406 protein-coding genes, 5 tRNA genes, 6 pseudogenes and 1 riboswitch are annotated in these 457313 nt (G+C 70.6%); of the genes and pseudogenes, 229 read left to right on the top strand and 188 right to left on the bottom strand.

The window, feature by feature from the left end; genetic code table 11:
- Positions 1 to 97 precede the first annotated feature (97 nt).
- Positions 98 to 577, top strand: coding sequence for an OsmC family protein (locus NUT86_RS21765; RefSeq protein ID WP_274737173.1), 480 nt, complete (start codon positions 98 to 100; stop codon positions 575 to 577).
- Here the strand turns inward: NUT86_RS21765 and NUT86_RS21760 are convergent.
- Positions 561 to 1601, bottom strand: coding sequence for a helix-turn-helix domain-containing protein (locus NUT86_RS21760; protein ID WP_274737172.1), 1041 nt, complete (start codon positions 1599 to 1601; stop codon positions 561 to 563). The genes NUT86_RS21765 and NUT86_RS21760 overlap by 17 nt on opposite strands.
- Before the next feature lie 311 nt (positions 1602 to 1912).
- Entirely contained in the window at positions 1913 to 2323 is a 411-nt protein-coding gene (locus NUT86_RS21755; protein WP_159487262.1) for an ATP-binding protein, read from the bottom strand.
- Between the two features lie 111 nt (positions 2324 to 2434).
- Between NUT86_RS21755 and NUT86_RS21750 the strand changes: the two genes are divergently transcribed.
- A complete protein-coding gene (locus NUT86_RS21750) occupies positions 2435 to 3283 on the top strand; it encodes a helix-turn-helix domain-containing protein (protein WP_274737170.1) in 849 nt (282 codons plus the stop codon).
- Positions 3280 to 3549 (top strand): DUF397 domain-containing protein, encoded by a 270-nt coding sequence (locus NUT86_RS21745; protein ID WP_274737168.1) that lies wholly within the window; start codon positions 3280 to 3282, stop codon positions 3547 to 3549. The genes NUT86_RS21750 and NUT86_RS21745 overlap by 4 nt, the downstream gene beginning before the upstream one ends.
- A gap of 1 nt (position 3550) precedes the next feature.
- Here the strand turns inward: NUT86_RS21745 and NUT86_RS21740 are convergent, their stop codons facing one another.
- Positions 3551 to 3922 carry a cupin domain-containing protein gene (locus NUT86_RS21740; RefSeq protein ID WP_274737166.1) on the bottom strand — a complete coding sequence of 124 codons (372 nt, stop codon included), beginning with the start codon at positions 3920 to 3922 and terminating at the stop codon, positions 3551 to 3553.
- A 49-nt stretch (positions 3923 to 3971) separates the two neighbouring features.
- Between NUT86_RS21740 and NUT86_RS21735 the strand changes: the two genes are divergently transcribed.
- Positions 3972 to 4820 (top strand): helix-turn-helix domain-containing protein, encoded by an 849-nt coding sequence (locus NUT86_RS21735; protein ID WP_274737164.1) that lies wholly within the window; start codon positions 3972 to 3974, stop codon positions 4818 to 4820.
- Positions 4821 to 4965: 145 nt separating this feature from the next.
- Here NUT86_RS21735 and NUT86_RS21730 read toward each other — a convergent pair whose 3' ends face one another.
- The 4 genes from NUT86_RS21730 to NUT86_RS21715 form a co-directional block, all read right to left on the bottom strand.
- Positions 4966 to 5334: a peptidase inhibitor family I36 protein gene (locus NUT86_RS21730; protein WP_018093478.1), complete on the bottom strand. Its 369-nt coding sequence runs from the start codon at positions 5332 to 5334 to the stop codon at positions 4966 to 4968.
- Positions 5335 to 5512: 178 nt separating this feature from the next.
- Positions 5513 to 6667: a methyltransferase domain-containing protein gene (locus tag NUT86_RS21725; RefSeq protein WP_274737162.1), complete on the bottom strand. Its 1155-nt coding sequence runs from the start codon at positions 6665 to 6667 to the stop codon at positions 5513 to 5515.
- A 220-nt stretch (positions 6668 to 6887) separates the two neighbouring features.
- Positions 6888 to 7424: a SigE family RNA polymerase sigma factor gene (locus tag NUT86_RS21720; protein ID WP_026170340.1), complete on the bottom strand. Its 537-nt coding sequence runs from the start codon at positions 7422 to 7424 to the stop codon at positions 6888 to 6890.
- Positions 7425 to 7601: 177 nt separating this feature from the next.
- Positions 7602 to 7985 (bottom strand): winged helix-turn-helix transcriptional regulator, encoded by a 384-nt coding sequence (locus tag NUT86_RS21715; RefSeq protein ID WP_159487268.1) that lies wholly within the window; start codon positions 7983 to 7985, stop codon positions 7602 to 7604.
- A gap of 168 nt (positions 7986 to 8153) precedes the next feature.
- Here NUT86_RS21715 and NUT86_RS21710 point away from each other — a divergent pair, with 168 nt between their 5' ends.
- Positions 8154 to 8660, top strand: coding sequence for a luciferase domain-containing protein (locus tag NUT86_RS21710; RefSeq protein ID WP_274737159.1), 507 nt, complete (start codon positions 8154 to 8156; stop codon positions 8658 to 8660).
- A gap of 106 nt (positions 8661 to 8766) precedes the next feature.
- Complete coding sequence (locus tag NUT86_RS21705; RefSeq protein WP_274737157.1) at positions 8767 to 9279, top strand: DUF6640 family protein; 513 nt, start codon at positions 8767 to 8769, stop codon at positions 9277 to 9279.
- A gap of 6 nt (positions 9280 to 9285) precedes the next feature.
- Here the strand turns inward: NUT86_RS21705 and NUT86_RS21700 are convergent, their stop codons facing one another.
- From NUT86_RS21700 to NUT86_RS21675, 6 genes are all read right to left on the bottom strand, one after another.
- Positions 9286 to 10455, bottom strand: coding sequence for a lipid-transfer protein (locus tag NUT86_RS21700; protein WP_159487272.1), 1170 nt, complete (start codon positions 10453 to 10455; stop codon positions 9286 to 9288).
- Positions 10452 to 10844, bottom strand: coding sequence for a MaoC family dehydratase (locus NUT86_RS21695; protein WP_148592066.1), 393 nt, complete (start codon positions 10842 to 10844; stop codon positions 10452 to 10454). The genes NUT86_RS21700 and NUT86_RS21695 overlap by 4 nt, the downstream gene beginning before the upstream one ends.
- Complete coding sequence (locus NUT86_RS21690) at positions 10841 to 12181, bottom strand: acyl-CoA dehydrogenase family protein (protein ID WP_274737156.1); 1341 nt, start codon at positions 12179 to 12181, stop codon at positions 10841 to 10843. Before NUT86_RS21690 ends, NUT86_RS21695 begins: the two co-directional genes overlap by 4 nt.
- Position 12182: 1 nt before the next feature.
- Entirely contained in the window at positions 12183 to 13466 is a 1284-nt protein-coding gene (locus NUT86_RS21685; RefSeq protein ID WP_274737154.1) for a bifunctional MaoC family dehydratase N-terminal/OB-fold nucleic acid binding domain-containing protein, read from the bottom strand.
- On the bottom strand, positions 13463 to 14776 hold the full coding sequence (locus NUT86_RS21680) for an acyl-CoA dehydrogenase family protein (RefSeq protein ID WP_274740569.1): 1314 nt from the start codon (positions 14774 to 14776) through the stop codon (positions 13463 to 13465). Before NUT86_RS21680 ends, NUT86_RS21685 begins: the two co-directional genes overlap by 4 nt.
- 377 nt (positions 14777 to 15153) lie before the next feature.
- Positions 15154 to 15462, bottom strand: coding sequence for a hypothetical protein (locus NUT86_RS21675; protein ID WP_018093470.1), 309 nt, complete (start codon positions 15460 to 15462; stop codon positions 15154 to 15156).
- A 450-nt stretch (positions 15463 to 15912) separates the two neighbouring features.
- Between NUT86_RS21675 and NUT86_RS21670 the strand changes: the two genes are divergently transcribed.
- A complete protein-coding gene (locus tag NUT86_RS21670; protein ID WP_274737153.1) occupies positions 15913 to 16899 on the top strand; it encodes a bifunctional DNA primase/polymerase in 987 nt (328 codons plus the stop codon).
- A gap of 151 nt (positions 16900 to 17050) precedes the next feature.
- Here the strand turns inward: NUT86_RS21670 and NUT86_RS21665 are convergent, their stop codons facing one another.
- From NUT86_RS21665 to NUT86_RS21635, 7 genes are all read right to left on the bottom strand, one after another.
- Positions 17051 to 17809 (bottom strand): class I SAM-dependent methyltransferase, encoded by a 759-nt coding sequence (locus tag NUT86_RS21665; protein ID WP_274737152.1) that lies wholly within the window; start codon positions 17807 to 17809, stop codon positions 17051 to 17053.
- A gap of 164 nt (positions 17810 to 17973) precedes the next feature.
- Positions 17974 to 18498 (bottom strand): GNAT family N-acetyltransferase, encoded by a 525-nt coding sequence (locus NUT86_RS21660; RefSeq protein ID WP_159489224.1) that lies wholly within the window; start codon positions 18496 to 18498, stop codon positions 17974 to 17976.
- A 301-nt stretch (positions 18499 to 18799) separates the two neighbouring features.
- The gene (locus tag NUT86_RS21655) at positions 18800 to 19279 is read right to left on the bottom strand and encodes a LysM peptidoglycan-binding domain-containing protein (protein WP_018093466.1); all 480 of its coding nucleotides are present in this window, start codon (positions 19277 to 19279) and stop codon (positions 18800 to 18802) included.
- A gap of 278 nt (positions 19280 to 19557) precedes the next feature.
- Positions 19558 to 20910, bottom strand: coding sequence for an SGNH/GDSL hydrolase family protein (locus NUT86_RS21650; RefSeq protein ID WP_274737150.1), 1353 nt, complete (start codon positions 20908 to 20910; stop codon positions 19558 to 19560).
- A 144-nt stretch (positions 20911 to 21054) separates the two neighbouring features.
- Complete coding sequence (locus NUT86_RS21645; protein ID WP_018093464.1) at positions 21055 to 21789, bottom strand: hypothetical protein; 735 nt, start codon at positions 21787 to 21789, stop codon at positions 21055 to 21057.
- Between the two features lie 11 nt (positions 21790 to 21800).
- A complete protein-coding gene (locus NUT86_RS21640) occupies positions 21801 to 22415 on the bottom strand; it encodes a hypothetical protein (RefSeq protein ID WP_127152128.1) in 615 nt (204 codons plus the stop codon).
- Between the two features lie 43 nt (positions 22416 to 22458).
- On the bottom strand, positions 22459 to 23274 hold the full coding sequence (locus tag NUT86_RS21635; protein ID WP_093641569.1) for a TIGR04255 family protein: 816 nt from the start codon (positions 23272 to 23274) through the stop codon (positions 22459 to 22461).
- 782 nt (positions 23275 to 24056) lie between these two features.
- Here NUT86_RS21635 and NUT86_RS21630 point away from each other — a divergent pair.
- Entirely contained in the window at positions 24057 to 24761 is a 705-nt protein-coding gene (locus tag NUT86_RS21630) for a PepSY domain-containing protein (RefSeq protein WP_274737147.1), read from the top strand.
- A gap of 183 nt (positions 24762 to 24944) precedes the next feature.
- On the opposite strand, the gene NUT86_RS21625 is transcribed toward NUT86_RS21630, so the two are convergent.
- The 3 genes from NUT86_RS21625 to NUT86_RS21615 form a co-directional block, all read right to left on the bottom strand.
- Positions 24945 to 25283, bottom strand: a complete 339-nt coding sequence (locus NUT86_RS21625; RefSeq protein WP_018093461.1) for a peptidase inhibitor family I36 protein — start codon at positions 25281 to 25283, stop codon at positions 24945 to 24947.
- Positions 25284 to 25603: 320 nt separating this feature from the next.
- A tRNA-Ser gene (locus tag NUT86_RS21620) sits at positions 25604 to 25690 on the bottom strand.
- Positions 25691 to 25742: 52 nt separating this feature from the next.
- A complete protein-coding gene (locus tag NUT86_RS21615; RefSeq protein WP_159487282.1) occupies positions 25743 to 27212 on the bottom strand; it encodes a S1C family serine protease in 1470 nt (489 codons plus the stop codon).
- Between the two features lie 590 nt (positions 27213 to 27802).
- Between NUT86_RS21615 and NUT86_RS21610 the strand changes: the two genes are divergently transcribed.
- The 3 genes from NUT86_RS21610 (at position 27803) to NUT86_RS21600 (ending at position 30462) form a co-directional block, all read left to right on the top strand.
- A complete protein-coding gene (locus NUT86_RS21610; RefSeq protein ID WP_148588837.1) occupies positions 27803 to 28648 on the top strand; it encodes a glycerophosphodiester phosphodiesterase in 846 nt (281 codons plus the stop codon).
- A 53-nt stretch (positions 28649 to 28701) separates the two neighbouring features.
- On the top strand, positions 28702 to 29379 hold the full coding sequence (locus NUT86_RS21605) for an ATP-binding protein (protein WP_229838114.1): 678 nt from the start codon (positions 28702 to 28704) through the stop codon (positions 29377 to 29379).
- A gap of 114 nt (positions 29380 to 29493) precedes the next feature.
- Positions 29494 to 30462: a DUF5926 family protein gene (locus tag NUT86_RS21600; RefSeq protein ID WP_018093457.1), complete on the top strand. Its 969-nt coding sequence runs from the start codon at positions 29494 to 29496 to the stop codon at positions 30460 to 30462.
- A 250-nt stretch (positions 30463 to 30712) separates the two neighbouring features.
- Here the strand turns inward: NUT86_RS21600 and NUT86_RS21595 are convergent, their stop codons facing one another.
- Both NUT86_RS21595 and NUT86_RS21590 read right to left on the bottom strand, forming a co-directional pair.
- On the bottom strand, positions 30713 to 31324 hold the full coding sequence (locus NUT86_RS21595; RefSeq protein WP_266438750.1) for a hypothetical protein: 612 nt from the start codon (positions 31322 to 31324) through the stop codon (positions 30713 to 30715).
- A 197-nt stretch (positions 31325 to 31521) separates the two neighbouring features.
- Positions 31522 to 32271, bottom strand: coding sequence for a bifunctional DNA primase/polymerase (locus NUT86_RS21590; RefSeq protein WP_159487288.1), 750 nt, complete (start codon positions 32269 to 32271; stop codon positions 31522 to 31524).
- A gap of 722 nt (positions 32272 to 32993) precedes the next feature.
- Here NUT86_RS21590 and NUT86_RS21585 point away from each other — a divergent pair.
- Together NUT86_RS21585 and NUT86_RS21580 are read left to right on the top strand one after the other, a co-directional pair.
- Entirely contained in the window at positions 32994 to 34625 is a 1632-nt protein-coding gene (locus NUT86_RS21585; RefSeq protein ID WP_274737144.1) for a PP2C family protein-serine/threonine phosphatase, read from the top strand.
- Positions 34626 to 34908: 283 nt separating this feature from the next.
- Positions 34909 to 36369, top strand: a complete 1461-nt coding sequence (locus NUT86_RS21580) for an aminopeptidase P family protein (protein WP_274737142.1) — start codon at positions 34909 to 34911, stop codon at positions 36367 to 36369.
- Between the two features lie 34 nt (positions 36370 to 36403).
- Here the strand turns inward: NUT86_RS21580 and NUT86_RS21575 are convergent, their stop codons facing one another.
- Together NUT86_RS21575 and NUT86_RS21570 are read right to left on the bottom strand one after the other, a co-directional pair.
- The gene (locus NUT86_RS21575; protein WP_159487294.1) at positions 36404 to 37045 is read right to left on the bottom strand and encodes a TetR/AcrR family transcriptional regulator; all 642 of its coding nucleotides are present in this window, start codon (positions 37043 to 37045) and stop codon (positions 36404 to 36406) included.
- A 273-nt stretch (positions 37046 to 37318) separates the two neighbouring features.
- A complete protein-coding gene (locus tag NUT86_RS21570) occupies positions 37319 to 37813 on the bottom strand; it encodes an ATP-binding protein (protein ID WP_018092200.1) in 495 nt (164 codons plus the stop codon).
- Between the two features lie 245 nt (positions 37814 to 38058).
- On the opposite strand from NUT86_RS21570, the gene NUT86_RS21565 reads away from it, so the two are divergent.
- The 9 genes from NUT86_RS21565 (at position 38059) to NUT86_RS21525 (ending at position 48638) form a co-directional block, all read left to right on the top strand.
- Complete coding sequence (locus NUT86_RS21565; RefSeq protein ID WP_018092199.1) at positions 38059 to 38886, top strand: hypothetical protein; 828 nt, start codon at positions 38059 to 38061, stop codon at positions 38884 to 38886.
- A gap of 131 nt (positions 38887 to 39017) precedes the next feature.
- Complete coding sequence (locus NUT86_RS21560) at positions 39018 to 39788, top strand: YcnI family copper-binding membrane protein (RefSeq protein ID WP_381279875.1); 771 nt, start codon at positions 39018 to 39020, stop codon at positions 39786 to 39788.
- An 84-nt stretch (positions 39789 to 39872) separates the two neighbouring features.
- Complete coding sequence (locus NUT86_RS21555; protein WP_093641539.1) at positions 39873 to 40517, top strand: SCO family protein; 645 nt, start codon at positions 39873 to 39875, stop codon at positions 40515 to 40517.
- A complete protein-coding gene (locus NUT86_RS21550; RefSeq protein ID WP_018092196.1) occupies positions 40514 to 40960 on the top strand; it encodes a copper chaperone PCu(A)C in 447 nt (148 codons plus the stop codon). The genes NUT86_RS21555 and NUT86_RS21550 overlap by 4 nt, the downstream gene beginning before the upstream one ends.
- A 99-nt stretch (positions 40961 to 41059) precedes the next feature.
- A complete protein-coding gene (locus tag NUT86_RS21545; RefSeq protein WP_274737136.1) occupies positions 41060 to 43261 on the top strand; it encodes a copper resistance protein CopC in 2202 nt (733 codons plus the stop codon).
- The gene (gene efeB / locus NUT86_RS21540) at positions 43258 to 44685 is read left to right on the top strand and encodes an iron uptake transporter deferrochelatase/peroxidase subunit (protein WP_274737135.1); all 1428 of its coding nucleotides are present in this window, start codon (positions 43258 to 43260) and stop codon (positions 44683 to 44685) included. Before NUT86_RS21545 ends, efeB begins: the two co-directional genes overlap by 4 nt.
- A gap of 237 nt (positions 44686 to 44922) precedes the next feature.
- A complete protein-coding gene (gene pheA, locus NUT86_RS21535) occupies positions 44923 to 45849 on the top strand; it encodes a prephenate dehydratase (protein ID WP_266438732.1) in 927 nt (308 codons plus the stop codon).
- A gap of 672 nt (positions 45850 to 46521) precedes the next feature.
- Positions 46522 to 47811 (top strand): serine--tRNA ligase, encoded by a 1290-nt coding sequence (gene serS, locus NUT86_RS21530; protein WP_208682280.1) that lies wholly within the window; start codon positions 46522 to 46524, stop codon positions 47809 to 47811.
- Positions 47808 to 48638, top strand: a complete 831-nt coding sequence (locus tag NUT86_RS21525) for an HAD family hydrolase (RefSeq protein ID WP_274737132.1) — start codon at positions 47808 to 47810, stop codon at positions 48636 to 48638. The genes serS and NUT86_RS21525 overlap by 4 nt, the downstream gene beginning before the upstream one ends.
- On the opposite strand, the gene NUT86_RS21520 is transcribed toward NUT86_RS21525, so the two are convergent.
- Both NUT86_RS21520 and NUT86_RS21515 read right to left on the bottom strand, forming a co-directional pair.
- Positions 48626 to 49375, bottom strand: a complete 750-nt coding sequence (locus tag NUT86_RS21520; protein WP_381678686.1) for a rhomboid-like protein — start codon at positions 49373 to 49375, stop codon at positions 48626 to 48628. The two genes, NUT86_RS21525 and NUT86_RS21520, sit on opposite strands and share 13 nt — an antisense overlap.
- Positions 49372 to 50403, bottom strand: coding sequence for an Lrp/AsnC family transcriptional regulator (locus tag NUT86_RS21515; RefSeq protein ID WP_274740567.1), 1032 nt, complete (start codon positions 50401 to 50403; stop codon positions 49372 to 49374). Before NUT86_RS21515 ends, NUT86_RS21520 begins: the two co-directional genes overlap by 4 nt.
- Before the next feature lie 212 nt (positions 50404 to 50615).
- On the opposite strand from NUT86_RS21515, the gene NUT86_RS21510 reads away from it, so the two are divergent.
- Both NUT86_RS21510 and NUT86_RS21505 read left to right on the top strand, forming a co-directional pair.
- On the top strand, positions 50616 to 52193 hold the full coding sequence (locus tag NUT86_RS21510) for an MFS transporter (protein ID WP_274737130.1): 1578 nt from the start codon (positions 50616 to 50618) through the stop codon (positions 52191 to 52193).
- A 206-nt stretch (positions 52194 to 52399) separates the two neighbouring features.
- Positions 52400 to 53323, top strand: a complete 924-nt coding sequence (locus NUT86_RS21505) for a LysR family transcriptional regulator (protein WP_274737129.1) — start codon at positions 52400 to 52402, stop codon at positions 53321 to 53323.
- Positions 53324 to 53498: 175 nt separating this feature from the next.
- On the opposite strand, the gene NUT86_RS21500 is transcribed toward NUT86_RS21505, so the two are convergent.
- A complete protein-coding gene (locus NUT86_RS21500) occupies positions 53499 to 54455 on the bottom strand; it encodes a MerR family transcriptional regulator (protein WP_274737128.1) in 957 nt (318 codons plus the stop codon).
- Positions 54456 to 54754: 299 nt separating this feature from the next.
- Between NUT86_RS21500 and NUT86_RS21495 the strand changes: the two genes are divergently transcribed.
- The 5 genes from NUT86_RS21495 to mltG all read left to right on the top strand — a co-directional run bounded on the left by NUT86_RS21495 (position 54755) and on the right by mltG (position 59979).
- Positions 54755 to 55069: an SAV_915 family protein gene (locus tag NUT86_RS21495; RefSeq protein ID WP_018092185.1), complete on the top strand. Its 315-nt coding sequence runs from the start codon at positions 54755 to 54757 to the stop codon at positions 55067 to 55069.
- Between the two features lie 14 nt (positions 55070 to 55083).
- The gene (gene lysA / locus NUT86_RS21490) at positions 55084 to 56505 is read left to right on the top strand and encodes a diaminopimelate decarboxylase (RefSeq protein ID WP_274737125.1); all 1422 of its coding nucleotides are present in this window, start codon (positions 55084 to 55086) and stop codon (positions 56503 to 56505) included.
- Between the two features lie 212 nt (positions 56506 to 56717).
- Entirely contained in the window at positions 56718 to 57428 is a 711-nt protein-coding gene (locus NUT86_RS21485; RefSeq protein ID WP_018092183.1) for a FadR/GntR family transcriptional regulator, read from the top strand.
- 73 nt (positions 57429 to 57501) lie between these two features.
- Positions 57502 to 58773, top strand: a complete 1272-nt coding sequence (locus NUT86_RS21480; RefSeq protein WP_274737123.1) for a CynX/NimT family MFS transporter — start codon at positions 57502 to 57504, stop codon at positions 58771 to 58773.
- Between the two features lie 393 nt (positions 58774 to 59166).
- On the top strand, positions 59167 to 59979 hold the full coding sequence (gene mltG, locus NUT86_RS21475) for an endolytic transglycosylase MltG (protein ID WP_093641511.1): 813 nt from the start codon (positions 59167 to 59169) through the stop codon (positions 59977 to 59979).
- Between the two features lie 96 nt (positions 59980 to 60075).
- On the opposite strand, the gene NUT86_RS21470 is transcribed toward mltG, so the two are convergent.
- The 4 genes from NUT86_RS21470 to NUT86_RS21455 form a co-directional block, all read right to left on the bottom strand.
- Positions 60076 to 60795, bottom strand: a complete 720-nt coding sequence (locus tag NUT86_RS21470) for an ABC transporter permease subunit (RefSeq protein ID WP_026170072.1) — start codon at positions 60793 to 60795, stop codon at positions 60076 to 60078.
- A 79-nt stretch (positions 60796 to 60874) separates the two neighbouring features.
- Entirely contained in the window at positions 60875 to 61786 is a 912-nt protein-coding gene (locus NUT86_RS21465; protein WP_093641508.1) for an ABC transporter ATP-binding protein, read from the bottom strand.
- Between the two features lie 70 nt (positions 61787 to 61856).
- Complete coding sequence (locus NUT86_RS21460) at positions 61857 to 62768, bottom strand: ABC transporter permease subunit (protein WP_018092178.1); 912 nt, start codon at positions 62766 to 62768, stop codon at positions 61857 to 61859.
- 4 nt (positions 62769 to 62772) lie between these two features.
- On the bottom strand, positions 62773 to 63828 hold the full coding sequence (locus tag NUT86_RS21455) for an ABC transporter ATP-binding protein (protein WP_274737122.1): 1056 nt from the start codon (positions 63826 to 63828) through the stop codon (positions 62773 to 62775).
- Between the two features lie 243 nt (positions 63829 to 64071).
- On the opposite strand from NUT86_RS21455, the gene NUT86_RS21450 reads away from it, so the two are divergent.
- From NUT86_RS21450 to NUT86_RS21435, 4 genes and pseudogenes are all read left to right on the top strand, one after another.
- On the top strand, positions 64072 to 64938 hold the full coding sequence (locus NUT86_RS21450) for a M24 family metallopeptidase (RefSeq protein WP_274737121.1): 867 nt from the start codon (positions 64072 to 64074) through the stop codon (positions 64936 to 64938).
- Between the two features lie 197 nt (positions 64939 to 65135).
- Positions 65136 to 66911: an SDR family oxidoreductase gene (locus NUT86_RS21445; protein ID WP_159487314.1), complete on the top strand. Its 1776-nt coding sequence runs from the start codon at positions 65136 to 65138 to the stop codon at positions 66909 to 66911.
- Positions 66912 to 67480: 569 nt separating this feature from the next.
- Positions 67481 to 67627, top strand: a pseudogene (locus tag NUT86_RS21440) (metal-dependent hydrolase); the annotation flags it as partial.
- Positions 67628 to 67654: 27 nt separating this feature from the next.
- A pseudogene (locus NUT86_RS21435) lies at positions 67655 to 68404 on the top strand (MerR family transcriptional regulator); the annotation flags it as partial.
- Positions 68405 to 69435: 1031 nt separating this feature from the next.
- Here NUT86_RS21435 and NUT86_RS21425 read toward each other — a convergent pair.
- A complete protein-coding gene (locus NUT86_RS21425; protein WP_274737119.1) occupies positions 69436 to 70785 on the bottom strand; it encodes a carotenoid oxygenase family protein in 1350 nt (449 codons plus the stop codon).
- Complete coding sequence (locus tag NUT86_RS21420) at positions 70782 to 71372, bottom strand: hypothetical protein (protein ID WP_274737118.1); 591 nt, start codon at positions 71370 to 71372, stop codon at positions 70782 to 70784. Before NUT86_RS21420 ends, NUT86_RS21425 begins: the two co-directional genes overlap by 4 nt.
- 140 nt (positions 71373 to 71512) lie before the next feature.
- Here NUT86_RS21420 and NUT86_RS21415 point away from each other — a divergent pair, with 140 nt between their 5' ends.
- Entirely contained in the window at positions 71513 to 72115 is a 603-nt protein-coding gene (locus tag NUT86_RS21415) for a PadR family transcriptional regulator (RefSeq protein WP_051104233.1), read from the top strand.
- A gap of 84 nt (positions 72116 to 72199) precedes the next feature.
- Entirely contained in the window at positions 72200 to 72742 is a 543-nt protein-coding gene (locus NUT86_RS21410) for an RNA 2'-phosphotransferase (protein ID WP_159487321.1), read from the top strand.
- Positions 72743 to 72772: 30 nt separating this feature from the next.
- Here the strand turns inward: NUT86_RS21410 and pspAB are convergent, their stop codons facing one another.
- From pspAB to NUT86_RS21395, 3 genes are all read right to left on the bottom strand, one after another.
- Entirely contained in the window at positions 72773 to 73336 is a 564-nt protein-coding gene (gene pspAB / locus NUT86_RS21405) for a PspA-associated protein PspAB (RefSeq protein ID WP_159487323.1), read from the bottom strand.
- Positions 73337 to 73401: 65 nt separating this feature from the next.
- On the bottom strand, positions 73402 to 74301 hold the full coding sequence (gene htpX, locus NUT86_RS21400) for a zinc metalloprotease HtpX (protein WP_018092168.1): 900 nt from the start codon (positions 74299 to 74301) through the stop codon (positions 73402 to 73404).
- A gap of 228 nt (positions 74302 to 74529) precedes the next feature.
- The gene (locus tag NUT86_RS21395) at positions 74530 to 75429 is read right to left on the bottom strand and encodes an LLM class flavin-dependent oxidoreductase (RefSeq protein WP_274737114.1); all 900 of its coding nucleotides are present in this window, start codon (positions 75427 to 75429) and stop codon (positions 74530 to 74532) included.
- Between the two features lie 155 nt (positions 75430 to 75584).
- On the opposite strand from NUT86_RS21395, the gene NUT86_RS21390 reads away from it, so the two are divergent.
- On the top strand, positions 75585 to 76514 hold the full coding sequence (locus NUT86_RS21390; protein ID WP_018092166.1) for an HAD hydrolase family protein: 930 nt from the start codon (positions 75585 to 75587) through the stop codon (positions 76512 to 76514).
- Positions 76515 to 76575: 61 nt separating this feature from the next.
- Here NUT86_RS21390 and NUT86_RS21385 read toward each other — a convergent pair whose 3' ends face one another.
- The 5 genes from NUT86_RS21385 to hisC form a co-directional block, all read right to left on the bottom strand.
- Entirely contained in the window at positions 76576 to 78255 is a 1680-nt protein-coding gene (locus NUT86_RS21385) for a GAF domain-containing sensor histidine kinase (protein ID WP_018092165.1), read from the bottom strand.
- Positions 78256 to 78448: 193 nt separating this feature from the next.
- Entirely contained in the window at positions 78449 to 82132 is a 3684-nt protein-coding gene (gene cydD, locus NUT86_RS21380; RefSeq protein WP_274737112.1) for a thiol reductant ABC exporter subunit CydD, read from the bottom strand.
- 39 nt (positions 82133 to 82171) lie between these two features.
- Positions 82172 to 83173, bottom strand: coding sequence for a cytochrome d ubiquinol oxidase subunit II (gene cydB / locus NUT86_RS21375; protein WP_159487327.1), 1002 nt, complete (start codon positions 83171 to 83173; stop codon positions 82172 to 82174).
- A 9-nt stretch (positions 83174 to 83182) separates the two neighbouring features.
- Entirely contained in the window at positions 83183 to 84691 is a 1509-nt protein-coding gene (locus tag NUT86_RS21370; RefSeq protein ID WP_266438685.1) for a cytochrome ubiquinol oxidase subunit I, read from the bottom strand.
- A 230-nt stretch (positions 84692 to 84921) separates the two neighbouring features.
- Positions 84922 to 86001 (bottom strand): histidinol-phosphate transaminase, encoded by a 1080-nt coding sequence (gene hisC / locus NUT86_RS21365; RefSeq protein ID WP_018092161.1) that lies wholly within the window; start codon positions 85999 to 86001, stop codon positions 84922 to 84924.
- Positions 86002 to 86403: 402 nt separating this feature from the next.
- On the opposite strand from hisC, the gene NUT86_RS21360 reads away from it, so the two are divergent.
- From NUT86_RS21360 to NUT86_RS21350, 3 genes are all read left to right on the top strand, one after another.
- Positions 86404 to 87504, top strand: coding sequence for a LacI family DNA-binding transcriptional regulator (locus tag NUT86_RS21360; protein WP_037742820.1), 1101 nt, complete (start codon positions 86404 to 86406; stop codon positions 87502 to 87504).
- Between the two features lie 262 nt (positions 87505 to 87766).
- Positions 87767 to 88870, top strand: a complete 1104-nt coding sequence (locus NUT86_RS21355; protein ID WP_229838118.1) for a metallophosphoesterase — start codon at positions 87767 to 87769, stop codon at positions 88868 to 88870.
- A gap of 224 nt (positions 88871 to 89094) precedes the next feature.
- Positions 89095 to 89985 carry a hypothetical protein gene (locus NUT86_RS21350; RefSeq protein ID WP_159487331.1) on the top strand — a complete coding sequence of 297 codons (891 nt, stop codon included), beginning with the start codon at positions 89095 to 89097 and terminating at the stop codon, positions 89983 to 89985.
- 81 nt (positions 89986 to 90066) lie between these two features.
- Here NUT86_RS21350 and NUT86_RS21345 read toward each other — a convergent pair whose 3' ends face one another.
- Entirely contained in the window at positions 90067 to 90954 is an 888-nt protein-coding gene (locus tag NUT86_RS21345) for a LysR family transcriptional regulator (protein WP_159487333.1), read from the bottom strand.
- 177 nt (positions 90955 to 91131) lie between these two features.
- Here NUT86_RS21345 and NUT86_RS21340 point away from each other — a divergent pair, with 177 nt between their 5' ends.
- Positions 91132 to 91518, top strand: a complete 387-nt coding sequence (locus NUT86_RS21340; RefSeq protein WP_018092156.1) for a VOC family protein — start codon at positions 91132 to 91134, stop codon at positions 91516 to 91518.
- 57 nt (positions 91519 to 91575) lie between these two features.
- Here the strand turns inward: NUT86_RS21340 and thiC are convergent, their stop codons facing one another.
- A complete protein-coding gene (gene thiC, locus NUT86_RS21335) occupies positions 91576 to 93363 on the bottom strand; it encodes a phosphomethylpyrimidine synthase ThiC (RefSeq protein WP_148590649.1) in 1788 nt (595 codons plus the stop codon).
- Positions 93364 to 93584: 221 nt separating this feature from the next.
- Here thiC and NUT86_RS21330 point away from each other — a divergent pair, with 221 nt between their 5' ends.
- Positions 93585 to 94994 carry a YibE/F family protein gene (locus NUT86_RS21330; RefSeq protein ID WP_274737106.1) on the top strand — a complete coding sequence of 470 codons (1410 nt, stop codon included), beginning with the start codon at positions 93585 to 93587 and terminating at the stop codon, positions 94992 to 94994.
- Between the two features lie 42 nt (positions 94995 to 95036).
- Here NUT86_RS21330 and NUT86_RS21325 read toward each other — a convergent pair whose 3' ends face one another.
- From NUT86_RS21325 to NUT86_RS21310, 4 genes are all read right to left on the bottom strand, one after another.
- The gene (locus NUT86_RS21325) at positions 95037 to 95459 is read right to left on the bottom strand and encodes an SsgA family sporulation/cell division regulator (RefSeq protein WP_026170069.1); all 423 of its coding nucleotides are present in this window, start codon (positions 95457 to 95459) and stop codon (positions 95037 to 95039) included.
- Positions 95460 to 95563: 104 nt separating this feature from the next.
- On the bottom strand, positions 95564 to 96334 hold the full coding sequence (locus NUT86_RS21320) for an IclR family transcriptional regulator (protein WP_269777531.1): 771 nt from the start codon (positions 96332 to 96334) through the stop codon (positions 95564 to 95566).
- 406 nt (positions 96335 to 96740) lie between these two features.
- Positions 96741 to 96965: a DUF5326 family protein gene (locus NUT86_RS21315; protein ID WP_018092151.1), complete on the bottom strand. Its 225-nt coding sequence runs from the start codon at positions 96963 to 96965 to the stop codon at positions 96741 to 96743.
- Between the two features lie 225 nt (positions 96966 to 97190).
- Positions 97191 to 97508, bottom strand: coding sequence for a cupin domain-containing protein (locus tag NUT86_RS21310; RefSeq protein ID WP_018092150.1), 318 nt, complete (start codon positions 97506 to 97508; stop codon positions 97191 to 97193).
- A gap of 48 nt (positions 97509 to 97556) precedes the next feature.
- Between NUT86_RS21310 and NUT86_RS21305 the strand changes: the two genes are divergently transcribed.
- The 5 genes from NUT86_RS21305 to NUT86_RS21285 all read left to right on the top strand — a co-directional run bounded on the left by NUT86_RS21305 (position 97557) and on the right by NUT86_RS21285 (position 101452).
- On the top strand, positions 97557 to 97934 hold the full coding sequence (locus NUT86_RS21305) for a phage holin family protein (protein WP_018092149.1): 378 nt from the start codon (positions 97557 to 97559) through the stop codon (positions 97932 to 97934).
- A gap of 60 nt (positions 97935 to 97994) precedes the next feature.
- Positions 97995 to 98594: a low molecular weight protein-tyrosine-phosphatase gene (locus tag NUT86_RS21300; RefSeq protein ID WP_371874918.1), complete on the top strand. Its 600-nt coding sequence runs from the start codon at positions 97995 to 97997 to the stop codon at positions 98592 to 98594.
- Positions 98591 to 99718 carry a cystathionine gamma-lyase gene (locus NUT86_RS21295; RefSeq protein ID WP_274737101.1) on the top strand — a complete coding sequence of 376 codons (1128 nt, stop codon included), beginning with the start codon at positions 98591 to 98593 and terminating at the stop codon, positions 99716 to 99718. Before NUT86_RS21300 ends, NUT86_RS21295 begins: the two co-directional genes overlap by 4 nt.
- A gap of 309 nt (positions 99719 to 100027) precedes the next feature.
- Entirely contained in the window at positions 100028 to 100924 is an 897-nt protein-coding gene (locus NUT86_RS21290; RefSeq protein WP_266438659.1) for a LysR family transcriptional regulator, read from the top strand.
- 48 nt (positions 100925 to 100972) lie between these two features.
- Complete coding sequence (locus tag NUT86_RS21285) at positions 100973 to 101452, top strand: NUDIX domain-containing protein (RefSeq protein ID WP_018092145.1); 480 nt, start codon at positions 100973 to 100975, stop codon at positions 101450 to 101452.
- A gap of 44 nt (positions 101453 to 101496) precedes the next feature.
- On the opposite strand, the gene NUT86_RS21280 is transcribed toward NUT86_RS21285, so the two are convergent.
- The 3 genes from NUT86_RS21280 to NUT86_RS21270 form a co-directional block, all read right to left on the bottom strand.
- Entirely contained in the window at positions 101497 to 102432 is a 936-nt protein-coding gene (locus NUT86_RS21280) for a pyridoxamine 5'-phosphate oxidase family protein (protein ID WP_266438655.1), read from the bottom strand.
- Positions 102433 to 102481: 49 nt separating this feature from the next.
- Entirely contained in the window at positions 102482 to 104314 is a 1833-nt protein-coding gene (locus tag NUT86_RS21275; RefSeq protein WP_274737099.1) for a globin domain-containing protein, read from the bottom strand.
- A gap of 450 nt (positions 104315 to 104764) precedes the next feature.
- Complete coding sequence (locus NUT86_RS21270) at positions 104765 to 105400, bottom strand: HAD family hydrolase (RefSeq protein WP_018092142.1); 636 nt, start codon at positions 105398 to 105400, stop codon at positions 104765 to 104767.
- 201 nt (positions 105401 to 105601) lie between these two features.
- On the opposite strand from NUT86_RS21270, the gene NUT86_RS21265 reads away from it, so the two are divergent.
- The gene (locus NUT86_RS21265) at positions 105602 to 106159 is read left to right on the top strand and encodes a DUF2269 domain-containing protein (protein WP_274737097.1); all 558 of its coding nucleotides are present in this window, start codon (positions 105602 to 105604) and stop codon (positions 106157 to 106159) included.
- 18 nt (positions 106160 to 106177) lie between these two features.
- Here NUT86_RS21265 and NUT86_RS21260 read toward each other — a convergent pair whose 3' ends face one another.
- Positions 106178 to 106621, bottom strand: a complete 444-nt coding sequence (locus NUT86_RS21260; RefSeq protein ID WP_109891078.1) for a GlcG/HbpS family heme-binding protein — start codon at positions 106619 to 106621, stop codon at positions 106178 to 106180.
- An 88-nt stretch (positions 106622 to 106709) separates the two neighbouring features.
- On the bottom strand, positions 106710 to 107948 hold the full coding sequence (locus NUT86_RS21255; protein WP_093648285.1) for an MFS transporter: 1239 nt from the start codon (positions 107946 to 107948) through the stop codon (positions 106710 to 106712).
- A gap of 132 nt (positions 107949 to 108080) precedes the next feature.
- On the opposite strand from NUT86_RS21255, the gene NUT86_RS21250 reads away from it, so the two are divergent.
- Positions 108081 to 108608 (top strand): MarR family winged helix-turn-helix transcriptional regulator, encoded by a 528-nt coding sequence (locus NUT86_RS21250; RefSeq protein ID WP_018092138.1) that lies wholly within the window; start codon positions 108081 to 108083, stop codon positions 108606 to 108608.
- A gap of 95 nt (positions 108609 to 108703) precedes the next feature.
- Positions 108704 to 109159 (top strand): GNAT family N-acetyltransferase, encoded by a 456-nt coding sequence (locus tag NUT86_RS21245; RefSeq protein ID WP_274737095.1) that lies wholly within the window; start codon positions 108704 to 108706, stop codon positions 109157 to 109159.
- 31 nt (positions 109160 to 109190) lie between these two features.
- Here the strand turns inward: NUT86_RS21245 and NUT86_RS21240 are convergent, their stop codons facing one another.
- On the bottom strand, positions 109191 to 110003 hold the full coding sequence (locus NUT86_RS21240; protein WP_274737094.1) for a TetR/AcrR family transcriptional regulator: 813 nt from the start codon (positions 110001 to 110003) through the stop codon (positions 109191 to 109193).
- Between the two features lie 84 nt (positions 110004 to 110087).
- On the opposite strand from NUT86_RS21240, the gene NUT86_RS21235 reads away from it, so the two are divergent.
- Complete coding sequence (locus NUT86_RS21235) at positions 110088 to 110924, top strand: NmrA/HSCARG family protein (RefSeq protein ID WP_274737092.1); 837 nt, start codon at positions 110088 to 110090, stop codon at positions 110922 to 110924.
- Between the two features lie 209 nt (positions 110925 to 111133).
- Here NUT86_RS21235 and NUT86_RS21230 read toward each other — a convergent pair whose 3' ends face one another.
- From NUT86_RS21230 to NUT86_RS21210, 5 genes are all read right to left on the bottom strand, one after another.
- Complete coding sequence (locus NUT86_RS21230; RefSeq protein ID WP_446750829.1) at positions 111134 to 112270, bottom strand: pyridoxal-phosphate-dependent aminotransferase family protein; 1137 nt, start codon at positions 112268 to 112270, stop codon at positions 111134 to 111136.
- Between the two features lie 101 nt (positions 112271 to 112371).
- The gene (locus tag NUT86_RS21225; RefSeq protein ID WP_274737089.1) at positions 112372 to 113820 is read right to left on the bottom strand and encodes a serine hydrolase domain-containing protein; all 1449 of its coding nucleotides are present in this window, start codon (positions 113818 to 113820) and stop codon (positions 112372 to 112374) included.
- Positions 113821 to 113870: 50 nt separating this feature from the next.
- Positions 113871 to 114605 (bottom strand): hypothetical protein, encoded by a 735-nt coding sequence (locus NUT86_RS21220; RefSeq protein WP_274737087.1) that lies wholly within the window; start codon positions 114603 to 114605, stop codon positions 113871 to 113873.
- Between the two features lie 34 nt (positions 114606 to 114639).
- Positions 114640 to 115938, bottom strand: a complete 1299-nt coding sequence (locus NUT86_RS21215; RefSeq protein ID WP_274737085.1) for a MerR family transcriptional regulator — start codon at positions 115936 to 115938, stop codon at positions 114640 to 114642.
- A gap of 91 nt (positions 115939 to 116029) precedes the next feature.
- The gene (locus NUT86_RS21210; protein ID WP_274737083.1) at positions 116030 to 117004 is read right to left on the bottom strand and encodes a GlxA family transcriptional regulator; all 975 of its coding nucleotides are present in this window, start codon (positions 117002 to 117004) and stop codon (positions 116030 to 116032) included.
- A 142-nt stretch (positions 117005 to 117146) separates the two neighbouring features.
- Here NUT86_RS21210 and NUT86_RS21205 point away from each other — a divergent pair, with 142 nt between their 5' ends.
- From NUT86_RS21205 to NUT86_RS21195, 3 genes are all read left to right on the top strand, one after another.
- Positions 117147 to 118112 (top strand): NADP-dependent oxidoreductase, encoded by a 966-nt coding sequence (locus NUT86_RS21205; protein WP_159487370.1) that lies wholly within the window; start codon positions 117147 to 117149, stop codon positions 118110 to 118112.
- 116 nt (positions 118113 to 118228) lie between these two features.
- Positions 118229 to 118738: an HAD domain-containing protein gene (locus NUT86_RS21200; protein WP_274737081.1), complete on the top strand. Its 510-nt coding sequence runs from the start codon at positions 118229 to 118231 to the stop codon at positions 118736 to 118738.
- Between the two features lie 168 nt (positions 118739 to 118906).
- Positions 118907 to 119365 (top strand): hypothetical protein, encoded by a 459-nt coding sequence (locus NUT86_RS21195; RefSeq protein WP_018092127.1) that lies wholly within the window; start codon positions 118907 to 118909, stop codon positions 119363 to 119365.
- Between the two features lie 97 nt (positions 119366 to 119462).
- On the opposite strand, the gene NUT86_RS21190 is transcribed toward NUT86_RS21195, so the two are convergent.
- Positions 119463 to 120002, bottom strand: a complete 540-nt coding sequence (locus tag NUT86_RS21190) for a GNAT family N-acetyltransferase (RefSeq protein ID WP_229838120.1) — start codon at positions 120000 to 120002, stop codon at positions 119463 to 119465.
- 130 nt (positions 120003 to 120132) lie between these two features.
- Between NUT86_RS21190 and NUT86_RS21185 the strand changes: the two genes are divergently transcribed.
- Complete coding sequence (locus tag NUT86_RS21185; protein ID WP_274737080.1) at positions 120133 to 120858, top strand: dienelactone hydrolase family protein; 726 nt, start codon at positions 120133 to 120135, stop codon at positions 120856 to 120858.
- A 107-nt stretch (positions 120859 to 120965) separates the two neighbouring features.
- On the opposite strand, the gene dnaB is transcribed toward NUT86_RS21185, so the two are convergent.
- The gene (gene dnaB / locus NUT86_RS21180) at positions 120966 to 122426 is read right to left on the bottom strand and encodes a replicative DNA helicase (RefSeq protein ID WP_018092124.1); all 1461 of its coding nucleotides are present in this window, start codon (positions 122424 to 122426) and stop codon (positions 120966 to 120968) included.
- A gap of 476 nt (positions 122427 to 122902) precedes the next feature.
- Here dnaB and NUT86_RS21175 point away from each other — a divergent pair, with 476 nt between their 5' ends.
- Together NUT86_RS21175 and NUT86_RS21170 are read left to right on the top strand one after the other, a co-directional pair.
- Positions 122903 to 124240 carry an MATE family efflux transporter gene (locus tag NUT86_RS21175; RefSeq protein ID WP_274737078.1) on the top strand — a complete coding sequence of 446 codons (1338 nt, stop codon included), beginning with the start codon at positions 122903 to 122905 and terminating at the stop codon, positions 124238 to 124240.
- A gap of 65 nt (positions 124241 to 124305) precedes the next feature.
- Positions 124306 to 125151 (top strand): trypsin-like serine peptidase, encoded by an 846-nt coding sequence (locus NUT86_RS21170; RefSeq protein ID WP_018092122.1) that lies wholly within the window; start codon positions 124306 to 124308, stop codon positions 125149 to 125151.
- A 79-nt stretch (positions 125152 to 125230) separates the two neighbouring features.
- On the opposite strand, the gene rplI is transcribed toward NUT86_RS21170, so the two are convergent.
- The 4 genes from rplI to rpsF all read right to left on the bottom strand — a co-directional run bounded on the left by rplI (position 125231) and on the right by rpsF (position 127012).
- Complete coding sequence (rplI, locus tag NUT86_RS21165; RefSeq protein WP_018092121.1) at positions 125231 to 125677, bottom strand: 50S ribosomal protein L9; 447 nt, start codon at positions 125675 to 125677, stop codon at positions 125231 to 125233.
- An 18-nt stretch (positions 125678 to 125695) separates the two neighbouring features.
- Positions 125696 to 125932 carry a 30S ribosomal protein S18 gene (gene rpsR / locus NUT86_RS21160; RefSeq protein ID WP_003978893.1) on the bottom strand — a complete coding sequence of 79 codons (237 nt, stop codon included), beginning with the start codon at positions 125930 to 125932 and terminating at the stop codon, positions 125696 to 125698.
- Between the two features lie 110 nt (positions 125933 to 126042).
- The gene (locus tag NUT86_RS21155) at positions 126043 to 126639 is read right to left on the bottom strand and encodes a single-stranded DNA-binding protein (protein WP_093640827.1); all 597 of its coding nucleotides are present in this window, start codon (positions 126637 to 126639) and stop codon (positions 126043 to 126045) included.
- Positions 126640 to 126721: 82 nt separating this feature from the next.
- Entirely contained in the window at positions 126722 to 127012 is a 291-nt protein-coding gene (gene rpsF / locus NUT86_RS21150) for a 30S ribosomal protein S6 (RefSeq protein WP_006604399.1), read from the bottom strand.
- A gap of 228 nt (positions 127013 to 127240) precedes the next feature.
- Here rpsF and NUT86_RS21145 point away from each other — a divergent pair, with 228 nt between their 5' ends.
- The 3 genes from NUT86_RS21145 to NUT86_RS21135 all read left to right on the top strand — a co-directional run bounded on the left by NUT86_RS21145 (position 127241) and on the right by NUT86_RS21135 (position 129894).
- Positions 127241 to 127558, top strand: a complete 318-nt coding sequence (locus NUT86_RS21145) for a hypothetical protein (protein ID WP_018092119.1) — start codon at positions 127241 to 127243, stop codon at positions 127556 to 127558.
- A gap of 123 nt (positions 127559 to 127681) precedes the next feature.
- Positions 127682 to 128800, top strand: coding sequence for a lipid II:glycine glycyltransferase FemX (locus NUT86_RS21140; RefSeq protein WP_018092118.1), 1119 nt, complete (start codon positions 127682 to 127684; stop codon positions 128798 to 128800).
- Positions 128801 to 128862: 62 nt separating this feature from the next.
- Positions 128863 to 129894, top strand: a complete 1032-nt coding sequence (locus NUT86_RS21135) for an alanine racemase (protein ID WP_018092117.1) — start codon at positions 128863 to 128865, stop codon at positions 129892 to 129894.
- A gap of 90 nt (positions 129895 to 129984) precedes the next feature.
- Here the strand turns inward: NUT86_RS21135 and NUT86_RS21130 are convergent, their stop codons facing one another.
- Together NUT86_RS21130 and NUT86_RS21125 are read right to left on the bottom strand one after the other, a co-directional pair.
- Entirely contained in the window at positions 129985 to 131466 is a 1482-nt protein-coding gene (locus NUT86_RS21130) for a glycosyltransferase family 87 protein (protein ID WP_018092116.1), read from the bottom strand.
- 120 nt (positions 131467 to 131586) lie between these two features.
- Positions 131587 to 134244, bottom strand: a complete 2658-nt coding sequence (locus tag NUT86_RS21125) for a transglycosylase domain-containing protein (RefSeq protein ID WP_274737058.1) — start codon at positions 134242 to 134244, stop codon at positions 131587 to 131589.
- Positions 134245 to 134605: 361 nt separating this feature from the next.
- Here NUT86_RS21125 and NUT86_RS21120 point away from each other — a divergent pair, with 361 nt between their 5' ends.
- The 4 genes from NUT86_RS21120 (at position 134606) to NUT86_RS21105 (ending at position 138460) form a co-directional block, all read left to right on the top strand.
- Positions 134606 to 135286 (top strand): PadR family transcriptional regulator, encoded by a 681-nt coding sequence (locus NUT86_RS21120; RefSeq protein WP_018092114.1) that lies wholly within the window; start codon positions 134606 to 134608, stop codon positions 135284 to 135286.
- A 46-nt stretch (positions 135287 to 135332) separates the two neighbouring features.
- Entirely contained in the window at positions 135333 to 136415 is a 1083-nt protein-coding gene (locus tag NUT86_RS21115; RefSeq protein WP_018092113.1) for an inositol-3-phosphate synthase, read from the top strand.
- Positions 136416 to 136493: 78 nt separating this feature from the next.
- Positions 136494 to 137753, top strand: a complete 1260-nt coding sequence (locus NUT86_RS21110) for an MFS transporter (protein WP_159487379.1) — start codon at positions 136494 to 136496, stop codon at positions 137751 to 137753.
- Between the two features lie 113 nt (positions 137754 to 137866).
- Positions 137867 to 138460, top strand: a complete 594-nt coding sequence (locus NUT86_RS21105) for an LppU/SCO3897 family protein (RefSeq protein WP_174876365.1) — start codon at positions 137867 to 137869, stop codon at positions 138458 to 138460.
- An 89-nt stretch (positions 138461 to 138549) separates the two neighbouring features.
- Here NUT86_RS21105 and NUT86_RS21100 read toward each other — a convergent pair whose 3' ends face one another.
- Positions 138550 to 140025 carry a CCA tRNA nucleotidyltransferase gene (locus NUT86_RS21100; RefSeq protein WP_274737054.1) on the bottom strand — a complete coding sequence of 492 codons (1476 nt, stop codon included), beginning with the start codon at positions 140023 to 140025 and terminating at the stop codon, positions 138550 to 138552.
- A gap of 186 nt (positions 140026 to 140211) precedes the next feature.
- Between NUT86_RS21100 and NUT86_RS21095 the strand changes: the two genes are divergently transcribed.
- From NUT86_RS21095 to trxA, 8 genes are all read left to right on the top strand, one after another.
- A complete protein-coding gene (locus tag NUT86_RS21095; protein ID WP_381681893.1) occupies positions 140212 to 142530 on the top strand; it encodes a DUF6049 family protein in 2319 nt (772 codons plus the stop codon).
- Between the two features lie 46 nt (positions 142531 to 142576).
- The gene (gene murJ, locus NUT86_RS21090; protein ID WP_018092108.1) at positions 142577 to 144775 is read left to right on the top strand and encodes a murein biosynthesis integral membrane protein MurJ; all 2199 of its coding nucleotides are present in this window, start codon (positions 142577 to 142579) and stop codon (positions 144773 to 144775) included.
- Positions 144776 to 144882: 107 nt separating this feature from the next.
- On the top strand, positions 144883 to 146595 hold the full coding sequence (locus NUT86_RS21085; RefSeq protein ID WP_274737052.1) for a serine/threonine protein kinase: 1713 nt from the start codon (positions 144883 to 144885) through the stop codon (positions 146593 to 146595).
- Between the two features lie 274 nt (positions 146596 to 146869).
- Positions 146870 to 147136: a hypothetical protein gene (locus NUT86_RS21080; RefSeq protein WP_274737050.1), complete on the top strand. Its 267-nt coding sequence runs from the start codon at positions 146870 to 146872 to the stop codon at positions 147134 to 147136.
- Between the two features lie 378 nt (positions 147137 to 147514).
- A complete protein-coding gene (gene sigM, locus NUT86_RS21075) occupies positions 147515 to 148198 on the top strand; it encodes an RNA polymerase sigma factor SigM (RefSeq protein ID WP_078518762.1) in 684 nt (227 codons plus the stop codon).
- Complete coding sequence (locus NUT86_RS21070; RefSeq protein ID WP_274737048.1) at positions 148195 to 149142, top strand: zf-HC2 domain-containing protein; 948 nt, start codon at positions 148195 to 148197, stop codon at positions 149140 to 149142. The genes sigM and NUT86_RS21070 overlap by 4 nt, the downstream gene beginning before the upstream one ends.
- 114 nt (positions 149143 to 149256) lie before the next feature.
- The gene (trxB, locus tag NUT86_RS21065) at positions 149257 to 150231 is read left to right on the top strand and encodes a thioredoxin-disulfide reductase (RefSeq protein ID WP_018092102.1); all 975 of its coding nucleotides are present in this window, start codon (positions 149257 to 149259) and stop codon (positions 150229 to 150231) included.
- A gap of 46 nt (positions 150232 to 150277) precedes the next feature.
- Positions 150278 to 150604, top strand: coding sequence for a thioredoxin (trxA, locus tag NUT86_RS21060; protein WP_018092101.1), 327 nt, complete (start codon positions 150278 to 150280; stop codon positions 150602 to 150604).
- An 83-nt stretch (positions 150605 to 150687) separates the two neighbouring features.
- On the opposite strand, the gene NUT86_RS21055 is transcribed toward trxA, so the two are convergent.
- The 9 genes and pseudogenes from NUT86_RS21055 to rpmH all read right to left on the bottom strand — a co-directional run bounded on the left by NUT86_RS21055 (position 150688) and on the right by rpmH (position 157540).
- Positions 150688 to 151305 carry a GNAT family N-acetyltransferase gene (locus NUT86_RS21055; protein WP_018092100.1) on the bottom strand — a complete coding sequence of 206 codons (618 nt, stop codon included), beginning with the start codon at positions 151303 to 151305 and terminating at the stop codon, positions 150688 to 150690.
- 306 nt (positions 151306 to 151611) lie between these two features.
- A complete protein-coding gene (locus NUT86_RS21050) occupies positions 151612 to 152709 on the bottom strand; it encodes a ParB/RepB/Spo0J family partition protein (RefSeq protein ID WP_266438588.1) in 1098 nt (365 codons plus the stop codon).
- On the bottom strand, positions 152706 to 153776 hold the full coding sequence (locus NUT86_RS21045) for an AAA family ATPase (RefSeq protein WP_078518757.1): 1071 nt from the start codon (positions 153774 to 153776) through the stop codon (positions 152706 to 152708). The genes NUT86_RS21050 and NUT86_RS21045 overlap by 4 nt, the downstream gene beginning before the upstream one ends.
- A gap of 305 nt (positions 153777 to 154081) precedes the next feature.
- A complete protein-coding gene (gene rsmG / locus NUT86_RS21040) occupies positions 154082 to 154807 on the bottom strand; it encodes a 16S rRNA (guanine(527)-N(7))-methyltransferase RsmG (RefSeq protein WP_026170062.1) in 726 nt (241 codons plus the stop codon).
- A 137-nt stretch (positions 154808 to 154944) separates the two neighbouring features.
- Positions 154945 to 155451: a Jag family protein gene (locus NUT86_RS21035; RefSeq protein WP_018092096.1), complete on the bottom strand. Its 507-nt coding sequence runs from the start codon at positions 155449 to 155451 to the stop codon at positions 154945 to 154947.
- A 14-nt stretch (positions 155452 to 155465) separates the two neighbouring features.
- Positions 155466 to 156605 (bottom strand): membrane protein insertase YidC, encoded by a 1140-nt coding sequence (yidC, locus tag NUT86_RS21030; RefSeq protein WP_018092095.1) that lies wholly within the window; start codon positions 156603 to 156605, stop codon positions 155466 to 155468.
- Between the two features lie 3 nt (positions 156606 to 156608).
- Entirely contained in the window at positions 156609 to 156926 is a 318-nt protein-coding gene (yidD, locus tag NUT86_RS21025; RefSeq protein WP_006604423.1) for a membrane protein insertion efficiency factor YidD, read from the bottom strand.
- Positions 156927 to 157012: 86 nt separating this feature from the next.
- Positions 157013 to 157381, bottom strand: a pseudogene (gene rnpA, locus NUT86_RS21020) (ribonuclease P protein component); the annotation flags it as partial.
- A 21-nt stretch (positions 157382 to 157402) separates the two neighbouring features.
- Positions 157403 to 157540 (bottom strand): 50S ribosomal protein L34, encoded by a 138-nt coding sequence (rpmH, locus tag NUT86_RS21015; RefSeq protein WP_003949374.1) that lies wholly within the window; start codon positions 157538 to 157540, stop codon positions 157403 to 157405.
- A gap of 377 nt (positions 157541 to 157917) precedes the next feature.
- Here rpmH and dnaA point away from each other — a divergent pair, with 377 nt between their 5' ends.
- From dnaA to NUT86_RS20955, 12 genes are all read left to right on the top strand, one after another.
- Positions 157918 to 159825: a chromosomal replication initiator protein DnaA gene (dnaA, locus tag NUT86_RS21010; RefSeq protein ID WP_274737026.1), complete on the top strand. Its 1908-nt coding sequence runs from the start codon at positions 157918 to 157920 to the stop codon at positions 159823 to 159825.
- Positions 159826 to 160855: 1030 nt separating this feature from the next.
- Positions 160856 to 161986 (top strand): DNA polymerase III subunit beta, encoded by a 1131-nt coding sequence (dnaN, locus tag NUT86_RS21005; protein ID WP_018092092.1) that lies wholly within the window; start codon positions 160856 to 160858, stop codon positions 161984 to 161986.
- Between the two features lie 205 nt (positions 161987 to 162191).
- A complete protein-coding gene (gene gnd / locus NUT86_RS21000) occupies positions 162192 to 163070 on the top strand; it encodes a phosphogluconate dehydrogenase (NAD(+)-dependent, decarboxylating) (protein ID WP_018092091.1) in 879 nt (292 codons plus the stop codon).
- Positions 163071 to 163150: 80 nt separating this feature from the next.
- The gene (gene recF, locus NUT86_RS20995) at positions 163151 to 164287 is read left to right on the top strand and encodes a DNA replication/repair protein RecF (protein ID WP_018092090.1); all 1137 of its coding nucleotides are present in this window, start codon (positions 163151 to 163153) and stop codon (positions 164285 to 164287) included.
- Positions 164284 to 164817, top strand: a complete 534-nt coding sequence (locus NUT86_RS20990; protein WP_018092089.1) for a DUF721 domain-containing protein — start codon at positions 164284 to 164286, stop codon at positions 164815 to 164817. Before recF ends, NUT86_RS20990 begins: the two co-directional genes overlap by 4 nt.
- Positions 164818 to 165161: 344 nt before the next feature.
- Positions 165162 to 167192, top strand: coding sequence for a DNA topoisomerase (ATP-hydrolyzing) subunit B (gyrB, locus tag NUT86_RS20985; protein WP_371874854.1), 2031 nt, complete (start codon positions 165162 to 165164; stop codon positions 167190 to 167192).
- A 50-nt stretch (positions 167193 to 167242) separates the two neighbouring features.
- Complete coding sequence (gyrA, locus tag NUT86_RS20980; protein WP_018092087.1) at positions 167243 to 169864, top strand: DNA gyrase subunit A; 2622 nt, start codon at positions 167243 to 167245, stop codon at positions 169862 to 169864.
- Positions 169865 to 169879: 15 nt separating this feature from the next.
- Positions 169880 to 170569, top strand: coding sequence for a DUF3566 domain-containing protein (locus tag NUT86_RS20975; protein ID WP_026170058.1), 690 nt, complete (start codon positions 169880 to 169882; stop codon positions 170567 to 170569).
- Between the two features lie 88 nt (positions 170570 to 170657).
- Positions 170658 to 170731: transfer RNA gene (locus tag NUT86_RS20970), tRNA-Ile, on the top strand.
- A gap of 189 nt (positions 170732 to 170920) precedes the next feature.
- The gene (locus NUT86_RS20965) at positions 170921 to 171055 is read left to right on the top strand and encodes a DLW-39 family protein (RefSeq protein ID WP_003958712.1); all 135 of its coding nucleotides are present in this window, start codon (positions 170921 to 170923) and stop codon (positions 171053 to 171055) included.
- A gap of 244 nt (positions 171056 to 171299) precedes the next feature.
- On the top strand, positions 171300 to 173228 hold the full coding sequence (locus NUT86_RS20960; protein WP_274736994.1) for a vWA domain-containing protein: 1929 nt from the start codon (positions 171300 to 171302) through the stop codon (positions 173226 to 173228).
- On the top strand, positions 173222 to 174643 hold the full coding sequence (locus NUT86_RS20955; protein WP_274736992.1) for a hypothetical protein: 1422 nt from the start codon (positions 173222 to 173224) through the stop codon (positions 174641 to 174643). The genes NUT86_RS20960 and NUT86_RS20955 overlap by 7 nt, the downstream gene beginning before the upstream one ends.
- A gap of 65 nt (positions 174644 to 174708) precedes the next feature.
- Here NUT86_RS20955 and NUT86_RS20950 read toward each other — a convergent pair whose 3' ends face one another.
- Both NUT86_RS20950 and NUT86_RS20945 read right to left on the bottom strand, forming a co-directional pair.
- Positions 174709 to 176196 carry a serine/threonine-protein kinase gene (locus NUT86_RS20950; RefSeq protein WP_274736990.1) on the bottom strand — a complete coding sequence of 496 codons (1488 nt, stop codon included), beginning with the start codon at positions 176194 to 176196 and terminating at the stop codon, positions 174709 to 174711.
- Between the two features lie 41 nt (positions 176197 to 176237).
- Entirely contained in the window at positions 176238 to 176786 is a 549-nt protein-coding gene (locus NUT86_RS20945) for a helix-turn-helix domain-containing protein (RefSeq protein ID WP_018092082.1), read from the bottom strand.
- Positions 176787 to 176913: 127 nt separating this feature from the next.
- Here NUT86_RS20945 and NUT86_RS20940 point away from each other — a divergent pair.
- A tRNA-Ala gene (locus NUT86_RS20940) sits at positions 176914 to 176986 on the top strand.
- Positions 176987 to 177157: 171 nt separating this feature from the next.
- On the opposite strand, the gene NUT86_RS20935 is transcribed toward NUT86_RS20940, so the two are convergent.
- A complete protein-coding gene (locus NUT86_RS20935) occupies positions 177158 to 177868 on the bottom strand; it encodes a DUF5324 family protein (protein ID WP_159487395.1) in 711 nt (236 codons plus the stop codon).
- A 319-nt stretch (positions 177869 to 178187) separates the two neighbouring features.
- Between NUT86_RS20935 and NUT86_RS20930 the strand changes: the two genes are divergently transcribed.
- Both NUT86_RS20930 and NUT86_RS20925 read left to right on the top strand, forming a co-directional pair.
- Entirely contained in the window at positions 178188 to 178715 is a 528-nt protein-coding gene (locus NUT86_RS20930; RefSeq protein WP_018092080.1) for a peptidylprolyl isomerase, read from the top strand.
- A 150-nt stretch (positions 178716 to 178865) separates the two neighbouring features.
- Entirely contained in the window at positions 178866 to 179783 is a 918-nt protein-coding gene (locus NUT86_RS20925; RefSeq protein WP_026170057.1) for a rhomboid family intramembrane serine protease, read from the top strand.
- A gap of 235 nt (positions 179784 to 180018) precedes the next feature.
- On the opposite strand, the gene crgA is transcribed toward NUT86_RS20925, so the two are convergent.
- Positions 180019 to 180273, bottom strand: coding sequence for a cell division protein CrgA (gene crgA, locus NUT86_RS20920; RefSeq protein WP_018092078.1), 255 nt, complete (start codon positions 180271 to 180273; stop codon positions 180019 to 180021).
- Between the two features lie 180 nt (positions 180274 to 180453).
- Here crgA and NUT86_RS20915 point away from each other — a divergent pair, with 180 nt between their 5' ends.
- The 6 genes from NUT86_RS20915 to NUT86_RS20890 all read left to right on the top strand — a co-directional run bounded on the left by NUT86_RS20915 (position 180454) and on the right by NUT86_RS20890 (position 185121).
- A complete protein-coding gene (locus tag NUT86_RS20915) occupies positions 180454 to 181224 on the top strand; it encodes a DUF881 domain-containing protein (RefSeq protein ID WP_018092077.1) in 771 nt (256 codons plus the stop codon).
- A 37-nt stretch (positions 181225 to 181261) separates the two neighbouring features.
- Complete coding sequence (locus NUT86_RS20910) at positions 181262 to 181984, top strand: class E sortase (protein WP_018092076.1); 723 nt, start codon at positions 181262 to 181264, stop codon at positions 181982 to 181984.
- Between the two features lie 81 nt (positions 181985 to 182065).
- A complete protein-coding gene (locus tag NUT86_RS20905) occupies positions 182066 to 182239 on the top strand; it encodes a hypothetical protein (protein WP_018092075.1) in 174 nt (57 codons plus the stop codon).
- A complete protein-coding gene (locus NUT86_RS20900; protein WP_159487401.1) occupies positions 182236 to 182892 on the top strand; it encodes an aminodeoxychorismate/anthranilate synthase component II in 657 nt (218 codons plus the stop codon). The genes NUT86_RS20905 and NUT86_RS20900 overlap by 4 nt, the downstream gene beginning before the upstream one ends.
- Complete coding sequence (locus NUT86_RS20895; protein WP_274736982.1) at positions 182889 to 184355, top strand: class E sortase; 1467 nt, start codon at positions 182889 to 182891, stop codon at positions 184353 to 184355. Before NUT86_RS20900 ends, NUT86_RS20895 begins: the two co-directional genes overlap by 4 nt.
- A 25-nt stretch (positions 184356 to 184380) precedes the next feature.
- A complete protein-coding gene (locus NUT86_RS20890; protein ID WP_159487403.1) occupies positions 184381 to 185121 on the top strand; it encodes a class E sortase in 741 nt (246 codons plus the stop codon).
- Positions 185122 to 185199: 78 nt separating this feature from the next.
- Here the strand turns inward: NUT86_RS20890 and pknB are convergent, their stop codons facing one another.
- The 6 genes from pknB to NUT86_RS20860 all read right to left on the bottom strand — a co-directional run bounded on the left by pknB (position 185200) and on the right by NUT86_RS20860 (position 193291).
- A complete protein-coding gene (gene pknB / locus NUT86_RS20885; protein ID WP_159487405.1) occupies positions 185200 to 187194 on the bottom strand; it encodes a Stk1 family PASTA domain-containing Ser/Thr kinase in 1995 nt (664 codons plus the stop codon).
- Between the two features lie 146 nt (positions 187195 to 187340).
- On the bottom strand, positions 187341 to 188810 hold the full coding sequence (locus tag NUT86_RS20880; protein WP_018092070.1) for a peptidoglycan D,D-transpeptidase FtsI family protein: 1470 nt from the start codon (positions 188808 to 188810) through the stop codon (positions 187341 to 187343).
- On the bottom strand, positions 188807 to 190189 hold the full coding sequence (locus tag NUT86_RS20875) for an FtsW/RodA/SpoVE family cell cycle protein (protein WP_018092069.1): 1383 nt from the start codon (positions 190187 to 190189) through the stop codon (positions 188807 to 188809). The genes NUT86_RS20880 and NUT86_RS20875 overlap by 4 nt, the downstream gene beginning before the upstream one ends.
- Positions 190190 to 190212: 23 nt before the next feature.
- Positions 190213 to 191784 (bottom strand): PP2C family serine/threonine-protein phosphatase, encoded by a 1572-nt coding sequence (locus NUT86_RS20870; RefSeq protein WP_018092068.1) that lies wholly within the window; start codon positions 191782 to 191784, stop codon positions 190213 to 190215.
- 132 nt (positions 191785 to 191916) lie between these two features.
- Positions 191917 to 192447 (bottom strand): FHA domain-containing protein FhaB/FipA, encoded by a 531-nt coding sequence (locus NUT86_RS20865; RefSeq protein ID WP_018092067.1) that lies wholly within the window; start codon positions 192445 to 192447, stop codon positions 191917 to 191919.
- 10 nt (positions 192448 to 192457) lie between these two features.
- Complete coding sequence (locus NUT86_RS20860) at positions 192458 to 193291, bottom strand: FhaA domain-containing protein (RefSeq protein ID WP_018092066.1); 834 nt, start codon at positions 193289 to 193291, stop codon at positions 192458 to 192460.
- Positions 193292 to 193814: 523 nt separating this feature from the next.
- Here NUT86_RS20860 and NUT86_RS20855 point away from each other — a divergent pair.
- Positions 193815 to 193898, top strand: a tRNA-Leu gene (locus NUT86_RS20855).
- Between the two features lie 196 nt (positions 193899 to 194094).
- Here NUT86_RS20855 and NUT86_RS20850 read toward each other — a convergent pair.
- Positions 194095 to 195021, bottom strand: coding sequence for a LysR family transcriptional regulator (locus NUT86_RS20850; protein ID WP_274736976.1), 927 nt, complete (start codon positions 195019 to 195021; stop codon positions 194095 to 194097).
- 114 nt (positions 195022 to 195135) lie between these two features.
- Between NUT86_RS20850 and NUT86_RS20845 the strand changes: the two genes are divergently transcribed.
- Positions 195136 to 196383, top strand: coding sequence for an MFS transporter (locus NUT86_RS20845; protein ID WP_159487411.1), 1248 nt, complete (start codon positions 195136 to 195138; stop codon positions 196381 to 196383).
- 175 nt (positions 196384 to 196558) lie between these two features.
- Here NUT86_RS20845 and NUT86_RS20840 read toward each other — a convergent pair whose 3' ends face one another.
- On the bottom strand, positions 196559 to 197209 hold the full coding sequence (locus NUT86_RS20840; protein ID WP_159487413.1) for an FMN-dependent NADH-azoreductase: 651 nt from the start codon (positions 197207 to 197209) through the stop codon (positions 196559 to 196561).
- A 126-nt stretch (positions 197210 to 197335) separates the two neighbouring features.
- Here NUT86_RS20840 and NUT86_RS20835 point away from each other — a divergent pair, with 126 nt between their 5' ends.
- Positions 197336 to 197698, top strand: coding sequence for a winged helix-turn-helix transcriptional regulator (locus tag NUT86_RS20835; RefSeq protein ID WP_127152013.1), 363 nt, complete (start codon positions 197336 to 197338; stop codon positions 197696 to 197698).
- 98 nt (positions 197699 to 197796) lie between these two features.
- Here the strand turns inward: NUT86_RS20835 and NUT86_RS20830 are convergent, their stop codons facing one another.
- Complete coding sequence (locus tag NUT86_RS20830; protein ID WP_018092061.1) at positions 197797 to 198231, bottom strand: MarR family winged helix-turn-helix transcriptional regulator; 435 nt, start codon at positions 198229 to 198231, stop codon at positions 197797 to 197799.
- Positions 198232 to 198353: 122 nt separating this feature from the next.
- Here NUT86_RS20830 and NUT86_RS20825 point away from each other — a divergent pair, with 122 nt between their 5' ends.
- The 4 genes from NUT86_RS20825 to NUT86_RS20810 all read left to right on the top strand — a co-directional run bounded on the left by NUT86_RS20825 (position 198354) and on the right by NUT86_RS20810 (position 203314).
- Positions 198354 to 199763, top strand: a complete 1410-nt coding sequence (locus tag NUT86_RS20825) for an ABC transporter permease (RefSeq protein WP_274736970.1) — start codon at positions 198354 to 198356, stop codon at positions 199761 to 199763.
- A 199-nt stretch (positions 199764 to 199962) separates the two neighbouring features.
- Positions 199963 to 201405 carry a DUF2252 domain-containing protein gene (locus NUT86_RS20820; RefSeq protein ID WP_274736968.1) on the top strand — a complete coding sequence of 481 codons (1443 nt, stop codon included), beginning with the start codon at positions 199963 to 199965 and terminating at the stop codon, positions 201403 to 201405.
- A 408-nt stretch (positions 201406 to 201813) separates the two neighbouring features.
- Complete coding sequence (locus NUT86_RS20815; protein WP_159487419.1) at positions 201814 to 202959, top strand: J domain-containing protein; 1146 nt, start codon at positions 201814 to 201816, stop codon at positions 202957 to 202959.
- Between the two features lie 10 nt (positions 202960 to 202969).
- Complete coding sequence (locus tag NUT86_RS20810; protein WP_161206325.1) at positions 202970 to 203314, top strand: rhodanese-like domain-containing protein; 345 nt, start codon at positions 202970 to 202972, stop codon at positions 203312 to 203314.
- 262 nt (positions 203315 to 203576) lie between these two features.
- Here NUT86_RS20810 and NUT86_RS20805 read toward each other — a convergent pair whose 3' ends face one another.
- The 6 genes from NUT86_RS20805 to paaA all read right to left on the bottom strand — a co-directional run bounded on the left by NUT86_RS20805 (position 203577) and on the right by paaA (position 208731).
- On the bottom strand, positions 203577 to 204710 hold the full coding sequence (locus NUT86_RS20805) for an acyl-CoA dehydrogenase family protein (protein WP_274736964.1): 1134 nt from the start codon (positions 204708 to 204710) through the stop codon (positions 203577 to 203579).
- Between the two features lie 500 nt (positions 204711 to 205210).
- Positions 205211 to 206254, bottom strand: a complete 1044-nt coding sequence (gene paaE, locus NUT86_RS20800) for a 1,2-phenylacetyl-CoA epoxidase subunit PaaE (RefSeq protein WP_018092698.1) — start codon at positions 206252 to 206254, stop codon at positions 205211 to 205213.
- Positions 206254 to 206751 carry a 1,2-phenylacetyl-CoA epoxidase subunit PaaD gene (gene paaD, locus NUT86_RS20795; protein WP_018092699.1) on the bottom strand — a complete coding sequence of 166 codons (498 nt, stop codon included), beginning with the start codon at positions 206749 to 206751 and terminating at the stop codon, positions 206254 to 206256. The genes paaE and paaD overlap by 1 nt, the downstream gene beginning before the upstream one ends.
- Positions 206745 to 207461 carry a 1,2-phenylacetyl-CoA epoxidase subunit PaaC gene (gene paaC, locus NUT86_RS20790; protein WP_018092700.1) on the bottom strand — a complete coding sequence of 239 codons (717 nt, stop codon included), beginning with the start codon at positions 207459 to 207461 and terminating at the stop codon, positions 206745 to 206747. Before paaC ends, paaD begins: the two co-directional genes overlap by 7 nt.
- Positions 207461 to 207784 (bottom strand): 1,2-phenylacetyl-CoA epoxidase subunit PaaB, encoded by a 324-nt coding sequence (paaB, locus tag NUT86_RS20785; protein ID WP_018092701.1) that lies wholly within the window; start codon positions 207782 to 207784, stop codon positions 207461 to 207463. Before paaB ends, paaC begins: the two co-directional genes overlap by 1 nt.
- Entirely contained in the window at positions 207781 to 208731 is a 951-nt protein-coding gene (gene paaA / locus NUT86_RS20780) for a 1,2-phenylacetyl-CoA epoxidase subunit PaaA (protein WP_093640953.1), read from the bottom strand. Before paaA ends, paaB begins: the two co-directional genes overlap by 4 nt.
- 169 nt (positions 208732 to 208900) lie before the next feature.
- Between paaA and NUT86_RS20775 the strand changes: the two genes are divergently transcribed.
- The 3 genes from NUT86_RS20775 to NUT86_RS20765 are packed head-to-tail and all read left to right on the top strand — an operon-like array spanning position 208901 to position 211637.
- The gene (locus NUT86_RS20775; RefSeq protein WP_274736959.1) at positions 208901 to 209572 is read left to right on the top strand and encodes a DUF5819 family protein; all 672 of its coding nucleotides are present in this window, start codon (positions 208901 to 208903) and stop codon (positions 209570 to 209572) included.
- Positions 209569 to 210966 carry an HTTM domain-containing protein gene (locus NUT86_RS20770; RefSeq protein WP_446750775.1) on the top strand — a complete coding sequence of 466 codons (1398 nt, stop codon included), beginning with the start codon at positions 209569 to 209571 and terminating at the stop codon, positions 210964 to 210966. The genes NUT86_RS20775 and NUT86_RS20770 overlap by 4 nt, the downstream gene beginning before the upstream one ends.
- Positions 210963 to 211637, top strand: a complete 675-nt coding sequence (locus NUT86_RS20765; RefSeq protein ID WP_274736955.1) for a TrmH family RNA methyltransferase — start codon at positions 210963 to 210965, stop codon at positions 211635 to 211637. The genes NUT86_RS20770 and NUT86_RS20765 overlap by 4 nt, the downstream gene beginning before the upstream one ends.
- 66 nt (positions 211638 to 211703) lie before the next feature.
- On the opposite strand, the gene paaN is transcribed toward NUT86_RS20765, so the two are convergent.
- On the bottom strand, positions 211704 to 213386 hold the full coding sequence (paaN, locus tag NUT86_RS20760; RefSeq protein ID WP_159487435.1) for a phenylacetic acid degradation protein PaaN: 1683 nt from the start codon (positions 213384 to 213386) through the stop codon (positions 211704 to 211706).
- A 147-nt stretch (positions 213387 to 213533) separates the two neighbouring features.
- On the opposite strand from paaN, the gene NUT86_RS20755 reads away from it, so the two are divergent.
- Positions 213534 to 215054: a 3-hydroxyacyl-CoA dehydrogenase gene (locus NUT86_RS20755; protein WP_274736952.1), complete on the top strand. Its 1521-nt coding sequence runs from the start codon at positions 213534 to 213536 to the stop codon at positions 215052 to 215054.
- 2 nt (positions 215055 to 215056) lie between these two features.
- Positions 215057 to 215647 (top strand): TetR/AcrR family transcriptional regulator, encoded by a 591-nt coding sequence (locus tag NUT86_RS20750; RefSeq protein WP_018092708.1) that lies wholly within the window; start codon positions 215057 to 215059, stop codon positions 215645 to 215647.
- Between the two features lie 106 nt (positions 215648 to 215753).
- On the opposite strand, the gene NUT86_RS20745 is transcribed toward NUT86_RS20750, so the two are convergent.
- Positions 215754 to 216293: an Lrp/AsnC family transcriptional regulator gene (locus tag NUT86_RS20745; RefSeq protein ID WP_159487439.1), complete on the bottom strand. Its 540-nt coding sequence runs from the start codon at positions 216291 to 216293 to the stop codon at positions 215754 to 215756.
- A 225-nt stretch (positions 216294 to 216518) separates the two neighbouring features.
- Here NUT86_RS20745 and pdhA (NUT86_RS20740) point away from each other — a divergent pair, with 225 nt between their 5' ends.
- The 9 genes from pdhA (NUT86_RS20740) to NUT86_RS20700 all read left to right on the top strand — a co-directional run bounded on the left by pdhA (NUT86_RS20740) (position 216519) and on the right by NUT86_RS20700 (position 227118).
- Positions 216519 to 217712 (top strand): pyruvate dehydrogenase (acetyl-transferring) E1 component subunit alpha, encoded by a 1194-nt coding sequence (gene pdhA, locus NUT86_RS20740; protein WP_093640969.1) that lies wholly within the window; start codon positions 216519 to 216521, stop codon positions 217710 to 217712.
- Positions 217709 to 218743: an alpha-ketoacid dehydrogenase subunit beta gene (locus tag NUT86_RS20735; RefSeq protein ID WP_148592661.1), complete on the top strand. Its 1035-nt coding sequence runs from the start codon at positions 217709 to 217711 to the stop codon at positions 218741 to 218743. Before pdhA (NUT86_RS20740) ends, NUT86_RS20735 begins: the two co-directional genes overlap by 4 nt.
- Positions 218743 to 220389, top strand: a complete 1647-nt coding sequence (locus tag NUT86_RS20730) for a dihydrolipoamide acetyltransferase family protein (protein WP_159487443.1) — start codon at positions 218743 to 218745, stop codon at positions 220387 to 220389. The genes NUT86_RS20735 and NUT86_RS20730 overlap by 1 nt, the downstream gene beginning before the upstream one ends.
- A gap of 137 nt (positions 220390 to 220526) precedes the next feature.
- The gene (locus NUT86_RS20725) at positions 220527 to 221444 is read left to right on the top strand and encodes a DUF6457 domain-containing protein (RefSeq protein WP_274736947.1); all 918 of its coding nucleotides are present in this window, start codon (positions 220527 to 220529) and stop codon (positions 221442 to 221444) included.
- Complete coding sequence (locus NUT86_RS20720) at positions 221441 to 223126, top strand: molybdopterin molybdotransferase MoeA (protein WP_274736945.1); 1686 nt, start codon at positions 221441 to 221443, stop codon at positions 223124 to 223126. The genes NUT86_RS20725 and NUT86_RS20720 overlap by 4 nt, the downstream gene beginning before the upstream one ends.
- A complete protein-coding gene (locus tag NUT86_RS20715) occupies positions 223123 to 224262 on the top strand; it encodes a potassium channel family protein (protein WP_018092715.1) in 1140 nt (379 codons plus the stop codon). Before NUT86_RS20720 ends, NUT86_RS20715 begins: the two co-directional genes overlap by 4 nt.
- A 94-nt stretch (positions 224263 to 224356) precedes the next feature.
- Positions 224357 to 225334: an NAD(P)H-quinone oxidoreductase gene (locus NUT86_RS20710; RefSeq protein WP_026170185.1), complete on the top strand. Its 978-nt coding sequence runs from the start codon at positions 224357 to 224359 to the stop codon at positions 225332 to 225334.
- A gap of 153 nt (positions 225335 to 225487) precedes the next feature.
- Positions 225488 to 226414: a hypothetical protein gene (locus NUT86_RS20705; protein WP_274736942.1), complete on the top strand. Its 927-nt coding sequence runs from the start codon at positions 225488 to 225490 to the stop codon at positions 226412 to 226414.
- 140 nt (positions 226415 to 226554) lie between these two features.
- The gene (locus NUT86_RS20700; RefSeq protein ID WP_026170187.1) at positions 226555 to 227118 is read left to right on the top strand and encodes a bacterial proteasome activator family protein; all 564 of its coding nucleotides are present in this window, start codon (positions 226555 to 226557) and stop codon (positions 227116 to 227118) included.
- A 132-nt stretch (positions 227119 to 227250) separates the two neighbouring features.
- Here the strand turns inward: NUT86_RS20700 and NUT86_RS20695 are convergent, their stop codons facing one another.
- On the bottom strand, positions 227251 to 228906 hold the full coding sequence (locus NUT86_RS20695; RefSeq protein ID WP_266438479.1) for a protein kinase domain-containing protein: 1656 nt from the start codon (positions 228904 to 228906) through the stop codon (positions 227251 to 227253).
- A 313-nt stretch (positions 228907 to 229219) separates the two neighbouring features.
- Here NUT86_RS20695 and NUT86_RS20690 point away from each other — a divergent pair, with 313 nt between their 5' ends.
- On the top strand, positions 229220 to 230794 hold the full coding sequence (locus NUT86_RS20690; protein WP_093640990.1) for a protein kinase domain-containing protein: 1575 nt from the start codon (positions 229220 to 229222) through the stop codon (positions 230792 to 230794).
- Positions 230795 to 230813: 19 nt separating this feature from the next.
- Here the strand turns inward: NUT86_RS20690 and NUT86_RS20685 are convergent, their stop codons facing one another.
- Together NUT86_RS20685 and NUT86_RS20680 are read right to left on the bottom strand one after the other, a co-directional pair.
- The gene (locus NUT86_RS20685; protein WP_159487451.1) at positions 230814 to 231857 is read right to left on the bottom strand and encodes a phosphotransferase; all 1044 of its coding nucleotides are present in this window, start codon (positions 231855 to 231857) and stop codon (positions 230814 to 230816) included.
- Between the two features lie 167 nt (positions 231858 to 232024).
- Positions 232025 to 232684 (bottom strand): response regulator, encoded by a 660-nt coding sequence (locus NUT86_RS20680; RefSeq protein ID WP_026170189.1) that lies wholly within the window; start codon positions 232682 to 232684, stop codon positions 232025 to 232027.
- 327 nt (positions 232685 to 233011) lie between these two features.
- On the opposite strand from NUT86_RS20680, the gene pdhA (NUT86_RS20675) reads away from it, so the two are divergent.
- The 5 genes from pdhA (NUT86_RS20675) (at position 233012) to NUT86_RS20655 (ending at position 238120) form a co-directional block, all read left to right on the top strand.
- Positions 233012 to 234229 carry a pyruvate dehydrogenase (acetyl-transferring) E1 component subunit alpha gene (pdhA, locus tag NUT86_RS20675; RefSeq protein WP_018092722.1) on the top strand — a complete coding sequence of 406 codons (1218 nt, stop codon included), beginning with the start codon at positions 233012 to 233014 and terminating at the stop codon, positions 234227 to 234229.
- Positions 234230 to 234231: 2 nt separating this feature from the next.
- Entirely contained in the window at positions 234232 to 235215 is a 984-nt protein-coding gene (locus NUT86_RS20670; protein WP_018092723.1) for an alpha-ketoacid dehydrogenase subunit beta, read from the top strand.
- Between the two features lie 23 nt (positions 235216 to 235238).
- Positions 235239 to 236723, top strand: coding sequence for a dihydrolipoamide acetyltransferase family protein (locus tag NUT86_RS20665; RefSeq protein WP_274736935.1), 1485 nt, complete (start codon positions 235239 to 235241; stop codon positions 236721 to 236723).
- Between the two features lie 72 nt (positions 236724 to 236795).
- On the top strand, positions 236796 to 237647 hold the full coding sequence (locus NUT86_RS20660; RefSeq protein ID WP_159487455.1) for a helix-turn-helix domain-containing protein: 852 nt from the start codon (positions 236796 to 236798) through the stop codon (positions 237645 to 237647).
- A gap of 50 nt (positions 237648 to 237697) precedes the next feature.
- A complete protein-coding gene (locus tag NUT86_RS20655; RefSeq protein ID WP_018092726.1) occupies positions 237698 to 238120 on the top strand; it encodes a VOC family protein in 423 nt (140 codons plus the stop codon).
- A gap of 27 nt (positions 238121 to 238147) precedes the next feature.
- Here NUT86_RS20655 and NUT86_RS20650 read toward each other — a convergent pair whose 3' ends face one another.
- Positions 238148 to 238324, bottom strand: a complete 177-nt coding sequence (locus NUT86_RS20650) for a hypothetical protein (RefSeq protein WP_167540541.1) — start codon at positions 238322 to 238324, stop codon at positions 238148 to 238150.
- A 196-nt stretch (positions 238325 to 238520) separates the two neighbouring features.
- Between NUT86_RS20650 and NUT86_RS20645 the strand changes: the two genes are divergently transcribed.
- From NUT86_RS20645 to NUT86_RS20635, 3 genes are all read left to right on the top strand, one after another.
- Positions 238521 to 239405 carry a GNAT family N-acetyltransferase gene (locus NUT86_RS20645; protein WP_274736930.1) on the top strand — a complete coding sequence of 295 codons (885 nt, stop codon included), beginning with the start codon at positions 238521 to 238523 and terminating at the stop codon, positions 239403 to 239405.
- A 177-nt stretch (positions 239406 to 239582) separates the two neighbouring features.
- The gene (locus NUT86_RS20640; RefSeq protein ID WP_148588446.1) at positions 239583 to 240266 is read left to right on the top strand and encodes a GntR family transcriptional regulator; all 684 of its coding nucleotides are present in this window, start codon (positions 239583 to 239585) and stop codon (positions 240264 to 240266) included.
- 107 nt (positions 240267 to 240373) lie between these two features.
- Positions 240374 to 241627 (top strand): MFS transporter, encoded by a 1254-nt coding sequence (locus tag NUT86_RS20635; RefSeq protein WP_159489242.1) that lies wholly within the window; start codon positions 240374 to 240376, stop codon positions 241625 to 241627.
- Positions 241628 to 241794: 167 nt separating this feature from the next.
- Here the strand turns inward: NUT86_RS20635 and NUT86_RS20630 are convergent, their stop codons facing one another.
- Both NUT86_RS20630 and NUT86_RS20625 read right to left on the bottom strand, forming a co-directional pair.
- Positions 241795 to 242619 (bottom strand): maleylpyruvate isomerase family mycothiol-dependent enzyme, encoded by an 825-nt coding sequence (locus NUT86_RS20630; RefSeq protein ID WP_026170193.1) that lies wholly within the window; start codon positions 242617 to 242619, stop codon positions 241795 to 241797.
- A gap of 151 nt (positions 242620 to 242770) precedes the next feature.
- A complete protein-coding gene (locus NUT86_RS20625) occupies positions 242771 to 243301 on the bottom strand; it encodes an LURP-one-related/scramblase family protein (RefSeq protein ID WP_159487461.1) in 531 nt (176 codons plus the stop codon).
- A gap of 64 nt (positions 243302 to 243365) precedes the next feature.
- Between NUT86_RS20625 and NUT86_RS20620 the strand changes: the two genes are divergently transcribed.
- Positions 243366 to 245174, top strand: a complete 1809-nt coding sequence (locus NUT86_RS20620; RefSeq protein WP_274736926.1) for an NHL domain-containing thioredoxin family protein — start codon at positions 243366 to 243368, stop codon at positions 245172 to 245174.
- 72 nt (positions 245175 to 245246) lie between these two features.
- Here NUT86_RS20620 and NUT86_RS20615 read toward each other — a convergent pair whose 3' ends face one another.
- The 7 genes from NUT86_RS20615 to NUT86_RS20585 all read right to left on the bottom strand — a co-directional run bounded on the left by NUT86_RS20615 (position 245247) and on the right by NUT86_RS20585 (position 255056).
- Entirely contained in the window at positions 245247 to 245894 is a 648-nt protein-coding gene (locus NUT86_RS20615) for a DUF4232 domain-containing protein (RefSeq protein ID WP_274736924.1), read from the bottom strand.
- A 227-nt stretch (positions 245895 to 246121) separates the two neighbouring features.
- Complete coding sequence (locus NUT86_RS20610) at positions 246122 to 247018, bottom strand: helix-turn-helix domain-containing protein (protein ID WP_274736922.1); 897 nt, start codon at positions 247016 to 247018, stop codon at positions 246122 to 246124.
- Positions 247019 to 247176: 158 nt separating this feature from the next.
- Positions 247177 to 248193: a hypothetical protein gene (locus NUT86_RS20605; RefSeq protein WP_274736920.1), complete on the bottom strand. Its 1017-nt coding sequence runs from the start codon at positions 248191 to 248193 to the stop codon at positions 247177 to 247179.
- Between the two features lie 422 nt (positions 248194 to 248615).
- Positions 248616 to 249419, bottom strand: coding sequence for a DUF4232 domain-containing protein (locus NUT86_RS20600; RefSeq protein ID WP_274736918.1), 804 nt, complete (start codon positions 249417 to 249419; stop codon positions 248616 to 248618).
- Between the two features lie 155 nt (positions 249420 to 249574).
- Entirely contained in the window at positions 249575 to 251626 is a 2052-nt protein-coding gene (locus NUT86_RS20595; RefSeq protein WP_274736916.1) for an AfsR/SARP family transcriptional regulator, read from the bottom strand.
- A gap of 1 nt (position 251627) precedes the next feature.
- Positions 251628 to 252923, bottom strand: coding sequence for a M18 family aminopeptidase (locus NUT86_RS20590; protein ID WP_018092737.1), 1296 nt, complete (start codon positions 252921 to 252923; stop codon positions 251628 to 251630).
- Positions 252924 to 253229: 306 nt separating this feature from the next.
- Entirely contained in the window at positions 253230 to 255056 is a 1827-nt protein-coding gene (locus NUT86_RS20585) for an acyl-CoA dehydrogenase (RefSeq protein WP_018092738.1), read from the bottom strand.
- A gap of 164 nt (positions 255057 to 255220) precedes the next feature.
- On the opposite strand from NUT86_RS20585, the gene NUT86_RS20580 reads away from it, so the two are divergent.
- The 3 genes from NUT86_RS20580 (at position 255221) to NUT86_RS20570 (ending at position 258088) form a co-directional block, all read left to right on the top strand.
- Positions 255221 to 255694, top strand: coding sequence for an SseB family protein (locus NUT86_RS20580; protein ID WP_018092739.1), 474 nt, complete (start codon positions 255221 to 255223; stop codon positions 255692 to 255694).
- 209 nt (positions 255695 to 255903) lie between these two features.
- The gene (locus tag NUT86_RS20575; protein WP_159487473.1) at positions 255904 to 256857 is read left to right on the top strand and encodes a pirin family protein; all 954 of its coding nucleotides are present in this window, start codon (positions 255904 to 255906) and stop codon (positions 256855 to 256857) included.
- 94 nt (positions 256858 to 256951) lie between these two features.
- The gene (locus NUT86_RS20570; protein ID WP_018092741.1) at positions 256952 to 258088 is read left to right on the top strand and encodes an AI-2E family transporter; all 1137 of its coding nucleotides are present in this window, start codon (positions 256952 to 256954) and stop codon (positions 258086 to 258088) included.
- Here NUT86_RS20570 and NUT86_RS20565 read toward each other — a convergent pair.
- The gene (locus NUT86_RS20565; RefSeq protein WP_018092742.1) at positions 258028 to 260178 is read right to left on the bottom strand and encodes an ATP-binding SpoIIE family protein phosphatase; all 2151 of its coding nucleotides are present in this window, start codon (positions 260176 to 260178) and stop codon (positions 258028 to 258030) included. The two genes, NUT86_RS20570 and NUT86_RS20565, sit on opposite strands and share 61 nt — an antisense overlap.
- A gap of 278 nt (positions 260179 to 260456) precedes the next feature.
- On the opposite strand from NUT86_RS20565, the gene aspS reads away from it, so the two are divergent.
- Complete coding sequence (gene aspS, locus NUT86_RS20560; protein WP_148589301.1) at positions 260457 to 262220, top strand: aspartate--tRNA ligase; 1764 nt, start codon at positions 260457 to 260459, stop codon at positions 262218 to 262220.
- A gap of 206 nt (positions 262221 to 262426) precedes the next feature.
- Positions 262427 to 264136, top strand: coding sequence for a hypothetical protein (locus NUT86_RS20555; protein ID WP_266438430.1), 1710 nt, complete (start codon positions 262427 to 262429; stop codon positions 264134 to 264136).
- A 153-nt stretch (positions 264137 to 264289) separates the two neighbouring features.
- Here the strand turns inward: NUT86_RS20555 and metG are convergent, their stop codons facing one another.
- From metG to NUT86_RS20540, 3 genes are all read right to left on the bottom strand, one after another.
- Positions 264290 to 266005: a methionine--tRNA ligase gene (gene metG, locus NUT86_RS20550; RefSeq protein ID WP_274736908.1), complete on the bottom strand. Its 1716-nt coding sequence runs from the start codon at positions 266003 to 266005 to the stop codon at positions 264290 to 264292.
- Between the two features lie 139 nt (positions 266006 to 266144).
- Positions 266145 to 267620 carry an MFS transporter gene (locus tag NUT86_RS20545; protein WP_342456251.1) on the bottom strand — a complete coding sequence of 492 codons (1476 nt, stop codon included), beginning with the start codon at positions 267618 to 267620 and terminating at the stop codon, positions 266145 to 266147.
- 343 nt (positions 267621 to 267963) lie between these two features.
- A complete protein-coding gene (locus tag NUT86_RS20540) occupies positions 267964 to 269700 on the bottom strand; it encodes a vWA domain-containing protein (RefSeq protein ID WP_274736904.1) in 1737 nt (578 codons plus the stop codon).
- 542 nt (positions 269701 to 270242) lie between these two features.
- Here NUT86_RS20540 and NUT86_RS20535 point away from each other — a divergent pair.
- The 3 genes from NUT86_RS20535 (at position 270243) to NUT86_RS20525 (ending at position 274647) form a co-directional block, all read left to right on the top strand.
- Entirely contained in the window at positions 270243 to 272315 is a 2073-nt protein-coding gene (locus NUT86_RS20535; RefSeq protein ID WP_274736902.1) for a PhoX family protein, read from the top strand.
- A 293-nt stretch (positions 272316 to 272608) separates the two neighbouring features.
- The gene (locus tag NUT86_RS20530; protein WP_018092749.1) at positions 272609 to 273910 is read left to right on the top strand and encodes an alpha/beta hydrolase; all 1302 of its coding nucleotides are present in this window, start codon (positions 272609 to 272611) and stop codon (positions 273908 to 273910) included.
- 167 nt (positions 273911 to 274077) lie between these two features.
- Positions 274078 to 274647 (top strand): VanZ family protein, encoded by a 570-nt coding sequence (locus tag NUT86_RS20525; RefSeq protein WP_174876368.1) that lies wholly within the window; start codon positions 274078 to 274080, stop codon positions 274645 to 274647.
- A gap of 46 nt (positions 274648 to 274693) precedes the next feature.
- On the opposite strand, the gene NUT86_RS20520 is transcribed toward NUT86_RS20525, so the two are convergent.
- Complete coding sequence (locus tag NUT86_RS20520; RefSeq protein WP_274736899.1) at positions 274694 to 275521, bottom strand: polysaccharide deacetylase family protein; 828 nt, start codon at positions 275519 to 275521, stop codon at positions 274694 to 274696.
- A gap of 298 nt (positions 275522 to 275819) precedes the next feature.
- Here NUT86_RS20520 and NUT86_RS20515 point away from each other — a divergent pair, with 298 nt between their 5' ends.
- Genes NUT86_RS20515 through NUT86_RS20505 form a run of 3 tightly spaced genes read left to right on the top strand, consistent with a single transcriptional unit; the run spans position 275820 to position 278190 of the window.
- Positions 275820 to 276572 carry an ABC transporter permease gene (locus NUT86_RS20515; protein ID WP_148589296.1) on the top strand — a complete coding sequence of 251 codons (753 nt, stop codon included), beginning with the start codon at positions 275820 to 275822 and terminating at the stop codon, positions 276570 to 276572.
- Positions 276569 to 277243 (top strand): ABC transporter permease, encoded by a 675-nt coding sequence (locus NUT86_RS20510; protein WP_266438406.1) that lies wholly within the window; start codon positions 276569 to 276571, stop codon positions 277241 to 277243. The genes NUT86_RS20515 and NUT86_RS20510 overlap by 4 nt, the downstream gene beginning before the upstream one ends.
- Positions 277240 to 278190 carry an ABC transporter substrate-binding protein gene (locus NUT86_RS20505; protein ID WP_274736896.1) on the top strand — a complete coding sequence of 317 codons (951 nt, stop codon included), beginning with the start codon at positions 277240 to 277242 and terminating at the stop codon, positions 278188 to 278190. Before NUT86_RS20510 ends, NUT86_RS20505 begins: the two co-directional genes overlap by 4 nt.
- Before the next feature lie 144 nt (positions 278191 to 278334).
- On the opposite strand, the gene NUT86_RS20500 is transcribed toward NUT86_RS20505, so the two are convergent.
- A complete protein-coding gene (locus NUT86_RS20500) occupies positions 278335 to 279492 on the bottom strand; it encodes a betaine/proline/choline family ABC transporter ATP-binding protein (RefSeq protein ID WP_159487482.1) in 1158 nt (385 codons plus the stop codon).
- A gap of 74 nt (positions 279493 to 279566) precedes the next feature.
- Entirely contained in the window at positions 279567 to 280274 is a 708-nt protein-coding gene (locus NUT86_RS20495) for a response regulator transcription factor (protein WP_274736893.1), read from the bottom strand.
- Between the two features lie 326 nt (positions 280275 to 280600).
- Here NUT86_RS20495 and NUT86_RS20490 point away from each other — a divergent pair, with 326 nt between their 5' ends.
- The gene (locus NUT86_RS20490; RefSeq protein WP_026170197.1) at positions 280601 to 281542 is read left to right on the top strand and encodes an NADP-dependent oxidoreductase; all 942 of its coding nucleotides are present in this window, start codon (positions 280601 to 280603) and stop codon (positions 281540 to 281542) included.
- Positions 281543 to 281549: 7 nt separating this feature from the next.
- Here the strand turns inward: NUT86_RS20490 and NUT86_RS20485 are convergent, their stop codons facing one another.
- The 3 genes from NUT86_RS20485 to NUT86_RS20475 form a co-directional block, all read right to left on the bottom strand.
- Positions 281550 to 282545, bottom strand: a complete 996-nt coding sequence (locus NUT86_RS20485; RefSeq protein ID WP_274736891.1) for a hypothetical protein — start codon at positions 282543 to 282545, stop codon at positions 281550 to 281552.
- 165 nt (positions 282546 to 282710) lie between these two features.
- The gene (locus NUT86_RS20480) at positions 282711 to 283325 is read right to left on the bottom strand and encodes a hypothetical protein (protein WP_159487486.1); all 615 of its coding nucleotides are present in this window, start codon (positions 283323 to 283325) and stop codon (positions 282711 to 282713) included.
- Positions 283326 to 283465: 140 nt separating this feature from the next.
- Positions 283466 to 284485, bottom strand: a complete 1020-nt coding sequence (locus NUT86_RS20475) for a cation diffusion facilitator family transporter (protein ID WP_159487488.1) — start codon at positions 284483 to 284485, stop codon at positions 283466 to 283468.
- A gap of 225 nt (positions 284486 to 284710) precedes the next feature.
- On the opposite strand from NUT86_RS20475, the gene NUT86_RS20470 reads away from it, so the two are divergent.
- The 3 genes from NUT86_RS20470 to cobM all read left to right on the top strand — a co-directional run bounded on the left by NUT86_RS20470 (position 284711) and on the right by cobM (position 287220).
- Positions 284711 to 284983, top strand: a complete 273-nt coding sequence (locus NUT86_RS20470; RefSeq protein WP_159487490.1) for a hypothetical protein — start codon at positions 284711 to 284713, stop codon at positions 284981 to 284983.
- A gap of 111 nt (positions 284984 to 285094) precedes the next feature.
- Positions 285095 to 286441, top strand: a complete 1347-nt coding sequence (cbiE, locus tag NUT86_RS20465) for a precorrin-6y C5,15-methyltransferase (decarboxylating) subunit CbiE (RefSeq protein WP_159487492.1) — start codon at positions 285095 to 285097, stop codon at positions 286439 to 286441.
- Positions 286438 to 287220 carry a precorrin-4 C(11)-methyltransferase gene (gene cobM / locus NUT86_RS20460; protein ID WP_018092764.1) on the top strand — a complete coding sequence of 261 codons (783 nt, stop codon included), beginning with the start codon at positions 286438 to 286440 and terminating at the stop codon, positions 287218 to 287220. Before cbiE ends, cobM begins: the two co-directional genes overlap by 4 nt.
- Positions 287221 to 287432: 212 nt before the next feature.
- Here cobM and NUT86_RS20455 read toward each other — a convergent pair whose 3' ends face one another.
- Complete coding sequence (locus NUT86_RS20455) at positions 287433 to 287648, bottom strand: hypothetical protein (RefSeq protein ID WP_018092765.1); 216 nt, start codon at positions 287646 to 287648, stop codon at positions 287433 to 287435.
- Positions 287649 to 288314: 666 nt separating this feature from the next.
- Between NUT86_RS20455 and NUT86_RS20450 the strand changes: the two genes are divergently transcribed.
- Positions 288315 to 288677: a hypothetical protein gene (locus NUT86_RS20450; RefSeq protein WP_266438385.1), complete on the top strand. Its 363-nt coding sequence runs from the start codon at positions 288315 to 288317 to the stop codon at positions 288675 to 288677.
- A 22-nt stretch (positions 288678 to 288699) separates the two neighbouring features.
- Here NUT86_RS20450 and NUT86_RS20445 read toward each other — a convergent pair whose 3' ends face one another.
- Positions 288700 to 289890 carry a cobalt-precorrin-5B (C(1))-methyltransferase gene (locus NUT86_RS20445; protein ID WP_159487498.1) on the bottom strand — a complete coding sequence of 397 codons (1191 nt, stop codon included), beginning with the start codon at positions 289888 to 289890 and terminating at the stop codon, positions 288700 to 288702.
- A 17-nt stretch (positions 289891 to 289907) separates the two neighbouring features.
- On the opposite strand from NUT86_RS20445, the gene NUT86_RS20440 reads away from it, so the two are divergent.
- Entirely contained in the window at positions 289908 to 290723 is an 816-nt protein-coding gene (locus NUT86_RS20440) for a cobalt-precorrin-6A reductase (RefSeq protein ID WP_274736884.1), read from the top strand.
- Positions 290724 to 290837: 114 nt separating this feature from the next.
- On the opposite strand, the gene NUT86_RS20435 is transcribed toward NUT86_RS20440, so the two are convergent.
- Positions 290838 to 291065 (bottom strand): hypothetical protein, encoded by a 228-nt coding sequence (locus NUT86_RS20435; RefSeq protein ID WP_274736882.1) that lies wholly within the window; start codon positions 291063 to 291065, stop codon positions 290838 to 290840.
- 180 nt (positions 291066 to 291245) lie between these two features.
- Positions 291246 to 292016, bottom strand: a complete 771-nt coding sequence (locus tag NUT86_RS20430) for a DUF817 domain-containing protein (RefSeq protein WP_174876369.1) — start codon at positions 292014 to 292016, stop codon at positions 291246 to 291248.
- A gap of 723 nt (positions 292017 to 292739) precedes the next feature.
- On the opposite strand from NUT86_RS20430, the gene NUT86_RS20425 reads away from it, so the two are divergent.
- Both NUT86_RS20425 and NUT86_RS20420 read left to right on the top strand, forming a co-directional pair.
- Complete coding sequence (locus tag NUT86_RS20425) at positions 292740 to 294410, top strand: alpha/beta hydrolase (protein ID WP_274736879.1); 1671 nt, start codon at positions 292740 to 292742, stop codon at positions 294408 to 294410.
- Entirely contained in the window at positions 294407 to 295003 is a 597-nt protein-coding gene (locus NUT86_RS20420) for a hypothetical protein (RefSeq protein ID WP_274736877.1), read from the top strand. The genes NUT86_RS20425 and NUT86_RS20420 overlap by 4 nt, the downstream gene beginning before the upstream one ends.
- Positions 295004 to 295084: 81 nt before the next feature.
- Here the strand turns inward: NUT86_RS20420 and NUT86_RS20415 are convergent, their stop codons facing one another.
- The 3 genes from NUT86_RS20415 to cobG all read right to left on the bottom strand — a co-directional run bounded on the left by NUT86_RS20415 (position 295085) and on the right by cobG (position 298967).
- Positions 295085 to 296680: a precorrin-2 C(20)-methyltransferase gene (locus tag NUT86_RS20415; RefSeq protein ID WP_274736875.1), complete on the bottom strand. Its 1596-nt coding sequence runs from the start codon at positions 296678 to 296680 to the stop codon at positions 295085 to 295087.
- A 2-nt stretch (positions 296681 to 296682) separates the two neighbouring features.
- Entirely contained in the window at positions 296683 to 297315 is a 633-nt protein-coding gene (locus tag NUT86_RS20410; RefSeq protein ID WP_026170198.1) for a precorrin-8X methylmutase, read from the bottom strand.
- Positions 297316 to 297425: 110 nt separating this feature from the next.
- Positions 297426 to 298967 carry a precorrin-3B synthase gene (gene cobG / locus NUT86_RS20405; RefSeq protein WP_446750828.1) on the bottom strand — a complete coding sequence of 514 codons (1542 nt, stop codon included), beginning with the start codon at positions 298965 to 298967 and terminating at the stop codon, positions 297426 to 297428.
- A gap of 137 nt (positions 298968 to 299104) precedes the next feature.
- A riboswitch (cobalamin riboswitch) is annotated at positions 299105 to 299265 on the top strand.
- A 34-nt stretch (positions 299266 to 299299) separates the two neighbouring features.
- Between cobG and cobN the strand changes: the two genes are divergently transcribed.
- Positions 299300 to 302911, top strand: coding sequence for a cobaltochelatase subunit CobN (cobN, locus tag NUT86_RS20400; protein ID WP_274736871.1), 3612 nt, complete (start codon positions 299300 to 299302; stop codon positions 302909 to 302911).
- Positions 302912 to 303043: 132 nt separating this feature from the next.
- Here cobN and NUT86_RS20395 read toward each other — a convergent pair whose 3' ends face one another.
- The gene (locus NUT86_RS20395; protein ID WP_446750774.1) at positions 303044 to 304312 is read right to left on the bottom strand and encodes an MFS transporter; all 1269 of its coding nucleotides are present in this window, start codon (positions 304310 to 304312) and stop codon (positions 303044 to 303046) included.
- 118 nt (positions 304313 to 304430) lie between these two features.
- On the bottom strand, positions 304431 to 305162 hold the full coding sequence (locus NUT86_RS20390; RefSeq protein ID WP_159487504.1) for a DUF4097 family beta strand repeat-containing protein: 732 nt from the start codon (positions 305160 to 305162) through the stop codon (positions 304431 to 304433).
- 219 nt (positions 305163 to 305381) lie between these two features.
- On the opposite strand from NUT86_RS20390, the gene NUT86_RS20385 reads away from it, so the two are divergent.
- Both NUT86_RS20385 and NUT86_RS20380 read left to right on the top strand, forming a co-directional pair.
- Complete coding sequence (locus NUT86_RS20385; RefSeq protein ID WP_018092780.1) at positions 305382 to 305654, top strand: DUF1876 domain-containing protein; 273 nt, start codon at positions 305382 to 305384, stop codon at positions 305652 to 305654.
- 417 nt (positions 305655 to 306071) lie between these two features.
- On the top strand, positions 306072 to 306614 hold the full coding sequence (locus NUT86_RS20380) for a CGNR zinc finger domain-containing protein (RefSeq protein WP_018092781.1): 543 nt from the start codon (positions 306072 to 306074) through the stop codon (positions 306612 to 306614).
- 42 nt (positions 306615 to 306656) lie between these two features.
- On the opposite strand, the gene NUT86_RS20375 is transcribed toward NUT86_RS20380, so the two are convergent.
- The 3 genes from NUT86_RS20375 to NUT86_RS20365 all read right to left on the bottom strand — a co-directional run bounded on the left by NUT86_RS20375 (position 306657) and on the right by NUT86_RS20365 (position 309346).
- The gene (locus tag NUT86_RS20375) at positions 306657 to 307985 is read right to left on the bottom strand and encodes an LCP family protein (protein WP_266438806.1); all 1329 of its coding nucleotides are present in this window, start codon (positions 307983 to 307985) and stop codon (positions 306657 to 306659) included.
- 312 nt (positions 307986 to 308297) lie between these two features.
- Positions 308298 to 308483 carry a hypothetical protein gene (locus NUT86_RS20370; RefSeq protein WP_018092308.1) on the bottom strand — a complete coding sequence of 62 codons (186 nt, stop codon included), beginning with the start codon at positions 308481 to 308483 and terminating at the stop codon, positions 308298 to 308300.
- Between the two features lie 329 nt (positions 308484 to 308812).
- Positions 308813 to 309346: a BlaI/MecI/CopY family transcriptional regulator gene (locus tag NUT86_RS20365; RefSeq protein WP_274736866.1), complete on the bottom strand. Its 534-nt coding sequence runs from the start codon at positions 309344 to 309346 to the stop codon at positions 308813 to 308815.
- A 190-nt stretch (positions 309347 to 309536) separates the two neighbouring features.
- On the opposite strand from NUT86_RS20365, the gene NUT86_RS20360 reads away from it, so the two are divergent.
- The 6 genes from NUT86_RS20360 to NUT86_RS20335 all read left to right on the top strand — a co-directional run bounded on the left by NUT86_RS20360 (position 309537) and on the right by NUT86_RS20335 (position 315161).
- Entirely contained in the window at positions 309537 to 310112 is a 576-nt protein-coding gene (locus tag NUT86_RS20360; RefSeq protein WP_266438353.1) for a TerD family protein, read from the top strand.
- 277 nt (positions 310113 to 310389) lie between these two features.
- Entirely contained in the window at positions 310390 to 310620 is a 231-nt protein-coding gene (locus tag NUT86_RS20355; RefSeq protein WP_229838132.1) for a hypothetical protein, read from the top strand.
- The gene (locus NUT86_RS20350; protein WP_159487506.1) at positions 310617 to 311603 is read left to right on the top strand and encodes an acyl-CoA desaturase; all 987 of its coding nucleotides are present in this window, start codon (positions 310617 to 310619) and stop codon (positions 311601 to 311603) included. The genes NUT86_RS20355 and NUT86_RS20350 overlap by 4 nt, the downstream gene beginning before the upstream one ends.
- A complete protein-coding gene (locus NUT86_RS20345) occupies positions 311600 to 312031 on the top strand; it encodes a DUF5994 family protein (protein WP_018092313.1) in 432 nt (143 codons plus the stop codon). Before NUT86_RS20350 ends, NUT86_RS20345 begins: the two co-directional genes overlap by 4 nt.
- A 424-nt stretch (positions 312032 to 312455) precedes the next feature.
- Positions 312456 to 312989, top strand: a complete 534-nt coding sequence (locus tag NUT86_RS20340) for a DUF6344 domain-containing protein (protein ID WP_274736862.1) — start codon at positions 312456 to 312458, stop codon at positions 312987 to 312989.
- Between the two features lie 924 nt (positions 312990 to 313913).
- Entirely contained in the window at positions 313914 to 315161 is a 1248-nt protein-coding gene (locus NUT86_RS20335) for a helix-turn-helix domain-containing protein (protein WP_107451428.1), read from the top strand.
- 59 nt (positions 315162 to 315220) lie between these two features.
- Here the strand turns inward: NUT86_RS20335 and NUT86_RS20330 are convergent, their stop codons facing one another.
- The 3 genes from NUT86_RS20330 to NUT86_RS20320 all read right to left on the bottom strand — a co-directional run bounded on the left by NUT86_RS20330 (position 315221) and on the right by NUT86_RS20320 (position 317577).
- Positions 315221 to 315400 carry a DUF5708 family protein gene (locus NUT86_RS20330; RefSeq protein ID WP_018092316.1) on the bottom strand — a complete coding sequence of 60 codons (180 nt, stop codon included), beginning with the start codon at positions 315398 to 315400 and terminating at the stop codon, positions 315221 to 315223.
- 224 nt (positions 315401 to 315624) lie between these two features.
- A complete protein-coding gene (locus NUT86_RS20325) occupies positions 315625 to 316344 on the bottom strand; it encodes a response regulator (RefSeq protein WP_266438803.1) in 720 nt (239 codons plus the stop codon).
- A gap of 48 nt (positions 316345 to 316392) precedes the next feature.
- Positions 316393 to 317577 (bottom strand): sensor histidine kinase, encoded by a 1185-nt coding sequence (locus NUT86_RS20320; protein WP_159487511.1) that lies wholly within the window; start codon positions 317575 to 317577, stop codon positions 316393 to 316395.
- A gap of 324 nt (positions 317578 to 317901) precedes the next feature.
- Here NUT86_RS20320 and NUT86_RS20315 point away from each other — a divergent pair, with 324 nt between their 5' ends.
- The 3 genes from NUT86_RS20315 (at position 317902) to NUT86_RS20305 (ending at position 320026) form a co-directional block, all read left to right on the top strand.
- Positions 317902 to 318672, top strand: a complete 771-nt coding sequence (locus NUT86_RS20315; RefSeq protein ID WP_274736856.1) for a hypothetical protein — start codon at positions 317902 to 317904, stop codon at positions 318670 to 318672.
- A 185-nt stretch (positions 318673 to 318857) separates the two neighbouring features.
- The gene (locus NUT86_RS20310; protein WP_018092320.1) at positions 318858 to 319481 is read left to right on the top strand and encodes a LysM peptidoglycan-binding domain-containing protein; all 624 of its coding nucleotides are present in this window, start codon (positions 318858 to 318860) and stop codon (positions 319479 to 319481) included.
- 167 nt (positions 319482 to 319648) lie between these two features.
- A complete protein-coding gene (locus tag NUT86_RS20305; protein ID WP_018092321.1) occupies positions 319649 to 320026 on the top strand; it encodes a hypothetical protein in 378 nt (125 codons plus the stop codon).
- A 191-nt stretch (positions 320027 to 320217) separates the two neighbouring features.
- Here NUT86_RS20305 and NUT86_RS20300 read toward each other — a convergent pair whose 3' ends face one another.
- Together NUT86_RS20300 and NUT86_RS20295 are read right to left on the bottom strand one after the other, a co-directional pair.
- Positions 320218 to 320628: a hypothetical protein gene (locus tag NUT86_RS20300; protein ID WP_026170102.1), complete on the bottom strand. Its 411-nt coding sequence runs from the start codon at positions 320626 to 320628 to the stop codon at positions 320218 to 320220.
- Between the two features lie 251 nt (positions 320629 to 320879).
- Positions 320880 to 321167, bottom strand: coding sequence for a hypothetical protein (locus tag NUT86_RS20295; protein WP_018092323.1), 288 nt, complete (start codon positions 321165 to 321167; stop codon positions 320880 to 320882).
- Positions 321168 to 321354: 187 nt separating this feature from the next.
- Here NUT86_RS20295 and NUT86_RS20290 point away from each other — a divergent pair, with 187 nt between their 5' ends.
- From NUT86_RS20290 to NUT86_RS20280, 3 genes are all read left to right on the top strand, one after another.
- Positions 321355 to 322485: a site-2 protease family protein gene (locus NUT86_RS20290; RefSeq protein ID WP_274736852.1), complete on the top strand. Its 1131-nt coding sequence runs from the start codon at positions 321355 to 321357 to the stop codon at positions 322483 to 322485.
- 131 nt (positions 322486 to 322616) lie between these two features.
- The gene (locus NUT86_RS20285) at positions 322617 to 323357 is read left to right on the top strand and encodes a PP2C family protein-serine/threonine phosphatase (protein ID WP_018092325.1); all 741 of its coding nucleotides are present in this window, start codon (positions 322617 to 322619) and stop codon (positions 323355 to 323357) included.
- A gap of 120 nt (positions 323358 to 323477) precedes the next feature.
- On the top strand, positions 323478 to 324992 hold the full coding sequence (locus NUT86_RS20280) for an alpha/beta hydrolase (RefSeq protein WP_274736850.1): 1515 nt from the start codon (positions 323478 to 323480) through the stop codon (positions 324990 to 324992).
- Positions 324993 to 325097: 105 nt separating this feature from the next.
- On the opposite strand, the gene NUT86_RS20275 is transcribed toward NUT86_RS20280, so the two are convergent.
- Together NUT86_RS20275 and NUT86_RS20270 are read right to left on the bottom strand one after the other, a co-directional pair.
- A complete protein-coding gene (locus tag NUT86_RS20275; RefSeq protein ID WP_274736848.1) occupies positions 325098 to 325655 on the bottom strand; it encodes a DUF3291 domain-containing protein in 558 nt (185 codons plus the stop codon).
- Positions 325656 to 326176: 521 nt separating this feature from the next.
- Positions 326177 to 327688 carry a serine/threonine-protein kinase gene (locus NUT86_RS20270; RefSeq protein ID WP_159487523.1) on the bottom strand — a complete coding sequence of 504 codons (1512 nt, stop codon included), beginning with the start codon at positions 327686 to 327688 and terminating at the stop codon, positions 326177 to 326179.
- 344 nt (positions 327689 to 328032) lie between these two features.
- Between NUT86_RS20270 and NUT86_RS20265 the strand changes: the two genes are divergently transcribed.
- The 7 genes from NUT86_RS20265 (at position 328033) to NUT86_RS20235 (ending at position 334834) form a co-directional block, all read left to right on the top strand.
- Positions 328033 to 328575 (top strand): hypothetical protein, encoded by a 543-nt coding sequence (locus NUT86_RS20265; RefSeq protein WP_093648202.1) that lies wholly within the window; start codon positions 328033 to 328035, stop codon positions 328573 to 328575.
- Between the two features lie 211 nt (positions 328576 to 328786).
- On the top strand, positions 328787 to 329623 hold the full coding sequence (locus NUT86_RS20260) for a DUF4097 family beta strand repeat-containing protein (protein ID WP_093648201.1): 837 nt from the start codon (positions 328787 to 328789) through the stop codon (positions 329621 to 329623).
- Between the two features lie 105 nt (positions 329624 to 329728).
- Positions 329729 to 330709, top strand: a complete 981-nt coding sequence (locus tag NUT86_RS20255) for an ATP-binding cassette domain-containing protein (protein ID WP_274736843.1) — start codon at positions 329729 to 329731, stop codon at positions 330707 to 330709.
- Positions 330709 to 331500, top strand: coding sequence for an ABC transporter permease (locus NUT86_RS20250; RefSeq protein ID WP_274736841.1), 792 nt, complete (start codon positions 330709 to 330711; stop codon positions 331498 to 331500). The genes NUT86_RS20255 and NUT86_RS20250 overlap by 1 nt, the downstream gene beginning before the upstream one ends.
- 165 nt (positions 331501 to 331665) lie before the next feature.
- Positions 331666 to 332952 carry a cytochrome P450 gene (locus tag NUT86_RS20245; protein WP_274736839.1) on the top strand — a complete coding sequence of 429 codons (1287 nt, stop codon included), beginning with the start codon at positions 331666 to 331668 and terminating at the stop codon, positions 332950 to 332952.
- A 4-nt stretch (positions 332953 to 332956) separates the two neighbouring features.
- Entirely contained in the window at positions 332957 to 333187 is a 231-nt protein-coding gene (locus NUT86_RS20240) for a ferredoxin (protein ID WP_274736837.1), read from the top strand.
- 105 nt (positions 333188 to 333292) lie between these two features.
- Positions 333293 to 334834 carry a protein kinase domain-containing protein gene (locus NUT86_RS20235; RefSeq protein WP_274736835.1) on the top strand — a complete coding sequence of 514 codons (1542 nt, stop codon included), beginning with the start codon at positions 333293 to 333295 and terminating at the stop codon, positions 334832 to 334834.
- Between the two features lie 46 nt (positions 334835 to 334880).
- Here the strand turns inward: NUT86_RS20235 and NUT86_RS20230 are convergent, their stop codons facing one another.
- Positions 334881 to 335837, bottom strand: coding sequence for an SCO2400 family protein (locus tag NUT86_RS20230; protein WP_446750773.1), 957 nt, complete (start codon positions 335835 to 335837; stop codon positions 334881 to 334883).
- Positions 335838 to 336205: 368 nt separating this feature from the next.
- On the opposite strand from NUT86_RS20230, the gene NUT86_RS20225 reads away from it, so the two are divergent.
- Complete coding sequence (locus tag NUT86_RS20225; RefSeq protein WP_274736830.1) at positions 336206 to 336634, top strand: nuclear transport factor 2 family protein; 429 nt, start codon at positions 336206 to 336208, stop codon at positions 336632 to 336634.
- Positions 336635 to 336738: 104 nt separating this feature from the next.
- On the opposite strand, the gene NUT86_RS20220 is transcribed toward NUT86_RS20225, so the two are convergent.
- The 8 genes from NUT86_RS20220 to NUT86_RS20185 form a co-directional block, all read right to left on the bottom strand.
- Positions 336739 to 337077 carry a MerR family transcriptional regulator gene (locus tag NUT86_RS20220; RefSeq protein ID WP_159487537.1) on the bottom strand — a complete coding sequence of 113 codons (339 nt, stop codon included), beginning with the start codon at positions 337075 to 337077 and terminating at the stop codon, positions 336739 to 336741.
- A gap of 702 nt (positions 337078 to 337779) precedes the next feature.
- Positions 337780 to 338451, bottom strand: coding sequence for a response regulator (locus NUT86_RS20215; RefSeq protein WP_159487539.1), 672 nt, complete (start codon positions 338449 to 338451; stop codon positions 337780 to 337782).
- Positions 338448 to 339722, bottom strand: a complete 1275-nt coding sequence (locus tag NUT86_RS20210) for a sensor histidine kinase (protein ID WP_159489258.1) — start codon at positions 339720 to 339722, stop codon at positions 338448 to 338450. The genes NUT86_RS20215 and NUT86_RS20210 overlap by 4 nt, the downstream gene beginning before the upstream one ends.
- Before the next feature lie 353 nt (positions 339723 to 340075).
- Entirely contained in the window at positions 340076 to 341248 is a 1173-nt protein-coding gene (locus tag NUT86_RS20205) for an NAD(P)/FAD-dependent oxidoreductase (protein ID WP_274736827.1), read from the bottom strand.
- Between the two features lie 8 nt (positions 341249 to 341256).
- Positions 341257 to 341451, bottom strand: coding sequence for a ferredoxin (locus NUT86_RS20200; protein ID WP_109890884.1), 195 nt, complete (start codon positions 341449 to 341451; stop codon positions 341257 to 341259).
- A gap of 87 nt (positions 341452 to 341538) precedes the next feature.
- Entirely contained in the window at positions 341539 to 342729 is a 1191-nt protein-coding gene (locus tag NUT86_RS20195) for a cytochrome P450 (RefSeq protein ID WP_274736824.1), read from the bottom strand.
- Entirely contained in the window at positions 342726 to 343409 is a 684-nt protein-coding gene (locus NUT86_RS20190; protein ID WP_266438280.1) for a DUF3159 domain-containing protein, read from the bottom strand. The genes NUT86_RS20195 and NUT86_RS20190 overlap by 4 nt, the downstream gene beginning before the upstream one ends.
- A 350-nt stretch (positions 343410 to 343759) precedes the next feature.
- Positions 343760 to 344959, bottom strand: a complete 1200-nt coding sequence (locus NUT86_RS20185; RefSeq protein ID WP_174876370.1) for a hypothetical protein — start codon at positions 344957 to 344959, stop codon at positions 343760 to 343762.
- Between the two features lie 521 nt (positions 344960 to 345480).
- On the opposite strand from NUT86_RS20185, the gene NUT86_RS20180 reads away from it, so the two are divergent.
- From NUT86_RS20180 to NUT86_RS20155, 6 genes are all read left to right on the top strand, one after another.
- Positions 345481 to 346422: a squalene/phytoene synthase family protein gene (locus NUT86_RS20180; protein WP_274736822.1), complete on the top strand. Its 942-nt coding sequence runs from the start codon at positions 345481 to 345483 to the stop codon at positions 346420 to 346422.
- Between the two features lie 151 nt (positions 346423 to 346573).
- Positions 346574 to 347500, top strand: a complete 927-nt coding sequence (locus tag NUT86_RS20175; RefSeq protein ID WP_266438270.1) for a thermonuclease family protein — start codon at positions 346574 to 346576, stop codon at positions 347498 to 347500.
- A gap of 162 nt (positions 347501 to 347662) precedes the next feature.
- Positions 347663 to 348886 (top strand): FAD-dependent monooxygenase, encoded by a 1224-nt coding sequence (locus NUT86_RS20170; RefSeq protein WP_274736819.1) that lies wholly within the window; start codon positions 347663 to 347665, stop codon positions 348884 to 348886.
- Between the two features lie 50 nt (positions 348887 to 348936).
- On the top strand, positions 348937 to 349659 hold the full coding sequence (locus tag NUT86_RS20165) for a TetR/AcrR family transcriptional regulator (protein WP_274736817.1): 723 nt from the start codon (positions 348937 to 348939) through the stop codon (positions 349657 to 349659).
- 228 nt (positions 349660 to 349887) lie between these two features.
- Positions 349888 to 350661 carry a LamG domain-containing protein gene (locus tag NUT86_RS20160; protein WP_274736816.1) on the top strand — a complete coding sequence of 258 codons (774 nt, stop codon included), beginning with the start codon at positions 349888 to 349890 and terminating at the stop codon, positions 350659 to 350661.
- A gap of 251 nt (positions 350662 to 350912) precedes the next feature.
- The gene (locus NUT86_RS20155; RefSeq protein WP_018092354.1) at positions 350913 to 351497 is read left to right on the top strand and encodes a sigma-70 family RNA polymerase sigma factor; all 585 of its coding nucleotides are present in this window, start codon (positions 350913 to 350915) and stop codon (positions 351495 to 351497) included.
- A 3-nt stretch (positions 351498 to 351500) separates the two neighbouring features.
- Here the strand turns inward: NUT86_RS20155 and NUT86_RS20150 are convergent, their stop codons facing one another.
- Complete coding sequence (locus tag NUT86_RS20150) at positions 351501 to 352442, bottom strand: hypothetical protein (protein WP_018092353.1); 942 nt, start codon at positions 352440 to 352442, stop codon at positions 351501 to 351503.
- 296 nt (positions 352443 to 352738) lie between these two features.
- Here NUT86_RS20150 and NUT86_RS20145 point away from each other — a divergent pair, with 296 nt between their 5' ends.
- The gene (locus tag NUT86_RS20145; protein WP_274740560.1) at positions 352739 to 357124 is read left to right on the top strand and encodes an FtsK/SpoIIIE domain-containing protein; all 4386 of its coding nucleotides are present in this window, start codon (positions 352739 to 352741) and stop codon (positions 357122 to 357124) included.
- A gap of 146 nt (positions 357125 to 357270) precedes the next feature.
- Here NUT86_RS20145 and NUT86_RS20140 read toward each other — a convergent pair whose 3' ends face one another.
- The 8 genes from NUT86_RS20140 to NUT86_RS20105 all read right to left on the bottom strand — a co-directional run bounded on the left by NUT86_RS20140 (position 357271) and on the right by NUT86_RS20105 (position 366229).
- Positions 357271 to 357711 (bottom strand): SMI1/KNR4 family protein, encoded by a 441-nt coding sequence (locus NUT86_RS20140; RefSeq protein WP_274736814.1) that lies wholly within the window; start codon positions 357709 to 357711, stop codon positions 357271 to 357273.
- A gap of 48 nt (positions 357712 to 357759) precedes the next feature.
- On the bottom strand, positions 357760 to 362313 hold the full coding sequence (locus NUT86_RS20135) for a DUF6531 domain-containing protein (RefSeq protein WP_274736813.1): 4554 nt from the start codon (positions 362311 to 362313) through the stop codon (positions 357760 to 357762).
- A gap of 10 nt (positions 362314 to 362323) precedes the next feature.
- Complete coding sequence (locus NUT86_RS20130; protein ID WP_266438249.1) at positions 362324 to 363049, bottom strand: hypothetical protein; 726 nt, start codon at positions 363047 to 363049, stop codon at positions 362324 to 362326.
- Positions 363050 to 363080: 31 nt separating this feature from the next.
- A complete protein-coding gene (locus NUT86_RS20125) occupies positions 363081 to 363395 on the bottom strand; it encodes a hypothetical protein (protein ID WP_018092349.1) in 315 nt (104 codons plus the stop codon).
- A 75-nt stretch (positions 363396 to 363470) separates the two neighbouring features.
- Positions 363471 to 363770: a WXG100 family type VII secretion target gene (locus NUT86_RS20120; protein WP_018092348.1), complete on the bottom strand. Its 300-nt coding sequence runs from the start codon at positions 363768 to 363770 to the stop codon at positions 363471 to 363473.
- A 375-nt stretch (positions 363771 to 364145) separates the two neighbouring features.
- Positions 364146 to 364889 (bottom strand): hypothetical protein, encoded by a 744-nt coding sequence (locus tag NUT86_RS20115; RefSeq protein WP_159487561.1) that lies wholly within the window; start codon positions 364887 to 364889, stop codon positions 364146 to 364148.
- Positions 364886 to 365233 carry a PadR family transcriptional regulator gene (locus NUT86_RS20110; RefSeq protein ID WP_159489264.1) on the bottom strand — a complete coding sequence of 116 codons (348 nt, stop codon included), beginning with the start codon at positions 365231 to 365233 and terminating at the stop codon, positions 364886 to 364888. Before NUT86_RS20110 ends, NUT86_RS20115 begins: the two co-directional genes overlap by 4 nt.
- A 429-nt stretch (positions 365234 to 365662) precedes the next feature.
- On the bottom strand, positions 365663 to 366229 hold the full coding sequence (locus NUT86_RS20105; protein WP_274736810.1) for a MarR family winged helix-turn-helix transcriptional regulator: 567 nt from the start codon (positions 366227 to 366229) through the stop codon (positions 365663 to 365665).
- 299 nt (positions 366230 to 366528) lie between these two features.
- Here NUT86_RS20105 and NUT86_RS20100 point away from each other — a divergent pair, with 299 nt between their 5' ends.
- The 5 genes from NUT86_RS20100 (at position 366529) to NUT86_RS20075 (ending at position 371794) form a co-directional block, all read left to right on the top strand.
- The gene (locus NUT86_RS20100; protein ID WP_274736808.1) at positions 366529 to 367608 is read left to right on the top strand and encodes an alkene reductase; all 1080 of its coding nucleotides are present in this window, start codon (positions 366529 to 366531) and stop codon (positions 367606 to 367608) included.
- 266 nt (positions 367609 to 367874) lie between these two features.
- Entirely contained in the window at positions 367875 to 369716 is a 1842-nt protein-coding gene (locus NUT86_RS40665) for an alpha/beta hydrolase fold domain-containing protein (RefSeq protein WP_446750772.1), read from the top strand.
- A gap of 407 nt (positions 369717 to 370123) precedes the next feature.
- Positions 370124 to 370441, top strand: a complete 318-nt coding sequence (locus NUT86_RS20085) for a type VII secretion target (protein WP_093648184.1) — start codon at positions 370124 to 370126, stop codon at positions 370439 to 370441.
- Positions 370441 to 371328 carry a hypothetical protein gene (locus NUT86_RS20080; protein ID WP_274736805.1) on the top strand — a complete coding sequence of 296 codons (888 nt, stop codon included), beginning with the start codon at positions 370441 to 370443 and terminating at the stop codon, positions 371326 to 371328. Before NUT86_RS20085 ends, NUT86_RS20080 begins: the two co-directional genes overlap by 1 nt.
- Positions 371329 to 371335: 7 nt before the next feature.
- Complete coding sequence (locus NUT86_RS20075; protein ID WP_159487569.1) at positions 371336 to 371794, top strand: hypothetical protein; 459 nt, start codon at positions 371336 to 371338, stop codon at positions 371792 to 371794.
- A 161-nt stretch (positions 371795 to 371955) separates the two neighbouring features.
- Here NUT86_RS20075 and NUT86_RS20070 read toward each other — a convergent pair whose 3' ends face one another.
- The gene (locus NUT86_RS20070; RefSeq protein ID WP_274736802.1) at positions 371956 to 372906 is read right to left on the bottom strand and encodes an alpha/beta fold hydrolase; all 951 of its coding nucleotides are present in this window, start codon (positions 372904 to 372906) and stop codon (positions 371956 to 371958) included.
- Between the two features lie 129 nt (positions 372907 to 373035).
- On the opposite strand from NUT86_RS20070, the gene NUT86_RS20065 reads away from it, so the two are divergent.
- Both NUT86_RS20065 and NUT86_RS20060 read left to right on the top strand, forming a co-directional pair.
- A complete protein-coding gene (locus tag NUT86_RS20065; RefSeq protein WP_026170106.1) occupies positions 373036 to 373647 on the top strand; it encodes a TetR/AcrR family transcriptional regulator in 612 nt (203 codons plus the stop codon).
- A gap of 293 nt (positions 373648 to 373940) precedes the next feature.
- Positions 373941 to 374270 (top strand): hypothetical protein, encoded by a 330-nt coding sequence (locus tag NUT86_RS20060; RefSeq protein WP_274736800.1) that lies wholly within the window; start codon positions 373941 to 373943, stop codon positions 374268 to 374270.
- A 667-nt stretch (positions 374271 to 374937) separates the two neighbouring features.
- On the opposite strand, the pseudogene NUT86_RS20055 reads toward NUT86_RS20060, so the two are convergent.
- Positions 374938 to 375374, bottom strand: a pseudogene (locus NUT86_RS20055) (NUDIX domain-containing protein); the annotation flags it as partial.
- 479 nt (positions 375375 to 375853) lie between these two features.
- Here NUT86_RS20055 and NUT86_RS20050 point away from each other — a divergent pair.
- From NUT86_RS20050 to trhA, 6 genes are all read left to right on the top strand, one after another.
- Positions 375854 to 377227 carry a serine hydrolase domain-containing protein gene (locus NUT86_RS20050; RefSeq protein WP_274736798.1) on the top strand — a complete coding sequence of 458 codons (1374 nt, stop codon included), beginning with the start codon at positions 375854 to 375856 and terminating at the stop codon, positions 377225 to 377227.
- A gap of 1094 nt (positions 377228 to 378321) precedes the next feature.
- A complete protein-coding gene (locus NUT86_RS20045) occupies positions 378322 to 378525 on the top strand; it encodes a cold-shock protein (protein WP_006604711.1) in 204 nt (67 codons plus the stop codon).
- 340 nt (positions 378526 to 378865) lie between these two features.
- A complete protein-coding gene (locus NUT86_RS20040; protein WP_109890854.1) occupies positions 378866 to 380380 on the top strand; it encodes a DEAD/DEAH box helicase in 1515 nt (504 codons plus the stop codon).
- Between the two features lie 61 nt (positions 380381 to 380441).
- Positions 380442 to 380831 (top strand): CBS domain-containing protein, encoded by a 390-nt coding sequence (locus NUT86_RS20035; RefSeq protein WP_109890852.1) that lies wholly within the window; start codon positions 380442 to 380444, stop codon positions 380829 to 380831.
- A gap of 60 nt (positions 380832 to 380891) precedes the next feature.
- Positions 380892 to 381200: an SCO5918 family protein gene (locus NUT86_RS20030; RefSeq protein ID WP_006604709.1), complete on the top strand. Its 309-nt coding sequence runs from the start codon at positions 380892 to 380894 to the stop codon at positions 381198 to 381200.
- A gap of 258 nt (positions 381201 to 381458) precedes the next feature.
- Positions 381459 to 382244, top strand: a complete 786-nt coding sequence (gene trhA, locus NUT86_RS20025; protein WP_371874859.1) for a PAQR family membrane homeostasis protein TrhA — start codon at positions 381459 to 381461, stop codon at positions 382242 to 382244.
- A 274-nt stretch (positions 382245 to 382518) separates the two neighbouring features.
- Here trhA and NUT86_RS20020 read toward each other — a convergent pair whose 3' ends face one another.
- Positions 382519 to 382857 (bottom strand): MerR family transcriptional regulator, encoded by a 339-nt coding sequence (locus tag NUT86_RS20020; protein ID WP_109890850.1) that lies wholly within the window; start codon positions 382855 to 382857, stop codon positions 382519 to 382521.
- 658 nt (positions 382858 to 383515) lie between these two features.
- Here NUT86_RS20020 and NUT86_RS20015 point away from each other — a divergent pair.
- From NUT86_RS20015 to NUT86_RS19985, 8 genes and pseudogenes are all read left to right on the top strand, one after another.
- Entirely contained in the window at positions 383516 to 383920 is a 405-nt protein-coding gene (locus NUT86_RS20015) for an ATP-binding protein (protein WP_109890848.1), read from the top strand.
- Between the two features lie 30 nt (positions 383921 to 383950).
- Positions 383951 to 384171: pseudogene (locus NUT86_RS20010) on the top strand (hypothetical protein); the annotation flags it as partial.
- Positions 384172 to 384685: 514 nt separating this feature from the next.
- Positions 384686 to 384916 (top strand): annotated as a pseudogene (locus NUT86_RS40660) (helix-turn-helix domain-containing protein); the annotation flags it as partial.
- Between the two features lie 114 nt (positions 384917 to 385030).
- Positions 385031 to 386041, top strand: coding sequence for an XRE family transcriptional regulator (locus tag NUT86_RS20005; protein WP_229838138.1), 1011 nt, complete (start codon positions 385031 to 385033; stop codon positions 386039 to 386041).
- 156 nt (positions 386042 to 386197) lie between these two features.
- Complete coding sequence (locus tag NUT86_RS20000) at positions 386198 to 386581, top strand: DUF6415 family natural product biosynthesis protein (protein ID WP_109890844.1); 384 nt, start codon at positions 386198 to 386200, stop codon at positions 386579 to 386581.
- Between the two features lies 1 nt (position 386582).
- Positions 386583 to 386780 (top strand): hypothetical protein, encoded by a 198-nt coding sequence (locus tag NUT86_RS19995; protein WP_109890842.1) that lies wholly within the window; start codon positions 386583 to 386585, stop codon positions 386778 to 386780.
- A gap of 173 nt (positions 386781 to 386953) precedes the next feature.
- Positions 386954 to 388126, top strand: a complete 1173-nt coding sequence (locus NUT86_RS19990; RefSeq protein WP_274736789.1) for a cupin domain-containing protein — start codon at positions 386954 to 386956, stop codon at positions 388124 to 388126.
- 6 nt (positions 388127 to 388132) lie between these two features.
- Entirely contained in the window at positions 388133 to 388990 is an 858-nt protein-coding gene (locus NUT86_RS19985) for a hypothetical protein (protein ID WP_109890838.1), read from the top strand.
- Here the strand turns inward: NUT86_RS19985 and NUT86_RS19980 are convergent.
- The 4 genes from NUT86_RS19980 to NUT86_RS19965 all read right to left on the bottom strand — a co-directional run bounded on the left by NUT86_RS19980 (position 388970) and on the right by NUT86_RS19965 (position 393959).
- Positions 388970 to 390667, bottom strand: a complete 1698-nt coding sequence (locus tag NUT86_RS19980; protein WP_274736787.1) for a relaxase/mobilization nuclease domain-containing protein — start codon at positions 390665 to 390667, stop codon at positions 388970 to 388972. The two genes, NUT86_RS19985 and NUT86_RS19980, sit on opposite strands and share 21 nt — an antisense overlap.
- A gap of 4 nt (positions 390668 to 390671) precedes the next feature.
- Positions 390672 to 391013 carry a plasmid mobilization relaxosome protein MobC gene (gene mobC, locus NUT86_RS19975; RefSeq protein ID WP_174876371.1) on the bottom strand — a complete coding sequence of 114 codons (342 nt, stop codon included), beginning with the start codon at positions 391011 to 391013 and terminating at the stop codon, positions 390672 to 390674.
- Between the two features lie 375 nt (positions 391014 to 391388).
- The gene (locus NUT86_RS19970) at positions 391389 to 392237 is read right to left on the bottom strand and encodes a DUF2637 domain-containing protein (protein ID WP_167540546.1); all 849 of its coding nucleotides are present in this window, start codon (positions 392235 to 392237) and stop codon (positions 391389 to 391391) included.
- Positions 392238 to 392498: 261 nt separating this feature from the next.
- Complete coding sequence (locus tag NUT86_RS19965) at positions 392499 to 393959, bottom strand: DnaB-like helicase N-terminal domain-containing protein (protein ID WP_159489270.1); 1461 nt, start codon at positions 393957 to 393959, stop codon at positions 392499 to 392501.
- Between the two features lie 364 nt (positions 393960 to 394323).
- On the opposite strand from NUT86_RS19965, the gene NUT86_RS19960 reads away from it, so the two are divergent.
- From NUT86_RS19960 to NUT86_RS19950, 3 genes are all read left to right on the top strand, one after another.
- Entirely contained in the window at positions 394324 to 394839 is a 516-nt protein-coding gene (locus NUT86_RS19960) for a helix-turn-helix domain-containing protein (protein WP_229838139.1), read from the top strand.
- Positions 394840 to 395038: 199 nt separating this feature from the next.
- Positions 395039 to 395263 carry an excisionase family DNA-binding protein gene (locus tag NUT86_RS19955; protein ID WP_229838140.1) on the top strand — a complete coding sequence of 75 codons (225 nt, stop codon included), beginning with the start codon at positions 395039 to 395041 and terminating at the stop codon, positions 395261 to 395263.
- A complete protein-coding gene (locus tag NUT86_RS19950) occupies positions 395263 to 396414 on the top strand; it encodes a tyrosine-type recombinase/integrase (RefSeq protein ID WP_109890828.1) in 1152 nt (383 codons plus the stop codon). The genes NUT86_RS19955 and NUT86_RS19950 overlap by 1 nt, the downstream gene beginning before the upstream one ends.
- Positions 396415 to 396462: 48 nt before the next feature.
- Here NUT86_RS19950 and NUT86_RS19945 read toward each other — a convergent pair whose 3' ends face one another.
- From NUT86_RS19945 to NUT86_RS19935, 3 genes are all read right to left on the bottom strand, one after another.
- Positions 396463 to 399111 carry a S1 family peptidase gene (locus tag NUT86_RS19945; protein WP_159487585.1) on the bottom strand — a complete coding sequence of 883 codons (2649 nt, stop codon included), beginning with the start codon at positions 399109 to 399111 and terminating at the stop codon, positions 396463 to 396465.
- An 8-nt stretch (positions 399112 to 399119) separates the two neighbouring features.
- Positions 399120 to 399446, bottom strand: coding sequence for a trypco2 family protein (locus NUT86_RS19940; RefSeq protein WP_109890824.1), 327 nt, complete (start codon positions 399444 to 399446; stop codon positions 399120 to 399122).
- Positions 399447 to 399747: 301 nt separating this feature from the next.
- A tRNA-Gly gene (locus NUT86_RS19935) sits at positions 399748 to 399821 on the bottom strand.
- Between the two features lie 306 nt (positions 399822 to 400127).
- Between NUT86_RS19935 and NUT86_RS19930 the strand changes: the two genes are divergently transcribed.
- The 4 genes from NUT86_RS19930 (at position 400128) to NUT86_RS19915 (ending at position 403376) form a co-directional block, all read left to right on the top strand.
- The gene (locus NUT86_RS19930; protein ID WP_267908576.1) at positions 400128 to 400250 is read left to right on the top strand and encodes a hypothetical protein; all 123 of its coding nucleotides are present in this window, start codon (positions 400128 to 400130) and stop codon (positions 400248 to 400250) included.
- A gap of 208 nt (positions 400251 to 400458) precedes the next feature.
- Positions 400459 to 401034: a dCTP deaminase gene (gene dcd, locus NUT86_RS19925; RefSeq protein ID WP_026170113.1), complete on the top strand. Its 576-nt coding sequence runs from the start codon at positions 400459 to 400461 to the stop codon at positions 401032 to 401034.
- A gap of 84 nt (positions 401035 to 401118) precedes the next feature.
- Positions 401119 to 401616: a phosphoribosyltransferase gene (locus NUT86_RS19920; protein WP_026170114.1), complete on the top strand. Its 498-nt coding sequence runs from the start codon at positions 401119 to 401121 to the stop codon at positions 401614 to 401616.
- Positions 401617 to 401891: 275 nt separating this feature from the next.
- On the top strand, positions 401892 to 403376 hold the full coding sequence (locus tag NUT86_RS19915) for a ricin-type beta-trefoil lectin domain protein (RefSeq protein ID WP_446750827.1): 1485 nt from the start codon (positions 401892 to 401894) through the stop codon (positions 403374 to 403376).
- A 91-nt stretch (positions 403377 to 403467) separates the two neighbouring features.
- Here NUT86_RS19915 and NUT86_RS19910 read toward each other — a convergent pair whose 3' ends face one another.
- The 4 genes from NUT86_RS19910 to NUT86_RS19895 form a co-directional block, all read right to left on the bottom strand.
- Positions 403468 to 404412 carry a Yip1 family protein gene (locus NUT86_RS19910; protein ID WP_018092392.1) on the bottom strand — a complete coding sequence of 315 codons (945 nt, stop codon included), beginning with the start codon at positions 404410 to 404412 and terminating at the stop codon, positions 403468 to 403470.
- A 99-nt stretch (positions 404413 to 404511) separates the two neighbouring features.
- A complete protein-coding gene (locus NUT86_RS19905) occupies positions 404512 to 405075 on the bottom strand; it encodes a GNAT family N-acetyltransferase (protein ID WP_274736781.1) in 564 nt (187 codons plus the stop codon).
- 73 nt (positions 405076 to 405148) lie between these two features.
- Positions 405149 to 406468 carry an FG-GAP repeat domain-containing protein gene (locus tag NUT86_RS19900; RefSeq protein ID WP_274736780.1) on the bottom strand — a complete coding sequence of 440 codons (1320 nt, stop codon included), beginning with the start codon at positions 406466 to 406468 and terminating at the stop codon, positions 405149 to 405151.
- Positions 406469 to 406634: 166 nt separating this feature from the next.
- On the bottom strand, positions 406635 to 408902 hold the full coding sequence (locus tag NUT86_RS19895) for a (Fe-S)-binding protein (RefSeq protein WP_018092395.1): 2268 nt from the start codon (positions 408900 to 408902) through the stop codon (positions 406635 to 406637).
- Positions 408903 to 409191: 289 nt separating this feature from the next.
- On the opposite strand from NUT86_RS19895, the gene dnaK reads away from it, so the two are divergent.
- Genes dnaK through NUT86_RS19875 form a run of 4 tightly spaced genes read left to right on the top strand, consistent with a single transcriptional unit; the run spans position 409192 to position 413370 of the window.
- A complete protein-coding gene (dnaK, locus tag NUT86_RS19890) occupies positions 409192 to 411048 on the top strand; it encodes a molecular chaperone DnaK (RefSeq protein WP_018092396.1) in 1857 nt (618 codons plus the stop codon).
- Entirely contained in the window at positions 411045 to 411695 is a 651-nt protein-coding gene (grpE, locus tag NUT86_RS19885) for a nucleotide exchange factor GrpE (protein WP_018092397.1), read from the top strand. The genes dnaK and grpE overlap by 4 nt, the downstream gene beginning before the upstream one ends.
- Before the next feature lie 45 nt (positions 411696 to 411740).
- A complete protein-coding gene (dnaJ, locus tag NUT86_RS19880) occupies positions 411741 to 412916 on the top strand; it encodes a molecular chaperone DnaJ (protein WP_018092398.1) in 1176 nt (391 codons plus the stop codon).
- Position 412917: 1 nt separating this feature from the next.
- Positions 412918 to 413370 (top strand): heat shock protein transcriptional repressor HspR, encoded by a 453-nt coding sequence (locus NUT86_RS19875; RefSeq protein WP_018092399.1) that lies wholly within the window; start codon positions 412918 to 412920, stop codon positions 413368 to 413370.
- 99 nt (positions 413371 to 413469) lie between these two features.
- Here NUT86_RS19875 and NUT86_RS19870 read toward each other — a convergent pair whose 3' ends face one another.
- From NUT86_RS19870 to NUT86_RS19860, 3 genes are all read right to left on the bottom strand, one after another.
- Positions 413470 to 413874, bottom strand: a complete 405-nt coding sequence (locus tag NUT86_RS19870; protein ID WP_018092400.1) for a hypothetical protein — start codon at positions 413872 to 413874, stop codon at positions 413470 to 413472.
- A gap of 417 nt (positions 413875 to 414291) precedes the next feature.
- Complete coding sequence (locus NUT86_RS19865; protein WP_018092401.1) at positions 414292 to 414696, bottom strand: pyridoxamine 5'-phosphate oxidase family protein; 405 nt, start codon at positions 414694 to 414696, stop codon at positions 414292 to 414294.
- 29 nt (positions 414697 to 414725) lie between these two features.
- Positions 414726 to 415307 (bottom strand): Uma2 family endonuclease, encoded by a 582-nt coding sequence (locus NUT86_RS19860; RefSeq protein ID WP_018092402.1) that lies wholly within the window; start codon positions 415305 to 415307, stop codon positions 414726 to 414728.
- 248 nt (positions 415308 to 415555) lie between these two features.
- Between NUT86_RS19860 and clpB the strand changes: the two genes are divergently transcribed.
- The 6 genes from clpB (at position 415556) to NUT86_RS19830 (ending at position 421657) form a co-directional block, all read left to right on the top strand.
- Complete coding sequence (gene clpB / locus NUT86_RS19855; RefSeq protein WP_274736778.1) at positions 415556 to 418186, top strand: ATP-dependent chaperone ClpB; 2631 nt, start codon at positions 415556 to 415558, stop codon at positions 418184 to 418186.
- A gap of 162 nt (positions 418187 to 418348) precedes the next feature.
- A complete protein-coding gene (locus NUT86_RS19850; protein WP_026170115.1) occupies positions 418349 to 418885 on the top strand; it encodes a YbjN domain-containing protein in 537 nt (178 codons plus the stop codon).
- 270 nt (positions 418886 to 419155) lie between these two features.
- Entirely contained in the window at positions 419156 to 419752 is a 597-nt protein-coding gene (locus tag NUT86_RS19845) for a WXG100 family type VII secretion target (RefSeq protein ID WP_274736775.1), read from the top strand.
- Positions 419749 to 420645 carry a hypothetical protein gene (locus NUT86_RS19840; protein WP_274736773.1) on the top strand — a complete coding sequence of 299 codons (897 nt, stop codon included), beginning with the start codon at positions 419749 to 419751 and terminating at the stop codon, positions 420643 to 420645. Before NUT86_RS19845 ends, NUT86_RS19840 begins: the two co-directional genes overlap by 4 nt.
- Positions 420545 to 421243, top strand: a complete 699-nt coding sequence (locus NUT86_RS19835; protein WP_274740554.1) for a hypothetical protein — start codon at positions 420545 to 420547, stop codon at positions 421241 to 421243. Before NUT86_RS19840 ends, NUT86_RS19835 begins: the two co-directional genes overlap by 101 nt.
- A 234-nt stretch (positions 421244 to 421477) precedes the next feature.
- Positions 421478 to 421657, top strand: coding sequence for a hypothetical protein (locus NUT86_RS19830; RefSeq protein ID WP_274736771.1), 180 nt, complete (start codon positions 421478 to 421480; stop codon positions 421655 to 421657).
- A 36-nt stretch (positions 421658 to 421693) separates the two neighbouring features.
- Here the strand turns inward: NUT86_RS19830 and NUT86_RS19825 are convergent, their stop codons facing one another.
- Positions 421694 to 422872, bottom strand: a complete 1179-nt coding sequence (locus NUT86_RS19825) for a pyridoxal phosphate-dependent aminotransferase (RefSeq protein ID WP_274736769.1) — start codon at positions 422870 to 422872, stop codon at positions 421694 to 421696.
- An 825-nt stretch (positions 422873 to 423697) separates the two neighbouring features.
- Here NUT86_RS19825 and NUT86_RS19820 point away from each other — a divergent pair.
- Both NUT86_RS19820 and NUT86_RS19815 read left to right on the top strand, forming a co-directional pair.
- Positions 423698 to 424219 (top strand): DUF2617 family protein, encoded by a 522-nt coding sequence (locus NUT86_RS19820; protein ID WP_159487596.1) that lies wholly within the window; start codon positions 423698 to 423700, stop codon positions 424217 to 424219.
- A gap of 254 nt (positions 424220 to 424473) precedes the next feature.
- Positions 424474 to 426195: a polyamine aminopropyltransferase gene (locus tag NUT86_RS19815; protein ID WP_159487597.1), complete on the top strand. Its 1722-nt coding sequence runs from the start codon at positions 424474 to 424476 to the stop codon at positions 426193 to 426195.
- A gap of 184 nt (positions 426196 to 426379) precedes the next feature.
- Here the strand turns inward: NUT86_RS19815 and NUT86_RS19810 are convergent, their stop codons facing one another.
- Positions 426380 to 427609 (bottom strand): IS110 family transposase, encoded by a 1230-nt coding sequence (locus NUT86_RS19810; RefSeq protein ID WP_274736766.1) that lies wholly within the window; start codon positions 427607 to 427609, stop codon positions 426380 to 426382.
- Positions 427610 to 428095: 486 nt separating this feature from the next.
- Between NUT86_RS19810 and NUT86_RS19805 the strand changes: the two genes are divergently transcribed.
- The 11 genes from NUT86_RS19805 (at position 428096) to NUT86_RS19755 (ending at position 439418) form a co-directional block, all read left to right on the top strand.
- A complete protein-coding gene (locus NUT86_RS19805; protein WP_274736764.1) occupies positions 428096 to 429013 on the top strand; it encodes an SRPBCC domain-containing protein in 918 nt (305 codons plus the stop codon).
- A 78-nt stretch (positions 429014 to 429091) separates the two neighbouring features.
- The gene (locus NUT86_RS19800) at positions 429092 to 429937 is read left to right on the top strand and encodes an aldose epimerase family protein (protein WP_274736762.1); all 846 of its coding nucleotides are present in this window, start codon (positions 429092 to 429094) and stop codon (positions 429935 to 429937) included.
- Positions 429938 to 429959: 22 nt separating this feature from the next.
- A complete protein-coding gene (pyrE, locus tag NUT86_RS19795; protein ID WP_018092411.1) occupies positions 429960 to 430502 on the top strand; it encodes an orotate phosphoribosyltransferase in 543 nt (180 codons plus the stop codon).
- Between the two features lie 219 nt (positions 430503 to 430721).
- Complete coding sequence (gene fbaA, locus NUT86_RS19790; RefSeq protein WP_018092412.1) at positions 430722 to 431744, top strand: class II fructose-bisphosphate aldolase; 1023 nt, start codon at positions 430722 to 430724, stop codon at positions 431742 to 431744.
- A gap of 124 nt (positions 431745 to 431868) precedes the next feature.
- On the top strand, positions 431869 to 433398 hold the full coding sequence (locus NUT86_RS19785) for an MFS transporter (protein ID WP_018092413.1): 1530 nt from the start codon (positions 431869 to 431871) through the stop codon (positions 433396 to 433398).
- A 270-nt stretch (positions 433399 to 433668) separates the two neighbouring features.
- On the top strand, positions 433669 to 434082 hold the full coding sequence (locus NUT86_RS19780; protein WP_274736758.1) for a DUF3151 domain-containing protein: 414 nt from the start codon (positions 433669 to 433671) through the stop codon (positions 434080 to 434082).
- Positions 434083 to 434303: 221 nt separating this feature from the next.
- Positions 434304 to 435212 carry a tryptophan 2,3-dioxygenase family protein gene (locus NUT86_RS19775; protein ID WP_274736756.1) on the top strand — a complete coding sequence of 303 codons (909 nt, stop codon included), beginning with the start codon at positions 434304 to 434306 and terminating at the stop codon, positions 435210 to 435212.
- Positions 435205 to 436551: a kynureninase gene (gene kynU, locus NUT86_RS19770; protein ID WP_174876373.1), complete on the top strand. Its 1347-nt coding sequence runs from the start codon at positions 435205 to 435207 to the stop codon at positions 436549 to 436551. The genes NUT86_RS19775 and kynU overlap by 8 nt, the downstream gene beginning before the upstream one ends.
- Positions 436548 to 437321: an alpha/beta hydrolase family protein gene (locus NUT86_RS19765; RefSeq protein ID WP_018092621.1), complete on the top strand. Its 774-nt coding sequence runs from the start codon at positions 436548 to 436550 to the stop codon at positions 437319 to 437321. The genes kynU and NUT86_RS19765 overlap by 4 nt, the downstream gene beginning before the upstream one ends.
- 82 nt (positions 437322 to 437403) lie before the next feature.
- Positions 437404 to 438765: a sensor histidine kinase gene (locus NUT86_RS19760; protein WP_026170159.1), complete on the top strand. Its 1362-nt coding sequence runs from the start codon at positions 437404 to 437406 to the stop codon at positions 438763 to 438765.
- Entirely contained in the window at positions 438762 to 439418 is a 657-nt protein-coding gene (locus NUT86_RS19755; RefSeq protein ID WP_018092623.1) for a response regulator, read from the top strand. Before NUT86_RS19760 ends, NUT86_RS19755 begins: the two co-directional genes overlap by 4 nt.
- Positions 439419 to 439486: 68 nt before the next feature.
- On the opposite strand, the gene NUT86_RS19750 is transcribed toward NUT86_RS19755, so the two are convergent.
- The 3 genes from NUT86_RS19750 to NUT86_RS19740 form a co-directional block, all read right to left on the bottom strand.
- Positions 439487 to 439951: a BP74-related protein gene (locus NUT86_RS19750; protein WP_018092624.1), complete on the bottom strand. Its 465-nt coding sequence runs from the start codon at positions 439949 to 439951 to the stop codon at positions 439487 to 439489.
- A gap of 279 nt (positions 439952 to 440230) precedes the next feature.
- Complete coding sequence (locus NUT86_RS19745; protein ID WP_159487601.1) at positions 440231 to 441871, bottom strand: ABC transporter permease; 1641 nt, start codon at positions 441869 to 441871, stop codon at positions 440231 to 440233.
- Positions 441868 to 442815 (bottom strand): ABC transporter ATP-binding protein, encoded by a 948-nt coding sequence (locus tag NUT86_RS19740; RefSeq protein ID WP_274736751.1) that lies wholly within the window; start codon positions 442813 to 442815, stop codon positions 441868 to 441870. Before NUT86_RS19740 ends, NUT86_RS19745 begins: the two co-directional genes overlap by 4 nt.
- A 94-nt stretch (positions 442816 to 442909) precedes the next feature.
- Between NUT86_RS19740 and NUT86_RS19735 the strand changes: the two genes are divergently transcribed.
- A complete protein-coding gene (locus tag NUT86_RS19735) occupies positions 442910 to 443467 on the top strand; it encodes a GbsR/MarR family transcriptional regulator (RefSeq protein WP_159487603.1) in 558 nt (185 codons plus the stop codon).
- Positions 443468 to 443491: 24 nt separating this feature from the next.
- Here NUT86_RS19735 and NUT86_RS19730 read toward each other — a convergent pair whose 3' ends face one another.
- Positions 443492 to 444475, bottom strand: coding sequence for a diacylglycerol kinase family protein (locus NUT86_RS19730; RefSeq protein WP_274736748.1), 984 nt, complete (start codon positions 444473 to 444475; stop codon positions 443492 to 443494).
- 206 nt (positions 444476 to 444681) lie between these two features.
- On the opposite strand from NUT86_RS19730, the gene NUT86_RS19725 reads away from it, so the two are divergent.
- A complete protein-coding gene (locus NUT86_RS19725; protein WP_026170160.1) occupies positions 444682 to 445968 on the top strand; it encodes an adenylosuccinate synthase in 1287 nt (428 codons plus the stop codon).
- Positions 445969 to 446026: 58 nt separating this feature from the next.
- On the opposite strand, the gene NUT86_RS19720 is transcribed toward NUT86_RS19725, so the two are convergent.
- The 4 genes from NUT86_RS19720 to NUT86_RS19705 form a co-directional block, all read right to left on the bottom strand.
- Positions 446027 to 447826 (bottom strand): serine/threonine-protein kinase, encoded by a 1800-nt coding sequence (locus NUT86_RS19720; protein ID WP_446750826.1) that lies wholly within the window; start codon positions 447824 to 447826, stop codon positions 446027 to 446029.
- Positions 447827 to 448052: 226 nt separating this feature from the next.
- Positions 448053 to 449777: a serine/threonine-protein kinase gene (locus tag NUT86_RS19715; RefSeq protein ID WP_159487607.1), complete on the bottom strand. Its 1725-nt coding sequence runs from the start codon at positions 449775 to 449777 to the stop codon at positions 448053 to 448055.
- Between the two features lie 140 nt (positions 449778 to 449917).
- Positions 449918 to 450445: a MarR family winged helix-turn-helix transcriptional regulator gene (locus tag NUT86_RS19710; protein WP_266438172.1), complete on the bottom strand. Its 528-nt coding sequence runs from the start codon at positions 450443 to 450445 to the stop codon at positions 449918 to 449920.
- A complete protein-coding gene (locus NUT86_RS19705; RefSeq protein ID WP_266438169.1) occupies positions 450442 to 451119 on the bottom strand; it encodes a DJ-1/PfpI family protein in 678 nt (225 codons plus the stop codon). Before NUT86_RS19705 ends, NUT86_RS19710 begins: the two co-directional genes overlap by 4 nt.
- A gap of 312 nt (positions 451120 to 451431) precedes the next feature.
- On the opposite strand from NUT86_RS19705, the gene NUT86_RS19700 reads away from it, so the two are divergent.
- The 3 genes from NUT86_RS19700 (at position 451432) to NUT86_RS19690 (ending at position 454388) form a co-directional block, all read left to right on the top strand.
- On the top strand, positions 451432 to 452802 hold the full coding sequence (locus NUT86_RS19700; protein ID WP_274736741.1) for an aspartate aminotransferase family protein: 1371 nt from the start codon (positions 451432 to 451434) through the stop codon (positions 452800 to 452802).
- Between the two features lie 162 nt (positions 452803 to 452964).
- Positions 452965 to 453642 (top strand): GntR family transcriptional regulator, encoded by a 678-nt coding sequence (locus NUT86_RS19695; RefSeq protein WP_018092636.1) that lies wholly within the window; start codon positions 452965 to 452967, stop codon positions 453640 to 453642.
- Between the two features lie 95 nt (positions 453643 to 453737).
- Positions 453738 to 454388, top strand: a complete 651-nt coding sequence (locus NUT86_RS19690) for a hypothetical protein (protein WP_018092637.1) — start codon at positions 453738 to 453740, stop codon at positions 454386 to 454388.
- Positions 454389 to 454727: 339 nt separating this feature from the next.
- Here NUT86_RS19690 and NUT86_RS19685 read toward each other — a convergent pair whose 3' ends face one another.
- Positions 454728 to 455483: an SLATT domain-containing protein gene (locus tag NUT86_RS19685; protein ID WP_018092638.1), complete on the bottom strand. Its 756-nt coding sequence runs from the start codon at positions 455481 to 455483 to the stop codon at positions 454728 to 454730.
- A 354-nt stretch (positions 455484 to 455837) separates the two neighbouring features.
- On the opposite strand from NUT86_RS19685, the gene purD reads away from it, so the two are divergent.
- On the top strand, positions 455838 to 457112 hold the full coding sequence (gene purD, locus NUT86_RS19680) for a phosphoribosylamine--glycine ligase (protein WP_018092639.1): 1275 nt from the start codon (positions 455838 to 455840) through the stop codon (positions 457110 to 457112).
- The last annotated feature ends 201 nt before the right edge of the window (positions 457113 to 457313 follow it).

The following is a 457313-nucleotide window of genomic DNA, read 5'->3' as shown; positions in this document are numbered from 1 at the left end:
AACACCCCGCGCACCTCGCCGCCAACGGCACACCCGCTGCGTTGAGTTGGCCCTGGGTGACCGTGACCGTGAGCTCCACCCTCCCTACCCTGGCCACATGACTGAGACGCACACCTACGACGTAGCGGTCGAATGGACCGGCAACCTCGGCACGGGCACGGATACCTACCGGTCCTTCAGCCGCGACCATGAAATCCTCGCGACGGGAACCGGAAAGACACCGATCGCCGCTTCCTCCGATCCGGCCTTCCGCGGCGACGCCTCCCGCTGGAATCCCGAGGAACTGCTCGTGGCCTCGGTCGCGCAGTGCCACATGCTCTGGTACCTCCACCTCTGCGCCGCCGGCGGAGTGACCGTCGTCGACTACGAGGACCGCGCCCACGGGGTCATGACCATGGACGCGCACGGCGGCGGAGGACAGATCACCGAGGTCGTACTGCGCCCCGAGGTGACCGTCGCCGAGCCGTCGATGGTGGACACGGCTCGCGCCCTGCACGGCGACGTGCACGCGGTGTGCTTCATCGCCCGCTCGGTGAACTTCCCCATCCTGCACGAGCCGGTCATCCGGGTCCAGTAGCTCCAGTAGGTCCAGCAAGGGATCTCTCCGCTGCCGCCGACCGGCGACAGTCGCGGCAGCGGCCCGGGGCCGGGGCGCGGAAGGCGCGGTCGCAGCCGTCGCAGGTCTGGAGCGGCGGTGGGACCGGGGCCCCGGGCGCGGCAGGCGGCGCCGTGGGGAGGGGTGGGGGCAAGGATTCCGTGAGGCGGTGGGCGAGCAGGGCCGCCGGGTGGCGCAGGGTCGGTGGCAGGCCGGTGGTCAGGGCGCTGCGTACGGCGTCCGGTGCGGCCCCGCGTTCCAGCCAGGCGGCGACGGACGGGGTGAGGCGCTGGATGTCCCGTACGGAGAGCAGCAGTCGGGGATCGTCCCGCCGGAGGTTCGCGAGGAGGGCTACGGCCGGGGTGTGGTGAGCGCGGGTGCGGGGCTCGGGCGGTGGCGGCGCGGGCTCGGCTCGTACGCGGGGAGCCTCGGTTCGTACCGGGCGAGGGCTGGTTCGTACGCGGGGAGGGTTCGGGGGCGGAGTGGGTGTACGGGCCGGAGTGGGTGTACGGGCCGGAGTGGGAGTGCGGGCCGGGGTGGGGGTGCGGGCCGGGTCCGGCGAAGGGCAGGGCGGTGCGACGGCGGTGCGGCGTTTGGCCTGCTCGGCGGCCTCGCGGGCGCGGCGGGCGCGGGTGGCCTGCGGGTTGTTGTACGAGAGCGTGAGCGTGACCACCCGCCCGTCGTCCGTACGCCGCCGGACCCGTTCGAGATAGCCGTACGCCTCCAACTCCCGTAAGGCGGCAGCGATCCGGTCCCGCCCCTCGGGGAACCGCCTGGCGAGCGTACGGATGTCGACCGGCGCGCCCTCGGGCAGCGACTGGATGTGGGCGGCGAGCCCGATCGCCAGGCCCGACAGCGAACGATGCTGGGTGAGGTGGTTGCCGACGATCGTGTAGCCGGGGTCTTGGAATTCGGTGACCTGGCGGACGCCGGACGGGGACTGGCCCGGGGATCGGCGAATCTCGTACCGGTCGCGCGCAAGCGCATTAGGCTTCTCTTCAGCCATCAGGAAGGTCTCGTCTTCCTCGTTGGTCAGGCCCTCGATCGGGATGCCAGTCCCGGCCGGGGGCCGTCGTTTGTGTGCGGGTTTTCGGGGGTGTTGTTGCCGAGCGTGCACGGGCGGGGGCTGCGGAAGCGAGTCTTCCGGTCGGGGATCACCCGCGTGAGTGACGACGCGGCCCGTCGGGGTCGGTTGGGCTGGGTGGGGTCGGTTTCTGTACCTGGGGTTATGAGGTCTTTTACGGGCCGAAACCCCGGCGCGCGGTGCACCGGCGTCCGGCTTTCCGGCCGCCGGTTGACGGGCGTCCGGCCGCCCCATCAGCCCCACATCGGCAGGTCGAATTCCGCCCACACCGTCTTGCAGGGGAACGGGCCCCGACAGGTACCCCAGCGGTCGGCGAGGGCGTCGACCACCACCAGGCCGTGGCCCGAGTCCCGTACGCCCTGGACGTGCCGGGCCGGAAGCCGGTCGCCACGTGCATCCGTCACCTCGATACGGAGCGTGTCCGCGTCAGACAGCACGGCGAGACGGAAGTCCCGGCCCGGTACACGCCCGTGCGTGGCGGCGTTCGTGGCCAACTCGGCGATGACATGAGCCGGGGACTCGAACGGCAGGCCCCAGGACCGCAGCTCCTCTGTCGCCAGCAGTCGCGCCAGACGGGCGCCCCGGCGGGTGGCGGACAGCTGGACCTTGAACTGGAGCTTGTACTCGGCGATTTCCTGATTCATGTCACTCAGCGTGGTCGTGCGTGCTTACGCTGAATAGTGATGACGCCAGTACTCATGGTGATGTCCACGGGTTGTCCAGAGGCGTCCCCGCTGTCCAGGAGGTGGAACTGGATGAATGTTGACGGTGCGGACGAGACAGGCTGGGAGCTCGATCCGGAAAACGATGCACAGGCCGCTGTTGAAGCGGTCGGGCGCCAGCTCAAAATGTGGCGGGAGGCGGCGGGGATGCGTCCGGCTGAGTTCGGGGCGGCCGTCGGGTACGGGGAGAACCTGATCTACAAGATCGAGCGTGGCGTGCGTATTCCCCGTCCGGAGTTCCTCGACAAGGCCGATGAAGTCTTGGGCGCGGGCGGGAAGATCGCCGCAATGAAGAAGGACGTGGAGCAGGCCCGGTACCCGAAGAAGGTGCGGGACCTGACGCGGTGGGAGGCCGAGGCGGTCGAACTAGGCGCGTATGGCAGCCACAACCTGCATGGGTTGTTGCAGACCAAGGAGTACGCGCGGGCGCTGTTCGAGATGCGACGGCCCGCCTGGTCGCAGGACAAAGTGGACCGCGAGGTGGCCGCACGAGTAACCCGGCGGTCGATCTTCGACCGCACGCCCGCTCCTGCCCTCACATTCGTCCAGGAAGAGGTGACGCTGCGCCGCCCTCTCGGAGGCACAATGGTCCTGCGTCGGCAGCTCGAACGCCTGTTGGAGGTGGGCCAGTTGCGGAACGTCGAGATCCAGGTGATGCCGACGAACCGCGAAGACCATGCAGGAATGGGCGGCAGGATCCAGTTGCTGAAGTTCGGGGACGGCTCGGTGGTAGGCCACTCCGAGGGTCAGTTCGGCAGTCGTCCGGTCTCCCACCCGAAGGAGATCCAGGTCCTTGAGCTGCGTTATAGCACCATCCGGGCCCAGGCTCTCACGCCACGGGAGTCACTGGCCTTCATCGAGAAATTGCTGGGAGAGACATGACCCTGAAGCCCTCCGCCGGGACCGGCACCGAGCTGTCATGGTTCAAGAGCAGCTACAGCGGCGACAGCGACAGCAACGAGTGCCTCGAAGTCGCCTGGCAGAAGAGCAGCTACAGCAACAGCAACGAACGTGACGACTGCCTCGAAGTCGCCCCCACTCCCTCCACCATCCACATCCGCGACTCCAAGAACCCCGACGGGCCGCAGCTGCACCTCCGGCCGTCCGCCTGGGCCGACTTCGTCGCGTACGCCGCCGCCGAGGGCTGAGTCAGGAGAGGGTCTCGGGCGCCTTGGTCCTCGACCCTCCCGCGTCGCCCGTATTGGGCGTACCGACCGGTTCGAAGAGCAGGATGGCGGTCTCCTCGTCCGCCACCGGGCAGTGCTCGACGCCCTGCGGGACCACGTACAGCTCGCCGGGTCCGAGCGTCACGTCGCCGTCCCTGAGCTGGAGGGTGAGCCGGCCGCTGATGACCAGGAACAGTTCGTCGGTGTCGTCGTGCTTGTGCCAGACGAATTCGCCCTTCAGCTTGGCGAGTTTGACCTCGTAGTCGTTGAGTTGGGCGATCTTCTTCTGCGACCACAGGTCACTGAACTGCGCGAGCTTGTCGGCGATATTGACGGGAACGGGAGAATTGTTCATGCCTTGAGACTGCCGTGCCCGGCATCCGGCGGTCTTGTACGTTCCTGGCATGACAGACGGCCCGCCCCGTACGACGATCAGCGCCTGGCGCCCGACCGTGCCGGGAATCGCCGAGGTCTTCCACGCGCACTTCACCGAGCACGCGTATCCGTCCCACACCCATGACACCTGGGCCCTGATGATCCTCAATGACGGGGCGGTCGACTTCGCCTGTGACCGCCACCGTCATGGCGCGGCCGGCAGCGGCACGGTCGTACTGCTGCCGCCCGGTGTCGCCCACGACGGCAGGACGGTCACCGCGGCCGGGTTCCGCAAGCGCGTGCTCTACCTCGACGCGACCGTGCTTCCCGAGGAACTGACCGGGCGGGCGGTGGACGGCCCGGTCTTCGGCGACGAGCTGCTGCGCCATCGCATCCACCAGTTGCACACGTCCCTGGGCCACCGGGACGAGGGGCACACAGCCGCTGTGCACACGGGTGAGGCGTTCGAAGCCGAATCCCGGCTGTCCTTCATCCGGGAGCGGCTGCTCTTCCACCTGGCCGCGCTCCAGCCGCCGCGTACGCCGGGCCGGGAGGCGAACCGGCTGGCCGCCGCACTGCGGGATCTCCTGGACTCCCGTCTGCCGACCGGTATCTCACTGCAGGAGGCGGCCGCCGTCCTGCACGCCCACCCCACACATCTGATCCGCTGCTTCAAGCAGACCTACGGCCTGCCGCCGCACACCTACCTGACCGGAAAGCGCATCGAGCGGGCCCGTGGACTCCTGCTCGACGGTCGGCGTCCGGCGGAGGTCGCGGCCACCGTGGGCTTCCACGACCAAGCCCATCTGCACCGCCACTTCACCCGGCACGTGGGCACCACCCCGTCGCGCTACGCGGCCACGCGACGGCGCCCCTGACCAGCGTCAATCGGCCCCGCCCCTGGCGTTCACACCGCGGAGTCCCGCGACCAGCGCTAGTCGCGGGGGTCCGACTCTTCCCTTGTGCTCTTGGCGTCGGACCGCTCGAACCGGGCCGACCCGTCAGCCACGTAGGGGCGTCGCCTCAGCGCCAGCTGACAGCGGTGAGGTTGGGGTTCTCCTGCCCCGGGCTGAGGGTCACCTTCGCGCCACCGCACTTCTCGTGGTCGTAGAACGAGTAGACCTCGCCGGTGTGGTTGACGACCGACTTGGCGATGTTCGGGGTCGCACCACATATCGGCATGTTCGCCGGGTTGACGTTCGACGGGGTCCCGCGGAAGTCGGGCTCGGGGAAGAAGCACACATTGTCGACCGGGCAGGCGGCCTTGGCCCGTGCCTCGCTCGGGGCCGCGTCGCCGGACGACGCCTGAGCGCTGGTCGCGAGGCCAAGGGTCAGCACGCTGGCGGCCGCGGCGGACAGTACGGCACCGGTCCGCAGACGACGGTTGCGCATTGCTTTCTCCTTCTGTCGTGTGGACTGTCACCCGGCACACGAATCCCGGAGCGCTCCCGTATGACGGCGGATCATGTGGCCTGCGTCACCCTTGGGTGGCCGAGGTGGCAGACACCGGCGACGAGGCGCCTCGTCCGCGACGAAGACGCCTCACACCACACGGGTCGGTGCCCGGCCCTCAGCTCAGGGACACATGGTGGCGGGTCCCCGGACCGTCACCGTCAGGGGAAATCCGCAGCCTGTGCCGTGCCACTCCCGGGCGGCCGGCGGCCACGTACCCCTCGTACGCATGGACCACCTCGTCCCACAGCCTCCTGGGGCCGTACTGAGCGACCGCGAACGTCGACAGCTGCCGGCCGTCGTAGTCCACTGCGGCCCAACTCGTCGCCTCGTCATCGGCCAGCCACAGCCGCGTATGCGCCGCTTCCACCTCGGTGTCCCACGCGTGCCACGTCCCCGGCACCCGGAGGCCGATGTGCAGCTGCGCATCGAGGTCCGTCCCGGCAACCGACCAGGGGGACAGCTCCGTGACCGACAGAGCGGGATTCTGGCCGTCACGCAGTACGTCGCGGTGCAGCTCGACATCGACCCGCTGGGCCCGCATCAGCATGAACGCCCCGTAGGGAGCGAGCACACCCTCGGCGGTCCCGTCCGCCTGCTTCGTGGCGATGAGCGTCCCGAAGTTGCACCAGGGGGTGTCCAACGGGATGACGAGGAGACCGCCGGTCACGGTCTGCTCCAGCCAAGGGAGCGGCACGGTGCGGACGGAGCAGGTGGCGATGATCCGGTCGTAGGGAGCGTTCGGCCGCCAGCCGCCCGCGCCGTCCGCACACACCACGTCCGGCTGCTGCCCACTGGCCTGCAGCGCCCGCCGTGCGCGGCTCGTCAGCCCGGGGTCGACATCGAGAGAGGTCACGTTCCCCGCGCCGCAGAGGAAGGCGAGCAAGGCCGCGTTGAACCCGGTGCCAGTACCGATCTCCAGCACCGAGTGCTCCGCCCGCGCGTCGAGCGCCATCAGCATCCGGACGACCACGCTGGGCATCGACGCGGAGGAGGACGGGACACGGTCGCCGTCGGGCCCCTCGGTGAACTGGGTGACGAGAGGGGCGTCGCGGTATGCGGCGCGCCACCAGCGGTCGGGGTCGCTCTCCCGGTCACACGGCTCGTAGCCGCCGTTCCCGTCGCGCAACCACAGCGTGGGCGGCAGGAAAAGGTGGCGGGGTACGGCGTCCAGGGCAGCGCGCAGGTGAGCGGGGACGGGGAAGCCGAGCTGCTCGGCGATCTGGTCCAGCAGATCGCCGATGGCTTCGTCCGGCACCGGGGACGAGGTCAACGAGCCTGCTCGGGCTTCGGCGGTGGAGTCGGCTCAGGCTCGGGTGGGATCGGCCGCCCCGGCTGCTGTCCGTCATCTCCAATCGGGCTGCGATGCTTGCCCACTTCGCCCTCCTTCGTCTGTCAGTGCAGAGCTACGGAGAGCGTAGGGCCGGCCGGAGAAGTACGGGGAGGGCGCATTTTGCCGGGCGCACTCCGTCGGGCCGTACTACGCGTCCGGATCAGGACGAAAGCATCGCCAGTTCCGGGTCTTCCCGGAGTTTGGCCAGGGCGCGGGAGACGGCGCTCTTGACCGTGCCGATCGAGACCTCCATGACCTCGGCGGTCTGGGCCTCGCTCAGGTCCTCGTAATACCTGAGGACGACCATGGCCCGCTGGCGGGCGGGCAGTCGCATCACCGCGCGCCACATCGCGTCGCGCAGTCCCTGGAGTTCGGCCGGGTCGGGACCCGGCAGCGGGTCCGGCTCCGGCATCTCGTCGACGGCGAATTCCTCGACCTTGCGCTTGCGCCACTGGGAGGTGCGGGTGTTGATCAGAGCGCGTCGGACATAGCCGTCCAGGGCGCGGTGGTCCTCGATACGGTCCCAGGCCACATAGGTCTTGGTCAGCGCCGTCTGGAGGAGGTCCTCGGCGTCGTTCGGGTTGGGTGACAGCGACCGCGCGGTGCGCAGCAGGACCGGCCCCCGGGCCCGTACATAGGACGAGAACGTCGGGAACACAGCGGCGGTCGAAGCGCTGGTGCACACAGGCGTGGTCATGGGCACCACGCTAAGAGCGAGGGTGGGGTAAAGGGATCGCCCCCAGGTGCCGAAGCCCTATCCGCCTCAAGTTGTACGGGTGGGGCCTGCCTCACCTCCTCAGGGGGGACTCCGGGTGACAGGGGACAAAGGCGAACGCGGCCTGCGGCGGATGACCTTCCGTCGGGCTGCCCCGCCTCAGCCCTCGGCCCAGGCCGCCTCTTCCTCCCGCGCGGTGTCATACGCCTGACGTGCGGCGATGACCTGCGGAAGGTGGGACTGCGACCAGCCGTGGAGGGTCTGGAAGACCGGGACCAGGGTGCGGCCCAGATCGCTGATCTCGTACTCCACCCTGGGCGGGATCTCCGCGTGGTAGGTGCGGACCACCAGTCCGTCGCGCTCCAGCTGACGCAGTCGCTGGGTGAGGACCTTAGGGGTGATGGACGGCACCAGTCGCTGCAACTCATTGAAGCGCAGCCGTCCGTGGTGTTCGAGCACCCACACGATCGGTGTGGTCCAGCGGCTGAACAGCAGGTCAACCACCGGATTGATCGGACACGGCTGCTCGTTCGGCCCCGTCATGATCCCTCCTGATCCGCCCGGCCCGCCATGGGCGCAGGGCACTTTCCTGAAGGTAACCACTATACCGAGGAAAGTAGCGTGGAGGGAGAGCGAGCCGGTACCGGCCGGACCGCCGCACGACCGCCGCCTGAGGCTTAGGCGCGCGACGCCCTACGAAGGAGCAGCACCATGACTCTCCGGAGCAGCACCATGACTCTCCCGGCACTCCCCGAGCGGGCAGGCGACCGGCCCGAGACGGGGCCCGAGGTCCCGCACCTCCAGTTCACCCAGACCAGCCCGCCCCGGATCAGGGAAGAACTGCGGCGGTGGATGGCCGCCAGGCTGCCGCACATCATCACGGGCCGCAGCGAGATCTCCGCCCCGAGCAGCTGGGCGGTGTTCCTCGACGGTGTCGCACCGGCCGAGGGGGCCCGTCTCCTGCCGCCGCGAGGCGACGCGGAGTTCGCGCATCTGCATGCCGACGGCAGTCTGCACCTGGCCCTGGACCCGGCCGACCACGCCGCCTTCCTCGCCTCCGGGTGGGGCGAGCGGCACCCGCTCTCCCACCTCGGCATCAACGTCGTCATGCTCTACGCCCCGCGCGACGAGGCGGAGCTGGCGGTGGCCAAGAAGGTCATCGGCGCCTCCTACCGCTATGCGACCGGTCATGAACCGGCCGCCACTGCCGCGGTTTGACACCGGCAGCGGCAGCGGCGGCACCGGCGCGGGCGCGGGCGCCGGACCAGTCCTCACCCACCCAGGCCGCACCTCCTCAACTCCCTTGAAAGGAAAGGCTTTACCGATGTCCAGCAACTCCACCGAACGCGCCTCCCATAGCGGGCAGGGCACCAAGACCCGGGCGACGGCCGGAAAGGTGCTGCTCACTGTGGTCGCGGTCTTCACCGGGATCTCGCCGTATGTCGCCGACTGGAACGAAACCCACGTACTGAATCCGCTCTGGCCCCCGCACGCCAAGTTCCACAACGGCCAGACAATGGCGATGGGCACCCTGCTCGCCGTGGCCACCCTGTTCTTCGTGTGGCGCCGGCGCGGTGACGCCCGCTCCCACCTCTACGCCGCCACCGGATTCGCCGGTCTCTACTGGGTCAGCCAGGCAGCGGCCATCCTCTACCCCGGGGCGGCGTACTTCGACCACCCCTTCGACACACCGGACATGCACGTCATGGGGCTGCCCGTGCAGGCCGTCATCGAGATCGTCATGCTCGGCCTCATCGCGGCCGCGGTGGCGCTGAGCCGCCCGGCGCTGCCTCCCGGCCGTCCGGGGCTGACGCAGGGCCGTCCGGAAGACGGATGACGACGGTCACGCAACGTCCGCGCCGAGTACCAGCCCCGAGGTCGGCACCCCCGTACCCGCGGTGACCAGCACATGTGCGGGGGTGCCCGCCTGGTTGACGGAGGTGCCGCGGAGCTGGCGGACGGCCTCGGCGATGCCGTTCATGCCGTGCAGGTAGGCCTCGCCGAGCTGGCCGCCGTGGGTGTTCAGGGGGAGGGTGTCCGCGGCGACGAAGTCCGAGGCCTCGCCGGGCGCACAGAAGCCGAACTCCTCCAGCTGCATCAGCACGAAGGGGGTGAAGTGGTCGTAGAGGATCGCGACGTCGATATCGGCGGGGGTGAGACCGGCGGTCCGCCAGAGCTGGCGGGCGACCACGTTCATCTCGGGGAGACCGGTCAGACCGTCGCGGTAGAAGCTCGTCATCTGCTCCTGGGCGCGGCCCGCGCCCTGTGCCGCGGCCGTGATCAGCGCCGGCGGGCGGGGCAGCGCACGGGCCCGCTCGGGCGAGGTCACCACGATCGCCTGGGCGCCGTCCGTCTCCTGGCAGCAGTCCAGCAGCCGTAGTGGCTCCACGATCCAGCGGGAGGCTGCGTGGTCGGCGAGGGTGATGGGCTTGTTGTAGAAGTACGCCGCCGGATTGCGGGCGGCGTGGCGGCGGTCGGTCACCGCGACCGGGCCGAAGGCGTCCGGGGCCAGCCCGTAGGTGTGCAGGTAGCGCTGGGCGGCCATGGCGACCCAGGAGGCGGGGGTGAGCAGGCCGAAGGGGAGGTTCCAGCCGAGCGCCGCGCCCTCGGCGGAAGGCTCCCGCTGCTGTACGCCGGAGCCGAAGCGGCGGCCGGAGCGCTCGTTGAACGCGCGGTAGCAGACGACGACTTCGGCGATTCCGGTGGCGACCGCGAGGGCCGCCTGCTGGACGGTGGCGCAGGCCGCGCCGCCTCCGTAGTGGACCCGGGAGAAGAACGAGAGCTCGCCGATGCCGGCCGCCTGGGCGACGGTGATCTCGGGGTTGGTGTCCATGGTGAAGGTGACCAGCCCGTCGACGTCGGCGGGGGTCAGCCCGGCGTCGTCGAGGGCGGCGCGTACGGCCTCGACGGCGAGCTGCAGTTCGCTGCGGCCGGAGTCCTTGGAGAACTCGGTCGCGCCGATGCCGGCGATGGCGGCCCGGCCACCGAGGGAGTCGGGGCGGTGGACGCTCATACCGTGCCCTCCGGGAGGCCCACGGTCACCGTGCCGGTGACGTGGTGGCCGATGCCGTTCGCTCCGACGACCCGCACCACCGCCGCACCGTCCGTCACCTCGGTGATGGTTCCGCTCAACACCATGGTGTCTCCCGGGTAGTTGGGGGCGCCCAGGCGGATGGCAACCTTGCGCAGGGTGCAGCGGGGGCCGAAGTGGTCGGTGATGTAGCGGCCGACCAGCCCGTTGGTGGTGAGGATGTTCATGAAGATCTCCGGGGAGCCCTTCGCGCGGGCCGCCTCGGGGTCGTGGTGCACGTCCTGGTAGTCGCGGGAGGCGAGCGCTCCGGCGACGATCAGGGTGCGGGTGAGGGGGATGGTGAGGGTGGGGAGCTCGTCACCGGCTTTCATGGGGCCTCCGTCCGGGTCCGGGTCGGCTGGTCCGGGGCGGCTGGTCCGGGCGGGTGGTCCGGGTCGGCTGGCCCGGGGCGTCTGGCCCGGGGCGGCTCGTCCGGGCGGGCGGCCGGCGTCGAGCGCTCCCCGGTGAGCAACTCCCCCAGTTCCTCCAGGGCTTCGGCTCCCGAGCCCAGATATCCGGCGAGCTGTCTGCCCCAGAGGAAGTGCCGGTGGACGGGGTGGTCGACGTCGGCGCCGATACCGCCGTGCAGATGCTGGCCGGTGTGCACCACACGGGTGCCCGCCTCGGACGCCCACCAGGCGGCGGTCAGCGCATGCGGCCCGGCGTCCAGGCCCGCGTCCCGGCGCCAGGCCGCCTCGTAGGCGGTGAGGCGGATGGCCTCGATGTCCATGTGGGCGTCGGCGGCGCGCAGCAGCACGCCCTGGTTCGTGGAGAGCGGGCGGCCGAACTGTTCGCGGGTGGTGGTGTGGGACACCGCACGGGCCAGGGAACCGGCACAGACGCCTGCCTGGAGACCGGCGAAGGCGGTGCGGGCGAGGGTCAGGGTGTCGGTGTAGGGGTCGGGGTGGGCGGGGGCGGTGGGGCTGGCGGGGGCGGGGGTCTGGGTGGTGCGGGCGGGGGCCTGGGCGTGCTGGGCCGGGGCCTGGGCGTCGTTGGCTGAGGCCTGGGCGTCGCGGGCGAGGGGCTGGGCGTCGTGGGCCGGGGCCTCGGCATCGTGGGCCGGGGCCTCGGCGTCGTGGCCCAGGCGTTCGGCGGGGGCGCCGTCCAGGGTGAGGCGGCCCGCCGACCACGGAGCGGTGGTCTCGACCGGGTCCCGCCGCGCCCCGGCGTCGTCGGGGCGTACGAGCCACAGCGTCCGCGTGTCCCCGTCCGGCACCAGGACATGGGTGGCCGCGCGCAACCACGGCACCACGGGGACGACGCCGGTCAGCCGCCCCGTCCCGTCCGCCGCCTCCTCGGCCCGTACGCCGCCGCGCCGCGCCGGAAAGGCCCCGGTGGCGACCGCGTCACCGGCCCGCAGCGCCGGCAGCAGCCGCGCCCGCTGCGCCGCGCTGCCGTGCGCGCCGACCGCCAGCAGGCCGTACACACAGGTCGCGGCGAACGGCACCTGCGCCGTCGTACGGCCCTGCTCCTCCAGCATCAGGACGAGGCCGAGCAGGCCGGTCTCCTCCGCGGCGCCCGGCAGACCGGCCGCGCACAGCGCCTTCCACAGTCCGGCGTCGGTGCCGCTGCCGCCCGCGGCGAGGCGCTCCGGTGTGGACAGATCGCCGAAGATCTCCGCGGCCAGCTCACGGGCCGCCGTCTGCTCCGGCGTGGGCGTGAAGTCCATCTCACCCCTCACCACCCTCGGCCACCCGGAAGACCGGCAGCTCCAACTCCTCGTCCGCACGCAGGAATTCGAGCTGTACGGGCATCCCTATCCGCACCTTGTCGTAGGGGATGCCGACGATATTGCTGACCATCCGCACCCCCTCCGCCAGCTCGATCAACCCGACCGCGTAGGGGCTCGCCGCGCCGGGGTCTGCTGCGTCGGGGCCTGCCGCGTCGGAGCCTGCCGCGCCCGGGACCGCCGCCGCGTCCGGACCCGCCCCGTCGGCCGGCTGGTCGGGCACCGTGAAGGCGGGGAAGGGCGGATGGTGCATCACGACGTAGGAGAAGACCGTTCCCGCGCCGCTCGCCTCGACGGTGTCCCAGTCGGGCGCCCCGCAGGCGTTGCACCCCGGCAGCCAGGGGAAGCGCAGCGTCCGGCAGCCCGTGCAGCGCTGGATCAGCAGCCGGTGCCCGCGGACGCCCTCCCAGAAGCCGGCGTTGTCGCGGTTGATGACGGGGCGGGGGCGCCGCGGTGGGCGCCGCTCGGGCGTCTTGCGGTGCTCGGCCGCTGCGGACTGCTCGGCCGCTGTGGACATGCGCTGTTCAGCCGCTGTGCGCTGCTCGGCCGCGCGGGTCGGCTCCGTCGCCTTCGGCCGCTCGACCGCTTGGGCCGGCTCCGTCGCCTTCGGCCGCTCAGCCGTCTTGGGGAGCCGTGCCGCCGGGGCGTACTTGAGGACGCGGAAGCGATGCGTCCCGGCGGGCTCGCCGTCCGCGCGGATGTCCATCCGCGTCGTGATGAAGTGCCCGGTGCCCAGCTTCGTGGTCTTGCGCTCCGACACCGATTCGATCACCGAGTCGAAGGTGATCCGGTCACCGGGCCGCAGCGGCCGCAGATACTCCTGCTCGCAGTCGGTGGCCACGATGGAGGTGTACCCGGCGCTGTCCAGCAGCCGGGACAGTTCGTCGTACGCACCCGAGCGGTCCGCGTGGCCCGAGAGGCCGCCCATCGTCCAGGCCTGCAGCATGGTCGGCGGGGCGATGGCGTCCGGTCCCCGGTAGGCGGGATGGGTGTCACCCACGGCCTCGCACCAGTGCCGGATCATCGGCTCGTTGACCAGGTCCTTCCCCACACCGGCGGCCGCGGTCGGCCTGCCCTCATAGGCCTTGAGCCGCTCGTGTGTGAGGTCAGGGGGAGGACCGTCGCCGGGCCGCCCGGCCGCCGTCGCCCCCTCAGGAGACACCCCTCTCGCCCCGCTCACCCCACTCGCCCCGACCGCCCCACTCGCCCCGACCACCCCGCTCATCGCCGCCCCCTCCGCATCCCCAGCCGCATCGTCGCGACGATCTCCCGCTGGACCTCGCTCACTCCGCCCCCGAAGGTGTTGATCTGCGCCGCACGGTTCATCCGCTCCAGCTCCCCGTCCCCGAAGCCGCCCGGCGAACCGGCCCGTACCAGGGCCGCGTCGCCGGCCACTTCCTGGCACATCCGGTAGACCTCGACGGTGCTCTCCGTTCCCGCGAACTTGGCGCCGCTGGCGTCGCCGGGGCTGAGCGTCCCGGCGCCCACGTCGCCGACCAGCCGCCAGTTCAGCAGCCGGGTGGCGGCCAGCCGGGCGTGCGCCTCGGCGAGCCGGGTCCGTACCCAGGGGCGGTCGGCGGGCCGCTCACCGGTCTCCCGGTCCGGCGTACGGGCGTACGCCAGCGCCGCCTCGAAAGCGTCCTCGGCCTGCATGCCGATGGCTGCCAACGCGACGCGTTCATGGTTGAGCTGATTGGTGATCAGCTGCCAGCCGGCGTTCTCCGCACCAACGAGGTTCCCGGCCGGGACGCGGATGCCGTCGTAGTACGTGGCGGTGGTCGTGAGCCCGCCGACGGTCTCGATCGGCGTCCACGAGAAGCCGGGGGCGTCGGTGGGCACAAGGATGATCGAGATGCCCCGGTGCTTGGGCGCGTCGGGGTCGGTGCGGCAGGCGAGCCAGATCCAGTCGGCCTGGTGGGCGTTGCTGGTGAAGCTCTTGCTGCCGTTGATCAGCCAGTGGGCGCCCTCGGGGTCACCCACTGGCCAGGCGTCCTCGGCGGCACCGCCTGACTGGGCACCCTCGGGGGCACCACCTGGCCGGGCGCTCTCAGGGGCACCACCTGGCCCGGCACCCTCGGGGGCGCCGTCCGGCCGGGCGCTCTCGGGGGCGCCGTCGCCCGGCTGCTTCACCGCGCGGGTGCGGAGGGCGGCGAGATCGGTGCCGGCCTCGGGCTCCGTATAACCGATCGCGAAGACGAGCTCGCCACTGAGGATGCGCGGCAGGAAGTAGTCCTTCTGCTGCTGGGTGCCGTACTTCATCAGCGTCGGGCCGACGGTGTTGAGGGTGACCATCGAGACCGGGGCGCCCGCGCGGTACGCCTCGTCGAAGAAGACGAACTGCTCGTCGGGGCCGCGGCCCTGCCCTCCGTACGCGGTCGGCCAGCCCAGGCCCAGCATGCCGTCGGCGCCGATCCGGCGCAGTACCGCCCGCTGCGCCGCAGCGTCCTCGACCGGCCCGTCCGGCATTACCTCCCGGAAGTACGAACGGAGTGCGGTGCGCAGTCGCTCCTGGTGCGCGGTGGGGGCGAGGTGCACGTCGGCGGCCTCCCCTTCTGGTGGCCGTACGCCCGGTGCGCTGGGTCCGGGCATACGAACGAGCGAGCGGGTTTCTGACTGTCCGTCAGAAACCCGCTCGCTGTCAAGGTCGGCGCAGTGAACCCCGGAGAAGCCCCATTCTCTCCGTGCCGGCCCTGACGTCTCCCCTGCCGGCCCTCCCCTGCCAGCTCTCCCCTGTCGGCTCTCCCCTCTCAGCTCTCCCCTGCCAGCTCCCCCCTGTCGGCCCTGCCCTGTCGACTCTCCCCTACCGGCTCCCCTGCCAGACCTCCCCTGCCGGCCGGCCACCGCGCCCCCTGCGCGGCGGGCCGGATCACCCGAGGTTTTTCAACCGGATCACCCGAGGTTGTTGAACCGGATCACCCGGGGTTGTTGAAGGTGACGGTGGCGTTGGTCTGGTGGATCTCCGTGGGGCCGGACGTGCCGTTCACGCTCGCGGTGTTGTTCTGGTTGGAGGCGCCGGCGCCGTTGGCGACCTGCTGCCCGGTGGTCGAGTTGCCGAGGTTGTCGCCGCCGACACCGGTCCCCGTCTGGCTCGTCGCCGCCGAGCTCGACCCGCTGGTCGCAAAGCCGCCGTTGTCGGCCTGCGCCACGCCGGTGAAAAGCGCGGCCGCAAAGGGCAGCGCGCCGGCCACGGCGATGACGCGGGCAGTACGGATGCTTGCCATGTCTCTTCCTCCTACGGAACACGACTTCTGGTTTTGGCCTGCGGGCTTGCTGGGCCCGCTTGCCGGTCTGCCTGGCCGGCCTGCCTAGCCGGTCCACCTGGCCGGTCCGCCTTGCTCGATCCGGATACGAATTGCTGAACTCCGCTTACTCATCGGGCAGTTGGCCGACCACCGCGATGCTTGCCTCGACGTCGCGAACTCAGCCTTGCCCACGAATCCCCGGTGAACCCGTCGCGAAGCAGCGATTCCCCCGCAAGCATGAGGAACCCCGGGTAAACCCCCGTCGCATCCGTCACCCCGGTCACACCCCCACACCGACGCCTGCCCCCGCCTGGGGCCCGCCCACGGCACGGCCGACGAGCCCCACCCGGCGCACGGACGAACCGGTGCGCGGGCCACTGCACACACGCCCCCCTTCCCTTCGTCGAACATTCGTACGAAAATGGAGCCATGGCCATGCACCGCCGCCATGCCGGAACACCGACCGACCACCCGCCCGATCCCTGGGCCGGCGGCCGCCCCGCCCCAGGGGCCGGTCCGCAGCCCGATCCGCAGCCCAACCCGTGGGCCGACCTGCGCTTCGCCCGGCCCACGGCGGACGCGCCCGCCACCGCTCTCGCCCAGGCACTCCTCGCCGCCGAGGCCGGCTACCCCGTCATCCCGCTGACCCGCAGCAAGCTCCCCGCCCTCCGGTCCCCGCACCGCGGGCACCCCGAGGTCCCGCCCTGCCGCGGCGCCTGCGGCCGGCTCGGCCACGGCGTCCACGACGCGCATACCGACCCGCTCGCCGTCCGCCGGATGTTCGCCGCCGCGCCGTGGGCCACCGGCTACGGCATCGCCTGCGGACGGCCCCCGCACCAACTCATCGGCATCGACCTCGACACCAAGAACGGCGCCGACGGCCTGACCGCCCTCCGGTTCGTCGCCGAACAGCACGACTTCCCGGTCCCGCCGACCGTCACGGTCCTGACCCCCAGCGGCGGCCGCCACCTCTGGTTCACCGGCCCGCCGTCCCCGCCCGTATCGAATTCGGTCGGCCGGCTCGCCCCCGGCATCGACGTCCGCGGCACGGGCGGCTATCTCGTCGGCCCCGGCTCACTCACCACCCACGGCCGGTATGTCCTTGCACCGGATACACCGCACCGCCCCGCCCCCGTGCCGGCCACCCTGCTCACACTCCTCACGGCCCCGCCCCCGACCACCCACCGTGAGCCGCCGTACGGCGTCCCGCCCCAGCCCGCCGCTGCGCTCATACGGTTCGTACGGGCGTCCCCGCCCGGCCAGCGCAATGCCCGCCTCTTCTGGGCCGCCTGCCGCGCCGAGGAGTCCGGCCTCGGCCAGGAACTCGCCGCCAGGCTGACGGAGGCCGCCCGCCACACCGGCCTGTCCGCAGACGAGGCCCGCGCCACGATCGCCTCGGCAGCCCGCCGCCGGTAGGGGGTGGTCGTCCGGCGGCACGGCCAGAACAGACAGCCTGAAGAGACGTCCAGAACAGATGGACCGAAGAGACGTCCCGAACAGACGGACCGAAGAGGCAGCCCGAACAGACCGACCGAGGAGACGGCCGGAACAAACGGACCGAAGAGACTCAGGCCTTCCGCGCCTCGATCAGAAACCGGGTCGTCTGCGCCACAAAGGGCCCCTCCCTGCGGATCAGCTCATCCAACTCCCGCAACCGGTCCCGGTATTGCGCGACCGTGAAGCCGGGCACCATCCACACCACCTTCCGCAGGAAGTAGATGACCGCCCCGATGTCGAAGAACTCGGTCCGCAGTGACTCCGCACGCAGGTCGACCACCTCAAGACCCGCGGCCTCCGCCGCCCGGCGCGCGTCCTCGGGATGACGGCCCCGCCGAATGTGCTCCGGCTGCGGCCCCAGGAAGTACTCCACCAGCTCGAACACACTGGCCGGACCGACCTGCTGGGAGAAGTAGGTGCCGCCGGGCCGCAGCACCCGGGCGATCTCCTCCCACCACACGGTCACCGGATGACGGCTCGTCACCAGGTCGAAGGCCTCATCGGCGAACGGCAGCGGCGGCTCGTCCGCATCGGCCACCACCACCGCGCCGAGCGGATGCAACAACGCGGTGGCCTTGGCGACATTCGGCGGCCAGGACTCCGTGGCCACCGTCACCGGCGGCAGCTTCGCCGCCCCGGCGAGCACCTCACCGCCGCCCGTCTGGATGTCCAACGCCGCCGACGCACGCGCCAACCGCTCACTCATCGCCCGCTGATATCCCCACGAGGGCCGCTCCTCCGTGGCTCGCCCCGCCAGCCACGAGAAGTCCCACCCCTCGACCGATACGGCCTCGGCCTCGGCCACCAGCTCCTCAAATGATCGCGTCATACTCACACAATCACCGCAAAAGACCTGCCTGGCCAACGATTTACGCCTTACGTCGCCCTGCCCGAAGCCTGCCACCCGGCGACCACCCCTCGGGCCCTCACGCCCTCGGGCCCTCACGCCCTCACGCCCAGGTCCGCGCCCTGCCAGACCCCGCGATCACAGGATCAACTCTCCCCGCCGGGCCCCACCAGGAAGGCGAGCTCCGGCCGGTCCCACATCACCGCAGGCGGATTCGCCGGCACCATTCCGACCGGCCGGGCACCCATGCTGCAGTAGAACCCTTCGGCAGGCGGATGCGACACCACCCGCACGCTGTCGAGCCCGGCGCGCCACGCCTCCTCCCGCATGTGCTCAACCAGCCGACGCCCGATGCCGTACCCCTGCGCATGGTCCGCCACAAACATCAGGTCCAGCTCGGCCGGCTCCACCATGAGCGCATAGAACCCCAACACCCGCTCAGAGTCCCGCTCACCCGCGCCCGCACCGTCGCCCCCCTCCTCCACGGCGACAAACACCCGATGCGCTTCGATGTAGTCCGGCCCCACCCGGTACCCCTCGACCATCGAGGAATACCGCCCTTCATAGGCGCGAGAACTCCGCACCAGCCGAGTGAGCCGTTTGGCATCCCGCCCCTCGGCGCGCCGGATCACCACAACCCCCCGCCGGGCCCCGCCCATTTCCCCCACCATCCGCGCACCCACCGTGACCACTGCCCACTTTCCGCATCACACCTGAAAGGTAATTCCGGATTCCACCATTTTACCGCGCCGCCCCACAGCACTCCCGCCCCACGGCAATCCCCATGCCCACCCCACCCCCACGACAATCCGGCAATCCCCGCCCCGCAGCCGCCACATTCCCCGGCAGCCACAAGACAGGGATTCCACTTTCACGCAATGCAATGCAACGCAATGCAATGCGAGTTGACCGGCCGACCAGCCGGACCGGGCGCCACACCGGCGCACCGGCGCACCGGCGCACCGGCCGGTCTCACTCAGCGGCGCCGTAGTCCTCCTCCGGGAACGGAACACGCAGCTGGTCCCAGGACTTCCGCCCCGGCCAGCCGTCCGCGTCCGAGCCCGAGTACCCCAGGGCGCGCTGGAAGGAGGCATAGGCCTGACGGTGCTTGTCATTCCACTTGGGCCCGGGCCCGCTGAACCCGTAAGGGGAGCCGCACCCTTCCTCCACCAGGCGCAGCCCCATCATCTGGATGATCGGGCTGGTCGGCAGCGTCTTGAACCACTCACCACCGGGGAACGGAACGAAGCTGGGATCGCCGGGCTGCGGCTCTCCCGTCGAAGCCTTGGCGACAATCAGCCGCTGTCCTACCTTGATGACGTTGGGATCTGAAATTTTGTTCCAGATCTGAAGCTGCTTCACAGTGGTATGGAAGCGAGAGGCGATCCCGGAAAGCGTGTCACCGGCAATCACGACGTAGTACTTGTCCTGTGTTGTCTGTTGAGTGCCCATGACACTCACGCTAGAAGCCTTTCCAAGCGCCCGCACGTTTTCCCCACAGCAGCCACTGAAGCCCCAACTCCCAACTTCACCGGGGTCATTTTACCGCCGGAGCCCACCACCGGCATGCCGAAATCTCGGCGCACACGACACCACCGCAACGCAACGAAAGGAAAGGAAAGGAAAGGGTGCCTCAATAAAAAGTGGCCCAATAAACCAACTCGGGCGGCTGGGTGCCGGACATCTCCATGCCCGGCACCGGGTACCGACCCTGACACCCGGACACTCCGTCAAAGTTCCCCGAGATCAAAGGCGTTGGCAATGGCCTGGTAGCCGGCGTCGTTGGGGTGCAGCCCGTCCTCGTAGACATAGCCCGGACGCGGCCGGTCCGGATGGGCCGGGTCAGCCAAGGCCTTGTCGAAGTCGACGACCGCGTCATAGGCCCCGCTGGTGCGGATCCAGTGGTTGACCTGCGCACGGAGCCGCTCGACCTTGGCGGAGTAGCCCGGATACCCCTTCAGCGGCACCATGGTGGCCCCGATGACCTTGATCCCCCGCCCGTGCGCCGCGCGGATCAACGCCCGATAGCCCTCGGCGATCTGGCGCGCCGAGACCGGCTTGTGCGACGACGGGAAGCAGGGACCCGTGGCCCAGTTGGCCCCGACATCATTGGCCCCCAGCTCGACAATCACCGTACGCACCCCCGGCCGGTCCAGGACGTCCCGCCGAAACCGCGTGACGCCCTTCTCGCCGAAGCAGGAACTGCTGGTCAACAGCATGTTTCCGGCAATGCCGGCATTGACCACACCGACGTTCCGGCGGGCGGCAACCAGCCGCTCGGCAAGGCCGTCCGTAAAGCCGCCATGAGCCTCCGGCGTGGACCCCACCCCATCGGTGGCCGAATCCCCCAACGCCACCACCGTGTTCCGCCGCTCCCGGAACGGCCCCGACACATCGACCCCACTGAGAAAGTAGGAGGACTCCGAGGACTGACGATAAGCCTTGGCCAGCACATCATTGAGGTGATTCCCGGCGGCCCGATAGGACGTCGTCAACCCGACCCGGTGAAAAGTGGCCGGCCCGGTCGCCCCGGCGAAGTAGAGAGTGACGACCAGATTCTCCAGCGGGGACGTGGACAGCCTCACCGCATCGCCGACCGCCTCACCGCCGGCCGGGATCACCGTCGAAGCCGAGTGTCGACCGGAGTGCCGAAAGGTCACCTTCCGCGTGGTCCCGGGCCAAGCCTGCGCCCCTCCCCCGGACCGCGCGATCACCGCACCGTCCACCCGCAGCGGCGCCTTACCGAACCGGTTGGACAGCCTGATCCGCACCCGGGCCCCACCCGCACTGACCCGGACGACCTGACGAACCGACTGCTGCCGAAAGCCCTTCCCCGACCAGTTCGGAACGTCATCCACGTCCCCCTCGACGGGCTGCTGCACCGCAGCCCCCCACACCTCCGTCCAACGGGCCGCCCGCGGCCCCGCGGCATGCGCATCAGCCACGGCATCCGCATCAGTCGCGGCATCCGCAGCACCACCGCCCCCGCCCGCCGCTCCCCCTGCCCCCACGAGCGCCATCACCATCGCCATCCCCACCAGAGGCACCACACGCCGGGCCGGAACGAACTGAAAGAAACCCATGGGCCGCCCACCTTCACGTCATCAGCAGATGCGCGCCGTTCGCCCACCACAGCAAGCCGACTTCAGCCGCTCCCCCGACGCGCCTCCGCAGTCTCACCCCGGCCCGAGGCCCCCCACATCTGCCATTCGGCAGAGACGTACCGATCAGGACTTGTAGCGGCTCTCGATCTCCTTCATCACTTCGCACACGATGTCCGTCTCCTGCTGGATGTCGGACAGCCGCCGGCGACGCTCTTCCGCGGTCAGGTACGCATCGAACTCCTGCTCCGCCCGCGCCAGGCTGTCGTCCGTCCACTCTTTCCACGAGTCGCACGCCGCCTCGACCCAGTCGTGCTGAAGCTCGATCTCCCTGTTCACTCCCCGCATCCCGGCCCGCAGATCGCCCAGCGGGACGACGACGCGTGAGAAGTGATGAAAAGAGCGCTGCAGGAGATGCAGTCGGCCGGTGTCCGTCAGGGTGGCTATTCGCTTACCCCGGTTCAATTCCGAAGAAGGGACGGTGGCGAGCTTGGAGAAGTCAGCGACATGCGTACCGCCGCGCACCTCACGGTCCCGCAAATTAGCGAGCGGCATCAGCGCATACCTGCTTTTCCAGTGACGGTCCCATGCCTCGTCACCGTCCAGCACTTTCTTGCCGCTGAACTCCTCGACCGCGATCATTGTGACGTGATCCACCAGGGCCGCACCCTTCCGCATGGTGCAGGGATGCAGAAAAAGCATGCCCATTGTGCTTACCAGGCCAGGTAAGTTGACGTTTTCGAAGATGTCGCCCTGATGCCACGGAAGAACTAGAGGAGGGGCGTCCTCGTCCACATCGGGGACGCCCCTGTAGGCGTACAGCTCGCCGATGCACGGAATCTGGTCGAGCTGTTCCGCCATGCACGCCTCCGTCAACTTCGAGGCCGGAGCGATGGCCTTCCGTCCTCGGCAATGAATACTTCGTACTCACTCTTATGGGTACTGCGCCACTCGGGCAGCAGTCGCTCCAACAGCGTAGCCGGTTGTTCGTCTCCTGCGCCCAGTTCGAGCAAATCCACTGCGGTGAGAGGCGTATAGAGATCGAGCGGAGTGACGGTGTACCCGTCAAGTACAGGAAGGGAGATCCACTGAGCGGGATCTGCCACACCCGCTTCACCGAGGATCCGAAGAAATGCGACCAGCCCGGCGAGATTATCTCTGTTATCAGGAGTCACACCGCCGGCTCTACGCCACTTTCGCAACGCCGGAACGCTCACCCCAAGCATCCGGGACATTGCCACCCACGAGAGACCTTGCTCTGTCGACAGATCGCGGAGCATGTCCTCGACCGACAGGGACCGGGCCAGTTCCTGTCGCCTCTCCCGCAGCCACTTCCTGCGGTGGTCCTGGCGCCCCCGCTCATGGCGCCGGTGACGCATGCGCAACCGCTGGCCGTCTTCCCGCCACTGCGCGTCCAGGGCCTGATAGCTGGTGTAGCTCTGCTGCTCCGCAGCCCACTCGGCGCGTGGGCGGATGCTGTCCGCCACGGCCCGCAATACCTCTAAGTCGAGACGACCTCTTGCCCTCGGATCATTCATCCGGATCCCCCCTGAAATGTTTCCTCGCGCGCTCCGTGATCGATGCCTGGAAGAGTTCGCCGGCGGGTCGATGAAGTCGATCGCAGATCTTCACGATTTGATCGGGATCGAACTTCACGGGCTCACTCGGATCCCAGAAGCTATCGATATCGAGAGCAAAGAACCTGCTGTTCTCCGGCTCCGCGCTTTTCTTCCGCCGCACGGCCACGTCCCGGTCGACGATAGTGGTCCCGATGACATCGCCATAGCGAAATCCGGTCCAGCAGTCATCCTCGAGATGGAAGAGAACATGACCCATGGAACCTGCCGCATGACCGCTCGGCAGCAGCCCTTGGGCGGCCAGCAAAGACTCGGATACCCACGTCGGCCAATCAGGATCCGCGGCAGTCTCCCCCGGCACACGAATCTCATTCACATAGCGGACGCCGACCCGGCGGACCATGGCCCCCGGAACGCTTTCCGCCAACGCCGCCAGAGCCACTCCGAGAAACGCATCAAATTTCTCGAACTGCGTGTAGGAAGTCGTATCCACGGTCAGCGCGCTGGCCTTGAGCAGCACGGATGCCTCGGAGTCGGCAGTGAAAGCGCGGAGGGCCGGCAAAACCTGAGGAGGGATGTCTTCATCGACCTCCTCCAGCTTCACGGCGAGTGCGCGCTCCTGCTGAAGCAGTGGAAAAGTCTGCCGGACACCCTCGGCGAATGCATCGCGCACTGCGGGCTGGTTGACCCGTGGCTCATAGGAAAGGGTGATCTCAGCCGTTACATAGACCAGTGGTGCATGGAGGAAGACCTCGCGTCCCGGATACATTGAGACCGCTCACCCCTTCACCTGCCTAGCTGTCTGGACTGTGCCTCACTAGCCCGTTCCCGTGGAACCAGCAGCCTGCATGAGATCGTGTGGCGTATTGCGTGAACCGACCTGTAACCAGAACTGTAACCAGAATCGGGCCCTTCCGCACCCGAAGAACGAGACATTCACTCAATCGCAACGCCGAAATCCCGCCATGCGAGATCCCGGCGACCTGTCCCTTCGACCCTTGCATACCGCTCCAGTGGCCCTGACCTGCTGTTTCAGCGCCGACTTGCCACATTCGGGCCGACGTTCGCGATTCGAACCTGAGGACGCCACTCCCGGCCGCGCGGGCAGTAACACCCTTGCAGCATCCGTCACTTGACGCCCGGCACGCCAAGCAGCATCGAACTTCCACCCGTGCGGCCCACCCCTCAGCGAAGACCGGACATCCACCCTGTGGGCTCGGGCCTGGCGTCGCCGGTCCACTTCCCGACACTCCTTGGCCGCAGCCGCGAACCAACCTGCGGCCACCGTCCTGGGATGCCAACCTGCCGCCGCCGGCCCGCACATGGCCCACAAGGAGGCCATGGGACGGAGGAACCACTGAAGCTGGAGCGGGACACCGCAACTGCCCTGCGGGGGCGGCCACTTCACCCCTCCCGGGGCCGGATCCTGAAGAAGGGTTTCAGGGCTTCAGGCTGTGTTCAGGTTCGGGTCGGCACTGTGGTGGATGTCGGAAGGGCGCGACAGGCCCGCCGGCGGAACAAGACCGCGACACGATCCGGAGGAACGTCCTCATGAAGGCCACCGCCAAGCGCACGCTCACCCCTCGCGCCGTCGTCCTCGCCACGGCTGCCGCTGTCGCACTGATCGGTGGCACGGGTGCCGCGACCGCCTTCGCGAACGACGACGGCGGCCCGGCCCCGCAGTCCTCGGTCCAGCTCCCCCACAACGAGCGCCACCTCGACGACACCGCCAAGGACCGCGCGCAGGTCAAGGCCGACAAGATCAGCCAGTCCCAGGCCACCGCCAAGGCCCTCCAGACCGTCCCCGGCACCGCGACCTCCGCCGAACTCGACAACGCCGACCGCAACGGCTCCCTCGTCTGGGAGGTCGACGTCTTCGGCAAGGACCACAAGAGCCACGACATCACCATCGACGCCGGCAACGGCAAGGTCCTGAGCCAGCACACCGACCGCGACGACGACGCCGCCCAGGACGCCGCCGAGACCCAGGCCCTGCTCAAGACCGACAAGACCGGCCACCACAACGCCACCGACCAGGCCCTCAAGGCCGTCCCCGGCACCGTCGTCTCCTACAGCCTCGACGACAACGACCGCAACGGCTCCACCGTCTGGGAAATCGACGTCCTCGGCAAGGACCACAAGAACCACGACATCACCATCGACGCCGCCACCGGCAAGGTCCTCAACCAGCACATCGACCACGACGACCACGACAACAACGACGACCAGGACGACAACGACAGCGACGACGACTGATCAGACACCAGGCCGCAGCCGCCTGCCTGAAGCCTCCCCCAGAGCCCGAAGGGGCCGCGCCCGCCACTGTCCGGCGTACGCGGCCCCTTCGTCGGTTTCCGGCAAAGACACGGCCCCGGGTCGCGATGCGATGGCCGGGGCCGTGTCCGCCTTCTGCGGATCTGAGTAACTCTTAGCCGCAGGTCACGGGCCGATGACCGCGATGGACTTGATCGTCGCCCCCGGCTTGGTCTGCCCCCAGTGGCCGGGCTTGATGTCGACGGTCTTGCCGTAGCAGGAGACGTCGCTGTAGACCCGGATCTTCCTCTTCGTCTGGTTGGAAACGGTCTTGCCGTTCCAGTCGTAACAACCCGGCGAGGGGTTCACGCCGCTGGTGCGCTTCGTGCCACCGAAGTCATTCTTCGACCACGTGCAGACCGAGCCCTTCCGGCAGACGGACGAGGCAGAGGCAGTCGTGGAGGTGGCGAGAGGCAGCGTCGCGATGAGCGCAGCGCCGCCGAGCGCAATGAGCTTGGTCTTCAAGGGTGGTACTCCTGTTCCCCCGTATGGATCATGGTCAGTAACGAGCATCCCAGCGCCGGATGGCCACGGACAATTGCTTTTCAGCCACCCTCCTCGACGCCGAACCCAGCGCCACTGCTTCACCAGCCCTTGGCCGGCCACATCGCGCGGACCGGCCAGGAAGCCCCGGACAGACCGAAGACACCGGTCATGGCGCATCGTCTTCGGGCCGGGAGCCTGCGGCGAGATCCAGACAAACCGGGGTGAGACAAGACGAACGCAGAAGGGGTGCCCCGCCGAAGCAGGACACCCCTTCTGACCAGCTAGTTCGCTGACCTCTGCGGAGGCTGTGGGATTTGAACCCACGGTGACGTTGCCGCCACGACAGTTTTCAAGACTGTTCCCTTAGGCCGCTCGGGCAAGCCTCCCCGCGGCACCGGTGCGCGGGGCGCGTGGGTGTCGCGGGATCAGACTAGCGCGTCACTTGTCGCCCGTGCGCTGGCCCAGGGTGACTTGGGTCGTGTGCTCCTTGCCGCCGCGCTTGTAGGTGAGGGTGACCTCGTCGCCGGGCTTGTGCTGCCAGATCTCGCTGATGAGGGTGGGGCCGCTGTCGATCACCGTGTCGTCGAGCTTGGTGATGGTGTCGCCGGGCCGGAGGCCGGCCTTGTCGGCGGGGCCGTTCGGGGTAACGGCTTCGGAGCCGTTGTTGCCCGTCTTGGCGATGGTCGCGCCGTCGCCGGTGTCCCGCATGCCGACCTGGACGCCGATCTGGGGATAGACCGGCTTGCCGGTCCTGATCAGGTCCTGGGCGACCCGCTTGGCCTGGTCGATGGGGATCGCGAAGCCCAGGCCGATGCTGCCGGACTGCTGGGACTCGCCGCCCAGACCGCCGCCGTTGCCGGCCGACTGGATCGCGGAGTTGATCCCGATGACATTGCCGGCGGCGTCCATCAGCGGGCCGCCGGAGTTACCGGGGTTTATCGAAGCGTCGGTCTGCAGGGCGCTCATGTACGAGGCGCTGGTGCCGCCGCCGTCGCTGGAGGCCACCGGGCGGTCCTTGGCGCTGATGATGCCGGTGGTGACCGTGCCGGACAGGCCGAAGGGGGCGCCGATGGCGATCGTGGCGTCGCCGACCTGCACACTGCCGGACTTGCCGAGCGGGAGCGGGTTGAGCGGGGCGCCGGAGGCGTTCTTCAGCTTGATCACGGCGACGTCGTAGCCCTGGGCGTTGCCGACGACCTCGGCGTCGTACTTCTTGCCGTTGGAGAACGTCGCGGTGAGCTTGCCGCCGCCGGCCGCGCTGGCGACGACGTGGTTGTTGGTGAGGATGTGGCCCTGCTTGTCGTAGATGAAGCCGGTGCCCGTGCCGCCCTCACCGGTGGCACCCTGCGCCTCGATCGTCACGACGCTCGGCAGCGCCTTCTGCGCTATCCCGGAGACGGAGGTGGGCTTGCGGTTCAGCGCGCCGGGGTCGCCGGGCGCGGAGACCGTCGTCGAGGCGCTGTCGTTCTGGCCCGCGGCCCAGAAGCCGATGCCGCCGCCGACACCGCCGGCCACCAGCGCCGCCACCAGGACGGCCGCGATCAGGCCGCCGTTACGCCGCTTGGGCGCCGGGCTGCCGGTCACACCCCAGGGGTCGCCGCCGTACGGAGGCTGCTGGCCCCAGCCGCCGCCCGCGCCGGGGGCGCCATGGCCGGCGCCCGGGTACGGCGGGATCTGGGCGGTCTGCTCGGTGGCCGGGTCGTCGCCGGGGTATCCGAAGCCGGGCTGCGGAGGGTGTCCGGCGCCCGGGGCCGAGCCGACGGTCGGGGCGAAGCCCGGCGGGGGCGGCGTGTGCGGGGCGTCGGGAGCCTGGGCGCCGGAGGCGGACGCGGGGGCGCTGTCCGGCTGCGGCCCGGTCGGCGGCTTGGCCTCCGACGGGACGGCGACTCCCTCGTTCTCGGTGCTCACAGGTCTCTCCTCAGCTTCATGACTGTCGGCGCCCACGGCCTCGGCAGGCTGCTTCCCTGCTGCCTCGGATCTCATCCATGCCCGAGATCCGGGGCGGCCGTTTCTTCCGGGGCTTGCAGTTCGGCCGGACCCTGGAGGTGCGTCCGGGTGGTGCGGTTCTTCTGTGGGCCGGCGGGCCTCGCGGTCCGCCGGGTGGTGCGGTTCTTCCGGTCCGGCGGGCCTGGGGCCCTCCGGGTCGTACGGCTCCTCGTGCCGGTGGACGGGGAGCCCCAGTACTCCAGGATTAAGGATCCCGGCGATACGGGCGAGTCCCGGTCCGCCGGTCCGGGGGCCGCCGGCCGTGATCCGCAGGTCCCGTCCCGCACGCCCCGGCCGTGCGCGAGCCCCGTCCGCAGGTCCGGTCCGGGGTCCGGGCCGGGCGATACGGGCGAGTCTCCCTACCACCCTTTCCCACCGCGCGTCAGAGCACCGTAAGCCGAGGCTGTGACTGTCCCCTCATCCTTTATGCCGGACAAAACCGGCGCATCCCCTGTTCCGCGCCCCGGGTATGCGCCCGGCGCCCCCTCAGCGGTGGATGGCACGATAACGCGGTGACCTATGCACGCCCTGCCCAGGACGCCCGTCCGGGCCGTCCCGCCATTTCCGTCATCGCCCATCGCGGTGCCTCCGAGGACGCCCCGGAACACACCCTCGCGGCCTACCGCAAGGCGATCGAGGACGGGGCGGACGCCCTGGAGTGCGATGTCCGGCTGACCGCGGACGGGCATCTGGTGTGCGTGCACGACCGCCGGGTGAACCGCACGTCCAACGGGCGCGGTTCGGTTTCCGCCCTGGAGCTCGCCGATCTCGCCATGCTCGACTTCGGCTCCTGGAAGGGCGACGGGTTCGCGAACGAGGCACCGGACCGGCAGCACGAGGACCCCGAGCGGACCTCCGTACTGACGCTGGAGCGGCTGCTGGAGCTGGTCGCCGACGCGGACCGCCGGGTCGAGCTGGCCATCGAGACCAAACACCCGACGCGCTGGGCCGGACAGGTGGAGGAGCGGCTGGTCGAGCTGCTGGCCCGATTCGGGCACACGAATCCGGCCATGCGCACGGACTGGACCCCTTCGGTACGGGTCATGAGCTTCTCGGCGCGCTCCCTGCACCGCGTACGGGCCGCGGCACCCGAGGTCCCCGGCGTCTACCTGATGCAATTCCTCACCCCGCGGCACCGTGACGGCCGGCTCCCGCCCGGTGTCGGCATCGCGGGCCCCGGGATACGCATCCTCCGCTCGCACCCCGACTACGTCGCCAAGGCGCATCGCGCGGGCCACCGCGTCCACGTATGGACCGTCAATGACACCGCCGATGTCGAGCTCTGTCAGGAATTGGGCGTGGACGCGGTGATTACGAACCGCCCCAAGCAGGTACGAATCCAACTCGGCCTTGGCTAAAGCTCATCACAGGGTGTGCACCGGCGCATTCGACCCGTATTCGATTGTGTCCAATGCGTCACCATGTGCCGCTTGGCCGGTTTCCGGTCCAGTCCATTGGGGCATTCATCCCGTGGCGTGGGGCAAAGGAGGTCTCGGGGGTGGCGTTGGTGGTGGCACAAGAGGTGCCGACGTCGTCGATCATGGCCGTACCCCATGGTCCCGTGGGTGTGGGCATGGCCAGGCGGCGCATGCGTGAAGAGCTGTTGGCAAGTGGAGTTCAGGACACAGTCGTCGATGACGCGGTCCTCATTCTTTCGGAGCTGCTGAGCAATTCGTGTCGCCATGCGCGTCCGATATACGAAAACGGATCACCGGGCTCCGCAACGGCCGAGGCAACGGACGCCCCGTCGGCATCCATCCGGGCGTCCTGGCGTATCGACTCACAGGGCAGACTGACCGTCGCGGTCACGGACGGCGGCGGCCCGACCCGGCCCCTTCCGGCCACACCGTCGGTCACGGCACGCGGCGGCCGCGGGCTGGCCATCATCCGCTCGCTCGCCAAGGACTGGGGCGTACACGACTCCGTCGTCGGCGAAGTCACGGTCTGGGCGGCCCTCTCGCTCCAGGGCGCTTTCGCTACGCGCGTGGATCTGACACCCGATCTGCCGCCCTCGCTCGCCAGGGGCGCAGGGGTGAGCACGGTGCGGCCGCTGACCCCGGGCTTCCCGGAATTCGACGATCTGACGTAGCGGCACGGCGGGACACGGCCGGGCGCGCGGCCGAGCGCGACGCCGTACGCAATCCTCTAGGCTCGCGCCGAAACGCGTCCGTACGCCCAGGATCGACCAGGAGACACCGTCGCCATGGCCAAGAAGCGCCGTCCCCAGCCCCAGGCCGCAGCATCACAGATCAAGGGCGGCGAGGTGCCGGTCGTCGGTGCCCGTGAACCCTGCCCGTGCGGCTCGGGCCGCCGGTACAAGGCCTGTCACGGGCGACAGGCGGCGCATGCCGCCACCGAGCTGGTGCAGCGCCCCTTCGAGGGCCTGCCCGGTGAGTGCGACTGGGTGGCGCTGCGCGAGCTGGTGCCCGCCGCCACCGCCGAGTTGACGCTGAAGGGCGGGCTGCCCGAGGGCGTCCCGTCCGTGACGCTGGCGACCGTGCTGCCGATGGCCTGGCCCGCACTGCGCCGCGACAACGGCGCGGTGATGCTCGGCCTGCAGAACGACACCGCCTCCGGCGACCTCAGCCGCGACCTCGCCGACACCCTGCAGCGCGCGCTGGCCGCCGAGCCCGGCACCCCGGTCGCCGCCGCGCGCCCGGCCCCCGACGGTCCGCGGCTGCAGGATCTGCTCGACCCGGACGCGGCTTTTGAGCCGTCCGTCCACACCGGCTTCGAGTTCTGGGTGGAGAACGCCGAGAACGCCACCGGCGAGGTCGCCGCCTCTCTGGAGCGGGCCAACGCGGCGGCCATTCCCACCTCCCGGATTCCCGGGCTGGAGGGCGCGTACTGGTGCGAGGCCCCGGAGAAGAACCATCTGCGCTGGGTCACCGGGCACCCCGAGGAGCAGCTGCTGGACGCACTCGCCCGGCTGCACGCCGCGGGCGACTCCTCGCTCGGTGAGGGCACCCGTCTGGTGGGCTCGTTCCGCGCTCACGGTCTGGTCGTTCCGGTCTGGGACCTGCCCTCGTCGATGAGCGCCGAGGACGTCGCCAAGCCGGCCGCGGCGTTCGCCGAGCGGCTGGCCGAGGCGCTCGCGACGGACGCCCCGCTGACCCCCGAGGAGCGCCGGGCGCGCGGCGGGCTCACCAACCGCCAGGTGACCCTGAGCTGACCGGAACGCCCTCGACCGTGCGGAATGGATGCCTCCGGGGACCTCAGGCGTGACACCTGTCACAACTCCCCGTACCTGCCGGTAAATAGGCGTCCGGAATTCCACGATCGAATTTGCGAACTGCCGATCTCTTGTTACGGTTCTAGAAGCCCGGTCGCTGGTGCATCCCCCGTCGCCAGCGACCGGGCGCTTCCATGCCCGGAGCCGGGTGCGCCGCTCGGCCGGCCCCGGCCACCGGTGACTCCGTGCGTCAGTGGTCCGAACCACTGCCTCCCGCAGGCGAGTTGCTGCCGGAGCGCAGCAGCAGCCGCTCCCCCGCCACGTCGGAGAACTCCGCCACCGCGCCGTACGGCCCACCCCCGCGCACGGTCGCCCCGGTCGGCGTCTCGCACATGCCCGGCACACCGGCCGCCGCCACCTCGCAGTGCACCTGGACGGTCGTACCGTCCGGTCGCAGCAGCGTCAGTGCGGCGCGCAGCGGGGCGCCGGTGAGATTGCGGTAGTAGGTCCGCCCCCAGGTCAGACCGTTCTCGGCGAGCACGCAGGTCTGGGCCTCGATCCGCCCGGGAGCGGCGAGTTGGGGGCCGCAGCGGGAGGTACGGCCGGAGGGAGGCGGCAGGCCGGGGCCGGTAGGGGAGCCGGTGGAGGTCCGGGCGCCGACAGTGACGGGACTCTTGCCCGACTTGGCACCACTATTGGACTTGATGCCCCTTTTGGCCGCAGAGCTGTTTTCGGACGTGGCGGCCGTCCCGGAAGCCGTGAGGTCGGCCGGACCGGCCATTGCGGCGCCCAGCGGCACGACGCCGGCGAGCACCGCCACGCCGGCGAGCCCGGTCATGCGGATTTTCTGCGCACGCTGCATGGGCCCCCACCTGGATCGAGATGCCGCTGACGACGGCTTGACGGTGGGCCGAACCTATCGGGCGGCGAGGGTGCGCCCAGGCACCCGGACGCGGGTTTCCCGTAGTTGTCCGGGCCGGTCACACCCGAACGGGTGATCCGCCCGCGCGTCGTTTCTGACCGCCCGCCGAGCAGACGGGGCAGGCGCCCGCGCGGACGTCAGTACGCGAGCCGGCTGCCGCCGTCGGGAGTGCTGGTGCTCGCCGTGACCAGGGCGTCCACGATCGTGCCCACCTTCGGCAGCCAGGGCGCGGCCGAGGGTGGGGGTCCCCCCTGCTCGAACGAAGTGGAGCGCTTGGGGGGAGCCGGCGGCCGCTCCCAGCGGACCCTGCCCGCGCCGATCTGGGAGGGCGGGAGCACCAGATAGCCGCCCTCGCCGTGGAACCGCAGCGAGCTGGGCACCCAGTCCTGGGAGTGCAGCAGCTCGCCCAACTCCGCGAGGTCGTACGGCGATACGAGCAGCGACCAGCGGGTGGGCGTGGCCACCACGGGGCCGAGGCGCACCCCGAAGTGGTCCAGGGCCGCCAGGGCGCGGGCGCCGGCGACGGCGGGCAGGCTCACCGCGCAGGGCGCGCGGCCGCCGGTGGCCAGCACGATCGGGGCATCGGGGCGGTTCGCCCACCACCAACGCACCATCCGGGCGTCGGTCGTGGCCGCCATCAGGCCGGGGTCGAAGGGGTGCGCGCCGGGCACCACACAGTCGGGGTCGGGGCAGCTGCACCGGCGGCCGGTCCGCTCGCCGAGGCCGAGCCGGGCGCCGCCCGGCTGGCGGCCGGCGGGCCTGATCCCCACACCGGGAAGTACGGGCCACTGCCACTCGGTGGCGCAGTGGAGCGCCGCACCGAGCAGCGCCGACCTTCCGCCGCGCCGGAACAGGAGCTTGCGTCGCCTTCCGAGGATCTCGCGCATGAGCGCTCGTTCCTTTCCGTAAACGCCGAGGGCTTGGTCCATCGCACTACATGGCACTTCTTGCCGGTTCGCCGTCGTTCGTGCCGTGCCGCTTCATGCCGTGGTGTGGCGTTTCCTGCGGCCCGGCCGGGCTTCCCGGGGTCGATCGCATCTCGATCACGCCACGTGGATCACTGGTCACCGCGTGTACAAGGCAGCGCATCACGCCGTACGCCGAGCGTGGAACATGGCGGGGGGTGGCGCGCGCCTGGCGATTGCGCCTCCGTGGTGCAGTCCCCGCCTCTTGGGAGTGCGTCGCGGTCGTCGCCGTATTAGACGCCGGTGTCCGCCGGAGAGTTCCGGTGCGGCCCCAACTGACCCCGCACCTTTCCGAGTACGTACCCGCCACTGTGGTGATGACGCGCTGTTGATCGCCGTCAGTCGACCTCAAATTGACGCTCGGGGGGCTTTTTTCAGGCCAATCTACAGACCTCGCTGACACCACAAACCCCATGGGGAGAGTGCTGGACATCACATCGCTGGTGCGTGTACATCTGGAGGCATTGATAGCGGAGCAGCATGACATGGGGGTTTGCGATGCTATTGAGGAAATTGAGCGGCCAACCGTACCGCGCAACATCACTCAACAAAATGCCGCACTCCCTACCAAAAAGCGGCCTGACCTGGGTCATTACCCGGCGCAACGAGAGTCGCCGGCCATGACCGCCCCTCACGTACCGAAAGTGGCTGGAATCGAACCAGCTCTTCCCGCCCCCACTCACACTGTCGACCCGCGCCTGGGGAAAACCCCCGCGGATCCCCCCTCCGACACCCCGTCCGGCACTCCTCCGGACGCCCCTCGGGACACCGCGCCCGACGCCGCGTCAGACACCGCCCCCGGCGCCGCCCCCGACTTCTCCGTCGTCGACCAACTCGCCGCCGTCCAGGACCGGCTGGCCGGCTGGATCTCCGACCTCAGCACCCTGCACGACCTGACCGAACAGCTCGCGCGCACCCGCACGCTGGAGGACGCCCTCCACGAGCTGCTGCGCGCCGGCGCCTCCCTGGTCGGCGCGCGGCGCGGTCTGGTCGTCCTCGCCCCGGCCGACGGCTTCGGCCCGGAGACCACCGTCGGGCTCGGTCTCGGCCACGCCGAGATCGGCACCATCGAGACCATCCCGCGCCGCGCCCTGTCGTACGCGCGGATACTGGACGGCCTCCCGGAGCCGGGCGCCACCGGCGACGGCCCCCGGACCGGACCGCTCCACGACCCCCGGCACGAGGCGCGTGACACGGGCCGTCCCCCCGGCCCGCGCGGCGCGCCCGCGGCCGGACCGTGCACCGAGATCTCCGAACCCGACATCCCCGGCGAGAAGGACCTCGACCCGCGCCTGCGCGAGGTCGCGGCCCGGCTCGGGTACGCCGCCAGCTACGCGGTCCCGCTCGCCGCCGACCCCATCGGCCGGACCGGCGCCGCGGTCTGGCTCTACGACGAACCGGCCGAGCCCACCGAACGGCAGCGCCATCTCATCGGCCTCTACCGGGCGCACGCCGCCGAGCACCTCGCCCGGCTCCTCGAACTCCACCGCAGCCGGCAGGCCGTCCGGACCCTCCGCGAGGAGCTGCTGCCGCACCGGCTGCCGCGGATCCCCGGCGTCCGCCTCGCGGTGCGGCACCACAGCGGACCGCGCGGGGGCGGCGACTGGTACGACGCGCTGCCGCTGCCCGACGGCGCACTGGGTCTGGCCATCGGTTCGGTGACCGGCTCCGGGCCGAGCGCGGTGGCGGCCATGGGGCGGCTGCGGGCGTCCCTGCGCGCCTACGCCGTCATGGAGGGCGAGGATCCGGTCGCGGTCCTCTCCGACCTCGAACTGCTGCTGCGGCTGACCGAGCCGGCCCGCAGCGCCACCGCGCTGTTCGCCTTCACCGAGCCGCCGCCCGGCTCGCCGGGCGGGCCGCCCGCACCCCCGATGCCGGGCGGTATCACCGACCCCTTCGCCCGCAAGATCGTCCTGGCCGGGGCCGGCCACTGCCCGCCGCTGATCCTCGGCGATCTGCGGACCGAGTACGTGGAGACCTCGCTGTCCGCGCCGCTGGGCATGCTGGCCTGCTGGGAGGCGCCGAGCGTGGAGATCGAACCGGCCGGCGGCGAGACCCTGCTGCTCTACAGCGACGGGCTGCTGCACCGCACCGGCGAGCCCATGGACCGCGCCTTCGCCCGGCTGCACGCGGCCGCCGCGGGCGTTCCCCAGGCCGCCCGCCATGATCCGGAGGCGGTCGTCGACCACATCGTGCGCACGATGCTGCCGCAGGGCCTGGACGATCCGGCGTCGGAGGAGGACGTCGTGCTGCTCGCGGCGTACTTCGAGGAGTAGCCCCCCGGTCCGGCGGCTCAGGGCCGGTCCGGCGGCCCCCGGCCCTGGTCGCGGGGCCGGCCCTGAGCACGCCCCATACGGCGGCGGGCCTGGCGCACCGCGCTCCCGCCCCGTACGGCGGAGGACCTGCCGTCCCGCGCTCCCGCCCGCGCCACCCGCCCGGACCCGCCGGGCGCCATGCCTCCTATGGCCGGTCTGCCGGAGAGGTCACACCTTCCGGGCCCTGGACCGCTTTCGATCCGCACATACGATGGAATGCGGTTCAGTCTTTAAAGGAGGCATTGTGACCGACGAGCTCACGCCGGAGACCCCGGACGAGGACGAGCAGCCGATCAAGCAGCGCAAGAACGGCCTTTACCCGGGCGTCTCGGACGAGCTCGCGGAGAACATGAAGAGCGGCTGGGCCGACACCGAGCTGCGCGATCTGAAGCCGGTCGAGCAGGCCCCGAATGCCGCCCGGCGCCGGGCCGCGCTGTCCGCGCGCTTCCCCGGCGAGCGCCTGGTGATCCCGGCGGGCAATCTGAAGACCCGCTCCAACGACACCGAGTACCAGTTCCGCGCCTCGACGGAGTACGTCTACCTCACCGGCGACCAGACCGACGACAGCGTCCTGGTCCTGGAGCCGAAGGGCGACTCGCACGAGGCGACGATCCACCGGCTGCCCCGCTCCAACCGTGAGAACGGCGAGTTCTGGCTCAACGGCATGGGCGAGCTGTGGGTCGGCCGGCGCCACAGCCTCAGCGAGTCCGAGGCGCTGCTCGGCGTCCCCTGCAAGGACGTCCGTGAGCTGGCCGACGCGCTCAAGGAGGCCACCGGCCCGGTCCGCGTGGTGCGTGGCCATGACGCCGGTATCGAGGCCGCGCTGACCGACAAGGTCACCGCCGAGCGCGATGAAGAGCTGCGGGTCTTCCTCTCCGAAGCACGCGCGGTCAAGGACGAGTTCGAGATCGGCGAGCTGCAGAAGGCCGTCGACTCGACGGTGCGCGGCTTCGAGGACGTCGTGAAGGTCCTGGACAAGGCCGAGGCGACCAGCGAGCGCTACATCGAGGGAACGTTCTTCCTGCGCGCCCGCGTCGAGGGCAACGACATCGGCTACGGCTCGATCTGCGCCGCCGGCCCGCACGCCACCACCCTGCACTGGGTCCGCAACAACGGCGAGGTCCGCTCCGGCGATCTGCTGCTGCTGGACGCCGGTGTGGAGACCCACACCCTCTACACCGCGGACATCACCCGCACCCTGCCGATCAACGGCCGCTACAGCGACCTCCAGCGCAAGATCTACGACGCGGTCTACGAGGCCCAGGAGGCGGGCATCGCGGCGGTCAAGCCGGGCGCGGCCTACCGCGACTTCCACGACGCGGCGCAGCGGGTGCTCGCCGAGAAGCTGGTCGAGTGGGGCCTGGTCGAGGGCCCGGTCGAGCGGGTGCTGGACCTGGGGCTGCAGCGCCGCTGGACCCTGCACGGCACCGGCCACATGCTCGGCCTGGACGTCCACGACTGCGCCGCGGCCCGCACCGAGCACTATGTCAACGGCACGCTGGAGCCCGGCATGGTGCTCACCGTCGAGCCCGGACTGTACTTCCAGGCGGACGATCTGACGGTGCCGGAGGAGTACCGGGGCATCGGGGTCCGCATCGAGGACGACATCCTCGTGACCGACGACGGCAACCGGAATCTGTCGGCCGGGCTGCCGCGCCGGTCGGACGAGGTCGAGGCCTGGATGGCCGGGCTGCTCGGCAAGTAGTACCGCAGGACATCGCGTACGGCTCCCGGTGGCGTCAACCGCCGCCGGGGGCCGTGTCGTTGGCGGGACGCTTCTTGTAGGCGCCCGCGCAGGCCGCCGCCCAGACGGCGGTGGCGGCGGACTCGGCGAGGTGCCGGTCCACGGGCCGGCGGGCGATCAGGATCCGGTAGTAGAAGGGCGCGCCGAGCGCCGACATCACATCCTCCGGGTCGGTGTCCGCGGGCAGTTCGCCGCGGTCGACCGCCCGCTGCACCATCCGGCCGGCCAGCGTCAGCCGTTCGCCGAAGAAGGACCGCAGCACCGCGGCCGCCTGCGGGTCACGCGCCGCGGCGGAGACCACCGCCTCGATCAGACAGCTCATCCGCGCCTCGGCGAAGAAGTCCGCTATCGAACGGGCCAGCTGGCGCAGATCCTCGGGCAGGGTGCCGGAGTCCGGCAGCGGCACATCGGAGCTCAGTTCGGTCAGCAGCTCGCACACCAGACCCTCGATGCAGCGCCAGCGGCGATAGAGCGTCGCGACGTGAATTCCGGAGCGCTGCGCGACCTTCTCCATGGTCAGCCCGGCGAAGCCGCCCTCGTCCAACTCCTCGAAGACAGCGGTCAGTACGGCCTGTCGGGTGCGGGCCGTACGCCCGCCGGGCCGGGTCTCGCCCGGGGCATGGTGCGCTGTCGTCACGACGGCTCCGTATTGCAGTGCGGGTTCACGCCAAGTATTGTCCGAGACAAGTTAACGCGAGCAACTTCGCGTTAATCCTGGTGCGCGCTGGTCTCGCAGGGACAGGGGACGCCGCGGGGGAGGTCCTCCCACCGCGAGACCGCGCGGCCCAGTCCTCCCGCCAGGCGGTTTCCGGCCAATTATCCCACTGCCGACGTTCGCCCGGTTTGACACCTCATCTCCCGGCGCCTCCCGGGCCGCCGCGACCGTCCGGCCGTCGCGGCTCCTGCTTGCTCATGACGCCATAGGAAGCGCCGCCCCCTCGCGCCACTTGAGGATCTTGTCGAAGCTGACCACTGCGCCGGGGCGGCCGGTGCGGTTGCGGTAGCGGACGTGGTCGGTGAGGGCCTCGATCAGAAAGAGCCCCCGGCCGTCCTCGGCAAACTCGGGAGCCTGCGCGGGGGTGGGCACGGGGGCCGGCGGGAGGGCGCGGTCCGTGGCCGTATGGGGCGGGGCGGGGGGTGCGGGGCAGTGGTGGAAGCCGGGGCCCGAGTCGGTGACTTCGATGCGGCAGGTGTCGCCGTCGATGAAGGCGGTGACGCGGTAGTCCTCGGTGGCGTCGCCCCCGTGCTCGACGGCGTTCGCGCAGGCTTCGGAGAGGGCCACCGACAGGTCGTAACAGATGTCCGGGTCCACGCCCGCTGTCTCCATCGTGCCCAGCAGCAGGCGACGGGCGAGCGGCACGCTCGCAGCCTCGCGCCGCAAATGGAGTGACCACCAGATGCTCATCGCTCCAGCCTCCTGGCCGCGGCTCGACATATCGATACCTATTGCCGCGCCGCAAGGTCCGTAAGCATGTCCGGGACGTGATACCGCTCATTCGGCGGATGCGAAGAGTGAGCGCATCGGTGTAGGTGCCGCGCTGCCCATGCGCCGTCGCGCGCCCGTCTGCGTCCTCGGACGCCCCGCTGGGCGCCCCTTGACACCGACCTGCCGTCGGGGGTCCTTGAGCCCAGTGGGATGATGGCGCGGCCATGACTCCACCGCCCGCCTCCACAGCGCGCGCAGCCGCCGATCTCCGGCTGTTGAGGGCCGCGGTTTTCACCGCGGCCTGCATCGCGCTGTCCGCGGCCGGGCACATCCTCGCCTCGTGCGCCACCGTCCCGCTGTGGACGCTGGGCGTCGCCGCCGCCGCGGTGTTCGCGGTCGCGGCGCCGCTGGCCGGGCGGGAGCGCTCACTGCCGGGCATCGCCGTCGGGCTCGCCGTGGGACAGCTCGTGCTGCATGCGGTGTTCACCTGGGGGCAGCAGCCGGTGCCCGCCGCACCGCGGGGTGGGTCCGGCGCCGGCGGGCTCTCGGACCAGGCCGCGATCAGCATGGCCCGGCATCTGATGTGCGGGCTCGGCAGCGGCCGGATGGACGGGGCGCAGGCGCGCCGGGTGCTCGGCTCGGGTGGCTTCGACGCGGCCTCCGCCGCCGGGGTGGCCGCACCGGCGGCGCACGGTACGGCCGGTGGCACGGCCGCCGCCGACACCGTGACGGCGCACACTCTGCTGCCGTCGCTCCCCATGTTTCTGGGGCATCTGCTGGCGGCGCTCGCCGTCGGCTGGCTCCTGCGGCGGGGCGAGATCGCGCTGTGGCGGCTGGTCCGGCTGTCGGCTCCGGCGGTACAGACGCTGGTCGGTGCGGTGCGCGGGGCGCTCGTGCTGATCCGGGCCCTGCTCATGGGCCTCGGCGTGGCGCATGACGAGCCGCGGCGCGCCCCGGTTTCGTACGGGGATGACAAACCCGGCCCGAAGGACGCCGCACTCCACCACAGTGTCGTCAGGCGAGGGCCACCCACCCTGGCCCTCGCGGCCTGACATCGCGCGAAGCACGCTCCCACAGGACGGGTACGGGCTCGCGCGCCGTCGTCGCACGCGCGCCACCTACACCGTCACCAGCACCTTTCTCCTTCCTGTGGAGTGTTTTTCCGATGTCGAAGATCTCGAAGATGACGCAGATGCCGCAGCAGCAGCCGGACCTCTCGCGGACGCGGCGGCTCGCGCGACGGCTGCCGCTCGTGGGCGCCGCCGCGGTCGGCAGTGTGGTGCTGCTCGCCGCCCCGGCCTTTGCGCACGTCAGCGTGCAGCCGGCGGGCGCCGCCCCGAAGGGCGGCTATGCGACGGTCAACTTCAAGGTGCCCAATGAGCGGGACGACGCGTCGACGGTGAAGCTGGAGGTCACGCTGCCGACCGACCAGCCGCTGGCGTCCGTCATGCCGCAGCCGGTGCCCGGCTGGAAGGTGGACGTCAAGAAGTCCAAGCTGGCCAAGCCGATCGAGATGCACGGCGAGAAGATCAACGAGGCTCCCTCGAAGATCACCTGGACCGCGGAGGACAAGGGCGTCGAGCCCGGCCAGTTCCAGCAGTTCCCGGTCTCCGTCGGGATGCTGCCCGAGGACGCCGACCAGGTCGTCTTCAAGGCTCTCCAGACGTACGACGACAAGGAGGTCGTGCGCTGGATCGAGCCGACGAAGGACGGCGGCCCGGAGCCGGAGAACCCGGCGCCGGTCCTCAAGCTCACCGCGCCCGAGGAGGACGGCCACGGCGCCACCGCCGCGGGTGACAAGAGCGACGGCAAGGACCACCTCAAGAACGCCGCGGCCGCCGAGGACGCCTCCACCAGCGACAACACGGCACGCGTCCTGGGCGCCATCGGCATCGTCGTCGGCATCATCGGAGTCGGCTTCGGTGTCTTCGCCGGCCGGCGCCGCAGCGCCTGATCACGGACGGGCCGGCGCCCCCCCCGCGCCGGCCCGACGCCCCTTCCCGGACACACGGGATCCAACTCACGGGATTTATCTGCAATGCGTAGAACGACCCTGCTCGCGTCCGCCCTCACGGCGGCCGCGGCCCTCAGCCTGACCGCCTGCGGCGGGGACGACAGCAAGCCCGCCGCCGTGGTGTCCGGCGGTACCTCCGCCAAGTCGATCATCACGCTCGACAGCCCGATGGCGAAGCCGGACCTGGTACTGACCGACACCCACGGCGCCAAGTACGACCTGCTGGAGAAGACCAAGGGCCATCCGACCCTGATCTACTTCGGCTACACCAACTGCCCGGACGTCTGCCCGCTGACGATGGCCAACATCGCGGTCGCGGTGAAGCAGCTGCCCAAGGCCGAGCAGAAGGATCTGCGGGTCGTCTTCGTCACCTCCGACCCGGAGCGCGACACCTCCGCCGCCCTCAAGAAGTGGCTCGGCGGCATCAACAAGGACTTCACCGGCCTGACCGGCAAGTTCGACACCATCCAGGCCGGTGCGCGCAGCGTGAACATCGGCATCGAGAAGCCGGTCAAGAAGAAGAACGGCGATGTCGTCTCCACCCATGGCGCGCAGGTGCTGCTGACCTCCCCCAAGGACGACAAGGTCCACTGGATGGCCATGCAGAAGGCGACCTCCGACGACTACACCAAGGCACTTCCGAAGATCCTCAAGGGGCAGAACCCGTGAACCGCCGCACCTCCCTCGCCGCCGCACTCACCCTCACGGCCGGTCTCACACTGGCGGGCTGCGGTGGGGACAGCGCCCCGAAGATCGAGGTCACCGGCGCGTACATGCCGCAGCCGGTCACCGACCAGATGGCCGGCGCGTACTTCACCGTCAAGAACAACGGCGACTCCGCCGACAAGCTCACCTCGGTCACCACCAACCTGGCCAAGGACATCTCGCTCCACAAAACGGTGGGCAGCAAGATGGAGCGGGTCAAGTCCCTGACCGTCCCGGCCAACGGCACGCTCCGGCTCAGCCACGGCGGCAACCACCTGATGTTCATGGGGCTGAAGAGCAAGCCGACCAAGGACGACGTCGTCACCGTCACGCTGCACTTCGCCACCGCCGACCCGGTCAGGGTGGCGGTCCCGGTCAAGGCCGCTGACTACCAGCCGAAGCACTAGCGGAGAGCCGAGAAGCACCAGAGGTCCGAAGAAAGCCAGCAGCGGCCGGGAGCACCGCACAGGCCGGTACACACATCGGGAGTAAGGGGAGCGATCACTATGGTCACCACCGGGCTTCGGCCGCGACGGTCCGCCGTGCTGCGCCTGCTGGTCGTCGCGCTCGCGCTGGCCGGGACGCTGATCGGCGCGCTCGGCGGTGCCGCACCGGCCTCGGCGCACGCCGCGCTGACCGGCAGCACCCCCGCGCAGGGTTCGGTGGTGGACCGCGCCCCCGAGCAGGTGACGCTCACCTTCTCCGAGGGCGTCGCGATGGGCGACGACTCGATCCGGGTGCTGGATCCGCAGGGCAAGCGGGTGGACGACAAGAAGCTGCGCAATCTGAGCAGCGACCATGTCGTCAAATACGGCGCGGGACTGCCGCCGGGGCTCCGCGACGGTACCTACACCGTCGCCTGGCAGGCGGTCTCCGCCGACAGCCACCCCGTGGCCGGTGCCTTCACCTTCTCGGTCGGCGCACCCTCCAAGACCACCGCCCCGGTAGCCCAACAGGAAGCCGGCGGCGGACTGGTGGGCGCGCTCTACGGCATCGCCCGCTATCTCGCCTACGCCGGGTTCGTACTGCTGGTTGGCGGCGCCGCCTTCGTGGTGGCCTGCCGGCCCGCCGCGGCCCTCGTGAGGTCCGTGCAGCGGCTGGTCGTCTACGGCTGGGCGCTGCTGGCCGGCACCACCGTCGCGATGCTGCTGCTGCGCAGCCCCTACACCGGGTCCGGCAATCTCGCCGATGTCTTCGACCTCGGCGGCCTCCAGCAGGTCCTGATCACCAAGCCGGGCGCGGCCCTGATCTCCCGGCTGCTGCTGCTCGCCGCCGCGGCGCTGTTCGTGGCGGTGCTCTTCGGGGCGTATGCACGGGCGCACGAACCGGCGGGGGCGGATGCGGACTCCGAGGGGCAGGCCAGGCGGCGCAAGGACCTCACCTTCGGCCTCGGCTTCGGCGGGGTGATCGTCGCCACCGGGCTCGCCGCGACCTGGGCGATGGCCGAACACGCCTCGACCGGGCTGCAGCCCACCGTGGCGATGCCGGTCGACGTGCTGCATCTGCTGGCGGTCGCCGCCTGGCTCGGCGGGCTGGCGGCGCTGGTCGTGTCCCTGTACTGGGGCCCGCCCGTCGAGCGGACCGCCGTCCGCCGCTTCTCGCGGCTCGCGTTCGGCTCCGTAGTGGTGCTGGTGGCCACCGGCCTCTACCAGTCCTGGCGGCAGGTCGGCACCTGGCAGGCGCTGACCGACACCACATACGGGCGACTGCTGCTGGTGAAGGTGGCGCTGGTCGTGGTGCTCGTCGGGATCGCCTGGATGTCGCGCCAGTGGACCGGGCGGCTGGCCGAGGTACCGGCTGCGGAACTCCGGGCGCCGGAGGAAGCGGAGAAGGAGACGGAGCAGGGCGCGGAGCAGGAAGCCCGGAAGGAAGCCGGGAAGGAGGCCGGGAAGGAAGACCGGCAGGAAGCGGCGAAGGAGGCGGAGAAGGTGACCGTCGGTGCCTCGGCCGCCGCTGCCACGGCGGGCACGGCCTCGAGCCCCGCCCCGGAGAGCGGTCCCGCCTCGAAGACCGGCCCCGCCCCGGAGAGCGGCGCCTCGCCCGCTCCGGACGAAACCCCCGCCACCAACGGCACCACCCCCACCGCCGACGACGCCGCCTCCCCCGCCGACGGCACCCCCGCGCCCGACCCCGCCCGCGCCGCCCAACTCGCCCGGCAGCAGGCCGCGTTGCGTACCGCCCGGACCAAGCGGCGGCGTGACGCCGACCCGGAGCGGCTGGGGCTGCGCCGGTCCGTGCTGGCCGAGGCGTCGGTCGCGGTCGTCCTGCTCGTGGTGACCACGGCGCTGACCGCCACCGAGCCGGCCCGTACCGAAGCGGCGGTCAAGGCCACTTCGGGCGGGCAGTCCGCAGAGGCCGGCCGGCCGCAGGTGCTGACCATCCCGTTCGACACCGGCGGCCCGCGCGGCAAGGGCACCGCCCGCATCCGCCTCGCCCCCGGGCGCAGCGGCAGCGCCAACACACTGCAGCTGCGGATCTCCGACCCCGCGGGCAAGCCCATGGATGTCCCCGAGGCGAAGGTCTCCTTCACGGAGAAGGCCAAGAAGCTCGGGCCGCTGTCGGTCACCACCCGGCACACCGGCAAGGGTCAGTGGCAGGCGAGCGGGGTCCAGCTGCCGGTCCCCGGAAAGTGGCAGCTGTCGCTGGTCGTACGGACCTCCGACATCGACCAGGTGACCGAGATCAAGAACGTGAAGATCGGCTCATGAGCAAGCAGAACCCCCGTAAGCAGACCGCCGCGAAGCAAGCCACGGCGAAGCAGGCCACTGCGAAGCAGCCCACCGGTGGGAAGAACCCCGGCACGCGCCCCGGCACCGGGTCCGCCGGGGCGGGCGGCGGGCGCATACCCGCCCCGGCCGCCGCCCCGGCCGCCCCGGCCCCCGAAGCGGACGGGGCAGCCGCAAAGGAGTTCTCCCGCCGCCGGCTGCTCGGCACCGTCGGCGCGGCGGGCGCGGCGGGGCTGGTCGTCGGCGGGGCCGGTGGCGCCGCCGGGGTCTCGGCGACGCAGGACGACGCCCCCAAGGCCCTGAGCACCCTCGGCTCCACCAAGGTTCCGTTCCGGCCGGCGCGCGCCGGGCACCAGGCGGGGATCACCACCCCGTTGCAGGCCAAGGGCCATCTCGTCGCCTTCGACCTGGCACCGGGCAGCGACCGCAAGGCCGCGGCCGCGCTGCTGCGCCGCTGGTCGCGGACGGCCGAGGAGCTGATGGCCGGGCGGGCCCCGGACGCCGACACGGGGGTCGCCCTCGACGCGGGCCCGTCCTCTCTGACCGTCACCTTCGGCTTCGGCCACAGCTTCTTCGGCCGTACGGGCCTGACGAAGCGGCGCCCCCTGGAACTCGACCCGCTGCCCGACTTCTCCGCCGACGCCCTGGACCCCAAGAACAGCAACGGCGATCTGTGGATCCAGATCGGCGCCGATGACGCCCTGGTCGCCTTCCACGCGCTGCGCGCACTCCAGAAGGACGCGGCCGGCCGGGCCCGGCTGCGCTGGCAGATGAACGGCTTCAACCGCACCCCGGGCGCCACGGCACACCCGATGACCACCCGCAATCTGATGGGCCAGATCGACGGCACGAACAACCCCAAGCCGTCGGACCAGGACTTCGACGAGCGGATCTTCGTGGGGCGGGACGCCGACCAGGCGTGGATGCGCGGCGGCTCGTACGCCGTCGTGCGCCGGATCCGGATGCTGCTGGACGACTGGGAGAAGCGTTCCCGGCACGACCAGGAGCGGGTCATCGGGCGCCGCAAGGACAACGGGGCGCCGCTGACCGGCGGTTCCGAGGGCACTCCGATGCGGCTGGATGCGAACGGCCCGGACGGGATGCCGGTGATCCCGGCCAACGCGCACGCGCGGATCGCGGCTCCGGAGTCCAACCAGGGCGCGGCGATGCTGCGCCGGCCGTTCTCCTACCACGACGGGTTCCGGGAGGACGGTGCCCCGGACGCCGGGCTGCTCTTCATCTGCTGGCAGGCCGATCCGCTGCGCGCCTTCACCCAGGTGCAGCGGAAGCTGGACCGCGGCGACGCGCTGTCGCCGTTCCTGCGGCACGAGGCGAGCGGACTGTTCGCGGTGCCCCCGGCGGCGGAGCCGGGCGACTACGTGGGCCGGCCGCTGCTGGAGGGCTGAGGAGGCTCCATGTGGTCCGGGGGGCTGGGGTCTGGGGAGGCCGCGCGACCGGGGCGGCCCTAGGGAGGGGGCGAACGGATGCCGTAGGGGTGGGCAGCGCCCCCTCGGGGCCACAACGGGGTGGGGGGTGTCGGTATTCCCGTGGACCGGCCGGGCGCCGGAGCGGCTGGGTATCGTGGCAGGACAGGGAGAAGATCGGCGGGGTGCCCCCGCAGTTACGCGAGGGAGTCCTTATCCATGTCGGCCAGCCGCTATACCTATCTGGGCCCCGAGGGCACCTTCACGGAGGCCGCGCTGCGCACCCTGCCCGAGGCGGCGACCCGCGAGCTGACGCCGATGGTGTCGGTGCCCGCCGCCCTGGACGCGGTGCGTGCCGGTGAGGCCGCCGCGGCGCTGGTGCCGATCGAGAACTCCGTCGAGGGCGGCGTGACCACCACCCTCGACGAACTGGCCTCCGGCGAGCCGCTGATGATCTACCGCGAGGTGCTGCTGCCGATCGCCTTCGCGCTGCTCGTGCGCCCCGGTACGGCGCTCACCGACGTGAAGACGGTGACCGGACACCCGGTCGCCCAGCCGCAGGTGCGCAAGTGGCTGGCGGCGCAACTCCCGGAAGCCGTATGGGAGTCGGCGGCCTCGAACGCCGATGGCGCGCGGCTGGTGCAGGAGGGCCGCTACGACGGCGCGTTCGCGGGCGAGTTCGCGGCGGCGACGTACGGCCTCACACCGCTGGTCACCGACATCCATGACGCACAGAACGCGGCCACCCGCTTCGTGCTGGTGGGCCGCCCGGCCCGGCCCGCCGCGCCCACCGGCGCCGACAAGACCTCGGTCGTGCTGTGGCTGCGCGAGGACCACCCCGGTGCGCTGCTCGAACTGCTCCAGGAGTACGCGGTGCGCGGGGTGAGCATGATGCGCATCGAGTCCCGGCCGACCGGCGAGGGCATCGGCCGCTACTGCTTCTCCGTGGACTGCGAGGGGCACATCACCGACCGGCGGGTCAGCGAGGTGCTGATGGGCCTCAAGCGGGTCTGCCAGGAGGTGCGTTTCCTCGGCTCGTATCCGCGGGCGGACGAGGTGACGGCGAGCGTGCGGCCGGAGATGACCGACGTGGCGTTCACCGAGGCGTCGGACTGGCTGGCGCGCTGCATGGACGGGCGGGGCTGAGCGGGCGTCCGGTGCTTCACGGGCGGGCCGGCGGGCACCGTGGAACAGCACGACCTGCGGCTTTGGAAGGCCAGTGGGTTATCCACAAAGTTATCCACAGGGCCAGTTCTCGACCTGTGGGTAAGTCGACATGCGAGTCGGACACAGTCGACATATCGCCCTACTGACCACACACCCTTCCGCAGCACCCCACGTCGGGCACCGTCAGCACAATTCACGTGATCAATCCTTTAGGGCGAGGCAATCCCACACGAAAGAGTGCGTGAACGGGGTTTGGACAGGGAATCCATAGCCGAGCATTTCGGGAGCGGAATGATCACCTCCGACTTCCACAGATCTCACACACAGCCTGTGGATAAGAATCCCGAAACCCCCGCCCCCTGTGGACAACCAGGGGATCCCGGGGGATAACCCGGGGCCCACGGCCCGCCCCGGCGCCCGTCCAACTCCCGTTGCCCCCACAGTGGATCACCGGCGCGGACACCGCGAAACCCCCGTCCCGGACACCGCGAAGGGGCCTCACCGGCCACCCCGCGCCAGGGAATGCGCGGGAATTCCGCACCGCCTTTCGCCCCCCACCCCTAAGGGAATAAACAGCCCCAAAACGGGCAAAATGACTTGCCGGGGAATATGCCGTCGAGTGGCGGGGCGTGGCCCCGGTAGCCTGGGGGGGTGATTGACCTTCGCCTGCTCCGTGAGGACCCCGACCGTGTGCGCGCGTCCCAGCGCGCCCGTGGAGAGGACGTCGACCTCGTCGACGCGCTTCTCTCCGCCGACGAGCGGCGCAGGTCGTCCAGCGTCCGCTTCGACGAGCTGCGTGCCGAGCAGAAGTCGCTCGGCAAACTCATCCCCAAGGCCGCCGGCGACGAGAAGGCCGAGCTGCTGAAGAAGGCCGGTGAGCTGTCCGCCGCCGTCAAGGCCGCCGACGCCGCGCAGGACGAGGCCAAGGAAGAGACGCAGGCGCTGCTGCGGAAGCTCGGCAACCTCGTCCACCCCGACGTCCCGGTCGGCGGCGAGGAGGACTTCCGGGTCCTGGAGACGCACGGCACGATCCGTGACTTCACCGCCGAGGGCTTCGAGCCCAAGGACCACCTGGAGATCGGCGAGCTGCTCGGCGCCATCGACGTCGAGCGCGGCGCCAAGGTGTCCGGCTCCCGCTTCTACTACCTCACGGGCGTCGGCGCGCTGCTGGAGCTCGCGCTGGTCAACGCCGCCATCGCGCAGGCCACCGCGGCCGGTTTCACGCCGATGCTGACCCCCGCCCTGGTGCGCCCGCGCGCCATGGAGGGCACGGGCTTCCTCGGCCAGGCCGCGGAGAACGTCTACCACCTGGAGAAGGACGACTACTACCTGGTCGGCACCTCCGAGGTCCCGCTCGCCGCGTACCACATGGACGAGATCGTCGACGCGGCCAAGCTGCCGCTGCGCTATGCCGGTTTCTCGCCGTGCTTCCGCCGCGAGGCCGGCACCTACGGCAAGGACACCCGCGGCATCTTCCGGGTCCACCAGTTCGACAAGGTCGAGATGTTCTCGTACGTCGCGCCGGAGGACGCCCAGAACGAGCACCAGCGGCTGCTGGACTGGGAGAAGCAGTGGCTGACCGGTCTGGAGCTGCCCTTCCAGGTGATCGATGTCGCCACCGGTGACCTCGGCGCCTCCGCCTCCCGCAAGTTCGACTGCGAGGCGTGGATCCCGACCCAGGGCAAGTACCGCGAGCTGACCTCGGCCTCGAACTGCGACGAGTTCCAGGCGCGCCGCCTCTCGGTCCGGATGCGGGAGAACGTCGACGGCAAGCAGAAGGTCTCGCCGCTCGCGACCCTCAACGGCACGCTCTGCGCCGTACCGCGCACCATCGTGGCGATCTTCGAGAACCACCAGCAGGCGGACGGCTCCGTGCGCGTCCCCGAGGTGCTCCGCCCCTACCTGGGCGGCCGGGAGATCCTGGAGCCCGTCGCCAAGTGAGCTCACCCGCTCCGGCCGCGGGTGCCCCGCTGCCCTACAAGCTCATCGCCACGGATCTCGACGGCACGCTGCTGCGCTCCGACGAGACCGTCTCCGAGCGCACCCGCCAGGCGCTCGCCGCGGCCACCGCGGCGGGCGCGGCCCATATCGTCGTCACCGGCCGGGCCGTGCCCTGGACCCGGCACATCCTCGACGCCCTGGACTACCGGGGCCTGGCGGTGTGCGGACAGGGCGGTCAGGTCTACCACGCCGGTGAACACCGGCTGCTGACGTCGGTGACGCTCGACCGCCAGCTCGCCGGTCTCGCGCTGTCCAAGATCGAGGCGGAGGTCGGCCCGCTGTATCTGGCGGCGAGCCGGGACGGTCTGGAGGGCGAGGTACTGGTCGGCCCCGGCTACCGCGTCCAGGAAGGCCCGCTGCCGAACGTCCTGATGGACGACCCCGGCGAGCTGTGGGCGGCCCCGATCAACAAGGTCTACATCCAGCACCCGAGCCTGGACGACGATGCGCTGGCCCAGGTCGCGCGTCAGGTCGCCGGGGATCTGGTGGGGGTGACGGTGGCCGGCGAGGGCATCGTCGAACTGCTGCCGCTGGGCCTGTCGAAGGCCACCGGGCTGTCGCTGGCCGCCCGCCGGCTGGGCCTCACCGCCAAGGAGACCCTGGCCTTCGGCGATATGCCCAACGACATCCCGATGTTCGCCTGGGCCGCACGCGGTGTGGCGATGGCCAACGCCCATGACGAGCTGAAGGCCGTCGCGGACGAGTTCACCGCCTCCAACGAGCACGACGGTGTCGCGGTGGTGCTGGAGCGGCTCTACCTCTCCTGACGGCTGTCCGGATCCCGGCCCGGCGGTGGCTCCTCGGCCGGGCCGGCACGATCGCGGCCGTGCTCCTCCTCCGGCAACAGCCCCTCGGTGGCCGCCGGGGTCAGCGGCCAGGCCGCAAAGCCCATGGTCAGCGCGATGGCATGGCCGAAGTCGGTGAAGGTCGCACCGGTCAGCAGCGGAATCCCGAAGAAGATCAGCACCGCGGCGAGATAGACATGGCGCCAGGGCGGCCGCAGCCGGTACGTCAGCACCCCGGCGGCCGCCGCCAGCCCGTACGAGACCCCGATGTCCACGACATGGGTCATCGACCGGGGCAGTTGGTGGCCCTCGATGGCCAGCAGCACGAGCTCCTGGCTGGCGAGGGTGGCGGCGATATGCGCGCCGCCGACGGTCAGCAGCCAGCGCACGGTCCCCGTCCAGCGCTCCACGTTGGCGTGCAGCAGCTCGAACAGCACCACGTAGAGCAGGAAGGACGAGGGGCGTTCGATCCAGAAGCCGCTGATCAGCAGCGACGGCAGCGGATGCTCGTTCAGCTGGTGGATGTTGCTGCTGGTGCGGTGGACCAGGAACTGCCCCATCCCCTCGGAGGCGGAGGCGATGACCAGGCTGGTGACACCGATGACCAGCAGCCAGATGTGGGTGCCCGGGCTGCTGCGTACCCAGTCCCTCGCCCGGGCCAGGGGGTTGCCGGCGCACGGCCGGCGGCCGCCGCGCGGTGGCTCCGCCGGCGGCCTCACCGGCGGCGCCCCGGGGCGGCGTGACCGGCCAGGAACAGCGGTCCCGGCCCCTTGATGTGCCGGATGCGGGGTGCGCTCTCCATGGACCGTACGCCGGGCAGCGCCGCCACCCGGGTCGTCAGATAGGTGTAGACCGCGCCGACGTCGCGGCAGAGCACCGAGGCGAAGAGGTTGTTCGGACCGGTGGTGGCGCAGGCGTAGGCGACTTCCGGGTGTGCCGCCATCGCCTCGCCGGCGGCGGCGAGCCGGGCGGGCTCGACGGACAGCCAGAGGGCCACCATCACGCCGTACCCGAACTGCCGCAGGTCGTAGTCGACGTCGTAATACAGGACACCGTTCGCCCGCAGTTCCGCGAAGCGGCGGCGGACGGTGGTGGGAGACCAGCCGGTGGCGGCGGCGAGTTCGGCCAGGGGGGTGCGGCCGTCCCGGGCGAGGACGTCGAAGAGCCGGCGGTCGGCGTCGGTGAGGGCGACGGGGGCGGCGGCCGGGGCCGGCGGCGACGGGCTCAGCCGGGCGATCTGCTCGTCGGTCAGCGCGCCGGACTTGCTGATCAGGCCCTGGGGGCCGCCGTAGAACTGGTGCAGCTGGCAGTGTGCGGTCACCCCGATGACGCTCGGGGTGCGGGGCAGCTTCTGCAGCAGCAGCACATCGCTGTGGTCGCTGCTCACCGCGCGGCACACCGCGGAGATCTCGGTGCCGCCGGACATCAGGCTGACCCAGGAGGTGTCCGGGCGGCGGGCCAGCGCCTCGGCGACGGCGACCGCGGCGTCCGGGGTGCACTGGACCCGCACCAGCCATTGCACCTCGCCCAGCGCCTGGGCATTCGGCAGGCCCAGCACCTTGAGCGTGCCGTGGGTGCGGTGCCGGGTGTAGCGCCGGGCGACGGTCTGGTCGGAGACCCCGAGCACGGCGGCGATCCGGCTGAACGGCGCCCGGCCGTCGAGCTGCAGCGCATGGATCAGCCGGTGGTCGAGGGCGTCGAAGCCGGTCGGGCCGCCGGGGTCACCGGTGCCGTTGGCCCGGTCCACCGCCTCGGGCTTCCGGTCGGATTTCACCGTTCGAGGCTAACGCGTGTCGGATTGCGCCGCCGGGCGCGCGACGGCTGGGAGCGCGGACCGTGCGCACCGCACCGTGGCGTCGGCAACACACGTCGCCGGCCGGGGAATCGGCGGGCCGGGCCGGCCTTGCGGGCGGCGCCGGGCCCGCCTTCACCGGCCGCTGTCCACGGGAGGAAAGGATCATGCGGAGCACACCCGAGAGGGGGACCGCGGCGGGCGGCCGGACGCCGGGCGCGGGCGGGAAGCCGGGCGGAGGACCGGCCGGGAAGTGGTGGCCGCTGGTCGCCATCGCCCTCGGCAACTTCCTGTTGCTGGTCGATGTGACGATCGTGAACACCGCGCTGCCCCGGATAGCCGACGGCCTGGGCGCCACCCTCACCTCGCTCCAGTGGGTGCTGGACATCTATGCGCTGGCGCTGGCCGCGCTGCTGATGGTGGCGGGCTCGGCCGCGGACCTCTTCGGCCGGCGCCGGCTGTATGTGGCCGGACTGACCCTGTTCGCGCTCGCCTCGCTGGTCTGCGGTCTGGCCCCGGACGCGGGCGTCCTGGTCGCGGCCCGCGCGGCGCAGGGAGCGGGCGCGGCGGCGATGGTCGCCACCAACGCCCCGCTGCTGATGGCCGCTTACCAGGGCCGGGACCGGGGCGTGGCGTTCGGTGTCTGGGGCGGCACCAACGGCGCCGCGGCCGCGATCGGCCCCGTATTGGGCGGTCTGCTCACCGAGTATGTGGACTGGCGGGCGATCTTCCTGGTCAATCTGCCGCTGGCCGCCGTCGCGGTGTGGATCACGGTCCGCCGGGTGCCCGAGTCGCACGGCACCCTCCCCCGTCCTCGATCGGACTCTGCCGGAAAGGCCCCCCTCACCCGGATCGACTGGCCGGGTGCCGCGTCCTTCACCGCCTGCGCGGGCGCGCTGACCTACGGGCTGATGCGCGGCGGTGATCAGGGCTGGACGGAGGCCGGGACACTCACCGCGCTCGGCGGTGCGGCGCTCGCGCTGCTGGTGTTCGTCGTCGTCGAACGGCGGGTGCAGCGGCCGCTGCTGGATCTGGGGCTGCTGCGCCGCCCGTCGTTCGCTGCGCTGCTGGCGGCGGCGCTGCTGCTGCAGGCCGCGGCGTTCCCGTATCTCACCTTCGTGGGGCTGTGGGTGCAGAACATCCTCGGTCTGAGCCCGGTGCAGGCGGGCCTCGCGGTGACGCCGATGGCGCTGGTGTCCCTGCTGGTCGGTGCGCTGGGCGGCCGGCTGCTCCAGCGGATGGCACCCCAACTTCCGGTGGGCATCGGCCTGTTGCTGGTGGGCGCCGGGGTGCTGCTGGAGTACGCGCTGCTGGACGACGGAGCAGGATGGGCGGCGCTGCTCCCCGGCCTCGCGATCAGCGGGCTGGGTATCGGGGCGGCGATGCCGGTCCTGGTCTCTGCGGCGCTCGGCGCGGCGCCCCCGCAGCGGGCGGGGATGGCGAGCGGTGCCGTGAACACCTCCCAGCAGCTGGGCTACGCAGTGGGCATCGCCGCCCTCGGCACCGTCTTCGCCGGCGCGCTGCACGACGTCCGGCCCGGTGCCTCCCGTACGGCTGTCGCGGCCGCCCATGTCTCCGGGCTGACCGACATCCTGCTGATCTCCGGGACGGTGGCGCTGGCGGGCGGGGTGCTGGTCCTGGCCGTCGTACGGCGCGGGGTGCGCGGCGACGGTGACGACGGTGACCGCGCGGCGGCACGGGCGGCGGCCGCTCCGGCGCGGGCGGGTGCGCCGGGCGGCGCGTAGCCGGCGGCAACGGCCGTGCGGCGCGGCCGAGTCGGAGCATGTCAGTGCATTCGGGTCGGCACCCGGAACCGTACGGCCGTACGCGGTTCCGGGTTGCCGCCCTGGGCCCTGGGACGATCTTCGCCGCGCCCCACCCCCAAGTCAATCCTCCGATCTCCTTCCAAATCCCTTAGCTATAGCTTGGGTTGGCGCGCTACCGTACGCCGGTGACCCTCGACGACCTGCGCGCCTTCGTGGCCGTGTGCGAGGCGGGCAACCTCAGCGCCGTCGCGCGTGATCTCGGCTGTACGCAATCCGCCGTCAGCCAGCGCATCAAGCGCGTCGAACGGGCGGCGGGCATCGGGCTGTTGGAACGGCGGCCGCGCGGGGTGGCACCGACCCAGGCGGGCCGGATCCTGCAGCGCGCGGCGGCGGACGGCATCGGCGGGCTGGATCTGGCGCTGCGCCGGCTGGCCGATCTGCGCGCGGGCGACGGCGGCACGGTCCGGGTGACCACCGGCGCCACGACCGTACGGCACTTCATGTCCGACGCGGTGGTCGCCTTCCGCGCCCGCCATCCGCAGGTCAACCTGGAGTTCCGGACCGAGAGTTCCAGCCGCCGCTGCTTCGAGGCGGTCGCGGACGGCAGCTCCGAACTGGCCTGGATCACCATCGGCCCACCGGAGCACGGTATCGAGCAGCATCCGGTGATCCGCCTGCCGTGGGTGCTCGCCGTACGCGCCGATGACCCGCTCGCCGACCGGGAGTGCATCGAGCCCGGGGAGCTGGCCGGCATCCGGCACATCCGGCTGCCGGAGAACTCCACCTCCCGGATGCGCCTCGACGGCCATCTCGGCCACCGGGACGCCGGGCCCGTGCCGCCCCCGAGCACCACCAGCGTCGCCGACTGGGACACCGCCCTGCTGCTGGCCGAACTCGGCGTCGCCCCTGCGGTCGTGCCCCAGCTGCCGGGCCTGCCGGCCACCGCCCACCCGGCCCTGCGGCTGGTCCCGATCGCCGGCCTGCCCCCGCTGGCCACCGGCTGGGCGGTCCGCCGGTGGCCGGCTCTGAGCCCGGCGGCGGTGGCGTTCGCGGAGACGGTCACCGCCGGTCTGGACGGGGCGGCGACGGGCGGGGAGGGCGTGCGCTGAGGCGGGTGGGGGGCAGGCGGACGGCCTGGGGTCCGGCCGGGCGGCCTGGGGTCCGGCCTGGCGAGAGGCCTTGTGTCCGAGCCGGTGTTGCGCCTTGAGTCCGGGCCGGCGTGGGGTCCTGGGGTCCGGCCCGGCGTGACGTGCTGGTGTCCCGCCTTGGTTCCGGGTCCCGGTGTTACGCCCTGACCACCGGCTCCTGGATCTCCGTGACCCACTTCTCCAGGTCCGGCGGGCACTCCAGGTACAGCTCGCGGGCGTACCCGGCGGAGCGATAGCCGTTGGCGTCGATCCAGTGCGCAAGATTCTGGGAGGTCGGCAGAATCCGGCTCATCGGGCCGCGGTGCACCACCGTGGCTGCGCTGTCCAGGCCGGGGAGGGTGACGACATCGAAGCCGAGGCCGGTGGCGGCGGGGGCCCCGGGGCGGCCGGAGGTGCCGCCGGAGGTGCCGCCGACCGTGGCACCGGCAGTGGCAGCGGTCTTGGCACCCGCCTTCGTCAGGGCCTCCTCGGTGATCACCATCCCCGCGTGCACGACGACGGCGTCCTTCCCTTCGCTCCCCCCGGCCGGCCGTTCGCTGCCCTCGCCCGGCTCGGGCACGTTCTCGTAGTACGCCAGCCCCGGTCCCGCCGGTGCCACCCCCGCCGCCTCCAGCAGCCGGCACAGCTCGGCGTAGAGCGGCGTGATCACCGGGCCGATGTCCTCGGGCCCGTAACTGGCGGCGATCCCGCTCAGCTCCGCGAGCAGTACCGTCCCGGTGCGCTTGACCACCACATCGTCGGCAGACATGCGTCCCTCACTCTCGATCGTCCGGAGCCTCGCCTCGACCCGCGCCAGCCGCGCACCCTCCGCCGTCAGCGCCGCCTCCAGCTCCGCCTGCCGCAGCCGCAGCATGCCGCGCAGCTCCGGCACGCTCACCTCCTCGGCCAGGATCGCCCCCACCTGCTGGAGGCTGAATCCGAGGTCCTTGAGCGCGATGATGCGGTTGAGCCGGGCGAGCTGGGCCGCTTCGTAGGAGCGGTAGCCGCTGACGGGGTCGGTACGGGCCGGGCGCAGCAGCCCGATCGCGTCGTAATGGCGCAGCATGCGGGCCGACACACGGCCGTACTGGGCGAAATCTCCGATGCTGAACATGACGCCTTCCAGTGGAGTGCTTTCCACAGTGTCAAGGTCAAGCGCGGCGGTCCACGGACGATGGACCGGGTGGCGGACCGGGGATCCGGCCTGCCGCCCGCGGCCCGCACCTCGCGTCACCACCGCCGCACAATCGGCCACCGGGCGGCAGCATCGCGTCAAGTAGCGCCCGCAATCCGTCAATGACGCGTCAGCGACCAGCGGGGTGGCCCGTGCGCCGGGCATAGCGTCAGAGCCGAGCCCCGGCGTACGCGTTTCCCACCGGTCCGGGGCCGATGTTCTGTCCGAGGAGCAACGCCGTGTCCCACCATCTGTACGCGGAAGATCCCGAGCCTGCCGATCGTGTCCCGGCCGGGCCGCTGTTCGTCCCCGTCCGGTCGGGCCCCGCGGGCTGCACGGCCCGCCTGTTCCGCACTCCGCTCGGCGGCCGTACCGCCGTCGCCTTCACCTCGCCCCAACTGCTGGCCGCGGCCCTCGGCGGCGGCCAGCCCTGGGTCCGGCTCTCCGAACCGGCGCTGCGGGCGCTGGCAGAACCCGTCGGAGCGACGGTCCTGACCGTCGATCCCCGGTTCATCCCCGACATTCCCCGTGGTCACCACCTACGGGCAGTCTGAGGGAGGCGATCGCGATGAGTCACCGCACGCTGCCCCCGGCCGGCCACGAGGCCGCTGCCCCGCCGCCGGCCACCGCCCTGGCACCCCCGCCGCGTACCGCCGCCCGGCCGCCGTCCGGCAGCGAACCGCGGTCCAGCAGTGAACCGCGGTCCATCTGGCCCGCGTCCGCGGCGCCGGTCGGCCAGGACGACCTCGCCGTCGGCGGTGTCCCGCTCACCGAGCTGGCCGACCGTTTCGGCACCCCCGCCTACGTCCTGGACGAGGACGAGGTGCGCCACCGCTGCCGCGCCTTCCTAAGGGCCTTCCCCGACACCGAGGTCTACTACGCGGCGAAGGCCTTCCTGTGCCGCGCGATGGTGCACTGGGTACAGGAGGAGGGGCTCGGGCTGGACGTCTGCTCCGCCGGCGAGCTGGAGCTGGCCGTCACCACCGGTTTTCCGCCCGAGCGGATCGTGCTGCACGGCAACGCCAAGAGCCCCGCCGACCTGCGGACCGCGCTGCGGCTGGGCGTCGGCCGGATCGTCATCGACAGCACCTCGGAGATCGCCCGGCTGGCCGTCGCGGTCCCGGCGGGCAGCCGCCAGAAGGTACTGGTCCGGGTGGTGCCGGGGATCGCCGCCGGCGGCCACGCCAAGATCCGTACCGGGACCGACGACCAGAAGTTCGGCCTGTCGATCGCCGACGGCTCCGCACAGCACGCCATCGCCCGGGTACTCAGCCAGCCGCGCCTCGAACTGGTCGGTCTGCACTGCCACTTGGGCTCGCAGATCACCACCGTCAAGCCCTATCTTTCGGCGGTACGACGGCTGATCGGCCTGCTGGCCCGGATCCGGGAGCACCACGGCATCACCCTGCCCGAGCTGGACCTCGGCGGCGGCCATGGCGTCGCCTACCGCCCCGGGGAGCCCGCGCTCGACCTCGCCTCCCTCGGCACCAAGATCCGCGCCGAACTGGCCGGCGGCTGCGCGGCGGCCGGTCTGCCGGTGCCCCGGCTCGCCATCGAACCGGGCCGCGCCATCGCGGGCCCGGCCGGGGTCGTCCTCTACCGGGTGCTGTCCGTCAAACGGACCGGCGCCCACACCTTCGTGGCGGTGGACGGCGGGATGAGCGACAACCCGCGGCCCGCGCTGTACGGCGTGCGCTATGCGCCACGGCTGGTCGGCCGCGCCTCGGCCGCCGCACCGGAACCCGTCACCGTCGTCGGACGGCACTGCGAGGCCGGCGATGTCCTCGCCGCCGACGCCCAACTGCCCGGCGACATCCGCCCCGGCGACCTGCTGGCCGTGCCCGTCGCCGGTGCGTACCACCTCTCGATGGCCTCCGGCTACAACCTCGTCGGCCGGCCGCCGGTCATCGCCGTCACCGACGGGCATGCCCGCCTTCTCGTACGGCGCGAATCCCTCGCGGACATCCAGGAGCGGGATATCGGGCTGTGAGGGGGTGCGGGTGAGGGGGCGGGTGAGGGGTTACGGGGCGAGGGGGCGACGGGATCCTTCGCTCCCTCCTCCCCCTTCACCGTCGGTGTTTCCGTGTACGATGAATCGACCAGTTGTAGGATGACTGGGCAACTGGCCTTCGGCGGGCCCTGGTCCCTGTGGGCCCTGTGGCCCCGCCGGTCTACGGATTCATCGACGCGGACGGAATGGATATGGCACTGCAGGCAGCCGGGCGGCAATCCCTGGTGGACACCGTCGTCGACGCCCTGCGGTCCCAGCTGACGGACGGGGAGTGGAAGGTGGGGTCCCGGATCCCCACCGAGCATGCGCTCGCCGAGCAGCTCCAGGTCGGCCGTAACACCGTGCGCGAGGCGGTGCGGGTCCTCGTTCACGCCGGGATGCTGCGCTCGCGGCAGGGCGAGGGCACCTTCGTCGTCTCCACCGCGGACCCGGGCGACATCATGCGCGGCATCCAGCGGGCCGGAATCCGCGACGTACTGGAGCTGCGGATCGCGCTGGAGGCGGAGGCCGCCCGGCTGGCCGCGACGCGCCACCGGCCCGACGATCTGGAACGGATGCGGGCCGCCCTGGATGCCCAGGCCGAACTGGCGGACGCGGAGGGGCTGCCCGACCCGGGCAGCCTGGAGCTCTACGCCGATCATGACATCGCCTTCCACAAAGCCGTCGTCGAGGCCGCGCACAACACCGCGCTGACGGCGACCTACGACTGGTTCAGCAGCTCGGTGCGGGAGGCGCTGGTCAGCGCGCTCGACGACCAGGCGATGCCGAGGATCGTGCACGGCGATCACCGTGCGGTCATGGAGGCGATCGCGGCGGGCGACCCGGAAGCGGCGGAGCGGGCCACCCGCGCACTGCTGGACAAGCCGAAACGGGCCGTGGAGGCCCTGCTGGCCGCCCGCTGAGGGTCGTTCTCTCTCCCCCCGCAACTCCCGCTCTCTTACTTCCCGATCCCCACTCCTGACGAGGTATGCGCGCATGGCAGGGCCCAGAGCCGAAGCACCCTTGATCGACGCCGAAGAAGACCTGGTCGCGACACCGCCGGTCGCCGTGGCCCGCCGCCGGCTGCGAGCCCATCCGGCACTGGTCATGACCGGGATCGTGCTTGCCGCGCTCAATATGCGGGCGGCGCTGGCCGGGGTCTCCCCGCTGCTCGGTGAGATCGGGGCGCACTTCCGGCTGACCGCGACCGCCAGCAGCCTGGTGACGACGATCCCGCTGATCTTCATGGGCCTCGGCTCGATCGTTGCGCCGAAGCTGGCGCGCCGCTGGGGCACCGAGACGGCGCTCTGTGCGGCGCTCGTGGCGCTGTGCGGCGGCATCGTGCTGCGGATCGCCCCGCCGGTGGTCGCGCTGTTCGCCGGGTGTGCGGTGGTGGGGTCCTCCATAGCCCTGCTGAATGTGCTGATGCCGGGCCTGATCAAGCGGGACTTCCCGGAGCGGGCCGCGGGCATGACGGCGCTGTACTCGACCGCGATGATCCTGGGGGCGACGGTCTCCGCCGCCTCCGCGGTGCCGATGGAGCATGCGCTCGGCGGCTGGCAGGGCGCGCTGGTCTCCTGGGCGCTGCTGGCCGCCGTCGCCGCGGTCGTCTGGATTCCGCAGACACTCATGGCCCGCCGCGGCACTCGCCATGGCGCGGCCGCGGCCACCCCGGCCCACCTCACCGAGGACGGGCCGCGGCTGAGTCGCTCCCCGCTGGCCTGGCAGGTCACGCTCTTCATGGGCTCACAGTCGCTGATCGCGTATGTGGCCATCGCCTGGATGCCGACGATCTTCACCGACCACGGCATGGGCAAGGGCGAGGCGGGCCTGGTCTTCGCCTTCAGCACGCTGGTGCAGATGGCCGGTTCGTTCGTGGTGCCGATGCTGGCGGGGCGGATGCGGCAGCAGCGGCTGCTGGCGGTGGCCGTGACCGGGCTGATGGCCTGCGGCATCACCGGTCTGCTGGTGGCTCCGGTGGCCGGTGCCTGGCTGTGGGCCGCGCTCCTCGGTATCGGGCAGGGCGGCGCGCTGGGCCTGGCCCTGACGATGATGGTCCTGCGCTCGGGCGACGCCCACACCGCCGCCCGCCTCTCCGGCATGGCGCAGACCGGCGGCTACCTCCTGGCCGCGGCCGGCCCCCTGGTCCTGGGCGCCGTCCACCAGGCCACCGGCGGCTGGACCGTCCCCCTCGTACTGCTGCTCACCGTCTGCGCCGGCCTGGCCCTGCTGGGCATGGGCGCGGGACGGGACCGGCGGATCGGCTGACGGGCGGAGTGGCCTGCGGGCGGATCAGCTGACGGGCAGGGCGGCCGACGGTCGGATCGGCTCACCGGCGGATCGGCCGACGGGCAGGGCGGCTGACGGGCGGATCAGCTGAGGGCGGGGCGGCCGAGTGGTGGGTGGTCGGCTGACCGGCGGGTGGTCGACGTACCGGCGGGTGGTCGGCTGACCGGCAGGTCCGGCGGGTCGCGGGGTCCGGCAGGTCCGGCGGGCGGCGGTCCAGCGATCCGCCGGGGTCCGCCGGGTCCCGCCGGGACCCGCCGAGCGGCAACGTCGCAGGTGGCGGGGGCATGGCGAGGTGGTGAAGGATCTTCGCGGTCGGCAACGATCCGGGGTCGGCCACCCCACCTGCCCGCGCCCTCGCCTACCGTGCTGCCCATGAGCGATGCTTCGCCCACCGTTCGCCGGCCAGGTCCGCGGCTCTCCCGCACCGGCCGGCTCGTTCTTGTGGCCGTGCTGTTGGTCCTGGTCGTCCTTGCCGTCCTGCTGCTGCCGCGACTGCTGCGCGGGCCGCAGCCCGAGCAGACGCTGACCGTCCCGGAAGGGCAGCGGGCCACCCAGATCTACGCCGCCGCCGACAAGGCCCTGCACCTGCCCGCCGGGTCCACCGCGAAGGCCGCCAAGCGCGCGCACCTCCCGCTGCCGGCCGAGGCGAAGGGCAACCCGGAGGGCTACCTCTTCCCGGCGACCTATCCGATCAGCTCGGACACCACCCCGGCGTCGCTGCTCTCCTACATGGTCAAAACCGCCAAGCAGCGCCTCGCCGCCGACAAGATCGCCTCCTACCGGACGGTCCTCATCGCCAGCATCGTGCAGGCCGAGGCGGACCGGCCGGCCGATATGGGCAAGGTCGCCCGGGTCATCGACAACCGGCTCGCGCACCGGATGCCGCTGCAGATGGACTCGACGATCAACTACGCGCTGGGCCGCAGCACGCTCCACACCAGCCACGCGGACACCAGGACCAAGAGCCCGTACAACACCTACCGGTACCCGGGACTGCCGCCGACGCCGATCGACAATCCCGGTGCGGACGCGCTGAAGGCGGCCGGCGCGCCGCCCGCCGGCGACTGGCTCTACTTCGTCACCGTCAAACCGGGCGACACCCGCTTCACCGCCGACTACCAGGAGCATCTGCGCAACGTGCGGGAGTTCAACGCACGCCACCGCAGCGCCGGAAGCGGGGCTTAGGGCGGCCTGGCGGCCGTCCGCCGCCCCGCCGCCCCGCCGCCCCGCCGCCCGGACGTCCTCACTCCTCGCCCGCGTCCTTACTCCTCGCCCGCGCCCTTACTCCTCGCCCGACAGGGTCAGCGCCTTCAGACGACGGGCGGCGTACCAGGTGGCGGCACCCGTGAGACCCACCAACAGGCAGACGGCGAGCGGCAGTTGAACCTCGGAGGTGAGCGCACCCTCCGCGGCCACCTTCTGGCCGACCGCCAGCGCCCACTGCTGGATGCTGAGGGTCTTCGCGCCCGAGATGAGCGTCCCGACGAACGCCTCCCAGATCAGGGCGTAGACCAGACCGAAGACGACGGCGTGCCGGGTGATCGTGCCGAAGAGCAGGAAGAGGGCGCTGTAGGCGACCGAAGCGACGGCCGCGGCGACCGCGTATCCCACGGCCATCTGCTGGCTGTTGCCGTTGAGGAGGAAGCCGGCGAGCAGGACCGGGAGGGCGGAGAAGGCGACGGTGACGCCTATCGCGACCAGGAGTTTGGTGAAGATGATCGACGGCCGGGACACCGGCTTGGCCAGGAGGTAGACCACCGAGCCGTCGTCGATCTCCGGGCCGATCGCGCCCGTACCGGCGATGACGCCGATCAGCGGCACCATCGTGCCCAGCGCGAAGCCGCCCAGGATGCCGCCGGCGGTGGCATCGTCGGCACCGGCCAGCACGCGGACGGCCACGGCGAGCACCACCAGCAGGGCGGGCAGCGCGAAGAGGATCAGGGCCCGCCGCCGGCCGAGCAGGGCGCGGTAGGTGAGCCGGGCGACGGTCGGGTGGAACAGCGTGAACTTGGGGGCGCCGGGGGGCGCGGTCCGGGCCGTCGGAGTGGTCGTGGACATGCGTCAGGGCTCCTTTCAGGCCTCAGGCCGCTACGAGGTAGGAGAAGACGGATTCCAGCGACTCGTCGGAGGGCGAGACCGTCAGGAGGCGGATGCCGTGGTCGCGGGCGACCCGCGGCAGGAGTTCGGTGAAGCGGCCGAAGTCGACCGCCTGGATGCGCAGCGCGCCTTCGGCGAGGTCCACCTCGATACCGGCCGTCGAGGGGTCGGCGATCAGCGCCCCGGCCAGCGCCCGGTCGTTGTCGGACCGGACGAGATAGCGGTGCGGGCGGTCCGTCATCAGCCGGCGGATCTTGCGGAAGTCACCGGACGCGGCATGCCGTCCCGCCACCACCACCTCGATGTGCGCGGCGAGTTGCTCGACCTCTTCGAGGATGTGCGAGGAGAACAGGACCGTACGGCCCTCGGCGCCCATCCGCCGCAGCAGCTCCATCAGCTGCATCCGCTGGCGCGGGTCCATACCGTTGAACGGCTCGTCCAGCAGCAGCACCGACGGGTCGTGGACCAGCGCGGAAGCCATCTTCACGCGCTGCCGCATGCCCTTGCTGTACGTCGAGATCTTGCGGTCCTGGGCGTACTCCATCTCGACGGTGGCCAGCGCCCTCGCCGCCTCCGCCCGGCCGAGGCCGTGCAACTCGGCGTTGGCGAGCACGAATTCGCGCCCCGTGAGGAAGTCGTACATCGCCTCGCGCTCCGGGACGATGCCGATGTGGCGGTAGATGCCGGCGTTGCGCCAGATCGTCGTCCCGTCGAGGGTGACGGAGCCGTTGGAGGGCGCGAGGAAGCCGCCCATCATGTTGATGAGCGTGGACTTGCCGGCGCCGTTGGGGCCCAGCAGGCCGGTCACACCGGGGCCGATGGTCATCGTGATGTCGTTGACGGCAACGACATTGCCGAACCAGCGTGAGACATGGTCGATGTGGAGAGTCGTCATGGGCGCGGCCCAGTCCTTCGGAGGGTGGTGGCGGGCGACGGGCGGGCAGTCACGGGCGACGGGTGGGCGGTCACAGGCCGGCCTTTCGGTAGCGGCGCATCAGGAGGCCGTAGCAGCCGACGATGACGGCCAGCGTCACGAGGAGATAGACGAATCCGGCGCCGGTGGTCGGAGCCAGGCCGTTGGGGAAGGAGCTGCTGCCGCCGAGGAACGTCGACTGCACCCCGTCGATCAGCGTGATGGGGGAGAACAGCCCCAGCCAGCCGACGGCGGACTCATTGCCCTGGATGAAGGCGATGCCCTGGACCGCGCTCACCGCGCCGTACGGAATGGTGAGGACGGCGATCACGGCGGCGACACCGAAGCCGCGGCGCGGGGTGACCGCGGAGACGACCAGCCCTACCCCGGCGAACAGCAGCGAGAGCAGCACCACGGCGACCACTCCCTGCCCCAGGCCCTTGGTCTGGTCGAGGAAGTCCAGCTTCGCCAGCAGCGCCCCGACGTAGAGGATCAGCAGCGGTACGCCGGTGAGGATGAACAGGGCAGCCGCCATGGCCGCGAACTTCGAGGCCACGTAGTCGACCCGCTCGATGGGCCGGGAGAAATACAGCGGTACGGACTTGAACCGCAGATCGCGGGAGACCGACTGCGGGGCCTGGGCGGCCAGAAACAGGCCGATGACGACCTGGAGGTAGACGGCGTAGCGGGAGTAGCCGACCGGGAGGGCGCCGGCCTTGGTGACCACCGTCACCGCGACCATGATCGCGGCGGGCAGGCACATCACTGCGAAGAGCAGCATCGGCAGCACCTTGCTCTTGGCCGAACGGCCCAGACCGAAGGCGCCGCGCAGGCTCTGCGAGAAGAGCGACCGGCGGGCGTAGGCGCGGCCCAGGCGGGGGCCGTCGTAGTGCCGGTAGCCGATGTTGTGGATATAGGCGCCGCCCGGCGCGGCGTCGGGGGACGTCGGATGCGCGGACGTCATGGGCTCAGGCGACATCGTGGGCGCCTCCGTCCTGGGTGGCATACGGGGCGCTCGGGGCGCCTGCGGTGGCGGGGGCGGCCTGCGCCGCATCCGCGTCGCGGAAGACCTCGGCGATCTGATGGCGGCGCTGTTCCATCCGGACCAGGCCGAGCCCGAGTCCGGCGACGGTGTCCCGCACCAGGTCGTACGTCTCCTCGCCGGCCGCCTCGACATACAGCAGGTGACCGGAGGCGGCGAGGCCCTCGGAACCGGCCGCGCGGGTGGTCACCGCGGCCCCGGCCGCGGCCAGCGCCGCACGCAGTGCCTCGGTGCCGTCCGGATGGGCGTCGGTGTCCGTGACCTCGATCGCCAGCGAGGCCGTGACCTGCGTGAACTCATCGGTCGAGGAGGACCGCAGCAGTTTGCCGCCGTCGATGACGACGACATGGTCACAGGTGCGCTCCAGCTCACCGAGGAGGTGGGAGGTCACCAGGACGGAGATCCCGAAATCGGTGTGGACCCGTCGGATCAGGCCGAGCATCTCGTCCCGCCCGGCCGGGTCGAGGCCGTTGGTGGGCTCGTCGAGGAACACCAGCTGCGGGTCGTGGACCAGCGCCTGGGCCAGCTTCACCCGCTGCTTCATACCCGTCGAGTAGCCGCCGATGGGGCGGTAGCGCTCCTCGTAGAGGCCGACATGGCGCAGGGTGTCCGCGGTGCGCTCACGGGCGGCGGTCGGCGGCAGCCCGGACATCCGGGCCATGTGCACCACGAATTCGGTGGCGGAGACGTCCGGCGGCAGGCAGTCGTGCTCGGGCATGTAGCCGACCCGCTCACGGATGGTGCCGCCGTCCTTGGTCACGTCCAGGCCGAGGACATGCGCGGTCCCTTCGGTCGCCGGGGCCAGCCCGAGAAGGATCTTGATCAGGGTGGACTTTCCGGCACCATTGGCACCCACCAGGCCCGTTACGCCGGGGGCGATGTCAACGGAGAGCCGGTCCAAGGCGGTCACCCGCGGGAACCGCTTGCTCAGGCTTTCGGTCACGATCACAGTCACGTCATCGACGGTAGTGGTGCCCGCCACACCGGTCGTCAACCCAAACGATGGGATGTCCCTCCCCCTCCGGTATTACGTGCCCGTAGGGGTCTCCTGCTGTGAGCTGCCCCGGCGTAAGGGGTGCCGGTGCGATGCCAGTGCATGGATGCGGATCTCTCGTGCAGAATTACGGACCTCTTGACGCAGCCGCCGGTCATTGTCACATTCATCAGTGTCAAGTTACGGGCACGTACTGCAATGAACTGCTCACGGACGGACGGACGGTTGGCGATGGCTTCAGTCACCTCAGCGACCTCACCAGGAGCCGGAGAACTCACCGCCGGGCTAAGGGGGTTCAGAGAGGTCCAACGCCTCGCCTACGCCTGCGCGGAAGCGGTGGCCGCCCAGCTCAAGCCCGGGGTGACCGAACGCGCTGCGGCTCGGATGCAGCGCGAGTGGCTGCGCGAGCGCGGGGTGCGGGACTGGTTCCACCTGCCGTTCGCCTGGTTCGGCGACCGCACCGCCTTCGCCAATTTCCGCGTGCCGCTGCAGTTCTTCCCCACCCATCGTGAGCTGGAGCCGGGGATGGCCTTCATCCTCGACATGGCCCCCATCCACAACGGCTACACCGCCGACATCGGCTACTCCGGCTGCCTGGGTCTCAACCCCGTGCACGACCGGCTGCTCGCCGACCTCGAAGCGCACCGGGAGCTGATCCTGCGCGAAGTACGCGAACGGCGCCCGCTGCGAGAGATCTACGAGGACGTCGACCGGCTGATGGTGCGGCAGGGCTATGCCAACCGCCACCGCGCCTACCCCTTCGGCGTCATCGCGCACAAGGTCGACCGGGTCCGGCAGCGCCGCTGGTCCCCCACTCTCTTCGGGTTCGGCACCCGGTCCCTCAGGGGGCTGGCCTCGGACGCACTGCACGGGCACCGTGACGGCTGGTCCCCGCTGTGGAGCCCGTACAGCTTCTCCGACCACCCGCCGCAGCCAGGACTGTGGGCGGTCGAACCCCACCTCGGATTCCGGGGAACGGGCGCGAAGTTCGAGGAGATCCTGGTCGTCACGGACTCCAAGGACCCACAGGAAAGCGCCTTTTGGCTGGACGACGATCTGCCGCATGTGCGGCGCTGGCAGGAGGAGAAGGCCGCATGAACACGGGACGTGGACCGGGAAGCGGACGGGGAACGGGGAGCGGACGCGGAAGGGGACGGGGAAGGGGAAGGGGAAGTGGCAGCGGATGGGGCTCGGGGCGGGGGCAGCGGTCCGGGTCCGGGGCTGGGGCTGGTGCTGGGGCCGGAGCCGATTCGGGCGTCGGGGGCGGAGGCGGGGCTGAGGCCGGGGCCGGGGCCGTGTCCGGCGTCGGGGCGGGGCTCGCCGGGGCGCGGGAGCGCTGGGTGCGGACCGGTGGCATCGAGCTGTGCGTCGCCGAGCTGGGCGACCCGGCGCAGCCCACGGTGCTGCTGGTGCACGGCTATCCGGACAGCAAGGAGGTCTGGTCCGAGGTCGCCCGCGGTCTGGCCGGCCGGTTCCATGTGGTGCTCTACGACGTCCGGGGCTGCGGCCGGTCCACCGCCCCACAGCCACTGCGGGGCGGCTTCACCCTGGAGAAGCTGACGGACGACTTCCTGGCCGTCGCCGACGCCGTCAGCCCCGACCGCCCGGTCCATCTGGTCGGCCATGACTGGGGCTCCGTGCAGGGCTGGGAGTTCGCCACGGTGCGGCGCACGGAGGGCCGGATCGCCTCCTTCACCTCCATGTCGGGCCCGTCCCTGGACCACTTCGGCCACTGGATCAAGAAGCGGACGGTGCGCCCCACCCCCCGGCGCGCCGCCCAGCTCCTCAACCAGAGCGCCAAGTCCTGGTACGTCTACATGCTGCACACCCCCGTGCTGCCCGAGCTGGCGTGGAAGGGACCGCTCGGCAAGCGCTGGCCGACCATCCTGCAGCGGGTGGAGAAGGTGCCGGGCGGTGACTACCCGACCGCTTCGCTGCCGACCGACGCGGCCCATGGCGCCTGGCTCTACCGCGACAATGTGCTCCCCCGGCTCCGCCGCCCGCGCGCCGACGCCTATGCGCACTGCCCGGTCCAGCTCATCACCCCCACCGGCGACGCCTTTCTCTCGCCGCGGCTGTACGACGACCTGGAGCAGTGGGCGCCCCAGCTGGTACGCCGCACCCTCCCGGCCAAGCACTGGGTGCCACGCACCCGCCCCGACCAGCTCGTCTCCTGGATCGGCGAGTTCATCACCGCCAAGGAGGAGGGGGATCCGGCGCGACAGGTCGTGGCGTCCGGCACCTACGCCGACCGGTTCGGCGGGCAGCTGGTGCTGGTGACCGGCGCGGCCGGCGGCATCGGCCGGGCAACCGCGTTCGCCTTCGCGGAGGCCGGCGCCCGGATCATCGCCGTCGACCGGGACGCCGAGGGCGCGGCACGGACCGCCGATATGTCCCGGCTGATCGGTGCGCCACAGGCCTGGGCGGAGGTCGTCGATGTCTCGGACGAGACGGCGATGGAGAAGCTCGCCGACAAGGTCCATACGGAGTACGGCACCGTCGACGTGCTGGTGAACAACGCCGGGATCGGCCTGTCCGGCTCCTTTCTCCAGACCGGCACCGAGGACTGGAAGAAGGTCCTGGACGTCAATCTGTGGGGCGTCATCCACGGCTGCCGGATCTTCGGCAAGCGGATGGCGGAGCGCGGACAGGGCGGCCATATCGTCAACACCGCCTCGGCGGCGGCCTTCCTGCCGTCGAAGACACTGCCCGCGTACAGCACCTCCAAGGCGGCCGTCCTGATGCTCAGCGAGTGTCTGCGCGCCGAGCTGGCGGGGCAGGGCATCGGCGTCTCCGCCATCTGCCCCGGGATCATCAACACCGGCATCACCTCCACCGCACGCTTCGCCGGCGTCTCGGCCGACGAGGAGAAGCGTCGCCAGACCAAGGCCGCGCGGATGTACGGGCTGCGCAACTACCCGCCGGAGAAGGTCGCCGACGCCATCCTGCGGGCCGTGGTCCGCAACCAGGCGGTGGTACCGGTCACCCCCGAAGCACACGGCGCCCATCTCCTCTCCCGCTTCGCCCCCCGCGTCCTACGCGCCCTCGCCCGCTTCGAACCGCGCCTGTAGGGGGAGCGCGGGGCGCGGGCCGATGCGCCGACTCGCGCAGGAGCCCGTCCGGGCGGTCTGGACGGTTCCCCCTTGGCCTTCGCCGCCCCGAGCATCCGCCGCCTCATGGGGTGCCTCGGGGTGGACGAAGGGGCGCGGGGTACGGCGGGGTTGGGACCTCCCGGGATGGGCGAAGGGGCCCGGGGTACAGCGGGGTTGGGACCTCCGGGACGGGCGAAGGGGCTTGGGACACAGCGGGGTTGTGCCCTCCGGGGTGCGGCCGCGCGGGGAGTGGGTTTCCGGGCCAGGGCTCCCGGGGCTCGGGCTCGGGCTCGGGCCAGGGCCCGGCCACACCCCGGGCCGGGCCGCCCAGGGGCCCGGCCACCACCCGAGCCCGGACCGTCCCGGACTCGACCACCCCAAAGGCTCAACCACCCCGAGTTGGCCGCCCCCGACCTAGGAACACCCGGGAGTCGACCACCCCAAAGGCTCAGCTACCCCAGGGTGGCCGCCCCCGGCCTAGGAGCACCCGGGAGTCGGCTACCACCGGGGGCCTGGCCTCCACCTGAGCCCGGAGCGCTCGGGGGGGGCAGCTGGGTGCGGCGGACCCTCGCTACCGAGGGCGGTCGTACCATCCCTCGCAGGAAGGGTCGTTGCGCACGGCCGTCGCCTGCCCGGCATCCTCCCCGGCCGCACGGGCCGCGGCGGGTGCGGCGGGCCACGCGGCGGTCTCATAGCGCGGCCATCTCGTAAGGAGCACCACAGTGACCGAGCAGCCGCCGAGGGCCGAGTACCGCACGGCCGAGTACCGCATCGAGGACCTGGCTCACCTCAGCGGCGCCACGGTCCGCACGATCCGCGCCTATCAGGACCGTGGACTCCTTCCCCGCCCGGAACGCCGCGGCCGGGCCAATGTCTACGGCGCCGCCCATCTGGCCCGGCTGCGCCAGATCGCCGACCTGCTCGACCGCGGCTACACCCTCGCCAGCATCAAGGAACTCCTCGAGGCCTGGGACGCGGGCCGTGACCTCGGCGGGGTCCTGGGCCTGGTCGCCGAGATCGACGGGCCGTGGACCGACGAGGAGGCGTCCCGCATCAGCCGCACGGACCTCGACGCCGCCTTCGGCGGCAGCCCCGATGAGACAGCGCTCGCCGAGGCCGTCGAACTGGGCGTCCTGGAACGCATCCCGGACCGGGACGACGAGTACCTCGTCCCCAGCCCGCAGGAACTCGCCGTCGCCGCCGAACTGCACTCCGCCGGGGTCCCGCTGACGGCGATCGCCGGTCATCTGCGGGAGGTGCGCGGCCAGGTCGAGCACATCGCCGCCCGCTTCCTGGACTTCACCACCGAACATGTCTTCCAGCAGTTCCTGGACCACCCGCCCACCGAGGCCGAGACCGCGGAAGCCGCCACCCTCGTACGCCGGCTGCGCCCCCTGGCCCAGCAGACCATCGACGCCGAACTCGCCCGCGCCATGCGCACCCTGGCCACCCAGTATCTGCGCCATCACCTCAGCGAGGCCCTGCCGGCAGAGGCGCGGAGGCCCAGCGGAAGGGCGGCGGACACCGAGGCCGGGACCGGGGCAGAGGCCGGGGCCAGCACCGGGGCAGACGCCGGGGCCACGGCAGAGGACAGTGTTGAGGCCTGCGCAAAGGGCGGTATTGAGGGGGGCGTTGGAGCCGGTGTCGCGCCCTCGGTGGACGGCGCCGGGCCCGGGCCCGGCCGGGCAGGGGCCGGCAGCGTCCCCGCGCCGCGGGCAGCCCCCGGACTGCCGCCCGTCCCGCCGTCCGCCCCTGGACCCGTCGCGGACTCCCATACCGCGGCTGCCCCGCCATCCGCCCCCGGGCCAGTCGCGGCCCCCCGTACCGCGGCCGCCCCGCCGTCCGCCCCGGCGGCCGTCCCGGAGACCGTGCTACTCCCCGCCGAGGCCGTGCAGGCCGTGCGGGCTCTGGTCGGCGCGGAGAACACGGCCGCCTTCATCGCCGCCGCCGCACACCGGGAGGTGCAGGCCCGCACGATGGACGCCCTGGTGGCGACCAGCAGCGGCGAAGGCATCGGCATCGACACTGCGTCGGCAGATAACGCGGGCGCCCCCGAGGACACACCCGACACCGCCGTCGCCCCCGACGCCCCCGGTACCTGTGAAGCCCCCGGCTACCACCCCGAGTCCACGGCCCGCGCCGCAGACCAGGCCGCCAGACCGCCCATAGGCCAAGCCGATGGCCAGACCGACAGCTGGACCAACGACCGGGCCGACAACCGAGCCACCGACGACCAGGCCGCCGACCGGGCCGCCGACCAGGCCGACCACCGGACCACCGACAGCAGCACCCAGGCCCGCGAAGACCACCACTGACCCGGCCCGCAGCGCACAAGCCCCGCCCCGGCCCCGTACCGCCCCGTCAGAACCCGCCCCCGCCTCATGCGCAATACCCGGTGCGCAGTACGCAGTACGCAGTAGGCAGTACCCAGTAGGCAGTACGCAGTCTTCAGTTACCAAGGATCAGGCGGTGCGCGGCCCCTCTGCCGCGCCCTTCCACCGGATCAACGGGCCGGATCCGGCAGCCAGTTGCCGTGGAATCCGTACGGCACACGCTGCGGGAGATGGACCGTGGCGACCGGGTCGGCGGATATGTCCTCCGAGTCGAGTACGACGAGATCGCTGGTGTCGGTGGAGGCGTCGTAGACATAGGTGAGCAGCCAGCCGGGACCTCCCGGACGGTCGTCCGCCGGGGCGAAGACCGCCTCGCCCGGGGTGCGCCCGGGACCGAAGTCGTGCCGGACGGCCTCGCCGGTCTGCAGGTCGTAGCGGATCAGGGCGCCGGGTATCGGGCCGGTGCCCGGAAGCTCGGCGATGGTGGCATGGCCGAAGCGGGCGGGCTGCCCGGCAAGGCGGTCATCCACCCTGGGGAACTCGCAGAACTGGTCGTCGAGTTGCTCCTCGGCGACCGTGCCCGTCGCCAGATCGATCGTCCAGCGCCAGAGGTGGGCCGGGGCCTGGCCGCCGTAATCGGCGTAGCGGGCGACATGGAGAACGATCCGCTGGTCGCCCTCGTCGTGGGCGTTCAGGGCGTGGAAGACATAGCAGGGGTCGATGGGCAGCCAGCGGACCTCGCCATAGGGATCATCGCGGCGCAGCACGCCGAGCCGGGCGCCGTACTCCGGATTCCAGTGGTACGGCATACCCGGGCGGCTGCGGTCGAAGACGACCGGGAGGTCCATGAAGATGACATGGCCAGCGGTCAGATGGAAGTCATGCATCATCGTGTGCCCCGGAACATCGATGGGGCGGCTGATCACCAACTCCCCCGCGGCGTCGGCACGGTGGTAGGTCAGATAGGGCGGAGTGGGACCTCCGTATCCGAAGAAATGCAGCTCGCCGGTGGTGGGACAGGTCTTGGGGTGGGCGGTCATGGCGGTGGTGAGCCGGCCGCCGAAGTCATGGGCGCCGACCGTCTCCAGCTCATGGCCGGGGCGGCAGTCGATCTCATAGGGGAACGACGACTCGACCAGGGCGAGGGTGCGCCCGGCGTGCCGGACGATATGGGTGTTGGCCACGCCTGCCGTCAGATTGCGGCGGCCCTGCGCGTCCACCGGACGCGCGCCCTCGGTGAAGGTGGTGGTGCGGACCCAGCGGTTGCGGTAGGAGACGGCCCGGCCGCCCTCCAGACGCAGGCCGTGGACCATACCGTCGCCGAAGAACCAGTGCGGAGTGGCGGCGTCCCGCGGGTTGGGGCCGTTGCGCAGGAACCAGCCGCTGAGTTCGGGCGGGATGGCGCCCGTCACCGGCAGGTCGTAGGCGGTCAGCTCGTCCGCCACCGGGGCGAAGTTGCCGGCCATGTGCGGTGCGGGGGCGTGGGATGCGGATGCGGTGGTCGGAGAGGTGGGGGTCATGAGGTCAGGCCTCCTTGGATGTCGGCCCGCGCGCCGGAAGTCCCCATGAAGCGGGCACGGGCCCGCTCCGGATAGGCGGCGGTGAAGCGGGCGGGAAGGACGAATCCGGCGAGCTGAATGAGGATCGAGAAGGCCACGTTCCACCCGTAGGCGGAGGCGGCTGCCTGGGCGAGCGCGGTTAGCGTGAAGGACAGCGCCCACGCGGCCGTCAGCACGACATTGATGCGCTGGAACAGCGGGGTGTGCCAGACCTCCGGCGGTGCCATCCGTCGGGCGATCCCGCTCGTGAAGGGCCGTCGCACGGCGATCGACACCCAGGCGATGAGCGCCAGCCACCCCATCGACAAGGCGCTGCCGTACATCTTGAGACCGCTCTCGGGGCGGGCGAAGGCCAGCGCGGTGAGGGCCGCGAAGAACACGATCGTGCCGTACTCCAGCAGGCGCAGGTCGAGCGCGAGCCCCGCGGCGCGGTCGGCGATGAGCAGCGCGACGGCCGCCGCCAGACCGGCGAGCGCACCCCACTGCCAGCCGGCCGGGGACACCCCCGCAAAGACCAGCCACGGGATGAAGCCCCGTAGATAGTTCATGATTCCCCCTTTTCGCTCGCGGTCGCACGCCTCACCGCCTGGGTGAGGCGCGTACGCCTGCGGCGACATTCCAACCTCGACATGTCGAACATAGAAGCTGCACCTTTGACATGTCAACAGTGGAAGGTAAAGTGCGGGTCATGAGCCTGCGACATGCCGTACTGGGCCTGCTGGCCGAATCCCCCGCGAGCGGCTACGACCTGATGAAGCTGTTCAATGCCTCGCTCGCCAGCGTCTGGCCGGCCACGCAGAGCCAGGTCTACGGCGAGCTCGGCAAACTCACGACCGCCGGCCTGGTCGAGGTCGCCGCGCACGGCCCGCGCGGCCGCAAGGAATACGCGATCACCGAGGACGGCCTGACGGAGCTGCGCCACTGGCTGACCGATATCGAGCCCAGCGGCCCCCAGCGCCATGACGGCCTCCTGCGCGTCTTCTTCCTCGGCATCGTCACGCCACTTGAGGCACAGACCTATCTCCTGCATCAGGCCGAGCGCGCCGCGCGTGCCCGCGCCGAGCTGGAGCACCTCGACGAGACCGCCGAGTGGGACGAGGAAATGATTTCGGTCTATGGGCGGATCGCGCTGGAGTACGGCCTGCGTATCTCGGCGATGCAGGAGGAATGGGCCCGTTGGGCAGCCGACGAGGTGACCAGCGCCAAGGCGCGGAAGGCGAGCGAGCTCGCGCGGGGGCAGCACAAGGGGCAGGGGCCGCACGCGGAAGGCAGCGCGGGCGAAGGGGAGTGACAGGCCCGGGGGCTGTGGGGTCCCGCAGTACCCCCGGCCGGGAATTCAGATGCCGCCGCACGCCCTGCGCGGCACTCTGGAGACATGAACGACCAGCGTTCCGTGCGCCTCTCGAAGTATCTGGCGAAGCATCTGCGCCATGAACCGGAGCGGATCGGGATCACCCTCGACGCCCAGGGCTGGGTGCCCGTGGCCGAGCTCATGGCAGCGGCCGCGCGGCACGGGTTCCCTTTCACCCGGGCCGAGTTGGCGGCAGTGGTCGCCGGCAACGACAAGCAGCGTTACGCCATCGACGGCGACCGGATCCGCGCCAACCAGGGCCATTCGGTACCGGTCGACCTCGATCTGCCGCCGGCCGTGCCCCCCGCCCATCTCTTCCACGGCACGGTGGCCCACAGTGTGGCCGCCATCAGGGACGAGGGGCTGCGGCCGATGTCGCGGCACGCCGTCCATCTCTCCCCCGACCGCGAGACCGCGACCCGGGTGGGCGCACGACGCGGCAAGCCCGTGGTCCTGACGGTCGACGCGGGCGCCATGCACCGCGCCGGCCATGTCTTCCGGGTCAGCGCCAACGGGGTCTGGCTCACCAACCGCGTACCGGCCCAGTTCCTGCGTTTCCCGGGCTGAAACCACCACGCCCGTAGGGCAGAGCCCGGCTCAGAGCCCCGGAGCACCCCATACCGGGAACCACCGCGCCAGGTCCTTCTCGATCGTCAGATCGTCCCCGAGCATCGCCCGCACCTGGAGTTCCAGCGGGTTGTCGCGCTTCTCGCCACCGTCGCGCTGCGGCGCGAAGGGGTAGAACGTGCCCCTCTTGTAGAGGTAGACCAGCGCCAGCGACCGCTGCTGGTCATCGCGGAAGCCGACCAGCGAACACAGCAGCTGCGGACCGAAGCCCGCCTCCTCCAGGGACGTGTTGACCGCATGCAGGTCGTTGACCAGGCCCGCCACGTCCTCCGGCGGATGCCGCACGAGCAGCCAGGTATAGCCGTAGGTGTCCTGGGTGAACTCCACGGAGCCGTCCAGCAGGGACCGTGCCTCCTCCTGGATACGTGCGAACGCCCCGCCCTCGACGCTCGCGAAGCACACCGACCCCAGGCCGGTGGGTTCGAATCCGGCCGCGGCCTGCAGGGTCACCGCGGCGGACGGCAGCGCGAAGAGCTGGTCGAGGTCGGGGCGGACCGGCTTGCTGCGGCCGAGGATGGCGTCCAGAAATCCCATGTGCTGCTTGCTCCTTGATCGTCACGGCCGGTCGGTCAACGGCCGCACCCCGCGCGCACCGTGCCTCACGCCCGCCCCAGCTCGGCCGCGATCCGGCCCAGCTGGTCCAGCCGCTGTTCCAGCGTCGGGTGCGAGGACAGCAGCCTGCTGAAGCTCTCCTTGTTGAACGCGGGGGCGAAGTAGAAGGCGTTGAACGGCTGGGCCTTGCGCAGGTCTTCGGTCGGGATCCTCGCGATCTGACCGGTGACCTTGGTCAGCGCGGCGGCCAGTGCCGACGGCCGGCCGGTCAGCAGAGCGGCGGCCCGGTCGGCGGACAGCTCGCGGTAACGGGACAGCAGCCGGGTCAGGAGGAAGCTGATCGCGTAGACGACCACGCTCACCGCGGTCACGATGAGCACGGCGATGGCCGTGTTCTGGTCCCGGTTGTTGCGGCCGATACCGCTCCACAGGGCGGCCCGGGTGATGATCCCGGCCAGTACGCCGAGGAACGAGGCGATGGTCATCACGGCGACATCGCGGTGTGCGACATGCGAGAGCTCGTGGGCCAGCACCCCCTCCAGCTCCGCCGGCTCCAGCCGCCGGAGCAGCCCCGTGGTGGCGCACACCAGCGAGTTCTTCTGACCGCGGCCGGTGGCGAACGCGTTCGGCACATCCGACTCGGCGATCGCGACCCGCGGCTTGGGCATATCGGCCAGCGCGCACAGCCGGTCGACGGCACCGTGCAGTTCGGGCGCCTGCTCCGGGGTGACCTCGCGCGCGCCCATGCTGAATGCCGCGATCCGGTCGCTGAACCAGAACTGCGCGACGAACAGGGCACCGGCGATCAGCAGTACCACCACCCAGGCGCCCTTGAGCAGCACCACCAGCACGCCGACGACCACGACGTACAGCAGTCCGATGAAGAACATCGTCATGACCATGCGTGAGGTCAGCCCGCGGTCCGGGGCGAATCGGGTCTGTGCCATGGCTCCTCCACACACGCCGCACTCCGCGCAGTGCGCCGGCCCGCCCGCGCGCCGTCTTCGCACCGCGCGCCGCGTGCCGCGCACTGCGCCGCTGTCCCGATTCTCCCCCTTCAGGGCTATATGCGGGGTAAAGCCCAGGCCAGGAGACGGCCCGGCGCGTCGGGCGCACGGGGAGGAGCACCGGCAGGGGAGCCCCGGCCCCCTGTGGAGCGCGGGGCCGGTGCCCGCCTACCGGGCGGCCAGCTGCGCCGCCCCCTCCGTGGCGATCCGCTCGAAGACCGCGACATCGGCCTCGAAGAGGGAATCGGCGATCGGCCAGTGGAGGACCAGTTCGTCGATGCCCAGCTCGGCGTGGCGGCCGGCGAAGTCGACAAAGGCGTCCACCGAGTCCAGCGGACGGTCCGGGGTGAAGCCGGTCAGCATGATCTTCTGCAGGTCGGCGACGTCGCGGCCCTGGTCGGCGCAGGCCTTCCCCAGACGTTCGAGCTGCCCGCGGATCGCCTCACGCGACTCGGCCGGGGTGCCGCCCCCGTTCGACACCTTGGGATCGCCGGTCGTCACCCAGGCCTGCCCGTAACGGGCGGCCAGCTTCAGCCCGCGCGGGCCGGTGGCCGCCACCGCGAACGGCAGCCGCGGCCGCTGCACACATCCGGGAATGTTGCGCACCTCGTGCGCGGAGTAGTGCGCGCCCTCGTGGGAGACGACGTCCTGGCTCAGCAGCCGGTCCAGCAGCTCGACGAACTCGTCGAAGTGGTCGGCCCGTTCCCGCGGCGCCCAGGGCTCCTGGCCGAGCGCGGTGGCGTCGAAGCCATTGCCGCCGGCGCCGACGCCCAGCGTGATCCGGCCGTCGCTGATGTCGTCGAGCGAGATCAGTTCCTTGGCGAGGGTGACCGGGTGCCGGAAGTTCGGCGAGGTCACGAGGGTGCCCAGCCGCATCCGGGAGGTCACGGACGCGGCCGCGGTCAGCGTCGGCAGGGCGCCGAACCAGGTCTGGTCACGGAAGCTCCGCCACGAGAGGTGGTCATAGGTGTACGCGGCGTGGAAGCCCAGCTCCTCGGCGCGCTGCCACACCTCCCGCCCGCCTTCGGACCAGCGGCGGACGGGGAGTATCAGGGTGCTCAGTCGCATACTCCGAGCGTACGGCCGTCCGAGGGCCGGACGATTCTCCTCAGCGCTCCGGACGGCTGCGCCCGCCTGCCCATAGGCCTTCGACCCGGCGGCGCGCGGGCTCATGCGCGCAACCCACCGCACGCCTGTGCACAGCGGTACGGGAAGATGGCCCCGTGACTGATGCCTCCGCCCCACCGTCCCGGGCGCCCGAAACGGCCGTTGCGCCCCGGCTGATCGCCACCGATCTCGACGGCACGCTGCTGCACGACGACAAGACGGTCTCCGACCGCACGATCGCCGCGCTCGCCGCCGCGGAGCGGGCCGGCCTCGAGGTGTTCTTCGTCACCGGACGCCCGGCCCGCTGGATGGGCGTGGTCAGCGACCATGTGCACGGTCACGGCCTGGCGATCTGCGCCAACGGCGCGGCCGTCGTCGATCTGCACCGCGGCGGCCGGATCGTCGAGGTCAGCCCCCTGGAGCGGACCACCGCGCGTCAGATCGTGGACGCGCTGCGCAGCGCCGCGCCCGGTACCTCGTTCGCGGTCGAGCGCACCGGCGGCATCCACTACGAACCGCAGTACCCGCCTCTTCTCCTCGACCCGGCCGCGGTCGTCGCACCGGCGGAGAAGCTGCTCGCCGACGACTTCGTCCCGCCGCTGGGCCCGGAGGAGACCGAGGCGGACGGCCCGGCCGGCGGCACCGACCGCCCCGCCTTCCCCGACCAGCCCGTGATCAAGCTGCTCGCGCACCACCCCGAGCTGGACCCCGACGCCTTCCTCACCCTGGCCCGTACGGCCGCCGGCGGTCTGGCGACCTTCACCCGGTCCAGCCCCACCGCCCTCCTGGAGATCAGCGGGCCCGGCGTGAGCAAGGCCGGCACCCTCGCCCGCTGCTGTGCGGAGCGCGGGATCGCGCCGGACGAGGTCGTCGCCTTCGGGGACATGCCGAACGACATAGCGATGCTGTCCTGGGCCGGCACCTCGTACGCCATGGCCAACGCGCATCCGGATGTGCTGGCCGCCACGACGCGCCGTACCGCGTCCAACAACGACGACGGTGTCGCCGCCGTCATCGAGCGGATCCTGCAGGACGGCCACCTCTAGGGCGCCTCCGCCTCGTCCTGCCCGGCCCGCGAGGCCGTCGGCCGTGGTCTCCCATAGCGCCTCACAGCGGCGCCTCCCACTGCACCATCGTGCCCGTGCCGCCCTCGCCGAGCCCCGGGCCGTACGTACTGGAGCCGCCCAGCGCCTCCGCCCGGTTGGCGAGGTTCCTGAGCCCGCTGCGGCGGCCGCCGTCCGGGATGCCGATGCCGTCGTCGGCGACGGTGAGACGGACGCCGTCGGTGCCGTCCGGCAGCCGGACCGTGGCATCGACGACGACCTCGATCCGGGAGGCCTGGGCGTGCCGGAAGGCGTTCGACAGCGCCTCACGCAGCGCGGCGATCAGGTTCTTTCCGGTCAGCTCGCCGACCCGGGAGTCGACCGGGCCGACGAAACTGGCCGACGGCTGGAAGCCGAGCGGTACGGCGGCGGTGCCGATCTCGCGCAGGACCCGGGTCCGCAGCCCGGACGGCGCCTCGGCCGGGCCCTGTTGGAGGGCGAAGATCGCGGTCCGGATCTCCTGGATGGTCACGTCCAGCTCGTCGACGGCCTTGCCGACGCCATGGGCCACCTCCGGCACGACGGTCCTGCGCTGTGCGCTCTCCAGCATCATGCCCGTCGCGAACAGCCGTTGGATGACGAGATCGTGCAGGTCACGGGCGATCCGGTCGCGGTCCTCATAGACGGCGAGCCGCTCGCGGTCGCGCTGGGCGTCGGCCAGCACCAGCGCCAGCGCGGCCTGCGCCGCGAACTGGGTGGCCAGCGTCCGCTCGGCACCGGTGAACGGGCGGGCGCCCCGGGCCCGCGGTGTCGCGAGGGTGCCCAGCACCCGGCCGCCACTCTTGAGCGGCAGCATCATGCTGGGGCCGAAGCGCTGCGCGATATCGGTGACCATGCGCGGATCGGTGGCCGAGTCGTCCACGAACACCGGCTCCCCGGCCAGGAGTTGTTCGACCACCGGGCTGTCGGTCGGAATCTGCGTCCCCATGATCCCGGCGGGCTCGTCCGCCGACACCGCGACGATCTCCAGACCGCCCTCCTCATCGGGCAGCAGCACGATGCCGGCCGCCGAGTCCGCCAGCTTCCGGGCCTGCTCGGCGACCACCGCGAGCGCATCGTCGACATCGCTGCCGGCGAGGAGTTCGGTGGTCACGGCGACGGATCCGTCGATCCACCGCTCCCGCTGCCGGGTCGCCGCATGCAGCCGGGCGTTGCCGATAGCGATACCGGCCTCGGTGGCCAGCACCCGCACCATGTGCAGGTCCTCCTCGCTGAACACCCCGCCGTCGCGCTTCTCCGTCAGATAGAGATTGCCGAAGATGTCGCCCTGGACGCGGATCGGCACCCCGAGGAACGTCCGCATCGGCGGGTGCCCCGGCGGGAAACCGGCCGAGCGGGCGTCCTTCGTGAGGTCGTCGAGGCGCAGCGGCTTGGGATCGTGGATGAGCGCACCGAGCAGTCCCTTGTGGCCGTCGGGCAGTGCGCCGATCCGCTCGTGCTGTTGCGCGGTCACGCCGTACGTCACGAAGTCCGACAGCCCCTCGCGCGCCTCGTCGATGATCCCGATCGCCGCATAGCGGGCGTCGGCGAGCTCGGCGGCGGTCTCCACGATCCGGTCGAGGGTGACATGCAGATCGAGCCCCGCACCGACCGTGCGCATCGCTTCCAGCAGCTGCGGCACCCGGGCGGTCAGCTCGGACGACAGACCCCGCAGACTGCGGGTCGCCTCGGTGGCGGCGTCCATGGGGTCGGGGACCGCGCCCTGGCCACCGCTCCCGAGGTCCCTGGGGTCTGAGGGGGGTCCTGCCGTGGCTGCCATGCCATGAGCCTAATAAGGGCCGTTTTCCGGGGAAAGTCCATGTTTGCCAGGACGGCGACCGGCCAGGCCGCTGTACGCCACCGGCCGGACCGCCACACGCCACCGGCCGGCCCCCGCCCTACGCCACCGGCTGGGCCTCGCCGTACGCCGCGTCCACCGCCCGCTCGCGCTCCAGCATCCGCCGGAACGGGCCGTCGGCCGCGGCCAGCTCCGCGTACGTCCCGTGCTGCACGGCCCGCCCGCGGTCCAGGACCAGCACCTCGTCGACCGCGTCGAGACCGGTGAGCCGGTGGGTGATCAGCACCGTCGTACGGCCCTCCGTCGCGGTCAGCAGATCCGCGGTCAGCGCATCGGCGGTGGCCAGGTCGAGATGCTCGGCGGGCTCGTCCAGGACGAGCACCGGGAAGTCCGCGAGCAGCGCACGGGCAAGAGCCAGCCGCTGCCGCTGGCCACCGGACAGCCGGGCGCCGCGCTCCCCGACCATCGTGTCCAGGCCGGCGGGCAGCCCCCGCACCCAGTCCGCGAGGCGCGCCCGCGCGAGCGCGTCCCACAGGTCCTGGTCGGCGTCGTCCCCGGCACCCCGCCCGTCCGGACGGGCGAGCCTGAGGTTCTCCCGCAGCGAGCTGTCGAAGAGGTGCGCGTCCTGCGCACACAGCCCCACCAGCCGCCGCACCGCGTCACCGGCCATCTCCCGGGCCTCCGTGCCGCCCAGCGTGTAGGTGCCCGACTCCCCGTCCAGGAAGCGCAGCAGCACCTGCGCCAGCGTGGTCTTCCCGGAGCCGGACGCACCGACGACGGCGAGCCGGTGCCCGGCCGTCAGGGTGAAGCCGACGCCGTCCAGCGCCGGCCGGTCCTGTCCCGGGTGGCGCGCGGTCAGCTCCCGTACGGCCAGCGGGAACGGCGTCCCGGGAGCGGCGGCCGGGGTGACCGGCTCGGACACCGGCGCGGGCGCGTCCAGCACCTCGAAGACCCGCTCGGCGGCGTGCCGGGTGCGCCGGCGGTACTGCACGGCGAGCGGCAGCCCCGTCACCGCCTCGAACGCGGCCAGCGGAGTCAGCACGACGACGGCCAGCGCCACCCCCGTCAAACGGCCCGTCTGCACGGCCTGGACACCGGCCACCGCCGACGCCGCGACCGTCAGCCCGCACAGCAGCGCCGACAGCCCGGCGCCGGTCCCGGCCACGGCGGCCGAGCGGGAGGCGATCCGGGTCAGATCCCGGTCCGCGCACCGCACCGATTCCGTACGGGCCCCCAGGGCGCCGGCCACCGTCAACTCGGCGGTACCGGTGAGCATCTCGACGACCCGGGTGGCGAGCCGTCCGCGGGCCGGTGCCAGCCGGCGCTCCGTACGGCGGGCCAGCGCACCGGAGAGCGCCGGCACGCCCACCCCCGTGAGCAGCAGCCCGGCGGCGAGGATCGCACCGGCCTCCGGCAGCAGCCAGCCGGTGAAGCCGACTGCGCCGGCACCGACCAGCACCGCCGCACCGACGGGCAGCAGCCAGCGCAGGAAGTAGTCCTGCACCGCATCGACATCGGCCACCAGCCGCGACAGCAGATCGCCACGGCTGCGCTCCCTGAGCCCGGCCGGCGCCAGTCGCTCCAGCCGCCGGAAGACGGCGACGCGTACCTCGGCGAGCATCCGGAACACCGCGTCATGGGCGACCAGCCGCTCGGCGTACCGGAACACCGCCCGCCCGATGCCGAACGCCCTGGTCGCGGTCACCGCCACCATCAGATACAGCACCGGTGGCTGCTGCGCCGCGCGCGAGATCAGCCAGCCGGAGGTCGCCATCAGGCCCACCGCGCTGCCCAGCGCAAGGCTCCCGAGCAGCAGCGCCCACGCGAACTGCGCCCGATGGGCACGGGCCAGCCGCCGCAGCCGGGTGAGCGCGGCACCGCGGGCGGAGTCACGGGACGTATCGGGAGCGGCGTCGGACGCGAGGTCCACGGCCGCGGCCCCGGCGGAGCCTCCCTTCCCGGAAGCCGAGTCCCCGGCCGTCTCCGGGCGCACCGCCACCGACGCGTCCGCAGCGGCGCGCCGCACCGCGCTCGGCGCTCCGGTCAGCACGTCCCCGGCCGCCGGGTCCGGGAGCCGCACCACCCGGTCCGCCACCGCCAGCAGCGCCGGCCGGTGGACGACGAGCAGGACCGTACGGCCGGCAGCAAGCCGGCGGACCGCGGCGACGACCGCCTCCTCGGTGGCGCCGTCCAGATTCGCGGTGGGCTCGTCCAGGAGCAGGATCGGGCGGTCGGCGAGGAAGGCGCGGGCGAGCGCGAGGCGCTGGCGCTGACCTGCGGAGAGCCCGGCGCCGGACTCGCCGAGCCGGGTCGCCGTACCGTCCGGGAGCGCGTCGACGAAGTCCAGCGCGCCCGCGTCCCCCAGGGCCGTGCGCACCGCGGCGTCATCGGCGTCCGGCCGCGCCAGCCGTACGTTCTCGGCGATGGTGCCGGCGAACAGATGCGGGTGCTGCGGCACCCAGGCGATCCGCTGCCGCCAGCTCTCGGGGGAGAGGGACGCGATGTCGCGGCCGTCGACCAGGGCCCGGCCCTCGGACGGTTCGGTGAAGCCGAGCAGCACGCTCAGCAGGGTGGTCTTGCCGGCACCGGAGGGCCCGACCAGCGCGACGGTCTCGCCGGGCCGGACCTCGAACGAGGTCGCGGGGAGCGAGTCGGCACTCCGCCCGGGGTGGCGGACCACCAGTTCCTCGACGGCCAGCGCGGTGCCCCGCGGCGCGGGTGCGGTGCCGGGCGTGCGCAGCGGGGTCTCCAGGACCGCGAAGATCTCCTCCGCGGCCGAGAGCCCCTCGGCCGCGGCGTGGTACTGCGCCCCGACCTGCCGCAGCGGTAGATACGCCTCGGGGGCCAGCACCAGCACCATCAGCCCGGTGTAGAGGTCGAGTTCACCGTGCACCAGCCGCATGCCGATGCCGACCGCGACCAGTGCGACGGAGATGGTGGCGAGGAGTTCGAGCGCGAAGGAGGAGAGAAAGGCGATCCGCAGCGTGCGCAGCGTCGCCCGGCGGTATTCACCGGTGATGGACCGGATGGAGGCGGCCTGGGCCTTGGCCCGGCCGAAGACCTTGAGGGTGGGCAGGCCCTCGACGACATCGAGGAAGTGGCCCGACAGCCGGGCGAGCAGCCGCCATTGACGGTCCATCCGCGACTGGGTGGCCCAGCCGATCAGGATCATGAACAGCGGGATCAGCGGCAGGGTGATCACGATCGTGAGCGCCGAGATCCAGTCGCCGGTGACGATCCGGGCCAGCACCGCGAGGGGAACGACGACCGCCAGCCCCAACTGCGGCAGATAGCGGGCGAAGTAGTCGTCCAGGGCGTCGATGCCCCGGGTGGCGAGGGCGGTGAGTTCGCCGGTGCGCATCTCCAGGGTGCCGGCAGCGGCACCCGCACCGGCCGCCTCCGCGCCGTACGCATCCGGGACCGGCGCGGAGGCGTCCGTACGGCCGATCACCGCGCCGGGCCCCAGCCGCGCCGCCCGCTCGATCAGCCGCATCCGCAGCTCGGACTTGACCGCCGCGCCGGCGCGATGGGCGGCCAGCTCGGTGAGCCAGGAGACCAGGCCACGTCCCACGGAGACCGCGGCGAGCAGCATCAGGGGTGTGGTCAGGGCGCTGACCGCGAGGTCGTGCTGGAACGCACCGACCACGACCTCCGCGATCAGCATCGCCTGGCCGACGACCAGGCCCGCTCCGGCAAGCCCGAGCACCACCACCGCGATCAGGAAGCCGCGGGTGGCCTGGGCGTAGCGGAGCAGACGCGGGTCGACGGGTTTCACGTGAAACATTCCATCCTGCTGAGGCCGCCCCGAGGGGCGGCAGCTCAACTAGTGGGCCTTGGCCAGGTGTTGGGTGCCGATGCGCTTACGGAACACCCAGTACGTCCACCCTTGGTAGAGCATCACGAGCGGTGTGGCGAAAGCGGCACCCCACGTCATGATCTTCAGGGTGTAGGGGCTGGACGAGGCGTTGCTGACCGTGAGGTTCCAGCTCTCGTTCAGCGTCGACGGCATGACGTTCGGGAAGAGCGTCAGGAACAGCATCACGACCGCGGCCACGATGGTGACGCCGGAGAAGGTGAACGCCCAGCCTTCGCGCCCGAGCCGGTTGGCCCCCAGCGCCGCGACCAGTGCGACCACCGCCACGATCAGGGCGATCAGGCTGCTGCCGTCGCCCTGGTCGGCCTGGGTCCAGCCGAGGAAGCCGACCACCAGCACCGCGGCGATCGGTCCGAGGACGGCCGCCATCCCGCGCGCCCGCTCCCGGATGTCGCCCACCGTCTTGAGCGAGGCGAACACCGCACCGTGGAAGGTGAAGAGGGCCAGCGTGACCAGGCCACCGAGGATCGCGTACGGGTTCAGCAGATCGAGCACGCTCCCCACATATTCCTTGTGGGCGTCGATCTTGACTCCGTGTACGAGGTTGCCGAAGACCACGCCCCACAGCACCGCGGGCAGCAGCGAGGCCCAGAAGATCGTGTTCTCCCAGTTCCGCTGCCAGCGCTCCCCGGTCCGCTTGACGCGGTATTCGAAGGCGACACCACGCAGGATCAGACAGATGAGGATCAGCAGCAGCGGCAGATAGAAGCCGGAGAAGAGGGTGGCGTACCACTCGGGAAAGGCCGCGAAGGTCGCACCGGCCGCACTGATCAGCCAGACCTCGTTGCCGTCCCAGACCGGCCCGATGGTGTTGATCAGTACCCGCTTCTCCTGCCGGTCACGGGCGAGGAGCTTGGTGAGGACGCCGATTCCGAAGTCGAATCCTTCGAGGAAGAAGTACCCGGTCCAGAGAACGGCGATAAGGACGAACCAGACGTCGTGGAGTTGCACAGTCGCCTCCTAGTACGAGAAGGCCATCGGCCGGTCGGCGTCCGTGCTGTCGCCGCCGATCTTGGTGGGCGGGTTGAGGTCGGAGTCGGTGAGCTCCGGGGGGCCGGCCTTGACGTACTTCACCAGCAGCTTGACCTCGACCACGGCGAGGATCGCGTAGAGCGTGGTGAAGACGATCATCGAGGTGAGGACCTCGCCCTGCGAGACGCCCGGGGAGACCGCGTCCGAGGTGCGCAGCACGCCGTAGACGGCCCAGGGCTGGCGGCCCATCTCGGTGAAGATCCAGCCCCATGAGTTCGCGAGGAGCGGGAAGCCGAGGGTGACGAAGGCGAGCGACCAGTACCACTTGCTCAGGCGGGCACCGAGCTCCTTGTTCTTGGTGAGCGCGAGCCGGGGTGGTTCCTCGTCGCCCGTGCGCAGCCCCGGCGCCAGCCAGAACTTCTTACGGGTAAGCCACAGCCCGGCGAGCCCAATGGCGAACGACGACATCCCGAAGCCGATCATCCAGCGGAAGCCCCAGTAGGCGACCGGGATGTTGGGCCGGTAGTCACCGGGCCCGAACTTCTGCTGCTCGGCCCGGTTGACGTCATTGATGCCGGGGACCGGTGAGGTGAAGTCGTTGTGGGCGAGGAAGGAGAGCACACCGGGCACCTCGATGGCGACCTTGTTGTGGCCCTCGTCGACATCCCCGTAGGCGAAGACCGAGAACGGCGCCGGCTTCTCCGTCTCCCAGAGCGCCTCGGCGGCGGCCATCTTCATCGGCTGCTGCTTGAACATCACCTTGCCGAGCTCGTCACCGCTCACCGCGGTGAGGATGCCGGAGATCACCAGCGTGATCAGCCCGAGCCGCAGCGACGTCCGCATGACCTTGATGTGCTTCTTGCGCATCAGATGGAAGGCGGCTATGCCGACCATGAACGCGGCACCGGTCAGGAAGGCCGCGGTCAGGGTGTGGAAGACGACGACCAGGGTGGTGTCCTGGGTCAGCACCTTCCAGAAGTCGGTCAGCTCGGCACGGCCGTTGGCGGCGTTGTACTTGTAGCCGACCGGGTGCTGCATCCAGGAGTTCGCCGCCAGGATGAAGTACGCCGAGAGAATCGTGCCGATCGAGACCATCCACATGCAGAAGCAGTGGATCTTCTTCGGCAGCTTGTCCCAGCCGAAGATCCACAGGCCGATGAAGGTGGACTCGAAGAAGAACGCGATGAGCGCCTCGAAGGCCAGCGGAGCACCGAAGACGTCACCGACGAACCGCGAGTAGTCGGACCAGTTCATCCCGAACTGGAACTCCTGGACGATGCCGGTGACGACACCCATCGCGATATTGATCAGAAACAGCTTGCCCCAGAACTTGGTGGCCTTGAGGTACTTCTCCTTACCCGTGCGTACCCATGCGGTCTCGAGTCCGGCCACCAGAGCGGCGAGGGAGATCGTCAGGGGGACGAACAGGAAGTGGTAGACGGTCGTGATGCCGAATTGCCATCGCGCCAGAGTCTCTGGCGCCAACGCCAGTTCCATGTCGTGCTCCTTACGTCGCCGTGTGGCACCACGGCAATGCCCCTTATGCACCCAATAAAAGGCGCATAACGGATGTGCTTGTGAACGCGTTCACATTCACAAGCAATTATCTCCTATGACTTTTCGGCCAATCCCCGGGGGGTACGTGACTGCGGTCACGTCCGCGCCAAAACGGCCCGAGGCCGCGGGTCGGCAGACCCACGGCCTCGGTACGGCGTCCTGACGACGGTTTACAGCGCCTTGCGGAACTCCTCCGCGGCCTGCAGGAACAGATCCATCGCCGAGCTCTCGCCGATCGTCACCCGCACCCCCTCGCCGGGGAACGGCCGCACGACCACACCGGCCCGCTCACAGGCCGCGGCGAAGTCGACCGTCCGGTCCCCCAGCCGCAGCCAGACGAAGTTGGCCTGCGATTCCGGGACCGTCCAGCCCTGCCCGAGCAGACCGTCCACCACCCGCGCCCGCTCGGCCACCAGCGCGTCGACCCGCTCCAGCAGCGCCGCCTCGCTGCGCAGCGACGCCACCGCCGCCTCCTGCGCAAGCTGGCTGACACCGAACGGCACCGCCGTCTTGCGCAGCGCCGCGGCCACCGGCTCATGGGCCACCGCGAAGCCGACCCGCAGCCCCGCCAGGCCGTACGCCTTGGAGAAGGTCCGCAGCACGCACACATTGGGACGGTCGCGGTAGAGATCGATACCGTCCGGCACCTCGGCGTCCCGGATGAACTCGCGGTAGGCCTCGTCCAGCACCACCAGCACATCGCCCGGCACCCGGTCCAGGAAGGACTCCAGCTCGGCCCGGCGTACGACGGTGCCCGTGGGGTTGTTGGGGTTGCAGACGAAGATCAACCGGGTCCGGTCGGTGATCGCGGCCAGCATCGCGTCCAGGTCGTGCACCTCGCCGGAGGTCAGCGGGACCTGCACGGACGTGGCACCGGAAACCTGGGTGATGATCGGGTACGCCTCGAACGAACGCCAGGCGTAGATCACTTCATCGCCGGGCCCGGACGTCGCCTGGACCAGCTGCTGGGCCACCCCGACCGACCCGGTGCCCGTCGCCAGATGCTCCACCGGCACCGAGAACCGCTCGGACAGCTCCGCCATCAGGCCCGTGCAGGCCATGTCCGGGTAGCGGTTGAAGGACCCGGCAGCGGTCACCGCACTCTCCAGGACGCCCGGCAGCGGCGGATAGGGGTTCTCGTTGGAGGACAGCTTGTACGTGACGGGGCCGCCGGCCGCCGCCGGCCGGCCCGGCTTGTAGGTGGGAACGCCGTCCAGCGCAGCACGCAGCCTCGGGGTCTTCTCGCTCACCGCAGGTCCTCCTCGACCGTCCGCTCATCTCCAATACTGCACACCTTATGAGGATTGACCCGTTCGGCGGCAGCCCCGGCCCGGCGGCGGCGCCTCTCCCCTCCCCGGACGGCCCTCCCGGAAAGCCCGCGCAAAGCCCCCTGGGAGCGCTCCCCGAACCGGCGCGCGCCGGTGGCTTACGCCGTGGCGCGCATCCCCCGTCAAGGTGACTTGGGACCGCTTCGGGACCGGAACAGATCGACAGGTCAAGGCGGAAAATCTCCCGCAGAATGATCACCATTCATGCCAACTCCCTTTATTTTCCAGGGAATTGGTGATTGATCACCGTGCAGAAACGTGCCTTTCCACAGCCGTTGGTGGACCCCCGTGAATGCCCCTAACGAGCCCTACTATCGGCTCGCCATGACAGCAGCAGGGAAGCACCAGGTGAGCCGGTCGACCGGTCGCCGGCTGGGGCGGGCGGGCATCCGGGACGTGGCCGCCGCAGCCGGTGTGTCGATCACGACTGTCTCCGACGCGCTCAACGGCAAGGGCCGGCTTCCGGATGCCACCCGTAGCCATGTCCGCGAGGTGGCCGACCGGCTGGGCTACCGCCCGTCCGCAGCCGCCCGCACCCTCCGTACCGGCAAGTCAGGGCTCCTCGGCCTGACCGTGACCACGTACGGGGACGAACCTTTCACCTTCACCGAATTCGCCTACTTCGCGGAGATGGCCAGAGCCGCCACCTCCGCGGCCCTGGCCCGCGGCTATGCGCTGGTCATCCTCCCGGCGACCTCCCGTCACGACGTGTGGTCCAACGTCGCTCTCGACGGCACCGTCGTCATCGACCCCGCCGACGGCGACCCCGTCGTCACCGAACTCGTCCGGCACGGCATCCCCGTCGTCTCCGACGGCCGCCCCGGCGGCGCACTGCCCGTCACCGGCTGGGTCGACAACGACCACGAGGCGGCCGTCCTCGGTCTGCTCGACCATCTCGCCGACGCCGGCGCCCGCCGCATCGGGCTCCTCACGGGCAACACCACCGACACCTACACCCGCCTGTCGACCACCGCCTATCTGCACTGGTGCGAGCGGGTCGGCCAGGATCCGGTGTACGAGTCCTACCCGGCCCACGACCCGTGCGCGGGGGCCGTCGCCGCCGACCGGCTCTTGGCCCGCCCGGACCGCCCGGACGCCGTCTACGGGCTCTTCGACCCCAATGGCACGGACCTGCTGGCCGCCGCCCGGCGCTACGGTCTGCGGGTGCCGGAGGACCTGCTGCTGGTCTGCTGCAGCGAGTCCACCCTCTACGCCGCCACCGAACCGCCGGTCACCACACTCTCCCTCAAACCGCGCCGTATCGGCACCGCCGTCATCCAGATCCTCATCGACGCCATCGAAGGACTGGACAACGGCCGGCCCATCGAACAGGTGATACCTACCGACCTCATCGTCCGTGCCTCGTCCCAACGACGCTCACCGAGAACGACCGTCAGCCCGCCACGGGGACCGACCTGCGACTGAAGGGCTCCCACATACGGACGACCGGGCGTTCTCTTCTACGAGGAAAAAACCGGGTGATCACGGGAGAAATCATCCGTGAATGCCGGGCTTCGGCGGATTGACCACCCCCGGGTGCGTCACAACCCGCGACCAGCATTCCTATGATGGGCGCACGACACCGCGGACCGCCGTCGACCAGGCAAAGGTCCGAGAGGTGCACGGCGGCGCGACGGTGGAGGGGTCGATGACTCAGGGGGCCAGTCTGGGACCCATGGTGCGGACCATGGCGGGAGAAACTCCGGCGCCTGCTCCGCCGCCCGGAGTGCCTTCCGGCACGCCCGCCGGGTCCCCCGTGCCGCCCGTCGGCCCGCCGCTCCATCTGCCCGCCGGTGCCCCTGCCGCGCCTCCCGTTGCGCCGCCGGCCGCCCCGCCGGCCGAGCTGCCCGAGGAGTACACCCCGACCGCGCGTGACCTCCCGGTCATCAGCCCCGGTCGTACGGACACCCTCATCGACCGCCCGGCGGTCGTCCCGGTGCCCGAACCCGCCATGGACCCCGACGCGCCCGAGGGCATGGGCCCGTTGTACGTCGTCGGCGATGTGCACGGCTACTACGACGAGCTGCGCGAGGCGCTGGCCGCCGAGGGCCTGATCGACGCCGACGGCAACTGGGCGGCGGGCAACGCCCGGCTCTGGTTCCTCGGCGACTTCACCGACCGCGGCCCGGACGGGATCGGCGTCATCGACCTCGTCATGCAGCTCTCCGCCGAGGCCGCGGCGGCCGGCGGCTACTGCAAAGCCCTGATGGGCAATCACGAACTCCTGCTGCTGGGCGCCAAGCGGTTCGGTGACACCCCCGTACAGTCCGGCGCCGGCACCGCGTCCTTCCAGGCGGCCTGGCTCCTCAACGGCGGCCAGAAGACCGATATGGACCGTCTGGAGGACCACCACCTCCAGTGGATGGCCCGGCTGGACGCCGTGATGGAGGAGGACGGGCATCTGCTCGTGCACTCCGACACCACCGCCTACCTCGAATACGGCGACTCCATCGAGGCCGTCAACGACACCGTCCACGACGTGCTCACCCGCAGCGACGCGGATGAAGTCTGGGATCTCTTCCGGAAGTTCACCAAGCGCTTCGCCTTCCGCGACGAATCCGGCTCGGAAGCCGTCCGGGAACTCCTCGATGCCTACGGTGGCGACCGCGTCGTCCACGGCCACAGCCCGATCCCGTATCTGCTGGGCGAGGTCGGCACGGAGGACGGCGAGAGCGACAGCGTCGCGGTCGACGGTCCGCATGTCTACGCCGACGGTCTGGCCATCGCCATGGACGGCGGCATCACGATGGCCGGAAAGCTCTTGGTCGTTCAACTCCCGCTGGCCGGCTGAGGATTGCCCGGGTAGTCGTACGCCGGAACGGGCGACGGGCGGTCAGGACGAAAACGGGGGGCGGCACCGGCGGAAACCGGTCGAGGCATTACTCAATTTCCGCAAACTCTCTGTCACCCCGTACCGGAGTCGCTCTACCATCGGTCTATCCGTAGCAGGCTCTCCTCCGTTTCCGCCCACTGCCCGGCCAACGCCGGCCGTACGGCCCTACGGAGCATCGGGGGATGCACATGAACAGCGCTCCGCACCTGCTGAACGAGGATCGCGCGGAATTTGCGCGGATCCTCGATGAGGCGCTGCGTACCGCCCCATACCGCCCGGACGACCTGACCACCGCCGCGGGACACCCTCTCCACACCGAGCAATTGCGCACGATGGCACTCGGCGCGACCACCGCCATCGCCGCCTGTGCCACGGCCGAATACCAACGCTATGTGCAGCTCCGCGCCGAGCTGCGCGTACCGGCGCCCACCGCGTCCGTCGCCGCTACGGGCGGCGAGGAGCAGAACGCGGCCGACGACGGGAGACCGGGACCGGACAGCGACGCGGTCATGGACGAGGCCGAAACAACCGGCGCCGGACTGACCGCCATGATCGCGGTGCTCGCCCCCGTGCTCGCCGGCATCGCCGCCGTCCTCTTCCTCCTCCTCGGCTATGTGCTGCGCGCCATCAGCCCCGACAAATCCCTGGCCCAGCCGCTGATCAGCGTCGGCTGGATCTTCGCTGCGCTGACCGCGGTGGGCATCCTCGTCGCGATGGCCGGTCTGCTCGTCACGGCGCTGCGCAACGGCGCGTCCGCCCAGGTCACCAGAGCAGAGGAGTCGGCCGAGGCGCTGGACCGGGCCCGCGAGGCCTGGCGCCGCGCCCTCCTGGAGCGCGGTCTGCTGCCTTTCCTCCGAGAGGCCCTCGCCGACCCCACCGCCACCCCGGACGACGACCCCACCCGCTATGTCTCCCGCAGCACCACGTCCCCCGAGAGCCGCATTCCCACCCTCGGCTACACCCGCCCCCAGTTCACCAGCCCCGACAGCGGCTCCTCGGGATCCCGCCCTCGCTACTCCAGCCCGGACTTCACCAGCCCGGATTACGGCGGACCGGACCACCGGCCGGATTAGGGCGGGCTGCCGGTCAGGTCCGGGCCCGCAGCGGCCGGCCCGTGCCGTCCTCGACCATCAGGGCAGAGGTGTGAAGCGGCCTCAGGACATCTCGGTGAGGTCGGCCGCAGCCCGCACGAACTCGCGCACTCGCTCCGTGGTGTTCCCCTCCGGCCAGACCAGTCCCCGTTCGATCGGCTTCGCGTCGTGCAGGGGCACATAGGTGACGTCCGGCCGGGGGTAGTACTGCCGGGAGGACTCCCCGACCGGGAGGACGCCCCTGCCCCTCGCGACCAGGGTGAGCATCTCGGAGAACGACCCGCCGGCCGGTCCCTTCTCCACGGGTCTGCCCGACGGGGTGCGGTCCGGTGTGCGGTCCCTCTTGAATGCCGCTGAGGTCGCCGCCGGGTACTGCACCACGGGGTGTTCCGCGAGTACCTCGACCGACACCGACCGCTCACCGGCCAGCGGATGCCCCGCCGCCACGGCGAGCACCCGTTTCTCCCTCAGCAACACCGGCCCGCAGGCCATTTCGTCGAACGGATAGGAGGCGAGGAGAATATCGATCGAGCCGTCGAGCAGACTCGCCCGGGAATTGGACAGCTGAACCTCCCGGACGTCGACCCGGCAGTCGGGATGACGTTCCGCGAACAAGCCGACCGCCCTGAGCAGCACAGGTGCCGTCCACTCGCCGAGGAAGGCGACCCGCAGTTCTCCCGTCACACCGCAACCGGCGTCGACCGCCCTTTGCAGCGCCCCCTCCATGGCGGCGACCAGTGGCGCCAGGTCATCGGCCAACTGCCGTCCGATCGCGGTGAGTCGGACGGTACGGCTGTTTCGGTCGAACAGCCTGCTGCCTATCCGGCGTTCCAGCTTCTTGATCACCTGGCTGACCCGCCCGGTCGTGATCCGCAGCCGCTCGGCGGTCCGGCCGAAGTGCAACTCCTCGGCGAGCGTCAGGAAGATCTGGGTCTCCAGCCGTTCCAGCAAGATGCCCCCCGGCGTTGAATCCGGCTCAACGGTCTTATTTCGATCATGCCTTGATCACGGCTTCCCGGGGGCGGATCGTAGACAGCGACCACCCGGTCATCCATGAGAACCCGAGCCGGCCCGGGCCGTCGCCCACCCGGCCGCCAACGCCATTGCCCTGGAGGGAACGTGACCACTGTGCGCGTCACCGGATTCGACCACCTGGTCCTCAACGTCGAGGACATCGAGCGGTCCCTGGACTTCTACATCGGACTCCTCGGCCTGGAACCGGTACGCGTTGCGGAGTGGCGGTCCGGCAAGGCCCCGTTCCCGTCGGTGAGAATCACTCCGGAGACCATCATCGACCTGGTCAGCGGCGCCCGCGGGGAAGCCAACGTCGACCACATCTGTCTCACCGTGGAACCGCTCGACTGGGACGAGGTCATCGAGTCGGGAGCCTTCTCCGTCGTCCGGGGCCCCATCGAGGTCTTCGGCGCGCGGGGCACCGCCATATCGATCTACGTCCAGGACCCGGACGGCAACACCGTGGAACTGCGCTGGTACCCGCAGGACGTCGCAGCCTGACCGAGCCGAAGTCCCGGTCCGGGGTGCGACGACCGGACCGGGACCGTGGGGAGGAGCTCAGTTCGCCAGTGGCAGGTACACCCGGTTCCCGCTCTCCGCGAATTCCCTGGACTTCTCCAGCATCCCCGCCTCGATCTCCTCGGGGGTGGAGCCCTCGTCACCACCGAACCGCTCGGTGATGCTCTGGCTGATCTTCATCGAGCAGAACTTCGGGCCGCACATCGAGCAGAAGTGGGCCGTCTTCGCCGGTTCGGCGGGCAGCGTCGCGTCGTGGAAGGCGCGGGCCGTGTCCGGGTCGAGGGCCAGGTTGAACTGGTCCTCCCAGCGGAACTCGAAGCGGGCGTCGGAGAGCGCGTCGTCCCATTCCTGGGCGCCGGGGTGGCCCTTGGCCAGGTCCGCCGCATGCGCCGCGATCTTGTACGTGATGACGCCGGTCTTGACGTCGTCGCGGTCCGGCAGGCCCAGGTGCTCCTTGGGTGTGACGTAGCAGAGCATCGCGGTGCCCCACCAGGCGATCATCGCCGCGCCGATACCGGAGGTGATGTGGTCGTAGGCGGGCGCGATGTCGGTGGTCAGCGGGCCGAGCGTGTAGAACGGCGCCTCTTCGCAGATCTCCTGCTGGAGGTCGATGTTCTCCTTGATCTTGTGCATCGGGACATGTCCCGGGCCCTCGATCATGGTCTGTACGCCGTGCCGCTTGGCGATGGTGTTCAGCTCGCCGAGCGTCCGCAGCTCCGCGAACTGCGCCTCGTCGTTGGCGTCCGCGATGGAGCCGGGGCGCAGACCGTCACCGAGCGAGTAGGTCACGTCGTAGGAGGCGAGGATCTCGCAGAGCTCCTCGAAGTGCGTGTAGAGGAAGGACTCCTGGTGGTGCGCCAGGCACCACGCGGCCATGATCGAACCGCCGCGGGAGACGATGCCGGTCTTGCGGCGGGCCGTGAGGGGCACATAGCGGAGCAGCACACCGGCGTGCACCGTCATGTAGTCGACGCCCTGTTCGGCCTGCTCGATGACGGTGTCCTTGTAGATCTCCCAGGTCAGCTCCTCGGCCTTGCCGTCGACCTTCTCCAGCGCCTGGTAGAGGGGGACGGTGCCGATGGGGACGGGGGAGTTGCGCAGCACCCACTCGCGGGTGGTGTGGATATTGCGGCCGGTGGACAGGTCCATCACCGTGTCGGCGCCCCAACGGGTCGCCCAGGTCATCTTCTCCACCTCCTCCTCGATGGAGGAAGTGACCGCCGAATTGCCGATGTTGGCGTTCACCTTCACCAGGAAGTTCTTGCCGATGATCATCGGCTCGATCTCCGGGTGGTTGACGTTGGCCGGCAGCACCGCACGGCCGGCCGCGATCTCGTCGCGGACGAACTCGGGCGTGACCTTTTCACGGAGGGCGACGTACTCCATCTCCGTGGTGATCTCGCCACGCTGGGCGTACGCGAGCTGGGTGACCGCGGCGCCCTCACGGCCGCGTCGCGGCTGACGGGGGCGGCCCGGGAAGACCGCGTCGAGGTTCTTGAGCCCGCCGCGCGGCGAGGTGTGCTTGAGGCCGTCGTCCTCCGGCCGCAGGGGGCGGCCCGAGTACTCCTCGGTGTCGCCGCGGCCGATGATCCAGTTCTCCCGCAGCGGCGCCAGGCCACGGCGGACGTCGGTTTCGATATTGGGGTCGGTGTACGGCCCTGACGTGTCGTAGAGCGTCACGTCCTTGCCGTTGGTGAGGTGCACCCGCCGGACCGGCACCCGAAGGTCCGGGCGCGATCCGGAGACATAGCCCTTGTGCCAGCCGATCTGCGGCTTTTCGTCACCGTTGGCACCGTTTTCGGGCGTGCGTGCATCCTGCAGAGTCATGAGACCCAACTCCCTACGCCGGCATTACCCGGTAACAGGTTCGGCGGTCGACGCAGCGGCTTCCGTCCGCCGACGTTTCACGTGAAACGCCGCTGGGACGGAGGTCAGCGCCCTCTCAGCCCGGTGCTCCGAGCTCCCGCGATTGCAAAGGTGCCACCACGGTAGCGGCCGATGTGGCGCGGTGAACAGTGGGCCCCTTGAGTTCTTGCGATGATCGGGCGGTGTCCGCTCACGAGTCCCACCACCACTCCGCCCCGCACTCCCATGCGCACGGCCATGGTCCTGCCGCGCCCGTCTCCCGGCATCTGCGCAAGGTCATCGCGGCGGTACTGATCCCGTTCGCGGCCGCGGTGGCGGTCGGTCTGTTCGTGCTCTGGCCGGGCGGTGCACCGCCCCACAAACCGTCGGGGGTCGGCTTCGACCAGCCCACGGAGACGGCCAGAGTGGTCAAAGTGGCGGAGGTGAACTGTGCGGACGTCCATGCCGAACAGCAGCCCCAGCCCCCGTCGCCGACGGGGCAGCCACCGACCGGGGGAGCGGACAAGGGCAAGCCCTGCCAGCAGGCGACGATCGAAGTCACCACCGGAGAGAACAAGGGGCGCACCTTCCAGACGGTGGTGACACCGGACGCCCTGCGCCACTACACCACCGGCCAGGAGGTGGTGGTGTCGTACTCCCCCAAGGCACCGAAGGATCTGCAGTACTCGATCAGCGATGTCGACCGGTCGCTCCCGATGTGGCTGCTGGCCGCGATCTTTGCGTTCGCCGTGGTGATCGTCGGCCGACTGCGCGGACTGCTCGCACTGGTGGCCCTGGCGGCCAGCTTCGTGGTCCTGACGCTGTTCATCCTTCCGGCGATCCTGCAGGGCTCCAATCCGCTGGTGGTGGCGGTGGTCGGGGGCAGCGCCATCATGCTGATCGCGCTGTACCTGTGCCATGGACTGACGGCCCGCACCTCCGTGGCGGTGCTCGGCACCCTCGCGTCGCTGCTGCTGATCGGGCTGCTCGGATCGGTGTTCATCGGCTGGGCGCTGCTGACCGGCAACACCGACGACACGACCGGGCTGGTGCACGGTCTGTACCCGGACATCGAGATCCGCGGTCTGCTGCTGGCGGGCATCATCATCGGTTCGCTGGGTGTGCTCGACGATGTGACGGTGACCCAGACCGCCGCGGTCTGGGAGCTCAAGGAGGCGGACCCGTCGGCCGGCTGGCGCAAGCTGTACGGCGCCGCGATGCGGATCGGCCGGGACCACATCGCGTCCGTCGTCAACACCCTTGTGCTGGCCTACGCGGGTGCCGCACTGCCGCTGCTTTTGCTGTTCTCGATCGCACAGAGCAGCGTCGGTACGGTCGCCTCGAGCGAGGTGGTCGCGGAGGAGATCGTCCGCACGCTCGTGGGCAGCATCGGGCTGGTCGCCGCGGTGCCGCTGACCACCCTGCTGGCCGCGCTGGTCGTCTCGGCGGACCGGAAGGAGCGGAGCGCGCCGACCGGCGACGAGGCGGGAGCCGGACAGACGACCGGGGCCGAAGCCGGGGCGGCTGTCGGGGTCACCGGCGGCGTGCCGGCGAGCCCCACGAGTGGCAGGCAGGGACGACGTGGGGGACGCGGCAAGCGACGTAAGCAGTGATGACGGGCAGGTGGGAGCAGGGGAGGGGTGACGGGGACCGGGTCAGCCGGCCGGGGCCTCCGTGAGGATCTGGTCCAGTACGGCCTCCAGGGTGGCGCAGACCTCTTCCTTGCCCAGCGGGACCAGTCGGTCCGTACGGTCCAGGAAGGCGACCAGCGGCGCCGCACTCACCCGGAACAGCGCACGCTCGGCGCCGACTTGAAGGCTGATGAGGACATCGCTGAGGTGCTCGGGGGAGGCCGGCTCGATACGCACATCGCCCTCACCGGACGGCCGGCTCAGCCCGTCCAGCAGCAGCTCCCGGCCGAACGCCCAGGTCACCGGCGCATCGCCGGGCAGATCGAAGGTGAGGCGGACGGCATACGGATCGGCGCTGGCGAAGTCCAGCTCCACCGGAATCCGGAACGCAAGCTCCTCCGAGACGACGAAGCTCATGATCACTTCTGCCTGAACTGTGTCGGTCATCAACCACTGCCCCGCACTTGATCGGAGATGGCCGGGAAACAACCCCCGTAGCCCTATTGGCGCCATCGTCTGCCACGCGCCAGCAGATCACAAGGAGTGAGTTTTCAGATACTGATAGAGAAGGCGAGTGTCGTTAGTGTCGCCTCCGCCATTTTCCGTAGTCGGTCTGTAACGGACCGCAATCGACGCAGTTCGTCCACGGGCAGGGAAACCGCCAACGTCGCGGCGGCCGCCCCGACCTGGACGGGAAGGGCGGAGCACACCGTGCCCAGGGCATATTCCTGACGCTCGTAAGCGACTTGGCCGCGACGCACCGTATCCAAACGATGCAGTAAATCGTCCTCAGTTCGCACGGAAAAGGGCGTTATCGGCTGGACGGGATGGCGCGCCAGATGCTCCTTCCTCGTTGCCTCGTCGAGCTGCGCGAGCAGACATTGCCCGATCGCATGGGCGTGTGCGGTGGCACGGAAGTCGACCCACTCCGTGACCGGCGGCCGTGCCGGGTCATCGGTCACCGCCACCACCTCCACTTCACCCTCCCGGTAGACAGCGAAGTAGACGGCGGCACCCAGTTCCCGTCCCGCCACGGCGAGCGCCTCGGAGATATGGGCCCGTTGCCGGCGCCTGGCTCCGGCCCCGCCGATGGCCTCGGCCGCCTCCCCGAGGACGAACACACCGTTCTCACGCCGGAGATAGCCCTCGTGCGTCAGGGTCCGCAGCAGGTGGTAGGTCGTCGGCAGCGGCAGCCCGGCTTCCCTGGCCAGTTGCTTGGCGGGCGCGCCGTCGGCATGTGCGCCCACCGCCTCCAGCAGCCGGAGCGCGCGCTGCACCGAGCCGATCAAGGTGGGATGGGAGGCGGATTCACCGTTCACGATCGCCAACGCAAACCCCCAGGTCCGCTCGCAGTGGGGCACGGGCCCCGGCCACGGGACCCACTCCCGCGACCCGCGCGCGCCTCCCAGGCACCCGCGATGACGCCCGGACCGGGCTCGCCTCACCCGGGGTGTTCCGGAACGCCACCGTCCGGAAGACGCCGGCGATCGGCACTCTAACTCGGCAGAGGGGGGCACAAGACCGAAAGCCGGAGGAGTTACCCCGCCCGCGCACCGCTGAGCGGGGCTGTGCGGGCGGGGTTCGACAGCGGACCCAACTGCGTCGCGATGAGGTGCATTTGGGGTGCTTTGGGGGGCGTGAGCTGTTCGGCGAACGTCACCGAGCGGGATCACTGCTGCGGCGACCGCCGGTGGTCGGGCACCGGCGGTCGGTCGCGGCGGCTGTGGCTTACCAGTCGCTCTTCGACGAGGAAGAGGACGAGCCGCTGGCCCTGCGGACGAGGTAGATGACTCCGGCGATCAGGGCCGCCGCGATGAGGACCTTGAACAGCACGCCGATCAGGAAGCCGAGCGCGGTGGCGATCAGTCCGCCGAAGACGACGATCAGGATGACGGGCACCACGACCCAGGTGACCCACCACGGAAGCCCTGCGAATATCCCCTTACCGGCCACTGCTCTCCCCTGCTTTCTGTCTGTCGCGCTGCCGTTGTCCGTACCGCGCTATCCGTCTGCCGCGCTGTGATCGCGCTGATGGCCCCGTCCGCGTGCTGCGTGTCTGCCGCCTCACGCCTCAGGTTTCCCTTCACCAACGATGCTAGGACGCGGATCACGACCGTGGGGGCTCCTCAGCCCCGGTCCTCCCCTGACCCGTCCCCTACGGGTCCCGGGGCCCGGCCCTTAGCTCTCAGGAGGAGAGAAGACCACCATCACCCGGAGGTCCTCGCTGATGTGGTGGAACTTGTGGGGCACCCCGGCCGGCACATAGACCACGCTGCCCCGTGCCACCGACTGTGTCTCCTGCCCGACGGTGATCGCCGCCCGGCCGCTGACCACGAGATACACCTCGTCCTGGGCATGCGGCTGCTGTGGATCGATGCTGCCGGCATCCAGCGCATAGAGCCCGACCGACATATTGCGTTCCCGTAGGAACTGCAGATACGCACCGTCGTTCGCGGCCCGCTCCGCTTCCAGCTCTTCCAGTCTGAAAGCCTTCATGCCGATCGCACCCCTCGATGATTCAGACTCGTCTGCGACGATCTCACCATGAAGCATTTTCTGGTCAAGACGATCGCCAATGCCGCGGCGCTTGCCGTGGCCATCTGGCTGCTCAAGGACATCACGCTCACCGGTGAGAACACCGGCCGCCAAATACTGACACTCATCCTCGTCGCGCTGATCTTCGGGCTGGTCAATTTCCTGGTCAAGCCCGTGGTGAAGCTGCTCTCGTTCCCCCTGTTCATCCTCACGCTCGGCCTGATCACGCTGGTCGTGAACGCGCTGATGCTGCTGCTGACCTCCTGGCTCGCCGGCAAGGCCGATCTCGCCTTCCATGTGGGCGGCTTCTGGACGGCACTGCTCGGCGGCGTGATCATCTCCATCGTCGCCTGGGCGATGCATGTGGTCCTTCCCGACGAGGACTGACCCTTGACCGCTCCCTTCCGCATCTGCTTCGTCTGCACCGGCAATATCTGCCGGTCGCCGATGGCGGAGTCCGTCTTCCGCGCCCGCCTCGCGGAGGCCGGGCTCGACGGCCTGGTCGAGGTCGACAGCGCGGGGACCGGCGGCTGGCACGAGGGCGATGGAGCCGACCCGCGCACGGTCGCCGTACTGCGCGCGGGCGGCTATGAACACGCTCACACCGCCCGCCAGTTCCATGCCTCCTGGTTCGACCGCCTCGACCTGGTCATCGCGCTCGACTCCGGCCATCTGCGCGAGCTGCGGCGCCTGGCCCCCACCGCAGGGGACGCCGCCAAGGTCCGCCTGCTGCGTGCGTACGGGCCGGGCCCGGCGACGGGTGCGACGGCGGACAGCAGCTCGGGCCCGGTGTCCGCCCCTGCCTCCGACCCGGCTCTCTCCGACCTCGGTCTCTCCGGCGATCTCGACGTACCCGATCCGTACTACGGCGGTTTCGAGGGCTTCGAGGAGTGCCTGGAGATGGTCGAGACAGCGAGCGAAGGCCTGCTGACCGCGGTCCGCGCCGCGCTCCCGGCCCGTACCGCCGTCACGGCCCGCGCCCCCGAGCACGACAACCGGCGCGCTGCCCGGGAACCGCATCAGCCGCAGCAGAAGGAGAGCGCATGACCGGCGACGGCACCCGCGCCGTACGAGCCGGGCTCCCGGAGCCCGAGGCCTACGAGCCGACCCTCCCCGGGCCGGTGTTCGCGGCCCACTACCACCTCCCCGGCGATGCCGTCGGCCCCTACACCTACGGCCGCGACGCCAACCCGACGTGGACCCGTCTGGAGCAGGCCATCGGCGAGCTCGAATCGCCGGACGAGAGCGCCCATACCGTCGCCTTCGCTTCCGGGATGGCGGCGATCACCGCGGTCCTCTTCTCCCAGCTGCGCTCCGGCGACGCTGTGGTGCTCCCCAGCGACGGCTATCAGCTGCTGCCGGCCGTCCGCACGCGTCTGGAGAGCTACGGCATCGAGGTCCGTACGGCGCCGACGGCACACGACGCACAGCTCGATGCGCTGGACGGCGCCCGGCTGCTGTGGATCGAGACGCCTTCCAACCCCGGCCTCGATGTCTGCGACATCCGGCGGCTGGCCGACGCGGCGCACCGCCGGGGCGCCCTGGTCGCCGTCGACAACACCCTCGCCACCCCGCTCGGCCAGCGCCCGCTCGACCTCGGCGCGGACTTCTCGGTGGCCAGCGGCACCAAGGCGCTCACCGGCCACGGCGACGTCCTGCTGGGCTATGCCAGCACCCGCGATGCCGCGCTCGCCGATTCCGTACGGCTGTGGCGCAAGACCGTGGGCGCCATCCCGGGCCCCATGGAGAGCTGGCTCGCGCATCGCTCCCTCGCCACCCTCGCGCTGCGTGTCCGCCAGCAGTCGGCCGGTGCGCTGGCGCTGGCCGCGGCGCTGGCGGACCGCCCGGAGGTCACCGGCCTGCGCCACCCCGGACTGCCGTCCGACCCGTCCCACGAGCTCGCCGCCCGGCAGATGCGCCCGGGGCGCTTCGGCTCCGTGGTGTCCTTCGTGCTGCCCGACAAGTCCTTCGCCGAGCGGTTCCTGGCCGCGCTGACCTTGGTCGACGATGCGACGAGCTTCGGGGGCGTACGGTCCAGCGCGGAGCGGCGGGCCCGTTGGGGCGGAGACGCGGTGCCGGAGGGCTTCATCCGCTTCTCGGTCGGCGTCGAGGAGCCGGAGGATCTGATCGCGGATGTCCTCCGGGCGCTGAACGTGGCCGCACAGAACTGACCGGGACAACCAGGATCAACCGCACCATCGGGATGAGTCGAACAAGCGGGGCGCGCCACCAGGTCCGGCACACCTGAAGCCATAAGGAAGGCCGGCAGGGTATCCCCCCTCGTCACCCTGCCGGCCTGCGGTTCCCATGGCCCCGAGTCCACGCGTTTCACGTGAAACCAGATGTTCCACGTGAAACCAACCGCTCGAACAAGGCTAGTTGACCGAGCGTCAGTGTCCAATCACGCTAGCGACACATCCCTATCGACAAATTTATAGTTGGCCCGCGACCAGGCTTCCGAGGGGCGCAGGAGGTATGCGATGGATCTGGCTCTGCTGCGCACCTTTGTCACGGTGCACCGGGCCGGCTCCTTCACCCGCGCCGCGGCGTTACTCGGCCTCTCCCAGCCCGCGGTGACCAGCCAGATCCGGTCGCTGGAACGCCAGTTGGGCCGCCCGCTCTTCCTCCGGAACGCCCGTGGGGTCACCGCCACCACCATCGGCGACGAACTGGCTCACAAAGTGGCGCCGCATCTGGACGCGCTCACCGAGATCACCGAGGCAGGCCTGGACCGGGACTCCGTCACCCGCACCCTCCATCTCGCCGGCCCCCCGGAGTTCCTCACCGAGCGCGCGCTCCCGGCGCTGACCCCGCTGATAGCCCAGGGCCTGTCCATCCGCACCGCCTTCGGGCCCGCGGAGGAGATGCTGACCGGTCTGGCGGCCGGCCACCACGATCTGGCCGTCACCACGACCCGACCGCGCGGCGGACTGCTCACCGCCACACCGCTGTGCGACGAGGAGCATGTGCTGATCGCCGCGCCGCACTGGGCGGCCGGTCTGGGCGGCCCCGAGGCGCTGCAGGCCGGTGGCGTCCGCCTGCTGGACCCCGTACCGATCGTCGAGGTCCACGAAAGTCTGCCGCTGATCACCCGCTACTGGTCCGCGGTCTTCGACGCCAAACCCACGGGCTCCGCCGCCGTGATCGCCGGCGATCTGCGGGCGGTGCTGTCCTGTGTCGCGGCCGGCGCGGGGCTCGCCGTACTGCCCCGCTATCTGTGCGCCGACGCGCTGGCCGACGGCGACGTCCTCACCCTGCTCGACCCGCCGGTGCCCCCGTTGCGGACCTACTTCCTGGCCGTACGGACCGGGACGCTCGGCCTGCCGCACATCGCACGGGCGCATGAAGGGCTGCTGCGGACCGCTGTCGACTGGTGACCGAGGGGCGAGGGTTTCACCAGGCCGTGACTGCGGCATCTGTCCCCTATGAACGAACGGCCAGTCGTCAAACGCACCGCCCGCGCGATTCTGCTCGATGGTGCGGACCTCGTTCTGATCAAGCGCACCAAGCCGGGCCGGGCCCCGTACTGGATCACTCCCGGCGGCGGCGTCGAGCCCGAGGACGCCACCGTCATCGACGCCCTCCACCGTGAGCTGGACGAAGAGCTGGGCGCCAAGATCAAGGACGTGGTGCCGGTCTTCGTGGACACCGTCGAGCACTTCAGCGACGGCGGGGTGGACGGCGTGAAGGTCCAGCACTTCTTCGTCTGCCGGCTCGACTCGATGGACCTCACACGCCGGCACGGCCCCGAGGTCGAGGAGCCCTGCGGGGACTACGACATCGTGCGGGTGCCCTTCACCCGCGTCGGCATCGCCTCCGTCGAGGTCGTACCGCTGTCGCTGCGCCACTACCTGGACGGCAACATCGAGGGCGTGCGGGCCATGCACGCACCCGACCTGGGCTGAGCGGACCGCCGAGCCACTGCGCCGGCCGCCGCGGCAGCGCCGTGTCAGCCGTCGCGCCGGTCGAACCATCCACGGAATCCGGCCTCGTCCTCGGACGGGCGACGGGGCTGGGCGCGGGCGAGCACCCGCTCCACCCGGTCGAGAAATTCCGCGTTCAGCTCCTCGACGAAATCCCCCCGGCCGGAGCCACCGGGCCCGGCGCCGTACGCGGGCTCGGCCCGTGCGGCACGGTGCACGCCGACCTGCGCGGGACCGCCGCCGTACACCGGGGCCGCGCCCTGATAGGCCGCCTCGCCCGTGTCCTCGTGGAGTCCGCCCCGAAGGTGCTCGTTCCCGCGCTCCGCGCGCCGGAACGGCGGCCGCTCACTCGCCTCGGCCGCCGCGCCGAAGAAGTCGCCGCCCTTGCGCTTGCTGTCGTCGGTGCCCCATGCCCGCGCCCCGCGCTGCTGTGCCGGGACCTTCTGCAGATGCGGAATGTGCTTGGCGCAGTGGATGTACGCCTCTTCGACCTCGACCGTGACCCACAGCTGGGCCCGCCGCCCAGGGACCGGGTCGACCGGCAGACCGGCGTGCTGCGCCCGCATCTCCTCGTCCAGGACGACCCGCGCGCGGCCGTTGATGTGCAGCCCGATGCGGTCCCGGGTGAAGTCGATCATGAGGATGCCCAGGCGCGGGTTCTCCGAGATATTGCCGATGGACGCCATGACACCGTTGCCACGGTATTCCGGATAGGCCAGCGTCCGGTCGTCGAGCACCCGGACGAACCCCGGCGGGCCGGCCCGGAACGTCGAGTCGCATTCGCCGTGCCGGTCGGCCGTGGCCAGGAAGAACATCTCCTGCCGGGCCACGAACTCCTGCATACGGACGTTGAGATGGTCCAGGACCTGATCCCCGTAGAAGCGGTCGGCACGCTCGGTCGTACCGAGTCTCTGCTGCACCAAGTGCTCGCCGTCGCTCCCGGGGCGTTCCTGCCGCGGCATACCCCACCCCTCCCCTGTCGGACCGAATTCGCCCTGTGCTGCCAAGACGTCAATCTCCTGCCGAGACCAGCTCTTCTATGGAGTCGTGCCGTATGCGGTCGGTCGGGATGCCGACTCCCACCAAAGCGTCCACACCGCTGCGGATCAACCCTGGCGGCCCGGAAAGGTAGGCGTCGTATTCCCGGAACGGTCCGTATTGCCGTACTGCGTCCGGAAGTTGCCCGGTTTCGCTGCTCGTCCCGCCACGCGCCGCCGGTCCGGTGGCGACGACCGGGCGGACGGACAGCCAGGGGTGGGTCTGTTCCAGCCGCAGCATGGTGTCGAGGTCGTAGAGATCATGGTCGCTGCGGGCGCCGTAGAAGACCTCGACGGGACGCCGGACACCGTGTTCCGCGACATCCTCGACCAGCGCCTTGATGGGCGCGATACCGGTGCCGCCGCCGACGCACAGCAGACCGCTGCGCGTCGTGTGGTCGACGGTCATCGAGCCGCCGGGGGCACCGAGCCGGATGACATCGCCGGGCCGGGCGCGGTGGACCATGGCGTTGGAGACCCAGCCGGCCGGGACCGCCTTGACATGGAACGAGAGCAGACCGTCGGAGCGGGGCGCCGAGGCGAAGGAGTAGTGCCGCCAAATACGCGGCCACCAGGGGGTTTCCACGCTGGTGTACTGCCCGGCGAGGAACGGGTAGGGCTGGTCGGGGCGGACCGTGACCACCGCGATATCGGGTGTACGCAGCTCGTGCGAGACGACCTCGGCCTGCCACCAGGCGGGAGCCACGGCCTCGTCCTCGGCGGCCGCGTCGATCATGATCTGCGAGATCGCCGTGTAGGCGCGTACCCAGGCGGCCTGGGTCTCCGGCCCCCAACTGGACGTCGCATAACGCGCAAGCGCGCTGAGCAGGCATTCGCCGACCGCCGGGTAGTGGTCGGGCTGGGTGCCGTATTTGCGGTGCCCGCGGCCGAGATTCGCGAGGTACGCGGTGAGCACATCGGCGTCGTCGACATGCTGGGCCGCGGTGAGCAGCGCCTTGAAGAGCCGGTCGCGCTGGGTGTCCATCGAGGCGGGGAACAGCGCCCGCAGGTCGGGGTACTGGACGAAGAGCAGCGCGTAGAAGTACGAGGTGACCTTGTCGGCCACGGGCTCGATCTCCGCCATGGTGCGACGGATGAGAATCGCGTCGGGGGAGGCGGGGCTCGCGGAAGAGACCGAAGCGGTCAGAGCGTCGAGGGAGGGCTCCGGCGCGGGAGCGGCGGGACGGGCCTTGGGGGTGAAGGCAGAGGGCGCGGGGGCCGCGCTCTGGGCGGGCGGTGCCGGGGCGGCACTTCCCGCGGCGCGCGCCGATTCGTGTACGGGCTCGGGCTCCCGGCCGCGGACGGACTCGCGCTCCCAGGGCGGCTGACCGTCCCGGACCGGCTGACGGTCCCAGGAGGGCTCGGCCTCGCGGCGCGGCGGTGCGTATGCCGGGGCGGCGTACCCGGAGGGGGCCGCGGTCTGCTCGGTGTAAACGGGGGCGGTGGGCGCTCCGCCCGCCTCGTGCCGAGACTGCGGAACCTGCGACGGCTCCGTCTCTCGCTCACGCTCGGCGGCGGTGCCTACCGGCCGGATCGGATTGACCGGCCGACTGGGTATGCGTTCCCGGTCGTTCCGCTCGTCTCTCTCGTTCCACTCGGGGTGATCTCTGTGGTCACCGCGATCGGAGTGTGCACTCCGGTCGTCCGGTTCGGCCCGGCCGTCCTGGCCTTGTTGCCGCTCCTGGCTGTTTTGCCGCTCCTGTTGTTCTGCGGAGGACTTCTTCGCCGGCGGAGTGAACCAACCCCAATCGCCACTGCTCCCGCCGGAAGAGCCGTTATCGGCCGACGTAGTGGTCGGAGCGTCCATGGTCTGCCTCGCCTCGAACGTCTTTCGGTCGTCTTCGCACTTCCGTGGATCGGAACTGCCCGGAATTCCCCCGCCCTGCCCCGGAATTCTTCATCGACTCAAGAGATTCCGGCAACTTCCTCCAAAGCGGACAAATCTCACTTCCCTGCGACAAGATGGAACAGATGCCGTGTCAGCAGCATGCCACTCCTCCTCATCACGATGGACAAATAGTCGGAAGTCCGGGTGTCACGGGCCGCTTCGCCGCTAGGCTGACGAGCTTTACCTGCCCTTCGCGCAGCCCCGGAAGCCCTCACTCCGCCAAGCCGGACTCGACCATACCGGCAGTAGTTGAAACCACAAGTCCTGATCTTGGAACACTCCGTGCGGCCCTTCCGATAACAGTGATCCTCCCCACAGAGTGCAATTTCAGCGCACACAGCGGACGAATCCTCCGCGGAAAGTTCGGAATTACCGGCCAGTACGCACCAGCTCGTATGCCTCGCGCAGATCACCTCCCGCATACGCATATGAGGCCAGGTCACTGACATGGTGATCCGCATTCACTGCCACCGACTGCGGAACCACCGCGAACAGTTCGGTGTCCGACAGGGAGTCGCCGTACGCCACGCAGTCGGCCCGGGTCAGCCCGTACCGCACACAGAGTTCATCCGCGATACGCACCTTCGCCGCCGAGGTGAGGATGCCGGCCGGATCCACCGCCTGCCGGATCGGCACCGCCGGCCAGCGGGAACCGTGCGCCGCATCGGCGCCCCAGGTGAGCAGCCGTTCCACAAAGAAGGCCGGGGACAGGGAAATCACCGCGCACCGTTCGCCACGGGCCCGGATATCCGCCCAGACCTCCCGGATTCCGGTCAGCCAGGGCGCACCGTCGAAGGCCGCGGCCACCTGAAGTTCGGTCAGCTCGGCGGCCCACAGCTCGCATGCCCGCTGGGCGAACTGCACGGGCGTCAGCGCACCCGCCGCAAATCCGCGTTCCAGCTCGCCGATCTCCCGGTCCAGCCCGAGCTGCCGGGAGATCTCGATAGCGGCCGCGGACCCGTAGAGCAGGGTCCCGTCCATGTCGAACAGATGCAGCTTGCTCATGGCCCCGGAGCCTAGGGCGCCCGACGGCGGGAAGCACGGGCGGGAGGGGGTATAGGTGCAACCGGGTTCTTACGACCCCAAATCCGACAAGGTGCGGCGCACCTCTCGGCGCCGTGGCTCGGGTATCTACTCAAGGGCGCGTACGTGCGGATACTCCCGCTGTCAGATGTACCGCGCGGCGTGGGGCGGGACCGTGACGGTATGCAGCAGCTCAGCCGCCCCGCCCGCCGGGCCGTCCTCGTCGTTCATGTCGCCGTATCCGTCAGCTGGCTCGGTCTCGCCCTCGGGCTGCTCACACTCGGCATCACCGGCTACACCACCGGCTCCCCCGAGATGACGACGGTCGCCTACCGGGCGATGAAGATCTTCGGTGACTGGCTGGTCCTCCCCATCGCCTTCGGCTCGCTGGTCAGCGGGCTGGTGCTGTCCCTGGGCACCGCCTGGGGGCTGGCCCGGCACCGCTGGGTCATCGTGAAGTTCTGGCTGACGCTCGTCACCGTACTGCTGTCGGTCTTCTCACTCCGGCCCGGTATCAACCACCTCGCCGCCGAGGCCGCCGCGGGCATCCCGGCCCCCGACATCAGCCTCGTCGTCGCGCCGGCGGTCGCCACGGTCACCTATCTCTTCGTCACCGCGATCTCCGTCCTCAAGCCCTGGGGGCCGACCGCACGCGGCAGCCGACTGCGCGAGGCACAGTCGGCCGAGGCCCGCGCCGGCCGGGCACGAAGGAGCGGCATCAAGGGCGCGGGCGTCCGCTAGCGGAGGGCGGGGCCGGGGTCAGGTGAGGTCGGCCTCGGCTATCGCTGCGGTGACGATCCGGTGGTCCTGGTCGGGGGCGCCGCCGCCGAAGCCGAGCGCGCCGATCAGCCGGCCGTCCCGGTGGAGCGGCGCACCGCCCGCAATGAAGAGCAGCGGCCGGTCCAGCGCCGTGGGCAGTGTGTGGAAGAGCCCGTCGGGGCGTACGAGGTCGACGAGGTCGGCGGTCGGCGCGTCCAACTGCAGTGCGGTGTACGCCTTGCGGGTGCTGGTCTCCCCGGAGATCAGCACGGCCGAGTCGTCCCGCCGGAAGCCGAGCAGCTGACCGCCCGCATCCAGAACGGTGACGCTGCCCCGCACCCCGAGGCCATCGGCGGCACGCACGGCGGCCTCGATCAGGGCATCGGTCTCGCGGGTGGTGAGGGGACGGACGGTGGGGGTGGGGGTGACGGTGGTGGTGCTCATGAGGTGGTCCTTTGGGTGTGGTGACGCCGGCCGGGCGGGTGGTGCGCGGAGCGCCGGTGATGCGGAGGGTGCGGTACGGACGCGGCCGTCAGCCGTGTGCCGCCGGTATGGGCTCGTCGGCGACCACGCTTCCGTCGGCGACCACGCTCGGTCCGCCGGCGGCCACCACCTGGCCACGGCTCGTCTGACGCCGCTCCAGGACGGAGGCGAATATCGCCACCCCGAGCGCCGCGACGGTCATCAGCGCACCGACCCAGTTGGGAGCGGTGTAGCCCAGGCCGGCGGAGATGACGATCCCGCCGAGCCAAGCGGCCAGCGCGTTGCCGAAGTTGAAGGCCGCGATGTTGCCGGCCGAGGCGAGGGTGGGTGCCGAGGCCGCCTGGTCCATCACCCGCTTCTGCAGCGGCGGCACGGTGGCGAAGCCGAAGATGCCGATCAGCGCGATGGTGACGGTGGCGGCGGTCTTGTCGTGCGCGGTGAAGGTGAACGCGGCCAGCGAGAGCGCCAGACCGGTCAGCGACACGAACAGCATCGGCATCATGGCGCGGTCGGTGAAGCGGCCGGAGACCAGGTTTCCGCCGACCATGCCGAGACCGAAGATGGCCGTCAGCCAGATCACGGAGGACGGTGCGAAGCCGGTGACCTCGGTCATCATCGAGGCGAGGTAGGTGACGGCCGCGAAGACGCCGCCGAAGCCCAGGATCGTCATCAGCATGGCGAGGCCGACCTGCGGGTTGCGGAACACCGCGAGCTCGCTGCCCATGGGAGAGGCCGCCTTCGCCCGCTGCGCGGGGACCAGCTTGACGATCCCCAGCAGGCCGATCACGCCGAGCGCGGTGATGGCGTAGAAGGTGGTGCGCCAGTCGAAGTGCTGGCTGAGCATGGTGCCGGCTGGTACGCCCACGACGTTGGCGACGGTCAGACCGCTGAACATGAGCGACAGGGCGGTGGCGCGCTTCTGGGGCGCGACGAGGTCGGCGGCCACCAGCGCGCCGATGCCGAAGAACGCGCCATGCGTGAACGCCGCCACGATCCGCCCGGCCAGCATGATCCCGAAGTTGGGCGCCAGGGCCGTGAGCAGATTGCCCACGATGAACAGGCCCATCAGCAGTATCAGCATCTGCTTGCGGGTGAAGCGCGTGCCGAGCGCGGTCATCAGCGGCGCGCCGATGACCACACCGAGGGCGTAGAGAGTGGTCGCGTATCCGGCGAGGGGGATGGAGACACCGAAGCCGGCCGCCATGTCGGGCAGCAGGCCCATGACCGCGAACTCGGTCGTTCCGATCCCAAAGGCACCGATGGCAAGCGCCAGGAGTGCGAGAGGCATGACGGATCCCTTCACATCATTGCGTCCGTCCTTTACGAGCGTCCACAATAATTGCAGACGCGGGTTAATTGCAAGCGCCGTATATTTCGGAGGTGGCCTATCCTGGTTGATGCGCCCATGAGGAGGTCTTCGATGACGCAGCAGACACGGGACAAGCGGGAGACGCAGAAGACGGCGGTCCCGCAGCCGGCAGCGGCCGAGCCCGGCTGCCCGACGGCCGAGCCCCCCGGGCTGGCGCAGGGCTGGTGCGCCCTGTCCGCACTGCACAGCCGCATCGAGTCACACATCGAGCGCGCGCTCCAGACCGCTCATGACCTCAGCGTCCGGGAGTTCTCGGTCCTCAATGTGCTCAGCGAGCAGCACGACGGACCGGGCGGTCATCTGCGGATGCACCAGGTCGCGGACTCCGTCGTGCTCAGCCAGAGCGCCACGACCCGCCTGGTCACCCGGCTTGAGGAGCGCGGGCTCCTCTCGCGCTACCTGTGCCCCGACGACCGGCGCGGCATCTACACCAACGTGACGTCCGATGGCCTCGCGCTCCTGGTGGAGGCCCGGCCCACCCACGACGGCGCCCTGCGCGAAGCCCTCAAGGACGCCGCGCAGCGCCCCGAGCTGGCACCCCTGGTCACCGCCGTCGAGACGCTCGCGCCGCCGCAGTGACGCTGACGGACGGATGAGGAACGGGCGGACGCCAGTACGGGCGGCGGGGCCGCCTGCCTGCCGCCCCCGCGATCACACGGCATAAGGTCGCGCCCATGAGCGATATCGAGATACGCCGCGCGACCGAATCCGATCTTCCCGCCATCGTCGCGATGCTCGCCGACGACCCCCTGGGCGCCAGCCGCGAGTCACCGGACGATCCGGCTCCGTACCGCGCCGCGTTCGAAGCGCTGGCCGCCGACCCGCAGCAGCACCTGGTCGTGGCCGTCCGCGCGGGGCGGACGGTCGGTACGCTCCAGCTCACCGTCATCCCCGGTCTGTCCCGGCGCGGCGCCACCCGCTCGATCATCGAGGGCGTACGGATCCACCGCGACGAGCGCGGCGGGGGTCTCGGCACCCAGCTCATCGAGTGGGCGGTCGCGGAATCCCGCACGCTCGGCTGCCAGATGGTGCAGCTCACCTCAGACGCGACCCGGATCGACGCGCACCGCTTCTACGAGCGCCTCGGGTTCGAGGCCTCGCATCTGGGCTTCAAGCTCCCGCTCTACTGATCAGGTCCGGCCGGAACCCGGCCGGACCTGATCACGTCTGGCGCGTACGCTCCCGCGCTCGGTGTGCCTTCTGCCGGCAGGCACCACCGCAGTAACGCGCGGGTCGGCCCGTGTGCGCCGCCGCGATCGCCGCACCGCACACCCCACACCGCGATTCGTTACGTTTCACCGGCTCGATTTCGAGTTCCGTTACAGCCCGCTCCGGCCGCAGCGCATCACACATCAGCGCCGTCATCCGGCCCAGAGCCCCGCCCTCGGAACCGCTTCCCGGCACGGCCCGCTCCATCGAAAGACAGCCGACCAGCAGCGCCCTGAGATCCGCTATCCCGACGTCCTGCCGTACGGCCCCCGCCTCTTGGGCCCTCCTGAGCAGGACTTCCAGCGCGTCGTCGAAGTCCTGTCCGACTCCTGGCGACGGCTCGAAGCGGCCCGCGCCGGCCGCCTCCAGTGCGTCACACAGCGCCTTGTTCCGTACCGCGAGCCGTACCACCGAGGACAGAAAGCGAAAGAAGACCGCACCGGGATCCGGGACCTCCGCCAAGTCCCTTGCGGTGTCGGTGAACAGCTCGATCCGGTCCACGATCGTCGCCCTGAACAGGGCTTCCTTGGAAGGAAAATGGCGATAGACGGTCCCGGCACCGACCCCGGCGCGGCGCGCGATCTCGCCGAGCGGTACCCCCAACCCCTGTTCCTCGAAGGCGAATCGGGCCGCCTGGAGCACCAGCGCCCTGTTGCGCCGCGCATCCGCACGGGAGGGCGTCACACCACCGTCCGTCACTGCCGGGCCTCCTGAGAAACGATTGACACCGGGTCCGCGCGCCGGAATTCTAACCGGGTCGGTCATTCCGATTCTATGGGAAGGTTCCAGCATGATCGTTAATGGCTTAGTCGTCGCGGTGGCCGGATCCACGGGGCAGCAGGGGGCGCGGTGGCCCGCCGGCTACTGGCGGACGGCTGGACCGTGCGGGCACTCACCCGCGATCCGACGAGCCCCGGAGCTCGCGCCCTGGCCGACGCCGGCGCGGACGTACGCGCTGTCGACATGGCCGACCCCGCCGCACTGAAGCCCGCGCTCGACGGCGCCTACGGCGTCTTCAGCGTCCAGCCTGCCTCCGGAGCCCCGGGTACGCCACCGGACCACTCCTGGCAGAACGAGGTCACAGCGGGCCGTAATGTCGCCGACGCGGCCGCCTCCGCGGGCGTACGGCACCTCGTCTACTCCTCCGCCAACAGCGCCCAACTCCGGTCCGGCATACGGATCCTGGAGAACAAATGGGCCATCGAGGAGCACATCCGCAAGCTCGGGATATCCGCCACGGTGCTCCGCCCCACCTCGTTCATGGAGAACTACCTCCACCCGGTATGGGGCCTGCAGGACCGCACCCTCACCACCGCCCTGGCACCCGACATCCCCCAGCAGCTCATCGCGCTGTCCGACATCGGCGCCCTGACCGCACTCGCCCTCACGGAACCCGACCGGCTCGCCGGACAGGCCCTGGAGCTGGCAGGCGACGCCCTTACGCCCCCGCAGATCGCCGAGGCCCTAAGCCGCGCCACCGGGCGTGCGGTGCCCTATGTCCGTCTGCCGATGGCGACGCTCCGCGAGCTCAGTCCGGATGCCGCCGAGGGCCATCAGTGGCTGAACGACCGCCGGGCCTGTGGCGCGGATATCGACGCACTGCGTGCCCTCCACCCGGACCTGATGTCCTTCGACACATGGCTGGAGCGCGAGGGCGCTCGGCAGCTGAAGCGACTGCTCGCCTGACGACATCCTCCAAGCGCCGCTGACGCTCTCGGATAGCTCGGCAGGCTTGTGTTCCGCGTACTCCACAGCATCGCGTCACGGACAACGACCCCTGTGTACAAGGTGTTTCACGTGAAACGACGCCGCTTCCCGGCATACGCGTGGGGTCGTGTTTCACGTGAAACACGACCCCACATCGACAACCGTCTACAGCCAGGCGCCCGCTCGGCTCAGCCGGCGACCACCGCGTCCCACGCCGCGCCCGCCGCCTGGGCCGCACCTTCGGCGTCCACGGACACGCCCTGGGCACGCAGCCCGCCCGCCAGCGCCACCAGGGAGGCCGTGACCACCGCCCGGTCGGCGGAGCGGCCATAGTGGTTCACCCGGATCATCTCCTTGGCCAGCGCGCCCGCCGCGGCCTGCACCGGCACCGCACCGTCCAGCGCGACCGCGGCGGTCACGATCTCCCTGGCGTCCACTCCCTCGGGCGCACGGAGCGTCGTGGCGACCGGCGCCGCGTCCTCCTCGCGCACGACATACGGAGTGAGCCCGCCCAGCGCCCGCACACCGGCCCGGGTCGCCGCGGCCGCCGCCCGGTGCCGGGTGAGGACCGCCTCCAGCCCCTCGGCCTCCAGACGGTCCGCGGCCTGCTCCAGCGCGAGCATCTCCAGCTGCGCCGGAGCGTGCGGAAGCGCGGTGCGTCCGCCGTCGATCCAGCGCTCCTTCCAGTCCAGCAGCGAGAGGTACGAGCGCCGCGGAGCCTGCTCATTGGCGGCGATCCGCTCCCAGGCGCGGGCGCTGACCGACACCACCGACACCCCGGCGGGCCCGGCCATCGCCTTCTGTCCGCCGATCACACAGAGGTCCACGCCCCACTCGTCGGTGAGCAGCGGCTCGGCGCCCACCGAGGCGACCGCGTCCAGCATCAGCAGCGCGCCGTGCTCCCGCACCACCGCACCGATCTCGGCCACGGGGTTGGTGTTGCCGGTGGCTGCCTCCGCGTGCACCAGGCTCACGAAGTCGATCTCGGGGCGCTCGCGCAGCGCCTCCGCCACCTGCTGCGGAGCGACCGCACCCGTGAACGGCGCGGCGAGGGTGACCACCTCGGCCCCGCAGGAGCGCAGCCAGCCGCCGAAGGTCTCGCCGTACGGACCGGTGACGATGTTGAGCGCGGTGCTGCCGGGCCGCACGGCCGAGCGGATGCAGGCCTCCAGGGGCAGCAGCGCCTCGCCCTGCATCGCCACGACATCGCCACGGGTACGCATCAGCGCCCCGACCTTGTCCTCGATCCGCGCGAAGCGGGCGGCGGTGAGCGGCGGCAGATCGAGCAGGTCCGGGGCGGCGGAGTTCGCGGTCGGGTCAGACACAGCAGTCACAGGGCCTTCCAGCGGTAGCGAGCCGGCTCGGCGCGGCTCCTGACATCTGGACCGACTGTACGTCCGCGCGCCGCGCCCCCGCCGTACGGGCCTCAGACCCGCCAGCCTTCCGGATCCACCCCGCCGGGCACCGGCGCCGACGGCTCGTACGGACCGCGGGTGAACACAAAGGTGCCGAGATCCAGATGGCTCACCGCACCGTCCCGGTCCCGCCTCACCCGGAGCGTCTCGCCCGCGTAGTAGCCGTCCAGCCCGGTCCATGTGCCGTCCTCTTCGGCCCGGAACCGCGAGGAACGCCCCGCCCCGGACAGCGGGGTGAGCTCCAGCCCGCGCTCGGCCCGCAGCCGCAGCGCATGGGGGCTCGCGCCCCAGTACCAGGGTCCGGTCAGCGCCAGCAGCTCCGGATCCAGCGGCCCGGGCAGCGGACGCCAGGGCTCGGGGATCCGGGGCTCGTGCGCGAGGACGATCCCGGTGAGATCGGCGGCGAGAGCCCCGGCCGCCGGGCCCGAGGTGCAGTTGGTGAGGACGACGCCGGCCACGTCCTCCTCGGCATCGGCCCACAGCGCCGCCAGGAACCCGGGCATCGAGCCCTGGTGCCCGACCAGCAGCCGCCCATCCCTCCGCAGGAGCTGCACTCCCATCCCGTACCCCGCATCCCAGGTACCGCTCTCCGGCGGCACGGCCGGCGTCCGCATCTCCGCCAGACTCGCCGCACCGAGCACCCGCGCATCGCCCCTCAGCAGGAACGCCGCCCACCGGCACAGGTCCTGGAGCGTCGACCACAACTGCCCCGCCGGGCCCATCAGGCCGGTGTCCTCGGCCGGCTCCGGCAGCAGCGCGTCGGCCCACGGGTGCACCGCCCAGCCACTCGCGTACGGCTTCTCCGGCCGTAGCGTCGTACGGTCCATGCCCAGCGGTTCCAGGACCTCGCGCCGCAGCACCTCGCCCCACGGGACACCGTCCCGCAGCCGTTCGACCAGTGCGCCGAGCAGTGCGTAGCCGACGTTGGAGTAATGGTGCCGCCGCCCGGCCGGCAGCCGCTGCGGGCGCTCGTCGAAGAGGTCGGCCGGCTCGGGCCGCAGTTGGCCCGCGGTCCGCTCCCACCACGGCCCGCGCGGCTCGGCCGCCAACCCCGCGCTGTGGGAGAGCAGTTGCGCGATCGTCGCGTCCGGCACCGGAGTGCCCTCCAGATGCCTGCCGACGGGGTCCTCCAGCCGCAGCAGACCCTCGTCCCGCAGCCGCAGCACCAGCACGGCGACAAAGGTCTTGGTGAGCGAACCGATCCGGTACTGCACATCGTCGTGCGGTGCCTCCCCCGCCACCGCGCCCCGGGCCCCCGTCCACACCGCTCGTCCGTCGCGGACGACCGCACCCGTCATCGACGGCGCGCGCCCTTCGGCCTGCCCGACCGCCAGCCGGTGGAGCAACGCCCGCCGTGTCTGCGGCAGCAGCTCCGCGAACTCGTCGGGTGTAGCGACCGCGCCCGGTCCATGGCCGACGGGCTCGGGACGGGGAAACTCCGTGGACTGTGCGATGGTCATGGCGCTCCTCAACAGCGGGTCCGACTCGGCCGGGCCCCATCCTCGCCGTCTCACCGCAGCGCTGCCGACCCGATCACCGCACCCAGTTCGGCCTGCTCGTCCGCCGGCAGCCGGCGGGCCGCATGCACCATGTGCAGCGCGGACCGCAGCCGCACGCGGTCCGCGGCCGTTCCGAGGTAACCGAGGTAGGCGGGGAGCGCCAGTCCCAGTGCCATGAGCTCGCCCCGCGCACACCACCGAGACACCAGCTCCCGCACCCGCCCGTCGACCGCCTCGTCGAGGCTCCGCGCCACCCCTCCCGCACCTGCTCCGCCCTCCCCCGCGGAGCCCTCGCGCGCGGAGTCCTCGTGAGCGGAGTCCTCGTGAGCACCGGCCGTGTCCCGCAGACCGGCCGCGATCGCGAAGCGGTTCCAGTCGCCGTACTGGCCCTCGGGGGCCTGCTCCACCCGCTCCGCGGCGCGCAAGAAATGCGTATGCGCCAGGGCCGGCCGGCCGAGCTGCCGGCAGGCGTGCCCCATGTTCAGATGCAGCGACGGATAGAACCCGGCCACCCGCTCGTCCCCCACCCGGTCCGCGCGGTCCAGGCACTCCTGGTTCCAACGGAGCGTCTCCTCGGGCGAGTTCTGGTGCCGTGCGAGGTAGTGCGCGGCGATGCATGCCTCGTAGTCGTCGGCAGCGCTGTCCCAGGCCTGCTGGAAGAGCGTGCGTGCCGCCCCGGCCCGTCCCTCCGCCTCGGCCTGCATCCCCGCCACGCACAGTCGCACCACAGGCAGTTCCGGATCCACCGGTCCGCTCCCCTCATCCGTCCTCAGTCGTCGGTCAGGTGACATCAGCCGTCGGTACGCCGGCATCGGAAGCGCCCGCCCCGGCGCCCTCGCGCACCGGCATCACCAGCGTCGTGAAACTCCCCTGGTCGGCGGAGCGGACCAGGACGGGCCGGTCCGGCGCAGCGATCTCCAGCAACACGTCCGGCCCCACCCCGGCCTCCAGCGCGGGCACCAGTACGGCCGGATCGAAGGCGATCCGCAGCCGCGGCCCGGTGCGCACCACCCGCATCCGGACGGGTTCCCGGCCCCCGCCCGTCACCTCCAGCACCGGCCCGGCCGCGAGATCCGCCGCGTCTCCCGCCGTGTCCGGAACCGTCGAGCCACCCACGTCCGGAACCGTCGAGCCGCCCGCGTCCGGAACCATCGAGCCACCCGCGTCCGCCGCGTCCCCCTGCCCCGCGTCCCCCTGCCCCGCACCGACCGACAACGACACCGGCCCCGCCCGCCCGGTCACCGCGTCCCGCAGCGCCACCCGGTCGACGATCACCCGATGCCGCCCCGTCTCCAGGCCCTCCAGCATCAGCCGGTAGTCCGGGAACCCACCGGGCCCCTCACCACCGCTCCGCCCCTGCCCGGCGCCCTCCGGCACCTCCCGGCAGTCCGCCCCGCTCCGCAGCCGGACCCCCGCCGCTTCTCCCGCGCACTCGATGTCGACCGTCACCTGCCGTACGGCCCACTCCGCCAGGCTCCGCGCCGTATCCGCGGCGATCAGCACCCGCCGCGGACCGCCCTCGAACCCGTCCGGCCGCAGCACCCGCACCGCCAGCCGATAGCGGTCCGTCGCCACCCAGCGCACCTCGCCGTCGGCGAGTTCGAGCAGCACACAGCCCAGCACCGGAAACTCCTCCCGGGCCGCCCCGGTCGCGGCCGCGGGCGCCACCTGCCTTAGCGCACTGGCAAGTTCGGCACCGCCGACCCGCGCCCGCGCCCGGATCCCGCGGTCCTCCCGGGCGCCGGACGCCTCCCGCAGGAGCCCCTCCACCACGGCCCGCGCCTCGTCCGCCGTCCGTCGTGTGCGCTCCAGATGGGCCCGCAGTACGTCACGCGCCGCGTCCTCGGGACCGTCCAGCACCACCGCGGCATCCACCAGCGGCAGCCCCGCCGCACGCAACTGCCGCAGCTTCACCGCCCGCGGCGCCTGCCCCGCCCCGTAGCGGCGGTACCCCGTCACGGCATCCACCCGCGCCGGCCGCAGCAGCCCGCAGTCGTCGTAGAACCGCAGGGCACTCGGCGCGAGCCCCACCCGGCGCGCGAAGACGCCGATGGTCAACAGCTGTTCGGTGTCGTCCATGGACGCGATTGTGGAGCTTCGACCAGCCTGAAGGTCAACACCGGGAAGGCGGCCCCGAGCTGCGCAAACGGGCCCGCCGCGGGGCACCGCTTCAGGCGGTCAGCTCAGCGGCGCTCCGGAACGTCCGCCGGTAGGCCAGCGGTGCCACCCCCACCGCACTGTGCAGATGCTGGCGCAGGGAGGTCCCGGTGCCGAAGCCCGCGTGATGGGCGACGAGGTCGATCGGCCAGTCCGTGGTCTCCAGCAGATGCCGGGCACGCTCGATGCGCTGTCCGGCAAGCCACTGACCGGGGCTCATCCCGACCTCGTCGCGGAAACGCCGGGTGAGGGTGCGCACGCTGACCCGGGCGTGCGCGGCGAGATCGGTCAGGGTGAGGGGCTCGCCGAGACGCTCCAGGGCCCAGGCGCGGGTGGCGGCGGTGCCGCCCGCCGAGGGCTCCGGCACGGGCTGCCGGATGAACTGGGCCTGTCCGCCGTCCCGCCAGGGCGGCACCACACACAAGCGGGCCACCTCATTGGCGACGGCGCTGCCGTGGTCACGGCGCACGATGTGCACACACAGATCCACTCCGGCGGCCGCGCCTGCCGAGGTGAGGACATCGCCGTCGTCGACGAACAGCACATTGGGGTCGACGCGAACGGTCGTGAAGAGGCGCTGCAGCTGGGTGGCCTCCCGCCAGTGCGTGGTGGCCGGCCGGTGATCGAGCAGCCCGGCGGCGGCCAGGACGAAGGAGCCGGTGCAGATGGCCACCATCCGGGTGCCGGGCCGGACCCGCTCCAGCGCCGCCCGCAGATCATCGGGCAGCCGGCCGCCCTCGCGGAGCGTGGCCTGCCCATGGGAGGGCGGGATGACGACGGTGTCGACGTGCGCAAGTACGGAGGCGTCCTCGGCGACCGCGATGTCGTAGTCGGCATCGGTGCGCACCGGGCGCCCGTCCAGGCTGCAGGTGACGACGGAGTAGAGCGGCTCGCCGGTGGCGCTGCACGCGGCACCGAAGATCCGTGCGGGAATCCCCAGCTCGAAAGGGACGACCCCGTCCAGGGCGAGAACACCGACGCGATGCATGACCCGATTCTTTCAAACGTTGGCCATCTGGACACCGCCGGGCGCCCGGCCGCCGCGGAAAGCTGGCAGCACCTCGGGAAACGCGGCCGCCGGGCGGCACGCAGACCCGCTCCCCGCCATAGGCACGTACGAAGGAGACACCATGTCCGAGACCGGGACCCCGCAGATGCGGGCCGTCAGCCAGGACACCGCCGGAGGCCCTGAGGTCCTCAAGGTGATCACGACCGACCGGCCGGTGCCCGGCCCCACGGAGATCCTGGTCCGGGTGCATGCCGCGGGCGTCAATCCGGCCGACTGGAAGACGCGGACCGCCGGCCGGTTCCACAACGGCAGCGAGCCGCCGTTCACCCTGGGATTCGATGTCTCCGGTGTGGTGGAGGCGGTCGGCCTCGGCGTCACCCTCTTCGCGCCGGGCGACAAGGTCTTCGGCATGCCGCGCTTCCCGCACCCCGCCGGGGCCTACGCCGAGTACGTCACCGCCCCGGCGCGCCACTTCGCCCACCTGCCCACAGGCCTGGACCACATCCAGGGCGCCGCCCTCCCGCTGGCTTCACTGACCGCCTGGCAGGCCCTGGTCGACACCGCGCAGGTACAGCCCGGCGCACGGGTGCTGATCCACGCCGCGGCGGGCGGCGTCGGCCATCTCGCGGTGCAGATCGCCAAATCCCGCGGCGCGTATGTGATCGGCACCGCCCGGCGGTCCAAGCATGACTTCCTGCGCGGTCTGGGCGCCGATGAGGTCATCGACTACACGGAGCAGGACTTCGCGACGGCGGTACGCGACGTCGACCTCGTGCTCGACACCATCGCCGGCGACTACGGCGCCCGCTCGCTGCGCACCCTGCGCCCCGGCGGTTCACTGATCTCGATCCTGCCGCTGGACGACACCTTCCCGGCCGACCGGGCGCGCGAGGCGGGGATACGCGCGGCGTTCGTCCTCGTCGAGCCCGACCGGGCCGGCCTGCAAGCCGTCGCCGAGCTGGTGAACACCGGAAAACTGCAGGTCAACGTCGACACGGTCTTCCCGCTTGAGGACGCCGCGAAGGCCCACGCCCTCGGCGAGACCGGCCGCACCACCGGCAAGATCGTCCTCACGGTCGCGCCCTGACGGCGGTCACTGCTCCAAGGCCCCCTTCCCACCTGCGGCGACGGTGCTCCCGCCCGTGCCGGCCGCGTGCGACAGAACCCTGACCGCAGGGCGGGAAGGGCGGCTACCGTGCAGGGGTGACCGGTTCTGCCCAGCGTCCGCTCCTCTTCCTCGACGTCGACGGGCCACTCATCCCCTTCGGGTCGAGGCCGGGCGGCCATCCGACGTATCGGACCGGCCCCACGGGGCCGGTGGCCGACGGGAATCCGCTGCTGGCCAGGATCAATCCCGCGCACGGCCCCCGCCTGCTGGCGCTCCCGTGCGAGTTGGTGTGGGCCACGACATGGATGTCCGAAGCGAACGAGTGCATCGCACCGCGGATCGGCCTGCCGGAGCTGCCACTGGTGGCCTGGCCGGAGCCGTCCGACGAGGACGAGCCGGGCGGCCTGCACTGGAAGACCTGCACCCTCGTCGACTGCGCGGACGGACGGCCGTTCGTCTGGGTCGACGACGAGATCACCGATGCCGACCGGGCCTGGGTGGCGGCACACCACCCGGGACGCGCACTGCTTCATCGCATCGACCCCCGGCAGGGCCTCACGGACCCGGACTTCGCCGCCCTCGACGCGTGGTTGCGCGCGGGCTGACCGCCGACCTGTGGGAGGGGCCTCCGCCGGCGCCCTCCGCCGGCGGTCTCCAGTGCAGGTGAAGCCCAGCCCGGCGCAGCACACCCCGACGCAGCACGCCCCGCATGTAAACAGACCGTTCAAAACACATAGTCGACAACGAGTCACCCCCCATTCCATCCTGGCCGCATGCCTTCCACTCCAGATCAGTCCGCAGACGTCTTCACGCCCTCGCACCCGGAACAGGCGCGCGCACGCCGCGTCCACGCGTCCCTGTTCCGCATCGCCGAGCGGCACGCGGCCACCGACGGGCAACGCCGCAGGCAGGTGCATCCGTCGGTCATCGGACCCCACGAAGCCGTCAGGCTCGTGTCGTTCCTGCTCAGCGGAGCCGCGCTGCCCGAAGACGGCGAGCCGGAGGTGGACCACGCCGACATCACCGCCGCGCTGAGCCTCGTCCCGCTGGCCCGCGGTGAAATGGACGAACTGGAGGCAGGGCTCCTCCAGATGGCACGGGGTCGCGGCATGACCTGGCAGGAGGTCGCCTTCGGCCTGGGGCTCGGCACTCCACAGGCCGCCCGGCAGCGCTACGAACGACTGATCGGCCGTACGGCGACCGACGCGGAGGAGGACCGCGAGAACGGCTGAGACCGAACGCAGAAGGCCGGGGTTCCCGCTCGCCGAGACCGGCCGACCCCTTTCCTCGGGCGCCCCACCGCAGCTGTACGGGCAACAACTCGCCTGCTCACAGGCCGAGACGGAGGCCCTGACGCTCGACGGAGTACATCACCTGGGGTGCATCGAATTCCGTGAAGCTGTCGATGTGCCGCATGCCGATGGCTTCAAGGAGCCGGCACGAGCGGACGTTGGCCTCTTGGGTGACCGCGATGACCGACGGGTTGTCCGAGGAGACGGTCTCCAGGGCCCAGTCGACGACGGCGGCCACCGCCTCGCGGGCATATCCGCGTCCCCAGTACTCAGGCAGGAAGAGGTAGGACACTTCCCGACGGCCGTCGAAGCGGGATTGCGGATCGACCGACACGGAGCCGATCACAGGCGCCTCGTCGCGTGTGGTCACGCTGAACAAGTGGGGACGGCTCGCGAAGTGCTCCTGGTACAGCGCGAGCTTCTGTTCCTCCACCGGACCGCCGAGGAAGCGCCGGACCTCAGGGTCCGTGCAGAGCCGGGTGAACTCCTTCACGTCAGCGGATTCCGCGGGACGCAGCAGGAGCCTGGCCGTGCGGATACGGGCGGGCCAGGAATTCATGGCAGGTAACGAAGACATGCCCCGAGCTTCGCAGCCAACGGATGCCTCGGCCTCACCGTTGGCCCTGAATTCGTGTAGCTCTCAGGTTTGTTCTGCCGACAGTGAAGACCGGCCCGACCGGGCCCGACGATCACTACAGTCCAGCCTCATGACGACGGTCACCACACGCACGGTCGAATACCCGGCTGACGGCCTCACGATGATCGGGCACCTCGCGCTCCCCGCCGGTGTCGACCGCCGGCCCGCGGTCCTGATCGGGCCCGAGGGGATGGGGCTCAGCGACGTGGAACGCCGCCGAGCCGATGCCCTGGCTGAGCTGGGGTACGTGGCGCTGGCCTTCGATCTCCACGGTGGGCGCTATGTGGGCGACCCCGAGGAGATGCTGGCCCGTTGCATGCCGCTGCTCGCCGACCCCGACCGGATGCGGGGCATCGGCCACGCGGCGCTCGACGTGTTGCGCGCCGAACCGCGCACCGACCCCGACCGGATCGCCGCTATCGGCTACGGCACCGGGGGCGCCATCGCGCTGGAACTCGGGCGCGACGGCGTCAACTTGCAGGCGATCGGGACGGTCAACGCACTGACCACGGGCCGGCCGGGCGAGGCGGCGCGCATCCGTTGCCCCGTCTGGGCCGGGGTCGGATCGGAGGACCCGATCATGCCCGCTGAGCAACGGGACGCCTTCGCAGCCGAGATGCAGGCCGCGGGCGTCGACTGGCGCCTCATGGTCTACGGCGGAGCGCTGCACGCCTTCCACCACCCACCGGTCGACCACGCCGCGCCCCCCGGCGTCGGCTACCACCCGCAGCACGCGCAGCGGGCCTGGCGCGACATCGTCGACCTGCTCGCCGACTGCCTGCCCATAGTGGAGTGAGCCAGGGCGTCAGGACTGCCCTCGTCATGACGCGACACTCGTCATGACACGGCAGCGGAGAAAAGGCCACGCAGCCCGAGAACCTGCAATCCGGCCCCTCACTCCTGTTACGTCTGTGCCATGTCCACAAACCGGGAGTAGTGACCCTGGAACGCCACCGTGATCGTGGCCGTGGGGCCGTTACGGTGCTTGGCCACGATCAGGTCGGCCTCGCCGGCGCGCGGGGACTCCTTCTCGTAGGCGTCCTCGCGGTGCAGCAGGATGACCATGTCCGCGTCCTGCTCGATCGAACCGGACTCACGGAGGTCGGAGACCATCGGCTTCTTGTCCGTGCGCTGCTCGGGGCCACGGTTCAGCTGGGAGAGCGCGATGACGGGGAGTTCCAGCTCCTTCGCCAGCAGCTTGAGGTTTCGGGACATGTCCGAGACCTCCTGCTGACGGCTCTCGGCGCGCTTCGAGCCGCCGGACTGCATCAGCTGGAGATAGTCGATGACGACCAGCTTGAGCTCATTGCGCTGCTTGAGCCGGCGGCACTTCGCGCGGATCTCCATCATCGACAGGTTCGGTGAATCGTCGATGTACAGCGGCGCGGCCGAGACATCCGGCATCCGGCGCGCCAGCCGCGTCCAGTCCTCGTCCGTCATGCTGCCGGAGCGCATGTGATGCAGCGCGACCCGCGCCTCGGCGGACAGCAGACGCATCGCGATCTCGTTGCGCCCCATTTCCAGCGAGAAGATCACGCTCGGCAGATTGCTCTTGATCGAGCAGGCCCGGGCGAAGTCCAGCGCAAGGGTCGACTTACCCATGGCGGGACGGGCCGCGATCACGATCATCTGGCCCGGGTGCAGCCCGTTCGTCAGGGAATCCAGGTCGGTGAAGCCCGTCGGCACACCCGTCATCTGGCCCTGGCGGGAGCCGATCGCCTCGATCTCGTCGAGGGCGCCTTCCATGATGTCGCCGAGCGGAAGGTAGTCCTCGCTGGTCCGCTGCTCCGTGACGGCGTAGATCTCCGCCTGGGCGCTGTTGACGATCTCGTCGACATCGCCGTCCGCCGCGTATCCCATCTGCGTAATACGGGTGCCGGCCTCGACCAGGCGGCGCAGCACGGCACGCTCATGGACGATCTCGGCGTAATACTCGGCGTTCGCGGCGGTCGGTACAGACTGCACGAGGGTGTGCAGATACGAGGCGCCGCCGACCCGCGCGATCTCGCCGCGCTTGGTGAGCTCCGCGGCGATGGTGATCGGGTCGGCCGGCTCGCCCTTGGCGTACAGGTCGAGGATCGCCTGGAAGACCAGCTCATGGGCGGGACGGTAGAAATCCTCGCCCTTGAGGACCTCGACGACGTCTGCGATGGCGTCCTTGGACAGCAGCATGCCGCCGAGCACGGACTGCTCGGCGTCGAGATCCTGTGGAGGGACCCGCTCGAAGCCGCCGGTCCAGGAGCCGCCGCCGTCGTCGTCGCGGTCCTGCCGGTCGCCGCGGCCGCGGCCCTTGCCCTCGCCCCGTCGGGAACGGGCGGCCGGCAGCAGGTCGCTGGGACCGGAGTCCGCCCAGGGGTCTTCCATGGGCTCGGGAATGCTCACCCCGGCACCTCCTCCCGTCCGCGACGCGGACCTTGCTGTGCTGTTCTTTCTTACGGCACAGCTCTGACAATCGAGTCGCCCGACTCCGGTTACGGCGCGTCGAGTTCGGACGATTTCTCAGGCCGGAACAGGCGGCGGGTGCCGGACCACGGTAGGCCCGCGGGCACCGTCCGCCAATCTGGTTATCCACAGGCCATGTGGATGACTGGCCTACAGCTGTGGAGAAGTCCCCGGATCCTGTGCACGGCCCGGGGGAAACTTCTGTGGACAAGCACACAATCACCCCACCCTCAAGCCTCTGACCTGCACTTTCCTCATCCATAGCCTGTGGGGGAGAAAAACTTCCGCCAGCGGTTCAAGATCGCGACAAACGGCACAGGGGAGACGACTCCACACAGCGGAAAGTAAGGACTGCACGGGGTTTGCATCTCTTACCTGTGGAAGATTAGATTGCGCGCATGACCCTGGCTCCCGCGACACCGCGCCGCACCGGCCGCCGCCATGACCGCGAGATCATCGCCCTCGCGCTGCCCGCCTTCGGCTCACTGGTCGCGGAACCTCTCTTCGTCATGGTCGACAGCGCCGTCATCGGCCACCTCGGCACTACCCAGCTCGCCGGCCTCGGTGTGGCGGCCGCCCTGCTGACCACCGCCGTCTCCGTCTTCGTCTTCCTCGCCTACGCCACCACCGCCGCGGTCGCCCGCCGGGTGGGCGCCGGCGACCTGCCCGCCGCCATCCGCCAGGGCATGGACGGCATCTGGCTCGCCCTGCTGCTCGGCGCCGCCGTCATCGCGACGGTACTGCCCACCGCCCCCTGGCTCGTCGAGGCCTTCGGCGCCTCCGGCACCGCCGCCCCGTACGCCACGACCTACCTCCGCATCAGCGCGCTCGGCATCCCCGCGATGCTCGTCGTGCTCGCCGCCACCGGCGTGCTCCGCGGCCTCCAGGACACCAAGACCCCCCTCTACGTCGCCCTCGGCGGCTTCTCCGCCAACGCCGCGCTCAACATCGGCCTGGTCTACGGCGCCGGCCTCGGCATCGCGGGCTCCGCCTGGGGCACCGTCATCGCCCAGTGCGGCATGGCCGCGGTCTACCTCGCCGTCGTCGTCCGCGGCGCGCGACGGCACGGGGCCTCGCTGCGTCCCGACGCCGCCGGAATCCGTGCCTCGGCCCAGGCCGGTGTGCCGCTGCTGGTCCGTACGCTCTCGCTGCGCGCTGTGCTGATGATCGCGACCGCCGTCGCCGCCCGGCTCGGCGACGCCGAGATCGCCGCCCACCAGATCGTGCTCACGCTGTGGTCCCTGCTGGCCTTCGCGCTGGACGCGATAGCCATCGCCGGGCAGGCCATCATAGGCCGCTACCTCGGCGCCGGGGATCGCGACGGCGCCAGGGCCGCCTGCCGCCGCATGATCCAGTGGGGCATCGTCTCGGGCCTGGTCCTCGGTGTGCTGGTCGCGCTCGCCCGCCCGCTGTTCATCCCCCTGTTCACCGCCGACCCGGCCGTGCAGGGCCCGCTGCTCACCACGCTCCTGGTCGTGGCCGTGACCCAGCCGGTCTCCGGCATCGTCTTCATCCTCGACGGCGTGCTGATGGGAGCGGGGGACGGCCCCTATCTCGCCTGGGCCATGGTCGCGACGCTGACCCTGTTCGCGCCGGTGGCTCTGGCCGTCCCGCTGCTCGGCGGCGGACTGGTCGCCCTGTGGTGGGCGATGACCCTGATGATGACCGTGCGAATGCTGACCCTGTGGCTGCGCACCCGCTCGGGCCGGTGGATTGTGACCGGAGCCTCCCGCTGAAGCATCTCCCGTAATACGCAGCGCGTGTCAATAATGACCCTGTGCGCTCGCTTGCCAGGAATTCCGTGCTGCCCCTGACGTTCGTCGTCATCGTGGCTGCTGCTGTGGTGGGGTACGCCACGGAGGAAGCCGACACGAACAGCAGCAGCGGTGGCGGCCGCAGCAGCTTCGGCAAATCCGGCGAGGCGGGCCAGGACCCCCAGGACCAGGATCCCGCCGCGACGGCCCCGGCCGATGACGGCAACGCGTACACCCCGCGCCGGACCGAGCAGAACGCCCGGGTCGGTGCGGTCTTCGAGAAGGACGACTCCGGCGACCACTTCTGCACCGCGAGCGTGGTGCAGAGTCCGGGCCGGAACATGCTCATCACCGCAGCGCACTGTGCCTTCGACAGCGACGGCAAAACCCCGGTGAACGACCTGGTCTTCGCCCCCGACTACCGCGACGGCGATGAGCCCACCGGCCTGTGGAAGGTCAAAAAGGTGATCCTCGACGACCGCTGGGCCAAGTCCAACGACGAAGATCTCGATGTCGCCTTCCTCGTCCTCGACAAGAAGAAGGGCAAGGAGATCCAGGACGTCCTGGGCGGGAACACACTCGGGATCGACCGTGGCTACGACAACGAGGTCAAGATCACCGGCTACCCCACCAGCCGCGACACCCCGATCTCCTGCCAGAACCGCACCACGAAGTTCAGCGACACCCAGCTGCGCATCCGGTGCACCGACTTCGAGGGCGGTACGAGCGGCAGCCCCTGGCTCGCCGACTACGACCCCAAGAGCCACACCGGCACGGTCATCGGCGTCCTGGGCGGCCACAAAGGCGGCGGCGACGAGGACGATGTCTCCTTCGCCGCGTACTTCGACGACGACATCGCCGCGCTCTACAAGCGAGCCCAGGACGAGGACTGACGCGGTCCGTCCGCGCTCCGCACACGGCGAAGGGCCGCACCCCGGTGACGGGATGCGGCCCTTCGGCGTGGTACTGCGATTACGCGGCGACGACCTCGACGCCGAGCTTCGCCACGACCTCGGCGTGCAGACGCACGGAGATCTGGTGCGCGCCCAGGGTCTTGATCGGCGAACCGAGCTCGACACGACGCTTGTCGACGTCCGGACCACCGGCAGCCTTGATCGCCGAGGCGATGTCGGCCGGGGTGACGGAGCCGAACAGGCGGCCCGCGTCGCCGGCACGGACGGCCAGCTTCACGTTGACGCCCTCGAGCCGGCCCTTGACCTCGTTGGCCTGCTCGATCGTGGCGATCTCGCGGATCTTGCGACCGCGACGGATCTGCTCGACGTCCTTCTCGCCACCCTTGGTCCAGCGGATCGCGAAACCACGCGGGACCAGGTAGTTGCGGGCGTACCCGTCCTTGACGTCAACGACGTCGCCGGCGGTGCCGAGGCCGGAGACCTCGTGGGTGAGGATGATCTTCATGATTCGGTCACCCTTCCCTTATCGCGCGGTGGACGTGTAGGGCAGCAGCGCCATCTCACGGCTGTTCTTCACAGCCGTGGCGACGTCACGCTGGTGCTGAGTGCAGTTGCCGGTTACCCGGCGGGCACGGATCTTGCCGCGGTCGGAGATGAACTTCCGCAGCAGGTTCGTGTCCTTGTAGTCGACGTAGGAGATCTTCTCCTTGCAGAACACGCAAACCTTCTTCTTAGGCTTGCGAGCAGGCGGCTTCGCCATTGTCTCTCTCCAATGAGTTCAAGAAGTTTGTGCTGACGCCCTCAAGGCCCCTGGCCGTCCCACGGCGCTGTTTCACGTGAAACCGCGCGGAGTCGACCAGCTCTACGGACCTAGAAGGGCGGCTCGTCCGAGTAGCCACCGCCGGAGCTACCGCCCCAGCCACCGCCACCGCCGCCGCCACCCTGCTGGCCACCGCCGGCCGGGCCGCCGGTCGCCCACGGGTCGTCGGCAGGAGCACCGCCGCCCTGCTGACCGCCGCCGGGGCCGCCGCCCCAGCCGCCGCCACCCTGGCCGCCGCCCTGCTGACCGCCGCCGAAGCCGCCGCCACCCTGGCCACCACGACCGCTGGTCTTGGTGATCTTGGCGGTGGCGTTCTTGAGGCTCGCGCCCACTTCCTCGACGTCGAGCTCGTAGACCGTGCGCTTCACGCCCTCGCGGTCCTCGTACGACCGCTGCTTGAGGCGGCCCTGGACGACCACGCGGGTACCCCGCGTCAGGGACTCGGCGACGTTTTCCGCCGCCTGACGCCACACCGAGCAGGTCAGGAACAGGCTCTCGCCGTCCTTCCACTCATTGGTCTGGCGGTCGAAAGTGCGGGGAGTGGACGCGACGCGGAACTTCGCGACCGCCGCACCGGACGGGGTGAAGCGCAGCTCGGGGTCGTCGACAAGATTGCCGACAACCGTGATGACGGTCTCGCCTGCCATTAGGGGAACCTCTCGGCGGGTGTGCTGCTGGCTGCTGGTGTTGCTGCTACTCGAACCCGGTTACCGCTGGACGCTGTCGCGTTCAGTGGGTCTCGGGACGGAGGACCTTGGTCCGGAGGACCGACTCATTCAGGTTCATCTGACGGTCGAGCTCCTTGACGACCGCAGGCTCGGCCTGCAGGTCGATGACCGAGTAGATGCCCTCGGGCTTCTTCTTGATCTCGTACGAGAGACGACGACGGCCCCAGGTGTCGACCTTCTCGACCTTTCCGTTGCCCTCACGGACGACGGAGAGGAAGTTCTCGATCAGCGGGGAGACAGCGCGCTCCTCGAGATCGGGGTCGAGGATGACCATCACCTCGTAGTGACGCATGTAGAACCCACCTCCTTTGGACTCAGCGGCCACGGTCGTTCCGTGGCAGGAGGGTCGTATGCGTTCCGCGCCCCGCCCGTCCGGTGCTCCGGACAGACATGGGCGCAGACCGTACAGAGTACCTGCCTGAGGCCTTCCGGTTGAAATCCGTCCGCTCCACCCCTCAATCTGGAACACAACGGGTGTGAGCGGCGTTACAGTGCGCCGCCCTGTCATCGGAGGTGCCGCATGGCACAGGCAGCACGGACCCAGCGCAGTTGGCTGTCGCTTCTCAACAGCGACGGCAAGGACCATCCCGTCGAGAACACCTTCGCCATCGTGACCGTGGTACTCGGCGCGATCGCCATCTTCACCACGCTCTCTCCCAGCCTGCACCTGGTCAGCTCCTGGGCCGGCCTGATCGGCATCGGCACCGGCCTGTGGGGTCAGTTCATCTCGTCGACGACCGGCGAGCGCTTCCTGTTGATCATCGGCCTCGGCGCAGCGGCCGTCGGCTTCTACCTCGGCCTGGCACACGGCGGCCTCTTCGGCGGTGTCATCGGCTAGCCGATGCGGCATACGGGGCCCCAGCCCGTATGGCCCAGACGGGGCGCTCCACGGTCACAGTAGGCTTCGGCGCGAGAGCCGGAGCCCCGACCATGGGGACACACCTGCCGAGGAGCGCCCCGCATGAGCCTGACCCTGAGGACCATCAGCCGAGAGCAGCATCTGGCATATATCCAGAGTCTGCCCGCGGCCAGCCACATGCAGGTCCCCGCCTGGGCGGACGTCAAGGCCGAATGGCGTTCGGAGAGCCTGGGCTGGTTCGACCCGAGCGGCGAGATGGTCGGCGCCGGACTGGTCCTGTACCGCCAGGTGCCCAAGGTCAAGCGCTACCTCGCGTACCTCCCCGAGGGCCCGGTCATCAACTGGTACGCGCCGAACCTGGAGGACTGGCTGCAGCCGATGCTCGCGCATCTCAAGCAGGAGGGTGCCTTCACGGTGAAGATGGGCCCGCCGGTCATCATCCGCCGCTGGGACTCCCAGGCCATCAAGGCCGGCATCCAGAACCCGGACGTCAAGCGGCTCCGGGACGTCGAGGCGACCCACATCGAGCCGCGCGCCTTCGAGGTGGCCGACAAGCTGCGCCGCATGGGCTGGCAGCAGGGCGAGGACGGCGGCGCCGGCTTCGCCGACGTACAGCCGCGCTATGTCTTCCAGGTGCCGCTGGCCGACCGTTCGCTGGAAGAGGTCCACAAGGGCTTCAACCAGCTGTGGCGCCGCAACATCAAAAAGGCCGAGAAGGCCGGTGTCGAGGTGGTCCAGGGCGGCTACGACGACCTGGCCGAGTGGCAGCGTCTCTACGAGATCACCGCGGTGCGTGACCACTTCCGGCCGCGTCCGCTCAGCTACTTCCAGCGCATGTGGTCGGCCCTCAACGCCGAGGACCCCAACCGCATGCGGCTGTACTTCGCCCGCCACAACGGCGTGAACCTGTCGGCCGCGACGATGCTCGTCGTCGGCGGGCACGTCTGGTACTCCTACGGGGCCTCGGACAACATCGGCCGTGAGGTCCGGCCCTCCAACGCGATGCAGTGGAAGATGCTGCAGGACTCCTACGCGCTCGGCGCCTCGGTCTACGACCTCCGCGGCATCAGCGACTCGCTCGACGAGAACGACCACCTCTTCGGCCTGATCCAGTTCAAGGTCGGCACAGGTGGGCAGGCAGCGGAGTACCTCGGTGAGTGGGACTTCCCGCTCAACAAGCTTCTGCACAAGGCGTTCGACCTCTACATGGCGCGCCGCTGACGCTCCACCGCACCGTTCGTCACCCTGAGACACCAGCCACGAGAAAGGTTCCGGGCCCGGCCATGGCGCTCACCCTCTACGTCGACACCGCGCGCTGGCGGGCGCACCAGCAGAGCGTTCTCCAGCAGTTCCCCGGGCTGGTCCCGGTCTGCAAAGGCAACGGCTACGGCTTCGGCCATGAGCGCCTCGCCGACGAGGCGACCCGCCTCGGTGCCGACATCCTCGCGGTCGGGACGACCTACGAGGCGGCCCGCATCAAGGACTTCTTCAGCGGCGATCTGCTCGTCCTGACGCCGTTCCGCCACGGCGAGGAGCCGGTGCCGCTGCCGGACCGGGCGATCCGCTCGGTGTCGTCGGTCGAGGGCGTGGGGGGCCTGGTCGGCGCCCGGGTCGTCATCGAGGTCATGAGCAGCATGAAGCGCCATGGCGTCAAGCCGGAGGACCTGCCGAAGCTGGCCACGGCCATCGAGGACGTCCGGCTCGAAGGCTTCGCGATCCACCTGCCGCTGGACCGCACCGACGGCTCCGACGCGGTCGAAGAGGTCATCGGCTGGATGGACCAGCTCCGCGCCGCCCGCCTCCCGCTGCACACCATGTTCGTCAGCCACCTCAAGGCCGATGAACTGGCCCGTCTCCAGCAGCAGTTCCCCCAGACGCGCTTCCGTGCGCGGATCGGTACCCGGCTGTGGCTCGGCGACCACGAGGCCACCGAGTACCGCGGTTCGGTGCTCGATGTCACCCGGATCGCCAAGGGCGAGCGCTTCGGCTACCGCCAGCAGAAGGCGGCCTCCGACGGCTACTTGGTCGTGGTGGCGGGCGGCACCTCGCACGGTGTCGGCCTGGAGTCGCCCAAGGCGCTGCACGGTGTGATGCCGCGTGCCAAGGGCGTGGCCCGGGCCGGGCTGGCAACCGTGAACCGCAATCTCGCACCGTATGTGTGGGCCGGGAAGCAGCGCTGGTTCGCGGAGCCCCCGCACATGCAGGTGTCGATCCTGTTCGTGCCGGGGGATGCCCCGCAGCCGCAGGTCGGCGAGGAGCTGGTGGCCCATCTGCGGCACACCACCACGCAGTTCGACCGCCTCGTGGACCGCTGAGCCGGCCGAGCCACGGCGCAGACATACCAAGGGCCCGGTGCCCGCAGAGACCTCCTCTGCGGCACCGGGCCCGGTGCGTTGGGGCCGGGCTCAGTCCCGTACGGCGCCCCAGCGCACCTGGGGCGCCGCCTGGAACTGCACCGCATGCCGGGGCCGGTGGTAGGCCCGTCCGAGCACGAACACATCGGGGCTGCGGTCCAGGACTCCGCCCGAGGGATCGTCGTCCCCGTCCCTGCGGACCACATCGCGCTCCGGCATCAGGATGTCCCGTACGACCAGGGCGCACAGGTAGAGCGTGCCCAAGAGGTGCAGCACGATGGCCAGTTGGTAGCCCTCCGTCGGCAGTCCTTGGTGCTTGTCGCCGCTTCCTGTGTACGCGAGGTACGTCCAGATCCCCAGGAAGTACATGACCTCGCAGGCCTGCCAGATCAGGAAGTCCCGCCAACGCGGCCGGGCCAGCGCGGCGAGCGGGGTCAGCCACAGGACGTACTGCGGCGAGTAGACCTTGTTGGTGAGGATGAACAGCGCGACGACGAGGAACGCGAGCTGTGCGAAGCGCGGCCGACGCGGTGCGTAGAGCGTCAGCAGGCCGATGGCGCCACAGCCCACGATCATCAGCAGCGTGGCGTAGGTGTTGGCGTTCTCCAGGGGGTTCCCGGTGCGCTGCGAGATCAGGAGCCAGATCGAACCGAAGTCGATGGGCCGTTCCTGGCTGAACGTGTAGAACTTCGCCCAGCCCTCCCGAATGTGGAAGCCCGCGGCATCATGCGTGATCATCACCGGCAGGTTCACCACGAGCCAGGACGCGACGGTACCGGTCAGCACCTTCCGGAACGCGCGCCAGGCGCCTGCGCGCCAGCACAGCACCAGCAGCGGGCCCAGCAGCAGCACCGGGTACAGCTTCGCCGCGGTGGCCAGCCCGATGAGGACGCCGGCCGCCAGCGGGCGGCTGCGTGACCACATCAGCATCCCGGCGGCGGTCAGGGCGATGGCCAGCAGATCCCAGTTGATGGTGGCGGTGAGGGCGAAGGCGGGCGCCAGGGCGACAAGGAGGCCGTCCCAGGGGCGGCGGCGGTGGGTGCGGGCCACACACACCGCAATGACAGCGGCGCAGATCATCAGCATGCCGGCGTTGACCAGCCAGTAGATCTGTTCGCGGTGCTGGATCCCCCCGGAGTGCGGAGTCATCCAGGAGGCGACCTCCATGAAGACACCGGTGAGCACGGGGTACTCGAGATACTCCATATCGCCGGGCAGCCGGTCGAAGTACGGGATGAGCCCATCGGCAAAGCCCCGCCCCGCATAGAGGTGGGGGATGTCGGAGTAGCAGGCGTGCGTGTACTGGGTCGTGGCGCCGAAGAACCAGCCGCCGTTGTAGCAGGGCAGCTTCTGCACCATGCCGAGCGCGAACATGCCGATGGCGACGAGCGCGATGATCCGCACCGGCGTCAGCCAGTGCGTCCCGAGCAGTGCGCGGCGGCCGATAGGCCCACCGATCAGCTCGCTGCCGGCGGCCGCCACCTCATCCCGCTTCGTCGGCCGTACCGGATCGTCCCGTCGCACGCTCGTCATGGCCCCATCCTGCCGTACGCCCGCGGGCAGAAGACGGAGAAGCCCCCGCCCGGGCAAACCGGGCGAGGGCTTCGTTGCTCCACGTTTCACGTGAAACCTTCAGCGTTTCACGTGAAACGGTCAGCCGTTCGGGCCGCCGAGCCAGCCTCCACTGTCTGTCGCATCCGTCGGGTCAGGCGTCGGACTCGTGCCGCCGGGGCCACCGCCGGGACCACCCGCGCCATTTCCGTTACCTCCGCCGTTACTCGCCCCACCGCTGTTCCGGCATTCCAGATCCCAGGGGGAGCAGGTGTCGGTCGGGGTCGGGCTCGGAGAGTTCGTCGGGGGAACGGACTCGCTGGGAGACTCCGACGGCGAGCTCGACGGAGTGTCCGACGGCGTGGGAGTCGGCGTCGGCGTCGGCATGCCTTCCTGGTCAAACCGCTGCCCGATGGGCGTGGCCGGCGGGAAGGACTCCGGGGTGACGCCCTTCATCGCCTGCAGCATGTACTCGGTCCACACCTCGGTGGGCAGCGCACCACCGTGGATCGAGTCAAAGCCACCGACACCGTTCATGGACAGCTGGCGCGGATTCCCCGCGTCCTCACGGAACATCGTGATGGCCGTCGACAGCTGCTTGGTGTAGCCGACGAACCAGGCCGACTTGTTCTCGTCGGTGGTGCCGGTCTTGCCCGCCGCCGGCATGTTCAGCCGCTTGGCTTCCTTCGCCGTGCCGTTGTCGATGACGTTCTCCAGCACCTTGGTCACGTTGTTGGCGATGTTGGCATCCATCGCCGTTTCGCTCTGGGGCTTCTCGAAGCCGTCGAGGTCCCGGCCCTTGTACGTCACCTGCGTCACCGAATACGGCTCCACCTTCGTCCCGGACTGGGCGAATGTGGCATAGGCATCGGCCATACGAATCGCGCTCGGTGTGGAGGTGCCCAGCGCGAAGGAGGGGTTCAGATTCTTGTCGAAGCTGGCCTCCGAGATACCCGCGGCCTGCGCCATGCTCCGGACCTTCGCCATCCCGACATCCATGCCGAGCTGCACGAACGGAGTGTTGACGGACTGCTCCATCGCCTTGGTCAACGAGATATAGCCCCACGGATGGTCGCTCTCGTTTTCCTGGAAGAAGAACGAGCCGTCCCTCCTCTTGACGTACCCCCCCTCGGCGTCCTTCACCTTGAGGTGGTCGTCACCGTTGTAGCGACTGTCCTGCCTGATCGGCACCCCGTTGCTCTTGGCCGTTCCGTCCTTCATCGCCGCCGCGAGCACGAACGGCTTCCAGGTCGAGCCGACCGGCACACCGAAGGTGTCCGCGTTGTTGCTGAAGTGCCCCTTGTCGTAGCCCTCGCCGCCGTACAGGGCGACGATCTTGCCGTCGCCCGGCACCACTGAGGCACCGCCGAACTGGACGAATTTGTCCTTTGCGCGCTTCTTCGGGTCGATGTACCGCTTGTTGACGTTCTTGACCGCGGACTCGAGCTGGGCGGTCTTCTTCGAGTTGAAGGTCGTGTGGATCGTGTAGCCGCCCTTGTCGAACTGGGCTTCGCTGAGACCCGAGTGCTTCAGCACGTACTTCTTCGCGGTGTCCATCATGTAGCCGATCTGACCGCTCTTGCTGGCCACCGGCTTCGGCAGATGCGGCTTGGGGAAGTGCCCCCGGTACTTGTTCCGCTGCGCCTTGGACAGGAGGCCGTTCTCGACCTCCCGGTCGAGAATCCAGGACCACCGCGCCTTGGCGCGCTTGGTGTTCGCCGCCCGCGTGGCCCCCGGGCTGGTGCCGCCCGCCGGGTCGTACAGATCCGCGCCCTTGAGCACGGTGGCCAGGAAGGCGCTCTGGTTCGCGTCCAGCTTTTCGGCGTCCACTCCGTAGTACGCCTGAGCCGCTGCCTGGATCCCGTACGCCCCGCGGCCGTAGTAGCTGGTGTTCAGATACCCCTGAAGGATCTGGTCCTTGCTCTTCGACCAGCCGACCTTGATCGCGATGAACAGCTCCTTGAACTTACGGTCAAGGGTCTGCTCCTGGCTCAGCATCGCGTTCTTCACGTACTGCTGAGTGATGGTCGATCCGCCCTGGGTCTCGCCGCCCTTGGCCATGTTGACCAGCGCACGTGCGATGCCCATCGGGTCCACGCCCGAGTCCGTCCGGAACGACGCGTTCTCCGCGGCGATCGCCGCTTTCTGCATCTCGAGCGGAATCTCGTTGATCGTGACGTTCTGCCGGTTCGTCTCACCGTCACGCGCCATGACCTTGCCGTCGGCCCAGAGGTAGACGTTGTTCTGCGACTTGGCGGCGGCACTCTCGCTGGGCACGTTCACCAGGGCCAGCGCGACGCCGGAGGCACCCACGATCAGCCCTATGAATCCGACGCACAGGGTCGTGACCTGTTTCCACGACGGTACGAAGCGCCGCCAGCCGACGCGGTTGGCCCGCGGGTAGTCGATGAAACGCTTCTTGGCAGGATTCCCGCCGCCGCGACTGCGGCCACGGCCTCCCTCGGGACCACCGCCGCCACCGCCGCGACGGCCACCGCCACCACGGCCTCCGGCGCCATCGCCGGAGGCCATCGCGGCATCGGACGACCGCCGGCGGCCACCACGCTGGGCGGCTCTACGGGCGTCGGCACGCCCACCCTGCCGCGGCTCGTGGCCGGACGGCTCGGAGTGGGCGGCAGAACCGGCAGCGGAGCCACGGGAAGGGGCGGCACGGCGCCCCGATGGCTGCTGTGCGGCGCGTCGGGCCGCGGCACGTCCGCCACTCTGCGGCTGTGGCGGTTTGCGACGGTGCTCGCTCATGGAACGAATACTCCTCGGGCAGGCGCGCTATCTCGTCGCCTGAAGGCGGCAGTTGTCTTCAGGTCCCCCCGATGCACGGCCCGCTCCTGAGGCGCGAGCCGCACTACACCGAGGATGAGGACGCCAGATATCGGCCCACGGTTCCCGGCAGTCTGCATGCCGCACAGACTACGCACGGCCAAAACCTGCCCAGTGTTGAAATTCACTCCAAATCAGTCAGCTTGATGAGAACGATTCGGTGATGTGATGCCGTTCACCGTGCCCCCTCTTGTTCCGCCCAGGTGGCCGTTCTATCGTCTGGATGTATCGAGTCGATACATCAGCACGACATAAAGAGCGCACCGGACCAAGGAGGCGGAGGATGAGCAGACGTTCCGGCGTCCTCGAGTTCGCCGTCCTCGGCCTGCTCCGCGAGTCCCCGATGCACGGCTATGAGCTGCGAAAACGGCTCAACACCTCGCTCGGGGTCTTCCGTGCGTTCAGCTATGGCACCCTCTACCCCTGCCTCAAGGCACTGGTCGCGAGCGGCTGGCTGATCGAGGAGACGGACGGCGCCCCGGAGGGCGTACCCCCCGCGGCTCTGACAGGGCGCCGCGCCAAGATCGTCTACCGATTGACACCGGCGGGCAAAGAACACTTCGAGGAGTTGCTCGCCCACTCCGGGCCGGATGCGTGGGAGGACGAGCACTTTGGCGTCCGCTTCGCATTCTTCGGCCAGACCTCGCGGGACGTACGGATGCGCGTGCTGGAAGGCCGCCGCAGCCGGCTGGAGGAGCGCCTGGAGAGGATGCGTACCTCCCTGGCCAGGTCCCGCGAGCGGCTGGACGACTACACCCTCGAACTGCAGCGGCACGGCATGGAATCCGTGGAGCGCGAAGTCCGTTGGCTGAACGAGCTCATCGAGAGCGAGCGCGCCGGGCGCGATCAGCGCCCCACGGGCTCCGCAGCGCAGGACAAGAAGAACCAGTCAGGAGATACGGGCGGCCTGCCCCGGCACCGGGGTGGTACCCGGCCGGATCCGTCCGATGACACCACCACATGAGGCTCTGCTGTGCAGATCCTCATCGAGAACACAGGGAGCAACCGGAATGGGTTCGGTTCGCGTAGCCATCGTCGGCGTGGGCAACTGCGCCGCCTCGCTGGTACAGGGCGTCGAGTACTACAAGGACGCCGACCCGAAGAGCCGCGTGCCCGGCCTCATGCACGTGCAGTTCGGCGACTACCACGTGCGTGACATCGAGTTCGTGGCTGCCTTCGACGTCGACGCCAAGAAGGTCGGGCTCGACCTCGCGGATGCCATCGGCGCCAGCGAGAACAACACCATCAAGATCTGCGACGTGCCGAACGCCGGCGTGCAGGTCCAGCGCGGTCACACCCTCGACGGCCTGGGCAAGTACTACCGCCAGACGATCGAGGAGTCCCCCGAGGCCCCGGTCGACGTCGTCCAGGTCCTCAAGGACACGCAGGCCGACGTGCTGGTCTGCTACCTCCCTGTCGGCTCCGAGGACGCCGCGAAGTACTACGCCCAGTGCGCCATCGACGCCAAGGTCGCGTTCGTCAACGCGCTCCCGGTCTTCATCGCCGGCACCAAGGAGTGGGCGGACAAGTTCACCGAGGCCGGCGTCCCGATCGTCGGTGACGACATCAAGTCGCAGGTCGGCGCCACGATCACGCACCGGGTGATGGCCAAGCTCTTCGAGGACCGGGGCGTCATCCTGGACCGCACGATGCAGCTGAACGTCGGCGGCAACATGGACTTCAAGAACATGCTCGAGCGTGATCGCCTGGAGTCCAAGAAGATCTCCAAGACCCAGGCCGTCACCTCCCAGATCCGGGACCGTGAGCTGGGCGAGGACAACGTCCACATCGGCCCCTCCGACTACGTGGCCTGGCTGGACGACCGCAAGTGGGCCTACGTCCGCCTCGAGGGCCGCGCCTTCGGTGATGTCCCGCTGAACCTGGAGTACAAGCTCGAGGTCTGGGACTCCCCGAACTCCGCGGGTGTCATCATCGACGCCCTGCGCGCCGCGAAGATCGCCAAGGACCGGGGCATCGGTGGCCCCATCCTCTCCGCGTCCTCGTACTTCATGAAGTCGCCGCCGGTGCAGTACTTCGACGACGAGGCACGGGAGAACGTCGAGAAGTTCATCAGCGGTGACGCCGAGCGCTGAGCCGCCCGACGCACCCTCCCTCCGCAGGCCCCCGGGTATTCCGCCCGGGGGCCTGCGGGCTGTGTGAGGCTGTGCCTCATGCATGCTGTGCGCGCCCTTCGCGTATTACTCCGGCTACGCGACTTCCGTTCGCTCCTTGCCGCACGGCTCCTGTCCCAGGCGGCCGACGGGGTGTTCCAGGTCGCGCTCGCCACCTTCGTCGTCTTCTCGCCCGAGAAGCAGACGTCGCCAGCGGCCATCGCCTCCGCCATGGCCATCCTGCTGCTCCCGTACTCCCTTCTCGGGCCGTTCACCGGTGTGCTGCTCGACCGCTGGCGGCGCCGTCAGGTCCTGCTGTACGGCAATCTGCTGCGCACCCTGCTGGCCATGGCCACCGCGACGCTGATCGTGTCGAAGGTCCCGGACTGGCTCTTCTACGCCTCGGCCCTCTCCGTGACCGCCGTGAACCGCTTCGTCCTGGCCGGGCTCTCGGCCGCGCTCCCGCGTGTGGTCGACGGTCAACAGCAGCTGGTCATGGCCAACTCCCTCACCCCCACGGCGGGCACGCTCGCCGCGACGGCGGGCGGCGGGCTCGCCTTCGCCGTCCGGCTGGCCGGCTCGGACGTGGACGCCTTCGTCGTGCTGCTCTCCGCGGCCCTCTACTTCTGTTCGGCCCTGACCACGCTGCGCATGGCCCCGGAGCTGCTCGGCCCCGACCCCGCACGCCTCCAACCACACCTGCGGGAAGCCCTGTTGAGCACCGTGCGCGGGCTGAGGGAAGGGCTGCGCCATCTCGCCGAGCGGCGCACCCCGGCCCGCGCACTGATCGCGATGGCCTTGATCCGTTTCTGCTACGGGGCTCTGACGGTCATGGTGCTGATGCTGTGCCGGTACTCCTGGGCCGAGACCGAGTCCGAAGGACTGGCGCTGCTCGGGATCACCGTCGGAGTGTCAGGAGCGGGCTTCTTCGCGGCCGCTGTCGTCACGCCCTGGGCGGTGGGGAGGCTCACCGCGTTCGGCTGGATCGCAGGCTGTGCGGCACTGGGCGCGGTCCTGGTGCCGTCACTCGGGCTGTTCTTCACGCCGGGTCCGATGCTGGCCGCCGCGTTCGTGCTCGGCCTGAGCACCCAAGGAACCAAGATCTCCACGGACACGATCGTCCAGTCGACGGTCGACGACGCCTTCCGCGGCCGGTCCTTCGCCATCTACGACGTGCTCTTCAACGTCGCCTTCGTCGGGGCTGCCGCGGTCGCGGCGCTGATGCTGCCTCCGGACGGACGGTCCGCAGCCCTGCTCGGCATGGTGACCGTGCTGTATGCGCTGGTCGCCGCGGCGATGGTTCGCTCGGGGCGCGGTTAGGCGTCGCCCCTCGCCCGGTGCAGCGCCCTGGGCCCTGCAACGGCGCGTACCCGGACCCGATACCTTACGGGCGTCCTACACGAGCCTGTACACATCAATATCGGGGGAGTCCCATGACCACGCCGCCTCAGGGCCAGAATCCGTACGGTCAGGCGCCGTACGGGCAGCCGCCGTACGGACAGCCGCCCTACGGCCAGAATCCGTATCCGCAGGCGCCGCAAGCACCGCAGGCCCCCTACGGCCAGCCCCAGGGCTACGCCTACCCCCCGCAGCCGCAGGCTCCGTACGGACAGCAGCCGCCGGCGGGTTACCCCATGGCTCCTCAGCCGCAGCAGCCCTACATGCAGGGCGGAGCTCCGGTGCCTCCGCCTCAGCCCGCCAAGCGCCGGTCCGTCAAGGCGATCCTGAGGGGCATCGGGCTCGTCATCGCAGTGATCGTCTTCGCGTTCTTCTGGATCGTCAGCCAGGACGACGCGGAGAACGCTGAGGCCGGTGACTGTGTGCAGAAGTCCAGCAGTTCACTCGACGACGGGCTCAAGGTGGTGGACTGCAGTAGCTCCGAAGCTCAGTACAAGGTGAGCAAGGTGCACAACAACACCACGGACCCGACGCTGTGCGCAGAGGGAGAGTCGGCCTACACCAAGAGCGTGCACCGTCGCAGGAGCGGCGACACCCGCATGGTGCTCTGCCTGACCTCGGTGAAGTAGCGCACGCCGAACGCGCTGGAAGACAAAGGAGCGGTGTTTCACGTGAAACACCGCTCCTTGTTTCACGTGAAACACCGCCCGTTTCACACTCAGCTCTGAGCGGCCCACCACTCCTTCAGCGCAGCGACCGCCGCCTCCCGCTCCATGGGCCCGTGCTCCAGCCGGAGCTCCAGCATCTGCTTGTACGCCTTGCCGACCTCGGGCCCCGGGCGGATGCCCAGAATCTGCATGATGTCGTTGCCGTCCAGGTCCGGGCGGATCGCTTCCAGCTCTTCCTGCTCCTGCAACCGCGCGATGCGCTGCTCGAGCCCGTCATAGGCGCGCGAGAGGGCGCCGGCCTTGCGCTTGTTGCGGGTGGTGCAGTCCGAGCGCGTGAGCTTGTGCAGCCGCTCCAGCTGCGGGCCGGCATCCCGCACATACCGGCGCACCGCCGAGTCCGTCCACTCGCCCGTCCCGTAGCCGTGGAAGCGCAGATGCAGCTCCACCAGCCGTGAGACGTCCTTGACCAGGTCATTGGAGTACTTGAGAGCGGTCATCCGCTTCTTGGTCATCTTCGCGCCCACCACCTCGTGGTGATGGAAGGAGACCCGGCCGTCCTTCTCGAAGCGCCGCGTCCGGGGCTTTCCGATGTCGTGGAGGAGTGCGGCCAGCCGCAGCACGAGATCGGGCCCGTTCTCTTCGAGGTCGATCGCCTGCTCCAGCACCGTCAGCGAGTGCTCGTAGACGTCCTTGTGACGGTGATGCTCGTCACTCTCCAGCCGCAGTGCGGGGAGCTCGGGCAGGACATGGTCCGCCAGGCCGGATTCGACGAGCAGCCGCAGCCCCTCGCGCGGGTGCGGCGCCAGGACCAGCTTGTTCAGCTCGTCCCGTACGCGCTCCGCGGAGACGATCTCGATGCGGTCCGACATCGCCTTCATCGCGGCGAAGACCTCGGGGTCCACCTCGAAGTCCAGCTGGGCCGCGAAGCGGGCGGCGCGCATCATCCGCAGCGGATCATCGGAGAACGACTCCTCCGGCGTCCCCGGCGTCCGCAGCACACGCGCCGCCAGGTCCTCCAGACCGTCGTGCGGGTCGACGAACTCCTTCTGCGGCAGCAGCACCGCCATGGCGTTCACCGTGAAGTCCCGGCGCACCAGATCCTGCTCGATGGAGTCGCCGTACGACACCTCGGGCTTGCGGGAGGTGCGGTCGTACGCCTCGGACCGGTAGGTCGTGACCTCGATGTCGAAGGAGTCCTTCTTGCAGCCGACCGTGCCGAAAGCGATGCCGACCTCCCAGACCGCGTCCGCCCACGGCCGGACGATCTTCAGAACGTCCTCGGGGCGGGCATCGGTGGTGAAGTCCAGGTCGTTGCCGAGCCGGCCCAGGAGCGCATCCCGGACCGAGCCGCCGACCAGGGCAAGTGTGAACCCGGCCTCCTGGAATCGACGGGCCAGGTCATCCGCGACGGGGGACACCCGCAGCAGCTCGCTCACGGCTCGGCGCTGGACATGGTTCAGCGCGTTCGTCGACTGCGGGGTCCGCTCGGCGATCGGGGCGGGGAGGTCATTGTTGGCGTTCGGCACAACAAAACAGGGTACGTGGCCGCGCAGCGCGAGGCGTCACGTAATAAAGGGGACAGGCTGGGCGCCCGGCTCTCCGCACCGCGATCATGTGGAGCAGTCCCCGGCACTACGGCGCAGCGGGCCTCGTTACCATTCGTGGACGCACATTCCGACGACCACTGACGAAGACGAGGGACGGACGAGCGCGTGGCCGAGGCGGCAGGGTTCCAGGGGACTGAACGGCCGCGTGGTCGATGGCTGCGAAGGACCGTGACACTGCTCACTGGAGTGCTCCTGCTGATGGGGCTGATCCAGGTTCCGCACGCTGCCACCGCCCAGGCGGCCCCGACGGGCTCCCGCACGGTCGACGTCACCATCGACTCGATGTCCCCGTCCGCTCCTTCCAAGAGCGACACGGTCACCGTCTCCGGGACGCTGACCAATGACGGACGCGACACGATCACCGACGCGCATGTCGGCATGAACCGCGGGGACGCCCTCGGCGGCCGGAGCTCCATCGACAATGTGTCCCGTCGCACCGGCTATCTGCCCGGCGCGGACGGCAAGGAGATCAACGGGAGCGCGGAGAAGATCGGCAAGCTGGAGCCCGGCGTCAGCCGCCCCTTCAGCGTCAGCGTGCCGGTCAAGGACCTCCGTCTCGACAAGGACGGTGTGTACCAGCTCGGTGTCTCTGTGTCAGGACGCTCGCAGGCCGCGCCCTACAACCAGGTCCTCGGCTTCGACCGGACGCTGCTGCCCTGGCAGGAGGCCGACGCCCAGAAGAAGACGCAGCTCACGTACCTGTGGCCGCTGATCTCCTCCACCCATCTCACCGCCGAGACCGACGCCGACGCCCAGCAGACGCCGGTCTTCCGCAACGACGACCTCGCTGCCGAGCTCGCGCCGGGAGGCCGGCTGCAGCAGATGGTCGCGCTCGGCAAGAACCTGCCCGTGACCTTCGTCATCGATCCCGACCTGCTCGCGACCGTCGACGCGATGACCAAGTCGTACCGGGTGAACGGCCCGGACGGCCCCATGGGCAAGAACCAGGCCGTCGCCAAGCAGTGGCTGCACGAGCTCGAAGAAGCGGTCAAGTCGCACGAGGTCGTCGCGCTGCCCTTCGCCGACCCCGACCTCGCCTCGCTCGCCCATCACGGCAAGAGCGTGCCCAGCGCGCTCAGCCACCTCGGCCCGGCCACCGACCTCGCCGAGTCGACCGTGGACACGATCCTCGGCGTGAAGCCGCGTACGGACTTCGCCTGGCCCGTCGACGGTGCGATCGACTCCTCGGTCGTGGATGTCGCGACCTCGGCCGGTGCGCACAACGTGATCACCCGCAGCGACAGCCTGCGGGAGACCGGAGGACTGTCCTACACCCCGACGGCGGCCCGCCCCATCGGTGGCGGCAACACGGCCATCGTCGCGGATGCGCAGCTCTCGCGGGCCTTCGAAGGCGATATGTCGAAGGCCGGAAACTCCGTCCACGCGGTCCAGGACTTCGTCGCACAGACCCAGATGATCAGCCTTGAGGACCCCGACCGGCAGCGCAGCATCGTCGTGGCGCCGCAGCGCATGCCGTCCGTCAGCCAGGCCCACGCCATGGCCACCGCGCTGCGGACGCTGGACGACTCCGAGAGCTGGACCCAGTCGCTGAGCCTCGGCAAGGCGGCCAAGGCCAAGCCCGACCGCTCGGCCACCCGCCAGGTCCCGAGCGGCGCCGCCTACCCGTCCTCGCTGCGCCGCCAGGAACTCCCCACCAGCGCCTTCCGGCAGATCCAGGGCACCCAGGCCGCGCTGGACGACTACCGGGTGATCCTGGCCCAGCCGGAGCGTGTGGTGACCCCGTTCGGCAGCGCCATAATGCGGGAGATGTCGACGGAGTGGCGCGGCCATGCCTCCGGTGCCGCGGGATACCGGCACTCCGTCCGCAGCTACCTCGACGGTCTGACCAAGAAGGTGCACCTGATCCAGAAGTCGGGGGCGACGCTCTCCGGGCGCAGCGCCACGATTCCGGTGACGGTCCAGAACAACCTGGTCCAGGGCGTCAAGGACATGACGCTGAAGCTGACCTCGTCCCAGCCCAACCGTCTGGACGCGGGCAAGGCACAGCAGATCACGGTGGACGGCGGCCACAGCCAGTCGTTCAAGTTCGCCACCACGGCGAACGCCAACGGCCGGGCCTGGGTGACCGCCCAGCTCTACACGGCCGACGGAAAGACCTACGGTGACCCCATGATGTTCCAGGTGAACGTCACGGAGATCACCGCCACGGTGATGCTCGTCATCGCCGGCGGGGTGCTGCTCCTCGTCCTCGCCGGTGTGCGGATCTACCTCCAGCGCAAGCGGGCGGCCGCCCAGCGCGCGGAGGACGGGTCCGACGGCGAGGGTCCCGATGACGACACAGGTACGGACGGCGACAACGGCGGCACGGACGGCGACGAGCCCGAGCAGCCGAGTGACCCCACGCCGGACACCGGATCGGAAAGCTCCGGCCCGTCCGGCTCAGGTGAGAAAGTGGACCGTTGATAGATAGCGGGGCCGGATGGCCGGCGACGGATGAGGTGGGGCAGCGATGAATGCGCCGTATGACGGTGACCGGGGCCGGGGCGCCAATGGCGACCCCACGGGCCCGGTGCCTCCGACGCCCCCGTTGCCCGCGGACCAGGACCCCTACGTCCAGGACGCCTACCGCAACGATCCGTTCCGCGCCCAGGACCCGACGGCTCAGGATCCGGTGACCGAGGCGCTCTACGACCGCGCCGCGCACCCCCCGCCGCCGGGACAGCCCGCGCCCCCGCCCTACCAGCAGCCCGCCGCCGGCCGGCACACGCCCGACCCGCAGCAGTGGGCCCCGCCCCCGCCACCCGGGCCACAGGCGCCGGCCCCCCACCTCCCGTACGGCGAGGACCAGGCGACGACACAGCTCCTGGGCCTCGACCACCTGATGACCCGCGCCTCCAACGAGCGTCCGGAGTCCGACGCCTTCGCGCATCTCTACCGGGACCAGCAGCACTACGAGCCCCAGCAGCCCGCTCCGGTGCCTCCGGGGCCCGCGGCGGCCGGCGCGGAGGCGGTGCCCCAGCAGCCCGCGCCGGAGCCGGAGCCCGCCCCTGTGGCGGCGGCCGGCAAGCCCTCCGGCGGCCGGGCCTCCGGTCTGCTCAAGTCCAGCGCGGTGATGGCCGCCGGCACGATGGTGTCGCGTCTCACGGGCTTCGTCCGCTCGGCACTGATCGTCGCGGCGCTCGGCGGTGCGGTGCTCGGTGACTCCTGGCAGGTCGCCTACCAGCTTCCGACGATGATCTTCATCCTGACCATCGGCGGCGGTCTGAACTCCGTCTTCGTCCCGCAGCTGGTCCGCGCGATGAAGGAGGACGACGACGGCGGCGAGGCCTATGCCAACCGGCTGCTGACGCTGGTCATGGTGGTCCTCGGCGTGCTGACGGTCCTGTCGGTCGTGGCGGCGCCACTGCTGGTGAAGCTGGTCTCCTTCGACATCTCCCGCGACCCGGCCGCCAACGAAGTGGCCGTCGCGTTCACCCGCTACTGCGTACCCACGATCTTCTTCATGGGTCTGCATGTCGTGATGGGACAGATCCTCAACGCCCGCGGCCGCTTCGGCGCGATGATGTGGACCCCGGTCCTCAACAACATCGTCATGATCGCCACCTTCGGCCTGTTCATCTGGGTCTACGGCACGGCGGAGACCTCGCACATCGGCGTCACCACCATCCCCGACGAGGGCATCCGGCTCCTGGGCATCGGCACCCTCCTCGGGCTCGTCGTCCAGGCGCTGGCGATGATCCCGTACCTGCGCGACGCCGACTTCAAGCTCCGGCTCCGCTTCGACTGGCGCGGCCACGGCCTGGGCAAGGCCGCCAAGCTCGCCAAGTGGACGGTGCTGTTCGTGCTCGCGAACCAGGCCGGCGTCCTGGTCGTCACCCAGCTCTCCACCTGGGCCGGAAACACCGCCAACGACCAGGGACACCCGGGCACCGGCTTCATCTCGTACGCCAGCGCACAGCTGATCTGGAACATGCCGCAGGCGATCATCACCGTCTCCGTGATGGCGGCGCTGCTGCCGCGGCTGGCCCGGTCGGCGCACGACGGTGACACCGGAGCCGTCCGCGACGACATCTCGCAGGGCCTGCGCACCTCCGCCGTCGCCATCGTCCCGATCTCGTTCGGCTTCCTCTCCCTCGGCATCCCGCTGTGCACGCTGGTCTACGGTTCGTCCGGCGCCGGCATCCCGATGGGCTACATGCTGATGGCTTTCGGTGTGGGCCTGATCCCGTTCTCGGTGCAGTACGTCGTCCTGCGCGCCTTCTACGCGTACGAGGACACCCGCACCCCCTTCTACAACACGGTGATCGTCGCCGCCGTCAACGCCGTGGCCTCCGGTCTCTGCTTCCTGGTCCTGCCCGCGCGCTGGGCCGTGGTCGGCATGGCCGCCTCGTACGGCCTGGCGTACATCATCGGCGTCGGCGTGGCCTGGCGCCGTCTGAGCAAGCGCATGGACGGCGACCTCGACACCGCTCATGTCGTCCGGACCTACGCACGGCTGGCCGGTGCCAGCATTCCGGCCACGATCGTCTCGGGGGCCGCGGTGTACGGGATCATGCAGACACTCGGCACCGGGTTCCTGGGGTCGATCACCGCGCTGATCGCCGGTATTGCCGCACTTCTGGCCGTGTTCTACGTAGCCGCACGCAAAATGCGCATCGAGGAACTGAACGCCCTGGTCGGCATGGTCCGGTCGAAGCTTGGACGTTAGTTGAGCACAACCATCGACTGCCACCGTGTGTCGTGCATAGTGGCGGACTGTGGGCACAATTGTCTTGGCTCATTGAGCCTGCAACGGATGGGGAGGCAGGAACGACGGTGGCGGAACGGAGCACGGCTGCCGTCGACGTGGCTGACACGAGCGGTGAGGAACCGCTGACCGCCAAGGCGGGTAAGGCCACGGACGACGGTGCTAAGGCCGAGAAGGTATCCGGCAGGGAACAGGACGCCGCAGGCACCGATGAGGAGCGTGCCGAGGCGATCGAAGCCCAGCCACCGGAACTGCACAGCGGCCACAAGCTTGCCAGACGCTACCGCCTCGAAGAGTGCGTCACCCGTCTGGACGGATTCAGCAGCTGGCGTGCGGTCGACGAAATGCTGCGCCGCGCCGTCGGCGTGCACATCCTGCCCGCCGACCATCCCAGAGCCCGGCCGGTGTTGTCCGCCGCCCGCTCGTCGGCGCTGCTCGGTGACCCCCGGTTCGTCCAGGTCCTGGACGCCGTGGAGGAGAACGACCTCGTCTACGTCGTCCATGAGTGGCTGCCGGACGCCACCGAGCTCACCACGGTGCTCGCCAACGGCCCGCTGGAGCCGCACGACGCCTACCAGCTCGTCAGCCAGGTCTCCCAGGCCATGGCCGCCGCGCACCGCGAGGGTCTCTCGCATCTGCGGATCACCCCCGGCTCGGTGCTGCGTACGGAGTCCGGGCAGTACCGCATCCGCGGCCTGGCCGTCATGGCGGCACTGCGCGGCATCACCTGCGAGTCCCCGCAGCGCACGGACACCGAGGCGATCGGTGCACTGCTCTACGCCGCGCTGACCCAGCGCTGGCCGTACGAGAACGACGCCCATGGCCTCACCGGCCTGCCCAAGGGCGTCGGGCTGATCGCGCCCGACCAGGTGCGCGCCGGAGTTCACCGCGGGCTGTCCGAGCTGGCCATGCGCGCGCTGATCAACGATGGCGCCACGGCCTCCCGCCAGGAGCAGCCGTGCACCACCCCGGAGGAACTGGCCAAGGCTGTCGCGGCCATGCCGCGCATCCGGCCCCCGGAGACGGCGTTCAACGCCCCGCCGCCGTACCAGCGCACCGGCTACCAACAGGGCAGCTATCGGCAGTCGTCCGCCCACGGCGCGGCGGCACCGCATGCCACGCAGCCGGTCACCCCGCCTCCGTCGCCGCTGCAGAGCCGCACCGGCCGGGCCCTGAAGTGGTCCGTCTCGGCGCTGCTCATCGCGGCACTGGGGCTCGGCAGCTGGCAGCTGGCGGACACGCTGCTGAAGCGGGAGAAAGACCAGGACGCCCCGGGGAACTCACAGCCGGCCGGCGGTCCGAAGAAGCCCACAGGAAAGGCTCTCCCGGTCAAGGGCGCCACGGAGTTCTCGCCCCTGGCCGAGCCTTTCTCGGAGGATCAGGCTCACAACGTCACGGACGGCGATCCGAGTACTGCTTGGGTGACAGGACGGTTCCTGGGCTGGCCCAACTTCGGAAACCTGTCGCCGCGCGCAGATGGCAGTGGAATCATCCTTGACCTCGGAAGCGCCAAGGACATCTCCGGGATACAGGTCACCATGTATCGGCCGGGCCAGACCGCAGAAGTCCGCGCGGCGGCACCCTCCGCAGCAGATCCGACAACGCTCGGTGATTTCTCACAACGCCTTTCCAAGCTGGGAAAGTCCGGCGACAAGTTGGATGTGAAGCTCGACCAGCCGGTGAAGTCTCGCTATGTCCTGGTCCACATCACGAAACTTCCCACTGATGGAACATCGGATGGGTTCCGCGGCGGTATTTCAGAAGTCAAAATCTTCAGCTGACTCACCAGCATTAACTCGGTGCACCGGGACCCCGTAGAAATACGAGGTGGAGAACGCCCCGCCAACCTTCGGGTCGGCGGGGCGTTCATCGTGCGGCAGACCGGCCTGATCCTGTCCCCACCAGGGCGTCACCCCCACCCGAAACCCTGGCACGTGGACTAAAATGATCATGCGCACTCGCTCAAGTGCCGCACCGACCAGCATTCGCCCGACAGGGCATCAGGGGGAGACTTTGTTGAAGCACACCGGGTGGCGCCGAGCCGCAACGGCATCTGTGGCCACTTTGTTCCTCGTCGGCGGGATCGCCACCGCCACCCCTGCGTCCGCTGCCGGCGGCAACTACAGCTGTCGCAACTGGAAGCAGACGGTCGCCACGTGGAGCGCGAGCTGCACCGTCAAGAGCGGTCAGGCTCGTGCCGTTACCGACTGCAGCAACGGAAAGACGATTTACGGCGCGTGGACCGGCCGCGGAACGTGGAGGTTCGGCGGCAACTGCGGCAAGTACTTCATCGTCGCCCAGGACACCCAGGGGCGCAGCTAGCCCCACAAGGCACGATGGCCTGCTGACGAATCAGCAGGCCATCGTGCCTCTTTTCGCGACGCAACTCGGCCCGGCCCAGTGATCACGCCCGTCGCCGGGCAGCCCACTCTCAAGGTCAAAGCGACACCTGAGCGGCACTTCCCTGAGAAGTGAAAGCAGCAACGCATCCTTTTGCGTTCTCGGGCAAGAAGGTCACTCGTCTACCCGTCGATGAGCTCCCTAGTGGTTCTCCACACACCTGCCTACGATGAACAGTGACGCACTGTTGCTGCACGTCAGGAGACGCTTACGTCAGGTAGCAGCAGCTTGGCGATCTTTACGCCGATGTCCCACAGGGGGCAAGATTCCCAGGAGTCGGCGCTAGGTGAGGGGGTATGGGTGGGTCTGCTAGAGGACTCTAGTGATCAAGACCTCATCGCTCGCCATGTCGCAGGTGACCCCGAGGCGTTCGGGGAGATCGTCCGGCGGCACCGCGACCGTCTCTGGGCGGTGGCACTGCGCACCCTCGGGGATCGCGAAGAGGCCGCCGATGCCGTGCAGGACGCCTTGGTCTCCGCCTACCGAGCGGCGCACACCTTCCGCGGTCAGTCCGCGGTGACGACATGGCTGCACCGCATCACGGTCAATGCCTGTCTGGACCGAGCCCGCAAGACAGCCTCACGACGCACCTCGCCTGTCGCCGAGACCGAGCGGCTGGAGCAGCTGCTCGAGCCCGAGGAATCCGCCGCCGCACCCGCCGAGCGTCAGGATCTGCACCGGGAGCTGCTCAGCGCCCTGCGCACCCTTCCCGAGGAACAGCGTGCCGCGCTCGTCCTCGTCGATATGCAGGGGTACCCCGTCGCGGAGGCCGCAGCCATCCTCGACATCCCGACCGGAACGGTGAAAAGCCGCTGTGCACGAGGCCGGGCTCGGCTCCTCCCCTTGGTCACCCATCTGCGCGCCGACAACGGGGATAGCAAACCCGCGAGCGGGGGAAGGAACCGGGCGCAGGGGACATCCGTCCCACCGACGGCAGGGCCGAAGGACACAGGTGCCGTGAAGGGCGGAGGTGGGCGAGCGTGACGTCGACGACCGGCACGGGTGAGCACCCCACAGGTGAGCACCCGGAGGTCTCCGAGATCTCCGAACTCACGGACGGGCTGCTTTCCCCCTCGCGCACCGCGGAACTGCGCGACCATCTCGCCACCTGCCCCCTGTGCGACGACGTCTATGCGTCCCTGGAGGAAATCCGGTCGCTGCTCGGCACGCTCCCCGGACCGCTGCGGATGCCGGCCGATGTCGCCGGCCGCATCGATGCCGCCCTCGCCGCCGAAGCGCTGCTGGACGCCACCACTCCCGTCGCCACGGTGGCTGTTTCACGTGAAACAGCCACCGTCCCCGTCGTGGTTTCACGTGAAACCGACGATGAGGCTCCCCGCCGAGGAACACCGTCCGCCCGGCCCGCCGGACGCCCCCGGGGCTCCTCCGGACCGGGACGCCAGACGCCGGGGGGCCGGGCGTCCCGTGCGCGGCGGTGGCCGCGGATTCTGCTCGGCACCGCGGCGGCCGCGGCAGTCCTCAGCTTCGGCGGCCTTCTCATCCAGAACGCCGCCCTCGACGGCACCCAGGCGAGCAATCAGGACCGAGCCACCGCCACCCCCGAGAAGACCACCGGCGGTACCGGCGCCCTGACCGCTGCCAGCCTGGAATCCCATGTCCACGATCTGCTGGCGTCCAAGGGCTCGCACAAATCCCCGGACATCAGCACCCGGAGCACTCCCGACACCCCGCTGCGCGGCAACGCCGACACCATCCCGTCCTGCGTCCGCCATGGCATCGCACGTCCGGAGAGTCCGCTGGCGACCCGCCACACCCGCTACCAGGGCCAGGACGCCTACCTCGTGGTGCTGCCGGATCCGGCCGATCCCCAGCGCGTCTCTGCGTATGTCATCGCTTCCTCCTGTGTCTCCGCCACACCACCGGCTCCCGGGAAGGTCCTGCTGTCGCACTCGTTCCAGCGAGACTGAGCGACGAGAAGTGCGCTGTGACACTCCGGGAATGCTCGCCCCGTAGGATCCGTTGGGTGGGGTGAGAGAACCGAGAGCCCCAGCAAGCAGTCGGCAGAGACAAGGAAGACACCCGTGAGCGACGTCCGCAACGTGATCATCATCGGCTCCGGGCCCGCGGGCTACACCGCAGCGCTCTACACCGCCCGCGCGTCCCTGAAGCCGCTGGTCTTCGAAGGTGCCGTCACCGCCGGAGGCGCGCTGATGAACACCACCGACGTGGAGAACTTCCCCGGTTTCCGCGACGGCATCATGGGGCCGGACCTCATGGACAACATGCGTGCCCAGGCGGAGCGCTTTGGTGCCGAGCTCGTGCCGGACGACATTGTCGCGGTCGATCTCTCCGAAGAGATCAAGACCGTCACCGACACCGCTGGAAATGTGCACCGGGCGAAGACCGTGATCGTCAGCACCGGCTCCCAGCACCGCAAGCTCGGCCTGCCCCGTGAGGACGAGCTGTCCGGTCGCGGCGTCTCGTGGTGCGCCACCTGCGACGGGTTCTTCTTCAAGGACCAGGACATCGCCGTCATCGGCGGGGGCGACACCGCGATGGAGGAGGCCACTTTCCTCTCCCGCTTCGCCAAGTCGGTCACGGTCGTCCACCGCCGTGACACCCTGCGGGCCAGCAAGGCCATGCAGGAGCGTGCGTTCGCCGACCCGAAGATCAAGTTTGTGTGGGACAGCGAGGTCGCCGAGATCCACGGTGAGAGCAAGCTCTCGGGTCTGACGCTGCGCAACCTCAAGACGGGCGAGACCTCCGAGCTCCCCGTCACCGGCCTCTTCATCGCGATCGGCCACGACCCGCGGACCGAGCTGTTCAAGGGCCAGCTGAAGCTCGACGACGACGGCTACCTCAAGGTCGACGCGCCCAGCACGCGTACCAACCTGAGCGGCGTCTTCGCAGCCGGTGATGTCGTCGACCACACCTACCGTCAGGCGATCACCGCGGCAGGCACGGGCTGCTCCGCCGCCCTCGACGCCGAGCGTTTCCTCGCGTCGCTGTCGGACGGCGAGTCGACGGCCGAGCCGGAGAAGACTCCCTCCGCCTGAACCGCGCACCCAGCTTTCCCACCACCCACCCAGTAAGGAGAATCCCATGGCCGGCGCCACGGTGACCGTCACGGACGACAACTTTGAAGAGGTCGTCCTCAAGAGCGACAAGCCCGTTCTCGTGGACTTCTGGGCCACCTGGTGCGGCCCGTGCCGCCAGGTCGCCCCGTCCCTGGAAGCGATTGCCGCCGAGAACGACGGGATCGTCATCGCCAAGCTGAACACCGACGAGAACCCGGCCACCACCGCCAAGTACGGCGTCATGTCGATCCCGACCATGAACGTCTACCAGGGCGGCGAGGTCGTGAAGACCATCGTCGGCGCCAAGCCGAAGGCCGCGATCGAGCGCGACCTGGCGGACTTCCTCGGCTGAGTCACACCGCCACGTTTCACGGGAAACGGGCCCGCCCCATGAGGGAGCGGGCCCGTTCTCTGTTTCACGGGAAACCGTCGGCTCTACAGCGGTCGCAGTGCGGGCTCCTTCTGGACGGCTCCCAGCAAGCGGTCGAGTGCGAGCTCCACGTCTTCCTTCCACGAGATCGTGGTGCGCAGCTCAAGGCGCAGCCGAGGAAAGCGGGGGTGGGGACGCACAGTCTTGAAGCCCACTGCAAGCAGATGATCGGCGGGCAGCACGCAGGCCGGCTCACTCCACCGGGCATCCCCGAAGGCCTCGATGGCTTTGAAGCCACGCTGGATGAGGTCCTTGGCGACCGTCTGGACCATCACCCGCCCCAGCCCCTGGCCTTGGTAGCCGGGGATCAGCCAGGCCGTCAGCAGCTGGACCGCATCCGGCGAGACAGGACTGGTGGGAAAGGCCGTGGAGCGTGGCACATAGGCCGGCGGGGCGTACATCACGAACCCGACCGGCACCTCATCGACATAGACCACCCGCCCACAGGACCCCCACTCCAGCAGTACTGCCGAGATCCAGGCTTCCTTCTCCAGCTCAGGGCGACCCGTCTTTACCGCGGCCTCGCCACTGACGGGGTCGAGCTCCCAGAAGACACAGGAGCGGCAGCGCTTGGGGAGGTCCGGAAGGTTGTCCAGCGTGAGCGGTACGAGCCGACGGCCCATGAACCCAGGTCCTCGCTTTCCTCGCCTGCCACACCCCGAAGCGCCGTCAGCGCCACCTGCTCTCTGAGCAGACCACCAACGAACCCTCCGATGGCTGCGAGACCGAACCCCGCTGCCAACAGTCCGGTGCGGCTCACCGATCGCATGGCCCTCTCCTCGGTGTGAGATGTCCACATGGATGCGTGCCATACCCGAACGCATCGTATCCACCCTTTACGGGCACGGGTACCGCATGAGTGCAAAGGGCGGGCCGTGTTCCGGTATGGGCTCCGGAACACGGCCCGCCCAGGAGCCGAGAGCGTCAGCTCACTCCTCTTCGTTGTTCTCCTCGGCCAGCGTCTGGCCCAGGACGCGCCCCTCACCCGGGGCAAGCGTGCCGAGAATGCGCTCCAGATCGTCCATCGAGGCGAACTCAACGACGATCTTTCCCTTCTTCTGTCCCAGGTCGACCTTCACCCGGGTCTCGAAGCGGTCGGACAGCCGGGAGGCGAGGCCCGTGAGCGCGGGAGACACCCGGGCACCCGCGCGGGGCCCGTTGCTCTTGCTCGCACCCTTGGGGGCCGACCCCATGAGCGTCACGATCTCCTCGACGGAACGGACCGAGAGCCCCTCCGCCACGATGCGGCGCGCAAGGTGGTCCTGCTCTTCCGAGTCCTCCACGGAAAGCAGCGCACGGGCGTGCCCCGCGGAGAGCACACCCGCGGCAAGCCGCTTCTGCACCGACGGCGAGAGCTTCAGCAGCCGCAGCGTGTTGGAGACCTGCGGGCGCGAACGCCCGATCCGGTCGGCCAGCTCGTCATGCGTGCACTTGAAGTCCTTCAGCAACTGGTCATAGGCGGCTGCCTCTTCCAGCGGGTTGAGCTGGGCCCGGTGGAGGTTCTCCAGAAGCGCATCGAGCAGCAGCTTCTCATCGTCCGTGGCCCGCACGATCGCGGGGATCTTCTCCAGCCCGGCCTCACGGCATGCCCGCCAGCGGCGCTCACCCATGATGAGCTCATACCGCCCCGGTCCCGTCTGACGGACCACCACCGGCTGGAGCAGGCCCACCTCCTTGATGGAGGTGACCAGCTCGGCAAGAGCGTCTTCGTCGAAGACCTCCCGCGGCTGCCGTGGGTTCGGCTTGATCGCGTCCAGCGGCACCTCGGCGAAGTGCGCACCGGACACCTCCGAGACACCCGCCGACGATGCCTCGGCCCCGGCCGGTGCTTCCGTTTCACGTGAAACACCGTGCGCCGGCAGCGAGGTCACCTTGGCAGCCGCCACTCCACGCTCCGGGGCGAGGACCGGTGCGGACGACGGTGACGTCGCCCCCTGCCCCGCGGCCCCGGCATGATCCGTGCTCTGCGGTGCCGCGGGGATCAGCGCACCGAGCCCACGGCCCAGGCCTCTACGTCGTTCACTCACTGAGTCCCCTCCGAGATGCTGTGCTGTGCTTCATAGTTGACGCTGAGGCCCTGGCCCCCGGTCTGCGGGACCCCACGCAATGCGATCTCCCGGGCCGCTTCGAGGTAAGAAAGCGAACCGCTGGATCCCGGGTCATAGGTGAGCACCGTCTGCCCATAGCTGGGTGCCTCGGAGATGCGCACCGAGCGGGGGATGCTCGTACGGAGCACCTCATGGCCGAAGTGGCTGCGCACCTCATCGGCGACCTGGGACGCCAGCCGGGTGCGCCCGTCGTACATGGTGAGCAGGATCGTCGAGACATGGAGCTTGGGGTTGAGATGCCCCCGCACCAGATCGACGTTCCGCAGCAGCTGCCCCAGTCCCTCCAGTGCGTAGTACTCGCACTGAATCGGGATCAGCACCTCGGCGCCGGCCACCAGGGCGTTGACCGTGAGCAGGCCGAGGGAGGGCGGGCAGTCGATGAAGATGTAGTCCAGCGGCTGTTCGTACGCCTTGATGGCGCGGTCCAGCCGGCTCTCACGTGCCACCAGCGAGACCAGCTCGATCTCCGCACCGGCCAGATCGATCGTGGCGGGCGCACAGAACAGGCCCTCCACATCCACGACCGGCTGCACCACGTCGGAGAGAGGCTTGCTGTCCACCAGCACGTCATAGATGGAGGGCACTTCGGAGTGGTGGTCGATCCCCAGCGCCGTGGAGGCATTGCCCTGGGGATCGAGGTCGATCACCAGAACCCGGGCACCGTGCAGGGCCAAGGAGGCCGCCAGATTCACCGTGGTCGTGGTCTTGCCGACCCCGCCCTTCTGGTTGGCAACCACCATGACCCGCGTCTGTTCAGGCCGGGGCAGCCCCTCACCCGCGCGGCCAAGTGCCTCCACCGCCAGCTGAGCTGCACGACCGATCGGGGTGTCGTCCATCGGGGGCGGCGTTTCACGTGAAACGTCGTCCCCGAACGACTCGCTACGGGGACCGGGGACCGGATCGGTCATCGGTCCCGCGATGTTGGCGTCGGACCGCAAGGATTCACTCTCCTCGACATCAGGCTCGCAATGTTCAGAGCCTGCCATGCTTTCGGTGTCGTGAACCAGTGAGGTCCGTTCTCCTGTGGACGAATCCACTTCTGTGGATACTTCGCTGACCCTTGTGGGTCTACGGTCGCGCGGCACGGCGGCCGCACGACCACGGTCGATGATCCCTTGCAGCAGAGAACGACGTTTCACGTGAAACACGATGCCAGCGTCGCGCCTGAATCAGCCGCGACACTCCGTCTTGTGTCGTTTTGATGGCATTTACGGAATTCGCGCGTTCCCCATCTTCGCGGAACGGAATGCCCTCACCTCAACGCCGGCCTCCATCGCGCCGGCATCGGGCATCAGCGACGGCGCCCCCTCGACGCACGACTCACGCGCGCCGCCTTCGCCCGCTTGGCCGCAAAGCGCACACCGCCGGGGCTCTCGCCCACCTCGACCCGCACCACGGTCGACGGCGGATCCACAATGCCCTCGCCCACGTGCACCACCGAGGTCTCCACCACACCGAGCTTGCTCAGCGCCGCCCGGGCCCCCTTGAGCTCCTCCTCCGCGGCATCGCCCTTGAGCGCCAGCATCTCGCCGTAGGGACGCAGCAGCGGCACACCCCAGCCGGCCAGCCGGTCGAGGGGGGCGACGGCACGCGCCGTCACCACATGTACCTGGGGGAGCTTGCCCATGACCTCTTCGGCCCGCCCGCGCACGACCGTGACATGGTCCAGCCCGAGCAGCTCGACGACCTCCTGAAGGAAGTTCGTACGCCGCAGCAGCGGCTCCAGCAGCGTGATCTTCAGATCCGGGCGCACCAGGGCCAGCGGGATACCGGGCAGCCCGGCCCCCGAGCCCACGTCGCAGACCGAGACGCCCTCGGGCACCACCTCGGAGAGCACGGCGCAGTTCAGCAGATGCCGCTCCCACAGCCGCGGCACCTCACGCGGGCCGATGAGCCCACGCTTCACCCCGGCGTCGGCGAGCAGTTCGCCGTACCGCACGGCTTCCGGAAAGCGCTCACCGAATACCTCCTCCGCCGCCTTCGGCGCAGGAGGGAGCTCTGCTGCTTCCTCCGTCACGGGAACCGCCCTTCTTCTGGACTGCTTTTTCTGCCGGGGACCCGGGTTACGCCCCCGGGATAACACAGAACGCTGACAACTTTTGGCCCCGCCTGCGAGCAGACGGGGCCAAAGAAAAAAACGGGAGCGCTGAGCGGTCAGGCCGGGAGGACAACCACTCGACGCTGCGGCTCCTCGCCCTCGGACTCGCTCCGGAGCCCGGCCGCCGCCACCGCGTCGTGGACGACCTTGCGCTCGAACGGCGTCATCGGGTCGAGCTTCACCGGCTCGCCGGTGCCCTTGGCCTCCTCCGCCGCCTTCGCACCGATCTCCGAGAGCTCCTCACGCTTACGCGCCCGGAAGCCGGCGATGTCCAGCATCAGACGGCTGCGGTCACCGGTTTCACGGTGAACGGCCAGCCGGGTCAGCTCCTGCAGAGCCTCCAGCACCTCACCCTCGCGACCCACCAGCTTCTGCAGGTCACGGCTGGTCGAGTCGCTGATGATCGACACCGCGGCGCGGTCGGCCTCGACATCCATGTCGATGTCACCGTCGAGGTCGGCGATGTCCAGCAGACCCTCGAGGTAGTCGGCCGCGATCTCGCCTTCCTGCTCCAGGCGGGTCAGGGTGTCGGTGCCCTTGGTGGCAGGGGTCGTGTCCGTCACGAAAGGACTCCTTCTTACTTCTTGGTCGGGTGCTTGGGGCGCGGCTGGCCCTTGCGCTGTCCGGACTTGGTGGTGCGGGACCCGGAGGCGCCGCCCTTCCCCTTGTCCTCCTGCGCGTCCTTCTTCTCCAGCGACGGCTTCTTCGCAGCACCCTGACCGGAGCCCGAGCCACCCGATGCCGATCCGGCACGCGTACGGGCCTGCGCACCGCCGGCCGCGGCGCCGCCGGTCTGCCGCTTGCTCTTCGTCTGGCGCTTGGGCTGCTGGCGGTTCTGGCGTGCCTCTTCGACGGCCTGCTTCGCGGCGATCTCGGCCGGGTCCTCGACGAGCTTGCCCGCGGCCCGCAGCCGCTCCTGGCGCTCCTCGAAGGCCTTGCTGCCCGGGGTCGGGTTACGACGGATGATGAACATCTGCTGGCCCATGGTCCACACGTTGGTGGTCAGCCAGTAGACGAGAACACCGACGGGGAAGTTGATGCCGAAGACGGCGAACATGATGGGGAAGACGTACATCAGCATCTTCTGCTGCTGCATGAACGGCGTCTTCACCGTGAGGTCGACGTTCTTGGTCATCAGCTGGCGCTGCGTGTAGAACTGCGACGCCGACATCAGGACGATCATGATGACCGTGACCACGCGGACGTCGACCACGGAAGCACCCAGGCTCTGGATCTTCTCCGCGCTGTCCATGAACTTCGCCGCCAGCGGCGCACCGAAGATGTGGGCCTTCTGCGCACTCTCCAGAAGCGGCTGGTCGATGACGCCGACCACCTTGTTCTGGGCGATGTGGTTCAGGACCTGGTACAGCGAGATGAAGAACGGCGACTGGGCCAGAATCGGGAGACAGCTCGAGAGCGGGTTGGTGCCCGTCTCCTTGTAGAGCTTCATCATCTCTTCGGACTGGCGCTGCTTGTCGCTCTTGTAGCGCTCCTGGATCGCCTTCATCTTCGGCTGGAGCGCCTGCATGTTCCGCGTCGACTTGATCTGCTTCACGAAGAGCGGGATCAGGCAGATACGGATCAGCACCACCAGCGAGACGATGGACAGACCCCACGCCGCGCCACTGTCCTTGTCAAAGATGAGGCTGTAGAACGAGTGGAACTGGACGATGATCCAGGAAACAGCGATATAGAGGGGACTGAGGATCGTGTCCACGAATCAGGCTCCTTGGGCGTTGGGCTGAGTCTCGGGCTGGGCGACAGGCTCAGGGACGGTGGGCCCGCCCAGGCGGCTCCTCAGCCGCTGATGCCAAACCGGACGCTTCCGGGGAGGGACGTGGTCGACGCCACCGAGCGACCACGGATTGCACCGCAGGATGCGCCAGGCTGTCAGCGCAGTTCCTTTCACCGCGCCATGCCGGTCGATGGCCGTGTAGCCATAGTGCGAGCACGACGGGTAGTACTTGCAGACCGGCCCCAGCAGGGGGCTGATGGTCCACTGGTAGATCTTGATCAAAAGCAGCAGCGGGTACTTCACTGTGCGCTCCCTCCCGGGTCCCGTCCGGGGTTCCGGGGGCCCGGGGCGCAGCCGCCGTCGGTCGCGGTCCCCGGGGGATTGCAGCCTCTCGGCACCCCTCCCAGCAGCCGCTCAAGGGCGGCATCCAGGTCGCGGGCCAGCTGACCGTGATCCGCATCACCCGCACCGGGCAGGGCCCGTACGACAACCAGGCTACCGGTGGGCAGCCGGTCCAGCCGGTCGCGCATGAGATGACGCAGCCTGCGCTTGACCTTGTTGCGGACGACAGCGATGCCAACTGCCTTGCTCACGACGAAACCCGCACGTGCCGGGGGAACGCTTTCCCCCGACCCGTGCGGGTCCGTTGCACCGCTACGAAAATGAACGACAAGGAGCGGGCGCCCGGCCCTGCGTCCCCGGCGTACCGCGGTCGCAAAGTCCTCGCGCCGCCTCAGCCGATACTCGGTAGGCAGCACGTCATGGACCTAGGTTGCTGCTCAGGCCGACAGGCGGGCGCGACCCTTGCCACGGCGGGACGCGAGAATCGCGCGGCCGGCACGGGTCCGCATGCGCAGACGGAAGCCATGGGTCTTCGCGCGACGGCGGTTGTTCGGCTGGAAGGTGCGCTTGCTCACTCGGGGGCTCCAGGAATGCTTGTTGTCTCAGGAGAGACAGATGTGGGGCGTCGACTGGCTGTCACCGTGCGCCCACGAGTAGCTCGCAACGCCTAAGTGCACCGCTACACGATCACTCGAGCGTGATCTTTGCCCATCGGAGGCAGGCGGCAGCAGCCATCGACAACTCGACCTGGTCACGGTACGCGCGGCTACGCCATCCGGTCAAACCGGCTCCTCGGCATCGCCCGCCGGCCCCTTGTCAGGACACACTATGCACAGCCTGTGGACAACAACTTGAATCCCCAGGCCCGCCCTGACTACCGTGGCTGAACTTCGATTCCTTCCCGCCCGTCCTGAGAATCACACATTCGTGGGACTGTGAGAGAGCGTGCCCTGTGGCTGATGTACCTGCCGATCTTGCCGCAGTGTGGCCGCGCGTGCTCGACCATCTCCTTCGCGCGGAGGCCGACGGCCTCAAGCCCAAGGACCAGGACTGGCTCAAGCGCACCCAGCCGCTGGCGCTGGTCGCCGACACCGCGTTGCTCGCTGTCCCCAATGAATTCGCCAAGGGTGTGCTCGAAGGCCGGCTGGCACCGCTGATCGGGGAGGCCCTCAGCCATGAGTGCGGCCGCCCGATCCGGATCGCGATCACCGTTGACGACTCCGCCGAGGAGCCCCCGGCGCAGTCCGCGCCGCCTGCGCCTCAGCACCAGTCGTCTCAGCAGCACCCCCCGCACCACCAGCAGACGCATCAGTCACAGCAGCAACACGATGCGTACGACGGCTACGAAGTCCGGCACGATTCCCGGCACGACAGCCGGCAGGGCTACGGACACCAGGGCGACGACCTGCCCGGTGTCCGGTCCGCCTATCCGGACTACCAGCAACCCCGGCACGAGCCCGGCGGCTGGCCGCAGATGGGCGGCGGCCCCGGGCCGCGCGACGACTACGGCTGGCAGCAGCAGCACCTCGGCGGCTTCCCCGAGCGCGACCCGTACGCCTCCCCGTCGTCCCACGTCTCACAGCATCAGCAGCGGCAGAGCGACTACCGTGCGCAGGCGCCCGACCGCAACGGGCCGCCGCAGCACTCCGACGGTCCGCGCTCCCCTTACGACCAGCCGCGCCGCGACCTCTCCGAGCACCAGCCCGGCGGGCACAACGGCCGCTCGGGCACTCCCGGCTCCGGCCCCGGCGCCGTGCTTCCCGCGCCCAGCGGTGCGCCCAGCCCGCTCGCCGCGCAGCCCGCGCCGGCGACCGGCCCCGGTGAGCCGACCGCGCGGCTGAACCCGAAATACCTCTTCGACACCTTCGTCATCGGTGCCTCGAACCGCTTTGCGCACGCCGCAGCGGTCGCCGTCGCCGAGGCACCGGCCAAGGCGTACAACCCGCTGTTCATCTACGGGGAGTCCGGTCTGGGCAAGACCCACCTGCTGCATGCGATCGGGCACTATGCGCGCAGCCTGTATCCGGGCACCCGGGTGCGGTATGTGAGCTCGGAGGAGTTCACCAACGAGTTCATCAACTCCATCCGCGACGGCAAGGCGGACGCGTTCCGCAAGCGCTACCGCGACATGGACATCCTGCTGGTCGACGACATCCAGTTCCTGGCGAGCAAGGAGTCGACGCAGGAGGAGTTCTTCCACACCTTCAATACGCTGCACAACGCGAACAAGCAGATCGTGCTGTCCAGTGACCGGCCGCCCAAGCAGCTGGTCACCCTGGAGGACCGGCTGCGCAACCGCTTCGAGTGGGGCCTGATCACCGACGTCCAGCCGCCCGAGCTGGAGACCCGGATCGCGATCCTGCGCAAGAAGGCGGTGCAGGAGCAGCTGAACGCGCCGCCGGAGGTACTGGAGTTCATCGCGTCCCGGATCTCGCGCAACATCCGTGAGCTGGAGGGCGCGCTGATCCGGGTCACGGCGTTCGCCTCGCTCAACCGGCAGCCGGTGGACCTGGGGCTGACCGAGATCGTGCTGAAGGATCTGATCCCCGGCGGCGAGGATGCCGCACCGGAGATCACCGCGACCGCGATCATGGCCTCGACCGCGGACTACTTCGGGCTGACCATCGACGATCTGTGCGGCTCCTCGCGCAGCCGGGTGCTGGTGACCGCCCGCCAGATCGCCATGTATCTGTGCCGCGAGCTGACCGATCTCTCACTGCCGAAGATCGGTGCGCAGTTCGGCGGCCGGGACCATACGACCGTGATGCACGCCGACCGCAAGATCCGCGCGCTGATGGCCGAGCGACGTTCGATCTACAACCAGGTCACCGAGCTCACCAACCGCATCAAGAACGGCTGAGGCCGGCCCACAGGACGCCCAGGGCGCTCCGGGAACCGCTCCCGGAGCGCCCTTCGCCTTACGGGGACCGCCGTTCGGCGGGCGCCCCGGCCGCACCGCCCCTCCCCGCTTCCCCTTCTTCCTTCCTCTTCCTTCCGCTTCCCTGTGCGGCGTCCTGCGCGCACCTGCCGAGGGCGTCCGATCTCGTTGAGCGCCTCTCCCGACCCCGTCCCGAGCCCCTCTGACCCCCGCTCCGAGACGTCCCGCCGTCGTCCCAAACCTGTGGAACGCGTCCGCTCTGTTCGATTCCAGGGCGGGACACGGCCTCTCTCCACAGATTGGGCAAGAATCTTCCGTCCACACCTTGGGGAGGGGAAAGTTATCCCTGTGGGATCCACAGGCCGGTGTACTGACGGGGCATCGGGGGAGGTCAGCCGCGTGTGGATTTGTGGCCAACCTTCTTCCACAGGGTGTGGACAGTGGATTCGTCCACAGGAGGCCCGCCATCTTGTCCACCGCCCGCCCACAGGCAAGCCGCCGTTGTCCCCAGCAATCACCGGCTTCTCCACACCGCTGTCCACTGTTCGGCAACACGACACCCGCCCTCACCGGGCCGAGTGAAAGCGGTCACACCAAGGTGGTCGGTTGGGCTGTGGGGAACGTGGGTAAAGCTGGGGATGGCACTGGGGAGAAGTACCTGTCCCCTGTGCATCGGGTGTGCAGAACTTCCGGCGGTCCACAGAACCGCCCGCTTATCCACGGCCGCCACCCACAGGGGCGGTGGACAAAAAATCCGCGTTGACCTGCGCAAAAGCGGTTGTCCACGGTTTCCACAGCCCCTACTACTACGACCACGGATATCTACCGGGGAACTCGTTCGGAAACGGGGCCTGTGCACAAGTTGGCCGCCGAGCGTCCGGCCCCGGTCGAGTCGACTTGACCCCGAGCCGCACCGACTGTCGGTGGCGTGCGTCAGACTGGTCTCCGGCAACCCAGCCGACGACGAAGGCCAGCAGGGCGAAGAGCCAGCAACAGCAGGAGGCGGTTTCCGGTGAAGATCCGGGTGGAGCGCGATGTACTCGCGGAGGCAGTGGCCTGGGCGGCCAAGAGCCTCCCGGCCCGTCCGCCGGTGCCCGTCCTCGCGGGCCTGCTGCTGAAGACGGAGGACGGCACGCTGAGCCTCTCCGGCTTCGACTACGAGGTCTCCGCGCGGGTCTCGGTGGACGCTGAGGTGGAAGAGGAGGGCACCGTCCTCGTCTCCGGCCGGCTGCTCGCCGACATCTGCCGTGCGCTCCCCAACCGCCCGGTGGAGATTTCCACCGACGGTGTACGGGTCACCGTCGTCTGCGGCTCCTCGCGATTCACCCTCCACACCCTTCCTGTGGAGGAGTACCCGTCCCTGCCGACGATGCCCACCGCCACCGGCACCGTCCCCGGTGAGGTCTTCGCCGCGGCCGCCGCCCAGGTCGCCATCGCTGCCGGCCGTGACGACACCCTTCCGGTGCTCACCGGCGTACGGATCGAGATCGAGGGCGACACGGTCACCCTCGCCTCAACCGACCGCTACCGCTTCGCGGTGCGCGAGTTCCTGTGGAAGCCGGAGAGCCCGGACGCCTCCGCGGTCGCGCTGGTCCCCGCCAAGACGCTGCTGGACACCGCCAAGTCCCTCAGCAGCGGCGACACCGTCACGCTGGCGCTGTCCGGCTCCGGCCAGGGCGAGGGTCTGATCGGTTTCGAGGGTGCCGGACGCCGGACGACGACCCGTCTGCTGGAAGGCGACCTGCCGAAGTACCGCACGCTCTTCCCGACCGAGTTCAACTCGGTCGCCGTGATCGAGACCGCCCCGTTCGTCGAGGCCGTCAAGCGTGTGGCGCTGGTGGCCGAGCGGAACACCCCGGTCCGGCTGAGCTTCGAGCAGGGCGTGCTGATCCTGGAGGCCGGCTCCAGCGACGATGCACAGGCTGTGGAGAGGGTCGACGCCGATCTGGACGGCGACGACATCTCGATCGCCTTCAACCCCGGCTTCCTGCTGGAGGGCCTGTCGGCCATCGACTCCCCCGTGGCGCAGCTGTCCTTCACGACCTCGACGAAGCCGGCGCTGCTGAGCGGCCGGCCGGCCAAGGACGCCGAGGCGGACGACGCGTACAAGTACCTGATCATGCCGGTGCGGCTGTCGGGCTGACGGCCGGAGCGCGAGGGCCACGCAGACGGCGGTATGCCGGTGCGGCTGTCCGGCGGGTGCCGGACAGCGGCCCTGGCCACGGGCCTTGTGGCGACCGGCTGACAGGCCCCTGATGAGCGGCTGAGCCCACAGGTGTGCACGGACCTGCGGGCGTAGGCTCGGTCTCGGGTACACCAGCAACGACTACGTGCAAAGAGGGTCTCTGATGGAGCTCGGTCTCGTCGGTCTCGGCAAGATGGGCGGCAATATGCGCGAGCGCATTCGCCGCGCCGGCCACACCGTCGTCGGATACGACCGCAACCCGGACCTGGCGGATGTGAACAGCCTCCAGGGGCTTGTGGAGAAGCTCAAGGGTCCGCGGGTGGTCTGGGTCATGGTGCCGGCCGGTGCCGCCACCCAGTCCACGATCGACGAGCTGGCCGAACTGCTCTCGCCGGGCGACATCGTCGTGGACGGTGGCAACTCCCGCTGGACCGACGACGAGAAGCACGCCGAGGAGCTGAAGGCCAAGGGCATCGGCTTCGTCGACTGCGGTGTCTCCGGCGGCGTCTGGGGCCTGGAGAACGGCTATGCGCTGATGTACGGCGGCGACAAGGACGATGTCGCCAAGGTGCAGCCGATCTTCGACGCGCTCAAGCCCGAGGGCGAGTTCGGCGCGGTGCACGCCGGCAAGGTCGGCGCCGGCCACTTCGCGAAGATGGTCCACAACGGCATCGAGTACGCGATGATGCAGGCCTTCGCCGAGGGCTGGGAGCTGCTGGAGAAGGTCGACTCCGTCACCGACGTGCGGGAGATCTTCCGTTCCTGGCAGGAGGGCACGGTCATCCGCTCCTGGCTGCTGGACCTGGCCGTCAACGCGCTCGACGACGACGAGCACCTGGAGAAGCTGCGCGGCTTCGCCGCCGACTCCGGCGAGGGCCGCTGGACGGTCGAGGCCGCCATCGACAACGCCGTGCCGCTGCCCGCGATCACGGCTTCGCTCTTCGCGCGGTTCGGGTCCCGTCAGGACGACTCCCCGCAGATGAAGATGATCGCCGCGCTGCGCAACCAGTTCGGTGGCCACGCGGTCGAGGGCAAGAAGTAGCGGACACCGCAGCACCGCAGTAACCAGAAGCAACAGGCACCAACAGCACGCAGCAAGCCGGGGGAGGTCGGCACCCAGCCATGCACGTCACGCATCTGTCCCTCGCCGACTTCCGCTCGTACGCCCGGGTCGAGGTTCCGCTCGATCCGGGCGTCACGGCTTTCGTGGGCCCCAACGGCCAGGGCAAGACCAATCTGGTCGAGGCGGTCGGCTATCTCGCCACGCTCGGCAGCCACCGGGTCTCCTCGGACGCCCCGCTGGTGCGGATGGGCGCCGAGCGGGCGGTCGTCCGGGCCGCGGTCGTCCAGGGCGAGCGGCAGCAGCTGATCGAGCTGGAGCTCAACCCGGGCAAGGCCAACCGCGCCAGGATCAACAGGTCTTCGCAGGTCAGGCCGCGGGACGTGCTGGGGATCGTCCGGACGGTGCTGTTCGCGCCGGAGGATCTGGCGCTGGTCAAGGGCGATCCGGGGGAGCGCCGGCGGTTCCTGGACGAGCTGATCACCGCGCGGTCGCCGCGGATGGCCGGGGTGCGCTCGGACTACGACCGGGTGCTCAAGCAGCGCAACACCCTGTTGAAAACCGCCGCGTTGGCGCGGCGGCACGGCGGCCGGCAGATGGACCTGTCCACTCTCGACGTCTGGGACCAGCATCTGGCCCGCGCGGGCGCCGAGCTGCTGGCGCAGCGGCTCGATCTGATCGCCGCGCTGCAGCCGCTCGCGGACAAGGCCTATGAACAGCTGGCGCCGGGCGGCGGGCCGCTGGCGCTGGAGTACCGCGGTTCGGCGGGCGAGGCGATGGCCGAGGCCACCACCCGCGAGGAGCTGTACGGCGTGCTGCTGGCGGCGCTCGGCGAGGCCCGTAAGGGAGAGATCGAGCGCGGGGTGACGCTGGTCGGCCCGCACCGCGACGATCTGGTGCTCAAGCTGGGGCAGCTCCCGGCGAAGGGCTACGCCAGCCACGGCGAGTCCTGGTCGTATGCGCTGGCGCTGCGGCTGGCCTCGTACGACCTGCTGCGCGCCGAGGGCAATGAGCCGGTGCTCGTCCTGGACGACGTCTTCGCCGAGCTGGACGCGCGGCGCCGCGAGCGGCTGGCGGAGCTGGTGGCCCCGGGCGAGCAGGTGCTGGTGACGGCCGCGGTGGACGACGATGTGCCGGGTGTCCTGGCCGGGACGCGCTTCGCGGTGTCCGGCGGCGCCGTGGAGAAGGTGACCCCGTGAGCGAGGAGCAGCCCGAACGGCCCCGGCCGCCGGAGCTCTCCGGGGTGGATCTGGCCCGCCAGGCGCTGGTGGCCGCAAAGGAGCAGGCGCGGGCGCGGGGCGCGGCCGCGCAGCAGAAGAAGCAGGCCAGGCGCGGGGGACTGCGCTCGGGGGCGCGGGCGGACGGCCGCGATCCGCTGCCGCTCGGTGCGGCGATCAACCGGCTGATCACGGAGCGCGGCTGGGAGACCCCGGCGGCGGTCGGCGGGGTGATGGGGCGCTGGCCGCAGCTGGTCGGGCCCGAGGTGGCACAGCACTGCGAGCCGCAGAAGTACGACGAGGACGCCCGGGTGCTGACCGTGCAGTGCGATTCGACGGCATGGGCGACGCAGCTGCGGCTGCTGGCCCCGACGCTGGTGGCCCGCCTCAACGAGGACCTGGGGCACGGCACCGTAAAGGTGATCAAGGTGCTGGGCCCCGGCGGTCCCGCCCGGCGCTACGGATCGCTGCGCGCACCGGGCAGCAAGGGCCCCGGCGACACCTACGGCTGAGCCCCGGACCCCCTGGGTGACCTGCGGAGGACCCTTGTATACGGGTGAGGCGGATGAGACTCCGCTCACGGTAGCCACCGGTTGACAGTCCGAAGCGCTGAGTGCCCGCGTGAGCGTCCTGAGGCCCCGTCTCGGATATGGGGAGTCGGCGGACGCCAGTTCAGGGCGGCACATGACGACTCAGGTGCCTCCAAACCCCCATGAGTGTCGGCGCCACCGGTACACTGGTGGCAATCCCGCCCACTCGCGGAACATGTCGAACGACGCAGCCGCTCCCGCCTGTCTTCCCAGGGGTGAATCCCACAGGCGCGGAAGGGCTCGTGCTGTGCCAGAAAGGGCGCTTCGTGGCCGACTCCGGCGACCTCAACGAGAACAACACGGCTTCTACTGAAGAGGGGGTTCCTGCCGGCGCCATGGGCGACTCCGCGGTGGAGAAGTCGTATGACGCCAGTGCGATCACCGTCCTCGAAGGCCTGGACGCGGTCCGCAAGCGCCCTGGCATGTACATCGGCTCGACGGGCGAGCGTGGTCTGCACCACCTCGTGCAAGAGGTCGTCGACAACTCCGTCGACGAGGCGCTGGCGGGCCACGCGGACACCATCACGGTGACGCTCCTGGCCGACGGCGGCGTCCGCGTCGTCGACAACGGCCGAGGTATCCCGGTCGGCATCGTGCCGTCGGAGAACAAGCCGGCCGTCGAGGTCGTGATGACGGTGCTGCACGCCGGCGGTAAGTTCGGCGGCGGTGGCTACGCGGTCTCCGGTGGTCTGCACGGCGTGGGTGTCTCCGTCGTGAACGCGCTGTCGCAGCGGGTGGCGGTCGAGGTCCGCACGGACGGCTACCGCTGGACGCAGGAGTACAAGCTCGGTGTGCCGACCGCGCCGCTCGCCAAGAACGAGGCGACGGACGAGACCGGCACGACCGTGACGTTCTGGGCCGACCCCGACATCTTCGAGACCACCACGTACAGCTTCGAGACGCTGTCGCGGCGCTTCCAGGAGATGGCGTTCCTCAACAAGGGTCTGACGATCGCGCTGACCGACGAGCGCCCGGACCACGTGGACGAGGACGGCAAGCCGCTCTCGGTGCGGTACCACTACGAGGGCGGCATCGTCGACTTCGTGACGTACCTCAACTCGCGCAAGGGCGAGCTGGTGCACCCGACGGTGATCTCGGTCGAGGCCGAGGACAAGGAGCGGATGCTCTCCATCGACCTCGCGATGCAGTGGAACACCCAGTACAGCGAGGGTGTCTACAGCTTCGCGAACATCATCCACACCCATGAGGGCGGTACCCACGAGGAGGGCTTCCGCGCCGCGCTGACCGGCCTGATCAACCGCTACGCGCGCGAGAAGAAGCTGCTGCGTGAGAAGGACGACAACCTCACGGGTGAGGACATCCGCGAGGGTCTGACGGCGATCATCTCGGTCAAGCTCGCCGAGCCGCAGTTCGAGGGTCAGACCAAGACCAAGCTGGGCAACACCGAGGTGAAGACCTTCGTCCAGAAGGTGGTCCACGAGCACCTCAACGACTGGCTGGACCGCAACCCCAACGAGGCCGCGGACATCATCCGCAAGGGCATCCAGGCGGCCACCGCGCGCGTGGCGGCCCGTAAGGCGCGCGATCTGACCCGCCGCAAGGGCCTGTTGGAGACCGCGTCGCTGCCCGGCAAGCTGAGCGACTGCCAGTCCAACGACCCCGAGAAGTGCGAGATCTTCATCGTCGAGGGTGACTCCGCCGGCGGCTCGGCCAAGTCCGGCCGTAACCCGGAGTACCAGGCGATCCTGCCGATCCGAGGAAAGATCCTCAACGTCGAGAAGGCCCGGGTCGACAAGATCCTGCAGAACAACGAGGTCCAGGCGCTGATCTCGGCCTTCGGCACGGGCGTGCACGAGGACTTCGACATCGAGAAGCTCCGCTATCACAAGATCATCCTGATGGCGGACGCCGACGTCGACGGTCAGCACATCAACACCCTGCTGCTCACCTTCCTCTTCCGCTTCATGCGGCCGCTGGTCGAGGCCGGGCACGTCTACCTCTCCCGCCCGCCGCTGTACAAGATCAAGTGGGGCCGGGACGACTTCGAGTACGCCTACTCCGACCCGGAGCGGGACGCGCTGATCGAGCTCGGCAAGCAGAACGGCAAGCGGATCCGCGAGGACTCGATCCAGCGGTTCAAGGGTCTCGGTGAGATGAACGCCGAGGAGCTGCGCATCACGACCATGGACACCGACCACCGTGTCCTGGGCCAGGTCTCCCTGGACGACGCGGCCCGCGCGGACGACCTGTTCTCCGTGCTGATGGGCGAGGACGTCGAGGCGCGCCGCTCGTTCATCCAGCGCAACGCCAAGGACGTCCGCTTCCTCGACATCTGAGCCCTGTCGGCCCGAACAACAGCCGCAGCTCGAAAGGACTTTGAACCACCATGGCCGACGAGAACCCCCCTGTGACCCCGGACGGCGTGACCGCCGAGGGCGCGCCCGCCGCCATCGAAGGCGTGGGGATGCGTGTCGAGCCCGTCGGGCTCGAGACGGAGATGCAGCGCTCCTACCTCGACTACGCGATGTCCGTCATCGTCTCGCGTGCGCTGCCGGACGTCCGGGACGGCCTCAAGCCCGTCCACCGCCGCGTCCTGTACGCCATGTACGACGGCGGGTACCGCCCCGAGAAGGGCTTCTACAAGTGCGCCCGCGTCGTCGGCGACGTCATGGGTACGTACCACCCGCACGGCGACTCCTCCATCTACGACGCCCTGGTGCGCCTGGCGCAGCCGTGGTCGATGCGGATGCCGCTGGTCGACTCCAACGGCAACTTCGGCTCCCCGGGCAACGACCCGGCCGCCGCCATGCGGTACACCGAGTGCAAGATGAAGTCGCTGTCCATGGAGATGCTCCGGGACATCGACGAGGAGACCGTCGACTTCCAGGACAACTACGACGGCCGTAACCAGGAGCCGACGGTCCTGCCGGCGCGCTTCCCCAACCTGCTGATCAACGGGTCGGCCGGTATCGCGGTCGGTATGGCCACCAACATCCCGCCGCACAACCTCCGCGAGGTCGCGGCCGGTGCCCAGTGGGCGCTGGAGCACCCGGAGGCCTCCCACGAGGAGCTGCTGGACGCGCTCATCGAGCGGATCAAGGGCCCGGACTTCCCCACCGGCGCGCTGGTGGTGGGCCGCAAGGGCATCGAGGAGGCCTACCGCACCGGCCGTGGCTCGATCACGATGCGTGCGGTGGTGGCGGTCGAGGAGATCCAGAACCGCCAGTGCCTGGTGGTCACCGAGCTGCCCTACCAGGTCAACCCGGACAACCTCGCGCAGAAGATCGCCGACCTGGTGAAGGACGGCAAGATCGGCGGGATCGCGGACGTCCGCGACGAGACCTCCTCGCGTACGGGCCAGCGTCTGGTCATCGTGCTCAAGCGGGACGCGGTCGCCAAGGTCGTCCTCAACAACCTCTACAAGCACACCGATCTGCAGACCAACTTCGGCGCGAACATGCTGGCGCTGGTCGACGGGGTGCCGCGCACGCTCTCGCTGGACGCCTTCATCCGCAACTGGGTGACGCACCAGGTCGAGGTCATCGTCCGCCGGACGAAGTTCCGGCTGCGCAAGGCCGAGGAGCGGGCGCACATCCTGCGCGGTCTGCTCAAGGCGCTGGACGCCATCGACGAGGTCATCGCGCTGATCCGGCGCAGTGAGACGGTCGACGTGGCGCGCGAGGGCCTGATGGGCCTGCTGACGATCGACGAGATCCAGGCGAACGCGATCCTGGAGATGCAGCTGCGCCGGCTGGCCGCCCTGGAGCGCCAGAAGATCACCGCCGAGCACGACGAGCTGCAGCGCAAGATCAACGAGTACAACGCGATCCTGGCCTCCCCCGAGCGCCAGCGCCAGATCATCAGCGAGGAACTCGCCGCGATCGTCGAGAAGTTCGGCGACGACCGGCGCAGCAAGCTGGTGCCCTTCGAGGGCGACATGTCCATCGAGGACCTGATCGCCGAGGAGGACATCGTCGTCACGATCACCCGTGGCGGCTATGTGAAGCGGACGAAGACCGACGACTACCGCTCGCAGAAGCGCGGCGGCAAGGGCGTCCGGGGCACCAAGCTCAAGGAAGACGACATCGTCGACCACTTCTTCGTCTCCACGACCCACCACTGGCTGCTGTTCTTCACGAACAAGGGCCGGGTCTACCGCGCCAAGGCGTACGAACTCCCCGACGCGGGACGGGACGCGCGGGGTCAGCATGTGGCCAATCTCCTCGCCTTCCAGCCGGACGAGCAGATCGCGCAGATCCTGGCGATCCGCGACTACGAGGCCATGCCGTATCTGGTGCTCGCCACCAAGGCCGGCCTGGTGAAGAAGACGCCGCTCAAGGACTATGACTCGCCGCGTTCCGGCGGTGTCATCGCGATCAACCTGCGCGAGCAGGAGGACGGCACGGACGACGAGCTGATCGGCGCCGAGCTGGTGTCGGAGCACGACGATCTGCTGCTGATCAGCAAGAAGGCCCAGTCGATCCGGTTCACGGCGACGGACGAGGCGCTGCGCCCGATGGGCCGGGCCACGTCCGGTGTGAAGGGCATGAGCTTCCGCGAGGGCGATGAGCTGCTCTCGATGAACGTGGTCCGCGCCAACACCTTCGTGTTCACCGCGACGGACGGCGGGTACGCGAAGCGCACCGCGGTCGACGAGTACCGCGTCCAGGGCCGCGGTGGTCTGGGCATCAAGGCCGCCAAGATCGTCGAGGACCGGGGTTCGCTGGTCGGCGCGCTGGTCGTCGAGGAGACGGATGAGATCCTCGCGGTGACGCTCGGGGGTGGCGTGATCCGTACGCGGGTCAACGAGGTGCGTGAGACGGGCCGTGACACCATGGGCGTCCAACTGATCAACCTGGGCAAGCGTGATGCCGTCGTCGGCATCGCATGGAACGCCGAGGCCGGCCGTGAAGCCGAAGAGGTCGACGGGGGCGACGAGCCCGACGAGACCGAGGCGGCGGAGGGGACCGAGCCCGCGGAGACCGAGGGCGAGCAGCCCGCGGAGTAACACGAGGAGTAGATCGTGAGTGGAGCCACGGGCGCTGCGGCGGGTGGATCGGGAGCCGAGAAGGACTCCTCGTCCGGACCCGCGACCGTGACGGAGGACAGCGCCCGTGGCTCCGCCGTTTCCGACACCGGCCCCCGGGACGAGGGCTCGCATCAAGGGGGACCCGTGACCGAAACCCGACAGCCGCAGCCACAGCCCCGGCCGGAACCCCAGGCGAAGGCCGGGAGCGGCGCACAGCAGCCGTATCAGCCGCCTCAGGCGTATCCCACCGAGGACGAGGAGACCGGCGGGCAGGCGGTGCGCAGGCCTCGTACGGGCGCCCGTACGGCCCCGCGGACCCGCAAGGCCCGGCTGCGGGTGGCCCGCGCCGATCCGTGGTCGGTGATGAAGGTCAGCTTCCTGCTCTCCATCGCGCTGGGCATCTGCACGGTCGTGGCCGTCGCGGTGCTGTGGATGGTCATGAACGCGATGGGTGTCTTCTCCACGGTCGGCGCGACGATCAGCGAGGCCACCGGCTCCAGTGAAGGCGGCGGCTTCGATCTGCAGTCGTTCCTGTCGCTGCCGCGGGCGCTGCTGTTCACGTCGATCATCGCGGTGATCGACGTGGTGCTGGCGACGGCCCTGGCCACGCTCGGTGCCTTCATCTACAACCTGTCGGCCGGGTTCGTCGGAGGCGTGGAGCTCACCCTCGCCGAGGACGAGTGAGGCCTTCGTGGGAGGGCGTTCGCCAGGCTCCGTGAACCGATTTTGGGAACGCCTCTGAAGTGCGCTAATCTTCTGGTGCAGCGAGCGCGCGGCTATAGCTCAGACGGTTAGAGCGCTTCCCTGATAAGGAAGAGGCCCCAGGTTCAAGTCCTGGTAGCCGCACTGCACAATCGGCCCGGCCGGGGAACTCCCCGGCCGGGCCGATTCGTTGTACGGAGGCGGAAGTTGGCTCGCGGAGCGCGCCTCGGAAGAGGTGTTGCTGTCCGCGGGCTAGGTAACCGATCGGTATCGGTCGGTGTGTATCATCGGCCGACATAGGTCCCCTACGTCAACGAAAGACGAGGTCGCGCGGTGAAGAAGCTTCTCCTGGTCGCACTGGCCGCCATCGGCGGGCTCCTCGTGTACCGCCAGATCCAGGCGGATCGCGCCGAGCAGGATCTGTGGACGGAGGCGACCGACTCCGTGCCCGCAGGTTCGGGTGTCTGAGACCCATAAACGCACAGCAGGTTCGTACGGACCCCGATTGCCTCCGGGCGGTCGGGGTTTCGTGCGTCCGGGGGCGGGCGGGGCGGTCGGTGCTCCCGGGGCCGGCGGCTGTGCCGGGGTGGCTGATTGTCGTTGCAGGACCGTGACGGTGATCCTCTTGAGTTTGCTTTAGCACACCATTAGCTTGCAACAGCAAAGCTTCTGTCGGTGATGTGGACCAGCAGGACACAAGGGGGAGCAGGACATGGCAGCACGACCATGCCGGGGGGTGGTGGCGTTGCTCGGGGGGCTGTTGCTGGCCCTGACCGCCGCACCACTTCAGGCCATCGCCGCCACACCGACCAGGGCGCCCGCCGCCGAGGGCACCGGGATGGTGATGGTGCTCGACTCATCCGGCTCGATGGCCGGGAAGGACGGCTCCGGCGGCACCCGGATCGACTCCGCACGCAAGGCCGTCGGCACGGTCGTCGACGCACTCCCCGACGGCTACCCCACCGGTCTGCGGGTCTACGGCGCCGACAAGCCCAAGGGCTGTGACGACACCCGGCTCGCCCAGCCGGTCGCCGCCCTCGACCGGGCGGGCATCAAGCGGGCCGTCGCGCGCGTCGAGCCCAAGGGCGACACCCCCATCGGGCTCTCCCTGCGCAAGGCGGCCGCCGATCTGCCCCGGCCCGCCGGCGGCTCGATCGGCAAGCGCACGATCCTGCTGGTCTCCGACGGCGAGGACAACTGCCGGACGCCGGCGCCCTGCAAGGTCGCCGCCCAACTCGCCGCCTCCGGCGTCGATCTGCACATCGATGCCATCGGCTTCCAGGTGGCGGGCAAGGCCCGTGCCCAGCTGGAGTGCATCGCCAAGGCCGGCAACGGGCAGTACTACGACGCCCCGGACGCCCGGTCGCTCGCCCGCCAGCTCCAGCGGGCCGGCCAACTCTCCGCGGACGGCTACCGCTTCAAGGGCAAGCAGATCCGCGGCACGGCGGCCCGGAGCGGCGCGCCCGCCATGGCCCCCGGGCAGTACCTCGACTCCATCGGGCCCAACGAGGAGCGTTACTACGCCACCGGCCTGGATGCCGCCTCGACGGCCAACTTCTCGGCGACCGTGGTGCCCCAGCCCGGTGCGGCCGTCGACTACCTCGACGCGCTGCACACCCGGATCGCGTACGGCACCGACAGCGCCTGCCAGTCCACCACCGAGTTCTTCGGGCAACAGGAGGGCGCGACGCCGCTGACCTCGGGCGTCAGCCGGGTCCCTTCGCAGAGCGGTACCGGTGGCTGTGACAAGGCCGGGCGGTACTGGCTGGTCGTCGAGCGCAAGGCCGCCAAGGGCTCGGACGCCGCACGGTGGCCGATGGAGCTGACGTTTCACGTGGAACATCCGCTGAAGAAGGGCGTCACGCCCGCGCAGTCGGAGCCGGAGTACGGCGCGGGAGGCAAGAACGCCACGCTGCCCACCACCGCCCCCAAGGACGTCACCGGCGGCACCGGCTTCAATGACGCCCGTACGCTGCGCCGGGGCGTCTGGCGGGACAAGGTGCTGCCCGCGCAGACCCTTTGGTACAAGGTGCCGGTCGGATGGGGACAGCAGCTCCGCTACGACGTGGAGTTCGCCAACGAGCCGACGGTCAGGGGCTACAGCGCCCATACGTCCTCCGGTGGCACCCAGGTCTACACACCGTTCCGTGCGCCGGTCGGCAGCGGCACCACGGAATTCGGCCGGCAGGTGTCCTACAACGGGCGCCCGGCCTCGCTCAGCATGGGCACGGTCCCGGTCGCCTGGACCAACCGCTACGAGAACCACTCGAACGTCATCCCCGTGCACCGCAAGGGCGACTTCTACCTCGCGGTGACCCTGGGCGCCAAGGCCTCCCAGATCGCGGAGAACCCGCAGATCGGCGTGGTGCTGCGGATCGCGGTGCTGGGCAAGGAGAAGAGCGGCCCCCAGGCCGGGGCCGCCACGGTCGCGGCCGATACCTCCCGGGGCGATTCCGGTCCCTCGGAGGACGGGACGCCGGGCGGCGGTGGAGGATGGTCCACAGGACGTGTGGCGGCGGTAGCCGTCGGCGGCGTGGGCGTACTGCTGCTGGCCGGTCTCGCGGTCGCCTACGGGCGGGCGCGCAGAAAGCCGCGTGCCGACGGCGGGAATTCGGATCCGATGAGGGGTGGCTCGTGGTGACGGGGCGCACGACGTACAGGGGCATAGCCGTGCTGGCGGCGCTCGCCGCGGTGCCGATCCTGCCGGGGGCGGTGGGCGTGGCCTCCGCCGATGCCATCCCCCACTACCGCATGGCGGAGGGCGCCACGAAGACCGATGGCTCCTCCAGTGCCGCGCACGCACCGCAGCTCAAGCCAGGACTCCACACCGACTCCATCAAGCGCGGCGAGCAGAAGTGGTACGCCGTCAACCTGGACGCCAGGACCAGCGCATACTTCTCGGCCGTCGCGGCGCCCCCGCCCGGCACCAAGGTCGAGGACTACGGCGACAAGCTGACCCTCACCGTCCAGGACAGCGACGGCACGACCTGCGGTTCGGAAGCCCGGCCGTCCTTCAACGGCGGCGGCATGGCCTACCCGATCGCCGACTACGCCACCCGTCGCATCGGCGCCGACCGTACGGAGTGCCAGAAGGCCGGCCCGTACTACCTCGTGATCACCCGCGAGGGATCGGCAACCTCCGGCCCCGACACCTGGCCGCTGGAACTCAACTACCTCAACGAGCCCCCGCTTGAGGGCAACACCCCCGCCAAGCCGGGCAAGGGCCTCTGGAGCACCGCGACACCGGCGCCGCGTACGGACACCACCAAGCGCAGCGCCAAGGGCGGCACCGGCTTCAACGACGCGGGCTCGGTCGCCACGGGCGTCTGGAAGGACCGGATCAGGCCGGGCGAGACCCGCTTCTACCGTGTGCCGGTGGACTGGGGACAGCGGCTCAACCTGAGCGCCGAGCTGCCGAACGCGACGTCGGCCAAGGCCACCGGCTTCCTCCCCAGGGTGCTCGGCCTGAGCGTCCACAACCCGGCGCGCGGTGTGGTCGGCAACCCCAGCTTTGTCTCGTACACGGGGAAGCCGGCCGCCGCCAAGGAGTTCACCGCGCCCGTCGACTACGGCAACCGCTTTGACTCGACCGGTTCGGTCAACGCGATGCGGTTCGCGGGCTGGTACTACCTCGAGGTGAGCCTGCACCCCGATGCCGCGCAGTACTTCCCCGAGGCCGCGGAGCTCACCCTGCGGGTGGATGTCCGCGGCACCGCCAAGCCCGGGCCCGGCTACGCCGAGCCGACCCGCGTCTTCTCCGTCACGCCCGAGGACCGGGAGACGGCGGAGAAGGGCCAGTCCGCACAGGAGGCGTCGAAGAGCGGCACCTTGATGACGGTGGCCTACGCCGGGATCGGCACGGGTGTGGTGCTGCTGGTGGGACTGGGAGCGTGGACGCTGGTGGCGCGGCGGTCGGCGGCCGGTGCGGCGGCCACACCGGCCGGACCGGGTACGGCGGGCGGACCGGGGGGTCAGCCTTCGCTGCCGGAACAGTCGACGGACTCGACCCAACAGGCGCTGCAGAATCGCCAGTTCGGGCCGCCACAGGGCTGGTAGAGGGCCTGTGTGGGTCCGAGTGCCGTCCCGGCCCCACTGCCGGCCACCGGCCCCGTGGTGGGGCGTCAGGCGGCGATCAGCGCCCAGACACCGACCGCGATGCACAGCAACGCCACGATCAGCACCGGGACCGCGACCTTCGGGGGCGGTCCCGGCTTTCTGCGCGGGGCGGGGTACGCCATGGCCGGAACGGTGACGGAGATGCCCGCCGGGGGCTGTCCGGGGACCGGGAGCGGGCCCGCCGTGTACGGGCGGGTCGCGGACCGTTCCGGGTGGGCGGCGGCGGTCGGCTCGTACGCGGGCGCCGGCGGCGGGGGCGGCGTCGTCGGTATGCCGGACGAGGCGGGCGGCCCGGCCGGGGTGCCATGGCCGGTGGGCGTACCGCCGTGGTGGGGGAAGGCGCCGCCGTGGCCTGTGAGGCTTGCGCCGTGGCCGGTGGAGGGGGCGCCGTGGCCCGTGGGCGTGCTGCCGTGGCCCGTCGAGGTGCTGCCCGGCACCGCCCCCGGCATCGGGGTGGGCGTGGGCGTCGGGGCCGGTGTCGCCGGGGTGCTCGGCTCCGGCGGGGCGAGCTGGAAGCTGCCGGTGTCCGACATGGAGACCTGCCCGGTGGCCCCGGTGGCCCCGGTGCCTGCGGTGGCGCCGGCCGTCGCGGGTCCCGCGGTATTCCTGGGACGCAGCGGCCCGTCCGGCCCGAAGTCGGCCGGCAGCGGCCCTATATGGTCGAAGACCTCGACGATCTCTTCCTCGATCGTCGCGTCCGGCAGCAGCTCGACCGCCGACAGCATCGCCTTACGCGCCCCGGTGGCCGTCTTGAACCGCGCCTCCGGATCCGGGTGGACCAGGGACGCCAGCACCTGCCACAGCGGCTCCGGGACGCCCTCGGGCGCGTTCGGGATGCCGTGCTCGGAGAAGTGCCGGCTCATCGCCTCGCCGTCCGGCTTGGTGCCGGTGATCAGATAGAGCGCGACCAGACCGACCGCGAACAGATCGGCGGGGAAGTCCGGTTCGGCGCCCAGCAGCTGCTCCGGAGCGAAGTAACCGGGCGTGCCCACCACGTAGTTGGTCTCGGTGAGCCGTGGCTCGCCCTTGCGCATCGCGATGCCGAAGTCGGACAGCCGCAGATGCGGCCGTCCGGTGCCGGTGGCCTCCAGCAGGATGTTCGCGGGCTTGATGTCGCGGTGCACCACCCCCTCCGCGTGCACCGCGGTCAGCCCGGCCAGCAGCTGGTCCAGCAGCGTGCACACGAACCGCGGCGGCAGCGGGCCGTAATCCCCAATCAGATGCGCCAGCGAGCCGCCGTTCACCAGATCCATGGTGAACAGCACCTTGTCGTCGTCCGCGGCCCAGCTCGCCGGGGCCAGCACATGCGGATGGTCGATCCGCAGTGCCTGTTCGCGGACGAAGCGCAGCAGTGTGTGCGCGTCGCTCTGTTGCAGCACCTTGGCGGCAACGTAGCGGCGGCGCCGGGCGTCCCAGGCGCGCCAGACCGCGCCCACCCCGCCCCGTCCGATCGGGTCGATCAGCTCATACCGACCGGCGAAGATCTCACCCATTGCGCCCCGTCCGCCTTCTGAACTCGCAAGGTCCCCTGTGGCTAACTCTGGTGCGCCTCGTAATGGGCGACCGCGTCCGCGGTGCGACCGGCACCGTAGACCCGGAGGAACTCTGCCAGTTCGGGGTGAGCCGGGGCGAGGGTGTTCGCCGCATCGATGATGTCTCCGGCGTCGGCGACCGACCGCAGCAGCGACTGGATCTCCCGCACCACGCGCCGGACCGTGGTCGCCCCCGTCGACGACGTCTGCTGCGCGGTGTTGTTCAGCACCGAGCCGCCCGCCGTCTTCTTGATCTCCTCCATGCGGTCGGTGGCCTCGGCTGCGCTGACGCTGCCGTCGGCGACCTGGCCGGCCAGGTCCTGCAGCGCCTGCACCCGCTGCACCACGGCCGGGTTGCCTATCTTCGCGCGCTGCCCGCTCATCAGCTGGGACAGCATGGGGGCGGACAGACCGAGCACGCCGGCCAGCCGGGCCTGGTTCAGGCCGAGATCGTCGATGAGACGGCGGAACAGCGCACCCAGAGGCTCCCCGTACCAACTGCGCTGCAGCTCCCGGGCCCGCGCGGTGGCTTCCTGCTGTGCTGAGTCCATACCGTCTCCCCTGTCTCCCCGATCGCTTCGCTGCCGCGAATCTCGCGAAGCATCCTACGGAGAGCAACGGTGTGCGGCGATACCCGGTCGGGAAAGCGGCCGGACACCGGGTACCCTGGTCGGCGAAGGGGCCTTAGCTCAGTTGGTAGAGCGCTGTCTTTGCATGGCAGATGTCAGGGGTTCGACTCCCCTAGGCTCCACTCCCGAAAGCCCTTCCGATCGGCGTAACCGCTGGTCAGAAGGGCTTTTGAGTTTCTGACGGAGTGTTGGGGCATGTGCTCGGCGCCGTCGGCCGTACGCGACCGGGCCGGGCCCGCCGCCCCTCGCTGGGATGACGGGCCCGGCCCGGTGAGGTTTCCGCTGCTCCGCTGTCAGGCCGTGTTGCCGCCGCGTTCATCGGCCTCGGCCTGCTTGGCCTGGACGTCGGGGTCCAGCGAGGCGCCCTCGCTGCCGTCGACCGCGCTCAGCCGGCCGCGCTCGCTGACCTCGGTAGGAGCCGGCGGCTCGACCAGCCAGTCCGGGTTGGCCTGCTTGTCCCACCACTTCCAGGCGGCGATCGCACCGCCGGCCAGGATGCCCAGCACGGTGAGGCGCTTGGCGAGCTTGCCGCACTTGGCCCGCCGGCTGTGCTTCTTCTGGAGCTTGGCGATCTCGGCGGCCGTCACCTGGCCGCGGAGGGCGGCGAGCGCGGCGGTACCGCGGGCGAGGGCCTCGTCGCGCACCGGCTCGGCCGCGGCGCGGGCGTGGGTCACCGCGTGCTCCAGCCGCGGTGCCGTGTAGTCGGCCGCCTGGCGGGCCGCCTTACGGGTCCGGCAGGCAGCGCGGGTCGCCGCGGCGTCCACCTTGGGCGGCAGCGTGCCACGGGCGTGCTCGATACGTGGGTGCAGATGCGCGTCGTACTGCACACGTGCCTGATGAGCGGCCTCGGCCACCTTGGGAGCCGCTCGCGTGCGGGCCTCGTGAGCGAAGTGCGCGGCGGCTTCCTTGGCCGTACCGGCATACGGAGCCACCACCTCCGCGGCGTGCCGCACGCTGTCCTTGGCCGTATCGGTCGCGGCGCGCACGCTCTTCTTGCGGGTCACGGGATCCTCCTCCTCGGTGGCGTGTCCGGGGCTTGGGGGTTGGTCCCCCGTGTCTTCTCTGTCGCCTGTCCACCCGTTTGGAGATCATGCCCGCTCATGCGTCGCACGGCATGTGCGAGCGGGCATCCGGGTCATTGCGGACCTTCCGGAGTCTTGTTGACGACAATGCCACGATTTGCCGCTCCGGGCGCAGGAAATGCGCACGAAAACCGTCAAGAGGTGCGGTCGGGACGGCGCGCACATGCGGCGAGGAGGCCTTCGGAGGGCCGGTCCATGCGAGGATCAGGAACCGTCAGTGAAGACTTATGGAAGGTAGATCGTGGCTGAGCAGCTCTACGCCACCCTGAAGACGAACCAGGGCGACATCGAGATTCGGCTCCTGCCGAACCATGCACCGAAGACGGTCAAGAACTTCGTCGAGCTCGCCAACGGCGAGCGGGAGTGGACCCACCCGGCGACCGGCAAGAAGTCCACGGACCGGCTGTACGACGGCACGGTCTTCCACCGGGTGATCAGCGGTTTCATGATCCAGGGTGGCGACCCGCTGGGCAACGGCACCGGCGGCCCCGGCTACGAGTTCGGGGACGAGTTCCACCCCGACCTGGCCTTCAACAAGCCGTACCTGCTGGCCATGGCCAACGCCGGCCCGGGCACCAACGGCTCGCAGTTCTTCATCACCGTCGGGGCCACCGCGTGGCTGACCGGCAAGCACACCATCTTCGGTGAGGTCAGCAACGAGGCGAGCAAGAAGGTCGTCGACGCCATCGCCACCACCCAGACCAACCCGCGCACCGACCGTCCGCTCCAGGACGTCGTGATCGAGTCGGTGGCCATCGAGACCCGCTGACCCGCGTCGTGCGCCCCGGCCGGGTCCGGGGAACCATTGCGCCCCGCCCGGTCGTACATCAGGCGGGGCGCGACGCTCGTCCACGGGGCGAAGGCGGGCGGAAACGGCGAAGTGCTGACGCGCCGGACGGAGAAGGGGACGAGGGGACGGATGGACCAGGTGCCAGGCAGCCCGAAGGAGCCGCAGGACGCGCGGGGTGACGATGGCCTGCCGGGCTGCCACCGCCACCCGGATCGCTCCACCGGAATTCGCTGCACCCGCTGTGACCGGCCCATATGCCCGGAGTGCATGGTCAGCGCCTCGGTCGGCTTCCAGTGCCCGGACTGCGTACGCAGCGGTGGCGGCACCGGTCATGCGCCGCAGGCCGCCGCGCCGCGCACGATCGCGGGCGGCACGATTGCCGCCGATCCGCGGCTGATCACCAAGATCCTGCTGGGCATCAACGCCGCCGTGTTCGTCGCCGTGCTGGCGACCGGCGGCGACATGAGCCCACTGGCCAGCCGGCTCGAACTACTCGGGCTCGCCGCCGACCCGAGCCGGTTTCAGCTCGTCGGTGTCGCCGAGGGCGAGTGGTACCGCCTGCTGACCTCGATGTTCCTGCACCAGGCGATCGCGCACTTCGCGTTCAACATGCTCTCGCTGTGGTGGCTGGGACCGCCGCTGGAGGCGGCGCTCGGCCGGCTGCGGTTCATCGCGCTCTACCTGCTCGCCGGTCTGGGCGGCAGCGCCCTGTCGTATCTCCTCGCCGCGCAGAACCAGCCCTCGCTGGGTGCGTCCGGCGCGATCTTCGGGCTGCTCGGCGCGACGGCGGTGCTCCTGCGGCGGCTGAATTACGACATGAAGCCGGTGCTGATCCTGCTCGGCCTCAACCTGGCCTTCACGTTCCTGTGGCCGCACATCGCCTGGCAGGCCCATGTCGGCGGCCTGGTGGTGGGCGCCGCGGTGGCGTTCGGGATGGTGCATGCGCCGCGTGACCGGCGGACGCTGGTGCACAGCGCGACCTGTGTGGTGGCGCTGCTGGCGATCATCGCGGTGGTGTGGGTACGGACCCTTCAGCTGGTGGGCTGAGGGTCCGTACCGTCACGTTGTCCACAGTGCGTGGCCGATCTTGTGCATGCTGTGCGGAACTCTCGTTCCGGTCCGCTCCGACCTGCGTTTCCCCAGTAAGGAAAGGGGGAGCAGGAGGCCGGAAGAGGGTGCCGCCGATCACACCGGCGTCAACCTCCGGAGGGTTATCCACAGATCTTCTGAAGTTTTCCCCGGCTGTGGATAACCGTGTGGATGGCCTTGGGCAGGGCTTGCGCTACTTCCACTGGGTGGATACGCCGAAGCCCACCGCGATGAAGCCGAAGCCGCACACGATGTTCCAGTTGCCCATGGCCGCGATCGGCAGATCGCCCTCGGACACGTAGAACATCACGATCCACACCAGCCCGATCAGGAACATCGCCAACATCAGTGGCGCCACCCAACCGCGGCCTGAGCTCATCTTCAGGTTGGTGGTCTTCGCCGGCGGCGGCGTGAAGTCGTCCTTCTTGCGGATCCGTGACTTCGGCACGAGGAACTCTCCTGTCGATGCGCTGCTCCCCCGCTCTCGGCTTCGCTCGAGCGGGCGGTGCCCCATCCGCGGGGGAGGTACGAGATGTGCGCCTGGGCGCGGATGCGGTGGGGAGCGGATTCCTTTCCCGGGCGTCCGTTAGCGTAGTGCTTCCGTGGCGCCGTAAGGAGTAAGGGTACGTTGAGCAATTCCGCTGACTCCCCCGACCGCCCCACCCGATCCCGCCTGCGGCCCGTACGGCTCCTCACTCTGGTCGTGTTCGCGCTCGCCGGGCTGCTCTTCTGGCTGAGCTTCGACACCGCGCGTGGCACGAATCTGCGCTCGGACGACTCGATGCTGCGGCTGTCCGACCTCATCCAGGAACGCAGCCACAAAAACGGTGCCCAAGACGACCGTAACGCCACTCTCCGGGAAGAGGTCGACGCTCTCGCGCAGCGCGACAACGGCAGCTCCCGGGCCGAGGACGCCAAGCTCAAGGCGCTGGAGAAGAACGCCGGCACCAAGCCGCTGAAGGGCCAGGGCGTGACGGTCACGCTCACCGACGCCCCGCCGAACGCCACCGCCAAGATCCCCGGGGTGCCCGAGCCCCAGCCCAACGACCTGGTCATCCACCAGCAGGACCTGCAGGCCGTGGTGAACGCCCTGTGGCACGGCGGCGCCAAGGGCATCAAGGTCATGGACCAGCGGCTGATCTCCACCAGCGCGGTGCGCTGTGTCGGCAACACCCTGATCCTCCAGGGCCGGGTCTACTCCCCGCCGTACAAGGTCACCGCCGTCGGCAACCGCGAGGCCCTCACCAACGCGCTGACCGCTGCCCCGGCCATCCAGAACTATCTCCAGTACGTGAACGCCTACGGCCTGGGCTGGAAGGTCGACCAGCACGAGGCGGTGACTCTTCCCGGCTACTCCGGCACAGTGGAACTCCACTACGCACATCCTGTGAAGCCGTAGCCCGCACGCCGCGGGCGCCGGGGAGGGACGGGGCCGGATGACGCTGCGGGGCCGGACGACGGTGCGGTGGATCGTACGGACGCTCAGCGAGATCTGCGTCACCGTCGGCGCACTGATCGTGCTCTTCGTGGCCTACGTCCTCTTCTGGACCGGCGTACGGGCCGACAGCGCCATGGATGGCGAGATCGGCAGGCTCCAACACCAGTGGGCCACGGGCCCGGTCACCGCCCCCGACAGCACACCGGCCCCCGACGGCGACTCCGCCCCGGCCGAGCGGCCCCGCCGCTACACCCCGGGCGCTTCCTTCGCCGTCATGTACATCCCGCGCCTGGGCAGCGACTGGACCAAGCCCGTCCTGGAAGGCACCGCGACCGATGTCCTCAAGCGCGGCCTCGGCCATTACGCCCGCACCGCCCGCCTCGGCGAGACCGGCAACTTCTCCGTCGCCGGTCACCGCCGCACCTATGGCGACCCCTTCAAGGACTTCCCGCGGCTGCGCCCCGGCGACGCCGTGGTGCTGACCGACGGCACGACCTGGTTCACCTACCGCATCGACAACCGGCCCTATACGACGCTGCCCGGTGACATCGGGGTGATCGACCCCGTACCGCGGAAGTCCGGATTCAACGGCCCCGGGCGCTATCTCACGCTGACCACCTGCGAGCCGGAATGGGGCCACAGCCACCGGCTGATCGCCTGGGCACACCTCGATTCCACCCAACCCGTGGCACAGGGAAGGCCATCGGCTTTGACCGGCTGACCCACCTGGGCCCGCCCTCGCCCCTTACTCTGGTGTCGCAATCGACATCGTCATCGGCATCGGCAAGGGGACAGCGACAGCATGTACGGCTGGATCTGGCGGCATCTGCCGGGCAACACATGGGTGAAAGCGCTGATTTCCCTGGTGCTCGTCCTGGCGGTCGTCTTCGTACTCTTCCAGTACGTCTTTCCGTGGGCGGAGCCGCTGCTCCCCTTCAATGACGTCACTGTCGATGAAGGGATGGCCGCCCGATGACCGCACGGATTCTCGTCGTCGACAACTACGACAGCTTCGTCTTCAACCTCGTCCAGTACCTCTACCAACTCGGCGCCGAATGTGAGGTGCTGCGCAACGACGAGGTCGAGCCGCGGCATGCCCAGGACGGCTTCGACGGGGTGCTGCTGTCGCCCGGACCCGGCACACCCGAGCAGGCCGGCGTCTGCGTCGACATGGTCCGGCACTGCGCGGACACCGGCGTCCCGGTCTTCGGCGTCTGCCTGGGCATGCAGTCGATGGCGGTCGCGTACGGCGGCGTGGTGGACCGCGCCCCCGAGCTGCTGCACGGCAAGACCTCGCCGGTCCACCACGAGGACGTCGGCGTCTTCTCCGGGCTGCCGTCCCCCTTCACCGCCACCCGCTATCACTCCCTGGCGGTCGAGCCGGACACCGTCCCCGACGAACTGATCGTCACGTCCTGGACGGAGGCCGAGGACGTCCCCGGCGGACGGATCGTCATGGGCCTGCGGCACCGCGAACTCCTCGTCGAGGGCGTCCAGTTCCACCCCGAGTCGGTCCTGACGGAGTGGGGCCACCGGATGCTGGCCAACTGGCTCGTCGAATGCGGCGACAAGGGGGCAGTGGAGCGCTCCACGGGGCTGGCCCCGGTGGTCGGCAAGGCCGGCGGGTGACCGCTCTGCGCCCCGAACGTGAAGGGAGAGCCTACGAGCCGGACGAGCCGGAGCGGTCCTACGCTCCGCAGGACCCGTACGTGCAGCCCGATGCGTTCGAGGCGGCGGTGGAGCAGCTGGCCGACCCGCTGACCGATCCGCTGCCGGGCCAGGTGCCACCGGCACCCGCGCCCGCGCCGGATCCCTACGGGCAGCCGGGCCGCGGTCGCCGGCGGGGCAAACCGGCTCAGGAGGGCGGGAGACAGGGCTCACCGTGGTTCCGCCCGCATCTGGAGCCCGAAGAGCAGTCCCGGCCGGGCCGGCAGTCCTACGGCTCTCAGACGGCCGCCTACGGCCAGGCACACGGCTCCGGCCCCGCTCCCCACCCCGCCACCGCCGATCCGATATCTCAGCGCGGTACCGCCCCGGAGACACCGGCGTCGCCCGCCCCCACCCCCGCTCCGCGGGTGAGCCCGACTCCGGCCGTGAGCCCCGCTCCGGCAGCGGCCACGGGCCCCGCGTCGTGGCGGGACGACGAGACCATGGCGCTGCGGCAGGCCGAGAAGCGCGACGGGGACAGCGTTTCACGTGAAACCGAGGCGACGGTTTCACGTGAAACCGCGGCAGTGGACCCGGCGCCCGGAGGCCGAGCGGCCCGGCGCAAGGCTGCTCAGGAGGCCGCCAAGCGGGGCGGCAGGCGTGGACGCCACAGTGGCGCCGCCGCGACGGCCGCCGCTGCCACCGTCTCCGAACCGGCGCCCGCCCCCATGTCCCGGCTGGAGGCCCGGCAGGCCGCACGAGCCGCCAAGGACAGCCCCAGCCTGATCGCCAGCCGCGCGCTGGGCGAGGCCTTCATCACCCTCGGCGTGCTGATGCTGCTGTTCGTCACCTATCAGCTCTGGTGGACGAACGTGATGGCGGAACAGGAGGCGGGCGGTGCCGCCAACAATCTGCAGAGCGAATGGGACAAGGGCGGCGGCGAGAAGAAGAATCTCGCGGACGGCGAGCGCTTCGGGATCATGTATATCCCCAAGCTGGATGTGAAGGCGCCGATAGCCGAGGGGATCGACAAGCACAAAGTGCTGGACCACGGCATGATCGGTCACTACGACAAGAACAGCGGGATCAAGACGGCGATGCCCTGGGACAAGAAGGGCAACTTCGCGGTGGCGGCCCATCGCAACACTCATGGTGAGCCGTTCCGCTACGTCAACCGTCTCACCAAGGGCGACAAGATCATCGTTGAGACGAAGAGCTCGTACTACACGTACGAGATGGAGAGCATCCTCCCGCAGACGTCTCCGAGCAACACCAGCGTGATCGGTCCGGTGCCGCCCGGCTCGGGATTCACCGGCCCCGGCCGCTACATCACCCTGACGACCTGCACCCCGGAGTTCACCAGTACCTTTCGGATGATCGTCTGGGGCAAGATGGTCGACGAGCGGCCGCGGAGCAAGGGCAAACCGGATGCGCTCGCCGGCTGAGCAAACATAAGAGGGGTGCTACGCGGTGACTGCCACCGGAAACGACGAGGCATGCGACCGGTCCGCGCCGCCACTCAAGCCGCGCCGTGTGCGCCGGGCCATCGCCTCCACCGTCAGCGTCATCGGGGAGCTGCTGATCACGGTCGGGCTGATCCTGGGCCTCTTCGTCGCCTACTCGCTGTGGTGGACCAACGTCCTCGCCGACCGCGAAGCGCACAAGCAGGGTGACCAGGTGCGTCAGCACTGGGCGAGCAGCGGGCCCAAGGGGCCGGGGGAGCTGGACACCAAGGACGGCATCGGCTTTCTGCACGTCCCGGCGATGAACAACGGCGAAGTGCTGGTCGAGAAGGGCACCGACGCCGACATCCTCAACGAGGGCGTGGCCGGCTACTACACCAAGCCGGTCAAGTCGGGGCTGCCCAAGGACAAGAAGGGCAACTTCACGCTCGCCGCCCACCGCGACGGCCACGGCGCGAAGTTCCACAACATCGACAAGCTCAAGGACGGCGACCCGATCGTCTTCGAGACCAAGGACACCTGGTACGTCTACAAGGTCTTCGCGACCCTGCCCGAGACCTCGAAGTACAACGTGGACGTCCTCGACGACATCCCCAAGGAATCCGGCAAGCGCAAGGCGGGCCGCTACATCACCCTCACGACCTGCACCCCGGTCTACACCTCGAACTACCGCTACGTCGTCTGGGGCGAGCTGGAGCGCACCGAAAAGGTCGACGCGGACCGCACACCCCCGAAGGAACTCCGCTAGCGGACAGCAGGAAGCCCCGGCGCCCTTGGAGGGCTGCCGGGGCTTCCTGCTTGCCTCGCCGAAGCGACCGCTGCTCTGCTAGCCGAACGGTCCGCCGATGAAGCCGCCGCCGTCGTCGCCCCCGTTGCCGCCATTGCCGTTGCCGCCGCCACCGATGGTGGTCAGCGTCACGGTGGTGGTCTTGGGGTCGGACGGTGTCTGCGGCTGCGGGTCCTGGGCGGCCACGCGGGCGTTGTCGTCCTGCGAGCCGCCGGCGAACTGGATGTTGGTGAAGCCGGCCTGCTGCAGCGCCTTCTTCGCCTCCTTCACCGTCTGGCCGACGACACTCGGAACCGGTGTCTGGGCCCCCGCCTTACCGACCGTGAGGGTCACAGTGGAACCCTCCTTGGCCGGGGTGTTGCCATCGGGGCTCTGGCTGAGCACCTTGCCGACCTGGTTCGGGTCGGTGACTTCCTGTTCGGTCTTGCTGACCTCGAAGCCCAGGTCGTCCAGCTGCTTCTTGGCCGTCTCGAAGTCCTGTCCCGTGACGGGCGGGACGTTCCGCTTGGGCGACTCCTGGGCGACGGTGAGGACGATCACTGTGCTCTTGGGCGCCTCGCTCTGGCCTGCGGGGTTCTGCTTGAGCACGATGCCCGGCGTCCGGTCGGACTCCTCAGGGACCTTCTTGACGTTCTTGAAGCCCTTGCGTTCGAGGCGGTCACGAGCACTTTCGAACGCGAGGTCCTCCACGTCCGGAACGGTGACCTTGACGGCGCCCGTGCACATGGTCACGTCGACCGTGTCATTCTTGTCGATCGTCTTGCCGGCCTCCGGGGACTGCTCGGTGACCTGGCCCTTCTTGACGTTGTCGCAGGCCTTGCGACCGGCCTCGGAGACCTTGAAGCCGCCGTTCCGTCCGGAGTCCTTCGCTTCGGCGCGGGTCTTGCCGACGAGGTCGGGCACCGACACCTTGCCGTCAGTATTGCTGCTGGTGAACATCGCCTTGCCGATGAAGATCGCACCGACCAGGACGAGGACGGCCGCAAGCACCAGCAGGATCGTCGAGGTGTTGCTCTTCTTCTGGCCGCCGCCGCGGCGGCGGTCGCCGCGGTCGTCGTAGCCGTAGCCCCCGTCGTCCGCGTTCATCGGCGGAAGCATGGAGGTCTGGCCGGCCGGATCCTGCGGACGCAGCATGGTGGTCGGCTGGTCCTGGTCGTAGCCGGCCGCGCCCATGGCGGAGGCCGCCGCGACCGGCTGGCCGTCCAGCGCCGCCTCGATGTCGGCACGCATCTCGTCGGCCGACTGATAGCGGTAGTCCGGGTCCTTGACCAGCGCCTTCAGGACGATGGCGTCCATCTCCGGCGTGATCTCGGGGTCGAAGTTGCTCGGCTTCTGCGGCTCCTCGCGGACATGCTGATAGGCCACCGCGACCGGTGAGTCACCGACGAACGGCGGCCGTACCGTGAGCAGCTCGTAGAGCAGACAGCCGGTGGAGTACAGGTCGGAGCGGGCGTCGACCTGCTCGCCCTTGGCCTGCTCGGGCGAGAGGTACTGGGCCGTGCCGATGACCGCCGCGGTCTGCGTCATCGTCATCCCGGCATCGCCCATGGCGCGGGCGATGCCGAAGTCCATGACCTTGACCTGGCCGGTGCGCGTCAGCATGACGTTGGCCGGTTTGATGTCGCGGTGGACGATGCCGGCCCGGTGGGAGTACTCCAGCGCCTGGAGGACACCGGTGGTCATCTCCAGCGAGCGCTCGGGCAGCAGCTTTCTTCCGGAGTGCAGCAGCTCACGGAGCGTGGAGCCGTCGACGTACTCCATGACGATGTACGGGATCGAGACACCGTCGACGTAGTCCTCGCCGGTGTCGTAGACCGCGACGATCGACGGATGGTTCAGCGAGGCGGCCGACTGGGCCTCACGGCGGAACCGGGCCTGGAAGGACGGGTCACGGGCGAGGTCCACCCGCAGCGTCTTCACAGCTACGGTGCGGCCCAGGCGGGTGTCATGCGCGAGGTACACCTCGGCCATGCCACCGCGGCCGAGCACCGAGCCCAGCTCGTACCGGCCGCCGAGGCGACGCGGCTCTTCCATAAGCTTCTCCAGCCCTCTCCGTCAGTCCCGACCGCACCGGTGTGTGGTCCGGCGGTGTGCTGTCCGGGCATACCGTACCCGCCACGCCGTACCGGACCGGGCCGGAGCCGCAACCTGATACGTGACCGGTATTGGCATGATCTGAGTCACTTTTCGCCTTCGAGTACCGCCTGCATGACGTGCTTCGCGACCGGAGCTGCGAGCTTGCCACCGGCGATGTCATCGCGGAGCGTGTCGGATCCCTCAATGACGACAGCGACCGCGACGGGGGTGCCCTTGTCGGTCTTCGCGTAGGAGATGAACCAGGCGTACGGATTGTCCTTGTTGTTCTCGCCGTGCTGTGCGGTACCGGTCTTACCGCCGACTGTGACGTTCGGGATCTGGGCGTTGGTTCCCGTACCCGACTTGACCACGGTCTCCATCATGCTCTGGATCTTCTGCGCGTTCTCCGGGCTGAGCGGCTGGCTCATCTCCTGCGGAGTGTGCTGCTGGACCACGTTGAGGTTCGTCGCGACCAGCCGGTCGACCATGTACGGCTTCATCAGCTTGCCGTGGTTGGCGACCGCCGAGGCGACCATGGCCATCTGCAGCGGCGTGGCGCGGTTGGAGGCCTGGCCGATGCCGGCCATCGCGTTCTGCGGCCGGTTGTCCTCGGGGAAGATGCTCTCCGAGGCGCGGACCGGGGTGTTGATTCCCGGGTCGTTGAAGCCGAACTTCTCCGCCTCGGCCTTCATCTTCTTGTTGCCGAGGTCGGCGCTGATCTTGCCGAACACGGTGTTGCAGGACACCCGCAGCGCCTCGCGCAGGGTGGCGTTCTTGCAGGGGATGTTGCCCTCGTTCTTCAGCTCGATGCCCGAGGTGTCGGGGAGCGTGTAGGGCAGCGGGGACCGGGTGCTGGAGTCGACGTCGTTGTAGAGGCCGTTCTCCAGGGCCGCCGCGGCCGTGACGACCTTGAAGGTCGAGCCGGGCGGGTAGGTCTGGCGCAGCGCCCGGTTGAGCATCGGCTCGTCGGGGTTGTTCTTCTTCTGCAGCGCGTTGTACGCCTCGGCGTCCTTGTTGCTCATCCCGGCGAAGGTGGACGGGTCGTAGGACGGGGTGCTGGCCAGGGCCAGGATCGCGCCGGTCTCCGGGTTGATCGCGGCGACCGCGCCCTTCTGCTTGCCGAGCCCGTCGAAGGCCGCCTTCTGGGCCTTGGCGTCGAGGGTGGTCACCACGTTGCCGCCCTTCTGCTTGCTGCCGGTGAACATGTCGACCGTGCGGCTGAAGAAGAGCCTGTCGTCGGTGCCGGTGAGAATGCCGTCGTTGAGCTTCTCGAGCTGGTTGGCGTCGAAGGCCTGCGAGGCGTAGCCGGTGACCGGCGCCCACATCTTGCCGTTCTTGTACGTCCGCTTGTACTTGAAGTCGCCGCTGTCCGTGGTCGAGGAGCCGGTGATGGCCTTGCCGTCCACGATGATGTTGCCGCGCGGGGTGCTGTAGCGCTCGATGGCGACCCGGCGGTTGTGCGGGTCGTTCTTGAGCTCGTCACCCTGGACGAACTGCACCCAGTTGACGCGGACCAGCAGGGCGAGGACGAGCAGGCCGCAGAAGATCGCGACCCGGCGCAGGGGCTTGTTCACGGACGGACCACCTGGGTCATCTCGGCGTCGGTGGAGGGAGCGGGGGCCGGCGCCGGGCGGCGCGCGGTGTCGCTGATCCGGAGCAGGATCGCGATCAGCGCCCAGTTGGCGATCACGGACGAGCCACCCTGGGCGAGGAACGGCATCGTCATACCCGTCAGCGGGATCAGGCCCGTCACACCACCGGCGACGACGAAGACCTGCAGGGCGAAGGCGCCGGACAGGCCGATCGCCAGCAGCTTGCCGAACGGGTCGCGGGCCGCCAGCGCCGTACGGATACCGCGCTCGATCAGCAGGCCGTACAGCATCAGGATGGCCATCAGGCCGGCCAGCCCGATCTCCTCACCGACCGTGGCGAGAATGTAGTCACTCTTCGGCGCGATGCCCAGGATGAGGCGGGAGTAGCCCTGTCCCAGACCGGAGCCGAGGATGCCGCCGGACCCGAAGGAGTACATGGCCTGGGCGGTCTCGGTGACACCGCCGTTGACCAGCTCCAGCGGGTTGAGCCAGTTGTGCACACGCGTCTGGACGTGGGACTCGAACGTCGCCACCGCGACCGCGCCGCCCGCGCTGAGCAGCAGACCGAACACGATCCAGCTGGTCCGCTCGGTCGCCACGTACAGCATCACGACGAACAGGCCGAAGAACAGCAGCGAGGTACCCAGGTCGGTCTCGAAGACCAGGATCATCAGGCTCAGCGCCCAGATGACGAGGATCGGGCCGAGGTCGCGGCCGCGGGGGAGGTACAGGCCCATGAAGCGGCGGCTGGCCAGGGCCAGCGCGTCCCGCTTCACCATCAGATAGCCGGCGAAGAAGATCGCGATGATGATCTTCGCGAACTCACCGGGCTGCAGCGAGCCGAGACCCGGAATCGTGATCCAGATCTTTGCGCCGTTCACACCGGGGAAGAACACCGGGGCGACCAGCAGCACCAGCGCGACCACCATCGAGATGTAGGTGTAGCGCTGCAGGACGCGGTGGTCCTTGAGGAAGATCAGGATGCCGAGGAAGAGGGCGACGCCGAAGGTCGACCACATCAGCTGGTTGGGAGCCATCGCCTTGCCCAGCGAGGGCTCCTGGTCCAGCCGCCAGATGAAGATCAGACCCAGGCCGTTGAGCAGGGTGCCGATGGGCAGCATCAGCGGATCCGCGTACGGCGCCCACTTGCGGACGACGAGATGCGCGACGCCCGCCAGCAGGCCGAGCCCGAGGCTGTAGCCCAGCACGCCGGCCGGCACCGAACCGTCCTTCGCCAGACCGACGTTGACGTACGCGAACACCGGAATCAGCACCGCGAAGATGAGCATCGCCAGCTCGGTGTTGCGGCGGCTCGGGGCTCCGATGGTGCCGATGGTGGTGGTGTTGGTGGTGCTGCTCATGAGATCTACGGCCCCCTACGCCCTCACTGCTGGGTGCTGCAATTCTTTTCCAGCTTCTGCTGCTCCTGGGAAGGGGCCTGGCTGGGAGTGGCCTTGGGAGACGGAGACGTGGTCGCCGCCAGTGCGCCGGCGGTGCCGGTGCCGCTGTTCTTGCCGGTGCTGCCGGGCTTGGCGCTCGGCGTACCGGACGGTGAAGCTGACGGAGAGCCGGGCTTGCTCGGTGTGCCCGTCTGGCCGTGGCCCGGGTGACGCGCCGCGTCACGCTCGGCGGCCTCCCGCTGCTCCTTGGTACGGCAGGCATTGGCCTGCTTACTCAATTCGGTGACCTTTTCTCCCGCCTGAGTGCGGCTGTCGACCGCGATCGTCTCCTTGACCTGATTCCGCTGGTACTGCGGCAGGTACTTGAGTTCGATCTCGGGGTGGTCCTCGTCCACGCCATTGAGCCTGATCCACGCGAGGTCCTGGCTGATGCCCCGGTAGAGCGCGACGTGGTCGTCCTTGGCACCGACGAAGTACTGGGTCTGCGTCCAGTTGTAGCCCGCGTAGCAGCCGCCGCCCACGACGGCCAGCGCCAGCGCGATGAGCAGTGACCGCTTGAGCCACCGCCCGCGCCGCCGCGGCTTGACGAAGTCCTCGTCCATGAACGCGCCGAACGAGCCCTGCGGCGGTCCGCCGACCTCCGGGTCACCGCTGCCGGGCGGTCCGAAGGCACCGGGGGCGCCCGGGTTCGGTCCGCCGGGCCGGCCGAGTTCGGCGGCCCGGGCGGCGGGGGTCTGCAGCGTGCTCGGGTCGCTGAGCTGGTGCTGGTTCTCCGCGACGGCGCCGACGATGACCGGGGTGTCGTTGAGCTGCCCGGCCATCGTTTCGTTGCCGTCCACGTCCAGGACGTCGGCGACGATGCAGGTGATGTTGTCGGGTCCGCCGCCGCGCAGAGCGAGCTGGATCAGCTCCTGCACCGTCTCGTGCGGCCCGTGGTAGCTGGCGAGGGTCTCCTCCAGCGTCTGGTGGCTGACCACCCCGGACAGCCCGTCCGAGCAGATCAGATACCGGTCGCCGGCGCGCACCTCGCGGATCGACAGATCGGGCTCGACATGATCGCCGCTGCCCAGCGCCCGCATCAGCAGCGACCGCTGCGGATGGGTGGTGGCTTCCTCTTCGGTGATCCGGCCCTCGTCGACCAGCCGCTGCACCCAGGTGTGGTCCTGGGTGATCTGGGTCAGGGCGCCGTCGCGCAGCAGGTACGCACGCGAGTCGCCGACGTGGACGAGCCCGAGTCGCTGCCCGGTCCACAGCAGGGCGGTCAGGGTCGTGCCCATGCCCTCCAGCTGGGGGTCCTCTTCGACCATCACCCGCAGCTGGTCATTGGCGCGCGTGACGGCCGTGCCCAGGGAGGTGAGGAGGTCGGAGCCCGGGACGTCGTCGTCGAGCTGGACGAGTGTGGAGATCACCTCGGAGGAGGCGACCTCACCGGCGGCCTGGCCGCCCATGCCGTCGGCGATGGCGAGCAGCCGTGGCCCGGCGTAGCCGGAGTCCTCGTTGCCCTCGCGGATCATGCCCTTGTGCGATCCGGCGGCGAAGCGCAGTGACAGACTCATGCGCACCTCACCCGTCGGCTCGGGGTACAGCCGGTCTCTTCGAGCCACACTGCCCACCCTCCGGTCGGGAGCACGCCCGGGTCCGCCGAGTGGACCGCCGCGGCTCGCTCGCTCCGCTCGCTCATTGTCGTACTACTTCCGCAGCTCGATGACGGTCTTGCCGATGCGGATCGGGGCTCCCAGCGGAATCGGTGTCGGGGTCGTCAGTCGGGTCCGGTCCAGGTACGTGCCGTTGGTGGAACCGAGGTCCTCGACGATCCACTGGCCGTCACGGTCCGGGTAGATCCTGGCATGCCTGCTGGACGCGTAGTCGTCGTCCAGCACGATCGTGGAGTCGTGCGCACGGCCCAGGGAGATGGTCTGGCCTTGGAGGGCGACGGTGGTGCCGGTCAGCGAGCCCTCGGAGACCACGAGCTTCGTGGGGGCTCCTCGGCGCTGCCGGTTGTTGTTGCCGCGTCCGCCTTCCTGGCGGCGCTGTTGTTGCGGTGGCGCGGCAGCCTGCCGCTGCGCACGCGGTTCCTGTCCGCCGCGACGGGCGGCACCGCGCTGTGTGACGCGCGTGCCGAACAGATCGCTGCGGATGACCTGAACGGCCACGATGACGAACAGCCACAGTACGGCGAGGAAACCCAACCGCATGACCGTGAGGGTCAGCTCTGACATTGCCCCCGCTTCACCCTTCGGCTTGCCGGTAAACGATGGTGGTACTGCCCACGACAATCCGCGAGCCGTCGCGGAGATTAGCGCGAGTGGTGTGCTGCCCGTCTACCACGATGCCGTTCGTGGAACCCAGATCCTGGATCATGGGGGGCGTTCCGACCCGGATCTCACAATGACGCCGGGAGACACCCGGGTCGTCGATCCGTACGTCAGCGTCGGTGCTGCGGCCCAGCACGAGCGTGGGGCGGGAGATCTGATGGCGGGTGCCGTTGATCTCGATCCAGCGCCTGGTTTGTGCCTGGGGCTGCGGTCCTGCACCGGGCGGTGCCGTACGGGGTACGGACTGTGCGCCGCCGGGAGGCGGGGACGAAGGCATGGGGGGCGGGCTCACATGGCCGCCGCCGGGCTGGCCGCCGCGAGGCATCGCGGCGGAGCGGCGGTCGGCAGCGGGGCCCGGCTGGTCCTGGGACGAGCTGGAGGCGAGCGTGCGGCTGCGCACGCGGTACAGGCCGGTGTCGAGATCGTCGGCCTTCTCCAGATGGACCTTGATCGAGCCCATGAAGGTGTACCGCTGCTGCTTGGCGTAGTCGCGGACCATGCTGGAGAGCTCGTCGCCGAGCTGCCCGCTGTAGGGGCTCAGCCGCTCGTAGTCGGGGGTGCTCAGCTCGACGATGAAGTCGTTGGGGACGACCGTGCGGTCGCGGTTCCAGATGGTGGCGTTGTTGTCGCACTCGCGCTGCAGCGCGCCGGCGATCTCAACGGGCTGCACCTCGGACTTGAACACCTTGGCGAAGGTGCCGTTGACGAGACCTTCGAGCCGCTGCTCGAAACGCTTCAGTACTCCCACGGGGCACCTCCTTCCTCAGTCTTCGTCGGGGTCGTCCTGATCGAGTCGTCCTGATACTGCTTACTGATCGTATCCACGCGTCGGGAAATCGGCTGGTTCCCCTTTCCCGCCTTGAGGACGAGTGTCGCCCCTCACAGGGTTGCCCGGTGCTTGCTTGCTCCTTGCCCACTGCTCGTGCACTGCGATCGTAGATGTGCCCCGCAAACAGTGTCCCGCAACCGCCGACCACTCCGGGCGGGCGGGTGCCGGAGTCGGACATGGCGCGGGGTCGGGCGCCCCGGCCGGCCCGGGTGGCCCTCACTCTGTTTGCAGCTACCGCGAGTGTGAACCCTCTGGGCAGCGCTCCGCGAATGCCCGGGGTGAGGCGGGGTGCCGCCCGGGTTGCCGCAGGGCGGGGACCGGGGGAAAGGCGTGTGAAGGCACCCCCGACAGCGTGCTAGTGTTCTGGATGTCGGCAGGCGCTCGCACAAGACCCGGACGGAACAGCCCGGATCACGTGAGAGAATCAACCGGCAGCACCCATGCGCGGGTGGCGGAATAGGCAGACGCGCTGGATTCAGGTTCCAGTGCCCGAAAGGGCGTGGGGGTTCAACTCCCCCCTCGCGCACAGATGAGACCCCCGGTCTCCGGAGAAATCCGGAGACCGGGGGTCTTTCGTTGTCTTCATCACGTTGTTGGGTACGTCACGGACGCGGTGAGGGACGCCCTCACGGGCAGGTCTCGGCCGGCCCGTTGAGGCCTACCTCACATCCGCGCCCGCCGCCGCCCTCGCCGTGGCCGCTTCCGCCCCGCCGTGGCCTCCGTCACCCGGCGATCTCCGTGACGACCGTACGGAACGCGCGGACCCGGGCGGTTTCCCGGGCGGTGTGGTGGACCAGCCCCAGGACCGAACCCGGCAGGCCGGTGACGGGGACGAAGACGAGGTCGCGGCGGCCGTGGTAGTCGGCGGTGGGGCGGCACAGCAGCATGCCGCCGCGGCCGGCCGCGGCGAGGGTGAGGCCCTCCTGCAGCGTGCTGACGCCGGGCCCCGCGGAGATCGGACGGCCCTGCGGCGTGGCGGCCGGGGCGTGGGCCGTGCGCCAGTAGGCCGGCGCCGGGCCGGCCGGGGAGACCAGCGGGACGGTGGCGAGATCCTCGGCGCCGATCGAGGCGCGGGACGCCAGCGGATGCCGTACGGAGACGGCGAGGGTCTGCTGCTGGGCCGGGAAGACGGGGCCGAGGGTGAGATCGGGCTCGGCGACGGGCAGGAGCGTCACGGCGGCGTCGACCGCGCCGCCGCGCAGCGCGCCGAAGGGATCGCACAGCGGGATCTCGACGATCTCGGTGGCGCAGCCCGGGTGACGGCGGTGGAAGACGTCGATGGCCCGCATGATGCGGTCGTCCGCGGTGCCCTGGAATCCGATCGTCAGGCGGCCCTCGATCCCGCGGGCGGCGCTGCGGGCGCTCTCGACGGTGGTGCGCAGCGCGTCGTAGGCGGGGCGCAGCGACGTACGGAACTCCTCGCCGAGCGGGGTGAGGCGGACCCGCCGGCTGGTGCGGTCCACTAGGCGGGCGCCGATCCGCGACTCCAGGGCGCGCAGCAGCTGGCTGACGCGGCTCTGCGAGACATACAGCCGCTCACCGGTGCGGCCGAAATGCAGCTCCTCGGAGAGGACGAGGAAGCATTCCAGCTCGCGGAGTTCGAGGCCGGGGGCGGGCAGGCCGGCGGTCGCGGCGGGCGGGCCGCTCATGGGGCTCCTCCGGGGATCGGGCGGTGGTCTGCGCGGTGGATCGATGAGTCCTGCTCATAGAAGGGTGAGAAGTGGGCCGTTGTTCCCCCGGCGGTGCGGGCGTTGGCTGGGGGCATGACGAACATCGAGGGCGGGGCGGCGGCCCGTGGCGCCGAAGTGGCCGCGCGAGCAGCGGAGTCGGGGCGGAAGCGGGGCGGTGGCCTGCCGGCGGTCGGGGCGCTGGCCGCGGCGACGTTCACGGTGGTGACGTCGGAGATGCTGCCGGTGGGGCTGTTGACCCCGATCGGCCGGGAGTTGCGGATCTCGGCCGGTACGGCGGGGCTGACGCTGACGGTTACGGGCCTGGTCGCGGCGGTGTCGGCGCCCTTGCTGACGATGCTGGTGGGGCGGCGGGACCGGCGGGCGGTGCTGGTCGCCCTGATGGGCACGCTGGCGGCGGCCAATCTGCTGGCGGCGTATGCGCCGAATGTCGTGGTGCTGCTGGTGGCACGGGTGCTGGTGGGGCTGGGAATGGGCGGGGTGTGGGCGATCGCGGCGGGGCTCGCGGTGCGGCTGGTGCCCGCGCGGAGCGTGGCGGCGGCGACGTCCCTGATCTTCAGCGGGGTCGCGGCGGCGTCCGTACTGGGTGTGCCGGCCGGCACCTTCCTGGGCGAACTGGGCGGCCGGCGAACGGCGTTCGGGGCGATGGCCGTGGTCTGCGGGGCGGTCGCGGTCGCACTGGCCGTGCTGCTGCCGCCGCTGCCGGAGGCCGCCGCGGTGCGGCTGAACGGGGTGCTGGCCGTGCTGCGCGGCGCCCCCGTACGGACCGGGCTCGTCCTGGTGGCGCTCCTGGTGACCGGGCACTTCGCGGCGTACACCTATGTGCGGCCGGTGCTGGAGGAGGTGGCCGGTGCGGAGGCCGGGCAGATCAGCACGCTGCTGCTGGCGTTCGGCCTCGCGGGTCTGGCCGGGAATTTCCTGGCCGGGGCCGGGGCGGCGCGGTCACCGAGGGCGGCGTTGCTGGTGATCTGCGGAGTGCTCGCGGGGGCGGTGTTGCTGATGCCGCTGGTGGGGCGCGGGGCAGGGGTGCCGGGTGCGGCTGTCGTGGTGGCCGTATGGGGGCTGGCCTACGGGGGTGTCTCGGTCAGCACGCAGACCTGGCTGATGGCGGCCGCACCGGGTGCCCGCGAGGCGGCCTCCGCACTGTTCGTGGCGGTGTTCAACGGGGCTATCGCACTGGGGGCGCTGGCCGGCGGGCGGGCCGCGGACGGCTGGGGCGCGGTCGGTGTGATGTGGCTGGGCGGGACGCTCGCCGTGGGGGCACTGGTGGCGGTGGGCGTGGGGAGGGCGCCGGTACGGGAGGTGTCCTCGCGCCCGGAGTGAGGCGGGGGCCCCGGGGACGTGGGCACGGGGCGGAGGAGCCGCGTGGCCCGGTGCCCCCGGGGCGGGCGCGTGGGTGGCGATGCCATACGGGCGGCCGCCCGCCGGGAGGTGGCTGCGTCAGTCCGTGGGAAGCCGTGCCGGCAGCCCACTCCCCGGGCTCGGGTCTCGGCCGGGCTCAGGCGGCGAGGCGCTCGACGAGAGCCTTGGCCTTGGCCGCCGCGTCCTCGTGGGCCTTGTCGCGGGAGGTCTCGTACAGCGGGATCAGCTCGGCCATCGCCGGGTTGTTCGGGGCCATGGTCAGCTCGGGGACGATGAAGTCGACCTCGAGGCCCAGACCGCCGTTCAGCACGGCCTCCAGGTAGTTCTGGACGTACTCGAAGGACTCACGGGGCGTGCCGGGCGCGTAGGAACCGCCGCGGCTGGCGACGACGGTGACCGGGGTGCCCTTGGCCGACGGCTGCTCCCCCGCCGTACGGCCCATGATGATCACCTGGTCGAGCCACGCCTTGAGCGTGGAGGGGATTGTGAAGTTGTACATCGGGGCGCCGATGACGATCGCGTCGGCCTGCTCCAGCTCCTCGGCGAGCTTCACGCGCAGTGCGAAGGCCTCCTGCTGCTCGGGGGTGTGGGTGGCCGGGTCGGAGAAGCCGGCGGAGGTGCCGACGCCGTCGAGGTGCGGCAGCGGCTCGGCGGCCAGGTCGCGGTGGATCACGGTGCCGTCGGGGTGCTGCTCCTCCCAGGCCTTGCGGAAGGCCGCGGTGACCGAACGGGAGGCGGAGCCGCCCTCGGGAAAGACGGAGGAGTCGATGAGCAGAAGCGTGGCCATGGGAATCGGTCCTTCGGTAGGCGGCCGGGCGGTGCGCGGCCACTGATTGAATTCCGTACGTCCCTATTGATAGCACAGGAACTTACTTTTCCGCAGTAGCCAACGGGAAGGCGGTACTCTGGGTATATGGCGGACCACGGCGAGGCGATGTGCAGGCAGGTCGACGGCGGGATGACGCGCGTCTTCGAGCTGTTCGGGAAGCGCTGGACGGGGCTGATCGTCGCGACCCTGATGCCGGGTCCGGTGCACTTCGCCGATCTGCGGCGGGCCATCCCCGGGATCAGTGAGCGGATGCTCTCCGACCGCCTCATGGAGCTCGCGGCGACCGGTCTGGTCGTCCGCGAGGTGGACGCGGGGCCGCCGCTGCGGGTCTCGTACCGGCTGACGGAGGCCGGTCTGGCGATGGAGCCCGCGCTCAAGGAGCTGGGGCGCTGGGCGGAGACCTACCTCGCCGACGGCGGGCAGTGTCCGGAGCAGTTCCGGAAGTAGGCGCCGCGGGGTGGGGTGTCGGCGGGCGGTGGCGGCGGCTTCCGTCTTTGGGTGCGTACTCGTGTGGGGCGCGCTCGGGTGGTGCTCGGGTGGCTGTCTTACCCCAGCCGTTCCTGTGCGGCGTTGTAGCGGCGCAGGTAGGTCGCGAAGCGGTCGAGGTCTTCCTCGTCCCAGTCGGCCAGCCGCTCGTGGAACGCCTGGCGGCGGCTGGCGGTGACATTGGCGAGCACCTGGGCGCCCTTCTCGGTGGGGTGCAGCACCTGGACGCGGTGGTCCTCCGGGTCGACGCGGCGCTCGACGAAGCCGAGTTTCTCCAGTGCGGCGATCTGCCGGCTGACCGTGGACTTGTCCAGGAAGTAGTGCGCCGCGAGGTCCGTGGCGCGGCATCCCTGCTGGTCATCGAGGTGCGCAAGCAGGGTGTAGGAGACCAGCGACAGCTCGGGATGCATCCGGGCGGCGGTCGCGCGGGCCCGGCGGGCGAACGCGGTCATCTCCTGCTGGATGGTCTCGACGGAGTCCTCGCGGTGAGCCACGGGTTGCCTTTCGTAGAGGTAGTTGTATAGTACAACGTGGTTCAAGAGTTGTAATAGCCAACTACTGGTTCCGGCCACCTGATGGCGACAGCTGATCCGACGAGCTTGAGAAGGCCTGGCCCATGAGTACGGTCCGACGTCCCGATCACCGAAACGAGCACCGTGCCGCGCGCGGCGGCCACGCCACCGGGCTGCGTCACGTCCTGACGCACCTGATCACCCCGCTGCTGATGTGCGTCGGGATGGGACTGGCGTATCTGGGTGCCTTCGCGCACCCCGCGCCGCACCATCTGCCCGTCGCGGTCGTCGGACAGGGTCGGAGCGCCCAGCTGCTCGCCCAGTCGATCAACGACAAGGCGGGCGGTGACCTGGACGTACGGACCGTCGGTGACCGGTCGGCGGCGGTCGAACGGCTCAAGCACCAGGACATCTTCGGCGCGTATGTGATCTCTGCGCATGGTGCGCATGGTGCGAAGGGTGCGGCGGACACGGGGGGCACGGCGGATGCGTCTGTGGCGAAGGGGGCTTCGCACGGGGCGGACAGGGCCTCGCACGGGGCGGACAGGGCCGGTGAGGCGGGTGAGGCGGGTGCGTTGCGTGCGTCAGCGGGTACGTCCGGTGCCGGCGGGGCGGCAGGACCGGGGAAGCCGGCGCCCGAGCTGCTGGTGGCGACGGCTGCCTCCGACACCAGCGCGACCGTCGTCCAGAAGGTCTTCACCCCGATCGCGGCGCAACAGGGCGCCCCGCTGAAGGTCACGGACGTGGCGCCGACCGCCGAGGACGACCCGACCGGTCAGGGCATCTTCTTCCTGCTGGTCGCGATCAGCATCGGCTCGTACGCCTCGGTCGCGGTGATCGGCGGCGCCGGAGCCGTGCTGCCGCTCCGGCTGCGGGCGGCGCTGGCCCTCGGCACTTCCTTCGTCGTCGGCCTCATCGGGACGGCGTTCGCCGGCCCGGTCTTCCACCTCGTCGACCACGGTCTCGGCGGCCTGTGGGGCATGGCCTGGCTCTACTCCGCGGGCATTCTGCTGATCGGCACCGGCCTGCACACCTTCCTCAGGCGCTGGACGACGCTCGGTGTGATGACCCTCTTCGTGATGCTCAACTTCACGTCTTCCGGCGGGATCTTCCGCCCCGAGATGCAGAACGGGTTCTTCGCGGCGCTGCACTCGTTCTGGAACGGTGCGGGCTTCGTGGAGGGCACCCGCAGCCATGTCTACTTCGACGGCTACGGACTGTCGGGACACGTCTGGACGCTGGTGTGGTGGCTGGTCGTCGGCCTGGTGACGGTCGGGGCGGCGGCCCTGGCCGAGAAGCGGCGGCGTACCGCGGAGGCGGAGGCGGCGGCCCATGCCGCGGCGGTGGCGGCGGCCGCGGTGGCGGCGACGGTGCCGGACCCGGCTCCGGAACGGAGCGGCCGGCCGGTGCGGACCGCAGGGGGAGCAGCGGGGGCGGGTCACGGGCCCGCGGAGGCGGCCGCGGAGCTGGTGGGCGAGAGGGAGCAGGAGATGGAGGAGGCGGTGGGCGTCTAGCCGTCCGGAGAGTTATCCACAGGCTCTGCGGGCCGCGCCAGGACCTCGGTAACGTCATGCACGTCGGCAGGCCGGACGCGCCCGGCGCGCGGACGAACGCAGTACACAGAGAAACTGAAGCTGAAGCACAGGGACATCAAGAACACCGGACACAGATCGTGAAGACCGGACACAGGTCGTGAAGGGGGAGGTGGCCGCTATGCCGCGTGTGCCGTACGTACCGGGGTTTGCCCATCCGGATGCACAGGGGCCGTCGCCCAAGGCCGTCGGGCGGGCGCTGCGGGAGCGGCTCCCGCGTTCCGGGCAGGCCGTGCTGTCGATCGCGGACGGGCGGCCGGACGCGGTCGCGGCGGTCGAGGAGTCCAACGCCGGCCGGCTGCCCGAGCTGACGCCGATACGGGTCGGGCGGATGGCCGTGAGCCCCTTCGCCTTCCTCCGTGGCTCCGCGGGCCTGATGGCGTACGACCTGGCCGCCGGCCCGGTGACCGGCATCGGCACGCAGATATGCGGAGATGCGCACGCCGCCAACTTCGGCCTCTACGGCGACGCCCGCGACGGCCTCGTCATCGACCTCAACGACTTCGACGAGACCCTGCACGGGCCGTGGGAGTGGGATCTGAAGCGGCTCGCGACGTCGATCGTGCTGGCCGGCCGGGAGGCCGGTGCCGACGAGGACGACTGCCGCAAGGCGGCGCTGGACGTGGCGGGCTCCTACCGGCACACGATGCGGCTGCTGGCCAAGCTGCCGGTCATCGGGGCGTGGAACGCGATCGCCGACGAGGAGCTGGTCTCGCACGCCGACGCCCGGGATCTGCTGGGAACGCTGGAGCGGGTCGCGGAGAAGGCCCGCAAGAACACCAGCGCGCGGTTCGCGGCCAAGGCGACGGAGCCGACGGCGGACGGCGGCCGCCGGTTCGTGGATGCCCAGCCGGTGCTGCGGCGGGTGCCGGATGCGGAGGCAGCAGCCGTGGCCGCGTCCCTCACCGGCTATCTGGACACGGTCGCCGAGCACCGGCTGCCCCTGCTGGCCCGGTACGCGGTGCACGACGTGGCCTTCCGCGTGGTCGGCACGGGCAGTGTGGGCCTGCGGTCCTATGTGGTGCTGCTGCTGGACCACCGGGGCGAGCCGCTGGTCCTGCAGGTGAAGGAGGCACGCAGTTCGGCGCTGGCGCCTTTCGCGGAGAAGGCCGGCTTCCCGGTGCCGTCGGTGGTGCACGAGGGCCGCCGGGTGGTGCTCGGGCAGCGCCGGATGCAGGTGGTCAGCGACATCCTGCTGGGCTGGACGACGGTGCAGGGCATGGCGTCGACGGGCACGGGTGGTGCGGCCTCGGGCCGCGGCCCACAGGAGGGGCTGCCGGTCCAGGTCCGCCAGTTCAGAAACCGCAAGGGCAGCGTGGACCCGACGCAGCTGTCCGGCGACCAGATGGACGACTACGCCCGGATGACCGGTGCCCTCCTGGCCCGTGCGCACTCCCACAGCGCCGACCCGCGCCTGCTGGCCGGCTACTGCGGCAAGAACGACGAACTGGACGAGGCCATAGCCACCTTCGCGGTCTCCTACGCGGACCGCACGGAAGCGGACCACGCGGCACTGACAGCGGCGGTGAAGAACGGGCGGGTTGAGGCAGAGATGGGGGTGTGAGGGGAAGGGAGGCGGGCGCGCGCGGGCTCGGGGCTGGGGCCGGGGCCGGGGCCGGGGCTTGGGTGGGGTGCCGGTGGGCTTGGGGTGTTGGCGGGCTGGGGATGGGTGGTCGGTTCGGGCTCGGGCTCGGTGGTCGGTTGGGGGCTTGGCGGGGCTTGGGCTTGGTTGGGGCCCGGGGGCCTGGGGCCCCGGGGACTCGGGGGCTTGGGGGCCTGTTGGGGGCGTGGGCTTGGTGGGCCCGGGGCTGTTGGGGGTTTGGGGCGGTCTGGTCGGGGTGTGGGGGCTTGGGGTTCGTTGGCGGTGGGAGGTAGGTGGGGCGGGCTGGGGGGGGGAGGGGGCCCCAGGGCTAGCTGGAAGCGATTGAATGGCCGTGGAGGGCCTCGCCCGGCGGGGCCGTACGCTGGCCGGGTGACGAACTCGCACGCGGAGAACGCGCAGGACGGCCAGCACCGACCGGACGTACCGGGCACCCCGGACGCCCAGGCCGACCCGCAGGCACCGGACGCCCGCGACGGCGGGCAGAGCGACCAGCTCGGGCACGACGACGGTCCGGAGGATCAAGTCGCGGGCTCGGAAGGGTCGGACCTCGGCCGCGGGGCCCACACCGATCCACCCGTGGGCCAGGCCGCGGCAGGGCCTGATCAGGGCGTCGATCGGGCCGAGGTGGGGTCCGATGCGGGCGTCGGCCAGGCCGGAGCGGGATCCGAGCCGGGGGTTGGCCAGGCCGAGGCAGCGCCCGAGCCGGGTGGTGTGCCAGACGAGCAGGCGACCGCGGCTCAGGACGAGGCGACCCGGCGGCTGGCGAAGGCGGTGCTGGCCGCGGAGCAGGCGCTGATCGAGTTCGAGATCGCGGTGGAGACCTTCCGGGTGGAGGTGGAGAACTTCTCCCGCCTGCACCACCAGCGGCTCGGCCCCATGTACGCACGGCTGGACGAGCTGGACGCGCAGATCGCCGAGGCGGTGGCGGCGCGTACGGGCGACCCCGCGGACCTCCGTAAGGCGCGGGAGGCGCGGGCGTCGGTGCTGCCGATGCCGGAGGTCGAGGAGCTGTTCCACGGCTGGATGGGGGCGGACGGGCTGTTTCCCGAGGCCCAGGCGATGCTCACCGAGCAGTCGGTGCAGCCGCCGCAGAAGGTGCGGCCCAGTGAAGAGGCCCGCAAGGTCTACCGCGACCTGGTGCGCAAGGCCCACCCGGACCTGGCGCGGGACGACGCGGAGCGTGCGCGGCGGGACGCCTTCATCGCACGGGTCAACATGGCGTACGCCCAGGGCGATGAGACGGTGCTGCGCGAGCTGGCGCGGGAGTGGGAAGCCGGCCCCGCGCCGGTCGAGGAGCGGCTCAGCGAGAGCGAGGAGCTCTACGCGCGGCTGGAGTGGCTGGCCGAGCGCAAGGAGCTGCTGGCCGCGATGGCCGCCGAGCTGGAGGAGAGCGCGATCGGCGCGATGATCAAGATGGCGCCGGAGGACCCGGACGCGCTGCTGGACGAGATCGCCGAGAAGCTGCTCGCCGATGTCGCGGAACGCGAGACGTACCTCGCGCAGCTGGTCGGGTAGCGTCGGGACCATGCAATTTGGTTCTGTGCCCACGGTCGGTGTCGACGCTCTCACGTCGGAGAACTTCCTCCTGGATGTGCGCGAGGACGACGAGTGGGAGGCGGGGCACGCCGAGGGCGCGCTGCACATCCCGATGAGTGAATTCGTCGCCCGCTACGGGGAGTTGACCGAGGCGGCTCCCCAGGACGGCAAGGTGTACGTGCTGTGCCGGGTCGGCGGGCGCTCGGCACAGGTGGCGCAGTATCTGATCCAGCAGGGCGTCGACGCGGTGAACGTCGCGGGCGGCATGCAGGCATGGGAGGCCGCCGGCCGTCCCGTCTCGGACGGCAAGGGCGGCTCGGGCTCGGTCATCTAGCCGGAGAGCTGGGGAGCTGGGCTGTCGGGCGGCCGTCCCCCCCCGGGACAGTCATCAGCCCCCGAACAGTCGTCAGTCGCCTGCTCCGTGGTGGTCGACGGAGGCCGCGCTGGATGGTCGTCCGGACTGTTGACGGAGCATGCGGCGGTCGGCGGTCGCCATCCGTGGCCCGTGGCGGCCCGTGGCCAGAAGCCTGAAACCCGGCGCCGTTACGGCGACCCGGCGCCCGCCGCCCCAGCACACGCTCCGCCTCGTACTCTGCTCAGCCCAGCGGGTGTGCCGCGAGCAGCTCGCCGAGGGACTCCTCGTGGGCGGCGGCGGGGCCGAGGGAGAGCTCGAGTTGCTTGGCCCAGGCGTGGTAGCGGTGCAGCGGGTAATCGGTGTCGGCGCCGAAGCCACCGTGCAGATGCTGGGCGGTCTGGACGACGCGGCGTACGCCCTCGGAGGCCCAGATCTTGGCGACCGCGACATCACCGGCGATCGGTAGCGGGCCGGTCGCTTCGGTGGTGATGCGCCAGGCGGCCTGCCAGAGCGTGGCCTCCATGGCGCGCAGGTCGATGAAGCGATCGGCGGCCTGGCAGGCGACGGCCTGGAAGGTGGCCACCGGAAACCCGAACTGTTCGCGCTTGCTGGTGTAGTCGCTGGTCATGGCCAGTACGCGTTCCCCGAGCCCCAGGGCGAGTGCGCAGATGCCGGTGGTCAGAACGTGGCGCAGCGAGTCCCAGGCGGCGGGGTCGGTGACCACTTCCCGGGCGCTGATGCGTACGGAATCCAGCCGGACCTCGGCGAGCGGCTCTCCGCTGGTGGACACCTGGTCGTCGAGCGTGACGCCGGGGTGGGTGCGGGGGACGAGGGCGAGGACGGTGTGGCCTTCGGGGGTGTGGGCGGGGAGCAGGACCCGGTCCGTGGTCCGGGCCCAGGGGACAGCGGTCTGGACGCCGTCGAGGACCCACTCGGCGCCTTCCTGATGGGCTTCCACGGCAAGGTCGGCCGGTTCGTGGCCGGTGCGGCCGTGGGCGGCGACGGTCACGACGAGGTCCCCGGCACCGATCCGGGGGAGCACCTCCGCACAGAGTTCGTCGGCCGCATAACGCTGGAGGGTGAGCGCGGCGGCTCCGGCCTCCAGCAGTGGTACCCGTGCCAGCACCTTGGCCGACTCGCGGAGTACGAGGCAGAGCGCGATCGGGTCCAGGCCCGCGCCGCCGTGCTCGGGCGCGATCGGCAGGCTCAGCAGATCGGCCTCGGCGAGCTTGTGCCAGAGCGTGCGGTCGAAGTCGTCGGCGATCGCACCGGGGGTGAGGGCCGGGCTGGGCACACGGTCCGGAGCGACCCCCGAGAAGACGGCCCTCGCCGCTTCGACGGCGGCCTGCTGCTCCTCGGTGAAGGTGAAGTCCACTGCTCTGTCCTCCCACGCGGCGCCTCGATCTGACGAAGCGTCAAGGTAGAACAGGTTGCAGGAATTGGGAATGGCGGAGGCGGCGGAAGGGCGAGGGAGTTGAGGGCGGGCAAGGGGGCGGGTGGGGAGCGAGTGGGCCGTGCTTACGGGCTCCGGCCAGCGCCGGCTTCGGTGACCGCCTCGATGTTGGTACCTCCGGAACGAGGCCGAGGCCGAAGCCGAAGTTCGAAGCCGAAGCCGACGCGCAGGCCGACGCCGATGCCGGATCCGGTTGCCGACGCCGGGCTTCGGAGCACGCGGACCAGCGGCCGGTCCTCGGCGGTGAAGCCGGGACCTCGCCGTGGCGAAGCGGCTCAGGCGGCCTCCCGGATGCGGCTGGGCACGGGTCCCCGGCAGCGAGAGGCGCCCAGGGCTGAGACGCCGCCCTGGGGTGGCGGCCGGGGCGGCGACCGGTGTGGCGTCCGCGCCCGGCTCGTGGGGCTGACCCGATCGGGGCGGTCTTATCGGTCGAAGTCCAGCTCGACCTTCTCCGTGACCGGGTGGGACTGGCAGGCCAGCACGTAACCGGCGTCGACCTCGTCGGATTCCAGGGCGAAGTTGCGGTCCATACGGACCTCGCCCGAGACCAGGAAGGCGCGGCAGGTGCCGCAGACGCCGCCCTTGCAGGCGTACGGGGCGTCCGCGCGGTTGCGCAGGACTGCTTCGAGCAGCGATTCGCTGTCGTGGACGGGCCAGCTTCCGGAGCGGCCGTCGAGGGTGGCGGTCACGGTGCTGTGCGCGGGAGTGGCGGCTGCGGGGGCGGCCGGTGTGCCGTTGTCGACGTGGAAGATCTCTTCATGGATGTGGGTGCGAGGCACATCGAGGGCGCGCAGGGCGCGTTCGGCGCCCTGGACCAGGCCGTAAGGGCCGCAGAGGTACCAGCCGTCGACGGAGTCGATCTTCAGGAGCGCGGGCAGGAGGGAGCGGAGCCGGGCCTCGTCCAGGCGGCCGGAGGGCAGGCCGGCCTGCTGTTCCTCGCGGGAGAGGGTGTGGATGAGCTGGAAGCGCTGCGGATAACGGTCCTTGAGGTCGGCCACCTCCTCCAGAAACATCGTCGACGCCGCCGTACGGTCGCTGCGGATGAGGCAGAAGCGGGCGTCCGGCTGCTGGGCGAGCAGGGTGGCGGCGATGGACAGCACGGGGGTGATGCCGCTGCCGCCGACGATTCCGACGAAGTGGCCGGGGCGCGGTTCGAGGGTGAACCGGCCTGCCGGGGCCATGACGTCCACCGTGTCGCCGACCGCCAGTTCCTTGAGGGCGTACGTCGAGAACGCACCGTCCTCGACCAGCCGGATGCCCACGCGCAGTACGGGCTGGTCGGTGGCGGGGGTGCAGATGGAGTACGTACGGCGGATCTCCTGGCCGTCGACCGATCTGCGCAGCGCGATGTGCTGCCCGGGGGTGTGCCGGAAGGCCGTGCGCAGCTCGGGCGGGACCGCGAAGGTGACGGCCACCGCGTCGTCCGTGAGCCGCTCGATCTCCCGGACCTGGAGCGGGTGGAACATCACAACTCCTTGAAGTGGTCGAAGGGTTCGCGGCAGGACTCACAGCGGCGCAGTGCCTTGCACGCTGTGGAGGAGAACCGGCTCAGCAGGGTGGTGTCGGTCGATCCGCAGTGGGGGCAGCGGATGGTGAGGTCGACGGCGACCGGTCCGCCGGCCGGTCCGGTGGGGCGTGGCGGCGCGATACCGAATTCGGCGAGCTTGCGGCGGCCCTCGGCGGTGATCGCGTCCGTGGTCCACGGCGGGCTGAGGACCGTACGCACCTCGACGTCGGGTATGCCGTGGTCGTGCAGCACCCGCTCTATGTCGGCCGACATCGCCTCGATGGCGGGGCAGCCGGTGTACGTCGGGGTGAGCTGCACCTCGACCCGGCCGGGGGCCGTGAGCTGCACGCCGCGCAGCACGCCCAGCTCGGCGAGGGTGAGGACCGGCAGCTCGGGGTCGGGAACGGAGCCGGCCAGCGCCAGCAGTTCCTCTTCGAGGGCGGTGGTGGTCACCATGTCGCCCCCGGGTGGCTGCGGTGGAGGTGCTGCATCTCGGCCAGCAGCCGTCCGAACGATTCGGTGTGCAGTCCCTGGCGGCCCGCCCCGGCCCGCCAGGCGCCGTGCCGGGGCCCTTCGGGGATGGTGAGGGTGGCTTGTTCCAGGGTGGCGGTGATGCGGGTGGTCCAGCTGTCGTCCAGGGCCGACCAGGGCACCGTTTCCAGTCCGTCCACCGGCTCGAAGAGTTCGCCGGTGAACTGCCACAGGGAATCCAGGGCGCGTTGCATCCGGGCGTGGCTCTCGTCCGTGCCGTCGCCCAGGCGCAGCGTCCACTGGTGGGCGTGGTCGCGGTGGTAGGCGACCTCCTTGACGGCCTTCCCGGCCAGTGGTGCCAACTCGCTTTCCGTTGCGGCGAGATGGTCGAACAGCAGCTCCTGGTAGGTGGAGAAGTAGAGCTGGCGGGCGATGGTGTGGGCGAAGTCGCCGTTGGGCTGTTCCACGAGCTGGAGGTTGTGGAACTGCCGCTCCTCGCGCAGATAGGCCAGCTCGTCCTCGTCGCCGGTCAGGGAGAGCAGCACGCGGGCCTGGCCGAGCAGGTCCAGCGCGATATTGGCCAGGGCGACCTCTTCCTCCAGGACCGGGGCGTGGCCGGCCCACTCGCCCAGGCGGTGGGAGAGGATCAGGGCGTCGTCCCCGAGGGGCAGGGCCGGGGTGGCGGTGATGTTCATCAAAGGTGATGCACCCCGTCCGGGATCTCGTAGAAGGTCGGGTGGCGGTAGGGCTTGTCGCCGGCCGGCTCGAAGAAGGCGTCCTTCTCGTCCGGCGAAGAGGCGGTGACCTGCGCCGAGGGCACCACCCAGATGGAGATGCCTTCCGAGCGGCGGGTGTAGAGGTCGCGGGCGTTGCGCAGCGCCATCTCGGCGTCCGGTGCGTGCAGGCTGCCGGCGTGGGTGTGCGAGAGGCCGCGGCGGCTGCGGACGAAGACCTCCCACAGGGGCCAGTCGGTGGGCGCGGCGGCGGCGCTGGGTTCGGCGGGGCGTGGTGTGGTCATCGGGTGGCCTTCCCGTGCTTGGCCGCGTGGGCGGCGGCTGCTTCGCGCACCCAGGCGCCTTCCTCATGGGCCTGCCGCCGGCGGCTGATCCGTTGTTCATTGCAGGGGCCGTTGCCCTTGAGGACCTCGCGGAATTCGGCCCAGTCGATCGGGCCGAAGTCCCAGTGACCGCGCTCCTCGTTCCACGTCAGATCCGGGTCGGGGAGCGTCAGCCCGAGGGCCTCGGCCTGGGGGACGCAGATGTCCACGAAGCGCTGGCGCAGCTCGTCGTTGGAGTGCCGCTTGATCTTCCAGGCCATGGACTGCGCGGAGTGTGACGACTCGTCGTCCGGCGGGCCGAACATCATCAGGGACGGCCACCACCAGCGGTCCACCGCGTCCTGCGCCATGGCGTGCTGTGCCTCGGTGCCGCGGCTGAGGGTCAGCAGGAGTTCGTAGCCCTGGCGCTGATGGAAGGACTCCTCCTTGCAGATGCGGACCATGGCGCGGGCGTAGGGGCCGTAGGAACACCGGCACAGCGGGACCTGGTTGGTGATCGCCGCGCCGTCCACCAGCCAGCCGATGGCTCCGACGTCGGCCCAGGTCAGGGTCGGGTAGTTGAAGATCGAGGAGTACTTCTGGCGGCCGGAGTGCAGCTTGTCGAGCAGCTCGTCGCGGCCGGTGCCCAGGGTTTCGGCGGCGCTGTAGAGATACAGGCCGTGGCCGGCCTCGTCCTGCACCTTCGCCATCAGGATCGCCTTGCGGCGCAGGGACGGCGCCCGGGTGATCCAGTTGGCCTCGGGCTGCATGCCGATGATCTCGGAGTGGGCGTGCTGCGCTATCTGCCGCACGAGTGTCGAGCGGTAGGCGTCCGGCATCCAGTCCCGCGGTTCGATGCGCTCTTCCGCGGCCACGGTGGCGTCGAATACGGCCTCTCGGGCCGTCTCTTCCGGCGCGATCGTCGTCATGTGGTGCCCCCTCGCTGCTCCCGACCGACCGATCGTTCGGTTCAATGGTGAGTGGGCGGACCCCGGGTGTCAAGCCTGTGGATAACTCGGGGGAGGTGTGCCCGGCCGGGCCGCCTAGGTACGGTTCCGAAGCGGAGTCAGCCGCTTGGATTCTGGGAACGGGGCGGGAATGCAGCCATACGGGGACGAACCGCGGCCACTGGCCGCGCTCTCGCTGCCCTCGCGGATCATCATCGGAACAGCGGCCTGTGCCGTCGCGGTCGCCGTCGCGGTGCATGTCGCCATGATGTTCTTGCACGTCGCGCCGTCGAACACGCTCAGCAAACAGCAGGGCGCCCTGATCAGCGACTATGTCTATCCCGAGTACGAGCAGAACTGGAAGCTGTTCGCACCCAATCCGCTCCAGCAGAACACACACGTTCAGGTTCGCGCACAGCTGCGCACCGAGGGCGGCGCCGCGCGGACCACCGGCTGGACCGATCTGACCGCCCGCGACGGCCGGGCCATCCTCCACAACCCGCTGCCCAGCCACACCCAGCAGAACCAGCTGCGCCGCGGATGGGAACTCTTCCTCAACACCCACAACGCGCAGAACCGCCCGGTCGGCCTGCGCGGTGAGCTGTCCGAGCGCTACATCCGGCGGATCGTGCTGCTCCGGATGGAGGGCGAGTGGACCAGGAGCGGCGGCCGGATCGAGCGGATTCAGGTCCGCTCGCAGACGACGGCGGTCCGCCCGCCGCCGTGGAGCTCCGAGAAGATCAGCGACAAGCCCGTGTTCCGCGTACTGCCCTGGTGGCAGGTCACCGCAGACGACCTGCCCGAGGGGGCGAACAACCAGTGACGTCACCGAAGCCCCAGCAGCCTCAGCCAACGCCCGGCGCACAGCAGCCCGAGCTCCCCACGGAGCCGACCGACGTGCCTTCGCAAGCGCAGGCACCACAGGCTCCCCAGGAGCCCACTCCCTACGAAGAGACCCGTATCGAGCGGGCCATCGGCCGCGGCTTCCGGTATGTCACCGGCCGGGCGCTGGCTCCGTACCAGACCGCCGTGATCCGGATCGGCTTCTCGGCGGCCTGGCTGTTTTTCCTGCTGCGGGAATGGCCGCACCGCGCGGTCCTCTACGGGCCCGACAGCCCCTGGAGCCTGGACATGGCGCGCCGGCTGCTGAGCGGCAACCACGCCTTCTCCGTGCTGCCCTGGTCCGACGGCCGCGGCTGGTTCGAGTGCGTCTACCTGATGGCCATCGCGGCCGGCGCCCTGCTGATGCTCGGCTGGCGCACCCGGACCATGTCGGTGCTCTTCATGGTCGGCGTCATCTCGCTGCAGAACCGCAGCATCTTCATAGGGGACGGCGGCGACAACGTCATCCACCTGATGTCGATGTATCTCGTGCTGACCCGCTGCGGGCAGGTCTGGTCGCTGGACGCGCGCCGGGCGAAGCGGGCGGCGGCCGCCGCGGACGAACCCGGTGGTGCTCCCCACGGCTCCCGCGATCTTCCCGGCGTCATCCTGTGGGCCGTGCTCGGCCTCGCCCTGGCCGTCGCCCAGCTGGGCGGCAACTACGGCCTCAGCTGGTTCGAGCACGGCCCCTTCCCGCACATCGGCTGGAGCCTGGTGCTGTGGGGGCTGTGGGCGACGCACGGTCTGTGGTGGGCGGTGCAGCGGTACGCGCCCGGCGAGCCCCGCGTCGTACTGGACACCCTCGCCAAGCTCGCCCACAACGGCGCACTGCTGGTGATCATGGTCGAGGTCTGCCTGATCTACGCCACCGCCGGCTGGTACAAGATCCAGGGCAGCCGCTGGCAGGACGGCACCGCGGTCTACTTCCCGATGCACCTGGACTACTTCTCCCCCTGGCCGGCGCTGTCCGAGCTGATGGGCGGCAACGGCGTGATGATCATGCTGATCACCTACGGCACGGTGATCGTGCAGGTCGCCTTCCCGTTCACGCTCTTCAACCGGCGGCTGAAGAATGTGCTGCTGGTCGCGATGATCTGTGAGCACCTCTCGATCGCGTTCCTGCTGGGGCTGCCGTTCTTCTCGCTCGCCATGATCACCGCGGACGCGGTCTTCCTGCCGACCACATTCCTGACCTGGATCTCCGGGAGGATCTCCCGCCTGCGCGCACGGCTGTTCTCACGCGGCGGACCGGCCCGTCCGGTGGGCGGTTCCGGCGGCGGTGAGCCGGACGCCCGTACGGAGCACAGCGGCGGTGGCCATACGCTCGTGGGGTGAGCAGCGAGAAAACCGCCCCCGCCGAGCCCCTCCAGTACGACGAGGGGTACGGGCCCCAGATCGGCGTCGGACCGCATCCGCAGCCCTGGCCGCAGGACGAGCGGTTCGACCCCGAGCTGCTCGCGCACGGCGACCGCCGCAATGTCGTCGACCAATACCGCTACTGGACGCGCGAGGCGATCGTCGCCGACCTCGACACCCGCCGCCATGACTTCCATGTGGCCGTCGAGAACTGGGGCCACGACTTCAACATCGGCTCGGTCGTCCGGACCGCGAATGCGTTCCTGGCCAAGGAGATCCATATCGTCGGGCAGCGCCGCTGGAACCGCCGCGGCGCGATGGTGACCGACCGCTACCAGCACGTCCGCCACCACCCGGACACCGCCGACCTCACCGCCTGGGCGGCGGCCGAGGAGCTGCCGATCATCGGGATCGACAATCTCCCCGGCGCCGTACCGCTGGAGACGACCGAGCTGCCGCGCCGCTGTGTGCTGCTGTTCGGCCAGGAGGGGCCGGGGCTGACCGATGAAGCGCGCCGGCACGCCTCGCTGGTCTGCTCGATCGCGCAGTTCGGCTCGACCCGCTCGATCAACGCGGGGGCCGCGGCCGCCATCGCGATGCACGCCTGGATCGGCCGCCATGCGCGGATCGAGGGGCCGGGCGGCCTCTGACGGCCCCTGGGCCCCGCCGGCGGCCCGGTGGGGCCCGGAACAGGTCCCGGGCCCGGCCCGCGCCGGTCACGCCGGCCGGCGCACCTCCACCGTCCGGAAGCGGTTCGCCACAAAGGCGCCGTCGCACAGCGCCGCATTGGCCGCCGGGTTGCCGCCCGAACCATGGAAGTCCGAGAACGCCGCGGTCTGGTTCACATAGACCCCGCCGGTCAGGTTCAGCGACAGCTGGGCGCACTCCTCCAGGCAGGCCTCCTCCACCAGCTGCTCGACCTCGGGCGAGGTGGTGTACGCGCCGACCGTCATGGCGCCCTTGTCGCGGACGGTGCGCCGCAGCAGATCCACCGCGTCGGCCGCGGAATCGACCGCCACCGCGAAGGACACCGGGCCGAAGCACTCCGACAGATAGGCCGCCTCGTCGTCCGGCTTGGCGCCGTCCAGCTTGACGATCACCGGCGTACGGACCGTGGCCCCGGGGAACTCGGGGTTCGCCACCTCACGGGAGGGCAGCGCCACCTCGCCGAGCCCGACCGCCGCGTCGATCCGCTCCTTGACCTGCGGATTGACGATGGCGCCCAGCAGGGCGTTGGCCCGTGCGTCATCGCCCAGCAGGCTGCTCACCGCGCCCGCGAGGTCGCTGACCACCTCGTCGTACGACTTCGGGCCGGCGTCCGTGCTGATGCCGTCGCGCGGGATCAGCAGATTCTGCGGGGTGGTGCACATCTGGCCGCTGTAGAGCGACAGCGAGAACGCGAGGTTGCTGAGCATGCCCTTGTAGTCGCCGGTCGAGTCGATGACGACGGTGTTGACGCCGGCCTTCTCCGTGAAGACCTGCGCCTGCCGGGCATGCGTCTCCAGCCAGTCGCCGAAGGCGGTCGAGCCGGTGTAATCGATGATGCGGACCTCGGGGCGGACGGCCAGCGTCTTGGCCAGGCCCTCACCCGGCTTGTCCACGGCCAGGCACACCAGGTCGGCGGGGAAACCGGCCTCGGTGAGCACCTCGCGGGCCACCTTGACGGTCAGCGCCAGCGGCAGCACGGCGCGCGGATGCGGCTTGACGAGCACCGGGTTGCCGGTCGCCAGAGAGGCGAACAGGCCGGGATAGCCGTTCCACGTCGGGAAGGTGTTGCAGCCGATCACCAGGGCGACACCGCGCGGTACGGCCGTGAAGCTCTTGGACAGCTCGAGTGGGTCACGCTTGCCCTGCGGCTTGGACCACGGCGCCTGCTGCGGGGTGCGGACCTGCTCGGCGTACGCATACGCCACCGCCTCCAGGCCGCGGTCCTGGGCATGCGGCCCGCCCGCCTGGAACGCCATCATGAAGGCCTGGCCGCTGGTGTGCATCACGGCCTGCGCGAACTCATGGGTGCGCGCACTGATCCGGGCCAGGATCTCCAGGCACACCGCCGCCCGCGTCTCGGGACCGGCGTCCCGCCAGACGGGGAGCGCGGCGCGCATGGCCGGCAGCAGCTCGTCCACATCCGGATGCGGATAGCTGATGCCCAACTCCGGGCCGTACGGCGAGACTTCCTCGCCCGTCCAGTCGTCCGTGCCGGGCTGGTCGAGCTCGAACCGCTTGCCGCGCAGCGCCTCGAAGGCGGCCAGCCCGTCGGGCGCGGCGGTCTCGCCGTACGCCTTCGGGTGCTCGGGGTGCGGGGACCAGTACGCGCGGGTGCGGATCGCCTCCAGCGTCTGGTCGAGGGTCGGGCGGTGCTTCTCGATCAACTGCGCTGCGGTCATTTCGGCGGCCATCGATGACCAACTCCTCGTCGAGCCGGGCGGAGAGTGGATAAGGGCTGGGAGCGGACAAGGCAACGGAGTTAGAGTAACCGAACGATCGGTCGGGGCAAGAGGGCCCGGCCAGCCTGTGGAAAAGTCGGTCGGGGAGGATCAGCTGGCATGACGGCACTCGGGACCAGCAGCACCGTGGCAGTGGTGGGCACCGGCACCATGGGACAGGGCATCGCGCAGGTGGCGCTGGTCGCCGGCCATCGCGTACTCCTCTATGACACCGCCCCCGGGCGCGCCGGGCAGGCCGCCGAGGAGATCGAACGGCGGCTGGACCGGCTCGTCGAGAAAGGCCGGATCCCGGCGGACGAGCGGGACGCCGCCCGCGCGCGCCTCTCCCCCGCCACCGACCTCGCGGAGCTGGCCGACGCCGCGCTGGTCATCGAGGCGATCCTGGAGCAACTTCCCGCCAAGCAGGAGCTGTTCACCGCCCTGGAGGACATCGTGGCGGCGGACTGCCTGCTGGCCACCAACACCTCCTCGCTGTCCGTGACCGCGGTAGCGGGCCGGCTGCGCCACCCCGGCCGCTGCGTGGGACTGCACTTCTTCAACCCCGCGCCGCTGCTCCCCCTGGTCGAGGTGATCAGCGGCTTCGCCACCGACGAGGCGGCCGCCACCACGGCGTACGACACCGCCGAGGCCTGGGGGAAACGGCCGGTGCGCTGCGCCGACACCCCCGGCTTCATCGTCAACCGCATCGCCCGCCCCTTCTACGCCGAAGCCCTGCGGGCCTACGAGGAGCGGGTCGCCGACCCCGCCACCATCGATGCGGTGCTGCGGGAGGGCGCCGGATTCAAGATGGGGCCCTTCGAGCTGACCGACCTCATCGGGCAGGACGTGAACGAGGCGGTCACCCACTCCGTGTGGCAGGCCTTCTTCCAGGACCCGAGGTTCACCCCCTCCCTGGCGCAGCGCCGGCTGGTCGAGTCCGGGCTGCACGGCCGTAAGGCGGGGCGTGGATGGTTCGACTACTCCGAGGGCGCCCGCCGGCCGGAACCGCGGACCGCGGAGCCCTGCCCGGCGCCCGAGGCCGTCGGCCTGCACGCGAAGCTGCCCGGCCCCGCGGTGGTGCTGCGCGAGCTCATCGAGGAGGCGGGCATCAAGGTCACCCGCGACCGCACGGCGGGGGTGTCGGAGGGTTTCCTCCGTCTTCCCGGCGGGGCCTGTCTGGCGCTGACCAACGGATATCCGGCCACGACCCGCGTCTACGAGAACTACATCCGCTTCGACCTGTCCCTGGACTACCGTGCCGCGACCCGGATCGCCCTGGCGGCCTCGTCGGCGGTCTCCGAGGAGGACCTCGCGGAGGCTGTCGGGCTGTTCCAGGCGCTGGGTAAGCAGGTCAGCGTGATCGAGGACGTGCCGGGAATGATCGTCGCCCGGACGATCGCGATGATCATCGACTTCGCCGTGGACGCCGCGGCCCGTGGGGTCGCGACCCCCGAGGACATCGACACGGCCATGCGGCTGGGAGTGAACTATCCCGGTGGCCCCATGGAATGGGTCGAGCAGCTGGGCGCCCACTGGGTATGGGATCTGCTGGATTCGATGCACCACCAGGATGCCGGTGGCCGCTACGCACCGTCCTGGGCGCTGAGGCGCCGTGCAGACCTCGAGGAATTGGTGCTCTAATCATGACCATGGCCAAGCGCGACACCTATACGCCTGATTCGCTGCTCGCGGTCGCCGTCGAGGTGTTCATCGAGCGCGGCTACGACGGCACGTCCATGGAGCACCTCTCCAAGGCGGCCGGTATCTCGAAGTCCTCGATCTACCACCATGTGCGCAGCAAGGAAGAGCTGCTGCACCGCGCCATAAGCCGTGCGCTGGACGGGCTGTTCGGCGTGCTGGAGGAGCCGGGCGCCCTCCAGGGGCGGGCGATCGAGCGGCTGGAGCATGTCACCCGGCGCGTGGCCGAGGTGCTGATGGACGAACTCCCCTATGTGACGCTGCTGTTGCGGGTGCGCGGAAACACGGACACCGAGCGGTGGGCGATGGAGCGCCGCCGGGAGTTCGACCACGAGGTGTCCGACCTGCTCAAGCAGGCCGCCGCCGACGGCGACCTGCGGGACGACGTGGACATCCGGCTGGCCACCCGCCTGCTCTTCGGCATGATCAACTCGATTGTGGAGTGGTACCGGCCGGGGCGGGGTGGCGCGGTGAGCCGTGACGAGGTCGCCGAGGCCGTGGTGCGTACGGCGTTCGCGGGGCTGCGCAAGCCCTGATCCGCTCCGCCGCCGGCCCCCGGAACCATGATCCGGGGGCGGGATCCCGGCATTCCCTGGGGCGTCTGTGCCCGGCGGGGGCTCACTCCAGAGGCGGCCGGGCCGGTCATTCCTCTTCGGGGCCGAGGTCGGTCTCCTCGAAGACCAGCAGGGTGCGGGTGCTCAGTACTTCCGGTATCGACTGGATACGGGTGAGGACCAGCTCGCGCAGCTCGCGGTTGTCCTTGGTGTGCACCAGTAGCAGCACATCGAAATCACCGCTGACCAGGGCGATGTGCGTGGCCCCCGGCAGCGCCGTGAGCTGCTTGCGCACGGTCCGCCAGGAGTTCTGCACGATCTTCAGCGTGATGTAGGCAGAGGCGCCCTGACCTGCCCGTTCCTGGTCGATCAGGGCACTGAAGCCACGGATCACACCGTCGTCGATCAGCCGGTTGATCCGGGCGTAGGCATTGGCGCGCGAGACATGCACGCGCTCGGCCACGGAGCGTATCGATGCCCTGCCGTCGGTCTGCAGCATGCGCAGGATCGAGCGGTCGATGGTGTCCAGCGGGCGTGCGGCCGGTGAGGGCGGGGCGGATGCCGTCGGTGGCGGGCCGGCCGGTGTCGCCGATTGCCCACCGGAATTGGCCATCTGTTCGTCCGGCATATGGTCCCGCCTCCCCTTTGTGGACGCCCTGGCTTCATCTCAAGCTGTGGAGAACCGTTTGTCCACAGGCTGAGCCCGCCTGTAGCCAAAATGCATCAGCGACCGAACAATCGGTAGGGCAGGGCGTACCCGCCCTGGCCGATTCCATCCTGCCCACCCGCCGTCCGCCCACCACCCCCATGAGGCGCATCGCGCCACCCCCTTCGATCCGAGGAGGTGCTCGACATGACGGTCCTTGAGCAGCCCGGCAGCAGCAGGAACAAGAGCAGCCTGGCCGGTCCGCCGCCCACCTGGCAGCCGCGCGTCGACCCCGCGCCCCTCCTGCCCGACGCGGAGCCGTACCGCCTTCTGGGTACGGACGCCGCTGCCCGGCTCGACTCCGGACTGCTGACCCGGCTGTACACCCAGCTGGTCCGCGGCCGTCGGTACAACGCCCAGGCCACGGCCCTGACCCGGCAAGGGCGCCTGGCGGTCTACCCGTCCTCCACCGGCCAGGAGGCCTGTGAGGTCGCCGCGGCGCTTGCTCTCGAAGACCGGGACTGGCTCTTCCCCAGCTACCGCGACACCCTCGCCGCCGTGGCCCGCGGACTCGACCCCGTACAGGCCCTGACCCTGCTGCGCGGCGACTGGCACAACGGCTACGACCCCCACGAACACCGCATCGCCCCCCTGTGCACCCCGCTCGCCACCCAGCTCCCGCATGCCGTGGGCCTGGCGCACGCCGCCCGGCTCAAGGGAGACGAGGTGGTCGCGCTGGCCATGGTCGGCGACGGCGGCACGAGCGAGGGCGACTTCCACGAGGCGCTGAATTTCGCGGCGATCTGGCAGGCACCGGTCGTCTTCCTCGTCCAGAACAACGGCTTCGCGATCTCCGTGCCGCTCGCCAAGCAGACCGCCGCGCCGTCCCTCGCCCACAAGGCGGTCGGATACGGCATGCCGGGCCGCCTGGTCGACGGCAATGACGCCCCCGCGATGCACGAGGTGCTCACCGAGGCAGTGGAGCGGGCCCGCAGGGGCGGTGGACCCACCCTCATCGAGGCCGTCACCTACCGCATCGAGGCGCACACCAACGCCGACGACGCCACCCGCTACCGCAGCGATGCCGAGGTCGAGACCTGGAAGGCACACGACCCGATAGCCCTGCTGGAGCGTGAGCTGGCCGCCCGCGATCTGCTGACCGACGACTTCGTCGGCGCCACCCGGGACGGTGCCGAGCAACTGGCGGCCGACCTCCGTGAGCGGATGAACGCCGACCCGGAGGTGGACCCGATGGACCTGTTCACCCACGTATTCGCCGAGCAGACCAGCCAACTGCGTGCCCAGGCCGCACAATTGCGCGCCGAGCTGGACGCCGAGGCCGCCGGACACACCGAGGACGCAGCGGGCACCGACGGGTCCGCCGAGGAGGCCAGGCCATGACGACCACCGTTCCGGCGACCGCGCGCAAGCCCGCCACCATGGCGCAGGCGCTGACCCGCGCGCTGCGCGACGCCATGGCCGACGACCCGTCCGTGCATGTCATGGGCGAGGACGTCGGCACCCTGGGCGGCGTCTTCCGGGTCACGGACGGCCTCGCCAAGGAATTCGGCGAGGACCGCTGCACGGACACCGCGCTCGCCGAGGCCGGTATCCTGGGCACCGCCGTCGGCATGGCGATGTACGGGCTGCGGCCGGTCGTCGAGATGCAGTTCGACGCGTTCGCCTACCCGGCGTTCGAGCAGCTGATCAGCCATGTCGCCCGGATGCGCAACCGCACCCGCGGCGCGCTGACGATGCCGCTGACCATCCGGGTTCCCTATGGCGGGGGGATCGGCGGGGTCGAGCACCACAGCGACTCCTCCGAGGCGTACTACCTCGCCACCCCGGGGCTCCAGGTCGTCACCCCGGCGACCGTCGAGGACGCCTACGGACTGCTGCGCGCCGCGATCGCCTCCGACGACCCGGTCGTCTTCCTCGAACCCAAGCGGCTGTACTGGTCCAAGGCCGACTGGTCGCCCGACGCACCCACCGAGGTCGCGCCCCTGGGCCGCGCCGCGATCCGGCGCCGCGGCAGCAGCGCCACGCTGATCACCTACGGCCCGTCGCTCCCGGTCTGCATGGAGGCCGCCGAGGCCGCCCGCGCCGAGGGCTGGGACCTGGAAGTGGTCGATCTGCGGTCCCTGATGCCCTTCGACGACGAGACGGTCTGCGCCTCGGTGCGGCGGACCGGGCGGGCCGTGGTCGTCCATGAGTCCAATGGGTTCGGCGGCCCCGGTGGCGAGATCGCCGCCCGGATCACCGAACGCTGCTTCCACCACCTGGAAGCGCCGGTGCTGCGCGTCGCCGGCTTCGACATCCCGTATCCGCCGCCGATGCTGGAGCGGCACCACCTTCCGGGCGTGGACCGGATTCTGGACACCGTCGCCCGCCTCCAGTGGGAGTCGGACTGGACCGAGGGACGTGGTGAGTGATGGCCGTGGTCCGCGAATTCACCCTGCCCGACCTGGGGGAGGGCCTCACCGAGGCGACGATCGTGCACTGGATGGTCGAGGTCGGCGAGGTGGTGGCCATCGACCAGCCGGTGGTGGAGGTCGAGACCGCCAAGGCGATGGTGGAGGTGCCGTGCCCGTACGGGGGCGTGGTGACCGCCCGCTTCGGTGAGGAGGGGGCCGAAGTCCCGGTGGGGGCACCGCTGGTGACGGTCGCCGTGGGGGCCGTGCCGGATGATCTGGCGGGCGCCGGTCCTGGGACGGGACCGGGCTCCGGGGCGGGCGCGGAAGGCGGTGCGCCCGAGGGTGGTGCGGCGGCCACCGGCCGGGCCTCAGGGGCGCCCGCGGACGGCGCGGCGGACGCCGGGTCCGGGAATGTGCTCGTCGGGTACGGCACGAGTGCGGCGGCGGCCCGCCGGCGCCGCATCCGGCCGGGGCCCGGAGCGGGCCCCATGGCGGGAGTGCCACGGCCGCCCGGCCAGGTGGCGGACGGCTCGGCCGGGGCCGGAGCGGCCGAGGGGACGCCTGCTGGTTCCAGGGCGGTTGCTTCCGGGGCGACGGCCATAGGGGCGGTCGGCGTCACCGGGACAGCCGGGACAGCCGGGACCTCCGGTTCGTCCGGTGCGGACGGTTCGGCGGGGGCCGGGGCGGTGGAGGACGGCAACCGTGCGGTGGCCGTCATTTCTCCGCTGGTGCGTCGGATGGCGCGGGAGAACGGCCTGGATCTGCGGGAGTTGACCGGGTCAGGACGGGATGGGCTGATCCTCCGTACGGACGTCGAGTGCGCGATCCGGGCACGGCGGGAGCGGGAGACGGCCGGTGCCGGAGCAGCCCCCACGGTCGGTACCAGTGAACTGGCTGGGCCCGGCGTGACGGGTGTGGCGGGGGCCGGTGCCGTGACGGCCGTCGGATCCGCGGCCGGGGCCGGTGCCACGGCGGGTGAGGAGCGGATCCCGCTGAAGGGGATGCTCGGTGCGGCCGCCGAGAAATTCAGCCGCAGCCGCCGGGAGATCCCGGAGGCGACCTGCTGGGTGGAGGCCGATGCCACCGAACTCCTCGCCGCCCGTAAGGCGATGAATGTGCCGGGCGCCCCCAAGGTGTCGCTGCTCGCACTGCTGGCCCGGATCTGTACGGCCGCGCTCGCACGGTTCCCCGCGCTCAACTCCACCGTCGACACCAAGGCCCAGGAGATCGTCCGGCTGCCCGCCGTCCATCTGGGCTTTGCGGCGCAGACCGACCGCGGCCTGGTGGTGCCGGTCGTACGGGACGCCCATGCCCGTACGGTCGAGGAGCTGTCCGCCGAGATCGCCCGGCTCACGGAAACCGCCAGGGCCGGCGGGCTCTCCCTGGCCGAGCTGACGCACGGCACCTTCACCCTCAACAACTACGGCGTTTTCGGCGTCGACGGCTCCACGCCGATCATCAACCACCCGGAGGCGGCGATGCTCGGCATCGGCCGGATAGCCGCCAAACCCTGGGTGCACGAAGGAGAGTTGGCCGTCCGGCAGGTCGTCCAGCTCTCGCTCACCTTCGATCACCGGGTGTGCGACGGCGGCACCGCCGGCGGCTTCCTCCGGTTCGTGGCCGACTGCGTGGAGCAGCCCGCGCTGTTGCTCCGGACGCTGTGAGGGGGGTGCGGCGGGTGGCAGCGGCGAGGCCGGGGCAGCCGCCCCGGCCGTCCCGGCTGCGCCCGCTGTGGCGGAGCTGACATCTGCAGTCGCTCCGGCAGCGGTGTGATTCCGGTGCGCCCGGCGATACTCAAGAGGTGAACGACCTCACCGACCACGACGCCGTCGTGCTGGCCGGCGGCGCGGCCCGGCGGCTCGGCGGGGCGGACAAACCCGCCCTGTCCGTCGGCGGCCGCCCGCTGCTGGACCGGGTGCTCGCCGCCTGCCCCGATGCGGCGACCACCGTCGTCGTCGGCCCCGTCCGCCCGGCCGCCCGCGCCGTCGTCCACGCCCTGGAGGACCCGCCCGGTGGCGGCCCGCTCGCCGCACTGGACGCCGGCCTGCGGCACACCACCGCCCCGACGGTGCTCGTCCTCTCCGCCGACCTCCCGTTCCTGAAGGCGGCGACCGTACGGAGCCTCCTGGCGGCGACACGAACGGCAGGCGCTGCCGGACCGGGCGGGAGTTCCGCGTCCCGCGACGGGGCGATGCTCCAAGACGCCTCGGGGCGGGACCAGCCTCTCGTGGCCGCCTACAGGGCCGAGCCGCTGCGCCGTGAGCTGGCGCGGCTGCGGGCCGCACACGGCAGCCTGGCCGGACTGCCGCTGCGAGCGCTGCTGGCCGAGTTGGTGCTCGAACGGGTTCCGGACGCCCCCTCCACGGCGTCCTTCGACTGCGACACCTGGGAAGACATCAGCGCGGCACGCGCCCGTATCAGGGAGCATGGGAACGTGTTGGATGAATGGATCACCGCAGTCAAGGCCGAACTGGGCATCGAGCTCGATGTCGACACGGCGGCGCTTCTCGATCTCGCGCGGGACGCGGCCCATGGTGTGACCCGCCCCGCCGCGCCGCTGACGACCTTCCTGATCGGCTATGCGGCGGGCCGCCAGGACCGGGATGTGAAGGAACTGGCCGACCGGGCCGCCGCGCTGGCCCACCGCTGGGCGGCCGAGGCCGAGGGTGCGTCCGAGGCCGGCGGCGCCCAGGGTGCCGAAGCGAAGCCCGCGGAATGACCGACGGGGAGTTCAGCGGGGAGCCCGGCGGCGCGGTGGGCCGGCCGAGGGGCGGCACCTCGGCCGAGGGGCGCGGCGACCCCTTCGACGATGCGCTCGCGCTGGCCAACGGCACGGCGCCGAGGTGGGTACGGCCCGGGGCCGGGCCCGAGGCCACGACCGTGACGACGCCGTACGCCGCCGGAGGGGCCGCGGCAGCCACCTCCTCCGCGACCGGCAGCGGCGGCGACGCCCCCTACACACCGGACGACCCCTTCTCCCCCGACGACCCCGCCGCTGCCCGGAGCGGCCCCTCCAGCCCCTCCAGCCCTTCCGGCCCCTCCCGCCCCGTGGACCCCGCGCCTCCCACCGGCCCCGGCCCGCGCACCGCCCCGGCCGCCGTCCCCTGGCACACCGCCCGCGCACTCGCCGAGCGCTCCGTACCCGGGCCGCCCGCGCCCGAGACCTCGGTCCTGGGCGAGGCGCTCGGCCGTACGCTCGCCGCACCCCTCACCGCGCTCACCGATCTGCCGTCGTTCGACACCTCGGCGATGGACGGCTGGGCGGTCTCCGGCCCCGGCCCCTGGCGTCTGGACCGGCCCGCCGACGCACCCGAGACGGGCCTCCCGTCCGGCATCCTCGCCGGTCACGCCCCCGCCGAGGCGCTCCTCGACGGCCATGCGATCCCGATCGCCACCGGCGCGCGCGTTCCGTCCGGCGCCACCGCCGTACTGCGCAGCGAGCACGGCGAGGTCCGTGAGCTGAGCGACGGCGGACGGCGGCTGTACGCACCACGGCCCGCGCCGCCGGGCCAGGACATCCGCCCGCGCGGCCAGGAGTGCCGCCGCGGCGACCAACTGCTGCCCGCGGGCGCACTGGTGACCCCCGTCGTCCTCGGCCTGGCCGCGACGGCCGGTTACGACGAACTGACCGCCTACCGCCGCCCGCGTGCCGAAGTCTTCGTCCTGGGCGACGAGTTGCTGGACCACGGGCTGCCGCACGAGGGCCGGATCCGCGACGCCCTCGGCCCGATGCTCGCCCCCTGGCTGCACGCACTGGGCATCGAGGCGGCGCCGCCGCGCCATCTCGCCGACGAGGCCGACACCTTGTACGCCGCCCTCGCGGGGTCCACCGCCGACGTGGTGATCACTACGGGCGGTACCGCGTCGGGCCCCGTCGACCATGTGCACCCCACCCTGCGCAGGCTCGGCGCGGAGGTGCTGGTGGACGGGGTGGCGGTCCGCCCCGGGCACCCCATGCTGCTGGCCCGCCTGGCCCCGCGCCGGCATCTCGTCGGCCTGCCGGGCAATCCCCTGGCCGCCGTCTCCGGCCTGCTCACCCTCGCCGAACCGCTGCTCCGTACGCTCGCCGCCCGCCGTCCCGCCGCGCCCTACCGCACGCCGCTGGCCGCCGCGGTCGCCGGGCATCCGCGCGACACCCGGCTCGTTCCGGTGGCCTACCGCGACGACGAGCGGCACGGCCTGACGGCGGTACCGTTGCGCTTCCACGGCCCGGCCATGCTGCGCGGGATCGCCTCCGCCGATGCGCTGGCCGTCGTCCCGCCCGGTGGCGCGGAGCGCGGCACCGAGCTCGAACTCCTGGAATTCCCCTGGTCGGCGAGCTGGTCGGCGGGATGGACGCCCGGCTGGGCCGCCCCCGGTGGCCCGTACGAACCCCCTGAGGCCACCGGAGGCCGCGCGTGAAGCTCCCGTCCCAGGACGCCGCGGCGCGTGAGGTGCCCGAGGACCGGTCGCACCGGGTGCTGCTGCCGCGCCGCACCCCCATGCCGCCGCTGCGGCAGGTCGCCCGCCGGCTGCTGATGGCGCTGCTCGTCCTGCTCGCGACGGTCTTCATCGTCTGGATCGACCGCAACGAGTACCACGACAACGCCGACGGCAGGGTCGACCTGCTCGACTGCTTCTACTACGCGACCGTCACGCTCTCGACCACGGGATACGGCGACATCGTCCCGTACGGCGACAGCGCGCGGCTGCTGAACATCCTGCTCATCACGCCGCTCCGCGTGCTGTTCCTGATCATCCTGGTCGGCACCACACTGGAAGTGCTGACCGAGCGCACCCGCGAGCAGTGGCAACTGAAACGCTGGAGAAACACCTTGCGCGACCACACCGTCATCGTCGGCTTCGGGACGAAGGGCCGTTCCGCCGCCCAGACCCTGTGTGCGACGGGGCTCAACCGCGACCGCATCGTCATCGTCGACCCCAGCAGCAAGGTGATCGACGCGGCGGTGGCCGACGGGTTCGCGGGGGTGGTCGGCGATGCGACCCGCAGCGATGTGCTCCTCCGGGCCGAGGTCCAGCGCGCCCACCAGGTCGTGATTGCCACCCAGCGCGATGACACCGCCGTGCTGGTCTCGTTGACCGCCCGTCAGCTCAACAAGAAGGCGAACATCGTCGCGGCGGTGCGGGAGGAGGAGAACGCCCCGCTGCTCCGGCAGTCCGGGGCCGATGCCGTGATCACCTCGGCCAGCGCGGCCGGCCGGCTGCTGGGTCTCTCCGTCCACAGCCCCAGCGCGGGCACCGTCATGGAGGATCTGATCCAGCAGGGCAGCGGCCTCGACCTGGTGGAACGCACGGTGGTGAAGGCGGAGGTCGGCAAGTCCGTACGGGAGACCGACGACTTGGTCGTGTCCGTGCTGCGCGGCCACCGGCTCCTCGGCTACGACGATCCGGAGGCCAGTCCGCTGCAGAGCACGGACCGTCTGATCACCATCGTGCGCGCGGCCCCGACGGAGGCGGCGGACCTCTCCGGCAAGCAGTCCGCCAAGCCGAACCTCCCCGGCACCGGCGTCGCCCCGATGCGCCGAGCGGATGAATAACCGCACGTCGTGCGGGGGCTGATGGCCGATCCGGCGGTAGTCGTCGGCCCCCGCACCTTCGCCCCGTGGGCGGACGGCGAGTAGCCTCGCGCCCATGCGAGCGATCACTATCCCGGAGCCCGGTGGCCCCGAAGCACTTGTCTGGGCGGACGTGCCCGATCCGCAGCCCGCCGAGGGCGAGGTCCTGATCGAGGTCGCGGCCAGCGCCGTGAACCGCGCCGACCTGCTCCAGCGCCAGGGCTTCTACGATCCGCCGCCCGGCTCCTCCCCCTATCCGGGTCTGGAGTGCTCGGGGCGGATCAGCGCGCTCGGCCCCGGTGTGCACGGCTGGGCCGTCGGTGACGAGGTGTGTGCGCTGCTGGCCGGCGGCGGATACGCGGAGAAGGTCGCCGTCCCGGCCGGACAGGTGCTGCCGGTGCCGGCCGGCGTGGACCTGGTCACGGCCGCCGCGCTGCCCGAGGTGACCTGCACGGTCTGGTCGAACGTCTTCATGATCGCGCACCTGCGGCCCGGTGAGACGCTGCTGGTCCACGGCGGTGCCAGCGGCATCGGCACGATGGCGATCCAGCTCGCCAAGGCCGTCGGCGCACGGGTCGCGGTGACCGCGGGCGGTCCCGAGAAGCTGGCCCGCTGCGCCGAGCTGGGCGCGGACATCCTCATCGACTACCGCGAACAGGACTTCGTCCAGGAGATCCGCAAGGCCACCGACGGCACGGGCGCGGACGTCATCCTCGACATCATCGGCGCCAAGTATCTGCAGCGGAACGTCAAGGCGCTGGCGGTCAGCGGACGGCTGGCGATCATCGGGCTGCAGGGCGGGGTGAAGGCGGAGCTGAATCTCGCCGCCCTCATGGCCAAGCGCGCCGCGATCACCGGCGCCGGGCTGCGCGCCCGCCCGCTGAACGAAAAAGCGGCCATCGTCGCCGCGGTACGGGAGCACGTCTGGCCGCTGATCGCCAACGGTCAGGTCCGGCCGATCGTGGACCGCGCGCTCCCGATGGCGGATGCCGCCGAGGCGCACCGGGTCGTGGACGCGAGTGCGCACGTCGGCAAGGTCGTGCTGACGGTCTGAGCCGACGGCCGCCCCCTCCGCAAGCCGGGCCGTCCGCGCCCGCCCCTCCCGCGCATGCGCCCGGTAACCCGGCCGACATGTCCAAGATGCCGTGAATGTCATCACATGTGACGCTGAACAGGTCACTCGACGGCTCGGCACGGGAGGGGCACTGTGGTCGCTCCAGGATTCCGTTCGCGCATCGCCACCGGTCTGTTGGCGGCTGCCGTCGTGCTGCCCGTTCCGATAGGAGCCACCTCCGCGGTGGCCGCGGACCGGCGTGCCACACCGGTCGACCGTCCCCCGCATCTCGCCCGGCCGGGCGATCAGCCCGACGACGTCCCGGGTGCGGCCGGCGACGACGGTTTCGGTTTCGACGGGTACGGCGCCGACGACTTCGCGCCCAGCCTGCCGCCGGCCGAGGGGCCCGGGGCCGGAGCGGGCCGGGCGCGCGCCGGACATCCCGGTCATCCAGGGGCCCCGGCGCAGCTCCCGGAGCTGCCGGACCGCTTCCCCGGCCTGCCGTACGCCCGTCCGGGCTTCCCTCACCGGTCGCCGCATCACCACTTCGGGGGGCTCCACGGGCACGGACGGTGGCACCACCACCCGCATCACCCCTTCGGCCCGGGCTACTCCGTGCCGGGCCCGCCGTACTCCGTCCCGGGAGCCGACGGCGGCAGTGCCGACCACCCGCGGCACGGCAGGCACGGGCCGCCCGCCCCGGCGGGTTCGCCCGACACCGACCGTGCGCACCCGCCGCCCGGTCGGCATGCCCCCAAGCCCAAGCACCGCAAGCCTGCGGTGTCCGAATCCCCTGCCGCGGCGGCCACCCCGTCACGGCCCTCCCCTTCGCGCCGCTTCGACGTCGCGGACCGGTTCACCCGGCGCCCGTACGAGGCATTGCCGCCGCTCCCGACGCCCGCCCCGGGGGAGGACCGCTCCGCACCGGAGATGACGGATGACGCATCGGAGTCCACGGCGACCCCGTACGCCATGGAGACCCCCGGGGCCCCGGTCGAGAGGGTTCTCCCGATGGGTGCCGGCCTTGCTCTCACCGGTCTGGGGCTGGCCTTCTTCGCCCTGCGGCTGCGCCGGAACTGAAGATTGCGGTGGTTTCACGTGAAACGGCGAGAATCCGCTGTTTCACGTGAAACAGCGCCGGACGGATCCGCTCGGAATGGTGGATCACGTTCTCCCGGGGGCACCACCTGTCAGGAGCCCGCGTACGAGAGAATGGCGGCATGGATATGCCGATGAATGAACGGTCGCAGGAGAATCCGCACGTCCTGGTGGTCGGCCCGGACGGCATGGCGCTCGGCGGCGCCGGCTCCGGTGGCGGGGATGACGGCGAAGAATCCCGGGAGACCCCCTTGACGGACATGGTCGAACAGCCTGCGAAGGTCATGCGCATCGGCAGCATGATCAAGCAGCTGCTGGAGGAGGTGAAGGCCGCTCCTCTGGACGAGGCGAGCCGGGTCCGCCTCAAGGAGATCCACTCCAGCTCGGTCAAGGAGCTGGAGGACGGCCTGGCGCCCGAGCTGGTCGAGGAGCTGGAGCGGCTGTCGCTGCCGTTCACCGATGAATCGGTGCCGACGGAGGCGGAGCTGCGGATCGCCCAGGCCCAGCTGGTCGGCTGGCTGGAGGGCCTCTTCCACGGCATCCAGACCGCACTGTTCGCCCAGCAGATGGCGGCCCGTGCCCAGCTGGAGTCGATGCGCCGTGCGCTGCCGCCCGGTGCCGTTCCGATGGACGGCGAGGAGGGCACGCCCGGTCACGGCGGCGCCCGCTCGGGCCCGTACCTCTGAGCATTCGCCCGGCATCTGCGCGGCAGGCCGGAGCGCACCGAGGAGCCACAGCACCCGGACAGATGGAAGGGCCGGCACGCGGAATGCGTGCCGGCCCTTCCATCTGTCCGGGTGGCCGTGGGCTGTATGCCGTCAGCCGCTCCGGCCGGTCGAGACGGTCAGCTCGATGGTCTCGCCGCTCTTCGGGTCCCACCGCTCGAACGGGTCCGGGGACTGGTCCGTGACGGTGTTCTTACCCCAGAGCGCGCTGTCCTCCTCGTCGACCTTGTACTTCCAGCCGGCCGCATCGAGGCACTTCTTCACCGAGTCCAGATTCTTGAAGCGGAACGAAGGCGCGTAGATCTTGCCTTCATCGCCGTAGACCTTGGACGGGCTGGTGCACTCGGACGTCAGGATCGTCGCCGTCTTGTCCTCGGGCCGGACGCTCTCGGTGGGCGAGGCGGTGTCGGAGTACGCGGACGTCGGACTGTCCCCGCCGGGGTCGTCGCTGGAGCCGGCGCTCAGACCGATGCCGATCGCGATCGCGGTCACCACGATGACGCCGACGATCGCCGAGACGACGATCACCGCGGAGTTGTTCTTCCGCGGGGCGGGGCCGCCGCTCGACGGCATCGACGCCGTCACCGGCGGCGGGGTGTAGGCCGGGGGCTGGTAGCCACCCGTGTTGAACGGCGCCGGAGCCGGAACGGGGCCCGGCGCGGGCGTCGGGTAGGTGTTGTTCGGCGGCGGCGGCGGGGGCGTCGAGGGACCGAAGGCGGCCTGGGTCGGCTGGTACGGCTGCTGCACGCTCGGCGGGGCCGGGGTGTGCGGGTTGCCGGAGGCCGTGGGGAAGACCGCGGAGGAGACCGAGGCACCGCTGGTACGCGCCCGCGGGCCCTCGCCGATGATCAGCGGCGTCGCACCGGACTGCCCGGACCCGACGATCCGCAGACACTCGTCCCGCATCGCCTCGGCGGTGGGGAAGCGTTCGTTGGGGTTCTTCTTCAGCGCACGGGCCACCAGCGCGTCCACGGCCGGCGGCAGCGAGCTGTTGATGCTCGACGGGACCGGGGGCTCTTCCTGGACATGGGCGTAGGCGATGGCGAGCGGGGAGTCCGCGTCGAACGGCAGCTGCCCCGTCAGCAGCTCGAAGAGCATGATGCCGACGGAGTAGAGGTCGGAGCGGGCGTCCACACCGCGGCCCAGCGCCTGCTCGGGCGACAGGTACTGCGGGGTGCCGACGACCATGCCGGTCTGCGTCATGGACGTCACACCGGACTGCATGGCGCGGGCGATGCCGAAGTCCATGACCTTGACGACGCCGCGCTTGTTCAGCATCACGTTGCCGGGCTTGATGTCCCGGTGGACCAGGCCCATTTCATGGCTGACCTCGAGCGCCGCCAGCACATCCGAAGTGATCTTCAGGGCTTTTTCCGTCGGCATCGCGCCATGCTGAGCGATGTCGGTGTCCAGATCGGAGCGCAGCGGCTGGCCCGCGACGTACTCCATGACGATGTACGGCACCATGCCGCCGTCGAGCTCGTCCTCACCGGAGTCGAAGACGGAGACGATATTGGTGTGCGTGAGCTTCGCCACGGACTGCGCCTCACGGCGGAAGCGCTCACGGAAGGCCTGCTCGCGCCCGAGCTCGGTGTGCAGTGTCTTGATCGCGACCTCGCGGTCCAGCACGCTGTCGTAGGCGAGGTGTACGGAAGCCATTCCGCCAGCGCCGAGAAGATCACGAAGCTGGTAACGTCCTCCGCCGACCGAACGGCCCTCGTATTGGCCCTGAGCGCCGTCCTGGCTCATCGTTCCGCTTCCCCCTAGGCGCACTACCCGTACGTATAGCGATCAAATTCTGGAATTTCGCAGCCAAGTCTGCCCCAGCCCCCGGACACGTCAAGCTGTGTGCCCGTTCCGTGACCAGATGTGCAAGATCCCGTCACGGCCATGAGACGTTTTGGCGCCTGATTACCCCCGGTGAACTTGCGACGTTTGGCGTCCGGCGGGTTTGATGGCCGGTCCACGACGGACCGGTGGGTGCCGCGGAACCTGTAGCGTGCTCTAGCGAAGACCGATGACCTTACCGCTCTCATGCGGATTGATTCGACGGCGAGGACCGATGGCACCGACGCAGAGCCCCCAGGGCCCGTCCGATCCTGACGCCACCGGCTCCAATATCCCCGACGCACCGGAGATGTGGGGCAACGGCGGGCTGGTCGGCGATGGCCGCTACCGGCTCACGCGACGGCTCGGCCGCGGCGGTATGGCGGAGGTGTTCGCGGCCGAGGACGTACGTCTTGGCCGTACCGTCGCCGTGAAGCTGCTGCGTGCCGACCTCGCCGAGGACCCGGTTTCCAAGGCCCGCTTCACGCGGGAGGCACAGTCCGTGGCCGGGCTGAACCACCACGCGGTGGTGGCCGTCTACGACTCCGGCGAGGACCTGGTCGGCGGCAACACCGTGCCGTACATCGTGATGGAGCTGGTCGAGGGCCACACCATCCGCGATCTGCTGCTCAACGCCGACGCCCCACCGCCGGACCAGGCGCTGATCATCGTCTCCGGTGTGCTGGAGGCGCTGGCCTACAGCCACCAGCACGGCATCGTGCACCGGGACATCAAGCCCGCGAACGTGATCATCACGAACAGCGGCGCCGTCAAGGTCATGGACTTCGGCATCGCGCGCGCCCTGCACGGCGCCGCGTCCACCATGACCCAGACCGGCATGGTCATGGGCACGCCCCAGTACCTCTCCCCGGAGCAGGCGCTCGGCAAGACCGTCGACACCCGCTCCGACCTCTACGCCACCGGCTGTCTGCTCTACGAACTCCTCACGCTGCGGCCGCCGTTCACCGGCGAGACCCCGCTCTCGGTCGTCTACCAGCATGTCCAGGACATGCCGGTGGCGCCGTCCCAGGTCGCCGACGCGGTGCCGCCGGAGCTGGACGGCCTGGTCATGCGGTCGCTGGCGAAGGACCCCGACGACCGCTTCCAGTCCGCCGAGGAGATGCGCGGCCTGGTCCAGTACTCGCTGCAGATGCTGCACGAGCAGGGCGGCCACACCGGCACCTGGAGCACCGGCCCGGTCGCCATGCACGAGGGCGGGCTCACCCCGTCGATGGGCACCGCGGCCACCACGGCGCTGCCGCACCCCGACGCCGGCCAGACCACGGCGCAGCCGATCCTGACGCCCGGTAGGCGCGACGACGACGGCGGTTTCGACGGCGGGCCCCGGCCGTCCAAGGGCGGCCGCGGCAAGATCTGGCTGATCGCGGCGCTGGCGGTGATCGCCATTGCGGTGGGTGTCGCCTTCGCGCTGCAGAACACCGGCGGCCAGGACCAGAAGCACGAGACTCCCACCACGCAGTCGCCTTCGCCGTCGCAGGACGACAAGACGAGCGAGCCGCCGACGGAGGAGCCGAGCACTCCGGAGACCGAGCCCGAGGACACGGGCGGTGACGGCGGCACGTACTCCGAGCCGCCGACGGAGGAGCCCAGCACTCCGGAGACGTCCGAGCCGCCGACCTCTCAGCCGCCGACCTCTCAGCCGCCGACGGAGGAGCCGAGCACGCCCGAAGAGCCGTCGGACGAGCCCACCGATCCCACCGAGCCCACGGACCCCACGGGCGGGACCGACGACGGTGGCGCGGGCACCGGTGGCCCGGACAGCGGCTTGACGTCGGGCGCGACCGGCTGACGGGTGCCCCGCTCCCCGTTCAGCGGGTGAACGCGTTCCGTACGGCCCGGTACTCGCGGGTCCACCACACGGCCAGGGCGGCCGCCGCCGGGAACTGAGGATCGGTGCGGCGGTCGCCCAGCTGGTAGCGCCAGGTGAGCATCCAGAAGTCGTTCAGCCGCTCCCACCACACCCGGTGGACGGCCGCCGCGAGTTCCTCGGCACCGGCTCCGCAGGCGCTGCGGTAGGCGCCCGCGTACGCCGCCACCTTGGCCAGGTCCAGGGTGCCGCAGGGGCGTACGAAGAAGATCGCGGCGGCGCGTACCGCCTCCTCGGCGCGCGGCTGGACGCCCAGCCGGTCCCAGTCGACGATCGCGGTCGGTTCCGTGCCCCGGTAGAGCACATTCAGCGGGTGGAAGTCGCCGTGCACCCAGCCCGCCGGGGGCTCGGCGCCGGGGGCCGGGCGGCGGTGCGCCTGCTCCGCCAGTAAGGCCCGGCGCTCCAGCAGACGGTGTTCGGCGAGTTCGTCGAAGCTGGTGCGCGGCCGGGCGCCGCGGGCCAGGGCCAGCAGCTCGTCGATCGTCTCGAAGGTCCGCTCGGGGTCGGCGCCGGCGTCCGCGCAGGGCGGCCGGGGCGGATGTGGTTCGTCCACCATGACCTCCTCCAGCGCGTTGTGCACCAGCCCGAGCAGGGCGCCGAGCCGCCAGGACTGGCCGCGGGTCAGCGCGGCGCCGCCGAGATGGCGGCCTTCGACCCAGGGGTGCAGGGCGTAGCAGCGGCCGTCGAGGACCGTGACGGTGCTGCCGTCCGTATGGGCGACGGGCGGGGCGACCGGCAGGCCGAGCGCGGCGAGCCGGTAGGTGGCGCGGTGCTGGCGGGTGAGGGCGGCACGGTCGCCGTCGAGGTGGTGCTTGAGGAAGTAGCGGCCGCGGGTGGTGGCGAGGAAATAGCCGTGGTTGAGCAGGCCCTCGGCGACGGGTTCACAGGACAGCGGCGCACCGGCGCCCGCGTAGTGGCGGAGCAGGGATCCGAGGGTGTCTTTGTCGGGCGTCGCCGCCGTCCGGACTACAGATGAGCGCAGCACGCGCCAGATGTTAGATCAACTACGCCCGTCGGAGTGGGCGTGCCGGAAGGCCTTACGCAGAGTGCGCACAGGGGGAAGGCGGCGCATCGGCTCCCGCTCGGCGGTCTGCCGGCGGCCGTGGCGGCCGCGCAGCCGAACGCGGGAATGCGGGGCACCCCCTGGACTGTTCAGTGCCGTTCCGCCTGCATGCGGGCGACATAGGCGGCGGCCTGGGAGCGGCGCTCCATTCCGAGTTTGGAAAGCAGACTGGAGACGTAATTCTTGATCGTTTTCTCCGCGAGATGGAGCCGCTCACCGATGGCGCGATTGGTCATTCCCTCGCCGATCAGATCGAGGATCCTGCGCTCCTGGTCGGTGAGGCTCGCCAGCCGGTCGTCGCCCTTCGCGGAGTTGCCGTCGCGCAGCCGCTCCAGCACCCGGGCGGTGGCCACGGGGTCGAGCAGTGACTTCCCGGCGGCCACCTCGCGTACCGCCGAGAGCAGTTCGTTCCCCCGAATGGCCTTGAGGACATAACCGGCCGCACCGGCCATGATCGCGTCGAAGAGGGCCTCGTCATCCGCGAACGAGGTGAGCATCAGGCAGTTGATGTCCTCATCCTGTGAACGGATCTCGCGGCAGACCTCGACACCGCTCCCGTCGGGCAGCCGGACATCGAGCACCGCGACGTCCGGACGGGTCGCCGGGATCCTGACCAGGGCATCTGCGGCAGTACCCGCCTCCCCGACCACCTCGATGTCGTCCTCGACCGACAGCATTTCGTGGACGCCACGCCGGACAACTTCGTGGTCATCGAGTAGGAATACCGTGATTTTTCCGTCTTCGCGCACCCCACCAGTCTCACACATCAACCCTTCCCGTGCTCCAGGTCACCGATATAACGTGCCGTTGTCCCGGCGGCCTGCAACGCTGTGACCAGGAGTTGTTCCAAGCCTTCGCGATTTACTTGGAAATCCAAGCAAAATCGCAGGTCAGCGCCGTTTCCACTTCGGCTTTGACAATGGGTAACGTGCAATGAGCAGGCCACTGTCCGGGAGCTTTGTTCCACCCGGATCCGGCCGCGATCGCACACACCCCGTGCGCCGTATCGGATACCGGGTGAGCCGCAATACGGCCACCGGCGGACCCCGGGGGCCGGACAGACGGAGGAGCAGCACGTGACCGTGGAAGGCACTGCGCAGCGGAAAAACGCCCGCGGCAGCAGCAAGCGCACCACCGCCAAAAAGGCGACGTCGGCGAAGAAGGCGTCCCCGGCCAAGGCCCGGAACTCCGGCCGGCCCGACCAGGCGGAGCAGGATCAGCTCGTACAACTGCTGACGCCCGAAGGTAAGCGGGTCGAGCACCCGGATTACTCGATCGATCTTTCCGCAGAAGAACTGCGCGGGCTCTACCGCGACATGGTCCTGACGCGGAAGTTCGATGCCGAGGCGACCACCCTCCAGCGCCAGGGCGAACTGGGCCTGTGGGCCTCGCTGCTGGGCCAGGAAGCCGCCCAGATCGGCTCCGGCCGCGCGCTGCGCGACGACGACTACGTCTTCCCGACCTACCGCGAGCACGGTGTGGCATGGTGCCGCGGAGTCGACCCGACGAACCTGCTGGGCATGTTCCGCGGTGTCAATCACGGCGGCTGGGATCCCAACACCAACAACTTCCACCTCTACACCATCGTCATCGGCTCGCAGACTCTGCATGCGACCGGCTATGCGATGGGTGTGCAGAAGGACGGCGCGGATTCCGCGGTCATCGCCTATTTCGGTGACGGCGCTTCCAGCCAGGGCGATGTCGCGGAATCCTTCACCTTCTCCGCGGTCTACAACGCCCCGGTCGTGTTCTTCTGCCAGAACAACCAATGGGCGATTTCCGAACCCACCGAGAAGCAGACCCGGGTGCCGCTCTACCAGCGCGCCCGTGGCTTCGGATTCCCCGGCGTACGGGTCGACGGCAATGACGTACTGGCCTGTCTGGCGGTGACCAAGGCGGCGCTGGAGCGGGCACGCACCGGCCAGGGCCCGATGCTCATCGAGGCGTTCACCTACCGCATGGGCGCGCACACCACCTCCGACGACCCGACGAAGTACCGGGCGGACGAGGAGCGGGCGGCCTGGGAGGCCAAGGACCCGATCCTGCGGCTGCGGACGTATCTGGAGGCCGAGGGCATCGTCGACGAGGCCTATCTCGCCTCGATCGACGAGGAGAGCGAGGCCCTGGGCAAGCGGGTCCGCGATGCCGTACGCGCCATGCCCGACCCGGACACCATGGCGATCTTCGAGAATGTCTATGCCGACGGGCATGCGCTCGTCGATGAGGAGCGCGCGCAGTTCGCCGCGTACCAGGCGTCGTTCGCCGACGCCGATCTTGTCGCGGAGGGGAACTGACCATGGCCGTCTTCGAGAAGATCACCATCGCCAAGGCGATCAATGAGTCGCTGCGCGCCTCCATGGAGGCCGACCCCAAGGTCCTCGTCATGGGCGAGGACGTCGGCAAGCTCGGTGGCGTCTTCCGCGTCACCGACGGTCTGCAGAAGGACTTCGGCGAGGAGCGGGTGATCGACACCCCGCTCGCCGAGTCCGGCATCGTCGGCACCGCGATCGGTATGGCGCTGCGCGGCTACCGTCCGGTCGTCGAGATCCAGTTCGACGGCTTCGTCTTCCCCGCCTACGACCAGATCGTCACCCAGCTCGCGAAGATGCACGCCCGCGCGCTGGGCAAGGTCAAGGTGCCGGTCGTCATCCGCATCCCGTACGCGGGCGGCATCGGCGCGGTCGAGCACCACTCCGAGTCCCCCGAGGCGCTCTTCGCGCATGTCGCGGGCCTGAAGATCGTCTCTCCCTCGAACTCCTCCGACGCCTACTGGATGCTCCAGCAGGCCATCGCGGGCGACGACCCGGTCATCTACTTCGAGCCCAAGCGCCGCTACCACGACAAGTCGCGGCTGGACACCGAGTCGATCCCGGACCCGCTGCACAAGGCCCGGGTCGCCAGGACCGGCTCCGACCTCACGCTGGCCGCCTACGGTCCGATGGTCAAGGTCTGCCAGGACGTCGCCAATGTCGCGGCCGAGGAGGGCAAGTCGCTCGAGGTCGTCGACCTGCGCTCGCTCTCCCCGATCGACTTCGACACCGTGCAGTCGTCGGTGCAGAAGACCGGCCGGCTGGTGGTCGTCCACGAGGCCCCGGTCTTCTTCGGCGCGGGTGCCGAGATCGCCGCCCGGATCACCGAGCGGTGCTTCTACCACCTGGAGGCCCCGGTCCTGCGGGTCGGCGGTTTCCACTCCCCGTATCCGCCCTCCCGTCTGGAGGACGAGTACCTTCCGGGACTGGACCGGGTGCTCGACGCCGTTGATCGTGCGTTGGCGTACTGAGGGTTTGAGGAGAGTTCGTGACCATGACTGCAAGTACCGCCAAGGCCCAGCGCTTCCGCGAGTTCAAGATGCCCGACGTCGGCGAGGGACTGACCGAGGCCGAGATCCTCAAGTGGTACGTCCAGCCGGGCGACACCGTCACCGACGGCCAGGTCGTCTGTGAGGTCGAGACCGCCAAGGCCGCCGTCGAACTGCCCATTCCCTATGACGGGGTGGTGCACGAGCTGAACTTCGGCGAGGGCGTCACCGTCGATGTCGGCACCGTCATCATCTCCGTGGACACCGACCCCGGTGCCGGGCCCGCCACGGCTCCGGCACCGGCGCCGGAGCAGGCGCCGCAGGACGCCGCCAAGGACGAGGAGGAGGCCGAGCCGCAGGGCCGGCAGGCGGTGCTGGTCGGCTACGGTGCCGCGCCGTCCTCGACCAAGCGCCGCGCACGCAAGCCCCAGGCCGGGGTTCCGGCCCAGCAGGAGCCGGTGAGCGCCGCGCTCCAGGCGGAGCTGAACGGGCGGACGGCGCCCGCCCCGGCCGCACCGTCTGCACCGGCGGCTCCTGTGGCTCCGGTCGCGAACGGTGCAGCTGCCGGGGCCGTCGGCCGGCCGCTGGCCAAGCCGCCGGTGCGCAAGCTCGCCAAGGATCTCGGGATCGATCTGGCGACGATCGCCCCCACCGGGCCGGACGGCATCATCACCCGCGAGGACGTCCATGCGGCCGCCGCTCCGGCGGCGGCGCCCGCCCCGGCCGAGGTTCCCGGTCCGGCCCCCGTCGCCGAGGCGGTCGCCCCGGCCGGTGTCGTCGACGCCGCCGCCCGTGAGCGGCGGGTGCCGGTCAAGGGCGTACGCAAGGCCACCGCGCAGGCGATGGTCTCCAGCGCCTTCACCGCGCCGCATGTCACGGAGTTCATCACCGTCGATGTGACCCGCACGATGAAGCTGGTCCAGGAGCTCAAGCAGGACCCGGACATGGCGGGGCTGCGCGTCAACCCGCTGCTGCTCGTCGCCAAGGCCTTCCTGGTGGCCATCAGGCGCCACCCGGAGGTCAATGCGGCCTGGGACGAGGCGCGTCAGGAGATCGTCTACAAGGACTATGTGAACCTCGGGATCGCGGCGGCCACCCCGCGCGGGCTGATCGTCCCGAACATCAAGGACGCCGGAGCCAAGACGCTGCCCCAGCTCGCCGAGGATCTGGGCGATCTGGTCGCCACCGCCCGCGAGGGCAAGACCTCGCCGGCGGCGATGACCGGTGGCACGGTCACCATCACCAACGTCGGCGTCTTCGGCGTCGACACCGGTACGCCGATCCTCAACCCGGGGGAGTCGGCGATCCTCGCCTTCGGTGCGGTCAAGCTCCAGCCGTGGGTCCACAAGGGCAAGGTGAAGGCGCGTCAGGTCACCACCCTCGCGCTGTCCTTCGACCACCGGCTGATCGACGGCGAGCTGGGCTCCAAGCTGCTCGCGGATGTCGCGGCGGTGCTGGAGCGGCCCAAGCGGCTCATCACCTGGGGATGAGCCGGAATGCGGGGCCGGGCGGTTCGGAGCGGCGTTTCACGTGAAACGCCGCCTCGGGTCCGCCCCGGCCCTGTGGACGAGCGGCCGGTCGCCTGCCCCGCGCCGCCGCTCCGGCCATACGTCAGCTCCTACACCGGATACCGGCAGGCCGGGCTGCCACCGGGCCGGCACCGTGGGCTCCCCTCGCCCCGGCTGACCCTGATCTTCACCCTCGACGAGCCGCTCACGCTGACCGGCCACCCCGATCCCGGGCAGGCCCCCGGCACCTACGACACCCTCATCGGCGGTCTGCACACCCGCCCCGCGCTGATCGCCCACCCCGGCCGTCAGTCCGGCATCCAGGTCGGTCTGCATCCGCTGGGCGCCCGCGCCCTGCTGGGGCTGCCGGCCGGCGAGCTGGCGAGCATCGACCTCCCCGCGGATGCCGTCCTCGGACGGCAGGGCGCGGAGCTCGGTGAGCGGCTGCGAGCGGCACAGGGCTGGCCGGAGCGGTTCGCGCTGCTGGATGCCTACTTGCTGCGCTGCCTGTCGCGGGAGCCGGGCGGCTCCGGACCGTCGCCCGAAGTGGTCCGCGCCTGGCAGCTGCTGGCGCGGACCCGGGGCGCCGCACCGGTGGCCCTGCTCGCCGATGACGTCGGCTGGAGCGCGCGCCATCTGACCGCCCGCTTCCGGCAGGAGACCGGTCTGGCGCCCAAGACCGCCGCCCGGGTCATCCGCTTCGACCGGGCATGCCGGCTGCTCGGCGACCGGGCCCGTACGAGCCGCCCACCGCTGCTGGCCGATCTGGCGGTGCGCTGTGGCTACTTCGACCAGGCGCATCTCGCCCGGGAGTTCCGCTCGCTGGCCGGCTGCCCGCCCAGCCAGTGGCTCGCCGAGGAGTTCCGAAACGTCCAAGCCGCCGGGGGCGCCATCGAGGAACGCTGAAGACGGCGGCCCACCGGGGACCGCGTTCCGATCCAGGAGGTCCGGCGATCATGCCCGAGAACCTGTCCGACACCACCCCCGCACCCCAGGTATGGCCGACGCTGCGGGCCCGCGATGCCCGTGCGCTGATCCGCTTCCTGGTCGATGCGTTCGGCTTCGAGGAGACCGTGGTCCACGGGGAGGGCGAGCGTGTCGAGCACGCCCAGCTCTCCTGGCCCGAAGGCGGCGGCATCATGCTCGGCTCCGTCAAGGAAGCGGAGGACGACCGCTGGCCGCTGCGGCCCGGGACGTTCGGGGGCTATGTCGTCACCGACCGTCCCGACGAGCTGTGTGCCCGCGCCAGAGCTGCCGGGGCGGAGATCATCGCCGAGCCGGCCGACACCGACTACGGATCGCGGGAATTCGGTGTCCGCGATCCCGAGGGCAACCTCTGGTCGTTCGGTACGTATCGCGGCGAGCCGCGCAAGGCGTAGCGGGCCGGCGACGGGGCCGGTGGCCGGTCAGCCGCGGATGAGCTCCACCGCGCGGCTGAAGTGGCCCACCGGCCCGGTCGGGCCGGACTCGTCGGTGCGTGCGGCGCCGCGGGTCAGGGCGATGCCCGCCCACAGGCCGGCGACGATCAATGCCAGCACGACGGTGTTCCGCGTACGGCGGCCGGCGTTCGTCCTGGACTGCATGGTCAACTCCCCTTGGTGTCGGAGCCTCCCCGGCTCCCTGTCTCTATTCACCCATGAGATTGGCCGCGGTCCGTACGCGGCAGGTACGGACTCCTGTCCGACCTGAGGTGGACCCGACATCACTCTGGGGTCCCCCTTCCCGCAGTGGCCGGGAAAGGGTTTGCCGCGGTCGGCCGCGCTGTTTACGGTCGGCGAAATGAGCAGCGAAATGATCATCAGGCGCTATCGGCCGTCCGACCAGGACGTTGTCACCGATCTGTGGTCCCGGGCCGCGCGGCAGGCGCATCCGTTCCTCGACGGGGAGGGCGCGGGCGAACGGGCCCGGCTCCTCCGCGAGGTGGACCTCGTCCGGGCAGAGAACTGGGTGGCCGAACGGAAGGGCAGTGTCATCGGTCTGCTCGGACTGCGGGTCGACGGGCCCGGGGACGGCGACGGGCCCGAGGGCGGCAACGGGCCCGGGGCCGAGGTCGGCGGGCTGTTCGTGGCACCGGACGCCCAAGGTGGCGGAGCCGGGCGGGAGTTGCTGGAGCATGCGGCGGCGCTGCACGGCGCGCTGACCCTGGAGGTCTTCGAGGGCAACGCCCGGGGCCGACGCTTCTGCGCGTACCTGGGCTTCACGGAGCGGGGGCGCCGGACGGACGAGGAGACCGGCCATCTGCTGATCACTCTGGAGCGCGCCGCGCCGCTGAAGTCGGTGGGCTGGCTGCATCTGCGGGAGGGGCGGCTGCTGAGCGTACGGACGCGGGGGAACGACACCTTCTATCTCCCGGGCGGCAAGTACGAGCCCGGGGAGACCGCACGGGAGGCGCTGTCGCGCGAGCTCGGTGAGGAACTCGGCCTGGTGGTGCCCGCCGAGGAGCTGTCGGAGGCATGTGTCATCCATGACGTCGCCCACGGGAAGAACGGGCGCCGGCTGCATATGGCCTGCTTCACCGGTGGGCCCCAGGACATCGCACCGGTCCCCGGCCGGGAGATCGCCGAATACGCCTGGTTCGACCGTCAGGAAGCGCGGGAGCGCTGTGCGCCCGCCCATGCGCAGGTCGTGGACAGGTTGGTCGCGCAGGGGCGGATGCGGGGCTGACGCACCGCCGGGCTGAGGGCGCTGCCGGGCGGCGGACGGGCCGGGGCGCACGCGGGCGCCCCGGCGGCCGTTCCGCGCCACGGCCCATAGCGCCTCTACCAGGACAAACGTGACATCAACTGTCCGCATCGCGGAATGAAGTGTCGAACGCATACCTGTTGTATCTATCCTGTGCGCATGCCCTCAGCGTCCACGCCCACCGCTCCCGCCAGAGAGACCGCCGCCAAGCAGCCGCCCGCCGCGGAGCGGGTGTACGCGCACATCAAGGACGCCGTCCTGGAACGCCGCTACGAGGGCGGCATGCTGCTCACCGAGGGTGAGCTGGCCGACGCCGTGGGGGTGTCCCGGACACCGGTGCGCGAGGCGCTGCTGCGGCTGGAGGTCGAGGGGCTGATCAAGCTTTACCCCAAGAAGGGCGCGCTGGTCCTGCCGGTCTCCGCGCAGGAGATCGCCGACGTCGTCGAGACCCGGCTGCTGGTGGAGAAGCACGCCGCGGCCAAGGCGGTGCCCGCGAGCGAGGCGCTGGTCGGCGAGCTGACCGAGCTGCTGGAGACGATGCGGGAGCAGGCAGCGTCAGGCGACCTCGCCGCCGTGTCCGTCACCGACCGCGCCTTCCACGCCGCCATCGTGCGCAGCGCCGGCAATCAGATCCTGGACCGGCTCTATGAGCAGCTGCGCGACCGTCAGCTGCGGATGGGTGTCGCGGTGATGCATGCCCACCCGGACCGGATCGCCAAGAACATCACCGAACACGCCGAGATCCTGGAGGCGCTGCGCGCCGGAGACGCGGACGCCGCGACCGAGGTCGTGCAGCGGCACGTGAGCTGGGTCCGCAACCTCGCGCAGGGCGAGGTGCGATGAGCGCCGGCAGCGGACGTGCCGGTGACTCCCCCGGCCCGGACGGCTCCGGTATAGGCGGCGGCTCGGCCCGGCTGATGCCCGCGGACCCGCCCGGTGGCCGTAGGGCGATGGCCGTCTGGGGCATCGGCGTCGCGGTCTACTTCGTCGCGATCACCTACCGCACCAGCCTCGGCGTGGCCGGGCTGGACGCCGCCGAGCGCTTCCACATCAACGCCTCGGCGCTGTCGACGTTCTCCATCCTCCAGCTGCTGGTGTACGCCGGGATGCAGATCCCGGTCGGTCTGCTGGTCGACCGGCTCGGCCCCAAGAAGGTGCTGACGCTCGGCGTGGTGCTCTACACCCTCGGCCAGTTCGGCTTTGCGCTCTCCTCGTCGTACGCCATGGCGCTCGGCTCGCGTGCGCTGCTCGGCTGCGGGGACGCGATGACCTTCATCAGCGTGCTGCGGCTGGGCTCGCGGTGGTTCCCGGCCCGCCGTGGGCCGATGATCGCCCAGATCGCCGCGCTGGTCGGGATGGCGGGCAACCTGATCTCCACGCTCGTCCTCGCCCGGTTCCTGCACTCCTTCGGCTGGACCCCGACCTTCGCCGCCAGCGCGGCCGGCGGGATCGTCGTGCTGATCGTGCTGCTGCTCTTCCTCAAGGACCACCCCGAGGGCTTCGAGCCGCCGCCCGCGTCCGCCGGGCACACCGGCCCCGGGTTCGTGCGCCGGCAGATCGCGGAGGCCTGGCGGGAGCCCGGCACCCGGCTGGGCATGTGGGTGCACTTCACCACCCAGTTCCCCGCGATGGTGTTCCTGCTGCTCTGGGGCCTGCCGTTCCTCGTCGAGGCGCAGGGGCTGTCCCGCGGCACCGCCGGTGAACTGCTCACCCTCGTGGTGCTCTCCAACATGGCGGTGGGGCTGGTCTACGGCCAGATCATCGCCCGTCACCATGCGGCCCGCACCCCGCTGGCACTGGGCACGGTGGGCGCCACGGGGCTGATGTGGGCGATCGTGCTGGCCTGGCCGGCCGATCATGCGCCCATGGGGCTGCTGATCGTGCTGTGTACGGTGCTGGGCGCCTGCGGCCCCGCCTCGATGATCGGCTTCGACTTCGCGCGGCCCGCCAACCCGCCCGAGCGTCAGGGCACCGCCTCCGGCATCGTCAACATGGGCGGCTTCACCGCGTCGATGACGACCTTGCTCGCCGTCGGTGTTCTGCTGGACGCGACCGGGGACAACTACCGGATCGCCTTCGCCTCGATCTTCGTCCTGGAAGCGCTCGGCGTCTCGCAGATTCTGCGGCTGCGGCGGCGTGCGGCGCGACGCGAGCGCGAACGGCTGGTCGTCAGCCGGGTCGAGGCGGTTCACGTTCCGGCGTAAGGCGGCCGAGCACGCGGCGGCCGGGCCCGTTTCACGTGGAACGGACAGGGCTGTTTCACGTGAAACGGCTCATACTCCGGTGCCGGCTCTGGATCTCCGGCCGGCCGACGGGCAGGGGCGTGGACGAGGCGGATGCCCGCCGGGACGCCGTCCGCCCACCCTTGGTGCTACGGCGTGACCGCGAAGTGGTCCAGGATCGCCGCGGCCAGTCCGGCGTCCCCGTCGATCTTGATCTGCTCGGTGACGGCCGCCGGGCGCACCCGGCCGCAGGCCAGCCGGTGGAAGGTGTCCCAGTCCAGGGCGAGGGTCACGGTCGGGCCGAGCGAGACACTGCCGTCGATCGTGGCGTTGCCCTCGGCGTCAATGCGGACCGTACGCAGGAACTCCAGCGGTCCGCTGACGTCGAAGACCACCGCTGAATCGGCGGGCGCCTGGGCCCGCTTGGCGACGATGCCGGGCAGCACCGTCACCAGCAGATCGCGCGTCACCTGCGCGCCGGGGGAGTCGAGATTGCCGGGCTTGCCGAGCGCCCGGCGCAGGTCCTGCTCATGCGCCCAGACATCGAACGCCCGCTGCTGCAGCACGAATTCCAGCGAGCGGTCCTCGCCGAGCGGGCTGCGCACCACGGCGTCCGGCTGGCGGGACTCGTTGCGCAGCTGCCGGGAGCGGCGGATGACGGTGTATTCGAGCTCGCCGAGCATCTCCGGCGCGGTGTGGTGCCGGCGGACGTCGACCTGCACCTCCATCCGTCGCGCCGACTCGCTGCGGACGTGGTAGAGATCGCGCGGCAGGGTGTGGATCGGCCGCGGGTCGCCCAGCATTTCGCATTCCAGGCCGATGACATGGGAGACCACATCGCGCACGGACCATCCTGGGAGGTCCGTCGCCCTGTTCCACTCGCCTTCGACGAGCGGAGTAACCAGCTCGGTTATCGCTTCTATGGAGTGAGTCCAGGCATCGATGGAGGACTGAAGGCTGGGATGGACGGTCACGGGACCCCTCGGACGGTTCGTACGCGGGCTGCTGTCTGTGCAGTTAAGTTACGCTGCGCACGGGCACCCCGGCAGTGCTTTCGGACGACCATCGTAGGCCGATGCTTCCCGGCCGCAGAGGGGTGCGCCGTACGCCCGGAACGCGTGCTTCTCAGTCCTCCCCGCGCTCCCGCTCCGCCAGCCGGATCACACACACGGCGATGGCGATGAGCAGCGGCGGATCCGCGTCGTCCCGTACGACGTTGACCGCATAGGTGTCACGCACCGTCAGCCAGCGCCGCGAGATCTCCGCGAGCAGTTCGCCCTCGTACTCGATCGCGAACTCCCGGTCCAGGATCTTTCCGCTGACGTCCAGCTCGGTGCCGTCCACCAGCTCGACGCGGTAGTGGTTGCGCAGCAGCGAGAGCCGCTTCCGCTTGATCGTGGCCAGCGGCTGGTCGTCCCGCTCGATGGTCATCGTGTCGCGCAGGCTGAGCATCTTCTTGCGGATGGTGATCAGCACCCGCCGCTCGGGGTCCTTCAGCTCAAAGGTTTCCCGCAGCCGCAGCGCCTTCCCGTCCACGAGGAAGGCGTGCCGTCCGTGCTCGTCCTCGATCCAGTAGTCGTCACCGATGCCGAAGATGCGGTCGCGTACCACGTACTTGCCAGGGCGCGGGGAGGCTCCCCCGGGAGATTGCTCCATGGCTGACGTGTTCCCCCGGGGCCCTGCGGAATGCGCACGCACCGGAGTGACGTTGAATGTCCACATGGCTTCACGTGCACGCGTCCGCGCCCCCGAGCTGACCGGCAAGGGCGGCTGGCTGAACACCGGCAACAAGGATCTGACCCTCTCCGACCTGCGAGGACGCATTGTCGTCCTGGATTTCTGGACCTTTTGCTGTGTGAACTGTCTGCATGTCCTCGATGAGCTGCGGGAGCTGGAGGAGCGGCACCGCGACACGGTCGTGATCATCGGTGTGCACTCCCCGAAGTTCGTGCACGAGGCCGAGCACCAGGCCGTCGTGGACGCCGTGGAGCGGTACGGCGTCGAGCACCCGGTCCTCGACGACCCCGAGCTCGCCACCTGGAAGCAGTACGCGGTACGGGCCTGGCCGACGCTCGTGGTGATCGACCCCGAGGGGTATGTCGTCGCGCAGCACGCCGGCGAGGGCCATGCGCACGCCATCGAGAAGCTCGTCGAGGAGCTGGAGGCCGAGCACACGGCGAAGGGCACCCTGCGCCGCGGTGACGGTCCCTACGTACCGCCGGAGCCGGTCGCCACCGATCTGCGCTTCCCCGGCAAGGCGGTGCGGCTGCCGGGCGGCAGCTTCCTCGTCTCGGACACCACCCGGCATCAGCTGGTGGAGCTGGCGGCGGACGGCGAGCAGGTGCTGCGCCGGATCGGCACCGGTGAGCGCGGGCTGACCGCGGACTCCTTCAACGAACCGCAGGGCCTGGCACTGCTGCCCGACGGCAGGGTGGCCGTCGCGGACACGGTCAACCACGCCATCCGCGTCTTCGACCCCGACAGCGGCACGCTGGAGACGGTGGCCGGCACCGGCAAGCAGTGGTGGCAGGGCTCACCGGCCTCGGGCCCGGCCCGCGAGGTGGACCTCTCCTCGCCGTGGGACCTCGCCTGGTGGCAGGACCGGCTGTGGATCGCGATGGCCGGAGTGCATCAGCTGTGGACGTACGACCCGGCTGCCGGCACGGTCCAGGTCGCGGCCGGTACGACCAACGAGGGCCTGGTGGACGGCCCGGCCGCCGAGGCGTGGTTCGCGCAGCCGTCCGGGCTCGCGGCGGCCGGCGACCGGCTGTGGGTCGCGGATTCGGAGACCAGCGCGGTCCGCTGGGTGGAGCCCGCCGGCGCGGGCGACGGCTATGTCGTCCGTACGGCCGTCGGCACCGGCCTGTTCGACTTCGGACACCGCGACGGCGCCGCCGACCAGGCGCTGCTGCAGCATCCGCTGGGAGTGACCGCGCTGCCCGACGGCTCGGTCGCCGTCGCGGACACCTACAACCACGCACTGCGCCGCTTCGACCCCGCGAGCGGCGAGGTGACGACACTGGCGAAGGATCTGCGCGAGCCCTCCGACGCGGTGCTCGTCGACGGCGACATCGTGGTGGTGGAGTCGGCGCGGCACCGGCTGACGCGGCTGCGGCTGCCGGAGGAGGCGATCCGCGTCGAGTCGGTGGCGCATCGCACCCAGCGCGCGGCCACCGAGGTCGCTCCGGGTGCGCTGCGGCTGGAGGTGGTCTTCCAGGCCCCGGCCGGCCAGAAGCTCGACACCCGCTACGGACCCTCGACCCGGTTGCTGGTCAGTGCGACGCCGCCGGAGCTGCTCGCCGACGGAGCGGGCGCCGGCACCGACCTCACCCGGGATCTGGTCCTCGCGGATGGGGTAACCGAGGGCGTGCTGCATGTCTCGGCGATGGCCGCGTCCTGCGATGACGCCCCGGACATCGAGTACCCCGCCTGCCATGTGCACCAGCAGGACTGGGGCGTACCGGTCGAGATCGCCGAGGGCGGGGTGGCCCGACTGGGGCTCGTCCTGGCCGGGCTGGACGCCGAGTAGGAGCGCGGACCCCGGGCCCGTTGACCGGGCCCGGGCCGAGGCCGGCCGGTCGGGTCGGCCCGGGCGTCGGGGTTACTTCCCGACGCCGCCCGCCAGCTGCGCCCCGTGAATGCTCGAGCTCCAGTTGGTGACCTTGCTCTTGCCGACGGAGATGTGGAACCGCTTCTCCGCGAAGTTGACGGTCGCCGGACCGTGCGTGACGGAGCTCGCCGAGATGCCCATGAAATCGACGGCCACTGACTTCTGCTCGGTGCCCTTGGTGGCCGCGGTGTTGGTGGGGATGACCGCGTAGGCGTAACCGTGGGCGGGCACGGTGATCCGGGTGCCGTCGAGGTGGCCGGGCGTGCCCTGTGACAGGGGCAGCGGGTCCTTGGCGTTGTTGAAGCGCAGCAGCGGCGCGTTGTAGAGCTTGCAGTCGCGGCTGGTGGAGTTCTTGAACTTCACGGCCACATGGCTCTTCGGGCCGGTCTGCTGGGAGAACGTGAGCTTGTACGTGCTGGGGTAGCAGTCGGGCACCCGCCGCGAGGCCGCTCCCGCGCCCGCCGCTGCCGCACCGCCACCGATGATCTTGCGCTTCTTGCTCTTGGAGGACGAGGAGGACGACTTCTTCGACTTCTTCGAGGAGTGGCTGTTGCAGCCGGTCAGCGCGAGCGAACCGGCCAGCCCGAGAGCCAGCGCGGCGTACGCGGCGGAGCGGTGGCGGGAGCGGCGTGCGGTCATGGGTGGTTCCCCCCGTGAGTTGCTGCGGTATCAGCGTGGTGTGTCTGTCATGGCACGGCCACGATATCCATTGCCGGTCGATGCACCAGGGTGGGTGCATCGAGCGCCCGTCGATATGGCGTCATCGCAGGTCATAGGCGGTATGTGGGGGACAGGGGCGGTCCGTGACGGGGGTGAAGATCAATCTGCGGGTGACGCGGAACCGGTCCGGAGCGGGGGCTGAAGAGTCAGCCCGGGCAGCCGGGCAGCGCGGTGTTTTCGACCTGTTCCGGGCGGATGCGGATGGCCGGCACCCACACCTGATCGCGGTCGTGACCGACCCGGAACCACATGCTGCTGTGCCCGCCCACCTCATCGGTGACCGTGATCCCATTGGCGATCCGGCAGACCGCGCGCAGCATCTCGCCGTGCCAGACATGGCCCACGACATTGGAGCGGCGATAGAGCCGGTACGGATCGCGGGCCAGCCCGAGTGCGCAGTTCTCGGTGCGCCGGTGCTGACAGTCCCGTTCGACATTGTGGACGGTGATCCGGGCGGACCCGGTGGCCGACGCCGCGCTCTTCGCACCCGGTGCCCGGCCGTCGCCGCCGTTGTCCGGCGCCCCGTTCGAGCTGGTCAGCGCTGGTACGGCCAACGCCGCGGCGAGGACTGCCGCGGCGGTTCCGAGCCCGGCGAGCACCAGCCCCCGCCGGCGCCGGCCGGCTGTCGCGGCGGCTCCGGTTTCCGTCCCGTCGCCGCCGGCCCGGCCCTCGGCGTCCGCCCGGGGCTCCCCGTCGGGCGCACCGTCCCGCTCTGCCGGCTCGCCCGCGTCCGCCGCCTCTTGGGCGCGGTGCAGCAGTTCGACGAGAGCGGGCAGCCGGTCCTCGCCGGTGAAGGAGAGCGTGCACCACTGCACCAGCAGCCGTTCGTCGGGCAGGCTCTGCCCCCGCAGATAGCGGGAAAGGGAGGAGCGGCTGACGGGCAGCCGGCTCTCCAACTGCTTCAGGCTGTAGCCGAGTTCGCCATGCATACGGCGTAAGGAGGCGACGAAGTCCCGTACCGGGCCGGAGAGTTCGTCGGGCAGCGGAGCCAACGGCTTACGGCGGACATGAGCGTGGTTCTGATGGCCAGGCACGTCTCGCATTCCAGCACAGCGGGCATACGCGCGCGAGGGGCACTTCCGCTCCCCTGTGGCGGAAGTGCCCCTCGTGACACGATCCGGATCGCACCCGGACCAGATGGTGACGTTTCACGTGAAACAGCGTGAGATCTTCCGTCGGACCTCGCGCTCCCCGAGCGGGGTCAGTCGCCGAACTTCACCGGACGGTAGGGCTTGAACTCGGCGTCGCCGCCGGGCAGGCCGTAGGTCAGCGTCCGGTGGTCCGTGCCGTGATCGCCGCGCTGCTCATAGGCGGTGTACGAGGAGTGGGCGTCGTTGTTCCACTTCTCGAAGATCACCACATGCCGGGTGTTGTTGTCACCGGAGGCGTCGATGAGCAGGTCACCGGGCTTGAGCTCGCCCACCGAGAGGGGCCGGGTGATGTCGCGATTGGTGGCCAGCCCCACGGTGTTGGTGCCGGGCGTCGGCAGACCGAGCGCCATCGACACATAGCCCGAGCAGTCCTGGCGGTAGCCGTCCTTCCAGACCTTGGCCTGGCTGTACGGGACCTGGGCGCCGTTGTTCGCGGTCAGCCAGGTGGCGGCGCGGTTCAGCATCTCCTCGCGCGAACCGCCGGGCTGCGGCTGCGGCTGCCCACCGCCGCCCTGGACCGGTACGCCCGGCAGCCGGTCCTGCGGGATGTCCACCGCCACCACGCTGAGGAAGCCGCTGACCGGCCCGGTGAGATGCGCCATGAACGTCGAGCAGGAGCTGCCCTCGCACACCTTGCGGCCGGTGTCGACCTGGTAGTCGGCGGTGATCCGGTCCTGTCCCGGCGCCGTCTTATTGATCACCCCGACGGCGGGGGAGCCGGCGTCGGCGGTGGCGTGCACCACCCAACGGGTACCCCACGTGGGGAAGTCGGCAGCGGCGGCCTGCCGTACGGAGCCGGTTCCCGCGGCGCGGACGGTGCGGGCGGAGCTGTCGTGGGAGAGCTCGGTGGCGGTCGCGGAGTGCCCGCCGGTGGTCGCGCCGCCCACGTCACTGCCGTGGGCGAATCCCGTGAACCCCGCGACGCTGATCCCGGCCGCGGCCACCGCGGGCAGCGCCGTGCGCCACACGGTCCTGCGGAACGGGGACTGCGGGTGACGCGTCATGGGGGCGGTCCGGTCCGCGGGGCTTGTGGTGTCCGCCGGGTGCGTGCTGCTGTGCTCGTACATGCCGATTCCCCTCCGTACAGGGCCGGTTGGCCCGATCGGTGAGCCGCCGGACGGTCTGCTCACGGCGACGGAGACCATCGTGGAGCGGGGCGCCGGGCCGCCCGGCGGTTCCCCGTCCCATGGGATGTCCCGGTCGTGCGCACAGCTGTGACCTGCAAAGACACCCGGAAACCGGGACGAGACGGGCCGCGGTGTGAGACATGACGGGACAGCGGGCAGCGGACAGCGGAAAGCGGGGAGTGACAGAGGGCAGAAGAAAGGGCGCCCGCTGGGGGATGCGGGCGCCCTGGTTCAAGGGGCTTGTGCCGTCGGCCTCTTCAGCCTGCGTCAGGCACCTGACGGCCTGCCGGCCATCGGCTCACCGGCCCACGGCTCACCGGACCACGGTCCGGGACCGCGGACGGCGAACCACCGGCCGGGGCTCACCACGCCGTCGCGGCACTCGCGTCCGACTGCCAGTACGTCACCCACGCGCTGTCATCGATGTACACCGAGCCTCCGGGAAGCGCCACCGTCGTTGAGCCGCCGATGCTGCCCTTGCCGTCGCGGCCGGGGAGGCTGACGGACAGCGAGGTCGCCGTGTGGCCGTTCCGGCCGGAACCGTCGGCGGACGAGGTCAGCACACCGGCGTAGCCGGACTCGCCGGGGGCGAGGGTGACCACGGACTGCGGCCTGCTGTCCGGCAGTTCGGCGAGGGGGGACTGTGCGTCGCCGAACCGCAGGTAGGGGGAGAGGTGGAGGTCGCAGGCGGCGCCGGAGGTGTTGGTGGCTTCCAGCAGCAGATGGTTGACCGGCCGCTTCAACGGCTGGGCGACGATCCGGATCTTCGCGGCGTCGCAGGCGGTGTGCCGGTTGCCGGTGGCGCCGCCGCGCTTGCCCGCACTGCTCGTGCCCGCCCCGGTGCCGCTCGTGCGGGCACCCGTACCCGTGCCACCGTGCTCGGCGGAGGCCTGCTCCGCCCGGCCGCGTTCGGGCAGGGTGCCGCCCTGGGGGCCGCCGTCACCCTTCGCCGCCGGGTCCTCGGAGACCTGGGGCGCCGGGTTGAACGGCTTGGCGGCGCCGGTCTGGAGCGGATTGTCCTGGCCGCCGCAGGCGGTGAGGGTGAGCGCGGCGACGGCCGTCAGCCCGGCCGCGGCGATCCGCAGCGTACGGCGGCGGGCCGCACGGGACGGGCGCGGGGCGCCGGTCTCGATGACGGACTCGGAGCGGTGGTGGCTGCGCGGCATTCCGGTCTCCCCCGGTCGGTGGCCCGTACCGCGCCGGCGGTACGTCCTGCGGTCTGGCCTGTGGCCTGTCCTGCGTTCTGACCACAAGACTGCCGCTCGCCGCTGGCGTGCCACTAACGTGCGCCTAACGTCCCCGCCCGGGGACGGCCACGGGCTCAGCCGCGCCCGTCACTCCCCTTGCTCCCGTCACCCGTACCGCGCTTGCCCCCGTCGCCGCTCTCCCCGCGCTCGTCCCGCGCGAACAGCTGCGTCAGCGTGCTGATCGTGTAGACATCGGTGGCCTCTTCGTCCACCAGATGCATCTCCGCGAGCCGGTCCAGACCGTCCTGGGTGCGCTCCGGGTCGTATCCGGCGAGCGCCGCCGCCAGCGACGCGTTGAGGTGTCCGTCCGCGCTGGTCGCCAGCGCGGACAGCAGCTGTGCGTCGTCGGCCGACAGCCGGGCGACGGACATCCGCAGGGCCGCCGCGATCCCGGTGTCCTCCGCGGACAGCAGCGCCAGCCGCCGCCGTTCGTCGCGCAGCGCCGCGGCCAGCCGGGCCAGCCGCCAGCGCGGCCGGGCGGTCAGCTGAGCGGCCGCGGCCCGCAGCGCCAGCGGCAGACCGTCGCACAGATCGACCAGCTCGCGTGCGGCTGCCGGGTCCTCGGCGACCCGGTCCGGGCCGAGCATGGCGCCGAGCAGCGCAGCGCCTTCCTCGTGGCCGAGCGTCTGGAGGCCGACCGGCCGGGCGCAGTCGGTGGCGACCAGCCCGTCGAGGCGGCTGCGGCTGGTGACGACCGTGGCGCAGCGCGGGCCGCCGGGCAGCAGCGGCCGTACCTGCGCCGAGCTGCGCGCATTGTCGAGGACGACCAGCAGCCGGCGCTCCGCGACCAGCGAGCGGAACAGCGCGGACGCGGCCTGGGCCGAACCGGGCACCCGCTCCGGCGGCGTGCCGAGCGCCAGCAGGAAGTCGCGCAGGATCTCGGCCGGCGAAGCCTCGTCGCCCTCGCCGAAGCCACGCAGATCGGCGAAGAGCTGCCCGTCGGGGAAGGACCCGGCGTACAGATGCGCCCACTGCACCGCACAGGCGGTCTTGCCGACACCGGCCGGTCCCGCCACCACCGCGAGCGGGCTCTCCCCGGTCGCACGGTCCGTCAACACGGCCGTCAGCGCGGTGAGCTGGTCCTCCCGCCCCAGGAAGCGGGCCGGCGGCCGGGGCAGCAACCGCGGTGCCGCACCGGCCCGCCCCGAGCCGGACCCGGCACGGGCGCCGTCCGGCGTGCCCGTCCGCGTCCCGTCGGCCCCTGGCGCGGCCTCGCCACCACGGGCGCCCGCCGCACCGGTGCCGCCCGGTACGGGCCGTGGCCCACCACCTGTCGCGGAACGGCTCTCCCCGGAAGCCCCGGCGCGACCGTCACCGGCGGTCCCACCGGAAGCGGCACCCGTCGCACGGGCCCCACCCGTCGGCTTCGTCCGTCCCCCGCCGGCCGCCTCCGCCCGCAGAATCTCCTCGTAGGCGCCGCGCAGCCGCTCGCCGGGATCGACGCCCAGTTCCTCGTTGAGCAGCCGGCGGGTGCGGTGGAACCACTCCAGCGCATCGGACTGCCGCCCCGTACGGAACAGCGCCCGCATCAGCCCGGCGATCAGGCCTTCCCGCAGGGGGTGGTTGACGGCCGCGGAGTAGAGGATGGCCGCGGCCTGTTCGTGCTCGCCGAGCGTGCCGTGCGCCCGACCCAGCGCCTCCACGGCCGTCAGCCGCCGCTCCTCCAGCGCATGGGCGGCGGCCGCGAACGGCGGGCTGGTGACCGTGCCGGTCAGCGCGGGCCCGCGCCACAGGCCGAGCGCCTCGCGCAGCAGTGGTACGGCATCGGCCGGCGCCGCCTCGGGGCGCGCCAGCGCCACCAGCTCACCGAACCGGTGAGCGTCGATCAGTTCCTCCGGCATCCGCAGGAGATAGGCGGAGCCATGCGTGGTCAGCTCGATGCCGTACGCCTCCGCACCGCCTTCGGCGAGCGTGGCGCGCAGCCGCGAGACATGCCCCTGGACGACCGTACGGGCGTGTTCGGGCGGCTCGTCCTCCCACAGGGAGTCGATCAACTGCTCCAGTGGGACGGTGGTGTTGGGCTGCAGCAACAGCAGCGCCAGCACACTGCGCCGTTTGGCGGGCCCGAGCGACAGCTCCATGGAGCCGGTCGTCACGGCGATCGGGCCGAGCAGTGAGAATTCCAACTCAGCCCTCCAGGAAGGCCGTCAGGGCGTTCGCCAGCAGATACGGGTCCTCGGCACCGCACAGCTCACGCGCCGAGTGCATGGACAGGATGGCTACGCCGATGTCGACCGTCGAGATGCCGTGCCGGGCCGCGGTGATCGGCCCGATGGTGGTCCCGCACGGCATCGAGTTGTTGGACACAAAGCTCTGCCACGGCACCCCGGCCCGCTCGCAGGCCGCCGCGAAGACGGCCCGTCCGCTGCCGTCCGTGGCATAGCGCTGATTGACGTTGACCTTGAGGATCGGTCCTCCGTTGGGCATCGGGTGGTGGCCCGGATCGTGCCGCTCGCTGTAGTTGGGGTGGACGGCGTGCCCGGTGTCGGACGACAGGCACAGGGTGCCGGCGAAGGCCCGTGCCCGGTCCTCGTACGAGCCGCCGCGGGCGAAGACCGAGCGCTCCAGCACCGTGCCGAGCAGCGGGCCGTCCGCACCGGTGTCGGACTGGCTGCCGTTCTCCTCGTGGTCGAAGGCGGCCAGCACCGGAATGCTGGTCAGGGCGCTGCCGGTGGCCGCTGCGGCGGTGAGCGCGGCCGTACCGGCGTGTACGGAGAGCAGGTTGTCCATCCGTGGACCGGCGACCAGCTCGCGGTCGCGGCCCAGATAGGCGGGTGGTTCGATGCTGTGCACCATCAGGTCCCAGCCCTTGATGTCGTCGGCCGGGACGCCGGTCTCCTCGGCGACGAAGGAGATCAGATCGCCTTCGGCCGCCCCGCCCAGGCCCCAGATCGGCGTCATATGGCGCTGCTTGTCCAGCTTCAGGCCGTCGGAGTTCACCGACCGGTCGAGGTGGACGGCCAGCTGTGGCACCCGCAGCAGCGCCCGGTCGACATGGACGAGCCGGTGGCTGCCGTCCCCCAGCGTCACCCGGCCGCTCAGCCCCAGATCACGGTCGAGCCAGGTGTTGAGCAGGGTGCCGCCGTAGATCTCGACGGCGATCTGCCGCCAGCCGCGGGCGCCGGTGTCCGGAATCGGCTTGACTCGCAGATTGGGAGAGTCGGTGTGAGCCCCGACAATTCGGTACGGAGTGGCCGCGTGTGCGCCCTCCGGCACGTACCAGGCGACTATCGCTCCGCCGCGCAGCACATACTTCCCGCCGCTCTCGCCGTCCCATGCGTCGACCTCGGCGACCTGCCGGAAACCGGCCTTTTCCAGCCGCTCCGCCGCATTCGCCACCGCGTGGTAGGGCGACGGACTGGCGGCGAGATAGGACATCAGGTCGTCGGTGTGGCCGCGATCGAAGCGGGCGGAGTTGGTCATGGATTCAGCATAAGGAGCCGGACCCCGCATTCCCCGTGCGCATGCGTCGCGACTGCGCACCCTTCCGGCCAGGATTTCTGCCCTCCGGACCGGTAAACGTTGCGGAGCGGTGGATTCCGGGTTTTCCGGCCGAGGTACCGGCATACGGGGGGCATGCCCGCTGCGCTGTCCTGCCATCCGCCGCACCTTCCCCGGACATGACGGAGCCCGCCTCTCCGGGGGAAGAGAGGCGGGCCCCGTCAGTCTGGACGGTCAATCTGAGAGACCTCTAAGAGAAACGCCGCAGCGGGGCCGCGGAATCCGCGCTCAGAACGCGGCCTCGTCGAGCTCCATCAGCGACTGGTCCACGGACTCGGCCAGGCCGCGCTCGACGGAGACGCCCGGCAGGACGTTGTGCGCGAAGAACTTCGCCGCGGCGATCTTGCCGGTGTAGAAGGGCTTGTCCTTCGCCGAGGCGCCGGCCAGCTTCTCGGCGGCCACCGACGCACCCTTGAGCAGGAGGTAGCCGATGACGACATCGCCGGAGGCCAGCAGCACGCGGGTGGTGTTGAGGCCGACCTTGTAGATGGACTTGACGTCCTTCTCGGTCGCCGCGAGGTCGGTCAGCATGGCGCCGACGATCGCCTCGAGGTCGGCCGCGGCCTTGGCCAGCTCGCCGCGGGCCTGCTCCAGCTCCTCGCCGCCGGTGTTGTCGGCGAGGAACTTCTTGATCTCGTCGGAGAGGGCGGTGAGCGCCTGGCCCTGGTCGCGGACGATCTTCCGGAAGAAGAAGTCCTGGCCCTGGATCGCGGTGGTGCCCTCGTAGAGGGTGTCGATCTTGGCGTCCCGGATGTACTGCTCGATCGGGTACTCCTGGAGGTACCCGGAGCCACCGAAGGTCTGGAGCGACTGCGCCAGCTGCTCGTAGGACTTCTCCGAGCCGTAGCCCTTCACGATCGGCAGCAGCAGGTCGTTGAGGCGGATCGCGGCGCTCGCGTCCTCGCCCGCGGCCTCCTTGACGAGGATCTCGTCCTGGACCGTGGCGGTGTAGAGCACCAGGGCGCGCATGCCCTCGGCGTACGCCTTCTGCGTCATCAGCGAGCGGCGCACGTCGGGGTGGTGGGTGATCGTGACGCGCGGGGCGGTCTTGTCGGTGAAGGCCGCCAGGTCCGGGCCCTGCACGCGCTCCTTGGCGTACTCCAGCGCGTTGAGGTAGCCGGTGGAGAGGGTGGCGATGGCCTTCGTGCCGACCATCATCCGCGCGAACTCGATGATCTTGAACATCTGGCGGATGCCGTCGTGCTTCTCGCCGAGCAGCCAGCCCTTGGCCGGGTGGTTGGCGCCGAAGGTCATCTCGCAGGTGTTGGAGGCCTTCAGGCCCATCTTGTGCTCGACGTTGGTGGCGTAGGCGCCGTTGCGCTCGCCCAGCTCGCCGGTCTCCCAGTCGAAGTCGTACTTCGGCACGATGAAGAGCGACAGGCCCTTGGTGCCCGGACCGGCACCCTCGGGGCGGGCGAGGACGAAGTGCACGATGTTCTCGGACATGTCGTGCTCACCGGAGGTGATGAAGCGCTTCACGCCCTCGATGTGCCAGGTGCCGTCCGCCTGCTGCACGGCCTTGGTGCGGCCGGCGCCGACGTCCGAACCGGCGTCCGGCTCGGTGAGCACCATCGTGGAGCCCCACTGCTTGTCCACCATCAGCTGGGCTATGCGGTGCTGCTCCTCGGTGCCCTCCTCGTGGAGGACGCCGGCGAAGGCGGGGCCGGACGCGTACATCCACACGGCCGGGTTGGCGCCCAGGATCGTCTCGGCGAAGCCCCAGAGGAGGGAGCGCGGCGCGGTGGTGCCGCCGAGCTCCTCCGGGATGCCCAGACGCCACCACTCGGCGTCCATGAAGGCCTGGTAGCTCTTCTTGAAGGTGTCCGGAACCGGCGCGGTGTTGGTCTCCGGGTCGAAGACCGGCGGGTTGCGGTCCGTGTCGGCGAACGACTCGGCCAGTTCGTTCTCGGACAGCCGGGCGATCTCGGACAGCACGCTCTTGGCGGTGTCGACGTCCATCTCCGCGAACGGTCCGGTGCCGTACACGCTGTCACGGCCGAGCACCTCGAAGAGGTTGAACTCGATGTCGCGGAGATTCGACTTGTAGTGCCCCATGGATACGGCTCCGTAAGGGTTCGGGAGGGAGGACCTCAAACGCAAATACCAGCAAGTAGCAAGTGCCTATGATGATGCTACCCACCGGTAATAAGAATCAACCCCTACCGCCCATCTGTGACGAGCGTCCCCCGGCGAATCGCCGACTCAGTACGCTGTGGCGCATGTACGGCTACGACCAGAACGCGGGTGCAGGGCAGCAGCAGTACGGAGCGCCGCCCCCGCCGCAGCAAGCGGCCCCCGGAGGCTACGGCGAGCAGCCGCTGTATCCCGAGCCGTCCCCGCCCTCCCTCGCCGATGCGGTGCGCGCCTTCACCACGGGCTCGATGTCGGCCGAGGACTTCCAGGGCATCTTCTCCACGTCCAAGATCTACTGCCCGCGCGGTGACAACCCCGGCTTCCTGGCGCTGCACAACACCCAGCAGCCGGTGATCCCGATGTTCACCTCGCTCAAGGAACTGCGGCGGTACGCGGGCAAGGAGTCCAAGTACTTCGTGATCACCGGCGCCGAGGTGCTCGACCTGCTGCCGACCGGCTACGGGTTCGTCCTCGACATGGAGGGCGACCACCGCATGGTCTTCGACGCGAAGGCCGTGGAGGAGATGGTCGATTTCGCGATGCGGCGGATGTATGGCTAGCCGCCCGGGCGCGCGGCGGGCCGATGGCCGCCGCCACTGCTGAATCGAGGGCCGGTCCCCCAAAGGGGGCCGGCCCGAGTTGTGTCGGGGTGCGCCCTCGGGGGCTCCGGGGCACCCCTTCGACCTGGGAAAACGCGGGCGGGAATGCGGTGGGCCTTGCGGGTTGTTCACCATTCAACTAAGTTGGCCGAACGACCGAGGAGGCCGTCATGCCCGCTGTGACCGTAGAGAATCCGCTGACCCTGCCGCGTGTGGCGGCGCCCGTCGCGGCGCACACCCGTCCCGTGCTGGCCGTTGCCACCGCTCCGAGCGGATTCGAGGGCGAGGGTTTCCCGGTGCGCCGTGCGTTCGCCGGGATCGACTACCAGCACCTCGACCCGTTCATCATGATGGACCAGATGGGTGAGGTGGAGTACGCACCCGGAGAGCCCAAGGGCACGCCCTGGCACCCGCACCGCGGCTTCGAGACCGTCACGTATCTGATCGACGGCACCTTTGTGCACCGTGACTCGCACGGCGGCGGTGGCGTCATCAACGACGGTGACACCCAGTGGATGACGGCTGGTTCGGGGCTGCTGCACATCGAGGCGCCGCCGGAGTCGCTCGTGATGTCCGGTGGCCTCTTCCACGGCCTCCAGCTGTGGGTGAACCTGCCGAAGAGCGACAAGATGATGGCCCCCCGCTACCAGGACATCGGTGGCGGCCAGGTCAAGCTGCTGGCCTCGGGCGACGGTGGTGCGCTGCTGCGGCTGATCGCCGGTGACATCGACGGCCATCAGGGGCCGGGCATCACGCACACGCCGATCACGATGATGCATGTGACGGTGAACCCGGGCGCCGAGCTGACCCTGCCCTGGCGCAAGGATTTCAACGCCCTCGCCTACGCCCTGGCCGGACGCGGTGCGGCCGGTGCGGAGGGGCGCCCGTTCCGTATGGGGCAGGCGGTGGTGTTCGGTACCGGAGACTCGATCACGATCCGGGCGGACGAGTCCCAGGAGTCGCGGAGCCCGAACTTCGAGGTCGTGTTGCTGGGTGGGCTGCCGATCCGCGAGCCGATGAGGCATTACGGCCCGTTCGTGATGAACACCCACGCCGAACTGGCCCAGGCCTTCGAGGACTTCCAGGCCGGCCGGCTCGGGACGATCCCCGCCGACGCACGCTGACACCACATCGGCAACGGGGCGGCGTTTCACGTGAAACGCCGCCCCCTGCTGTTCCCGGGGCCGTACCCGGGGTGCGGCGTGGTGGACTGTCCGGGTGCGAAACGACTCGGAAGAGAACGGGCGCGGCGCCGAGGGCGAACGGCCGCAGCCCCCCAGCCCGTTGCTGCCGGTCCAGGCCCGCCGTGCCGGAGCCTGGTGTCTGGTGGTCCTGCTGATCGCGGCCGTGGTGGCCCTCGGGGTCTGGCTGTGCGTCGAGCTGAGCGCGGCCGTGACGCCCGTCCTGCTGGCGCTGCTCGGCAGCGGGCTGCTCGGGCCGCTCTACCGGCGGCTGGTGGCGATGAAGCTCAACCGTTCACTGGCGGCCGGACTGACCTGTGCGGTCCTCGTGGTGGTGGTCGGCGGCGCCGGATACATCGTCGTCAACGCCCTGATCGACACCGGTGACCAGATCATCACCTCGCTCAGGGAAGCCGCCAAGGACCTCTCCCGGCACTTCGGTGCGGCCGGGACGTCGCTCGACGACCTCGCCGCCAGGTCCAAGGAGCTGGTCACCAAGTTCGGGGGCACCGCGGCCTCCGGGCTGCTGGCCGGGGTCAGCGTCGTCGGCCAGGTCCTCGCCGCCTCGATCCTGGCCCTGCTGCTGACCTTCTTCTTCCTGCGCGACTCCGACAAGGCCGTACGCGCCCTGCGGGACTGGGCGCCCGGCAGCTCCGCACCGCAGCTGGAGCGGATGGCCCGCCGTGGCTTTCACAGCATCGAGGGCTTCATGCGCGGCACCACCTTCATCGCGCTGATCGACGCCATCTGCATCACCGTCGGACTGCTGATCCTCCAGGTGCCGGGCGCCATCGGGCTGGGCGCACTGGTCTTCGTCGGCGCCTACATCCCCTACCTCGGTGCCTTCATCTCCGGCGCGGTGGCGATCCTGGTGGCGCTGGCCGACCGGGGCTTGGTGATCGCGCTCTGGGCGCTCGGCGTCGTCCTGGCCGTGCAGGTGCTGGAGGGGCATGTGCTCCAGCCGATGATCCAGAGCCGTACGGTCAAGATGCATCCGGCGACCGTGCTGCTGGCGATCACCGCGGGCGCCGGCGTCGCCGGCATCCTCGGGATGCTGCTGTCCGTACCGCTGACCGCCGCCGTCACCGGCGTGCTCCAGGAGCTGCGGCTGCACTACGCCGCGGGCTCGGACTCCGACGACAGCGGACCCGCCGCCTCCCCCGCCTCCTCGTAGAGCTCGAACCATGTCGACTTGCCGTCGCCGCGCGGATCCACGCCCCACGCCCCGGCCAGCAGCTCCAGCAGCATCAGACCGCGGCCCGAGGACGCCAGTTCACCGGGGCAGCGGCGGTGCGGCAGCTCATCGCTGCTGTCGGCGACATCGACGCGGATACGCCGGGCGCCCCGCTCACCGGTGATCTCGGCGACCAGCAGCGCGTCCCCGTCGGTGTGCAGCAGGACATTGGTGACCATCTCGGAGACCATCAGCACCGCCGAGTCCACCTGGTCCGGGTCGGCCCAGTCGTGCAGCACGTCCCGGACCTGCCGGCGCGCCTCGGCTATCCGCTCCGGCTCGGCCTGCGCGACGGAGAGCACGGTGCGCCGGACGGGCTGCGCCGGCAGTCCGCCGGTGCCGACCCCGCAGCCGGCGCCGTCGCGGCGCAGCAGCAGTACGGCGATGTCGTCCTCGCGGCGGTCCACCAGCGGCCCGGTGGTGTGGTGCGACGGCGGCCCGTGCACGGCCTGGACCAGCGCGTCGGCGAGCCGCTCCAGGCTCTCGCCGTCCTCACCGGCCTCGCATGACTCCAGGACGTCGCGCAGTCGCGCCCAGCCGGTCTCCAGATCGTGGCCGCCGGTCTCGATCAGCCCGTCGGTGCACACCATCATGGTCTCGCCGGGTTCCAGGACGAGCCGCGTGGTGGGGTAGTCGGTGTCCGGGACGATGCCCAGCGGCAGCCCGCCCGCGGTGGGCCGGACCAGCATCGTGCCGTCGCTCATCCGGATCGCCGGATCGGGGTGGCCGGCCCGCGCGATGTCCAGCAGTCCCGTCGCCGGATCCACCTCGATGTAGAGGCAGGTCGCGAAGCGCTGGTCCTCGCCGTGCCCGCGAAGCTCGGTCTCGTTGATCCCGGCCAGGAAGCGGGAGGCGCGGGAGAGCACCGCATCGGGGTGATGGCCCTCGGACGCGTAGGCCCGCAGCGCGATCCGCAGCTGTCCCATCAGGCCCGCGGCCCGTACGTCGTGCCCCTGGACATCCCCGATGACCAGGGCGATCCGTCCGGACGGAAGCGGGATCATGTCGTACCAGTCGCCGCCCACCTCCAGTCCGCCGCCGGTCGGGACATAGCGGGCCGCGACCGTCATCCCCGGGATGTCCGGCTGCACCGTCGGCATCATGCTGCGCTGCAGCCCCAGCGCCAGCTCCTGCTGCTCCTCCTGCATACCGGCCCTGGCCAGCGCCTGGGCCAGCATCCGGGCGACGGTGGTCAGCACCGAGCGCTCATCGGGTGTGAACGCCACCGGCTGGGCGAACGCCGCCATCCAGGCGCCGATCGTCCGGCCCGCGTTCACCAGCGGCAGGAACGCCCAGGACGTCCGGCGGAAGCGGGCGGCCAGCGGCCAGGTGGCGGGGTAGCGGCGGCGGTACTCCTCCGGGGTGGGCAGGTAGAGGGCCCGGCCGGTACGGACGACCTCGGCGGCCGGATAGTCGGTCGCCAGCGCCATGTCGGCGAACGGCCGCTCATCACCGGAATGGTGTCCGTGGTGGCCGATGACCGACAGCCGGTCGCCCTCGATGCCGAAGACCGCCAGCCCGTCGGGCATGAACCCCGGCATGGACAGTCCGGCCGCGACCCGCAGCACCTCGGCGGTGGACCGGGCCTCGGCCAGCGCCCGGCCCGCGTCCAGCAGGAACGCCTCGCGGGAGCGGCGCCAGTCGCCGGTTATCGGGGTGTGGGCGGCGGAGGTCCCGGGCTGTGGTTCGGGCACCTCCTGGAGGGTGCCGACCAGCTCGAAGTCGCCGTCGACGATCCGTGGGCGGGAGCGGGAGCGGACGATGCGCTGCACCCGCCCGTGCTCGTCCACGATGCGCAGCCGGGCCTCGGCGAGCGTCTTCTCGGCGACCGCGAGCTGGATGATTCCGTTGATCTCGGCGAAGTCGACGGGATGAAAACGGGAGCGCACCGCTGCCTGGGTCAGTTCCACCGGTTCTGCGGGCAGCCCGAGCAGCCGGGCCGCTTCGGCGTCGAGGGTCACCCGATCCGATGCGTGGTCCCAGCGCCACAGTCCGGTCGCGATGGCGGCCAGGAGATCCTCGGTGCGCATTGCCTCACTTTAGGTGTGTTTGGCGAGGCCCGACCAGTGAGCCGGACGTGACCATCGTCCCAGTCGGGGCGCCCCGATCCGGTCCTCACGGTGTTGATGCGTATATGTCAATGAAGGCGTGCGGGCCGGGACGGTAACCTGGAGCGGTTATGTCAATCCTGGGGTGGCCTTTCGGGTGATCCACGGGGAGAGCGACCGGGCGTGTGAGCCCGTACTCCTTTTCCTCTCCCTCTCCCGACAACTCCTCACCTCGACACTCGCGACGACTTGGATGAGCGATGCATCGGTACCGGTCCCATAACTGCGGCGAGCTCCGAGCCACGGACGTCGACACCGACGTCCGCCTCAGCGGCTGGCTGCACAATCGACGTGACCTGGGCGGCATCCTCTTCATCGATCTGCGCGACCACTACGGTCTGGTCCAGCTCGTCGCCCGCCCCGGCACCCCGGCCAACGAGGCCCTCGGCTCGCTGACCAAGGAGACCGTCGTCCGCATCGACGGCAAGGTCAGCGCGCGCGGTGCCGACAACGTCAACCCCGACCTGCCGACCGGCGAGATCGAGATCGAGGTCTCCGAGGTCGAGGTGCTCGGCGCCGCCGACCAGATCCCCTTCACGATCAACGCGGACGACGGCGTCAACGAGGAGAAGCGCCTCGAGTACCGCTTCCTCGACCTGCGCCGCGAGCGGATGCACCGCAACATCATGCTGCGCACCGCCGTGATCTCCGCCATCCGCCACAAGATGGTGGCCCTGGGCTTCAACGAGATGGCGACCCCGATCCTGTCCGCGACCTCGCCCGAGGGCGCCCGCGACTTCCTGGTCCCCTCCCGTCTGCACGCCGGCAAGTTCTACGCGCTGCCGCAGGCCCCGCAGCAGTTCAAGCAGCTGCTGATGATCGCCGGGTTCGACCGCTACTTCCAGATCGCGCCCTGCTTCCGCGACGAGGACGCCCGTGCGGACCGTTCGCCGGGCGAGTTCTACCAGCTCGACGTCGAGATGAGCTTCGTCGAGCAGGAAGACGTCTTCCAGCCCGTCGAGAAGCTGATGACCGAGCTGTTCACCGAGTTCGGCAACGGCCGCACGGTCACCTCCCCGTTCCCGCGCATCCCGTTCCGCGAGGCGATGCTCAAGTACGGCTCCGACAAGCCGGACCTGCGCGCCGAGCTGGAGCTGGTGGATGTCTCCGACGTCTTCGCGGGCTCCGGCTTCAAGGCCTTCGCCGACAAGCACGTCCGCGCCCTGGCCGTGCCGGACACCGCCGACCAGCCGCGCAAGTTCTTCGACCTGCTGGGCGACTTCGCCGTCCAGCAGGGCGCCAAGGGCCTGGCCTGGGTCCGGGTCGGCGAGGACAACGCGCTGACCGGCCCGATCGCCAAGTTCCTCACCGAGGACGACATCAAGTCGCTGGTCGTCGCCCTGGACCTCAAGCCCGGCCACGCCGTCTTCTTCGGCGCCGGTGAGTTCGACGAGGTCTCCAAGATCATGGGCGCGGTCCGCGTCGAGGTCGCCAAGCGCGCCGGCCACTTCGTCGAGGACGAGTTCCGCTTCTGCTGGATCGTCGACTTCCCGATGTTCGAGAAGGACGAGGACACCGGCAAGATCGAGTTCTCGCACAACCCGTTCTCCATGCCGCAGGGCGGTCTGGAGGCGCTGGAGACCAAGGACCCGCTGGACATCCTCGCCTGGCAGTACGACATCGTCTGCAACGGCACCGAGCTGTCCTCCGGCGCGATCCGTAACCACGAGCCCGAGGTCATGTACAAGGCCTTCGCGATCGCCGGCTACGACAAGGACACGGTCGAGGCCGAGTTCGGCGGCATGCTCCGCGCCTTCAAGTTCGGCGCCCCGCCGCACGGCGGTATCGCCCCCGGCGTCGACCGCATCGTCATGCTGCTGGCCGACGAGCCCAACATCCGCGAGACCATCGCCTTCCCGCTCAACGGCAACGCCCAGGACCTGCTGATGGGCGCCCCGAGCGAGGTCGAGGAGGCACGCCTCAAGGAGCTGCACCTCTCCCTGCGCAAGCCGCAGGCGAAGTAGCCACCGCTGAGGGACAAAGGGCCTCGGACAGGCTGAGGGGCGGCGTTTCACGTGAAACGCCGCCCCGGCCCGTTCGGGGCCCCTGCGCTGTCGGACGGTCAGCGGTGGCCAGACGGTCCCCGGAACGGGCACCGCGCACCGGCCCGCGTGCCCCGACCGCTCCACTCATGTGGCCGTGCCCCGGCGGCGCCCGCACTGTGGTGCCCATGCAGCAAGCCAGCCTCCTCTCCGCTCCGCCCGGCCCGGGGCCGAGGGCCCGCGTCACGCGTTCCGTTGCGGCCCCTGACCTGTGGTGGCTCCTCGCCGTGGCCGCCGCCTTCACCGCCCTCCTGGTCCACTCCGCCCTGACCACCCCCGGTCTGGGCTGGGACGAGACGGTGTACGTCAGCCAGGTCGACCGCCATACGCCGGCCGCGTTCTTCAGCGCCCCGCGCGCCCGCGGCGTCAGCTTCCTCCTCGCCCCGGCCGCCGTGCTGACGACCTCGGCCACCGCGCTGCACTGCTACCTGGCGGTGCTCTCCGGCGCCGGGCTCCTGCTCAGCCTGTGCGTCTGGCGGCGGCTGCTGCCGGCCCCCGTACCGGCCCTGGGCGGCGCGCTGTTCGCCGGTCTGTGGATCACGCTCTTCTACGGCCCGCAGGCGATGCCCAACCTGTGGGTCGCCTACGCCGCGCTCGTCGCCACCGGCTGCTTCCTGCGCGCCGTACGGCAGCCGTCCCGGCAACTGGCCCCCCGCGCCGGCCGGGGCGCGGCGGCCGGACTCGCTGTCGCGGTGGCGGTGGCCGCGCTGATGCGTCCCACCGACGCCGTCTGGCTGACCGTGCCGCTCTTCGCCGCAGCGCTGTGCGTCCCGTCATGGCGGCGCCCCGCCGTGCTGCTGGCGCTGCCGGCCGGGCTGGCCCTGGGGTGCGCGGAGTGGGTCGCTGAGGCGTATCTGTCGTACGGCGGGCTGGTGGCGCGGCTGCGGGAGGCGGCGCGCATCCAGGGCGGCCTCGGCTGGCATCTGTCCTTCGACGACCATGCCCGGTCCCTCCAGGGCAAGACGCTGTGCCGCCCCTGCCAGCTCGCCTGGGACCACCCGGTGACGGCGGTGTGGTGGTTCCTGCTGCCGCTGGCGGTCATCGGGGCGGTGTGGGTGGCACTGCGGTCCCGTGAGTCCGGCGGCGCGCTGCACCGGTACGGCCCGGCGTGGGCGTCCGCGGAGCGCGGCGGCGGTCCGCAGCCGCTCGGGCTGGCGCCCGTCCGGCCGGGCAGCCGCGAACCGTCCGGTGAGCCGGGCGGCCACGGTCCGGTGTGGCCCGCGGTGCGGCTGCGCGACCCCGTCGGTCCGCTGCACCGCAACGGACCTGCTCCGCTCGTCGTCCCGGCCCTGGCCGGTCTCTGTCTCGCCGCCCCCTACCTGCTGACGGTGGATTACGCGGCCCCACGCTTCCTGCTGCCCGCATACGCCCTGCTGCTGATGCCGGCCGCGTGGTTCCTGTACTGGCTGACCCGGCTGCCGCGCCGCCGGCACGCCTGGGCGGTGGCCGCCCTCGTCCTCATCCTGATGGGCCATGAGGTCATCCAGCTGGCGATCCTGCACAAGATGGAGCAGAGCACGGTACGCGCCCAGAACGGCCTCGGCCGGATCTCCGGGACGCTGCGCCGGGCCGGTCTGCGGCCGCCCTGTGTGGTGAGCGGCGAGGAGGCGGTACGGGTGGCGTACCAGGCGGGCTGTGCGTCCCGGCAGCCCGAGGGCCATGACGCCGGTATCACCCCCGCGGGCCTGGCCCGGCTGGCCAGGACCCGGCCCGCCGCCGTCCTGGTCATGGGCCGTAAGCCACCGGCCTACGCCCGTGGCTGGCGCCCGGTCCCGCTGCCGCCGATGCCGGGCATGGAGACCCTGCACGCCTTTGTGTCCCCGCCGACCCGGCCCTGAGCCCGATCCGGCCCTGAGCCCGATCCAGCCCTGAGCCCGCCGCGGCCGGGGCCCGCACAGGCGCGCGCCCGCCCGGCCTCGAAGGCCGGACGGGCGCGCGCCGGGCTTGCTGTCTCCCGGCCGCGGAGAAAGTCCGCGGTCAGGAGGGGATTGCTACTGCTCCGTGCCGCCGAAGCGCTCGCGGTAGGCCTCCAGGTCGTCCTCGGTGATCTTCGCGAAGAGCACCGGCGGGACCGTGAAGGGCGTGCCGGCCGGCACCGAGGCCAGCGCCTTCGCCTCCTCCTGGGAGACCCACACCGCCGTGTCGTTCTCCAGCGCGAAGGCGCCCCGCATCGCCTTGGCCGACGACGGAATGAACGGCTCGGAGACGATCGCGTACAGATGGATCAGGTTCATCGCCGTACGCAGCGTCAGGGCGGCGGCGTCCTTGTCGGTCTTGATCTCCAGCCATGGGGCCTTCTCCTCCAGGTAGGAGTTGCCCGCGCTCCACAGGGCGCGCAGCGACGCCGCGGCCTTGCGGAACTGCAGGGCCTCCATGTGGCCCTCGTACTCCGCCAGCAGCCCGGCGATCTCCTCGCCCAGCTTCTGCTCCGCGGCACCGGCCTCGGCGCCCGCGGGAACCTCGTCACCGAACCGCTTCCGGGAGAACGACAGCACCCGGTTGACGAAGTTGCCGAGCGTGTCCGCCAGGTCCTTGTTGACCGAGGCCGAGAACAGCTCCCAGGTGAAGGAGGTGTCGTCCGACTCCGGGGCGTTGGCGATCAGGAAGTAGCGCCAGTAGTCGGCCGGCAGCAGCTCCAATGCCGCGTCCGTGAAGATGCCGCGCCGCTGGGAGGTGGAGAACTTCCCGCCGTAGTAGTTGAGCCAGTTGAAGGCCTTGAGGAAGTCGACCTTCTTCCACGGCTCGCGGGTCCCCAGCTGCGTCGCCGGGAACATCACGGAGTGGAACGGCACATTGTCCTTGGCCATGAACTCCGTGTACCGGACGTCATCGGCCTCGTACCACCACGACTTCCAGTCGCGGTTCTCCGGGTCGACGTCCGCCCACTCCTTCGTCGAGCCGATGTACTCGATCGGCGCGTCGAACCACACGTAGAAGACCTTGCCCTCGGCCGCCAGCTCCGGCCACACATCGGCCGGCACCGGAACGCCCCAGTCCAGGTCACGGGTGATCGCCCGGTCCTGGAGCCCCTCCGTCAGCCACTTGTGCGCGATGGACGAGGCCAGCGTCGGCCAGTCCTTGCTGCCGTTGCCTTCCAGCCAGCCCTCGACCTCGTGCTGCAGCTTCGACTGGAGCAGGAAGAGGTGCTTGGTCTCCCGCACCTCCAGCTCGCCGCTGCCGCTGATCGCCGAGCGGGCGTCGATCAGATCGGTCGGGTCGAGCACCCGCGTGCAGTTCTCGCACTGGTCGCCGCGCGCCTTGTCGTAGCCGCAGTGCGGACACGTGCCGACGATGTAGCGGTCCGGCAGGAAGCGGTCGTCGGCGACCGAGAAGACCTGGCGGATCGCCCGCTCCTCGATGAAGCCGTTCTCGTGCAGCTTGCGCGCGAAGTGCTGCGTCAGCTCCACGTTCTCCCGCGACGAGCTCCGCCCGAAGTAGTCGAATTCGAGGCCGAAGCCCTCGTAGATCGCCTTCTGCTTGTCGTGCTGCTCGGCACAGAACGCGTCGACCGACTGCCCCGCGTCCTTCGCCGCCAGCTCGGCGGGGGTCCCGTGCTCGTCCGTCGCGCAGATGTAGAGCACATCGTGCCCGCGCTGCCGCATATACCGGGCATAGACATCGGCCGGGAGCATGGACCCCACCATGTTGCCCAGGTGCTTGATCCCGTTGATATACGGAAGGGCGCTGGTGATGAGGTGTCGAGCCATTGCCGGCTGCTCCCAAGTCGCTACGGTGAGTGAGGATTTGCTTTACGGAACGTCAATATCGTACTGGACGGGCCAGGGGTGACCGCGCGGGTTTTCCGGCGGTGGACGAGGCCCTGCTCACCCCGCCCGCCGCCCGCTCTCACACGGCCGCGTCCGCCGACTCGGCGCTGTCCCCCGCCGGGGTCCGGCCGTGCTTCGGCGCCCGGCCGTTGACCATGAGTCCGGCGACGAGCGCGGCGAGCAGCATGATCACCGACGCCACCCCGATGGCGACGGTGAAGCCGTGCACCACCCCGTCCTTCACGATCTGGTCCCGCACCGCCGGGGTGAGCCCGAGCCCGCCGCCCTTCCGGGCCGCGTCCGCCAGGTGATCCGTGATGAACACCGCACTCGTCGAGGTGGCGATCGTGTTCAGCAGCGCCGTACCGATCGAACCACCCACCTGCTGCGCCGTGTTGACCGTCGCGGACGTGACACCGGAGTCGTGCGGGGCCACGCCGGACGTGGCCGTCGCCATCACCGGCATGAAGATCAGGCCCATCCCGAGCCCGACGAGCAGCATGGCCGGCAGTACATGCGACACATATGCGGGCAGGGCGGTCAGATGCGTCAGGGTGAAGAGCCCCGCGGCGGCGAGCAGCGCGCCCGGGACCATCAGGAACCGCGGCGGGATCCGGTGCAGCAGCCGCGCCGAGATCTGGGTCGAGCCGACCACGATCGCCGCCACCATCGGGAGGAAGGCCATCCCGGTCCTGACCGGTGAATAGCCGAGCACGGTCTGCAGGTAGTAGGTCATGAACAGGAACATCCCGAACATCGCGATGACCGCCAGCCCCATGGTCAGGAAGGCGCCCCCGCGATTCCGGTCCCGCACGATGTGCAGCGGCAGCAGGGGGTGCGGCGCCCGCGTCTGCCACCACGCAAAGACGGCCAGCAGCATCGCACCGCCCACCAGCAGGCCGATGACCAGCCCGTCACCCCACCCCCGTGGCTGCGCCTCACTGCACCCGTAAACGATCGCGACCAGACCGCCGCAGCCCAGCACCGCACCCGGAATGTCCAGGTGAACGCGGCCCCGCTCCGTCTTGTCGTGCAGAAACACCGCGGCCCCCACGAAGGCGATCACCGCGATCGGCACATTCACATACAGACACCAGCGCCAGTCCAGGTACTCGGTCAGCAGCCCGCCGGCGATCAGTCCGATGGCCGCGCCGCCGCCCGCGATGGCCCCGTAGATCCCGAAGGCCTTGCTCCGCTCCTTCCCGATGGTGAACGTCGTGGTGAGCAGCGACAGCGCGGACGGGGCCAGCAGCGCCCCGAAGGCACCCTGCAGCGCCCGCGCCCCGAACAGCAGCCCGGACCCGGTGGCCGCACCGCCCAGCCCCGACGCGACCGCGAACCCGACCAGCCCGATCATGAACGTCCGCTTCCGCCCCACCAGGTCGGCGATCCGCCCGCCGAGGAGCAGCAGCCCGCCGAACGCCAGCGTGTACGCGGTGATCACCCACTGCCGGTTGGCGTCCGACATCCCCAGATCCCGCTGGGCCGACGGCAGCGCGATGTTCACGATGGTCGCGTCCAGCACCACCATCAGCTGCGCAATCGCAATCACCACAAGGCCCCACCAGCGCCGGGGATCCGGCTTCGCGGGCGTGGCCCAACGGGGAGTGCCGGTCCTGGGAGGGCGAGCTGGGCCTCCCTCTTGGCTCGCGTCACTCATCACGGCCCGCCTCGCTCGGCTGGTACGGCCACCCCGGCCACCCGCCGCCCCACCCCGGAGCAACCGGATCAAACGGAGCGCTTCACCCATTCAGCGTAGGTAGGGGCGCGGGGCCTCGCCTCTTGTGGTGTGCGTCGGCGCGGTGGTCAGGGGGCACGCACGACGGCGGCCGCGGGCGGGCCCGGGGGGGCCCCCCCCGCGGCCGGTGAGGTGTCGGGTGTGGTGGAGGTGCGGGTGGTCAGCTGTCCTTGAGGACGCCGGCCGTGCGGGCCTCGGCGAGCCACTCGGGGAACTCGACCATCAGCTGCTGGTAGAGCGCGTCGTGGGAGAGGCTGCGCGGGTCGCGGCCGGCGTGGAAGAAGCCGGCGTTGTCGACGGCGCGCTTCTCCGGGACGGCCAGGTCGTCCAGCTTGCGGAGGAAGTCGAAGCCCTTGGCGTCCGGGTCACCGAAGCCGATGAACTGCCAGAAGATGGGGAGTCCGGCCGCCTCGCAGAGGGCCTTCTCGGCGGCCGGCTTGGAGGTCGGGGCGCCGTCGGTCTGGAAGATGACGAAGGCCGGGGCGGTGGCGCCGGACTTCTTGTAGTGCTCGACGACCGCGTTGATGGCCCAGTGGTAGTTCGTACGGCCCATGTGGCCCAGGCCGGAGTGCAGTTCCTCGATGCGGCCCTCGTAGTTGGTGAGGTCGATCTCGGCGGTGCCGTCGATGTCGGTGGAGAAGAAGATGACCGGGACGGTGGCGTCGTCGTCGAGGTGGGCGGAGAGGCCGAGGGCCTGCTCGGCGAGGTTCTGGACGGTGCCGTCCTTGTAGTAGTTGCGCATCGAGCCGGAGCGGTCCAGGACCAGGTAGACGGCGGCGCGCTGGGTGGCGAGGCCGTGCTTGTCCAGGGTGCTGCCCGCGGACTTGTAGAGGCTGACCAGGGCGGGGGCGACGGAGGGCAGCGAGGCCGCGGCGGCGGGGGCGGTGACGGAAGCGGTGCCGGCCTCGGGCTCGGCCTGGGGCTCGGCCTCGGGCTGGTCCGCTGCCGGCTGGTCGGCCTCCGGCGCTGCGGCCTTCGGCTCGGCCGTCTTGGGCTCCGCGGCCTTCGGCTCGTCCTTGGGCTGCTCGGCCGCGGGCTTCGCCTCAGCCTCCGGTGCCGGTGCCGGTTCCGGCGTGGCCTCGGGCTCGGTGGTGGGCTGCGCCTCCGCCGCCACGGGTTCCGGCTTCGCCTCGGCCTCGGGCTCCGGCTGCTGTACGGGCTCCGGCTCGGCCGCCGCCTTCTTGCCCGCCGCCGACTCCGCCGCCGGGTCGGACGCGGGCTCCGCGACCGCCTCGGGCTCTGCGTCCGCCTCGGGCTCCGCGACGGCCTTGGCCTCGGGCTCCGCGACGGCCTTCGCGACCGCCTCGGCCTCAGGCTCAGCGACCGCCTCCACCTCGGGCTCCGCGACGGCCTTGATCTCGGGCTCGGCCGCCGGCTCCGCCCTCGCCTCGGCCGCCACCTCGGGCTCCGGTCCGGCGGAGTCGGCGGCGGGCTCGGCGGTGGCCGTCGGTGCCGGGTTCGGGTTGTCGAAGGCCTGGCTCACGAGATCGGCGACGGCGTCGTCCTGGGCCGCAGCCGCCTCCTTGGCCGGGCCCGCCTCGGGCTCCTTGGCCTCCTCGACCGCTTCGACGGCCTCGGCCGGGGCCGACGGCGTGGCCGTCGTGGCGGCGTCCGACGCGGTCTCGGCCGCGGCCCGGTCCGCACGGTCCGCGCGGCTGCCCTGCGCGGGCAGCGTTGCGGTGGTCGGAGCCGGGTCCGCGACGGGGGCCTCCGAGGGGGCCGTCCGGGCGGCCGGAACCTCGGCTTCCGGGGTGGCGGGGGCCGGTGTGGACTCCTCGCGGGCCTCCGGGATCGTCGCGGACTCCGGCTTGTCGGCGCCGCTCGGGGCCGCGCCGGTTTCTTCACGGGTCGCCTTGGAGCGACCGAAAGCGTTGCGCAGCAGACTCCGAATGCCCATCGGCGAACCTCTCTTGCGTGTGCTGGGTGCGGCGTATGTCCGTGAAGCACAGACATGTCCCTGACCAGGACGGATACGTAAGCGTAGCGGCCGGGACCGGCCTCATCGTGGGACCCCGCGCCTTGTGTGGTGGGCCATCCGGGGGCTGTGGCGGGGTAAAGGGTTTCGGCCGGGGTGCCGGAGTCCCGCCGAGAAGACATCGGTCCTGCGTACGAGGTTGATCATCAGTGTGAACACCACCGCGGCGCAGGGTCCCGTGCGGGATTTTCGATACCGGACTGAATCCTTCCCGCGATCTGCGCCGCCGTCGTACCTGCCGTTTTGACCTTCCCTGGATCCGGGATTGACCCCTCGTACGGTGCCGCGCGGGCCTGCCGTACCCCCGGATTCACCGTCTGTTCATGTTTGCGTCGTCGTGTGGCGGAACGGCCCCCTTAGCGTCGCGGCGAACCATGACCGCGAACCGAACGCTTGCGCTCGAATCCGTTCGACTGCGCTCAAAACCGTTCGACATCGTTCGACACCGCTAAAGAGGGGGAAATGTGCGCAAGTTCCTGCCGTTGATCGGCTCGCATCCTGGTGGGCGTTCGGCCCTGACGTGCCGGTACCGCTGTGGTGACGCCTGTTTTCACGAGACGCCCAATACGAGCGACAACGCCTATGTCGGTGAGGTCATCGCCGGTGCGCTGTCCCGGCGTTCGATGGTGCGGGCCGCCGCGGTCGTGACGGTGGCGGCGGCAGCCGGGGGCGTGGCGGGCGGCGTGGGGGCGCCGGCGGCCGTGGCGGCGCCGGGTCCTGGCCAGGCGTCACGGGGCGGGAAGGGCCACAAGGCGGCGCGCGGGCTGCGGTTCGCCACGGTGGCGCCGAATACGGCCGATGCGGTGGTCGTCCCGGAGGGGCATGCCCAGAACATCGTCGTCCGGTGGGGCGACCCGATTCTGCGTGGGGCGCCGGCGTTCGACCCGGACCGGCAGTCGGCGAAGGCGCAGGCGGGGCAGTTCGGTTACAACAACGACTACATGGCCGTGCTGGACGTGCCGGGCGAGCGGCACCGGCAGCTGATGGTGATCAACCACGAGTACACCGACGAGCAGCTGATGTTCGCCGGGTACGACGCGGAGGCGCCGACGCGGGAGCAGGCCGAGATCGGCTGGGCGGCGCACGGGCTGTCCGTGCTGGTCGTTCAGGAGGAGGGGCACAGCGGGCGGCTGACGGCGGTGCCCCGGCACCGGCTCAACCGGCGGATCACCGGCACCACGCCGTTCGACGTCACCGGCCCCGCGGCGGGCAGCGATCTGCTGAAGACCTCCGCCGATCCCGAGGGGAAGCGGATTCTCGGGACGCTCAACAACTGCGGCGGTGGCATCACGCCGTGGGGAACGGTGCTGTCCGGCGAGGAGAATTTCAACCAGTATTTCGCCAATGGGGGCAGTGTCACCGACCCGACGGCGGCGGCCCGGCTCAAGCGGTACGGCATCACCGGCGGGGCGAGCCAGCGCAAGTGGGAGCGGTTCGACAAGCGCTTCGATGTGGTGCGGGAGCCGAATGAGGCGCACCGGTTCGGATGGGTCGTGGAGATCGATCCCTACGATCCCGAGTCGACGCCGCGGAAGCTGACGGCGCTGGGGCGGTTCAAGCACGAGGCGGCCGAACCGCGCCTGACGGCGGACGGCCGGCCCGTTCTCTACATGGGCGATGACGAGAAGTTCGATTACTTCTACAAGTTCGTCTCCGCCCGGCGGATGAAGCGCGGGACTTCGCGGGCCGCGCGGGAGCACAACCGGACGCTGCTGGACGAGGGGACGCTCTATGCGGCCAAGTTCACCGGTGACAGCGCGGGGGAGATCGACGGGTCGGGCAAGCTGCCGAAGGACGGCGCGTTCGACGGGTCGGGGGAGTGGATTCCGCTGGCGAGCGGTGACACCTCGTATGTGCCGGGAATGACGGCGGAAGAGGTGTACGTCTTCACGCGGATCGCCGCCGACAAGGTGGGTGCCACGAAGATGGACCGGCCGGAGGACGTCGAGCCCAGCCCGCGGACCGGACGGGTCTATATCGCGCTGACCAACAACAGCGACCGGGGGAAGACCGGCAAGGCTCCGGCGGACGAGGTCAATCCGCGCAAGGAGAACAAGCACGGCCAGGTCCTGGAACTGAGCGAGCGGTGCGACGACCCGGCGGCGGACCGTTTCGACTGGCGGCTGTTCCTGGTCTGCGGTGACCCGGAGGACCCGGCGACCTATTTCGGCGGATTCCCCAAGGACCAGGTCAGCCCGATTTCCTGCCCGGACAACATCACCTTTGATGTGCACGGAAATCTGTGGATATCGACCGACGGAAATGCGCTGGGCAGCCATGACGGGCTGTTCGGCGTGGCGACCGCGGGGGAACGGCGGGGCGAGGTCAGGCAGTTCCTGACGGTGCCCACGGGGGCCGAGACCTGCGGGCCGGTCGTGCAGGAGCGGCGGGTGCTGGTCGCCGTGCAGCATCCGGGTGAGGTGGACGGGGCGAGCGTGGAGCGGCCCGCCTCGCAATGGCCCGACGGGGAAGGGGAGTTGGTCCGGCCGTCCGTGGTGAGCGTGTGGCGGAAGGACGGACGGGACATCGGGATGTGAGAGCGGACGGCGGCCCCGTGGGGCGGGTACCGGCTCCCCGTCCCACAGGCCGCTGCCCCTCCCGCGGGCCCTGGGCCGGTCCCGCGACGCGCCCGGCGGCTCTCTCCCCGGCCCCCACATCACGCCGCGGAAACGATGTGGCAAGAGCAGGGTAAGAAGTAGGTCGTTCAGGTATCCGATGCGCAGGTGTGCCCGTCTTCTCCGGTGACCATTGTCCTGAGCCGTCCGTTGTGCCTAAGGCGGCCGGTTAAGAAGGCAAGAACCCTTCCGAGGGTGACGGGAGATGTGGGCGCATGGGGCTGACCAGTCAGTCGCTCGAATACACGGTGATCGTGCTGGCGGTGCTCTGTGTGGCCGCCACGGTCTGGCTCTGGCCCCGCCTGGCGCGGCGCGGGGTGGGGGCCGTCCTCGGCAGGCTGGGCGCGATCGTGGTCACCCAGGTGTCGATCGTGTGTGCGCTCGCCCTCGCCGTGAACACCAACTTCGAGTTCTACGGCAACTGGGACGAACTGCTGGGCAACACCGAGGAGGCGCCGGCCTCCGTGAGCCAGGGCGGCGGGCAGTACGCCTCGGTCGGCAACCTGAAGGGCGGGCTGGTCCAGCCGGCCGGTCCGCAGGGGCTCGACCGGGTGACCGGACTGCCCAAGGGGCCCGCGGACCGGGTGGGCAAGGTCGAGTCCGTGAAGATCGTCGGCCGTCGCAGCCGGGCCATCAACCCGGGTTTCGTCTATCTGCCGCCGCAGTATTTCCAGCAGCAGTTCCGCCGGCAGCGGTTCCCCGTCATGGTCGTCATCAGCGGCTACCCCGGCGGGATCATGAACCTTGCGCAGCACCTCCAGGTGCCGCAGAACGCCGGCCGGCTGATCGCGCAGGGCAAGATGCAGCCGACGGTGATCGTGATGGTCCGGCCGACGATCGCCCCGCCGCGCGACACCGAGTGCGTGGACGTGCCGAACGGGCCGCAGGCCGAGACGTTCTTCACCAAGGACCTGCCGGACGCCATGAAGTCGGCCTACCGGGTGGGCCGTGACCCCAGTGCCTGGGGTGCGTTCGGCTACTCGTCCGGCGGTACCTGCTCGCTGCAGCTGGCGATGCGCAACCCGAAGGTCTACACCTCGGCGGTCTCGCTCTCCGGTGACTACGCGATCAAGGACGACCTGACCACCGGCAGCCTCTTCGGCCCCGGTCCGGAGGGCGCCCGGCGCGAGCGGGAGCACGATCTGCTGTGGCGGCTGAAGAACCTGCCCGCGCCGCAGATCTCCGCACTGGTGGCCAGCAGCCGTAAGGGCGAGGCGGATTACGGCGACACCATGAAGTTCCTCCGTGCGGCCAAGTCGCCGATGACGGTCGACTCGATCATCCTGCCGCAGGGCAGCCACCAGTTCACGACCTGGCGGCGTGAGGTCGTGCCGGCCCTGGAGTGGCAGAGCCAGCAGCTGACGTTCCCGCAGGACACCGAGGCCGTGCCGCAGCGCAAGCCGGGTGTGGCGAAGGGCGGCGCCCCGGGACAGCGGAACACGCCGTCCCCGGCACCGTCGTCGACGTCCGACGACAAGGGGCACCGACGGGTGGAGGCGGAGCGCCCCCGGGGGTGAGCCGCGAGTGGACCGAGCAGGGGCGCCGGAGCTGTCCGGCGCCCCTGTTGTGTGCCGTGACGCCCGGCGGCGGGCCGCGGACCGGCTCGTTCCGCATGATCCGGGGTGCCCCGGGTAACCGGAAGTTCCTCGGGCGCACCGCCCGTCACGCACACCGGGGAGTTCTCATGGCGCGTACGCGAGGGGGCGACGAGGCGGCCTGGTCACCGGTGTCCGCGCGGGCCCCGCTGGCCGTCCGGATCCTGCTGCTGGTGCTGGCGTTCGCCGCGATGGTGGCGTTCGCGGCGGCGCTGGCGCGGGTCACGCTGACCCCGTCGGCGGCGTCGGTGCCGCTGACCCACCCCAACCTCCGCCCCGGCGACTCGATCCGGGGCTACCTCGGGCAGCCGCACCTGGCCGACACCGTCAAACAGCTCGGCGGCAACGTGGTGCTGGGCGTGCCGTTCGGGGTGCTGCTGCCGGTGCTGGAGCCGCGGGCCCGGGGGCTGCTGCGGGTGGGCGCGGCCACCACGCTGGTGATGCTGCTGGTGGAGCTGGTGCAGGGGGCGCTGATCACGGGCCGGGCCTTCGACATCGACGATGTGATCCTCAACTGCGCCGGCGCGCTGATCGGCTATCTGCTGCTGGGACGGTGGCTGGGCCGGGCCGTGCACCCGCGGCGCCGGCACTGGTGGCACCGGCTCAGCGGCAAGGGGACGGCCGGGCCGGCCAAGGCCTCCGGGACCGGGCCGGGATGACGGACGGCGGCTGCGGCACCGGCCGTGGCGCGCGGCCCGTGGCGCGCTACGGCCGGTAGACCATCCCCGGCTCCGGCTTCGCCGGGGAGAGCAGCTGGGAGACGGTGACGACCGTGTAGCCGCGCTTCTTCAGCTCCTTGAGGATGCCGGGCACGGCCGGCACGGTCCCCCGGTAGATGTCGTGCAGCAGGATGATGCCGTCGCGCTCGGTCTGTTCGAGCACCCGCTTGGTGATCAGGGCCGAGTCGTTGGTCTGGTAGTCCTTGGCGGTCACGCTCCACAGGACCTGCGCGAGGCCGAGGTCCTTGCTGATCTCGGAGACGCTTCCGTCGGTCCTGCCCTGCGGCGGGCGCATCAGCCGGGGCGCCTTGCCGGTGATCTTGCGGACCGCCTCCTGGAGGCGGGACATCTCGCGCTTGGCCGCATCGGGCGAGATCTCGGTCAGGATCTGGTGCGACCAGGTGTGGTTGGCCAGCTCATGGCCCTCGGCGTCGATCCGCTTCACCTCGGCGGGGCGCTTTTCGACGTGGTTCTTGCCGAGCATGAAGAAGGACGCCCGGACCTTCTCCTTCTTGAGGATGTCCAGCAGGCGGTCGGTGTTCTCGCTGGGGCCCGCGTCGAAGGTGAGCGCGACGCACTTGGCCTTGCGGCAGTCGACGCCGTCACCGGCCGCGCCCCGGGGGGCCTTGGCGTCCTTGCCCGCGGCGAGTGCGGCGTCCTTCTTGGTGACCTCGGCCGCCGGTGCCTCGGCGCGGGCGTCGGCCGGGGCGGTGACGTCGTAGGTGGCGCAGCCGCTGAGGGCCAGGGCCAGGGAGGCGGCCGTCAGCAGCCCGGCCATGGACGTGCGGCGGGCCGCGGATATCGGCTTCGGCATACGGCTCTCTCTTCGGGCTCGGGTGGTCGACAACGAGCCCGTGACCTGCGTTTTTGCGCATGGCAAAGCCGACGCGTACGGGGCGGGGCCGCGTCGCGCCGACCATCGGTGACAGCGGTCGAAGGGACTCCAGGGAACTATACATAGGTAGTACACACCGTGTGTATACGTAAGGTGTGTACGGGGCTGGAGAGGCGAAAGGGGCGGGTGGGAGGCACGGTGATGGAGGCCGTCCGCGCCCACCCCGATCGGACGCGTCCGCCGCGACACCCCGCCCCCGTCGCGGTGGACTCGTACCGTGACCGCACCGCCGCCGGACGACTGCCTGGCGCACAACGACTGGATCTGCGGCGACTACCTGAGCACCCGTCGGCAGATCCTGCTCGACGCGCTCGCCCAGCACCTCCAGCTCACACTGATCTCGGTGGCGCTCGGGCTGGTGATCGCGGTCCCGCTGGCGCTGCTGGCCCGCCGCAGACGCTGGACGGTCGGGCCGGTGCTCGGCATCACCACCGTGCTCTACACGATCCCGTCGCTGGCGATGTTCTCGCTGCTGCTGCCCCTCTACGGGCTGTCCGCCACCCTCGTGGTGGTCGGCCTCGCGCTGTACTCCCTGACCCTGCTCGTACGGAACATCCTGGCGGGGCTGGACGGGGTCCCCGCCGAGGCCAGGGAGGCTGCCCGGGGCATGGGGTACGGGCCGATGCGCCAACTGCTGACCGTCGAGCTGCCGCTGGCCGTACCGGCGGCGATGGCCGGGCTGAGGATCGCCACGGTCTCGGCGGTCGCGCTCACCACCGTCGGTGCCATCGTCGGATACGGCGGACTGGGCAACCTCATCTACGCCGGGATGAATGCGTTCTTCAAGGCGCAGGTGCTCACCGCGTCCGTGCTCTGTGTGCTGATCGCGGTCGTCCTGGACCTGCTGCTGCTCGGTGTGGAACGGCTGCTCACGCCCTGGCGCCGGGCGGGCCGGCGGGCGAGGGTGCGTTCCCGGGCCGTCGCCGGACCGAAGCGGCCGGCCGCCGCGGCCCCCGGGCAGCGGGTATGAACACCGTCTCCGCGGTCTGGGGGTGGCTGACCACCGCCGCCAACTGGTCCGGGGAGAACGGTGTCTGGCACCGCCTCGAACAGCACCTCGTGCTCACCTTCGCCTGCCTGGTCATCAGCGCCCTGATCGCGCTGCCGGTCGCCCTGACGCTCGGCCACCTCGGCCGCGGCGGCGCGCTGGCGGTCAACCTCGCCAACATCGGCCGCGCGGTGCCGACCTTCGCGGTACTCGTCCTGCTGCTGCTCACCCCGATTGGACGGCACGGACAGTGGCCGACGATCATCGCGCTCGTGCTGTTCGCCATCCCGCCGCTGCTGACCAACGCGTATGTCGGGATGCGTGAGGTGGACCAGAACGTGGTGCGGGCCGCGCGGGGCATGGGGATGACCGGCGCTCAGCTGGTGTGGCGGGTCGAGGTGCCGCTCGCCTCTCCGCTCGTCCTGACCGGCATCCGGATCGCCGCGGTCCAGCTGGTGGCCACCGCCACGCTCGCCGCGCTGGTGGGCGGCGGCGGGCTCGGCCGGATCATCACCGCGGGCTTCAACCTGGCCAGCACCCCGCAGGTGGTCGCCGGAGCGGTGCTGGTCGCGGTGTTCGCGCTGTTGATGGAGGCCGCCTTCGAGCTGGCGCAGCGGTGGGCACCGGGCCGGGCGGGCGGACGGGTCCGATGAGGGCCGCTGTGGCGGCCGTTGCGGGCGTCGCCGTCATCGGGATCTCGGCCTGCGCCAGTGGCCCCTCGCTGGAGACCCGCTCCGCGATCACCGCCTCCCCCGATGGCAGCCGTGAACTGGTCATCGGCTCGGCCGGCTTCACCGAGAGCGAGCTGCTCGCCCAGATGTACGCGGCGCTGCTCGACCACGCCGGGTACCGGACCCGGGTCGTGACCGTCGGCAACCGGGAGCTGTACGAACCCGCCCTGGAGGTGGGGCAGATCGATGTCGTCCCCGAGTACGCCGCCACCTTCGCGGACTGGCTCCATGCCAAGAACAAGGGCTCCAAGGCGGCGCCTGTGGCCTCGCCCGACATCGGCGCCACCATGGCCGCGCTGCGCCGGCTGGCCGGCCCGCGCGGGCTGACCGTGCTCCCGGCCGGCCGGGCCGTCGACCAGAACGCCTTCGCGGTGAGCGCCTCCTATGCCCGCAAGCACCACCTCAAGACCCTCAGCGATCTGGGCCGCGCCAAGCTTCCGGTCCGTCTGGCCGCGGGCGATGAATGCGTCCAGCGGCCGTTCTGCGCGCCGGGGCTCAAGAAGCGCTACGGGATCCACATCACGGCCATCGACCCGAAGGGTGTCGGCACCACTCCCGCCAAGCAGGCCGTGCAGAACGGGCACGACCAGATGGTGCTGACCACCAGCACCGATGCCACTCTCGACCAGTTCGGTCTGGTGCTGCTCACCGACGACAAGAAGCTGCAGAACGCCGACTATGTCGTCCCCGTCGTCAACCGCGCCCGTGCGGGCGGCGAGCGCCCGGCCGCCGCACTCAACCGCCTGAACAAGGTGCTGACCACCGCCGACCTGGCGTACCTCAACGAGCAGGTGGACAGCTGGCGGCGGCTGCCGGCGGATGTGGCGCGCAACTACCTGGAAGCCGAAGGGCTGTTGCCCAAGGACTGACACCGTGCGGAAGGCGTGGTCCGTGGGGCGGTCCGTGACCGTGCCGATGGCGCGAGCGGTGACATGGCCTGTGTTTCACGTGAAACGCCGCGTGGGGAGGCAGGGCGGGCGTTTCACGTGAAACCCCCACTCCTCCCGGCGCCCTCACTCCGTAGGGACCGAGTCCACCTCGGCCCGCTCCCGCGGTACTCCCCGCTCGTCCGATCCGATGGTGCGGCGCAGCGCCTCATGGAGCGTGGTCGGGGTGAGGACGCCCAGGAACCGGTGGCCGTCCAGGACCGCGATCCAGCCGGCGTCGTGTTTGAGCATCTCGCTGAAGGCTGCTTTGAGGGTGCCGGTCACCGGTACCCAGGCCTCCATCCGGCGGGCGTGAGAGGCGACCGTGCCCTCCCCGTCCGCCAGCTCCTCGGTGCCCACCCAGCCGTGCAGTGCGCCCTCCTCGTCGAGCACCACCGCCCAGCGGGCGCCCTCGGTCCGCAGCCGGGCCAGGGCGTCCGCGGCGGGTTCGCCGAGCCGGGCGAACGGAGGGCGTTCGAGGTCGCCGCGGTCGATACCGGTGACCGAGAGCTGCTTCAACGCACGGTCGGTACCGATGAATTCGGCGACGTAGGGGGTGGCGGGGGCGCCGAGGACGCTCGCGGGGGTGTCGTACTGCTCGATCCGGCCGGCGCCGTAGACCGCGATCCGGTCGCCGAGCCGGATGGCCTCCTCGATGTCATGGGTGACCAGCAGCACCGTTTTGTGCAGAGTGGCCTGCAGCCGCAGGAATTCCTTCTGCAGCCGGTCGCGGACGACCGGGTCGACCGCGCCGAACGGCTCGTCCATCAGCAGCACGGGCGGATCGGCGGCGAGCGCACGGGCCACCCCGACCCGCTGGCGCTGGCCGCCGGAGAGCTGGTCGGGGTAGCGCGGGCCGTAGACGGCCGGGTCCAGGCCGACCAGATCCAGGAGTTCGGCGGCCCGCTCGCGGGCCTTGGCCTTCTTCCAGCCGGTCAGAAAGGGCACGGTCGCGGTGTTGTCGAGGACGGTGCGGTGCGGGAAGAGACCGGTCTGCTGGATGACATAGCCGATCCCGCGGCGCAGGCTGACCGGGTCGACACCGGCGATGTCCGCACCGTCGACATAGATCCGCCCGTGCGTCGGGTCGATGAGCCGGTTGACCATCATCATGGTCGTCGTCTTGCCGCAGCCGGACGGCCCGACCAGCGTCACCAGTTCCCCCTCGCCGACCTCGAAGGAGAGGCCGTCGACGGCGGTGGTCCCGTCGGGGTAGCGCTTGGTGACGGACTCGAACCGGATCATTGCGTCATTGAATCCCGCGGCCCGCGGCCGGACCCGTCATGCGGGCAATCGGGTGGGGGCGGAGATACGCCCCCTCAGACCGCTTCCCGCCGGGCGCCCGGCTCCGGCTCGCCGCCCGTCCCCGGCCCGTCGGTCATCCGGTACCCGGCGCCCGGCACGGCCTCGATCACCGGCGGATCGCCGAGCTTGGCGCGCAGCGCGCCGAGGGTGACGCGTACGGCGTTGCCGCCATAGCTGGTGTGCTCCTCCCACACCTCCTCGATCAGCTCGTCACCGCTGACCACCGCGCCCTGCGCGCGCAGCAGCACTTCGAGCACCCCGAACTCCGTACGCGACAGCGCCAGCGGCCGGCCGTCGCGGGCGGCCAGCCGGTGCGCGGTGTCGACGGTGACGCCGGCCCGCTCGATGACCTGCGGCTCCATGCGGCGGGCGGGCCGGCCCAGCGTCAGGACCCGGGTGAGCAACTCCTCGTGGGCGAAGGGCTTGGCCAGACAGTCGTCGGCGGCCGGCTCCGGGCCCGCCGCCCGGTCGTCCGGGGCGGACGCGGTGAGCAGCAACACCCGGGTCGCCAGCCCGTGCTCCACCACATACCGGCGCAGGGCGTCGCCGTGCGGTGCGGGCAGCTCACCGTCCAGGACGAGCACGTCGTACGCACCGAGCCGCAGTCCGGCCAGCGCCGCGCGGCCGTCGTGGGCGATATCCACCACGATCGCGGCGCGGCGCAGCTCCGCGGCGATCATGTCCGCGAGGCACTCCTCGTCCTCCACCACCAGAACGCGCATGGCGTCATATCTACCCGAGGCGGACCTTCCGGAGAGCCGAACGCCCTGCGCCGCGACCCCGGGGCCGGGGAATTCACCAGGCTGGAGCCGAGCGGCGCCCGGTACGGGCCACCCGGGGTGCGCAGCGCCGGTGACGCGGACCGCCGGCCGGGCCGCGAACGGCCCGTGCGGCCGCGCCATGCCGAACGGGGGCCGGACAGCCCCGGCGTGCGGGGCCGTACGAGTTGCTTCCGCCGCACCGCCTCTCCTCCTGCCGCCTCCGGCCCGGCCGGCGTGCTTACGATCCACTTCGGCCACCGGTCGGAAGGGTGGAAGGGAGCGCCACGATGAGAGCCGTAGCAGTCAGCGCATTCGGTGAACAGCCGCAGCTCATGGATCTGCCGCAGCCCGAACCAGGGCCCGGTGAGGTCCTGGTGCGGCTGTCCGCCGCCGGACTCAACCCCGTCGACTGGAAGCTCGCCGACGGGATGTTCGGCGATGCCGTGCCGGCCGTGTTCCCCCTCGTCCTGGGATCGGACGGGGCGGGCGAGGTGCTCGCCATCGGGAGCGGGGTGCGGCGGTTCACCATCGGCGACGCGGTGTTCGGCCAGTTCCAGCGGCCCGAGCAGGGCGGCGGTTCGTACTGCGAACTCGCCGTCGCCGACGAGGACCGCATCGCGCACGCCGCCCGCAGCGTCACCTACGCCACCTCCGCGGCACTGCCGACGGCCGGCATGACCGCGTACAACCTGGTCGAGGAGACCCGGATCGCCGAGGGCAGAACGGTGCTGATCGTCGGCGCCACCGGCGGCGTCGGCACCTTCATCACCCAGCTCGCGGCCGGCCGCGGCGCCGAGGTGATCGCCACCGCCCGCCCGGCCAAGGCGGAACTGATGCGCACGCTGGGCGCCGCCGAGACCGTCGACCACACCGCGGGCCCGATCGCCGACCAGGTCCTCGCGCACCATCCGGGCGGTGTCGATGTGCTGATCGACATGACCAGCGGCGCCGCCGAGTTCGCCGAACTGACCCGGACCGTGCGCGACGGGGGGACCGCCGTCTCGCTGATCGGCTCGGCCGACGCGGACGAGCTCACCGAGCACAATCTCCGCGGCTTCAACTTCGTCAACCGCCCCTCCCCGCAGCTGCTGGAGATCCTCGCGGGCCATGTCGACGCGGGCCGGCTGACGGTCCTCGTGGGACGCGAGGTCTCCCTGGAAGAGGCACCGGACGCCTTGGCGACCAGCCGCACCGGCCGGGCGCAGGGGAAGACGGTGCTGGCGATCTGAGCGGCGGTCAGGGGCCGTCGCCGGTGCGGGCGGCGAGCCGGCGGGCCCTCAGGGCACGGAGAGCCGGCGGTCCCGCCGCGGCCAGCGCCGCGGTCAGTGTTCCCGCGCCGATGACGAGCCAGACCCCGGTGCGCAGCGGTCCGGTGAGGGCGTCCGCGTAGGCGCCCGCGGCCGGCCGGGAGACCATCGCGGGCAGCGCGTCCAGGGTGCGGCTGCGGGCCAGCGCGAGCGCCGCAGCCAGCAGACCGGCGGCCGCCGCGCAGCCCAGCCCCGCACCGATCAGCGCCCGCCGCCGGCGCCGCGCCAGCAGCAGCCCGCCGGTCAGACACAGCGCCGCGACCGGCGGCAACAGCAGCGCCCCGGTGCGGACGACCTCGTAGACGGCCCGGATCCGTGGCACGTCCGGGCCCTTCAGCAGCACGATCTCCACCCCGGCCCGCGGCACCCGCCGGAGAATGTCGAGCCCCATGCCGTTGTGGGACAGCTGGCGCTTGACGCGTTCCACGACCGGGGTGAGATCCAGCGTGACCGCGGACCGCCCGGACGCGGCCAGCCGGCCGTCCAGCGTCCGGTGGGCGGTCCGGTGCACCCCGTTCCACACCGCGGGGAAGCCGCTCCCGGTGACGACCTGCCGCACCTGCTGGGCCACGAACTGGCGAATCCCGCGGGTGAAGTGCCGCCGCACCGCGGGACGCTCGGCGCGCGGTACGGCCTTCAGCAGCCCGTCGAGCCGGACATGCGCCATCACGCCGGCCGTCACATCGTCGACGACCGCCTCCTGGACGGCGGCGTTCCCGGCCAGCGGCGCCACCGCCGCCACATAGCTGTCGGTCTCGGTCAGCTCGGCCCGCGCCCACAGCGCGACCAGGCTCAGCGGCAGCAGCAACGCCCCCACCAGCAGCAACACCCCACCGGCCAGCCCCCGTACGCGCCGCGGCCCGTGCGGCGGCCGCTTGCCCTCCGTCACCCGCCCGCCCGGGCGTACGGGTGCGCTCGCTGACATCGCGTCCGGTCCTTCCTGCACGGCGGACTGGGGCGCGTCCCACGGACCGGCCGGGCCGGAGGAGCTCCGCAGGACGCGCCCTACGGCCACCTCCCAGGCAAGTGGGAACCCGCGCCGCCCGCGAGCCGGGGCGGTGCCAATGGGTGACCGGGTGCGCGGCCCGGCTCAGCCCGCCCGCGCGGCGCGCCGCCGCCGGACCGCCCGCACCACTCCCGGCCCGAGCAGCGCCATCGCCACGGCGGCCGCCGCCCACCCCATCCAGCCGCCGCCCTCGCCCTCCGGGGAGGTCTCCGGCAGGTCGTCCAGATCGCCCGAGCAGGCCGTGGGCGCGAAGGATTCGCCGACGTAGACACAGACCGTGGCGGCGGCGCGGAGCGTGCCGGGGGCGGCGGGGCCGGCGGAGGCGGCGGCGAGGTCGCTGCGGCCGCCGAGCACGGCCCTGGCGGTGAAGACCTGGATGTCGTGCGCGGGCAGATCGGAGCGCCAGATCGCCTTCTGCTCGCCCACACCGTGCCCTTCGACGGTGCCTCCGGGCGCGGTCGCCGAGGTCGTGGTGGCCGGCATCCGCTGTTCGATCCGGGCGCCGTGGACCTCGGTGGCGCCCAGGTTGTGCACGGTGATGCGGTAGTCGAGCCGTTTGCCGGACTCGGCGTCGTCGGCGCCGTCGGTCACCGCCACCGTCACGGAGACGGCGGGCGGTGCCTTCGGGGCGTACGCGGCGGCGGACGGTCCAGGGAGCGTGGCGGCGCACAGCAGCGCGCAGACAACGGCGGTTCTCATGTCGTCATCCGAGCATCGCGGGCCCCGTCACCGGCGGCAGGCGGCGCTGTCCCGGGCCGGGTTCACCCGAGTGAGGGGACGCGGAACGGCGCGCCGCTCCGGCAGCCGGAGTGCACCCCGGGGCTCGCCGCCCCGGCCGCTCAGTGCCGGTGCGGCCCCGGCCGGTGCACCGGACCGTGCGCGTCCTCGCAGTGACCGGCCTGCAGCTCCGGGCCGGGACCGGGCCGCGGGCTCAGCGTCAGCAGCTCATCGGCGGCGCCCTGTTCGCCGACGTGATCGACCTGGAGGGTGGCGTGGGTGATGCCGTACTCCCCGCTCAGCAGCTCCTGCAGACTGCGGCGGACCTTGTGGCAGTCGCCGCCCGGCGCCACCAGGATGTGCGCGGACAGCGCCGGATGCCCGGAGGTGATCTGCCAGATGTGCAGATCGTGCACCTCGACGACCTCGTCCGCGGCGACCAGATGGTCGCCCAGCGCGTCCGGGTCGATGCCGGCCGGCGCGGCCTCCATGAAGATCCGGCCGGACTCCCGCACCAGCCCCGTTCCGGCCCGCAGCATCAGCGCGACGACCACGAGCGTGGCGATCGCGTCCGCCCGCTCGAAGCCCGTCGTCAGCACGACCAGACCGGCGACGGCGGTGGCGACGAACCCGAACAGGTCGGTGAGGATGTGCTGATAGGCGCCCTCGACGTTCAGGCTGGAGCGGTTGGCCTTGGACAGCAGCCACGTGCAGATCAGATTGACCACGATCCCCGACAGCGCGGTGACCAGCACCAGCCCGCCGGTCACCTTCGGCGGCGAGATCAGCCGCTCGACCGCCTCGTACGCCAGCCAGACCGACAGCAGCAGCAAGGTGATGCCGTTGGCCTGTGCGGAGAGGATCTCGGCGCGCTTGAGGCCGTAGGTGTACCCGCCGCGGGCCGGCCGCGCGGCCAGCCGCATCGCGATCAGGGCCAGCACGATCGAGACCGCGTCGGTGAGCATATGGGCGGCGTCCGAGATCAGCGCCAGGGACTGCGCGATCACACCGATGACGACCTCGACCGCCATGTACGCGGTGAGCAGGATCAGCGCGGCCCGCAGCCAGCGCCGGTCCGCGTCGGGTGAGACACCGTGCGCATGGCTGTGGCTGTGCCCGTGGCTATGGGCGTGCTCGGTCATCGGCGCGCTCCTTCCTGGCTCCTTGCTGCGAAGCAAACCGCACTTCCGCGAAAGATCCAAAGGCTGCACCGGTGACCGTTGTCATTACCGTCGAACGGACGATCGTGCCTGGTCAGGGCGGTGCGGAGGCGGTCGGGCCCGGGGGCGGAAACGGAGCTTTGCCATCCGCTCCCGGCTGGCGCGGTGAGCCGCCGAAGCTCCTCCTGCCGGGTAGCATCCGGCGCCATGAGCAACGCTACGGGGGAGACCCGGCGGCCCGCACCCGGCACGGGAGCGCTGCTGGCGCCCCTCGGCCTGCTGGCCGCCGTCGCCATCCTGTCCACCCACCGCGACGGCCTCACCTTCTGGCTGGGTGCCCTGCTCGGCACTGTCGCCGTCCTCGGCTACCTGGCCTGCTTCGACTCCCCGCGCGGCATCTGGCAGTGGCTGCCGGCGGTCGTGGGCTTCTGCGCGGCGTTCCTGTTCGCGGGCCAGTTCCTGATCGCCCTGCTGACATGAGGGAGGGGGCGGGCCTCCCCGCGGGGCGGTGCGGAACGACCGGTCAGTAAAGTTCGGCTCCCGTCCCCCGGACCGGTCCCCGTCCCCTCCCGACCTCTGAGGTATCCGGCAGTGAGCCCCGCACCACCCGCCCCGGCCGCTCCTGAACCCCTGTCTGTCGTCGGCATCGGGGCCGACGGCTGGGACGGACTGCCCGCCGCCTCCCGGCAGGCCCTGTCCACCGCCGAGGTGCTGATCGGCGGCGCCCGCCAGCTCGCGCTGCTGCCCGAGGAGTGCGCCGGTGAGCGCGTCCCGTGGCCGTCGCCGCTGCGCCCCGCGGTCCCCGGTCTGCTCGCCGCGTACGCCGGACGCCGGGTGTGCGTGCTGGCCAGCGGCGACCCGATGTTCTACGGCATCGGGCGGACGCTGACCGAGGTGCTCGGGGAGCGGGCGGCCGCCGGTGCGGGAGAGGCGGCGGGCGGGCCACCGGCCCCCGGCGCCGGCCCCCGGCTGCGCATCCTCCCGCACCCCTCCTCCGTCTCCCACGCCTGCGCCCGCCTCGGCTGGCCGCTGGAGGACACCGAGGTCGTCACGCTCGTCGGACGGCCCGCCGCGAACCTGGTCCGCGCGCTGTACGACGGCCGCCGGGTGCTGGTGCTGTCCGCCGGCGCCGGCACCCCCGCCGAGGTCGCGGCGCTGCTGCGCGCCCGCGGCTTCGGCCCGACCCGGATGCGCGTACTGGAGCAGCTCGGCGGCCCCCGCGAACGGACCGCCGAGGGCACCGCCGACGACTGGGACGCACCGCCCGGCGACCCCCTCAACGTCCTCGCCCTCGACTGCCGCCGCGCGCCCGGCACCCCGCCGCTCTCCACCGTCCCCGGTCTCCCCGACGCCGCCTACGAGCACGACGGCCAGCTCACCAAGCGCCATGTCCGCGCCGCCACCCTCGCCGCGCTGGCCCCCGCCCCCGGCGAACTCCTCTGGGACATCGGCGGCGGCTCCGGCTCCATCGCCGTCGAGTGGCTGCGGGCGCACCGCAGCTGCCGCGCCGTCAGCGTCGAGCGCGACCCCGTACGGGCCGAGCGGATCGGCCGGAACGCGCAGGCGCTCGGCGTCCCGGGACTGCGGGTCGTCCCCGGGTCCGCGCCCGCCGCGCTGGACGGGCTGCCGACGCCGGACGCGGTCTTCATCGGCGGCGGGCTGACCGCCCCCGGTCTGCTGGCCGCGTGCTGGACGGCGCTGCCGCCGGGCGGCCGGATCGTGGCGAACACCGTGACGCTGGAGTCCGAGGCGCTGCTCGCCGACTGGTACCGGCGGCACGGCGGCGAGCTGGTCCGGCTCGCGGTCGCCCACGCCGTGCCCGTCGGCGGTTTCACCGGCTGGCGGCAGGCGATGCCGGTGACCCAGTGGGCGGCCGTGAAACCGCCGTCCGCCTCCCCGTCCCCGACCGCCCTCCCCCAGGAGACCGAGCAATCATGACCGTCCACTTCATCGGCGCGGGTCCCGGCGCCGCCGACCTGATCACCGTGCGCGGCGCCCGTACGCTCGCCTCCTGCGGGGTCTGTCTGTACGCCGGCAGCCTGGTGCCGCGCGAGCTGCTCGCCGAGTGCCCGCCCGGCGCCCGGCTCGTCGACACCGCGCAGCTGGACCTCGACACCATCACCGCCGAAATGGTCCGCGCGCACGAGGAGGGCCACGACGTGGCCCGGCTGCACTCCGGCGACCCGTCCGTCTTCAGCGCGGTCGCCGAGCAGATGCGCCGGCTGGACGCGGCCGGGGTGCCCTACGACGTGGTGCCGGGCGTCCCCGCGTTCGCCGCGGCGGCGGCCGCGCTCAAGCGCGAGCTGACCGTCCCCACCGTGGGCCAGACCGTCATCCTCACCCGGGTCGCGCAGCGGGCCACCCCCATGCCCGAGGGCGAGGACCTCGCCACGCTCGGGCGCAGCGGTGCGCTGCTGGTGCTCCATCTGGCCGCCATGTACGTCGACCGGGTCGTCGGCGAACTCCTGCCGCACTACGGCGCCGACTGCCCCGCCGCGGTCGTCGCCATGGCCTCCCGCCCCGACGAACTCGTGCTGCGGGGCACCCTCGCCGATATCGCCGGCCAGGTGAAGGCCGCGGGCGTGGTCCGTACGGCCGTCATCATGGTCGGCCGCACCCTGGGCGCCGAGCAGTTCCGCGACAGCCATCTCTACTCGGCGGACCGCGAGCGGCCGCACCTGCCGTGCGCCGCGCCGTCGGCCACGGAGACCCCGTAGCCGACGGGTACGGGCCGCGGCCCGCGGCCGCGGACCTCTACCGACCGGAATTCCTCCCGGATCCCGGCCCGGACATGCGTGAACCCCGGAACTGGAGGTTCCGGGGTTCCGGCCGGCCCTGCCGGGATGCCGAAGCACCGGTGGGGCACGAGGAATACTCCTGGCCGTCAAGCCTCGCCGCTGACGTTGATGTCAGCCGCGGTCAGCCGCTCTCAGAAGCCGGTGGTCTCCACCGTGGCCACACCGGTGACCTGGCCGACGGGCAGGCTCGACGCGAGGGACCCGGCGGTCTCGACGACACCGCCGACGCTCACGGCGGCACCGTGCCCGGCAACCTCGGCACCGGCGCTGGCGAGCCCACCGGCAATGTTGTCCAGCTCGTTGTCGGCGATCTCGCAGGTGTCGATCGCGGGGGTGAAGCCGTTCATGGCGTGCCCTTCCCTTCAAAGCTATGGGTTCTGAACTCACGCAGACCGAATTGCCGATAAAGCCGAATTTGCCGATAAAGCGAATGCGGCCGTAACGGGGCCGTTGGGTGCCGGAAATGTGGCGTCCATAATCACGGTCCGTGTGCTCGCAGAATGCAATCACGCCAAAGCTTTCCCAGGCAACTTACCGTTCAGTTTTTAACCGGTATGCAATCGAGCGCAATGATCGCCCTGACCTGCACTTTTGCCCGCTTCTTGGTGGTGAACCGACCATGCGGCGGCTATCGGAAAAGTGTCCGGGGAAAACCCTTCATGCACGCCCTCCGCGTATATTTTGCGGGTACCGTCCGCCGAGCCCGCGGTGAGTGTGAAGGGGCGAGATGTCTGCCTTCCCTGCTTTCCTCTCCATCGGGGGTGTCACTTCCCCCTGATCCGGAAACAGGGTGCTGTGGCGCGGGAAAGGGCATGCGTCCGCCGAGGCTGTTTTCGGGCAATTGCACACCGAGGACGCAACCGAGGACACGGGCCCGGACCGGTCGCGGCCCCTCCGGGCCCGTCCGGATGGCTCTCCGACCGCATCAGGGTGAATACCCGTTAGCCCCCTGCCGGGGGCCGGTAAGGAAGCTGCGACACCCAAGGGGGGCCGAAGCAAAGGAGTACGCCACGATGCGTACCAGACTGGCCGCCGGCGTCGTCGGCGCCGCAGCCCTGCTGACGCTCTTCGGCGGCAACGTCGCCGCGGCCGACGGCAAGGGCCATGTCGCACAGGCGAAGGACACCCCGGGCCAGAGGGGCGACAGCTCGCCGTGGATGCACGACAGTCCGGGCCGGATGCACGACCGGCCGGGCCGGGTGCACGACCGCCGCGAAGGGCGCTACGACCGCCGGGAGGGCGGCTACGACCGCTCCGGACTCCGTGACAACCCGCTGCGGCTGACCACCTGCGCCCTCGGTACGGCGCTGGGGTCGCTCACCGGCAGCGGGGAGGACTGCATCGCCGACCGGTTCGGCCGCGGGTACCGGAACTGACCGCTGACGTGGGGGAAGCCCGTCACCGCTGAGGGCTTCCCTGCCGGGCGTCCCCCGGCCCCCGCGGCTCCGCCCGCCCCACCACCATCCCCGCCCGGTCGATGCAGATGACGTCGACCGCGACGGGCGCGCCCCGCAGCACGGCCAGCGACTCGTCCCGCGCCGTCGCCGCCACCAGATCCCCCAGCGGGACACCCGCCGCGGTGCACAACTGCAGCGCCGCCAGGCCCGTGTTGGCCTCCGCGACCGCCCCCGCCAGCGCCTCGTCCGCCCCGCCCCGCCGGGCGAGCTCGGCCAGGAACCCCTTGTCCACCTGGGACCGCGCCGAGTGCAGATCCAGGTGCCCGGCCGCCAGCTTGGACAGCTTGGCGAACCCGCCGCAGATGGTGAGCCGCTCCACGGGATGCCGCCGGATGTACTTCAGCACCGCCCCCGCGAAGTCGCCCATGTCCAGCAGCGCGTCCTCGGGCAGGTGGTGCAGTGCGACGGCCACCTTCTCCGACGTCGACCCCGTACACCCGGCCACATGCCGCCGCCCCGCCGCGCGGGCGACGTCCACCCCCCGCCGGATGGAGTCGATCCACGCCGAGCAGGAGTACGGCACCACGATCCCGGTGGTCCCCAGGATGGACAGCCCGCCCAGGATCCCCAGCCGCGGATTCCAGGTGCTCCGGGCGATCTCCTCCCCGTGATCGACCGAGATCTCCACCTCGACATCGGCCGTCGCCCCCGGGCCGCCGTGGCGCCCGGCGACCTCCGCCAGATGCTCCCGCATCATCTGCCGCGGCACGGGGTTGATGGCCGGCTCGCCCACGTCCAGCGGCAGGCCGGGCCGGGTGACGGTCCCGACGCCCGGCCCGGCCCTGAAGACGACGCCCGACCCCGCGGGCAGCACCCGTACGGTGGCCCGGACGAGCGCCCCGTGTGTGACATCCGGATCGTCGCCCGCGTCCTTGACGACACCCGCCGTGGCGGCCGTCCGCCCCGGCGCCAGCTCCTCCACCGCCAGCGCGAAGGACGGCGTCTGCCCCTTCGGCAGCGTGATCGTCACCGGATCGGGGAACTCGCCGCTCAGCAGCGCCGTGTACGCGGCCGTGCTCGCCGCCGTCGCACAGGCACCGGTCGTCCAGCCGGGCCGCAGCCCGGTGTGCGCGAGCTGCGCGCTACGCCCGCCCGCGGCCTTCCCCGTACCCTGCGGTTGCGCTTCAGCCACGGAGGAACCCACATCCCATGCCCGACGCAGCCCGCCCGCCACGCCATGTACTGATCCTCGGCGGTACGACGGAGGCCCGCCGCCTGGCCGCCGCCCTGGCGCCGGAGGCCGCCGGGGCACCGGAGCCCGCGCCGGCGCCGGAGTGCGCCCTGCGTGTGACGACCTCGCTCGCCGGCCGGGTCGCCGCACCACGGCTGCCCGCGGGGGAGGTACGCATCGGCGGGTTCGGCGGCCCCGAGGGCCTCGCCCGCTGGCTGCGTGAGCACGCGGTGGACGCGCTCATCGACGCCACCCATCCTTTCGCCGACACGATCAGTCACAATGCGGCCCTGGCCGCCGCCACCGCCCATGTTCCCCTGCTCGCCGTCCGCCGGCCCGGCTGGGTGCCGGGACCCGGCGACACATGGCACCAGGTCACCTCCCTGGACGAGGCCGCCGCCGCCCTCCCGGCCCTCGGCGCCCGCGTCTTCCTCACCACCGGCCGGATGGGCCTCGCCCACTTCGCCCACCTCACCGAACTCTGGTTCCTCGTCCGCTCCGTCGACGCCCCCGAGCCCCCGCACCCACCCCGTATGGAGGTGCTGCTCGACCGCGGCCCCTTCACCCTGGAGGGCGAGCGCGCGCTGCTCCGCGCCCACCGCATCGATGTGCTCGTGACGAAGGACAGCGGCGCCTCCGCGACCGCCGCCAAGCTGACGGCGGCGCGGGAGGCCGGGGTCCCGGTGGTCGTCGTACGGCGCCCGCCGGGACCCGACGGGGTGCCGGTGGTGGAGGAGCCGGAGGCGGCGGCGGAATGGCTGCGGGGGCTTTTCAGCGCGGCCGATTCACACTGAGCCGATTCGCTTCCCGGACCCTTTCCGCTAATTCCTCCCGCCGCCTCGCGGATTCCTCTTGCTCCGCCTCGTCACCGGTGTCGCGTTCAGCGGCGGAGCCGGCCGTCTCCTCGCTCACGGGGCGCCCTTCCCCACCGCCCGCGCGAGCCGCCGCGCGAGCTCCGGCGTGCAGCGCACCGGATGCACCAGCGGGCGCGGAAGGTCCCCCACCAGCGACACCCCGTCCGGAGCCAGGGACGGCAAGGTGAGGCCCGCCCCCTTCAGCGCCGCCCGCGGCTCGTCCCGCGCCCGCTCGGCATCCCTGATCCTCCCGGCCGCCGGAGTGCGCTCCGCCCATCCCATTTCTCTTCTCCGTTCGAGTCCTGACTGGCCTGTCAATGCCCTTGCCCCGTCCTGGAGTTGTCACTCCGGCCGACTCTCGAAAGGGGGTTGGCGATGTCGCCGGCACGGGCAAACAGGGGGCCGGAGAATGGTCGAAAGGAATTCCGGTCATGCCGTCATGGGTGGCACACCCCTCCGAGGTCACCCGGGGCTGCGCTCCCGCCGGGTGGCCGCCACGATCACGAACGTGACGCTGATCAGCAGTGCCCAGGAGCCGAACTTCTCCAGGGCGACCGGTTGCCACCCGTGGAGCTGGTGCGGGTAGCGCCATGCGCCCAGGTAGGTGGCGATGTTCTCCGCCAGCCACAAGAAGAATCCGATCAGCGCGAAGGACAGCGCCAGCGGCATGCGGTAGCGCGCCTGCCCCACACTGAACCGCACCGACGTGCCTCCCGTGACCGCGACGAGCAGGGCGGCGAGGAGCCAGCGCAGGTCGGGCAGCCAGTGGTGGCTGAAGAAGTTCACGTAGACGGCCACGGCCAGGGCCGTGGTGGCGCGCGGGCGGTAGCGGACGAGTTCCAGGTCCATCAGCTGCCATGCGCGGCAGACGTAGCTGCCCACCGCGGCGTAGAGGAAGCCCCCGTACAGGGGCACGCCCGCGAACTTGAACACCGCGGGCTCCGGATAGCTCCAGGAGCCGAGCGAGACCTTCACCATCTCGAAGGCCAGCCCGATCGCGTGACACACGGCGATGACCAGGACATCCCTGCCGCTCTCCCACCCGCGCAGACGGAACACCAGCGTGAGCAGCAGTCCGTAGACGAGCAACAGGTCATACCTGGCCACGGGCAACTGCGGCAGCACGGTGGACAGCGCGACCCCCGCGAGCAGCGCGACGGCGAACGCGCAGCTGCTCGTCTGGAGCCGGGTGAAGATCAGTAGTTGCTGTACGCGGGCCAGGTTCGCGTGCATGGTGCGAAAGACGCGGCTGTGACGGGAGGGGTTGCACGAGGGTGTGGTCCGGGTCCGGACAAGCCGCGGGCGAGGACGAACGGGTATGGAGCGGTGGCCTCGGCTCAAGAGGAGCCCATAGCGGGCCCGTCGTCTGTGCCGCGGCGAATACTGCTGCTGCACCCCTTCGGACCCCAGTGCGTTCGGGACGAATATTGGCCGAATCTCGTGCTCGTGAGACAAACCTCTGGAGCCGTCTCGTATGGTGACAGGTTGTCAAATCCTGAGGGAATTTCGATGGCAGGCTGCTCTCGGCTTACCTGAAGGGTTGGCCTTTGGTGTGAGAAAAGAATAGCGGGAGATCGGGGGATTGTTTTGTCTGGTACTGAAGTCGACCCAAAGTTACTGCGTGCGGCTGCCATTCATGGCGAGGAGATGCAGGCCGGTATGGGGACTGCCGTGGGAAATTTGAACGCACAGCATCAGGGCGTGCCAGGGCAGACGGAGGGTCTTGAATTCGCTGACCAGTTGCTGAGGACCCAGGAATCCTGGCGTGAGCGCCTCAGTGATGTGGGGAAGGAGTGCGGCGAGGTCGCGCGCTCTCTCAAAGCCTCAGCGGACAACTATGAGAAGAACGAAGAGGGAACCGCCCGGTCGTTCACTCGGCCTGCCGGGAGTTCTGTCTCTGTCCGTCCTGCAGCGCAGAGTGCTGCCCGTCATGTCAGCCCCTTTGGATGAGGCCCGATGACTCTGACCTTGCGAGACCTTCAGAACCTCCGTTTTTCCGCGTTGGAAAGCGCCAAAGATGAATGGGCGCAGACAGCGCGTCGGCTCGGTGGCTACAACGACCGAGTGGATGCCCATATGCGCCGGCCACTGGCTCATGGCTGGTCGGGGGAAGCGGCAACTGCCGCACACAAGCGCCTCCGTAGGCTGAGCGATAATTTTCAGTTCGGCGGCGAGGAATGTGCACTGATCCAGACGACCCTGGACGGTGCCATCACCGAACTCCGGGCACAGCAGAAGGTTCTCCATCAGGCATTGGACGCAGCCACCCGGAAGGGGTACCGGGTGGCGCCGACGGGTGAGGTCCTGTACGCCGATGAGGGGGACATCCCCACCGGAGACCCGGACGCGGGGATACCGGAGAAGGAGCATGAGCGGCGCACCCTTGAGGAAGACATATTCGCTGCCCTGCGGAGTGCCCAGGAGATAGACGCCCGCTATCGAATCGCCCTCACGAGGCTTCGGGTCGGCCGAGGGCTTGCCGTGAGCGGCCTGGAGTCACAGCGGGATGCCTCGGACATTTCCAAGATTGCGGGAGTGGCCGTCGGGCTCGAATCAACTCCCACGAAAGGCACGGACCCGAAAAAGGTCCGGGACTGGTGGAACGGTCTGAGCAAGGAGGAGCGGGAGGAGCAGATGGCGCTGAACCCGAGCGTCATCGGAAATCTCGACGGAATCCCCGCAAAGACTCGCGACAAGGCGAATCGGGTCAACCTCGACCGGCTGATCGACATGTATCCACCGGGCACGCAGATGCCGGCGGGCGTGGCACGTCAGCATGCGGGCTTCGCGTTGATCAGAACCCGCCTGGAGAGGGACGCCGGGAAGGAGCCGGAACCGCTACTGCTCGGCATCGGGCCAGAAGGCCAGGGGCGGGCGATCCTGTCCTACGGAAATCCCGATACGGCAGACAATGTCGCCGCCTATGTGCCTGGGCTCAATACTCAGCTCAAGGACGTCGGGGGAGAAGACGGGGACCGCGCCCGGAATGTCTGGGATTCCGCCAAGGGTGCAGATGGAAGTAAGGAAACGGCCTCCATTGTCTGGCTAGGATATGACGCTCCGCAGGCCGGCCCGGACAGATACAGCGAAAGCGATCTTTCAATTACGGGCGAAGAGCGGGGCAAGCAAGGTGGCGTGGCCTACGGCCAATTCCTGGAAGGAATCCAGGCGACTCATCAGGGTGACCGGCCGCATGTAACGGCCATTGGGCACAGTTATGGGTCGTTTACGGTGGGGCAGGCGGCCCAGCGCGAGGGCGGAATCCCTGCGGACGACATCGTCCTCGTGGGGAGTCCAGGGACCGGGGCGCAGAGAGCTGAGCAACTTGGGGTTGGGGCAGATCATGTATGGGTGGGGTCGGCCGAGAACGACCCGGTCACTCACACTCCATCCGAGTGGGAACGTAACTTTGGTATCGCCGGACATCTCGTCGATCCGCACGAACTGCATTTCGGCCAGGATCCGGCAAGTGAGGAATTCGGCGGGCGTCGATTCAGCGTTGCAGACGGCAACCTCGTAAGCTCTCATTCGAATTACTTTAAGGAGGAGGGTGGTCCGTCATTGTCCAACATCGGTAAAATCGTGGCGGGGCGAACAGATAGCGTTGCTGCGGAGGAGAAGCGGTGATCGGCAAGAAGCGGCCGGTATGTATTCTTGCGACTGTCGCTGTGTTCTCTCTTGCTGCGTGTAGCCTGAGTGGCTGTTCTGTTCCGGGGAGTGATCCCGAACCAGCCATGGACGTATATCAAGCCAGCAAGCGAATCAATGCGCTGCTTGATGAGACTTTCGCTGGAGTGCACCCTCGGCTCAAGTGGCGTGACGGGCCCGCGGAGACATCCGGGCAAGACGACATCCTGGGCAGATCGAATGGAGCGGTGACTGTATCCAGAACCCGATACGTACGGAATGAAGTATCGAAGGGTATGGTCAAAATTCTCTATGGTGCAGTAGAAAAGCATTGGGAGGCGGCAGGATACAAAATCGGCGATGTGAACGCCAAGGAGCCTTCCTTCACCGGTGTGACACCCGACGGTTTTTCCATCAGATTTTCTGTGGGTGCGCCAGGGAATGTATATTTTGACGCCTCCAGTCCATCCGCCAAATATCCGGGATACAGTGGCGGTGCAGTAACGGGAGAAGAAGGGGATGAATTCCCCAAGGGGTCTGGTGGTGGGCGGGATGTTTCGCCGGACGTCCATGATTCCTACTGGTCCAAATAACGCCGAGTCGACGTCCCCCGCGTATGACGATGGCTTGTGGCTTTGCTGAACAGTCAGCATCACAAGCCATCGTCGTAGCCGCTACCCCTCCGGATACCTCCGCGGCGTCCACACGACCTCGGTTCCGTCCTCGCGCCGTGCCGCCTGGGTCTGGGACGAGCCGACGACCAGGAGCGTCCGCATGTCGACCTGGTGCGGGTCGAGGTCGGCGAGGTGGACGGTGCGGACCGACTCCTCGGGGCCGCCGATGTCGCGGGCGAGGATGACGGGGGTGTCGGGGGCCCGGTGTTCCAGGAGGAGTTCGCGGGCCTTGCCGACCTGCCAGGTGCGGCTTCGGGAGCCGGGGTTGTAGAGGGCGAGGGCCAGGTCGGCGCCGGCCGCCGCGTGCAGGCGTTCGGCGATGACCTCCCAGGGCTTGAGGCGGTCGGAGAGGGAGATGACCGCGTAGTCGTGGCCGAGGGGCGCGCCGGCGCGGGCGGCGGCCGCGTTGGCGGCGGTGACGCCCGGGAGGACCCGTACGGGGATGGCGCGGTAGGGGGCCTGGCAGGCGACCTCCAGGACGGCGGTGGCCATCGCGAAGATGCCCGGGTCGCCGCCGGAGACCACGGCCACCTTGCGGCCGCGCCGGGCCAGGTCGAGGGCGAGTTCGGCGCGTTCGGACTCGACCTTGTTGTCGGAGGCGTGGCGGCGCTGGCCGGGGCGCAGCGGGACGCGGTCCAGGTAGGTGGTGTAGCCGACGAGGTCCTCGGCGGCGGCCAGGGCGCCGCGGGATTCGGGCGTCAGCCAGAGCGGCCCGGCCGGGCCGGTGCCGACGACCACGACCTCGCCGGGGCCGGACGGTTCGCCTGCCGTGGCCGTGGCCGTGGCCGTGGCCGTGGCCGTCTCCGTAGTCGTGGCCGTCTCCGTGGCCGTTTCCGTGGACGTAGCCGTACCGGGCGGCAGGTCCGCGATGCGGCTCGGTACGACGCTGACGGAGAAGTAGGGGACCGTCTCCGCGTCGATGTCCGCCAGCTTCTCCGTACGTTCGCCGGTCATCGTGGCGCGCTCGACGTAGTGGGCCTCCGGGAGGCGGCCGGAGCGTTCCATGGCGCGGCGGACGGTGGGGAAGGTGCGGCCCAGCTTCATGACGACGGCCGTGTCGGTCGAGGCCAGACGGGCGGTCAGCTCCTCCTCCGGGAGCGTGCCGGGGAGGATCGTCAGGACCTCGTCGGCCTCGGCCAGCGGCTTGCCGAGGCGGGCCGCGGCGGCGCTGACGGAGGTGACGCCGGGGATGACCTCGGTCGGATAGCGGTGGGCCAGCCGCTTGTGCATGTGCTGGTAGGAGCCGTAGAAGAGCGGGTCGCCCTCGGAGATGACGGCGACGGTGCGGCCGGCGTCGAGATGGACGGCGAGGCGGGCCGCCGCGGACTCGTAGAACTCGTCCAGCGCGCCCCGGTAGCCGCCGGGGTGGTCGGTCGACTCGGTGGTGACCGGGTAGATCAGCGCTTCCTCGATGTGGTCGGCGCGGAGGTGCTCGGCGGCGATGGAGCGCGCGATGGAGCGTCCGTGCCGGGCGCTGTGGTAGGCGATGACGTCCGCCCCGGCGATGACCTGGACCGCCCGGACCGTCATGAGGGACGGGTCGCCGGGGCCGAGGCCCACACCGTAGAGGCGACCGGTCAGCTGCTGCTCGCTCACGCTTACTCTTCCTCGCTTGCCATGGCGTTGATCGCGGCCGCGGCCATGGCGCTGCCGCCCCGGCGCCCGCGCACCACGATGTGGTCCAGCTCCGACGGGTGGGCGATCAGCGCGTCCTTGGACTCCGCGGCGCCGATGAAGCCGACGGGTATGCCGATGACGGCGGCGGGGCGGGGCGCGCCTTCCTCGATCATTTCGAGGAACCGGAAGAGGGCTGTGGGGGCGTTGCCGAACGCGACCACGGCGCCTTCCATCCGGTCCCGCCACAGCTCCAGGGCGGCGGCGCTGCGGGTCGTCCCCATCTTGGCGGCGAGGTCCGGGACCGAGGGGTCGGTGAGGGTGCACAGGACGTCGTTGCCGGCCGGCAGCCGCTTCCTGGTGACGCCGCTGGCGACCATGTTGGCGTCGCAGAGGATCGGCGCACCGGCGCGCAGCGCCTCGCGGGCGCGGGCCACCACCTCGGGGGTGAAGGCCAGATCGCGTACCAGGTCGACCATGCCGCAGGCGTGGATCATCCGGACCGCGACCCGGCTGACGTCGGCGGGCAAGCCGTCGAGGTCCGCCTCGGCGCGGATGGTGGCGAAGGACTGGCGGTAGATCGTCGCCCCGTCCTTCTCGTAGTCGAACGCGGTCACTGTGGCCTCGGGGTTGTCGGGTACGGGGCGGTTCTGGAGGTGGGGCATGGCGCTGTGGGTCGGGGGTGGTTCATGAGGTGGTGGGGCAGGGAGCTGCGGGTCGGGGCGGTTCATGAGGTGGCGGGGCAGGGAGCTGCGGAGGGTGCCGCCGGTGCGGGGTGCGGGACGGGTGCGCTCTGCGGCTGTACTACGGAGACGCGGTAGCCCTCCGCCGTCGCCAGCACATCGACCCAGGCGCCGTGCGGGTGGCCGCAGCGGCGTTCGCAGCCGGACCAGTACACGGGGAGCCGGCGCAGGGCGGCGGGCTGCGGTCCTGGCTCGCCGGGGACAGGGGTGCCCGCGGTGACGGCGGCCGTCGCGTCGGCCCGTACATCGGTACGGGACTTGGCGCAGCCGGGGCGGCCGGTGCAGGCGCCGACGCGGTGCCAGGGGGAGTCCGGGTCGGTGATCAGTCCGGCGGCGGACAGTTCGCGCAGGCGGGGAGCCGCCGTGTCGGCGGACAGCCCGGGGATGACGACGCCGCGCCAGGGGGTGAGGCGGAGCGCGCCGGCACCGTCCTCGGCGGCGACGGCGGTCAGCAGACGCCACTGGGCGACCGACAGCCGCCCCAGCGGCGCGAGGACGGAGAGCGCACGGGCGCCGTCGGTGCCCTCGATGACGCCGGGGGCGGAGGAGTCGGCGTACGGGACGGAGGCGGGGGGCGGGGCGGATCCGGCGTACGGGACGGACCCGGTGAACGGGACGGACTCGGCGCACGGCGCGGAGGCGGGTGCGGGCGCCCCGGTCGCGTCGGGGGTACCGGTCACGTCCCCGGCCCCGGCCACCGCCGCAGCCACCTCCCCGGCCACCTCCGCGCACCCGATGCCCGCCGCGCGCAGTCGCTCCGCGACGGCCCGGGCCGTCAGGCCGTGTCCGTCCGGGAGTTCACGTACCCGCCAGGCGCCGCTGCCGCTCGCCGCGGCGGCGGTCAGGAAGGCCTCGGCGGCGGTGAGGGCGGCCCGCGGGGCGTCCGGACCGGCGATCCGCAGCGCCGCCGGATCGTCGCCGACCCGCAGCAGCGCGGTACCCCCGGCCTCGGCCGGGCACCCGGCCCCGGACAGATCCCCGGACCCGGCCCCGCCCCGTTCTGCGACCAAGCTCACATCCCCGCCGAGTGCCGCCACATCGCCCCGTCCGTCGTCCAGGACGAAGAGGAATCGGCCCGACAGCGCGGTCGCGGACTCGCTCGCGCAGAGCAGTCCGTCCAGCTCACGGGCCCACAACCGCACGTCAGAAGGGGTGTGCCGGTCGAGTCCGGCCAGCGGCGAGGCGAGGATGTTGCGGACGCGTTCGTGGCGCTCGGAGGGCAGCAGGCCGGCGTCGCGCAGCAGGGCGGCGAGCCGGCCGCCGCAGCCGTCCGCCAGGCCGCGGAGTTCCGCGTTGCCGCGGGAGGTGAGCGAGAGGTGGCCGTCGCCGAGCCGGTCCGCTGCGTCGGCCAGCGCCTCGGCCTGACGCACCGTCAAGTCTCCGGCGGGCAGCCGCACTCGGGCGAGGTGGCCATCGGCGGCGGAGTGCAGCCGCAGCGCTCCCGGGCAGGCGTCACCGCGGTCCCGTATGGGCGGTTCGGCACCTTGGGGCCGTATCGAGGGGGAGGGCGGCATGGCCGCGAGCATACCCACGGAGGCGGGTGGCTCATCGGGGCCGGATCCGGCCAAGCTCCCGGTCCGGATCCGGGTACGGAGGCGCGCGCCCCCCGTCCCGCCGCGGCCGGTCCGGAGGCCCGCTTACCTCCCCCGTCCACAGCCCTTACTATGCAGGTCGGTGGGTCGGCTGGCCCATCGACGCCAGCGACGGCGCAGGGTCTTACGGCCCAAGGGAGGAAGCCCGGTGAGAATCCGGCGCGGTCCCGCCACTGTGAACCCGGCAACTGCCGGGTGAGCCAGGAACTCCCGCCGTCCATACGACCACCCGGGGCGCGGATACCCCGAGGAAGGCCTGCGCTCGCATGCTTCTGCTGCTGTCGACCTCCGACACCGACCTGCTCAGCGCCCGCGCGGCCACGGGTCCCGTGCCGTACCGGCTCGCCAACCCCGCCCGCCTCGACGTCGCCGAACTCCCCGCGCTGCTGGAGGGCACCGACCTCGTCGTCGTACGCCTCCTCGGCGGCATCCGGGCCTGGGAGGAGGGCCTGGAGGTGCTGCTCGCCGAGGACCAGCACCGGCCGGTCGTCGTGCTCACCGGTGAACAGGCCCCCGACGCCCAGCTCATGGAGCAGTCCACGGTCCCGGTCGGTATCGCGGCCGAGGCGCACGCCTACCTCGCGCACGGCGGTCCCGCCAACCTCGACCAGCTCGCCCGCTTCCTCTCCGACACGGTGCTGCTGACCGGCCACGGCTTCGAGCCGCCGGAGCCCGCCCCGTCCTGGGGCCCGCTGGACTGGGAAGGGCGCAACGCGAGCGGCCCGCTGGTCGCCGTGCTCTACTACCGCGCGCACCACATGAGCGGTAACACCGCTTTCGTCCGGACCCTGTGCGAGCAGATCGAGGCGGCGGGCGGGCGCGCCCGGCCGCTGTTCGTGGCCTCCCTCCGCGCCCCCGAACCGGAGTTGATCGAGGCGCTGGGGTCCGCCGACGCCCTGGTCACCACGGTCCTCGCGGCGGGCGGCAGCAAGCCCGCCGAGGCCTCCGCCGGCGGCGACGACGAATCCTGGGACGCGGGCGCACTGGCCGCCCTGGACGTGCCGATCCTGCAGGCCCTGTGCCTGACAGGGCCGCGCAGCGCCTGGGAGGAGAACGACGAGGGGCTGTCGCCGCTGGACGCCGCCTCGCAGATCGCGGTCCCCGAGTTCGACGGCCGGCTGATCACCGTCCCGTTCTCCTTCAAGGAGGTCGACGAGGACGGTCTGCCGGTCTACGTCGCCGACCCCGAGCGCGCCGCCCGGGTCGCCGGGATCGCCGTCCGCCACGCCCGGCTGCGCCACATCCCGGCCGCGCAGAAGCGCCTCGCGCTGGTGCTGTCCGCCTACCCCACCAAGCACTCCCGTATCGGCAACGCGGTCGGCCTGGACACCCCGGCCAGCGCCGTGGCGCTGCTGCGCCGTCTCCGGGCGGACGGCTACGACTTCGGCGACGAGAGTGCCGAGCCGGTCCCGGGCCTGGAGTCCGGCGACGGCGACGAGCTGATCTACGCCCTCATCGACGCCGGCGGCCACGACCAGGAGTGGCTCACCGAGGAGCAGCTCGCCCGCAACCCGGTCCGTATCCCGGCCGCCGACTACAAGCGCTGGTACGCCACGCTGCCGCAGCAACTCCGGGACTCCGTCGAGGAGCACTGGGGGCCGCCGCCCGGCGAGATGTTCGTCGACCGCAGCCGGAACCCCGACGGCGACATCGTGCTGGCCGCCCTGCGCCGCGGCAATCTCCTGATCCTCATCCAGCCGCCGCGCGGCTTCGGCGAGAACCCGATCGCGATCTACCACGACCCCGATCTGCCGCCCTCGCACCACTACTTGGCGGCGTACCGCTGGATCGCGGCCTCCGCCGACGACGGCGGCTTCGGCGCGGACGCCATGGTCCACCTGGGCAAGCACGGCAACCTGGAGTGGCTGCCCGGCAAGAACGCGGGCCTGTCCGCGGCCTGCGGCCCCGACGCCGCCCTCGGTGATCTGCCGCTGATCTACCCCTTCCTGGTCAACGACCCCGGCGAGGGCACCCAGGCCAAGCGCCGGGTGCACGCCACCCTCGTCGACCACCTCGTTCCGCCGATGGCCCGCGCCGAGTCCTACGGCGACATCGCGCGCCTGGAGCAGCTCCTCGACGAGTACGCGGCCATCTCCTCGATGGACCCGGCCAAGCTGCCCGCGATCCGCGCCCAGATCTGGACGCTGATCCAGGCCGCCAAGCTCGACCACGACCTGGGGATGGACGAACGCCCCGACGACGACGGCTTCGACGACTTCCTGCTGCACGTCGACGGCTGGCTGTGCGAGGTCAAGGACGCCCAGATCCGCGACGGACTGCACGTCCTGGGCGGTGCCCCGGACGGTGAGGCCCGCGTCAACCTCGTCCTCTCCATCCTCCGCGCCCGCCAGATCTGGGGCGGTACGTCCGCCCTGCCCGGTCTGCGTGAGGCGCTCGGACTGGACGAGTCCGCGGCCACCCGTACGACCGCCGACGAGGCCGAGGCCACCGCCCGCGCCCTGGTGCAGGCGATGGAGGACGCCGGCTGGGACCCGGCGGCGGTGGCCGGTGTCGCCGACGGCCACCCGGCCGCGGTCGCCGACATCCTCGACTTCGCCGCCCGTCAGGTCGTCCCGCGCCTCGCCGCCACCACCGACGAGATCGACCACGCCGTGCACGCCCTCAACGGCGGCTTCGTCCCGGCGGGCCCGTCCGGTTCCCCACTCCGTGGCCTGGTCAACGTCCTGCCGACGGGCCGGAACTTCTACTCCGTCGACCCCAAGGCCGTGCCCTCCCGCCTCGCCTGGGAGACCGGCCAGGCCCTCGCCGACTCCCTCCTGGCGCGCTACCGCGACGACAACGGCGACTGGCCGCAGTCCGTCGGCCTGTCGCTGTGGGGCACCAGCGCCATGCGGACGTCCGGTGACGATGTGGCCGAGGCGCTGGCGCTGCTGGGTGTCCGCCCCGTATGGGACGACGCCTCGCGCCGGGTCAACGGGCTGGAGCCCATCTCCCTCGCCGAACTCGGCCGCCCCCGCATCGACGTCACCCTGCGCATCTCCGGCTTCTTCCGGGACGCCTTCCCGCACGTCATCGGCCTGCTCGACGACGCCGTACGGCTCGCCGCCGGCCTGGACGAGCCGGCCGGGGACAACTACGTCCGCGCCCACGCGCAGGCCGACCTCGCCGAGCACGGCGACGAACGCCGCGCCACCACGCGCATCTTCGGCTCCCGCCCGGGGACGTACGGTGCGGGCCTGCTCCAGCTGATCGACTCCCGCGACTGGCGCACCGACGCCGACCTCGCCGAGGTCTACACGGTCTGGGGCGGCTACGCCTACGGCCGCGGACTGGAGGGCAGGCCGGCCCGCTCCGAGATGGAGACCGCCTACAAGCGCATCGCGGTCGCCGCCAAGAACACCGACACCCGCGAGCACGACATCGCGGACTCCGACGACTACTTCCAGTACCACGGCGGCATGGTCGCCACCGTCAAGGCGCTCAAGGGCAAGGCCCCCGAGGCGTACATCGGTGACTCCACCCGCCCGGAGACGGTCCGCACCCGCACCCTGGTCGAGGAGACCTCCCGGGTCTTCCGCGCCCGGGTGGTCAACCCCCGCTGGATCGAGGCGATGCGCCGCCACGGCTACAAGGGCGCCTTCGAACTCGCCGCCACCGTGGACTACTTGTTCGGCTACGACGCCACCACGGGCGTGGTCGCCGACTGGATGTACGACAAGCTCGCCCAGACCTACGTCCTCGACCCCGAGAACCGCGCCTTCCTGGAGGAGGCCAACCCCTGGGCCCTGCACGGAATCGCCGAACGCCTCCTGGAGGCGGAATCCCGCGGAATGTGGGAGAAGCCGGACGCCGAGACACTGGCAGCCCTGCGCCAGGCATTCCTGGAGACCGAAGGGGAGCTGGAGGGGGAGGACTGACCTGCGGCGGGGCGGGCCGGGCCGGGGTCTCGGCCGGCCGGGCATGATGGCCGGCCGCAGCTTCTCGACTCCGGTCGACCGGCTGCGGCGGCCCACAGCCCACCTCCGCCTCACCCCCTCCTGCGCGTCCGCTCAGTCGTTTCCTCTCTGCCAGTCATGGCGTCCGGCGAAGTGCAGCCATGCGGTCAGCGCCACCAGGACCGCGGTCGCGCCGCCGAGCGTCATGACCGTCGAGGGGGAGGTGTGGTCCAGGGCGACCCCGCCGGCCAACGCGCCGAGCGAAATGGTCGCCTGGAACGACGCGGTGAAGAGCACCGAGGCCGCCTCCGGGGCGTCGGGGGCCGCCTTGACGAACCAGGTCTGCGACGAGACCGGTACCGCGCCGTAGGCGATCCCCCAGACGACCAGCAGTGCCAGCGCACCCCACGCCCCCCGGCCCAGGAGGGGCAGCAGCAGGGTGGCGGCGGCCAGCAGCGCCGCCGCGGTCCCGAAGGTGGCCCGGGGGAGGCGGGCCACCGTGGCGCCGCCCAGGAAGTTGCCGGCGATCCCGGCGGCTCCGTACGTCAGCAGGAACACGGTGACCAGGCCGGGGGACGCCAGGTGGGTGACCTGCTCCAGGAACGGAGTCACATAGGTGTAGGCACCGAAGTGCGCCAGCACGATGAGGAAAGTCATCAACAGCGCGAAGCGGGTGGGGGTACGGCGCAACACCTCGCGCAGCACCCGGGGCCGGGTCGGCTGCCGGGCAGGCAGCGCGGGGGTCACCACTGCCGTCAGGACGAACACCCCGACGGCCACGGCGCCCATGACGACGAACGCGGTCCGCCAGCCGGCGAGATCCCCGATGAAGGTGCCGGCGGGTACCCCGAGTACGGAGCCCAGCGGCACCGCGGAGAAGATCACCGCGGTGGCCCGGCCGACCGCCTCCGGACGTACCAGCCGCTCGGCCAGACCCGCTCCGATCGACCAGAAGCCGCCGATGGTGATGCCCACCATGATGCGGGAGAGCAACACCAGCCAATAGGCGGGGGCGGCCGCGGCGAGGAAATTCGCCAGCGCCAGCAGGAGAACGAAGGCACACAGCATCAGTCGTCGGTCGATCCGGGCGGTGGCCACGGTGACGGTGGGAGCGGCGAGGGCGGCCAGGACTCCGGGGGTGGTCATCATCAGCCCCGCGGTGCCGTCCGAGATGCCGAAGTCGGCCCCGATGGCGGTCAGCAGGCCGATCGGCAGGATTTCGGTGGTGACGATCGAGAAGATCCCCAGCATCACCGCGAGCACGGCGAGCCGGCCGTCCCACGGCGACCGGGCCGGTTCGGTCGTGGCATCGGCGACTGCGGAGGGCCCGGGGGTGGTGCAGCCGGAGAGGGCCGCGCCGGACGTACGAGTGGCGGGTGACATGGATTCCGTCCTGGTGGGCGAGCGAAAGCGGTGCCCTCCAGTCCAGCGCTCCCGGCGCCCCGGGTCTGGCAGCTATCCGACGTGGTGGTCGACCACCCGCCCGGAAGGCCGCGGTCCGTCAGGCGGGCTTCGCGGTGATGTCCCCGTTGCTGGTGGTCAGGTCCAGATGGAAGCGGGCCGCCGGGTCCTGGGCTATGCCTATGTGCTTCTCGCCGTTGTCGCTCTCGGCGGACAGCCGGTAGGGGCCCTTCGGCAGCTGCACCGTGATCTCGCCGTTGGACGTCCTCGCCCGGACGTTCTGCGCGGTGGCGGGGGTGAGGTCGATCGCCCCGTTGGAGGTCTCGGCCGAGGTGCGCGCGCCCGACAGACCGCGGCCGGTGATCCGGCCGTTGCTGGTCCGGGCGTCGACCGCGCCGGCCACGCCGTCCAGCTGGATGTCCCCTGAGCTGGTGGTCATCTTCACCGGGCCCACCTTGGTCAGTTCCACCGCCCCGGACGAGGTCTCCCCGCTCACCGGGAGGCCCGCCGGGACCTCGACCGTGTAGTCCACGGTGCAGTTCGTGCCACAGCCGGCGAGCACCAGCACACCGTCCTCGACGCGGTGGGTGGCGCCCTCGGGACGGTCGCCGTGGTACGACACCGCGCGGTGGACCGATGCCGTGCCGCCGCCCTTGCCGCCGCGCACCGTGAGGCCCCCCGAGCCGCTGTCCAGCCGGATGGACGTGATCTTCTTCGACACCTTGGCGTCGTCCTGGAAGGTCTTCCCGGGCAGTAAGCCACAGGCGCTGAGGGCGCACGCCCCGATGCCGGCCATCGCGACGATCCCGATGAAGCGGACCCGCTGACGCATGAATTCCCCCGTGAATGGTCGGTAGTTGGCGAGGTGAGGGCCCGTGCCCCGCCTGCTCCCCCGCTATGACGAGGCTATGGCCGCCGTTGCGGCCGGACCATGGGGAAATCCCCCGGATCAGGGTGTGGTGAGCCCCAGGTGCGACCCGCGGGCGCCGGTGCGACGATTTTTGTGGGGGCGGTACATGCGCTGCTCATGGGGCGGACGAGGAGGCTTCCGGTGACTGCCACGAAGACATGGAACGCCGAGATCAGCATCACCGAGACCGACAGCGAGGTCAGGGCCGAGGCCAGGCTGCGCGGCAAGGAAGGCGGGCAGATGGTCGGCCAGGGAGCGGCCCGCTGCAATCCTGCCGATGAGAACGTCCCGGCCATCGGCGACGAGCTGGCGGTGGCCCGCGCGATGTCGGACCTCAGCCACCAGCTGCTCCAGCGGGCCGCGCACGACATCGAGGTGCACACGGCCCGCCCGGTGGAGCGCCTGCGCGCCTGAGGGCCTCAGCACACGGGACGCCGTCCGGCAGCCCCCGGCCCGGCGTCCGGTCGGCATGCCGCGATCCGGCGATGCCGCGATGCCGCGATGCGCCCGTTTTGCCGCCTGGGCCTGAGCCCGGCGCCCGCCGCTCCTGTAATGGTTGAATGTATTTGACCCATGACCGCACGCTGGCGGACATGGCACGAATCCCAGATGTGCAGTGTGAACCGTGGTGGTGTCCCGCATGCGGCCTGTCCTTCGACTCCTGCCGACCGGTATCGGAACACCCCACGTCCGAGGGAATGGTGCGGTACCTGTGGTGCCACACCGCTGGATGGCTCATCGTTTGCTCCGACGTCCAGCTCATCCACGTGAGCCCGGATGGAAAGCGCCACACCGCGGACGGTGGGGTTCCGTAACGCCCGGGAAGGTCACGTGAAGCAGAATCACTACGGCCGTCTCGGGGCCGTGCTGTCGGCCGATTTGATCAATCTGCCCGAGATGAGCGCGGCGAGCGTGCAAAGCCTGCTGGAGGCGCACGAGATCCGTCGCCCGGCAGTCGTCGACGCCGATGTGGACGGCTTTCGAGACTGGCGGGATCAACTGGCCCGCGTCTTCGGTTCCACCGATGCCGCCGAGCAGTGCTCAGCCGTGAACGACCTGCTGGTGGCGGCGACCATCCGTCCCTGGGTGACCACCCATGACGGCCTCCAGCCCCATCTTCACTTCGTCCCCGACTCGGCCGACGTGATCTCCAGGGTCAAGGCGGTCACCGCCGGTGGCCTTGCCTTCGTCCTGTGCTGGGAAGGGGGAGCACGGCTCGGGCGCTGTCTGCGTCCCGAGTGCTCCCGCGCCTATGTGGACACGTCCAGGAACGGGCGACGGCGGTACTGCACGGCACGCTGCGGGAACACCGAAGCGGTGATGCGCCATCGTTCCCGGCAGCCGGGCGGCAAGCGTCAGCGGCCGTTCCCCTAGGGGGAGACGCTCCTGGCGCTTGCCCTGGCCCTGGCGCTTGCCCTAGCCCTTGCCCGCCGCGAAGTCCGGCCCGATCGTCAGTGTCAGCGCGCCCGGTGCCGCGTCGGCCGACTGCGTCGCCTTGGTGCCGGGGAGGCGGCCGGCGAGGACGGCGCTCTGGGCCTTGAGCGCGGCCGGGTAGGTGAGCGTGGTCTTGTCCGCCGCCGGGGCGTTGCCGGTGGCGATGACCGTGAAGCCGAGCTTGCGCAGCTGCTCGGCGGCGGCCGCCGCCTGGCCGGGGGTGCCGGTTCCGTTGAGCACCCGGACCTGCACGGAACGGGCGGTCACCGGGTGCTTGGCGGCCTCGGTGAGCTTCTTCTTCTCGGCGGCGCCGACCTCCCGGTCGTGCGCGAGGTCGCTGAAGAGCCCGCCGGCCTGCGGGTATTGCCAGACGACATTGGCCTTGTCGGTGGGGACATCGGCCTCGCGCGAGTAGTTGGGGACGGTCAGGAAGGTGAGGCGGTCGCTGGGGACCTCCTGGACCGTCGCGGCCAGGTCGTACAGCGGCTTGAGGCCGGCCAGGGCGTTGTCGGTGGTGATGGACTTGGTGGCCGACTTGAGGAAGTCGTAGAGCTCGCCGGGGCTGGTGAGCTTCGACTGCGCCTTCGCGGCCAGCGCCTTCATGAATTCCTGCTGACGGCCGATGCGGCCGAGGTCGGAGCCGTCGCCCACGCTGTAGCGGGTGCGGACGTAGCCGAGCGCCTTCTCGTCCCGGACGTTCTGGCAGCCCGCGTCCATGTCGAGGTGGGCCTTCTTGTCGTGGATGGCGTACTTGGGGCAGACCTCTATGCCGCCCAGGGCGTTGACCATTCCCTTGAAGCCCTGGAAGTCGACCGAGGTGAAGTGGTCGATGCGCAGGCCGGTGTTCTTCTCGACGGTCTTGATGGTGCAGGCCGCGGCCTTGGTGATGCTCCCGGAGTCCCCGCCGATCGAGAACGCCTCGTTGATCTTGAAGTGGTGCGGGGACGACTTCGAGCCGTTGCCGCGGGTGCACGCGGGGATCTCCACCCAGGAGTCACGGGGGAAGGAGACCGCGGTGGCCCACTTACGGTTGGCGGCGATGTGCAGCACCATCAGCGTGTCCGACTGCATGGTGCTCAGGTTCCTGCCGTACTTGGCGTTGGCGCCCGCGCGGCTGTCGGAGCCGACGACCAGGATGTTCTTGGAACCGGGGCTGAGGTTGGCCGGCCGGTCGCCGTCGACGCCGATGTCCACGCCGCGGATGTTGCCGTCCAACTCCTGGTAGACCCAGGCACCGACGCCGGCCGTGGCGAGCAGCAGGACGCCGAGCACACCGCCGGTCCAGGCGAGGATGCGGCCCCGGCGGGTCATCCGCAGTGTGCCCGCTCCGCCTGCCTTACGGGAGCCGCCTCCGGAGCGGCGGCCGGAGCCGGAGGATTTACGGCGCGATCCGGTGCCGGGCGCGCGGGAGCCGCCGGGCGCGCGGGAGTCGTCGCCGGCGGGAGAGGACGAGCCGGGTGCGCCGTCGGCGCCCCGTCGGGCCGTCTGCTGGTGCGTCTGCCTGTCATGCACGCCGATGGCCCTTCTGGTCCTTCTGATGCTGGTGATGCGGGTGGTGCGGTACGAGTGAGGGGACGCCCCCGGCAGCCGGGGGGACCGGCGGCGTCGGCAGGGGGCGGCGGATCAGATACCGGCGCTGGGCAGCAGCAGGATGGACTCGGGGTCGTAACGCAGCCACTGCGGACATGCGCCGCCGGGCAGGGTGCGCAGCCGGCACCACAACTCGCCCGCGCCGTCCGTCCACCAGGCGTTGATCCGGCCCAACCGCCATCTGCCGTCCGGGTATTGGACCTCCACCGGCTGATACACCCATCGGACCTCCGCCTCTGGAGGCGGGCAGTCCCAGGTCAGGAGTCCGCACCTCGTCGCCATCTCCCCCTCCGACCGCGCCTGTTGCGCATTTGCGCGCACTCTACCGGGAAGTTCTACAGCGTTGTAGAAGTTGCCTGGTGTGGAGCGTTCGCCGTGCGGTGCGCCGTATCCGGCCCGGCGAGGTCAAGGATCAGTGTGCACTCAGAGCGGCATTGCCGCCTTGAGAACGACGAACAGCGCAACCGCTGGGTTGAGCGCGGAGAGCGCGGAGAGCCCGGAGGCGGTCGTGTCCGCCGCGGCGACCGGAGCCGCCAGGGCCGCCGGGGTCAGCGCCGGCGGTCCGTGCCGGACTCAGCGGCCGGGTCGCCGGCGGGCGCCGGGCCGTCCGCCGTGACGGGCCCGTCGGCCGTGGCCGGGGCGTCGGCCGTGGCGCGGTCGAGGAGGGCGCGCAGCAACTGCCCGTCGTGTGCGGAGAGCGTGGAGACAAAGCTGGTCAGTACGGCGTCCCGGTCCGGTTCGCCGTCCAGTACACGGCGCATCCGCAGCGCCGCGAGACCGGCCTCGTCGGCGGCCGGGGTCCAGACGTAGGCGCGGCCGGACCGCTCACGGGTGACGGCCTGCTTTGCATGCAGCCGGGACAGGATCGTCATCACGGTCGTGTACGCCAGGTCGCCGCCGAGCCGCTCCTGCACCCAGGCGGCGGTGGCCGGGCCCGATGCCTCGTGCAGCGCGGCCAGCACCTGGGCCTCCAGCTGGCCCTGTCCGCGCCGGCGGGCGCGCTCCCGTCCGGAGCCGCCGAACTCCCCCCGCCCAGGGGTTTCCCCACCGCCCGGCGCCTTCCCGAAGGACTTCCCGCCCACTGTGTCGTCGCCTCCCGTCGCGCCGGGTGTCCCGCCGCCCGGGACGTCCGGGCATCTTACTGAGTGGCCGGATCCGGACGGTGGTTCGTCCGGCCTGTAGCCGGCCCCGTCGATCCCCGTCGCTGTACTTCTACACTCCTGTAGTTTTCGAGGCTTCACCCGGAATGCAGGCAACACCTGGAGGGAAGCCATGGGAGTCTCGCTGGGCAAGGGCGGCAATGTCTCCTTGTCGAAGGAAGCACCCGGACTGACCGCGGTCACGGTCGGCCTCGGCTGGGACGTCCGTACGACCACGGGCGCGGACTATGACCTGGACGCCAGCGCGCTGCTGTGCACCGAGGCGGGCAAGGTCGCCTCGGACGCGCACTTCGTCTTCTACAACAACCTCACCAGCCCCGACGGCTCGGTGCGGCACACCGGCGACAACCTGACCGGCGAGGGCGAGGGGGACGACGAGTCCATCGACGTCACGCTGTCGGAAGTGCCCGCCGAGATCGCAAAGATCGTCTTCCCGGTCTCGATCCATGAGGCGGAGGGCCGGGGGCAGAGTTTCGGCCAGGTCCGCAATGCGTTCATCCGCGTCGTCAACCAGGCGGACGGGGTGGAGCTGGCCCGCTACGACCTGAGCGAGGACGCCTCGGCCGAGACCGCGATGGTCTTCGGCGAGCTCTACCGGCACGGCGCCGAGTGGAAGTTCCGCGCGGTGGGCCAGGGCTATGCGTCCGGTCTGGCGGGCATCGCGGCGGACTTCGGCGTCAACGTCTGAGGCCAGCACCTCCGGGCGGGGAGGGCGGCCGCCGTCGGCGCCGCCCCTCTCCGGCCTCCTCTCCGGGGCGGCGAGGCGCACGGCCGTGGCGAGGAGGCGTCTACACCTGTGTAGAAATTGCCTGGCCGCGGCCACCCAACGGAGAGTGCCCGGCTATCACCTCTTATAAGGGGATTTGCCGGGCCGGTGCGGGGTACCGTGAAGACACCAAGGGACTCGGGGACCACAACACCGGGCGCGCCGGCTTTCCGCGGCCCGCCCGAGTGAGGTGAACACCATGCAGACTCTGTGGACCGTGGTCGTGCTGCTGGCGCTGGTGGCGCTGGGGGCCCTGTTCATCGCCCGGGTCAATGCCCAGGGGACCGGGCGGATGCCCACCCATCGGTACGCGGACTGGAAGCAGTCCGTACGGCAGCGGAGGCACAAGCGGCCGCACGACGAGGCCCGCCCCGAGACGCCCGCGGCCGGCCCACCGCCGCCCTCCGGCAAGGCGGGAAACGACCTGTGACGTCCACCGCCCGCACCACCCCGTCGGCCCAGGACTACGACGGGACCTCCCCCTTCCCTGACAGCGGCACCGAGTCCCCGCCGACCAGCGGACGGCGGATGTATGTCACGGTGACCGGCATCATCGTCGTCGCCCCGTTCGTCGGCCTGGCCGTCGCGATCCCCCTCCTCTGGGGCAGCGTCGTCCACCTCACCGACCTCGTCCTCCTGGCCGTCTTCTATGTCATCAGCGGCCTGGGCGTCACCGTCGGCTTCCACCGCGGCCTGACCCACGGCAGTTATACGGCGGCCCCCGCGCTGCGCGTCGCGCTCGCCCTCGCCGGCTCGCTCAGCTTCCAGGGCGATGTCATCGACTGGGTCGCCACCCATCGCCGCCACCACGCCTACACCGACCGCCCCGGCGATCCGCACTCGCCCTACCGCTACGGCACCAGCCTCCGCGGTCAGCTGCGCGGACTGGTCCACTCGCACATCGGCTGGCTGTTCGGCGACGACCCCACCTCGCACCGCCGCTTCGCCCCCGATCTGCTCGCCGACCCGGGGATCCGCGCGGTGGACCGTGCGTTCCCCGTGCTCTGTCTGCTCACGCTCGGCCTGCCGTTCGCGCTGGGCTGGGCGCTCGGCGGCTCCTGGGTCACCGCGCTGACCGCCCTGCTGTGGGCGGGGTTCATCCGGATCGCGCTGCTGCACCACGTCACCTGGAGCGTCAATTCGCTCTGCCATCTCATCGGCGACCGCCCCTTCCGCACCCGGCGCCACGACCGGGCGACCAACCTGTGGCCGCTGGCCCTGCTGTCGTTCGGCGAGAGCTGGCACAACCTGCACCACGCCGACCCGACCTGCGCCCGGCACGGTGTGGACCGTGGCCAGCTCGATGTGTCCGCCGCCGTCATCCGGCTCTTCGAACGCCTCGGCTGGGTCCGGGACGTGCGCTGGCCCGACCCCGACCGGGTGGCGGCCCGCCGGCTCAGGAGCACCGCATGACCACCGCCGGGGACCCTCCCCACCCAGCCCACGCCCCGCACCACGCGCCGCCCCCCGTCGCCCGCCTGGCCATCGCCCCGCACACCGGTACGGCCCGGCACCTGGACGGTCTCTGGTGGCCGCACTCGACCGACCTGCTGGCCGAACTCCCGGAGCTGCTGACCGCGTTGCCCTTCGACTGGCCCCGGATCACCCACGCCACGGTGAACGGCGCGGCCTGGTCCGCTCTCCCCTCCCACACCCTCGTCGCCGGCCATGTCGTCCGCCTCCGCAGAACCACCGGCCGCCCCGGCCCGGACACCATCTGCCTGGTCTCCTCCGGCAACGGCCGCTGGGACCTCCTGCTCATCCCGCCCACCACCCCCGAGCCCGAGGCCGTCCGCATGATGGCGGAGATGGCCCGCACGGGGGAGCCGACACCGGCCTGAGCGCGGGGCGCGGCGCAGGGACCGTCATCAGGACGGCCCGCGAGGCGGACCGGGTCTTCACCGGGGCGGTGGCGTCCGTCCCGTGGATCACCAGCCGCTCGGCCACCGGGTCCGGCCCGCCCACCCGGACCGTCCCGCCGTCCGGGACGCGAGGATCGGCTGACCTGGGGCTACGACCTGCCTGCCGCCTGCCCCCACGGCCCTTGGCTACTGCGTACGGGTGGTGTTCATCGGAAGAACGCCGATCCGGGGGCGTCGGTCCGTGAATCCGCCCATTACGTACTCATCATAAGAAAACGCAACAGAAGCGACGCCATCCAAGTGGTGCACCGGTAGCGGCGCAACTGAAGCGAAGCAACAGAGGAACGCAACGAAGTAGACGCAACGGATCTCTCGGGGAGATCCCGACCGAAAGCGAGGGGCCATGGCTGCGACCAAGGTCATGAAGTTCTGGGCGGTGTGCCTTGTCATGCTCGGCAAGCTGCTGGCATCACTGGGGGTCTCCGCGGCGGCGTCGGCCGCGCGCCGGGACGCCGCACTGTACGAGCGGACCCTGGGCAAGGGGAACGCGGACAAGGGGAACGCGGGCAGCGAGGCCCCGGGTGGTGACGCCCCGGATGTGGGGCGCTGCACCGAGCCGGATCACCAGCCGGAAAGGGGGAGTCGTGCCGTACCCGCTCCCCGCACCGTGCCGCTGTACGGCCAAGCCGGGCCCGCCCGCCGGATGTTCCCCCGCCCGGAGCTGCCGCCCACGATCAAGCAGCGCATCAGTGCCGAGGCCCATGGCACCTCGCCGGGGATGCGCAGCCGCATCACCTCTGGCGCCGAGCCGCTGACGGCCGACGACTTCACCGACCCGGCCGGTGCCACGCCGGACGCCGGCCGGACCGACGCGGACGCAGGCTCCGCCGTCATCCCGGCGGCCCGCAACCGTGCGCACACCGCCCGCGTTGTCTGAACCGGCGGCAGCGCATACAGGCATGACCACACGCATGACCCAGGCGGCAGCGCACACAGACCGCGCGGCGGCACGGAGTCAGCAGCACGGAGTCAGCAGCACGGTGACATGAGCCATCGCGGCAGCACGCAGCGGTGTTGCACCGGAGACAGAGGCAGACGCAGGTTCGGACGTAGGTCTGGGTGCAGGCGCGGACGAGGGTGCAGAAGCCGGCATGTTCCACGTGAAACGTACGCAGACGTGAACCACCTGAAGGCGCCGGGACGGACGTAGACCCGCATCAACGGGAGACCCGGCACAGCGCAGCCGAACCAAAAGCAGCAGCGACAGCCACACCAAGAGCAGCAGCAAGAGCAGCAGCAAGAGCAGCAGTGACAGTCACAGCCTCAGCCACCGCACGACCACAGACCTGAACTACCCGACGTACCCCCGGAGTTCTGCCGCTTCGCCCCGACCGGGGCGCCGGTCGCCGGGCCTTCTCCCAGCTCCAGCCCGAGCTCGGCACGCAGTGCATGCGAGTCGGGACTTCCGTGGGCCGTGAGCGGCAGGTGGTCGACGGCGTGGACCGCGGGCCGGGCGAGTGCCGCCCGACGTCCCGATGTATCTCCGCGCGCCCGTGATGTTTTCCGGGCGGCGGCGCAGCGCGCCGATGCGTGCCCCCGAGGGCCCCGGCGACCGTGCGATGACGTGTACCGGGCGACCGGTTTTCCGGTGCGGTGTGCCGGCTCCTTGCGGGCGATGTCCGCATTGCGCGCATCCCCTCGAAATGATCTCTGTGCGCCCGGCGAAGGCCGGTGAAAGTATCCGCATATTGGTCGACTTCTTCTTGACCCCTTGGTAAAGTCCCGAGCACTCATTGTGACTCGGCGATTTGACGCGGCCGCCCGGGGTCATCCACCGTTCGAAATCCGGAGGGTTTGTGGAATGCCTGAGCTGGCGGACACCGGGAGGAGAATCAAAGAGCTCCGGGTCAGTGCGGGAATGACACAGCACGACCTTGCCGGACCCGAAATGTCCTCCAGTTACATTTCGCTGGTGGAGCACGGGAAGCGCATTCCCAGCGATTGGGCACTCAAGATCCTGGCGGAACGCCTCGGGGTCGGTGTGGCGGAAATATCCGGAGCGGTCGCGCCCGCGGAAGATACCGGCCGGGCCCGCCGGCTCGATCTGGTCGGACGATTGGTGGCGGCCCGCAGGCAATGGGACGGCGGTGACGTCGAAGGGGCCTTGTCGGAATTCCGGGAGCTGGCCGAGATCGAGCCGGCCCACCGGCAGGACGATGTTTTCACCGAGGCCCAGCTCGCCATCGCGGAAATCCTGGGCACGCTCGGCCGCGCCGATGAGGGCGCCGAGGTCCTGCGGCGGATGCTGGAGGTGCTCGCCCCCGAGCCGTACGCCGAGCCCCGGCTGCGCGCCCTGATCGCGCTCGCCGATCTGCTGGAGTCGGCCGGCCGCGTCCAGGACGGACTGCGCTACGCGCTGACCGGCCACCTCGAATGCGCCGGCCAGCGCCCCGGCACCGGCTTTCACTCGCTGCTCGTCCTTGAGGTGCTGACCCGCTGCGCCTATTGGAGCGGCTGCCCGGACTGGGCGCCCGATACCGACCACGGCCGGCCCCCGGCGGACGGTGTGCTCCCCGGGCCGCGCGCCTCCGTCGATCTGCACCGGGCGCTCGACCTGCGGGACCGGGGTGAGCCGGAGCGCGCCACCGAGCTGCTGGGCGAGTGTGCGCGCCGGGTCACCCCCGCCGCCGGGTTCCCGCTGTGGGAGAAGATCAACGGCCATTACGCGCTGCTGTTGCTGCGGCGCGGCGAGACGGCGGCGGCCCGCAGCATCGTCGAGCGCGGTCTGGTGGTCGCCTCGGTGGCCCAGGAGCCGGGCTTCCCGCTGTGGCTGACGACCGCGGACGCGGCCGGTGCGGAGGTGGCCGGTGACCGCGCCCGGCTCTTCGCCCTCGGCGCGGAGCTGGCCGCGCTCCCGGACACCGGCCGCAGTCATGAGAAGGCCGCCGCGCTGGGGGAGGTCGCGGCGGCATGTGCGCGGGCGGGCGACCGGGAAAGGGCCGCCGGGCACTTCCGGTATTCCGCGGAACTGTTCCGGCGGGCCCAGGCCTACCGGCACGCCGAGCGGGCCCGGGAACGGCTGACGGAGCTCATCGAAAAGCGGGACTGACGACCGCCGGGATGAAGGCTGCGTAGCGCCGCATATTCTTTCGCCCCGTGCGGGGAGCGTTATTTCTTGGTCTTCTTTGCGAGACCCAGTAGTGCGAACAATGCCTCCGCGGCACCGACGATCGCTAATATCAGCCCGGCCTTGTGAAGCGAGATGACTGCATTCTCCACTTCCTCCGTGGTCAGCCAAAGGGCCAGACCTGCGATCGTCAGAACAATGCCTAAGGCAACACCCTTCATGGGTTTCCCTCGCTCCGTGTGAATGGTGGCGGACTCCTTGTGCGGACCAGTGTTCCGCCCGGACCGGCACATTCGGATCATCCGCAGGTAGGCACTTTCCGCTCGCCGGCTGTCACTTTCTATGTACTCCCCCGGCCCTGTCAGGGGCGGCTAGGGGACGGTTAGGGGGGCGGCCGGGAGAAAATCAGGGGCCGGTCGGGGGCGCGCACTGGGAGCGCTCTCTTTTACCCCCGCAGGGCTATCCCGTGCTGCTGCGCCAGAATCGCCGCCTGCACCCGGCTGCGCAGCTTCAGCTTCGACAGGATGCGGCTGGTGTGGGTCTTCACGGTGCCCTCCGCGAGATGGAGCCGCTCCGCGATGGCGCTGTTGCCCAGCCCGCCCGCGATACAGGCCAGCACCTCCAACTCCCTTTTGGTGAGCCCGTCGAGGGCCTGTGCGGCGCCGTCCGGCAGGGTGGCGCCCGCCGACGGCTGCCGCCCGGCGAACTCGCAGATCAGCCGCCGGGCGAGGGCCGGGGCGAGGTACCCCTCCCCGTACGCCACCTCCCGTACCGCGCCCACCAGTACGGCCGGTTCCGCGTTCTTGAGGATGAAGCCGCCGGCCCCGGCCCGCAGCGCCCCGAAGAGGTACTCGTCGAGGTCGAAGGTGGTCAGCACCAGCACCTGGGCGAGGCCGCGCGCCACGATGCTGCGGGTGGCGGCGACCCCGTTGAGCTGCGGCATCTGGACGTCCATCAGCACGACATCGGGCCGTAGTTCGGCGGCCATACGGACCGCCGTCACACCGTCCCCGGCCTCACCGACCACCGTGATGGCAGGGTCGGTCTGCAGCACCAGGACCAGCCCGGACCGTACGGCCGCCTGGTCGTCGGCCACCAGCACCCGGATGCCCGGGGGCCCGTCCGCCGGGTGCTCCCCCGGCGCCGTCGCCGCCCCGCCCCTCAGCTCGTCCGCCGCTGACTCCTTCACTGGCTGTGCCACCTTTCTCGTCTCCTAGGGGTTCTGGGTCAGCGGGAGCACCGCCCGCACCCGCCAACGCCCCGGTGCGGTGCGGTCGGGCCCCGCGTCGAAGCTGCCGCCGACCAGGGCGGCCCGCTCGGACATCCCGGTGAGCCCGGCGCCCGCACCGGCCGTCAGCTGCTCCATGGGACGCTGCCGGGGCCGGCCGTCGGGGCGGGCCAGCGGGCTGTCGACCGAGAGGGTCAGCTGCTCTGCGCCGGCCTCACAGTGGATCCGCACCCGCCCCGCCGCGGCATGCTTGAGGACATTGGTCAGCGCCTCCTGCACGATCCGGTACGCCGTCACCTCGATCACCGACGACACCTCGGGGAATTTCTCCGGCAATTCGGTGTGCAGGGTCAGCCCCGCAGCGTCGGCGGCCGGCCGGGCCTGGTCGACCAGCGCGCCGAGCGCGTTGAGCTGCGGCCGGTCCCAGTCGTCGGACACCCCCCGCTCGGACCGCAGCAGCACCACCATCCGGCGCATTTCGGCCAGTCCCTGCACACTGTTCTCCCGGATCACCGAGAGCGCCCGCAGCACCGGATCCTCCTCGGCCGCACCGTCCTTCTCCCGCTGTGCCTCGGTCAGGGAGAGCACGGCGCTGGAGTGAATGGCGATGGCACTGAGGTGGTTGGCCACCAGATCGTGCAGCTCACGGGCCATACGGGTGCGTTCGGTCTGCAGCACGGTCTTGCGGTCCAGCTCCGCCAGCCGGTCGATCTGTGCGGCGCGTTCCCGCTCGGCATCCGCCCGCTCCTTGTGGTTGCGGATCACCACCGCGGTCCATACGGGGGAGATGAGCAGCACCGCGATGATGATGCCGGTCGTCACCCCCTCGGAGCGGTCGCCGATGAGGACCAGCGCGACGGTGGCCGCCAGAGTGGCCGCCACGGTCCCGATCTGCAGGACCCGGCACAGCCACGGGGCTCCGTACAGGGCGGCCGCATAGAGCAGATCCGTATAGACGAGCACGGGGCCCATCCCGCCGCCGGCGATCAACTCCACGGTGACGGTGAGCGTGCCGACGGCGAGCGCGGCCAGCGGCAGGGCACTGCGGAAGACGGTCGCGGTACACAGCACGAGCACCGGCAGAACGGCCTGCCAGGCGGGAATATCGCCCCCCATGACCCGCGGCCCGCCCACGACATACAGGATCAGGCAGCCGGCGAAGAAGCCCACTGCCAATCTGAGGTCACGGAGCGGTAAGGGGTGCCGGCGCGCGTGCGTACTGGGGAATGGACGTAACCACACACCAGGACAGTATTCGGCGGGTTACCCGTTCTCCTGGCCCTGGCGCCGGAATTCGGGGCGCTCTCCTGTACATCGAAGTATGTAGCCGTACATCAGCAGGAGGGATGACTCGAACGCTGCGGAGGGTCTGCAAACTTGGGCTGTCCGTATCGATCGTTGGAGGCGAAAAAGGGGGAGGGGCCATCCCTATGACGGGTAGTCACTCACCCGGTATGGCCTCGGCACCGCTCAACTGCGGAGGACGGAAAGTACGTGAAATCGAACGCCGCTCTTCTCGATCTGTCTCCCCAAGCCCCCTTTGACCACGTGGTGGACCCCGGGCCCCACCCCGGCCCCGCCTGTCCGGCACCGCTCGCTCCCGCACCCGGTCACCCGGACTCCGCCACCACCGCCCCGGACTCCGCCACCACCGTCCCGGTCTTCGTCGTCCCCGTAGGATCCGCCTCTCCCCACGGATCCGGCACGGGCCTCTCCCCCGACGACTGCCCGGCCCTCAACGGCCGTTCCCGGGCCACCCTCGACGGCGCGGACCGCCGCCGGCTGCTGTCCCGGCTCCCCGAGCGGGTGAGCGCCGCGATGGCCGCCGCCGGGCACTGGGAACTGTACGGAACCCGCGGTCTGCTGGTCGTGGCCTGCGGGGACGACGCCCGCCGGATGGGCTTCTCGGTGGAGTCCGTCCGTCCCGAAGCCTCCCCGCCGGACACCCCCTACGAGGTGCTGACCGGCCATGAGTCACGCATCGCGGCCACCCGCCCCGCCCCCGAGCGCGACCGTCTCGTCACCCGTTTCTGGGTCCGCAAGGACGCCGCCCTGCAGGCCGTCGGCCGAGGGCTGTCTCTTGCACCGGAGCGCATCGAGGCGGGGTTCCCCGGCGATCGCGGAACGGTCACCGTCCCCGGCCCCCACGGCCTCGATGTCCCGGTCTCGGTGCGGAACATCGCGTTCTCCTCCGCGTACGAGTTCGCCGTCGCCGTCCCGGAACCCCTCGCGCTCACCCCAGCCTTCTCCTACCCCGTCGGCTGATTCCCCGGTTTCCGCAGGGGCGTCGGCGCACGCACCGGCAGGCGCGCCCACCCGGGTGAAACCCCCGCATGTCGCGGCGCCCGGACACGGCAAAAACCATATTGCCGGGTTGGTTGGTGGGTGCCCACCGGTCGTGGCGAGTACTGCGCCACGGCGTTGTCGGAGCACAGCGGAGGATTGCCGTCATGCCGTCGCCCCTCGCCAAACGGTCCGTCGAAACGCTCCTGTCCGTGCTGCTGGTTCTGCTGAGCGTCCTGGGCCTGGCCGCCCCGAGTGCCGCGGCGGCCGGCTCGCCCGCCCGCCCGGGACCGGACTGGGAGCGCATCGCCGCCTGCGAGAGCAACGGCCGCTGGCACATCAACACCGGCAACGGCTACCACGGCGGTCTGCAGATCGACCCCGCCACCTGGCGCGCCTACGGAGGCCGCCGCTACGCCCCGCGCGCCGACCTCGCCACCCGCGACGAGCAGATCGCCATCGCTGAGCGCATCGTCCGGGACCGAGGCCTGTCGGCCTGGCCCAACTGCGCCCGGACCACCGACGACGGCGACAGCACCTCCCGCGCCACGGAGCGGAACGCGTCGGACGACCCGGCCCCGCAGGCGGCCCCCCGCACCCGCAGCCGCACCTCCTCCGGCCACCCCACCGCCCGCACCTATGTGGTGCAGCCCGGCGACTGCCTCTCCGTCATCGCGGAGCGCACCCGTACCCCGGGCGGCACCAAGGCCCTGTACGACCTGAACAAGGACACCCTCGACAAGGGGCCGGACCACATCTACCCGGGGCAGCGGCTGCAGCTGCGGGCGTGAGTCCGGCGCCGCGCTCCGCCGGGCGCGGTGCGCCTGGGGGCCGTCACGGTGAATCCGCTGATCGGTGCGGGTGAATGCGCGGGACGGGCCGTTGCTCAGGCTTGGTGGATGGGGGCACGGCCGGTAGCAAGGCGCGGGGTACCAACCGCGAGGTGCAGGAGCACACAGTGAAGAACATGGCACGCATCAATGTTGTGATTGCAGGGGCTTGCGGTCTGCTCCTGGCCGTCGGCGGGGCGTCGCCCGCGCAGGCCTGGGACGGGCCGTTCGACGGGGACGGCGTGTGGAACAGCGACACCTTCGCCAACTTCCATGCCGGATTCAGCTGCCGCAACCGGGCCAGAATCTGCATCAACGGGCCGCTGAACAGCGGAAACGTCCGGAACTCGCAGAACGTCCACCTGTCCGGCAACAACAGCAACAGCGGTAGCCCGACCAACGTCAACGGCAACACCAACGACGACGCCGGCGGCACGACCGGAGCCGAGAACAAGACCAGCAACAACCAGCAGCACATCGGCCGCGGCGGCAAGCAGAAGCTGTGACCCGACGCTGATCAGGCCCTCCGGCCCCGGCGCGTCCGGGGCCGGAGGCATGTCCGGACGGGGCGCCGGATGGCCGGGGCGCCGCACGACCGCGGGGGAAACGGCGAGCGCCCGGCGGAATCCGCCGGGCGCTCGGGGAACGGCTGTCGAAGAGGACCGTGGGCCGTAGCCGTGTCAGGGGCCGGTCCCTGTCAGTGGAGGAGGCCTTTCACGATGTGCTGCACGCTGTTGCCGCTGCCCTGCGAAGCGCCGGTGACGGCGTTGGCGCTGTTGGTCGACCCGTTGGTGTTGGCGATGTTGCCGCTGTTGTTCGGGTTGCCGTGGTTGATGAAGTTGCCGCTGTTCAGGCTGTTGCCGCTGCGTACCGGACCGTTGATGCAGGGGTGCGGCGACCGGAAGACCGGCGAGTTGTAGTTGAAGTCGGCGAGCCGGTTGTTGCAGACCACTCCGGAGACCATGCCGGCCACGGTGCCGACGTCGGCGCCCACGACGGCGGCGAGCAGGGAGTCGCTGGGAATCACCTGGGCCCGGGCCACCCCGCTGCCGAGCAGCACCAGCCCGCACGCCCCGACAACAGTGCTTGCCTGCGCAATTCTTCTCACGTCGCTCCTCGCCTCTTCGTCCTTCGGATGCCAGACGTATCGTGCTGCCGCGGTCGGCCCGCACCGGCGTTCAACCCGCGGGGAGCAAAACCCCCGGCGGCCACAATCAGCCGGGTGGCCCAACACTTCGTGGGGCTTTCGCGGGACGGCCGGCCGTGCGCGGGCAGGCGAAGAGGACCGGCGGCGGGCAGGGGCGCTCGGTCCGCGGCCGGCGGGCCACCGGGAGCGGCCGGGCATCCGGCATCCGGCGCTCAGAGCACGAGCCGCTCCGGCATGGGCTGCTCCACACCGTCCAGCTCCAGCGTGCACCGGGGCATGGAGGGGACGAGGTGCGGCTGGCGCAGCAGGACCCGGAAGGGGTGGGCGGGCTCTTCGGGGAGTTCGCCGGTCAGCACATTCATGCCGGCGCTGTGTTCCTTCTGGTACGCGACCACCTTGCCGTCGACCAGGAGCTCGATCTCCCCGGACCGGCCGGGCCCGACGTTCACGGTGATCGAGTGGTCACCCTGATCGAGATGGAAGTGGTGGCTGTGCCCCATGGCGCACCTCCGGCGGTTCGTCGGTGACGACCGGCGGCGCCGTCCGGACGGACAGCGTGCCGGCCCGTCCTTCCAGCGTAGGTTCCGCGAGCGACAATTGTGGTGGGTGCCGGGCGGCCGGTTCACGGAGCGCGGGTCGGCGAGACCTGCCCGGAGGGACCGGGCGCCGGGCCGGCAGGAGACGACGATGAACGGCTCGGTCCGCGTCGGACAGGTGGTCGGGGTACCGCTGCGTATGCACTGGAGTGTGCCGCTGCTGGTCGGCCTGTTCGCGTACGGACTCGGCCGGCAGGGCCTGCCCGTCTGGACGCCGGGGCGCTCGGACGCCGTGTACGCCGTCGGCGGGGTCGTCGGGGCCGCGCTGCTCATGGGGAGCCTGCTGCTGCACGAGACGGCACATGCCGCGACCGCTCTGCGCAAGAAGATCTCGGTGCAGGACGTGACGCTGTGGGCGCTGGGCGGAACGACCCGGATGGGGCGGCCGCAGAGCGCGGGGGCGGCCTTCGCGGTGGCGGTCAGCGGGCCGCTCATCAGCCTGGTCATCGGCGGTATCGCGCTGGGGGCCGGGGTCGGGCTGCACGGGCTGTCCGGCTGGGCCGTGCCCTCCGTCGTCCTGGCCTGGCTGGGCTGGGCGAATCTGTTCCTGGGCGTGTTCAATCTGCTGCCCGCCGTGCCGCTGGACGGTGGCCGGGTGGTGCAGGCGGTGCTGTGGTGGCGCACCGGGGACCGGGAGCGGGCGGACCTGGCGGCTGCCAGGGGCGGGCAGATCATGGGGCTGCTGCTGGTGGCCGCCGGCTGGATCTCGGTGCTGCGCGGGGCGCCGGGCGGGCTGTGGATCATCTTCATCGGCCTCTTCATCATGATCGTCGCCGGCGCGGAGCGGCGTCGCGCGGCCCTGCACCGGGCGCTGCGGGGGCTCCGGGTCGACGAGGCGATGTCGTCTCCGGTGGCCGGCGGCGCCGACTGGCTGACCGTCCAGCGCTTCATCGACGAGGTGGCCGTGCGCTCCCGGCACTCCGCGCTGCCGCTGCTCGACTTCGAGGGCCGCCCCAGCGGCATCGTGCAGGTGCGCCGGCTCGCGACGGTACCGGCCCCGAGCCGGGAGACGCTGCGGGTACGCGAGGTCGCGACCCCGCTGTCCCAGTGCGCGGTCGCCGCCCCGGACGATCTGCTGACCGAGGCGCTGGACAAGCTCAGTCTGCGGACCGGCGCCCGCATCCTCGTCGTGGACGCGGGGCATCTCGTGGGGATCATCACCGGGAAGGACATCTCCCGGCTGATGCAGCGGGGCACCCTGGGCGGAAAGGAGAGCGCCTGACCGGGGGACCGGCCTGACCGGGGGACCGCTGCGGACGCGCGCCGCCGCCGGTCGGCGCCCACAATGGTGGTACGGAACGCCCCGGGGGACACGGGGCCTGCCGGAGCGGAGGCCCGGAACGGGACAGGGGTATGGAGTACGTCACCGTGACCGCGCTGAGCCACCCCGGCCTGCTCCGCGAGCACAACGAGGACAGCCTGGTGGCCGGCCCCTGGACGCTCTGCGGCACCATGACCGAGAACCCGCAGACCCTGGTGTTCCCGCTCGGGACCCCGCTCGTCGTCGCGGTCGCCGACGGTATCGGCGGGCAGCCGGCCGGAGAGGTGGCCAGCGCCCTGGCCGTACGGCAACTGGCGGCGCTGGGTCCTACCCTGGGCACCGAGGAAGCCGTCCGTGACGCCCTGAACCTCTGCAATGGCGCGGTGTACGCGGCCGCCGGCCGGGACCCGGAGCTGTCCACCATGGGCACCACGGTCGCCGGAGCGGTCGTCCTGGCGGAGTCGCTGCTGGTGTTCAACGTCGGCGACAGCCGGGTGCTCGACACGACGGCGGACGGTCTGCGCCAGGTGAGCGTGGACGACAGCCCGCCGCTGTCGCCGGGGCGGCGCACCACCTCGCTCGTCACCCAGGCGCTCGGCGGCACACCGGAGTTCAGCGCCATCACCGCCCATGTCACCGAAGTGCCGCTGTCCGCGGGCGACCGCTACCTGGTGTGCACCGACGGTCTGACCGACCCCGTCCCGGAGGACGCCCTCAACGACGTGCTGCAACTCCACAGCGGCGGCCGGGCCGCCTTCGAACTGTGGAAGTCCGCCATCGAGGCGGGCGGCCCCGACAACATCACGTTGGCGCTGATCGGCATCGGCGAGTAGCGCGGACCGGCCGGTCCGGAACGGCCCACGGCGCGCGACGCCGCATCCTCGGGCTAACCCCACCCCCGGTCTCAGGTCTGCCGGATGGGCGGTGGAGGACCGCTCAACCACCCTTGCCCCATGACGACTTACCCCCATCGCGCCCTCCTCCTCACGCTCTCCGTCGCCACCGTCGCCACCACCCTGACCGCGGCCGCCCCGGCGGTCCGCGCCGACGCTCCTGACGCTCCCGGCGCCACCGTGCCCGCCCTCGCCTGGCGGCCCTGCGCCGAGCCCGGCGGCCCGGCCGGCCAGGAGTGCGCCCGGCTGCCCGTACCGCTCGACTACCGCGACCCGGACGGCCCGCAGCTGAGCCTCGCCGTGACCCGGGTGCGCAGTGAGCGGCCCGCGGCCCGGCGGGGGACGCTGCTGGTGATCCCCGGCGGGCCGGGCGGGTCCGGGGTGCAGCGGCTGGCGGCGAAGGGTCCGGCGCTGCGGAAGGCGATGGCGGGGGCGTACGACCTGGTCGGCCTCGACCCGCGGGGAACGGGCGGAAGCACCCGGGCGAGCTGTGAACTCGACGCGGCCGACCGGCACTTGGTGACCCTGCGGTCCTGGCCGGGGCCGGACGGCGAGATCGACGGGAACGCCGCCCGCTCCCGGCGGATCGCCGAGGCGTGCCGCCGCCACGGCGGTGCCGTGCTGCGCAGCTTCACCACCGTGAACGAGGCGCGCGACATCGACCGCCTCCGCCGGGCCCTGGGCGAGGAGAAGCTGTCGGCCTGGGCGTACTCGTACGGGACGTACGTCGGAGCGGTGTATGCGCAGAAGTACCCGCGGCACACCGACCGTTGGGTGCTGGACAGCAGCAGCGACCCCGACCCGGCCCGGGTGGGGCGCGGATGGCTGGCGAACACGTCGGCGGGCACGGACGACCGCTTCCCCGACTTCGCGGCCTGGGCCGCCGACCCGGCACGGGAGAGCGAGGGGCTGCGGCTGGCGCGGCGGCCGCGGGACGTCCGGCCGCTGTTCCTCGCGCTGGCGGCGAAGCTCGACCGCGAACCGAAGAAGTCCACCACACCGGGCGTCCCGCTGACCGGCAACCGGCTGCGGCAGGCGCTGCAGAACGCCCTGCAAAGCGACGCACTGTTCGCCGGGACCGCCCGGCTCATCCAGCAGGCCCAGGATCCGGCCGCCGAGCCGGTGCTGCCGGACACCCTCGCGGGGCCGCTGTCGGACCAGGACGCGGCGGCCATGACGGCCACCGTCTGCAACGATGTGCGCTGGCCGGCGTCGGTCCCCGCCCACCGGCGCGCGGTGGCCGCCGACCGCGCCCGGCACCCGCTCACGGCCGGGTTGCCGGTCAACATCACGCCCTGCGGCTTCTGGCAGGCACCGGCGGAGCCGCCCACCCGGATCACCGCCGACGGCCCGTCCAACATCCTGATGGTCCAGAACCGCCGGGACCCCTACTCCCCGTACTTCGGCGCGCTGAGGATGCGCCGGTCCCTGGGCGAGCGGGCCCGGCTGCTCACGCTCGAACACGGGGGCCACGGCGCCTACTTGAACAACGGCCCCGCCTGCGGCGACCGCACCGTCACCGCCTTCCTGACGACGGGGCGGCGGCCGCAGACGGACAGCCACTGCGGCGGCTGAGGGGGCAGCGGCTGCGGTGCGCGGAGGCCGACCGCCGAGGCTGAGTGGTCGGCTGCGTCTTGGTACTCATCGGTGCTCGCGAGGCAGAGGGCGAAGCCTCCCTTGTCAGCGAACCTGGTCGCTCTTCGGCCCGATGCCTTTGACCCTGGTCGGAGTTCCGTCCGGGGCGAATGAGTGGTGGAAGGTGAAGGCGTGCGGCACGGAGCCGTGGTCGTGGAGGTGCTCCAGCTTGGAAACCCCGTCCTGCCAGGTGGGTATCGCGCCGTCGGCGACCCACCAGCACACGTAATTCGGGTGCTCTGCCCTCTCGAACCAGTCGTAACGCCGGTTCAGCGCCTCACGGTGCAGACCGGTGTAGACGGCGTCGAAGGCGGGGCGCAGGTCGGTCCAGAGGGAGAGTGTCGCGGCCAGGGCGGTGGTTTCCACCGTGCGGCCCTTGCCGTACCAGGTCGGTACGGCGAACTCTCCCCATGCACCCCAGTCCGCCTCGAAGAGCATGCCCCGGTCACCGTCCGCCGCTTCAGCACGCGCGAGGTACCCGGGGTGCTGACTGATCTTCCGGTAGACGGCCTCACCGATGTCGTAGAACTCGTGCGTGAGAGGTGAGGGATCGGCGAGAGGTGACTTCAGGACGCCGAATGTGTACAGCGCAAGATGGGGCATGCGTCTCTTCCTGGTTGGGGTGCCTGGTGTGGACCCGGTGTGCACCCGGTTCAGTTGCTTACGCACGGGGGCGAGGAGTCGTGGGGCGTGACCAACTCATCCCGTCGCGGGTGGCTCAGTCCGAAGGAACTCCTGTGCGACCGTGGGCGATCGCCGAAGACCAGGTGAAGGTAGCGGCCTCCGCGGGCCATGTCGAAGTTGCGTTTTCCCTGTCCAAGTGGCCTCTTGCACCGGTCATTTCGGGGACCGGGGCGGTGACGGGCGGGGCGGGCTGCGGGGTACCAGTGATCCACTTCGGCCGGTCGGTTCGCCCGCCATCGCGCCGCTGGCGTGGCCGGTTCGCCCAGGCGGGCCTGCCCGGGACTGGCCCGTGAGGCCGCCCGGCGGGGCATCGCCCCGTTCATGTCGGCGTCGACCGTGCGTCGCGGCCGGCCCAGGACGCGCTCAAGCCCTGGCAGCACCGCACCGGCAGCGTGAACAACCCCCGAAGGATTTACTACGCCGACCACTGAGCACGGAGGCTAACCGCCGAGCCGGATTCCCTTGACGGCGGTGTCGAAGACCGGCCGGTACTCGTTCCACTGGGCGTTCGGCGCGACGAGGTAGACCACGTACTGCGTGCCGTCGGTGCTGCTGAACGCCAGCTCCACCGCGCGGTACTTCCGTTTCGAGCCGTCGAAGGTGAACTCCCAGTACCCCGCGGGCCGTCCCCGGAACGTCGTGGGGTCCATCCTGACCCGCTCATAGTTCGGGTTGTCCCGGCGCGTCTGGTCCTCTTCGGTCTCCCGCCAGTGCCGGAGCGGATCGGACTCCCCGGCGAACGGGACGATGTTGATCCGCAGGCCCGCCAGCCCGGAGACATAGGCGATCTCGGCGCCCGGCGGGTCCTGGCGTTTCCAGCCGTCCCGTATGGGGAGGGAGAAGTCCGAACCCTCCTTCTTGAGGTGGTACCCGGCGGGAACCGGCGGCGGCGCGGAAGGGCTGGTGCTCGGGGGAGGGCTGGAGGCGTTCGCCCCGGCCGGGCGGGCGCTCGTTGCACCGGTACCGCCCCAGGGCCACAGCAGCACACCACCGGTCACGGCGGCGGCGAGGGCCGTCGCCGCGGCACCCCACAGCACCGTGCGGCGGCCGCGCCTGCCCTCCCGGGAGGGAACCGCGGGGACTTCGGCGCGGTGCGGCCGGGTGGGCTGATCGCCGAGAGCGGTCACCGTGCCGGCCGTGTGGCCGCCCAGGAGGCGTTCGGCCTCGTGGGCGTCCATGCGCCCGCCGGGTTCCTTCACGAGCAGCCCCTCGATGACCGGGCCCAGGTCACCGGCGTTGCGCGGGGGCGGGTACTCCTCGGTGGCGATGGCGTACGCCGTCTCGATCGCGGTGTCCCGGCCGAACGGGGGGCGCCCTTCGACCGCCTGGTACAGCGTTGCCCCGAGGGACCACAGGTCGCAGGCCGGGCCGGGCTCGGCGATGTTGGTCCGGAGGCGTTCCGGCGCGAGGTACTGGATCGACCCGACCAGTTCGCCGGTCCGGGTCAGCGAGGGCGTCCCGGCCTGCACGGCGATGCCGAAGTCGGTGAGGACGATCCGCCCGTCGTTCCCGAGCAGCACATTGGCGGGCTTGACGTCCCGGTGCAGCACCCCGGCGTCGTGGGCGGCGCGCAGTGCGGCGGCCATGCCGCGGCCGATCCGGGCCGCTTCATCGGGCGGCAGCGCGCCCTTGCGCTTCAGCAGGTCGCCCAGGGTGACCGAGGGGATGTACTCCATGACGATGCACGGCAGGCCCTCGTCGTCGACGACGTCATGCACCACGATCACATGGGGGTGGGTGATCCGGGCGGCGCTGCGGGCCTCGCGGCGGGTGCGCTCGTAGAGCGTCTCGATCTCGTCGTCGTTCAGGTGCGGAGGTACGAGCAGTTTCTTCACGGCGACCGGCCGCCCGAGCAGCTCGTCCTCGGCCCGCCACACCGTGCCCATGCCGCCGCGGCCGACCCGCTCCACCAGCCGGTACCGGTCGGCCACGAGCCGCCCCAGATCGGACACCGTGAGTTCTCCTCCGCCGCACGCGTTGCACAGTCTGCGAGAGCACCATAGCCCGCGCATCCGAGCGGCCCGGAGGGTGGCATTCCGCGGTGGCCGGTGCCGTGGGCGGGCCGCAGCAGCGGGGCCGCTGTGCGCGGCGGTAACTGCCGCGGTGGCCGCCCCCGTTCGTCCCCGGCCGCCCCGGTTTCTCCCTCCCCCGGCCGCGACCGTGGCGCCCCGAGCTGCGCGCGAGAGGTGGTGTGGTGCACGTATGGCACCTCAGGTGGTGCCGCCGTGGCGCCATTGGTGCCATTCATGCGCCATGGTGACTTGCGGTGGCGCCATGATGGTGCCACTATGGCGTCATGGACCTCACGCCCTACGTCGACAATCTCCGGCACGAGCTCGCGGTCGCCGCGGACGCGGGCGGAGACGAAGCCCGTGCCCTGGCCGAGCGGCTCACCACCCCCCTGGAGTCGGCCGTCCGGCTCACGCTGCTGAACGCACTCTCCTCCGCCATGACCGAGATCACCCGTGACCTGGCACCGGGGTCGGTCGATCTGCGGCTGCGCGGGCTCGACCCCGAGTTCGTGGTGACCGCACCACCGGTCCAGGAGCCGTACGGACAGGCGGAGTTGCCCGAGGCGGCGGCCGGTGAGCCGCGGGCATCCGCGCCCCCGGCTCCTTCGGACGCCGACGAGGGCGGCACCGCGCGGATCAACTTCCGCCTTCCCGCCCATCTCAAGGCCAGGGTCGAGGACGCCGCAGGACAGGAAGGCCTCTCGGTCAACGCCTGGCTGGTGCGGGCCGTCGCCACCGCCCTGGAGCCGGGCGCCCCCAGCCGCCCCACCACCGGCCGCAGCTCCCACCACCGGGGCCAGCAGGGCTACACGGGCTGGGTCCGCTAGGGCGGGCCACGCCCGGGGATCGGGAACCGACCGCCAACCGGAGGCCGCGAGAACCACCCCGCCCCTGCACCGACGCACAGCGCCAAGGCACAGCACCAACGCACAGCGCCAACGCACCGCACCACTTCTCACTCACTCGCTTACTCACTCATTCATTCATTCACCCGCCCTCCCGGCGGGAACTCACACCAGTCATGAGGACGGCACAGCCATGCCTGCTTTCGACACTCCCGAACCGCTCTCCGTCACCATTGAGCTCGACCTCGGCTCCGTCCGGATCGCCGCGAGCAAGCGCATCGACACGGTCGTCGAGGTGCTGCCGCGCGACGCCACCGCGGAGGCCGATGTGCGGGCCGCGCAGCAGACCAAGGTCACCTGCTCCGGCGGCAAGCTGCTCGTCAAGGGCCCCAGGAAGCGCTCGCTCTTCGGAAAGTCCGGCTCCCTCGATGTGACCATCGAGCTGCCGGCCGGCTCGGACCTCCTGGGCACCGCGCCCATGGCGGACTTCACGGTGGAAGGCCGGCTCGGCGAGTGCCGGCTCAAGACCTCGTTCGGCGATCTCCAGGTCGACGAGGCGGAGGCCGTCAACCTGCGGACCGACTACGGCGCCATCCGGCTGGACCGGGTGTCGGGGGATGCCGAGCTCGTCGGCGCGGGCCAGATCGAGGTCGGTGAGATCGGGGGCGAGGCGCTGGTCAAGAACGGCAATGGCGGGACCATGATCGGCGAGGTCACCGGCGCGCTGCGGGCGCGTGCGTCCAACGGCCTCATCTCCGTCGGTGTCGCGCACGCCGGAGTCGACGCCAAGTCCGCCAACGGTGCCATCCGGATCGGCGAAGTGGCCCGCGGCCAGGTCGCGCTCCAGGCCGCCGCCGGTGACCTGGAGGTCGGTATCCGTGAGTCCACCGCCGCCTGGCTGGAGGTGACCACCGGTGCGGGCAGCGTGCGCAATGACCTCGGTGCCGCCGAAGGCCCCGGCGACAGTGCCGAGACCGTCGAAGTACGCGCCCACACCAGCGTCGGCAACATCCTGATCCGCCGTTCCTGACCAGGCCTCGGACGTTGCTGACCAGGCCTCGACCGCCCCTGACCAGACCTCGGCCGCTTCTGGGCGGCCACTACCACCACACCCAAGAACGGGAGTGTCATGATCATGACTTCCACGACCGCCGTCGCGTCGGCGATCAGTACCACCGGGTTATCCAAGTCCTACGGCGACAAGGTGGTGCTCGACGGCATCGACCTGCGCATCCCCGAAGGCACGGTCTTCGCCCTGCTCGGGCCCAACGGCGCGGGCAAGACCACCACCGTGCAGATCCTCTCCACCCTCATCCCCGCCACCGCCGGCCAGGCGCGGGTCGCCGGTCACGACCTGGTCCGCGAGGCCGATGCCGTACGCTCCGCAATCGGCGTCACCGGCCAGTTCTCGGCGGTCGACAATCTGCTCACCGCCCGGGAGAACCTGCTCCTGATGGCGGACCTGCACCATCTCGACCGCCGCGAAGGCCGCAGGCGGGCCACCGAGCTGCTGCGCCGCTTCGAACTCACCGAGGCCGCCACCAAGCCCGTCGTCACCTTCTCGGGCGGGATGCGCCGCAAGCTCGACCTCGCGATGACCCTGGTCGGGGACCCGCGCATCATCTTCCTCGACGAGCCGACGACCGGACTCGATCCCCGCAGCCGGCGCACCATGTGGGAGATCATCCGCAGCCTGGTCGCCGACGACGGCGTCACCATCTTCCTGACCACGCAGTATCTGGAGGAGGCCGACCAACTCGCCGACCGCATCGCCGTCCTGGACCAGGGAAAGCTGGTCGCCGAAGGCACCGCGGACGAGCTGAAGCGACGGATCCCCGGCGGTCATATCCGCCTCCGGTTCCAGGACGCGTCCGCACTCACCTCGGCCGCCGCCCTCTTCGACTCCACCGCACACGACAGCGAAGCGCTCACTCTGCACGTCCCCGGGGACGGCAGCGTCCCCGCCCTGCGCGCCGTCCTCGACACCCTGGACCGTGCGTCGATCCGCGCCGAGGAACTGACGGTGCACACCCCCGATCTCGACGATGTCTTCCTCACCCTCACCGGCCGCGACAGGTCCGCCAGCGAGGCCAACTCCCTGAAGGAGAACGCCTGATGACCACCCTGTCCTACGCGGCCCGCGATGCCCGGACGATGCTGCGGCGCAATCTGAAGCATGCGCTGCGCTACCCCTCCATGACGGTCTCGGTCATCGCGATGCCCGTCCTGATGCTGCTGCTCTTCACCTATGTTTTCGGCGGCGCCCTGGGGACCGGCATCGGCGGGGCGGCCGGCGGCAGCACCGAGTACATCGACTATGTCGCCCCCGGCATCATCCTCATGGCCGCGACCTCGGGCGCCCTGGCCACCGCGGTCGGCGTCTGTGTCGACATGACCGAAGGCATCGTCAACCGGTTCCGCACGATGGCGATCTCCCGTGCGTCCTTCCTGACCGGGCATGTCGTCGGCAGTGTCCTGCAGACACTGGTCAGCATCGCCTTCGTCATCGGCGTCGCGCTCCTCATGGGCTTCCGTACCCATGCCACGCCCCTGGGATGGCTCGCCGCCGCCGGTCTGCTCACCCTGCTCACCCTGGCGCTGACCTGGCTGGCGGCCGCCATCGGCCTGGTGGCCAAGAATCCCGAGACGGCCAGCAACATACCCTTGCCGTTCCAGTTCCTCCCGTTCCTCGGCAGCGCCATCGTCCCCCCGGAGTCCATGCCCACCGGGCTGCGCTGGTTCGCCGAGTACCAGCCCTTCACCCCCGTCATCGAGACGCTGCGGGGCCTGCTGATGGGCACCGGGGCCGGCGCCGAGTGGATCGCCGCCGTGGCCTGGTGCGTCGGCCTCACCCTGGTCGGCTACCTGTGGGCGCGCTCGGCCTTCCGCCGCAGCGCCACCCGCTGAACGGCCGCTCCACTGGCCGCTCCACCGGCCCCTGCGCAAGCGACTTCACCGGCCGGCCGCTGCACAAGCCACTTCACCGCGCGCTCCGCCTTGCACACCGCCTGCACGTCACCTCGCACTCCGCCCGGCGCTTCGCAGTGCCGTCAACCTGCACCGGAGGACACCATGCAGCACGAACAGTCCGCACCCGCACCCGCACCCACACCCACACCCACACCCGCACCCACGACCGAGCAGACCGCTCACGGAACAGCGGTGCACCCCGAGCCGGTGACCCTGCCGGTGACCCGCACCCCGGGCTGCCCCTTCGACCCGCCCGCCGAGCTGGCGGAGCTGCGCGAACAGCAGCCGCTGCGCCCGATGCGCTACCCCGACGGCCACGTGGGCTGGCTGGCCACCGGCCACTCCGTGGTCCGGGCGATAGCCGCCGATCCCCGCTTCAGCTCCCGGTACGAGCTGCTGCGCTACCCCCTCCCGGGCGGGCCCTCCGGCTCCCTGCCGCCGGCACCGCTCGGCGACCTCACCGGGATCGACGCACCGGAGCACACCCGCTACCGGCGGCTGCTCGCCGGGAAGTTCACCGTCCGCCGGATGCGCCAACTCACCGCCCGCGTCGAGCAGATCACCGCCGACCACCTCGACGCCATGGAGCGCCAGGGACCGGTGGCCGATCTGGTCCAGGCGTTCGCGCACCCCGTCCCGGCCCTGATGATCTGCGAACTGCTCGGGGTGTCGCCGTCCGACCGCGCGCGCTTCCAGGAGCACACCGCGATGCTGAGCAGCCCGGACGCCGCTCCCGAGGAGCAGATGGCTGCCATGACCGCGCTCGCGGAATGCGTCCGCGAACTGGTGGTGGCCAAGCGCGCCCACCCCACCGACGACCTGCTCAGCGATCTGACCACCAGTGACCTGACCGATGACGAACTCGCCGGCATCGGCGGCTTCCTGCTGGCCGCCGGTCTCGACACCACCGCGAACATGCTCGCGCTCGGCACCTTCGCCCTGCTGAGCCACCCCGCGCAGGCCGCCGCCCTGCGCGGCGACCCCGGCCTCGCCGACCAGGCGGTCGAGGAGCTGCTGCGCTATCTGACCATCACCCACACCGGGCTGCGGGCGGCCCTGGAGGACGTCGAGCTGGACGGGCAGCTGATCAAGGCCGGCGATACCGTCGCCGTCTCGGTGCAGGCCGCCAACCGCGACCCGCTGAAGTTCCCCGACCCCGACACCCTCGATCTGCGGCGGAAGGCGACCGGCCATCTGGCCTTCGGCCACGGCGCCCACCAGTGCCTGGGCCAGCAGCTGGCCCGGGTCGAGATGCGGGTCGCCTTCCCGGCGCTGTTCCGCCGCTTCCCGACGCTGCGGCTGGCCGTCCCGCCCGAGGACGTACCGCTGCGCGACGCCATGAACATCTACGGGGTGCACCGGCTCCCCGTCACCTGGGACAAGGAGTAGCCCGATGCAGCTGAGCATCGACCGCGACCGCTGTATCGGCGCCGGGATGTGTGCCCTGACCGCCCCCGAGGTGTTCGACCAGGACGACGAGGACGGGCTGGTCCTGCTCCGCACCGCCGCGCCCCCGCCCGGGCTGCACGCCACGGCCCGGCTGGCCGCCGGACTCTGCCCGGCCGCCGCCCTCACCGTCATCGAGCAGGGCGGAGCGGGCAGTTCGCCCCCGGACACGCCCTAGCCCGGCACCGCCCCCCGTGCCGCCGCTCCCTGCCGGGCGGGGAACCCGACCGCCCTCCCGCACGTCTTCCGGCGTGTTGGCGTGATCGGTCCCTGGAGGAACCCGGTGGAACACAGGATGTTGGGGCAGCGGTACGAGCTGGTGGAGCAGCTCGGGCACGGCGGCATGGGGACGGTGTACCGGGCCGTCGACCACCGGCTGCGCCGTACCGTCGCCGTCAAGACCCTCTCCGCCGAGCTGGCGATGCAGCCCGAATTCCTCACCCGCTTCCAGCGGGAGGCGCATGCCGCGGCCGCGCTCAACCACCCCGGTGTGGCCACCGTCCATGACGTCGGTGAGGACGCCGGCGGCGGTGCGGCCGAGCCCTATCTGGTCATGGAATATGTGGCGGGCCGGACCCTCAGCCAGGTGCTGAGGGACGGCCCGCTGTCGGTGGCGCAGGCCGTCGACGTCACGGGACAGGTGCTGGCGGCGCTGGACCACAGCCACCGGCACGCCATCGTGCACCGGGACATCAAGCCCGCGAACGTCATGCTCACGGCGTCCGGCGCGGTCAAGGTCGTCGACTTCGGTATCGCCAAGGCGCTGAGCGAGGTGGCCACCCGGCTGACCGGGACCGGCGTGGCGGTCGGCACCCCCGCCTATCTCGCCCCCGAGCAGATCAACGGCGGCGAGACCGACCACCGCACCGATCTGTACGCCGTGGGCTGTCTGCTGTACGAGCTGCTGACGGGGCGTCCCCCGTACACCGGGGACTCACCGTTCTCCGTCATGCATCAGCATCTGGCCGCGGAGCCGGTGCCGCCCTCGCAGCTCCGCCCGGAACTCCCGCCCGCCGTGGACGCCGTGATCGCCAGAGCCCTGCACAAGCGCCGGGAGGACCGCTTCGCGGATGCCGCCGCGATGCAGGCGGCGCTCGCCGCGGCACCCCACTCCGCACCGGCTCCCCAACTCCCCACCCCCACCGCGCTCGATCCCGCGGCCGCGGGCCCCGCCCCGGCGGCGGCCCCGCCCGCGCCCGCCGCGAGCGCACCGGCGCCGCGGTCCGCCCGCCGGAAGCCGGCCCGGGTGGCGTTCCGGCCGACGGCCGAAGGCGCGGTCGCACTGCTCGGCTGCTTCCTGTCCCTGGTGATATCCCGGACCGACATGATCGAGGTCGGTCAGTTCACCCGGGTCGCGCTGCTCGCCGGCGTCGCGGGAGCGGTGCTGCTGCTGTGGTCGGCCCGGCTCGCCTGCGCGGTGGCCTGGGGCCCGGTGGCGGAGGCCGTGGCCGTGTGGTCCGAGCTGGCGCGCGCCAACATCGGCTGGGAAACCAGCTACGTCATCATCGCCCTGGTCCTGGGGGTCGTCTCCGCGCTGTGCCTCGCCGCCGGATACAAGGACGAGCGCACGGGCGGCTTCGCGCTCGTCGCCTTCTGGTTCACGTCCCTGGCATCCGTCTGGTTCTTCCTCGACGACCTCCGCAAGATCGGCGTCTTCTACGTCCTCCTGCTGGCCGTCACGCTCGCCATCGGCACCCAGGTCCTCAAGTCCCGCACCCGGACGTCGCCGTCCGGCGGCACTGCCGGGCCCTCCGCGGCGGAGAGGGCCGGGGGCGCCGTACCCCCGGCCGCCGCCGCACGGCCCTCCGGCGGGCGCGGGCGGTAGCCGGCTGGGTAGCCGGGCCCCACCCAAGACACCAACAACGCCGGTATCAGCCGACGCACACCACACCCAGCAGACACACATGCGTCGGCGAGGACTGCCCCGCCTCCGGTGCGGTCGGTGTGTCCGGTGTGGTCGGTGAGGTGTGTGCCGGCGAGGTGTCCGAGCCGGAGCTTCCGGAGCCTCCGGGGGCAGCGGGGGCGCTGGTCGCGGCATCGGTGTGCGCGGGGTGTGCCGCCCGGTCCGGTGTGGACGCGGTGGGCTCGCTCGCGCGGGGCGGCGCGGCGGTGTGGGACGGGGTGTCGGACTGCGGCTGCCGGGCCGTCGTGGCGGGCGGCGGCGTGGACGCGGTGGGGCGCGCATGCCGGCCGGCCGGGAGGGACGGGCGGGCGCCGGGGTGCCGGGAAGCTTCGCTGTCCGCCCGGTCCGTCGACGAGGCGGCGGGCTCGGTCCGGGGCGTGGACACGCGCTCCGGCTCCGGCATCGAGGCCGCGTGGGTGCCGTTGGTGCCGGGCTTGTTCTGCAGCATGCTGACGGTCAGACCGCCGCCGACGAGGGCAAAGGCCGTGGCGGCCGCGGCCCGGCGCCGGTGCTTCTTCCACCGGGCCAGCTGGCGGCGCCGGGCCGCCCGGCCCTGCCCGGTGGACGCGGGGACCTCGGCATCGCCGGGCGCACCGTCCTCCGGGGCGGCTGCGGTGCCGGCGGTGCCGGCCCCATCCGCCGGCGCGGCGTCGAAGGCGCCGCCGAACGGCGCAGTCTCGGAGGCACTGCCGAACGGCGTGGTCTCGGAGGCACCGCCGCCGAACGGACCGGCATCGGCGTACCGGCCCGGGCCGGGCTCCGGGGCGGGGGCTTCCTCCGGCTGCCAGGACTCCCAGGTCGCGGCGGCGGCCATCGCGCTCCGCCGGCGGTGGGAGGGCGGGGCTATGTCCGGGGCGTAATCGCCGCATCCTGGACATACGAGTGCCCCGTTGAGACTCCGGCGGCACGACGAGCAGTAGTCCATCTTCGATCTTTCTGTGCTGGCTGCGCCGCCAGGGACGCCGGCGACCTGATCAAGCTGATCCAGTTCGCACGCGGGATCGAGCGGGCAGTAACGCTAACGACACCCGTCGAGGGCGACGCGTACGACGTGTGACGCTTCCGTGCAGATTTCCCGACGGCCCCTCCCGCACTCCGGACATGTCACGACGCGCACCGGGCGGAGAATCGAATCAAGGTCTAATCAAGTTTGACTAATCCCGCCCGAGGGCATACCTTTCCCGAGTAGACAAATTTGACGACTGATGACTGGCGCCTGATGGCCGATGAGTGCCTACGTGTCCGTGGGTCATGTGACGGCTGATGCGTCGAAGAGACCCGTGAGGAGCCTGTGTGACCTTCCTGCCGGATACCGGTTACATCCCGACCGCTGAGGACCGCGCGAGCCTGGACGCCTGGTTCGCGGAGTACGACGCACAGAGCGCGAAGCGCGATGTCCAGAGCATGGCCGACCTGGCGATGTTCCCCCTCAACCTCGTGAGCGACGACGCGGCCGGCAACGGTCGTGCGGCGCAGTGGGACCGCGAGCGGTACATCGCGACGATGACGCAGGTGATGGGGGACGGCGGCGAGGGCATCACTTTCGAGTCCACGCGGACGCCGGTCTTTCTCTCGCCCGCCCTGGCCGTGGTCTTCTCGGACTCGACCATGACGATGGACGGTCAGAGCAGGCAGCTGCGTTACGCCGACATCCTGGTCAGGCGGGACGGCACATGGGCGTTCCAGACCATGATCCAGGGCGGCTGGGGCGACAACCTGTAGCTCCGCAGTCGATACGGCACCGCCGGAGCGGGAGTCGTGGGCGCCACGGGCTGATGCTCACCGTTGCCTGCCGCGCTGCCGATGCCCTGAGCGACGGCCGGGGCTCAGCGCGGGCTGTCGTCCGAGGTGGCTGCGGCGCGGCGGAATTCGGCGTTGATGCGCTGGGCTTCTTCGAGCTGGTCCTCAAGGATGACGATGCGGCAAGCCGCCTCGATCGGGGTGCCCTGGTCGACGAGTTCCCGGGCACGGGCGGCGATGCGCAGCTGGTACCGGGAGTAGCGGCGGTGCCCGCCCTCGGAGCGGAGCGGGGTGATCAGGCGGGCCTCTCCGATGGCACGGAGGAAGCCGGGGGTCGTGCCGAGCAATTCGGCGGCCCGGCCCATGGTGTAGGCGGGGTAGTCATCGTCGTCCAGTCGGCTGCCGAGCGAATCATCCGCTGTCATCTGCACCTCTTCTTGGGAGCGCGTCGAGGGGCCTTGGTGCCGTACGGCACCAAGGCCCCGAAGGAAATTCAACACCATCTGTCGGCCCTAGTGCTGCGCCGACCTTCTGTTTCCGCGGCCTCGCCCCGGCGAGGGGCGTGGGTGCGGGGATCGCTGCTGCCTGACCGTGGACCACCTGCCAATCCGGGGTCGTGCGATACCCGGGGGGAGTACTCCTCGCCCGGGCGATCCTGATGGCGTCTGCTTCCTCCGTTCTTCGTCTGTATCGGTCACTTGCCGGGCCGCAGCCGTGTGTGCTGCGGGTGCTGCCGGTGGCGGCCCCTGAACACCGCGGGCCACCCGGTGCGGCCGTCAGTCCCGTCGCCGTCCTGCGACCACCCTGGCTTCGGAACTCCACCGCCGCACCGGCCTGGCTGAACCGCTTCCCGGCCATACCTCCGCCGGGCGTTCAACCTTGGCTACGAGAAAAACCGTAACCACGTGAGAGTCCAATGTCTACTCTGACGAGAGTAGATTTTCGTGTCTTTGGCGCGGAGGCAATCCACGTCGAACGGGGTAGGCGTCCGGAGCCGGCGGAGAGCCGGACAGGGGGGTGCAGAGCATCGCGGAAGCGGCGGCCGGCCTCGTTGCGTCGCCGCCCGAGCCCGAGCCCGAGCCCGAGCCCGTCCCCGCCCGAGCCGCTCCGTGGCGCAGTGCCGGAGGTCAGAGCGCGTCGGGCCGGGCCAGTCCGGTCCGGTAGGCGATGACCACGAGTTGGGCGCGGTCCCGGGCGCCCAGCTTGGTCATCGCGCGGTTCGCATGGGTCTTGGCGGTGAGCGGGGTGACGAAGAGGCGCTCGGCGATCTCGTCGTTGGACAGGCCGGCGGCGACCAGGGCGACCACCTCGCGCTCCCGCGGGGTGAGCGCGGCCAGTTGCGGTGACGGCGTCCGGCCGGGTGGTGCGGGCTGGGCCAGGAAGCGCGCGATCAGCGACTTGGTCGCGGTCGGCGAGAGCAGGGAGTCGCCGGCGGCGACCACCCGGATCGCATCGAGCAGTTCGTCCGGGTTGATGCCCTTGCCGAGGAAACCGCTCGCCCCGGCGCGGAGCGCCTCCGCGACGTACTCGTCGTTCTCGAAGGTGGTCAGCACCAGCACCCGTACGCCGGCGAGGTCCTCGTCCTCGCTGATCATCCTGGTCGCGGCGAGGCCGTCGAGGTCGGGCATCCGGATGTCCATCAGCACCAGGTCGGCGCGGTGGCTGCGGGTCAGTGCGACGGCTTCGCGGCCCGTGGCGGCCTCCGCGACGACCTCCATGTCAGGGGCGGAGTCGACGAGCATCCGGAAGGTGCCGCGCAGGAGTGCCTGATCGTCGGCGAGCAGCACACGGATGGTCATGGCCGGCCCTTTCGACCGGCGTGCAGCGGCAGTTCGGCCTCGATACGGAAGCCCCCTTCGGGGCGTGGTCCGGCAGCGAGGGTACCTCCGGCGGACCTGGCGCGCTCCCGCATACCGATCATGCCGTGGCCGGTGCCGGCCTCCTGGGTTCCTTCGAGACCCGTGGCGCCAGGGCCGGTACCGCGGCCGCTGCCCCCGGTACCGCGGCCGTCGTCCTCGACGGTGAGCCGCAGGACGTCGGTGCGGAAGTCCAGGCGGACCCCCGCCGAGGCCGGGCCGGCGTGCTTGTGCGTATTGGTCAGGGCCTCCTGGATGATCCGGTAGGCCGTCAGATCGGCGATCGGTGACAGCTCGCCCGGTGGCCCGGTGCGCTCCAGCGTGACGTCGAGGCCGGAGTGGCGGAAGGAGTCCAGCAGAGCGTCGAGACCGGCGAGTCCGGGTGCCGGTTCGCGGGGCTCGTCCGGATCCTCGCCGTACCGGAGCAGTCCTACGGTGGCCCGCAGTTCGTCCAGCGCTCCCCGGCTGGTGTCCCGGATCCGTTCGAGCGCCTGGTAGGCGTGCTCGGGGTCGGTGCCCATGAGGTGGTGGGCCACGCCCGCCTGGGCGTTGACCAGGGTGATGTGGTGGGCCACGACATCGTGCAGCTCCCGGGCGATCCGGAGGCGCTCCGCGATGACCCGGCGGCGGGCTTCTTCCTCCTTGGTGCGCTCGGCCCGCTCGGCCCGCTCCACGGCGGCGGCGAGCACCTCGCGGCGGCTGCGGACGGCGTCGCCGATGGCCACCGCCATGAGCGTCCAGGCAATCAGGGCAAGGGACGACGGGAGCTTGTCCGCCAGGGCGAGGGACTCCGGGCGGGCAAGGGACTGCGGCAGCTGTAGCGCACCCGGGGGGAAGACCAGCGACGCGGTGATGAGCACGACGGCCGCGAGGGTGCCCACGCGCCAGGCCCGGCGCCGGCCGGTGCGGATCGCCACCGTATAGAGAGCGACGGCCGTGGCGGCGGGCGTCGGCCTGGCGAGCGGGAGCAGGGCGGACTGCACCAGAAGCATGGACACGGTCACCGCGACCACGGTGACCGGCCAGCGGTTCCGGGCGATCAGGGGCACACAGGAGACCGCGAGGGCAACGACGGACCAGCCGACCGGAGCCCGGTCGATGTAGGCGAAGGCGACGGCCAGCGGGGAGGCCAGGAGGAAGCAGGCCAGCGCGACGGTCAGGTCGACCACGAGTGGCCGGGTCGCCCGCTGCCACGCGCTGAACCGGTCAATCATCTGCACTCTCCCACGGTACGCAGCCCCGGCCGGGCCGACAGCGGCGTCGGCCCGGCCCTGCGGTGCACACGGCTTCATCGAACGAGGTGGACCGTGCGGCCCGGCTCTTCGTGCGGCGGGCGGCTCACCTCGCGGACGGCGGGGTCGTGCCCGCGGCCAGGCGGACGGGCGGGTGTGCGGGGCGGATCACGGATGGCTCCTTGCTACGGGCTACGGGTTAGGGGGCGACGGGCTATGGGGCTACGGGGAGGTACGGGCCGGCCGGTGCGGCCTTTTGGGGGCCGTCACCGGCCGGCGGTGCCGGTCGGGGAGGGGCTGACCGGGGGGGGAGTGGTGCCCCGCCAGGACGTACGTCAGGCGGCGACGCTCACGGCGAGCTGACTGCGGTAGGCGCGCAGGGCCCGTGCGTTGTTCCAGCCGAGCGCGCCCACCACACGGCCGTCCACCTTGTAGAGCGCGACGAACCGGTGTGCCTCCGGATCCCCGTCGACGACGTCGACGGTCGCGTCGGAAGGGCACCAGCCGCAGGTTTGGATCTTGGTGTAGTAGAGGTCGGTCCAGCCGAACGGGACCGGTGTGTAGGGGACTGCCTGTTCCGGGCCGGACAGCAGGTTCCGGGCGGCGGTGATGGCCTGTTGGGTGGCGTTGGTGCGCTGTTCGAGGCGGACCCGGCCACCGGCGGCGGGATGGGGCCAGTTGGCGACGTCTCCTGCCGCGTACACCCGCGGCGCGGCCTGGCAGGTGCGGTCGCAGAGCACTCCGTCACCCAGCGGGATCCCGGAGCCGGCCAGCCATTCGGTGGCCGGCACCGAGCCGATCGCGACCACGACGACATCGGCGGGCAGCCGGGTGCCGTCGTCGAGTGTCACCGCGGTGACCCGCCCGTCCTCGCCGCTCATGCCGGTGACATGGCGGCCCATGCACAGACGGACACCGTGGTCGCGGTGCATGTCGGCCACCAAACCGCCCACGAAGGTGCCGACCTGCCGGGCCAGCGGAGTGGCTTCGACATCGACGAGGGTGACGTCCAGGCCGAGGCCGCGTGTGGTGGCGGCGATCTCGCTGCCGAGGAATCCGGCACCGATCACCACGACGCGGGGTCCGGCCTGCAACTGGGCGCGCAGCGTGAGGGTTTCGTCGAGGGTGCGGAGCACATGGACGCCGGCCAGGTCATGGCCGAAGGGCAGGTGACGGGGGCGCAGTCCGGTGGCGATGATCAGGCCGTCGTAGCCCAGCCGGTCCCCGTCGGCCAGGGTGACGACACGTTCCGCCGTGTCCAGGCCGGTTGCCCGGCAGCCCAGTCTCAGGTCCATGCGCAGCTGCTGGAGGTCGACTTCCCGGCGCAGGGCGGACCGGTGCGGTTCCCAGTCGCCGGCCAGCACCTGCTTGGACAGCGGTGGCCGGTCGTACGGGATCCGCAGTTCGTCGCCGACCAGGGACAGCGTCCCGGTGAAGCCCTCGCGCCGGAGGGTGTCGGCCGCGGTGAGGCCCGCGGCCGACGCGCCCACCAGGACGATGTGGTCCATGGCGGGCACTACTCCACCACCTCGATCGCCAGTGCCGGGCAGCGGGCGGCGGCGTCCATGACCTGGGGCAGCAACGCGTGCGGCGGGTCGGCGTCGAGGAGGACGACGATGCCGTCCTCGTCCCGCTGGTCGAAGACGTCAGCGGCGGCCAGCACGCAGGTGCCCGCGCCGACGCATTTGCCCTCATCGATGAGGATCTTCATGGGGTTCTCCGTGCGGTGTGCGGTGTGCGGTGTGTGGTGTGTGGTGTGTGGTGTGGGGTGTGACGATGCGCGGGGGGTGTGCAGGTCTCACCAGGTCACGGGCAGTTCGTGGACGCCGTAGACGAGCATGTCGTCGCGCATCGGCACCTCTTCCACCGGAACCGCCAGCCGCAGCGTCGGGAACCGGTCCAGGAGCGCGGACAGCGCTGCCTTCATCTCCGCCCGGGCCAGCTGCTGGCCGAGGCACTGGTGGATGCCGTGGCCGAACGCCAGGTGCGCGCTGTGCGACCGGCCCACGTCCAGCGCCTCCAGGTCGTCGGCGAGGTGTTCCGCATCCCGGTTCCCGGAGGCCAGGGAGGCGACCACCATGCTGCCTTCCTTGATCTGCTGCCCGTGCAGTTCCACGTCCTCCAGCGCCGTACGGCGCACCCCGAACTGAACGACCGTCAGGTAGCGCAGCAGCTCCTCGACCGCGCCGTCCATCAGGGAGGGGTCGGCGCGCAGCGCTGCCAGCTGCTCGGGGTTCTGCAGCAGGCACATGGTGCCCAGCGCGATCATGTTCGCGGTCGTCTCGTGCCCGGCTATCAGCAGCAACACCCCCACGCCGGCCAGTTCTTCGTCGGTCAGCTCCCCGGACTGCACCAGCTCGCTGAGGATGTCGTCGGTGGGGTTGTCCCGCTTGGAGAGGACCAGTTGGTGGATGAACCCGCGCATCGCGGCCTGCGCCTGCTGGAATTCCTCGGGGCTGGAATTCAGCCGGACGATCGTGGCCGAGTTCCGCTGGAACTCCTCACGGTCGGCGTAGGGCACCCCGAGCAGCTCGCAAATCACCAGCGAGGGAACCGGCAGCGCGAAGGCCTGGACGAGGTCGACCGGGCCCTCCGCCGCGGCCATCGCGTCCAGCTGCTCGGCGACGATCTTCTCCACCGCCGGCGCCAGCTGCCGCATCCGTCGCACGGTGAACTGACCGGTGAGCAGCCGCCGGAACCGGGTGTGCTCCGGGGCGTCCATCATGATGAACAGCCCGGGCGGCGGGGGCGGTGCGTCCTCCATACCGCCGCCGCCGGGCCGCAGGACGATGCGCTTCGCGCTGAACCGCGGGTCGCTGAGGACCGTCCGCACGTCGTCGTACCGGGTGACCAGCCAGCCGACGGCACCGTCCGGGAAGGTCACCGGCGCGACCGGCTCCTGCTCACGCAGCGTCCGGTACTCCTCCGGCGGGTCGAAGGGGCAGCTCCGCACAGTGGGCTGGGTTTTGAGGGGCGGGGTGTTCGTCACGGAAGGGTCCTTTCCAGAGGGAGGGATGTCTCGGGGGTCGTGCGGTAGTTGGTGGCGCAGGAGTGGCCGCCGAGGGCGCGGCGGTAGATGCGCCAGCCCAGCAGCGTGCTGAGCGCGAGGACGGGGGGCCCGAAGGCGTCGGCCGTGCCGAGGGCGACCACCTGGCCGGACAGGTACAGCGACAGCTGGATCGTCAGCATCACCGCACTTGAGGCGAGGATCAGCAGGTTGCCCTTGATGTACGCCCGTCGCCGTACGGGGCACCGGTGCCAGCCGGGCCCCTCCTTCGTGATCAGCGCCACCGCCACGCCCATCAGCGGTCGTCGGATCAGCAACATCACGGCGTTGGCCACGACGACCACGCTGTGCATCACCAGGTTGGGCAGGAAGAAGTTGCTGGCGTCTCCGGTCTTCGCGGCCAGCGTCCCCTGGACGCACACGAGACCGAGGACGGCGAGCGCGCGCCACACCGATTCCCCGCGCACCACCCGGTAGACGCAGACGCCGGCGGCTGCCGCCAGGGCGAGCGCCAGCGCGATGGTGAGCTGATGAGTGAAGGCGAAGCTCACGGTGAATCCGAAGATGGGCGCGATATCGATCACTGCCGCGCGCAGCCGGCTGCGAAGGACGGCCTGGGCCGCCTCCTCGCCGTCGGCCATATGGTGTGCTGTTGGGTCCACGACTGCTCCAGGCTCCTCGACAGACGGTGGGCGTCTCGTCGCTTGCGACCTGGTTCACGATGCCGTTGCCCCCCCGCGCCCGTCGTCGTGCGCCCGCAGACACTTGACCTGCCGCAATCGCAGTACGACGGCGCAGCGCCTACCACGGGCGCAGACGCCGGCGCGGTCGGCGGGAGGTGGATCGAGCGCGCCACCGGGACGTGGCCCGACACCCCGCCGCGGGGCCCGGAGGGGCGGGGCGAAGAACAAGGCCACGAAGAAGGCCCAGGTCTCGGACCTGGGCCTCAACTGTGGAGCGTATGGCGGGAGTCGAACCCGCGGGTGGGGGTCTTTGCCCCCTTGCGGTGCCGTCAGCCGCGTCCGGTGAACTGCTGCCCGACGCCGAGCCCGCGCAGGCTGGCGAGGACCTGGGGGTCCTGGGCGTCCAGCCAGTCGCACAGCTGCCGGAAGGAGACCATCCGGACGTCCTTGTGCTTCTCGTCGGCGATGTGCTTGATCGCCTCCTCGACGGCGTCCATGTAGATGCCGCCGTTCCACTGCTCGAAGTGGTTGCCGACGAACAACGGGGCCCGGTTCGTCTCGTACGCCCGCTGGAAGCCGGCGATGTACGCGTCGGCGGCCTGCTTGCGCCATCGCGGGTAGTTGGCCGGCGGACCCTTGGTGGAGTTCCTCGACTGGTTGTACAGCATGTTGTAGTCCATCGAGAGGACCCCGGAGGGGAGGTTGCCGAACGGGATCGACTGGAGCGGGAAGTCCCAGATGCCCTGCTTCTTGGTGGGCCAGACCTGGAGGCCGCCGGGCGAGCTGGCGTCATAGCGCCAGCCGCGCTTGCGCGCCGTCGGCAGCAGGTTCTCCTGGCCGAGCAGGCACGGCGTACGGGCGCCGACCAGCTCCTTGCTGTAATCGAAGGGCAGCGGTTCGAGGTCGGTGAAGCCGGTGTTCGTGCGCCACTTGGTGACGAAGTCCATGGCCTGCTCGATCTCGGAGTCCCACTGGGCGGGGGTCCAGTTGGCGACCGAGCCGGTGCCGCCGCAGAAGTGGCCGTTGAAGTGGGTGCCTATCTCGTGGCCTTCCAGCCAGGCCGCGCGCAGGTTCTTCAGCGTCTCCTTGATGTGGTCATCGGTGAGGTAGTCGATGTCGGCGGCGCCGACGGGGTTGTTCGGCGGCCGGTACAGGCGCTTCTTCGACTCCGGCAGCAGATACAGCCCGGAGAGGAAGAAGGTCATCGAGGCGTTGTGGTCACGGGCGAGTTTGCGGAACCGCGGGAAGAGGCCATTACCCACCTCGGCCGCCCCGTCCCAGGAGAAGACCACGAACTGCGGTGGCTTCTGGCCCGGCTTCAGCTTCTCCGGCGCGGGCGGCTGGTTGGGCTGCTTTCCGGTGTACGCGGTCGAGCCGTCGCCGATCGGCTTTCCCTTCGCCGTCTTTCCCGGCTCGGTCCCGACCTTGCCGGAGTCCGACGACCCGGGGAGGGAGCAGCCGGCGACGGAGAGCGCGGCGGCCGCTCCTATCCCGAGTCCACATATGCCCCGACGGCTGAATTCACGCATTACGGTGCCCATCGCATTCGTTCGAAGTTCTGGTGTGGGGAGGACGACCGGAGAAGTGGGACGCCCATAAGGAAGGTGGGGAGGCGGATGCGGGTCAACTTCGAAAAGGCGAAGGCCGCGATTCCTGTGTCCGGCGCCCCGCAGCCGCGTCGTGGTCCGGCGTCATTTTCTGCATGTCGTGCTCCCCCGTTCGATGGGCGGGGCAGAAGGCTGAAGGCCTCAGCAGCCCTCATCCCATGCCCTTGGACGCACATGACTCTCACGGAGATCGCTAGTGCACCGGTAACGCCTCACTAACAGCCGTTGTGAGTACCGGCCCTGCGGTGTGGACGCAGCGCGGAGGAATGGCGGGGAGGGGAGGGGCGGGGCCGCTCGGGCCGGTCCAAGGACGGATACCCGAGCCGCGCATCCGGTCCGGGCGACTCGCTCCCAACTCGGTACCGGAGAATGCTTATTCGCGATCACGCCGTGACGAGTCCCCTCGGGCCCTCGCCGCCCCCGTACCACCAAAGGAACGCCGGATGAGCATATGGACCAGCAGGCTGGATGCCGCGGGTATTCACGACCCGCGGATGCGCGACGACTTCACCCGGCAGCGCGCGGTGGTGGCCCGTTACAAGCGCGCGGCCTACGCCGCGGTCCTTCTCCTTCTGCCGCGCCCCCTGGCTCCCCATGTGATCGCCGCCGTCGCCTTCATGCACCACACCGACAACCTCCTCGACCAGGGGCCGCTGCCCCAGCGCGCCGCCGCCTATGCGGCATGGGAGAAGGAGGTGAACCAGGCGCTGGCCACCGGCACCAGCGACCACCCCGTGATCCGGCCGCTCCTGCACACCGGGGCCTGTCACCCCCGCCTTCTCGTCCATGCCAAGGACTTTCTCCGCACCGCGACCACCGAACTCGAATTCACCGGCTTCGGCACGGAGTCGGATTACCAGCGCTATCTCGACGAGTACTCACTGCCCGCTTTCCTGCTGGTTGCCGGTCTGCTCGTGCCCGGTGACGAACCTGCCGGCTACCGCGCGGCCTGCCGCACCTACATAGACGGCAGCCAGCGCCTCGACTTCGTCAATGATCTCGCCGAAGATCTGTCCGACGGCAGGCTGACCATCCCTGAGGACGCCTTGCTGAGCCACGGCGTGACCCGTGCCGGCCTCGTACAGGCCCAGGACACCCCCGGAGCCCGCGCGCTGCTGCGGCACCTCCTCCAACAGGCCCGTGCTGCCCTGGCCGCCAGTCACTGTGTGACCGGGTTCCTGCCTCCCGCCAACCGTCCTTTCGTCCGGGCGCTGATAGCCCTGGAAGAGGCCACCACCGACGCGGCCGAGGCCAAGGGACCGGGCCTGCTGACCGCCCCCGCACGCCCCGCCGTCTCCGCGATGCTGAAGATCCTCCTGCGCGAATACCGCCACACGCGCCGCCTGCGCCGCTCCGGTCGCGTCCGCTCGCCCCGGCCCGAATGAAGGAGGCGGGGGCCGCGGGGCTGCGCTCCGCCTGAATCACGGCCGGCTCGTGTCCGGCCGTGCGGAGTTGCGGCGCCTGGGGCACGGCGTGACGCTGGGTGGAGCCGGAGGGTGGAGGCGCCGGAGGCGTACGCCGGGAAGGACGGAAGCCGTGACCGACCCTGTACAGATCCTGTGGACACCTGCCGGGACCGCCATGCCGTCGCTGGGCTCGCGTGCCCTGGTCGAGGTACACGACGGGGACACTCCGTACGTCAAGATGCCGGTCCGCATGCTGTCCGTCGACACTCCGGAAACGACGGCGGATACGGCCGAGCAGGCCGAGAACGTCGACAAGGAGTTCAAGCAACTGGCCGCCTGGATACGGGAGGGCATCGCGCCCATCTCCGATGACCTCGCCGCGTTCCTGTTGCCGAAGATCGAGACGGGGAAAGCGGGCAGTCTGCAGTTCGGCCAGGGCACGGCGGCGGCTGCGTTCAACACGGAGAACATCAAGAAGAGGCTGGCCGAGGGCAGGAAACCCGGCAAGGAACGCAGCATCTTCATCCGCACCGCCGACGACCACTTCGACGACAACAACCGCCTGCTCGCCTACATCGCGCCGAACTACTCGAAGAAGGAACTGGCTACTCTGCCGAGGGAGAAGAGACCGACCTTCAACCTCGATCTCATCACCGAAGGATGGGCGGCACCCTTCGTCATCTACCCCTCCATCCCCGGCGAGCTCGACCTTCCCCTCCTCCTCAAGGCCGCCGACAAGGCGGTCAAGGGCAAGAAGGGAATCTGGAAGGACCCCAAAACCCTGCTCGCCTACGAGTACCGGGCCCTCGAGAAGCTTCACGACGTCACGAAGAAGAAGGCCGAGGGGCAGGAGTGGAAGCCCGGCGAGGCGTTCTCCTGGCGGACGAGGTACTGCGTGGACATGCGCGATCGCGAACTGCACGGTCCGGAGGACTACTTCCGGGTCCCGCCGGTCTACCGGCTGTTTCTCTGGCCGCAGGACGTGAAAGACGCCATCGGCCGGCTCAATCTGACCCCGTCGCCAAGGCTCGCAGGAGGGGGCGGCGGCGCACGCTGAGATCTCCAGCCTCCAGACGACGAAGCAGCCCCAGGTCACCGGCCTGGGGCTTTCGCATGGAACGGGTGACGGAGTCGAACCCGCACTCCCGGCATTCCCTAGTGACGCAGCTCACGAACTGACCAAATGACGAATCTGGTCAGTTCGTGGTTCTCTGGAGCCATGGACATCACGAACGACAGTGGCCGCCGGGCTCTGGTGGTCGGACTCGGCATCAGTGGAATCGCGACGGCCCTGCGGCTACGGCAGATCGGCTGGACCCCGGTCATCGTCGAGAAGGCGGCCTCGCGGCGGTCCGGCGGATACTTCATCGCGCTGTTCGGGGCGGGCCGCGCCGCCGCACAGCGCCTGGGCATCATGGACGGCCTGAGCGACCGCACCCCCCGCGACGGCGCGAACTTCAGCATCGACCGCATCGGAAACCGGCGGCTGGGCCTCGGCTACGCGGACCTGCCGGGAAAGCCGTGGATGATGCTGCGCGGCGACATCGAAGAGGCGGGCTTCGACAAGCTGCCCGCGGACGTCGACATCCGCTACGCGACCGTGCCGACCCACCTCAAGCAGGACGCCGAGGGCGTGGACGTCACGCTGGCCAACACGGTGGACGGCACCTCGGTGACCGAACGGTTCGACCTGGTCGTGGGCGCGGACGGGCTCCGCTCCACCGTGCGGAAGCTGGCGTTCGGGCCGCACGAGAAGTTTCTCCGCCGGTTGAACTACATCGTGGCCGCCTACCAGCTTCGCGGTCCGGTCAGCGATGTCGCCTCGGATGACGGGGCCATCCTGCTGGAACCCGACCGGTCGATGTGGATCTTTCCCTTTGCCGACCATCCTCCGACGGTGCTGCTGAGCTACCGGGCCGACGACGTGGACGCCGAGTTCAGCGGGTCGCCCGTCGAGCGGGTGCGCGCGGCGTTCGGCCGCGGGCCGACCGGGCGCGCGCTGGGTGAGGCGCTCGACGCGCTGGAGTCCGCCGACGACCTGCTCTTCGACTCGGTGGAACAAGTGCACATGGACCGCTGGCACCGCGGCCGGGTGGTGCTCGTCGGCGACTCGGCGTGGTGCGTGACGCTGTACGCCGGAATGGGCGCCTCGGCCGGACTGGCCGGAGCGGACCTGCTCGGCACCATGCTGGACGGCCATCCCGACAACGTGGGCCGAGCCCTCGCCGAATGGGAGAAGGCGCTGCGGCCCTATGTGGAGCACTACCAGCAGAACGGGTCCCAGCAGCGCAAGTTCTTCGTCCCGACGAACCGTCTCCAGCTCACCGTCCGCAGGCTGATGACGAAGGGGATGCGGTCCCCGGTGACCTCGCGCGTGATCCGCGGGCTTCAGGCGAAGAGCAAGACCGCCCGCTTCAAGGAAATGGACATCGCCCGAGCATGATGGCGGGACCCGCGTCCGCGGGTCCCCTCCGCTCAGGCTAGGAAGTGACCATGGCAGCACTCGTCGAACAGGACTCCGCCAAGGCCGCCCGGATTCTCACCGTCGCACAGGAGCTGGTGCTCAAGCGGGGGGTCAAGGGCGTGACCGTGGCGGAGATCGCGGAAAAGGCACACGTCGGCAAAGGCACCGTGTACCTGTACTGGGGCACCAAGGAAGACCTGCTGGTCGGGCTGTTCGCCAGGGAGTTCCTGGCCGTCGTGGAGGGCTCCATCGACGCGCTGACCACGGACCCGGACGCCGCCCGGCCGCACCGGCTGTGTCCGCAGCTCATTCACAACGGCCTGGAGCGCCCGTTCGTCCGCGCACTGCAGACCGGCGACTCCGACCTGTTGGGCGTCCTGACCCAGCACCCGCGCAGCACCGAACTGCTCGGCACGCTGGGCCCGGCCGCACTCATGTACACGGTCCTGCCGGTGTGGCGTCAGCACCGGCTGGCCCGGACCGACTGGCCGCTGGAGGAACAGGCGTACGCGCTGCAAGCACTCATGGCGGGCTTCCTGGAGACCACCACCCGTGCACACACCCTGCGTGAGGTGACCGTCGACGCGCCCGACAAGGTCATCGCCGCCTCGGTGACCGCCTTGCTCGGCCCCGGAGAAGCCACCCCGGACGACGTCCGCGCAACCGCTGACGAAGGCCTGCGGCTGCTCCGCGAAAAGCGTGAACTCGTACTCGCCTCACTCGCCGGCGACCACGACACCGGCCAGGGGTAGGAGACCAGGGAGCCAGCTGATCGCTCCGCCGGAGCATCCCCGCGACCGCCCGCGTTCGCCTGTCCATACCGTCGTGTTGCCGCATGTTCCGGTGCACGGCGGCACATTCAGGGGCGCCCGGGCCCGGCGTCTCACGGGCTGTCAGAGTTTGGGTGCCCGTTGAACCACTTCCGGATCGGACACGTGGTCTCCAGTGACACATGTATGCCGCAACGTCCGGGGAGATTCATGACGCGCAGATGGTCGCTCATCACCGCGATCGCCGTACTGACCGTCGCGCTGGCCTTTGTCGTCACCCAACTGGTGCGCGGCCAGGGGTCCGGGGAGTCCGGGAAGGGGCAGGCCGGGGCGGAACCGGCCTCGCCGGGCGCGGGTGCCGAGTCGCTGCGCGGCGTCGGGTGGTGGCCCCTGCACCGGTCCGGCACCGCGAAGGAGGGTGAGCACGACGCCGTCGTCAGCGGCGGCACGCAGTGGACCGACGGTCCCGAGGGCGGCGCCCTGCGGCTGGACGGCACCAGCGGATTCGCGGACACCGGCTCCCGGATCGACACCGAGGGCAAGGACTACTCGGTCGCCGCACGGGTGCGGCTCACCCCCGAGGACCTGAACGGCGTCCACACCGCCCTGTCCCAGGACGGCGACGCGGTCAGTACGTTCTTCCTCCAGTACTCCGGCCAGGATGAGAACTTCGCGTTCAGTTTCCCCGGTGCCCGTACCGTCGCGGAGAAGACCGGGCAGCCGCAGACCGGCCGCTGGTACCACCTCACCGGTACGTACAGCCAGAAGGACCACCGGATGCGGATCTACGTGGACGGCCGGCTCGCGGGAAGCAGGGGGGCTTCCAGCAAGGTGAAGCCCACCGGCGCCGTGGTGGTCGGACGCGGCAAGTTCGGCGGGAAGGCGGCCGACCACTGGAAGGGCGACATCGCCGACGTGCACGTCTACGACCGGGAACTGACGCCCGGTGAGGTGAAGTCGCTTTCCTCCCGCGAACCGGACTGACGGCGGGCGTCGGTGTCCGCCACGGGGCATCGACCGACGGAACGAGGCGGTACGACGGCGGTACGACGGCGGTACCGGTGTGTGTTCACCGCCGTCGCGTGCCGTCGCGTGCCCGCTGCATGCCGCTGTGTGCCGCCGCATGCCGCCGGGCACGCCGCACGGGCGTAACGTCCGCTCGCGGTGGCGCCCGCCGGCTCTCCCGCAGCGGCTGAACCCGTCTCCCCACAGACGACCGGAGAGGAAACAGGCCTTTGTCGGCCAGCGCTTCGACCGAAGACCGCATACCCTGCCCCCACACCGCGGAAGCCGGCCCCGACGAGTTCCTCAGAGCCCTCTACCGGTTCCACGGCAGTGCGTTGCTGCAGTTCGCCGCACGGCGGCTGGAGGGTGACTGGCACCGCGCCGAGGACGCCCTCCAGGAGGTCGCGATCCGCGCCTGGCATCACGCCGGGGAGCTCGACCCGACCGCGGATTCGGCGCGGCCGTGGCTGTTCACCGTGCTGCGCAACCTCGTCATCGACGGCCACCGGGCCCGCCAGGCCAGACCACCGGAGACCGGCGACCCGGAGCTCGCCCACGTGCCGGTGTCCGACGACGTGGACCATCTGCTCACCTCCCAGGTGCTCTTCGAGGCATTGCGGGACCTGCGGCCGCCGCAGCGCGAGGTCCTGCTGCACGTGCATTACCTGGGGCGCAGCGTCAACCAGACGGCCAAGGTCCTCGGGGTGCCGCCGGGCACGGTCAAGTCGCGGACGTACTACGCCGCCCGCGCCCTGCGGGAGGCGCTGCGCAGCCGCGGGCTGCACTCGGTCCGCCGTGACCGCGACGCCGGATGAGACTCATGCGAAGCGCCCCGCGTGCCGGGTGATCTCCAGGCCGAGCGGTCCGGTGTCGAGCGATCCGCCCGCACCGGCCCGCCAGCGCCACCCCGTGGGCGCGTCGCCGAGCACCAGCAGTGCGTCGCCGCGCCGCAGGCCGTCCAACGCGCCCTCGCGCCGAGGGAGTTGTGAGGCGTCCACGACGAACAGATGCGGCGCCTCACCCTGGACGGCTATCCGGCTGCTGCCCTCGATCAGCCGGAAGATCTGGGTGACGTCGGACGATCCCGGCTCCGGCTCTCCCGGGTCCGCCGAAGCCGCCCTGGCGAACGCCTCCTCCAGGCTGGCCGCGGTGTGCAGACGCGAGGTCCGCGGCATGTCGTCGCCGACGAGCCCGTCGCCGGCCAGGGATCCCACCAGGGTGACCTCGGCGAGCGCCCCCACCGGGCCGGCGAGCGCCTCGGTGATGACGGCCCGCGCCAGGCTGCGCACCTCCTCGTCCGGGCCCGCCACGGAGACGGGACCCGCCGCCCGGGAGAGGTCGACCAGCACCCGGTCGGCGCCGTCCAGCCCCACCGTCACCGTCAGCGCGTACGGCAGGGCGGGTTCGCCCTCCGGACCGGGGCGGTGCAGGTCGTCGGGCGAGACCGTCCAGCGCTCGCCGTCCGCCTCGGCGGTCCAGGGCGCGGGGGCGGCCTCCTCCGCACCGGCCAGCAGCAGTCCGAGCCGCTCCTCGGAGTAGACGACGGCGTACAGGTCGGGCAGCGACCGGCCGGAGCGCAGGCATTCGCCCGTCAGCCGGCGCAGGCCCGCGTCGACCACGTCCAGCGCCTGGCGCCCCACGACGGCGGCCGAGGCGGCGACGGGCTTCGGCGGGCGGGGCCGCCGCTCGGTGACGACCAGCGCGGCCACCGCTCCGATCAGCGCCAGCCCCAGCACCACGGCCAGGACGTACCAGATCATCTTCTGACTCCTTGTCGGGGCGCCCCGGCGGCGGAGCCGGGACGGGCGGAAGCGGGGGCGGCGCCGCGGCGGAGTCGCGGCGCCGTGCACCCGAAGGCCACTACGGGGCGCGGCCGCGGACGGTTCACCGGTGTGGCCGTGAGCCGTCCGTGAGCCCCGCCCGCCATCGGCCCGTGCACCGTTCGTGAACCGTTCGCAGGCACGCTCCGTAGGTCCCGTCAGTGGCGCGGGAGCCGACGAGCACGGCTGCCGCGGGCCCCGCATTCACGCCGGCTGGAGGACGTTTCGTGTCGTTGATGTTGACCGTGGTCGAGGGGGACGGTGACGCGTTCGACGTCCACCTCGACGCCGACCCCGACACGCCCGTGGGCGCCGTCGCGGAGGCGCTGGCCGGGGCGGGTGGGGTCCACCGGCCCCCGGAGGGCCTCGGCCTGTACGCCGGCGACCGGCTGCTGCCCGCGGACCTGCGGCTGCGGGACGCGCAGCTGCGCCACGCGGCCATCGTGGGCCTGGGCCGCCCGGCGGGCACCTCGTCGGCCGAGCCGGACGGACTGGTGGAGGTCCGTGCGGTCGGCGGGAGCGGGGCGGGCGCGGTGCACCGGCTCGACATCGGCGAGTACCGGATCGGACTGGCACACGACGGGACCGCCCAGGTGCTGCGCGCCGTACCGGCCCGTCCGTTCGCCGTCCTGACGGTGGGCCCCCAAGGACGCTGCCGGGTGGCGCCCGACGCGTCCGCGCCGGACGGCGGCACCCTGCAACTGGACCGCGAGGACCTCGCCGGGGCCACCGCCTGGCCGGCCGGCGCACAGCTCCTCGTCGGCGGCTGCCTGCTCGAACTCGCCCTCCCGCAGCGGCCGGACGCGGCCGTGCAGCCGTCGGAGGACGGCACCGGCTGGGACTACAACCGGCCGCCGCGGCTGCGGCCGGCCGAGAACCGCACCCGCTTCACCCTGCCCTCCCCGCCCGCGGCGCCCGCCGCCCGGCCGCTCCCGTGGCTCGCCGCGGCCGCCCCGCTGGTGATGGCGGTGGCCGGGGCGACGATGCTCGGCCGCCCGACGATGCTGCTGTTCGGGCTGCTCTCGCCGGTCGTGATCGTCGGCAACTACCTGATGAGCCGGCGCAGCGGACGGCAGTCCCACTCCGGCGATGTCGCCGCGTACGAGGAGAAGAAGGCGCGCATCGAGGGCGACGCGGAGCAGGCCCTGGCGGCCGAGCGCACCGCCCGGCGCCGTGGCTTCCCGGACCCGGCCGAGGTCGTGCTGACCGCCGTCGGCCCCCGGCGCCGCCTGTGGGAACGCCGCACCTCGGACGCCGACTTCCTGGAACTGCGCATCGGGACCGCCGATCTGCCCTCCGACGTGGTGCTCCAGGACCCGACCAAGGACGAACACCGCCGCCAGGAGCCGTGGACCGCGTACGACGTCCCGGTGACCGTTCCGCTGCGGGAGCACGACGTGCTGGGAATCGCCGGTGAGGGCCCGACCGCGCGCGCCGTGGCACGGTGGGCGGTCGCCCAGGCCGCCGTGCTGCACAGCCCCCGTGACTTCCAGATCCACCTGCTGACCACCGGCGGCCCGGGCCGGGACGGCTGGTCCTGGCTGCGCTGGCTGCCGCATGTGCGGAAGAAGTCCGGCGACACCCCGGCGAGCATCGGCTACGGCACGGAGACCTGCGCCCGGCGGGTCGCCGAACTGACCGCGCTGATCGCCGAGCGTGCCGGGCAGGAGGACCGGCGGAGCCGGACCGCCGGACCCGATGTGCTGGTCGTCCTCGACGGGGCCCGCAGGCTGCGTTCGCTGCCCGGCGTGGCGCAGATCCTGCGCGACGGACCGTCCGTCGGCGTCCGCGCGGTCTGCCTGGATTCCGAGGAGCGGCTGCTGCCCGAGGAGTGCCACGCCGTCGTCACCGAGGAGCCCGGCGGAACCGTGCGGGTGGGACGCTCCGGGAGGGGCACCGTCGGGGGCATCCGGCCCGACACGGTGTCCCTGGACTGGTGCCGTTCGCTGGCCCGGGCGATGGGTCCGCTGCGGGACCCGGGCGGGGACGACGAGGAGGCCGCGGTGCTCCCCGGTTCCGCGCGGCTGCTCGACGTCCTCGCCCTCGACCCGCCGCAGGCCGCCGGCGTCCGGGCGCGCTGGACGGCCGGGGGCCGCTCGACCCGGGCGGCCGTCGGCGTCTCCCTGGACGGACCGTTCTTCCTGGACCTCAAGCGCGACGGTCCGCACGGGCTGGTCGCCGGTACCACCGGCTCCGGCAAGTCCGAACTCCTCCAGACGCTGGTCGCCTCGCTCGCGGTGGCGAACCGTCCGGACGCGATGACGTTCGTCCTCGTCGACTACAAGGGCGGCTCCGCGTTCAAGGACTGCGTGGACCTGCCGCACACCGTCGGCATGGTCACCGACCTCGACGCCCACCTCGTCGAGCGGGCCCTGGTGTCGCTGACGGCGGAGCTGACCCGGCGCGAGCACATCCTCGCCGCGGCCGGCGCCAAGGACATCGAGGACTACGTCGAGCTGCTGGAGCGGAACCCGGCGGGCCACACCCCGATGCCCCGGCTGCTCATCGTCATCGACGAGTTCGCCTCGATGGTGCGCGATCTGCCGGACTTCGTGAAGGGCCTGGTCAACATCGCGCAGCGGGGCCGCAGCCTCGGCATCCACCTGATCCTGGCGACACAGCGCCCCAGCGGTGTCGTCTCCTCGGAGATCCGCGCCAACACCAATCTGCGCATCGCGCTGCGGGTGACGGACTCCGGCGAGAGCCAGGACGTCCTCAACTCCTCCGAGGCGGCCGGGATCTCGCAGAGCACACCCGGCCGCGCCTATGTGCGCTTCGGCCAGAACTCCCTCGTGCCCTTCCAGTCCGGCCGGGTCGGCGGCCGCCGGCCCGGCGCCGCGGCGGCCTCGCTGCCGGCGCCCTGGGCGGTGGCGGTCGGCTGGGAGCGGCTCGGCGAGCCGCTGCCGGCGCGGCCGCGCGCCGCGGCCGCCCCCGCCGAAGTGGAGACCGACCTCACCGGGCTCGTCGCGGCGATCCGCGAAGCGGACCGGGAGATGGGCATCCCCGCACAGCACAGCCCCTGGCTGCCGCCGCTGCCCGAGCAGCTGGTCACCGCCGGCCTGCCGCCCGCCCCGCCCTCGGACTACGACCTCGCGCCCGTCGCGTACGGCGTGGTGGACCTGCCCGCACAGCAGGCCCGGCTCCCCCTGGTGATCGACCCCGCGACGCTCGGGCACCTGCACATCATCGGCTCACCCCGGCAGGGCAGGTCGCAGACGCTGCGCACCATCGCCGGGAACCTGGCCCGCGTCCACTCCCCGGCGCAGCTGCACATGTACGGCATCGACTGCGGCAACGGCGCCCTGCTGGCCATGGAGGGGCTGCCGCACTGCGGCGCCGTCACCCAGCGCACCCAGCCCGACCGGGTGGCCCGGCTGCTCGCCCGGCTGACGGCGGAGCTCACCCGGCGGCAGGAGATGCTCGCCGCCCGCGGCAGCGCCGACCTGACGGAGCTGCGCCGCGCCCTGCCGGAGGACGAACGGCCGCCGCACCTCGTGCTGTTCCTCGACCGGTGGGAGGTCTTCGACAAGCAGCTCGGCGAATACGACGCCGGGAACCTGCTGAACTCCGTGCTGACCCTCCTCCGGGACGGCGCGAGCGCGGGCATCCACCTGGTGATGACCGGCGACCGGGCGCTGTTCTCCAGCCGGGTCAACAGCTCCACCGAGGACAAGCTCGTGCTGAAGCTCAACGAGAAGTCCGAGTACGGAATGATCGGCATCACCCAGCGGAACGTGCCCGACGAGATCCCGCCCGGCCGCGCGTTCCGCGCCGCCGACAAGGCCGAGGTGCAGATCGCGCTCCTCACCGAGAACCCGGAGGGCCAGGCGCAGGCCGCGGCGCTCCAGCAGATCGCCGAGCAGTGCCGCGAACGGGCGGCTCATCTGCCGGCCGCCACCCGGCCGTTCCGCGTCGACACCCTGCCGGACCGGCTCACCTTCGAGGAGGCCGCCCGGTTCGTCCCGGCCAGGCGCTCCGAGCGATGGGCACTGGCCGGCGTCGGCGGCGACGAACTCACCGCTCTCGGGCCGGACTTCACCGTCACCCCGACGTTCCTCGTCGCCGGGCCCGCCCGCTCGGGACGCAGCACCGTCCTGTCGACGCTGGCGCTGGCGCTGCTCGCGGTCGGCACCCCGGTCGTGGTCGGGGCCCCCGCCCGCTCGCCGCTGCGCAACCTCGCCGGACGGCCCGGCGTTCTCGCGGTGTTCGACGAGTCCGACATCGACCCCACGGCCCTGGAGGCGGCGCTGGCCTCCGCGCCCGACGGGGCCGTGGTGCTCCTCGACGACGCCGACCTGCTGCTGAAGACGAAGGCCGAGCCCGTCCTCACCCAGATCGCCAAGTCCGGTGCCGAGACCGGCCGCGGCCTGGTGATCGCCGGGCAGACCGACCGGCTCTCCTCCGGCTTCTCCGGCTGGCACACCGAGGCCCGCCGCAACCGGTCCGGACTGCTGCTGAAGCCGCAGAACATGAGCGACGGCGAGCTGATCGGCGTCAAGGTGCCCCGCAGCCGACTGGGCGCGACCCGCCCGGGGCGGGCGATCCTGCACCTGGGCGACGGCGTGCTGCGCACCGTGCAGGTACCGGAGACGGTGCTTGCGGAGCCGGGCGCACCTGCCTGACCCCCCGTGCCGGACACACCGTCCGCACACCACAGAGGGCTCCCGCCGATGAGGTCGGCGGGAGCCCTCTCGTCTGCGGGGCGGGGCCGGGTCAGGTCGTCCCGAAGAGCTGCCCCAGAAGGCCGCGCCCGGAACAGCGGATGAGGTCAGCGAGGGCGGAACCAGTCCGGGTTGTCGGCCTGGGCGGTTCGCTCAAGGTACTGATCGAGGCCGCCGGCGACCCAGATGCGGCTGTCGTCCTCGTGGTCCCAGACGTAGATCTCCGAGCCGGTCCCCGTCCGCGCGAAGGCGAACTGGTCGCCGCCTCCGTTGTCGCCGAAGAAGAGCAGCGAGTCGAACGGCATGTAGAGCTCGCCGATCGAAGCGTCCGTGCGCAGGAAGGCGTTGTCCTCTCTGATCCTCTTCAGGTCCCAGACGACGCCGGCGCCGAGGCCGTCGTGTACGCCGTCGCTCTCCAGCAGCAGCGCCTTGAGGTCGTCGGGGAACGGATGTCCCAGGGCCTCCTCAGCGGCCGCGATGCCGTCCTGCCGAGCGGGATCGGCGAGGTGCCAGTTGACGCCGAGGCGGCTGATGAGTTCTCTCCACACGTGCATCACCTTGCGGGGCGGTCGCCGGGGTCCGGAATCGGGTAAACACTAGCGAACGGGCGGATCGAACTGTTTCCCGAACTTGTTGTCGATGTCCGTTGCCTTGTCGAGGAGCTCTTGCCGGGTCGGCGGGTTCGCCGAGGGGTGGAGCTTGTAGAAGTCATTCCATTCCTTGCGTATGTCGCTCAGGTGGACCTTGCTGTTGATCTGGTTGGGGATTCCGCGCAGGTTCTCCACGGAGTTGATCTCATCTGCCCTGAAGACGTTCGGGTACCTCTTGAGAACCTGCTGTTCAACGGCGTGATGGATCACCATGGGCTTCCCCTGCTGGGCGGGGTTGGCGTTGAAGAAGGTGTCCCGGTACTTGTCCGAGCCGTTCTGGCCCACGGTCGCGGGCTTGTGCCGGGGGCGCAGGTTGTAGCCGCCGCCTCCGTTGCCCGGCGGAGGGCAGGGGCCGCCGGCCAGACCCCAGGGGTCCGTGCCCGTCCGTGGGTTTTCGACATAGGCGACGGGGTTGGGCGCGGCTGCCAGCCCCAGCGGGTCCGGTGACGCGTACCGCCCGGTCTCCGGATCGTAGTGACGGAAGTAGTTGTAGTGGAGGCCGGTTTCGGGGTCTTCGTATTGGCCGGGGAAGCGGAGGGGGGTGACGGCTGTGGCGTCGCGGTTGCGGGCGGTGGTGCCCCAGAGGGTGGTGCGGGAGTGCCAGGCGATGTGGCCGGATTCGTCGACGAGTTCGGTGGGGGTGCCGACGAGGTCGGTGACGATGGCGAAGAAGCGGGAGTCGACCTCGGGCCCGGTGAGGCCGGACGCGGAGCCGCCCCCGGCGGGACCCGCGGCGGAGTCTTTGTCGGCCCTGGGGCCGGGTTTGCGTTCGAGTTGGGTGAGGGGGCGGTGGCCCTCGTGGTCCCAGGTGAGGGTGACGCCGGTGGTGGTGTCGGTCTGTTCGGCGAGGCGGGTGCCGTCCCAGGTGAAATGGACGGCCTCGGCCACCGAACCATCCGCGTTCATACGGTACTTGGCCGTGCGGCGGCCCAGCGGGTCGTAGGTGTAGCGCCACAGGACGCCGTTGGGGGTGGTGCAGGACAGGAGGTGGTCCTCGGCGTCCCACTCGTAGCGCCATGTGTCGGGCTTCCCCGACAGGCGCCGCTTCTGACGCAGCACCATGCGGCCCGCGGCGTCGTGTTCGTAACGCACCGCGCCCGCTGCGTCGATGCGGGTGCCGGTGTAGGAGCGCTCGCCGCGGGCCTCGGCGCGGCCGGCCTTCTCCGGCCAGCTCGCGGAGGTCTGGTTGCCCGCCTGGTCGTAGGCGTAGGACTCGCTCCATCCATCAGCCGTCACCGTCAACGGGCGGCCGACGGGGTCGAGTTCCATCCGCTGGACCGTGCCGGACACCGCGTCGGTGACGGCCGTGAGGTGATCGTCGGCCCGGTAGGTGTAGCCGCGGTCGCGGAGGGTGCGGCCGGGGGCGACGAGACCGTGGGAGACGAGGCGTCCCGCCTTGTCCCAGGCCGTCGTCGCCCGCACGGGCGAGGCGTCCGTGCCCCAGACGCGTGCCAGTTCGCGGCCGAGGACGTCGTGGGTGAAGTTCAGCCGGTGTCCCCCGGTGGTGAGGGACTCGCGATTGCCGGCTTCGTCGTAGCCGAGTTCGGTGACGGCGCCCGTGGGTGTCACACGGGAAGTGCGGCGGCCGAGGAGGTCATGGGTGAAGCGGGTGGTGCGGCCGTCCACCGTCTCGGCGAGGAGGCGGCCCATGAGGTCCCGCTCGAACTCCACCGTCGAGTGGGGGGAAGCCGCCCGGACGAGTTCCCCGCCCGGGTCGTAGGTGTACGACGTGAGCACCCCTGCGACATTCTTGGCCAGCCGCTCACCGACGGAGTTGTACTGGAAGGTGATCTCCTCGCCCAGGGGCGTGGTGTGGGAGACCACACGGCCCACGGCGTCGTGAGCGTAGGCGATTTCGCGGTCGTCGAAGTCGGACTCGCCGGTCAGCCGGCCGGCCCGGTCATAGGTGTAGTCCCAGCTCAGGCCCTGCGAGTTGAGCACCTTCGTGAGGCGCAGCTCCGGGTTGTAGGCGAAGGAGTAGCGGACGCCGTCAGGGCCGGTGCGGGCGGCGAGCTTGCCGAAGTGCGTGTACTCGAAGGTGCTGACGCCGCCCGCCGGGTCGGTGCGCTCCAGGCAGTTGCCCTCACCGTCCCAGGACAGGTACTCGCTCCGGCCGTCGGGCGTGGTGCGCGCCGATATGAGGCCCTCGACGGTCCACGTGGCACGGGTGACGGCGCCCAGCGGATCGGTCATCACCGTGGGCCGGCCGAACGCGTCACGTTCGATGGTCGCCCTGTGCCCGGCCGGGCCGACGAGTGCCAGGGGGAGGCCCGCGCCGTCGGCCTCGTATGTGGCCACCGCGCCGGACGGGTCCGTCTCCGAGGCGATCGCGCCGGTGCGGTGATGGGTGAAACGGCTTGTGGTGCCGTCCGGGGCGATGACCGCGGTCAGGTTGCCCCGCTCGTCGAACTCCTGCTGCCACGTCGTCCCGTCGGGGCCCGTCGACAAGGTGGGAAGGTTCAGCTCGTTGTACGACGCTGTCGACGTGCTGTCGTCCGGGAGGCGGATGACGGTCGGGTTGTGGGCCCGGTCGTACTCGAACCGGGTCGTGTTGCCGAGGGCGTCGGTGCGGGCGAGGAGGTTGTCGTAGCGGTCCCACTCGGAGGTGGTCGTGTGCCCCAGCGGGTCGGTCTCGCCGATGACCTGGTGCAGGTCGTTGAGCTGGTGGACGGTCGTGGCGCCGCAGGCGTCGGTGTAGTGCGTCTGCCGCTGGTCGGGGTCGTAGCTCCAGCGTGAGGAGAGGTAGCCGTCGGGGCCGATGGTCTCCGTGACGCGGTTGTCGTCGTCGTAGACGTAGCGGTACGTGGAGCCGTTCCGGTCCGTCCAGGAGGTGATGCGGGACCGGGCGTCGTAGCCGAACACCAGCGACTTGCCCGACGAGTTCGCCACGTGCGTGAGGTTCCCGTCCGCGTCATGGCTGTAGGACGTGACCTCGACCGGGCCCTCGGGCGTGCTCACCGCCAGACGCAGCAGACGCCCGGCGAGGCAGTGCACGTCGACCCGGTAGCCGCCGGAGTGGACCAGCCTCGTCGGGGTGCCGTCCTCCAGACGGGAGACGCCGACCTCGTTGCCGTTGCGGTCCTGCCACCGGGCGAGCCAGTGCAGGCCGCTCTCGTCGTGACCGGGAGGGGCAGCGAAGGAGCGGACGAGGCCCGTGTGCGGATCGGTGATGCGGTAGGTGACCTCCCCCGCGGCGCCGGTTGCCTCATGGGTCAGCGGGAGGCGGGGGCCTTCCTCGGGCCACACCCGCTCATCCGCCCCGGCGGCGGGAAGGCCCGGGTAGGTCAGGATCGAGCCGTCCTCGCGGGCCCACAACACCCGTCCCCGGTCGTCGACTTCGAGGCGTTCGTCCAGGGTGGAGGCCCAGGACGGGCCGAAGAACTGCCCGTACCGGTACGTCGACAGATGCGTACGCGTGATCACCAACGGCAGGACGCCGGGCAGCGACAAGTCGGTCTGCGGCAGCATCATCTCGCCGCTGGCCACATCGACCGGGTCGGTCTTGCAGGTACGGCTGTTCGCCGACCGGCTGTTGACGCGGACGCCGCCCTGCGGATTCTTCATCGAGCCGGGCTTGACCCCCTTCAGAGCCGAGCCGATCCCCCCGACGCCCTTGAGGAGCGCGGCCCCGCCCCCGACCAGGCCCACGACGCCGAGCACGATGTCGAGTGGATTCCACTCCCCCGACTCCGCGCTGATGGCGAGGTTGATCCCGAGCGACGCCGCGCCGGCCACCACGCTGCCGATCGTCAGCGCGAGCCCGATGCCCTGCAGACCGGGCACCAGCAGGGCCAGGACACCCAGCACCGCGCTGATGATGCCGAAGGCCGTACTCAGCGCCTTCTTGATCTTGTCCCACAGGCTGTAGCCCGCGACCGACTCGTCCCTCGCGTCGTCCAGCTTCTGCGCCGCCGTGGAGGCGTCCTCCTCGCGCACCTGCCGCGCGTCCTCGGCGAGCAGCCGGGCCGCGTCCAGATCCGCCTGCGCGTCATCGGCGTGTGTCTGCGCCGTGGACTGCTTGCTGTGGGCCTCGTCCAGCGCGCGCCGGGTGCTCGCCCGCGCCTCGTGGTCATCCGGAGGGTGCGTGACCCCGTCCAGCCGTCCGATGTCGGCACCGGCCGCACGCACCACCTCGGTGGCCGACTCCAGCCGCTCCTTGGCCTCCCGCCCCTGCTCCAGCGCGTTGTCGGCATTCCGCTGCTGATCACGCAGCGAGTGCACATAGGTGTCCAGGGCGCCGGCCGCCTGGTCGTAGGAACTGTGCAGCTTGCGCACCTGCTCGGCCAGGTCGCCCAGCTTGTCCCGGAGCTTCTCCATGGTCTTGCCCTCGCCCACCTGCTGGTTCTCCAGCCCGGAGACGAGGGGAAGGGCGTCACCCGCGTTGTCGGCCACGGAGCGATAGCTGCGCGCGAGCTGTCCGAGCACCTCCGCATCACCCGGAGTCGGGTCGTCCGAGAACCCGAAGACCGATTCCCACTCGGACACTGCCGGACGCGCCATGGCCGCGACCTCACTTTCCCTTGTCTGCTTCGCCCATGGGGCCTCCACCGGCCGCTTCCGCCGCCGGATCCGCTGCGCCGGACGTGCCGGCCGGGTCCTCGAAGCGGAACGACTCCGCGATCGCGTCGAAGACCTCGTAGAACTGGTCCGCGAGATCCACGTTGGGGGTGGAGCTGGCGAGCACCAGATAGTCCCGGCTGTTCGGCACCGGGATCAGGGTGTGCCGCATCGCGGTGGGGACGGGCTTCCCCTGGTGGTCCACGTCCTCGATCCTGCTGATCCGCCCGGCCGCTCCGACGTGCGGCAGTTCCACCAACTCCACCTCGCCGGGGGGCAGTCCGGTGCCTTCCGCCGCGGTGCCGAGCTGCATACCGGCCGCGACGACGAGGTCCGCCAGATCCTCCGCCTGACCCTCGGGAACGGAGATCCGCAGCACGGCCGTCGTGGCGCTGAGCACCAGGGGCCCGCTGCCCGCGGGAAGAATCCTGAGCATCCCCGACGCCCGCAGCGCGCCCTGCGCGTGCGCCTCGCGGGCGATGCGCCGGGTACTGCGGATCAGCGCGTCCACCTGCTCGCGGGAGAGCTGCGGGGCCTTCTTCACCTGGGACTCGATACGGCGGCGGATCGACGCGTCCCGGGTGCTCGGGTCGAGGTCGAGGTGCCACCAGGAGTCGGGGAACCTCAGCGTGTAGCCCGCGGGCGCGCCCCCGGACCGCTCGGTGACCGGCTGCGTCATGACGCATGTCCCTTCTGCACGACGCTCCTTGTCACGCGTTCTTCTTCGATTCGTCCAGCGACTTGGCGCTGTCCTCGTCCGTCTTCGTGAAGTTCTCGGAGATCTTGTCCGTGTTCTCCGCGAACACCTTCACGTTGTCGTGGACCCGCTCGTGACCCGCCACCCACGCCTTGTCGAAGTCGTCGAGCGCCTCCGCGAGGCGGGAGTCGCCGACGACGCTCTTGAACGAGCCGGCCTCACCCGTGGCGTGGTAGAGCGTCGCGCTGTTGCCGATCAGTTCCCCGATGCGCTGGAGCTCATTGGCCGTGTCCTTCAGGTCCTGCACGGGAACGCTGATGCGACCCATCGGTGCCTCCTCTCCTGCTCCGGCCGTCCGGCCCCGCCCTCACCAGGAGGACGGGGCCGGTCAGTTCGGGACAGCTCAGCCGATGGAGCCGGACGTCTGGTCGTCGGTGTCGACGAACGCGTCGGCGACCTGCTTGATGAACTCGCTGACGCCCTGCAGGCCCTCGATCGCCTTCTCGGTCCCGTTCTTGTACTCCTCCCAGTACGGACGGAACTTGGTCTCCGAGCCCGGCGTGGCGTAGGCCGCCTCGACCATCTCGTCCATCTTGGTGTTGGCCTCGTGGAGGCTCTGCTGCATCAGTTCCTTCTGGTTCTGCAGCCAGGTCGCCGCCTCCCGCATCTCGTCCGGGCTGATCTGGATGTTGCCGCCGGCCATGCCGATTCCTTCCCTCGCTGCGTATCGCCGCGGCCGGTGGGCCGCACACACGGGGCTGTACGGGGCATCTTCCGGGGCGGTTCACGGCTGTTGCGGAACGGTGACGAAAGCGGGGCGGAGCGGTGCATCCGTCGCGCTCGTCATCAGCAGGCGACGCGCTGACCAGCAAGGTGCCCCCTCGCGGCCGAACGTCGCTGGCGCCCACGGCAATCCTGAACCGGTCCGGCCCGGCCAAAGAACAAGGCCCAGGTCATTGACCTGGGCCTCAACTAGGGGGCGGGTGACGGGAATCGAAACCGGGCTCTGAGCTTGAGCGGGAGGGGCGCTTCCCGCCTTTCAGACAGGGTCGAAACCGCCCTGTCGAAGAGACACGACTCAGGCAACCGGCAGCCTGTACTTCAACCGCGAAGCGTTCAGGGGCGAGCAGCTGCGGTCCCGGACCCAGGCGGCGCCGGCTGCGACGGCGCCGATCATCGCGACCGGCGCGATCAAGACGGTGACGATGACCTGGAAGTACGGGAACGCGTAAGCCCCGAGGACGTTGACCGCGGTGCCCAGCAGGGCCGCTGCCGCGAGAATGAGGGGAAGGTCCCTGGTCAGGGCCCGCGTGGTCTCTTCGCGTGCGGGGTCGTGTTGGCGCTGGAGCTTCGCGGCCACGGCGCGCCGGACGAAGAAGAAGGCGGCGACCAGGCATACGGCCCAGCCCACCCACATCAAAGGAGTGCCGGGATTGGGGTAGTGGTGCACCTCCCACACCGGCGGTCCCTTCAGCTGCGTGGTCATCGATTCACTGTCGCGGTCGAGGAGGCCACCGGACATTCCTGCCAACCAGAGGATGACGGCGACAACGGCAGGTATGGCGGCGCCCCTGGCCGCCGCGGTGGCGGTCTCCTTCAGGCGCAGGCCGGTAGGCAGCAGACCGCGTTCGACCGCCCAGGAGGTGGCCAGCGCGTCGATGTCACCGCCGATGTAGTCGGTGACCGACCGGCCGTCGAAGGCGGCGGCGGTCAGGTCCGCTGCCAGCTCTTCGGCCATCTCGTCGGTCGCGTCCTGTTCGACTCCGAGGCGGCGCCACGTCTCCATGGCCTGGTGTATCGCGTCCTCGACCGTCAGCGTCATGATTCCTCCCGTGTGGTCTGGCTGATGATGGAGCCGATGCTTGTGGCGAATTCGTTCCAGTCGCGGCTCCACGACCGGAGCATCTGCACGCCCGCTTCGCTGGGCCTGTAGTAGGTACGGGCGGGACCGCCGTCCCCACTGCGGCGTTCGATCTCGACCAGATCTCGTTTACGCAGACGCGCCAGCGCCGGGTAGATCGAGCCGTCCGCGACGTCGAGCCCGGCCTCGGCCAGCCGGACGGTCATCTCGTACCCGTAGACCGGGGCTTCCGCCATCAAGGCCAACAGGCACATATCCAGCACCCCTCGTAGCCACTGGGCGCGTGGGGTGGATCTCTCCTCCATGCCCAGTACCTTACGCAGCATGAGTCATGCATTGCAAGGTAGTGCGGTGCATGGTAGTCGGATCTCTGTGGGGGCCGTACGGGTACCTCGGATGCCCGGCAGCGCAGGTGAACCTTGGGGGTCACCGGTGCTTACTTGCCCCGCTCCAACCTGCACCGGACGACGGGAGCTTCGCAGAATCGGCCGAGGGTCTGAGGATCGGACAGCGGGCCTGTTGGTCAGGGCTCGCCGAGGGTTTCGGTGCAATCCCGGCCACCCTGTCGGCGCTGCCGGCCAGGAGGCCGGGCAAGGGGCAGTTGCCCACAAGCCCGCCCGGTGACGTGAGCGGTCCACCGGAGTCGTGCCACCGATCGAACCGGCGGGGCGGGCGACGGGCTACGTGCTCATCACTTGGGTGACTTCCGCCCTCGGCCGGTCGTCAGTCGGTCGTCAGTCGGTCGTCGTGTCAGCGTCCGCGGTCGGTGCCGGGGTGACGTCCGGGGAACGTGTGGCCGCGCGGGCGAGGCTGTCCTCGATGCGTTGCAGGGTGTGCAGTGCTTCGGCTTGCTGGTCAGGGGTGAGGTCGTCGGTGGAGGCGCCTTCGAGTTCGGCCCAGATGCGTTCGACCTCGCGGCGCAGCGCCTGGCTGGCGGCGGTCGGTTCGATGATGGTGGCGCGTTTGTCGTCGGGGGAGGGGCGGCGGCGGACGAAGCCGGCGTTCTCCAGGCGCTTGATGCTGCGGGTCATGGTGGCCGCGTCGGAGTCGAGCAGGCGCACGAGGTCGGTCTGCCGCTGGGGGCCGAGTTCCCACAGGTGCATCATGACCAGCTCCTGGCCGAGGTGGAGGCCGAGGGGGCGCAGGAGCTGTCCGGCGATCATGCGGTGCAGGCGGGCCACGCGGAAGATCGCGTGGCTGACCGGCCCCGCTTGGGCGACAGCGGGCACCGGTACCGAGGAGGTGGCCGGCGTCTCCTGGTGCGGCCGGCTTGGCGTGTCCCGATTAGTTGTCCGGCTCATCAAGTGCGTCCTTTCCCGGCTGTACTTTGCCGGACAGTAATCCGGCTCACAGCTCGCCGGATGCAGCCAGGATAGCGACCCTTCGTTCCCCGTGGCGCCCTTGTGTTCAGCGGGTAGTTGCCGCACGTCAACGAGGGGTTTCCGGGTGGGCGGGCCGGCGGGTGACGCAGTTCACGCAAGGGGCTGGGATGGCTTTCGGGGGTTTTACTTGTTCGGACAGGTAATGGTTTGCTGAGCACCGCACACCGAGGGAGCGCCGCCAGCCCGGGCGGCCTCCCGCCCCTACCGAAGGAGTGATCATGACGACCGCGTTCGACCCGATCGAGCTGGGCGGCAAGCGTCTGGCCAACCGCATGGCGATGGCGCCGATGACCCGCAGCCGCGCCTACGGGCCGGGGGCCAGTGCGACGGAGCTGATGGCGGCCTACTACGCCCAGCGGGCGAGCGCCGGCCTGGTCATCACCGAGGGCGTCCAGCCGTCGGTGGTCGGCCAGGGCTACCCCGACACCCCGGGCCTGCACTCCGCCGAGCAGGTCGCCGCCTGGCGGCAGGTGACCGGCGCGGTCCACCGCGAGGGCGGGGTGATCTTCGCGCAGCTGATGCACACCGGCCGTATCGGCCACCCCAGTCTGCTGCCCGACGGCCTGATCCCGGTGGGCCCCTCCGCCGTCGCCGCGAAGGGCCAGGTCTACACCCACCAGGGCCCTCAGGACTTCGTCACGCCGAAGGAACTGGAGCACGACGAGATCGTGCGGACGATCGCCGACTTCGCCGACGCGGCGCGCAACGCCATCGCCGCCGGATTCGACGGGGTGGAGCTCCACGGGGCGAACGGCTACCTGATCCACCAGTTCCTCGCCCCCAACGCCAATCAGCGCACCGACGACTGGGGAGGCGACGTCGCGGGCCGGGTGCGCTTCGCCGTCGAGGTCACCGCGGCCGTCGCGGAGGCCATCGGGGCGCACCGGACCGGCATCCGTATCTCCCCCGGAACCCCCTTCAACGACATCGCCGAGACGGACCCGGCGGACCTGGAGGAGACCTACACCGCCCTGGTGGCCGGTCTCGCCCCGCTGGACCTGGCCTATCTGCACGTCCTCGAAGGACCCGACCAGAGCCTGACCGGACGCCTGCGCAAGGACTGGCCCGGCACGTTCGTCCTCAACCCGTTCACGCACCCCGAGCCCACCGGCCACGACTCCCTCGGCCTGATCGAGAACGGCGCCGCGGACATGCTCGCCTTCGGCGCGCTGTTCCTGGCCAACCCCGACCTGCCCCGCCGCCTCGCGTCCGGCGGCCCCTACAACGAGCCGGACCGCGCCACCTTCTACGGCGGCGACGAGCGCGGCTACACCGACTACCCGGCCCTGCCCGCCTGACCCGGGCTCACCGCCACCGGCCGGGGCCCGGCGAACCCGGCCGGTCCTGGGCACGGCGAACCTGGCCGGTCCTGGGCACGGCGAACCTGGCCGGTCCCGGGCACGGCGAACCCGGCCGGCCTGGGGCCACGGCGAACCGGACCGCGCCGGGCACGCCCGCCCCGAGCCCGACCCACCCGCCAAAACCCTCCCGTTACCCGTCACCGTCACCCCTCACCCCTCATCCGTCACCCCTCACCCGTCCACCCCTCCCCCGGAGAGCCGCCATGTCCCCTCTCGCCCGCAGACTCCAGCACGCCGCCTACGGTGGCCCCGAAGTGCTCGAACTGGCCGAGGTGCCGCTGCCCGAACCCGGTCCCGGCCAGGTCCGCGTCCGTATCCATGCCGCCGGCGCCAACCCCCTGGACTCCAAGAAGCGCCGCGGGCTGTTCGCCCCTGGCCAGGAGGCCCCCGCCGAACCCCAGACCCTGGGCCTGGAGATGGCCGGTGTCATCGACGCCCTCGGCCCCGGTGTCACGCAATGGAAGACCGGCCAGCCGGTGCTGGGACTCACCGCCCAGCCGGACGCCGTCGCCACCCACGCCCTGGCCGACGCCGACAACATCGTCGCCAAGCCCGACGTCCTCACCTTCGAGCAGGCCGCCGCCCTGCCGATCGCCACCGAGACCGCGTACCGCACCCTGCGCCGGCTCGGCGTGGTCGCCGGCCAGAGCCTGCTGGTCCACGCCGCGGCGGGTGGTGTCGGCCTCATGGCCGTCCAGCTCGCCCGCGTCCTGGGCGCCACCGTCATCGGCACCGCCGGCGAAGCCAACCACCCCTTCCTCCGCGACCTCGGCGCCACCCCCGTCACCTACGGCGACGGCCTGGCCGAACGGATACGCGCCGCCGCCCCGCAAGGCATCGACGCCGTCCTCGACGCCTCCGGACGCGGCGTCCTGCCCCTGTCCGTCGAACTGACCGGAAACCCGGACAAGGTCCTCACCATCGCCGACCTCGACGCCGCCCGGCACGGTGTGCGCTTCTCCCGCGAGATGCTGCCCGTACCGCAGGTCATGGACGACGTCCTGCCCATGATCGAGGACGGCCGTCTCCACATGCCCCTCGAAGCGGTCTTCCCGCTGGAGAAGGCGGCCGACGCCTACCACCGCCTGGACGAGGGCCATCTGCGAGGCAAGATCGTCCTCACCACCCGGACTCCCCTCGACCCGGCGGCGCGGGCCCTGCTCGACATGGCCACACAGCCCGGTGCGCCCCAGCCGCACGAACTCTCCGCGCCCGAGGCCCGTGCGGCGCTGGACGGAATGTGGGCCCAGCTCGGTGGCGAGCCGGCGGCGGTGGCCCGGACCGAGGACGCGGTGGCCAACGGCGTTCCCGTCAAGCTGTATTGGCCGGAGGGCGAGGGCCCGCACCCCGTGCTGATCTGGATCCACGGCGGCGGCTGGGTGCTGGGCAGCGCCGCCGCATCCGACGCGACGGCCCGGGACCTGAGCGGCCTCGCCGGATACCTGGTGGTCAGCGTCGACTACCGGCTCGCGCCGGAACACCCCTTCCCGGCCGCCGTCGAGGACGTCATGGCGGTCGCGAAGTGGGTGTCCGGCGAGATCGGGGCACTCGGCGGCGACACCACCAGGACGGCCGTCGGCGGTGACTCGGCGGGCGGCAACCTGAGCGCCGTACTCGCCAACGAACTGCCGGGCACCTTCACCCTGCAGGCCCTGGTGTACCCGGCAACCGACCTGACCCACCCGTTCCCCTCGTACGAGGAGAACGGCGAGGGCCTGATGCTGACCAAGGACGCGCTCGCGTGGTTCCAGGGCCACTACCTCGGCGAGGACGTGGACCCCAAGGACCCGCGCGTCTCACCTCTCCACGCGGACGCCGCCACCCTGGCCGCCGCGCCGCCGGCGCTGGTGATCACGGCTGGGTACGACCCGCTGCGGGACGAGGGCGAGGCGTACGCGCAGCGGCTGCGCGAAGCCGGCGTCGCGGTGGAGCAGGTGCGCTACGAGGGCCAGATCCACGGCTTCTTCAGCATGCCGGCAGCCATCCCCGAGGCCCGCGAAGCCATCGACCGCGTCGCCTCGGCACTGCGGCGGGCCAGGGCGTGACCCGGCGCGGGCGGGCCCGGCCGCCCCCCCGGGCCCGTCCGCGACCGACCCGCCCGATCGCCGCCGACCACGGACGCATCGACCACGTCGTCCCCTCCATCGACGGATGGTGGATGGGCAAGGCCCTGTGGCAGGTCAACCGCCCCTGAAACCGCGCTACAGACGCTACGCAGCAGGGAAGTGCGCGGCAGGGAAATGCGCAGCAGGAAAACGCGCGGAAAGGAGTGCGAGGCGTGGCCAGGCCTCATGCGGCGGAACCGGCGGAACCGGCGGAACCGTTGCACGCGGACCCTGCCGACGGTACCCCGTGACGAACTCGGTGGATCCGGTCCGGAAGAGAACCAGGAGCGGATGTAATGGCGTGTCAATCCCCGTCAGTCTGAGCTGTGTTGACGAGGAGTGGACGCATGCATGGATACGGCACGGACACCGAGGAGATGCGGCAGTTCGCCGACACGCTTGACGAGGCGGCCAAGACCTTGGAGAGGGCGGACAAGGGCCTGGACGCCTCGGAGGGCGCCGCACGCACGCATCGGCGGTGGGACAGCGGACGGGAATTGAAGGGCGTCACGTCCGCCTGGGAGGGGGAGTACGCCCGGCTGGCGCGGGAGTGCAGGAACCTCGCCGAAAAAATGCGCACGACGCGCATGTCCTACGCGGCTCAGGACCAGCAGACCGCCGACGAACTGACCGCGCTGCTGCACCGGCACCGGGAGGCGAACTGATGGCGACGTTCGATGATCCCCGCAAGGGGGAGAGCGGGGTCAAGGGCTCGGCCGTGCGGCGGGACAAGGTCACGGTTCCGCAGTTGCGTGCCGCGCAGCCGAGGGACTGGCAGCGCGCTTCCATCGAGTGGGACGACTTCGCCGTTGCGGCAACGGAGGCCCGTAACCACATCCGGGACGTCACCCGCCGTCTGCCCCATGTCTGGCATGGCCCCGCCGCAGCCGCGGCCATGCGCAGGCTGCGTGTGCTGCTGGACGAGATGACCATCGCTTACCGGGAGTCGAGGGCCGCGGCGCTCACGCTGGACGCGGCCCATGACGGGTTCAGGCTCGCGTCGACGTGGCTGGACGAGGCCGAATCCATGACGAAGACCGCCGACCTCACCCTGGAGGACGACGGCACCGTCACCGTCCCCGACCGTGACTACCCGCAGAACGACCCTGACGCCGCCGGCGCCGCACGGGCCGACCAGGACAACGCTGAGGCAGTACACACGCGCGCCGAGGCCGCTCTGACCTACGCCGCGGAAGTGGACTTCCACGTCGCGAACGAGTCGGAGCGCGTCAAGAAGGCGATTCAGACCGGCTGGCAGGGCTTCAACGCCACGTCTGACCCCGACTGGTGCCACGCGGTGGGCGCATGCCACTACAACACCGTCGCCCAGGTGGAAGTGGTGCCCGGACCGGACGGCGAACCACAGACGAAGATCAAATACCAGGTGCACGTCGCCGACCGCTACAACTGGGACGGTTCGGAGGGCAAGAGCACCGAGGTGCCGCAGCTGGGAGTGGTCACGGACAAGGACATGGGAAAGCTGCACGCGGCCGGACTGGCCAAGGAATTCGATATGGGCGGTCAGAGCAGTGTCCGTACATGGGAAGGCTGAGCGTTCCGTGCCGAAGCGTCGCCGATGGCTCCCCCCGGTGCTCGTGTGCTGCGCGATGGCCGCCGTCGCCGTGGGTTTCTGGGCGATCATGGCCCTGGGCGCGCGGCAGCCCCCGCGGCCGGAGGCAGCGGCAGAACAGATCGCCGGCCTGCAGCCCGACCAGCACCCTTCCGAGTCGCGCTTCTACGTGCCACGGACGGCGCGTGTCACCAACGGCACCGCACGGCTGACCTACAAGGTGTACGGCACGGGTGATTCCTCGGTCCGGGACTTCTGGCGCACCTACGACCTGAAGGGCTCCCCACCCAGGACGTCCCAGACCTCGTACACCGACCACGTGGCCGGTCACCTGCGCAAGATCAGCGTCACCTACGAGAACCTGCCCCCGGACGCCCCCCGCCTCCAACGGGAACATCCTGTGGACAACCACCCGGCCACGATCACGGTAACGGCCGGGCCTGCGTAGCGCCCGCGCACCATCTCCCGTTCTGCCACCGTGTGGCCGGCGCCCGCCGGCCACACCAGAAGCCTCCTGGCGCCGGTTTCCTTCAAGGAGCCACGGGTTTTGCCGCCGCCACGCCGGCGCCAGTGCCCCCGGCCACAGGTCCTACGCGTCAGCCGCAGGCCCTACGCGTCGACCACGCCGTCGACCTCGGCCGGGTCGAGGGAGTCGACGTCCTCCATGAAGCTCAGCATCCGGGCGTTGACCACGTCGGGATGGTCGATCTGCGGGCCGTGGCCCGTAGCGGCGATGATCTCGGCGCGGGCCCCGGGGATCAGGCGCGGCACCCTCTCCAGCTGCCGCTGCGGGTGTACCAGCAGGCTGCGCTTGCCCATGATGACGTAGAGCGGGGTCCGTATGGAGCGCAGCGCGTCCTCGGTCAGCGGCAGCGGCGCGGGGCGGCGGATCCGGAAGGCGCGGGCGCCCGCCTGGATCCACGTCCGCAGCTCGGGAACGGCGATCACCGGTTGCTCCAGCCAGGAGGCGAGGCGCGGACGCAGCGCCTTGGGGGCGAAGCTGGCGAAGAGACTGACGAAGACCCAGGCGAAGAAGCGCAGGCCCACCTTCTCCAGGCCGCCGGGGTCGAGCGCGGTGACCGACGCGAGCCGTCCGGGCCGGCGGTGGGCCATGTTGAGCACCAGCCAGCCGCCGTACGAGGAGCCGACCAGGTGGACCCGGTCGAGGCCGAGGGCGTCGAGCGCCTCGTCGAGCCACTGCACGGCGCGCTCCGGCTGCCACATGGGCTCGCGATGGACGCTGCGCCCGGCGTCGCCGGGGGTGTCGAGCGCGTAGACGGGCCGTTCGGCGCTGAGCGCGGGGGTGTTGGGGTACCACATCGCCGAGCAGTAGCCCGCGCCGTGGATCAGGACCACCGGCGTACGGGACTCGGCTGCCGGATCCGTGGGGCCGTACCGGTAGACGTGCGTGGTGCCGAAGCTGGTCTCGACGTCCGTCTCGGAGCGGGCGGGCGCACCCATCGCGTAGACGGCGTCGCAGGCGGCGAAGTAGCGGTCGCGCAGCTCGTCGTTCACGTAGCGGCCGACATCGCGGCGCACACGGGTCGTGTTCTCGGGCACGGGGGCACCTCCGGGGAGATCCGTTCTTCGTAATACGACCGTACCATGAAGCTGGTACAGCGGTACCATAAAGAGGTCCGGGCCGAGCCGGACCGCGAAGCCGACACCGACGGGCGGAGACACCGGCACATGCCAAAGCACGTGGATCACGAGGAACGGCGCGCCCAGATCGCCGAGGCGCTCATCCAGGTCGCGGGGCGTCGAGGACTGCACGCCGTCGGCATGCGCGACGTGGCCGCAGAGGCCGGCGTGTCACTCCGGCTCGTGCAGTACTACTTCGAGACCAAGGCGAAACTGCTCTTCTACGGGCTCCAGCACCTGACCGACCGCTTCACCGCACGGGTGGGCGCCCGCCTCCGCGCCGCCGGCCCGGACCCGGGCCCGCGCGCGACCATCGAGGCGCTGCTGCTGGCCTCCCTCCCGACCGACGAGGAGGGCCGCACCTTCCACCTCCTCTACAGCTCCTACTCGATCCTGTCCGTGACCGACGACGCGCTGGCCGCCCAGCCCTTCATCGACAACCCCGACGCCGCCGAGAACGCTCTGACCGGCCAGCTCGAACAGGCCCAGGCGTCAGGTCTGACCGGTCCCGGCATCGACGCGCGCACGGAGGCGATCAGCCTGCTCGCCATGACGGCGGCCATGGGCACCAGCATCCTCGTAGGCCAGCGGAGTCCGGAGTCGGCCATCGCGGTACTCCATCACCACCTCGACCGGATTTTCGCGACCCCCGAGACGTAGGAAGCTGGGGAGGGCCCAATCCAACGTGCGGTGGCGGCACTTGAGGCACGCGGAGGGCGCGCTGCTCTGAGGGATTCAGGCAACGAAGAAGGCCGGGTCTCTGACCCGGGCCTCAACATGGAGCGGGTGAGGGGAATCGAGGCCGCGCTCGCCACCACGATCAGTAACCCATGGTGCACATCCCATCACTCCAATGGGGCGCATCGGATGGCGGTTCCGTCCGCCCCGTTCCTAGCCTGGGCTGGTGCGTTCGATTCGTAGAGAACGCGCGAACCACTCAGAGAGGTCACAGCATGTCCCGCACCAAGCTCCTCGCCCTGGCCGCTGCACCCGCGTTGGCCGTCAGCCTGGCGTCCCCCGCACTGGCCGATGACGAACCCGCCCACCCCCGCGTCGTCACCGCAGAGAGCCCGGTCCGGTCCATCGGGGCCAACCAGACCGAGATCGTCACTGTCACCTGCCCCAGGGGCACCTTTGCCGTCAGCGGGGGCTGGATCGTGTCCTCCGCCAGCATCGACGTGACGGGCAACCGCGCGGTGGGCGACAGGCGGTGGACGATTCGATTCGAGAACGAGGCGAACCAAGCCGGCAGGGTGCAGGCTTTCGCCCGTTGCGCGGCCTGACGGCGAGCACTCGCCAGGACAGGCGGGAAGACCGAGCATCGTGACCGCCTGAACGTCGCGACCGCTCTCCCTCCAGGCGAATGAGGGGGAAGTGGTACGGATCCGGTGCGGGACGCCTGAACTGCCCCGGACAACAAACAAGGCCCAGGTCGCTGACCTGGGCCTCAACTATGGAGCGGGTGACGGGAATCGAATCGGCGCTTCTGAGCTTGGGAATCACCGTGTGTTCCGCGCCGACTGTGGGATTGAGCTGCGCGAACAGTGGTCGGGGTAGTGGTGCCGGCCTATGTGCGGTGACCCGCAATTGACCGTGGTTTACCCCCAGTTCTGGGTTACTTCCTCTTGTGCTTGACGTCGTCGACCAGTGTCTCTCCCGGCTCGCGCCCTGGAGGGAGCAGCTTGCCCCTAACCGCACAGTGACCTCACCTTGCTGCCGGACCGCTTCCACAGCCAGTTCATCGGCACATCTCGCCTGCGGCGAGCCGCCGCTGACCGTGGTTGATCGCGCCATGTGGCCCGCTGCCTGCTGCCACTGATGTCAGCGACGAATCCGATCAGCTTTCGATTTGATCCCTATCTATCGCCAACTTGCCTGCTGGACGCAGCGCGTCGAAGAGGCGGCAGGCGCCCGCGCGCGGGCCGTGATGAAGTAGAGAGAGTTCTGCCGCGCCGGCGTAAGAGGCCTGCCGTTATGGCTTCGTAGGTTAGGGCCTGCCCCATCCAGGGGATCCCGGAGTCGGATCGAGAAGACCTTGGGCATGGACTCTGCCACCTCGGGCGTGAGCCAGGTGACCGCCGTCCACTCGCTCGAGGTGCGTTCTTCGCCGCCGACCAGCTGGCAGCGAAAGGCCAGGGCCACGATTCCTCGTGCCGTGTTCTTGTGGACCCCGGTGAGCTCGTCGACCTCGACGTGAATGCCCGTCTATTCCCAGACCCCGCGTCGTACGTCGGCCTCCGGGGCCTTTCGAGTTCGAGCACCCCGCCCGGAAGCTCCCAAGCTCCGCTGCCAGCCTGCCGGATCGTCAGAAACTTGCCGTCCTCGCGGACCACCACTCCGGCCACGGACTCCTCGGAGAAAGCCGAACGGTGGACCTGTTGGTCAATTCCGCCCTGCCGGATCTCACCCAGCAGGGCGGAGTGCCGCGAAGGGTGAGACGCGGGTGCCGCTTCCCGCCGGACCTGGAGGCAGCCAAGCTGCAATACCTCGCTGCTCTTCCAGGAGACCGCTGTGATGAACCGGTCTGACTGCGCGGGGTGCGTGACGCCGCAGGCTGGCACCAGGGCGCGGCGGCAGCGGGCAGAGCACGGCTTGACACCACGCGCACTCCGGACACGCACGATTCGCGAACACGCTGTTCGGCAGCCACAGTTCCGGCGTCACGGATCGGCAGTCGCATGTTCGGCAATCGCATTTCAGGCATGCACACTTCGGCCTCGTAGAAGCCTGACAAATGTCATCGGTGTTGATGAGACGGGTCGTTCTGCAGGAGGACGGCGGGGACGGTGGTCGGTCGAGAGAATCGAGGCGACCAAGATCGCTTATGTGATCGACCGCAGTACAGGAAGTTGTCACGGGAGACTCCATGCCCCAGCCTCGCCCGGCCCGCCGTCGTACCCGGGTCGCCTCTACCGCCACGGCCGTTCTGCTCTCGCTGACGGCAGCGGCGGTGCCCGCACAGGCCGCAACCGCCCCCGCGCCCGGCGCCCACGCCGCCGCGGGAACGACGGCCCACCCGGGCCATCTCGACCACAAGGCACTGGACGAGAAGCTGGCGGCGGTGCACACAGCAGGTATGTACGGCAGCTACGCGGCCGTCCGGGAGGGCAGGGACGCATGGCGGGGCGCGGCCGGTGTCGCCGACATCGCCACCAAACGCCCGGTCGGGCCGCAGATGCGGCAGCGCGTGGGCAGCATCACCAAGGCGTTCACCTCCGTCGCCGTACTACAGCAGGTCGGCGCGGGCCGGATCGATCTGGACGACCCCATCGCCCGCTACCTCCCCGACCTCGTCCCCGGTGAACGCGGCCGGCAGATCACCGTCCGCATGCTGCTCAACCACACCAGCGGCATCGCCGATTACATACCCGGCGCCTTTCCCTCCCTCCTCAAGGGGAGCACCGAGAGCATCGACGCCAACCGTCATCGGCACTTCGACCCCGAGGAACTGGTCCGCTTCGGCCTGCAGGCGCCACCCACGGGCAAGCCCGGCGAGAAGTGGTCCTACGCCAACACCAATTACGTCATCGCGGGGATGCTGCTGCAGAAGGTCACCGGCGAGAATCCTGAGGAGTACATCACCCGCAACGTCATCCGTAAGGCCGGGCTGAAGCACACCTACTTCCCGGCCTCCGAACGGATATCCGGGCCGCACTCCAAGATGTACGAATCCTTCTTCGGGCTGATCACCCCGGCCCGCGACTACAGCACGTACGACCTGTCCTGGGCCGGCACCGCCGGGGCGCTGGTCGCGACAATGGAGGACGTGAACGACTTCTACCGGGCGCTGCTGACCGGCAAGTTGCTCGCCCCCGCCGAACTCCGCCAGATGCAGACCACCGTCGAGGCCAAGGACGAAAAGGGCGATGTGCTGATGCACTACGGCCTCGGCATCGCCGCGATCGACACCGTGTGCGGGCGCTTCTGGGGACACACCGGCTCGGTGTGGGGCGCCGAGACGGTGACGTACTCGACGTCCGACGGCAAGCGCCAGATGACGATCGGGTTCAACCGCGCCAAGTACCAGCAGGTCGATGCGACGGGGCACATCAAGCCGGGGCCGATCGACGCCGCGATTGGAGCCTTCCAGGCGAAGGCGATGTGCGACAACGATGTGCCCGCCGAGCCGGGCACCGAACCGGGACCGTCCGCGCCCCCGGCCACACCCGCACCGAAGACTCTCGCGGAGCAGCCCCTCCCGCTCACCCAGCCGCGGACTCTGGTATCGCCGGGCCGCTGACCCCGGTGACATCCCGCCGACTGCCGTACCTCATACGGGGGGTGGGGTACGGCAGGCGGCAGTCGGCAGTCGGCAGTCGGGAGTCGGCGGCCCGGGTGGGCGCCGCGGGGCGCGGTCAAACGTGCTCCGGTATGCGCAACCCCGGTACCGTGCGTTCACCGGGTGGCGTCTGTTCCTGACCGAGAAGCCCTACCAGTAGTGGTGCACGAGTGGTCCACCCCGCCTGAACCATCCAACCGAGCCGCCCGGGAAGCCGATTCAGCAGACATCGGCTGCTCCTGGGCGGCTTCGTGCTGCCCGCGGCCGACGCGCGCCTGACGCGGGACGAAAAGAGGCCCAGGTCGCTGACCTGGGCCCTTCGCTGTGGAGCGGGTGACGGGAATCGAACCCGCGCTCTGAGCTTGGGAATCAATGGGGCGCGTACGCATCATTGAGGGGCTGACCTGCGTAAACGCGGGCTGTGGGGCAGAGTGAAGAGGGTCCGTGGGGACCCGTATTGACCGTGACTTACCGCTCGTCGGGGCATGCGGAGGGCACGAGCATCGTCGGGAGACAACTGCTTGCCGTCAAGGTTCCCTTGCGGGCAGGCGGAAGAGAGGGGCACGTGGATACCCACGGCGGAATTGCTGGTGCAAGCGTGCAGGGTCGGCGTGCTCGCCACCCCGCTTTCGGTCGTGCCGCGCCGCGATCTGTCCCCGAAGGTTGTGCGGTGGGTTCGGTCAGGCATGGCGGTGCCCGGCCCGTGCCTGCGGAGCCTGGGCGGTGGTTGCGGAGGTTGACGCATTTTCGGTCGAATAGGGGCGAGCACTGATGCTGAATATCTCATGCCGCGACTACAGAAATGGCCACTGGTGCGGTAAGGGTTTTTTACCCTCTCAAAAGCGTCGAGGTCATGTGCTGCGCATGGCCGCCAGTACCGTGCTACCGTCGATCTCAGTTGCAGTTGTGGTTCCCAAAGACTTCAAGCGCGCTCGCTGTCGTGCATGGCGGAGCGCTTTCGTATTTCCGGTGTTTGTTTCCGGACGGGCAATCAACGCAGCGATACGGAGTCCGCACGGTGTGGGCTCCGGGCACTGCCCCGAAGGAGATATGACATGGCTACTGGCACCGTGAAGTGGTTCAACGCGGAAAAGGGTTTCGGTTTCATCGAGCAGGAGGGCGGCGGCGCCGACGTCTTCGCCCACTACTCGAACATCGCCGCCCAGGGCTTCCGTGAGCTCCAGGAAGGCCAGAAGGTGAACTTCGACGTCACGCAGGGTCAGAAGGGCCCGCAGGCCGAGAACATCGTTCCCGCCTGACGCGTACACCGTAGCTGGGGCCCGCACCTTGGGTGCGGGCCCCAGCTCGTTGCTTTTCGGCGTTTCCCGTGTGCCCCACAACGGCCGCACACGCGGCGTGCGGGCAGCCGGTTCGGCTTCCCGACCGCTATGACACGGCGGGCAATCCGCCCGAATTCATGATCAGGCAACTGTTTCGCCCTTCTTTGCGGCGTTGCCGGTCCCGCTTCGGCGTGCAGGGTCGACATATTTCCGCCCCGCTTCGTTTCATCTCAATTCATCGGTTCGTTCTTGCGATTCTTTGTGTGCGGCTCATTGCCGCCGGGAATTCCTCGACGTACCGCATCGAGGAAGGTTCTCCATGAACCGCACAGCTCGCACGAATGACCGCTACTCCCGCTCTGCCGGCTCGTCCGGCTCAGGCCGCGGCGGCTACCGTTCCGGTGGGCCGACCCGCTCGGGCACGGGCCGTTCCGGGGGCCCCGGACGGCGTCCGGCGACACTGCAGGGAGAGTTCGCCCTGCCCGTCACCCACACTCCCGCCCTGCCCCCGGCCGAGACTTTCGCCGAGCTGGACATGCCGCCGGCGCTGCTGGCGGCCCTCAGCGCGGAAGGCATGTCCGCCCCGTTCCCCATTCAGGCCGCCACGCTGCCGAATTCGCTGGCCGGGCGCGACGTTCTCGGCCGTGGACGCACTGGATCGGGTAAGACGCTGGCTTTCGGTCTGGCCCTGCTGGCCCGTAGCGCCGGACAGCGTGCCGAGCCGCGTCAGCCGCTGGCCCTGGTCCTGGTCCCCACCCGGGAGCTGGCCCAGCAGGTCACCGACGCACTCACCCCCTACGCCCGGTCACTGAAGCTGCGGATGGCCACAGTCGTCGGCGGGATGTCGATCGGCCGCCAGTCCAGCGCACTGCGCGGCGGCGTCGAAGTGGTCGTCGCCACGCCGGGACGGCTCAAGGACCTCATCGAGCGCGGCGACTGCCGCCTCAACCAGGTCGCCATCACCGTGCTGGACGAGGCCGACCAGATGGCCGACATGGGCTTCATGCCTCAGGTCACCGCCCTGCTCGACCAGGTCCGTCCCGAGGGGCAGCGGATGCTCTTCTCGGCCACCCTGGACCGCAACGTCGACCTCCTGGTCCGCCGCTACCTCACCGACCCGGTGGTCCACTCCGTCGATCCCTCGGCGGGCGCCGTGACCACGATGGAGCACCACGTGCTGCACGTCCACGGTGCCGACAAGCACGCCACCACCACCGAGATCGCGGCCCGCGAAGGCCGGTCGATCATGTTCCTGGACACCAAGCACGCGGTCGATAACCTCACCAAGCACCTGCTGAACAGCGGCGTGCGCGCCGCGGCCCTGCACGGCGGCAAGTCCCAGCCCCAGCGCACCCGCACCCTGGCCCAGTTCAAGACCGGCCATGTCACGGTCCTGGTGGCCACCAACGTCGCCGCCCGCGGCATCCACGTCGACAACCTCGACCTCGTCGTCAACGTCGACCCGCCGAGCGATCACAAGGACTACCTGCACCGCGGGGGACGCACCGCCCGCGCCGGCGAGTCCGGCAGCGTCGTCACCCTCGTCCTGCCCAACCAGCGCCGCACCATGAATCGCCTGATGGCGGACGCGGGCATCACTCCGCAGTCCACCCAGGTCCGCTCCGGCGAAGCCGAACTGAGCCGCATCACCGGCGCCCAGGCACCCTCCGGCATCCCGGTCACCATCGCCGCACCGGTCGTCGAACGCGCCAAGCGCAGCGGCTCCTCCACGCGCGGCCGCCGCAGCCGCCCCGCCCAGGCCCGCCGTGCCGCCGGATCAGCCCGAACCGCGACACCGACTGCGCGGCAGACCTCCTCGGCCCCAGCCGCCTAGGTCGGTCCCGGACGATCACGCTCAGCTCGTCGGATCACCCTCGTCACGGAGGCTTTCGTTGATGCTTCAGAGCTACCCCCAGGCGGATCGCTCCGGCAAGGCAGCCGGCGACGTCATGTTGTCGCCGGGACCACAGGTCAGCGACGACATGGTCGTCGACCTGGCCCTGTCCGTCCTCATCGGGGCCCGTGCCGACCATCTCCTCGTCCGTGACGAGGACGGGCGGTGTACGGGACTGATCACCCGTTCCCAGATGACAGCCCACCATCAAGGCTCCTGGTACACCGAGGAGACCCGGTTGCGGGACCTCATGTACGACCGTGGGCCCTTCACTTCGCCCGTGATGTCTGTACACGACGCGGAACGCGCCATGCGCCAACGCACACTGCGGGCCTCACCCGTGATCGGTGAGGACGGGCACGCCCTGGGCGTCGTCGTCCTCACCCGTTGATCCTTCTCCGCCCGGGCCGGCGATCCGTTTCCGGCTTCTCTTCGACCTTGTAGAGGCACTATGCGCGTCGTCATCGCCCGCTTCCCCTTCGACCTGCTCAAGACCGAGGTGCAGGATGCGATGAAGGGCATCAAACCCGAACCTGTCACGGGTGAGTCCGTGCTCATCGGTCGCCGCCATTTCCCTGTCAAGCAGGTCGGGGAGATCATCACCCGGCAGGACCGCCGTGACTTCTCCGCCGGTGAAGTGACCCGAGCCCTGAGCCGCCTCGGCTTCGTGTGCCGCCCGGCTGCCGCGCTCGTGCCACCGACCGGTCTCACACCACTGGAGACGGCGTCGGCCTTGCTCGGGCACCCGGCCCGAGCCTGACCGCGTCGCTGTGGGCAAAGAATCCGCCCACAGCGGCCAACTCAGTCCGGTGATGACTGCGCCCTGCACGACCACGCTGAGAGACAACTGATTGCTCTGCTCCGACTCCACCCTGCCGGCGATGTGGTGACAGTCCCTGCCCGGCAATGCAGGCCAGGCGGTCCGAGGCTGACCTCCCCAAGCGCTGTTGCGGGGAGACTCCTGGCGTGGCTACCTGGTTGTCATCCAGGCCCAACAGTCCGAAGGAGGACGGAAGCTGTGTCCCGCGACGCCGCCGAATCCGGCAGTGTGCCCCTCGCCCCGGAGAGGGGGGATCATGCTCCAGCCGGCCAACCCCGCGGAGCGCACCGTGACAGTGCCGGGGTAGGCCCTCACCCGATTGCCGCTCTGGTGGAGCGGGCGGCCGACCTGGCGGAGCCGATGAAGCCGAAGCTTCGTGGCTGGCTCCACGCCGCAACGGTCCCCGCCGCGCTGATCGCGGGCGTCGTCCTCATCCGCCTGGCCCGGACCCCACAGGCCGCCCTGGCCTGCACTGTGTACGCCGTCACGGCCTTGCTGCTGTTCGGGACGAGCGCCATCTACCACCGCGGTACCTGGGGGTCGCTCGGTGAGGCCGTTCTGCGTCGTCTCGACCACGCCAATATTTTCCTCATCATCGCCGGCACCTGCACCCCCCTGGCCGTGCTCCTCCTCCCTTCGGCTCAGCGGCCCGTCCTGCTGTGGATCGTGTGGACGGGGGCGCTGGTGGGCATTGCCTTCCGCGTCCTCTGGGTCGGAGCTCCCCGCTGGCTGTACACCCCCTGCTACCTGGCCCTGGGCTGGGCACCGGTGCGCTACCTGCCCGACTTCCTGCACACCGGCGGAGCGGCCGTACTCACCCTGATCGTGACCGGCGGTCTCCTCTACAGCGTGGGCGCGGTGGTCTACGCACTCCAGCGCCCCGATCCCTCACCTCGCTGGTTCGGCTTCCACGAGGTCTTCCACGCCCTGACTGTGGCAGGTTTCACCGCGCACTACATCGCCATCTCCCTCGCCGTCTGCTGACACAGCGGTGTGCTGGCTCGGGGGCCTCGTCAGTCCCATGTCCCGATGGCCCGCCCGGCCCCGCTGAGTCAGAGGGCGGAGCCTCGGACGCTGCCGCGAGATCAGGGCCGCGGTGCTCAGCCCGGTTGGCGTCAGGGTGACGGCGAAGAGCTCCGGCGACGTTATCGACGGAGCTCGTCTGCGTGGCTGCTGTGGGTCAGCTGTGACGCCGGCCTCTCCGACGCCGACTGAACGTCCCCGGGGCGCCGGCCGCGCGCGAGCGCGGGAGCGGAGTTCAGACGTCGGTCTTGAGGCGGGGCCCGGAGGGCGAAGTGCGCAGTTCTTCGTTGATGCGCTGAGCTTCGTCGAGCTGGTCTTCGAGGATGACGATGCGACAGGCGGCGTCGACGGGGGTTCCCTGGTCGACGAGTTCGCGGGCGCGTGCGGCGATACGCAGCTGGTAGCGGGAGTAGCGGCGGTGGCCGCCCTCGGAACGCAAAGGCGTGATCAGCTTGGCCTCACCGAGGGCCCGCAGGAAGGCGGGGGTGGTGTCGAGCATTTCGGCGGCTCGCCCCATGGTGTAGGCGGGGTAGTCCTCGTCGTTGAGACGGTCGTGAGAGATTTCTGCGGTCATTTGCACCTCTGATGGGGAATACATCATGGGGCCCTGGTGCCGAACACGCACCAGGGCCCCGAGGGATTTGAACACCATCTGCCGGCTTACTGCGATGCCGGCCTTCTGTTTCCGCACCGTCGCCCGGGAGAGGGCGGGAAGTGCGGGGATCGCGGATGCGTGACCGGGGACCACCTTCCAATCCGGGGCCTGCGGTACCCGAGCGGACTCACTTCCTCGCCCGGGCGATCCTGATGGCGTCTGCCTCCTTCTCATCCTTCTGCTGGCCTGCCTGCTACTGCGGATTGTGCGGTTCTGCTCGCGGCCCCGGGGGCCGCCCGGCCCGGCAGCCAGTCGCGGTGCCCACATGCATACCTCTCGGCCCCGCGACTCCACTGCCGTGCCTCTTCTGGCGCTGCATGCACGGCAGTTCGACCTCTGCCGCGCCTTTCGATCTCTTGGCTACGACGAAGAGCCTAACGACCGGGGTGCCGCATGTCTACCACCGTCATGACAGATTTTCTGTGAAAGTGATGGCCGAGCTTCTGTCGTCCACGCCTGATGGAAACTGCACCAGGAAGCGCGTTGCCGGGGTGTGGGAACCGAGGGGGCGGGCACACTGCCCGTCACGGAAAAAAGGCGCAACAGGCCACAGGCGGGGTGTACGCGCATGAACGGTATGAAGATCACCAGTGTCCCTCATCCCCTACCGGCCGTGGTGTGGGGCGAAAGTCCGGACAGCATCCACCGGGCCCGCGAGGCGACCCGCGCATTCACTGACAACCTCACCCCAGCACCGGATCCCGAGCGCGCGGACACCCTCCTCCTGGTGGTCTCCGAACTCGCCACCAACGCACTGCGCCACGGCGGTGGCCGGTACACCCTGCAACTCTTTGCCGGTCCGGACACGCTGACCGCTGCGGTCAGCGACCTCAGCTCAGCGGCCCCCCGCGACCGCACACCTGATCTCAACGGCGGCAGCGGTGGATTCGGCTGGCACATGATCCGCCACCTCACCAGCCACCTGACCATCACCCCCGCCCCCGGAGCCGGCAAGACCATCCGGGCCCAACTCCCCCGGTAGCGGGGCCGGTGGTCCCGCTACCGGGGCCTCGATTACGCCGACGACCCGGAGAGGGGCGTCATCGACCTCTCCTCCACCAACCCCTGGGACGCCTCGTCGTGGCCGCACTGGACGCCATCGAGACCAAGTACGCGCAGCGCGGCAAGACCGTCGAGACCGTCGGCCTGAACGAACCCAGCGCCCACACCCGCAAGACGCTCAGCGGAACTCACCGGCAGCAACTGACCGTTGCTGCACATCGGCTTGCCTGATGCGCGGCAGCAGAGAAGCCGTTGGCGTGAGGCAGCCCTTCTGCACACTGGTCGTGGCCTTCCCGCGCGCATACGGCACGGTCGCTCGCGACGCTCGTCGAGCAGTGTTTTGCCGCCGATCCGTGCGATGAAACGTGGCTTCCAGAAGTCACCGTAGTGCCGGATGCGCATGCAACGCTGGGTGAAGAGCCAGGGGCTCTGCATCGTCCCGCCAGTCCTTACCAGTCCGGGGCCTCCTGGTCGCAATTGCTGCTGAGCAGTGTGGAGCGAGGGCATCAGCTTCCGCAGGCGCAGCCCGGGGCCGGATCCGCACCGACCGTCCCGCTCGCGCTGCAGCCGTCACTGCTGGTTCCTGCGGACGGATCGTCGCTGCACACCGCATGGTGGTGCGGCTGTCGGCTCACTCCAGGACGGCGAGGTGGTCGGCGGCGCCCCCGCGCCACTCGATCAGGAAGAGGGTGGCGTCGAGCTGTCTTGCCCTCTACAGCCGCGCCCCTTCCGCCAGTAACGTTGCGTGCTCACGCGATGCGGATACGGGACTTCGGGGGCGTGCCCAGTGGCGGGAAGTGAACTGACACTCGGTAAGACGGTCGCCAAGGCGCGCAGGCGCAAGGGATGGCCGCAGCGGGACCTGGCTGCGATGATCGACCGGTCGGAGAGTTGGGTGTCTCAGGTCGAGCGGGACGTGATCCCGGTCAACAGCCTGGATGCACTACGTCAGATCTCCGACGCCTTGGACATTTCGCTGTCTGAACTTCTCGCTGCCGCACCGTCTGAACGATCGCCAGCATCGACTCGGCGTCGGGCTGCCTCGGCTAGGGTTGTTCGCAATCTTGGTCCAGAGGAGGGGGACGACCCCGTGCGACGCCGCGAACTTCTGGCCGCTGCGGCGGTGGTCTTTACCACCCCGCTGGCTGGCGCCTCTCCGGCCGAGGCCAGCGCCCTCGGGCAGCTGGAGGACCACCTGCTCTATGGCACTGCCACCGTGCCGAGGCGCGGTGAGGTTTCACCGGCTGGCGTCGCTGCCGAAGTGAAGGCGTCCCGGCAGGAATTCCGAGCCGCCCGGTACGACACGCTGGCCCGCAACCTGCCTGGCCGGATCGCACAAGCACAGGCCCTGGAGCCGGCGGAGACGTCGGCCACCGCCGTCGCAGACCTCTACAACATCGCCACTCGACTCTGCATCAAGCTCGGTGAGGACGGTCTGGTGGCGATCACCGCGGACCGTGCGCTGACCTCTGCGCGGATCGGCGGGGACGCCCTGACGATCGCCGAGGCGCACCGGATGGTCTCCAGTGCCTGGCGCCGCCAAGGCCATCTGGCACGTGCCACCGACATCGCCGTCAAGGCTGCCCAGGACGTACGTGCGGACCGCCGTACCCCCGAGGTAGCCCGGCTGGCCGCGAGTGTCTCGCTGCTGGCCACTGCCGCGTACACGGCGGCCAAAATGGGCGATCGGCCCACCGCGCACGGGCTGATCGGCGAGGCCGCCGAAGCCGCCGAAATCGGCCGGACGAGCCCCGAGGCCCGCACGGACACCGGTACCCAGCAAGTGCTGCTGCACCAGCTTTCCGTCCGCTACCTGCTCGGTGACGCCGGACAGGCGATCGACCTGGCCAAGACCATCAACCCCGCGGCCCTGCCGACCGCCGAACGGCAGGGGCGCTTCTTCACCGACGTGGCCCGTTGCTTCGACCAGTGGGGCAAGCCAGAGCAGTGCTACCGGGCTCTGCTGGCGGCCGAGCGGGCCGCACCGCAGGAGATCCGGCGCGGTTCGGTCAAGAGCCTGGCCACCGGCCTGCTCCGGCATGACCGGACCCTCCCGGGCGTCCGGGCGTTCGCCGGCCGCGCGGGCGTGGCCGTCAACTGACCCACCCGCAAAGGGATTACTACCTCGCAACCCGGTTGCGGATCTGCCTACTCCTCCGGCGGTTGACTCGTACTCAGCCGCCAGGGCCGCGTACGGCCGGCCTCTCCTCGCCCCTGGCAGCGGTGACAACCACCACCGTCTTCGAGGAGTTGCACCATGGATGCCACCCGTGCCGATCAGCAGCCGCTGCCGGGTCAGTTGCGCCCGGCAGGCACCGACGGCATCGACCAGATCCAGGCGGACATCGCCGCAGCTCTGCGCTCCACCATCGTCCTTCCCCCGTATGACGAAGTCCTCCGGCTGATCGACACCCTCAAGGGACATCTCGACCCGCTGGTCGAACAGGCCAAGGAGCACGTCCAAGTACACCGGCCGGGCGAGGTCGCCTGGTACCGGGAACACGCCCAGATCGACAACGCCCAGATCCAGCTGCGATCTGGGCCTGGCGACGGACTGGTGTCGGCCGCCCGTCGCCTTCAGTCGCTGGCCCGCTCCGTCCAGCAGATGCTCCGCCAGATCCACCACAACCAGGGGGCGTGAGGTGACGCGCTCCGAGCACGGAGCCAGGGGCCGCCACCGCAGCGGTGAGCCGCGGCTGGACATCTGGCTGGGGCGCCTGTGGCTGCTGGGTGCCTCGGCCACCCTCACACTCCTGGCCCTGACCGTGCAGCAGGACGCCGACCACACCCTGACAGCCCCGGCCTCCGCGCCCGACACCGACCCGGCGCCGCCCGTCTAGGCGCCCACAGATTTCCCGCCGGAACCCCGGTGGGAGAACCGAAGAGAAAGGAACATGCGATGAACGACCTGATCGTCTCGAAGCGTTCCGTGCAGGCCGCCCGCAGCCAGGACCGGCTGAGCGACGGCGGCGGCACTGGCAAGGGCGACGGCAACGACTGATCGGAGCCGTAGATGACCGCCATCTTCTCGGCGGTCCGGAGCCTCGGCGGGGACTTCCCCGCCGAGGCGTTCGGCCGCACCTATCGCCTCTGGCCGCGCGTCGGCGACTTCTCGGACCTGTTCACCTGGGACGACCTCAACGAGATCATCGCCCGGCACCGACTCGAACCCCCACGGCTGCGGCTCTTCAACGACGGCAGCCAGATCCCGCAACACAGCTACGCCCACCCTGTGGTGTCCAAACGCCACACGGTCTGGCACCGGATCGAGCCCGCCAACCTGCACCACCAGCTCAAGGACGGCGCCTCGCTCGTCCTGGACGCCGTCGACGCACTGCACCCCGGCGTGGAAGACCTCGCGACTGCACTGGAGCGGCACTTCCGTACCGACGTGCAGGTCAACCTCTACGCCTCATGGACTCCGAAGGAAGGCTTCGGAGTGCACTGGGATGATCACGATGTGGTGGTCGTCCAACTCGAAGGCACCAAGCGGTGGAAGATCTACGGCGCCACCCGGATCGACCCCCTGCGCGTCGACACCGAGGCCCCCGAGCCACCAACCGGGGCCCCGGTCGCGGAGATCGTCCTCCAAGCCGGCGACATGCTCTATTTGCCCCGGGGTTGGTGGCACGCCGTCGCTGCCACTGAGGGCCGGTCCCTCCACCTGACCTGCGGGCTCAAGCCCACCACCGGAGCGGACCTCCTGTCGTGGCTCTCGGACCAGCTACGGGTCTCGACCACGGTCCGTGCGAACCTGCCGTACTTCGCCCCTCCGGACGAGCGGACCGCGTATCTCCAAGCCTTGCGCAAGGAGTTCGCCGACGCCCTGCACGAGGGGGTGATCGAGGAGTTCATCAACGCCCGGGGGAGCACGGATGCCGGTCGGCCGATGCCGTCACTGCCGTTCGTGGACGGCATCCCCGCGGACGGGAGCTTGTGCGTCCGGCTCACCGCCGCCGGAGCCTGGTACGGCGTGGACGAGATCGGGCACCTCGTGTTCAGCGCCGGCGGTCAGGAGTGGACGTTCAGCAGGGCGGTCCTCGCCGTGATCAAGCTTCTCCTTGACGGAAGCGCCGCAACCCTGGGCGAGCTGTCGGTAGGCTCCGGGCTCCCCGTCGGCCACGTCGCAGCTCTCATCTCCGAGCTGGTCGAGGCCGGTGTCGCCGCCGTCAGCCGGAGAAGGTAGCCGACGATGTTCACTGCCCCTGAGCCTGCCGTCAGGGACCGCATGTTCTCCGCCCGCGGCCACGCCTGCGCCCTGATGGGCCTCGTCGACGCCACGGGCGGAGAGGTGTGGGGATACGCGGGCAGGACGCTTTCCGGAGCTGTCTACACGCCTACGGGGGTCGCGTGGCTGCGGCTGGTGAGTGATCCCCAGGGGAAGAGCGGCGGGAAGCTGTGGGAAGGCCCGCGGGAGGCGGAACGGTCCCTCCCATCCGCAGTGCCCCGGCCCCGGCTGCTTGGTCTACGCGACTGGTCGACGGACGGCTGGGACTACCGGGCAGAGCACTACGACTTCGTCGCGGCACCGCCCGTGGCCAAGAGCCCGGTACTCCACCACCACGCCGATCTCCCGGACATCTGGTGGCAGGACCTCCACCTGGCCCTGACACACATCGCGCTCGTCGGCACAGACCGTCAGGCGGTGCGCGAGGAGTACATCCGGCGCCGCGTCCCGGAGTTCACCGGCGTCACCCCCGGCGAGATCACCTGGACCACGGCCCACGGCGACCTCCACTGGGCCAACCTCACCGGCCCGGCACTGACCCTCCTGGACTGGGAAGGCTGGGGCACGGCACCCATCGGCTACGACGCCGCAACCCTCTACCTGCACTCCCTACCCGTGCCGGACGTCGCCGAGCGCATCCGCAAGGAATTCGCCCACGTACTGGACACCCCGCCCGGCCGGATCGGCGAACTGACCGCCTGCACGGAAATCCTCCAAGCCGCTCCCCGAGTGCCGTTCTACGCAGACCTGGCCGACGACGTACGGCAACACCTCAGTCGGCTGAAGGACCCACGATCCGGATCAGCGTGGTCGGGCCGGTGAGCGCTGCGAGGACGGGACGGCTGCTGCTGAGGCCGGCGCGGTGGGGTGTAGCGCGGTGCTGCGGGCCATGGCGGCCTGCGCCCGAGGGCCGGAGGCGTGGCGCTGGCCGAGGCGTTGGATGCGCCAGGTCAGTGCGCGGGCGGGGTGGCGGGCGTCGTCCAGGGAGCGCTGGCTGAGTGCCTGATCGAGGACCGTGGCCGCGTTGTGGCCCTGCGTCTCTGCTTCGGCAAGCACGGTGGCGAGTGCATCCCAGGCCCGGCCTTCCACAATGCGCTCGGCGTGTTCGGGGACGGCCCGCTGGAGGTGGTGGGCGTAGCGGTGCTTGGTCTGCTGGCCAGGAGCGCGGCGGGCGAGGTCGCCGAGTGCGGGTTCGATGACCGTTCCGTAGGCGGCCTGGAGGTGGACGAGGGCTTGCTGGGCTGCCGCCTCCTGCTGGGCGTGCTGGTGCGTGCGGTGCCAGTGGATCGCGAAGGCCACTGCGGTGAGCGCGGCGTCCAGCAGCATCGCCGGCCCCGACCCGTCGCCCGCCGCATCGGGATGACGCCAGATGGCTTGGACGCTGCGGCGCAGGACGCGTGCGCTGTCGCGGTCGGCGGTGATGCGAGAGCGGGTGGCGCGCTCGAAGGCAGCTGCGGCCAGCTGCAGTTCGGCCTTCGCTGCGGACGGTGCGGTGACCGGCAGAAGGTCCAGGGCCGCGCCGAGCGCGACCAGCTGTCCCTGGGCCGCGTGGTCATCGCCGAAGGTGAGGTGGCTGGCGATGCGTTCGGTGGCGGCTGTGGCCTGGTGCCACGGATCGCCCGGCCGCGGAGCGATCGGCTCGGGGGCGGTGTCGGAGAGGCGTTGGCGGACCTTGGGCAGGGAGAGGTCGCTGGCGAGGGTGGAGCCGGAGAACCACACCGGCTCGCCGACCTTGTTGACGTCGCCGGGCAGGGCGACGCTGTAGCCGAGGACATCGCCGGAAGGCCCGGCCTTCGGCCGCACGGTCACGCCCGTCGCCTCCAGCAACGCGAAGAACTCGGCCTCGCTGGACGCGGCTGCCACCGCGCGGCGTACCCGGAGGCGCAGGACCTCGCGTGCTGTCGCGTCCTGGCCCTGGCGCTTGGCCTTGAAGTGCTCCTTGCTGGTCGGGCGCTTAGCAGCGGTGCCGTCACCTGGCTTGAGCCGCCTGAGCCCGTAGTCCACTTCGATCCTGCGGGCTTCCTTCTGGACAGCGCGCTGGTCGTAGCCGCGGCTCGGACGCCGGCCGTCCTGGCGCACCAATGTGGCGGCGATGTGGATGTGGTCGTCCGCGTGGCGCACCGCCACCCACCGGCACGCCTCCTCATCCCCGTCGGGCGCGATGCCGGCGGCGGCCGCGATCCGGCGCGCCACATCCGCCCACTGCTCGTCGGTCAGGATCGGGTCCTCGGGGGCGGCACGGACGGGGCAGTGCCACACGGTGTGCTTGGGTGCCTTGTCGCCCAGCATCTTCACGGGCTGGTCGAGCTGCGCGGCGAGCTGGTCCGCCACGTCCTTGGGGTTGCGGTGCGGGCTGCGGCCGGGGTCGGGGGCGAAGTCGTTCCAGGAGGCCACCAGGTGGGGGTCGGTGTGCTCGTTGGCCCGGCCCTTGCCGAAGAGGTAGCCGATCGTGCGGCGCGTGGCGTGTGGGCCCTTGCCGAGGATGATCTTGGGTATCAACGGCTCACCGACCCGTGGTCACGTGAACGATGGCGTCGTCCACTTCAGCGATCGATGTCTCGACCCGGTCCAGGAGCCGTTGGACGGTGTCGTGGTGGGGCCAGGCGCCGTCCTCGTTGAGGTGCCGGGTGAGCTGGTTGAGGTTGTTGCCGACCATGGCGAGCTGGCGGTTGGCATCCATCAGCGTCTTGACCGCGGCGCGATAGTCGGCGACCGCAGCGGTGGGGGCATCGGAGCGGGCAGCGGCGAGCGAGCTTTCAGCCACGTAGCCGCCAAGCGCCATGTGACTCAGTTCAGCGGCCTTCTGGACGAGGCCGAACTCGTTGTCGCTGTAGCGGGGATACACACGCTTCTCACGCGGCTGCGGCTCTCGCAGACGACGATGAGGGGCAGGTGTCTGCGGTGCGCTCGGTGAGGACTGACTGGCCCCTCCTTCGGTCGGCTCCCCTGGGCCGGCCGACTCCGGCGCCCCCTCGGCGCCGGTTGCCTCCGCCCCCTCTGGGGCGGAGGCCGGGTAAGGACTCCTTACCCGACAACTTGCTGCGTCTGTGACGGTGGTGGGGCTCTCCTCCTGGTAGGTACGGGCTTCGTGGTGCTGGTCGCGCATGGGTGGTTCTCCGGGGTGTTGGCGGTCTGACGGCGGCTCGTCTCCATGCCTGGGTGAAGGACGACGAGCGAGGAGGGCGGGCCCGGCGCTCAGTCCGAGCGCCGACGTGGGCAGTCAGGCGGCGCGAGCGGGCGCACGATCGAGATCGGCTTGCAGGGCGTCCTTGATCTCGTTGAGTCGGTCCTTGCCGATGGGCAGGCCCTTGGCTCGGATGGCCGCTTCGACGTGGCGGCGCGAGACGCGGCCATTGCGTCCCAGGGGCGCGGTGCGGCCGATGTCGAGAAGTTCGTCCATCGTGGCGCTGGGCTGTCGGCCCTTAGACGTGGCGCGCGACTCCGGGGCCTCCGCCACAAGGGCGGCGTCTTCCGCCACATGATCGGTGCTGTCTTCCGCCACCTCATCGGCCGGGCCTTCCGATGCGACCGCCCGATGGCCGAACTTGCCATCGGAGTGGGCGTATTGAAGGGGGGTGTCGGCACGGCCGGGTTGGCCGACGAGGGCCGTGTGGCGGTGTGTGGCTGAGCCCTCCTGTGGGCGGTGGGTGGCGAGGTGGCGGCGTATGACGAGGTAGAGGTGGACGGCTCCGGCGAGGGCGAGCGGGGCGATGGCGGAGAGCGCGCCGACGGTGACGTCGTCGAGGTGGAGCTGGGTGCGGTGGTTGAGGTGAATGGCGTGCAGGGCGTTCGCCCAGATGCTGGTGACGGTGGCGGTGCCGACCAGTGCCCACACGTACAGGCGGGAGCGCAGTGGGGCGGTGCGCAGGATGATCAGGGCGCAGATGCCGATGGCGATGAACCCGTCGATCACAAGAGGGAAGGCGTAGGTGAGTGGCCCGCGGATGTGGATGGCGAGGGCCATTTGACGCAGTGCGTCGTAGGAGAGGGCGAAGCCGATTGCGCCGAGCAGAGCGATGCCGAGGCGGATGGTGGCGGTACCCGGCAGGGGGGCCGGAGTGGAAGGCATGTGGGTGGTGCTCCAGGGGTGGTGCGGGCTGGAGTGGTAGGGCGTTCACGGCGTTCACGAGGGGGGCGTACACGCGAGCCCCCTCTAAAGGGGGGGCTCGCGCGTGAACGCTCTGTCGCGTGTACGGCGTGTACGGTCGCGTGATCGCCTGACCTGGGGTTTTGTCGCGAGCGTGAGCGGTGCGTGGGCCTCGTGAGGGCACGTTCGCGCAGGGGGCGCGTGTACGGTCGCGTGAACGGTCCAAGCGCCGGTGCGGTGGCGTCAGGAGACGGCGTTGATGTGGCGGACCGCGGTGTAGTAGCGGGCCTGCTGCCCGCCTCCGCTGCCTCCGGCGACGCCTTCGGCCTTGGTGGCCTGTCCGGTTTTGACCAGCCGCTCCAGATCGCGTCGGGCCTTCTCGACGGCGCCACGGCTGGGAGTTGGCTCGCCGCTGAGGATGGTGGCCAGGTCGCGGGTGGTCAGGCCACCGGGGTGGGCCTGGAGGAGCCCGGAGGGGTCGAGAGCGGGGTCGACGGTCGTGGTGCCGCGTACGTGGTCGTGGATGACCTGGAGCGGGCCGATCTCGCCGGTGACCGTCTTGAGGTGGTGGACGGTCACGGCCGGGTCTCCCGCCTCCCCGGCAATGAACAAGACGCTGCCGGCACCTGAGGTGAGCCAGGTGGAGCCGTACACCCGGTCGAGGCTGGGCCGTTGCCCTCGTGGAGCATCGGCTGCCGCCTTGCGCTGGTGGTGCAGCTCCATGATTTCGACGCCGTTGCGCAGAGCGCGGCTGCGGGCGTTGTGGAAGGCGACCGCGAGGGCGTCGTCGACCAGGGTGCTGACCGAGTCCTTCAGGCTGTCGATCACGATGGTGTCGGCCTGGTGCGCGGCTGCGAGGTCGGCGAGGAGGTCGGGCTCCTTGTCGAGAGTGGCGGGCAGCGGGCCCTGCCAGACGGCGAGCCGGTCCCGCAGGATCGCTTCGTCGGCGATGGGGTCAATGCGACGGGCCAAGGCGCGGGCGATCTGCTTGGGGCGGTCCATCGCCAGGTACAGCACCCGTTTGCTGGGGGCGACCGGCATGTCCAGGACGGTGCCCTGGAGGCCGAGGCGGGCCAGGATCACCTGGTGCGCCAGGGTGGTCTTGCCGACGCCTGGCGGTCCGACGATCATCAGGCTCTCCCCAGAAGCCCATGCGGTCTTCTCGGGGGTTCCCCACAACGGCTCCGTCTCCGCACCGGTCTCGGTGACGAACCGATAGCCGTTTACGAGGTGGCGGGACAGGCGTCCTTGGCCGGAGGCGAGCGCACGCTCGCGCTCGGCGCGAACGTCCGCCTCGATCTCGCTGCGTATCGCATCGGGATCGGCGCCCGGCTCCTGGGCGCGCTGGACGATGCGCAGCCCGGAGGCGAGCTGATGGCGCAGGTCTGCCTTTTTGCGCACGATTGACGCGTGGTACGCGGCGCCGCTGATGCCGGGGGAGGCTCCTGCGAGCCGGTGGGCGTAGTCCGGGCCGCCGACGCGCTGGAGGTCACCCTGCTCGCTGAGGCGGTCGTTCACGGCGATCGGGTCGGTCGGGTTGTCCTCGCTGTGCAGGGCGAGCAGGACGCGCCAGATCGTTTCGTGGGCGGGCCGGTAGAAGGCGCCGTCGCCGAGCACGGGCCGCACCTCTTCGATGGCCTCCCGGCTGTGCATGCAGGCGCCGAGCACGGCCAGTTCGGCGTCGATGTCGTGCGGCGGCTGCATGGAGGCGTCGATCGCCGAAGGGGGTGCCGCTCCCGTGGCGGGTGACAGGTGCGGCGGCGGGGTCGTACTGTGGGGCACAGAGCTCCTCAACTGCGGGCCATCGGGGCGGCAACCCCGGCCATGCAGGCAGATCGTTCAGGGATGGGCGGTTGGTGAGGTTTGCGCTTGAGCCCTCGGTGCCGGCAAGCACCGGGGGCTTTTTTCGTGGATCCGAGCGGTCTCCGGCGGTCATGTGGGGGTGGTGGGGGTACCAGCATGCCACATGAATGCGAATTGCAGAAGCCCTCTGCGTATTGCAGAATCCATGTTACGCTTAAGGGGCGATGCAGTCCGCAGCGCAGACACGGCAGAAAGGAGGTGTGCGGTGGCAGAGGATGAGTTGGACGAGGGGGTCCTGCTCCGCGGCGAGGAGAACGTCGCCCTGCGGCTCAAGATCGAACGCGAGACGCGTGGGTGGAGCACCAACGCCCTGTCGGATCGCCTGGTTGAAGCCGGGTACGAGATGAACCCCTCCGCCGTGTGGCGGATCGAGAACGGCAAGCGCCGGATCAACCTCGACGAGGCGATCGGGTTCGCCGAGGTGCTCGGCGTCTCCCTGCAAAATCTCGTCGGTCCACCGCAGCTCGCTGCGAAGGCACGGGCCATGGAGCTGATCGACGACGTCGTCCGCGCCTTCCGGGAGACCCAGCGGGCCGGCGTCAGCCTCACGCGGGCCCGTGATGCCCTGGACGCCTACCTCGCCGAACACCCCGACATCCGCGAGGAAGCCGACGTCATGGTCTCCAACGCCATGGCCGAGGAAGCCATCGCCAACTTCGCGATAGGGCCCTACGACGCCCCGTCGCCTGGCGAATACCCCGACGATGAGCAGCGCGACTGAGCCGTCCAGGATCGGTCCCTGTTCGCCTCCTGCCCTGAGCCCGCAAGCCCTCAGTGGCTGGGAGATCTCACCGCCCATCCCTCCAGAACGACCCGGCAGTTCGGTGTTGCCGCACCGTACCTGCCAGACGAGGACTCACCCCTTGCGCCAACCGGCGATACCCCACGCCTCCGCCCGCTCCCTTCGTGCTGGGAAGGAGGTGATCACACCCGATGCCGGTGCCCTCCTGACCGTTGATGAGGCCGCCGAGCGTCTCCGGACCGGCGTCCGCTTCATCCGGCGCCTCATCCAGGAGCGCCGCATCCAGTACGTCAAGGTCGGTCGGCATGTCCGCATCCCCGATGCGGCACTGAGCGCCTACGTCGCGGAGAGGACCGTTCCGTCCCTCCGCGAGGCGCGGTCCTCCTACCGGAAGGCGGCCTGATGGCGGGCCGCAAGCCGCAGCGGCGGCGTGAGTTCGGCACCGTCCGTCAGCTCCCCTCCGGTCGGTGGCAGGCGCGATACTGGGCACCGGACGGCAGCCGCCGCACTGCTCCGGAGACCTTCGCCACGAAGACCGATGCGCAGACCTGGCTGACCCTCACCCAGGCCGACATCGAGCGCAACCACTGGATCGACCCCGATGCCGGCGCCGTGAACTTCGAGGCGTACGCGCTGAAATGGGTCGACGAGCGCGGCCTTTCGGCGACGACGGAGGAGCTGTACCGCAGGCTCCTGCGGCTGCACATCCTGCCCGTCTTCGGGGCCCTGGACCTGGACGAGATCACGCCGCCCGGTGTGCGCACCTGGCGTGCCGAGCGGCTCCAGGCCACGGGCGCGACGACGGTCGCCAAGTCCTACCGGCTCCTCAAGGCCATCATGGAGACGGCGGCAGACGACGAGCTGATCCGCCGCAACCCTTGCCGGATCAAGGGGGCGGGCAGCGAGAGGGCCAAGGAGCGGCCGACGGCCACCGTCGAGCAGGTCGACGCGGTCGCGGACGCCATGGGACCGCGGTGGCGTCTGATGGTCTACCTCGGGGCATACGGGCCGATGCGGCCGGAGGAGCAGGCGGCGCTGCGACGGCCCAGCGTCACGTTGGAACCCCTCGCCGTGAAGGTCAGCGAGGCGGCACCAGAGCTGACCACCGGTCGACGCGTCGAGGGCGACACCAAGTCGGATGCGGGCGTGCGCACCATCTATCTGCCCGCCTTCCTCTACATCGAGGTGAAGCGGCACCTCGACTGGTTCGCCGAGAAGGACCTCAACGGCCTGTTGTTCGTAGGCGAGAAGGGAGCACCCTTCCGACGCTCCACCTTCGGTCGCAAATGGCGCCGGGCCCGCGCCAAGGCCGGCCTGCCGGAGGACTTCCGCTTCTACGACCTCCGCCACACCGGGCACACGCTGTCCACCCAGTCCGGTGCCACGCTCAAGGACACGATGGTCCGTGCTGGCCAGTCTTCGGAGAAGGCCGCGCTGATCTATCAGCACTCTCCGGACGAGCGGCAGCAGGAGGTTGCCGGGGGCATCGACGCGAGGGTGCGAGCTGCGCGCGATAAGGCGGCGTCTCAGCGGCAGGTTGCGAAAGAAGCATGAACTTCCCAGGGGGACGACAGCACGTCGTCCCCCTGGGAGGCAGATCGGCTACTCCTCCGGGTTTTCCGGCCCGCTGCGGTAGCGATCGCCCTGCAAACGGAGGAAATCATCGAGCGACATGTAGCTGCCACCCTGGCCGACCCGGCCAGCAGGAGGAGAGGGGCTGGGTCTCGATTCTGATGCTCGGACGCTCCTCGCAAGGGCGACCACGCGGTCTACTGCTTCGCTGAGTGCGCGTGTGTGCCCGTCGTCGAAGGGGATGCCAGCAATCGAGTGGCAGGCGTTGGCGATGCCGATGACCACCGGCTTGTCAGCAAGACATTCCACTTTGCCGCCGAAGGTGTCCTCTACAACGGTTGCGTCGACACGAGCGCCGTTAATCCAACTGAGCTGCGCGATCATGTCGGCGATGTGCTCGGACGAACCAGACGAGTCGTCCCTGGACGCCAGGCCGTGCTGGATTGTGCGGGACCGAGCATCTTGCAGCAGAGAGAGAACCTGCTGGGCTTCGGCGTGGACGTCTGCCGAGTCCGGGGTTCCGGCGGGAGGTACTGGCTCAGCTGCAGCAGCTGATCTGGTGCGAAGCCTGTTCAATGCGTGCTGGGTCATGCTGATCGCCCACTTGGAGAGAGCTGGGTCTGTGGCAGCTTGCTGCGCCCGGTCCTCCACGGCTGTCTTGACCTCGGTGATCCATTGCAGCGCAGAACTCTTGCCGAGTTGATCGGCGACTTCGTGAGTTGCCAGCGAGAGGAGTACATCAGGAGCCTCTGCGACGGCCTTTGCAGCACTCACTGCGAGTTCGGGCTGAGCGTCGGCTGCTCGGGAGATAACTGTGAGCCCTTGCTGCCGTTGTTCCTGCGCCAGCGACGGATGCTGGAGGAGGCTGGCGATGAATTGGTGGTCGCTTGCCTCCTCGACCTCGCTGATGACCTCTCCGGCGAGCAGATCCGGGCCGATGGACCCCCACCGCGCGCCGCTGCCGGACGGATAGAGCACAGCGAGCATGTCCTCAACGGCGTCGACGAGATGGGCATCTGGACCGGCGCCTATGGGAAGTCCATGGTGGTGGGCCTCCAGACCCGCGGCGATGGCTGCTCGTGCTTGTGCTCGATCGCCGGCACCGGCCAGACTCTGCGTCGCGACCATGGTGCGCAGGAGACCAGGCTGACGCTGGAAGGTCCCGTCCAGGCCGCGAGCACGAGCAATCCGCTGCCAGTAGCGCTCCTCGTGGGCCAAGAGCACGTCGGTTGGGTGCCCGTACGCGGCGAATGCTGGATTGATCTCGGCGAGTAGATCCGCAAGGGCTGTCATGTGCAAGGTCAGGACGCTGGAGTGTCCTTCGGGCGGCGCAATGCGCCTTGGCGTTGCCGGTGTGGCTGCTGCAGAATCCCAGTCGTCCTCAATCCCTGCCCCCTTCAAGATACGGATGCGCTCCGCGAAGGCATGCCTTGCGGCTTCGTATGCCGATCCAGGGGCGGCAGCGTCGATGCAGTCGTTCACCTCTACACCGAGACCCGCCCCCATCGACGCAGTGCCCCGGTGTGAACGGCGAAACGGCTGCCACCAGCTACCTTGATCGCGGGCCAGCAGCAGGATCCGAATGGGCTGAGCGGTGCCGCCGCTGCCACTCACGATGTTCAGCAGCTCATCGACTTGATCGAGGCGCGTTTCGGCGTAATCGACGATCAAAAGCAACGGTCGGTTCGCTGTGGTGAGGGCCTCGTATTGCGCCGTCCGCAGCGGCGTTTCGGAGAGAAACCCACCTGCCCAGGGCCGTGGTGAGTCGATGCCGGCCTGGGGCTCGCCCAGATGGCGTAGCAATTCGCTGGCGAGCCGAGTCTTGCCGACGCCACCGGTGCCGGTGACCGCGGCAACGTCGATCCGGCGTCCGCTGTGACACCACTGCGCCAAGCGTTCGGACTGCTCTTCAAACCCTGACATGGGCACGACCTGGGCCTGGGCCGAGAGCAGGTAGGAAGCAGAGAGTCGTGGGTCAGGGGTGTCGTCGAGAAGTGCTTGTAGATCGGCAGGCTGAAGCTGGGCTGGCAGTCCAGTGGCAGCGCTGACCGATTTGGCGAAGCCTTCGGCTGCGAGGAGCCACGAGATGGGAGTTGCCAGGAGGAGTGATGCGTCCCAATTCTCGGGTGCCTGCGTTGCCAGACCTACCAAAAGTCCCTCACAGAAGATGCCGGCACCGGACATCCCCTGCCACAGGGTGGGCTCGGATGGACGTGCGTCACTCACTTCGAGTGCGTAACGCTGGGACCGGGCCGCCGTCGTCGGGTAGATGTACCCGTTGACGACCTTGGGATCGCTGACCACGACCTCCGGTGACCTGCGGAGGAAACGTCGCCGCATTGCCCTGGGGAAACCGATTGCTGTGCAGACAGGCCGTTCGGCTGGATGCTCGCAGGTGAGTTCACCCCACCTCACGATCGGTACGTCCACGCCGAGTTGTTGCCGATCGGTTTGCAGGATGGCGCTGTCGAGGCCCTGGTCATGCCAAGTCACCTGCGCGTTGACTGCCGGTCCTCCGTCGAGGGCACGGACCAGCACAGGCTGACCATCTGGACCCTGGCGGCATGCGACATGGGCTGCGGTGAGCACGAGGCCAGGCGCGATGATGGTTCCTGAACCGAATGTCTTGTCACGGGGATTGCTGACTTCTACGGCCCGCTGGCGGAGGTGTGCGCTCACTCGGGCCCTCAGCCCAGCGGCACTTCGCCAGGCAGGGGATCGAAGCCGCGTCCCTCATCCCCGATGAGGTTCTCGTCTGGCCGATCCACCTGCAGATTCACGGTCAGCTTTTGTGTCTCCGCCTTTGTCCGTTCACCACGTGTGTCAGCAGAGACGACGAAAGCCTTGACCCCGCCGCTCGCAGACGCCGAGTGGCGCAACTCGATGCTGAGCTCGAGCGTGACATCACTGACTTTGAAGCGGAGAGATGACCCCTCGCCATCGCGTTGTGCTGCTGCAAGGCCCTCCCGAACGGCCCTTAACGCCTCGGCCAGTTCCGTTCCGCTCGACTCCATACGTTCCCCCTCGTAGACCTGAACTCCAGTAGGCCAGTCAGCTACTGATGGCGCTACCTAAAGCCCGGAAACCGCCCTCTTTGCAGACGTGAGTTCACACCCACTTGACGCGTTAGTGGCGCAGGTCACAGGAATTCCGTCTCGGGATTCGAGACGCTGCTCGACGCGTGGCTTCAGCGGCGTCGTGCGGCCCCTCTCCGTGCAACCCGTAGAGGGGAGTTGGGGCACGCGGAGGGCACGCCCACCCAGGAGAGGTCTAGACAACAAACAAGCCCCAGGCCACTGACCTGGGGCTTTCATGTGGAGCGGGTGACGGGAATCGAACCCGCGCTCTGAGCTTGGGAAGCTCATGTTCTACCATTAAACTACACCCGCGTGATCCCGTCTCGGATCGAGAGCGGAACATCGTCGCACACTCTACCCCATCGCCGCCCCGCGGTGCATTTGGCATGCCCGGATGCCGTGAGTGGGGGTGTGGGGCGGGGTGTGGGCCGTGGTCTCGGCGGGGTGTGGTTCGGGGTGGGATGTGGGTGCGGGGTGCGGGAGTTGGGGCGTACGGTTGGGCGTCGGAGTGCCGCGTGTGATGGCGCCCAGTTCATCCCCTAATGTGGCTTTTGTTGTCCACGCAGTTGGGAGAGGGACTTGATGGAGCGCACCGTCGTACGTTGTGCCGAGGGCCACGTGTTCAGCACCGCTTCGTTCCCGATGCAGACCACCGACCGGCTCGGTCCCGGACGGCTGTTGCGCTGCCCGCGCTGTGCTCGGCTGCGGCACTCGGTGCCCGTCGAGCACGCCAAGCGGTAGCGGTCACGAGAAGCAGAAGCGATCAAGACAAGAGAAGTGTGGCGGCGATCAAGGAAGTCGCGGCACTTCGCTGAGAGCGGCGGCCGTGCCTCGTGAGAGAGGCAGTGGCCGGCAGCAGGACGAGGAGTGGACGAGGCCCGGCTTCCCCGGTGGGGGGCCGGGCCCTCGTCGTGCGAGGGGGGCCGGACGGGCGCGTATCCTCGTCTGCGTGCTTCTCTCAGACAAGGACATCCGGGCCGAGATCGATGCTGGTCGGGTGCGTATCGACCCCTACGAAGAGTCGATGGTGCAGCCGTCCAGCATCGACGTGCGGCTCGACCGCTATTTCCGGGTGTTCGAGAACCACCGCTACCCGCACATCGACCCCGCCGTCGAGCAGTCCGACCTGACCCGTGAGGTCGTGCCCGAGGGCGATGAGGCGTTCATCCTGCACCCGGGCGAGTTCGTGCTCGCCTCGACGTACGAGGTCATCACGCTGCCCGACGACCTCGCGTCCCGGCTCGAGGGAAAGAGCTCGCTGGGGCGGCTGGGGCTGCTGACGCATTCGACCGCCGGGTTCATCGACCCGGGGTTCAGCGGGCATGTGACGCTGGAGCTGAGCAATGTCGCCACGCTGCCGATCAAGCTGTGGCCGGGCATGAAGATCGGGCAGCTGTGCATGTTCCGGCTGACCTCGCCGACGGAGCACCCGTATGGCAGTGAGAAGTACGGCTCCCGTTACCAGGGGCAGCGCGGTCCGACGCCGTCCCGTTCGTTCAAGAACTTCCACCGCACGCAGGTATGACACGGCCGCGTCGGTGTGGGGGGCGCGCTCTACAGGGCGGGCGCGTGGCAGAGGGTGTGGACACAGAAGGTCTGAGAGAGATACGTGAGTGACGTGCGGGAGAACCTGACGTACGAGCGGTTCGGCGGGGCGATCCGTGAGCTGGCGCAGACGATCGCCGATGACGGGTACGAGCCCGATGTCGTGCTGTCGATCGCCCGCGGCGGCGTCTTTGTCGCAGGGGGTCTGGCGTACGCGCTGGACTGCAAGAACATCCACCTGGTGAATGTGGAGTTCTACACCGGGGTGGGGACCACCCTGGAGATGCCGGTCATGCTGGCGCCGGTGCCGAACGTGATCGACTTCTCGGACAAGAAGGTGCTGATCGCCGATGACGTCGCCGACACCGGTAAGACGCTGAAGCTCGTGCACGACTTCTGCCAGGGGACGGTGGCCGAGGTCCGCAGCGCGGTGATCTATGAGAAGTCGCACTCGCTGGTGAAGTGCGAGTACGTGTGGAAGCGCACGGACGAGTGGATCAACTTCCCGTGGAGCGTCGAGCCGCCGGTCGTGCGGCGCGAGGGGCAGATTCTCGACGCCTGAGGTGACAGGGCCGGCCGACTGCCGCTCCCGGTAAGGGAGTTGGCGGTCGGCCGGCTTTTCGTTGTGCCGCTTTCGGCCAATCCCGTTCCTGGTGTTCCGCTGTGGGCTACCTCCGAGTACAACCCGCGGTGACGGCAGACGGGAAGGGAGGCCCCATAGTGCGTGCGAGACGCGGGCGGTGGGCGTTACGTGGGCGGAGTACGGGATACGGGTCGCGGACGGGGCGCGGGCGGCGGCTGAGGACCGCCGTGGCGACCTCGACGGCGGCCCTGACCATGGTGTGCACCGTGGCGGCGGGCGGGGCGAGCGCCGCCCCCGGGGCCACGGGCGGCACGGCGGCCGCCGGCGCCACGGCCGCCAAGCCGCTGGCGCCCGAGCTGGAGAAGATCCGGGCCCGGGAGGCGGACCGGCTCTACGGGGACCCGGCCCAGCGGCCCCTAGGGGAGCGCAAGACCTCGTTGATCTCGCTGGGGGACAGCGAGATCTCGGGGGAGGGCGTCGGGACGTACGAGCCGGGGACGGACGGTCCGGACAACTGGTGTCACCGGTCGCCGGACTCGGCGATCCACCGGACCGGGATCGCGGCGGAGGTGACGTACAACGCCGCCTGCTCGGGCGCGGGAACCGGCAACATCGTGATCGGCGGCAGCAAGCAGTACGCCGACGAGCTGGTGCAGAGCGACAGCCTCGCCATCGCGGCCCGTAACACCCGGCTGAAGATGGTGCTCCTGGTGGCCGGCGCCAATGACGATCTGCAGTTCGGGCCGGTGATGACGGACTGTGTCACCCGCTGGTTCCTGCTGCAGGGCACCTGCGAGCCGAAGTACCAGCCGGGCTGGCAGGCACGGGTCGACGGGCTGGTGCCGAAGGTCGGGAAGACGGTCGGCGATCTGCGGACCGTGATGCGGGACGCCGGCTACGCGGACGGCGACTACCGGCTCGTGGTGATGTCGTATCCGAGCCCGATCGGGCCGGACGTCGAGGACAACCCGCGGTATCCGGGGAAGCTGCCGGGCGGCTGCACGGGCTACACCTCCGACGCGGGCTGGGGGCGCAATGCCGCCGTGCCGGCCTTCGAGAAGGGGGTGCGGAAGGCCGCGCGGGACTCCGGCGCGACCTATCTGGACGCCTCGCGGCTGTTCCACGGGCACGAGGTGTGCATGGAGGAGACCTGGGCCCGCGGGCTGTATGTGAACCTCTCCAACCCCTTCCCGCCGAACTCGAATTCGGTGCGGCAGTCCTTCCATCCCAACGCCCGCGGGCACGGCGCGTTCGCCTCGTGTCTGACCCAGCTCTACGCGTCGGGGCTGCGCGAGGCGTCCTGCGCCGATCCGGCGAGCACCGGGCAGCCGAAGCTGTACCCGGGCGCCTGGGACGACGCCTACCGGCCGCTGAAGAACGCCGCGACGGGGAGCTGTGTCGATGCGGCCGGGGGCGCCAGCCGTAATGGCACGGCGGTCGGCGGCTGGGACTGCCACGGGCAGCGCAACCAGGGCTGGTGGTACGACGAGGGGCAGCGGTCGCTGCATGTGGAGCTGACCCAGGACCGGTGCCTGGACGTGCCGGGCGCGCGGTACGCGGCCGGGGCCGGGCTGGTGCTGTGGAACTGCTCGGGCGCGGCCAACCAACAGTTCGTACGGGCCGACGGCGGCACGCTCCGGCCGGCCGCCGCGCCCTCGCTGTGCCTGACGCTGGCCGGGGCGAAGGAACCGCTGCGGCTGCAGGCGTGCGACGGGTCGGCCGGGCAGCGGTTCGCCTGAGGCCCGTAGGGAGCGAGCCTGTCCTACACAAGGGGCCCGCTCCGGAGCCGAGTGCTCCGGGGCGGGCCCCTTGCCGTGGCCGGTGTGGCCCCTACAGGGTGCCGAGCTTCACCAGGGCGAGCAGCGCGACCAGCTGGATCGCGGCGGCGCCGAGCGCCTTGGGCCACGGCAGGTCGTGCGACTTGCTGACCATGGAGGTGAGCAGATAGCCGGTGGCGAGCCAGGTCAGCCAGCCCAGGACCTGGACCAGGGTGCTGTCGCCGCCGAGGAACATCGCGAACAGCAGCCGGGGCGCGTCCGAGATCGTCATGATCAGCATGGCCAGGCCGATGGTCGGCTGCCAGGCACCGTCACCGCCGAGCTGGCGGGCCATGGTGTGGGTGACCGCGCCCAGGATCAGGCTGCCGACGATGAACATCACCGCGGTGATCAGCACCCACGGGATGATGTTGGAGAGGGTGGCGTTCAGCACATCCTCGCGGGCCTTGTCGAAGCCGAAGACCGCGAGCACGCCGTAGACGAAGGTGACGATCAGCGCCGGGGCCCACACCTGGTGGTCGCGCATCTGCCAGAACGTGGCGTCGGGGCGCAGCACGATGCCGGACAGCAGCTGCTTCCACTGCAGCCGGGGGCCGGCCGGGGGCGCGCTGGTCTGGCCGGCGCGGTAGGTGTCGCCCGCCCCGTACTGGTCGGAGCCGCCGTCGTACTGGCCGGCCGGCGCGCCGTAGGCGTCCGGGGCGTCGCCGACGCTGAACTGCTGGGTGTGACCAGGGTTGTTGTCGTTCGCATACGGTGCGTAGGACTGCTGCTGGGGCTCATAGGCACCGTCGCCGAAGTACTCGGGCTCGCCGTACTGCCCGTGCGGCTGCGGCTGCCCCTGCGGTCCGCCGCCGTACTGCTGCGGTGCCGGCTGCCATTGCCCAGGCGGCGAGGGGGGCTGCTGCCCGTACGGCCCTTGCTGCCCGTACGGAGCCTGCTGCCCCTGCTGCCCCTGCTGTCCGTTCTGCGCGGGGCGGGCATCCCGTCCGCGACCCATCCTGAATCCAGCCACGTACTCGAAAGTACCTGGTCCGCGTGGATTGCGAGGCGGAGCAGGGGGTTCGGGCCCCGGTTTGCTGCTGACCTGTGACATCCCCTAGGGGGTTCCCCGAGGGGGCCGGGGGCCGGGGGTCGGTGTCCAGCGGAGGGTGAGATCCGGCAGGTTCTCCATGTTGGCGCTGCCGTCGTTGACCTCCACGACCCGGAAACCGTGGTGGGCGTAGAACGCCCTTGCATCGGTGTTGAGTTGGAAGACATGCAGGTACAGGCCGTCGGGGCGGAGCCGTCGCGCCTCGGCGAGGAGGAGGGAGCCGATGCCGGTGCGCCGGACCTCCGGGCGGAGGTAGAGCTGTTCGAGCAGCTCGCCCTGCAGGGACGCATAGCCGAGGAGCGCCGTGCCACGGACGGCGACGAGGGTGTGACACTGCGGCAGCACGATCTCCCGTATCCAGCGGGTGACCTCTGCGTGGGTACGGCGCTGGGGCGGCAGGTAGGGCATGGTGGCCTGCCGTGACGCCTGGTGGACGGCGGCGATCGCGGGGGCGTCGGTGGGGAGGGCGAGCCGGACCGTGACGGGCGGGGCGGGCGGCGTCTGGCGGGGTGCGGGGCGTACCAGGGTGCTCGGATCGTCGGCCGTGGCCCTGCCCGTGTCTGTGTTCATGGCGTCATGCTCGGATGCGTCCCGCGCCGGGACAAGTGTATTAGCCACCGGCCACAACTCGGCTGGCGCACCGTCAGGGAGCCGTGAAATCCGCCGTGGTGAAGGAGTGTGCGGGCCGCGCGGCGAGTCCTGACGGACCGCCGGGCAGCACCGTCACCCTGTCGTGGGTGCGGTCGCGCTGCGTGAGGAGGACGAGGTCGGCGCGGTGGTCACCGTCGAAGTCGGCGAGGGCGAGAACGGTGGAGTGCGGGCGTCCGGAGCCGGGAAGACGGGGCACGGGCAGGCGGCGGGCGGTCGTGGAGAGCCCGTTCGCGGTGCCGCTCAGCAGGGCGGGGCGGCTGCCGGCCACGACGAGATCAGGGTTGCCGTCGTGGTCCACATCACCGGCGGCGAGGGTCGGGATCCGGCCCGCGCCGGTACGGATTCCGCCGGGGCGGCCGCCGACGGAGAGCAGACCACCGGTGTCGGCGGTGACGGAGGTCACCCCCCGTCCGGCCCCGGCGAAGCGGCCGAAGACCGTGGCGTAGCCGGGCGGGTAGGCGGCCGGGCCGGCGCGGAGCGGGCCCCGGGGGCCGCCGAGGGCGAGCCGGCTGCGGGCGCGGCGGCCGGGGTCGGCGGCCCGTACGAGGAGGTCGTCGGTGCCGTCGCCGTCGATGTCGGACGACGACAGGGGGGTGGTGGTCGCGAGGGCGGTGCCGGGGATGTCGACCGGCGCTCCGGCCGCCTTCGGGGCGCCGGTGTGGGTGAACGGGCCCCGCAGATAGCTGATCCGGGGGCCGGAGGCGGTGACGGCCAGGTCGGGTGCGCCGTCGCCGTCGAAGTCGCCGCAGACCGGCTGGTCGGGCCATTCGTTGCCGAATCTCGCCCGGTCCGGGATGCGGAGTTTCACGGCACGGGCGGGACCGAGGCCGTGCGGTGAGCCGAAGAGGAGCTGTACGGGGACGGGCGGGCGGCCGATGCCGTCGTAGGGCGGGTCGGTGGTGACGACCAGGTCGCTGAAGCCGTCCCGGTCGAGATCGCAGACGGTCTCGGCGTCGAAGGACGCGGGGGCGGTCCCCGCGGTGGGGGCGGCGTGGCGGGCCGGGGTGAGCAACTCCCGGGTGGCGGGGACGAGCCCGTGCGCGGAGCCGTAGACGATGCCGATGCCCGGGTCGTCGTCATGGCCGCCGGACGGTGCGAGCAGGCTGTCGAGGACGAGGTCGGGGTGGCCGTCGCCGTTGAAGTCGTGGGCGGTCCGGCTGCCGTGGCCGGCGGGGACGGGGCGCGCCCGCGGCAGCGAGGAGGCGCGGTGGGGCGAGGAGGGACGTGCGTCGCCTGCGGGGGAGAGCAGACCGCAGGAGCTGAGCACAAGGGCCAGCCCGAGCCCTGCCGTCGCGGCGATCCGTCTTCCCATGCCGTATCCACCCCACCTGTAAGCCTGTTGTCGTGTCGCCGGCCGCAGCCCCCCGATGCTCCCCGGTGGCCCGCCGCCCCGCAATGGCCGCACCGGCCGTCCGGAAAGGCCGGCGGCCGGCCCCCTGTGAGGGACCGGCCGCCGGCCAACGTTCCTGCCCGTGCGGTTACTTCACCGGCTCGGGCTCCGGCGCGTCCTCCGGCTCCTCGTCGCCCGCCGGGTCGACGGGGGTCTTGACGGAGTCCAGCAGCAGCTGGGCCACGTCGACGACCTGGATGGATTCCTTCGCCTTGCCGTCGTTCTTCTTGCCGTTGACCGAGTCGGTCAGCATCACGAGGCAGAAGGGGCAGGCCGTCGACACGATGTCGGGGTTCAGCGACAGCGCCTCGTCGACCCGCTCGTTGTTGATGCGCTTGCCGATGCGCTCTTCCATCCACATCCGGGCACCGCCGGCGCCACAGCAGAAGCCGCGCTCCTTGTGGCGGTGCATCTCCTCGTTCCGCAGGCCCGGCACCTTGGCGATGATCTCGCGCGGCGGGGTGTAGACCTTGTTGTGTCGGCCCAGGTAGCAGGGGTCGTGGTAGGTGATCAGACCCTCGACCGGGGTGACGGGGGTGAGCTTGCCCTCGTCCACCAGGTGCTGGAGCAGCTGGGTGTGGTGGATGACCTCGTACTCGCCGCCCAGCTGGGGGTACTCGTTCGCGATCGTGTTGAAGCAGTGCGGGCAGGTCGCGACGATCTTCTTCGACGACTTCGGCTTCTTGGTCGACTCGTCCTCGTCGTCCTCACCGAAGGCGGCGTTCAGCGTGGCGACGTTCTCGGCGCCGAGCTGCTGGAAGAGGAACTCGTTGCCCAGACGGCGCGGCGAGTCACCGGTGCACTTCTCGTCGCCGCCCATGATCGCGAACTTCACGCCCGCGATGTGCAGCAGCTCCGCGAAGGCCTTGGTGGTCTTCTTGGCGCGGTCCTCCAGGGCGCCGGCGCAGCCGACCCAGTAGAGGTACTCGACCTCGGTGAGGTCCTCGACGTCCTGGCCGACGACCGGAACCTCGAAGTCGACCTCCTTGGTCCAGGCCAGGCGCTGCTTCTTGGCCAGGCCCCAGGGGTTGCCCTTCTTCTCCAGGTTCTTGAGCATCGTGCCCGCCTCGGACGGGAACGAGGACTCGATCATGACCTGGTAGCGGCGCATGTCGACGATGTGGTCGATGTGCTCGATGTCGACCGGGCACTGCTCGACACAGGCGCCGCAGGTGGTGCAGGACCACAGGACGTCCGGGTCGATGACGCCGTTCTCTTCCAGGGTGCCGATCAGCGGGCGCTCGGCCTCGGCCAGCGCGGACGCGGGGACGTCGGCGAGCTGCTCGGCGGTCGCCTGCTCGTTGCCCTCCATGTCCTTGCCGCCGCCCGCGAGCAGATACGGCGCCTTGGCGTGGGCGTGGTCGCGCAGCGCCATGATCAGCAGCTTCGGCGACAGCGGCTTACCGGTGTTCCAGGCGGGGCACTGCGACTGGCAGCGGCCGCACTCGGTGCAGGTGGAGAAGTCGAGCAGGCCCTTCCAGGAGAAGTGCTCGACCTGGGAGACACCGAACTGGTCGTCCTCGCCCGGGTCCTCGAAGTCGATCGGCTTGCCCGCGCTGGTCATCGGCTGCAGGGCACCGAGGGCGACACCGCCGTCCGCCTCGCGCTTGAACCAGATGTTGGGGAAGGCCAGGAAGCGGTGCCAGGCCACACCCATGTCGGTCTTGAGCGAGACCGTGATCATCCAGATGAAGGACGTCGCGATCTTGAGGGCGGCGAAGAAGTAGGTGAGGTTCTGCAGGGTGCCGAGGCTCATCCCCTTGAAGAACGCGACCAGGGGGTACGAGATGAAGAACGCCGGCTCGTAGTGGTCGACGCCGTGCTGGGCGCCCTCCAGGGCGTGCAGCGTCACGATGCAGATGCCGACGATGAGGATGACGGTCTCGACGAAGTACGCCTGGCCGGTGTTGGAGCCCGCGAAGCGGGACTTGCGGCCCGCGCCGCCGGGGCGGTTCAGCTGGCGGATGACGATCAGGACGATGATGCCCACGGTCGTCAGCGTGCCCATCGCCTCGACGAACATCTCCCACGGCAGCCAGCCGCCGATGACCGGGATCAGCCAGTCGGCCTGGAAGAGCTGGCCGATGGCGTTGACGATCGTCAGCAGCAGGGTGAGGAAGCCCACCGCCACGAACCAGTGCGCCACGCCGACGACGCCCCAGCGGTTCATGCGAGTGTGGCCGACGAACTCCTTGGCCACGGTGACGGTCCGCTGGGCGGGAGCGTCGGTCCGGGTGCCTGCGGGCACCGGCTGGCCCAGTCGCATCTGGCGGTAGATCTGCAGGAGGGCGCGGCCGAACAGCGCCACGGCGACCGCGATGAGCACCAGCGACACGATGATCGCGGCGAGTTGCATGGGAGGCTCCTCGTACCTGCGAGAGCGGAAAACGGTGGGAACTACTAAGCGGTAACTTTTTGGGTCTGCCGCTGAGGTTACCCATTCTCCTCCGCCCCATGAAGCCGCCCGGCCGGTGATCTGCGTCGCGAAGGCAACCCTGTGTGAGGCCCCGGCGTCCTCCGGTGGAGGCCTGGTGACGGTAAGGGCGACATAAAAGTTGAGCGCCCCTGACTCAGGTCTGTTGACAGGTTTTCTTCGGTACTGCACTCTTGAGCCTGTTCCACTCAAGTCAGCTGGAGGAATTGAAATGGCACGTGCGGTCGGCATCGACCTGGGCACGACGAACTCCGTCGTCAGTGTTCTCGAAGGCGGTGAGCCCACCGTCATCACCAACGCCGAGGGCGCCAGGACCACGCCGTCCGTTGTCGCCTTCGCCAAGAACGGCGAGGTGCTGGTCGGCGAGGTCGCCAAGCGTCAGGCGGTCACCAACGTCGACAGGACCATCCGGTCGGTCAAGCGCCACATGGGCACCGACTGGAAGATCGACATCGACGGCAAGGGCTTCAACCCGCAGCAGATGAGCGCCTTCATCCTGCAGAAGCTCAAGCGCGATGCCGAGGCGTACCTGGGCGAGAAGGTCGTCGACGCGGTCATCACCGTTCCGGCCTACTTCAACGACTCCGAGCGCCAGGCCACCAAGGAGGCCGGTGAGATCGCGGGCCTCAACGTCCTGCGGATCGTCAACGAGCCCACCGCGGCCGCCCTGGCCTACGGCCTGGAGAAGGACGACCAGACCATTCTGGTTTTCGACCTCGGTGGCGGCACCTTCGACGTCTCGCTGCTGGAGATCGGTGACGGCGTCGTCGAGGTGAAGGCCACCAACGGTGACAACCACCTCGGTGGTGACGACTGGGACCAGCGCGTCGTCGACTACCTGGTCAAGCAGTTCCAGAACGGCCACGGCGTCGACCTGGCCAAGGACAAGATGGCCCTGCAGCGCCTGCGTGAGGCCGCTGAGAAGGCGAAGATCGAGCTGTCGTCCTCCACCGAGACGACGATCAACCTTCCCTACATCACCGCCTCCGCCGAGGGCCCGCTGCACCTGGACGAGAAGCTCACGCGCTCGCAGTTCCAGCAGCTCACCTCGGACCTCCTGGACCGCTGCAAGACCCCGTTCCACAACGTGATCAAGGACGCGGGTATCAACCTGTCCGAGATCGACCACGTGGTCCTGGTCGGCGGCTCCACCCGTATGCCCGCCGTCGCCGAGCTCGTCAAGGAGCTGACCGGCGGCAAGGACGCCAACAAGGGCGTCAACCCGGACGAGGTCGTCGCCATCGGCGCCACCCTCCAGGCCGGCGTGCTCAAGGGTGAGGTCAAGGACGTCCTCCTGCTGGACGTCACCCCGCTGTCCCTCGGTATCGAGACCAAGGGCGGCATCATGACCAAGCTGATCGAGCGCAACACCACGATCCCGACCAAGCGCTCCGAGATCTTCACGACGGCCGAGGACAACCAGCCGTCCGTGCAGATCCAGGTCTACCAGGGCGAGCGCGAGATCGCGGCGTACAACAAGAAGCTCGGGATGTTCGAGCTGACCGGTCTGCCGCCGGCCCCGCGCGGGGTCCCGCAGATCGAGGTCTCCTTCGACATCGACGCCAACGGCATCATGCACGTGACCGCGAAGGACCTGGGCACGGGCAAGGAGCAGAAGATGACCGTCACCGGCGGCTCCTCGCTGCCGAAGGACGAGGTCGACCGGATGCGCCAGGAGGCCGAGCAGTACGCGGACGAGGACACCAAGCGCCGCGAGGCCGCCGAGACCCGCAACCAGGCCGAGCAGCTCGTCTACCAGACCGAGAAGTTCCTCAAGGACAACGAGGAGAAGGTCCCCGGCGAGGTCAAGACCGAGGTCGAGGAGGCCCTCACCGAGCTGAAGGAGAAGCTCAAGGGTGAGGACACCGCGGAGATCCGCACCGCCACCGAGAAGGTCGCGGCCGTCTCCCAGAAGCTCGGCCAGGCCATGTACGCCGACGCCCAGGGCGCGGCCGGTGCCGAGGGCGCTGCCGGTGCCGAGGGCGCCGAGCAGGCCAAGGCCGAGGACGACGTCGTGGACGCCGAGATCGTCGACGACGAGAAGCCCAAGAAGGACGGTGCCGCGTGACGGAGGAGACCCCGGGCTTCGACGAGAAGCCCGACGTCCCCTCTGACGCCGCTCCCGAAGACGCGGCGCAGGCCGAGTCCGCCGACAAGGCGGGCTCGGCCCCGGCCGGGGACGTAACGGACGTAGCGCTCCAGGCGCAGCTGGACCAGGTGCGTACGGCGCTCAACGAGCGCACTGCGGACCTCCAGCGGCTCCAGGCGGAGTACCAGAACTACCGCCGTCGGGTGGAACGGGACCGGGTCACGGTCAAGGAGATCGCCGCGGCGAACCTCCTGTCCGAGCTCCTTCCCACCCTCGACGACGTCGGCCGCGCCCGCGAGCACGGCGAACTGGTCGGCGGCTTCAAGTCGGTGGCCGAATCGCTGGAGACCGTGGTCGCCAAGCTGGGTCTGCAGCAGTTCGGCAAGGAGGGCGAGCCCTTCGACCCGACGATCCACGAGGCGCTGATGCACTCGTACGCACCGGATGTCACCGAGACGACGTGCGTGGCGATCCTGCAGCCCGGGTATCGCATCGGTGAACGAACGATCCGCCCCGCGCGGGTCGCCGTCGCCGAGCCGCAGCCCGGTGCCCAGAGCACCAAGTCCACCTCCGACGAGGACGCCAAGGCTTCGGACGAGGAGAGCGGTGGCCCGGAAGAGGGCTGACGTGAGGACAGAAACGAAAACCGCGCGGAAGGAGGGACGTCGGGGATGAGCACCAAGGACTTCGTCGAGAAGGACTACTACAAGGTCCTCGGCGTCCCGAAGGACGCCACCGAAGCGGAGATCAAGAAGGCGTACCGCAAGCTCGCCCGCGAGTTCCACCCGGACGCCAACAAGGGCGACGCCAAGGCCGAGGAGCGCTTCAAGGAGATCTCCGAGGCGAACGACGTCCTGGGCGACAGCAAGCGCCGCAAGGAGTACGACGAGGCGCGCACGCTGTTCGGCAACGGCGGCTACCGTCCGGGCCCCGGTGGAGGCGGCAGCTTCAACTTCGACCTGGGCGACCTCTTCGGGGGCGGCGGCCAGGGCCAGGGCGGCCAGGGCGGCGGCTTCGGCGGCGGCCTGGGCGACGTCTTCGGCGGCCTGTTCAACCGCGGCGGCGCCGGTACCCGTACCCATGCGCGCCGTGGTCAGGACATCGAGTCCGAGGTGACGCTCAGCTTCACCGAGGCGGTCGACGGGGCCACGGTCCCGCTGCGGATGTCCAGCCAGGCGCCGTGCAAGGCGTGTTCCGGCACCGGCGACAAGAACGGCACACCGCGGGTCTGCCCGACCTGCGTCGGCACCGGCCAGGTCAGCCGGGGTGCGGGCGGCGGCTTCTCGCTCACCGACCCGTGCGCCGACTGCAAGGGCCGGGGTCTGATCGCCCAGGACGCCTGCGAGGTCTGCAAGGGCAGCGGGCGGGCGACCAGTGCGCGCACGATGCAGGTCCGTATCCCCGCGGGCGTCTCCGACGGGCAGCGGATCCGGCTGCGCGGCAAGGGCGCCCCGGGCGAGCAGGGCGGCCCGGCGGGCGATCTGTACGTGGTCGTGCATGTCGACGCCCACCCGGTCTTCGGCCGCAAGGGCGACAACCTCACCATCACGGTGCCGGTCACCTTCCCGGAGGCCGCGCTCGGCGGTGAGGTGAAGGTGCCGACGCTGGGCGGTCCGCCGGTGACGCTGAAGCTGCCGGCCGGCACCCCCAACGGACGCACCATGCGGGCCCGGGGCAAGGGCGCGGCCCGTAAGGACGGCACCCGCGGTGATCTGCTGGTCACCATAGAGGTGCTGGTCCCCGGTGACCTCAGCGACAAGGCGAAGGAGTCGCTGGAGTCCTATCGCGAGGCGACCGCGGGCCCGGACCCGCGGGCGGAGCTGTTCCAGGCCGCGAAGGGAGCTTGAGATGGACAGCCGGGGCGGGCAGCGTCGTAACCCCTATGAACTGACCGATGAGTCGCCGGTGTACGTCATCTCCGTCGCGGCTCAGCTCTCCGGCCTGCATCCGCAGACCCTTCGGCAGTACGACCGGCTGGGGCTGGTCTCGCCCGACCGCACGGCCGGGCGGGGCCGCCGTTATTCGGCCCGGGACATCGAACTGCTCCGTACGGTGCAGCAGTTGTCCCAGGACGAGGGCATCAACCTCGCCGGCATCAAGCGCATCATCGAGCTGGAGAACCAGGTCGCGGCCCTGCAGCAGCGGGTCATCGAGCTGCAGGGCGCCCTGGAGGGCGCGGCCAGCGCGATGCAGCAGCGGGAGGCGGCGGTGCACGCCTCTTATCGGCGCGATCTGGTGCCGTATCAGGATGTGCAGCAGGGCAGCGCGCTGGTGGTCTGGCGCCCCAAGCGGCCGGAGTGACCGGCCGCGGCGCGGACGCCCGTACGACGTGACGAAGGGCCGGGGTGACCCCCCGGCCCTTCTCGCGTGTGCGCGGCGGCCCCTCGGCCCGCGGCCCGCTCAGCAGCCGTTGTAGCCCGCCGTCGGCATCGACAGCCGCCGGTGTACATGCGACTTCATCGCCAGGGTGTAGACCGGCTCGTCGAGGTCGGCGGTCTCCAGGCGGACGCCGGCCGCGGCGCAGCGCGCGGTGAACTCGTCCGCGCCGTCGATGGCGTTCTCCAGCGCCCGGCGGTTGGGCGCCACGAACACATCGACCAGGCCCTCTTCGACATCACGCCACAGCGCGCTGTGGTCGGCGCGCAGCTGATGCAGGCTGAGCTGGCAGGTCAGGTGGTAGTCACGGGCCGCCGCCCACTGCTTGCACATGTCGTGCTGGCTGCGGTCATCGACCAGGAACGGATCCTCGTCCAGCTCGGACAGCGGCATCAGGCAGGCGATCGCCGTGACTCGGACCGAGTTCATCGTGCCCTCCGGGGCGTGGCGACTGTGGGGGCGACGATACCCCCGCGAGCGGCCCGTGGAGGAGGGGCTGTACCGGGCGGCGAGGCATAGCCGCAGGCGTGACAGATCTTCCAGCCGTCCTGATTGACGGCGAGCTGGCCGCCACAGCGCGGGCAGAGCTCGGCGCGCGGGTGCGGCCGGGCGGGGGACGGACGGCGCGGAACGGTCGTCACGATGCACAATGCCGACGCCATACGGCCTCCAGCTGCTGTCTTTTGCAGGGGACGGGTCCGATGTCGTCCGTGATTGCGCGGAGCTGTTCGGTTCCCGTCGCTCTTGAGTACCAGGTGGGTGGCCCGGAGCGGATCCGGAGGGACCGTTTCCGGCCAGCGGGCCGGAGGGGGCGCCTGGAGGGGGAGCGGGCTCTCGGGCCGGTGCTCAGGCCCGGCCCATCGCCTTGGTCACCGCGATCTCGATCATGACGCGGTCGGGGTTGGGCGTCGGCGTCCTGCCGTACCGCTCGGCGTACCGGCGCACCGCATCGGCCACCGACTCGGCATCCGTACGCACCCGGGCCCGGCCCTCCAGCGTCGCCCAGCGCCCCTTGTCGACCTGGCACACGGCGACGGTGGCGCCGTCCGCCCCGGCGGCGAGGACGTTCTTGACCTTGGTGCTGTCCTTGCGGGTGATGATCCGCGCGATCCGCTGTCCGGCGTCGTAGGTGACGCCCACGGGAACCACATGGGGCGTCCCGTCCGTACGGAGGGTGGTGAGCGTCGGCATCAGATACTCGCCCCAGAAGGCGAGGTACTCCGGGCTGAGGGCGCTGAGGTCATGGGCCATGGGGGCCAGAGTAGTTCGGGGCCCGGGATTCAGAGGAAGTCGGCCGTTTCCAGGTCGAAGGAGAAGGGGGCGGGGAGGGGGAGGGGTTTGCCGACAGGGGCGGTGCTGTGCCCTGCGTAGTCGTCCCCGGAAGGGTCGCTGAACAGCGTGATCTCGGCCCTGCTGCGGTCCACGAGCAGGTAGAGCGGGATGCCGGCGCGGGCGTAGCAATGCCGTTTGGCCTTCCGGTCGCGCTCCGGATTGCTCGATGTCACCTCGACGACCATGGCTACGCCGTCGCTGGGCATCCAGGGAGGGGCGCCGCGGAAGAGACGCAGCGCACGTGGGGCGATGGTGGCATCGGGGATCACATGATTCTTGGGGCACCTGCCGCCGCGGGGCATCTCAAGACCCTTGTAGCCGGAGACGTCCATGTCCACCGCGGACTGTCGCATGATCTGCGAGACGATCCCGCTGAAGCAGTGCTCGTGAGTCCCGTCCGTGGGCGGTGTCACAACGATCTCCCCCTCGATCAGCTCGGCTCGGAAGCCCAGGGGCGTCTCCAAGGCGAGGAAGTAATCCAGGAGGGTTTCTTCGTCGGTGGGCATAGGCGCGTGTGCCATAGCCGTCATGCTGCACCTCCTTGTGGTCGAAGGCCAGTGTCGGCGGGCGGCACGGGCGGCGGCGGTGCGTTCCCCCCCCGATTCGCTCGCACGAGTGAGCGAGGAAGGGGCGGGGCGGCTCCCCAAACCAACCTTGAGTGGAATAGACTCAACTTATCGCATGTTGGTATGTGCAGGATGTGCCGGAGTGTGCGCCGGAGTGGGTTCAGACTGGGCACTGTGGCCGTGCAGGACGAGTCGAGGAGGATCGCGAGGACGTGGACGCCGAGCTGACCAACAAGAGCCGGGAGGCGCTGAGCGCCGCCAATGAGCGGGCGGTCACCGCCGGGCATGCGGACATGACGTCCGCGCATCTCCTGCTCGCGCTGCTGGCCGGGCAGGACAACGAGAACATCATGGACCTGCTGGCCGCCGTCGAGGCGGACGCCGCCGCGCTGCGCAACGGGGCCGAGCGTCAGCTGGCCGCCCTGCCCAGTGTCCAGGGCTCGACGGTCGCGCCGCCGCAGCCGGACCGCGACCTGCTCTCCGCCATCGCGGACGCCACCCAGCGCGCCAAGGAGCTCGGTGACGCCTATGTCTCCACCGAGCACCTCCTCATCGGTATCGCCGCCAAGGGCGGGCGCACCGGCGAGCTGCTGGAGCAGCAGGGCGCCGGCGCCAAGAAGCTGCTGGCCGCGTTCGAGGCGAACCGGGGAGGCCAGCGGGTGACCAACGCCGACCCGGAGGGCACGTACAAGGCACTGGAGAAGTTCGGTACGGACTTCACCGCGGCCGCCCGTGAGGGCAAGCTCGACCCGGTCATCGGCCGGGACCACGAGATCCGCCGGGTGGTGCAGGTGCTGTCCCGCCGGACGAAGAACAACCCCGTGCTCATCGGCGAGCCGGGCGTCGGCAAGACCGCCGTCGTCGAGGGGCTGGCGCAGCGGATCGTCAAGGGCGATGTGCCCGAGTCGCTGCGCAACAAGCGGCTGGTCGCGCTCGACCTGGGGGCGATGGTCGCGGGCGCCAAGTACCGCGGTGAGTTCGAGGAGCGGCTGAAGACGGTCCTGGCGGAGATCAAGTCCAGCGAGGGCCAGATCATCACCTTCATCGACGAGCTGCACACCGTCGTGGGCGCGGGCGCCGGCGGCGACTCGTCCATGGACGCGGGCAACATGCTCAAGCCGATGCTGGCCCGCGGTGAGCTGCGGATGGTCGGCGCGACGACGCTCGACGAGTACCGCGAGCGGATCGAGAAGGACCCGGCGCTGGAGCGGCGCTTCCAGCAGGTGCTGGTCGCCGAGCCGACCGTCGAGGACACGGTGGCGATCCTGCGCGGGCTCAAGGGCCGCTACGAGGCCCACCACAAGGTGCAGATCGCGGACTCCGCGCTGGTCGCCGCCGCCTCCCTCTCCGACCGCTACATCACCTCCCGCTTCCTGCCCGACAAGGCCATCGACCTGGTCGACGAGGCCGCGTCCCGCCTCCGTATGGAGATCGACTCCTCCCCCGTGGAGATCGACGAGCTCCAGCGCGCCGTGGACCGGCTCAAGATGGAGGAGCTGGCGCTGCGGAACGAGACCGACGCCGGCTCCGTCCAGCGGCTGGAGAAGCTGCGCAAGGACCTCGCCGACAAGGAGGAGGAGCTACGCGGCCTGACCGCCCGCTGGGAGAAGGAGAAGCAGAGCCTCAACCGCGTCGGTGCGCTCAAGGAGAGGCTCGACGAGCTGCGCGGCCAGGCGGAGCGCGCCCAGCGCGACGGCGACTTCGACAGCGCCTCCAAGCTGCTCTACGGCGAGATCCCGGGGGTGGAGCGGGAGCTGGAGGAGGCGGCCGCCGCCGAGGCCGAGCAGGAGGCGTCCAAGGAGTCCATGGTCAAGGAGGAGGTCGGGCCGGACGACATCGCGGATGTGGTCGGTGCCTGGACCGGCATCCCGGCCGGCCGCCTCCTGGAGGGCGAGACCCAGAAGCTGCTGCGCATGGAGGAGGAGCTCGGCAAGCGGCTGATCGGCCAGACCGAGGCCGTACGGTCGGTGTCGGACGCCGTACGCCGTACCCGCGCGGGTATCGCCGACCCGGACCGCCCCACCGGCTCGTTCCTCTTCCTCGGCCCGACCGGCGTCGGCAAGACCGAGCTGGCCAAGGCGCTCGCGGACTTCCTCTTCGACGACGAGCGGGCGATGGTCCGTATCGACATGTCGGAGTACGGCGAGAAGCACAGCGTCGCGCGGCTGGTCGGCGCGCCGCCCGGCTACGTCGGCTACGAGGAGGGCGGCCAGCTGACGGAGGCGGTCCGCCGCCGCCCGTACTCCGTCGTCCTGCTCGACGAGGTGGAGAAGGCCCACCACGAGGTCTTCGACATCCTGCTGCAGGTCCTCGACGACGGCCGGCTCACGGACGGCCAGGGCCGCACGGTCGACTTCCGCAACACCATCCTCATCCTGACCTCCAACCTCGGCTCCAACTTCCTGATGGACCCGCTGCTCAAGGAGGACCAGAAGCGGGAGAAGGTGCTGGAGACGGTCCGCGCGTCCTTCCGGCCCGAGTTCCTCAACCGGCTCGACGACGTGGTGGTCTTCCACCCGCTCGGCACGGACCAGCTGCAGCGGATCGCCCGCATCCAGCTCGACCATCTGCAGCGCCGTCTCGGCGACCGCCGGCTGACCCTGGACGTCACCGACCGCGCCCTGACCTGGCTCGCCTGGCTCGGCCAGGAACCGGTCGTCGACGCCCCCGCCCCGGACATGTCCTACGGCGCCCGGCCGCTGCGCCGCCTGGTCCAGACGGCCATCGGCGACCAGCTCGCCCGCGCCATCCTGGCGGGCGAGGTGCGGGAGGGCGACACCGTGCGGGTGGACGTGGACGGCGACCAGCTGTTGGTGGAGGCGGCGGGGCGGCCGGCGGGCTGACCGGCGGGAGCGGGGGGCCGGCGGGGGCCGGGCCCCGGGCATCCCTCCGGCCCGACGATCGTTGCCCCGGGCGACACCTTGCCCGCATCCGCTCCGTCCGGGTTGCCACGACGGGGCGGATGTGGGGGAGGATGGCAGGGACCATACGAAGGGAATTCCACGGTGAGCATCGACCCGTCCTCGATTCCGAATTTCGGGGGCCAGCCCGAACCCGAGCCGTCGGGGCCTGATGGTCCCGTCGTGCCAGACCAGGACCTGGTCAAGCAGCTCCTCGACCAGATGGAGCTGAAGTACGTAGTCGACGAGGAGGGTGACCTCGCCGCCCCGTGGGAGCAGTTCCGCACGTACTTCATGTTCCGGGGCGAGGAGGAGCAGCAGATCTTCTCCGTCCGCACGTTCTATGACCGTCCCCACGGCATCGACGAGAAGTCGAAGCTGCTGGAGGCGATCGACGACTGGAACCGCCGGACGCTGTGGCCCAAGGCCTACACCCACACCCATGACGACGGCACGGTCCGTCTGATCGGTGAAGCATCGATGCTGATCGGCACCGGTGTCTCGCTCGAACACTTTGTGTCGAGCACGGTCAGCTGGGTCCGCGCCTCCATCGAATTCGACAAGTGGATCGTCGAGCAGCTCGGTCTGGAGGCCGAGATCGAAGGCGACTCCGACAAGAAGCAGGGTGACGACGAGGCCTGAGCCCGTCCGTCCCACACCCACCCCGCTGCGCGGGCCCCGGAGCTCATGTCTCCGGGGCCCGCGTCTGTTTGTGGCGGGGGCGGGGCCGGGTCCGATGGCGGCGGGCGCCGGGGCGGCCGGTCGGGGGCGCGGCGCGCGCCCCGGCGCTGTAAGCGATTCCACGTCCGGCTGACCTTGATCATGTTTGGTTGCGTGTGGAACCGTTCTCGGCACAATGCTCGTCCGTACCTGCGGAGTTGAGTGGGTGCGGAGCCAAGGGGGAGGCCGGCGGTGTCCATCGAACTGCCTGGTGAAGTCGTCTGGATCATGGAGCTGATGGGCCTGGAATGGCCCGACATCGACGAGGACGAACTGCGGGCCTGGGCAGGCCATGTGCGGGAGTTCGGCCAGGGTCTGAAGGAGTCCCACGACGACACGGACTCCCTCCTGAAGGGCCTCGCGGACGCCTACGAGGGCGCGTCCTACGACGCCTTGCTCAGCCGGTGGGGCAAGGCGTCCGGCGAGCACCTGACGACCCTGACCACATGTTGCGACGTGCTGGCGACGGCCTTGGAGGTGACGGCCACCGGCGTGGTCGTGGCCAAGGGCGTGGTCATTGCCCAACTGGTCATCACCGCGGTCGAGATCGCGGCGGCGGCCGCCGCGACCGTGGCGACGCTCGGCATCGCCGCGGCCGCCGAGGCGGCAGCCATCGAGATCGGCAAACGCATCATCAGAGAGATCATCCAGGAGATCGAGGACGTCCTGATCGCCGAACTGGTCTCCATGGCGATCGAGCCCTTCCAGGCCGAGATCGAGAAGGCCGTATCCGGCCTTGTCTTCAAGGGCGTTGACGCCGCTCTGGGGGCTGCGGGGGGTGCGGCATGAGCAAGGGGTTCAAGGCGGACATCAACGCGCTGGACCGGGCGTCCAGGCGGCAGCTCGAACATGCCGTACGGGTGGAAAGCCATTCGCGCAGCCTTGATTCGCGCACGCGCGGAAAGGTGCTCGGGCGGGGGAAGTTCGGCAAGATAATCCAGGATGCGGTCCGTCCGATCATCGATTCGATGATCGGCGACATGTCGAAGTCGATGGCCAAGGGGCATCGTTCGATCGGGCAGGGCCTGGAGATCAGCAGAAAGAACATCGTCGACGCCGAGAAGGCGGTCGAGGACAGTTTCAAGAAGCATCACAAGTCCCTCAAAGCGGAGGGCATCGACCTCAAGCCCGGCCAGTCCGTACCGGACAAGAAGTCGCTGCGGAATCTCTACCACCGCCGGGTCGAGGAGCGGGTCGATGAGCTGGACCGGGAGGGGCACGCCGTCGGCCGTCATCTGAATGTGACCGACCAGCAGCTCAAGGACCGGCTCGGGACGCCGAGCATTCAGAGGCGAAAGCTGAAGGATGAAAATGGCAACTGGGTGCTGGACGAGAACGGCGACAAGGTGGAGGTCGACGAGCTGGTGCGGGCAAAGCATGGCTACGCGCAGTCCGAAGGCAAGATCGACCCTCTGCACGGCCCGGATGCACGGAGTCGGCTCAGTCCCCCTGACCTCTATTACGACGTGGACAAGGGAGCCCCGAACCGGCACAAGTGTGATGCGCACTCCACTGCGTTCAACGACCATGAGTCGTTCATGTATGCCGATGCGCATGCACGCTCAAAGATCGACCCGAACGCTGCCGCCTCGCACCGGGCCTTGGGCCACTCGCTTCGACTCCGAGAGTGCGCTTGTCCAGGCCGAGGACGCCCTTCGTGCAGCGGCGCTGCAGAATCATGATCTCGCACCGATTCTGACATTCGAAGCCGTTTACGGGGAGGGTGAGAACTGTCTGGGCAAGGCTACGGCGATCGCGATCGATCCGCGGCGGCCTTACACCCCTGATGGTGAAGTCAATTATGTTCATGCGGACTTCTCCACGCGCGGTCTGCTGTTCGGCGTGTACCGCCCCGCCGCGGAGGTCGAAGAAACGGCGGCGTCGGAAAGCGACCTCGATCTGTGGAACACCACGGTGTACCCGTACCCGGGCGGCTACGAGGAAATCGACCCGGCTACCGTCCCGCTGGCCGACCTGGGGCTGGACGTACCCGGCATCGACCGCCGCTTCGTGCATTTCTGCGCCGGGGTTCTCGGAGTCGAAGCAGTTGACGACCTCGGCATGCTGCGGGAGACGTTTGACCTGGCCTGGCCCGACTATCAGGACACGATCCGTGCCGGTCTGAAGCACCTTGTGGCGAACCAGCCGATGACGGTGGAGCAGTGGTTCGACCTGACCTATGTGCAATTCCCCGACCAGCGGGAGCTGCGGGCCTATCTCGCGCAGGTCTATGCCTACCTCTTCGACGATTTCGAGGCCATGCCGGTCGCTCCGCAATGAGATGTCGCGGGGTTCTGTGCTTCCGCGGCAGGCGCTGGCGGGGCTGAAGTGAAGACTCCTTCAACGCGCTGGAGCTTCTGGCGGATTCCGGCATGGCGAGAGGATGAAAGGCTCAGGAGATTCTATCGGCACTGCTTCGGTCTTGAGGCCATCCACGAGATCGGTGCTTGCAAGTCCTATGCGGCCGACGGAAGCCCGTTTGCGCACCGCCTCCGTGGGAGCCTGGAATATCTGTTGGAGCAGCAGCCCGCCTCGACGAAGGACTGGCTGAGCCTCACAGGATTCCAGTTCTTCGCCGAGAGGGATCTCTACGGTTACCTGCTTGGGGTGTACGAATACTTCTACCGCGACCGGAAGGAGCCTCCCGTCGCCCCCGACCCGGAGGCGCCGCCGCCCGAGGGGTACTGGCGGTGACGGGGCGGGGCGCCGGAGCGCCCCGCGGGGCTCGGGTCAGAGCTTCTGCAGTCGTTCCGCCGCCTCGCGTAGTACCGCCTCCTGCTTGCAGAAGGCGAAGCGGACGTAGGGGGCGCCCTGGGTCTTGTGGTCGTAGAAGACGGCGTTGGGGATGGCGACGACGCCTACGCGTTCGGGCAGGGCGCGGCAGAAGGCGAAGCCGTCGTCGTGGCCCAGCGGGCGGATGTCGGTGGTGATGAAGTAGGTGCCGGAGGGGCGGAAGACCTGGAAGCCGGCCGCGGTGAGGCCGGTGGCCAGGACGTCGCGCTTGGCGCGCAGGTCGTCGCGCAGTTCCGTGAAGTAGCTGTCGGGCAGGGCGAGTGCCTCGGCGACGGCGTATTGGAAGGGGCCCGCGGAGACGTACGTGAGGAACTGCTTGGCCGAGCGGACGGCGCCGACCAGCTCCGCGGGCGCGGTGACCCAGCCGACCTTCCAGCCGGTGAACGAGAAGGTCTTGCCGGCCGAGCCGATGGTGACGGTGCGCTCGCGCATCCCGGGGAACGAGGCGAGGGGGAGGTGCTCGCCCTCGAACACGAGGTGTTCGTAGACCTCGTCGGTGATGACGAGGAGGTCGCGCTCGCAGGCGAGGCGGGCGATCTCGGCGAGCTCCTCGCGGGACAGCACGGTGCCGGTGGGGTTGTGCGGGGTGTTGAGGAGGATCAGGCGGGTGTTGCCGGTGATGGCGTCGCGCAGTTCGTCCAGGTCGAGGCGGTAGGTGCCGGACTCGGCGTCCGCGCGCAGGGTCACCGGGACGCGGCGGCCGCCCGCCAGCGCGATACCGGCGGCGTAGGAGTCGTAGTAGGGCTCCAGCGCGATGACCTCGTCGCCCGGCTCCAGCAGCGCCAGCAGGGAGGCCGCGAGGGCTTCGGTGGCGCCCGCGGTGATCAGGACCTCGGTGTCGGGGTCGTAGGAGAGGCCGAGGTGGCCGTAGAAGCGCTGCTGGTGGGCGGCGACGGCGGTGCGCAGTTCGGGGATGCCGGGGCCGGGCGGGTACTGATTGCCGCGGCCGTCGCGCAGGGCACGCACCGCCGCCTCCCTGACTTCTTCCGGCCCGTCGGCGTCGGGGAAGCCCTGGCCGAGGTTGATGGAGCCGGTCCGTACGGCGAGTGCCGACATTTCGGCGAAGATCGTGGTGCCGAATTCGGCGAGGCGGCGGTTGAGCAGCGGTCGGTCCATGGGCGCCATCCTCCGCCGAACCTCTGGACTTCCTCAACTGTGCTTTGAGACGCCGGGGCCGGGGCATCAGCCCCGCACAGAGGAATGAGACGGCCGTCGACGAGGACGGTCCACGGCACCGGACGGTGCCGGAGCGGCGCACAGGGCGCCGGACGGAGCGGGTGCCTCGCTTCGGGGGAACGAAAGGAGTGTGAGGCAAATGGGGATTGTGGTTTTCGTGGTGATCTGCGCGGGGGTGATCGGCCTGGTTGCCCTGGCCTCGCGGAGCGGTTCCGGCGGGGGAAGCGGACGGGGCTCCGGCGGGGGACGCGGACGTGGCTCCGGCGCGGCCGGCGCGGCCGGCGGCGGCTGGTGGGTCGGCAGTGACGGGGGTTCGGGCGGCGGCTGCGGCGGCGGTTCCTCCTGTGGTGGCGGTTCTTCCTGCGGCGGTGGAGGCGGTGGCGGAGGCGGCGGCTGCGGTGGTGGCGGTGGCGGCGGCTGCTGAGCCGACGGGCTGCTGAGCCAACGGTGCTGCGCGCCAACTCCATATGTGCGGATGGCTAGTTGCTTGTCGCATATGCGCCCGGCGGGTGTGGTCGAAAGGCCAACACCCGCTGGGCGCTTGGTCGTTGAACAACTGAACTGCAAGGCCCCCGAGCGGATGGAAACCCGGAGAAGATGGGTAAAAGCGCTGTGGGCGACGGGGCTTTCATGATTCCCTCTCCCCAGAGAATCCCCCACGTTCTCCGACCCCACGTGGGCACGAGCCGGCAGGCAGTCGTACATCCCTGATCCTTTTCGGGCGGGCCGGCCCACCATTCCACTGCGTGCTTGCGGAGCCGACCCATGCTCACCTCTTTGACGACGGCGTACACCGATACCCGTGCCTCCGACCTGGCCTGGGCGCTGGGCAGGGAACCCCTGCCCGCCCTCGCCGTACTCGATCTCCAACTCCAGGACGCCCAGGTGCAGTTGAGGCTGCTCGGCGCCTCTCACCAGGTGCTTCTCGAGGAGGAGCACGGCACCTGCTCCGAAACGGTCGCCTGTATGCCGGGCAGCAGCACACCGCTGCCGCTCGGGGTGGCGAAGCGGCTGGGGGACTGGGAGTACGAATTCGCCGCCCATGTGGAGACCCTCTCGCGCGGCTCGTTCGCCGGCCGTGCGCAGGAGTTGCTCGCGCTGGTGGCGGAGCATCCGCACGGTCTCGCCGGTACGTTCCCCGGTTCGCCGCACGCCTTCACCGCGATGCTGGCACAGCGTCAGCAGGGGCAGGTGCGCTGGCGGACCTGGCACGCGTATCCGCAGGAGGGTCGCCTGGTGGCCACCCGTACCCGGGTGGGCGTACGGGCGAGGGTCGCGGTGGTCTAACGGGGCCGGGCGATAGTGACCGGTCCGGTCGGCAGCAGGGTGGTGGGGAGTGCGTGGTGCGAGGGGCGCGGAGGCTGTGCGCCGGGGGCGTGGGGGTTCAGGAGGGCGCGGATGGCGGGGAGTGCGCGGCCTGTGCGGCGCGGTGCGCCCTCGTGCCCCACGCTTAGCCAACGCTCCAATAGAGGGGTGTAGCCCGCGAGGTGTACTCGTGTGGGTGACGGAGCGCCACAGAATCGTCACGTAGCGTTCACTTTATGATCGACCCGCCAGAGTCCGCTCTCACCGGCGCTCCCAGCCCGCCGGAAGCCATGACACCGGCGCGACTGCCCGTGCCGGCCGGGCCCGGCCGGCTGCTCGTCCTCGCCGTCGTCTTCGTCTGCGCCGCCTGCGGTCTGGTCTACGAACTCGAACTGGTCGCCCTGGCCACGTACTTGGTGGGCGACTCCGTCACCCAGGCATCGGTCGTGCTGTCCGTCATGGTCTTCGCGATGGGCGTCGGCGCGCTGCTCGCCAAGCGGCTGCGCTGCCGGGCGGCGGTCGGCTTCGGCGCGGTGGAGGCCGGCCTCGCGCTGGTCGGCGGCAGCTCCGCGATGGCGCTCTACGCCTGCTACGCATGGTTCGGCCAGTCCCGCTCCGCGCTCGTCGGCTTCTCCCTGGCCATCGGCATCCTGATCGGCGCCGAGGTGCCGCTGCTGATGACGCTGATCCAGCGGGTGCGCCGGCAGGACGCGGGCGGCGCGGTCGCCGATCTCTTCGCCGCGGACTACGTCGGGGCGCTGGTCGGCGGCCTGGCCTTTCCCTTTCTGCTGCTGCCCGGCTTCGGCCAGCTGACCGGCGCGCTGCTCACCGGCGCGGTCAATGTGGTGGCCGGCGCCGTGCTGGTGCTGTGGCTGTTCCGCCGTGACCTCAGTGCCCGCGCCCGCTGGGCGCTCTTCGGCGCCAACGCGCTGGTCCTTGCGCTGCTCGCCTCGGGCGCGGCGCTGGCCACGCCGTTCGAACGGGCCGCCCGGCAGGCGGTGTACGGCTCATCGGCGCGGGTCGCGGTGCAGACCGGCGTCCAGGAAGTGGTGATGACCGGCGGGACGGGCGCCGGAGCCGGTGCGGGGCGGGGGAGGAAAGGTTCCGGCGCACCGCTGGCGCTGTATCTCGACGGCCGGCTCCGGGTCAGCGCGGAGACCGAGTTCCGCTACCACGAAGCGCTGGTGCACCCGGCGATGGCGGGCGGCCCGCACGGCCGGGTGCTGGTGCTCGGCGGCGGCGACGGCCTCGCGGTGCGCGAGATCCTCCGCTACCGCTCGGTCCGCTCGGTGACCGTCGTCGAACTCGACCCCGGCGTCCTGCGGTTGGCGCGCACCGACCCCGGTCTCGCGCGCCTCAACCGGCACTCGCTCGCCGACCCCCGGGTGCGGGTGGTGACCGCCGACGCCTTCGAGTGGCTGCGGCAGCAGGGCACGGGCGGTCCCGGGCGGCGGGCGGCGCCGTACGACGTCATCGTCTCCGATCTTCCCGACCCCGGGATCACCGCGAGCACCAAGCTCTACTCGCAGGAGTTCTACGGCCTCGCGGCGCGGTTGCTGGCCCGCGACGGGCGGCTGGTGGTGCACGCCGGGCCGCCGGTCGAGCGCTCGCGTCTGTACTGGACGGTGGAGTCGACGGTCCGGTCGGTGGGCCTGGCGACGGTTCCGTACCGGCTGTCCGGCCGGCCCGCGGCCTTCTCCGGCGGCCCGGACCGCTCGGCGGGCGCCGTCCCGCAGGTGGACGCGGAGGTGCCGGCCGCCGCGCCCTCGGCGGGGAACCGGTACTGGGGCTTCGTGCTGGCGGCGCGGCACCGGCCGTCGTTCGGTCTGGCGCCCGACGCACCCCCGCTGACCGGCCTCAGCGCCGAGGAGCTGCGGGCCGGCCGGCGGGCGGAGACCCACGACCGGCGGGCCGGGCTGCCGGCGTCGACGCTGATGCATCCGCGGTATCTGGACTGAGCAGAGCAAGAGGAGACGCGGTGGCGGCGGGCGCGGGCCACGCCGGACAGCGGCCGGGGCCGGGCGGGCGCGGGGTGTGCGGCGGGCAGCGGCGTGCGGCGGGTTCCGGCCCGGTGTCAGAAAGTTCCGCGTGGGCGGGCACGGGTCAGCGGGCGCTGGGTAGACACCTCAGGCGCTTAACTCGTCAAGCTGCGACGGCAAGTGGGGCTGGGAAGGCCGTGTGCTCCTCGAACAGTCTGCGGTGTTTCAAGCAGTGATAGAGCATCCCCAGCATGCGGTTAAAGAGGTTCCTCTGTGCGGCGGCGTGCCAGTCTCCGTGGTCGTCTCGCCGTCGTCGGTAGTGGGCGTTGGCGCCGGGTGAGGCCGTAATCGCGGAGAAGGCCCAGAGATAGCCGGCGTGGTTGAGGCGGTCGTTCTTCACCCACCGTCGGGTGATGCTGGACTTCTTGCCAGAGGCTCTGGTGATGGGTGAGGCGCCGGCGTATGCCTTGAGGCCGCGGGCGTCGGCGAACCGCTGGCGGTCGTCTCCGATTTCGGCGAGCACCCGGGCGCCGAGCTGGACGCCGAGACCAGGGAAGCTAGTGATCACTTCGGCGTCCGGGTGCTGAGGGAAGGTCTCTTCGACCGCCTTGGCGAGGTCGTCGGCGGCAGTGCAAGTGGCGTCCAGTTGAACGAGCAGGGCGAGCATCTGCTTGCCGAGTGCGTCTTCGATCAGCGGCGGTTGGTGGGCCCAGTCGGCGCGGAAGACCTCGCGGAGTCGTTCAGCTTCGGCTTCGATGCCGCGCTTGCGTCCGGCGCGCTTGAGCGCGGCCTGGATCTGCGTGCGGGTCAGCCGTGCGGCCCTGGCGGGTGTGGGGGCGGTCCTGAGGAGTTCGCGGGCTTCAGGGCGGCACAGGCCGTTGTTCCACTTGGCGAAGGCGTCCAGGGCGGCCGGGTAGTACTCACGGAGCAAGGACCGGAGCTGGTTGGCGGTCTGCTGCTTGTTCCACGTCGCGTCCTGCTGGGCGCGGGCGAGGACGGCGACGGCCTGGGCTAAGTCGCTGTCCTGGGGCAGGGGCCGGTGGGCGTGCATGTCGGTGCGGAGGATGTTCGCCAGCACCAGTGCGTCGCCGGGGTCCGACTTCTTGCGTGAGACGCTGTGCCGGTCGCGATAGCGGGCGGCGGCCATCGGGTTGATCGCGAAGACCTGCCGCTTGCCGGTCCGCAGCACCGCCACCAGCAGGCCCCGGGAGGTCTCGATCGCGACAGGGATCGGGGTGTCCTCGGTGTCGCCGTACTCGGCGAGCAAGTCCAGCAGGATCTTGTAGCCGGCCGCGTCGTCAGTGATGTGTCGCTTGGCGAGTAACTGGCCGCTGTCGTCGACTAGGGCGACATCGTGCGTGCGTTCGGCCCAGTCGATACCGCAGTAGATCAAGTTGCTCCTCCCCTTGAGCAATAGCTGTTTGCGCTGGTCACGAGCGCATGCGGGCCACGCAGCGACCTAATTCAAGGACTCGGTATCAGGGCCGGTCCGCCACCTCAGAAGCCGTTCGTGGCACCAGCGCACCCCACGGTCCTCGGTCTAGACAGGAGCTCAAGCGGCTCGGGCGTAACAAGAGGTAACCGCGCGGCGGGCTCGCACCACGAAGATCAACGAGCAAGTGCCGCTCTGGTGGTGGCAGCCTCGAAGGCGCCAGACGTCGTCCATCTCGTCCGAGCCGTCGGAGCGGCTTGCTGGGGCAAGGTATCCGTCCGGCGCCCACGTGACTGCCACCACCACGAGCCCGAGGTCCGCCCGCACCGTCTACCCAGAGGCTTCGAGAGCCCAGCTCCCATGAGACGTGACGGACCCGACTCGAACGCCACGGACATCCGCTAGGGGATACCCGCGGCGCTTAAGAAGGAATTAGGCTCCCATGTCATGGAGCATGAGGTGTACGTTCCGTTTCCCGTCGGGACCGTGCGGCAGGCGCTCACCGAGCCGGAGCGGGTGGCGCGCTGTGTCCCAGGAGTCCAGCTCGACGCCGATGCCGCCCCCCACTGTCCGGAGGGCCGGCTGCGTCTGCGTATCGGAAGCTCCACCATCACCTATCGCGGCACGCTGACGGTCAGCGCCGCCGCGGACGAGGGACCCGGTGACGACGGTGCGGCCGCCGAGGTGACCGTCGAGGCCAAGGGCACCGAGGCGCGGGGCGACGGGGCGGTCGCGCTGACCCTGGCCGTACGGCTCTCCCCGGCCACCGAGCCCGGCCCCGGGACGATGCTGCGCTGCTCCGGCACGGTCCACCGCGACGGCAGGCTCGCCGAGGCCAGTGATCAGTCCGCCGCCACCGTGGGCCGCCGGCTGCTGGACCGCTTCGCGGAGAACCTGGCGGGCGATCTGCAGCGGCGGCCGGTGGCCGACGGCGGCGGACCGGCCGGTGACGCCGACGAGGCGGCCGGGTCCGGAGTGTTCGACACCGAGGTGCCTCCCCCGTCCCTCGACCCGGACGCCGACGACGACCCCGACGGGACGGCGGACCCCGTTGCGGCGGCCGAGGCCGGCGAGGACGCCGACGCGGGCGATTCCGCGGACGCGTTCCCTTCGGTGCACCCCGAGCACGGCTACGGCGACGAGGCGGACCGGCTCGCCCCCGCCGAGGCCGCGCACGCCCGCCGCACGATGATCGGGCGCAGCGCGGAAGAGGTCGATCACGCCCCGCCGCGCGGCCGGTACGCGCCGGTGCCCGCACCCGAGTCGAACGGCACCTCCGTGACCCTGCGCTGGGCGGCGCCCGCGGCCGCGGTGGTGCTGGCGTCCGCGGTGGTCGTCGGCCGGGTACTGCGCCGGCGCCGCTGACCCGGGCTCGCGGCCCGTGGCGGCCGCGCTCCGTACGGCGTCCCACGAGGCGCGCGGTGCGTCGCTAGGCTCGGTTCCGTGAGCACCGACAACACCACGCAGCGCGCGGCGCGGACGCCGGAGGGCGTGCGACTGGCCGCAGGCGACACCGAATTGACCGTCCGGCCGGACCACGGCTGCCGGATCGCGAGCCTCCGCGTCGGCGGTACGGAGCTGCTGCGGCAGGGCAGCAGGTATGGCTGTTTCCCGATGGTGCCGTGGTGCGGCCGGCTCGCCCACGGGCAGTTCCGCAACGGCGGCGAACTCCACCGGATGCCGCTCAACGCCGCGCCGCACGCCATCCACGGCACCGGCCGCGACCTGAGCTGGCGCACGGTGCGGACGAGCGCCACGGAGGGGGTCTTCACCTACGACCTCGCAGACCCGGCGGCGCCCTGGCCGTACCCGGGGCGGGTCACCCAGCTCGTCGAACTCGCCGACGACGGCGGCTCGCTCACCCTGACCATGGGCGTCGAGGCGACCGCCGACTCCTTCCCCGGGCAGGCCGGCTGGCACCCCTGGTTCCTGCGGAACCTGGGGGAGGGCGGTGAGGACGTCTACCTCGACTTCGCGCCCGAGTGGCAGGAGGAGCGGGGCGCGGACCACCTCCCGACCGGCCGCCGGATCCCGCAGAAGCCGGGGCCCTGGGACGACTGCTTCGGGATGCCGCAGGGCGTGGCGGCCACACTCACCTGGCCGGGCCGCCTGGAGCTGAAGATCACCAGCCGCGCCGAATGGGCCGTGGTCTACGACGAGCAGGAGGAGGCGGTCTGCTTCGAGCCCCAGACCGGCCCGCCGGACGGCCTCAACACCCTGCCGCGCCTGGTCACCCCGATCGACCCGCTGGAGATCTCCATGACCTGGAGCTGGCGGAGCCTCGCGTGAGGCACCGCATAAGCTCGTGCGTATGAGTGACGACGTGCGCGGCGAGCTGCTGCAGCAGATCAAGGACAAGGCCGTGGTGCACGGCAAGGTGACGCTTTCTTCCGGCAAGGAGGCCGACTACTACATCGACCTGCGCCGGATCACCCTGGACGGCGAGGCCGCGCCGCTGGTCGGTCAGCTGATGCTGGACATCACCGCCGACCTGGACTACGAGGCGGTCGGCGGGCTGACGCTCGGTGCCGACCCGGTCGCGACCTCGATGCTGCACGCCTCCGCGGCGCGCGGCGGCCGGCTGGACTCCTTCGTCGTCCGCAAGGCGCAGAAGGCACACGGGATGCAGCGCCGTATCGAGGGCCCGGACATCACCGGCCGCCGGGTCCTGATCGTCGAGGACACCTCCACCACCGGCGGCTCGCCGCTGACCGCCGTCGAGGCGGCGCGTGAGGCGGGCGCCGAGGTCGTTGCGGTGGCAACGATCGTCGACCGTGGTGCCGCCTCGGCCATCGCCGAGGCCGGGCTTCCCTATATCACGGGCTACCAGCTGGGCGACCTCGGCCTGGGCTGAGGCCGGCGCCACGGTTGCGCCGGATCGGGGTAGTCCGCGCTTGACCTGCGGCGTTGCCGAGGGGCGGCTGGTTTCACGTGAAACCGGCCGCCCACGGAGTGGGACGGCCGGACAGGCAATGTGGAGCGGGAGGCCTTGTCTGGGAAGATGTGCACGGCGAAGTCCTCGCCCCCTGGTCAGGGCCCAGTACGCACACCCGCACACACAAGGAGCGGACAGATGCCCATCGCAACCCCCGAGGTCTACAACGAGATGCTCGACCGGGCGAAGGCAGGGAAGTTCGCCTACCCGGCCATCAACGTCACGTCGACGCAGACGCTGCACGCCGCACTGCGTGGCTTCGCCGAGGCCGAGAGCGACGGCATCATCCAGATCTCCACCGGTGGTGCGGAGTTCCTGGGCGGCCAGTACAACAAGGACATGGTGACCGGCGCGGTGGCGCTCGCCGAGTTCGCGCACGTGGTCGCCGACAAGTACGACATCACCGTCGCGCTGCACACCGACCACTGCCCCAAGGACAAGCTGGACGGCTACGTCCGTCCGCTGCTGGACATCTCCGCGGAGCGCGTCGCCAAGGGCCAGAACCCGCTGTTCCAGTCCCACATGTGGGACGGTTCGGCCGAGACCCTGGCCGACAACCTGGCCATCGGCCAGGAGCTGCTCGCCAAGGCCGCCGCCGCCAAGATCATCCTTGAGGTCGAGATCACCCCGACCGGTGGCGAGGAGGACGGCGTCACCCACGAGATCAACGACGAGCTCTACACCACGGTCGATGACGCGCTGCGCACCGCCGAGGCGCTGGGCCTGGGCGAGAAGGGCCGCTACCTGCTCGCCGCCTCCTTCGGCAATGTCCACGGCGTCTACAAGCCGGGCAATGTCGTGCTCCGTCCCGAGCTGCTGAAGGACCTCCAGGAGGGCGTGGGCGCCAAGTACGGCAAGGCCGCCCCGTTCGACTTCGTCTTCCACGGCGGCTCCGGCTCCACCGAGCAGGAGATCGCCACCGCGCTGGAGAACGGCGTGGTCAAGATGAACCTGGACACCGACACCCAGTACGCCTTCACCCGCCCGGTCGCGGACCACATGTTCCGCAACTACGACGGTGTGCTGAAGGTCGACGGCGAGGTCGGCAACAAGAAGACCTACGACCCGCGCAGCTGGGGCAAGCTGGCCGAGGCCGGTATGGCCAAGCGGGTCACCGAGGCCTGCGCCAACCTGCGCTCCACCGGCACCAAGATCAAGTAACCGGCGGACCGCACCGCCGGCCGCCGCGCACCAGGGCTCCGCATCCGTCCGGGATGCGGAGCCTTCGTGCGCCCGGCCGGATGCAGGGCGGGCGAGCGGGCGCGAGGGCGGGCATGCTCGCGGTATGAGCGAACCGAGTGCGCCCGGCGCGGTCCGGCTGGCCTCGGCACAGGGCCGGTGGGTGCTGCTGACGGCCGTGCTGGGGTCCGGGATGGCGCTGCTCGACGGCACGGTCGTCAATGTCGCCCTGCCCCGGATCGGCGAGGACCTCAACGCGGATCTGGCGGTCCTCCAGTGGACCGTCACGGCCTACCTGCTCACCCTCTCCTCGCTGATCCTGCTGGGCGGTGCGCTCGGCGACCGCTTCGGCCGGCGCCGGGTGTTCGTGATCGGCGTGGTGTGGTTCGCCGCGGCCTCGCTGCTGTGCGGGCTCGCACCGCATGCCGGGGTGCTGATCGCGGCCCGTGCGCTGCAGGGCGTCGGCGGGGCGCTGCTCACGCCCGGTTCGCTGGCGCTGATCCAGGCCGTCCTCCACCCCGACGACCGGGCACGCGGGGTCGGCGCCTGGTCGGGGCTCGGCGGGGTGGCCGCGGCGGTGGGCCCGTTCATCGGCGGCTGGCTGGTGGACGGCGCCGGCTGGCGCTGGGTGTTCTTCCTGAACGTGCCGCTGGCGGCGGTGTGCGTCCCGGTCGCGCTGCGGCACGTACCGGAGACCCGGGAGCGCGGGGCCCGCGCGCACCGCGGCTTCGACGTACGGGGCGCGGTACTGGGGGCACTGGCGCTGGCCGGGGTGACCTATGCGCTGATCGCCGCGCCGGACGGCGGCACCGGCCCCGGGGTGCTCGTCCCCGCGGTGGCCGGGGTGCTGCTCGGTGTGCTCTTCGTGCAGGTCGAACGGCGACGGACCGATCCGATGCTGCCGCCCGCCATCTTCCGTATCCGCCAGTTCTCCGCCATCAACGCGGTGACGGTCTGCGTCTACGCCGCCTTCAGCGGATTCTTCTTCCTGTCCGTGCTCCAGCTCCAGGTCGTGGTCGGGTACTCGGCCCTGCAGGCCGGTACCGCGCTGCTGCCCACCACCGTCCTGATGCTGCTGCTCTCCGCCCGCTCCGGAGAGCTGGGCCAGCGCATCGGCCCGCGCATCCCGCTCACGGTCGGACCGCTGCTGTGCGCCGCGGGGCTGCTGCTGATGATGCGGGTGGGCCAGGGCGCGTCCTACTTCGCCGATGTGCTGCCCGCGCTGGTGGTGATGGGCGCGGGGATGGTGACGCTGGTCGCGCCGCTCACCGCGACCGTGCTGGCGTCGGTGGACGTGGACCGGGCGGGCCTGGCCAGCGGCATCAACAATGCGGCGGCGCGGGCTGCGGGCCTGATGGCGGTGGCGGCATTGCCCCTGCTCGCGGGCTTCGGCCCGGAGGCCTACCGCTCGGCGGACGCCTTCGGCGCGGCCTTCCTGCGCGCCATGCCGCTGTGTGCCGGCGTCCTGGTGGCCGGCGCACTGATCGCCTGGCTGACCGTACGCACCGACGCCCTACGCCCCGAACCGGGCGCCGAGGAGCCCTGCCACGCGAAAACGACCTTCCACTGCGGGGTGACCGCACCCCCACTGGACCCGGGCGAAACACGAAAAGACAACGCCCCACACGAGGGCTGACGCAAGCCCCCACCACCTCCAGAACTCCCACCCACGGGAGGGGACGGGCCGGAGGGGCAGGGTGTCCGGACGTAAAGCGAAGCAGTCCGGACACCCTGCCCCGGAGGCCCGTCACCGCACCCCGACAGCCCCGCGCAGCGGCCCCGGCCCGCCGCAGGCGCAACGGCGAGGGCACCGCGCAGCGGGCAACAAACGGCGAGAAACCCCCACGGCGGGACAGCCAAAAACGTGGTGGGGGGCCACCCCGCAACGCACTGGCAAACTGGAACCATGCCCATTCACGAAAACCTTCTCGGGGGACCGCCCCCGACCCGTCTGCCCGACGATCCCGAGCCCCGCGAGCTGCTCGCCGCGGGCACGGCACCGTCCGATGTCGCCGCGAAGTACCCGACCTCGTCCCTGGCCTGGGCGCAGCTTGCGGACGACGCGTTCGAGGGGGGCCGGGTCGTCGAGTCGTACGCCTACGCCCGCACCGGCTACCACCGCGGCCTGGACGCGCTGCGCCGGGCCGGCTGGAAGGGCCACGGCCCGGTGCCGTTCGAGCACGAGCCCAACCGCGGCTTCCTCCGGGCGCTGCACGCCCTCGCCCGCGCCGCCCAGTCGATCGGCGAGCAGGACGAGTACGAGCGCTGCTCGACCTTCCTGCGGGACTCCTCGCCGACCGCGGCCGACACCCTCTCCTGACGGGCCGCCGCCGGTCCCCGTAGCGGGGCCGCCGGCGCTGCTGCCAAGGAGCTCCCAGGTCAACGGGCCGGCCGCGATCGCGGTCGGCCCTTGCGCGGTCGCTGCCCAGCACCGATGATTTCAGTGGGCCGGGCCATCCCGTGCCCGAGGGGACCGGGGCTCCCGAGCCGACAAGGAAGGGGCGGACCGCTACCCGGTAGTTCGCACCTGAGGAGTCCCTCATGTCGCAGCCGTCTCCCATTGATCCCCCGGACCGCGGATCGACCGCGCCCGCCGGGTGCCCGGTATCGGCCGGCACCGCCGAGTCCGACCCGCCCTTCGCCCCGGATCTGAGCATCGGCAGCAGCAGCACGACCCCGTACGAGGACTATGTCCAGGCGGGCGTCCTCACTCATCTGCAGCACCCGCTCTCCGAGGACCCCGGCGAGATGGTCTTCCTGGTCACCACCCAGGTCATGGAGCTGTGGTTCACGGTCATCGTCCATGAGTGGCGCACCGCCGCCGAGGCGCTGCGCCGCGACGACCTGCCGGTGGTCATGGAGGCGCTGCGCCGCTCCACCTACGAGCTGGAGGCGCTGAACGCCGCCTGGAAGCCGCTCGCCCGGCTGACCCCGGCGCAGTTCAACGCCTACCGCAGCGCGCTCGGCGAAGGCTCCGGTTTCCAGTCGGCGATGTACCGGCGGATGGAGTTCCTGCTCGGTGAGAAGTCCGCGTCCATGCTGGTGCCGCACCGTGGTGCGCCGCGGGAGCACGCCGAGCTGGAGAAGGCCCTCCAGGAGCCCAGTCTGTGGGACGAGGTGCTGCGGATGCTCGCCCGGCGCGGCTGGGCGGTCCCCGAGGCCGTGCTGCGGCGGGACCCGGCGCAGCGTTACGAACCGGACCCGGCCGTCGAGGCCGTCTGGGCCGAGATCTACGCCGGTTCGCAGGACTCCGAGCTGGTCCGGCTCGGCGAGATGCTGACCGACATCGGCGAACTGATCCGCCGCTGGCGCAACGACCATCTGGTCGCGACCTGGCGGGCGATGGGAGCAAAAATGGGTACCGGTGGTTCCGCGGGCGTGGCCTGGCTGGAGAAGCGGGCACGCAAGAATGTCTTCCCCGAGCTGTGGACGGCGCGAAGCCATGTCTGAGACCCCCGAGTTCCCCGAGGCCACCGGCCGCACCGAGCCCGCCGGGGCCCGTGAACAGGCCGTGCGCGCCGCCGAGTTGGACGCCGCCGATCCGCTCGCCGCGGTCCGCGACCGCTTCGTCCTCGACCCCGCGCCCGATCACGCGTCCGGCGACGCCGATGTCTATCTCGACGGCAACTCGCTGGGCGCGCTGCCCCGCGGGGTGGCCGACCGGATAGCCGATGTCATCACCCGCGAGTGGGGGCAGCTGCGCATCCGGTCCTGGAACGAATCCGGCTGGTGGACCGCGCCCGAGCGGATCGGCGACAAGATCGCCCCGCTGATCGGGGCGGGACCGGGCCGGGTGGTGGTCGGCGACTCGACCAGCGTCAACCTCTTCAAGGCGCTGATCGGCGGTGTCCGTATGGCCGGCAAGGGCTGCACGGAGATCCTCGTCGATGCCACGACCTTCCCGACCGACGGCTATATCGCCCGCTCCGTGGCCCGGATGACCGGTCTCGCGGTGCGGCCGGTCGAGCCCGCGCGGATCGCCGACGAGGTCACCGAGCGGACCGCGCTGGCGCTGGTCAACCATGTCGACTACCGCACCGGCCGGCTCAACGACCTGCCCGGCATCACCCATGCGCTGCACTCCGCGGGCGCACTCGCCGTCTGGGACCTGTGCCACAGCGCCGGCGCGCTGCCGGTCGGCCTCGACGCGCACCATGTCGACCTCGCCGTCGGCTGTACGTACAAGTACCTCAACGGCGGCCCGGGTTCGCCCGCGTACCTCTACATCCGCGAGAGCCTCCAGGAGCGGTTCGAATCGCCGCTGCCGGGCTGGAACTCACACGCCGATCCGTTCGCGATGGACCCCACCTACGCCCCGGCCGACGGCATTCTGCGCGGCCGGGTCGGCACCCCCGACATCCTGTCGCTGCTCGCCCTGGAGGCGGCGCTGGAGGCCTGGGACGGGGTGTCCATCGAGGAGGTCCGCACCAAGAGCCTCGCCCTGACCGACTTCTTCCTGGAGTGCGTGGCGGCCTATGTGCCGCCGGGCAGCGTGCGCTCCCTCACGCCGTCCGACCACCAGTGGCGCGGCAGCCAGGTGTCGCTGGCGTGTTCCCCCAAGCTCTCCGCCACGGACGGGCAGGGCGGCACCCCGCTCGCCGGTGAGGTGATGGACGAGCTGATCCGGCGCGGGGTGGTCGGCGACTTCCGGTACCCCGATGTGCTGCGCTTCGGCTTCACCCCGCTCTACACCTCCTTCGCGGACGCGGAGCGGGCGGCGCGGGTGCTCGGTGAGGTGCTGGGGGCGCTGCCCGAGGTGGAGTCGGGGGCGTCCGGGGCCGCCGGGTGAGTGTGGCGGACGAGGAGCCGGCGCTGCTGGGGCTCGCCCCGGTGGCGCCGGACCGGACGGTGGCGTACGGGCCGCATCCGGACCAGCTCGTCGACGTCTACGCGCCGCGGGCGGGCGACGGCGGACGGGCGGCGGTCCGCGGGCCGCTGGTCGTCCTGCTGCACGGCGGGTTCTGGCGCGCGGCCTACGACCGGCGCCATCTCTCGCCGCTCGCCGCCGAACTGGCCGGGCACGGGATGCCGGTCGCGCTGGCCGAGTACCGCAGGGTCGGCGCGGGCGGCGGGGCGCCGCAGACGTTCGAGGACGTCACGGCGGCCATCGGTGCCGCCCACGCGGCGCTGGCGCGGACCGTGGCGGACCCCGCCGTGGTCCTCGTCGGGCACTCGGCGGGCGGCCATCTCGCGCTGCTCGCCGCCGCCCGCCCCGGCACCCCGGTGACCCGCGTCCTCGCGGTCTCACCGGTCGCCGATCTCGCCCGCGCCCATGAGCTGGGTCTGAGCGACGGCGCGGTCGCCGAGCTGCTCGGCGCCGGGCCCGGTCTGCCGGAACGCCTCGCCGCGGCCGACCCGGCGCGCCATCCGCCGGCCGGCGTCCCGGTCACGATCCTGCACGGCACCGACGACCCGGACGTCCCGGTGGAGCTCTCCCGCCGCTACGCGGCGCGGAACCCCGGCACCACGGACCTGCGTGAGCTGCCCGGCGTCGGCCACTACGCCCCCGTCACCCCCGGCAGCCCCAGCTGTCACACACTTGTCGGTTGCCTGAGCTGACCATGTAGTACTTGAGGCGGATCCCCGCAGATCCCCACTGGTGGGGACGCCCGGGGGGCCGCCGTTGCTTACCGTTGTCAGCGTGAACGAGACGACCCAGAAGCAGGACTCTTTGCACTCGGAGGCACGGATAGCCCATGGCGTGCTGCACCGGCTGCGCCAGGACCTGTTCGTCGACGCCTTCGCCTTCCGCCCGCTGCCCCCGCTGGAAGATGCCAAGATCTCCCGGTGGGTGCCGTGGCTGCCCGAGCGGCTGCGACGCTGGGCGCGCTGGCTGCCGCATGTGACCGTCGGCTTCTTCTCGGCTTTCGTCCTCCTGGTGGACCTGGCCAGCTCCGGCCCCGGCCCGCTGCACGGCATGGTGGCCGCCGGCTTCTCCCTGCTGCTCGCCGCGCCGCCGATGCTCACCCTCTTCCGCCCGGTGGGCGCCTACTGGCTGTCGTTGGCCGCGTTCGCCGTCGCGTCGTTCGCCGAGGCGGCCTCCCCGTTCGCCAACCTCTTCTCGAACGGCGCCTTCGCCACCCACGTCATGGTGATGGTCCTCGTGGTGCTGCGCACCCGGCCGCGGCTGGCCATGGAGATGTGGCTGGTCACCTTTGCCGTGGCGGCGGTCCTGACCGTCCTGACCGGCACGGACCCGGGTGATCCGGCGCCGGTGGCGGTCTTCTGCGGAGTGATCCTGATCTCCGCCGCCGCGGTCCGTGCCTGGCGCGAGGAGCGCCAACAGGTCGTCAAGACGCAGACCGTCACCGAGGAGGAGCGCACCCGGCGGACGCTCCTGGAGGAGCGGGCCCTGATCGCACGCGAGCTGCACGATGTGGTGGCCCACCACATGTCCGTCATCGCCATCCAGGCCGAGGCGGCCCCCTACCGCGTCAAGGACACCCCGCCCGAGCTCGCCACGTCCTTCGCGACGATCCGGGAGAACGCCGTCGCCGCGCTCGCCGAGCTGCGCCGCATCCTCGGCGTGGTGCGCTCCGCCGACCCGGACGCCTTCGCCGAGAGCGACCCGGAGGCCCCGCAGCCGACGCTCGGCCACCTCGACTCGCTGCTCGACAGCGTCCGCGGTGCCGGGCTGACCGTCGAGGCCGTGATCACCGGTTCGCCCCGGCCGCTGCCGCAGGGCGTCGAGCTGTCCGCGTACCGGATCGTGCAGGAGGGGCTGAGCAACGCGCTGCGGCACTCGCCGGGCGCCGACGCCCGGGTGGAGATCTCCTATGTGCTGGGCGGGCTGGGAGTGCGGATCGTCAACGGGGCGCCCAGCCGGCTGGCCAAGCCGTCCCCGGGCGCGGGGCACGGAGTGCTGGGCATGCGGGAGCGGGTACAAATGCTGGGCGGCGAGATGACGGCCGACCACACCGAGGACGGCGGCTTCGAGGTCGCGGCGTTCATCCCGGTGGCGAACACAACGGGCGAGAAGAAGGCTGGGGGAGCACGCGCATGATCCGGGTATTGATCGTCGACGATCAGGTGATGGTCCGGGAGGGCTTCTCCGTCCTGCTCAACGCCATGCCGGACATCGAGGTCGTCGGGGAGGCGGTCGACGGCCGCGAGGCGGTGCGCAAGGTCGCCGTCCTCAAGCCCGATGTCGTCCTGATGGACATCCGGATGCCGGAGATGAACGGCCTGGAGGCGACCCGCGAGATCGTGGCCGCCGACGAGGGTGCCAAGGTCCTGGTGCTGACCACCTTCGATCTGGACGAGTACGTCTACCAGGCGCTGCGTTCGGGGGCCAGCGGCTTCCTCCTCAAGGACGCCTCGGCCGGCCAGCTCGCCGACGGCGTCCGCATCGTCGCCTCCGGCGAGGCGCTGCTCGCCCCCACCGTCACCAAGCGCCTGATCTCCGAGTTCTCCCGCCTCGGCACGCCCCGCGCCCCCGCCCAGGAGCGCATCGCCGACCTCACCGAGCGCGAGACCGAGGTCCTGGTGCTGGTCGCCCAGGGCCTGTCGAACGGGGAGATCGCCGAGCATCTCGTGGTCGCCGAGTCCACGGTGAAGACGCATGTCAGCCGCATCCTGGTGAAGCTGGGACTGCGCGACCGCACCCAGGCCGCGGTGTTCGCGTACGAGGCGCGGCTGGTGACGCCGGGGGGCTGAGCGCTCCGGGCGGGACGTGCGAGGGCCGCCGGCGATCGGAACCGCCGGCGGCCCGTGCGTACGGCCGTCTACGGCTGCGGGACCTCCCGCAGCAGCTTCGAGCTCCAGGGGCACCAGATCAGTCCGGGCAGGAACGGTCCGCCGGCCTCGTCCAGATGCTCTTCGACATAGGGCGTGGTGGCGTCACAGACCTCGATGGCGAAGTCGAAGAAGTCGATCGTCTCCGGGCGGAGATGGAAGCTCCAGCGCCAGTTGTACGGGGCGGGGCGCTTGTCGATCCGGCCGATGACATGGGGCTCCGAGCTGGTCGCACCGCTCAGCAGATCCCGGGCGTGCTGGATCTTGCGCGGGTCGGTGAGCTTGATGACGAATTCCGCGCGGGTGACATCGGTCATCACGAAGTATGCCGCCGAGTCGACCCGGTGGGGCTGCGCGGCGTCGCTCGTCTGCTTCCCCTGGGCCGGTCCGGCCGCCGTGACGGCGAGCAGTGCCGCCGCCGCGAGAATGCCGATCTTGGTGGTGATACGTCGCATGAACCCCTCCGGTGCCGCGGGTCGTGGTCACGACCGTGCACACGGAAAGTAACGGGTTGGTCACCAAGTGCTCCAGAGTTACTGCGAGTTAACACACCGCCAGGTGAAATGGCGAACAGTGACTGGCGGTTGGTCACGTCATGTGCTGTATCCACACCCTGTGGACGGCGAGGCGCCGACTCACCACGCGTACGGAAGTGCGCCGCCGGAGTCCGCTACAGCTCCGACGGCGCACGTCTTCAGGGGCGGCCGGCCGTGGGACGACGGGCCGCCGGGGGATCAGCCGATGTCGCGCCGGCGCACCCCCACCAGGCCCAGGAGGGCGAAGAGGGCGGAGAGCGCCAGCAGCCAGACGAACGGGGCGGCGGTGGCATCCGCGCCGGGGAGCTTGGGGAGATGGCTGTACGGGGAGAGATTCATCGCCCACGGAGGGAACTTGAGCGAGGGGCCGAGCCAGCCGATGGCCAGGCAGCCGCCGACGAGCGCCCAGACGGCGGGGGTGGCCTTCGGGAACAGCCCGAAGACGAGGACCGCCAGACCGGTGAGCGTCCAGACCGCCGGGACCTGGGAGAGCGCCGCGGCCAGCACCGGGCCCAGTTGGCCGCCGAGGTCGTCGGCCGAAAGGCCGTGGGCCAGGCCCAGGGCCAGGCCGCCGGAGGCCAGGATGACGGCGGTGCCCCCGTACGCGATGACCAGGTGGCTGCCGGCCCAGCGGAGCCGGCCCACCGCACCGGCCAGCACCGGCTCCGCGCGCTCCCCGGTCTCCTCGCCGCGCAGCCGGAGCACCGCACCGGCCGCGTAGAGCGACGCGACCATGCCGAGCAGTCCGGCCATGGTGGCCAGGAAGGCGTCGGTCAGGCCCTGTTGGCCGCCCATCCGCTCGACGATCTCGCGGGTCTGCTGATTGCCGCCGACCAGGTCGGAGGCGCCCTCGGCGATCCCGCCGAAGACCGCGCCGGCGCACAGGAAGCCGGTCGTCCAGCCCAGCAGGGTGGTGCGCTGGAGCCGCCAGGCCAGGCCGAAGGGACCGCTCAGGGAGCGCGGTGCGAGCGCTGGTCCGGGGCGGGCGGGCAGGAAGCTCATGCCGAGGTCGCGGCGGGCGGTCAGCGCGTAGGCGGCGGAGCCGGCCAGGGCGGTCGCCGCGAGGAAGAGCAGCAGGATCCACCAGCGTTCACCGGCGTACGGGCGGAGGTTCTCCGACCAGCCGATCGGGGAGAGCCAGGTGAGCGGGGAGGTGGCATCGGCCGTCGCGGCATCCCCCGCGGCGCGCAGGGCGAAGGCGAGGCCCAGGACCGCGCCGGTCAGCCCCTTGGCCAGCCGTGCGCTCTCGGTGAGTTGGGCGGCGATGGCGGCCAGGCCGGCGAAGAGCGTGCCGGTGCCGCCGATGGCCAGGCCGAGGGCGAGCGAACCGGCGGCCGGCCGGCCGGACAGGGCCGTCCCGCCCGCGATCAGCGCCGCGAGCAGGGAGTTGGCGATCAGGGCGGTCAGCAGGGCCGCGGTCAGCGGTGCCCGGCGGCCCACCATCGCGGCGGAGAGCAGTTCCTGACGGCCCGTCTCCTCCTCCTCGCGGGTGTGCCGGACCACGATCAGCAGACTCATCACCGCGGCGAGGACGGCGCCGAAGCCGGCCATCCGCCAGGCGACCAGACCGCCGACGGAGTCGCTGAAGACCGGTCCGTACAGCGCGCGCATCGAGCCGTTGTGGTTCATCGAGGCGGCCAGTCCGGCGCGCTGGGCGGCGGTGTCGTAGACCGCCTCGAAGGACGCGCCCATGGCGGCGACGGTCAGGCCCAGTGCCAGCACCCAGGCCGGGATCATCAGCCGGTCGCGGCGCAGCGCAAGGCGCAACAGGGTGCCGGTGCCCGCCAGATGGCGGGGGCGTGCGGCGCGGACGGGACGGGCCGCGGTCACGGCGGTCATCGCGCGACCGCCTCTCCGGTGCGGGCGTCGTCCTGGTAGTGGCGCAGAAAGAGCTCTTCCAGAGTGGGCGGGGTGCTGGTGAGGCTGCGGACGCCGGAGGTGCCGAGCGAGTGGAGCACGGCGTCGAGCTTGTCGGTGTCCACCTGGAGGCGGACGCGGTGGCCCTGGCTCCCCCGGATCGGCTGGGCGGACAGGCCGTGGACGCCGGGGAGGGAAGCCAGCCCGTTGGGCGGCCCGGCGAGTTCGGCGATGACCGAGGTGCGGGTCAGATGCCGCAGCTCGCCCAGTGAGCCGGATTCGACGGTCCGTCCCTTGCGGATGATGCTGACGCGGTCGCAGAGCGCCTCGACCTCGGACAGCACATGGCTGGAGAGCAGGACCGTACGGCCGCGGTCGCGCTCCTCGGTGACGCAGCTCTGGAAGACCTCCTCCATCAGCGGGTCGAGCCCGGAGGTCGGCTCGTCGAGGATGAGCAGATCGACGTCGGAGGCGAAGGCGGCGACCAGGGCGACCTTCTGGCGGTTGCCCTTGGAGTACGTCCGCCCCTTCTTGGTGGGGTCGAGTTCGAAGCGCTCCAGCAGCTCGGCCCGGCGCGCGGCGTCGAGTCCTCCGCGCAGCCGGCCGTAGAGGTCGATCACCTCGCCGCCGGAGAGGTTGCGCCACAGGGTCACATCGCCGGGGACATAGGCGATACGGCGGTGCAGCTCGACGGCGTCCTGCCAGGGGTCCTTGCCCAGGAGCCGGGCCGTGCCGCCGTCGGCGCGCAGCAGGCCGAGCAGTACCCGGATCGTCGTGGACTTGCCGGCGCCGTTGGGCCCGAGGAAGCCGTGTACCTCACCGGCCGCCACCTGCAGATCGAGGCCGTCCAGCGCATGGGTGCGGCCGAAGGACTTGTGGAGACCGTCGACCCGGATCGCGGGGGCGGTGGAGATTGCCTTGGTCATGATTTTGAAGCTACGCTAGATTCACAAATTTGTGAAGTTAAGAAACCGTATAAACTTGGGGTGGGTGGCTCTGAACAGGGGAGATGATGCGCATATGAGCGAGCAGGCACAGCAGAGTGCGGACCGGACGGACGACACCCGCCAGGACGGCGACGGCGCCACGCGTGACGACGAAGCGGTCTCGCGGTTCGTCGAGCGGTTCGCCTCGCAGTTGGTCGAGGCCGGTATGCAGCGGATGTCCGCCCGGGTCTTCGCCTGTCTGCTGGCCTCCGACTCCGGCGTGCTGACGTCCGCCGAACTCGGCGAGCGCCTCCAGGTCAGCCCGGCCGCCGTCTCCGGCGCGATCCGCTATCTCTCCCAGGTCGACATGGTCAGCCGGGAACGTGAGCCCGGCTCCCGCCGCGACCGCTACCGCGTGCACAGCGACCAGTGGTACGAGGCGCTGGCGCGCCGGGACAACGTCCTCACCCGCTGGGAGGGCACTCTGCGCGAGGGCGTCGACAGCCTCGGCGAGGACTCGCCCGCGGGCCGCCGGATCGCCGAGACAGTGATCTTCTTCGAGTTCCTGCAGAAGGAGCTCGCAGGGTTGCTGCAGCGCTGGCGCGAACACCGCGACCAGCTGCGGGCCGACCTCGAAAGCGCCGACCGCTGAGGCGTGTCCGCGGGGGGCCGGCGCTCAGCCCCGCGGCAGCTGCAGCCGCCAGGCCGCCGGCTGCACGGTCCAGGTACGGGTCCTGACCGGCCCGCCGACCACCGCATCCGCCCGGTAGTGGAAGTCCGCGCCGGACACCGTCACCGCCCGCGCCCGGGTCCGCACCGGCCGCGCCCCGCCCGGCCAGTGCACCACGACCTCGGCCAGCTCACGGCCGTCACCGGCACCGGCCCCCGGCCGCGGCCCGTCCGCCCCGGTCTGTCCGCCGGGCACCACCGAAACCCCGCGCACCGGCCGGTCCAGATCCGCCAGCAGCACTCCGTCCGCCTCGATCCGCAGCCGCTGCCCCGGTACCCGGGCCCGCCGTGCGCCCAGTCCGGCCGCCGGCGCCGCCAGCAGCGCCAGCGCCGTACGGGCGGTCCGCGCGGCCGGCTTCCACCACGGCCGGGGCCCGTCGAGGCTGTCCACCGGGCCACCCCGCCCGCCCAGGGCGTCGGCCGGTCCGACGGGGGCCGGCGGCGGGGCCGTCCCCGGCACATACGCCCCGTGCCCCAGCCGGGTCGCCTCGCTCCCGCAGGGGATGCGCAGTCCGCCCAGCACGATGCCGTCGCTGTCGTCCGTGAGCAGATCCATCGGCCGCTCCCCGCCGTCGAGGACGGCCCGCGCGGCGGCCACCGTGTCCGTGGGGACGCCCAGCGCGCGGCTCAGCGCGACGGCGGCCGGGGCGCCGACCGGGACCATCGACAGCGGCACCGCGGCCAGCTCGCGCTCCTTGTGCAGCAGGCCCACCACCCGCAGCAGCGTCCGGTCGTCACCGATCACCACCGGGCGGCGGTGGCCGCGCCGGGCGAGCATCCGCGCGAATTCCTCCGGCCCCTCCGGAAGACAGATTTTCGCGCCCGCGCCCGCGCACAGGACATCCTTCGCGATCCGCACGGACTCGCCGTCCGTACTGCGGGCGACCGGGTCGATGACCACGAGCAGGGGGTACCCCCGAACGGAGTCCACGGGAGAGTGCCCAGAAGGCTGCGCCGACACCTCGGTCCTTCCTCAGGTAGCATCTCGGTGCAAGAGCCCCTTGCGCTATTGCGCCAGGGGCTTCGTCTATTCCGGGGCACCGGTCCGACGGCTCCAGTGATGACGTACGCGTGAACAGGCACGCCGACGCCATCCACGCACGTTGGACATGCCCCGCCCGGAAGGGGTGTACGCCTGTGCCCGCACTTGTGCTGCTCGGTGCTCAGTGGGGTGATGAAGGCAAGGGAAAGGCCACCGACCTGCTCGGTGGATCCGTGGACTATGTGGTGCGCTACCAGGGCGGCAACAACGCCGGCCACACGGTCGTCGTCGGCGACCAGAAGTACGCACTGCACCTTCTCCCTTCCGGAATCCTCTCGCCGGGGTGCACCCCGGTCATCGGCAACGGCGTCGTCGTGGACCCGGCGGTCCTGCTCTCCGAGCTGAGCGGACTCAACGAGCGCGGCGTCGACACGTCCAAGCTGCTGCTCAGTGGTAACGCGCATCTGATCACGCCGTACAACATCACCGTCGACAAGGTGACGGAACGGTTCCTCGGCAAGCGGAAGATCGGCACCACGGGCCGCGGCATCGGCCCGACCTACGCCGACAAGATCAACCGCGTCGGGATCCGTGTCCAGGACCTCTACGACGAGTCGATCCTGGAGCAGAAGGTCGAGGCGGCCCTCGACGTCAAGAACCAGCTGCTCACCAAGCTCTACAACCGCCGCGCCATCGAGGCCGGCCAGGTCGTCGAGGAGCTGCTGGGCTACGCCGACAAGATCAAGGGCTATGTCGCCGACACCACCCTGATCCTCAACAAGGCGCTCGACGACGACAAGGTGGTCCTCTTCGAGGGCGGCCAGGGCACGCTGCTGGACATCGATCACGGCACGTACCCCTTCGTCACGTCCTCGAACCCGACCGCGGGCGGCGCCTGCACGGGTGCGGGCGTCGGTCCCACGAAGATCAGCCGCGTCATCGGCATCCTCAAGGCCTATACGACGCGCGTCGGCGCCGGTCCGTTCCCGACCGAGCTCTTCGACGAGGACGGCGAGGCGCTGCGCCGCATCGGCGGCGAGCGCGGCGTCACCACCGGCCGGGACCGCCGCTGCGGCTGGTTCGACGCGGTCATCGCCCGCTACGCCACCCGCGTCAACGGCCTGACCGACTTCTTCCTCACCAAGCTCGACGTGCTCACCGGCTGGGAGCAGATCCCGGTCTGTGTCGCCTACGAGATCGACGGCAAGCGCGTGGAAGAGCTGCCGTACTCGCAGACCGACTTCCACCACGCCAAGCCGGTCTACGAGATGCTCCCCGGCTGGTCCGAGGACATCACCAAGGCGAAGTCGTTCTCCGACCTGCCGAAGAACGCCCAGGCGTACGTCAAGGCGCTGGAGGAGATGTCCGGCGCCCCGATCTCCGCGATCGGCGTCGGCCCCGGCCGCGACGAGACGATCGAGATCAACTCGTTCCTGTCCTAGGGACACCGCCGGGGGACCTCCGCGGTCCCCCGGCACGGCGCAGCGGACAGCCGCGCGGCTACTTCACCCTGGAGTAGCCGCGCGGCTGTTTGTCGTCGCCCAGGAACTCGCGGTGCAAGGTGCCGTTGGCGGCCAGACTGAGCACGGAGGTGCTGCTCGGTGTGCAGCCGGGCGCGGCCCGGTCCACGACCGACGGGCCGACGGTCAGCTTGCCGCCCTCCGCCGCGTAGAGGTCGGCGTGCGCCGTGCAGCGGCCGGCGCGGCCCACGACGACGGTGCTGAGGACCGTGCTGCCCGCCGGGGCCTGTTCGACGGTCAGCTGCTGGCTGCCGTAGCCGTCGTCGTTCGGCCGCCGCCAGGTGCCGACGAAGCCGGCCGGGACGGTGGCGTCGGCCGGGGCGACGCGGTGCAGGGTCGCGGTGCGTCCGGCCGCGGCCCAGGTCAGGGTGCCGGCGCCGCCCTCCTCCAGGGTGTGCTCGCCCAGCGCGGAGCAGCGGCCGGCCGGGACGGACCGGACGACCTTGGTGTCCAGGCGCAGCGCCGGGTGCCCGTCGTGCCGGGTGACGGACACCAGCTTGCCGTCGCTGCGGCATTCGTAGGTCGCCCCGAGGCTGGTGCTGTTCGCGACCACCTCGCCGACCGTGCCGTGGGTGATCACGAACCGCCGCTGCTGCCCGGTCGGCGTCCCGTCCCGCAGCACCGGGCCGGACCAGGTGCCGACATAGCGGGCCGGGATGTCGGACGCGCTGTCGTCGGCGTCCGCCCCGCCGCTCAGCAGCGGGACCGCGGCGGCGGCCGTAGCGGCCGCGACGACGGCGGTGGCGGCGAGGGGGAGCCAGCGACGGCGGCGGCGTCGCTCCGCCGGGGTGGGCGGGGGCGGTGCCGGACTCGGCAGGGTTTTGGTGGTCAGCACCGTCGGCGGCTGGCCGCCGGGCGGGGTGTCGGTGTCCAGGAGGAGCACGGCGTGCTGCCCCAGGCGGGCGATCAGCTCGGCCGGCAGCCAGGGCGGGGCCGACGGGCCACCGGGGACCGGCCCGAGACGCTCGGCGAGCTCCTCGGGGGTGGGCCGCGCCGCCGGGTCCTTGGCCAGGCAGTCCAGGATCAGCGCGCGGATCCCGTCCGGCACCGCGGCCACGTCCGGCTCCTCCTGCGCGATCTTGAACATCACCGCATGGACACCCGAAGCGGGATTGCCGAACGGCTGCCGCCCGGTCGCCGCGTACGCCAGCACCGAGCCCACACAGAAGACATCGCTGGCCGGGGCGACGCGCTGCCCCGTGACCTGCTCGGGCGACATGAAACTGGGCGAGCCGAGCACCGTGCCCGCCCGGGTCTGGGTCTGCTCCCCGACCGAGTCCAGGGCCCGCGCGATCCCGAAGTCGATGACCCGCGGCCCGTCGATGGTGAGCAGCACATTGGACGGTTTGAGATCGCGGTGCACCAGACCGACGCCGTGGATGTCGCGCAGCGCGCAGGACAGTCCGTACGCCAGCCGCCGCAGCGAATCCTCCGGCAGCGGGCCGTAGCTGCCGGCACGGCTGTACGACCCGACGACCTCGCTCAGTGTGGGGCCCGCGATATAGCCGGTGGCGACCCAGGGGACCGCGGCCTCGGTGTCGGCGTCCAGCACCGGCGCGGTCCAGCGCCCGCCGACCCGCCGCGCGGCCGCGACCTCGGCCCGGAAGCGGTCCCGGAACTCCTCCTCGGCGGCGAGTTCGGCCTTCACCAGCTTCACCGCGACGGTCCTGCCGCCCTCGGAACGGGCGAGGTAGACCCGCCCCATCCCGCCGCTGCCGAGACGGCTGAGCAGCCGGTAGTCCCCGATCCACTGCGGATCGTCGGCCGTCAGCCCCCGCAGGCCGTCCATCCGGGCACCCTCCCCCGTGTCGTTCCGTGCCTGAGGCGCGTGGCGGCAGCAGGCGTCTCCCGAGCCTAGGCCGCCCGGGATCGCGCTATGGCCGACAGAGCGTCACGACGGGAGAACGATCGAGGGGTGACAGGGGAATGACGGACGCGTGACCAGGAGGAACGGCCGAACTGCCCGCGCCGGGCCGTCGCCGGACGCTGCGTCACCCGGGCGCCCTTCACCCCTTCTTGTCAGCCGTCACCCCGCTCTTGCGGTACGACAGCGCCTTCCCGTCGTCCGAGACGCGGCGCAGCTTTCCGCCCACCATCTCCAGGGTGCTCGACTCGCCGGGCTCGCAGCCGTCCGTTCCGGAGACCACCGTGGACGGGCCGAGGCGGACCGGGGGACCCGCGCTGATCAGGGTGGCGGCGAACGCGCAGCGGTAGGACGCTCCGGTCGCCGTCATCGTCAGCACGGTGTCACCGGTCTCGCCCTGGGTGAGCGTGAGGCGCCGGGCGTTGACGCCGGATCCGTCGAGTGTCGTCTCCCACGTGCCGAGATAGTCCGTGGGAATGCCCCCGTTCGCGGCGGACTGCGCCGACGCCCGGCCGTCCTTCGTGTCCTCCGCCCGTACACCGCCGCCGTCACCGCCGAGCACGGCGTACACGGTGGCCGCACCGGCCCCGGCCAGCACCAGCGCGACCGCGGCGAACCGGGCCACACCGGCACCACGACGACGGCGCGGGGCCGGGGCGGGTGCCGGGGCAGCGGGGCCGTGGTGCCCGTGGGCGGCATGGGGCGCATCCGGCGCCGGATGTGCCGCGCCGGGACGCGGGGGCGGCGTCGCCGGGATGCGGCCCGGTGCGGGCGTGTGCGAAACGGCGGTGGGCAGCGCATGCACCGCGCCGGGCCCCTCCGGGGCGGGCGACGGGGCCGCGGACGGTGCCCCGGCCCGGCCGCCGCCCCGCGCATACTCCCCGTCCTGCGGGTCCTCCGCCTCCAGCAGCTCCACGGCGTGCCGCCCCAGCCGGGCGACCAGTGCCCCCGGCAGCCACGGCTCGTCGTCCGTGCCCGGCCGGTCGCCGGTCCCGCGCTCCGCCTGCGCCACCAACTCCTCGGGCGTGGGCCGCTGTTCCGGGTCCTTGGCCAGGCATCCCGCGACCAGCTCGCGCAGCCCGTCGGGCAGTGCGGAGAGATCGGGCTCCTCCTGGGCGATGCGGAACATCAGGGCGTGCGCGATGCTGTTGTCCGTGCCGAACGGCTGCCGTCCGGTCGCCGCGAAGGCCAGTACGGACCCGAGGGAGAAGACATCGCAGGCCGGGGTCAGCGGCTCGCCGCGCACCTGCTCCGGTGACATGAAGCCCGGTGAGCCGACCGAAGCGCCGGTACGCGTCACCCCGTTGCCGGTGACCGCCTCCAGCGCCCGCGCGATCCCGAAGTCGATGACGCGCGGACCGTCGATGGTGAGCAGCACATTGGACGGCTTGAGGTCGCGGTGGATGATCCCGGCGGCATGGATCGCGCCCAGCGCACGGGCCAGCCCGGCGGCCAGGATCCGTACGCTCCGCTCGGGCAGCGGAGTGCCGCCGCCGACGACCCGCTGCAGGGAGGGGCCCGCGATATAGCCCGTGGCGACCCAGGGGGTCCCGGCCTCGGTGTCCGCGTCCAGTACGGGCGCCGTCCACTCCCCGCCGACCTGCTGCGCGGCCCGTACCTCCCGCCGGAAGCGGGCCCGGAACTCCTCCTCGCCGGCCAGCTCCGAGTGCACCAGCTTGACCGCGACCGTACGGCCGCGGTCCGAACGCGCCAGGAACACCCGTCCCATACCGCCCTGGCCGAGCCGCCCGAGCAGGCGGTAGTCCCCGATCCGCGCCGGGTCCTGTGCGTCCAGCGGCCGCAGCCATCCGGCCCGTTCCGCGCGCCCCGGCCGTCCCTGCTGCCCAGCACGTATCGGCTGTTCCACGATTCCCGTCGCCCTTTCCCCCGAAGCCGCCCAGTGAGCGAGTGGACGCCGGCGCCTCCGCACCCGGGGTCTGCCCGCGGTCTCTCGTCCGCGGTGAGGATATCGAGCGTCCGCCGCGCACCGGCAGGCCCGTCCGCCCCTTAGTCCTCCGCGGCCGGCGGGGTCCGTGGCGGACCGGGCAACTCGTCCAGCGCCGCCGACAGCTCCTCCAGCGCCGTCGTGACCCGTTGGAACCCCTCCGGCCCGCCGAGCTGTGCGCGCAGCCGGGCGGCGAACTCCGCATGGCCGGGGGTGATACGGGCGACGGCGGCCCGGCCCTCCTCGGTCGGGGCGAGGAGTTTGGCCCGCCGGTGCGCCGGATTCGGCCGGTATTCGGCGAGGCCGCGGGCAACAAGGAGGTCCGCGATGCGCTGCACGCTCTGGCGGGTGATGCCCATCGCGCGGGCGATACCGGCAACGGACAGCGGCTCGGGCAGCACGGCGCCCAGCACCTGCCACCAGGCGGCGGTCAGCCCGGCCGGACGGGCGAGGCCGTCCGCGACGCCGAGGAACTGCCCGTTGAGCCGGAAGACGGCGAGTGCGGTACGGCTGAGGAGCTCCGGGGCCTGAGGGGCTTCGGGCGTCACCGGCTCGGGGGCCCGGGGCGCGTCGTCCCGGGCCGCACTCATACGGCCCCGCCCTCGGACTCGGCCCCGGCAGGCCCGTCCGCCCCGTCCCCCGCCGTCATCAGCACGGGAAAGGCCTCGGCGTCGGAGTGCGCGAACAGGCGGAACCAGGCGTCCAGAATCCGCGGCTCCATGACGTCGAGTTCGGCGAAGATCTCCCGGGCGAAGGCCACCGGCGCGGTCGGACCCGCCGTGATCAGACCGCGGGCGCGCACCGCGTCGTCCTCGCGGTAGTGGCCGCCGCCCCGGTAGCCGGGCTGCGCGGCGAGGTACGGGGCGGCGCCGCTGGTGTGCGGACGGTCGTCCAGCAGGCCTTCCCGGGCCAGCCCCGCGGTCGCGCCGCAGATCGCCGCGACCGGCACCCCGGCGGCCAGGAACTCCCGGGCCTTGGCCGCGAACGGCACCAACTCCTCGCCGGTGTCCCACAGTTCGGCGCCGGGGAGGATCAGCAGCGCACTGTCCTCGGGCCGCAGGGCGTCGAGCGCGAGCTCGGGCACGATTCGCTGCCCGCCCATGGTCGTCACCGGCCGGCCGGTGGTGGCCGCGACGGTGACCACGTCGTAGGCGCCCCGCGCCGGGCGGAAGTAACTGCCGCTGCGGAGATGGCTGATGGCGTGGCCGTACTCCCAGTCGGCAAGCGTGTCGTAGGCGGCGAGGTGCACGGTGCGCGAGGTCATGAGAGCTCCTTGGCCGGCAGCGGAACCGGGTCCGCCGTTCCCTGTGTCTCGTTGACAGCATCCTGTCGTATCGACAACATGCTGTCAACGCATCACACCCGCGAAGCCCCGCCACAACAGGGCCGGCCGCGCGGCGCACGGCGACCCCGCCCGAAGCCCTCGATTCCGGACAGCCGGACAGAGTGTCCGTACGCCGTGCGTGGAGTCACACACACTGTCGGTACCGGGCGCCGGGCCGTGATCCCTAGGCTGAGGGCGTTCGCCGCGACCGTCCTCCGGCGGACCCGAGCGACCCGATCCGAGGTACTGACCGTGACCACGACGCCCTCCGCCATTGCCGCCGACCCTGCTGCCGGGGCAGCCGTGAAGGCCGCCGACCGCGCGCACGTCTTCCACTCCTGGTCCGCGCAGGGCCTGATCGACCCGCTGCCGATCGCCGGCGCCGAGGGGTCGTACTTCTGGGACTACGACGGCAACCGCTACCTCGACTTCTCCTCGCAGCTGGTCAACACCAACATCGGCCACCAGCACCCCAAGGTCGTCGCGGCGATCCAGGAGCAGGCCGCGAAGCTGTGCACCATCGCACCCGGCTTCGCCGTGGACGTCCGGTCCGAGGCCGCCCGGCTGGTCGCCGAGCGCACCCCCGGCGACCTCGACAAGATCTTCTTCACCAACGGCGGCGCGGAGGCCGTGGAGAACGCGGTCCGGATGGCCCGCCTGCACACCGGCCGCGCCAAGGTGCTCTCCGCCTACCGCTCGTACCACGGCGCCACCGCCACCGCGATCAACCTGACCGGTGATCCCCGCCGCTGGCCCTCGGACACCGCCTCGGCCGGTGTCATCCACTTCTGGGGCCCGTTCCTCTACCGCTCGGCCTTCCACGCCGAGACGGAGGAGCAGGAGTGCGAGCGCGCCCTCGCGCACCTGGAACAGACCATCGCCTTCGAGGGCCCGCAGTCGATCGCGGCGATCATCCTGGAGACCGTCCCCGGCACCGCCGGGATCATGGTCCCGCCGGCCGGCTACCTCGCCGGGGTCCGCGAGATCTGCGACCGCCACGGCATCGTCTTCATCCTCGACGAGGTCATGGCGGGCTTCGGCCGCACCGGCCACTGGTTCGCCGCCGACCACTTCGGCGTCACCCCCGACCTGCTGACCTTCGCCAAGGGCGTCAACTCCGGCTATGTCCCGCTGGGCGGCGTCGCGATCAGCGCCGAGATCGCCGCCACCTTCGACCAGCGCCCCTACCCGGGCGGTCTGACCTACTCCGGCCACCCGCTGGCCTGCGCCTCCGCCGTCGCGACCATGAACGCGATGGCCGAGGAGCGGATCGTGGAGAACGCCGCCGACATCGGCGAGCGGGTCATCGGCCCCGCGCTGCGCGAGATCGCCGACCGCCACCCGTCCGTCGGCGAGGTCCGCGGCCTGGGCGTCTTCTGGGCCCTGGACCTGGTCAAGAACAAGGAGACCCGCGAGCCGCTGGTGCCGTACAACGCGTCCGGCGCCGCCAACGCTCCGATGGCCGAATTCGCGGCGGCCTGCAAGCGCGGCGGTCTGTGGCCGTTCGTGAACATGAACCGGACGCATGTCGTCCCGGCCTGCACGGTCACCGAGGCCGAGGCCAAGGAGGGCCTGGCCGCCCTCGACGAGGCCCTGACGGCGGCCGACGCCCACACCGTCTGAGTCCGGGGCCGGGCCCGCCCGGCGGCCGGAACCGCAGGTCACAGGCGTGCCGTAGGGCATGCTCACGGCAACCTCGGGCAGCGGACCGACGCGGCCCTCGCCTATCGTGGGCGGGGGCCGCTCCCACTTGCGCGGTCATGGACGTCTAAGGAGACGCACACGATGCCCGCCGGCGGAGACAGCTCAGTCATACGACGCAGCACCCTGCGCCAGCAGATCGCCGACGCCCTGCGCGACGAGGTCCTGGCCGGCCGGCTGCCGTCCGGCCACCCCTTCACCGTCAAGGAGATCGCCGAGCAGTACGGCGTCTCCGCCACACCCGTGCGCGAGGCGCTGCTCGACCTGTGCGCCCAGGGCCTGCTCGACGTCGAACAGCACCGCGGCTTCAAGGTGCACGCCTTCACCGCCGAGGACTTCCGGGCCATGGTCGAGGCCCGCACCCTGGTCATCGAGGGCATCTTCCGCAGCGGCGCCGACCAGGCACTGCGCGCCACCTCCGCGGGAGTGCTGATCTCCATCCGCCGCCGCGCCGACGAGGCCGAACGGGCCGCGCGGGCCGGCGACCTGGACGTCCTGATCGGCTACGACCTGCGGTTCTGGCGCGAGCTGAGCAGCATCGTGAACAACGCCTACATCAGCGACTTCCTCGACCGGATCCGCGTCCAGACCTGGATGTTCGCGGTCCCGCTGCTGCGCCGCGAACCCGACCTCAAGGGGCTGCTCTGGCACGGCCACAGCGCCCTGGCCGACGCCCTCCTCCAGCACGACCTGGCCACCGCGCAGCGGCTGATCGCCGAGTACAACGAGCACTCCCTCGCTCTCGTCGGAACGCGCGGCTAGCACTACGCTGTCCCGACCATCGGCCGTAATGGGCCGTACCCGTAGCTGTACGTGCGCCGGTGTCCCTGTCCCCGACCGGAAGCGAGCCCACACTCGTGGCATGTGACCTGTGGCTGGTACCCCTCGTCGATGTGCTGTGCCACAGCCCCGACAACCCGTTCTCCGAAGAGATCGCCGCCTACGACAAGGCCCTGACGGAAGCGGGCCTGCCACCGGTCCCGGTCTTCAGCTACATGCCCGGCCTGTCCGGTGACGTCGCGCCGGTCGCCGGCTTCGACTACGACGCCCTGCACTTCCTGCGCCGCGCCTACCTGCTGCGGCTGTGCAACCTGGAAGTGACACCGGTCGACGAACTGGGCGGTGACTACGAGCAGTTGCTGGAGATGTTCGAGGCCACCGCGCAGCAGTCCCACCTGGTGTGGCACTACGACCACGCGGGCGCCTACGTCCCGGTCGACTTCCCGCACCCGCTCGCCAACGACGAACTGCTGGAGGGCGGCGGCCCGCTGGGCTCCTCGCACGGCCTGCTGCGCGACCTCGAACTGGTTGCGCCATCCCTCGGCATCGATCCGGCCAATCCGCCCGCCGCCCCCGCCCCGCCGGCCGGCCCCACCTCCCTGGAGGAACGGGCGAACGCCGTCCCCCCGGACAACAGCCCCTTCGCCCGCGAACGCCACGTATGGCTGGGCCTCCACGCCGCCGCCACCCGAAGCCTCGCCCAAGGCTCCATGATCGTCTTCAGCTGACCCACCCATCGCCTTCTCCCGCCCACCACCGTCCCCACCCACCGGCCTTTTCCCCACCCACCCACGGGAGGGGACGGGCCGGAGGGGCAGGGTTTCCGGACGTAAAGCGAAGCAGTCCGGACACCCTGCCCCGGAGGCCCGTCACCGCACCCCGACAGCCCCGCGCAGCGGCCCGGCCCGCCGCAGGCGCCACGGCGGGGCACCCGCAAGCATCACCCGCGCCCAAGCCCCGCGCAGCGGACGCCGGCCCGCCGCAGGCGCAACGGTGGGAAAGCCGAAAACGTGGGCCCGAGGCAAAGCGCAGCGGACCGGCGGGAAAGCCGAAAGCGTGGGAAGCCATCACTCAGGCGGCCGCTGCCGAGGCATATTCGGCCGAGCCCGATGCGGCACCGCGAACCGCCCCGCCGCAGGCGCCCCTTCCTGACGCGGAGAAACGGCGGCAGAGCCGCCCCCGTCCGCGGCAAAGCGCAGCGAATCGGCCCGGAACTCCGCCATCCAGCCGGCCGTTTCGGCCCGCACCAGCTCCCCGAGGTCCTCGTTGAACCGCCGCAGCACCCCCAGACAGCGTTCCGCCGCCTCGCCCGCCGTGCCCTCGGCGGGCCCGAGCACCTCCCGCACGCTCTCCGTCGCCCAGTCGAACTGCAGCGCCTCCAGCCGCCGGTGAATCGCCTGCGCGGTCGCCAGATCCCGCATCCAGCCGGCGGTCACCCCGAAGTACCGGTCGCCGCCCAGACACACCGCCGCCAGCAGCAGCGACAGACATCCCCAGGACGCGCCGCCCTCCCAGATCCCGGCGAGATCCAGCAGCGGCAGCGCCCCGCCGACGGTCACTCCGGCCGCGGCGCCCAGCCGCAGCGCCCGCGCGCCGCGGCGCTTGGCCAGCCGGTCGTGCAGATACCAGTCGGCGGCGCGCAGCGCGCCCTCCTCGGTCCAGAGATAGAGCGCGTCGAGGCGGTCGGCCGGTTCCCCCCAGTCGCCGAGAGGGAAGACCCGTCCCGCGAGATCCCTCCGGCCGGGGCCTTGGCCGCCGCTCTCCCGAGTGGGGCGGCTGCTCTCCCGAGGGGGTCCCTCGGGCTGCATCTCCGGCTGACTCACCCGGGCACTCCCTCTCTACGCTCTCTACAGATTGCACGCGACAGATACGTGCCGTGACGCGTGACAGATACGCGCGGTGCACACATGCCAGATACGCGCGGTGCACACGTGACATACGGGACAGCCGTTGCACGCTGCACGCCGCCCCCTTCCTACCGCCGAACGGCTGGCGTCGGCCCCACAATCACGCTCTTTCCGCCCGGAAGTGGTGCGGGATCGGGTATAAGGCCGCCGGGTGCCTCACCCGAAAGAGTGGCCAACGCGGTGACACACGGTTTCCGGCCGCCCCGGCGCCGCTCGCCCCCGGGCCCGGCCGACGTCCGGGTGTCCGGAGCTCTCGTCTAGGCTGCCACCGTGAAGGTCCTCGTCATCGGCGGCGGCGCCCGCGAACACGCCCTGTGCCGCTCTCTGTCCCTCGACCCCGACGTCACCGCGCTGCACTGCGCTCCCGGCAACGCCGGCATCGCCGAGGTGGCCGAATTGCACGGGGTCAACGCCCTCGACGGCGCGGCCGTCGCCGAACTCGCCGTCGGCCTGGAGGCCGATCTGGTCGTGGTCGGTCCCGAGGCCCCCCTGGTGGCGGGCGTCGCGGACGCCGTACGCGACCGCGGTATCCCGGTCTTCGGCCCCTCGGCCCAGGCCGCCCAGCTGGAGGGCTCCAAGGCCTTCGCCAAGGACGTGATGGCCACCGCGGCCGTCCCCACGGCCCGCAGCTATGTCTGCACCACCCCGGAAGAGATCGACGAGGCCCTGGACGCCTTCGGCGCGCCGTACGTCGTCAAGGACGACGGGCTGGCGGCCGGCAAGGGCGTGGTCGTCACCGAGGACGTCGAGGCCGCCCGCGCCCACGCGCTGGCCTGCGACCGCGTCGTCATCGAGGAGTTCCTCGACGGCCCGGAGGTCTCCCTCTTCGCGGTCACCGACGGCGAGACCGTCGTCCCGCTGCAGCCCGCCCAGGACTTCAAGCGGGCCTACGACGGTGACCTGGGCCCCAACACCGGCGGCATGGGTGCCTACAGCCCGCTGCCCTGGGCCGACCCCAAGCTGGTCGACGAGGTCATGGCCACCGTCCTGCAGCCCACCGTCGACGAGCTGCGCCGCCGCGGCACCCCGTTCTCCGGGCTGCTCTACGCGGGCCTGGCGATCACCTCCCGCGGGGTGCGCGTGATCGAGTTCAACGCGCGCTTCGGCGACCCGGAGACCCAGGTCGTCCTCGCCCGCCTCAAGACCCCGCTCGCCGGCCTGCTGCGCGCCGCGGCCACCGGCACCCTCGCCGCCCTCCCGCCGCTGCGCTGGAGCGACGGCGCGGCGGTCACCGTCGTCATCGCCTCCCACAACTACCCGGACACCCCGCGCACCGGCGACCCGATCGACGGTCTCGCCGACGTCGTGGCGCAGGACGGCCCCAAGGCGTACGTCCTGCACGCCGGCACCAAGCGCGACGACTCCGGCGCGGTGCTCAGCGCGGGCGGCCGGGTGCTGTCCGTCACCGCCACCGGCGGGGACCTCACCACCGCCCGCGAGCGCGCCTACCGCGCCGTCGGCCGGATCTCCCTGGACGGCTCCCAGCACCGCACGGACATCGCGGCCAAGGTCGCGGACGACGCCGCGGACGCACAGCGGTCCTAGCCGCGACGGCGCACGGGCCGCACGGACGCGCCCGTCGCGCCGGTCGCAGCTGATGACATCTCCCCTGGGGCACATGGCACATACCGTGGCATATGCCCCAGGTCTGTGGGTGCAGACCGGGCCGAATCGCCCGCGGCCCCGCTCTTTCCGGCACCGGTTCCCGGCTTTGCCCAAAGCCATTCCATCGAGTGACCGCACCAA

Source organism: Streptomyces sp. G7(2002), assembly GCF_028870195.1.
Classification (GTDB): Bacteria; Actinomycetota; Actinomycetes; order Streptomycetales; family Streptomycetaceae; genus Streptomyces; species Streptomyces nigrescens.
This window is presented reverse-complemented; position numbering and strand designations above follow the sequence as displayed.

Excerpts from the sequence above, each read along its gene's own strand:
- NUT86_RS21215 (WP_274737085.1), bottom strand. The coding sequence starts at position 115,938 with ATGGACGACACCGAACAGCTGTTGACCATCGGCGTCTTCGCGCGCCGG.
- NUT86_RS21130 (WP_018092116.1), bottom strand. The coding sequence starts at position 131,466 with ATGACGAGCGTGCGACGGGACGATCCGGTACGGCCGACGAAGCGGGAT.
- NUT86_RS19875 (WP_018092399.1), top strand. The coding sequence starts at position 412,918 with ATGGACAGCCGGGGCGGGCAGCGTCGTAACCCCTATGAACTGACCGAT.
- NUT86_RS20650 (WP_167540541.1), bottom strand. The coding sequence starts at position 238,324 with ATGCAGTCCAGGACGAACGCCGGCCGCCGTACGCGGAACACCGTCGTG.
- NUT86_RS21350 (WP_159487331.1), top strand. The coding sequence starts at position 89,095 with ATGCACATGAACAGCGCTCCGCACCTGCTGAACGAGGATCGCGCGGAA.
- NUT86_RS20060 (WP_274736800.1), top strand. The coding sequence starts at position 373,941 with ATGTCCCGCACCAAGCTCCTCGCCCTGGCCGCTGCACCCGCGTTGGCC.
- NUT86_RS21310 (WP_018092150.1), bottom strand. The coding sequence starts at position 97,508 with ATGAAGGCTTTCAGACTGGAAGAGCTGGAAGCGGAGCGGGCCGCGAAC.
- NUT86_RS20905 (WP_018092075.1), top strand. The coding sequence starts at position 182,066 with ATGTACGGCTGGATCTGGCGGCATCTGCCGGGCAACACATGGGTGAAA.
- NUT86_RS19825 (WP_274736769.1), bottom strand. The coding sequence starts at position 422,872 with ATGGACCGACCGCTGCTCAACCGCCGCCTCGCCGAATTCGGCACCACG.
- NUT86_RS20960 (WP_274736994.1), top strand. The coding sequence starts at position 171,300 with ATGGCAGCACGACCATGCCGGGGGGTGGTGGCGTTGCTCGGGGGGCTG.
- NUT86_RS20635 (WP_159489242.1), top strand. The coding sequence starts at position 240,374 with ATGGCCGTCTGGGGCATCGGCGTCGCGGTCTACTTCGTCGCGATCACC.
- NUT86_RS21285 (WP_018092145.1), top strand. The coding sequence starts at position 100,973 with ATGAACGAACGGCCAGTCGTCAAACGCACCGCCCGCGCGATTCTGCTC.
- recF (WP_018092090.1), top strand. The coding sequence starts at position 163,151 with ATGCACGTCACGCATCTGTCCCTCGCCGACTTCCGCTCGTACGCCCGG.
- NUT86_RS20335 (WP_107451428.1), top strand. The coding sequence starts at position 313,914 with ATGCCTGAGCTGGCGGACACCGGGAGGAGAATCAAAGAGCTCCGGGTC.
- NUT86_RS21755 (WP_159487262.1), bottom strand. The coding sequence starts at position 2,323 with ATGAATCAGGAAATCGCCGAGTACAAGCTCCAGTTCAAGGTCCAGCTG.
- pknB (WP_159487405.1), bottom strand. The coding sequence starts at position 187,194 with ATGGAAGAGCCGCGTCGCCTCGGCGGCCGGTACGAGCTGGGCTCGGTG.
- NUT86_RS20220 (WP_159487537.1), bottom strand. The coding sequence starts at position 337,077 with ATGACAGCGGATGATTCGCTCGGCAGCCGACTGGACGACGATGACTAC.
- NUT86_RS21110 (WP_159487379.1), top strand. The coding sequence starts at position 136,494 with ATGCATGCTGTGCGCGCCCTTCGCGTATTACTCCGGCTACGCGACTTC.
- NUT86_RS21670 (WP_274737153.1), top strand. The coding sequence starts at position 15,913 with ATGGCCATGCACCGCCGCCATGCCGGAACACCGACCGACCACCCGCCC.
- NUT86_RS21275 (WP_274737099.1), bottom strand. The coding sequence starts at position 104,314 with ATGGACGCTCCGACCACTACGTCGGCCGATAACGGCTCTTCCGGCGGG.
- NUT86_RS20835 (WP_127152013.1), top strand. The coding sequence starts at position 197,336 with ATGGCGGACCACGGCGAGGCGATGTGCAGGCAGGTCGACGGCGGGATG.
- NUT86_RS20735 (WP_148592661.1), top strand. The coding sequence starts at position 217,709 with ATGACGACCACCGTTCCGGCGACCGCGCGCAAGCCCGCCACCATGGCG.
- cobM (WP_018092764.1), top strand. The coding sequence starts at position 286,438 with ATGACCGTCCACTTCATCGGCGCGGGTCCCGGCGCCGCCGACCTGATC.
- NUT86_RS20850 (WP_274736976.1), bottom strand. The coding sequence starts at position 195,021 with ATGAGCGGCCCGCCCGCCGCGACCGCCGGCCTGCCCGCCCCCGGCCTC.
- NUT86_RS20510 (WP_266438406.1), top strand. The coding sequence starts at position 276,569 with ATGAACACCGTCTCCGCGGTCTGGGGGTGGCTGACCACCGCCGCCAAC.
- paaE (WP_018092698.1), bottom strand. The coding sequence starts at position 206,254 with ATGTTCCACCCGCTCCAGGTCCGGGAGATCGAGCGGCTCACGGACGAC.
- NUT86_RS19695 (WP_018092636.1), top strand. The coding sequence starts at position 452,965 with ATGCCCGCCGGCGGAGACAGCTCAGTCATACGACGCAGCACCCTGCGC.
- NUT86_RS21185 (WP_274737080.1), top strand. The coding sequence starts at position 120,133 with ATGACGACGGTCACCACACGCACGGTCGAATACCCGGCTGACGGCCTC.
- NUT86_RS20475 (WP_159487488.1), bottom strand. The coding sequence starts at position 284,485 with ATGACCGAGCACGCCCATAGCCACGGGCACAGCCACAGCCATGCGCAC.
- NUT86_RS20040 (WP_109890854.1), top strand. The coding sequence starts at position 378,866 with ATGAACCGCACAGCTCGCACGAATGACCGCTACTCCCGCTCTGCCGGC.
- NUT86_RS20245 (WP_274736839.1), top strand. The coding sequence starts at position 331,666 with ATGCAGCACGAACAGTCCGCACCCGCACCCGCACCCACACCCACACCC.
- NUT86_RS20565 (WP_018092742.1), bottom strand. The coding sequence starts at position 260,178 with ATGCGCACCGAGGATCTCCTGGCCGCCATCGCGACCGGACTGTGGCGC.
- NUT86_RS20575 (WP_159487473.1), top strand. The coding sequence starts at position 255,904 with ATGCCCGCTGTGACCGTAGAGAATCCGCTGACCCTGCCGCGTGTGGCG.
- NUT86_RS20050 (WP_274736798.1), top strand. The coding sequence starts at position 375,854 with ATGCCCCAGCCTCGCCCGGCCCGCCGTCGTACCCGGGTCGCCTCTACC.
- NUT86_RS40665 (WP_446750772.1), top strand. The coding sequence starts at position 367,875 with ATGTCCCCTCTCGCCCGCAGACTCCAGCACGCCGCCTACGGTGGCCCC.
- NUT86_RS20185 (WP_174876370.1), bottom strand. The coding sequence starts at position 344,959 with ATGCGTGAATTCAGCCGTCGGGGCATATGTGGACTCGGGATAGGAGCG.
- NUT86_RS20585 (WP_018092738.1), bottom strand. The coding sequence starts at position 255,056 with ATGGGGCACTACAAGTCGAATCTCCGCGACATCGAGTTCAACCTCTTC.
- NUT86_RS19710 (WP_266438172.1), bottom strand. The coding sequence starts at position 450,445 with ATGAGTGCGGCCCGGGACGACGCGCCCCGGGCCCCCGAGCCGGTGACG.
- aspS (WP_148589301.1), top strand. The coding sequence starts at position 260,457 with ATGCATCGGTACCGGTCCCATAACTGCGGCGAGCTCCGAGCCACGGAC.
- NUT86_RS19905 (WP_274736781.1), bottom strand. The coding sequence starts at position 405,075 with ATGAACACAGACACGGGCAGGGCCACGGCCGACGATCCGAGCACCCTG.
- NUT86_RS21395 (WP_274737114.1), bottom strand. The coding sequence starts at position 75,429 with ATGCGACTGAGCACCCTGATACTCCCCGTCCGCCGCTGGTCCGAAGGC.
- NUT86_RS20130 (WP_266438249.1), bottom strand. The coding sequence starts at position 363,049 with ATGACGCAGCCGGTCACCGAGCGGTCCGGGGGCGCGCCCGCGGGCTAC.
- NUT86_RS20875 (WP_018092069.1), bottom strand. The coding sequence starts at position 190,189 with ATGAGCAGCACCACCAACACCACCACCATCGGCACCATCGGAGCCCCG.
- NUT86_RS21105 (WP_174876365.1), top strand. The coding sequence starts at position 137,867 with ATGACCACGCCGCCTCAGGGCCAGAATCCGTACGGTCAGGCGCCGTAC.
- NUT86_RS21250 (WP_018092138.1), top strand. The coding sequence starts at position 108,081 with ATGACGCAGCAGACACGGGACAAGCGGGAGACGCAGAAGACGGCGGTC.
- NUT86_RS21510 (WP_274737130.1), top strand. The coding sequence starts at position 50,616 with ATGCGGAGCACACCCGAGAGGGGGACCGCGGCGGGCGGCCGGACGCCG.
- NUT86_RS21650 (WP_274737150.1), bottom strand. The coding sequence starts at position 20,910 with ATGGGTTTCTTTCAGTTCGTTCCGGCCCGGCGTGTGGTGCCTCTGGTG.
- NUT86_RS20925 (WP_026170057.1), top strand. The coding sequence starts at position 178,866 with ATGGACCAGGTGCCAGGCAGCCCGAAGGAGCCGCAGGACGCGCGGGGT.
- NUT86_RS20690 (WP_093640990.1), top strand. The coding sequence starts at position 229,220 with ATGGCACCGACGCAGAGCCCCCAGGGCCCGTCCGATCCTGACGCCACC.
- NUT86_RS20490 (WP_026170197.1), top strand. The coding sequence starts at position 280,601 with ATGAGAGCCGTAGCAGTCAGCGCATTCGGTGAACAGCCGCAGCTCATG.
- NUT86_RS21280 (WP_266438655.1), bottom strand. The coding sequence starts at position 102,432 with ATGCCGCGGCAGGAACGCCCCGGGAGCGACGGCGAGCACTTGGTGCAG.
- NUT86_RS20215 (WP_159487539.1), bottom strand. The coding sequence starts at position 338,451 with ATGACCATCCGTGTGCTGCTCGCCGACGATCAGGCACTCCTGCGCGGC.
- cydD (WP_274737112.1), bottom strand. The coding sequence starts at position 82,132 with ATGTTTCACGTGAAACCCGTCGACCCGCGTCTGCTCCGCTACGCCCAG.
- NUT86_RS20440 (WP_274736884.1), top strand. The coding sequence starts at position 289,908 with ATGCCCGACGCAGCCCGCCCGCCACGCCATGTACTGATCCTCGGCGGT.
- NUT86_RS20695 (WP_266438479.1), bottom strand. The coding sequence starts at position 228,906 with ATGAGCCAGGACGGCGCTCAGGGCCAATACGAGGGCCGTTCGGTCGGC.
- gnd (WP_018092091.1), top strand. The coding sequence starts at position 162,192 with ATGGAGCTCGGTCTCGTCGGTCTCGGCAAGATGGGCGGCAATATGCGC.
- NUT86_RS19970 (WP_167540546.1), bottom strand. The coding sequence starts at position 392,237 with ATGCCTTCCACTCCGGCCCCCCTGCCGGGTACCGCCACCATCCGCCTC.
- NUT86_RS20105 (WP_274736810.1), bottom strand. The coding sequence starts at position 366,229 with ATGAGCCGGACAACTAATCGGGACACGCCAAGCCGGCCGCACCAGGAG.
- NUT86_RS19775 (WP_274736756.1), top strand. The coding sequence starts at position 434,304 with ATGTCGCAGCCGTCTCCCATTGATCCCCCGGACCGCGGATCGACCGCG.
- pspAB (WP_159487323.1), bottom strand. The coding sequence starts at position 73,336 with ATGGGATTTCTGGACGCCATCCTCGGCCGCAGCAAGCCGGTCCGCCCC.
- rpsF (WP_006604399.1), bottom strand. The coding sequence starts at position 127,012 with ATGCGTCACTACGAGGTGATGGTCATCCTCGACCCCGATCTCGAGGAG.
- NUT86_RS20580 (WP_018092739.1), top strand. The coding sequence starts at position 255,221 with ATGTACGGCTACGACCAGAACGCGGGTGCAGGGCAGCAGCAGTACGGA.
- pheA (WP_266438732.1), top strand. The coding sequence starts at position 44,923 with ATGTCGGCCAGCCGCTATACCTATCTGGGCCCCGAGGGCACCTTCACG.
- NUT86_RS20290 (WP_274736852.1), top strand. The coding sequence starts at position 321,355 with ATGAACGGCTCGGTCCGCGTCGGACAGGTGGTCGGGGTACCGCTGCGT.
- NUT86_RS20260 (WP_093648201.1), top strand. The coding sequence starts at position 328,787 with ATGCCTGCTTTCGACACTCCCGAACCGCTCTCCGTCACCATTGAGCTC.
- NUT86_RS21695 (WP_148592066.1), bottom strand. The coding sequence starts at position 10,844 with ATGAAAGCCGGTGACGAGCTCCCCACCCTCACCATCCCCCTCACCCGC.
- NUT86_RS21360 (WP_037742820.1), top strand. The coding sequence starts at position 86,404 with ATGACAGCAGCAGGGAAGCACCAGGTGAGCCGGTCGACCGGTCGCCGG.
- NUT86_RS21415 (WP_051104233.1), top strand. The coding sequence starts at position 71,513 with ATGAGCCTGCGACATGCCGTACTGGGCCTGCTGGCCGAATCCCCCGCG.
- NUT86_RS20120 (WP_018092348.1), bottom strand. The coding sequence starts at position 363,770 with ATGGCCGGCGGCAACATCCAGATCAGCCCGGACGAGATGCGGGAGGCG.
- NUT86_RS21420 (WP_274737118.1), bottom strand. The coding sequence starts at position 71,372 with ATGAACTATCTACGGGGCTTCATCCCGTGGCTGGTCTTTGCGGGGGTG.
- NUT86_RS21265 (WP_274737097.1), top strand. The coding sequence starts at position 105,602 with ATGCAGCAGCTCAGCCGCCCCGCCCGCCGGGCCGTCCTCGTCGTTCAT.
- NUT86_RS20230 (WP_446750773.1), bottom strand. The coding sequence starts at position 335,837 with ATGGACTACTGCTCGTCGTGCCGCCGGAGTCTCAACGGGGCACTCGTA.
- NUT86_RS19860 (WP_018092402.1), bottom strand. The coding sequence starts at position 415,307 with ATGACGGCTATGGCACACGCGCCTATGCCCACCGACGAAGAAACCCTC.
- NUT86_RS19840 (WP_274736773.1), top strand. The coding sequence starts at position 419,749 with ATGAGCAAGGGGTTCAAGGCGGACATCAACGCGCTGGACCGGGCGTCC.
- NUT86_RS21465 (WP_093641508.1), bottom strand. The coding sequence starts at position 61,786 with ATGACGACTCTCCACATCGACCATGTCTCACGCTGGTTCGGCAATGTC.
- NUT86_RS20435 (WP_274736882.1), bottom strand. The coding sequence starts at position 291,065 with ATGGGATGGGCGGAGCGCACTCCGGCGGCCGGGAGGATCAGGGATGCC.
- NUT86_RS21590 (WP_159487288.1), bottom strand. The coding sequence starts at position 32,271 with ATGCGCGAGATCCTCGGAAGGCGACGCAAGCTCCTGTTCCGGCGCGGC.
- NUT86_RS20430 (WP_174876369.1), bottom strand. The coding sequence starts at position 292,016 with ATGCACGCGAACCTGGCCCGCGTACAGCAACTACTGATCTTCACCCGG.
- NUT86_RS21720 (WP_026170340.1), bottom strand. The coding sequence starts at position 7,424 with ATGACCACGCCTGTGTGCACCAGCGCTTCGACCGCCGCTGTGTTCCCG.
- NUT86_RS21635 (WP_093641569.1), bottom strand. The coding sequence starts at position 23,274 with ATGTATCCGGGACGCGAGGTCTTCCTCCATGCACCACTGGTCTATGTA.
- NUT86_RS20610 (WP_274736922.1), bottom strand. The coding sequence starts at position 247,018 with ATGCGAGACGTGCCTGGCCATCAGAACCACGCTCATGTCCGCCGTAAG.
- NUT86_RS20145 (WP_274740560.1), top strand. The coding sequence starts at position 352,739 with ATGTTGACCGTGGTCGAGGGGGACGGTGACGCGTTCGACGTCCACCTC.
- NUT86_RS21290 (WP_266438659.1), top strand. The coding sequence starts at position 100,028 with ATGGATCTGGCTCTGCTGCGCACCTTTGTCACGGTGCACCGGGCCGGC.
- NUT86_RS19910 (WP_018092392.1), bottom strand. The coding sequence starts at position 404,412 with ATGGGTCGCGGACGGGATGCCCGCCCCGCGCAGAACGGACAGCAGGGG.
- NUT86_RS20810 (WP_161206325.1), top strand. The coding sequence starts at position 202,970 with ATGCAATTTGGTTCTGTGCCCACGGTCGGTGTCGACGCTCTCACGTCG.
- NUT86_RS19740 (WP_274736751.1), bottom strand. The coding sequence starts at position 442,815 with ATGACCAAGGCAATCTCCACCGCCCCCGCGATCCGGGTCGACGGTCTC.
- NUT86_RS20600 (WP_274736918.1), bottom strand. The coding sequence starts at position 249,419 with ATGCCGCGCAGCCACCACCGCTCCGAGTCCGTCATCGAGACCGGCGCC.
- NUT86_RS19755 (WP_018092623.1), top strand. The coding sequence starts at position 438,762 with ATGATCCGGGTATTGATCGTCGACGATCAGGTGATGGTCCGGGAGGGC.
- NUT86_RS20670 (WP_018092723.1), top strand. The coding sequence starts at position 234,232 with ATGGCCGTCTTCGAGAAGATCACCATCGCCAAGGCGATCAATGAGTCG.
- gyrA (WP_018092087.1), top strand. The coding sequence starts at position 167,243 with ATGGCCGACGAGAACCCCCCTGTGACCCCGGACGGCGTGACCGCCGAG.
- NUT86_RS20625 (WP_159487461.1), bottom strand. The coding sequence starts at position 243,301 with ATGGAGCAATCTCCCGGGGGAGCCTCCCCGCGCCCTGGCAAGTACGTG.
- NUT86_RS20700 (WP_026170187.1), top strand. The coding sequence starts at position 226,555 with ATGGATATGCCGATGAATGAACGGTCGCAGGAGAATCCGCACGTCCTG.
- pdhA (WP_093640969.1), top strand. The coding sequence starts at position 216,519 with ATGACGGTCCTTGAGCAGCCCGGCAGCAGCAGGAACAAGAGCAGCCTG.
- metG (WP_274736908.1), bottom strand. The coding sequence starts at position 266,005 with ATGGCTCGACACCTCATCACCAGCGCCCTTCCGTATATCAACGGGATC.
- NUT86_RS20100 (WP_274736808.1), top strand. The coding sequence starts at position 366,529 with ATGACGACCGCGTTCGACCCGATCGAGCTGGGCGGCAAGCGTCTGGCC.
- NUT86_RS21700 (WP_159487272.1), bottom strand. The coding sequence starts at position 10,455 with ATGAGCGTCCACCGCCCCGACTCCCTCGGTGGCCGGGCCGCCATCGCC.
- NUT86_RS21145 (WP_018092119.1), top strand. The coding sequence starts at position 127,241 with ATGGCACAGGCAGCACGGACCCAGCGCAGTTGGCTGTCGCTTCTCAAC.
- trxA (WP_018092101.1), top strand. The coding sequence starts at position 150,278 with ATGGCCGGCGCCACGGTGACCGTCACGGACGACAACTTTGAAGAGGTC.
- NUT86_RS21715 (WP_159487268.1), bottom strand. The coding sequence starts at position 7,985 with ATGACGGGGCCGAACGAGCAGCCGTGTCCGATCAATCCGGTGGTTGAC.
- NUT86_RS21605 (WP_229838114.1), top strand. The coding sequence starts at position 28,702 with ATGCGTCACCATGTGCCGCTTGGCCGGTTTCCGGTCCAGTCCATTGGG.
- NUT86_RS20340 (WP_274736862.1), top strand. The coding sequence starts at position 312,456 with ATGGCTGCGACCAAGGTCATGAAGTTCTGGGCGGTGTGCCTTGTCATG.
- NUT86_RS20045 (WP_006604711.1), top strand. The coding sequence starts at position 378,322 with ATGGCTACTGGCACCGTGAAGTGGTTCAACGCGGAAAAGGGTTTCGGT.
- NUT86_RS20135 (WP_274736813.1), bottom strand. The coding sequence starts at position 362,313 with ATGGCGCGTCCGGCAGTGTCCGAGTGGGAATCGGTCTTCGGGTTCTCG.
- NUT86_RS20360 (WP_266438353.1), top strand. The coding sequence starts at position 309,537 with ATGGGAGTCTCGCTGGGCAAGGGCGGCAATGTCTCCTTGTCGAAGGAA.
- NUT86_RS20160 (WP_274736816.1), top strand. The coding sequence starts at position 349,888 with ATGACGCGCAGATGGTCGCTCATCACCGCGATCGCCGTACTGACCGTC.
- NUT86_RS21115 (WP_018092113.1), top strand. The coding sequence starts at position 135,333 with ATGGGTTCGGTTCGCGTAGCCATCGTCGGCGTGGGCAACTGCGCCGCC.
- efeB (WP_274737135.1), top strand. The coding sequence starts at position 43,258 with ATGAGCAAGCAGAACCCCCGTAAGCAGACCGCCGCGAAGCAAGCCACG.
- NUT86_RS20665 (WP_274736935.1), top strand. The coding sequence starts at position 235,239 with ATGACTGCAAGTACCGCCAAGGCCCAGCGCTTCCGCGAGTTCAAGATG.
- paaC (WP_018092700.1), bottom strand. The coding sequence starts at position 207,461 with ATGAACATCACCGCCACCCCGGCCCTGCCCCTCGGGGACGACGCCCTG.
- NUT86_RS21460 (WP_018092178.1), bottom strand. The coding sequence starts at position 62,768 with ATGACGTCCGCGCATCCGACGTCCCCCGACGCCGCGCCGGGCGGCGCC.
- NUT86_RS19950 (WP_109890828.1), top strand. The coding sequence starts at position 395,263 with ATGGCGGGCCGCAAGCCGCAGCGGCGGCGTGAGTTCGGCACCGTCCGT.
- NUT86_RS19820 (WP_159487596.1), top strand. The coding sequence starts at position 423,698 with ATGCTCACCTCTTTGACGACGGCGTACACCGATACCCGTGCCTCCGAC.
- NUT86_RS21370 (WP_266438685.1), bottom strand. The coding sequence starts at position 84,691 with ATGGAACTGGCGTTGGCGCCAGAGACTCTGGCGCGATGGCAATTCGGC.
- NUT86_RS21155 (WP_093640827.1), bottom strand. The coding sequence starts at position 126,639 with ATGGCAGGCGAGACCGTCATCACGGTTGTCGGCAATCTTGTCGACGAC.
- NUT86_RS20605 (WP_274736920.1), bottom strand. The coding sequence starts at position 248,193 with ATGTACGAGCACAGCAGCACGCACCCGGCGGACACCACAAGCCCCGCG.
- kynU (WP_174876373.1), top strand. The coding sequence starts at position 435,205 with ATGTCTGAGACCCCCGAGTTCCCCGAGGCCACCGGCCGCACCGAGCCC.
- rplI (WP_018092121.1), bottom strand. The coding sequence starts at position 125,677 with ATGAAGATCATCCTCACCCACGAGGTCTCCGGCCTCGGCACCGCCGGC.
- NUT86_RS21125 (WP_274737058.1), bottom strand. The coding sequence starts at position 134,244 with ATGAGCGAGCACCGTCGCAAACCGCCACAGCCGCAGAGTGGCGGACGT.
- NUT86_RS20345 (WP_018092313.1), top strand. The coding sequence starts at position 311,600 with ATGACCACCGCCGGGGACCCTCCCCACCCAGCCCACGCCCCGCACCAC.
- NUT86_RS20125 (WP_018092349.1), bottom strand. The coding sequence starts at position 363,395 with ATGGGTCGCATCAGCGTTCCCGTGCAGGACCTGAAGGACACGGCCAAT.
- cobN (WP_274736871.1), top strand. The coding sequence starts at position 299,300 with ATGCTTCTGCTGCTGTCGACCTCCGACACCGACCTGCTCAGCGCCCGC.
- NUT86_RS21485 (WP_018092183.1), top strand. The coding sequence starts at position 56,718 with ATGGCACTGCAGGCAGCCGGGCGGCAATCCCTGGTGGACACCGTCGTC.
- NUT86_RS20470 (WP_159487490.1), top strand. The coding sequence starts at position 284,711 with ATGAGCAACGCTACGGGGGAGACCCGGCGGCCCGCACCCGGCACGGGA.
- NUT86_RS20865 (WP_018092067.1), bottom strand. The coding sequence starts at position 192,447 with ATGTCAGAGCTGACCCTCACGGTCATGCGGTTGGGTTTCCTCGCCGTA.
- NUT86_RS21730 (WP_018093478.1), bottom strand. The coding sequence starts at position 5,334 with ATGCGCAACCGTCGTCTGCGGACCGGTGCCGTACTGTCCGCCGCGGCC.
- NUT86_RS20750 (WP_018092708.1), top strand. The coding sequence starts at position 215,057 with ATGACCATGGCCAAGCGCGACACCTATACGCCTGATTCGCTGCTCGCG.
- NUT86_RS21660 (WP_159489224.1), bottom strand. The coding sequence starts at position 18,498 with ATGGTGGGGGAAATGGGCGGGGCCCGGCGGGGGGTTGTGGTGATCCGG.
- thiC (WP_148590649.1), bottom strand. The coding sequence starts at position 93,363 with ATGACTCTGCAGGATGCACGCACGCCCGAAAACGGTGCCAACGGTGAC.
- dnaB (WP_018092124.1), bottom strand. The coding sequence starts at position 122,426 with ATGGAAGACCCCTGGGCGGACTCCGGTCCCAGCGACCTGCTGCCGGCC.
- NUT86_RS20450 (WP_266438385.1), top strand. The coding sequence starts at position 288,315 with ATGCGTACCAGACTGGCCGCCGGCGTCGTCGGCGCCGCAGCCCTGCTG.
- NUT86_RS21305 (WP_018092149.1), top strand. The coding sequence starts at position 97,557 with ATGAAGCATTTTCTGGTCAAGACGATCGCCAATGCCGCGGCGCTTGCC.
- NUT86_RS20945 (WP_018092082.1), bottom strand. The coding sequence starts at position 176,786 with ATGGACTCAGCACAGCAGGAAGCCACCGCGCGGGCCCGGGAGCTGCAG.
- NUT86_RS20620 (WP_274736926.1), top strand. The coding sequence starts at position 243,366 with ATGGCTTCACGTGCACGCGTCCGCGCCCCCGAGCTGACCGGCAAGGGC.
- NUT86_RS19870 (WP_018092400.1), bottom strand. The coding sequence starts at position 413,874 with ATGAACTCGGTCCGAGTCACGGCGATCGCCTGCCTGATGCCGCTGTCC.
- NUT86_RS20030 (WP_006604709.1), top strand. The coding sequence starts at position 380,892 with ATGCGCGTCGTCATCGCCCGCTTCCCCTTCGACCTGCTCAAGACCGAG.
- NUT86_RS20520 (WP_274736899.1), bottom strand. The coding sequence starts at position 275,521 with ATGCCGAAGCCGATATCCGCGGCCCGCCGCACGTCCATGGCCGGGCTG.
- dnaK (WP_018092396.1), top strand. The coding sequence starts at position 409,192 with ATGGCACGTGCGGTCGGCATCGACCTGGGCACGACGAACTCCGTCGTC.
- NUT86_RS20555 (WP_266438430.1), top strand. The coding sequence starts at position 262,427 with ATGCAGCAAGCCAGCCTCCTCTCCGCTCCGCCCGGCCCGGGGCCGAGG.
- NUT86_RS20870 (WP_018092068.1), bottom strand. The coding sequence starts at position 191,784 with ATGAGTCTGTCACTGCGCTTCGCCGCCGGATCGCACAAGGGCATGATC.
- NUT86_RS19940 (WP_109890824.1), bottom strand. The coding sequence starts at position 399,446 with ATGGAGTCGAGCGGAACGGAACTGGCCGAGGCGTTAAGGGCCGTTCGG.
- NUT86_RS20710 (WP_026170185.1), top strand. The coding sequence starts at position 224,357 with ATGCGAGCGATCACTATCCCGGAGCCCGGTGGCCCCGAAGCACTTGTC.
- NUT86_RS20035 (WP_109890852.1), top strand. The coding sequence starts at position 380,442 with ATGCTTCAGAGCTACCCCCAGGCGGATCGCTCCGGCAAGGCAGCCGGC.
- NUT86_RS19895 (WP_018092395.1), bottom strand. The coding sequence starts at position 408,902 with ATGCAACTCGCCGCGATCATCGTGTCGCTGGTGCTCATCGCGGTCGCC.
- NUT86_RS20015 (WP_109890848.1), top strand. The coding sequence starts at position 383,516 with ATGAAGATCACCAGTGTCCCTCATCCCCTACCGGCCGTGGTGTGGGGC.
- NUT86_RS20485 (WP_274736891.1), bottom strand. The coding sequence starts at position 282,545 with ATGTCAGCGAGCGCACCCGTACGCCCGGGCGGGCGGGTGACGGAGGGC.
- NUT86_RS21710 (WP_274737159.1), top strand. The coding sequence starts at position 8,154 with ATGACTCTCCGGAGCAGCACCATGACTCTCCCGGCACTCCCCGAGCGG.
- NUT86_RS20115 (WP_159487561.1), bottom strand. The coding sequence starts at position 364,889 with ATGACGCTGACGGTCGAGGACGCGATACACCAGGCCATGGAGACGTGG.
- NUT86_RS21665 (WP_274737152.1), bottom strand. The coding sequence starts at position 17,809 with ATGACGCGATCATTTGAGGAGCTGGTGGCCGAGGCCGAGGCCGTATCG.
- NUT86_RS20745 (WP_159487439.1), bottom strand. The coding sequence starts at position 216,293 with ATGCCGGACGAACAGATGGCCAATTCCGGTGGGCAATCGGCGACACCG.
- NUT86_RS20280 (WP_274736850.1), top strand. The coding sequence starts at position 323,478 with ATGACGACTTACCCCCATCGCGCCCTCCTCCTCACGCTCTCCGTCGCC.
- NUT86_RS21045 (WP_078518757.1), bottom strand. The coding sequence starts at position 153,776 with ATGGCAGGCTCTGAACATTGCGAGCCTGATGTCGAGGAGAGTGAATCC.
- NUT86_RS21765 (WP_274737173.1), top strand. The coding sequence starts at position 98 with ATGACTGAGACGCACACCTACGACGTAGCGGTCGAATGGACCGGCAAC.
- NUT86_RS19900 (WP_274736780.1), bottom strand. The coding sequence starts at position 406,468 with ATGGGAAGACGGATCGCCGCGACGGCAGGGCTCGGGCTGGCCCTTGTG.
- NUT86_RS21560 (WP_381279875.1), top strand. The coding sequence starts at position 39,018 with ATGACGCAGATGCCGCAGCAGCAGCCGGACCTCTCGCGGACGCGGCGG.
- NUT86_RS21690 (WP_274737156.1), bottom strand. The coding sequence starts at position 12,181 with ATGGACTTCACGCCCACGCCGGAGCAGACGGCGGCCCGTGAGCTGGCC.
- NUT86_RS21325 (WP_026170069.1), bottom strand. The coding sequence starts at position 95,459 with ATGACCGACACAGTTCAGGCAGAAGTGATCATGAGCTTCGTCGTCTCG.
- NUT86_RS21355 (WP_229838118.1), top strand. The coding sequence starts at position 87,767 with ATGGCGGGAGAAACTCCGGCGCCTGCTCCGCCGCCCGGAGTGCCTTCC.
- NUT86_RS21255 (WP_093648285.1), bottom strand. The coding sequence starts at position 107,948 with ATGCCTCTCGCACTCCTGGCGCTTGCCATCGGTGCCTTTGGGATCGGA.
- NUT86_RS21655 (WP_018093466.1), bottom strand. The coding sequence starts at position 19,279 with ATGGGCACTCAACAGACAACACAGGACAAGTACTACGTCGTGATTGCC.
- NUT86_RS20375 (WP_266438806.1), bottom strand. The coding sequence starts at position 307,985 with ATGACCCGCCGGGGCCGCATCCTCGCCTGGACCGGCGGTGTGCTCGGC.
- NUT86_RS21295 (WP_274737101.1), top strand. The coding sequence starts at position 98,591 with ATGACCGGCGACGGCACCCGCGCCGTACGAGCCGGGCTCCCGGAGCCC.
- NUT86_RS21190 (WP_229838120.1), bottom strand. The coding sequence starts at position 120,002 with ATGTCTTCGTTACCTGCCATGAATTCCTGGCCCGCCCGTATCCGCACG.
- NUT86_RS20825 (WP_274736970.1), top strand. The coding sequence starts at position 198,354 with ATGAGTACGGTCCGACGTCCCGATCACCGAAACGAGCACCGTGCCGCG.
- NUT86_RS20000 (WP_109890844.1), top strand. The coding sequence starts at position 386,198 with ATGGATGCCACCCGTGCCGATCAGCAGCCGCTGCCGGGTCAGTTGCGC.
- cobG (WP_446750828.1), bottom strand. The coding sequence starts at position 298,967 with ATGCTCGCGGCCATGCCGCCCTCCCCCTCGATACGGCCCCAAGGTGCC.
- NUT86_RS20500 (WP_159487482.1), bottom strand. The coding sequence starts at position 279,492 with ATGATCCGGTTCGAGTCCGTCACCAAGCGCTACCCCGACGGGACCACC.
- NUT86_RS21270 (WP_018092142.1), bottom strand. The coding sequence starts at position 105,400 with ATGAGCAAGCTGCATCTGTTCGACATGGACGGGACCCTGCTCTACGGG.
- NUT86_RS20840 (WP_159487413.1), bottom strand. The coding sequence starts at position 197,209 with ATGGCCACGCTTCTGCTCATCGACTCCTCCGTCTTTCCCGAGGGCGGC.
- NUT86_RS20640 (WP_148588446.1), top strand. The coding sequence starts at position 239,583 with ATGCCCTCAGCGTCCACGCCCACCGCTCCCGCCAGAGAGACCGCCGCC.
- NUT86_RS21120 (WP_018092114.1), top strand. The coding sequence starts at position 134,606 with ATGAGCAGACGTTCCGGCGTCCTCGAGTTCGCCGTCCTCGGCCTGCTC.
- NUT86_RS20065 (WP_026170106.1), top strand. The coding sequence starts at position 373,036 with ATGCCAAAGCACGTGGATCACGAGGAACGGCGCGCCCAGATCGCCGAG.
- NUT86_RS20950 (WP_274736990.1), bottom strand. The coding sequence starts at position 176,196 with ATGGGTGAGATCTTCGCCGGTCGGTATGAGCTGATCGACCCGATCGGA.
- NUT86_RS20505 (WP_274736896.1), top strand. The coding sequence starts at position 277,240 with ATGAGGGCCGCTGTGGCGGCCGTTGCGGGCGTCGCCGTCATCGGGATC.
- NUT86_RS21425 (WP_274737119.1), bottom strand. The coding sequence starts at position 70,785 with ATGACCCCCACCTCTCCGACCACCGCATCCGCATCCCACGCCCCCGCA.
- NUT86_RS20020 (WP_109890850.1), bottom strand. The coding sequence starts at position 382,857 with ATGACCGCAGAAATCTCTCACGACCGTCTCAACGACGAGGACTACCCC.
- NUT86_RS21410 (WP_159487321.1), top strand. The coding sequence starts at position 72,200 with ATGAACGACCAGCGTTCCGTGCGCCTCTCGAAGTATCTGGCGAAGCAT.
- NUT86_RS20295 (WP_018092323.1), bottom strand. The coding sequence starts at position 321,167 with ATGGGGCACAGCCACCACTTCCATCTCGATCAGGGTGACCACTCGATC.
- NUT86_RS19735 (WP_159487603.1), top strand. The coding sequence starts at position 442,910 with ATGAGCGAGCAGGCACAGCAGAGTGCGGACCGGACGGACGACACCCGC.
- NUT86_RS21675 (WP_018093470.1), bottom strand. The coding sequence starts at position 15,462 with ATGGCAAGCATCCGTACTGCCCGCGTCATCGCCGTGGCCGGCGCGCTG.
- NUT86_RS19985 (WP_109890838.1), top strand. The coding sequence starts at position 388,133 with ATGTTCACTGCCCCTGAGCCTGCCGTCAGGGACCGCATGTTCTCCGCC.
- NUT86_RS19705 (WP_266438169.1), bottom strand. The coding sequence starts at position 451,119 with ATGACCTCGCGCACCGTGCACCTCGCCGCCTACGACACGCTTGCCGAC.
- NUT86_RS21140 (WP_018092118.1), top strand. The coding sequence starts at position 127,682 with ATGAGCCTGACCCTGAGGACCATCAGCCGAGAGCAGCATCTGGCATAT.
- NUT86_RS20540 (WP_274736904.1), bottom strand. The coding sequence starts at position 269,700 with ATGGGCATTCGGAGTCTGCTGCGCAACGCTTTCGGTCGCTCCAAGGCG.
- NUT86_RS20755 (WP_274736952.1), top strand. The coding sequence starts at position 213,534 with ATGACGGCACTCGGGACCAGCAGCACCGTGGCAGTGGTGGGCACCGGC.
- NUT86_RS20395 (WP_446750774.1), bottom strand. The coding sequence starts at position 304,312 with ATGTCACCCGCCACTCGTACGTCCGGCGCGGCCCTCTCCGGCTGCACC.
- NUT86_RS21195 (WP_018092127.1), top strand. The coding sequence starts at position 118,907 with ATGCCTTCCACTCCAGATCAGTCCGCAGACGTCTTCACGCCCTCGCAC.
- NUT86_RS20495 (WP_274736893.1), bottom strand. The coding sequence starts at position 280,274 with ATGCGCGTTCTGGTGGTGGAGGACGAGGAGTGCCTCGCGGACATGATC.
- NUT86_RS19990 (WP_274736789.1), top strand. The coding sequence starts at position 386,954 with ATGACCGCCATCTTCTCGGCGGTCCGGAGCCTCGGCGGGGACTTCCCC.
- NUT86_RS20820 (WP_274736968.1), top strand. The coding sequence starts at position 199,963 with ATGCCGCGTGTGCCGTACGTACCGGGGTTTGCCCATCCGGATGCACAG.
- NUT86_RS20165 (WP_274736817.1), top strand. The coding sequence starts at position 348,937 with ATGGCAGCACTCGTCGAACAGGACTCCGCCAAGGCCGCCCGGATTCTC.
- NUT86_RS21240 (WP_274737094.1), bottom strand. The coding sequence starts at position 110,003 with ATGACCGACCCGGTTAGAATTCCGGCGCGCGGACCCGGTGTCAATCGT.
- NUT86_RS20390 (WP_159487504.1), bottom strand. The coding sequence starts at position 305,162 with ATGCGTCAGCGGGTCCGCTTCATCGGGATCGTCGCGATGGCCGGCATC.
- NUT86_RS21500 (WP_274737128.1), bottom strand. The coding sequence starts at position 54,455 with ATGTTCAGCATCGGAGATTTCGCCCAGTACGGCCGTGTGTCGGCCCGC.
- paaD (WP_018092699.1), bottom strand. The coding sequence starts at position 206,751 with ATGGTGACCACCACCGCCCTCGAAGAGGAACTGCTGGCGCTGGCCGGC.
- NUT86_RS20250 (WP_274736841.1), top strand. The coding sequence starts at position 330,709 with ATGACCACCCTGTCCTACGCGGCCCGCGATGCCCGGACGATGCTGCGG.
- NUT86_RS20200 (WP_109890884.1), bottom strand. The coding sequence starts at position 341,451 with ATGAAGATCCTCATCGATGAGGGCAAATGCGTCGGCGCGGGCACCTGC.
- NUT86_RS20210 (WP_159489258.1), bottom strand. The coding sequence starts at position 339,722 with ATGATTGACCGGTTCAGCGCGTGGCAGCGGGCGACCCGGCCACTCGTG.
- NUT86_RS21260 (WP_109891078.1), bottom strand. The coding sequence starts at position 106,621 with ATGAGCACCACCACCGTCACCCCCACCCCCACCGTCCGTCCCCTCACC.
- NUT86_RS20455 (WP_018092765.1), bottom strand. The coding sequence starts at position 287,648 with ATGAACGGCTTCACCCCCGCGATCGACACCTGCGAGATCGCCGACAAC.
- NUT86_RS21555 (WP_093641539.1), top strand. The coding sequence starts at position 39,873 with ATGCGTAGAACGACCCTGCTCGCGTCCGCCCTCACGGCGGCCGCGGCC.
- NUT86_RS20310 (WP_018092320.1), top strand. The coding sequence starts at position 318,858 with ATGCCGTCGCCCCTCGCCAAACGGTCCGTCGAAACGCTCCTGTCCGTG.
- NUT86_RS21055 (WP_018092100.1), bottom strand. The coding sequence starts at position 151,305 with ATGGGCCGTCGGCTCGTACCGCTCACGCTGGACAACCTTCCGGACCTC.
- NUT86_RS21205 (WP_159487370.1), top strand. The coding sequence starts at position 117,147 with ATGTCCGAGACCGGGACCCCGCAGATGCGGGCCGTCAGCCAGGACACC.
- NUT86_RS20205 (WP_274736827.1), bottom strand. The coding sequence starts at position 341,248 with ATGGACCACATCGTCCTGGTGGGCGCGTCGGCCGCGGGCCTCACCGCG.
- NUT86_RS20085 (WP_093648184.1), top strand. The coding sequence starts at position 370,124 with ATGCATGGATACGGCACGGACACCGAGGAGATGCGGCAGTTCGCCGAC.
- rpsR (WP_003978893.1), bottom strand. The coding sequence starts at position 125,932 with ATGGCGAAGCCGCCTGCTCGCAAGCCTAAGAAGAAGGTTTGCGTGTTC.
- NUT86_RS20355 (WP_229838132.1), top strand. The coding sequence starts at position 310,390 with ATGCAGACTCTGTGGACCGTGGTCGTGCTGCTGGCGCTGGTGGCGCTG.
- NUT86_RS21545 (WP_274737136.1), top strand. The coding sequence starts at position 41,060 with ATGGTCACCACCGGGCTTCGGCCGCGACGGTCCGCCGTGCTGCGCCTG.
- NUT86_RS19815 (WP_159487597.1), top strand. The coding sequence starts at position 424,474 with ATGATCGACCCGCCAGAGTCCGCTCTCACCGGCGCTCCCAGCCCGCCG.
- NUT86_RS20240 (WP_274736837.1), top strand. The coding sequence starts at position 332,957 with ATGCAGCTGAGCATCGACCGCGACCGCTGTATCGGCGCCGGGATGTGT.
- NUT86_RS21600 (WP_018093457.1), top strand. The coding sequence starts at position 29,494 with ATGGCCAAGAAGCGCCGTCCCCAGCCCCAGGCCGCAGCATCACAGATC.
- NUT86_RS19780 (WP_274736758.1), top strand. The coding sequence starts at position 433,669 with ATGCCCATTCACGAAAACCTTCTCGGGGGACCGCCCCCGACCCGTCTG.
- NUT86_RS21450 (WP_274737121.1), top strand. The coding sequence starts at position 64,072 with ATGGCTTCAGTCACCTCAGCGACCTCACCAGGAGCCGGAGAACTCACC.
- NUT86_RS21595 (WP_266438750.1), bottom strand. The coding sequence starts at position 31,324 with ATGCAGCGTGCGCAGAAAATCCGCATGACCGGGCTCGCCGGCGTGGCG.
- paaN (WP_159487435.1), bottom strand. The coding sequence starts at position 213,386 with ATGGCCGCCGAAATGACCGCAGCGCAGTTGATCGAGAAGCACCGCCCG.
- NUT86_RS21685 (WP_274737154.1), bottom strand. The coding sequence starts at position 13,466 with ATGAGCGGGGTGGTCGGGGCGAGTGGGGCGGTCGGGGCGAGTGGGGTG.
- NUT86_RS21735 (WP_274737164.1), top strand. The coding sequence starts at position 3,972 with ATGACAGACGGCCCGCCCCGTACGACGATCAGCGCCTGGCGCCCGACC.
- NUT86_RS20285 (WP_018092325.1), top strand. The coding sequence starts at position 322,617 with ATGGAGTACGTCACCGTGACCGCGCTGAGCCACCCCGGCCTGCTCCGC.
- NUT86_RS21210 (WP_274737083.1), bottom strand. The coding sequence starts at position 117,004 with ATGCATCGCGTCGGTGTTCTCGCCCTGGACGGGGTCGTCCCTTTCGAG.
- NUT86_RS21135 (WP_018092117.1), top strand. The coding sequence starts at position 128,863 with ATGGCGCTCACCCTCTACGTCGACACCGCGCGCTGGCGGGCGCACCAG.
- NUT86_RS21300 (WP_371874918.1), top strand. The coding sequence starts at position 97,995 with ATGGCGGAGTCCGTCTTCCGCGCCCGCCTCGCGGAGGCCGGGCTCGAC.
- NUT86_RS20615 (WP_274736924.1), bottom strand. The coding sequence starts at position 245,894 with ATGACCGCACGCCGCTCCCGCCACCGCTCCGCCGCGTACGCCGCGCTG.
- mltG (WP_093641511.1), top strand. The coding sequence starts at position 59,167 with ATGAGCGATGCTTCGCCCACCGTTCGCCGGCCAGGTCCGCGGCTCTCC.
- NUT86_RS20645 (WP_274736930.1), top strand. The coding sequence starts at position 238,521 with ATGAGCAGCGAAATGATCATCAGGCGCTATCGGCCGTCCGACCAGGAC.
- paaA (WP_093640953.1), bottom strand. The coding sequence starts at position 208,731 with ATGACGACGATCGCGCCGGAAGAGACGGCCCGAGAGGCCGTATTCGAC.
- NUT86_RS21175 (WP_274737078.1), top strand. The coding sequence starts at position 122,903 with ATGACCCTGGCTCCCGCGACACCGCGCCGCACCGGCCGCCGCCATGAC.
- NUT86_RS21385 (WP_018092165.1), bottom strand. The coding sequence starts at position 78,255 with ATGGACGCCGCCACCGAGGCGACCCGCAGTCTGCGGGGTCTGTCGTCC.
- NUT86_RS20590 (WP_018092737.1), bottom strand. The coding sequence starts at position 252,923 with ATGACCAACTCCGCCCGCTTCGATCGCGGCCACACCGACGACCTGATG.
- NUT86_RS21570 (WP_018092200.1), bottom strand. The coding sequence starts at position 37,813 with ATGAGCATCTGGTGGTCACTCCATTTGCGGCGCGAGGCTGCGAGCGTG.
- NUT86_RS20330 (WP_018092316.1), bottom strand. The coding sequence starts at position 315,400 with ATGAAGGGTGTTGCCTTAGGCATTGTTCTGACGATCGCAGGTCTGGCC.
- NUT86_RS21245 (WP_274737095.1), top strand. The coding sequence starts at position 108,704 with ATGAGCGATATCGAGATACGCCGCGCGACCGAATCCGATCTTCCCGCC.
- NUT86_RS21225 (WP_274737089.1), bottom strand. The coding sequence starts at position 113,820 with ATGACCATCGCACAGTCCACGGAGTTTCCCCGTCCCGAGCCCGTCGGC.
- NUT86_RS20525 (WP_174876368.1), top strand. The coding sequence starts at position 274,078 with ATGGCGCGTACGCGAGGGGGCGACGAGGCGGCCTGGTCACCGGTGTCC.
- NUT86_RS21630 (WP_274737147.1), top strand. The coding sequence starts at position 24,057 with ATGAAGGCCACCGCCAAGCGCACGCTCACCCCTCGCGCCGTCGTCCTC.
- NUT86_RS20910 (WP_018092076.1), top strand. The coding sequence starts at position 181,262 with ATGACGCTGCGGGGCCGGACGACGGTGCGGTGGATCGTACGGACGCTC.
- NUT86_RS21705 (WP_274737157.1), top strand. The coding sequence starts at position 8,767 with ATGTCCAGCAACTCCACCGAACGCGCCTCCCATAGCGGGCAGGGCACC.
- paaB (WP_018092701.1), bottom strand. The coding sequence starts at position 207,784 with ATGACCACACCACGCCCCGCCGAACCCAGCGCCGCCGCCGCGCCCACC.
- NUT86_RS20110 (WP_159489264.1), bottom strand. The coding sequence starts at position 365,233 with ATGGAGGAGAGATCCACCCCACGCGCCCAGTGGCTACGAGGGGTGCTG.
- NUT86_RS21480 (WP_274737123.1), top strand. The coding sequence starts at position 57,502 with ATGGCAGGGCCCAGAGCCGAAGCACCCTTGATCGACGCCGAAGAAGAC.
- NUT86_RS20275 (WP_274736848.1), bottom strand. The coding sequence starts at position 325,655 with ATGCCCCATCTTGCGCTGTACACATTCGGCGTCCTGAAGTCACCTCTC.
- NUT86_RS20720 (WP_274736945.1), top strand. The coding sequence starts at position 221,441 with ATGACCGACGGGGAGTTCAGCGGGGAGCCCGGCGGCGCGGTGGGCCGG.
- NUT86_RS20180 (WP_274736822.1), top strand. The coding sequence starts at position 345,481 with ATGAGCATATGGACCAGCAGGCTGGATGCCGCGGGTATTCACGACCCG.
- dnaJ (WP_018092398.1), top strand. The coding sequence starts at position 411,741 with ATGAGCACCAAGGACTTCGTCGAGAAGGACTACTACAAGGTCCTCGGC.
- fbaA (WP_018092412.1), top strand. The coding sequence starts at position 430,722 with ATGCCCATCGCAACCCCCGAGGTCTACAACGAGATGCTCGACCGGGCG.
- NUT86_RS19785 (WP_018092413.1), top strand. The coding sequence starts at position 431,869 with ATGAGCGAACCGAGTGCGCCCGGCGCGGTCCGGCTGGCCTCGGCACAG.
- NUT86_RS21740 (WP_274737166.1), bottom strand. The coding sequence starts at position 3,922 with ATGAACAATTCTCCCGTTCCCGTCAATATCGCCGACAAGCTCGCGCAG.
- NUT86_RS20480 (WP_159487486.1), bottom strand. The coding sequence starts at position 283,325 with ATGAGAACCGCCGTTGTCTGCGCGCTGCTGTGCGCCGCCACGCTCCCT.
- NUT86_RS20150 (WP_018092353.1), bottom strand. The coding sequence starts at position 352,442 with ATGATCTGGTACGTCCTGGCCGTGGTGCTGGGGCTGGCGCTGATCGGA.
- NUT86_RS20900 (WP_159487401.1), top strand. The coding sequence starts at position 182,236 with ATGACCGCACGGATTCTCGTCGTCGACAACTACGACAGCTTCGTCTTC.
- NUT86_RS20730 (WP_159487443.1), top strand. The coding sequence starts at position 218,743 with ATGGCCGTGGTCCGCGAATTCACCCTGCCCGACCTGGGGGAGGGCCTC.
- NUT86_RS20080 (WP_274736805.1), top strand. The coding sequence starts at position 370,441 with ATGGCGACGTTCGATGATCCCCGCAAGGGGGAGAGCGGGGTCAAGGGC.
- NUT86_RS20265 (WP_093648202.1), top strand. The coding sequence starts at position 328,033 with ATGGACCTCACGCCCTACGTCGACAATCTCCGGCACGAGCTCGCGGTC.
- lysA (WP_274737125.1), top strand. The coding sequence starts at position 55,084 with ATGAGTCACCGCACGCTGCCCCCGGCCGGCCACGAGGCCGCTGCCCCG.
- NUT86_RS20425 (WP_274736879.1), top strand. The coding sequence starts at position 292,740 with ATGACTCTGACCTTGCGAGACCTTCAGAACCTCCGTTTTTCCGCGTTG.
- NUT86_RS20530 (WP_018092749.1), top strand. The coding sequence starts at position 272,609 with ATGGGGCTGACCAGTCAGTCGCTCGAATACACGGTGATCGTGCTGGCG.
- NUT86_RS19915 (WP_446750827.1), top strand. The coding sequence starts at position 401,892 with ATGGTGTGCACCGTGGCGGCGGGCGGGGCGAGCGCCGCCCCCGGGGCC.
- NUT86_RS19805 (WP_274736764.1), top strand. The coding sequence starts at position 428,096 with ATGGAGCATGAGGTGTACGTTCCGTTTCCCGTCGGGACCGTGCGGCAG.
- NUT86_RS20255 (WP_274736843.1), top strand. The coding sequence starts at position 329,729 with ATGACTTCCACGACCGCCGTCGCGTCGGCGATCAGTACCACCGGGTTA.
- NUT86_RS21565 (WP_018092199.1), top strand. The coding sequence starts at position 38,059 with ATGACTCCACCGCCCGCCTCCACAGCGCGCGCAGCCGCCGATCTCCGG.
- NUT86_RS21645 (WP_018093464.1), bottom strand. The coding sequence starts at position 21,789 with ATGGCGGAACAGCTCGACCAGATTCCGTGCATCGGCGAGCTGTACGCC.
- NUT86_RS21750 (WP_274737170.1), top strand. The coding sequence starts at position 2,435 with ATGAATGTTGACGGTGCGGACGAGACAGGCTGGGAGCTCGATCCGGAA.
- pyrE (WP_018092411.1), top strand. The coding sequence starts at position 429,960 with ATGAGTGACGACGTGCGCGGCGAGCTGCTGCAGCAGATCAAGGACAAG.
- NUT86_RS19750 (WP_018092624.1), bottom strand. The coding sequence starts at position 439,951 with ATGCGACGTATCACCACCAAGATCGGCATTCTCGCGGCGGCGGCACTG.
- htpX (WP_018092168.1), bottom strand. The coding sequence starts at position 74,301 with ATGGCACAGACCCGATTCGCCCCGGACCGCGGGCTGACCTCACGCATG.
- NUT86_RS20170 (WP_274736819.1), top strand. The coding sequence starts at position 347,663 with ATGGACATCACGAACGACAGTGGCCGCCGGGCTCTGGTGGTCGGACTC.
- NUT86_RS19965 (WP_159489270.1), bottom strand. The coding sequence starts at position 393,959 with ATGCAGCCGCCGCACGACATCGACGCCGAACTGGCCGTGCTCGGCGCC.
- murJ (WP_018092108.1), top strand. The coding sequence starts at position 142,577 with ATGAATGCGCCGTATGACGGTGACCGGGGCCGGGGCGCCAATGGCGAC.
- NUT86_RS21745 (WP_274737168.1), top strand. The coding sequence starts at position 3,280 with ATGACCCTGAAGCCCTCCGCCGGGACCGGCACCGAGCTGTCATGGTTC.
- NUT86_RS19745 (WP_159487601.1), bottom strand. The coding sequence starts at position 441,871 with ATGACCGCCGTGACCGCGGCCCGTCCCGTCCGCGCCGCACGCCCCCGC.
- NUT86_RS19865 (WP_018092401.1), bottom strand. The coding sequence starts at position 414,696 with ATGGCCCATGACCTCAGCGCCCTCAGCCCGGAGTACCTCGCCTTCTGG.
- NUT86_RS20845 (WP_159487411.1), top strand. The coding sequence starts at position 195,136 with ATGACGAACATCGAGGGCGGGGCGGCGGCCCGTGGCGCCGAAGTGGCC.
- NUT86_RS20775 (WP_274736959.1), top strand. The coding sequence starts at position 208,901 with ATGCAGCCATACGGGGACGAACCGCGGCCACTGGCCGCGCTCTCGCTG.
- NUT86_RS20655 (WP_018092726.1), top strand. The coding sequence starts at position 237,698 with ATGCCCGAGAACCTGTCCGACACCACCCCCGCACCCCAGGTATGGCCG.
- NUT86_RS21760 (WP_274737172.1), bottom strand. The coding sequence starts at position 1,601 with ATGGCTGAAGAGAAGCCTAATGCGCTTGCGCGCGACCGGTACGAGATT.